General features: G+C 46.9%; 465 protein-coding genes, 1 tRNA gene, 1 other RNA gene, 3 pseudogenes, 2 riboswitches and 1 other annotated feature (2 of these 473 only partly in view). Of the genes and pseudogenes, 340 read left to right on the top strand and 130 right to left on the bottom strand.

Features of this window, described 5'->3' with window-relative positions:
- On the top strand, positions 1-448 hold the 3' portion of the coding sequence (locus NYE36_RS18955; RefSeq protein ID WP_007407631.1) for a Crp/Fnr family transcriptional regulator. The gene continues 269 nt to the left of window position 1, outside the view; the window shows 448 of its 717 coding nt (coding positions 270-717); its start codon lies beyond the left edge, outside the window; the stop codon is at positions 446-448.
- A 31-nt stretch (positions 449-479) separates the two neighbouring features.
- On the opposite strand, the gene NYE36_RS18950 is transcribed toward NYE36_RS18955, so the two are convergent.
- The gene (locus NYE36_RS18950; RefSeq protein WP_060673889.1) at positions 480-1,199 is read right to left on the bottom strand and encodes a YwiC-like family protein; all 720 of its coding nucleotides are present in this window, start codon (positions 1,197-1,199) and stop codon (positions 480-482) included.
- A gap of 142 nt (positions 1,200-1,341) precedes the next feature.
- Here NYE36_RS18950 and NYE36_RS18945 point away from each other — a divergent pair, with 142 nt between their 5' ends.
- The 8 genes from NYE36_RS18945 (at position 1,342) to NYE36_RS18910 (ending at position 12,559) form a co-directional block, all read left to right on the top strand.
- Positions 1,342-1,818, top strand: a complete 477-nt coding sequence (locus tag NYE36_RS18945; protein WP_007407629.1) for a Crp/Fnr family transcriptional regulator — start codon at positions 1,342-1,344, stop codon at positions 1,816-1,818.
- 178 nt (positions 1,819-1,996) lie between these two features.
- Positions 1,997-5,683, top strand: a complete 3,687-nt coding sequence (locus tag NYE36_RS18940; protein ID WP_199022223.1) for a nitrate reductase subunit alpha — start codon at positions 1,997-1,999, stop codon at positions 5,681-5,683.
- Positions 5,673-7,136 carry a nitrate reductase subunit beta gene (gene narH / locus NYE36_RS18935; protein WP_015418432.1) on the top strand — a complete coding sequence of 488 codons (1,464 nt, stop codon included), beginning with the start codon at positions 5,673-5,675 and terminating at the stop codon, positions 7,134-7,136. Before NYE36_RS18940 ends, narH begins: the two co-directional genes overlap by 11 nt.
- 25 nt (positions 7,137-7,161) lie before the next feature.
- On the top strand, positions 7,162-7,719 hold the full coding sequence (narJ, locus tag NYE36_RS18930; RefSeq protein WP_095284542.1) for a nitrate reductase molybdenum cofactor assembly chaperone: 558 nt from the start codon (positions 7,162-7,164) through the stop codon (positions 7,717-7,719).
- Positions 7,716-8,387: a respiratory nitrate reductase subunit gamma gene (gene narI / locus NYE36_RS18925; protein WP_061860960.1), complete on the top strand. Its 672-nt coding sequence runs from the start codon at positions 7,716-7,718 to the stop codon at positions 8,385-8,387. Before narJ ends, narI begins: the two co-directional genes overlap by 4 nt.
- Positions 8,388-8,526: 139 nt before the next feature.
- On the top strand, positions 8,527-9,156 hold the full coding sequence (locus tag NYE36_RS18920) for a YitT family protein (protein ID WP_227051157.1): 630 nt from the start codon (positions 8,527-8,529) through the stop codon (positions 9,154-9,156).
- A 95-nt stretch (positions 9,157-9,251) separates the two neighbouring features.
- Entirely contained in the window at positions 9,252-10,754 is a 1,503-nt protein-coding gene (gene cls, locus NYE36_RS18915) for a cardiolipin synthase (protein ID WP_014419119.1), read from the top strand.
- Positions 10,755-10,834: 80 nt separating this feature from the next.
- Positions 10,835-12,559 (top strand): ABC transporter ATP-binding protein, encoded by a 1,725-nt coding sequence (locus NYE36_RS18910; RefSeq protein ID WP_020956475.1) that lies wholly within the window; start codon positions 10,835-10,837, stop codon positions 12,557-12,559.
- Positions 12,560-12,628: 69 nt separating this feature from the next.
- Here the strand turns inward: NYE36_RS18910 and NYE36_RS18905 are convergent, their stop codons facing one another.
- From NYE36_RS18905 to cls (NYE36_RS18895), 3 genes are all read right to left on the bottom strand, one after another.
- The gene (locus tag NYE36_RS18905) at positions 12,629-12,901 is read right to left on the bottom strand and encodes a hypothetical protein (protein WP_003151087.1); all 273 of its coding nucleotides are present in this window, start codon (positions 12,899-12,901) and stop codon (positions 12,629-12,631) included.
- Positions 12,902-12,969: 68 nt separating this feature from the next.
- Positions 12,970-13,932, bottom strand: a complete 963-nt coding sequence (gene uvsE, locus NYE36_RS18900; RefSeq protein WP_241457734.1) for a UV DNA damage repair endonuclease UvsE — start codon at positions 13,930-13,932, stop codon at positions 12,970-12,972.
- Positions 13,933-13,944: 12 nt separating this feature from the next.
- Positions 13,945-15,144, bottom strand: a complete 1,200-nt coding sequence (cls, locus tag NYE36_RS18895; protein ID WP_094032561.1) for a cardiolipin synthase — start codon at positions 15,142-15,144, stop codon at positions 13,945-13,947.
- Between the two features lie 138 nt (positions 15,145-15,282).
- Here cls (NYE36_RS18895) and NYE36_RS18890 point away from each other — a divergent pair, with 138 nt between their 5' ends.
- The 3 genes from NYE36_RS18890 to pyrG all read left to right on the top strand — a co-directional run bounded on the left by NYE36_RS18890 (position 15,283) and on the right by pyrG (position 19,994).
- Positions 15,283-17,391 (top strand): (Fe-S)-binding protein, encoded by a 2,109-nt coding sequence (locus tag NYE36_RS18890; protein WP_003151094.1) that lies wholly within the window; start codon positions 15,283-15,285, stop codon positions 17,389-17,391.
- Positions 17,392-17,618: 227 nt separating this feature from the next.
- Positions 17,619-18,146 (top strand): DNA-directed RNA polymerase subunit delta, encoded by a 528-nt coding sequence (gene rpoE, locus NYE36_RS18885; RefSeq protein ID WP_015418423.1) that lies wholly within the window; start codon positions 17,619-17,621, stop codon positions 18,144-18,146.
- Positions 18,147-18,386: 240 nt separating this feature from the next.
- The gene (gene pyrG, locus NYE36_RS18880; protein ID WP_003151098.1) at positions 18,387-19,994 is read left to right on the top strand and encodes a CTP synthase (glutamine hydrolyzing); all 1,608 of its coding nucleotides are present in this window, start codon (positions 18,387-18,389) and stop codon (positions 19,992-19,994) included.
- Positions 19,995-20,041: 47 nt separating this feature from the next.
- Here pyrG and NYE36_RS18875 read toward each other — a convergent pair whose 3' ends face one another.
- Positions 20,042-20,563: a DUF2529 domain-containing protein gene (locus tag NYE36_RS18875; RefSeq protein ID WP_043020945.1), complete on the bottom strand. Its 522-nt coding sequence runs from the start codon at positions 20,561-20,563 to the stop codon at positions 20,042-20,044.
- Positions 20,564-20,727: 164 nt separating this feature from the next.
- Between NYE36_RS18875 and spo0F the strand changes: the two genes are divergently transcribed.
- From spo0F to NYE36_RS18825, 10 genes are all read left to right on the top strand, one after another.
- Complete coding sequence (spo0F, locus tag NYE36_RS18870) at positions 20,728-21,102, top strand: sporulation initiation phosphotransferase Spo0F (protein WP_012118670.1); 375 nt, start codon at positions 20,728-20,730, stop codon at positions 21,100-21,102.
- A 175-nt stretch (positions 21,103-21,277) separates the two neighbouring features.
- Positions 21,278-22,135 carry a class II fructose-bisphosphate aldolase gene (locus NYE36_RS18865; protein ID WP_003151102.1) on the top strand — a complete coding sequence of 286 codons (858 nt, stop codon included), beginning with the start codon at positions 21,278-21,280 and terminating at the stop codon, positions 22,133-22,135.
- Positions 22,136-22,253: 118 nt separating this feature from the next.
- A complete protein-coding gene (gene fsa, locus NYE36_RS18860; protein WP_007407613.1) occupies positions 22,254-22,892 on the top strand; it encodes a fructose-6-phosphate aldolase in 639 nt (212 codons plus the stop codon).
- A gap of 308 nt (positions 22,893-23,200) precedes the next feature.
- Positions 23,201-24,490, top strand: a complete 1,290-nt coding sequence (locus NYE36_RS18855) for a UDP-N-acetylglucosamine 1-carboxyvinyltransferase (RefSeq protein WP_007407612.1) — start codon at positions 23,201-23,203, stop codon at positions 24,488-24,490.
- Positions 24,491-24,523: 33 nt separating this feature from the next.
- Positions 24,524-25,489, top strand: a complete 966-nt coding sequence (gene glpX, locus NYE36_RS18850) for a class II fructose-bisphosphatase (protein WP_003151105.1) — start codon at positions 24,524-24,526, stop codon at positions 25,487-25,489.
- 407 nt (positions 25,490-25,896) lie between these two features.
- Positions 25,897-27,183 carry a transcription termination factor Rho gene (gene rho, locus NYE36_RS18845; protein ID WP_003151107.1) on the top strand — a complete coding sequence of 429 codons (1,287 nt, stop codon included), beginning with the start codon at positions 25,897-25,899 and terminating at the stop codon, positions 27,181-27,183.
- A gap of 121 nt (positions 27,184-27,304) precedes the next feature.
- Complete coding sequence (gene rpmE, locus NYE36_RS18840) at positions 27,305-27,505, top strand: 50S ribosomal protein L31 (protein ID WP_003151132.1); 201 nt, start codon at positions 27,305-27,307, stop codon at positions 27,503-27,505.
- 84 nt (positions 27,506-27,589) lie between these two features.
- Positions 27,590-28,174: a thymidine kinase gene (locus NYE36_RS18835; protein ID WP_007614390.1), complete on the top strand. Its 585-nt coding sequence runs from the start codon at positions 27,590-27,592 to the stop codon at positions 28,172-28,174.
- Positions 28,175-28,457: 283 nt separating this feature from the next.
- Positions 28,458-30,155 carry an oxaloacetate-decarboxylating malate dehydrogenase gene (gene malS / locus NYE36_RS18830; protein WP_007407609.1) on the top strand — a complete coding sequence of 566 codons (1,698 nt, stop codon included), beginning with the start codon at positions 28,458-28,460 and terminating at the stop codon, positions 30,153-30,155.
- A gap of 86 nt (positions 30,156-30,241) precedes the next feature.
- Complete coding sequence (locus NYE36_RS18825) at positions 30,242-31,198, top strand: AEC family transporter (protein ID WP_007407608.1); 957 nt, start codon at positions 30,242-30,244, stop codon at positions 31,196-31,198.
- A gap of 33 nt (positions 31,199-31,231) precedes the next feature.
- Here the strand turns inward: NYE36_RS18825 and racA are convergent, their stop codons facing one another.
- Together racA and NYE36_RS18815 are read right to left on the bottom strand one after the other, a co-directional pair.
- Complete coding sequence (gene racA / locus NYE36_RS18820; protein WP_015418422.1) at positions 31,232-31,795, bottom strand: chromosome-anchoring protein RacA; 564 nt, start codon at positions 31,793-31,795, stop codon at positions 31,232-31,234.
- A gap of 109 nt (positions 31,796-31,904) precedes the next feature.
- On the bottom strand, positions 31,905-32,288 hold the full coding sequence (locus tag NYE36_RS18815) for a VOC family protein (protein ID WP_003151138.1): 384 nt from the start codon (positions 32,286-32,288) through the stop codon (positions 31,905-31,907).
- Positions 32,289-32,399: 111 nt separating this feature from the next.
- Between NYE36_RS18815 and prfA the strand changes: the two genes are divergently transcribed.
- The 3 genes from prfA to NYE36_RS18800 all read left to right on the top strand — a co-directional run bounded on the left by prfA (position 32,400) and on the right by NYE36_RS18800 (position 34,681).
- Positions 32,400-33,470, top strand: coding sequence for a peptide chain release factor 1 (prfA, locus tag NYE36_RS18810; protein WP_003151139.1), 1,071 nt, complete (start codon positions 32,400-32,402; stop codon positions 33,468-33,470).
- A gap of 1 nt (position 33,471) precedes the next feature.
- Positions 33,472-34,332: a peptide chain release factor N(5)-glutamine methyltransferase gene (prmC, locus tag NYE36_RS18805; protein ID WP_020956471.1), complete on the top strand. Its 861-nt coding sequence runs from the start codon at positions 33,472-33,474 to the stop codon at positions 34,330-34,332.
- Between the two features lie 70 nt (positions 34,333-34,402).
- Positions 34,403-34,681, top strand: coding sequence for a DUF5316 family protein (locus tag NYE36_RS18800; protein ID WP_007407605.1), 279 nt, complete (start codon positions 34,403-34,405; stop codon positions 34,679-34,681).
- On the opposite strand, the gene NYE36_RS18795 is transcribed toward NYE36_RS18800, so the two are convergent.
- Positions 34,668-35,042, bottom strand: coding sequence for a UPF0715 family protein (locus NYE36_RS18795; RefSeq protein ID WP_003151143.1), 375 nt, complete (start codon positions 35,040-35,042; stop codon positions 34,668-34,670). The two genes, NYE36_RS18800 and NYE36_RS18795, sit on opposite strands and share 14 nt — an antisense overlap.
- A gap of 160 nt (positions 35,043-35,202) precedes the next feature.
- Here NYE36_RS18795 and spoIIR point away from each other — a divergent pair, with 160 nt between their 5' ends.
- The 18 genes from spoIIR (at position 35,203) to NYE36_RS18705 (ending at position 49,382) form a co-directional block, all read left to right on the top strand.
- Positions 35,203-35,883, top strand: a complete 681-nt coding sequence (spoIIR, locus tag NYE36_RS18790; protein WP_007407604.1) for a stage II sporulation protein R — start codon at positions 35,203-35,205, stop codon at positions 35,881-35,883.
- Positions 35,884-35,953: 70 nt separating this feature from the next.
- Positions 35,954-36,397 carry a hypothetical protein gene (locus NYE36_RS18785; protein WP_241457730.1) on the top strand — a complete coding sequence of 148 codons (444 nt, stop codon included), beginning with the start codon at positions 35,954-35,956 and terminating at the stop codon, positions 36,395-36,397.
- Positions 36,398-36,553: 156 nt separating this feature from the next.
- Entirely contained in the window at positions 36,554-37,594 is a 1,041-nt protein-coding gene (locus tag NYE36_RS18780) for an L-threonylcarbamoyladenylate synthase (protein WP_015418418.1), read from the top strand.
- 68 nt (positions 37,595-37,662) lie between these two features.
- Positions 37,663-38,220, top strand: a complete 558-nt coding sequence (locus tag NYE36_RS18775; RefSeq protein ID WP_015418417.1) for a manganese efflux pump MntP family protein — start codon at positions 37,663-37,665, stop codon at positions 38,218-38,220.
- A gap of 73 nt (positions 38,221-38,293) precedes the next feature.
- Entirely contained in the window at positions 38,294-38,749 is a 456-nt protein-coding gene (locus NYE36_RS18770; RefSeq protein ID WP_007407600.1) for a low molecular weight protein arginine phosphatase, read from the top strand.
- A 133-nt stretch (positions 38,750-38,882) separates the two neighbouring features.
- Entirely contained in the window at positions 38,883-39,332 is a 450-nt protein-coding gene (gene rpiB, locus NYE36_RS18765; protein WP_003151149.1) for a ribose 5-phosphate isomerase B, read from the top strand.
- A 13-nt stretch (positions 39,333-39,345) separates the two neighbouring features.
- A complete protein-coding gene (locus NYE36_RS18760) occupies positions 39,346-39,888 on the top strand; it encodes a TIGR01440 family protein (RefSeq protein ID WP_007407598.1) in 543 nt (180 codons plus the stop codon).
- 147 nt (positions 39,889-40,035) lie between these two features.
- Positions 40,036-41,283 carry a serine hydroxymethyltransferase gene (gene glyA / locus NYE36_RS18755; protein ID WP_015418416.1) on the top strand — a complete coding sequence of 416 codons (1,248 nt, stop codon included), beginning with the start codon at positions 40,036-40,038 and terminating at the stop codon, positions 41,281-41,283.
- 134 nt (positions 41,284-41,417) lie between these two features.
- Positions 41,418-42,047: a uracil phosphoribosyltransferase gene (gene upp, locus NYE36_RS18750; protein ID WP_015418415.1), complete on the top strand. Its 630-nt coding sequence runs from the start codon at positions 41,418-41,420 to the stop codon at positions 42,045-42,047.
- A 421-nt stretch (positions 42,048-42,468) separates the two neighbouring features.
- On the top strand, positions 42,469-42,852 hold the full coding sequence (atpI, locus tag NYE36_RS18745) for an ATP synthase subunit I (RefSeq protein WP_003151155.1): 384 nt from the start codon (positions 42,469-42,471) through the stop codon (positions 42,850-42,852).
- Positions 42,853-42,859: 7 nt separating this feature from the next.
- Positions 42,860-43,594, top strand: coding sequence for a F0F1 ATP synthase subunit A (atpB, locus tag NYE36_RS18740; RefSeq protein WP_014419099.1), 735 nt, complete (start codon positions 42,860-42,862; stop codon positions 43,592-43,594).
- Between the two features lie 45 nt (positions 43,595-43,639).
- Positions 43,640-43,852, top strand: a complete 213-nt coding sequence (gene atpE, locus NYE36_RS18735) for a F0F1 ATP synthase subunit C (protein WP_003151167.1) — start codon at positions 43,640-43,642, stop codon at positions 43,850-43,852.
- 142 nt (positions 43,853-43,994) lie between these two features.
- On the top strand, positions 43,995-44,507 hold the full coding sequence (atpF, locus tag NYE36_RS18730; RefSeq protein WP_003151168.1) for a F0F1 ATP synthase subunit B: 513 nt from the start codon (positions 43,995-43,997) through the stop codon (positions 44,505-44,507).
- On the top strand, positions 44,504-45,049 hold the full coding sequence (locus NYE36_RS18725; protein ID WP_003151169.1) for a F0F1 ATP synthase subunit delta: 546 nt from the start codon (positions 44,504-44,506) through the stop codon (positions 45,047-45,049). Before atpF ends, NYE36_RS18725 begins: the two co-directional genes overlap by 4 nt.
- 16 nt (positions 45,050-45,065) lie before the next feature.
- Positions 45,066-46,574 carry a F0F1 ATP synthase subunit alpha gene (atpA, locus tag NYE36_RS18720; RefSeq protein ID WP_003151170.1) on the top strand — a complete coding sequence of 503 codons (1,509 nt, stop codon included), beginning with the start codon at positions 45,066-45,068 and terminating at the stop codon, positions 46,572-46,574.
- A 75-nt stretch (positions 46,575-46,649) separates the two neighbouring features.
- Positions 46,650-47,513 (top strand): ATP synthase F1 subunit gamma, encoded by an 864-nt coding sequence (gene atpG, locus NYE36_RS18715; protein WP_003151172.1) that lies wholly within the window; start codon positions 46,650-46,652, stop codon positions 47,511-47,513.
- Between the two features lie 25 nt (positions 47,514-47,538).
- Positions 47,539-48,960 (top strand): F0F1 ATP synthase subunit beta, encoded by a 1,422-nt coding sequence (gene atpD / locus NYE36_RS18710; protein ID WP_003151173.1) that lies wholly within the window; start codon positions 47,539-47,541, stop codon positions 48,958-48,960.
- 23 nt (positions 48,961-48,983) lie between these two features.
- The gene (locus tag NYE36_RS18705) at positions 48,984-49,382 is read left to right on the top strand and encodes a F0F1 ATP synthase subunit epsilon (RefSeq protein WP_003151176.1); all 399 of its coding nucleotides are present in this window, start codon (positions 48,984-48,986) and stop codon (positions 49,380-49,382) included.
- Positions 49,383-49,426: 44 nt separating this feature from the next.
- Here NYE36_RS18705 and NYE36_RS18700 read toward each other — a convergent pair whose 3' ends face one another.
- Entirely contained in the window at positions 49,427-49,897 is a 471-nt protein-coding gene (locus tag NYE36_RS18700) for a hypothetical protein (RefSeq protein WP_007407595.1), read from the bottom strand.
- Between the two features lie 172 nt (positions 49,898-50,069).
- Between NYE36_RS18700 and NYE36_RS18695 the strand changes: the two genes are divergently transcribed.
- The 16 genes from NYE36_RS18695 to NYE36_RS18620 all read left to right on the top strand — a co-directional run bounded on the left by NYE36_RS18695 (position 50,070) and on the right by NYE36_RS18620 (position 63,349).
- Positions 50,070-50,300 carry a DUF1146 family protein gene (locus NYE36_RS18695; RefSeq protein WP_199022219.1) on the top strand — a complete coding sequence of 77 codons (231 nt, stop codon included), beginning with the start codon at positions 50,070-50,072 and terminating at the stop codon, positions 50,298-50,300.
- Positions 50,301-50,441: 141 nt separating this feature from the next.
- Positions 50,442-51,182 (top strand): YwmB family TATA-box binding protein, encoded by a 741-nt coding sequence (locus tag NYE36_RS18690; RefSeq protein WP_015418413.1) that lies wholly within the window; start codon positions 50,442-50,444, stop codon positions 51,180-51,182.
- A gap of 33 nt (positions 51,183-51,215) precedes the next feature.
- Positions 51,216-52,526 carry a UDP-N-acetylglucosamine 1-carboxyvinyltransferase gene (gene murA, locus NYE36_RS18685; RefSeq protein WP_007614362.1) on the top strand — a complete coding sequence of 437 codons (1,311 nt, stop codon included), beginning with the start codon at positions 51,216-51,218 and terminating at the stop codon, positions 52,524-52,526.
- Positions 52,527-52,725: 199 nt separating this feature from the next.
- Positions 52,726-53,757 (top strand): stage II sporulation protein D, encoded by a 1,032-nt coding sequence (gene spoIID, locus NYE36_RS18680; RefSeq protein WP_094032559.1) that lies wholly within the window; start codon positions 52,726-52,728, stop codon positions 53,755-53,757.
- 264 nt (positions 53,758-54,021) lie between these two features.
- On the top strand, positions 54,022-54,708 hold the full coding sequence (locus tag NYE36_RS18675) for a VWA domain-containing protein (protein ID WP_015418411.1): 687 nt from the start codon (positions 54,022-54,024) through the stop codon (positions 54,706-54,708).
- 307 nt (positions 54,709-55,015) lie between these two features.
- Positions 55,016-55,696, top strand: coding sequence for a VWA domain-containing protein (locus tag NYE36_RS18670; RefSeq protein ID WP_012118657.1), 681 nt, complete (start codon positions 55,016-55,018; stop codon positions 55,694-55,696).
- 85 nt (positions 55,697-55,781) lie between these two features.
- Positions 55,782-55,946: a hypothetical protein gene (locus tag NYE36_RS18665; RefSeq protein WP_007407587.1), complete on the top strand. Its 165-nt coding sequence runs from the start codon at positions 55,782-55,784 to the stop codon at positions 55,944-55,946.
- Positions 55,947-56,040: 94 nt separating this feature from the next.
- Positions 56,041-56,829, top strand: coding sequence for a formate dehydrogenase accessory sulfurtransferase FdhD (fdhD, locus tag NYE36_RS18660; protein ID WP_015418410.1), 789 nt, complete (start codon positions 56,041-56,043; stop codon positions 56,827-56,829).
- A 17-nt stretch (positions 56,830-56,846) separates the two neighbouring features.
- A complete protein-coding gene (gene moaA, locus NYE36_RS18655; RefSeq protein ID WP_012118655.1) occupies positions 56,847-57,872 on the top strand; it encodes a GTP 3',8-cyclase MoaA in 1,026 nt (341 codons plus the stop codon).
- 190 nt (positions 57,873-58,062) lie between these two features.
- A complete protein-coding gene (locus tag NYE36_RS18650; RefSeq protein WP_094032558.1) occupies positions 58,063-59,193 on the top strand; it encodes a tetratricopeptide repeat protein in 1,131 nt (376 codons plus the stop codon).
- A gap of 120 nt (positions 59,194-59,313) precedes the next feature.
- Positions 59,314-59,793, top strand: a complete 480-nt coding sequence (locus tag NYE36_RS18645; RefSeq protein WP_025285407.1) for a hypothetical protein — start codon at positions 59,314-59,316, stop codon at positions 59,791-59,793.
- A 74-nt stretch (positions 59,794-59,867) separates the two neighbouring features.
- Complete coding sequence (locus NYE36_RS18640; RefSeq protein WP_015418407.1) at positions 59,868-60,056, top strand: CsbD family protein; 189 nt, start codon at positions 59,868-59,870, stop codon at positions 60,054-60,056.
- Between the two features lie 353 nt (positions 60,057-60,409).
- Positions 60,410-60,727: an urease subunit gamma gene (gene ureA, locus NYE36_RS18635; RefSeq protein WP_007407581.1), complete on the top strand. Its 318-nt coding sequence runs from the start codon at positions 60,410-60,412 to the stop codon at positions 60,725-60,727.
- The gene (gene ureB / locus NYE36_RS18630; RefSeq protein ID WP_012118652.1) at positions 60,724-61,098 is read left to right on the top strand and encodes an urease subunit beta; all 375 of its coding nucleotides are present in this window, start codon (positions 60,724-60,726) and stop codon (positions 61,096-61,098) included. The genes ureA and ureB overlap by 4 nt, the downstream gene beginning before the upstream one ends.
- Entirely contained in the window at positions 61,095-62,804 is a 1,710-nt protein-coding gene (ureC, locus tag NYE36_RS18625; protein WP_007407580.1) for an urease subunit alpha, read from the top strand. Before ureB ends, ureC begins: the two co-directional genes overlap by 4 nt.
- 140 nt (positions 62,805-62,944) lie before the next feature.
- Entirely contained in the window at positions 62,945-63,349 is a 405-nt protein-coding gene (locus NYE36_RS18620; RefSeq protein ID WP_003151203.1) for an Rrf2 family transcriptional regulator, read from the top strand.
- A gap of 330 nt (positions 63,350-63,679) precedes the next feature.
- Here the strand turns inward: NYE36_RS18620 and xynA are convergent, their stop codons facing one another.
- The 3 genes from xynA to cls (NYE36_RS18605) all read right to left on the bottom strand — a co-directional run bounded on the left by xynA (position 63,680) and on the right by cls (NYE36_RS18605) (position 66,766).
- The gene (xynA, locus tag NYE36_RS18615) at positions 63,680-64,321 is read right to left on the bottom strand and encodes an endo-1,4-beta-xylanase XynA (protein ID WP_007407578.1); all 642 of its coding nucleotides are present in this window, start codon (positions 64,319-64,321) and stop codon (positions 63,680-63,682) included.
- Positions 64,322-64,796: 475 nt separating this feature from the next.
- Complete coding sequence (locus tag NYE36_RS18610; protein ID WP_144463855.1) at positions 64,797-65,183, bottom strand: DUF5362 family protein; 387 nt, start codon at positions 65,181-65,183, stop codon at positions 64,797-64,799.
- A 134-nt stretch (positions 65,184-65,317) separates the two neighbouring features.
- Complete coding sequence (cls, locus tag NYE36_RS18605) at positions 65,318-66,766, bottom strand: cardiolipin synthase (RefSeq protein ID WP_007407575.1); 1,449 nt, start codon at positions 66,764-66,766, stop codon at positions 65,318-65,320.
- Between the two features lie 220 nt (positions 66,767-66,986).
- On the opposite strand from cls (NYE36_RS18605), the gene NYE36_RS18600 reads away from it, so the two are divergent.
- Positions 66,987-67,424 (top strand): DUF5392 family protein, encoded by a 438-nt coding sequence (locus NYE36_RS18600; protein WP_007614328.1) that lies wholly within the window; start codon positions 66,987-66,989, stop codon positions 67,422-67,424.
- Between the two features lie 31 nt (positions 67,425-67,455).
- On the opposite strand, the gene NYE36_RS18595 is transcribed toward NYE36_RS18600, so the two are convergent.
- Positions 67,456-67,905 carry a DUF5362 family protein gene (locus tag NYE36_RS18595; protein ID WP_015418404.1) on the bottom strand — a complete coding sequence of 150 codons (450 nt, stop codon included), beginning with the start codon at positions 67,903-67,905 and terminating at the stop codon, positions 67,456-67,458.
- Positions 67,902-68,393 (bottom strand): GNAT family N-acetyltransferase, encoded by a 492-nt coding sequence (locus tag NYE36_RS18590; protein WP_089072492.1) that lies wholly within the window; start codon positions 68,391-68,393, stop codon positions 67,902-67,904. Before NYE36_RS18590 ends, NYE36_RS18595 begins: the two co-directional genes overlap by 4 nt.
- Positions 68,394-68,531: 138 nt before the next feature.
- Between NYE36_RS18590 and NYE36_RS18585 the strand changes: the two genes are divergently transcribed.
- On the top strand, positions 68,532-69,401 hold the full coding sequence (locus tag NYE36_RS18585) for a M23 family metallopeptidase (protein ID WP_007407571.1): 870 nt from the start codon (positions 68,532-68,534) through the stop codon (positions 69,399-69,401).
- Between the two features lie 91 nt (positions 69,402-69,492).
- Complete coding sequence (locus tag NYE36_RS18580) at positions 69,493-69,915, top strand: VanZ family protein (RefSeq protein ID WP_007407570.1); 423 nt, start codon at positions 69,493-69,495, stop codon at positions 69,913-69,915.
- Between the two features lie 16 nt (positions 69,916-69,931).
- Here NYE36_RS18580 and NYE36_RS18575 read toward each other — a convergent pair whose 3' ends face one another.
- Positions 69,932-70,507 carry an undecaprenyl-diphosphatase gene (locus NYE36_RS18575; RefSeq protein WP_007407569.1) on the bottom strand — a complete coding sequence of 192 codons (576 nt, stop codon included), beginning with the start codon at positions 70,505-70,507 and terminating at the stop codon, positions 69,932-69,934.
- 164 nt (positions 70,508-70,671) lie between these two features.
- On the opposite strand from NYE36_RS18575, the gene ftsW reads away from it, so the two are divergent.
- On the top strand, positions 70,672-71,826 hold the full coding sequence (gene ftsW, locus NYE36_RS18570; RefSeq protein ID WP_007407568.1) for a putative lipid II flippase FtsW: 1,155 nt from the start codon (positions 70,672-70,674) through the stop codon (positions 71,824-71,826).
- 53 nt (positions 71,827-71,879) lie between these two features.
- Here the strand turns inward: ftsW and NYE36_RS18565 are convergent, their stop codons facing one another.
- Positions 71,880-72,230: a P-II family nitrogen regulator gene (locus NYE36_RS18565; protein ID WP_003151222.1), complete on the bottom strand. Its 351-nt coding sequence runs from the start codon at positions 72,228-72,230 to the stop codon at positions 71,880-71,882.
- Between the two features lie 17 nt (positions 72,231-72,247).
- A complete protein-coding gene (locus NYE36_RS18560; protein WP_003151223.1) occupies positions 72,248-73,459 on the bottom strand; it encodes an ammonium transporter in 1,212 nt (403 codons plus the stop codon).
- Positions 73,460-73,711: 252 nt separating this feature from the next.
- Here NYE36_RS18560 and NYE36_RS18555 point away from each other — a divergent pair, with 252 nt between their 5' ends.
- From NYE36_RS18555 to NYE36_RS18545, 3 genes are all read left to right on the top strand, one after another.
- Complete coding sequence (locus NYE36_RS18555) at positions 73,712-74,278, top strand: isochorismatase family protein (protein WP_241457729.1); 567 nt, start codon at positions 73,712-73,714, stop codon at positions 74,276-74,278.
- Positions 74,275-75,639, top strand: a complete 1,365-nt coding sequence (locus NYE36_RS18550; RefSeq protein WP_094032554.1) for an MFS transporter — start codon at positions 74,275-74,277, stop codon at positions 75,637-75,639. The genes NYE36_RS18555 and NYE36_RS18550 overlap by 4 nt, the downstream gene beginning before the upstream one ends.
- A gap of 163 nt (positions 75,640-75,802) precedes the next feature.
- The gene (locus NYE36_RS18545; RefSeq protein WP_342496865.1) at positions 75,803-77,260 is read left to right on the top strand and encodes an NCS1 family nucleobase:cation symporter-1; all 1,458 of its coding nucleotides are present in this window, start codon (positions 75,803-75,805) and stop codon (positions 77,258-77,260) included.
- A 35-nt stretch (positions 77,261-77,295) separates the two neighbouring features.
- On the opposite strand, the gene NYE36_RS18540 is transcribed toward NYE36_RS18545, so the two are convergent.
- A complete protein-coding gene (locus NYE36_RS18540) occupies positions 77,296-78,492 on the bottom strand; it encodes an MFS transporter (protein ID WP_012118641.1) in 1,197 nt (398 codons plus the stop codon).
- Positions 78,493-78,516: 24 nt separating this feature from the next.
- Positions 78,517-78,930: a MarR family transcriptional regulator gene (locus tag NYE36_RS18535; protein ID WP_007407562.1), complete on the bottom strand. Its 414-nt coding sequence runs from the start codon at positions 78,928-78,930 to the stop codon at positions 78,517-78,519.
- Positions 78,931-79,261: 331 nt separating this feature from the next.
- Here NYE36_RS18535 and spoIIID point away from each other — a divergent pair, with 331 nt between their 5' ends.
- From spoIIID to NYE36_RS18515, 4 genes are all read left to right on the top strand, one after another.
- Complete coding sequence (gene spoIIID / locus NYE36_RS18530; RefSeq protein ID WP_003151236.1) at positions 79,262-79,543, top strand: sporulation transcriptional regulator SpoIIID; 282 nt, start codon at positions 79,262-79,264, stop codon at positions 79,541-79,543.
- A 180-nt stretch (positions 79,544-79,723) separates the two neighbouring features.
- On the top strand, positions 79,724-80,725 hold the full coding sequence (mbl, locus tag NYE36_RS18525; protein WP_003151237.1) for a cell shape-determining protein Mbl: 1,002 nt from the start codon (positions 79,724-79,726) through the stop codon (positions 80,723-80,725).
- A 159-nt stretch (positions 80,726-80,884) separates the two neighbouring features.
- Complete coding sequence (locus NYE36_RS18520) at positions 80,885-81,682, top strand: flagellar hook-basal body protein (RefSeq protein ID WP_007614310.1); 798 nt, start codon at positions 80,885-80,887, stop codon at positions 81,680-81,682.
- Positions 81,683-81,706: 24 nt separating this feature from the next.
- The gene (locus NYE36_RS18515) at positions 81,707-82,528 is read left to right on the top strand and encodes a flagellar hook-basal body protein (protein ID WP_012118640.1); all 822 of its coding nucleotides are present in this window, start codon (positions 81,707-81,709) and stop codon (positions 82,526-82,528) included.
- A gap of 17 nt (positions 82,529-82,545) precedes the next feature.
- Here NYE36_RS18515 and NYE36_RS18510 read toward each other — a convergent pair whose 3' ends face one another.
- The gene (locus NYE36_RS18510) at positions 82,546-83,610 is read right to left on the bottom strand and encodes a tetratricopeptide repeat protein (RefSeq protein WP_094032552.1); all 1,065 of its coding nucleotides are present in this window, start codon (positions 83,608-83,610) and stop codon (positions 82,546-82,548) included.
- 195 nt (positions 83,611-83,805) lie between these two features.
- Here NYE36_RS18510 and fabZ point away from each other — a divergent pair, with 195 nt between their 5' ends.
- Both fabZ and mscL read left to right on the top strand, forming a co-directional pair.
- On the top strand, positions 83,806-84,231 hold the full coding sequence (gene fabZ, locus NYE36_RS18505) for a 3-hydroxyacyl-ACP dehydratase FabZ (protein ID WP_003151242.1): 426 nt from the start codon (positions 83,806-83,808) through the stop codon (positions 84,229-84,231).
- 55 nt (positions 84,232-84,286) lie between these two features.
- Positions 84,287-84,682 (top strand): large conductance mechanosensitive channel protein MscL, encoded by a 396-nt coding sequence (gene mscL, locus NYE36_RS18500; RefSeq protein WP_015418395.1) that lies wholly within the window; start codon positions 84,287-84,289, stop codon positions 84,680-84,682.
- Between the two features lie 47 nt (positions 84,683-84,729).
- Here the strand turns inward: mscL and NYE36_RS18495 are convergent, their stop codons facing one another.
- Complete coding sequence (locus NYE36_RS18495; protein ID WP_012118638.1) at positions 84,730-85,140, bottom strand: YwpF-like family protein; 411 nt, start codon at positions 85,138-85,140, stop codon at positions 84,730-84,732.
- 172 nt (positions 85,141-85,312) lie between these two features.
- Here NYE36_RS18495 and NYE36_RS18490 point away from each other — a divergent pair, with 172 nt between their 5' ends.
- The 4 genes from NYE36_RS18490 (at position 85,313) to NYE36_RS18475 (ending at position 87,949) form a co-directional block, all read left to right on the top strand.
- Entirely contained in the window at positions 85,313-85,666 is a 354-nt protein-coding gene (locus NYE36_RS18490; protein ID WP_003151247.1) for a hypothetical protein, read from the top strand.
- A gap of 97 nt (positions 85,667-85,763) precedes the next feature.
- Positions 85,764-86,105, top strand: coding sequence for a single-stranded DNA-binding protein (gene ssb, locus NYE36_RS18485; RefSeq protein ID WP_012118637.1), 342 nt, complete (start codon positions 85,764-85,766; stop codon positions 86,103-86,105).
- Between the two features lie 207 nt (positions 86,106-86,312).
- Entirely contained in the window at positions 86,313-87,095 is a 783-nt protein-coding gene (locus tag NYE36_RS18480) for a DeoR/GlpR family DNA-binding transcription regulator (RefSeq protein ID WP_015418394.1), read from the top strand.
- Complete coding sequence (locus NYE36_RS18475; protein WP_053573987.1) at positions 87,092-87,949, top strand: Cof-type HAD-IIB family hydrolase; 858 nt, start codon at positions 87,092-87,094, stop codon at positions 87,947-87,949. Before NYE36_RS18480 ends, NYE36_RS18475 begins: the two co-directional genes overlap by 4 nt.
- 112 nt (positions 87,950-88,061) lie before the next feature.
- On the opposite strand, the gene NYE36_RS18470 is transcribed toward NYE36_RS18475, so the two are convergent.
- Both NYE36_RS18470 and NYE36_RS18465 read right to left on the bottom strand, forming a co-directional pair.
- A complete protein-coding gene (locus tag NYE36_RS18470; protein WP_094032551.1) occupies positions 88,062-90,836 on the bottom strand; it encodes a DEAD/DEAH box helicase in 2,775 nt (924 codons plus the stop codon).
- On the bottom strand, positions 90,823-92,433 hold the full coding sequence (locus NYE36_RS18465; RefSeq protein WP_199022212.1) for an SWIM zinc finger family protein: 1,611 nt from the start codon (positions 92,431-92,433) through the stop codon (positions 90,823-90,825). Before NYE36_RS18465 ends, NYE36_RS18470 begins: the two co-directional genes overlap by 14 nt.
- Before the next feature lie 203 nt (positions 92,434-92,636).
- Here NYE36_RS18465 and NYE36_RS18460 point away from each other — a divergent pair, with 203 nt between their 5' ends.
- The 13 genes from NYE36_RS18460 (at position 92,637) to NYE36_RS18400 (ending at position 103,252) form a co-directional block, all read left to right on the top strand.
- Complete coding sequence (locus NYE36_RS18460) at positions 92,637-92,780, top strand: hypothetical protein (protein WP_003151259.1); 144 nt, start codon at positions 92,637-92,639, stop codon at positions 92,778-92,780.
- A gap of 215 nt (positions 92,781-92,995) precedes the next feature.
- Positions 92,996-93,742 carry a Wzz/FepE/Etk N-terminal domain-containing protein gene (locus NYE36_RS18455; RefSeq protein WP_015418390.1) on the top strand — a complete coding sequence of 249 codons (747 nt, stop codon included), beginning with the start codon at positions 92,996-92,998 and terminating at the stop codon, positions 93,740-93,742.
- Positions 93,729-94,418, top strand: coding sequence for a CpsD/CapB family tyrosine-protein kinase (locus NYE36_RS18450; RefSeq protein ID WP_033574411.1), 690 nt, complete (start codon positions 93,729-93,731; stop codon positions 94,416-94,418). The genes NYE36_RS18455 and NYE36_RS18450 overlap by 14 nt, the downstream gene beginning before the upstream one ends.
- 45 nt (positions 94,419-94,463) lie before the next feature.
- Complete coding sequence (locus tag NYE36_RS18445) at positions 94,464-95,228, top strand: CpsB/CapC family capsule biosynthesis tyrosine phosphatase (protein WP_033574412.1); 765 nt, start codon at positions 94,464-94,466, stop codon at positions 95,226-95,228.
- Positions 95,229-95,427: 199 nt separating this feature from the next.
- Positions 95,428-96,753, top strand: a complete 1,326-nt coding sequence (locus NYE36_RS18440) for a UDP-glucose/GDP-mannose dehydrogenase family protein (RefSeq protein ID WP_014419067.1) — start codon at positions 95,428-95,430, stop codon at positions 96,751-96,753.
- A 63-nt stretch (positions 96,754-96,816) separates the two neighbouring features.
- A complete protein-coding gene (locus tag NYE36_RS18435) occupies positions 96,817-97,605 on the top strand; it encodes a YwqG family protein (RefSeq protein ID WP_015418386.1) in 789 nt (262 codons plus the stop codon).
- A gap of 279 nt (positions 97,606-97,884) precedes the next feature.
- A complete protein-coding gene (locus tag NYE36_RS18430) occupies positions 97,885-98,319 on the top strand; it encodes a DUF5082 family protein (protein ID WP_015418385.1) in 435 nt (144 codons plus the stop codon).
- Positions 98,319-98,579 (top strand): YwqI/YxiC family protein, encoded by a 261-nt coding sequence (locus NYE36_RS18425; protein WP_007614257.1) that lies wholly within the window; start codon positions 98,319-98,321, stop codon positions 98,577-98,579. Before NYE36_RS18430 ends, NYE36_RS18425 begins: the two co-directional genes overlap by 1 nt.
- Positions 98,580-98,598: 19 nt before the next feature.
- The gene (locus NYE36_RS18420; RefSeq protein ID WP_076982874.1) at positions 98,599-100,743 is read left to right on the top strand and encodes a T7SS effector LXG polymorphic toxin; all 2,145 of its coding nucleotides are present in this window, start codon (positions 98,599-98,601) and stop codon (positions 100,741-100,743) included.
- A gap of 9 nt (positions 100,744-100,752) precedes the next feature.
- Positions 100,753-101,184 carry an SMI1/KNR4 family protein gene (locus NYE36_RS18415; protein ID WP_061860937.1) on the top strand — a complete coding sequence of 144 codons (432 nt, stop codon included), beginning with the start codon at positions 100,753-100,755 and terminating at the stop codon, positions 101,182-101,184.
- Positions 101,185-101,362: 178 nt separating this feature from the next.
- Complete coding sequence (locus NYE36_RS18410) at positions 101,363-101,803, top strand: SMI1/KNR4 family protein (protein WP_061860936.1); 441 nt, start codon at positions 101,363-101,365, stop codon at positions 101,801-101,803.
- 191 nt (positions 101,804-101,994) lie between these two features.
- Entirely contained in the window at positions 101,995-102,495 is a 501-nt protein-coding gene (locus NYE36_RS18405; protein WP_061860935.1) for a hypothetical protein, read from the top strand.
- 40 nt (positions 102,496-102,535) lie between these two features.
- The gene (locus tag NYE36_RS18400; RefSeq protein ID WP_113766492.1) at positions 102,536-103,252 is read left to right on the top strand and encodes an endonuclease V; all 717 of its coding nucleotides are present in this window, start codon (positions 102,536-102,538) and stop codon (positions 103,250-103,252) included.
- A 157-nt stretch (positions 103,253-103,409) separates the two neighbouring features.
- Here NYE36_RS18400 and chrA read toward each other — a convergent pair whose 3' ends face one another.
- Genes chrA through NYE36_RS18385 form a run of 3 tightly spaced genes read right to left on the bottom strand, consistent with a single transcriptional unit; the run spans position 103,410 to position 105,023 of the window.
- Positions 103,410-103,946: a chromate resistance efflux protein ChrA gene (gene chrA / locus NYE36_RS18395; RefSeq protein WP_015418373.1), complete on the bottom strand. Its 537-nt coding sequence runs from the start codon at positions 103,944-103,946 to the stop codon at positions 103,410-103,412.
- Entirely contained in the window at positions 103,943-104,533 is a 591-nt protein-coding gene (gene chrB / locus NYE36_RS18390; protein ID WP_015418372.1) for a chromate efflux transporter subunit ChrB, read from the bottom strand. The genes chrA and chrB overlap by 4 nt, the downstream gene beginning before the upstream one ends.
- A gap of 13 nt (positions 104,534-104,546) precedes the next feature.
- Positions 104,547-105,023, bottom strand: coding sequence for an Lrp/AsnC family transcriptional regulator (locus NYE36_RS18385; protein ID WP_007407537.1), 477 nt, complete (start codon positions 105,021-105,023; stop codon positions 104,547-104,549).
- 207 nt (positions 105,024-105,230) lie between these two features.
- Here NYE36_RS18385 and ggt point away from each other — a divergent pair, with 207 nt between their 5' ends.
- Positions 105,231-106,808, top strand: a complete 1,578-nt coding sequence (gene ggt / locus NYE36_RS18380) for a gamma-glutamyltransferase (RefSeq protein ID WP_199022208.1) — start codon at positions 105,231-105,233, stop codon at positions 106,806-106,808.
- Positions 106,809-106,815: 7 nt separating this feature from the next.
- On the opposite strand, the gene NYE36_RS18375 is transcribed toward ggt, so the two are convergent.
- The 3 genes from NYE36_RS18375 to NYE36_RS18365 form a co-directional block, all read right to left on the bottom strand.
- A complete protein-coding gene (locus tag NYE36_RS18375) occupies positions 106,816-107,160 on the bottom strand; it encodes a DUF4181 domain-containing protein (protein WP_199022207.1) in 345 nt (114 codons plus the stop codon).
- A gap of 164 nt (positions 107,161-107,324) precedes the next feature.
- Positions 107,325-107,945 carry a flavin reductase family protein gene (locus NYE36_RS18370; protein WP_033574416.1) on the bottom strand — a complete coding sequence of 207 codons (621 nt, stop codon included), beginning with the start codon at positions 107,943-107,945 and terminating at the stop codon, positions 107,325-107,327.
- Between the two features lie 156 nt (positions 107,946-108,101).
- Positions 108,102-108,635, bottom strand: coding sequence for a hypothetical protein (locus NYE36_RS18365; RefSeq protein ID WP_033574417.1), 534 nt, complete (start codon positions 108,633-108,635; stop codon positions 108,102-108,104).
- Between the two features lie 140 nt (positions 108,636-108,775).
- Here NYE36_RS18365 and NYE36_RS18360 point away from each other — a divergent pair, with 140 nt between their 5' ends.
- The 3 genes from NYE36_RS18360 (at position 108,776) to NYE36_RS18350 (ending at position 111,602) form a co-directional block, all read left to right on the top strand.
- On the top strand, positions 108,776-109,870 hold the full coding sequence (locus NYE36_RS18360; protein WP_007407532.1) for a CotH kinase family protein: 1,095 nt from the start codon (positions 108,776-108,778) through the stop codon (positions 109,868-109,870).
- Between the two features lie 122 nt (positions 109,871-109,992).
- Positions 109,993-110,886 carry a hypothetical protein gene (locus NYE36_RS18355; RefSeq protein WP_007614229.1) on the top strand — a complete coding sequence of 298 codons (894 nt, stop codon included), beginning with the start codon at positions 109,993-109,995 and terminating at the stop codon, positions 110,884-110,886.
- A 41-nt stretch (positions 110,887-110,927) separates the two neighbouring features.
- Positions 110,928-111,602, top strand: coding sequence for a hypothetical protein (locus NYE36_RS18350; protein ID WP_007407530.1), 675 nt, complete (start codon positions 110,928-110,930; stop codon positions 111,600-111,602).
- A gap of 48 nt (positions 111,603-111,650) precedes the next feature.
- Here NYE36_RS18350 and NYE36_RS18345 read toward each other — a convergent pair whose 3' ends face one another.
- Positions 111,651-112,982 (bottom strand): arsenic transporter, encoded by a 1,332-nt coding sequence (locus NYE36_RS18345; RefSeq protein ID WP_015418370.1) that lies wholly within the window; start codon positions 112,980-112,982, stop codon positions 111,651-111,653.
- Positions 112,983-113,176: 194 nt separating this feature from the next.
- Positions 113,177-114,085: an acetoin biosynthesis transcriptional regulator AlsR gene (gene alsR, locus NYE36_RS18340; protein ID WP_015418369.1), complete on the bottom strand. Its 909-nt coding sequence runs from the start codon at positions 114,083-114,085 to the stop codon at positions 113,177-113,179.
- A 156-nt stretch (positions 114,086-114,241) separates the two neighbouring features.
- On the opposite strand from alsR, the gene alsS reads away from it, so the two are divergent.
- The 3 genes from alsS to NYE36_RS18325 all read left to right on the top strand — a co-directional run bounded on the left by alsS (position 114,242) and on the right by NYE36_RS18325 (position 117,409).
- A complete protein-coding gene (gene alsS / locus NYE36_RS18335; protein ID WP_007407527.1) occupies positions 114,242-115,954 on the top strand; it encodes an acetolactate synthase AlsS in 1,713 nt (570 codons plus the stop codon).
- Positions 115,955-116,014: 60 nt separating this feature from the next.
- Positions 116,015-116,782: an acetolactate decarboxylase gene (gene budA, locus NYE36_RS18330; protein ID WP_199022206.1), complete on the top strand. Its 768-nt coding sequence runs from the start codon at positions 116,015-116,017 to the stop codon at positions 116,780-116,782.
- 102 nt (positions 116,783-116,884) lie between these two features.
- Positions 116,885-117,409, top strand: coding sequence for an NAD(P)H-dependent oxidoreductase (locus NYE36_RS18325; protein WP_094032546.1), 525 nt, complete (start codon positions 116,885-116,887; stop codon positions 117,407-117,409).
- A gap of 124 nt (positions 117,410-117,533) precedes the next feature.
- Here NYE36_RS18325 and NYE36_RS18320 read toward each other — a convergent pair whose 3' ends face one another.
- The 10 genes from NYE36_RS18320 to NYE36_RS18275 all read right to left on the bottom strand — a co-directional run bounded on the left by NYE36_RS18320 (position 117,534) and on the right by NYE36_RS18275 (position 127,552).
- Positions 117,534-118,067 (bottom strand): SH3 domain-containing protein, encoded by a 534-nt coding sequence (locus NYE36_RS18320; protein ID WP_033574421.1) that lies wholly within the window; start codon positions 118,065-118,067, stop codon positions 117,534-117,536.
- Between the two features lie 60 nt (positions 118,068-118,127).
- Complete coding sequence (gene rbsB, locus NYE36_RS18315; protein WP_094032545.1) at positions 118,128-119,045, bottom strand: ribose ABC transporter substrate-binding protein RbsB; 918 nt, start codon at positions 119,043-119,045, stop codon at positions 118,128-118,130.
- Positions 119,046-119,058: 13 nt separating this feature from the next.
- Positions 119,059-120,030 (bottom strand): ribose ABC transporter permease RbsC, encoded by a 972-nt coding sequence (rbsC, locus tag NYE36_RS18310; protein WP_064115312.1) that lies wholly within the window; start codon positions 120,028-120,030, stop codon positions 119,059-119,061.
- The gene (locus NYE36_RS18305; protein ID WP_015418367.1) at positions 120,020-121,513 is read right to left on the bottom strand and encodes a sugar ABC transporter ATP-binding protein; all 1,494 of its coding nucleotides are present in this window, start codon (positions 121,511-121,513) and stop codon (positions 120,020-120,022) included. Before NYE36_RS18305 ends, rbsC begins: the two co-directional genes overlap by 11 nt.
- Positions 121,514-121,529: 16 nt before the next feature.
- Positions 121,530-121,925, bottom strand: coding sequence for a D-ribose pyranase (gene rbsD / locus NYE36_RS18300; protein WP_015418366.1), 396 nt, complete (start codon positions 121,923-121,925; stop codon positions 121,530-121,532).
- Complete coding sequence (gene rbsK, locus NYE36_RS18295) at positions 121,922-122,803, bottom strand: ribokinase (protein ID WP_007407520.1); 882 nt, start codon at positions 122,801-122,803, stop codon at positions 121,922-121,924. The genes rbsD and rbsK overlap by 4 nt, the downstream gene beginning before the upstream one ends.
- Entirely contained in the window at positions 122,796-123,785 is a 990-nt protein-coding gene (locus NYE36_RS18290; RefSeq protein ID WP_015418365.1) for a LacI family DNA-binding transcriptional regulator, read from the bottom strand. The genes rbsK and NYE36_RS18290 overlap by 8 nt, the downstream gene beginning before the upstream one ends.
- 93 nt (positions 123,786-123,878) lie before the next feature.
- Positions 123,879-125,012, bottom strand: coding sequence for a Ger(x)C family spore germination protein (locus tag NYE36_RS18285; protein ID WP_039253592.1), 1,134 nt, complete (start codon positions 125,010-125,012; stop codon positions 123,879-123,881).
- The gene (locus NYE36_RS18280) at positions 125,002-126,093 is read right to left on the bottom strand and encodes an endospore germination permease (protein ID WP_241457726.1); all 1,092 of its coding nucleotides are present in this window, start codon (positions 126,091-126,093) and stop codon (positions 125,002-125,004) included. Before NYE36_RS18280 ends, NYE36_RS18285 begins: the two co-directional genes overlap by 11 nt.
- Complete coding sequence (locus NYE36_RS18275; RefSeq protein WP_015240716.1) at positions 126,083-127,552, bottom strand: spore germination protein; 1,470 nt, start codon at positions 127,550-127,552, stop codon at positions 126,083-126,085. Before NYE36_RS18275 ends, NYE36_RS18280 begins: the two co-directional genes overlap by 11 nt.
- Positions 127,553-128,283: 731 nt before the next feature.
- On the opposite strand from NYE36_RS18275, the gene pgsB reads away from it, so the two are divergent.
- The 5 genes from pgsB to NYE36_RS18250 all read left to right on the top strand — a co-directional run bounded on the left by pgsB (position 128,284) and on the right by NYE36_RS18250 (position 132,651).
- A complete protein-coding gene (gene pgsB / locus NYE36_RS18270) occupies positions 128,284-129,465 on the top strand; it encodes a poly-gamma-glutamate synthase PgsB (protein WP_003151337.1) in 1,182 nt (393 codons plus the stop codon).
- A gap of 14 nt (positions 129,466-129,479) precedes the next feature.
- Positions 129,480-129,929: a poly-gamma-glutamate biosynthesis protein PgsC gene (gene pgsC / locus NYE36_RS18265; RefSeq protein WP_003151340.1), complete on the top strand. Its 450-nt coding sequence runs from the start codon at positions 129,480-129,482 to the stop codon at positions 129,927-129,929.
- 18 nt (positions 129,930-129,947) lie between these two features.
- A complete protein-coding gene (locus NYE36_RS18260; protein WP_007614174.1) occupies positions 129,948-131,096 on the top strand; it encodes a CapA family protein in 1,149 nt (382 codons plus the stop codon).
- 7 nt (positions 131,097-131,103) lie between these two features.
- Positions 131,104-131,265: a hypothetical protein gene (locus NYE36_RS18255; RefSeq protein WP_003151344.1), complete on the top strand. Its 162-nt coding sequence runs from the start codon at positions 131,104-131,106 to the stop codon at positions 131,263-131,265.
- A gap of 150 nt (positions 131,266-131,415) precedes the next feature.
- Positions 131,416-132,651 carry a C40 family peptidase gene (locus NYE36_RS18250; protein WP_265451081.1) on the top strand — a complete coding sequence of 412 codons (1,236 nt, stop codon included), beginning with the start codon at positions 131,416-131,418 and terminating at the stop codon, positions 132,649-132,651.
- Between the two features lie 38 nt (positions 132,652-132,689).
- Here NYE36_RS18250 and NYE36_RS18245 read toward each other — a convergent pair whose 3' ends face one another.
- From NYE36_RS18245 to NYE36_RS18235, 3 genes are all read right to left on the bottom strand, one after another.
- Positions 132,690-133,415 carry a hypothetical protein gene (locus NYE36_RS18245; protein ID WP_265451105.1) on the bottom strand — a complete coding sequence of 242 codons (726 nt, stop codon included), beginning with the start codon at positions 133,413-133,415 and terminating at the stop codon, positions 132,690-132,692.
- 105 nt (positions 133,416-133,520) lie between these two features.
- Positions 133,521-134,378, bottom strand: coding sequence for a Cof-type HAD-IIB family hydrolase (locus tag NYE36_RS18240; protein ID WP_080130598.1), 858 nt, complete (start codon positions 134,376-134,378; stop codon positions 133,521-133,523).
- 153 nt (positions 134,379-134,531) lie between these two features.
- Positions 134,532-135,518 carry an LCP family protein gene (locus tag NYE36_RS18235; RefSeq protein WP_007407510.1) on the bottom strand — a complete coding sequence of 329 codons (987 nt, stop codon included), beginning with the start codon at positions 135,516-135,518 and terminating at the stop codon, positions 134,532-134,534.
- Between the two features lie 302 nt (positions 135,519-135,820).
- Here NYE36_RS18235 and NYE36_RS18230 point away from each other — a divergent pair, with 302 nt between their 5' ends.
- Positions 135,821-137,197, top strand: a complete 1,377-nt coding sequence (locus NYE36_RS18230) for a sugar porter family MFS transporter (protein WP_032867483.1) — start codon at positions 135,821-135,823, stop codon at positions 137,195-137,197.
- A 94-nt stretch (positions 137,198-137,291) separates the two neighbouring features.
- Positions 137,292-138,704, top strand: coding sequence for a bifunctional glycosyltransferase family 2 protein/class I SAM-dependent methyltransferase (locus NYE36_RS18225; RefSeq protein WP_265451080.1), 1,413 nt, complete (start codon positions 137,292-137,294; stop codon positions 138,702-138,704).
- A 3-nt stretch (positions 138,705-138,707) separates the two neighbouring features.
- Here the strand turns inward: NYE36_RS18225 and NYE36_RS18220 are convergent, their stop codons facing one another.
- From NYE36_RS18220 to NYE36_RS18210, 3 genes are read right to left on the bottom strand one after another with little or no spacing between them, the layout of a single operon-like run.
- The gene (locus tag NYE36_RS18220; protein ID WP_208557103.1) at positions 138,708-139,838 is read right to left on the bottom strand and encodes a Ger(x)C family spore germination protein; all 1,131 of its coding nucleotides are present in this window, start codon (positions 139,836-139,838) and stop codon (positions 138,708-138,710) included.
- Positions 139,835-140,941, bottom strand: a complete 1,107-nt coding sequence (locus NYE36_RS18215) for a spore germination protein (RefSeq protein WP_199022201.1) — start codon at positions 140,939-140,941, stop codon at positions 139,835-139,837. The genes NYE36_RS18220 and NYE36_RS18215 overlap by 4 nt, the downstream gene beginning before the upstream one ends.
- 5 nt (positions 140,942-140,946) lie before the next feature.
- Positions 140,947-142,398 carry a spore germination protein gene (locus NYE36_RS18210; protein WP_199022200.1) on the bottom strand — a complete coding sequence of 484 codons (1,452 nt, stop codon included), beginning with the start codon at positions 142,396-142,398 and terminating at the stop codon, positions 140,947-140,949.
- 217 nt (positions 142,399-142,615) lie between these two features.
- Here NYE36_RS18210 and manA point away from each other — a divergent pair, with 217 nt between their 5' ends.
- Both manA and NYE36_RS18200 read left to right on the top strand, forming a co-directional pair.
- Positions 142,616-143,566 carry a mannose-6-phosphate isomerase, class I gene (gene manA / locus NYE36_RS18205; protein WP_199022199.1) on the top strand — a complete coding sequence of 317 codons (951 nt, stop codon included), beginning with the start codon at positions 142,616-142,618 and terminating at the stop codon, positions 143,564-143,566.
- A gap of 123 nt (positions 143,567-143,689) precedes the next feature.
- The gene (locus NYE36_RS18200) at positions 143,690-146,329 is read left to right on the top strand and encodes an N-acetylglucosaminidase (protein WP_265451079.1); all 2,640 of its coding nucleotides are present in this window, start codon (positions 143,690-143,692) and stop codon (positions 146,327-146,329) included.
- A 125-nt stretch (positions 146,330-146,454) separates the two neighbouring features.
- Here NYE36_RS18200 and NYE36_RS18195 read toward each other — a convergent pair whose 3' ends face one another.
- Both NYE36_RS18195 and NYE36_RS18190 read right to left on the bottom strand, forming a co-directional pair.
- Positions 146,455-147,624 (bottom strand): CDP-glycerol glycerophosphotransferase family protein, encoded by a 1,170-nt coding sequence (locus tag NYE36_RS18195; RefSeq protein WP_064115318.1) that lies wholly within the window; start codon positions 147,622-147,624, stop codon positions 146,455-146,457.
- Between the two features lie 32 nt (positions 147,625-147,656).
- Positions 147,657-148,427, bottom strand: a complete 771-nt coding sequence (locus tag NYE36_RS18190; protein WP_012118587.1) for a WecB/TagA/CpsF family glycosyltransferase — start codon at positions 148,425-148,427, stop codon at positions 147,657-147,659.
- A 355-nt stretch (positions 148,428-148,782) separates the two neighbouring features.
- Here NYE36_RS18190 and tagD point away from each other — a divergent pair, with 355 nt between their 5' ends.
- From tagD to tagH, 5 genes are all read left to right on the top strand, one after another.
- Positions 148,783-149,172: a glycerol-3-phosphate cytidylyltransferase gene (tagD, locus tag NYE36_RS18185; RefSeq protein ID WP_003151361.1), complete on the top strand. Its 390-nt coding sequence runs from the start codon at positions 148,783-148,785 to the stop codon at positions 149,170-149,172.
- A gap of 157 nt (positions 149,173-149,329) precedes the next feature.
- Positions 149,330-151,348 (top strand): alpha-glucosyltransferase N-terminal domain-containing protein, encoded by a 2,019-nt coding sequence (locus NYE36_RS18180; protein ID WP_199022196.1) that lies wholly within the window; start codon positions 149,330-149,332, stop codon positions 151,346-151,348.
- 50 nt (positions 151,349-151,398) lie between these two features.
- A complete protein-coding gene (locus NYE36_RS18175) occupies positions 151,399-153,561 on the top strand; it encodes a CDP-glycerol glycerophosphotransferase family protein (protein ID WP_251257237.1) in 2,163 nt (720 codons plus the stop codon).
- Between the two features lie 154 nt (positions 153,562-153,715).
- Complete coding sequence (gene tagG, locus NYE36_RS18170) at positions 153,716-154,543, top strand: teichoic acids export ABC transporter permease subunit TagG (RefSeq protein WP_017418800.1); 828 nt, start codon at positions 153,716-153,718, stop codon at positions 154,541-154,543.
- 19 nt (positions 154,544-154,562) lie between these two features.
- The gene (gene tagH / locus NYE36_RS18165; RefSeq protein WP_199022194.1) at positions 154,563-156,116 is read left to right on the top strand and encodes a teichoic acids export ABC transporter ATP-binding subunit TagH; all 1,554 of its coding nucleotides are present in this window, start codon (positions 154,563-154,565) and stop codon (positions 156,114-156,116) included.
- A gap of 34 nt (positions 156,117-156,150) precedes the next feature.
- Here the strand turns inward: tagH and galU are convergent, their stop codons facing one another.
- Positions 156,151-157,029: a UTP--glucose-1-phosphate uridylyltransferase GalU gene (gene galU / locus NYE36_RS18160; RefSeq protein WP_015240700.1), complete on the bottom strand. Its 879-nt coding sequence runs from the start codon at positions 157,027-157,029 to the stop codon at positions 156,151-156,153.
- A 278-nt stretch (positions 157,030-157,307) separates the two neighbouring features.
- Between galU and wecB the strand changes: the two genes are divergently transcribed.
- Complete coding sequence (gene wecB / locus NYE36_RS18155) at positions 157,308-158,447, top strand: UDP-N-acetylglucosamine 2-epimerase (non-hydrolyzing) (protein ID WP_251257238.1); 1,140 nt, start codon at positions 157,308-157,310, stop codon at positions 158,445-158,447.
- Between the two features lie 51 nt (positions 158,448-158,498).
- On the opposite strand, the gene NYE36_RS18150 is transcribed toward wecB, so the two are convergent.
- A complete protein-coding gene (locus tag NYE36_RS18150) occupies positions 158,499-159,419 on the bottom strand; it encodes a LytR family transcriptional regulator (protein WP_251257239.1) in 921 nt (306 codons plus the stop codon).
- A 178-nt stretch (positions 159,420-159,597) separates the two neighbouring features.
- Here NYE36_RS18150 and NYE36_RS18145 point away from each other — a divergent pair, with 178 nt between their 5' ends.
- From NYE36_RS18145 to NYE36_RS18090, 12 genes are all read left to right on the top strand, one after another.
- Entirely contained in the window at positions 159,598-159,900 is a 303-nt protein-coding gene (locus NYE36_RS18145; RefSeq protein WP_017418804.1) for a membrane protein, read from the top strand.
- A gap of 22 nt (positions 159,901-159,922) precedes the next feature.
- Entirely contained in the window at positions 159,923-162,040 is a 2,118-nt protein-coding gene (locus NYE36_RS18140; RefSeq protein WP_251257240.1) for a SpoIID/LytB domain-containing protein, read from the top strand.
- A 25-nt stretch (positions 162,041-162,065) separates the two neighbouring features.
- Positions 162,066-163,556 (top strand): N-acetylmuramoyl-L-alanine amidase, encoded by a 1,491-nt coding sequence (locus NYE36_RS18135; RefSeq protein ID WP_053574018.1) that lies wholly within the window; start codon positions 162,066-162,068, stop codon positions 163,554-163,556.
- A gap of 239 nt (positions 163,557-163,795) precedes the next feature.
- Positions 163,796-164,455 carry an exopolysaccharide biosynthesis polyprenyl glycosylphosphotransferase gene (locus tag NYE36_RS18130; RefSeq protein ID WP_003151373.1) on the top strand — a complete coding sequence of 220 codons (660 nt, stop codon included), beginning with the start codon at positions 163,796-163,798 and terminating at the stop codon, positions 164,453-164,455.
- A 36-nt stretch (positions 164,456-164,491) separates the two neighbouring features.
- Complete coding sequence (locus NYE36_RS18125) at positions 164,492-165,940, top strand: MOP flippase family protein (RefSeq protein ID WP_327997527.1); 1,449 nt, start codon at positions 164,492-164,494, stop codon at positions 165,938-165,940.
- The gene (locus NYE36_RS18120; RefSeq protein ID WP_265451076.1) at positions 165,937-167,133 is read left to right on the top strand and encodes a glycosyltransferase family 4 protein; all 1,197 of its coding nucleotides are present in this window, start codon (positions 165,937-165,939) and stop codon (positions 167,131-167,133) included. The genes NYE36_RS18125 and NYE36_RS18120 overlap by 4 nt, the downstream gene beginning before the upstream one ends.
- Before the next feature lie 4 nt (positions 167,134-167,137).
- Positions 167,138-168,478: a UDP-glucose/GDP-mannose dehydrogenase family protein gene (locus NYE36_RS18115; protein ID WP_265451075.1), complete on the top strand. Its 1,341-nt coding sequence runs from the start codon at positions 167,138-167,140 to the stop codon at positions 168,476-168,478.
- Between the two features lie 67 nt (positions 168,479-168,545).
- Positions 168,546-170,033 carry an O-antigen ligase family protein gene (locus NYE36_RS18110; protein ID WP_032867086.1) on the top strand — a complete coding sequence of 496 codons (1,488 nt, stop codon included), beginning with the start codon at positions 168,546-168,548 and terminating at the stop codon, positions 170,031-170,033.
- Positions 170,030-170,710 (top strand): hypothetical protein, encoded by a 681-nt coding sequence (locus NYE36_RS18105; protein ID WP_144665045.1) that lies wholly within the window; start codon positions 170,030-170,032, stop codon positions 170,708-170,710. Before NYE36_RS18110 ends, NYE36_RS18105 begins: the two co-directional genes overlap by 4 nt.
- Before the next feature lie 23 nt (positions 170,711-170,733).
- The gene (locus tag NYE36_RS18100) at positions 170,734-171,492 is read left to right on the top strand and encodes a glycosyltransferase family 2 protein (RefSeq protein ID WP_045209026.1); all 759 of its coding nucleotides are present in this window, start codon (positions 170,734-170,736) and stop codon (positions 171,490-171,492) included.
- A 19-nt stretch (positions 171,493-171,511) separates the two neighbouring features.
- Positions 171,512-172,708, top strand: a complete 1,197-nt coding sequence (locus tag NYE36_RS18095; RefSeq protein ID WP_265451074.1) for a glycosyltransferase — start codon at positions 171,512-171,514, stop codon at positions 172,706-172,708.
- Between the two features lie 132 nt (positions 172,709-172,840).
- Positions 172,841-173,917, top strand: coding sequence for an MraY family glycosyltransferase (locus NYE36_RS18090; protein WP_003151382.1), 1,077 nt, complete (start codon positions 172,841-172,843; stop codon positions 173,915-173,917).
- A gap of 89 nt (positions 173,918-174,006) precedes the next feature.
- Here the strand turns inward: NYE36_RS18090 and NYE36_RS18085 are convergent, their stop codons facing one another.
- Entirely contained in the window at positions 174,007-175,221 is a 1,215-nt protein-coding gene (locus NYE36_RS18085) for an LCP family protein (RefSeq protein ID WP_015418337.1), read from the bottom strand.
- Between the two features lie 4 nt (positions 175,222-175,225).
- Positions 175,226-175,873 (bottom strand): YigZ family protein, encoded by a 648-nt coding sequence (locus NYE36_RS18080; protein ID WP_003151384.1) that lies wholly within the window; start codon positions 175,871-175,873, stop codon positions 175,226-175,228.
- Positions 175,874-176,095: 222 nt separating this feature from the next.
- Here NYE36_RS18080 and degS point away from each other — a divergent pair, with 222 nt between their 5' ends.
- The 26 genes from degS (at position 176,096) to ftsX (ending at position 198,495) form a co-directional block, all read left to right on the top strand.
- Positions 176,096-177,259 (top strand): two-component sensor histidine kinase DegS, encoded by a 1,164-nt coding sequence (degS, locus tag NYE36_RS18075; protein WP_007407484.1) that lies wholly within the window; start codon positions 176,096-176,098, stop codon positions 177,257-177,259.
- Between the two features lie 76 nt (positions 177,260-177,335).
- The gene (gene degU / locus NYE36_RS18070) at positions 177,336-178,025 is read left to right on the top strand and encodes a two-component system response regulator DegU (protein WP_003219701.1); all 690 of its coding nucleotides are present in this window, start codon (positions 177,336-177,338) and stop codon (positions 178,023-178,025) included.
- 97 nt (positions 178,026-178,122) lie between these two features.
- Positions 178,123-178,971: a DegV family protein gene (locus NYE36_RS18065; RefSeq protein ID WP_007407483.1), complete on the top strand. Its 849-nt coding sequence runs from the start codon at positions 178,123-178,125 to the stop codon at positions 178,969-178,971.
- A gap of 108 nt (positions 178,972-179,079) precedes the next feature.
- Positions 179,080-180,465, top strand: a complete 1,386-nt coding sequence (locus NYE36_RS18060) for a DEAD/DEAH box helicase (protein ID WP_265451073.1) — start codon at positions 179,080-179,082, stop codon at positions 180,463-180,465.
- Positions 180,466-180,522: 57 nt separating this feature from the next.
- Complete coding sequence (locus NYE36_RS18055; protein WP_007407481.1) at positions 180,523-180,807, top strand: competence protein ComFB; 285 nt, start codon at positions 180,523-180,525, stop codon at positions 180,805-180,807.
- A 5-nt stretch (positions 180,808-180,812) separates the two neighbouring features.
- A complete protein-coding gene (locus tag NYE36_RS18050; RefSeq protein WP_198404715.1) occupies positions 180,813-181,502 on the top strand; it encodes a phosphoribosyltransferase family protein in 690 nt (229 codons plus the stop codon).
- A gap of 73 nt (positions 181,503-181,575) precedes the next feature.
- On the top strand, positions 181,576-181,995 hold the full coding sequence (locus NYE36_RS18045) for a TIGR03826 family flagellar region protein (RefSeq protein WP_025285352.1): 420 nt from the start codon (positions 181,576-181,578) through the stop codon (positions 181,993-181,995).
- Positions 181,996-182,064: 69 nt separating this feature from the next.
- The gene (flgM, locus tag NYE36_RS18040; RefSeq protein ID WP_003151393.1) at positions 182,065-182,331 is read left to right on the top strand and encodes a flagellar biosynthesis anti-sigma factor FlgM; all 267 of its coding nucleotides are present in this window, start codon (positions 182,065-182,067) and stop codon (positions 182,329-182,331) included.
- 14 nt (positions 182,332-182,345) lie between these two features.
- Positions 182,346-182,828 (top strand): flagellar protein FlgN, encoded by a 483-nt coding sequence (locus NYE36_RS18035; RefSeq protein WP_265451072.1) that lies wholly within the window; start codon positions 182,346-182,348, stop codon positions 182,826-182,828.
- Positions 182,829-182,843: 15 nt separating this feature from the next.
- Entirely contained in the window at positions 182,844-184,361 is a 1,518-nt protein-coding gene (gene flgK / locus NYE36_RS18030) for a flagellar hook-associated protein FlgK (protein ID WP_063094265.1), read from the top strand.
- A gap of 11 nt (positions 184,362-184,372) precedes the next feature.
- On the top strand, positions 184,373-185,290 hold the full coding sequence (flgL, locus tag NYE36_RS18025) for a flagellar hook-associated protein FlgL (RefSeq protein WP_003151396.1): 918 nt from the start codon (positions 184,373-184,375) through the stop codon (positions 185,288-185,290).
- Between the two features lie 91 nt (positions 185,291-185,381).
- On the top strand, positions 185,382-185,951 hold the full coding sequence (locus NYE36_RS18020; RefSeq protein ID WP_032867077.1) for a DUF6470 family protein: 570 nt from the start codon (positions 185,382-185,384) through the stop codon (positions 185,949-185,951).
- Between the two features lie 29 nt (positions 185,952-185,980).
- The gene (fliW, locus tag NYE36_RS18015; protein WP_007407475.1) at positions 185,981-186,412 is read left to right on the top strand and encodes a flagellar assembly protein FliW; all 432 of its coding nucleotides are present in this window, start codon (positions 185,981-185,983) and stop codon (positions 186,410-186,412) included.
- Positions 186,406-186,630 (top strand): carbon storage regulator CsrA, encoded by a 225-nt coding sequence (gene csrA, locus NYE36_RS18010; protein WP_003151402.1) that lies wholly within the window; start codon positions 186,406-186,408, stop codon positions 186,628-186,630. The genes fliW and csrA overlap by 7 nt, the downstream gene beginning before the upstream one ends.
- 143 nt (positions 186,631-186,773) lie before the next feature.
- Positions 186,774-187,760 (top strand): flagellin, encoded by a 987-nt coding sequence (locus NYE36_RS18005; RefSeq protein ID WP_007407474.1) that lies wholly within the window; start codon positions 186,774-186,776, stop codon positions 187,758-187,760.
- Positions 187,761-188,010: 250 nt separating this feature from the next.
- On the top strand, positions 188,011-189,531 hold the full coding sequence (locus NYE36_RS18000; RefSeq protein ID WP_099567127.1) for a flagellar hook-associated protein 2: 1,521 nt from the start codon (positions 188,011-188,013) through the stop codon (positions 189,529-189,531).
- 19 nt (positions 189,532-189,550) lie between these two features.
- The gene (gene fliS / locus NYE36_RS17995; protein WP_003151407.1) at positions 189,551-189,952 is read left to right on the top strand and encodes a flagellar export chaperone FliS; all 402 of its coding nucleotides are present in this window, start codon (positions 189,551-189,553) and stop codon (positions 189,950-189,952) included.
- On the top strand, positions 189,952-190,296 hold the full coding sequence (gene fliT / locus NYE36_RS17990; RefSeq protein WP_007407472.1) for a flagella biosynthesis regulatory protein FliT: 345 nt from the start codon (positions 189,952-189,954) through the stop codon (positions 190,294-190,296). Before fliS ends, fliT begins: the two co-directional genes overlap by 1 nt.
- 9 nt (positions 190,297-190,305) lie before the next feature.
- The gene (locus tag NYE36_RS17985) at positions 190,306-190,683 is read left to right on the top strand and encodes a hypothetical protein (RefSeq protein WP_003151412.1); all 378 of its coding nucleotides are present in this window, start codon (positions 190,306-190,308) and stop codon (positions 190,681-190,683) included.
- A gap of 194 nt (positions 190,684-190,877) precedes the next feature.
- Positions 190,878-191,444: a ribosome-associated translation inhibitor RaiA gene (gene raiA, locus NYE36_RS17980; RefSeq protein WP_003151413.1), complete on the top strand. Its 567-nt coding sequence runs from the start codon at positions 190,878-190,880 to the stop codon at positions 191,442-191,444.
- Between the two features lie 166 nt (positions 191,445-191,610).
- Positions 191,611-194,136, top strand: coding sequence for a preprotein translocase subunit SecA (gene secA / locus NYE36_RS17975; protein WP_265451071.1), 2,526 nt, complete (start codon positions 191,611-191,613; stop codon positions 194,134-194,136).
- Positions 194,137-194,210: 74 nt separating this feature from the next.
- Positions 194,211-195,312, top strand: a protein-coding gene (gene prfB / locus NYE36_RS17970) for a peptide chain release factor 2 (protein ID WP_096034905.1) whose coding sequence is annotated in 2 segments (ribosomal slippage) — positions 194,211-194,282 and positions 194,284-195,312 — 1,101 coding nt in all. Because the reading frame shifts where the segments join, the coding sequence is not laid out codon by codon here.
- A 169-nt stretch (positions 195,313-195,481) separates the two neighbouring features.
- The gene (locus NYE36_RS17965; protein WP_012118565.1) at positions 195,482-196,330 is read left to right on the top strand and encodes a YitT family protein; all 849 of its coding nucleotides are present in this window, start codon (positions 195,482-195,484) and stop codon (positions 196,328-196,330) included.
- Between the two features lie 35 nt (positions 196,331-196,365).
- Positions 196,366-196,707, top strand: a complete 342-nt coding sequence (gene cccB / locus NYE36_RS17960) for a cytochrome c551 (RefSeq protein ID WP_007614074.1) — start codon at positions 196,366-196,368, stop codon at positions 196,705-196,707.
- A 218-nt stretch (positions 196,708-196,925) separates the two neighbouring features.
- Positions 196,926-197,612, top strand: a complete 687-nt coding sequence (gene ftsE, locus NYE36_RS17955) for a cell division ATP-binding protein FtsE (protein ID WP_007407465.1) — start codon at positions 196,926-196,928, stop codon at positions 197,610-197,612.
- Positions 197,605-198,495 (top strand): permease-like cell division protein FtsX, encoded by an 891-nt coding sequence (gene ftsX / locus NYE36_RS17950; RefSeq protein WP_007407464.1) that lies wholly within the window; start codon positions 197,605-197,607, stop codon positions 198,493-198,495. The genes ftsE and ftsX overlap by 8 nt, the downstream gene beginning before the upstream one ends.
- A gap of 46 nt (positions 198,496-198,541) precedes the next feature.
- Here the strand turns inward: ftsX and NYE36_RS17945 are convergent, their stop codons facing one another.
- Positions 198,542-199,948, bottom strand: coding sequence for a right-handed parallel beta-helix repeat-containing protein (locus tag NYE36_RS17945; protein WP_265451070.1), 1,407 nt, complete (start codon positions 199,946-199,948; stop codon positions 198,542-198,544).
- 167 nt (positions 199,949-200,115) lie between these two features.
- Here NYE36_RS17945 and NYE36_RS17940 point away from each other — a divergent pair, with 167 nt between their 5' ends.
- The 4 genes from NYE36_RS17940 (at position 200,116) to NYE36_RS17925 (ending at position 204,853) form a co-directional block, all read left to right on the top strand.
- A complete protein-coding gene (locus tag NYE36_RS17940) occupies positions 200,116-201,516 on the top strand; it encodes a S41 family peptidase (RefSeq protein ID WP_265451069.1) in 1,401 nt (466 codons plus the stop codon).
- Positions 201,517-201,888: 372 nt separating this feature from the next.
- Positions 201,889-202,242 (top strand): swarming motility protein SwrAA, encoded by a 354-nt coding sequence (gene swrA / locus NYE36_RS17935; RefSeq protein WP_014305920.1) that lies wholly within the window; start codon positions 201,889-201,891, stop codon positions 202,240-202,242.
- A gap of 74 nt (positions 202,243-202,316) precedes the next feature.
- Positions 202,317-203,507 carry a S1C family serine protease gene (locus NYE36_RS17930; RefSeq protein ID WP_265451068.1) on the top strand — a complete coding sequence of 397 codons (1,191 nt, stop codon included), beginning with the start codon at positions 202,317-202,319 and terminating at the stop codon, positions 203,505-203,507.
- Positions 203,508-203,785: 278 nt separating this feature from the next.
- The gene (locus NYE36_RS17925) at positions 203,786-204,853 is read left to right on the top strand and encodes a DUF3810 domain-containing protein (protein ID WP_327997516.1); all 1,068 of its coding nucleotides are present in this window, start codon (positions 203,786-203,788) and stop codon (positions 204,851-204,853) included.
- 291 nt (positions 204,854-205,144) lie between these two features.
- Here the strand turns inward: NYE36_RS17925 and NYE36_RS17920 are convergent, their stop codons facing one another.
- From NYE36_RS17920 to NYE36_RS17910, 3 genes are all read right to left on the bottom strand, one after another.
- The gene (locus NYE36_RS17920) at positions 205,145-206,482 is read right to left on the bottom strand and encodes an MFS transporter (RefSeq protein ID WP_007407455.1); all 1,338 of its coding nucleotides are present in this window, start codon (positions 206,480-206,482) and stop codon (positions 205,145-205,147) included.
- Positions 206,455-207,078 carry a TetR/AcrR family transcriptional regulator gene (locus NYE36_RS17915; RefSeq protein ID WP_015240677.1) on the bottom strand — a complete coding sequence of 208 codons (624 nt, stop codon included), beginning with the start codon at positions 207,076-207,078 and terminating at the stop codon, positions 206,455-206,457. Before NYE36_RS17915 ends, NYE36_RS17920 begins: the two co-directional genes overlap by 28 nt.
- Positions 207,079-207,149: 71 nt before the next feature.
- Positions 207,150-209,651: a PEP/pyruvate-binding domain-containing protein gene (locus NYE36_RS17910; RefSeq protein ID WP_265451067.1), complete on the bottom strand. Its 2,502-nt coding sequence runs from the start codon at positions 209,649-209,651 to the stop codon at positions 207,150-207,152.
- Between the two features lie 300 nt (positions 209,652-209,951).
- Here NYE36_RS17910 and NYE36_RS17905 point away from each other — a divergent pair, with 300 nt between their 5' ends.
- From NYE36_RS17905 to uvrA, 3 genes are all read left to right on the top strand, one after another.
- Positions 209,952-210,188 (top strand): CsbA family protein, encoded by a 237-nt coding sequence (locus tag NYE36_RS17905; protein ID WP_003151438.1) that lies wholly within the window; start codon positions 209,952-209,954, stop codon positions 210,186-210,188.
- Positions 210,189-210,363: 175 nt separating this feature from the next.
- Positions 210,364-212,349, top strand: coding sequence for an excinuclease ABC subunit UvrB (gene uvrB / locus NYE36_RS17900; RefSeq protein ID WP_003151439.1), 1,986 nt, complete (start codon positions 210,364-210,366; stop codon positions 212,347-212,349).
- A 7-nt stretch (positions 212,350-212,356) separates the two neighbouring features.
- Positions 212,357-215,230: an excinuclease ABC subunit UvrA gene (uvrA, locus tag NYE36_RS17895; protein WP_144664408.1), complete on the top strand. Its 2,874-nt coding sequence runs from the start codon at positions 212,357-212,359 to the stop codon at positions 215,228-215,230.
- Between the two features lie 25 nt (positions 215,231-215,255).
- On the opposite strand, the gene NYE36_RS17890 is transcribed toward uvrA, so the two are convergent.
- Positions 215,256-215,516: a hypothetical protein gene (locus NYE36_RS17890; RefSeq protein WP_012118557.1), complete on the bottom strand. Its 261-nt coding sequence runs from the start codon at positions 215,514-215,516 to the stop codon at positions 215,256-215,258.
- A gap of 197 nt (positions 215,517-215,713) precedes the next feature.
- Here NYE36_RS17890 and NYE36_RS17885 point away from each other — a divergent pair, with 197 nt between their 5' ends.
- The 6 genes from NYE36_RS17885 to NYE36_RS17860 all read left to right on the top strand — a co-directional run bounded on the left by NYE36_RS17885 (position 215,714) and on the right by NYE36_RS17860 (position 222,426).
- On the top strand, positions 215,714-216,040 hold the full coding sequence (locus tag NYE36_RS17885; protein WP_003151444.1) for a hypothetical protein: 327 nt from the start codon (positions 215,714-215,716) through the stop codon (positions 216,038-216,040).
- Between the two features lie 24 nt (positions 216,041-216,064).
- A complete protein-coding gene (locus NYE36_RS17880) occupies positions 216,065-217,162 on the top strand; it encodes a DUF4097 domain-containing protein (protein ID WP_007407448.1) in 1,098 nt (365 codons plus the stop codon).
- A 4-nt stretch (positions 217,163-217,166) separates the two neighbouring features.
- A complete protein-coding gene (locus tag NYE36_RS17875) occupies positions 217,167-217,361 on the top strand; it encodes a PspC domain-containing protein (protein ID WP_007407447.1) in 195 nt (64 codons plus the stop codon).
- Positions 217,362-217,721, top strand: coding sequence for a phage holin family protein (locus NYE36_RS17870; protein WP_007407446.1), 360 nt, complete (start codon positions 217,362-217,364; stop codon positions 217,719-217,721).
- Positions 217,722-217,814: 93 nt separating this feature from the next.
- The gene (locus tag NYE36_RS17865; protein WP_265451066.1) at positions 217,815-221,684 is read left to right on the top strand and encodes a metallophosphoesterase; all 3,870 of its coding nucleotides are present in this window, start codon (positions 217,815-217,817) and stop codon (positions 221,682-221,684) included.
- Between the two features lie 166 nt (positions 221,685-221,850).
- Positions 221,851-222,426: a TetR/AcrR family transcriptional regulator gene (locus tag NYE36_RS17860; protein ID WP_015418312.1), complete on the top strand. Its 576-nt coding sequence runs from the start codon at positions 221,851-221,853 to the stop codon at positions 222,424-222,426.
- A gap of 143 nt (positions 222,427-222,569) precedes the next feature.
- On the opposite strand, the gene NYE36_RS17855 is transcribed toward NYE36_RS17860, so the two are convergent.
- From NYE36_RS17855 to nagA, 3 genes are read right to left on the bottom strand one after another with little or no spacing between them, the layout of a single operon-like run.
- Positions 222,570-223,301 (bottom strand): GntR family transcriptional regulator, encoded by a 732-nt coding sequence (locus tag NYE36_RS17855; protein WP_015418311.1) that lies wholly within the window; start codon positions 223,299-223,301, stop codon positions 222,570-222,572.
- Between the two features lie 13 nt (positions 223,302-223,314).
- Positions 223,315-224,040, bottom strand: coding sequence for a glucosamine-6-phosphate deaminase (gene nagB, locus NYE36_RS17850; RefSeq protein WP_265451065.1), 726 nt, complete (start codon positions 224,038-224,040; stop codon positions 223,315-223,317).
- The gene (gene nagA, locus NYE36_RS17845) at positions 224,037-225,227 is read right to left on the bottom strand and encodes an N-acetylglucosamine-6-phosphate deacetylase (protein WP_265451064.1); all 1,191 of its coding nucleotides are present in this window, start codon (positions 225,225-225,227) and stop codon (positions 224,037-224,039) included. The genes nagB and nagA overlap by 4 nt, the downstream gene beginning before the upstream one ends.
- Positions 225,228-225,396: 169 nt before the next feature.
- Here nagA and hprK point away from each other — a divergent pair, with 169 nt between their 5' ends.
- The 4 genes from hprK to NYE36_RS17825 are packed head-to-tail and all read left to right on the top strand — an operon-like array spanning position 225,397 to position 228,354.
- Positions 225,397-226,329, top strand: coding sequence for an HPr(Ser) kinase/phosphatase (gene hprK / locus NYE36_RS17840; RefSeq protein ID WP_013353746.1), 933 nt, complete (start codon positions 225,397-225,399; stop codon positions 226,327-226,329).
- Between the two features lie 14 nt (positions 226,330-226,343).
- Positions 226,344-227,159: a prolipoprotein diacylglyceryl transferase gene (gene lgt / locus NYE36_RS17835; protein WP_064115338.1), complete on the top strand. Its 816-nt coding sequence runs from the start codon at positions 226,344-226,346 to the stop codon at positions 227,157-227,159.
- A gap of 25 nt (positions 227,160-227,184) precedes the next feature.
- Positions 227,185-227,835 (top strand): pyrophosphatase PpaX, encoded by a 651-nt coding sequence (gene ppaX / locus NYE36_RS17830; protein ID WP_012118550.1) that lies wholly within the window; start codon positions 227,185-227,187, stop codon positions 227,833-227,835.
- 3 nt (positions 227,836-227,838) lie between these two features.
- Positions 227,839-228,354, top strand: coding sequence for an acyltransferase (locus NYE36_RS17825; RefSeq protein WP_039253698.1), 516 nt, complete (start codon positions 227,839-227,841; stop codon positions 228,352-228,354).
- 20 nt (positions 228,355-228,374) lie between these two features.
- On the opposite strand, the gene NYE36_RS17820 is transcribed toward NYE36_RS17825, so the two are convergent.
- A complete protein-coding gene (locus tag NYE36_RS17820) occupies positions 228,375-229,100 on the bottom strand; it encodes a C39 family peptidase (protein ID WP_031378286.1) in 726 nt (241 codons plus the stop codon).
- Between the two features lie 241 nt (positions 229,101-229,341).
- Here NYE36_RS17820 and NYE36_RS17815 point away from each other — a divergent pair, with 241 nt between their 5' ends.
- The 20 genes from NYE36_RS17815 (at position 229,342) to NYE36_RS17720 (ending at position 248,833) form a co-directional block, all read left to right on the top strand.
- Positions 229,342-230,514 (top strand): ATP phosphoribosyltransferase regulatory subunit, encoded by a 1,173-nt coding sequence (locus NYE36_RS17815; RefSeq protein ID WP_007407436.1) that lies wholly within the window; start codon positions 229,342-229,344, stop codon positions 230,512-230,514.
- Positions 230,507-231,148 carry an ATP phosphoribosyltransferase gene (hisG, locus tag NYE36_RS17810; protein ID WP_012118547.1) on the top strand — a complete coding sequence of 214 codons (642 nt, stop codon included), beginning with the start codon at positions 230,507-230,509 and terminating at the stop codon, positions 231,146-231,148. Before NYE36_RS17815 ends, hisG begins: the two co-directional genes overlap by 8 nt.
- Entirely contained in the window at positions 231,145-232,458 is a 1,314-nt protein-coding gene (gene hisD, locus NYE36_RS17805) for a histidinol dehydrogenase (RefSeq protein WP_072589609.1), read from the top strand. The genes hisG and hisD overlap by 4 nt, the downstream gene beginning before the upstream one ends.
- Entirely contained in the window at positions 232,424-233,008 is a 585-nt protein-coding gene (hisB, locus tag NYE36_RS17800) for an imidazoleglycerol-phosphate dehydratase HisB (protein WP_060562509.1), read from the top strand. Before hisD ends, hisB begins: the two co-directional genes overlap by 35 nt.
- Complete coding sequence (hisH, locus tag NYE36_RS17795) at positions 233,009-233,647, top strand: imidazole glycerol phosphate synthase subunit HisH (RefSeq protein WP_007407432.1); 639 nt, start codon at positions 233,009-233,011, stop codon at positions 233,645-233,647.
- A complete protein-coding gene (gene hisA, locus NYE36_RS17790) occupies positions 233,644-234,381 on the top strand; it encodes a 1-(5-phosphoribosyl)-5-[(5-phosphoribosylamino)methylideneamino]imidazole-4-carboxamide isomerase (protein WP_094032520.1) in 738 nt (245 codons plus the stop codon). Before hisH ends, hisA begins: the two co-directional genes overlap by 4 nt.
- A complete protein-coding gene (gene hisF / locus NYE36_RS17785) occupies positions 234,378-235,136 on the top strand; it encodes an imidazole glycerol phosphate synthase subunit HisF (RefSeq protein ID WP_094032519.1) in 759 nt (252 codons plus the stop codon). The genes hisA and hisF overlap by 4 nt, the downstream gene beginning before the upstream one ends.
- Positions 235,133-235,753 (top strand): bifunctional phosphoribosyl-AMP cyclohydrolase/phosphoribosyl-ATP diphosphatase HisIE, encoded by a 621-nt coding sequence (gene hisIE, locus NYE36_RS17780; protein ID WP_094032518.1) that lies wholly within the window; start codon positions 235,133-235,135, stop codon positions 235,751-235,753. Before hisF ends, hisIE begins: the two co-directional genes overlap by 4 nt.
- 211 nt (positions 235,754-235,964) lie before the next feature.
- Positions 235,965-237,734, top strand: coding sequence for an ABC transporter ATP-binding protein (locus NYE36_RS17775; RefSeq protein WP_012118541.1), 1,770 nt, complete (start codon positions 235,965-235,967; stop codon positions 237,732-237,734).
- A gap of 194 nt (positions 237,735-237,928) precedes the next feature.
- Positions 237,929-238,606: a response regulator transcription factor gene (locus NYE36_RS17770; protein ID WP_012118540.1), complete on the top strand. Its 678-nt coding sequence runs from the start codon at positions 237,929-237,931 to the stop codon at positions 238,604-238,606.
- A complete protein-coding gene (locus NYE36_RS17765; RefSeq protein WP_007614006.1) occupies positions 238,603-239,664 on the top strand; it encodes a HAMP domain-containing sensor histidine kinase in 1,062 nt (353 codons plus the stop codon). Before NYE36_RS17770 ends, NYE36_RS17765 begins: the two co-directional genes overlap by 4 nt.
- 115 nt (positions 239,665-239,779) lie before the next feature.
- On the top strand, positions 239,780-241,234 hold the full coding sequence (locus NYE36_RS17760) for a tetratricopeptide repeat protein (protein ID WP_015240667.1): 1,455 nt from the start codon (positions 239,780-239,782) through the stop codon (positions 241,232-241,234).
- Positions 241,235-241,630: 396 nt separating this feature from the next.
- A complete protein-coding gene (locus NYE36_RS17755; RefSeq protein ID WP_094032517.1) occupies positions 241,631-243,043 on the top strand; it encodes an NlpC/P60 family protein in 1,413 nt (470 codons plus the stop codon).
- Between the two features lie 206 nt (positions 243,044-243,249).
- Positions 243,250-244,200 carry a thioredoxin-disulfide reductase gene (gene trxB, locus NYE36_RS17750; protein WP_241457706.1) on the top strand — a complete coding sequence of 317 codons (951 nt, stop codon included), beginning with the start codon at positions 243,250-243,252 and terminating at the stop codon, positions 244,198-244,200.
- Between the two features lie 273 nt (positions 244,201-244,473).
- Positions 244,474-244,941: an 8-oxo-dGTP diphosphatase gene (locus tag NYE36_RS17745; protein WP_003151491.1), complete on the top strand. Its 468-nt coding sequence runs from the start codon at positions 244,474-244,476 to the stop codon at positions 244,939-244,941.
- A 25-nt stretch (positions 244,942-244,966) separates the two neighbouring features.
- Complete coding sequence (gene rapZ / locus NYE36_RS17740; RefSeq protein WP_012118535.1) at positions 244,967-245,854, top strand: RNase adapter RapZ; 888 nt, start codon at positions 244,967-244,969, stop codon at positions 245,852-245,854.
- Complete coding sequence (locus NYE36_RS17735; RefSeq protein WP_007407422.1) at positions 245,851-246,804, top strand: YvcK family protein; 954 nt, start codon at positions 245,851-245,853, stop codon at positions 246,802-246,804. Before rapZ ends, NYE36_RS17735 begins: the two co-directional genes overlap by 4 nt.
- Positions 246,805-246,830: 26 nt before the next feature.
- Positions 246,831-247,781, top strand: coding sequence for a DNA-binding protein WhiA (whiA, locus tag NYE36_RS17730; RefSeq protein WP_007407421.1), 951 nt, complete (start codon positions 246,831-246,833; stop codon positions 247,779-247,781).
- 23 nt (positions 247,782-247,804) lie between these two features.
- Positions 247,805-248,062 carry an HPr family phosphocarrier protein gene (locus NYE36_RS17725; RefSeq protein WP_003151495.1) on the top strand — a complete coding sequence of 86 codons (258 nt, stop codon included), beginning with the start codon at positions 247,805-247,807 and terminating at the stop codon, positions 248,060-248,062.
- Positions 248,063-248,086: 24 nt separating this feature from the next.
- A complete protein-coding gene (locus tag NYE36_RS17720) occupies positions 248,087-248,833 on the top strand; it encodes an arylamine N-acetyltransferase (protein WP_007407420.1) in 747 nt (248 codons plus the stop codon).
- Between the two features lie 61 nt (positions 248,834-248,894).
- Here NYE36_RS17720 and NYE36_RS17715 read toward each other — a convergent pair whose 3' ends face one another.
- A complete protein-coding gene (locus tag NYE36_RS17715; protein ID WP_223204413.1) occupies positions 248,895-249,284 on the bottom strand; it encodes a ribonuclease in 390 nt (129 codons plus the stop codon).
- Between the two features lie 204 nt (positions 249,285-249,488).
- Entirely contained in the window at positions 249,489-250,454 is a 966-nt protein-coding gene (locus NYE36_RS17710) for a D-glycerate dehydrogenase (RefSeq protein ID WP_012118532.1), read from the bottom strand.
- A 388-nt stretch (positions 250,455-250,842) separates the two neighbouring features.
- Between NYE36_RS17710 and NYE36_RS17705 the strand changes: the two genes are divergently transcribed.
- Together NYE36_RS17705 and NYE36_RS17700 are read left to right on the top strand one after the other, a co-directional pair.
- Positions 250,843-251,436 (top strand): carbonic anhydrase, encoded by a 594-nt coding sequence (locus NYE36_RS17705; protein ID WP_087920781.1) that lies wholly within the window; start codon positions 250,843-250,845, stop codon positions 251,434-251,436.
- Between the two features lie 2 nt (positions 251,437-251,438).
- The gene (locus NYE36_RS17700) at positions 251,439-253,028 is read left to right on the top strand and encodes a SulP family inorganic anion transporter (RefSeq protein ID WP_025285335.1); all 1,590 of its coding nucleotides are present in this window, start codon (positions 251,439-251,441) and stop codon (positions 253,026-253,028) included.
- 44 nt (positions 253,029-253,072) lie between these two features.
- Here the strand turns inward: NYE36_RS17700 and NYE36_RS17695 are convergent, their stop codons facing one another.
- Positions 253,073-253,393: a MazG-like family protein gene (locus NYE36_RS17695; RefSeq protein WP_003151506.1), complete on the bottom strand. Its 321-nt coding sequence runs from the start codon at positions 253,391-253,393 to the stop codon at positions 253,073-253,075.
- A 115-nt stretch (positions 253,394-253,508) separates the two neighbouring features.
- Here NYE36_RS17695 and NYE36_RS17690 point away from each other — a divergent pair, with 115 nt between their 5' ends.
- Positions 253,509-254,084, top strand: coding sequence for a TIGR00730 family Rossman fold protein (locus NYE36_RS17690; protein ID WP_020956392.1), 576 nt, complete (start codon positions 253,509-253,511; stop codon positions 254,082-254,084).
- 242 nt (positions 254,085-254,326) lie between these two features.
- Here NYE36_RS17690 and NYE36_RS17685 read toward each other — a convergent pair whose 3' ends face one another.
- Together NYE36_RS17685 and NYE36_RS17680 are read right to left on the bottom strand one after the other, a co-directional pair.
- Positions 254,327-255,703 carry an MFS transporter gene (locus tag NYE36_RS17685; RefSeq protein ID WP_025285334.1) on the bottom strand — a complete coding sequence of 459 codons (1,377 nt, stop codon included), beginning with the start codon at positions 255,701-255,703 and terminating at the stop codon, positions 254,327-254,329.
- A gap of 43 nt (positions 255,704-255,746) precedes the next feature.
- Positions 255,747-256,877, bottom strand: a complete 1,131-nt coding sequence (locus NYE36_RS17680) for a PrpF domain-containing protein (RefSeq protein WP_015418286.1) — start codon at positions 256,875-256,877, stop codon at positions 255,747-255,749.
- 173 nt (positions 256,878-257,050) lie between these two features.
- Between NYE36_RS17680 and NYE36_RS17675 the strand changes: the two genes are divergently transcribed.
- Complete coding sequence (locus NYE36_RS17675; protein ID WP_043020617.1) at positions 257,051-257,911, top strand: LysR family transcriptional regulator; 861 nt, start codon at positions 257,051-257,053, stop codon at positions 257,909-257,911.
- A 43-nt stretch (positions 257,912-257,954) separates the two neighbouring features.
- Here NYE36_RS17675 and clpP read toward each other — a convergent pair whose 3' ends face one another.
- Both clpP and NYE36_RS17665 read right to left on the bottom strand, forming a co-directional pair.
- Positions 257,955-258,551, bottom strand: coding sequence for an ATP-dependent Clp endopeptidase proteolytic subunit ClpP (gene clpP, locus NYE36_RS17670; RefSeq protein ID WP_003151513.1), 597 nt, complete (start codon positions 258,549-258,551; stop codon positions 257,955-257,957).
- A 247-nt stretch (positions 258,552-258,798) separates the two neighbouring features.
- Positions 258,799-259,773 (bottom strand): LacI family DNA-binding transcriptional regulator, encoded by a 975-nt coding sequence (locus tag NYE36_RS17665; RefSeq protein WP_025285331.1) that lies wholly within the window; start codon positions 259,771-259,773, stop codon positions 258,799-258,801.
- A 390-nt stretch (positions 259,774-260,163) separates the two neighbouring features.
- Between NYE36_RS17665 and NYE36_RS17660 the strand changes: the two genes are divergently transcribed.
- The 4 genes from NYE36_RS17660 (at position 260,164) to NYE36_RS17645 (ending at position 264,267) form a co-directional block, all read left to right on the top strand.
- Complete coding sequence (locus NYE36_RS17660) at positions 260,164-261,396, top strand: MFS transporter (protein WP_094032515.1); 1,233 nt, start codon at positions 260,164-260,166, stop codon at positions 261,394-261,396.
- Positions 261,397-261,410: 14 nt separating this feature from the next.
- Positions 261,411-262,880 carry a glycoside hydrolase family 32 protein gene (locus tag NYE36_RS17655; RefSeq protein ID WP_094032514.1) on the top strand — a complete coding sequence of 490 codons (1,470 nt, stop codon included), beginning with the start codon at positions 261,411-261,413 and terminating at the stop codon, positions 262,878-262,880.
- Positions 262,881-263,095: 215 nt separating this feature from the next.
- Positions 263,096-263,171: transfer RNA gene (locus tag NYE36_RS17650), tRNA-Arg, on the top strand.
- Positions 263,172-263,370: 199 nt separating this feature from the next.
- Complete coding sequence (locus tag NYE36_RS17645) at positions 263,371-264,267, top strand: site-specific integrase (protein ID WP_233162009.1); 897 nt, start codon at positions 263,371-263,373, stop codon at positions 264,265-264,267.
- 394 nt (positions 264,268-264,661) lie between these two features.
- On the opposite strand, the gene NYE36_RS17640 is transcribed toward NYE36_RS17645, so the two are convergent.
- From NYE36_RS17640 to NYE36_RS17630, 3 genes are all read right to left on the bottom strand, one after another.
- Positions 264,662-265,513, bottom strand: coding sequence for a pentapeptide repeat-containing protein (locus NYE36_RS17640; protein WP_080130127.1), 852 nt, complete (start codon positions 265,511-265,513; stop codon positions 264,662-264,664).
- Positions 265,514-265,766: 253 nt separating this feature from the next.
- The gene (locus NYE36_RS17635) at positions 265,767-266,078 is read right to left on the bottom strand and encodes a hypothetical protein (RefSeq protein ID WP_094032513.1); all 312 of its coding nucleotides are present in this window, start codon (positions 266,076-266,078) and stop codon (positions 265,767-265,769) included.
- Positions 266,079-266,091: 13 nt separating this feature from the next.
- Entirely contained in the window at positions 266,092-267,522 is a 1,431-nt protein-coding gene (locus NYE36_RS17630) for a lipase (RefSeq protein ID WP_241457702.1), read from the bottom strand.
- Positions 267,523-267,573: 51 nt separating this feature from the next.
- Between NYE36_RS17630 and NYE36_RS17625 the strand changes: the two genes are divergently transcribed.
- The gene (locus NYE36_RS17625) at positions 267,574-267,888 is read left to right on the top strand and encodes a DUF1433 domain-containing protein (RefSeq protein ID WP_012118522.1); all 315 of its coding nucleotides are present in this window, start codon (positions 267,574-267,576) and stop codon (positions 267,886-267,888) included.
- Positions 267,889-268,069: 181 nt separating this feature from the next.
- On the opposite strand, the pseudogene NYE36_RS17620 reads toward NYE36_RS17625, so the two are convergent.
- Positions 268,070-268,174, bottom strand: a pseudogene (locus NYE36_RS17620) (sporulation transcription factor Spo0A); the annotation flags it as partial.
- A 66-nt stretch (positions 268,175-268,240) separates the two neighbouring features.
- Between NYE36_RS17620 and NYE36_RS17615 the strand changes: the two are divergent.
- Positions 268,241-268,585, top strand: coding sequence for a DUF1433 domain-containing protein (locus NYE36_RS17615; RefSeq protein ID WP_069007617.1), 345 nt, complete (start codon positions 268,241-268,243; stop codon positions 268,583-268,585).
- A gap of 24 nt (positions 268,586-268,609) precedes the next feature.
- Here NYE36_RS17615 and NYE36_RS17610 read toward each other — a convergent pair whose 3' ends face one another.
- Positions 268,610-268,807 carry a helix-turn-helix transcriptional regulator gene (locus NYE36_RS17610; protein ID WP_076982867.1) on the bottom strand — a complete coding sequence of 66 codons (198 nt, stop codon included), beginning with the start codon at positions 268,805-268,807 and terminating at the stop codon, positions 268,610-268,612.
- Between the two features lie 242 nt (positions 268,808-269,049).
- Here NYE36_RS17610 and NYE36_RS17605 point away from each other — a divergent pair, with 242 nt between their 5' ends.
- The 4 genes and pseudogenes from NYE36_RS17605 (at position 269,050) to NYE36_RS17590 (ending at position 270,773) form a co-directional block, all read left to right on the top strand.
- Positions 269,050-269,337 carry a DUF1433 domain-containing protein gene (locus NYE36_RS17605; RefSeq protein ID WP_025285326.1) on the top strand — a complete coding sequence of 96 codons (288 nt, stop codon included), beginning with the start codon at positions 269,050-269,052 and terminating at the stop codon, positions 269,335-269,337.
- Positions 269,338-269,515: 178 nt separating this feature from the next.
- A pseudogene (locus NYE36_RS17600) lies at positions 269,516-269,850 on the top strand (DUF1433 domain-containing protein).
- A 254-nt stretch (positions 269,851-270,104) separates the two neighbouring features.
- On the top strand, positions 270,105-270,263 hold the full coding sequence (locus tag NYE36_RS17595) for a DUF3237 family protein (RefSeq protein WP_007407401.1): 159 nt from the start codon (positions 270,105-270,107) through the stop codon (positions 270,261-270,263).
- Positions 270,264-270,284: 21 nt separating this feature from the next.
- Positions 270,285-270,773 carry a phenolic acid decarboxylase gene (locus tag NYE36_RS17590; RefSeq protein WP_007407400.1) on the top strand — a complete coding sequence of 163 codons (489 nt, stop codon included), beginning with the start codon at positions 270,285-270,287 and terminating at the stop codon, positions 270,771-270,773.
- A 41-nt stretch (positions 270,774-270,814) separates the two neighbouring features.
- Here NYE36_RS17590 and NYE36_RS17585 read toward each other — a convergent pair whose 3' ends face one another.
- Positions 270,815-271,333: a GNAT family N-acetyltransferase gene (locus NYE36_RS17585; protein ID WP_061047055.1), complete on the bottom strand. Its 519-nt coding sequence runs from the start codon at positions 271,331-271,333 to the stop codon at positions 270,815-270,817.
- A 133-nt stretch (positions 271,334-271,466) separates the two neighbouring features.
- On the opposite strand from NYE36_RS17585, the gene NYE36_RS17580 reads away from it, so the two are divergent.
- Together NYE36_RS17580 and NYE36_RS17575 are read left to right on the top strand one after the other, a co-directional pair.
- The gene (locus NYE36_RS17580; RefSeq protein ID WP_094032512.1) at positions 271,467-272,096 is read left to right on the top strand and encodes a YitT family protein; all 630 of its coding nucleotides are present in this window, start codon (positions 271,467-271,469) and stop codon (positions 272,094-272,096) included.
- A 79-nt stretch (positions 272,097-272,175) separates the two neighbouring features.
- On the top strand, positions 272,176-272,706 hold the full coding sequence (locus tag NYE36_RS17575) for a dihydrofolate reductase family protein (protein ID WP_015240641.1): 531 nt from the start codon (positions 272,176-272,178) through the stop codon (positions 272,704-272,706).
- A 38-nt stretch (positions 272,707-272,744) separates the two neighbouring features.
- Here NYE36_RS17575 and NYE36_RS17570 read toward each other — a convergent pair whose 3' ends face one another.
- Positions 272,745-274,193, bottom strand: a complete 1,449-nt coding sequence (locus NYE36_RS17570) for a carboxylesterase/lipase family protein (RefSeq protein ID WP_094032511.1) — start codon at positions 274,191-274,193, stop codon at positions 272,745-272,747.
- An 80-nt stretch (positions 274,194-274,273) separates the two neighbouring features.
- On the bottom strand, positions 274,274-274,729 hold the full coding sequence (locus tag NYE36_RS17565; RefSeq protein ID WP_003151541.1) for a helix-turn-helix domain-containing protein: 456 nt from the start codon (positions 274,727-274,729) through the stop codon (positions 274,274-274,276).
- Between the two features lie 243 nt (positions 274,730-274,972).
- Between NYE36_RS17565 and NYE36_RS17560 the strand changes: the two genes are divergently transcribed.
- From NYE36_RS17560 to NYE36_RS17490, 15 genes are all read left to right on the top strand, one after another.
- The gene (locus NYE36_RS17560; protein WP_031378299.1) at positions 274,973-275,680 is read left to right on the top strand and encodes a Wzz/FepE/Etk N-terminal domain-containing protein; all 708 of its coding nucleotides are present in this window, start codon (positions 274,973-274,975) and stop codon (positions 275,678-275,680) included.
- Positions 275,681-275,685: 5 nt separating this feature from the next.
- Positions 275,686-276,366 (top strand): CpsD/CapB family tyrosine-protein kinase, encoded by a 681-nt coding sequence (locus NYE36_RS17555; RefSeq protein WP_007407393.1) that lies wholly within the window; start codon positions 275,686-275,688, stop codon positions 276,364-276,366.
- A gap of 221 nt (positions 276,367-276,587) precedes the next feature.
- Complete coding sequence (locus NYE36_RS17550; RefSeq protein WP_020954329.1) at positions 276,588-278,405, top strand: polysaccharide biosynthesis protein; 1,818 nt, start codon at positions 276,588-276,590, stop codon at positions 278,403-278,405.
- Positions 278,406-278,420: 15 nt separating this feature from the next.
- Complete coding sequence (locus NYE36_RS17545; RefSeq protein WP_069007623.1) at positions 278,421-279,560, top strand: glycosyltransferase family 4 protein; 1,140 nt, start codon at positions 278,421-278,423, stop codon at positions 279,558-279,560.
- Positions 279,557-280,399, top strand: a complete 843-nt coding sequence (locus NYE36_RS17540) for a glycosyltransferase family 2 protein (RefSeq protein WP_012118512.1) — start codon at positions 279,557-279,559, stop codon at positions 280,397-280,399. Before NYE36_RS17545 ends, NYE36_RS17540 begins: the two co-directional genes overlap by 4 nt.
- Positions 280,392-281,528: a glycosyltransferase family 1 protein gene (locus NYE36_RS17535; protein ID WP_069007624.1), complete on the top strand. Its 1,137-nt coding sequence runs from the start codon at positions 280,392-280,394 to the stop codon at positions 281,526-281,528. The genes NYE36_RS17540 and NYE36_RS17535 overlap by 8 nt, the downstream gene beginning before the upstream one ends.
- 3 nt (positions 281,529-281,531) lie before the next feature.
- On the top strand, positions 281,532-282,635 hold the full coding sequence (locus NYE36_RS17530) for an EpsG family protein (RefSeq protein WP_007613926.1): 1,104 nt from the start codon (positions 281,532-281,534) through the stop codon (positions 282,633-282,635).
- An 18-nt stretch (positions 282,636-282,653) separates the two neighbouring features.
- Positions 282,654-283,691 carry a glycosyltransferase family 2 protein gene (locus NYE36_RS17525; protein ID WP_047936226.1) on the top strand — a complete coding sequence of 346 codons (1,038 nt, stop codon included), beginning with the start codon at positions 282,654-282,656 and terminating at the stop codon, positions 283,689-283,691.
- Between the two features lie 4 nt (positions 283,692-283,695).
- The gene (locus NYE36_RS17520) at positions 283,696-284,772 is read left to right on the top strand and encodes a polysaccharide pyruvyl transferase family protein (protein ID WP_039063683.1); all 1,077 of its coding nucleotides are present in this window, start codon (positions 283,696-283,698) and stop codon (positions 284,770-284,772) included.
- Positions 284,769-285,803, top strand: coding sequence for a glycosyltransferase (locus tag NYE36_RS17515; protein ID WP_047936225.1), 1,035 nt, complete (start codon positions 284,769-284,771; stop codon positions 285,801-285,803). Before NYE36_RS17520 ends, NYE36_RS17515 begins: the two co-directional genes overlap by 4 nt.
- Positions 285,800-287,317 carry an MATE family efflux transporter gene (locus NYE36_RS17510; RefSeq protein WP_047936224.1) on the top strand — a complete coding sequence of 506 codons (1,518 nt, stop codon included), beginning with the start codon at positions 285,800-285,802 and terminating at the stop codon, positions 287,315-287,317. Before NYE36_RS17515 ends, NYE36_RS17510 begins: the two co-directional genes overlap by 4 nt.
- Entirely contained in the window at positions 287,314-287,922 is a 609-nt protein-coding gene (locus NYE36_RS17505) for a sugar transferase (RefSeq protein ID WP_012118505.1), read from the top strand. The genes NYE36_RS17510 and NYE36_RS17505 overlap by 4 nt, the downstream gene beginning before the upstream one ends.
- On the top strand, positions 287,919-288,566 hold the full coding sequence (locus NYE36_RS17500; protein WP_327997512.1) for an acetyltransferase: 648 nt from the start codon (positions 287,919-287,921) through the stop codon (positions 288,564-288,566). Before NYE36_RS17505 ends, NYE36_RS17500 begins: the two co-directional genes overlap by 4 nt.
- Positions 288,567-288,570: 4 nt before the next feature.
- Positions 288,571-289,743, top strand: coding sequence for an aminotransferase class I/II-fold pyridoxal phosphate-dependent enzyme (locus NYE36_RS17495; RefSeq protein ID WP_007407381.1), 1,173 nt, complete (start codon positions 288,571-288,573; stop codon positions 289,741-289,743).
- Positions 289,722-290,687 carry a polysaccharide pyruvyl transferase family protein gene (locus NYE36_RS17490; protein WP_094032510.1) on the top strand — a complete coding sequence of 322 codons (966 nt, stop codon included), beginning with the start codon at positions 289,722-289,724 and terminating at the stop codon, positions 290,685-290,687. The genes NYE36_RS17495 and NYE36_RS17490 overlap by 22 nt, the downstream gene beginning before the upstream one ends.
- Positions 290,688-290,700: 13 nt before the next feature.
- On the opposite strand, the gene yvfG is transcribed toward NYE36_RS17490, so the two are convergent.
- The gene (gene yvfG / locus NYE36_RS17485; protein WP_003151570.1) at positions 290,701-290,919 is read right to left on the bottom strand and encodes a protein YvfG; all 219 of its coding nucleotides are present in this window, start codon (positions 290,917-290,919) and stop codon (positions 290,701-290,703) included.
- A gap of 77 nt (positions 290,920-290,996) precedes the next feature.
- Between yvfG and rpoN the strand changes: the two genes are divergently transcribed.
- On the top strand, positions 290,997-292,307 hold the full coding sequence (rpoN, locus tag NYE36_RS17480) for an RNA polymerase factor sigma-54 (protein ID WP_225045977.1): 1,311 nt from the start codon (positions 290,997-290,999) through the stop codon (positions 292,305-292,307).
- A 37-nt stretch (positions 292,308-292,344) separates the two neighbouring features.
- Here the strand turns inward: rpoN and lutP are convergent, their stop codons facing one another.
- Positions 292,345-294,021 carry an L-lactate permease LutP gene (lutP, locus tag NYE36_RS17475; protein WP_031378309.1) on the bottom strand — a complete coding sequence of 559 codons (1,677 nt, stop codon included), beginning with the start codon at positions 294,019-294,021 and terminating at the stop codon, positions 292,345-292,347.
- A gap of 205 nt (positions 294,022-294,226) precedes the next feature.
- Here lutP and NYE36_RS17470 point away from each other — a divergent pair, with 205 nt between their 5' ends.
- The 5 genes from NYE36_RS17470 (at position 294,227) to NYE36_RS17450 (ending at position 299,245) form a co-directional block, all read left to right on the top strand.
- Positions 294,227-294,946, top strand: coding sequence for a FadR/GntR family transcriptional regulator (locus tag NYE36_RS17470; protein WP_007407377.1), 720 nt, complete (start codon positions 294,227-294,229; stop codon positions 294,944-294,946).
- A 30-nt stretch (positions 294,947-294,976) separates the two neighbouring features.
- Positions 294,977-296,167, top strand: a complete 1,191-nt coding sequence (locus NYE36_RS17465) for a PLP-dependent aminotransferase family protein (RefSeq protein ID WP_031378310.1) — start codon at positions 294,977-294,979, stop codon at positions 296,165-296,167.
- A gap of 181 nt (positions 296,168-296,348) precedes the next feature.
- A complete protein-coding gene (locus NYE36_RS17460) occupies positions 296,349-297,065 on the top strand; it encodes a (Fe-S)-binding protein (protein ID WP_007613889.1) in 717 nt (238 codons plus the stop codon).
- Positions 297,066-297,092: 27 nt separating this feature from the next.
- Positions 297,093-298,523, top strand: coding sequence for a LutB/LldF family L-lactate oxidation iron-sulfur protein (locus NYE36_RS17455; RefSeq protein WP_007407375.1), 1,431 nt, complete (start codon positions 297,093-297,095; stop codon positions 298,521-298,523).
- Positions 298,523-299,245 carry a lactate utilization protein C gene (locus NYE36_RS17450; protein ID WP_265451103.1) on the top strand — a complete coding sequence of 241 codons (723 nt, stop codon included), beginning with the start codon at positions 298,523-298,525 and terminating at the stop codon, positions 299,243-299,245. Before NYE36_RS17455 ends, NYE36_RS17450 begins: the two co-directional genes overlap by 1 nt.
- A gap of 35 nt (positions 299,246-299,280) precedes the next feature.
- Here the strand turns inward: NYE36_RS17450 and NYE36_RS17445 are convergent, their stop codons facing one another.
- The 3 genes from NYE36_RS17445 to NYE36_RS17435 all read right to left on the bottom strand — a co-directional run bounded on the left by NYE36_RS17445 (position 299,281) and on the right by NYE36_RS17435 (position 303,210).
- Complete coding sequence (locus NYE36_RS17445; protein WP_007407373.1) at positions 299,281-300,609, bottom strand: GntP family permease; 1,329 nt, start codon at positions 300,607-300,609, stop codon at positions 299,281-299,283.
- 26 nt (positions 300,610-300,635) lie between these two features.
- On the bottom strand, positions 300,636-302,180 hold the full coding sequence (gene gntK / locus NYE36_RS17440; RefSeq protein ID WP_053104522.1) for a gluconokinase: 1,545 nt from the start codon (positions 302,178-302,180) through the stop codon (positions 300,636-300,638).
- 172 nt (positions 302,181-302,352) lie between these two features.
- A complete protein-coding gene (locus tag NYE36_RS17435) occupies positions 302,353-303,210 on the bottom strand; it encodes a MurR/RpiR family transcriptional regulator (RefSeq protein ID WP_003151588.1) in 858 nt (285 codons plus the stop codon).
- 151 nt (positions 303,211-303,361) lie between these two features.
- Between NYE36_RS17435 and NYE36_RS17430 the strand changes: the two genes are divergently transcribed.
- Both NYE36_RS17430 and NYE36_RS17425 read left to right on the top strand, forming a co-directional pair.
- Complete coding sequence (locus NYE36_RS17430) at positions 303,362-303,520, top strand: hypothetical protein (RefSeq protein WP_186314438.1); 159 nt, start codon at positions 303,362-303,364, stop codon at positions 303,518-303,520.
- A gap of 91 nt (positions 303,521-303,611) precedes the next feature.
- Positions 303,612-303,851, top strand: a binding site (T-box leader).
- Between the two features lie 62 nt (positions 303,852-303,913).
- On the top strand, positions 303,914-305,254 hold the full coding sequence (locus NYE36_RS17425) for an amino acid permease (RefSeq protein ID WP_007407366.1): 1,341 nt from the start codon (positions 303,914-303,916) through the stop codon (positions 305,252-305,254).
- Between the two features lie 34 nt (positions 305,255-305,288).
- Here the strand turns inward: NYE36_RS17425 and NYE36_RS17420 are convergent, their stop codons facing one another.
- Positions 305,289-306,206, bottom strand: coding sequence for a DMT family transporter (locus NYE36_RS17420; RefSeq protein ID WP_003151595.1), 918 nt, complete (start codon positions 306,204-306,206; stop codon positions 305,289-305,291).
- A 97-nt stretch (positions 306,207-306,303) separates the two neighbouring features.
- On the opposite strand from NYE36_RS17420, the gene NYE36_RS17415 reads away from it, so the two are divergent.
- Positions 306,304-307,182 carry a LysR family transcriptional regulator gene (locus tag NYE36_RS17415; protein WP_040238863.1) on the top strand — a complete coding sequence of 293 codons (879 nt, stop codon included), beginning with the start codon at positions 306,304-306,306 and terminating at the stop codon, positions 307,180-307,182.
- A 33-nt stretch (positions 307,183-307,215) separates the two neighbouring features.
- Here the strand turns inward: NYE36_RS17415 and NYE36_RS17410 are convergent, their stop codons facing one another.
- Positions 307,216-307,623: a hypothetical protein gene (locus NYE36_RS17410; RefSeq protein ID WP_003151600.1), complete on the bottom strand. Its 408-nt coding sequence runs from the start codon at positions 307,621-307,623 to the stop codon at positions 307,216-307,218.
- Positions 307,624-307,898: 275 nt separating this feature from the next.
- Between NYE36_RS17410 and NYE36_RS17405 the strand changes: the two genes are divergently transcribed.
- A complete protein-coding gene (locus tag NYE36_RS17405) occupies positions 307,899-308,906 on the top strand; it encodes an LLM class flavin-dependent oxidoreductase (protein WP_094032506.1) in 1,008 nt (335 codons plus the stop codon).
- Between the two features lie 35 nt (positions 308,907-308,941).
- Here NYE36_RS17405 and NYE36_RS17400 read toward each other — a convergent pair whose 3' ends face one another.
- Entirely contained in the window at positions 308,942-310,030 is a 1,089-nt protein-coding gene (locus NYE36_RS17400) for a GntR family transcriptional regulator (RefSeq protein WP_007409953.1), read from the bottom strand.
- A 256-nt stretch (positions 310,031-310,286) separates the two neighbouring features.
- Between NYE36_RS17400 and NYE36_RS17395 the strand changes: the two genes are divergently transcribed.
- The 17 genes from NYE36_RS17395 to NYE36_RS17315 all read left to right on the top strand — a co-directional run bounded on the left by NYE36_RS17395 (position 310,287) and on the right by NYE36_RS17315 (position 329,941).
- On the top strand, positions 310,287-311,681 hold the full coding sequence (locus NYE36_RS17395; RefSeq protein WP_047936220.1) for a sugar porter family MFS transporter: 1,395 nt from the start codon (positions 310,287-310,289) through the stop codon (positions 311,679-311,681).
- Positions 311,682-311,945: 264 nt separating this feature from the next.
- A complete protein-coding gene (cggR, locus tag NYE36_RS17390) occupies positions 311,946-312,980 on the top strand; it encodes a gapA transcriptional regulator CggR (protein ID WP_003151607.1) in 1,035 nt (344 codons plus the stop codon).
- Positions 312,981-313,013: 33 nt separating this feature from the next.
- A complete protein-coding gene (gene gap / locus NYE36_RS17385; RefSeq protein ID WP_007409954.1) occupies positions 313,014-314,021 on the top strand; it encodes a type I glyceraldehyde-3-phosphate dehydrogenase in 1,008 nt (335 codons plus the stop codon).
- 321 nt (positions 314,022-314,342) lie between these two features.
- Complete coding sequence (locus NYE36_RS17380; protein ID WP_342496864.1) at positions 314,343-315,527, top strand: phosphoglycerate kinase; 1,185 nt, start codon at positions 314,343-314,345, stop codon at positions 315,525-315,527.
- A 25-nt stretch (positions 315,528-315,552) separates the two neighbouring features.
- Positions 315,553-316,314: a triose-phosphate isomerase gene (tpiA, locus tag NYE36_RS17375; protein ID WP_003151618.1), complete on the top strand. Its 762-nt coding sequence runs from the start codon at positions 315,553-315,555 to the stop codon at positions 316,312-316,314.
- Positions 316,307-317,842 (top strand): 2,3-bisphosphoglycerate-independent phosphoglycerate mutase, encoded by a 1,536-nt coding sequence (gpmI, locus tag NYE36_RS17370; protein ID WP_003151620.1) that lies wholly within the window; start codon positions 316,307-316,309, stop codon positions 317,840-317,842. The genes tpiA and gpmI overlap by 8 nt, the downstream gene beginning before the upstream one ends.
- Positions 317,843-317,869: 27 nt before the next feature.
- Complete coding sequence (eno, locus tag NYE36_RS17365; protein ID WP_007409956.1) at positions 317,870-319,162, top strand: phosphopyruvate hydratase; 1,293 nt, start codon at positions 317,870-317,872, stop codon at positions 319,160-319,162.
- 168 nt (positions 319,163-319,330) lie between these two features.
- Positions 319,331-320,611: a M20/M25/M40 family metallo-hydrolase gene (locus NYE36_RS17360; protein WP_094032504.1), complete on the top strand. Its 1,281-nt coding sequence runs from the start codon at positions 319,331-319,333 to the stop codon at positions 320,609-320,611.
- 266 nt (positions 320,612-320,877) lie between these two features.
- The gene (locus NYE36_RS17355; RefSeq protein ID WP_007409958.1) at positions 320,878-322,212 is read left to right on the top strand and encodes a nucleotide sugar dehydrogenase; all 1,335 of its coding nucleotides are present in this window, start codon (positions 320,878-320,880) and stop codon (positions 322,210-322,212) included.
- Between the two features lie 48 nt (positions 322,213-322,260).
- Complete coding sequence (locus tag NYE36_RS17350) at positions 322,261-323,391, top strand: DegT/DnrJ/EryC1/StrS family aminotransferase (protein WP_094032503.1); 1,131 nt, start codon at positions 322,261-322,263, stop codon at positions 323,389-323,391.
- Complete coding sequence (locus tag NYE36_RS17345) at positions 323,388-324,317, top strand: NAD(P)-dependent oxidoreductase (protein ID WP_015418245.1); 930 nt, start codon at positions 323,388-323,390, stop codon at positions 324,315-324,317. The genes NYE36_RS17350 and NYE36_RS17345 overlap by 4 nt, the downstream gene beginning before the upstream one ends.
- On the top strand, positions 324,283-325,539 hold the full coding sequence (locus tag NYE36_RS17340) for an aminotransferase class V-fold PLP-dependent enzyme (protein ID WP_327997504.1): 1,257 nt from the start codon (positions 324,283-324,285) through the stop codon (positions 325,537-325,539). Before NYE36_RS17345 ends, NYE36_RS17340 begins: the two co-directional genes overlap by 35 nt.
- Before the next feature lie 11 nt (positions 325,540-325,550).
- The gene (locus NYE36_RS17335) at positions 325,551-326,432 is read left to right on the top strand and encodes a GNAT family N-acetyltransferase (RefSeq protein WP_032867000.1); all 882 of its coding nucleotides are present in this window, start codon (positions 325,551-325,553) and stop codon (positions 326,430-326,432) included.
- A complete protein-coding gene (locus tag NYE36_RS17330; RefSeq protein ID WP_032866998.1) occupies positions 326,405-327,163 on the top strand; it encodes a WbqC family protein in 759 nt (252 codons plus the stop codon). The genes NYE36_RS17335 and NYE36_RS17330 overlap by 28 nt, the downstream gene beginning before the upstream one ends.
- Positions 327,126-327,803: a PIG-L family deacetylase gene (locus NYE36_RS17325; protein WP_047936216.1), complete on the top strand. Its 678-nt coding sequence runs from the start codon at positions 327,126-327,128 to the stop codon at positions 327,801-327,803. Before NYE36_RS17330 ends, NYE36_RS17325 begins: the two co-directional genes overlap by 38 nt.
- A 7-nt stretch (positions 327,804-327,810) precedes the next feature.
- Positions 327,811-328,731 (top strand): TIM barrel protein, encoded by a 921-nt coding sequence (locus tag NYE36_RS17320; protein ID WP_047936215.1) that lies wholly within the window; start codon positions 327,811-327,813, stop codon positions 328,729-328,731.
- Positions 328,706-329,941 (top strand): MFS transporter, encoded by a 1,236-nt coding sequence (locus NYE36_RS17315; protein WP_047936214.1) that lies wholly within the window; start codon positions 328,706-328,708, stop codon positions 329,939-329,941. The genes NYE36_RS17320 and NYE36_RS17315 overlap by 26 nt, the downstream gene beginning before the upstream one ends.
- A gap of 43 nt (positions 329,942-329,984) precedes the next feature.
- On the opposite strand, the gene NYE36_RS17310 is transcribed toward NYE36_RS17315, so the two are convergent.
- A complete protein-coding gene (locus tag NYE36_RS17310; protein WP_007409969.1) occupies positions 329,985-330,446 on the bottom strand; it encodes a GNAT family N-acetyltransferase in 462 nt (153 codons plus the stop codon).
- A 131-nt stretch (positions 330,447-330,577) separates the two neighbouring features.
- On the opposite strand from NYE36_RS17310, the gene NYE36_RS17305 reads away from it, so the two are divergent.
- Positions 330,578-332,368 carry a hypothetical protein gene (locus NYE36_RS17305; protein ID WP_342496863.1) on the top strand — a complete coding sequence of 597 codons (1,791 nt, stop codon included), beginning with the start codon at positions 330,578-330,580 and terminating at the stop codon, positions 332,366-332,368.
- A gap of 40 nt (positions 332,369-332,408) precedes the next feature.
- Here NYE36_RS17305 and NYE36_RS17300 read toward each other — a convergent pair whose 3' ends face one another.
- Entirely contained in the window at positions 332,409-333,119 is a 711-nt protein-coding gene (locus NYE36_RS17300; RefSeq protein WP_032869650.1) for a hypothetical protein, read from the bottom strand.
- A 436-nt stretch (positions 333,120-333,555) separates the two neighbouring features.
- Between NYE36_RS17300 and NYE36_RS17295 the strand changes: the two genes are divergently transcribed.
- Entirely contained in the window at positions 333,556-334,188 is a 633-nt protein-coding gene (locus tag NYE36_RS17295; RefSeq protein WP_025649294.1) for an NAAT family transporter, read from the top strand.
- Between the two features lie 20 nt (positions 334,189-334,208).
- Here the strand turns inward: NYE36_RS17295 and NYE36_RS17290 are convergent, their stop codons facing one another.
- A complete protein-coding gene (locus NYE36_RS17290) occupies positions 334,209-334,766 on the bottom strand; it encodes a GbsR/MarR family transcriptional regulator (RefSeq protein ID WP_014418904.1) in 558 nt (185 codons plus the stop codon).
- A gap of 260 nt (positions 334,767-335,026) precedes the next feature.
- Here NYE36_RS17290 and opuCA point away from each other — a divergent pair, with 260 nt between their 5' ends.
- From opuCA to opuCD, 4 genes are read left to right on the top strand one after another with little or no spacing between them, the layout of a single operon-like run.
- Positions 335,027-336,166, top strand: a complete 1,140-nt coding sequence (opuCA, locus tag NYE36_RS17285; RefSeq protein ID WP_003151651.1) for an osmoprotectant ABC transporter ATP-binding protein OpuCA — start codon at positions 335,027-335,029, stop codon at positions 336,164-336,166.
- A gap of 20 nt (positions 336,167-336,186) precedes the next feature.
- Positions 336,187-336,840: an ABC transporter permease gene (locus NYE36_RS17280; RefSeq protein ID WP_265451051.1), complete on the top strand. Its 654-nt coding sequence runs from the start codon at positions 336,187-336,189 to the stop codon at positions 336,838-336,840.
- A 37-nt stretch (positions 336,841-336,877) separates the two neighbouring features.
- Positions 336,878-337,771, top strand: a complete 894-nt coding sequence (gene opuCC / locus NYE36_RS17275) for an osmoprotectant ABC transporter substrate-binding lipoprotein OpuCC (RefSeq protein WP_327997559.1) — start codon at positions 336,878-336,880, stop codon at positions 337,769-337,771.
- Positions 337,772-337,788: 17 nt separating this feature from the next.
- Positions 337,789-338,463 (top strand): glycine betaine/carnitine/choline/choline sulfate ABC transporter permease OpuCD, encoded by a 675-nt coding sequence (gene opuCD / locus NYE36_RS17270; RefSeq protein WP_003151658.1) that lies wholly within the window; start codon positions 337,789-337,791, stop codon positions 338,461-338,463.
- Positions 338,464-338,496: 33 nt separating this feature from the next.
- Here the strand turns inward: opuCD and NYE36_RS17265 are convergent, their stop codons facing one another.
- A complete protein-coding gene (locus NYE36_RS17265) occupies positions 338,497-339,030 on the bottom strand; it encodes a GbsR/MarR family transcriptional regulator (protein WP_003151660.1) in 534 nt (177 codons plus the stop codon).
- 285 nt (positions 339,031-339,315) lie between these two features.
- Here NYE36_RS17265 and NYE36_RS17260 point away from each other — a divergent pair, with 285 nt between their 5' ends.
- The 9 genes from NYE36_RS17260 (at position 339,316) to NYE36_RS17220 (ending at position 347,161) form a co-directional block, all read left to right on the top strand.
- On the top strand, positions 339,316-340,461 hold the full coding sequence (locus NYE36_RS17260; protein ID WP_031378328.1) for a betaine/proline/choline family ABC transporter ATP-binding protein: 1,146 nt from the start codon (positions 339,316-339,318) through the stop codon (positions 340,459-340,461).
- Positions 340,462-340,477: 16 nt separating this feature from the next.
- Positions 340,478-341,131 (top strand): ABC transporter permease, encoded by a 654-nt coding sequence (locus NYE36_RS17255; protein ID WP_064107486.1) that lies wholly within the window; start codon positions 340,478-340,480, stop codon positions 341,129-341,131.
- 62 nt (positions 341,132-341,193) lie between these two features.
- Positions 341,194-342,063 carry an osmoprotectant ABC transporter substrate-binding protein gene (locus NYE36_RS17250; protein WP_224960676.1) on the top strand — a complete coding sequence of 290 codons (870 nt, stop codon included), beginning with the start codon at positions 341,194-341,196 and terminating at the stop codon, positions 342,061-342,063.
- A gap of 18 nt (positions 342,064-342,081) precedes the next feature.
- A complete protein-coding gene (locus NYE36_RS17245) occupies positions 342,082-342,759 on the top strand; it encodes an ABC transporter permease (RefSeq protein WP_042635496.1) in 678 nt (225 codons plus the stop codon).
- Between the two features lie 112 nt (positions 342,760-342,871).
- On the top strand, positions 342,872-343,585 hold the full coding sequence (locus NYE36_RS17240) for a lantibiotic protection ABC transporter ATP-binding protein (RefSeq protein ID WP_012118470.1): 714 nt from the start codon (positions 342,872-342,874) through the stop codon (positions 343,583-343,585).
- The gene (locus NYE36_RS17235) at positions 343,582-344,316 is read left to right on the top strand and encodes a lantibiotic immunity ABC transporter MutE/EpiE family permease subunit (protein WP_265451049.1); all 735 of its coding nucleotides are present in this window, start codon (positions 343,582-343,584) and stop codon (positions 344,314-344,316) included. Before NYE36_RS17240 ends, NYE36_RS17235 begins: the two co-directional genes overlap by 4 nt.
- On the top strand, positions 344,313-345,083 hold the full coding sequence (locus NYE36_RS17230) for a lantibiotic immunity ABC transporter MutG family permease subunit (protein ID WP_033575162.1): 771 nt from the start codon (positions 344,313-344,315) through the stop codon (positions 345,081-345,083). The genes NYE36_RS17235 and NYE36_RS17230 overlap by 4 nt, the downstream gene beginning before the upstream one ends.
- Positions 345,084-345,104: 21 nt before the next feature.
- Positions 345,105-345,767 (top strand): response regulator transcription factor, encoded by a 663-nt coding sequence (locus NYE36_RS17225; protein ID WP_007613820.1) that lies wholly within the window; start codon positions 345,105-345,107, stop codon positions 345,765-345,767.
- Complete coding sequence (locus NYE36_RS17220) at positions 345,758-347,161, top strand: HAMP domain-containing sensor histidine kinase (RefSeq protein ID WP_061860880.1); 1,404 nt, start codon at positions 345,758-345,760, stop codon at positions 347,159-347,161. The genes NYE36_RS17225 and NYE36_RS17220 overlap by 10 nt, the downstream gene beginning before the upstream one ends.
- A gap of 83 nt (positions 347,162-347,244) precedes the next feature.
- On the opposite strand, the gene NYE36_RS17215 is transcribed toward NYE36_RS17220, so the two are convergent.
- The 3 genes from NYE36_RS17215 to NYE36_RS17205 all read right to left on the bottom strand — a co-directional run bounded on the left by NYE36_RS17215 (position 347,245) and on the right by NYE36_RS17205 (position 348,510).
- Positions 347,245-347,562 (bottom strand): winged helix-turn-helix transcriptional regulator, encoded by a 318-nt coding sequence (locus NYE36_RS17215; RefSeq protein ID WP_003151672.1) that lies wholly within the window; start codon positions 347,560-347,562, stop codon positions 347,245-347,247.
- 81 nt (positions 347,563-347,643) lie between these two features.
- Positions 347,644-348,075, bottom strand: coding sequence for a helix-turn-helix transcriptional regulator (locus tag NYE36_RS17210; protein WP_003151674.1), 432 nt, complete (start codon positions 348,073-348,075; stop codon positions 347,644-347,646).
- A gap of 24 nt (positions 348,076-348,099) precedes the next feature.
- Positions 348,100-348,510: a helix-turn-helix transcriptional regulator gene (locus tag NYE36_RS17205; protein ID WP_003151677.1), complete on the bottom strand. Its 411-nt coding sequence runs from the start codon at positions 348,508-348,510 to the stop codon at positions 348,100-348,102.
- A 195-nt stretch (positions 348,511-348,705) separates the two neighbouring features.
- Between NYE36_RS17205 and NYE36_RS17200 the strand changes: the two genes are divergently transcribed.
- The 9 genes from NYE36_RS17200 (at position 348,706) to NYE36_RS17160 (ending at position 355,216) form a co-directional block, all read left to right on the top strand.
- A complete protein-coding gene (locus NYE36_RS17200) occupies positions 348,706-348,891 on the top strand; it encodes a helix-turn-helix transcriptional regulator (RefSeq protein ID WP_087920807.1) in 186 nt (61 codons plus the stop codon).
- Positions 348,892-349,014: 123 nt separating this feature from the next.
- Positions 349,015-349,245 (top strand): preprotein translocase subunit SecG, encoded by a 231-nt coding sequence (gene secG / locus NYE36_RS17195; RefSeq protein ID WP_003151681.1) that lies wholly within the window; start codon positions 349,015-349,017, stop codon positions 349,243-349,245.
- Positions 349,246-349,363: 118 nt separating this feature from the next.
- Entirely contained in the window at positions 349,364-350,104 is a 741-nt protein-coding gene (locus NYE36_RS17190) for a carboxylesterase (protein WP_007409986.1), read from the top strand.
- An 18-nt stretch (positions 350,105-350,122) separates the two neighbouring features.
- Positions 350,123-352,456 (top strand): ribonuclease R, encoded by a 2,334-nt coding sequence (gene rnr, locus NYE36_RS17185; protein ID WP_031378334.1) that lies wholly within the window; start codon positions 350,123-350,125, stop codon positions 352,454-352,456.
- Between the two features lie 139 nt (positions 352,457-352,595).
- Positions 352,596-353,066 carry an SsrA-binding protein gene (smpB, locus tag NYE36_RS17180; RefSeq protein ID WP_003151688.1) on the top strand — a complete coding sequence of 157 codons (471 nt, stop codon included), beginning with the start codon at positions 352,596-352,598 and terminating at the stop codon, positions 353,064-353,066.
- A gap of 167 nt (positions 353,067-353,233) precedes the next feature.
- Positions 353,234-353,596: a transfer-messenger RNA gene (gene ssrA, locus NYE36_RS17175) on the top strand.
- Between the two features lie 74 nt (positions 353,597-353,670).
- Positions 353,671-353,964, top strand: coding sequence for a barstar family protein (locus NYE36_RS17170; protein ID WP_040238883.1), 294 nt, complete (start codon positions 353,671-353,673; stop codon positions 353,962-353,964).
- Between the two features lie 37 nt (positions 353,965-354,001).
- Positions 354,002-354,307 carry a barstar family protein gene (locus NYE36_RS17165; protein WP_040238885.1) on the top strand — a complete coding sequence of 102 codons (306 nt, stop codon included), beginning with the start codon at positions 354,002-354,004 and terminating at the stop codon, positions 354,305-354,307.
- A gap of 114 nt (positions 354,308-354,421) precedes the next feature.
- Positions 354,422-355,216, top strand: coding sequence for an SDR family oxidoreductase (locus NYE36_RS17160; protein WP_015418226.1), 795 nt, complete (start codon positions 354,422-354,424; stop codon positions 355,214-355,216).
- Between the two features lie 38 nt (positions 355,217-355,254).
- Here the strand turns inward: NYE36_RS17160 and NYE36_RS17155 are convergent, their stop codons facing one another.
- Entirely contained in the window at positions 355,255-356,145 is an 891-nt protein-coding gene (locus NYE36_RS17155; RefSeq protein ID WP_144664309.1) for a LysR family transcriptional regulator, read from the bottom strand.
- 151 nt (positions 356,146-356,296) lie between these two features.
- Here NYE36_RS17155 and NYE36_RS17150 point away from each other — a divergent pair, with 151 nt between their 5' ends.
- The 9 genes from NYE36_RS17150 to NYE36_RS17110 are packed head-to-tail and all read left to right on the top strand — an operon-like array spanning position 356,297 to position 363,355.
- Complete coding sequence (locus NYE36_RS17150; RefSeq protein ID WP_003151702.1) at positions 356,297-356,836, top strand: GNAT family N-acetyltransferase; 540 nt, start codon at positions 356,297-356,299, stop codon at positions 356,834-356,836.
- Positions 356,833-357,645: an amino acid ABC transporter substrate-binding protein gene (locus tag NYE36_RS17145; RefSeq protein WP_144463901.1), complete on the top strand. Its 813-nt coding sequence runs from the start codon at positions 356,833-356,835 to the stop codon at positions 357,643-357,645. The genes NYE36_RS17150 and NYE36_RS17145 overlap by 4 nt, the downstream gene beginning before the upstream one ends.
- Before the next feature lie 25 nt (positions 357,646-357,670).
- Entirely contained in the window at positions 357,671-358,483 is an 813-nt protein-coding gene (locus tag NYE36_RS17140; protein ID WP_265451047.1) for an amino acid ABC transporter substrate-binding protein, read from the top strand.
- A gap of 22 nt (positions 358,484-358,505) precedes the next feature.
- Positions 358,506-359,228 carry an amino acid ABC transporter permease gene (locus NYE36_RS17135; RefSeq protein WP_007409997.1) on the top strand — a complete coding sequence of 241 codons (723 nt, stop codon included), beginning with the start codon at positions 358,506-358,508 and terminating at the stop codon, positions 359,226-359,228.
- Between the two features lie 15 nt (positions 359,229-359,243).
- Entirely contained in the window at positions 359,244-359,951 is a 708-nt protein-coding gene (locus tag NYE36_RS17130) for an amino acid ABC transporter permease (RefSeq protein ID WP_020956345.1), read from the top strand.
- Positions 359,948-360,727: an amino acid ABC transporter ATP-binding protein gene (locus NYE36_RS17125; protein ID WP_064116006.1), complete on the top strand. Its 780-nt coding sequence runs from the start codon at positions 359,948-359,950 to the stop codon at positions 360,725-360,727. The genes NYE36_RS17130 and NYE36_RS17125 overlap by 4 nt, the downstream gene beginning before the upstream one ends.
- Positions 360,724-361,731 (top strand): LLM class flavin-dependent oxidoreductase, encoded by a 1,008-nt coding sequence (locus NYE36_RS17120; RefSeq protein ID WP_031378340.1) that lies wholly within the window; start codon positions 360,724-360,726, stop codon positions 361,729-361,731. The genes NYE36_RS17125 and NYE36_RS17120 overlap by 4 nt, the downstream gene beginning before the upstream one ends.
- Before the next feature lie 11 nt (positions 361,732-361,742).
- Positions 361,743-362,030 (top strand): glutaredoxin family protein, encoded by a 288-nt coding sequence (locus NYE36_RS17115; RefSeq protein WP_094032492.1) that lies wholly within the window; start codon positions 361,743-361,745, stop codon positions 362,028-362,030.
- Positions 362,027-363,355, top strand: a complete 1,329-nt coding sequence (locus tag NYE36_RS17110; protein ID WP_094032491.1) for an LLM class flavin-dependent oxidoreductase — start codon at positions 362,027-362,029, stop codon at positions 363,353-363,355. The genes NYE36_RS17115 and NYE36_RS17110 overlap by 4 nt, the downstream gene beginning before the upstream one ends.
- Positions 363,356-363,556: 201 nt before the next feature.
- Here the strand turns inward: NYE36_RS17110 and NYE36_RS17105 are convergent, their stop codons facing one another.
- From NYE36_RS17105 to NYE36_RS17095, 3 genes are read right to left on the bottom strand one after another with little or no spacing between them, the layout of a single operon-like run.
- Entirely contained in the window at positions 363,557-364,342 is a 786-nt protein-coding gene (locus tag NYE36_RS17105) for an amidohydrolase family protein (RefSeq protein ID WP_033574843.1), read from the bottom strand.
- Positions 364,343-364,345: 3 nt separating this feature from the next.
- The gene (locus NYE36_RS17100; RefSeq protein ID WP_007410005.1) at positions 364,346-364,762 is read right to left on the bottom strand and encodes a carboxymuconolactone decarboxylase family protein; all 417 of its coding nucleotides are present in this window, start codon (positions 364,760-364,762) and stop codon (positions 364,346-364,348) included.
- Positions 364,762-365,979 carry an MFS transporter gene (locus tag NYE36_RS17095; RefSeq protein ID WP_015418216.1) on the bottom strand — a complete coding sequence of 406 codons (1,218 nt, stop codon included), beginning with the start codon at positions 365,977-365,979 and terminating at the stop codon, positions 364,762-364,764. The genes NYE36_RS17100 and NYE36_RS17095 overlap by 1 nt, the downstream gene beginning before the upstream one ends.
- 103 nt (positions 365,980-366,082) lie before the next feature.
- Between NYE36_RS17095 and NYE36_RS17090 the strand changes: the two genes are divergently transcribed.
- Both NYE36_RS17090 and NYE36_RS17085 read left to right on the top strand, forming a co-directional pair.
- Positions 366,083-366,934: a helix-turn-helix transcriptional regulator gene (locus NYE36_RS17090; protein ID WP_094032490.1), complete on the top strand. Its 852-nt coding sequence runs from the start codon at positions 366,083-366,085 to the stop codon at positions 366,932-366,934.
- Between the two features lie 353 nt (positions 366,935-367,287).
- Positions 367,288-367,923 carry an FMN-dependent NADH-azoreductase gene (locus NYE36_RS17085; protein ID WP_012118449.1) on the top strand — a complete coding sequence of 212 codons (636 nt, stop codon included), beginning with the start codon at positions 367,288-367,290 and terminating at the stop codon, positions 367,921-367,923.
- 44 nt (positions 367,924-367,967) lie between these two features.
- Here NYE36_RS17085 and NYE36_RS17080 read toward each other — a convergent pair whose 3' ends face one another.
- Positions 367,968-369,008, bottom strand: a complete 1,041-nt coding sequence (locus NYE36_RS17080; RefSeq protein WP_094032489.1) for an oxidoreductase — start codon at positions 369,006-369,008, stop codon at positions 367,968-367,970.
- A gap of 138 nt (positions 369,009-369,146) precedes the next feature.
- Between NYE36_RS17080 and csoR the strand changes: the two genes are divergently transcribed.
- The 6 genes from csoR (at position 369,147) to NYE36_RS17050 (ending at position 375,706) form a co-directional block, all read left to right on the top strand.
- Positions 369,147-369,452: a copper-sensing transcriptional repressor CsoR gene (gene csoR / locus NYE36_RS17075; RefSeq protein ID WP_003151723.1), complete on the top strand. Its 306-nt coding sequence runs from the start codon at positions 369,147-369,149 to the stop codon at positions 369,450-369,452.
- Positions 369,453-369,527: 75 nt separating this feature from the next.
- Positions 369,528-369,734, top strand: a complete 207-nt coding sequence (gene copZ, locus NYE36_RS17070) for a copper chaperone CopZ (RefSeq protein WP_015240581.1) — start codon at positions 369,528-369,530, stop codon at positions 369,732-369,734.
- Between the two features lie 83 nt (positions 369,735-369,817).
- Entirely contained in the window at positions 369,818-372,247 is a 2,430-nt protein-coding gene (locus tag NYE36_RS17065; protein WP_039253850.1) for a heavy metal translocating P-type ATPase, read from the top strand.
- A gap of 149 nt (positions 372,248-372,396) precedes the next feature.
- Positions 372,397-374,508 (top strand): heavy metal translocating P-type ATPase, encoded by a 2,112-nt coding sequence (locus NYE36_RS17060; RefSeq protein WP_094032488.1) that lies wholly within the window; start codon positions 372,397-372,399, stop codon positions 374,506-374,508.
- 117 nt (positions 374,509-374,625) lie between these two features.
- On the top strand, positions 374,626-375,297 hold the full coding sequence (locus NYE36_RS17055; RefSeq protein ID WP_012118444.1) for a DsbA family protein: 672 nt from the start codon (positions 374,626-374,628) through the stop codon (positions 375,295-375,297).
- Positions 375,287-375,706 carry a disulfide oxidoreductase gene (locus NYE36_RS17050; protein WP_012118443.1) on the top strand — a complete coding sequence of 140 codons (420 nt, stop codon included), beginning with the start codon at positions 375,287-375,289 and terminating at the stop codon, positions 375,704-375,706. The genes NYE36_RS17055 and NYE36_RS17050 overlap by 11 nt, the downstream gene beginning before the upstream one ends.
- A gap of 33 nt (positions 375,707-375,739) precedes the next feature.
- Here NYE36_RS17050 and NYE36_RS17045 read toward each other — a convergent pair whose 3' ends face one another.
- The gene (locus tag NYE36_RS17045; protein WP_007410016.1) at positions 375,740-376,540 is read right to left on the bottom strand and encodes a zinc-dependent metalloprotease; all 801 of its coding nucleotides are present in this window, start codon (positions 376,538-376,540) and stop codon (positions 375,740-375,742) included.
- A gap of 222 nt (positions 376,541-376,762) precedes the next feature.
- Here NYE36_RS17045 and NYE36_RS17040 point away from each other — a divergent pair, with 222 nt between their 5' ends.
- The 5 genes from NYE36_RS17040 to NYE36_RS17020 all read left to right on the top strand — a co-directional run bounded on the left by NYE36_RS17040 (position 376,763) and on the right by NYE36_RS17020 (position 385,950).
- Positions 376,763-377,371 (top strand): trimeric intracellular cation channel family protein, encoded by a 609-nt coding sequence (locus NYE36_RS17040; protein WP_007410017.1) that lies wholly within the window; start codon positions 376,763-376,765, stop codon positions 377,369-377,371.
- Positions 377,372-377,544: 173 nt separating this feature from the next.
- A complete protein-coding gene (gene helD / locus NYE36_RS17035; protein ID WP_094032486.1) occupies positions 377,545-379,860 on the top strand; it encodes an RNA polymerase recycling motor HelD in 2,316 nt (771 codons plus the stop codon).
- A 174-nt stretch (positions 379,861-380,034) separates the two neighbouring features.
- Complete coding sequence (locus tag NYE36_RS17030) at positions 380,035-381,843, top strand: assimilatory sulfite reductase (NADPH) flavoprotein subunit (protein ID WP_265451044.1); 1,809 nt, start codon at positions 380,035-380,037, stop codon at positions 381,841-381,843.
- A 27-nt stretch (positions 381,844-381,870) separates the two neighbouring features.
- Positions 381,871-383,586 (top strand): assimilatory sulfite reductase (NADPH) hemoprotein subunit, encoded by a 1,716-nt coding sequence (cysI, locus tag NYE36_RS17025; protein WP_094032484.1) that lies wholly within the window; start codon positions 381,871-381,873, stop codon positions 383,584-383,586.
- Between the two features lie 348 nt (positions 383,587-383,934).
- Complete coding sequence (locus NYE36_RS17020; RefSeq protein WP_039253862.1) at positions 383,935-385,950, top strand: Na+/H+ antiporter; 2,016 nt, start codon at positions 383,935-383,937, stop codon at positions 385,948-385,950.
- Positions 385,951-385,989: 39 nt separating this feature from the next.
- Here the strand turns inward: NYE36_RS17020 and NYE36_RS17015 are convergent, their stop codons facing one another.
- A complete protein-coding gene (locus tag NYE36_RS17015; RefSeq protein WP_020954314.1) occupies positions 385,990-386,475 on the bottom strand; it encodes a hypothetical protein in 486 nt (161 codons plus the stop codon).
- A 221-nt stretch (positions 386,476-386,696) separates the two neighbouring features.
- On the opposite strand from NYE36_RS17015, the gene NYE36_RS17010 reads away from it, so the two are divergent.
- Positions 386,697-387,527: an aldo/keto reductase gene (locus NYE36_RS17010; protein ID WP_007410023.1), complete on the top strand. Its 831-nt coding sequence runs from the start codon at positions 386,697-386,699 to the stop codon at positions 387,525-387,527.
- Positions 387,528-387,559: 32 nt separating this feature from the next.
- Here NYE36_RS17010 and NYE36_RS17005 read toward each other — a convergent pair whose 3' ends face one another.
- The 7 genes from NYE36_RS17005 to modA form a co-directional block, all read right to left on the bottom strand.
- Positions 387,560-388,705 carry an ABC transporter permease gene (locus NYE36_RS17005; RefSeq protein WP_012118435.1) on the bottom strand — a complete coding sequence of 382 codons (1,146 nt, stop codon included), beginning with the start codon at positions 388,703-388,705 and terminating at the stop codon, positions 387,560-387,562.
- 1 nt (position 388,706) lies between these two features.
- Positions 388,707-389,801 (bottom strand): ABC transporter permease, encoded by a 1,095-nt coding sequence (locus NYE36_RS17000; protein WP_265451042.1) that lies wholly within the window; start codon positions 389,799-389,801, stop codon positions 388,707-388,709.
- Between the two features lie 23 nt (positions 389,802-389,824).
- Positions 389,825-390,760 carry an ABC transporter ATP-binding protein gene (locus NYE36_RS16995; RefSeq protein WP_241457690.1) on the bottom strand — a complete coding sequence of 312 codons (936 nt, stop codon included), beginning with the start codon at positions 390,758-390,760 and terminating at the stop codon, positions 389,825-389,827.
- A 119-nt stretch (positions 390,761-390,879) separates the two neighbouring features.
- Positions 390,880-391,983, bottom strand: coding sequence for a sensor histidine kinase (locus NYE36_RS16990; protein WP_241458356.1), 1,104 nt, complete (start codon positions 391,981-391,983; stop codon positions 390,880-390,882).
- Positions 391,984-391,988: 5 nt separating this feature from the next.
- Positions 391,989-392,636 carry a response regulator transcription factor gene (locus tag NYE36_RS16985; protein ID WP_241457688.1) on the bottom strand — a complete coding sequence of 216 codons (648 nt, stop codon included), beginning with the start codon at positions 392,634-392,636 and terminating at the stop codon, positions 391,989-391,991.
- A 94-nt stretch (positions 392,637-392,730) separates the two neighbouring features.
- The gene (gene modB, locus NYE36_RS16980) at positions 392,731-393,414 is read right to left on the bottom strand and encodes a molybdate ABC transporter permease subunit (protein ID WP_014305804.1); all 684 of its coding nucleotides are present in this window, start codon (positions 393,412-393,414) and stop codon (positions 392,731-392,733) included.
- Complete coding sequence (gene modA / locus NYE36_RS16975) at positions 393,395-394,192, bottom strand: molybdate ABC transporter substrate-binding protein (RefSeq protein WP_064107467.1); 798 nt, start codon at positions 394,190-394,192, stop codon at positions 393,395-393,397. Before modA ends, modB begins: the two co-directional genes overlap by 20 nt.
- A 117-nt stretch (positions 394,193-394,309) precedes the next feature.
- On the opposite strand from modA, the gene NYE36_RS16970 reads away from it, so the two are divergent.
- Positions 394,310-395,236 (top strand): substrate-binding domain-containing protein, encoded by a 927-nt coding sequence (locus tag NYE36_RS16970; RefSeq protein WP_007410031.1) that lies wholly within the window; start codon positions 394,310-394,312, stop codon positions 395,234-395,236.
- Positions 395,237-395,266: 30 nt separating this feature from the next.
- Here NYE36_RS16970 and NYE36_RS16965 read toward each other — a convergent pair whose 3' ends face one another.
- Positions 395,267-397,123: an LTA synthase family protein gene (locus NYE36_RS16965; protein ID WP_265451040.1), complete on the bottom strand. Its 1,857-nt coding sequence runs from the start codon at positions 397,121-397,123 to the stop codon at positions 395,267-395,269.
- Between the two features lie 41 nt (positions 397,124-397,164).
- The gene (locus NYE36_RS16960; RefSeq protein ID WP_003151759.1) at positions 397,165-397,647 is read right to left on the bottom strand and encodes a metal-dependent hydrolase; all 483 of its coding nucleotides are present in this window, start codon (positions 397,645-397,647) and stop codon (positions 397,165-397,167) included.
- Between the two features lie 183 nt (positions 397,648-397,830).
- Here NYE36_RS16960 and sspJ point away from each other — a divergent pair, with 183 nt between their 5' ends.
- The gene (sspJ, locus tag NYE36_RS16955; RefSeq protein ID WP_007410034.1) at positions 397,831-397,971 is read left to right on the top strand and encodes a small acid-soluble spore protein SspJ; all 141 of its coding nucleotides are present in this window, start codon (positions 397,831-397,833) and stop codon (positions 397,969-397,971) included.
- A gap of 122 nt (positions 397,972-398,093) precedes the next feature.
- A riboswitch (Lysine riboswitch) is annotated at positions 398,094-398,274 on the top strand.
- A 110-nt stretch (positions 398,275-398,384) separates the two neighbouring features.
- A complete protein-coding gene (locus tag NYE36_RS16950; RefSeq protein ID WP_007613722.1) occupies positions 398,385-399,797 on the top strand; it encodes an amino acid permease in 1,413 nt (470 codons plus the stop codon).
- A gap of 52 nt (positions 399,798-399,849) precedes the next feature.
- On the opposite strand, the gene NYE36_RS16945 is transcribed toward NYE36_RS16950, so the two are convergent.
- Both NYE36_RS16945 and NYE36_RS16940 read right to left on the bottom strand, forming a co-directional pair.
- On the bottom strand, positions 399,850-400,764 hold the full coding sequence (locus NYE36_RS16945) for a class I SAM-dependent methyltransferase (protein ID WP_015418197.1): 915 nt from the start codon (positions 400,762-400,764) through the stop codon (positions 399,850-399,852).
- A gap of 146 nt (positions 400,765-400,910) precedes the next feature.
- Positions 400,911-401,849 (bottom strand): iron-hydroxamate ABC transporter substrate-binding protein, encoded by a 939-nt coding sequence (locus NYE36_RS16940; RefSeq protein ID WP_012118425.1) that lies wholly within the window; start codon positions 401,847-401,849, stop codon positions 400,911-400,913.
- Between the two features lie 247 nt (positions 401,850-402,096).
- Here NYE36_RS16940 and NYE36_RS16935 point away from each other — a divergent pair, with 247 nt between their 5' ends.
- The 3 genes from NYE36_RS16935 to NYE36_RS16925 are packed head-to-tail and all read left to right on the top strand — an operon-like array spanning position 402,097 to position 404,966.
- Positions 402,097-403,134: an iron ABC transporter permease gene (locus NYE36_RS16935; RefSeq protein WP_031378357.1), complete on the top strand. Its 1,038-nt coding sequence runs from the start codon at positions 402,097-402,099 to the stop codon at positions 403,132-403,134.
- On the top strand, positions 403,134-404,144 hold the full coding sequence (locus tag NYE36_RS16930; protein WP_033574859.1) for an iron ABC transporter permease: 1,011 nt from the start codon (positions 403,134-403,136) through the stop codon (positions 404,142-404,144). The genes NYE36_RS16935 and NYE36_RS16930 overlap by 1 nt, the downstream gene beginning before the upstream one ends.
- An 18-nt stretch (positions 404,145-404,162) precedes the next feature.
- Complete coding sequence (locus tag NYE36_RS16925) at positions 404,163-404,966, top strand: ABC transporter ATP-binding protein (RefSeq protein ID WP_015418195.1); 804 nt, start codon at positions 404,163-404,165, stop codon at positions 404,964-404,966.
- A 37-nt stretch (positions 404,967-405,003) separates the two neighbouring features.
- Here the strand turns inward: NYE36_RS16925 and NYE36_RS16920 are convergent, their stop codons facing one another.
- The 3 genes from NYE36_RS16920 to NYE36_RS16910 all read right to left on the bottom strand — a co-directional run bounded on the left by NYE36_RS16920 (position 405,004) and on the right by NYE36_RS16910 (position 406,926).
- The gene (locus NYE36_RS16920) at positions 405,004-405,426 is read right to left on the bottom strand and encodes a regulatory YrvL family protein (protein ID WP_015418194.1); all 423 of its coding nucleotides are present in this window, start codon (positions 405,424-405,426) and stop codon (positions 405,004-405,006) included.
- 66 nt (positions 405,427-405,492) lie between these two features.
- Positions 405,493-406,653, bottom strand: coding sequence for an oxalate decarboxylase family bicupin (locus NYE36_RS16915; protein ID WP_007410043.1), 1,161 nt, complete (start codon positions 406,651-406,653; stop codon positions 405,493-405,495).
- A 117-nt stretch (positions 406,654-406,770) separates the two neighbouring features.
- Positions 406,771-406,926 (bottom strand): YvrJ family protein, encoded by a 156-nt coding sequence (locus NYE36_RS16910; RefSeq protein ID WP_012118419.1) that lies wholly within the window; start codon positions 406,924-406,926, stop codon positions 406,771-406,773.
- A 242-nt stretch (positions 406,927-407,168) separates the two neighbouring features.
- On the opposite strand from NYE36_RS16910, the gene NYE36_RS16905 reads away from it, so the two are divergent.
- From NYE36_RS16905 to NYE36_RS16885, 5 genes are all read left to right on the top strand, one after another.
- A complete protein-coding gene (locus NYE36_RS16905; protein WP_087920805.1) occupies positions 407,169-407,705 on the top strand; it encodes a sigma-70 family RNA polymerase sigma factor in 537 nt (178 codons plus the stop codon).
- Complete coding sequence (rsoA, locus tag NYE36_RS16900; protein ID WP_003151778.1) at positions 407,702-407,938, top strand: sigma-O factor regulator RsoA; 237 nt, start codon at positions 407,702-407,704, stop codon at positions 407,936-407,938. The genes NYE36_RS16905 and rsoA overlap by 4 nt, the downstream gene beginning before the upstream one ends.
- A 173-nt stretch (positions 407,939-408,111) precedes the next feature.
- The gene (locus tag NYE36_RS16895; RefSeq protein WP_003151779.1) at positions 408,112-408,831 is read left to right on the top strand and encodes a response regulator transcription factor; all 720 of its coding nucleotides are present in this window, start codon (positions 408,112-408,114) and stop codon (positions 408,829-408,831) included.
- The gene (locus NYE36_RS16890) at positions 408,828-410,570 is read left to right on the top strand and encodes a HAMP domain-containing sensor histidine kinase (RefSeq protein WP_015418193.1); all 1,743 of its coding nucleotides are present in this window, start codon (positions 408,828-408,830) and stop codon (positions 410,568-410,570) included. The genes NYE36_RS16895 and NYE36_RS16890 overlap by 4 nt, the downstream gene beginning before the upstream one ends.
- 63 nt (positions 410,571-410,633) lie before the next feature.
- Positions 410,634-411,512 (top strand): SMP-30/gluconolactonase/LRE family protein, encoded by an 879-nt coding sequence (locus NYE36_RS16885; protein WP_094032479.1) that lies wholly within the window; start codon positions 410,634-410,636, stop codon positions 411,510-411,512.
- Between the two features lie 51 nt (positions 411,513-411,563).
- Here the strand turns inward: NYE36_RS16885 and NYE36_RS16880 are convergent, their stop codons facing one another.
- Positions 411,564-412,355, bottom strand: a complete 792-nt coding sequence (locus tag NYE36_RS16880; protein ID WP_007410049.1) for an SDR family oxidoreductase — start codon at positions 412,353-412,355, stop codon at positions 411,564-411,566.
- A gap of 187 nt (positions 412,356-412,542) precedes the next feature.
- Between NYE36_RS16880 and NYE36_RS16875 the strand changes: the two genes are divergently transcribed.
- The 11 genes from NYE36_RS16875 to NYE36_RS16825 all read left to right on the top strand — a co-directional run bounded on the left by NYE36_RS16875 (position 412,543) and on the right by NYE36_RS16825 (position 422,378).
- Complete coding sequence (locus tag NYE36_RS16875; RefSeq protein ID WP_031378362.1) at positions 412,543-413,487, top strand: ABC transporter substrate-binding protein; 945 nt, start codon at positions 412,543-412,545, stop codon at positions 413,485-413,487.
- The gene (locus NYE36_RS16870) at positions 413,450-414,496 is read left to right on the top strand and encodes an iron ABC transporter permease (protein ID WP_025285248.1); all 1,047 of its coding nucleotides are present in this window, start codon (positions 413,450-413,452) and stop codon (positions 414,494-414,496) included. Before NYE36_RS16875 ends, NYE36_RS16870 begins: the two co-directional genes overlap by 38 nt.
- A complete protein-coding gene (locus NYE36_RS16865) occupies positions 414,493-415,719 on the top strand; it encodes an ATP-binding cassette domain-containing protein (protein WP_094032478.1) in 1,227 nt (408 codons plus the stop codon). Before NYE36_RS16870 ends, NYE36_RS16865 begins: the two co-directional genes overlap by 4 nt.
- A complete protein-coding gene (locus tag NYE36_RS16860; RefSeq protein ID WP_031378365.1) occupies positions 415,716-416,285 on the top strand; it encodes a cob(I)yrinic acid a,c-diamide adenosyltransferase in 570 nt (189 codons plus the stop codon). The genes NYE36_RS16865 and NYE36_RS16860 overlap by 4 nt, the downstream gene beginning before the upstream one ends.
- A 164-nt stretch (positions 416,286-416,449) precedes the next feature.
- The gene (locus NYE36_RS16855; RefSeq protein ID WP_064115973.1) at positions 416,450-417,718 is read left to right on the top strand and encodes an MFS transporter; all 1,269 of its coding nucleotides are present in this window, start codon (positions 416,450-416,452) and stop codon (positions 417,716-417,718) included.
- A gap of 166 nt (positions 417,719-417,884) precedes the next feature.
- Positions 417,885-418,265, top strand: a complete 381-nt coding sequence (locus NYE36_RS16850; protein ID WP_094032477.1) for a protein liaI — start codon at positions 417,885-417,887, stop codon at positions 418,263-418,265.
- 13 nt (positions 418,266-418,278) lie between these two features.
- On the top strand, positions 418,279-418,956 hold the full coding sequence (locus tag NYE36_RS16845; protein WP_094032476.1) for a PspA/IM30 family protein: 678 nt from the start codon (positions 418,279-418,281) through the stop codon (positions 418,954-418,956).
- 105 nt (positions 418,957-419,061) lie between these two features.
- A complete protein-coding gene (locus NYE36_RS16840; RefSeq protein WP_060674109.1) occupies positions 419,062-419,931 on the top strand; it encodes a DUF4097 domain-containing protein in 870 nt (289 codons plus the stop codon).
- 26 nt (positions 419,932-419,957) lie between these two features.
- Complete coding sequence (gene liaF, locus NYE36_RS16835; protein WP_094032475.1) at positions 419,958-420,689, top strand: cell wall-active antibiotics response protein LiaF; 732 nt, start codon at positions 419,958-419,960, stop codon at positions 420,687-420,689.
- Positions 420,686-421,768 carry a two-component system sensor histidine kinase LiaS gene (gene liaS / locus NYE36_RS16830; protein WP_003151796.1) on the top strand — a complete coding sequence of 361 codons (1,083 nt, stop codon included), beginning with the start codon at positions 420,686-420,688 and terminating at the stop codon, positions 421,766-421,768. Before liaF ends, liaS begins: the two co-directional genes overlap by 4 nt.
- Positions 421,746-422,378, top strand: a complete 633-nt coding sequence (locus tag NYE36_RS16825) for a response regulator transcription factor (protein ID WP_251257625.1) — start codon at positions 421,746-421,748, stop codon at positions 422,376-422,378. Before liaS ends, NYE36_RS16825 begins: the two co-directional genes overlap by 23 nt.
- 42 nt (positions 422,379-422,420) lie before the next feature.
- Here the strand turns inward: NYE36_RS16825 and NYE36_RS16820 are convergent, their stop codons facing one another.
- From NYE36_RS16820 to NYE36_RS16810, 3 genes are read right to left on the bottom strand one after another with little or no spacing between them, the layout of a single operon-like run.
- A complete protein-coding gene (locus NYE36_RS16820) occupies positions 422,421-423,536 on the bottom strand; it encodes a Ger(x)C family spore germination protein (RefSeq protein ID WP_020956323.1) in 1,116 nt (371 codons plus the stop codon).
- Complete coding sequence (locus NYE36_RS16815) at positions 423,533-424,633, bottom strand: spore germination protein (RefSeq protein WP_007410062.1); 1,101 nt, start codon at positions 424,631-424,633, stop codon at positions 423,533-423,535. The genes NYE36_RS16820 and NYE36_RS16815 overlap by 4 nt, the downstream gene beginning before the upstream one ends.
- Complete coding sequence (locus tag NYE36_RS16810; RefSeq protein ID WP_033574867.1) at positions 424,608-426,050, bottom strand: spore germination protein; 1,443 nt, start codon at positions 426,048-426,050, stop codon at positions 424,608-424,610. The genes NYE36_RS16815 and NYE36_RS16810 overlap by 26 nt, the downstream gene beginning before the upstream one ends.
- A gap of 116 nt (positions 426,051-426,166) precedes the next feature.
- Here NYE36_RS16810 and NYE36_RS16805 point away from each other — a divergent pair, with 116 nt between their 5' ends.
- A complete protein-coding gene (locus NYE36_RS16805) occupies positions 426,167-426,352 on the top strand; it encodes a YvzF family protein (protein ID WP_003151806.1) in 186 nt (61 codons plus the stop codon).
- A gap of 67 nt (positions 426,353-426,419) precedes the next feature.
- A complete protein-coding gene (fumC, locus tag NYE36_RS16800; protein ID WP_007410064.1) occupies positions 426,420-427,808 on the top strand; it encodes a class II fumarate hydratase in 1,389 nt (462 codons plus the stop codon).
- 36 nt (positions 427,809-427,844) lie between these two features.
- Here fumC and NYE36_RS16795 read toward each other — a convergent pair whose 3' ends face one another.
- The gene (locus tag NYE36_RS16795) at positions 427,845-428,720 is read right to left on the bottom strand and encodes a TetR/AcrR family transcriptional regulator (protein WP_017418948.1); all 876 of its coding nucleotides are present in this window, start codon (positions 428,718-428,720) and stop codon (positions 427,845-427,847) included.
- A 178-nt stretch (positions 428,721-428,898) separates the two neighbouring features.
- Between NYE36_RS16795 and spxO the strand changes: the two genes are divergently transcribed.
- Positions 428,899-429,063 (top strand): anti-adapter protein SpxO, encoded by a 165-nt coding sequence (gene spxO, locus NYE36_RS16790; protein WP_003151811.1) that lies wholly within the window; start codon positions 428,899-428,901, stop codon positions 429,061-429,063.
- Between the two features lie 28 nt (positions 429,064-429,091).
- Here the strand turns inward: spxO and NYE36_RS16785 are convergent, their stop codons facing one another.
- Together NYE36_RS16785 and NYE36_RS16780 are read right to left on the bottom strand one after the other, a co-directional pair.
- On the bottom strand, positions 429,092-430,447 hold the full coding sequence (locus NYE36_RS16785; protein ID WP_047936124.1) for a HAMP domain-containing sensor histidine kinase: 1,356 nt from the start codon (positions 430,445-430,447) through the stop codon (positions 429,092-429,094).
- On the bottom strand, positions 430,444-431,121 hold the full coding sequence (locus NYE36_RS16780) for a response regulator transcription factor (protein WP_007410069.1): 678 nt from the start codon (positions 431,119-431,121) through the stop codon (positions 430,444-430,446). The genes NYE36_RS16785 and NYE36_RS16780 overlap by 4 nt, the downstream gene beginning before the upstream one ends.
- A 276-nt stretch (positions 431,122-431,397) precedes the next feature.
- Between NYE36_RS16780 and NYE36_RS16775 the strand changes: the two genes are divergently transcribed.
- A complete protein-coding gene (locus tag NYE36_RS16775; RefSeq protein WP_007410070.1) occupies positions 431,398-432,759 on the top strand; it encodes a trypsin-like peptidase domain-containing protein in 1,362 nt (453 codons plus the stop codon).
- Between the two features lie 46 nt (positions 432,760-432,805).
- Here the strand turns inward: NYE36_RS16775 and NYE36_RS16770 are convergent, their stop codons facing one another.
- Entirely contained in the window at positions 432,806-433,270 is a 465-nt protein-coding gene (locus tag NYE36_RS16770) for a Dps family protein (RefSeq protein ID WP_007410071.1), read from the bottom strand.
- Positions 433,271-433,359: 89 nt separating this feature from the next.
- Complete coding sequence (locus NYE36_RS16765) at positions 433,360-434,202, bottom strand: oxidoreductase (RefSeq protein WP_012118400.1); 843 nt, start codon at positions 434,200-434,202, stop codon at positions 433,360-433,362.
- Between the two features lie 132 nt (positions 434,203-434,334).
- Between NYE36_RS16765 and NYE36_RS16760 the strand changes: the two genes are divergently transcribed.
- The 4 genes and pseudogenes from NYE36_RS16760 (at position 434,335) to NYE36_RS16745 (ending at position 437,922) form a co-directional block, all read left to right on the top strand.
- Positions 434,335-436,116 carry a M3 family oligoendopeptidase gene (locus tag NYE36_RS16760; RefSeq protein WP_047936122.1) on the top strand — a complete coding sequence of 594 codons (1,782 nt, stop codon included), beginning with the start codon at positions 434,335-434,337 and terminating at the stop codon, positions 436,114-436,116.
- Between the two features lie 118 nt (positions 436,117-436,234).
- The gene (locus tag NYE36_RS16755) at positions 436,235-436,672 is read left to right on the top strand and encodes a YusW family protein (RefSeq protein ID WP_032869725.1); all 438 of its coding nucleotides are present in this window, start codon (positions 436,235-436,237) and stop codon (positions 436,670-436,672) included.
- Between the two features lie 155 nt (positions 436,673-436,827).
- Positions 436,828-437,652 carry an ABC transporter ATP-binding protein gene (locus tag NYE36_RS16750; RefSeq protein ID WP_012118397.1) on the top strand — a complete coding sequence of 275 codons (825 nt, stop codon included), beginning with the start codon at positions 436,828-436,830 and terminating at the stop codon, positions 437,650-437,652.
- Positions 437,653-437,654: 2 nt separating this feature from the next.
- Positions 437,655-437,922: pseudogene (locus NYE36_RS16745) on the top strand (YusU family protein).
- 192 nt (positions 437,923-438,114) lie between these two features.
- Here the strand turns inward: NYE36_RS16745 and NYE36_RS16740 are convergent.
- Complete coding sequence (locus NYE36_RS16740) at positions 438,115-439,155, bottom strand: 2-dehydropantoate 2-reductase (protein WP_014418834.1); 1,041 nt, start codon at positions 439,153-439,155, stop codon at positions 438,115-438,117.
- A 12-nt stretch (positions 439,156-439,167) separates the two neighbouring features.
- The gene (locus tag NYE36_RS16735; protein ID WP_007410077.1) at positions 439,168-439,914 is read right to left on the bottom strand and encodes an acetoacetate decarboxylase; all 747 of its coding nucleotides are present in this window, start codon (positions 439,912-439,914) and stop codon (positions 439,168-439,170) included.
- A gap of 121 nt (positions 439,915-440,035) precedes the next feature.
- Between NYE36_RS16735 and NYE36_RS16730 the strand changes: the two genes are divergently transcribed.
- Positions 440,036-440,923 (top strand): LysR family transcriptional regulator, encoded by an 888-nt coding sequence (locus NYE36_RS16730; RefSeq protein WP_047936120.1) that lies wholly within the window; start codon positions 440,036-440,038, stop codon positions 440,921-440,923.
- Between the two features lie 114 nt (positions 440,924-441,037).
- Here NYE36_RS16730 and NYE36_RS16725 read toward each other — a convergent pair whose 3' ends face one another.
- The 5 genes from NYE36_RS16725 to NYE36_RS16705 all read right to left on the bottom strand — a co-directional run bounded on the left by NYE36_RS16725 (position 441,038) and on the right by NYE36_RS16705 (position 445,676).
- Complete coding sequence (locus NYE36_RS16725) at positions 441,038-442,633, bottom strand: MDR family MFS transporter (protein WP_047936118.1); 1,596 nt, start codon at positions 442,631-442,633, stop codon at positions 441,038-441,040.
- A 20-nt stretch (positions 442,634-442,653) separates the two neighbouring features.
- Positions 442,654-443,115: a MarR family transcriptional regulator gene (locus NYE36_RS16720; protein WP_003151828.1), complete on the bottom strand. Its 462-nt coding sequence runs from the start codon at positions 443,113-443,115 to the stop codon at positions 442,654-442,656.
- 138 nt (positions 443,116-443,253) lie between these two features.
- Positions 443,254-443,586: a spore coat protein gene (locus NYE36_RS16715; RefSeq protein ID WP_003151830.1), complete on the bottom strand. Its 333-nt coding sequence runs from the start codon at positions 443,584-443,586 to the stop codon at positions 443,254-443,256.
- An 11-nt stretch (positions 443,587-443,597) separates the two neighbouring features.
- The gene (locus NYE36_RS16710) at positions 443,598-443,855 is read right to left on the bottom strand and encodes a hypothetical protein (protein WP_015418171.1); all 258 of its coding nucleotides are present in this window, start codon (positions 443,853-443,855) and stop codon (positions 443,598-443,600) included.
- Between the two features lie 195 nt (positions 443,856-444,050).
- Positions 444,051-445,676 carry an MDR family MFS transporter gene (locus NYE36_RS16705; RefSeq protein ID WP_265451036.1) on the bottom strand — a complete coding sequence of 542 codons (1,626 nt, stop codon included), beginning with the start codon at positions 445,674-445,676 and terminating at the stop codon, positions 444,051-444,053.
- Between the two features lie 556 nt (positions 445,677-446,232).
- Between NYE36_RS16705 and NYE36_RS16700 the strand changes: the two genes are divergently transcribed.
- Positions 446,233-447,141: a proline dehydrogenase family protein gene (locus NYE36_RS16700; RefSeq protein ID WP_094032468.1), complete on the top strand. Its 909-nt coding sequence runs from the start codon at positions 446,233-446,235 to the stop codon at positions 447,139-447,141.
- Positions 447,142-447,170: 29 nt separating this feature from the next.
- On the opposite strand, the gene NYE36_RS16695 is transcribed toward NYE36_RS16700, so the two are convergent.
- Positions 447,171-447,311: a YuzL family protein gene (locus tag NYE36_RS16695; RefSeq protein ID WP_003151836.1), complete on the bottom strand. Its 141-nt coding sequence runs from the start codon at positions 447,309-447,311 to the stop codon at positions 447,171-447,173.
- 190 nt (positions 447,312-447,501) lie between these two features.
- Between NYE36_RS16695 and NYE36_RS16690 the strand changes: the two genes are divergently transcribed.
- The 17 genes from NYE36_RS16690 to sufS form a co-directional block, all read left to right on the top strand.
- Complete coding sequence (locus NYE36_RS16690) at positions 447,502-449,871, top strand: 3-hydroxyacyl-CoA dehydrogenase/enoyl-CoA hydratase family protein (RefSeq protein WP_265451035.1); 2,370 nt, start codon at positions 447,502-447,504, stop codon at positions 449,869-449,871.
- A gap of 10 nt (positions 449,872-449,881) precedes the next feature.
- Positions 449,882-451,057 (top strand): acetyl-CoA C-acetyltransferase, encoded by a 1,176-nt coding sequence (locus NYE36_RS16685; protein ID WP_241457674.1) that lies wholly within the window; start codon positions 449,882-449,884, stop codon positions 451,055-451,057.
- An 18-nt stretch (positions 451,058-451,075) separates the two neighbouring features.
- The gene (locus NYE36_RS16680) at positions 451,076-452,860 is read left to right on the top strand and encodes an acyl-CoA dehydrogenase family protein (RefSeq protein ID WP_241457672.1); all 1,785 of its coding nucleotides are present in this window, start codon (positions 451,076-451,078) and stop codon (positions 452,858-452,860) included.
- Positions 452,861-452,973: 113 nt separating this feature from the next.
- Complete coding sequence (locus tag NYE36_RS16675; RefSeq protein WP_003151843.1) at positions 452,974-453,330, top strand: arsenate reductase family protein; 357 nt, start codon at positions 452,974-452,976, stop codon at positions 453,328-453,330.
- Between the two features lie 59 nt (positions 453,331-453,389).
- On the top strand, positions 453,390-453,773 hold the full coding sequence (gcvH, locus tag NYE36_RS16670) for a glycine cleavage system protein GcvH (protein WP_003151844.1): 384 nt from the start codon (positions 453,390-453,392) through the stop codon (positions 453,771-453,773).
- Positions 453,774-453,827: 54 nt separating this feature from the next.
- Complete coding sequence (locus NYE36_RS16665) at positions 453,828-454,064, top strand: YusG family protein (protein WP_003151845.1); 237 nt, start codon at positions 453,828-453,830, stop codon at positions 454,062-454,064.
- 69 nt (positions 454,065-454,133) lie between these two features.
- Positions 454,134-454,499 (top strand): toprim domain-containing protein, encoded by a 366-nt coding sequence (locus NYE36_RS16660; RefSeq protein ID WP_007410083.1) that lies wholly within the window; start codon positions 454,134-454,136, stop codon positions 454,497-454,499.
- 2 nt (positions 454,500-454,501) lie between these two features.
- Entirely contained in the window at positions 454,502-454,822 is a 321-nt protein-coding gene (locus NYE36_RS16655) for a thioredoxin family protein (protein WP_003151847.1), read from the top strand.
- A gap of 96 nt (positions 454,823-454,918) precedes the next feature.
- A complete protein-coding gene (locus NYE36_RS16650) occupies positions 454,919-455,269 on the top strand; it encodes an SCP2 sterol-binding domain-containing protein (protein ID WP_007410085.1) in 351 nt (116 codons plus the stop codon).
- 108 nt (positions 455,270-455,377) lie between these two features.
- Positions 455,378-455,484: riboswitch (SAM riboswitch) on the top strand.
- Positions 455,485-455,589: 105 nt separating this feature from the next.
- Positions 455,590-456,615 (top strand): methionine ABC transporter ATP-binding protein MetN, encoded by a 1,026-nt coding sequence (metN, locus tag NYE36_RS16645; RefSeq protein ID WP_003151850.1) that lies wholly within the window; start codon positions 455,590-455,592, stop codon positions 456,613-456,615.
- Entirely contained in the window at positions 456,608-457,276 is a 669-nt protein-coding gene (locus NYE36_RS16640; protein WP_007410086.1) for a methionine ABC transporter permease, read from the top strand. Before metN ends, NYE36_RS16640 begins: the two co-directional genes overlap by 8 nt.
- Before the next feature lie 13 nt (positions 457,277-457,289).
- On the top strand, positions 457,290-458,105 hold the full coding sequence (gene metQ / locus NYE36_RS16635) for a methionine ABC transporter substrate-binding lipoprotein MetQ (protein ID WP_047936113.1): 816 nt from the start codon (positions 457,290-457,292) through the stop codon (positions 458,103-458,105).
- An 84-nt stretch (positions 458,106-458,189) separates the two neighbouring features.
- Positions 458,190-458,576, top strand: a complete 387-nt coding sequence (locus NYE36_RS16630; protein ID WP_015387747.1) for a carboxymuconolactone decarboxylase family protein — start codon at positions 458,190-458,192, stop codon at positions 458,574-458,576.
- Between the two features lie 192 nt (positions 458,577-458,768).
- On the top strand, positions 458,769-458,921 hold the full coding sequence (locus tag NYE36_RS16625) for a hypothetical protein (protein ID WP_003151857.1): 153 nt from the start codon (positions 458,769-458,771) through the stop codon (positions 458,919-458,921).
- 176 nt (positions 458,922-459,097) lie between these two features.
- Positions 459,098-459,883 (top strand): Fe-S cluster assembly ATPase SufC, encoded by a 786-nt coding sequence (sufC, locus tag NYE36_RS16620; RefSeq protein ID WP_003151872.1) that lies wholly within the window; start codon positions 459,098-459,100, stop codon positions 459,881-459,883.
- Between the two features lie 17 nt (positions 459,884-459,900).
- Positions 459,901-461,214 carry a Fe-S cluster assembly protein SufD gene (sufD, locus tag NYE36_RS16615; RefSeq protein ID WP_015240539.1) on the top strand — a complete coding sequence of 438 codons (1,314 nt, stop codon included), beginning with the start codon at positions 459,901-459,903 and terminating at the stop codon, positions 461,212-461,214.
- Positions 461,214-461,373: the beginning of a cysteine desulfurase SufS gene (sufS, locus tag NYE36_RS16610; protein ID WP_007410089.1), read on the top strand. 1,061 nt of this gene lie beyond the right edge of the window; 160 of the gene's 1,221 nt are visible here — the first part of the coding sequence; it begins with the start codon at positions 461,214-461,216; the stop codon falls past the right edge of the window. Before sufD ends, sufS begins: the two co-directional genes overlap by 1 nt.

Raw genomic sequence — 461,373 nt, 5'->3', positions numbered from 1 at the left:
TATGCTCAGTGCGAAAGTGTTAGAGGATGGCGAGGTGCTCGTCATTAATAAAAACAAGCTGGAAAAGGAATTGATCCAAAACGGTGTTTTGACGTTTGAATTTATGAAATGGATGAGCACCCATCTTCGAAAAATCCAGTCCAAGATCAGGGACCTGCTTCTTCACGGCAAAAAGGGGGCGCTCTATTCCACCCTTATCCGCTTATCAAACAGCTACGGGGTGGAACGAAGCGACGGGATTCTGATTAACATTGTGCTGACAAATCAGGATTTGGCCAAGTTTTGCGCGGCGGCAAGGGAGAGCGTCAACCGCATGCTGGGAGACCTCCGCAAACAAGGGGTTATTTCGATAGACGAAACCGGAAAAATTATTTTGCACAAGCGGGACTATTTACGATGCGAGATCGAGTGTGAAAATTGTCCGCTTGAGATCTGCAATATTGACTGAAAAAAACAAGGGCAGCCGGTGTCCTTGTTTTTCAGCTTGTGATACATATACACATGACGGCGAAAAAGAAGCCGGCATTTATGATTTCCAGAATGCCGATCGTTTTCACCGGCCAGTCTCTTCCGTGAAAAAACCAGGCCCGCAGACTGCTTGGGATAAAAGCGAGAAACGCCCAGCCTGCCCCGAGAAGAGCCGATAAAAAGGGGAGCAAGAGGTGATATCCCCACGACCAGTATGCAAAGGTTCTGTTTTTTCTCTCCCGTATGACCGATTTCACATAAAAAGAACTCCCGACAAAAAATAAAGCGGATTGCAAGAATAGAAACCAAGCCCAGCCGTCAAGGGTTCCCGTTCCCAGCCAGCAGCTCGCAAGCCCGCCTGAACAAAAGAACAGAACACCCGCAATATCATTCGTGAGCGCCCGTTCGTTTTTTCGGCGGGCATAATGTGTATGTATGAGAAACAGCGGCAATAAAAAAACGCCGATCCAGACGAGCTGCGGCCTATGATAGACAGAAATGATCAAAAAGCAGCAGGCCGGAAAACCGTAATACCATATCCACTTTTGATAGGGCTGAAGCTGTTTCTTTTTCAAAGCGAGCGAAACGGGATAAACCGTCAAGTAAAGGAACAGCCAGCCCAGAAAGAGCGGAATATGCCAGAAAACCGGGCCTCCCTTGATCATGCCGAGTAAAAATGGAATCAGCAGCATCGCCCATGCGCCGTGCTGCTTCGGAATCATCGCCTTCATCGAAACCCTCCTTTTTATTTCATTATAAGTACATACACTCTCCTGATAAGTGACTTTTATCATACAAGCTGTGAAATACATCACTGCCGCGCGGGCTCAATCGGGCTACACTAAAGCTATCCTTAGCACAGGAGGCTTTCCTATGAATCAGTGTGACTATTTATTATTTCTGAAACAACTTCCTATGTTTAATGAAGTGCCTCTGTCCATTGTCGAAACCTTGCTGAAAAACGGGACGTTTATCCGCGGCTCATCTGACCAATCTCCATCCTTTCTTCACTCACAATCCGTTTATATTGTATTAAAAGGCAATATCCGTTTTACGGACAGCAGGCTCCCTGAAGGGTCGCAAACCGTTGCGCTGTGGGAAAAAGGCGATGTGTTTCCGATTGATGAAAAAGGCGGGCTCTCTTTATCGCCTTTTATCTCAGTCAATGCCTCACCGGATATTCTGGTACTCCATATTCCATATTCCGTATTTAAGCAAATGATGTCTTACCATCCGAGGCTGCAAATGAACTTTTTGGCGATGCTTCAGCAAAATGTCTTCTGTTCCTATCAGTTGTTTTTGCGGTATCTGCATACATCACGGGATGAAAACGCCGAACCCGGTTCCTAAACAGAACCGGTTTTTTTTGATGACGCCGGGCGTCCCCATATCGTTTGAAAATCCTTCCTGCTGCTCTGTGTGAATGTTTTGTGAAAAAAGCAGAGTGTGTGACAAAGTTCACAAGGTGATGCGCCGTCTCTGTTTATAGTGTACATAGCATCACCTGACTCGGAAGGAGTGAACGATCATGAAGAAAAAGAAAATGAGTCCGTTGCTCAGGAGATTAAACTATTTTTCTCCTATCGAACATCATTCAAATAACCATAGCCAAACGACAAGCGAAGATCGTGATTGGGAGAATGTATACAGAAACAGATGGCAGTACGACAAAGTCGTTCGCTCCACCCACGGCGTCAACTGCACGGGTTCTTGCAGCTGGAATATTTATGTGAAAAACGGAATTGTCACGTGGGAAGGACAAAACTTGAATTATCCATCAACAGGCCCGGATATGCCTGATTTCGAACCGAGAGGCTGCCCGAGGGGGGCCAGTTTTTCATGGTACATTTACAGCCCGCTCCGTGTGAAATATCCATATGTGCGAGGTGTGCTGATCAATTTGTGGCGGGAAGCATTGCAGACGCATCAAAATCCGCTGGATGCCTGGAAATCGATCGTCGAAAACCCTGAAAAAGCGAAGTCCTATAAACAGGCAAGGGGGAAAGGCGGCTTTGTCCGCGCGGAATGGCCGGAGGTGCTGAAGCTGATTTCAGCCTCTCTGCTGTATACAGTGATGAAATACGGGCCTGACCGGAATGTCGGTTTTTCTCCGATCCCGGCGATGTCCATGATCAGCCACGCATCAGGTTCGCGATTCATGTCGTTAATCGGCGGCCCAATGCTCAGTTTTTATGACTGGTATGCGGATCTTCCGCCGGCGTCCCCGCAAATTTGGGGCGACCAGACGGACGTTCCGGAAAGCAGTGATTGGTACAATTCAGGCTATATCATCACATGGGGCTCCAACGTTCCGTTAACGAGAACGCCTGATGCGCATTTTCTGGCGGAAGCCCGCTATAAAGGCGCTAAAGTCATTTCGATCAGTCCCGATTTTGCGGAATCCTCAAAGTTCGCAGATGACTGGCTGAGTATCCGCCAAGGGACTGACGGGGCGCTTGCGATGGCGATGGGTCACGTCATTTTGCAGGAATTTTACGTGAACCAAGAAACTGAACGTTTTATTGAGTACGCGAAGCAATACACCGATTTTCCATTCTTCGTCACTCTGTCAAAAGAAAATGGCGTATACACAGCGGGACGGTTTCTGCATGCGAAAGACATCGGGCGGCAGACAAAAAATGATCAGTGGAAGCCGGCGGTCTGGAATGAACAGACAGGTGCGTTTGCCATACCGCAAGGCACAATGGGCTCCCGCTGGGACGGGCAGCAGAAATGGAATCTGCACATGATCGACGAAGACACCGGGGAACCGATTGAACCCCGTCTCTCCGTGCTCGGAATAGAGGACGGAATCGGAATGGTGCGCATTCCGTATTTTTCAAATGACGGAAACAAAGTGCTTGAGCGGAATCTTCCTATTAAAAAATTGGATCTGAATGGTGAAGAGACGTACGTCACGACCGTGTTTGACTTGATATTGGCCAACTACGGCGTGAACCGGGGCATCGGCGGACAATCAGCCGCATCCTATGATGATCCCCGTCCGTTCACACCTGCCTGGCAGGAACAGATCACGGGAATTAAAAGAGAAGCCGTTATACAGATTGCCAGGGAGTTTGCCCAAAATGCGATTGATACAGACGGCAGATCCATGATTATCGTAGGGGCGGGGATCAACCACTGGTTCAACTCCGACACGATTTACCGTGCGGTGTTAAATCTTGTTTTACTCGTAGGCGCCCAAGGCGTAAACGGCGGAGGCTGGGCCCATTACGTGGGGCAGGAAAAGCTCCGTCCGGCTGAAGGGTGGCAGACGATTGCAACCGCAAAGGACTGGGAAGGCGTGCCTAAACTGCAAAACGGCACCTCGTTTTTCTACTTTGCGACAGACCAGTGGCGTTATGAAGACCAGCCGATCAGTGACTTGGCTTCACCGATCGCCGCGTCATCCCGCTACAAGCATCACGCCGATTACAATGTGCTGGCGGCGCGATTAGGGTGGCTTCCGTCTTACCCGACATTCAATCAAAACGGCATTGATCTGTACAAAGAAGCTGAGAAAGCGGGGGCGGCGACACCTGAAGACATAGGTGCGTACGTGGCCTCACGGCTTCAAGAAAAAAAACTGAAATTCGCGATTGAAGACCCTGACAATGAAGTGAATTTCCCAAGGAATCTCTTCGTATGGCGGGCAAATCTGATCTCGAGCTCAGGGAAAGGGCATGAATATTTTCTCAAGCATCTGCTGGGGACGACGAACGGTCTGATGAATGACGACAGCGACAGCATCCGCCCTGAAGAAATCAAATGGCGGGAGCAGGCGCCGGAAGGCAAGCTCGACTTGTTAATCAATCTTGATTTTCGAATGGCGGGTACGGCGCTGTATTCCGATATCGTGCTGCCGGCGGCGACATGGTATGAAAAACACGATCTCAGCAGTACGGATATGCATCCGTTTATTCATCCATTTGCTCCGGCCATCTCGGCGCCGTGGGAATCGAAGTCAGACTGGGATATTTTTAAGGCGCTGTCAAAAGCCGTTTCCGATCTGGCGGAAGAAGTCGATATGGAGCCGGTGAAAGAGGTAGTCGCAACGCCGCTCCTCCACGACACCATGCAGGAATTGGCCCAGCCGTTCGGCAAAATCAATGACTGGAGCAAGGGCGAATGTGAAGCCATTCCGGGAAAAACGATGCCGAACATCCAAGTCGTTGAACGGGATTACAAACACATTTTTCATAAAATGACCGCGCTTGGCCCTAATACGGCTTTAAAACCGAGCGGAACAAAAGGGATGAGCTGGTCGATTGCGGATGAATATGAATCACTCAAACAGAGACTGGGAGAAACCGATTCAAACAGCGTTGCCAAAGGATGCCCGAATATAAGTGAAGCAAAGCAGGCGGCAGAAGCGGTTTTAACCCTATCATCCACTTCGAATGGAAAGGTCGCCGTAAAAGCATGGGAATCACTTGAAAACATCACAAACCTGAAGCTGAAAGACCTGGCGGAAGAGCGCGAGGAAGAATGCTTTACGTTCGAACAAATTACAGCCCAGCCGAAAACGGTTATCACGTCTCCGGCATTTACCGGCTCTGAAAAAGGAGGCCGCAGGTATTCGCCGTTTACGACGAATGTGGAAAAATTAATTCCGTGGCGGACGCTGACAGGCAGACAATCCTATTATGTCGATCATGAACTGATGATGGAATTCGGTGAAACGATGGCGACATTTAAACCGATCCTCCAGCACCGTCCGTTCCTAAGCAAGCGGCCTGATCAAGAGGGCAAAGAAATCGTTCTTAATTATTTGACGCCGCATAATAAATGGTCCGTCCACAGCATGTATTTTGATTCTCTGCCGATGCTGACGCTGTTCCGCGGCGGGCCGACCGTGTGGATGAATAAAGATGACGCAGAGGACACGGATATCAAAGACAACGATTGGATTGAATGCTTCAACCGAAACGGCGTTGTCGTCGCAAGAGCGGTTTTGTCTCACCGGATTCCTAAAGGAATGGCGTTTATGCACCATGCCCAGGACCGCCACATCAATGTGCCCGGCACAAAACTGACGAATAACCGCGGAGGCACCCATAACAGCCCGACAAGGATTCACGTCAAGCCGACCCAGATGATCGGGGGCTATGCCCAGCTCAGTTACGGCTTTAACTATTACGGTCCGACGGGGAATCAGCGCGATCTGAATGTCGTCATCCGCAAGCTGAAGGAGGTCGATTGGCTTGAAGATTAAAGCGCAAATCGGGATGGTCATGAACTTGGATAAATGCATCGGCTGCCACACGTGCAGCGTCACCTGCAAAAACACGTGGACAAACCGTTCCGGTGCGGAATATATGTATTTTAATAATGTAGAAACAAAGCCCGGCATCGGCTACCCGAAGCAATGGGAGGACCAGGACAAATATAAAGGCGGCTGGACATTGAAAAAAGGGAAGCTTGAACTGAAATCAGGCCCGAAAACGAATCGGCTTGCAGGCCTTTTCTATAACCCGAACCAGCCGACGATTGATGATTACTATGAACCTTGGAACTATGATTATGAAACATTAACCAACAGCCCGCAAAAAAAGCACCAGCCGGTGGCACGGCCGAAATCGTCCTTGACGGGGGATTTTATGAATATCGAATGGGGTCCGAACTGGGAGGATGATCTCGCGGGCGGCCATATTACAGGGCTTGAAGATCCAAACGTGCAAAAAATGGAGGAATCGATCAAAACAGAATTCGATGAAGTCTTTATGATGTATCTGCCGCGTATTTGCGAACACTGCATCAATCCGGCGTGCGTGTCCTCCTGCCCGTCCGGCGCCATGTACAAACGTGAGGAGGACGGCATTGTGCTTGTGGATCAAAACGCATGCCGTTCATGGAGATATTGCGTCTCATCCTGTCCTTATAAAAAAGTCTATTTTAACTGGCAAACGAACAAAGCGGAAAAATGCACACTCTGCTTTCCGCGCTTGGAGGCGGGACTGCCGACCATCTGCTCCGAAACGTGTGTCGGCAGAATCCGCTATCTCGGCGTCATGCTGTATGACGCGGACAAAGTGGAGGAAGCGGCCTCTGTTGAAAATGAAAAGGATCTCTACCATTCCCAACTGGACGTTTTTCTTGATCCGAATGATCCTGAGATTGCCAAACTGGCAAAAGAACAAGGCATCCCGGCTGAATGGATAGAAGCGGCGCAGCAATCGCCGATCTATAAAATGATCATTGACTGGAAGATTGCGCTTCCGCTTCACCCTGAGTACCGTACGCTGCCGATGGTTTGGTACATTCCGCCGCTCAGCCCGATTATGAATCTCTTTGAAGGAAAAGGCAGCCGGCAAACGGCGGAAGCTATTTTTCCGGCTATCGACCAAATGAGAATTCCGATTGACTATTTGGCGCAGCTGTTAACAGCCGGTGATACGGATCATATTCGGTCAACGTTAAAGAAAATGTCTGTCATGCGCCAGTATATGAGGGCGGTTCAGACGAATAAATCCATCGACCCGGCATTGGTCTCCAGTGTCGGCTTAACAGAACAGCAAATTAAAGACATGTATCGGCTGCTGGCAATCGCCAAATATGATGACCGTTTTGTGATCCCGAGCAGCCATCGAGAAGAAGTGTCAGATTTATATGCTGAACAAGGGAGCTGCGGCTTATCATTTTCAGGCGGCCCGGGCTCTTGTTTCTAATTTTTCATAAATGAGGTGTAATAACATGAACACCACAGACCGGCAAATGACGTTCTCCGCTCTTTCCGTTCTTCTCTCTTATCCGGATGAAGAGTGGAGAGCCGAGATTCCCGATTGGAAGGCTCTTATCCATGACATCACCAATCATCAAATCCGGGAGAAATTGCTGCACTTTTTAGAGGCGGCAGCCGGCTTTTCTCCGCAAGCGCTGATTGAACACTATGTGTATACGTTCGATTTCGGAAAAAAAACGAATATGTACGTCACCTACTTTAACTCAGGCGAACAAAGGGAACGCGGCATTGAATTGCTGCATTTAAAAAACACCTACCAGCAATCCGGTTTCCTGCCGACAGAGAAAGAACTGCCTGATTACCTGCCGCTGATGCTGGAATTCGCCGCGGTTGCGGAGATTGAAGCGGCGAGAAGCGTGTTTGAGAAATACCTGTCCAATGTGAGGGAGCTGGCTTCCCGCCTCGAAAAAAATAACAGCATCTATGCTGAGCTGCTGCACGTACTGCAGGCCGCACTGGAAAACATCGGTGTACGTGAAAGCATTGAAGAAGGGGCTGTTCAGGCATGAGCGGGCAGATCCTGTGGGGCGTTATGCCATACATTGTATTGACGATCTTTATCGGCGGGCATATTTACCGCTATCAGCATGACCAATTCGGCTGGACGGCGAAATCAAGCGAGCTGTTAGAAAAGAAAAAACTCGCGGCTGGCAGCACACTTTTTCATTGGGGACTGCTGTGCGTTGTCGGCGGACATGTCATGGGAATTCTGATCCCGGAAGGCGTGTATGCTTCCCTTGGCATTTCAGAGCATATGTATCACAAAATGGCGATCGGCGCAGGCCTGCCGGCGGGGATTGCTGCATGTGCCGGACTTGTCATCCTGACGTACAGAAGGCTGTTTGACAAAAGAATCCGCAAAACCAGCTCGCCATCGGATATCCTGACGCTTATTCTGCTGCTGTTCATGATGCTGTCGGGCGTTGCGGCCACGTTCCTCAACATTGACTCGAAAGGATTTGATTACAGGGCAACAGTCGGGCCGTGGTTCAGGGAAATTGTTTTGTTCCGGCCTGACGCTTCTTTGATGGAAAGTGTCCCGCTATGGTTTAAGTTTCATATCATCATAGGGTACGTCGTTTTTATCCTCTGGCCGTTTACAAGACTGGTTCACGTGTTCAGCCTGCCCCTAAAGTATTTGACCCGCAACTATGTTGTCTATCGGAAACGCACGTAAAAATCCCCCCTGCAAGAGGGGGATTTTTTATGGTGAAAAAATAAAAACATAAGATATTTTCTGCCAAGGTAATGGCTGGGCGGCGGGGATTCCTGTTATGTTTTATTTGGAAATAACAGCAACAAAAGGAGAGTGAAGAATGAAGCGGATTTTCCTCATTTTAGCCGCCTGTCTGATGACAAGCGCCGGCGTCCTGACACTCAGACATTCTCAAGTATTAACCGGCGGCACAGCGGGACTGTCACTAAGCCTGTCATACTTGTTTCATTCCTCGTTTGAGATTATCTTCTTTCTGATCAATATCCCGTTTTATATATTTTCTCTCATCAGAATGGGAATCAAATTCACTCTATCCACCGTTTTTGCAGTCACAGTGCTGACTCTATTTACAGGCGCGGATCACTGGCTGCCGCCGGTCTCTGTTTCACCGCTTGCCGGGGCGATTTGCGGCGGGGCGCTGATCGGGTTCGGCCTGTCGCTCATGTTTTATCATCAGGCATCGCTCGGCGGCGCCAATATCCTCGCTTTATTTCTGCAAAAGCGCTGCGGATGGAATCCGGGTGCCGTTAATTTCCTCTTCGATTTTGGCGTCGTGCTGGCCGGCATTTTTTCCGTCGGGTTGCTGAAAGGGCTCTTCTCCTTAGTGTCGATAGCGGTCACCGGTCTGATCATCGGCATCTTCAAAAATAAAATCAAAGGCAGCTGCTCGCTCAATCCGGCATTGCTTCAGAACATCACACCCGGCCAATCACAGGAAGCTTCATCATAAGCCTTTCCGCTCGTGCGGAGAGGCTTTTTCATATGTTTACAAGCCGGAAAACAGAGGGTATACAGAGATATCGGATCAGATGGGAGAGAGTCGGGATGCTGAAAAGGAGACTGGAATTTTGCTTTTTATATATGATGCTTATCGGAGCATATGTCATATGGTTTTTTCCGGTTTCCAGGCTTGAGTTTTACGGAGGGGTGCTTTGCTATGCAAGCATTATTTTGTTCAGCATCTATTCGTTAATTCTTGAAAACCGCACCTCGCAGCACACGCTGTTATGGATTCATATTCTTGTGTTTTTTCCGATCGCCGGGTACTTATTTTACCTTTTTTCCGGCCAGCTTTATGAAAAAGGCAAGCTGTTCAGGTCGAAACGGACATACAACCGGGAAAAGCTGAGAACGATATTTGATATGGAACAAACTCCCGACCTGACCGGGCTGAAAGGAAATCAGAAGCGTTTCTTTCAATATTCAATCAAGGCGTCCCATATGAATATCAATACAAAAAGCAGGCTGAAGGTGCTCAAAAACGGGGACGAAACATTTCCGGAGCTGTTTGAGGCGCTCCGGGAGGCCGCGTCATTTATACATATTGAGTATTACATGTTCAAATCAGACATGCTCGGGCACAAGATGATGGACATTATGATGGAAAAGGCGCGTCAAGGCGTGGAAGTGCGGTTTTTGTTCGACGCGGCCGGCAGCCTGAAGCTGGCCGGAAAAGATATTAAAAAACTGAAACGCGCGGGTGTGAACATCGTCCCGTTTCTGCCGCTGAAATACGGTTTTTTCAACCAAAAATTCAATTTCAGAAATCACCGCAAGATCGTCATCGTTGACGGGAAAGTCGGTTTTGTCGGCGGGCTGAATGTCGGCAAGGAGTATATCGGCAAAGACCAAGATGTCGGCTTTTGGCGGGACACCCATATGAAAGTCGAAGGAGAAATCGTTCAGACGCTCCACAGCATTTTTATGCTTGATTGGGAATACGTTTCGGATGAGGTGCTGATTGATCAGAAAGCATATACCCGCCCGGTTGCGGCAGAAAGCGGCGGCGTCTATCAAGTCGTTCCGACAGGCCCCGATATGAAGGAGCGGATGAGCGATCTGTATTATGCCATGATAGCGGCGGCCGAATCGTCTGTATGGATCGCGACGCCTTATTTCGTGCCGAATGAGCCGATCCGCACAGCGCTAAAGGAGGCTGCTGCCAGAGGCGTCCGGGTGCGTGTCATGGTGCCGGAAACCAATGACGGATTTTTAACCCAGTACGCGACGAGATCGTATTTCCCCGAGCTTCTTCGCGAAGGAATCGAAGTCTATTCTTATCAAAAAGGCTTTATGCATCAAAAGGTGCTCATCACTGACGGAAACCTCGCCTCTGTCGGGACGGCGAATATGGACATGAGAAGCTTTCAGCTGAACTTTGAAGTCAATGTCTTTTTTACGGATCAAGAGGCGATCAAAGATCTTGAAGCGCATTATCTGGAGGATATGAAGGAGTCTGAAAAAATCAGCCCCGTCCGTTTCTATAAGCGCACATTATGGGAAAGAACGAAGGAATCCTTCGCACGGTTATTTTCCGGCGTTTTATAAAAAACGCTTTTAAAACTCCTTGTGTATAGTATAATTGAGAAATATTATCATTAAGAACGAGGCACAAGGAGGACGGAATCGTGCTGCGACAATTTTTTTCTTATTATAAACCGTACAAAAAGCTGTTTTTTCTCGACTTCTTTTCTGCCATCGCCGGCGGATTGATGGAGCTGAGTTTTCCTCTGATTGTCAATTACTTTATCGATACATTGCTCCCGGGGCGGGATTGGAGTCTGATTATTTTGACTTCCGCTGCTTTATTCGGGGTCTACGCCCTCAGCTCGGCACTTCAGTATGTTGTGACGTATTGGGGCCATATGCTCGGCATTAACATTGAAACGGATATGCGGAAAAAGCTTTTCGACCATCTGCAAAAGCTTTCGTTCAAATTTTACGATAACAACAAAACGGGCAGTTTAATGTCCAAGCTCACCAATGATTTGATGTATATCGGAGAAACCGCCCACCACGGGCCTGAAGACCTGTTTATCGCGATCATGACGATTTTGGGCGCGTTCGGTGTGATGCTGTTCATTAACTGGCAGCTTGCGCTGTTGACTTTTATCATTATGCCGGTCGTCATATGGCTTGCTTTGTATTTCAATAAAAAAATGACCTCTGCATTTACAAAACTGAACAAAGACGTCGGAGACTTCAGCGCGAGGGTTGAAAACAATATCGGCGGCATCCGTCTTGTTCAGGCTTTCAGCAATGAAGCGTTTGAAACGCAGCGGTTTGACGTGAACAATCAGCGTTTCCGCAAAACAAAGCTGACGTCTTATAAAATCATGGCGAAAAACGGCTCGATCAGTTACATGCTGACAAGATTCGTCACGCTGTTCGTCTTATTGTGCGGCACATGGTTCGTGATCCGCGGATCGTTATCTTACGGGGAATTCGTCGCTTTTGTGCTGCTGACGAACGTTCTGTTCCGTCCGATTGATAAAATCAACGCGATTATTGAGATGTATCCGAGAGGCATTGCCGGTTTTAAAAGCTTTATAGAAATACTGGAAACGGAGCCTGATATCAAGGACGCCCCGAACGCGAGACATGTGTCCGGTTTAAAAGGGAATATCCGTTATGATGGTGTGTCGTTCGGTTACGAAGAAAACAGTCCGGTTCTGTCGGGAATCAATTTGTCCATTCATGCCGGGGAGACAGTCGCATTCGTCGGGCCTTCGGGAGCGGGAAAATCAACGCTGACAAGTCTGCTGCCGCGCTTTTATGAGCCGTCTGAAGGCGTGATTTCCATCGACGGAATCGATATTAAGGACATGACGCTGTCATCATTGCGCGGACAAATCGGCGTCGTCCAGCAGGATGTCTTTCTGTTTTCCGGCACATTGCGGGAAAACATAGCTTACGGGCGGCTGGACGCGTCTGAGGAAGAAATCTGGCAGGCCGTCCGCCAGGCGCATTTAGAGGACTTGGTAAACGGGTATCCCGACGGTTTAAACACGGTGATCGGCGAGCGCGGCGTGAAGCTGTCAGGCGGGCAGAAGCAGCGGCTTTCCATCGCCAGAATGTTTTTGAAAAACCCGTCGATCTTAATTTTAGACGAGGCTACATCAGCCCTCGATACAGAAACGGAAGCCGCCATTCAAAAATCGCTGCAAGAGCTGTCTGAAGGACGCACGACGCTTGTGATCGCCCATCGACTGGCTACGATTAAGGATGCGGACAGGATCGTCGTCGTCACGAAAGAAGGCATCGCTGAACAAGGTCATCATAAGGAACTGCTGGCATCCGGCGGCATGTACCAGAGACTCCATCAGGCCCAATTCGGCGAGCTGATTCATTAATAAAAGAAAAAGGATAGACAAAAGGGGCCGGGCAGCCTCCTGTCTATCCTTTTTTTATGTAGTCCGTATTTAATGGGCTTCTTTTTGCGCAGGTTCGATGATATGTTTGAAACGGTCAACAAGCTGCACCGCTTTCTTTCCTTCCACTACAATTAAATATTCTTGTTCTTTATGGGCCATTCTGAACGTTTCCAGCTCAATGATATCTTTGATTTTGCACATCGTTTTTTTAGAGTAGATATACAGCTCGTGGCCTCCCGTGTGGCAAAGCTGATAAAGCTGAAGCATGTTTCGTAAAGTGAACTTCTTAGCGGCTATTTTTAAAGATGTAATGTTTTTCATATGTTTTCTCCTCCGTCTGATGGTCTGTTATTTCGGAAATTCCCCATATAAACGGATGATAAACCTGGTTATGCCTTCCACTTCAGCACTCCGCCCGCCAGGCGTCTGACTCCGCGGATGGCGCTTAATTCTTCGACGAGCCGGAGCAGCGCCCGGTCTTTCTCTTTCGCCTCAATCATAAAATCGATGTCCGTATCCCATTGTCTGAACCGCTCCAGCACCGGCAGAATAAAATTCGCATCCACATAGTCCGCATGACTGCGTACGGCTGATTCTGATTTTGGCGAGGAGAGATGGACCTTCGGCTTTAAGCCGATCCGCTGCCATGTTTTGATCATCCGCGGAAGAATGTCATCTAAATCAGCGTCATCGGTCGGATTGGCGTAAAAATGGTGATAATCAAACACAAACGGAATGCCTTCTTGTTCACATACACTGAGTGTTTCCTCGGACGTATATGTTTTATCATCGTTTTCTAAAGTCATCCGCTGTTTGATGACATCGGGAAGTTCTTTCAGATTCACGCGGAAACGGCCAAGCGCGCTTTGTTTGTCACCGTAAGCGCCTCCGACATGGATGTTGATGACGGAACGGTCCGCGATGCCCATTGCGTCCAGCATGTCATAATGATAGGTCATATCCTTGACCGCATTTGCGGTAATCTCCTGTTTCGGGCTTGTAAAAAGCGTGAATTGGTTCGGATGAAAGCTCGTTCTGAGGTCATATTTTCTGACCAGCCCGCCGATCTCACGAAACTCCTGGCGAAACGGCGTGACAAAATCCCACAGCACGTCCGGGTGGGTGGCGAGCGGCACAATCGAGCTTGAGAACCTGTACAGCGGGATGCCGTGGCTGATCACATAGTGGATCGTGCGCAGCGTATTGGTGAGATTGGCTTTCGTCACAGAAAGCAGGGCGTCTTTCCGCTCACTGCGGGAAAGCTTGGTATAGCGCGCATATGTTAAGGTTTTTGCGGGGGACGCGTCCCAAAGGCACATGGCGTTTGCGACGAATCCGAATCTGAACAGCATATGGTTTCTCCTTTATAAAAAGTAAGATATGGCCTTTCCCAGCCATTCTGCAGGAAGCTGTCTGACGGAGCGCTGTTTCACTTTTTCTAATGTGAGAAGCTCGGATTTTTCGATGTCCTGCTTTATGGTTGAAAGCACTTCCTTTGTAAAGGCTTCATCATGAATGATGACATTCACCTCTTCATTCCAGAACAGACTCCGTTTATCAAAATTCGGCGTGCCGATAATGCTGATGCGGTCATCAATAATGAAAGCTTTGACATGATAAAAGCCTTGATAATACCGATAGATGAGGCAGCCGGCCTTCAGAAGCTCGGGATAATAGGTGAAAGCTGTTTCCCGAACGAACGGGTGGTCTGACTTCATCGGCACGATCAAGATGACTTTGACGCCTTTTCGGCAGGCTGAAATAAGCGCTTCCTGAAGCTTTTTGCTCGGTACATAATAAGGCGTGCCGATAATGATTTTTTTCTCCGCCTTACGGATGCAGTTTTCATAATGCGATTCAAGCGAAAAACCGTCAGACGCATATGTCCTATGAGAGATATTCCCTTCGGATAATGCCGGATAAACCCCGGGTGATCCGGGTGCTTTTCCGGTGTTTCGTTTCAGATCGCTTACAAAAAGAGTCTGAAGATCCGCCGTGCCTTCTCCGGTCATCCGCAGGTGATAATCCTCCCAGTTTCCGAACTTCGCTTTTTTGCCGAGGTACTCTTCAGCGATATTAAAACCGCCGACATAGCCGATTTTGCCGTCAATGACGGTCACTTTCCGGTGATTCCGTTTTTGCAGCCTGAAAAATAGAAACGGAAATGCCGGTTTATTTAGAAAATGAACGTGAACGCCGGCTTTTTTCAACGTTTGAATGGAAGGCTTTTTCACTTGGCGGCTGCCCGCCCAATCGAGCAGCAGATATACGGAGACGCCGGCCTGGGCCTTTTCCTTCAATAAATGAAACATCTCATGGCTGACTTGGTCGTTCTTCATAATAAAAAACATCATATGAATAGAAGAGACGGCTTGGCGGATATCAGCCGTCATCTGCCGCACAAGCTCGCTGCCGCAGTGAATGAGTGTGATATCACTCTTTTTCGGGTCAAAAACGGGCTCATACGCCTGTTTTTTGTACGCCGCCCGGCCAAGCAGCATATCAAGCAGCATAAGTGCGATCAATATGATAAAAATGACAAGCAACACAAAAATGACCTTCATACCGACGCTCCTTTCCGAAGTATTCGTAGTGTGCCCTGAGAATGTGAATTTAATTATTGACTGAACACTCATTCATTATTTATGATAAAGTAAAGATATGACAATGAAGAGGGGTATCAGAACAAAGGGGGAGACAAGATGAACGCATTTCTCATGGTAAACGCGCTGCTGTTTTCAGCTGTAACCGCTTACGCCGTTTATTTATTCGTTTACCTGATCAGAACGAGGATCGCTTATATTAAGCTCGGCCAAAGGGAAGAATTTGATAAACGCCTGAAAGAACGTCTTCAGAAGATATGGGTGAATGTGTTCGGACAGAAAAAACTGCTGAAAGATAAAAAGAGCGGCATCATCCACGTTCTGTTTTTTTACGGTTTTATACTCGTTCAGTTCGGCGCAATTGATTTTATTCTGAAAGGGCTGCTTCCTGACCGCCATCTGCCGTTCGGTCCGCTTTATCCGGCGTTTACTTTTTTTCAGGAAATCGTCACGTTTCTGATTTTAATCGCCGTAGTCTGGGCGTTTTACCGGCGCTACATTGAAAAACTCGTCAGACTGAAACGCGGGTTTAAAGCGGGGCTTGTCCTGCTGTTTATCGGCGGACTGATGGTGACGGTGCTTCTCGGGAACGCCATGAACCTTTTATGGCACGATCATTCTCTGTCTTGGACGGAGCCGATCGCTTCCTCCATTGCGTTTGTGCTCGGCGGTCTTTCAGCGCCGGCGGCCGCCGCCGTGTTTTATGTTTCATGGTGGCTTCATCTTTTGTTTTTGCTCAGCTTTTTAGTGTACGTGCCGCAATCAAAGCATGCGCACTTAATTGCGGGTCCGGCGAATGTGTTCCTCAGCAGGCTGGATTCAAAAGGAAAGCTGGAAAAAATCGATTTCACCGATGAGACGAAAGAAAGCTACGGCGTCGGAAAGATTGAAGACTTCCGCCGCTCTCAGCTTGTCGACCTTTACGCCTGCGTCGAATGCGGCCGCTGTACAAATATGTGTCCGGCCTCCGGTACGGGCAAGATGCTCTCGCCGATGGACCTCATTTTAAAGCTCAGAGACCATTTGACGGAAAAAGGCGCTGCCGTGACGTCAAAATCTCCGTGGGTGCCCGCGCCCGTTTTTCAGCACACGAAAGCGAATCAGCTCGCCGCGGCTTCCTCAGGGGGAGGATCGCGTGAAGCGGCCGCAGCCATTGATTACAACCCGAGCTTAATCGGCGAGGTCATCACGGAAGAGGAGATTTGGGCGTGCACCACTTGCCGCAACTGTGAAGATCAATGTCCGGTCATGAATGAACACGTTGATAAAATTATCGATCTGCGCCGCTATCTTGTGCTTACGGAAGGGAAGATGGACAGCGACGCGCAGCGGGCCATGACTAGCATTGAAAGACAGGGAAACCCGTGGGGCTTAAACCGGAAAGAGCGGGAGAACTGGCGGGAGCAGGCTGATACAGAGATTCCGACAGTGAAAGAAATGAAAAAACAAGACAAAGAGTTCGACTATTTGTTTTGGGTAGGCTCAATGGGTTCCTACGATAACAGGAGCCAAAAGATTGCCGTCTCATTTGCAAAGCTGCTTAATGAAGCGGGCGTATCCTTTGCGATTCTCGGCAATAAGGAAAAAAACTCAGGCGATACGCCGCGCCGTTTGGGCAACGAGTTTCTGTTCCAAGAGCTGGCGGAACACAACATCGGCGAATTTGAAAAACACGGGATCAAAAAAATCGTCACGATTGATCCGCACGCCTATAATATGTTCAAAAATGAATATCCTGATTTCGGATTCCGGGCCGAAGTCTATCATCATACTGAATTATTAGCCGAGCTTGTGTCACAGGGGAAACTAAAACCGCTTCACCCGGTGAATGAAACGATTACCTTCCATGACTCGTGCTATTTAGGAAGATACAATGAAGTGTATGAGCCGCCGAGAGCGATCTTAAAAGCCATTCCGGGCGTTCAATTGAAGGAAATGGAGCGCAGCCGCGAAAACGGGATGTGCTGCGGCGCCGGGGGAGGCCTCATGTGGATGGAAGAAGAAACGGGAGCGAGAATCAACACGGCCCGGACTGAGCAGGCGCTTTCTGTCAGTCCGACGGTCATCAGCTCCGGCTGTCCTTACTGTCTGACCATGCTCGGTGACGGTACGAAAGCGAAAGAAGCCGAAGATGCGATCGGCACTTATGATGTCAGTGAATTGCTCGCCATGTCTGTATTCGGCGCCGAAAAACAAGAGTCTTTATAGAAAGAAGCGGGCCGCCGGCGCATATGCCGGCGGCTTTGTTTTCGCTCATCAGCCCATTTATGAAGGGACAGCTCTAAAATTTCTTAAATTACGCTGTTAAGGGTAGCATATTCTGTTTTAATTTGTTTATAATGAGAGGTATGGTTTATGAACAAAACAATACAAATTCGTTCTTATTATAGGATAGAAACAGATACATATAAGTAATAGAAAGGGAGTGTCCGACCTTGAGTATCAAACAATATTCTCAGGAACAGCTGAAGCAGATGGCTTTAGTTGAAATCGCTCACGAAATTTTCTCAGAACATAAAAAACCGGTTCCGTTCCAGGAGCTGCTGAATGAAATGATCTCCTTGCTCGGTGTTACGAAAGAGGAACTGGGCGACCGTATCGCCCAATTTTATACAGACCTGAACATTGACGGCCGCTTTATTGCTCTGTCAGACCAGACGTGGGGGCTTCGCAGCTGGTATCCGTACGATCAGCTGGACGAAGAAACACAGCCGACTGTAAAAGCGAAAAAGAAAAAAGCGAAAAAAGTCGTTGAGGAAGATCTCGACCTTGATGAATTCGAGGAAGTTGACGAAGATGACATCGATCTCGATGAAATAGAAGAAGATATTGACCTTGACGCAGACAGCTTTGACGACGAAGATATCGATGAAGAAGATGACGACGAGCTTGAGATCGAAGACGAGATGATTGAAGAAGATGAGGAAGATTATGATGATGAGGAAGAGGATCGCAAAGACTGATTTTATATCAGCAAAACGATCTTGACTTTCATTGTCGAACTATGTAGTATGTATTTTGGGCTCTTCAAAAAGAAGAGAATTCATAAGAGTGCTACGCTCCCTTTCAAGAAATTGAAAGGGAGCTTTCTTATTTTCATCTCCCAAATTCTTTTACACATCATTTGTTTTTAGTGAAATGATTTTCTATAAAACGGCACATTTTAAGGAATGTAGCGCAGACCGAAGAGAGGAGCAAACGAAATGACGAAATATATTTTTGTAACCGGGGGAGTTGTATCATCACTCGGAAAAGGAATTGTGGCTGCGTCACTTGGCCGCCTTTTGAAAAACAGAGGCATGAGCGTCACCATCCAAAAATTTGACCCTTATATCAACGTTGACCCGGGAACGATGAGCCCGTACCAGCACGGTGAGGTATTCGTTACCGATGACGGCGCTGAGACTGACCTTGACTTAGGGCATTATGAGCGGTTCATTGACATTAATCTGAACAGATTCAGCAACGTGACGACTGGTAAAATCTATTCTGCCGTATTGAAAAAAGAGCGCCGCGGGGACTACCTCGGCGGAACGGTTCAGGTCATTCCGCACATCACAAATGAACTGAAAGACCGCGTGTACCGTGCAGGCAAAGAAACAAACGCAGATGTAGTCATTACTGAGATCGGCGGAACAGTGGGAGACATCGAATCCCTTCCGTTCCTTGAAGCCATCCGTCAAATGAAAAGCGACATCGGCCACGAAAACGTGATGTACATTCACTGTACGCTTGTTCCGTACATCAAAGCGGCGGGCGAGCTGAAAACAAAACCGACGCAGCACAGCGTAAAAGAGCTGAGAAGCCTCGGTATTCAGCCTAATATCATCGTCGTGCGCACGGAAATGCCGATTTCTCAAGATATGAAAGATAAAATTGCGCTCTTCTGCGATATTGACACGAAAGCGGTCATCGAGTGCGAAGATGCGGACAACCTTTACTCCATCCCGCTTAACCTTCAGGAGCAGGGACTCGATAAGCTTGTCTGCGATCATATGAAATTAGAATGCAAAGACCCGGATATGACGGAATGGAAAGACCTTGTCACGAAAGTGAAAAACTTGTCTAAAACCATTACAATCAGCCTCGTCGGTAAATACGTCGAGCTTCAGGACGCTTACATTTCAGTCGTTGAATCACTGCGCCACGCCGGCTATGCGTTTGACGCTGATGTGAAGATCAAATGGATTAACGCCGAAGAAGTGACAGAAAGCAATATTCAAGAGCTGACTGGCGGCACAGACGGAATCATCGTGCCCGGCGGTTTCGGAGACCGCGGCGTAGAAGGGAAAATCATCGCCGCCAAGTATGCGCGTGAGAATAAAATTCCGTTCTTCGGCATCTGCCTCGGTATGCAGATTGCATCCATTGAATATGCGCGAAACGTATTAGGTCTGGAAGGGGCTCACTCTGCGGAGATCGATCCGTCCACTCCTTATCCGATCATCGACCTTCTGCCGGAACAAAAAGATGTCGAGGATCTTGGAGGAACGCTTCGTCTCGGACTGTACCCTTGTAAGCTTCAGGAAGACACGAAAGCCTTCGAAGCGTATGCGGATGAAGTGGTATACGAACGCCACCGCCACCGTTATGAATTCAACAACGAATACAGACAGCAAATGGAAGAGAACGGTTTTGTGTTCTCAGGCACAAGCCCTGACGGCCGTCTTGTGGAAATCATCGAGCTGAAAGACCATCCTTGGTATGTCGCTTGCCAGTTCCACCCTGAGTTCAAATCAAGACCGACAAGACCTCAGCCTTTATTCAAAGACTTTATCGGCGCTTCCGTACAAGCTGCAGAACAGAAGTAATAAAAAAAGACTTGCCTCCTTTAAAAGCGGCAAGTCTTTTTTCTGCATCAGGCATATTCCTGCATCATTTCCTTTAACGTAAAGGACAGTGCGTGATAGACATACAGGCCTGTCATTAATGAAGGAAAGCCGTATCTTGTCCCGTCTTCATCAGGCAGAAGCGGCATTTTTAATTTGCTGTCAATATGAACATCACAAAATGCCTCAATCCCGGTTTGATCTTTGATGACAGGAGATACGCCAACGAGGCCGATCCCTTTTTCATAAAGCTTTTGAGCCAGCGCCTGTTCTTCAGCCGTGCCCGGAGCTGAACAAAACATCAGCACCCTGTCGCTTTCTGTAATCGAATCAGCTGTATCCGGAAACGCTTTGACGGAAGGCATCGGTTCTGAGCCGAGTTCCGCCTCGCACAAAATGCCCTGCATCTCATTTGCGCCGTATAAATAAATGGTATGGCCGCTGACGGCTGCCTGCGCCAGCAGGCGCGCGCCGTCTTCTATTGCTTCGGATTCCTTATCCTGAATGCGGGAAAAAATGCCTGCAAGCTGCGTTGTAAATATCTTTAACATGAGTGAAACCTCCTTTACACATACAAGAACAGTATACAACAAAAGAGAAAATGCTCAGAAAATGTCGGAAAGTAGACTATTATAATTAAAGGAAATGTGAAAATCAAACAGAATACATAAACAACTGCTTCCTTTTGACGAAAATGATAATATTGGGGTGTAAAATGATGAATGAAAAGATTTTAATCGTAGATGACCAATACGGTATACGCATATTGCTCAATGAAGTGTTTCATAAAGAAGGGTACCAGACGTTTCAGGCCGCCAACGGCATACAAGCGCTGGACATCGTAACGAAAGAACGGCCCGATCTCGTGCTTTTAGATATGAAAATCCCCGGCATGGACGGAATCGAAATTCTCAAGCGCATGAAGATGATCGACGAATCTATCCGCGTCATTATCATGACCGCTTACGGAGAACTCGATATGATTAAGGAATCAAAAGAGCTCGGAGCGCTGACCCATTTTGCGAAACCTTTTGACATTGATGAGATCAGAGACGCGGTGAAAAAATATTTACCTCTAAAATCGAATTAATAAAATTAGAAACAATTATGTCATTGTGTTGCCGATTTGTCGAAAAGTTGGTATCCTAGAGATGGAGAAAAAGCGATCTGTTGTTTTACATATGACAGGTTTTTATGGTCATGCTATAGGTGGAAAGCTTTTTTCGAGAAGAAGCAAATCAGGCTACATAAGGAGGACTTTCGACATGCCTTTAGTTTCAATGACGGAAATGTTGAATACAGCTAAAGAAAAAGGATATGCTGTTGGACAATTTAACTTAAATAACCTTGAGTTCACTCAAGCTATTTTACAAGCAGCAGAAGAGGAAAAATCCCCGGTTATTCTTGGTGTTTCAGAAGGCGCGGGACGCTACATGGGCGGCTTCAAAACAGTGGTTGCCATGGTTAAAGCTCTTATGGAAGAATACAAAGTGACAGTTCCTGTCGCCATTCACTTAGACCACGGTTCAAGCTTTGAATCTTGTGCGAAAGCGATTCATGCAGGCTTCACTTCTGTAATGATCGACGCATCTCACCACCCGTTTGAGGAAAACGTAGCAACTACAGCTAAAGTGGTTGAGCTTGCTCATTTCCACGGCGTTTCAGTTGAAGCTGAGCTTGGAACTGTAGGCGGACAGGAAGATGACGTGATCGCTGAAGGCGTAATCTATGCTGACCCTAAAGAGTGTCAAGAACTTGTAGAGCGCACTGGCATCGACTGCCTTGCACCTGCACTGGGTTCTGTTCACGGCCCTTACAAAGGCGAACCGAACCTCGGTTTCAAAGAAATGGAAGATATCGGAAAATCAACCGGCCTTCCATTAGTACTTCACGGCGGTACAGGAATTCCGACTGCCGACATTAAAAAATCAATCTCTCTTGGTACGGCTAAAATCAACGTAAACACTGAAAACCAAATTTCTTCTGCAAAAGCTGTCCGCGAAACATTGGCAGCTAAGCCGAACGAATACGATCCTCGTAAATATCTTGGACCTGCTCGTGAAGCGATCAAAGAAACGGTTATCGGCAAAATGCGTGAGTTCGGTTCTTCAAACCAAGCTTAATCCAATGTAACATCCATAAACCGCCTGACAGGATTGACAGGCGGTTTTATGTCTTACCTTTAGAAAGCGCAATCATGTTTTACAGTTCTGAAAATTTATTACTGGGGAGGCTTTCCTTATGTTATTTTTCATTGATACAGCAAACATTGACGAGATTAAAGAAGCTTATGAACTTGGCGTTCTTGCCGGAGTTACGACAAACCCTAGTTTAGTGGCGAAAGAAGCTGACGTGTCTTTCCATGACAGACTTCGTGAGATTACGGAAGTCGTGAGCGGATCAGTAAGCGCGGAAGTCATTTCCCTGAATGCTGAAGAAATGATTGAAGAAGGTAAAGAACTTGCGAAAATCGCACCGAATATCACGGTGAAAATCCCGATGACGTCTGAAGGGTTAAAAGCCGTAAAAGCGCTGAGCGACCTGAACATTAAAACAAACGTAACGCTCATCTTCAGCGCCAACCAGGCGCTTTTGGCGGCGAGAGCCGGGGCGACTTATGTATCTCCGTTCTTAGGCCGTCTGGATGACATCGGCCATAACGGTCTTGAACTGATTTCAGAAATAAGACAGATTTTTGACATTCATGACATTGATACACAAATCATCGCAGCTTCCATCCGTCATGCGCAGCACGTGACTGAAGCCGCTTTACGCGGTGCGCATATCGGTACGATGCCGCTGAAAGTCATTCACCAGCTGGCGAAACATCCGTTAACGGATAAAGGCATCGAGCAATTCTTGGCAGACTGGAATAAATAAGGGTGAAAAGGGCGGCGAACCGGTTGATCCGTTTGCCGCACCCTTATGTTTTCCTGTTTGGCAGCGGGCCTTCAGTATCAAAGTGAAGAGTGTGTTTCCCCGGAATGTGAACCCGGCGGGCCTCTGTGCATCCTGTGTTAAAAATGCCCCGCAAAGCTTCGCTATTTTCTTCCTGTTATTTTATAATGTCCTTGTATTCTTTCTCTTCGAATTGGCTACATTTTGGACAAGAGCTTTATTTGCAGAGACAGAATAAAATGCCATTTTATTTACGCTCCGCAGCTATCTTCTTATGGAAGGAGACTATCATGGAAAAGTTGAATATTGCCGGCGGCGATCCGTTAAACGGAACCGTACATATCAGCGGCGCGAAAAACAGCGCCGTCGCATTGATACCCGCAACCATTCTGGCAAATTCCGAAGTAACGATCGAAGGGCTTCCGGAGATCTCAGATATTGAAACGCTGCGTGACCTGCTGAAAGAAATCGGCGGAAACGTCCATTTTGAAAAAGGAGAAATGGTCGTCGACCCTTCCCCGATGATCAGCATGCCGCTTCCCAACGGCAAAGTGAAAAAACTCCGCGCTTCCTATTACTTAATGGGCGCGATGCTGGGCCGCTTCAAACAGGCGGTCATCGGACTGCCGGGCGGATGCCATCTCGGGCCGCGGCCGATTGACCAGCACATCAAAGGGTTTGAAGCGCTTGGGGCGGAAGTCACCAATGAACAAGGCGCGATTTATCTGCGCGCCGAAAGGCTGAGAGGCGCACGGATTTATTTAGATGTCGTCAGCGTCGGAGCGACGATCAATATCATGCTTGCCGCTGTACTGGCTGAAGGTAAAACCGTGATAGAAAACGCCGCCAAGGAACCTGAGATTATTGATGTTGCCACATTGCTCACCAGCATGGGCGCAAAGATCAAAGGCGCGGGAACCAATGTAATCAGAATCGACGGCGTAAAAGAGCTGCATGGATGCAGGCATACGATCATTCCGGACAGAATTGAGGCGGGCACCTTTATGATCGCCGGCGCCGCGATGGGGAAAGAAGTCATTATTGATAATGTCATACCGACTCACCTGGAGTCTTTAACGGCGAAGCTCAGGGAAATGGGTTTTCACATTGAGACAAGTGACGATCAGCTTCTTATGCTCGGCGGGCAGAAGCAGATAAAACCGGTCGACGTAAAAACGCTTGTTTACCCGGGATTCCCGACTGATCTTCAGCAGCCGATGACATCTCTGTTAACGAGAGCCAGCGGCACGAGCGTCGTAACCGACACCATCTACTCGGCCCGATTTAAACATATAGATGAGCTGAGACGGATGGGGGCCAACATGAAAGTGGAAGGCAGGTCGGCTATTATCACCGGTCCGGCCGAGCTTCAGGGCGCAAAAGTAAAGGCGAGCGATCTGCGTGCAGGCGCTTGTCTGGTCGTCGCCGGGCTCATGGCTGACGGCGTAACCGAAATTACCGGTCTCGAGCATTTAGACCGCGGCTACAGCAATCTTGAGAAAAAACTCGAAGGTCTGGGCGCCACAATCTGGCGGCAAAGACTGACGGACGAAGAGATAGAACAGCTCCAAAATTCATAGAAATGCGGACTTTTGAGAGGAGATCGTGTTGAAATGGAAAGAAGCTTATCGATGGAATTGGTTCGAGTCACTGAAGCGGCGGCTTTAGCATCTGCCAGATGGATGGGCCGCGGGAAAAAAGATGAAGCTGATGATGCGGCGACAAGCGCAATGCGTGACGTGTTTGACACGGTGCCGATGAAAGGCACGGTCGTGATCGGGGAAGGCGAGATGGATGAAGCGCCGATGCTTTACATCGGCGAAAAGCTCGGAAACGGATACGGCCCGCGCGTCGATGTCGCAGTCGATCCTCTTGAAGGCACAAACATCGTAGCGAGCGGCGGCTGGAATGCGCTGACGGTGATCGCGGTCGCCGACCATGGAACACTGCTGAACGCCCCGGATATGTATATGGAAAAAATCGCGGTCGGTCCCGAAGCGGTAGGCTGCATCGATATTGAAGCGCCTGTCATTGATAACTTAAAAGCCGTTGCGAAAGCGAAAAACAAAGACATTGAAGATGTCGTGGCAACCATTTTAAATCGTGACAGACACGAAAAGATCATCTCTGAATTGCGTGAGGCGGGCGCCAGAATCAAACTGATCAACGACGGTGATGTCGCGGGCGCCATCAATACGGCCTTTGACCATACGGGAGTAGACATTCTCTTCGGTTCAGGCGGGGCTCCTGAAGGCGTGCTGTCTGCCGTTGCGTTAAAAGCGCTCGGCGGCGAAATCATCGGCAGGCTTCTGCCGCAAAGTGCGGAAGAGCAAGCCCGCTGTGAGCGAATGGGCCTTGATGTATCCAAAGTGCTCCGGATGGAGGACCTTGTGAGAGGGGATGACGCCATTTTTGCCGCAACGGGCGTCACGGACGGAGAGCTGCTGAAAGGCGTTCAGTTCAAAGGCTCCGTCGGCACGACTGAAAGTCTGGTCATCCGGGCGAAATCAGGAACGGTCCGATTCGTTGACGGAAGACACAGCCTGAAGAAAAAACCAAATCTTGTGATCCGGCCATAAATAGATAAAAGCGGGACGGAAAGTCCCGCTTTTCTTTTGCAATAAAGAGTCAACCCTATCATTTATATGTCAAAGCATTATTTAAGTTGAATAATTTTTTGAAATGAGGTAAAAATAAAGAGTGCTGCGATTTTTCTGTGTCATTCCTTCTTTTGAGTACTGGGAAATTTTCAAATTCTACCGCATACAGACGATATAAATATTGATCTTCTCAAGTTTTTGTCCTCGCTTCCTTCAAAACTCATTAAGACATTCCTTTTTTAAAAAAAGCGCCGATCATGGGTGGAAGTGTTACCGATAGAAGTTCCTGAACGTTTTATAAAAGAATGTGCTTTGGCGGAATCATGCGAAGCAGCCGATTTGAATGAAAACAGCAATACATTGACTATGAAAAGCGTGGTGTTTTTATGAAAGACGTATCTATTTCCTCTTTGGAAAATATGAAATTAAAAGAACTATATGAACTGGCCAGACATTATAAAATCTCCTACTACAGCAAACTGACTAAAAAAGAATTAATCTTTGCCATTCTGAAAGCCAACGCCGAGCAGGAGGATCTTCTGTTTATGGAAGGCGTGCTCGAAATCATCCAATCGGAAGGATTCGGCTTCCTCAGACCGATTAATTACTCGCCAAGCTCAGAAGACATCTACATTTCTGCTTCCCAGATCCGCCGCTTTGATTTAAGAAACGGTGACAAAGTATCCGGCAAGGTGCGTCCGCCGAAAGAAAACGAACGCTATTACGGACTTTTGCACGTTGAAGCGGTAAATGGAGACGATCCGGAATCTGCGAAAGAGCGCGTCCATTTTCCTGCGCTGACTCCGCTTTATCCGGACCGCCAAATGGTGCTTGAGACGAAACCGAATTATCTCTCAACAAGAATTCTCGATATGATGGCTCCCGTCGGTTTCGGCCAGCGCGGTCTGATCGTGGCGCCGCCGAAAGCCGGTAAAACCATGCTGTTGAAAGAAATCGCTAACAGCATTACGACAAATCAGCCTGACGCTGAATTGATTGTTCTCTTAATTGATGAAAGACCGGAAGAAGTAACGGATATTGAACGTTCCGTAGCGGGCGATGTCGTCAGCTCGACGTTCGATGAAGTGCCGGAAAATCACATTAAGGTAGCGGAGCTTGTGCTTGAACGGGCGATGCGTCTCGTTGAACATAAAAAAGACGTTATCATTCTGATGGACAGCATTACCCGCCTGGCACGGGCCTACAACCTCGTTATCCCGCCAAGCGGACGTACGCTTTCCGGCGGGATTGACCCGGCTGCGTTCCATCGTCCGAAGCGCTTTTTCGGTGCCGCGAGAAACATTGAAGAGGGCGGCAGCCTGACCATTTTGGCGACGGCGCTCGTAGACACGGGCTCCCGGATGGATGACGTCATCTATGAAGAGTTTAAAGGAACGGGCAACATGGAGCTTCACCTTGACCGTTCTCTTGCGGAAAGACGGATTTTCCCGGCGATCGATATCCGCCGCTCCGGCACACGGAAGGAAGAGCTGCTCGTGCCGAAAGAGCATCTTGACCGTCTATGGGCGATCCGCAAATCGATGTCTGATTCTCCGGACTTCGCAGAGAAGTTTATGAGAAAAATGAAAAAAACAAAAACGAATCAGGAATTCTTCGATTTGATCAACCAAGAATGGAAGCAGGCAAACCTTTCATCATCAGCCCGCCGCTGATAAAAAATGTATTTGCAAATGCAGTAAATGACTGATATAATTCTCTCATATGCGTTCCGGATTACTCCGGAATAATAACTCTGTTTCCACACGGGATTCAGGGCGGAAGGAGATGGATACAATGAAAGCAGGAATTCATCCTAATTTCAAAAAAGCAACAGTTAAATGCGCTTGCGGAAATGAATTTGAAACAGGCTCAGTAAAAGAAGAGGTACGCGTTGAGATTTGCTCTGAATGCCACCCATTCTACACTGGACGTCAAAAATTCGCTTCTGCTGATGGTCGTGTTGATCGCTTTAACAAAAAATACGGTCTTAAGTAATAATAGATTTTACAGGCAGGCAAGAATTGCTTCTTGCCTGTTTTTTATGCCCATAAACAGGAAAAAAAGGGGAGCGGATAGCCTATGTACATAATGAAGCAAAGCGGATGGCTTGAGCTGATATGCGGCAGCATGTTCTCTGGGAAATCAGAAGAGCTGATCCGCAGAGTGAAAAGAGCGACATATGCGAAGCAGGAGGTCAAGGTGTTCAAACCTGCCATTGATAATCGCTACAGTGAGGAGGCCGTCGTTTCTCACAACGGCACATCCATGACAAGCCACGTCATCTCGTCTTCGGCTGAAATATGGGATCATATCAGTGAAAGCACGGACGTCATCGCGGTAGATGAGGTGCAGTTTTTCGGCGAATCGATCATCGGCGACTTATCCTCGCTTGCGGATAAAGGCTATCGTGTCATCGCGGCCGGACTTGATATGGATTTCCGGGGAGAGCCTTTCGGCGTGGTGCCGAATCTGATGGCGGTTGCCGAATCGGTGACGAAGCTGCAGGCGGTCTGCTCCGTTTGCGGATCGCCGGCAAGCCGTACGCAGCGTTTGATTGACGGGAAGCCCGCTTCCTATGATGATCCGGTCATTTTAGTCGGCGCGTCGGAGTCATACGAAGCGAGATGCAGACATCATCACGAAGTGCCGAAAAAAACAGACTGATAAATAACCCTTTTCATGAAAACATCGGTAAAAAATCCGGTGTTTTTTTGACGTTTTTTCAAAAATTGTAGTTAAATAACTTAAAAAAGAGTATGAAAAAATTAAGTAATTTTCATCTCTTGAATTTTCATTTTTACAGGCATAAAATGACTAAGTAATGTAAATAGTTATGAGACATTGTTCGAATAATTGTCAAAAAAAGATATAGCAGATCGCGATCACACTAGCCAAAATGGGTAATTACTTAACTTTGTTAACTATTTGAAGAAAGAAGGAGATTTTCTTGAATAATATTAAAGTAACGAAGGAAGGCAACTTAGAAACTACTTTAAGAGGAAAAGAAGTTCTATCTATCCCTACTTTAAATAAAGGTGTTGCGTTTTCAGCAGAAGAAAGAAAAAGCCTTGGATTAGACGGGCTGCTTCCTCCGACAATTCTGTCTCTTGATGAGCAGGCAAAACGCGCATACGAGCAGTTTCAAGCTCAGCCGGACCGCCTTCGCCAAAACGTGTATTTGAATGATTTGCAAAACCGTAACGAAGTTCTTTTCTTTAAATTGCTTCAAAACCATCTTCGTGAAATGCTGCCGGTTGTTTACACACCGACTGTCGGTGAAGCGATTCAAGAATACAGCCATGAGTACAGAAGACCTCAAGGGATTTACCTTTCTATCGACAACGTGGAAGGAATCGAAGAGGCATTTGAAAACCTTCATGCCACTGCCGGAGATATTGATCTGATCGTTGCGACAGACTCAGAAAGCATCCTCGGAATCGGTGACTGGGGTGTAGGCGGTATCAACATCGCCATCGGTAAATTAGCGGTATACACAGCTGCTGCCGGTATTGACCCAAGCCGCGTTATTCCTGTCGTTCTTGACGTCGGTACGAACAATGAAAAACTTCTGAACGATCCTTTATACATCGGTAACCGCCATGAACGTATCCAAGGCGAACGTTACGAAGCTTTCGTTGACGCTTATGTAAAAGCTGCGCTTAAATATTTCCCTAAAGCTCTTCTTCACTGGGAAGACCTTGGAAACAAAAACGCGCGCAATATCATGAAGAAATACAACCATGAAATTCTTACATTCAACGATGACATTCAAGGAACAGGCGCGATTACGCTTGCAGGGGTGCTTGCGGCTATGAAGAAAACAGGCGCGTCTATTAAAGACCAGCGTGTGGTTGTCTTCGGTGCGGGATCTGCCGGAATCGGAATCGCTGACCAAATCCGCGACACTATGGTGCTTGCCGGTCTTTCTGAAGAAGAAGCCAACAAAGCGTTCTACACAATGGATTACAGAGGCTTGTTAATTGAAGGTATGGAAAACATTCTTGATTTCCAAGAGCCGTACCTGCGCACAGCTGAAGAAATTAAAGATTGGAAACGCGATGAAAATGGACAAATTCCTTTCATTGAAGTGATCCGTCAAGCGAAACCGACAATCTTAATCGGTACATCAGGCCAAAGCGGCGCGTTCAGTGAAGAAATCGTCAAAGAAATGGCAAAACACGTTGAGCGTCCGGTCATCATGCCGATGTCTAACCCGACACCGCTTGCTGAAGCCGTTCCTAGCGATCTTTTCAAATGGACTGACGGCAAAGTGCTTGTGGCGACAGGAAGCCCGTTTGACAATGTAGAGTACAATGGCGTTTCTCATGAAATCGGACAATCTAACAACGCATTCGCGTTCCCTGGACTTGGTCTCGGTTCAATCGTTGTAGAAGCGAAAGTGATTACTCCTGCAATGTTTGCGGCAACTGCTGACGCAATCGCAGAAAGCGTTGATTTTGAAACACCGGGTGCAGGCCTTCTGCCGAGCATGAGCGACTTACAAGAAGTTTCAATTAAAGTTGCGATCGCCGTAGCGGAAACTGCCATTAAAGAAGGCGTGGCAAACCGCATTCCTGAAAATGTAGAACAAGCCGTTCTTGATGCAATGTGGAAACCGCAATATAAACAAGTTGTCGCTAAATAATTTTTACGATTAATTTTACAGTCCGAGGGAAAGCTTTTATGTAAAGGCTAAAGTATACGGACATTAAGGATTTGGAGGAGAACATTTTGAGCTTCTTAGATATTTTAATCCTCCTGGCGCCGATCTTTTTCGTGATCGTGCTGGGATGGTTCGCAGGTCGCTTCGGAAGTTATGACGCGAAGTCAGCAAAAGGGGTAAGCACCTTAGTTACGAAGTACGCGCTTCCGGCGCATTTTATCGCTAGTATTTTAACCACTTCAAGAAGTGCATTTTTATCACAGGTTCCTTTGATGGTCGCTTTGATCATTGGGATTGTCGGATTCTTTATCGTCATTCTGTTGGTTTGCAAATTTATCTTCAAGTATGATTTAACGAATTCATCTGTATTTTCTTTAAACTCTGCACAGCCGACATTTGCTTTTATGGGTATTCCCGTACTCGGAAGCTTATTCGGAGCAAGCGAAGTAGCGATTCCTATCGCCGTTACGGGTATCGTGGTTAACGCCATCCTTGACCCGCTTGCGATCATTATCGCTACTGTCGGTGAGTCATCTAAGAAAAAAGACACTGAAAACGAGAACTTCTGGAAAATGACTGGTAAGTCTATTCTTCACGGTCTTTCCGAACCGCTTGCGGCTGCACCGCTTATCAGTATCATTCTGGTACTCTGCGGTGTAACACTCCCTGGCTTGGGAGAAAAAATGCTTGATCAGCTCGGAAGCACAACATCAGGTGTTGCGCTCTTCGCCGTCGGTGTAACTGTCGGTATCCGCAATATTAAGCTCAGTCTGCCAGCTTTCGGTATCGCTTTGTTAAAAGTTGCCGTTCAGCCTGCGCTGATGTACTTGATCGCTCTTGCAGTCGGACTTCCGGCTGACCAGATCACTAAAGCGGTATTGCTCGTTGCATTCCCTGGATCTGCGGTAGCGGCGATGATTGCCACACGTTTCGAAAAACAAGAGGAAGAAACTGCGTCCGCGTTCGTGATCAGTGCGATTTTATCTCTCATCTCACTGCCGATCATCATTGCGCTGACTGCATAATGAAAAGCTCCCTGTTTCAGGGAGCTTTTTTGATTAGAATTGAAATTTAAAAGGCGAAAATCTCGTTTTTTTTCTGGGTTTCTTATGTTCTGAAGAAGCGGCTGTTTCTGAGAGGGGAGCTGTCTGGGCAAGTTCCTGGATGCGGGAGGCCAATGTCTGCAATTCGGTATTGAGGTCGTCAATTTCCCGCCTGTGCTGAAGAAGCTGATAAGACACCCCTTCATCCGCCTTTTGTTTCAGCTGGCGTTCAAGCTCTTCTATCCTTGAAAGCAGATGGTTCTCACCTTGTTTCTCTTTCGTAAGAATGTCCAGTTTGCGCTCCAGCTCTGCCAATCTTTGTTCAGCGCCGCCATTGATTTTCGGACGCTGCAAAATGAAGCCCGTCCGTTTTTTCGGCTGCCGGGGCACTTGAACGTCCAGAAGGGCAGTGCCTTCAGAAATTTGCCGTTTGACCGATTTCAGCACATCAAGATCCTCAGGTGTAAAGGAATAATGTCCGAGCTCATTCCGTTCAGCCGGAAGATTCAGCTGCTTGACCCACCTTTGCACCGTTTTTGCGGAGACGCCGAGCTCTTTCGCGGCCATGTTTGTATTCATGATCACATACCTCCTTTTTGCTAGGTATTCGACCATGAGGCGGCGTTCCCTTCATGTTAGACAAAACAAGAAGGAATTCGCCAAAGAAAGCGGCATTTCTTCAAAAAACTTACGCTTCATACAATTCAAGCGGAAGCTTGTCGGGATCAAAGAAAAAGGTAAACCGTTTCCCCGTCAGCGGATCGGTTCTGATCGGTTCTGTGCCGACGCCCTTTTCCTTTAACTCTCTGACGGCTGCTTCAAGATCGTTTACGGTGAAAGCGAGATGCCGGAGACCCGCGGCTTCCGGTCTGGTCGGCCGTTCGGGCGGATCGGGAAAGGAAAACAATTCAATCGCGTACGCGCCGTCCAGCGCAAGATCAAGTTTATAAGATTCCCGTTCCTTTCGGTATGTTTCTTTTATAATGCCGAAGCCGAGAATCTCGGTGTAAAAAGCTTTCGACTTTTCATAATCAGAGCATATGATTGCTATATGGTGGATGGATTTCAGCATATCCGCCCCTCCTTTTTTGCTTCAGTATAACAGAGGCGAATTGCTTTTGACTGGCGATAAGCCCTATACTATAATGAGAATGTTACGCACAGGAAAACAGAGGTGAAGACCGTGTTAGACCGTTTACAGTCAATTGAACAACGATACGAAAAATTAAATGAGCTTTTAAGTGATCCGGAAGTGGTCAACGATCCGAAAAAGCTTAGAGAATATTCGAAAGAGCAATCTGATATACAAGAAACCGTTGAAGTCTATAGACAATACAGAGACGCATCAGAACAGCTTGCCGATGCGAAAGCGATGCTTGAGGAAAAGCTTGATGCCGATATGAGAGAAATGGTGAAGGAAGAAATCTCCGAACTGCAGGGAGAGACGGAAACCTTATCAGAGCGTTTGAAAGTGCTCCTCATCCCGAAAGACCCGAACGATGACAAAAACGTAATCATGGAGATCCGCGGAGCAGCGGGAGGAGAAGAAGCCGCGCTGTTTGCGGGAAATCTCTACAGAATGTACTCCCGTTACGCCGAAATCCAAGGCTGGAAGACTGAAGTCATGGAAGCAAACGTGACCGGAACGGGCGGTTATAAAGAAATCATCTTTATGATTACGGGAAAAGGCGCATACTCCAAGCTGAAGTATGAAAATGGCGCGCACCGCGTACAGCGTGTTCCGGAAACGGAATCAGGCGGCCGTATTCATACATCCACGGCGACGGTGGCGTGTCTTCCTGAAGCGGAAGAAGTAGAAGTGGACATTCACGAAAAAGACATCCGCGTCGATACATTCGCATCAAGCGGACCGGGCGGACAAAGCGTAAACACGACGATGTCGGCCGTACGCCTGACGCATTTACCGACTGGTGTTGTCGTTTCCTGTCAGGATGAAAAATCTCAGATTAAAAACAAAGAAAAAGCGATGAAGGTGCTCCGCGCCAGAATCTATGACAAATTCCAGCAGGAAGCTCAGGCTGAATATGATCAGACCCGTAAATCAGCCGTCGGTTCAGGCGACCGTTCCGAGCGTATCCGCACATACAATTTCCCGCAAAACCGTGTGACGGATCACCGCATCGGCCTGACGATTCAAAAGCTGGATCAAATCCTGGAAGGCAAGCTTGACGAAGTGGTTGAAGCGTTAATCGTAGAAGACCAGTCAAGCAAGCTCCAGCAGGCGGAAAATTAAGATGAAGACCGTTTTTGAAGCCCTAAGCTGGGCTTCTTCTTATTTAACCGAAGCGGGAAGAGAAAAAAACGCGGCCGAGCTGCTGTTGTTAAATGATACCGGAATGGACCGGAGCAAGCTTCTCGCAAGTCTGCAGGAGGCCGTCGGCGAGGACGAGCTTTATCGATTCAGGCGGCACGTGGAGATGCATAAAGAAGGTATTCCGATTCAATATATTATCGGGAAAGAACAGTTTTACGGCAGGGAATTTTTTGTGAATGACGATGTTCTCATTCCGCGTCCGGAAACGGAAGAAGTCGTCTTTCATCTGCTGGACAGACAAAAGCGGGTATTTTCCGAGGCGGAACGACTGAACGTCATTGATATCGGTACGGGGAGCGGTGCCATTGCGGTGACGCTCGCCCTTGAATGCGGACATTTTTCAGTATCGGCTTCGGATATTTCAAAAGAAGCGCTGCAGGTGGCGGAAAGAAATGCGCAAAACCTCGGAGCGGACGTCTGTTTTTTGCAGGGAGATCTGTTAACTCCTTTTATTTCATCAGGGAAAAAAGCGGATATTATTGTTTCCAATCCGCCGTATATTTCTGAAGAAGAAATGGCGGATTTGTCGGATATCGTCCGTTTCCATGAGCCGCTTCATGCTCTTACGGACGGCGGTGACGGTTTGAAATTCTACAAGCGGTTTATGGAGGAGCTGCCTCTTGTCATGAAAGATAAAGCGCTTGTCGTCTTTGAAATCGGATATAATCAGGGGAAAGCCGTGAAAGACCTGTTCCGTCATTCCTTTCCGAATGCGGAAGTGGAAGTCGTACAGGACATCAACGGAAAAGACAGAACCGTATCCGCGGTCATCACATCATGAAAAAAGCCCGCCGGTGACGCACACGGCGGGCTTTTGTTACAATGGAAAGAAAATGAAAGGGGCATCCGCCTTGAAAAAAGCGTTCGCCTTCGGATGTATACTCGCCGCCGCAGCTTATGCGGCGGGGGTTGTTCTGCCGTTTGGCGTTGATATCATTTTCGGCGCCGTTACGGCTGTTCTTATCGTCACAGCGATCATCGTTTCTGGGTTGGCCGTAAGCGGAGCGGAGCAGCGGGCCAATTATCATTCTGAAACAGAAGAAGGACGGCACGCCCGTTTAAAGATGGCCGCCGTTTTCTTTTGCGCCGCTCTCCCTTCAGCCGGCTGTCTGCTGATTACGCTTCTGTAGCCGGATTTTGTCTTTGCAGCAATACGGAATCCCATACCCAATAGACGACGGCTGTTAAAACCGCAAAGATATAAAAGGCTGAATTAGAAAACAGAGATTGGCCTGACGGCTGCAAAAGACCGAAGATGATCCCGTTTGCAATGAATGACACCCCTAAATAATAAAGAAAATACAGCGGATGAAATCTCTTCGGCTTTTTATTCAGAAAGTATTGAAGCGGCAGCGCAAAAATCAAATAAGGAAACAAAAAATAAAACGCCATCGAAATGAAAGCCGCGATAATGAATTGATGAACATACAAAATAGAATAAATGACAGACATACATGCCGCCGACAGCAGCACGGTGTAATTATATTTCATCTGAAAACCTCCTATCAAAATAATATCGTACCATATTTTGAATCTGTCAATGCAGATTATCAGCTTGCTAGATTTTTTTCTTCCCGCTGGTTTAAACCTTTTCCGTCATGTCCATAATGGGACTAGATAAAAAAAGCACGGAGAGGAACGGTGGGGACCGATGAAACAGACAATGATGATCTGCATATATATTTTTCTTTTATTATCAGGAGCGCTTGCGGGTTTGACAAAAGAAGAAACGGCGCGGGCATCAGCCGATGAGCCCGTCGTCATACCGGATGAAGCGATCCGGCTCAGAATTTTGGCCAACAGTGATAACGATGAGGATCAAAAGCTCAAGCGCCAGATCAGAGATGCTGTAAACAAGCAAATTACGGACTGGGTGAAAGATATCACTTCCATTGAAGAAGCGCGGCGGCTCATTCGTTCGAAGCTTCCTGAAATTAAAGAAATCGCCAAACAGACGATGAAAGAAAAGGGTGCGCATCAATCCGTTTCAGTTCAATTCAATAAAATCTCGTTTCCGACAAAGCTTTACGGCAATATGGTCTATCCGGCCGGAAAATATGAAGCGATTTTAATTACACTCGGCAATGGCGAGGGCGCCAACTGGTGGTGCGTCTTGTTTCCGCCGCTGTGCTTCCTTGATTTCTCAAACGGCGAAGCGGTGAAAGATCAGGAAGACGGCGGACAGAAGCAGGAAGAAACGCAGAAACAGACTAAAAAAGTGCTGGATGACGTAAAAGCAAAGGCTGATAAAGCGAAGAAAGAAAATAAAGATGACGATGATACCGAAGTGAAGTTTTTCCTCGTCGATTGGATTTCAGATCTATTTTCCTGAAGTAAAAGGCATAAATCCGGATTCGATTCATAGATTGGAAGAAAGAGTTGATCGAAACGGAGGGAAATATATGTTTTATCAGCTGAGAGTGGCAAGAGATCAAGATGCGGAGGCGCTGGAGGCCTTTTTGAAAAAGGCTGATACGGCACATGCGGAAATCGATCAGCAGATCAGCCGGTTTATCGTACTGGAAGACAGCGAAAAAATGATTGCCGCCTGTCTCGGGATCGAAAAATTCAGCGGCGGAAAAGGGCTTCTCCGTTCACTCGTCATGTCGGGCAGGCTGAATCAAAGCCATATCGTTACACTGTTTCAAAGTATGGATGTGCTGTGCAAAAAACATGAGATTCAAGATGTCTACTTAGTCGCCAATCAGCCCTCATCTGCTGAGTTTCTGAATGTGATGGGATTTGAAGCGTGCGCCGATGCGCCTGATGAACTGTATACGTCCGAACATTTCCGCAACTCGTTATGCACAGAAGGTTCGTTTTTAATGGTGAAAACCTCTGCCTGATCTAACTTATACACAAGGTTATCCACTTATTAAAAAGTGTTGTCCACAGTTTGTGGATAACACTTGTTTTATTAAAGGACATCTTTTATACTTTCAAAAGGAATACACGAGAGAAAATAAAGTTTTACCGCTTTAAAATAAGGAGTTTGGTTCTACATGAAAACAAGAAGATGGTTTGTGGATTGTTCCGCAGAATTATCCACAACCGATCCCCAGATTACACAAGCCGCGGAATTGCTCCGGCAGAATGAGGTTGTGGCTTTTCCGACAGAAACCGTTTACGGACTGGGCGCTAACGCTGAAAATACGGAAGCCGTAACGAAAATATATGAGGCGAAAGGAAGGCCGAGCGATAACCCGCTGATTGTGCATATATCCCATATCAGCCAGCTTGATCGTTTTATCAGCCATATTCCTGAGACGGCGAAAAAGCTGATGAAGCTATTCTGGCCGGGGGCGCTGACCCTTGTTCTGCCGTGTAAGCCCGGTGTGCTGTCACCCCGTGTCACCGCGGGACTTGAGACGGTAGCGGTCAGAATGCCTGATCATCCGGTAGCATTAGCCCTCATCAGCTCGGCCGGACTGCCGATCGCCGCTCCGAGCGCCAATTTATCAGGAAAACCGAGCCCGACGAAGGCCGAGCATGTAGCCCATGATTTAAACGGCCGCATTGCCGGCATTGTGGACGGCGGCGCGACGGGAATCGGAGTGGAATCAACCGTTCTGTCCTGTACGGGGAAACAGCCCGTGCTGCTTCGTCCGGGCGGCGTGACAAAAGAGCAGATTGAATCCGCCGCCGGTCCGGTTCTTGTGGATAAAGGGCTGACCGAAGAAGATGAGGTTCCTATTTCTCCCGGTATGAAATATACACATTACGCGCCTTCTGCGCCGATGGCTATTGCCGACGGCGGCGCCCGGAGAATTCAAGAACTGGCAGACGTATATAAAAGCCGGGGAAAACGAATCGGCATTTTGACAACAGAAGAGAACGCCGATAGTTACCAGGCTGATTATATCAAGGTCTGCGGCAGACGCGCCGACCTTGAAACAGTGGCGTCCGCCTTATACGATGCGCTCCGCAGCTTTGATGAAGCGGAAGTGGACATGATTATTTCTGAGTCCTTTCCGGATACCGGAGTGGGGCTCGCCATTATGAACAGGCTGATGAAAGCCGCAGGCGGCACCGTTATCCATTAACTTGTTCTACCCCTTATCGGACATGCATAAGCTAAACAAGCGGGCACGTCCAAGGGGGTTTTTATTTCATGTCGAATCTATTCATCGGGGAACTTGTCTCCTTAAGCATCATGGCATTTGCTTTGGGGACGGATGCCTTTTCCGTCGGGCTCGGAATGGGAATGATTCAGCTGAAGAAAAAACAGATTTTTCATATAGGGGTTGTCATCGGGCTGTTTCATGTCATGATGCCGCTTGCGGGAATGGCGGCCGGGCATCTGCTGTCCGGTTTTCTGGGGATGCTCGCCGTTTACATCGGCGGATCTCTTCTTTTCATTTTAGGGGTGCAGATGATCATCGCCGCGTTTAAACAATCAGACGGGCCGCTCATATCTCCGGCAGGCTCGGGACTGTTGCTGTTTGCGGTCGGTGTCAGTCTGGACAGCTTTTCTGTCGGGCTCAGTCTCGGGATGAACGGTTCCAATCCGTTTCTGGCCGTTACGCTGTTCGGGGTCTTCAGCACCGTTTTAACATGGGCGGGCCTTTTGGCGGGAAGAAAGGTGCAGTCGTGGCTCGGCTCCTACAGCGAAGCGCTTGGCGGAGCCATTTTGATCGGGTTCGGGTTGAAACTGCTTTTACCGATATAAGATACGTAAAAAAAGAAACGAAGATGCCGTTTCTTTTTTCTTCATTTATAATAGGCAGTAAGAGGTGACGGACATGAAAATAATCTTTGTGTGTACAGGCAATACGTGCCGCAGTCCTATGGCTGAGGCTCTTTTTAAATCCATTGCAGAAACGAAAGGGCTGGACGTCAGCGTAAGTTCGGCCGGCGTATTCGCGTCTCCGAACGGAAAAGCGTCGGCCCATGCCGTGGAAGCGCTGTTTGAAAAACGGATCGCTCTCAATCACAGTTCATCTCCCTTATCGGAAGAACATATCGAGACGGCTGATCTGGTGCTGGCGATGACGGAACAGCACAAACAGCTGATTGAAGGCCGATATCAAAACAGTCAGGGCAAAGTCTTTACCATTAAAGAATACGTAACGGGGGAAAACGGCGATATCTCTGACCCGTTCGGCGGTCCGCTTGATGTTTATAAACAGACGCGGGACGAACTGGAGGAGCTGCTGACCCTTTTGGCTGATCAATTGCTTGACGGAAAAAGCAAGTAATCTGTCAGAAAATCTGCAAACAGGTCATTTGCAAAACGAATGTGAAAGAGTAGAATGAAATCAACGGATTTCGTAATAAAAAGGACAAGCACACTGGGCTGTCTTCGCCCAGCCACACCTAGGAGGTAAATGAATGAAAGTAGCTATTGCGTCAGATCACGGCGGCGTCCATATCCGCGAAGAAATAAAAAGTCTTTTGGATGAATTGCAGATTGAATACATTGATATGGGCTGTGAATGCGGCGCCGGCTCTGTCGATTATTCAGACTACGCTTTTCCGGTAGCGGAAAAAGTGGTGAACGGCGAAGCTGACAGGGGAATTTTAATTTGCGGCACAGGCATCGGCATGAGCATCTCCGCAAATAAGGTAAAGGGCATACGCTGTGCGCTTGCCCATGACACCTTCAGCGCAAAAGCGACGCGTGAACACAATGACACGAATGTTCTTGCGATGGGCGAACGCGTCATCGGCCCGGGGCTGGCGCGCGAAATCGCAAAAGTCTGGCTGACGACTGAATTTACGGGCGGCCGCCACGAACGGCGGATCGGCAAAATCGCAGATTACGAAGAAAAAAATCTGTAAGAGGTGCTGGACAATGGAAGAGATGAAGCAAAAATGGACGGACATGCTGACTGAGTTTCAAGAGCAGGCAGGACTGACGGACGGCAGTCTGCTGGTGATCGGGTGCAGTACAAGTGAAGCCGCCGGAAGCCGGATCGGCACCGCCGGAAGCGGGGATTGGGCTGAATTGATATACGGCGGACTTAACCGGTTTAAGGAAAAAACGGGTGTGCATCTTGCTTTTCAATGCTGCGAGCATTTAAACAGGGCGCTTGTCATTGAAGCGGAAACGGCCGAGCGGTTCAGACTCCCCATTGTTTCAGCCGTCCCCGTCCCGAAAGCGGGGGGAGCAATGGCCTCTTATGCATACCGGCAGATGCGTTCTCCCGTGCTCGCCGAATCGATTCAGGCTGATGCCGGGATTGACATCGGCGATACGTTCATCGGCATGCATCTGAAACCCGTTGCCGTCCCTGTCCGGATATCAAGCCGTGAGCTTGGAGAAGCACATGTGACGATGGCCCGGACAAGGCCGAAGCTGATAGGCGGAATTCGCGCCGTTTATGAATGCGAATGATGAAAATGCTTTTCCTGTATAATGTTCGTGTTTTCTAATTAAATTTTGTGGTTTTTTTAAATAAGCTGTTACATTCACCTGAAAAACCATGTACAATAAGGGTGGTAAAAATAAAGAACAGGAAACGGATAGGAGAGGATCTCGCTGATGAAACATTTACCTGTACAAGACAAACAAGTGTTTAACGCCATCAAAGATGAGCGTAAGCGTCAACAGACTAAGATCGAATTAATTGCTTCTGAAAACTTCGTGACGGAAGCGGTAATGGAAGCACAAGGCTCTGTTTTAACAAACAAATATGCTGAAGGCTACCCCGGCAAACGCTACTACGGCGGCTGTGAGCATGTTGATGTCGTTGAGGACATCGCCCGCGACCGCGCGAAAGAGATTTTCGGAGCTGAGCATGTAAACGTTCAGCCGCACTCAGGCGCTCAGGCGAACATGGCTGTTTACTTCACGATTTTAGAGCACGGCGACACGGTGCTCGGGATGAACCTCTCCCACGGCGGCCACTTAACACACGGAAGCCCGGTTAATTTCAGCGGCGTTCAATACAACTTTGTAGAATACGGTGTCGATAAAGACACGCAATATATAGATTATGAAGATGTGCGTGAAAAAGCGCTGGCGCATAAGCCGAAACTGATCGTTGCCGGAGCGAGCGCGTACCCCCGCACGATCGACTTTAAAAAATTCCGCGAAATCGCTGATGAAGTCGGCGCTTACTTCATGGTAGACATGGCGCATATCGCGGGTCTTGTCGCAGCCGGTCTTCATCCGAATCCGGTTCCTTACGCTGACTTTGTAACGACAACGACTCACAAAACCCTTCGCGGACCCCGCGGAGGAATGATCCTTTGCCGTGAAGAGTTCGGCAAAAAGATTGATAAATCCATTTTCCCGGGAATCCAAGGCGGACCGCTTATGCATGTCATCGCGGCCAAAGCCGTTTCTTTCGGAGAAGTGCTTGAAGATGATTTCAAAACGTATGCGCAAAACGTCATCTCGAACGCGAAGCGCCTGGCTGAGTCTCTGAACAAAGAGGGCATTCAGCTCGTATCAGGCGGAACGGATAACCACCTTGTGCTTGTCGACCTCCGTTCTCTCGGTCTGACCGGAAAAGTCGCTGAACATGTTCTTGATGAAATCGGCATTACATCTAATAAAAACGCGATCCCTTACGATCCGGAAAAACCGTTCGTCACAAGCGGAATCCGTCTCGGTACGGCAGCTGTGACAAGCCGCGGCTTTGACGGTGACGCGCTTGAAGAAGTCGGCGCCATCATCGGCCTCGCGCTGAAACATCATGAAGACGAAGCAAAACTTGAAGAAGCGAGACAGCGCGTATCTGCCCTGACTGAAAAGTTTCCTTTATATAAAGAACTGGACTATTAATAAGGAAGAAACCCGCCGGAACCTTAATCCGGCGGGTTTTTTTATGATTTTCTTGAAACTGTTTGTCTTTTTCTGTAGAATCAATAGAAGTGTGAAAAAGTCACTCGGACAACAAAAAAGGAGCTGAACACAGTATGGGAAAGGTTTACGTATTTGATCATCCTTTAATCCAGCATAAACTGACATATATTCGGAATGAAAATACAGGCACAAAGGATTTCAGAGACCTTGTGGACGAAGTCGCATCACTGATGGCGTTTGAAATTACACGTGATCTTCCTCTTAAAGAAGTGGAAGTGAAAACACCTGTTCAAACAGCGACATCCAAAGTGATTTCAGGGAAGAAACTCGGTATCGTGCCGATCCTGAGAGCGGGTCTCGGAATGGTTGACGGCATGCTGAAATTAATCCCGGCCGCTAAAGTGGGACATGTCGGATTATACCGTGATCCGGAAACCTTAAAACCGGTGGAATACTATGTCAAGCTTCCTTCTGATGTAGAAGAACGCGAATTTATTGTCGTGGATCCGATGCTTGCTACGGGAGGCTCTGCGGTGGAAGCGATAAACAGCCTGAAAAAGCGCGGCGCGAGAAACATTCGTTTTATGTGTCTTGTAGCGGCTCCAGAAGGCGTGGAAGAGCTGCTGAAACATCATTCTGACGTTGATATTTATATCGCCGCCCTTGATGAAAAACTGAATGAAAAAGGCTATATCGTTCCGGGCCTCGGTGACGCGGGTGACAGACTGTACGGAACCAAATAAATCGGAAAACCTCATTCAGGGGGTTTTCTTTTTTTATCCAGATATTTGCTGAATGGGCAGAGTTCATACATTTATAGGTGAATTTGTGAACATTCTGTGTATGCTTTCGGTATAAAAAGTTTTTTAACTTTAAACAGATTGACACATGTTAGGGGCTATTGTATGCTAAACGAGGGTATTATGAGAAGGTTTTCATTCCTTTCATTTCTAGTATCCATCCTCAATTTAAATCCTCCAAAAAACCCGTTATATGAGGATTTATCTAAGCGAATGAAACAGCATCCCGTGGCATCAGGAGGATGAGTGGTTTTTTCGAACAGGCCGTTTTGCGGGACAAAAAAAGGCCTTCTGCAAAGGGTTAACCGCATGTTTTGCCGTATCCAGGAATTATATTACATTTTCATCAGGAGACAGATAGTTGATGGACGATCCCAATCTTACATTCAGCAGACAACGGAGATATGTATTTGTAATCTTAGCAATCTATTTGCTGGGATATGGTCTTACGGCGTATAAAACTGTTTTTTTAGGCCTCTTTTTGGGAACTGTTTTCAGTTTGTTTAATTTGTGGCTCTTGACCAGAAGAATGAATGCTTTTGACAAGGCCGTGGCGAAAGGAAAGTCCATACGATCACTCGGGAGCGCAGCGCGTTGGTGCAATGCGATACTTGCGATGGCTGTCGCCTTTAAATATCCCGATAAAGTCAGTGTGGCAAGTGTGATTATTGGATTAATGACAATTTATCCCGTCATTATGATAGATTCCATTATTCAGCTCAAACGTTCATCAATGGAAGAGAGGTGAAAACCCATTGAATCACGATTACAGAACTATTGATTTGTTTGGTCTTACTTTTAATCTGACAAACATTCTGATGATTACTGTGGCAAGTGTGATTGTGCTGCTGATTGCGATTCTCACTACGAGAACGCTGTCCATCCGTCCGGGAAAAGCCCAGAACTTCATGGAATGGATTGTTGATTTTGTCCGAAATATTATAGGCAGTACAATGGATTTAAAAACAGGGGCTAACTTCTTGGCGCTTGGTGTAACCTTGCTGATGTACATATTTGTATCAAATATGCTGGGGCTGCCGTTTTCTGTAACGGTCGGACACGAGCTTTGGTGGAAATCACCGACGGCCGATCCGGCTATTACTCTGACTCTAGCCGTTATGGTTGTGTCGTTAACGCACTATTACGGCGTGAAGATGAAAGGTTTGAAGGAATACTCTAAGGATTACCTCAGACCGGTTCCGCTTATGTTCCCGATGAAGATCATTGAGGAGTTTGCGAATACGCTGACACTCGGACTTCGTCTTTACGGTAACATTTTCGCCGGGGAAATTCTTCTTGGCCTGCTTGCGAATCTGGCGACGAATTTCTACTCAAACAGTTTCTTTCTCGGTTTGGTCGGCACAGTCGGAGCCATTCTTCCGATGCTTGCATGGCAGGCGTTCAGCTTGTTCATCGGTACCATCCAGGCATTTATCTTTACGATGCTGACGATGGTGTACATGTCACACAAAATCAGTCATGATCATTAAAATCATATATCCATTCGGATAACATTTTAAAGGAGGAACTTTTTCATGAATTTAATAGCAGCTGCAATTGCAATCGGTTTAGGTGCACTTGGTGCAGGTATTGGTAACGGTCTGATCGTTTCACGTACGGTAGAGGGAATCGCCCGTCAGCCGGAAGCAGGAAAAGAACTTAGAACTCTTATGTTCATGGGTATCGCATTGGTTGAGGCCCTTCCGATTATCGCTGTCGTTATCGCGTTCTTAGCGTTCTTTGGCTAAGCAAAAAAGCCTTATATGAACTAAAAATGGCGAAGATCACTCTAAGAGAACCTTCGCCATTGCTTTATGTCTGATAAGCACGCCGTCCCAAAACGGCTTTTTATCAGCAGAGAAAACCTGCAGAAGGGAGTTGCCGTAGTAGATGTCTCAATTACCTCTTGAATTAGGACTGTCGTTTAACGGCGGAGATATCCTATTCCAATTGTTAGCTATGCTAGTTTTATTAGCGCTTCTCAAGAAATTCGCTCTTGGACCGCTATTAAATATAATGAAACAGCGTGAAGATCACATCGCCGGCGAAATTACGTCCGCTGAAGAAAGAAATAAAGAAGCGCAGAAGCTGATTGAAGAGCAGCGCGTTCTTTTAAAAGAAGCGAAACAGGAATCACAATCACTCATTGAAAATGCGAAAAAACTGGGTGAAAAGCAGAAGGAAGACATTATCCAGGCTGCACGCGCCGAGTCTGAAAGATTGAAAGAAGCGGCGAGAACCGAAATTGTCAAAGAAAAAGAACAAGCGGTTTCCGCACTTCGCGAGCAAGTCGCATCACTTTCTGTCTTAATCGCATCGAAAGTGATTGAAAAAGAGCTTGATGAACAAGCCCAGGAACAACTGATTCAGGACTATCTTAAAGAGGTAGGAGAAAGCCGATGAGTGGATCTGCTGTCTCTAAACGATACGCGTCAGCGCTTTTCGACATTGCCGTTGAGACTTCTCAAATCAATGAAATCGAAGAAGAGCTTACCGTACTAAAAGAAGTGTTCCGGAACGAAGCCGGATTACAGGAAGTGTTAAGCCATCCGAAGGTATCGGCCGCTAAGAAAAAAGAGCTGATTCAGCAATCGTTCGGCGCACTGTCTGAGTCTGTGCTGCATACGATTTTTCTTCTGATTGACCGCCGCCGGTCTTCGATTGTGCCTGATCTCACAGACGAGTTTATCAAACTTGCCAATCAGGCCCGTCAGACAGAGGACGCGGTTGTTTATTCAGTAAAACCGCTGTCAGAAGCGGAAATGTTATCATTGTCTCAAGTGTTTGCAAAAAAAGCCGGAATCGCTTCGCTCAGAATCAGAAATGAAGTGCAGACGGATTTAATAGGCGGCATTAAAGTCCGCATTGGAAACCGGATTTATGACGGAAGCGTAAGCGGAAAGCTTGAGCGCATGGAACGTCAACTTGCCGGAGGAAATCGATAGAAGGGGTGAAACCTAAGTGAGCATCAAAGCTGAAGAGATTAGCACGCTGATAAAGCAGCAAATTCAAAATTACCAATCTGAAATTGAAGTTCATGACGTAGGTACAGTCATCCAAGTCGGAGACGGTATTGCGCGTGTGCACGGCCTTGACAATTGTATGGCCGGTGAACTTGTTGAGTTTTCAAACGGCGTTTTGGGTATGGCTCAAAACCTTGAAGAATCCAACGTAGGTATCGTTATCTTAGGACCTTACAGAGATATCCGTGAAGGTGATGAGGTCAAAAGAACGGGCCGCATCATGGAAGTTCCTGTAGGTGAAGAATTAATCGGACGTATCGTCAACCCGCTCGGACAGCCGGTAGACGGACTGGGTCCGATTCTGACAAGCAAAACACGTCCGATCGAAAGCCAGGCTCCAGGCGTAATGGACCGTAAATCGGTACATGAGCCGCTGCAAACGGGTATCAAAGCGATCGACGCGTTAATTCCGATCGGCCGCGGACAGCGTGAGCTGATTATCGGTGACCGTCAGACAGGTAAAACATCTGTTGCGATTGATACAATCTTAAACCAAAAAGATCAAGACATGATCTGTGTGTACGTAGCGATCGGCCAGAAAGAATCTACAGTGCGCGGCGTAGTGGAAACACTTCGTAAGCATGGCGCGCTTGATTACACGATTGTCGTGACGGCGTCCGCTTCACAGCCGGCTCCGCTTCTGTACCTTGCACCGTATGCAGGGGTGACAATGGGTGAAGAATTCATGTACAACGGCAAGCACGTTCTCGTCGTATATGATGATTTATCCAAACAAGCGGCCGCTTACCGTGAGCTGTCATTGCTTCTTCGCCGTCCGCCGGGCCGTGAAGCATTCCCTGGGGATGTATTCTATCTTCACTCCCGTCTGCTTGAGCGCGCAGCCAAGCTGAGTGACGCAAAAGGTGCAGGATCAATTACGGCGCTGCCGTTCGTCGAAACACAAGCAGGAGATATCTCCGCTTATATCCCGACAAACGTCATTTCCATTACTGACGGACAGATTTTCCTTCAATCTGACCTATTCTTCTCAGGCGTGCGTCCTGCGATCAATGCCGGATTATCCGTTTCCCGTGTCGGCGGATCAGCCCAAATCAAAGCGATGAAAAAGGTAGCGGGAACATTGCGTCTTGACCTGGCTTCATACCGTGAACTTGAAGCGTTCGCCCAATTCGGATCTGATCTTGACCAGGCGACTCAGGCGAAACTGAACCGCGGTGCGCGTACAGTTGAAGTGCTGAAGCAAGACTTGAATAAACCGCTTCCGGTTGAAAAACAGGTAGCCATTCTTTATGCGCTGACAAAAGGATATCTTGATGATATTCCGGTTGCGGATATCAGACGTTTTGAAGAAGAGTACTACATGTACCTTGATCAAAACCATAAAGATCTGCTTGACGGCATTGCGAAAACAGGAAACCTTCCTGCTGATGAAGACTTCAAAGCTGCAATCGAAGGCTTCAAACGCACATTTGCACCAAGCAACTAACCCTTAGAAGATGAGAGAAAAAGGTTCTCTTTTTCTCTCTTTTTACGCAAATGAAGAATAAAGGTGGTGAAATCTTTGGCCTCATTACGCGATATTAAGTCAAGGATCACGTCAACGAAAAAAACAAGCCAGATTACAAAAGCCATGCAGATGGTATCCGCTGCGAAGCTGAACCGTGCGGAAACCAACGCGAAGTCATTTGCTCCGTATATGGATAAGATCCAGGAGGTTGTGTTTAACGTCGGAAAAGGCGCGAAAAACGCGAAACACCCGATGCTTGTCTCAAGAGAAGTGAAAAAGACGGCGTATCTCGTCATTACGTCTGACCGCGGGCTTGCGGGTGCGTTTAACAGTTCGGTTTTGCGAAACGCTTACCGCACCATTCAAGAACGCCATCAGTCTAAAGATGAATACACGGTGATTGCAATCGGCAGAGTCGGCCGCGATTTCTTCAAAAAACGGGAAATGCCGATTTTGTCTGAGTTAGTGGGGCTTGGCGACGAGGTCACTTTTGCTCAGATTAAAGATTTGACCCGTCAGACGGTTCAAATGTTTATCGACGGCGCTTTTGATGAACTGCATTTGGTGTATAACCATTTCGTCAGTGCGATTTCACAGGAAGTGACGGAGAAAAAAGTGCTGCCTTTAACGGATTTCGGAACGAGCGGCGGGAAGCGCACGGCTTCTTACGAGTTCGAACCGGATGAAGAAGAGGTGCTCGAAGTGCTGCTTCCTCAATATGCGGAAAGCTTAATTTACGGCGCGCTTCTTGACAGTAAAGCAAGTGAACACGCTGCGAGAATGACAGCAATGAAAAATGCGACTGATAATGCGAAAGAACTCATTGATTCACTTTCGCTTTCATATAACCGCGCGCGTCAAGCGGCGATTACACAAGAAATTACCGAAATTGTCGGCGGTGCAGCCGCTTTAGAATAGAAAGATTTTGTCAGGAGGGATAGCGATGAAGAAAGGACGCGTAAGTCAGGTGCTTGGACCGGTTGTCGACGTACGTTTCGAGGACGGCCACTTGCCTGCGATTTATAATGCGATTAAAGTTTCACAGCCAGCTACAGGCGAAAATGAAGTAGGCATCGACCTAACGCTAGAGGTTGCTCTTCATTTAGGCGATGATACAGTCCGTACAATTGCCATGGCATCTACGGACGGAATTCAGCGCGGAATGGAAGCTGTTGATACAGGTGCGCCAATTTCCGTTCCTGTCGGTGATGTGACTCTCGGACGCGTATTTAACGTACTGGGAGATAAAATTGATTTAAATGAACCGCTGCCTGCGGATGCTCAAAAGGACCCGATCCACAGATCAGCTCCTTCATTCGATGAGCTTTCAACTGAGGTTGAAATTCTTGAAACGGGAATTAAGGTTGTTGACCTGCTCGCTCCTTACATCAAGGGCGGTAAAATCGGCTTGTTCGGCGGCGCCGGCGTAGGTAAAACCGTATTAATCCAGGAATTAATCAACAACATCGCGCAAGAGCACGGCGGTATTTCCGTATTCGCCGGTGTAGGAGAGCGTACTCGTGAAGGGAACGACCTTTTCTACGAAATGAGCGATTCAGGCGTTATCAAGAAAACAGCCATGGTCTTCGGACAAATGAACGAGCCGCCGGGCGCACGTATGCGTGTAGCATTGACGGGTCTTACAATGGCTGAGCATTTCCGTGATAAACAAGGACAGGACGTACTGTTCTTTATCGATAACATTTTCCGTTTCACACAAGCGGGTTCAGAGGTTTCCGCGCTTCTCGGCCGTATGCCTTCTGCGGTTGGTTATCAGCCGACGCTTGCGACAGAAATGGGTCAGCTTCAAGAGCGTATTACGTCTACAAACGTTGGTTCAGTTACATCTATCCAGGCGATCTACGTGCCTGCCGATGACTACACTGACCCGGCTCCGGCGACAACGTTCGCTCACTTGGATGCGACGACTAACCTTGAGCGTAAATTAACTGAAATGGGTATCTACCCTGCGGTTGATCCGCTGGCTTCCACTTCCCGCGCGCTTGCTCCGGAAATTGTCGGAGAAGAGCATTATGCGGTGGCGCGTGAAGTCCAGTCAACGCTTCAGCGTTACAAAGAACTTCAGGATATTATCGCGATTCTCGGTATGGACGAATTAGGTGAAGAAGACAAGCTTGTCGTTCACCGCGCACGCCGTATCCAGTTCTTCCTTTCTCAAAACTTCCACGTAGCTGAGCAGTTTACGGGACAAAAGGGTTCTTACGTGCCTGTTAAAGAAACGGTACGAGGCTTTAAAGAAATCCTTTCCGGTAAATATGACCATCTTCCGGAAGATGCATTCCGTCTTGTGGGACGCATTGAAGAAGTCATTGAGAATGCAAAAGAGATGGGTGTAGAAGTTTAATCTGGTCCTAGGAGGGTAAAAGCATGAAGACCGTTAAAGTCAATATCGTTACTCCCGACGGCCCAGTATATGATGCTGATATTGAAATGGTAAGTGTAAGAGCCGAGAGCGGTGATCTCGGTATCTTGCCTGGCCATATTCCGACCGTGGCTCCGCTTAAAATCGGCGCTGTCCGCCTTAAAAAAGACGGACAGACCGAATTGGCGGCTGTCAGCGGCGGATTTTTAGAAGTCCGTCCTGATCAGGTCACTATCCTTGCACAAGCCGCTGAAACAGCGGAAAGCATTGATAAAGAGCGCGCCCTTGCTGCGAAAAAGCGGGCGGAAGACCGTTTGAACAAACGATCAGATGATACTGACATTCGTCGGGCTGAGCTTGCGCTACAGCGGGCTGTAAACAGATTGGATGTTGCAGGAAACTAAAAAAGAATCCTTCTCGGCTGTCTGAGAAGGATTCTTTTTCTATATTAACGCATAAGAGATTCATAGACGCCGATAAGCGGATGATCCTCTTCTTTTTGCAGATATAAATGTTCGCAGCAGTTGTCGGTGTGCCACGTTTTGTTTCCTCTCCGCACACCCGTCGTATAAGCGCCGTCCGTATACGGATAAGGTTTGACGACCCATTCGGCATCGTCATGGTGTCTGATGGCACAATCGATGACATACACGCTGAGCATTTTCTCAAATTCGTCAATCGGCAGGTTCCAATCCGCCAAAAGCAGCTCTTGTATGCTGCGGAAGTAAAGAGCTTCCACTTCCAGCAGGCTGCCGCGTGAATAATCAAGAGAAATGTTGAAAAACTGACATAATTCTTTCAGTTCCTCTGTTTGAGACTGTCTATAATCATAGTAGAATGCTATCGCTTCCCACTCGTGGTCAAATACGGGAAGTGTTTCTCCATACTGCTTTTCCGGATGAAAAAAGGAATGATTCATATTCCCATCTCCTTTCCAAAAAAGTATATCATGCCGGAGAACGGACATTTAAGCGGGGATTGCCCCTAATTTTGGATAAAAATTCTGATGTAAAAATGATCATCTTTCTCTCTTCTTCTTATATAATAAGAGAGGATATGAGGGGCGGAAAAAATGAAAGGAGATGGAATTTGTGAATGTATTGGGGCAGCAGGCCGCAATCAGCATCCTGGTTCACCTGCTATGCATTGCGGTGACATGGTGGGCGCTTCAGGCCGTCAACTTTGATCCGCTGATCCGAAAAGGAAAAATAGTGCAGGCGAGGCTGCTGATCATTCTTCTTACCATTGCGATCGGTACGGCAGTCGCTGACTTCTTTTTAGATTATCTTACCTATTCGAAACAGCTTCCATACTTATTTTAAGATGTTTCGTCTGTTGAAATGAAGGGAATCGCTGGGTGAGAAACCAATTTTTCTTCACCCGCTTGGCGAGTTTTGACGAAGTTTTCCATGTATCGCTTTCCCCGGCTCCGGCAAAAATGGGAGTAAGGGGGAGAGATCGATATGAAGAAAAAAAGAGCAGGCCGCATCATCTTATTTTTTGTTTTTTTAAGCGCCTTAATAGCGGTATTTCATTCCATTCATGCAAGTGAGCTGTCTCCGCTTGCCCAGATTGCCGAAGGAATGGAGCGGCAGCAGGTCACTGTAGATGAATGGACGCTTCATGCGAAAGAAAATCTGAACCTGTCACTGAGTGAATTTGATGACAAGGTAAAAGAACTGAAGACGCAGTATCCGCAATATCATTGGGAATCCGCGCGGGAAGATAAAATCGTAAAGGCCGTCGGCACGTATTCTGACAAAAAAAATCACACAACTTTTAAACTGCAGCTCGTCACTACCCTCAAAAACCAGAACCCAACTTCGTATTTATTATATGAGCAAATGAGCCCGGAGCAACCGGAAAACTGGAATGATACATATGAACAGTTTGAACGGCAGGCACATGACATATTTCAAAATAAAGTATTTATTTTTACTTGTCTAAAGGGTCATTTAAATGATAATATGAGTATTGTTTTGCAAAAAAAAGCAGAACAGCTCATGAAAGAATTTGAAGCAAGTCCAGTTGAACATGTAGTTGAGCCTCATTTCGTTTCTGTTTCTGCATTTACATATAAGTGGACAGATTACATCATGACATCGAAACATAAGATGAATGTGCAAGTTGCGCTTAGAAGTGCGGGAATGGGCGAAAAACATACCGTTACGGTTGGCACACCAATCGTGACGACTGAATATTAATATAGAGAATATAGGGACGCGGAGGGGAATACCTTGGAAAAAATCATCGTCCGCGGCGGTCAGAAGTTAAACGGCACAGTGAAAGTTGAAGGAGCAAAAAATGCCGTTTTACCAGTTATCGCTGCATCTTTATTAGCAAGTGAAGAAAAAAGCGTAATATGTGATGTACCTACGCTCTCCGATGTATATACAATTAATGAAGTGTTGCGTCATTTAGGAGCAGATGTGCATTTTGAGAATAATGAAGTTACCGTAAACGCTTCTTACGCTTTAGAAACAGAAGCACCTTTTGAATATGTGCGCAAAATGCGCGCGTCAGTGCTTGTTATGGGCCCTCTGTTAGCCCGTACGGGTCATTCAAGAGTAGCGCTTCCGGGCGGCTGCGCAATCGGCTCAAGACCGATTGATCAGCATTTAAAAGGCTTTGAAGCAATGGGTGCAAAAATCAAAGTAGGCAACGGCTTTATTGAAGCAGAAGTGGAAGGCCGTCTGCAGGGCGCAAAAATCTATTTAGATTTCCCAAGTGTGGGTGCGACAGAAAACTTGATTATGGCAGCTGCTTTAGCTGAAGGAACAACAACGCTTGAAAACGTGGCAAAAGAGCCTGAAATCGTTGACTTAGCGAACTATATCAATGCGATGGGCGGAAAAATCCGCGGAGCCGGCACAGGCACCATTAAAATTGAAGGTGTCGAGAAGCTTCACGGCGTAAGACACAACATCATTCCTGACCGTATTGAAGCGGGTACTTTCATGGTGGCTGCGGCGATCACGGAAGGAAATGTATTAGTCAAAGGTGCGGTTCCTGAGCATCTTACGTCTTTAATTGCGAAGATGGAAGAAATGGGAGTCAAAATTACGGATGAAGGAGAAGGCCTTCGTGTCATCGGTCCTGCCCAGCTGAAGCCGATCGACATTAAAACGATGCCTCACCCAGGATTCCCGACTGATATGCAGTCGCAAATGATGGCGCTGCTTCTCCGTGCGAGCGGAACAAGCATGATTACTGAAACTGTGTTTGAAAACCGTTTTATGCATGCTGAAGAATTCCGCCGGATGAATGGCGACATTAAAATTGAAGGACGTTCTGTGATCATTAACGGTCCTGTACAGCTGCAAGGCGCAGAAGTTGCCGCTACGGACCTGCGTGCGGGCGCGGCGCTGATTCTTGCGGGATTAGTGGCTGAAGGTCATACACGCGTCACGGAACTGAAGCACTTGGATCGCGGTTATGTGAATTTCCATCAAAAACTTGCGGCTCTCGGCGCTGACATCGAGCGTGTCGTTGATGAAACGGCCGCTGAACAAGAAAGCAAAGAAGTCGTAACTGACCTAAACGCATAATGGCTGTAAAAACAGTATGTCAATCTGGCATACTGTTTTTTTATGGTTTATCATCATTATTATGCTCTGATTTCCAAAAAAGAATACGTTTTTCGCTTGAAAAATGGAATAAAGATTCTGTCCAAAAGGAAGTCATATTAGCTTGTCCCTGCCCATAAGATGAAGTAGAGTCGAATCCCAAGCAGGAGGCAGCTGATATATGAAACCGATTGTATTTCTACTATCCGGGCTGTGTATACTTATTCTTCTAGTCCCCACCATTCTCGTCCTTCCGTTTCAGGCGGAAAAAGGAGCAGCCGTAAACAGAGAGCCCGGACACAAAACAGCACACACCACACGAGAAACAAAAGGAGCATTAACATTGAAAGAATCACCTGTATCCATTCCGGTTTATCGGACATCCAATCATTCTGTAGAAAACATTCCGCTTGAAGAGTACGTGATCGGTGTCGTGGCTTCCGAAATGCCCGCAGATTTTAAACCGGAGGCCTTAAAAGCCCAGGCGCTCGCCGCCCGGACATTCATCGTCAGACTGATGGTCGCTGACTCAGCCGTCCAGGCGCCGAAAGGATCACTGGTGGATGATACGCAAATGTTCCAAGTCTATCAAAGCAAAAGCCAGCTGAAAAAAGAATGGGGTTCTAAGTACGCACACAACCTCAAGAAAATCACAAACGCGGTCGCCGGCACGCAAGGAAAGATTTTAACGTACGATAACAAGCCGATTGAGGCATCTTTCTTCTCTACGAGCAACGGGTATACGGAAAATGCGGAAGCCTATTGGACAAGCGCCATTCCTTATTTAAAAAGCGTGAAAAGTCCGTGGGATAAGCAATCGCCGAAATATCTTGCCACCCAGACCTTCAGTGTGCCGGAGTTTCAGCAAAAGCTCGGCGTACAGCTCTCAGGACAAAACACGGTGGGACAGATTACAGCCAGAACGCCGGGCCATCAAGTGGCAACGGCCGTCATCAACGGCAAAAAGCTGAAGGGAAGAGACATCCGGGAAAAACTCGGACTCCGTTCTGCCGACTTTGAATGGAAACGAAACGGCAGCAGCATCACCATTACGACAAAAGGATTCGGCCACGGCGTCGGCATGAGCCAGTACGGGGCCAATTACATGGCGGAGCAGGGAAAATCAGTGGCGGACATCGTCAAGCATTATTATCAGGGAGTGGACATTTCCGAAGCAGATTCATTTTTAAACAAATATATGGCGAAAAAATAGACGCTTTCATGAGCGTCTGTTTTTTTGAAAACTATTCCATAAACGGTAAAGCAACCAACAGACTCATATAACGAAAGCCTAAAGGCTGACAAATGTCGATTGAAGGCTGAGCGCCGGGTGTAAATCACTGATAAAAATGCCGCTTCTATGTGAATATACGCAAAAATAATGAGGAACGCCGTCCTATTTATTTCCCTTTTCATCTCATTTACGATAAATATTGTTCGGCGTTGAACGTAAATCTATTGAAAAGGAGAAAAAGCAATGAAAAAAACATTTTCACTCATACTCATGCTCGGATTGATGCTGACTGCTGCATCTCCTGCTTTTGCTGCCGAGAATGCAAACGAGAAGACATTTTTATTTAAAAACAATATCGCTATTTTGCTTGATGCGAGCGGCAGTATGGCGAAACGGATTGACGGCGTTTCTAAATACAATATGGCAAAAGATGAAATTGTCCGTTTTGCGGATCGAATTAAGTCTACATCACAGGTCAGAATGACGGTTTTCGGTTCGGAAGGCAATAATAAAAACTCCGGAAAAGTTCAATCTTGCGAATCCATTCGCGGTGTATACGGATTCCAAAGGTTTGACAGACAGAGCTTCCTCAACTCTCTGAACGGAATCGGGCCTACGGGGTGGACACCGATTGCAAAAGCATTAGAGGATGCGAAAGCTTCTTTTAACGGCGTTCATAAATTCGGCTTTAAATCCGTTTACCTGTTGACAGACGGTGAGGAGACATGCGGAGGAGATCCTATTAAGACAGCGAAAGAACTTCGCAAACATCATATTAAAGTCAACGTGATCGGCTTTGACTTTAAAGAAGGCTTCAACGGACAGCTTCACGCAATTGCCGGTGCGGGCGGAGGAAAATATTACGAAGCTCACAGCCAAAAGGATATGAACCGCATCTTTACCCTGGAAGCGAGTTCATTAGCGGAATAGAAAGGTGCCGTTTAGCGGCCCTTTTTTTTATTTTTATTTAACAAAAATTTCAAGAAAAGATGAAGAGAAAACTGTAAAAAGAATCAGATTCCGGACTTATATTACAAAAAGGGCGAAAAAGGCATTAAATCTGTCATCATTTATCCAATCTTTTTAGGATGATGCGCATAATTCTGTTCATTTTTAACGGTGTACAGACGCTTATACAAAAGGAATCCCGCCCTATATCTTTTTGCATACTCCTCATCTAGCATAGAGAAGAGCCGGGGGCCCATCGGCCAAAAACAAACGGAGAGGAATGAAGGAAATGAAAAAAATGTTCACTGCGGGGATTGTCGGACTTTTGACGCTTTCACTCGGATCACCTGTTTTTGCAGCTGAGAAAAAGCACGAAGAAACAAATGTTGCCGTGCTGTTTGATGCAAGCGGAAGCATGATACAAAAAACAGGGGGAGAGCGTAAAATAGATGTTGCGAAAGAGTCTGTCACTTCTTTTGCGGAAGTTCTTCCTGAAGACACGAATCTGATGCTTCGGGTATTCGGGCATAAGGGCAATAATAAAAACTCAGGCAAAGCCGTATCATGTAATGCGACAGAAACGTTATACGGCCTTCAGCCGTACGCCGTGACTCCATTTGAGCAATCACTCAGCAAGATTAAACCGACCGGCTGGACACCGATTGCGAAAGCGCTTTCTGATACGCGTGAAGAATTTGAGCGGGCCGGCGCCACGGGGAAAAACGTCGTATATCTGATCACAGACGGTGAAGAAACATGCGGCGGTAATCCTCAGGCCGAAATCCAAAAGCTCCGTAAAGCGAACGTCAACACGATCGTCAATATCATCGGCTTCAACTTCGGCATGAAAGGAAGCGAAAGCCTTGAAAAAGCGGCGGAAGCGGGAGGCGGCACATATGTCTCAGCTGACAGCGCGGACGAGTTCAAACAGGCTTGGGAAGACGCTGCAAAGGATTTAGCAAAAGAATAGGTTAAAAAAGGACGCCCGCGCGGCGTCTTTTTTGTTTAGAAAACGGAACCGCGGGAATGATACGGATAAAAGGAGATGAACGCTGTTGTTAAAAGGAGCAGGCATTATATTAGTGCTGGCGGCAGTCGTTTTTGTTCTGATGGGAATTTTTCTGAAGCTTGCCGCCTTCATATTCGTCAGTATATTGGCCATTATCGCCGCAGTTATTTTATTCACCATTCTGAGCAGACATCATCGCAATGAAACATAGAGTCCTAAGAGGGCTCTTTTTTTAAACCGCAAATTCGACAAAATACAGGGATTGTGGAAGAATAAAAGAGAAGGATACTGCGGAGGGGAAAACAGTGGATGAAAAAACAACAGCGGTAAGAGACATATACCGCTATGAAAAAGGGGTATTAACAAAGACGGCAGATCGGATGGTTTCAGAGTATCCGCTGACCGTCATGGTGAACGGACAGGAATTTGTTACGCTCGTCTGCACGCCTGACCATTTAGAGGAACTCGTCATCGGATTTCTCGCATCAGAAGGCGTCATTCGTTTTGAAAAAGAAATCAAAAGCTTTACTATAGATGAAAGTCTCGGGTTTGCATATGTTGAACTGACGAATTCCGGAGTGCTTGAGCAAAAAGACTATACGAAGAGGGTCATCGGTTCATGCTGCGGGAAAGGCCGCCATTTTTACTTTCAGCAGGATGTGAAAACGGCCAAAACCGCCGTCAGCCGTATCACCATAACTCCTGAGACGTGCCTTCGCCTGATGAAGGAGATGCAAAGCGGGAGCGGCACCTTCCGGGAAACGGGCGGCGTCCATAATGCGGCGCTGTGCGATACGGAAAAGCTGCTCTTCATGAGGACGGACATCGGGCGCCACAACGCGCTGGATAAGCTGTACGGCTGCTGTTTGAAAAACGGAATGCCGGTCCGTGACAAGCTGATCGTCTTCAGCGGCCGGATTTCCTCAGAGGTTTTATTAAAAGCCGCAAAAATCGGCGTGTCGATTGTCATTTCAAAATCGGCGCCGACGGAGCTCGCGCTGCAAATGGCGGAAGAGCTGAACATAACCGCGATAGGTTTTGTCAGAAACGGATCATTTAACGTATACACACATCCTGAACGGGTTGAACAATAGAAAGGGGTCTTGGGCTTATGAATACAGAAACGCGCCGGGTGACAGACAAAAGGGAAAGGCCGCTCAGGGATCTTCGTATCTCTGTAACCGACCGCTGCAACTTCAGATGCACGTACTGTATGCCAGCCGAATTATTCGGACCGGATTATCCATTTTTACAAAAGACGGAATTGCTCTCCTTCGAGGAGCTTGAGCGGCTTGCGAAGCTGTTTGTCGGCCGCTTCGGCGTTGAAAAAATCAGGCTGACGGGCGGAGAGCCGCTCATGAGAAAAGATATGCCTGAATTGATCAAAAAACTTGCGCGCATCCCCGGACTTAAAGATATCGCGATGACGACAAACGGCTCTCTGCTTCCCGTGTATGCGGAAAAACTGAAGCAGGCGGGGCTGCATCGCGTGACAGTCAGCCTCGATTCTTTAGAGGATGAGCGGTTTAAGGCCATTAACGGCCGCGGGGTTTCCGTGAACAAGGTGCTTGAGGGCATTGAGGCGGCAAAAGCGGCCGGACTCGGTGTGAAAATCAATATGGTTGTTCAAAAGGGCGTCAATGAAAAAGATATCCTGCCGATGGCCCGCTATTTTAAAGAAAAGGGTCATATTCTCCGGTTTATTGAATTTATGGATGTAGGCAATACGAATCAATGGAATAAAAAAGACGTGATCACGAAGGCAGAGATTATTGATCTGATCAACCAGCACATGCCGACGGAGCCGATAGAAGCGAATTATAAAGGAGAGGTCGCTTCCAGGTTCCGCTATCTTGACGGTTCCGGCGAAATCGGCGTGATTTCCTCCGTCTCGGATGCATTTTGCGCCTCCTGCAACAGAGCGCGCCTGTCGGCGAGAGGCGAGCTGTTTACGTGCCTGTTTGCGTCAAGCGGCTATGATGTTCGGAAACTCGTGCGCGGCGGTCTGACCGATGATGAATTGACGGAATCCATCGCTTCTGTCTGGAGAAATCGCACGGATCAGTATTCAATTGACCGCGCGCTTTCTAAAACGGATGGGAAAAAGAAAGTGGAAATGTCTTATATAGGCGGATGAAGAAAAGCTTGCCCGGACAAGGGCAGGCTTTTTTATTCACAATATGAGAGCGGTCTGTTCAAAAAATACCGGTGACAGCCGAAATATATGATAGGAATTTTGATGCAGGACAATCAAGTTATGCAATTCCAAAGCCATACAATATGTTAAAATATAACCAATAGAAATTAGAAAAGGTTGTGAAAGGGGCATGACCGCATACGAGATTCCGTCATCTCAAGTTGGAGTCAAGATCAACAAATGGTACAAGCACATTTTAGCGTTTCAAGCGGCTGATGCCATAAAGCTGAAAGAGGAAATTGATGAGGATATACAACGTATGGAGGAAGACCAGCTGCTGCTGTTATATTATCAGCTGATCAGCTACCGCCATCATATTATGCTTGATTACGTCAAGCCGGAATGCACCGAACAATCACAGATTCAGTACAGCGAGCTGCAAAAGACGATCGAAAGCACGGACAGCATATCGGGACTGTCTGAGTATTATTTCCATTTGTTCAGAGGGATGTATGAATTCGATCACAATAACTATGTTGCGGCTATTTCTTTTTACCGGAAAGCGGAAAAACTCCTTTCATTTGTCGAGGATGATATAGAGAGGGCGGAATTCCATTTCAAGATGTCTGAAGTGTTTTATGTCATGAAGCAGACTCATTTTTCCATGAATCACGGGATTCAAGCGCTGGATACGTATATGAAACACGATTTCTACAGAGTGCGGAGAATTCAATGCCATTTCGTCATCTCAGGAAACTACATCGACTGCAAAAACTACGACAAAGCGCTTGAGCATTTAGACGAAGCCCTCCGCCTTTCTTTGCTTGAAGGACAGCCCCGCCTGATCGGGTCTTCGCTTTACAATCTGGGGAATTGTTATTCTGAAAAGCGGGATCTGGATGAAGCGGCCCGGTACTTTAGAAAAGCGGTTCCCGTTTTTGAAGAGCATCAGCTTGAACAGCTTCCGAAGGCGCTGTTCAGCTTAACGCACACCCTTTTCAGGCTGCATGATGACCAAGCGGCCCTTACCTATTATGAAAGAGGGGTCATGATCGCGAAAGAACGGGGCGATCGATTCAGTTTAGAGAAGTATAAGTTTTTACAAGCGCTTTATTTGGAGTCGCTCAATATGGAGTTAATCCATGAAGTGTTTGACTATATGAATGAAAAATCGCTGTATGTGTATATTGAAGATTTCGCCTTGGAGGCCGCCGTTTACACAAGCGCACATGAGCAATATAAAGAAGCGGCGTATTTTTATGAAAAAGCGATTCGCATGAGAGAAAACATTCAAAAAGAACAGTGTTTATACGATATATAATTTTCTTAACCATCTGATCAGCAGATGGTTATTTTTTTATGCACATTATAACGTTTGATCATAGAAAAAAACGGAAAAATCGCAAAAGAGAGAAAAAAGCATATGCGAGGGGGGGATTTGTTGTTCGGATTTAATGATATGATAAAGTTTTTCGTATCTTTTCTCATCATTCTGCCGATGGTGTCTGTCATCCATGTGTCGGGGCACAGCTTTATGGCCATGCTGTTCGGAGGCAAGGCATCATTGGATATCGGAATGGGGAAACGTCTTTTAAAAGTAGGGCCGATTCAGGTTCGGCGTATCTACTTCATAGATTCTTTCTGCAAGTTCGGCGAATTGCGGATAGATAACCGTCTGACGAGCGCGCTCGTCTATTCCGGAGGCTGTCTGTTTAATATCGCTTCTATCTTTTTAGTAAATCTGCTGATCATGAAAGATGTCCTCGAGCCAAACTTATTTTTTTACCAATTTGTCTATTTTTCAACTTATTATGTTTTCTTTGCTCTTCTGCCGGTGCAATACGGTGATAATAAGCTGTCAGACGGATTGGCCGTTTACAAAGTGCTCCGCTACGGGGAACGCTGTGAAATCAATAATTGAGAGTTGAAATGTTTGCTATCAGGCTGAGAGGGAAGAACACAAGTACACAGAACAAAAAAGGAGCTGAAGAGATCATGAGTCAAGATAACGGTTTAAAAGACAAAGTAAAAGGCGGAATGAACAAAATGAAAGGGGAAGCAAAGGACAAAGCAGGCGACATGGCAGACAAGTCCGACTTAAAAGCGGAAGGTAAAAAAGACAAAGCGAAAGGCAGCCTGCAAAAGGGTGTCGGCAAAACGAAAGATAAACTCAGTGATGATTAATTTGATAGTGAAACACAGCAAAAGCCCAAAATATTTTGGGCTTTTTGTTATGAGAAATGACAAAAATTCCAGTTCATTTGGTTAATATTCACTAAATTTTTAAATATTCTATAAATTCCCCGGCGATTTCTTTATAATATTCACATAGAATGTAACCTTTCTTCACATTTGATTAAACGTTTGTTGAAGAAAAAAATGAGAAATCGGTAATTTCTGCAAAAGGAATCGGGCCGTTCACCGTCGAATAACTTTTATCACTTAACATTTCATGAGGTGAAGGGGGTGACGGCCGCCTGCATCGTTTCGGTATGACCATGCGGATTGTGTTTGACTATCACTAAGGGGGAATACAGATGAAACTGACACCGGTTGAGCAAGAAAAATTGCTTATTTTTACGGCGGGAGAGCTCGCTAAGCAGCGGAAGGCGCGCGGCGTTCTGCTGAATTATCCCGAAGCCGCCGCATATTTGACCTGTTATCTGATGGAAGGCGCGAGAGACGGAAAAAGCGTTGCTGAGCTGATGGAATCCGGCCGCAATGTATTGACGGAAAAAGATGTTATGGAAGGCGTTCCGGAAATGCTGGACAGCATTCAGGTGGAAGCGACGTTCCCGGACGGGGTTAAGCTTGTCACCGTTCATCAGCCGATCAAAGCGGAGGTGAAGTCATGAAGCCGGGAGCGATTCAAGTCGCAAAGGGGATCATCACCATTAACGAAGGCCGGAAGACGCTGGAGGTGTCAGTCACCAATAACGGAACACGGTCAGTGCAGGTAGGATCGCATTTTCATTTTGCCGAAGCCAACGGCGCCCTTTCCTTCAATCGGGACAAAGCAATCGGCATGCGCCTTGATATCCCGTCAGGCACATCTGTCCGTTTTGAACCGGGAGAAGAGAAAACCGTCACGCTCGTGGAAATCGGAGGGCGAAAAACGGTCAGAGGTCTCAACGGCATGGCCGATACGTATATGGATGAGCGGGGAAAAGAGAAGACTCTGTCAAATCTTAAAAAAGCCGGATGGATGGAGGAGGCGATCCGATGAAAATGTCACGTGAGCAATACGCAGAACTGTTCGGACCGACAACGGGAGACAAAGTCAGACTCGGAGATACGGATTTATGGATTGAAGTCGAAAAAGATTTCACGAATTACGGTGAAGAAATGATTTTCGGCGGAGGGAAAACAATCCGGGACGGCATGGGGCAGAACGGGCGTATCACCGGGAAAGACGGAGCGCTTGATCTGGTCATTACAAACGCGGTTATCCTGGATTATACCGGAATCGTCAAGGCGGATATCGGGGTGAAGGACGGCCGGATTGTCGGCGTCGGAAAAAGCGGCAACCCTGATATTATGGATGGGGTGGACCCGCACATGATTATCGGTGCCGGAACAGAAGTTATTTCCGGCGAAGGGAAAATCGTAACGGCCGGCGGGGTGGATACGCATATCCACTTTATCTGCCCGCAGCAGATGGAAGTCGCGCTTTCTTCAGGCGTGACCACGCTTCTCGGCGGCGGAACGGGTCCTGCGACGGGAAGTAAAGCGACGACTTGTACATCCGGTGCATGGTACATGTCGAGAATGCTGGAAGCGGCCGAGGAGTTTCCGATCAACGTCGGTTTCTTAGGAAAAGGGAATGCATCCGATAAAGCGCCGCTGATCGAGCAGGTGGAAGCAGGCGCGATCGGCCTGAAGCTGCATGAAGATTGGGGATCAACGCCAAGCGCCATTAAAGCTTGCATGGAAGCAGCGGATGAGGCGGACATTCAGGTGGCGATCCATACAGACACGATAAATGAAGCGGGCTTTTTAGAAAATACGCTTGATGCGATCGGCGACCGGGTTATCCATACATATCACATAGAGGGAGCCGGCGGAGGCCACGCACCGGATATTATGAAACTCGCATCTTACGCCAATATCCTGCCGTCCTCTACAACGCCGACGATTCCGTATACCGTCAACACGATGGACGAGCATCTTGATATGATGATGGTCTGCCATCATTTAGATTCAAAAGTGCCTGAAGACGTGGCGTTCAGTCATTCACGCATCAGAGCGGCCACCATTGCGGCGGAGGATATTCTGCACGATATCGGCGCGATCAGCATGACGTCATCTGACTCGCAGGCGATGGGCAGGGTGGGAGAAGTGATTATCCGGACATGGCAGGTTGCCGATAAAATGAAAAAACAGCGCGGCGCTCTATCAGGAGAAAACGGCAATGACAATGTGCGCGCCAAACGCTATATCGCCAAATACACGATCAACCCGGCCGTCACTCACGGCCTGAGCCATGAAGTCGGTTCCGTTGAAAAAGGAAAGCTCGCCGACCTTGTACTATGGGACCCGGTTTTCTTCGGCGTCAAACCTGAACTTGTGCTCAAAGGCGGCATGATCGCCCGCGCCCAGATGGGAGATCCGAATGCTTCCATTCCGACGCCTGAGCCCGTGTTTATGCGGCAGATGTACGCATCATACGGTAAAGCAAACCGAAATACTTCTATTACATTTATGTCCCAGGCCGGTATCGCAAACGGTGTGCCGGAAAAGCTCGGCCTTGAAAAAATGATTTCTCCCGTACGGAATATCCGTAAGCTGAGTAAGCTCGACATGAAGCTGAATGACGCGATGCCGAATATACAAGTCGATCCGAAAACTTATCAGGTGTTCGCCGACGGAGAAGAGCTGGCATGCCAGCCCGTCAGCTATGTTCCGCTCGGACAGCGTTATTTCTTATTTTAATCCCTCTTCGGCCGGTTTCCCGCCGGCCTGTTTACCCTCTATTGCCAACTTGATTTCATCCTGCCGCCCGTTTTAGTGTATATTAGTAGTTGACAAACAAATGAAATGTAACTATTGCGGTTACAACGGTGGTGAAAAACATGATTAACAGCCGTCTTGCTGTGGCCATTCACATTCTATCGCTGATCTCAACGGATGAACGGGCGTCATCGGATATGATTGCGGGCAGCGTAAACACCAATCCCGTCGTCGTGCGGAGAACGATCAGCCAGCTGAAAAAAGCGGGTATTCTGACATCCCGGGCGGGTGTTCCGGGAGCCAGCCTGAAAAAAGATCCGTCGGAGATCACCCTCTTAGAGGTTTACAGGGCGGTGCAGAATAAGGAAGAGCTTTTTGCGGTTCACGACAATCCGAACCCCGACTGTCCGGTCGGAAAAAATATTCAGCGCGCGCTCGATGAGACGTTCGGAAGCGTACAGCGGGCAATGGAGAATGAACTTGCGAGCAAGTCCCTTTATGATGTAATGAATCATCTCTTTTGTTAAAAAGAGATGGGTTCATGCTGCTATAGGTGTAATAAAAATGGTTACAAGTTATAATGAGGAAATCACGGTTTTGGCTCCATATTCAGACACGCCTGGATGCGGATTGCGATCTGTTTAATGAAGAAATCCTCCGAAACTAAAGGAGGCGGTTGCCGGGATATTTTTATTTTGCTTAAGACTTATGTGAAGGTGTCAGCTGTGAGCAAGTTAAACAAAAAATGATATCCTGCCTCCGGCAATGCCAAAACCGTTCGCCTCTTAACAATGATTATAAAATTTCTCTAGGAACGATCAGCAGCCCGTTAGCTGCCCCTAATTAAAGATGAGCTGTTACCACACTGTTACATTAGAACTTCCGCTGCTTTTATATCCTTCTGTCGCTAAGACTTGATAAGCCCAATTACTGCCCAGATTCATTCCATGGCTCTTCCATGCGTTAACATGATTGCTGAAAGTGATTGCAGCGTTGCTTCCGGTCGGTCTCTTCGACTGGCGAACACTCCAGTACTGCGTAAAAGTAGTGTTATCGCCATCAATGGAAGGTGCGTTATAACGTGTTGTTGTATATATGTCATATGTACCTCCATCACTCTTTACAGTACCTTTATACGTTCCGGTAGGTCTGTAAGTACCCCATGAATCCACTACATAATATTCGATGAGAGGTGCTCTCGTCCAGCCATATAAAGTCAAATATCCATTGCCATTCGGCGCCCAAACTCCGGCATTATAGTTTATTGTTCTAAATGGCGAGCCTGTAGTCCAGCCTTTACCAACAACGAAATTTCCGGTATTAGACCAATTAACACTGTAATTCCCGCCAGATCCATTGACAGCGTTGACTGTTCCGCCCCCATCAGTCCAATTTTGCCAGTAATCTGTGCCAGCTGCAGAGGCGGTTGCCGAAAACATGCTGATACTCATGAAAGCAGCCGTTAATCCAACTAAGAATTTCTTTTTAAACTTAAACATATGTTACCTCCTATACTATTTTTTCTGACTTTTACATGAGGCAGCACTCGTAAATATTTAACGAACGCCAACGCTTTTGATCGTTCCTTTCAATATAATAGCATGAATACATGAGTGAATATTAAGAACAATTGTAATTTAATTACAAAGACCCAAAAAACTGTATGATAAGTGGTCTTGTTCCATCAGGGCTTTTATCCTTATTTTGCAGAATCACAATTCTTGCTTCTAAACCTGATCAGGAACAGTCGAACAATTGAGTGATTTCAGTTGAAACTCTGAGGAAAAGTTTTTTTGATGTGACGGCGACACGTCTGGCTGAAGCCGGAATGTCTGAAAGAATATCTGCAGACAGCGTCTCAGCTGCGCTATTATGCCATCGCCGTATTGGCAAATCCAGAGCAGAAAAACTTTCCCGTTATCGAAGAAGCGGAATAAGAAAAAATCCCGGGCGGATGCGCCGGGATTTTCCTTTTTAATATGTATTGGCATCAATATTATTAAACACGCCGTCCACGATGCCGAGCGTCATGAGGACAATGAAGAGAACGATACCGAGAACGGACAAGCCGACCGTCACAATCAGGTAGATCCCCTGCATTTTCACGAACTTTGCATAATTCTCCAGCATATGTTCCTCTGTCAGTTCATTGAACTGCTCCGCCATCTGTCCCGCTTCATTTGCCGAGCGCATCAGAAAAATGCCGGCAATGATCTGCAGAACGCCGGGAATGGCTCCGATTAAAAAGAAAAACGCGCCCGACAGCGCCGCAAACGCACCCACGATAATAAATAAAATACCTGTCGCTTTTCCCCATTTTGAAATAGCAATAAGCGAACGATTCACTGATTCAGGTTTCAAACTATGGCACTCCTTTACAAAAAAATACTCACTTTTCATTTATACACTATTGGGTCATTCTTTTGAATATAAAATGTGTTTTTTCGTGCCGTGTCCGTTTTGTATCAGAAAATTCCCGAGAAACACCCCGGGAATTACAAAATCGGCGAAAGAAGTCTTGAAATCGATTCTTTAATGCGGATCCGCAGCGAACGCTCCTGATATTCTTCATACGTATATTTTCTGGAGACGAGCAGATCTTCTTTAAATGAGGAAATGAGTTTTTTCGCAATGGTGACGTCATAAATAAAGGCGTTGACTTCAAAATTAAGTCTGAAGCTTCTGACGTCGATATTCGCCGTACCGACTGAAGCCGTCTCATCATCGACGACAATCGTTTTTGCATGAATAAAGCCGTTATCGTAAATGTAGACTGAGGCTCCGGCTTTCAAAAGATCGCCGATGTAAGATAAAGTCGCCCAGTAAACGAAAGCGTGATCCGGCTTGTTCGGAATCATGATTTTGACGTCGATGCCTGACAGACAGGCGATCCTGAGGGCATCTAAAAGACTTGAGTCAGGAATAAAGTAAGGCGTCTGAATCAGGATTGACCGTTTGGCCGTTGAGATCATCTTGATATAGCCGTTTTTAATTTGTTCCCATTCTGAGTCCGGTCCGCTCGTGACAATCTGCATCCCGACATTGCCCTTCGGCTCGCATTCCGGAAAATGATTCGGAACGTATGTGAGCGTATGATGATGGGAGGCTTGGTTCCAATCGAGGATAAACCGTGTCTGAATGGCGTGTACCGCCGTGCCTTGAAGCCTGAGGTGCGTATCGCGCCAGTAGCCGAATTTCGGATTCAGGCCGAGATACTCATCTCCGACGTTAAAGCCGCCGACATAGCCGGTTTCGCCGTCAATGATGACGAGCTTGCGGTGATTCCGGTAATTGAGCCGCAAATTAATCGGACGAAGCCTGGAAGGAAAAAAGACTTCCACATGGCCGCCGGCGTCCCGCAGCGGTTTGAAGAATTTTTTTCTGAGTGATCTTGAACCGAGTTCATCATATAACACTCTGACTTTTACGCCTTCGCGTGCTTTTTTCACTAAGGCATCGCGCAATTTTTTTCCCAGTTCATCACCTTTATAAATATAGTATTGAAGGTGAATGTGATCTTTTGCGTTGGAAATGTCCTTCATTAAGCGTTTGAACTTATCGCGCCCGTCCGTCAAAATCTCCACCGAATTATCCTCTGTAAAGACTGCGTGGTTGTTCATGACAAGCATATAGATGAGGTCTTTATTATCCACAGTCGCCCTGTTGTTAAATTGGAATTGCCTCGACTTCAGATCCTTCAGCTGAGACTTCAGCAGCTTTTCAATCCCGATTTTTTTACGGTCTTCCCACTGAAACAGATGCTTGCGTCTCAGGTTATGGCCGAATAACAGGTATAAAATAAACCCTAAAATGGGAATAAAAAAAAGAACCAAGAGCCAAGCCCATGAAGCGCTGGCATCGCGTCTTTCTTTGAAAATCATGATGACGGCCAAAAGTATATTTAAAACGAAAAAAAATCCGAATAAAATAAATGAAATGCTCACTTTGCAACCCCGCTATATCATATTTATCAAGACTGTGCCCATTAGTATTCCGACAAGTGCAGCAATCTGATTCCCATTTCAAATTATAACATTGACATTTTGAAAGAATAAAGAGCCGGAATCAAAGATGAATGCAGTTTTCTTTCAAAGAAAGTTCCGGGTGCGGTAAAATATGCATATATGAAAAAGAAGACAAAAATGACAGCAAAGGGGAGAGGGCATGAAGCTGGAGCATGCGGAACAATTGCCGGGATTCATAAAAAAAGAAATTCAGAAAATACAAATCGCCATCGCGCCGCTGATGAAAAAAAGCATCATTTACCGTTTTCTTGCTTTCCCGCTCGCCGCTTTTAGTCTGTTTCATCTGGCATCGCTTTTGATTCAGGCCCCTTCCGGGAGAGGAGCTCTCGTATCGGCCGGCATTTTTGCCCTCCTTGCGGCTCTGGGTCTTGCGTTTTTTAAGGAAGCCGGCTATCAGCGGAAACAGGTGCAAAAAACGATCCGCCTTTATATGCTGAACAGAATCAGAAAAAGCGATATTCTGTCCGAGGAACGGAAAAGCGCCTATACCCGGCTGATTGCCGAGGAGCCGTCTGCGATGAAGAGCTTTATTGAATTTTTAACGGAAGAAGACCGGAAAAAAGAAATGCTTTATTAAAAAAGAGCTGACGCGCGATCAGCTCTTTTTGTCATTCAAACACCGGGTCGTTCTCATAGTAATATGAATCAGGCGTGTCATACGTATCAGTGCTGTGATAAGCGATAATTCCGATGACAGCGAAGATGACGACTAAAATAAAAGCGAGAATGCCCAATACCACACTGGATGCCGCATAAAAAAACTGCATTTTGATAAATGACGCGTAATGTGCAAGCATATTTTCTTCCGCGTTTTCTTCTAGTCCTTCCTGAAGTGCGGCAGCCGCTTTTGCCGAGCGCATCAGCATGACGCCGGAAATGATGAGCAGAACCCCCGGAATGGCTCCGAGCAGCGTCACAATGGCTGACAGAGCGGAAAGAGAGCCCGTGATGATCAGAAACACGGCGGTGATCTTTCCCCATTTGGCGATGTCGGCAAGGGAACGGGCTTTTTTATTGAGCGGCTGGTTTTCGTCTTTCTCTTTATCGATGGTGATCATGACAGTTCTCTCCCTAAAATGTTCAAGTCATATCGTTTTCCGTCCATTTCGGCGATACCCGGGAATACGCCCCATTCGGTAAAACCGAATTTTTCAAACAGCTTAATGCTCGGCACATTATGTCCGAAGATAAAAGCCATCAGGCTGCGGATGCCGATTGCCGGAGCGAGTGCCAGGGCTTCTTTCAGCAGAAAGCTTCCTGCTCCTTTGCCGCGGCAATCCTGATGCAGATAGATGCTGATCTCCGCCGTTTTGTCATAGGCCGGACGGCCGTAAAACGTTTCAAAGCTGATCCAGGCCGCCACTTTGCCGGTTTCATCTTCCGCGACCATCAGCGGGCGCCGGTCCGTGTGCCGCAGAAACCAATCCATCCGGTCTTCGGGCGTCACTTCTTCCGTATCAGCCGTTACCATTCGTGAGGCAATCGTCGAGTTGTATATGGCCACCACCGCATCTAAATCCTCCAATACGGCTTTGCGCAGGGTCAAATTCATATTCCGGGATCTCCCTTCACATTTTATTACATAATCAAGTGCAATCTGCACATACTATTTCCAAAAAAGTTTTTTATGGATGTGTATATATTTTCAGAAAAGTGTTCAGAATGTTGCTGAGGTGATGAACAAATGAGAGAGGAAGAAAAGAAAACTTCTCAAGTCAAAAAACTTCAGCGGTTTTTTCGCAAACGCTGGATATTCCCTGCAATCTACTTAGTCAGTGCGGCCGTCATTTTAACAGCTGTCCTTTGGTATCAATCCGTTTCGAATGATGTGAAGGACAATCTGACGAACAACGGCGGAAACTCTGCGTATGACAGCGGCAAAGACGATGCCGTCGAAGTAGGCAAGTCAATGGAAAACGTCGCAATGCCGGCTGCTCATTCTGAAAATGTTTCTGTTGTGAAAAAGTTTTATGAAACTGATGCCGCAAAAAAAGAGAAAGAAGCAGCACTTGTTAACTATAATAACACGTACAGCCTCAGTAAAGGAATTGACTTAGCTGAGAAAGACGGAAAATCATTTGATGTTTCTGCTTCTCTGAGCGGTACGGTTGTTAAAGCTGCTAAAGACCCGGTACTGGGATATGTGGTTGAAATTGAACACTCAGACGGCCTGTCTACTGTCTATCAGTCTTTATCTGAAGTCAGCGTGGATCAGGGCGACAAAGTAAAGCAGAACCAGGTTATCGGTAAATCCGGAAAAAATCTTTACAGTGAAGAAAGCGGAAATCACGTGCACTTTGAAATCCGCAAGGACGGCGTAGCGATGAACCCGCTCAATTTTATGGACAAGCCGGTAACATCTATTGAAAAAGCGGCGGCTGAAGAGAAAAACGCTGTGACAGAAGAAACGGAAGGGTCAATTCAGCAGTCTTCCGAGAAAAAAGATGTGACGCCTAAAAAAGAAACCGAAGAAAAACCAGGTGACAAAGAGGACGGCACAAAAGACAAGACAGATGGTAAAGATGACGGCTCAATGAAAGATTCGGGCAAGTAATCTTGATCCCAAAGCGCCTATCAGCTCAGATAGGCGCTTTTCATATTGCCGCATGTGCCTTTATACTAGTAGAAAACGAAGGAGATGCTGAATGAATAAATGTCTGGCGGCCGGGTGGCTCGTCTTTGTTTTCGTTTCGGCTTTGACTGAAAGCTTTCACGATATGATTGTGTCGCAGACGGTGTCCTTCCGTTTCACGCCGCATCCGGATGTGTCCGGTTTCTTTGTGTTCGATATGGCGGAGCTCGCCATACCGGAAGCGGCGATTCAAAAGCTCGGGCACGCGTTTTCATTTTTTGTGCTAGCCTATTTGTTTTTCAGAGAGCGCAGGCGCATGAAGAGGGCGGTGCTGTATGCATTGGCCGCCGCTTTCCTGACAGAAATCGTCCAGCTCTTTTTCGGCAGAAACGGATGCCTTCGCGATGTGCTGATTGACAGTCTCGGCATTGCCGCATTCTGTGCTTTACAAAGGAAAAAGCATACAGCCAAACATACAAAAACCGGCAGTCTGTGACAGACGCCGGCTTTTTTTATATATTATGGTTTGTCGATTTGCTTTTATGAACGATACTTTCATAGATTCGCACGATCAGATCGACAATCGGACGAAGCACATTTGAAAATCTGAACAGCAGGAATCCGACAATGAGGGAAACGATAATGCTTCCGAGCACATCGATCGGATAATGGTGGCCGACCCAAATTCTTGAGAAGCCGGTCAAAAGGCCGAAAATCACAAGCGGCCAGCCGAGTTTTTTGTTGCGGAACAGAATCGCAATTGAAATCGCCAAAGCGCCTGTCGTATGGTCACTCGGAAATGAAGCATCCGCGGCATGAGGGATCAGCGTATGAACCGTATGTTCGACAAAGGGGCGCGGCTCGACATAGACTTTCGTGATGAGGTAGTTGACGATAAGCGCTGCAACACCCGTGAAGCCCGCGTACAGGGCGTTTTGTCTGCCTTTTGTGCTTCCGAACAGCCACATGGCAAGCAGGAAAAGGGCGTAGGCGTAAATGGCGTATTCCGTAATAAATACCATGATAGAGTCGAGAATGGCACTATGGTGCGACAAACCATTGATCGCTTTAAATAGTTCGTAATTCACAAATATCACCTTTTATCTTTATTTTATATGAACAGTGTAATGCTTTTTTCTATGAGACACAATTGGTATTAAAAATAATCATAAAAAAGTAAACAGAATGAAACGTGACTGTATTACTGTGCGTCAAGTATGCGGGAAAAGAATAGCCGAAGGAGTTTTGTCCGTTGCTGAAACGTTTGAAAAACGCCGATCTGCCGCTTGTGTTTGTCATTATGCTGCTTTGCGGATTCGGCTTGTTAATGGTGTACAGCGCCAGTGATGTGATGGGGTCTCAGCGGTACGGAGATCCATCCTATTTCTTCCATAAGCAGAGTGCCTCTTTACTGATCGGATTATGCTTATTTCTATTTGCCGCCTGTCTGCCGTATAAGCGGTATGCGCGGCTTGTACCGCTGTTTGTGGTCGGTTCGCTGGTATTGCTGCTGCTCGTATTGATACCGGGAATCGGGCTGGAGCGGAATTTTTCCCGCAGGTGGCTGGGAGCGGGCCCGCTTGTCGTACAGCCGTCTGAATTGGCGAAGATCGCGATGATTTTGTATTTCGCTTCGATTTATACGAAAAAGCAGCCGTACATTCATCAATTTGTGAAAGGGGTTCTGCCGCCTTTAGTGATTTTGGGAACTGCTTTTCTGCTGACATTGGCGGAGCCTGATTTAGGGACGGCTTCCTTAATCCTGGCGGCGTGCGGGTCGATTTTATTATGTGCCGGCTTGAAAAAGCGCCATCTGTTCGTGCTCGGCGCGACGGCGGTGTCGGGGGTTGTTTATCTCGCATTTTCCGCTTCCTATCGTGTGAAGCGCCTCGTTTCCTTTACCAATCCGTTTGGTGACGCGAATGGGGACGGCTATCAGCTGATTCAATCCTATTTTGCTATTTCCGGAGGCGGGTTTTTCGGAAGAGGGCTTGGAAACAGTGTTGAAAAAATGAACTATCTGCCTGAGGCGCATACCGATTTCATTATGGCCGTGATCAGCGAAGAGCTGGGGATATTCGGTGTTCTGATCGTTTTGGGATTATATTTTGCGTTAATGCTTCTCGGCGTAAAAACGGCCGTGCGGGCTGATGACCCGTTCGGGAAGCTTCTTGCCATCGGAATTACGTTTCAATTAATGTTTCAGGTTGTATTGAATTTGGGAGCGATGAGCGGACTTCTCCCGGTTACGGGTGTGCCTCTTCCGTTTATCAGCTACGGCGGTTCTTCATTAATTATGACGCTGTTTTTGTGCGGCATACTGGTCAATATCAGTACATATGCGAAAAAACAACCCGTACGGCATAAGCGGCCTGTCCCGCATGAAAAAAAGGTTTCTTCTTTTTAATGAAGCTGGAAAAAAACGCCCGGGACATTTCTGTCTCCGGGCGTTCTGCCTGTTTATAAAGCTCCTGGTCCTTCTTCTCCGGTGCGGATATTAATCGTGTTTCCGATTTCATAGACGAATATTTTGCCGTCTCCGGGCTCTCCCGTTTTCAGCACTTTCTTCGCCGTTTCCACGACTTGATCAACGGGGACCTTGCTGACAACGATTTCCACTTTCAGCCGTTCATACACATTGCTCTCAATTTTGACTCCGCGGTACAGTTCGGTGTGGGCTTTTTGAAGGCCGCAGCCGTGTACGTTGGAGAAGGTCAGCGATGTGACTCCGATTTTACCGAGTTCCTGTTTCAATGTTTCAAACTTAGCCGGACGCGTAACGATTTCTACCTTGAACATTTGACCGCTCATCTAAGCCACTCCTCACTTTATAAGTCCTGATATGCTTTTTCCCCGTGCATCGTTAAATCAAGCCCAAGTGACTCTTCTTCTTCACTGGCGCGCAGGGGAATGAACAGACCTACAATTTTAATGATAACGAAAGTGACAATAAATACAAATACATAGGTTGCCGCAATGGCCGCAATCTGCTTCCAGAGCAGTCCCGGATCGCCGTAAAACAGCCCGTTTGCCCCGCCGTCATTGACGGAAGTGGTGGCGAATAAACCGGTCGCGATGCCGCCCCATGTCCCGCCGATCCCATGCAGGCCGAAAGCGTCAAGCGCATCATCATAACCGAAAGTCTTTTTGAGCCAATAAACGCCCCAAAAGCAGACAAGCCCGCCAATGAACCCGATCACGATGGAAGAGAACGGCGTAACGAACCCGGCAGCCGGCGTAATGGCGACAAGCCCGGCGATTGCGCCCGATACAGCACCCAGCATGGTCGGTTTTTTATTCAGCATCCATTCGATTAAAATCCAGCCGATAATTCCGGCTGCAGCCGCGGTGTTTGTGTTAATGAAGGCAAACATCGCGATACTGTCAAGCGTGAGGGCGCTGCCGACATTGAAGCCGAACCATCCGAACCAGATGAGCGCTCCGCCCAAGAACGTGTAAATTAAGTTGTGAGGCGAAGCCGCCGTGCCGTCCTTGCGTTTCCCGAGCACAATCGCCAGCACAAGCCCGGCGACTCCGGAAGAAATGTGGACGACGTTTCCGCCTGCGAAGTCAAGAGCGCCCATTTGGCCGATCCAGCCGCCGCCCCATACCCAGTGCGCAACGGGCGTATATACGAGGGAAGCCCACAAAAAGGAAAATACAAGAAAAGCACTGAATCTCATGCGTTCAGCAAATGCTCCGGAAATAATGGCCGTCGTCAGTACGGCAAACGTCATTTGGAACATCATGAACAAGGAATGCGGGATCGTATCACTGTAACTTCCGGGTTCAAAGCCGACCCCCTTCAGCCCGGCCCATTCAATCCCGCCAAGCCATGTATTGCCGGGGGCAAAAGCAAGTGAATATCCGTACAAAACCCAAACGACGGATACGATGGCGAGAGAAGAAAAACTATGCATCGCCGTGCTGAGCACGTTTTTGCTTTTTACCATTCCGCCGTAAAACAAAGCCAGCCCGGGGGTCATCAGCCACACGAGTAAAGCGCAAAAGAACATAAATACTGTATCGCCCATCTGCATGTTGTATTCCTCCGTCTCATTCAGAATGTAATTGTGATTAATTCATTATTATAGAGAAAAAAGAACGATAAAACATTTTCGTGTAAGGTTATCTGACATGGTTTTTTGCATTCATAATACTGTTTTTTCAAATGGGTGCCGTGCGACTTTATATCCATAAAAAGAGCGCCGGAGCACGGCGGAAGAAATCCTGTCCGGGGAAGAGTAAAATAAACGGGGTGAGAAACACTAACTGCATCAGGAGGAATCATTATGACAACATCATTAAATCTGCAATTTGAAAAAACGGCTTTGGTCCTTATTGATTTACAAAAAGGCATTGTGCAGATGGATAAAAGCGGTACCGTTGTGCCGAACGCGAAAAAATTAATTGATGTGTTCCGGGAAAAAGGCGGATTTATCAGCTTTGTGAACGTGGATTTTCATGACGGAGCGGATGCGCTGAAGCCGCTGACGGATGAAGAGGCGGCGGGCCATTCGGCTCCGCCGGCGGATTGGGCTGAATTTGTGCCTGACATCGGAGTGAAAGAAAACGATTATACGGTAACAAAACGGCAGTGGGGCGCGTTTTTCGGCACGGACCTGGACCTTCAGCTCAGAAGACGGGGAATCGACACGATTGTGTTATGCGGGATTGCGACAAACATCGGTGTGGAAAGCACGGCGCGAGAAGCTTTTCAGCTTGGGTATCAGCAAGTTTTCGTAACTGACGCGATGGCGACATTCAGCGATGAACAGCACGAAGCGACACTCAAGTTTATCTTCCCGAAAATCGGCAGAAGCCGGACGACGGAAGAATTTATCACACAGACAAAATGACAATCTCCAAAAAAAGCCGCGTCCTGTTCTTGACAGCCGTGGCTTCGGGGACGATGCTGAACCCATTGAACTCGTCGATGATTTCTCTTGCGCTTCACAGTATTCAGCATGAATTTCACCTGTCGTTTACAACGGTGTCCTGGCTGATATCGTCCTTTTATCTGGCCAGCGCGGTGGCGCAGCCTGTTACCGGGAAGCTCGGTGATATGCTCGGCAGGAAGAAGCTGTTTTTGATCGGGCTTCTGCTTGTTGCCGTCTCAGCGGTCGGCGCGCCGTTTGCGCCGACTTTTATGACTTTGTTAATTATGAGATTGTTTCAGTCGATCGGAAGCAGCGCGATATATCCGTCCGGCGTCGGATTGATCCGTTCAAATATACAGGAGAAGCAGGCTTCGGCGCTGGCCGTCCTGTCAATCTTTGCATCAGCCATGACGGCGCTCGGTCCGACTCTCGGCGGTTTTCTGATCGTTTGGGGAGGGTGGCCGGCAATCTTTTTCGTCAATCTGCCGTTTATCATTCTCAGCTTTTTTCTCGGAATGTATATGTTTCCGAAAGATGAAAAACGCGAGATCGGCGGCTTGAAAGGCGTGCTCCGCCAGCTTGATACGATCGGGATACTCCTGTTTGCCGGAGCGATTATCCTTCTCCTGTCGTTTTTATTGTCCTTCAGTACGAAGCCTCACTATACAGAAGGCGTATTCGGGCTTTTGTTTGTCGGGCTGTTTATCTGGCGCGAGCTGAAAACGGAGAAGCCGTTTATTGATGTCAGGCTGTTTAAAACGCATCGGAAACTATCGTCGGTGTATATTCAATTTATTTTGCTGAATATATTCTTTTACTGCATCTTTTTCGGGCTTCCGAGCTATTTTCAGGATGAAATGCATTTGTCCGTTCAGACAAGCGGGTTGATTATGCTGTTTATGTCGGGCATGAGTATTCTGGTGTCGCCTCTGACCGGAAAATGGATAGATAAGAAAGGGCTTCTTCAGCCGATTGTTGCCGGAACCTGCCTGACCGTGATCGGGGCGGTACTGTTAACGTTTTTCTTTCTTCAGGCGCCCATGATAGGAAAAGGGCTGATCCTGTCCGTGCTGGGTGTCGGCTACGGCTTCGGAAATGTCACGTTTCAGGCGGCCATGCTGACAACGAGCCCCGCCGACATGGTCGGAACAACGTCCGGCCTGTTTCAGACCTGCCGGTATCTCGGTTCGATTTTGTCTTCTGTCATTTTGGGCATTCTTTTCGGAAAAGAAATTACCGCCGGCCATTTTCATATGCTTGGGACGATTCTTATCGTTGTCGGCGCTGTAAGCCTTTTGATGGCGTTCCGGTTTTCGGTTCTCCTCAAAAAAGCCTCTTAACAGGCGCAACAAAAAGAGACGGGCTCTCCCCGTCTCTTTTTTTGTGTAATGTGCTCAAAAATCAAAACGATTATTGTCGACAGCGACCAATGTTATTTATGGAATTTTCAGTTATATTTTTTCACATGTGATGTAAGGAAAACGCACATGCGGGAGGGAGAAAATGAAAAAAACAACGAGTGATCGGCTAAGCAATAAAGATTTACTGCCTTTAGAAGACGGCGAACGGACATGGAAAGCGGTGAATTTTGCATCCATCTGGATGGGTTGTATTCATAATATCCCGACCTACGCGACTGTGGGCGGGCTCATTGCGATCGGCCTTTCTCCGTGGCAGGTGCTCGCCATTATCGTGACGGCGTCACTCATTTTGTTCGCCGCCGCTTTGGCCTTGAACGGCCATGCCGGAACGAAATACGGACTGCCTTTTCCGGTCATTATCAGGGCTTCTTACGGAATATACGGGGCTAACATTCCGGCGCTTCTCAGGGCGTTTACAGCCATCATGTGGCTCGGAATTCAAACATTTGCCGGGAGCACGGCTTTGCACATTCTGCTTTTGAACATATGGCCGGGCTGGGGGAGTCTCGGCGGAGATTGGAATATACTCGGGCTTCATCTGCCGGGTTTTCTGTCGTTCATTTTCTTTTGGGGCATTCATCTGCTTGTGCTGCGGCACGGCATGGAATCGATCAAAAAATTTGAAGTGTGGGCGGGCCCGCTTGTTTATCTCGTCTTCGGCGGCATGGTCTGGTGGGCGATAGATATTGCCGGCGGACTCGGACCGATTTACTCACAGCCGGGAAAGTTCCACACCTTTTCTGAAACGTTTTGGCCGTTTGCCGCCGGAGTGACGGGCATTATCGGAATATGGGCGACGCTGATTCTGAATATCCCTGACTTCACCCGGTTCGCCGCGTCGCAAAAAGAACAGATTCGCGGCCAGTTTTACGGGCTGCCGGGAACGTTTGCGCTGTTCGCGTTTGCAAGCATCACGGTGACATCCGGATCACAAGTAGCATTCGGAGAACCGATTTGGGATGTGGTGGAGATTTTGGCCCGGTTTGATAATCCTTTCGTTATCGCTCTTTCGGTCATCACACTTTGCATCGCCGCCGTCTCGGTTAACGTGGCGGCAAACATCGTGTCACCGGCCTATGACTTGGCGAATGTCCTGCCGAAATATATTACATTCAGGAGGGGAGGGTATCTGGCCGCCGTTTTGGCCCTGTTCACAATACCGTGGAAGCTGATGGAGAGCGCCACGAATGTTTATGCGTTTCTCGGGCTCATCGGCGGGATGCTCGGACCGGTGGCCGGGGTGATGATGGCTGATTATTTTATCATAAGAAAAAGGCAGCTCTCAGTTGAAGACCTTTATTCGGAGACCGGACAGTACACTTATTACAAAGGCTATAATTACCGGGCCTTTGCCGCGACCTTTCTCGGCGCGTTTATTTCTTTAATCGGGATGTACGTCCCGGCGTTCGCCGGCATCTATGATATCTCCTGGTTTGCGGGTGTCATTTTGTCATGTCTCGGTTATACGGCGCTTATGTATATTCATCCTCCTTATGCAAAAGCGGCGGGACGAATCGCGTGGGAAAGAGCGGCCGAATAAAAAAAGCCGGGGGCTGCCCCCGGCTTTTTGTCATATCAGTCTGCGATTGAAACGTTTCCGTCCGCTTCAAGCGGCGTTCTTTTTTTCTGGCTCCAGCCATACAGGAGTAAAGCAATCAGGACGAACAGCCCCGCTGCCAGATAAATCGAATGGAATCCGGCCGAAGCGACAAAGAGGCCGAATACATAGGATCCGCCGGCAATCCCGCTGTCAAAGAAAGTGAAGAAGGTAGCCGTCGCAAAGCCTGAACGGTGTCCGGGCGAGTTCTGAATCGCCAGTGTCTGCATACAAGGTACGATAGAGCCGTATCCGAGACCGATTACGGCACCGGACAAGAGAAGCATGAGGGCGCTGTTTGTCATCGCCAGCATGCAAAGCCCCGCGGAGAACACGATAATCGACGGATAGATGACGATTCCCGGCCCCACTCTGTCAAACAGCTTTCCTGTGAAAGGACGGGCGGCCATCATCGTCACTGCGAAACAGACGAAGAAATAGCCGCTGACATCCAACAGGTGGATCGTCTTTGCATAAACGGATAAATATGAAGTCACACTTGAATAACAGAAAGAAATGGACAACCCGACAATCGCGATTTTAAGCGCGCCTTTTTCAAACATGTCGGAGAAAGAAAAACGGAAGACAGTCGTTCCGCTGTTGTTTTGATCCGGCACACGAATCATAAAAGCAATCAGCAAGCCTAAAGAAACAAATACGGCAAAAATCGTAAAGAAAACCGGGAACGAGATGACTTTCACAAGACTCAGCCCGAGAAAAGGACCGATCGCCATGGCAAGGTTCATAGACATCGCAAAATAACCGAGCCCCTCGCCGCGCCGCTTGGCGGGAATAATGTCAGCGGCAATTGCGCCCGTGACCGTCGTTAAAATGCTGAACCAGATGCCTTGGAAAAAACGCAGTCCGAGCAGCAGATAGAAATTGTGTAGCGGCAAATACAGATAAGAAGACAGGGCGAACAGCGCCAAGGATACAATCGTCATTCTTTTCTTGCCGAACCGTTCAATAATCGCCCCTGAAAAAGGACGGGTGATAATAGCAGATAACAGGAACAGGCTGATCAAAAGCCCTCCTTGCGATTCACTGCCGCCAAGCTCCTGAATCATATAGATAGGCAGCACGGCCAAAAATGTATAAAAGAACACAAAGACAAATAAATTCACGAGTACGACCATAATAAAATCTTTGGTCCAGATCGAGTCAGATTTACTCAAAAGTACAGCACTTCCCTTTCTTTTCTATTTCGTTAAAAACACATTCAGAAACTCAGAAAAAGCTTCCTTATCTCCATCTTGGAAATCCGCAAGCATGTCTTCCTCGAACTTCAGCATCTCTTGATTGATGCTGTCGTATTTCAATTCAGCTTCCTTCGTCAGGACGACGAGCTTTTCCCGCTTGTCTTCTCCCTGTTCCCGCTGAATCCAGCCGTTTTCTTCAAGGCGTTTGATCGTTCTGGTAACGGTCGGCGCCTCTACGTTCAGATAGGACCAGATTTCTTTTTGGGTCATCGGTCCGATCGTTTTTAAGCAATATAGGATTGACCATTGAGAGGAGTACAGGCCGAATGGTTCCAGCCGTTCATTGGCTTTCTTCGTAATCAGGCGGGCGCATTGATTGATTTGGTGAATGAGGCGTCTGTTGACGTGGATCATTTCCGTTCTCCTTTTCAAAAAACTTACCTAAGTAACTAATTGTGCTGTTTCATTCTACAGCAGGATCACGCGGATGTAAACCCCCCGACCAAAAAGCAGAAAATTATGACCCGCCCCTTGTCCTTATTGAGTTTTTAGCATATTCCCAATTCATTGCTAATACACTGTTACAAACCTATCAAAGAGAGTGTTTGAGGTGAGGGATCGTGGGCATATTTCTAAAACCTTCTTATATAATCGGACAACGAAGAAGCTGCATCATCAGTGAATCTGTTACAGAATACGGATCTCATTTCACACTTCTCACATCCAACTGGGGAGGTCGAGTGGTGTGCACGATTACATCAAAGAGCGAACAATCAAGATTGGCAAGTATATCGTGGAGACGAAAAAAACCGTTCGTGTCATTGCGAAAGAGTTTGGTGTTTCCAAAAGTACCGTACACAAAGATCTGACAGAGCGCCTGCCTGAAATCAATCCTGACTTGGCGAATGAAGTAAAAGAAATACTCGATTATCATAAATCCATCAGACATTTAAGAGGGGGAGAGGCGACGAAATTAAAGTACAAGAAGGATGAAATTCTTGAAGGGGAGCCCGTTCAGCAGCCGTAGCGCCTGACGTCTGCCGGGCCCTTTTTTCTCCTCCCGGGCGGTTTCGCGAATATCCGCAAAATTTTGTCAAGAACTTATATCGTTCAGCAGCTTTTTTTTGATAAATTATGATAATATATATAATTAGGGCACAATGTGGATATTTTACTGTGAAACAGATATCAAGGAGGATATAAATAGATGTTTGCAAGGGATATTGGAATTGACCTCGGTACTGCAAATGTACTGATCCATGTAAAAGGAAAAGGAATTGTTCTGAATGAGCCTTCCGTTGTGGCACTTGATAAAAACAGCGGCAAAGTGCTGGCTGTCGGTGAAGAAGCCAGACGAATGGTTGGACGTACACCTGGGAATATTGTTGCGATCCGTCCGCTGAAAGACGGCGTAATCGCAGACTTCGAAGTAACAGAAGCCATGCTGAAACATTTCATTAATAAGCTGAATGTAAAAGGACTTTTCTCAAAACCGCGCATGCTGATCTGCTGCCCGACGAATATTACATCCGTTGAGCAAAAAGCGATTAAAGAAGCAGCTGAAAAAAGCGGCGGAAAGCATGTGTACCTTGAAGAAGAACCGAAAGTTGCCGCTATCGGCGCGGGTATGGAAATCTTCCAGCCGAGCGGTAACATGGTTGTTGACATCGGAGGCGGTACGACAGATATCGCAGTTATTTCTATGGGCGATATTGTCACCTCCTCTTCTATTAAGATGGCTGGGGACAAGTTTGACATGGAAATCTTAAATTATATCAAACGCGAGTATAAGCTGCTGATCGGTGAACGTACCGCTGAAGATATTAAGGTGAAGGTCGCAACGGTTTTCCCAGACGCACGTCATGAAGAAATCACCATCCGCGGCCGTGACATGGTTTCCGGTCTGCCGAGAACGATTACAGTAAACAGCAAAGAAGTAGAAGAAGCCCTCCGTGAATCAGTTGCCGTCATTGTGCAGGCCGCCAAGCAGGTTCTTGAAAGAACACCGCCTGAATTGTCCGCTGACATCATCGACCGCGGCGTTATCATTACCGGCGGGGGAGCGCTGTTAAACGGGCTTGACCAGCTTCTTGCCGAAGAGCTGAGGGTGCCTGTTCTTGTCGCTGAGAACCCGATGGATTGTGTTGCGGTCGGAACCGGCGTCATGCTGGATAACATGGACAAGCTTCCGAAACGCAAACTGAGCTGATGATAAAACCTCATTCTGAAAAAGAATGGGGTTTTTTTCTGTCAAACCCTTCACGAACGGGAATGTAAATCCGATAATAAGAAAAAATGCTGATTTTCATTATAGAACAAATGTTCCGGTGAGGCAACTGGAAATAATGCTATTTCAGAGGTGGAAGACTTGTTAAAAGGATTATATACCGCAACGTCCGCAATGATTACACAGCAGAGAAGAACGGAAATGCTGTCAAATAACATCGCAAACGCGAATACATCAGGGTACAAAGAGGATCAAGGTTCAATCCGCGCCTTTCCCGAGATGCTTCTGAGCCGAATAGAAGGCGACAAAAAAACGAAAATCGGCTCCGTCAACACAGGCGTATACATGCAGGAGCTGAAACCGTTGTTTACGCAGGGAAGCCTGAAAACGACCGATCAGCCGACGGATATCGCGCTTATGGAGAATCAGGTTCCCAAGAATGCCGAAACGAATGAAAACGCCGAGCTGTTTTATCCCGTCCAGACCGCAGGCGGCGTCCGCTATTCAAAAAGCAGCACTTTCTCATTAAATGAAAACAATCAGCTTACGATAAACGGAAACCTTGTGTTATCAACAAACGGACAGCCGATTACAGTCGACAATGAAAAATTCACCGTATCAGAAAACGGAACGGTCACGACAAACGGCCGGCCGGCGGGGCAGATTGATATCAGAATGGAAGAAGACGTGCGCAATCTGAAACGGGACGGCAATGACCTATACAGCACGGCCGACGGCTCTGAACTGCCGAGCGCGGCGGCGAATCCCCAAGTTTCGTATTCATTAAAGCAAGGCGTCTCGGAGCTTTCAAACGTGGACGTGACGAGCACGTATACAGAGATGACGGAAGCATACAGATCATTTGAAGCCAATCAGAAAGTCATTCAGGCTTACGATAAAAGCATGGATAAAGCCGCAAATGAAATCGGCAAAGTGTAACAAAATGGGGGACATTCAATTATGATGCTCAGATCAATGCTGACGGCTTCAACAGCCTTACATCAGCTTCAGCAGCAGATGGATACAGTCAGCAGCAACCTTTCAAACAGTGATACGACAGGCTATAAAGCGAGGGACTCCCGCTTTTCCGAGCTGATCAGACAGCAGTATGACCATATAGATGACAAAAAGGAAAATTCGCCGAACATGCGGAAAACGCCGCCCGGCCTGCGTCTCGGCGCCGGAACGGTGATGACTCCGCAGCTGGACTCAGGGCAGGGAAGCATCAAAAAAACCGACCGTGACCTTGATATCGCGTTCACATCACCTTATCAATATCTTCAGGCAGAAGCGGACGGACGGCGGGTGTATACAAGGGACGGCTCACTTTCCCTCAAGCCGGCCGGCGGAAATGACCGGCTGCTTCAGCTGATGACAGCGGGAGGCAATCCCATTCTCGATGAGAACGGTCAGCCCATACAAATTGACAGTTCGCTGACTCAGCTGAAAATCAGCAAAACCGGAACGCTGACTGCTTCAGACCAGGCGGGAACCCGTTCGCAGACGTTTAATCTCGGCATCGTCAATGTCAATAATCCTCAGGCGCTTCATGCGGAAGGGGATAATCTGTTTTCCGTAAACGGCGCGGGGGCTTCAGCGATTGAAGAACTTACCGGCGCAAACCGGCAGGCAATCGGCATGGAGCAGGGCGCGCTTGAAGGTTCAAATGTCGATATGTCAAAAGAAATGACCGGCTTAATCGTGTCTCAGCGTTCCTATCAGCTGAACAGCCGCACGATTACATTGGGAGACCAAATGCTGGGCTTAATCAACTCAGTCAGATAAAAGAAGGGGCGTTTTGATCAGCCGCGCATGATAAAAAATGCGGCTTTCTCAAAATCGCCCTTTTTTTTGTAGTAATCAGTAATATCCTGAAGCAGCACTTCCAAATCCACCCACGCTTCAATTTTCTGCAGCTCCAGCACGAGCTTCTGCAATCGGTCGTACGGGTCCTCCTGAGCGGTGTACAGTATGTTGAGCGCGGTCAGCTTCAATTTCATAATCTTGTTCTGCACTTTTTCAGATATGTATAAACCTTTCTGCAGCACGGTTTGTCCTTCGGCGGCAGATCCGGTTTTAAAAAGTGCTCTGACCGCTTCATACACACAATGAAGGTAGGAAACGGGAGACTCTTTCTCGAAACGCTGATTGCCCAATACCTTTTTGTAAAAAGGGAGGGCCTCTTTATCTTTTTTCTGGGCTGTCTTTAAAAAACCAAAATTATAATAGGCGTGGCACAGCAGGTTATTGTCATTGATCCGGTCCGTTATCTTTATGGATTCATTAAAGAGCTGTTCCGCGTCTTCATAGCGTGCCTCGTCTATGTAATTCACGGCGAGAAGCAGCCGGCAGCTGAGCGTTTTTTTGATGTAGCCGAATTCACCTTGATAGATTTCCAGCGCTTTATTGACATATTGAATGGAGAGCGCAGGCGACTTCATCATGTAATATGCACCCGCTGTTTTATAATAAAATTCAGCGGCTTCGAAACGGTCCTGAATGGCCGGCAGGTACTGTTCAGCTTCTTTAAAGCGGCAGACAGCACGGTTCGGAGCGCCATTCACCATATGGAATAACCCTTTGAAAAAATAGAAATAATAAGTTAATTCATGATCCATCTCATCTTTGCGCCGCTTCAGCTCGCAGAACAATTTAGTCAGACCGTCTTTTTTCTCAAACAGCAGCTGAAACCGTGCGAAAAACAGCTGATATCTGAGTTTGAGCTTTGCATTCTTTTGTAATTTGGGGAGATGCTGATTGATTTGTTCGTGAAGGGAACGGGCTAGATCGAATTGGCGTTTTCCCATGGCGTCATACCACTCATTCAGCATCACCAGCGTACGTTTTTCAGTAAACTTAGCAATCATCTTCCAACCTCTTTGCATAGGGTAAAAATCTTTATTTATCATAACACATTAATGGACGAGGCTCATTGCCAGCTGGTTACAGTTTACAGCGCGGTTGAAAAAGAAATTGATTCATAATATACTTCCAAATGTACAGATTGGTTGCCACATATGCCTTCTATACATACTATTGTCGATGAAGGAGATGTCAAGAGAATGCTTGATACTCAGCAAATTAAAGAAATTATTCCCCATCGCTATCCGTTTCTTCTGGTAGACAGAATTACGGAAGTCGAAGAAGGAAAACGGGCGGCGGGATATAAAAATGTGACGGCGAATGAAGATTTTTTCAACGGCCATTTTCCTGAATACCCTGTTATGCCGGGCGTATTAATCGTAGAGGCTTTGGCGCAGGTCGGAGCGGTTGCGATGCTGATTAAAGAAGAAAACCGGGGCAGACTCGCATTTTTTGCGGGGATTGATAACTGCCGTTTCAAAAAGCAGGTAAAACCGGGTGACAAGCTGGAGCTTGAGGTTGATATTACCCGCGCGCGCGGTACGATCGGACGCGGCAAAGGCGTTGCCAAAGTTGACGGCGAGCTCGTGTGTGAAGCTGAATTAACTTTTGCGCTCGGAGAATAAAAGCAAACAAATGGGCTTATAAAAAGCCCATTTTGTATAGAAAGGGGTGAATGTGATGTGGTCAGAATTTAAAAGCTTTGCGATGCGGGGCAATATCATGGATCTGGCTATCGGTGTCGTCATCGGCGGCGCTTTCGGCAAAATCGTGACGTCGCTCGTTGAAGACATCATCATGCCGCTTGTCGGCCTGCTTCTTGGCGGTCTTGACTTTTCAGGGCTGGCCGTGACATTCGGCGATGCTCATATCAAGTACGGAAGCTTCATTCAAACGATTGTGAACTTCTTCATTATTTCATTTTCTATTTTTATCGTGATTCGCACAATAGGCAAGCTGAGACGTAAAAAAGAAGCAGAAGAAGAGGCTGAAGAAGCAGAAGACACAGATCAGCAGACAGAACTGCTGACTGAAATCAGAGATCTGCTGAAACAGCGGGCTCCTCACAATGACTAGGGCACAAAAAAAGGCTGGATGATTAACGTCCGGCCTTTTTCATATGATTATAATTTTTGTTTAAACGCTTCAATCAGCCGGCTGCCCGAGTAGCCTTCTTTCACGAGCGACTCCAGAATGCTTTCTGATCCGGGGTGGTTTCTTGACACCATTTGACCGTAAATTAAAACTTGTATACTTCTTTCCAGCTCGACGATATTTTTGATGCTTCCCGTCAGCTGGGCGGGGCGGTTGCTTTTTTTCGTAATCGTTACAAACACCTTCGCTTCTTTCTGGCTTTTCATCAGCATGTCAAAAAAAGACAAGTGTTCGGCCGGGACCAGTGCTTCAATTAACCAATGATTTTCTCCGTCCTCTTTATTGATAATCAATCCGTCTAAAAGGGGAAACTGCTCAATCGGCTGATCGTCTTTATCTAAACGTTCCACATTCAGATCAACCAGTTTAAAGGTTTTCATCTCTTATTTTCACCCCTGTTGTCCATGTTTTTCGTTCATTTATTATAACACATATCATTTTTCCCGGGAAAATGCTGTAAGACATGCTTCATCATTTTTGTAGGCGGTCAACATTTAATCATTTCTATTTTTTCATTATAATGTAAAAGAATATGGTCATGGAGAGATGCTTATGAATCAATTGCGCCTGAAGGAAATCTATATAGAAGACGGTTCAAGGCGAAAAGACGATCATTCCTACTTGGTATGCAAAAAGGAAGATTGTGAGGTGCATCTTAACAGAAGGGGAAATGTCGTCTTTTTATATGAAACAAAAGACCGCATGGAACAGTATAAAATTCAGCTTTCACTGACTGATAAAAAGCTGAGTTTTTACTGGTTCGCATGGGACGGCGGAAAGTTTGTCCGCATGTTTGAGAAAGACTGGCTCAAAACGAAACTTTTCTCGCGGCTGCTCAAAAATACATATTACATAAGCGGTCAAAAACAAAAGTTTTTTTTATCAGAAAGAAAAACGAAAACATAAGAGCAGCCTGAACGAATAACGGCTTTATCCGCTTTTTGCTTTCACGAGCCCTTGTACTACAATGAAGCCAGCCTCGAAAAAGAGAGGAGGATACGGCTTGTTTAACCACGTTATGCTTGTCGGCCGGCTGACGAAAGACCCGGAGCTCCGTTTTACAGCAGCGGGCATTCCCGTCGCACATATTACGTTGGCGGTAAACCGCAATTTTAAAAGCGCGTCGGGTGAAACCGGAACCGACTTCGTCAACTGCACCATCTGGAGAAAAAACGCTGAAAACACGGCATTGTACTGCCAAAAAGGGTCAATGGTCGGTGTAAGCGGCAGAATCCAGACGAGAAGCTATGAAAAGACAGATGGCGTAAAAGTTTATGTGACCGAGGTCATGGCTGATACCGTTCGGTTTATGGATCAAAAACAGAAAGAGCCGCTGGCTGAATAGCATGTTTTTTCCTCGATTTCCCGCCTTTCAGCGGGCCCCGCAATACCTCCTTCCCACTCGCCAGTCGAAAGACTGGTTTTTTTGTGCGGGAGCTAAAAAATGGTTAAAAAGAAGTGATTTCGCTTATTAACACTTAAAAACATTGAATATATCGGGATAAAAACTTATAATTACTTACAGATAAGTGACGAAAAAGGGAATGAGGACGTGTATCAAGAAGAAAGACTGATTGCGATAATGGAATATTTGAAACAGCATCGGCGGATTACCGCTGAACAGATATGTTCGCTGCTTCATATTTCAAGAGATACCGCAAGAAGGGACCTTGTAAAGCTGAAAGAGCGCGGGGCCATTATCAGAACACGGGGCGGCGCGATTCTGCCGTCGGTGAATCAGGAAGTTCCGGGCTATTCGGGCCGGCTGAAAACCGTTTCTGAAGAGAAAAACAAAATCGGCAAGCTGGCCGCATCCCTGATCCATAAAGGAGACCGGATCATCCTGGACACTTCGACAACCGTGCAGGCCTGCGCGGAGCATTTAAATGTCACCGGCTGCACTGTTATTACAAATTCGATCAATCAGGCCGATATCCTTTCCGCAAAAGAGGGAATTGATATTCACCTGCTCGGCGGAAAGCTCCAGAAGGAACACCGGTTTTTATACGGGGCTTCCGTCGTAGAAAAACTGGGGGATTATCACGCCGATAAGGTGCTGATCGGCGTTGTCGGCATCTCGGAAAACGGCCTGACGATTCCGCATGAAGAAGACGGCATGGTAAAGCGTAAAATGATCCGACAGGCGGAACAGGTGATTGCGCTGAGCGATCACTCCAAGCTTGGCCGTACGAGTTTTTATCAGTATGCAGACCTGCACGAGGTTGACCTGCTGATTACCGATCAGCTGCCTGATCAGGATTTTTGCGATCTGCTCGACCGGCACGGCGTAGAATTGCTTGTAACTGAATCTGAAGAAGAGGATGAGGACATGTGAAACTGATTGCCATAGATCTGGACGGCACACTGCTGAACAGCAGTCATCAAGTAAGCGATGAAAATGAGCGGGCTTTAAGGGAAGCCCGGCAAGCGGGAATTGAAATCGTGGTTTCCACGGGACGCGCGCATTTTGACGTGCACTCCCTATTCGAACCGCTCGGCATAAAAACGTGGGTCATCAGCGCAAACGGAGCCGCCATTCATGCTCCTGACGGCAGCCTGTACCACTGTGATGCGATTGAAGAAACAAGAGCCCGCGGCATTTTGTCATGGCTTGAAGAGAATCAATATTACTATGAGGTGTTTACAAACAAAGCCATCTATACGCCTGAAACCGGCAGGCAGCTGCTCGATATCGAAATGGACCGGGTGAAAAGCGCCAATCCTGAAACCGATCTTTCCGTTTTGGAACAGGCGGCTTCAGTGCAATACAGCCAATCCGGCTTTGCTTACATTCATTCATACCGTGAGCTCTTTGAGAAAGAAGAGCATCTGGATTTTTATAATATTCTCGGATTTTCGTTTGATGAGCGGAAGCTGAAAGCGGGCTGGGATCGATTCAGCGGTCAGAAAGATCTCACCCTTGTCAGCTCTGCCGATCACAACTTCGAACTGGCGTCTCGAAACGCCTCTAAAGGGCAGGCGCTCAAACGGCTGGCGCAAAAGCTCGGCATTCCGATGGCTGAGACCGCCGCGGTCGGTGACAGCTTAAATGACTATTCAATGCTTCAGGCGGCCGGAAAAGGCATAGCGATGGGGAATGCGAGAGAAGATATTAAAGAGATTGCTGATGCCGTTACATTGACAAATGATCAAAACGGCGTTGCGCATATGATCAGGAATTTACTGTGAAAGGTATGGCGATACTGTTCATGACTGGCGTGACGCATTCATGGCAAATGCGGCGTAACAGTAAGGACGACATAAAAGACCGGCTCTTCTGAGAGAGCCGGCCTTTTTGCGTTTAATGTGATTGCGCCGATGCGCTGAGGGTGAATAGTTCTTCAAGCTCAGCGGATGACAGCTCGGTAATCCAATTTTCACTTTGGATAATCTGATCGTTCAGCGTTTGTTTCGTTTCAAGCATGGCATCAATTTTTTCTTCAATCGTTCCCGTCGTAATGAGTTTGTGAACATGGACGAACCGTTCCTGGCCGATTCGGTAGGCGCGGTCGGTCGCCTGGTTTTCCACCGCCGGATTCCACCATCTGTCATAGTGAATGACATGATTGGCAGCCGTCAGGTTCAGGCCGGTTCCGCCCGCTTTCAGTGACAAAATCAGCGTCGGGTATTCTTTCTTCTGGAACCGTTCGACGAGAGAATCGCGTTCCTGCTTGGATAGGCTTCCGTTTAAAAACTGAACCGGTTCTCCGAATGCTTTTTCCAGGAGGCGCTTCATCATGTTGCCCATCTGAATGTATTGGGTGAAAATGAGGCAGCTTTCCCCTTGTCCGCGGATCACCGCCATTAAATCAAGCAGCTTTTCCAGTTTGACGGATCTCCCGTTTAACAGCTCTGTCTGTTCTTCCTTCAAATAGAGCGCGGGATGGTCGCATATTTGCTTCAAGCGGCCGAGCATGCTCAGAATCAGCGCTTTCCGCTGCATCCCGGTCAGAGAAGCCATATGTTCAAATGTATCTTTGACAAGCTGTTCATAAAGGGATGCCTGTTCGGCTGAGAGCGGGATAAACTCTTTTTGTTCCAGCTTGTCAGGAAGATTAAGCGCCACTTCTTCATCCCGTTTTGTCCGGCGCAGTAAAAACGGCCGGATTAACTGCTGAAGCTGGTTGATTCTTTTTTCGTCACGGTCTTTCTCAATCGGCAGCACATAGCGTTTATGAAAGCCGGTCAGACTGCCGAGATAGCCTTTGTTCATAAAATCAAAGATCGACCAAAGCTCTGTCAGGCGGTTTTCCATCGGTGTTCCGCTCAGCGCGATATGATGGACGCCTTTCAGCTTTCTGATCGCGCGGGACTGCTTCGTATGCGCGTTTTTAATATTTTGCGCTTCATCAAGGCAGATGGTGCTCCATGTCACGGAAGAAAGTTCTTCCTGATCGGCGTGCGAGAGCCCGTAAGAAGTAAGAACGACGTCCGCGTCCTGATAGGCCGGGACAAATGCTTCTCCCTTCGGCCGGCGGGGACCGTAATGAAGCACGGCCTTCAGCTGCGGCGCGAAGGTCTGGAGCTCACGCTGCCAGTTGCCGAGCACCGATGTCGGCGCAATGATTAAGGCAGGCGCTTTTTGCCGGCCGCTTTCCTTCACATGGAGAAAATAAGCGATCATCTGAATCGTCTTTCCAAGTCCCATGTCATCTGCGAGACAGGCGCCGAAGCCGTTTTCCCGTAAAAACAGAAGCCAGTTCATGCCGTACATCTGATAAGGGCGGAGCTGGCCCTGAAACGCGGCGCTGACTTCATGCTCCGGCAGATCCCGGGCTTCCGTCAGTTTGCGGATCAGGCTTCTGAGCTGCTTTGATAATTCGATCTTGATCCCGGCAAATGCCGATGAGTCAATGATGTCCGTGTCCTCGGCTCCGTTTTCCCCGTGATCCATCAGTTCGCGCGCCAGCACGTCGGACATGTGGAGGCCCTCAGATTCCGCTTTTTCCATCAGTTTTTTCATCTGTTTAATAAATTGCGGATCAATTTTCACCCATTGGCCGCGGATGTTGACGAGACGTCTGTTGTTTGCGACGAGCTCATTGAATTCATCCTCTGTCAGCTCAATTCCGTTTGTGGCGAATCTCCAGTTGAAATCAAGCAGAGCGTTCATGCCGACGAAGGACTCGCCCCGCGGGGAGGATGACACTTTCGCCTTGAGCATCATATTGCTGTCCCGGACAATCTGCCACCATGATGGGAGAAGAATCTCCACACCCATATCGACAAGCGTCTCACTCGCTTCCGATAAGAAGATCCAAGCCTCTTCTTCAGAAATCAGCGTCGTTCCTGAATCAAACGAAAGCCAGGGAACCGTTCTGCGGAAGCGGTCCTGTTCGCGCGCGATTTTTCCGCTGTATCCCTGCCACGCTTTTTTCAGTCCCTTCAGTCCGTCAAAAAAGGTGATGGAGCCGGTTTTTTTCTCACGTAAAAACATTTCGATTTTCCAGTCGTCACCGTCGAAATCAGGCTCGTTTAATCGGAGCCCGACGGTAAACGGCGTCAGATCGTCATGCCAGCCGATTCCCTCGAGAAAATCATCTTCATCCAAAAAGGAGCCTTTAAACGTATGAACGGCCGGCGAGCGGGTTTCGATCTGCCGCCATTTTTCCAGCAGGTCATCATTGTACTGAATGTAGTCCTGGACCGCGGCTGAGAACCAGTCTGCCGTAAAGCCTTCCAGCAAAAGCTCGCGGTCTTTGAAACGCAGGACGCCATTTTGCCAAGCCTCATAATCCGGAAGAAAATCGCCGTCGGCAATAAATTCGTATATCGTCGAAGCCGCTTCGATTAACGGTTCCGTTTCCTTTGTCAGCTGCACGGTGCTGAATGAATTGAACGAGTTTTTTCCGAGCAGCTCGACGGTCATCCACGGGCTGAGCAGAACGGCCGGGGTGCCGATGAAGCTGACGTCTTCAAGAAACGTTCCGTAAAAGGTGGACTCATGCCATTGGAACAAATGAGTCTTCATCTGACTGAGAGTAAGCGGCTGCTCCTTCTCATCATGGCTTGACAGCGTAAATGTCCAATCTTCCATTTGTTCTACATGAATGAAAATTTCCTTAAGACTCGCCATCAATCAACTTTCCTTTCTGCAATTCTTCTTGAAGGGCGCGCAGCCTCTTGTAGCTTGCGCTCAGCCGGCTGATATACCGCTCCCATACCTGCTGTTTTTTTGCCTTTTTATAAAGCGTCCGCAGTTTTTTCAGATGGCGCGCAGCCTCTTTATAGGCGCTGCGGTTTTTTTGGTCGATAAAAAAGGCCGCCGCCCGGTGATAGGAGGGGATGAGCGCTTCCGGATCACTGGCGGCAATTTCCTTCAGGATGTCCTTTTCGATTTCCCAGACGGAAAAACCGACGAGGCTGTGAAGCTCCACCCACTCCGCGTACCGTCGCTTTTCATACAGGTACTGGCTGTATTCGGTAAAGGTATAGGGAAGGCAGCCGGAAGCAAACCGTTCAAACAGCTGATCATCCCGTGAGTGCCGCGCATAATCCGCCAATAGCGCAAACAGCTCTCCGATAATGTCGCGCATTTCTTTAAACGGCTTATCAAGCTTCGTATAGTTCACGGCAAGCGGCTCGATCCGGCCATACCATGCTTTCAGCCGTTTCCAGTCTTTTTTCGCGGTGAGTTCACCGAGCCATTGAAAGGTATACGGCAGCGCTTCAGGAGGGAAGCGGGACATATCTTGAAAGACCGCTTCATCATCTTTTTGCAAAAAGGCCAGATGAAGCCGTCCGAACCGCACTTCCGGCGAAAAACGCCGCCCGCTTTCCTGTGCGAGAATCTCCTGTTCACGCGCGACCCATTTCGGCCGGTTCAAAAGCGCGCTCCACATTTCACCGAATACCCGGAGGCGTTCGTATTGAAAAAGCTCTTCTTTCACAAGCAGTCTGCGGAGCACCGGGGGCGTCCGGTCTAAAAAAGGATCGAGTGAAAAAGACAAAGCGTACGTTTTCAGTCTGTCAATGGAGGAATAAATCGTATCCATCAGCTGTTCCACGTATGGATTGATGCTGTAATAATCTTTTTCGGCATCCAATCTGCCTGACTCAATCAAAGTGAACATGTGAAGCCAGACGGCAAGCGCCGAATGAATCTGATATAAGCTTTTAAGCTCGGGTTTTTTCGGGGCGTGTTTTTTGAGCGCTGACAGATAGCCGTAATAAAGGCCCTGCATCGTCTGGCTTCCGGCCGGCGTCCGCGCCTCCCACAGCGAGAATTCCGAATCAAAAAAAGCGAGCCAGCTTGACAGCGACTCTTCATTCGGCAGCACTTTTTCCTGAAACTGCCGGCGGACAAGCTCCCTGCTTTCCTCAAGCTTTTCTCTTTCCAGCCAATGTTCGGTAAAGGTACCGACCCGCTCGAATTGGGCATATACGTAAAGAAAAACGGCCAGCACGTGGCGGCAGATCGCCTCAGACGGGCATGCGCAGCCGCTTTTCACCATGAAAAATAAGTTCAGCGTGACCCTTACAGGCACAACATCCTGCACATATGCGGAAATCTCTGTCGGGGTTTGAACCTGTATACGATAGACGGAATCCTGCCGATATAAAATGAGTGCTTTCTTCATCAGCTGAACATTGTCTTCATTGTAAGGAAGAAGTTCTTTAAGCTGTTCAGCCGCTGCGAGCACATCTTCTTTAGCAATCATATCCTGAAGCATGATTATCGCTCCTAACGAGTCACAAAATAAAAAGATTCCAATTCCTCTATTATATCGCAACACATGGCCCGGAAAAAGTTTTTCCTAAAAAAGGACATAAAAACCCGAATGTGTCGAATGATGTATTAGAGATTGCAAAACAGCACCCGACAGCATATAATAATCTTGTTTTCAATTTAATGGAAGCCGAAAGGAAACGAATGATGAAGAAAACGAAGTTAGATCAAGAGGAGTTTCTGAAGATTTTAATGCATGCGCACGACATTGGTGAGCAGTCCTCTGAGATGACCACAAAAGAAATGCTTGAGAATTTGATTTCTTATATTAAAAATGGATATGCAACATAAAATCCCGCAGGCTCTTGGCCGCGGGATTTTTTAATCTTCCTGTGACACCAGTATTTAAAGCGCTTACAAAAATAAAACAGATTGAAGTGATTGTCTATTTTTGTCGAATTTTGTCATTTGAAAAGGTTAGAAATGACAGTTTAAAGCTGTATAATCGTAATTGGAAAAGATCATTGGAGGGAATGGGAATACGCGGAAAGTGATATGGAGGTTATATGGGAGAATCTACAAGCATAAAGGAAATATTCGCAATACTGAGAAAGCGTCTGCTGTTTATACTTATTATTACCGCGGCGGCAACTGCCGCAGGCGGACTCATCAGTTTCTTCGCTCTTACGCCGGTCTATGAAAACTCAACTCAAATTTTGGTCAGCCAATCCAAAAACAATCAAAAAGAAGTCCAATTCAATGACGTTCAAACCAACCTCCAATTAATCAACACGTATAATGTCATCATCAAAAGTCCGGTCATCCTCGATGAGGTGATTAAACAGCTGCATCTGTCCATGACTTCGAAAGAGCTGGAATCGAAAATCACGGTGTCCAGCGAGCAGGATTCACAAGTCGTGACGATTGCCGTGCGGGATACGGATGCTAAGCGGGCGGCCGTTATGGCAAATGCGGTTGCAGCCGTTTTTCAGGACAAGATCACCGCCATTATGAACGTGGATAATGTCAGCATCCTTTCAAAGGCCGAAGCGGCGGACAGCCAGTCACCGGCAGAGCCTAACCGTAAGCTGAACATCGCGATTGCGTTTGCCGCCGGACTTTTGGGCGGAATCGGTCTCGCCTTTTTGCTGGAACATCTGGATAATACGATCAAATCGGAAGAACAGCTGGAATCGCTGCTTGGCATCCCGATCCTGGGAACGGTTACTTCAATCAGTACTAAAGACAGCGTTGCCAAAAACTTGAGGATGGCGGAAACCAAACAAGCGGGGGGCGGACATGTTGACGCGTAAAAAAGACAAACCCGGAAAACGAAGCGTGATTGCGATGTCTGAGCCGAAATCCATCAACTCAGAACAATATCGCACGATCCGCACAAACATTGAATTTTCTTCCGTTGATACGGAGGTGAAGTCCCTTTTGATCACATCCGCCGGTCCGGAAGAAGGAAAATCGACAACCGCGGCCAACCTTGCCGTCGTATTTGCACAGCAGGGGAAAAAAGTGCTTTTAATTGATGCGGATCTGCGCAAACCGACGGTTCATTTCACCTTCAAATTGGACAACGGAACCGGATTAACGTCGCTGCTGTTAAAACAGATGCCGTTTCAGAATGCCGTCCTGCCGGCTGATGAAGCAAACCTGGATATTTTAACGAGCGGTCCGATCCCGCCCAATCCGGCGGAGCTTTTATCGACGGGTGCCATGAAAGATCTTCTGTCAGAAGCCGGCGCAGTTTATGATAAGGTGATTTTGGATACGCCTCCCGTTTTGGCCGTAGCCGATACGAAAATATTAGGCAGCTACACTGACGGGGCCATTATGGTGATCTCAAGCGGGAAAACGGACAAGGAAAAAGCGGCCAAGGCGAAAGAAGCGCTCGATTACTGCCCGTGCAAGCTCCTTGGGGCCGTGATGAACGGGAAGAAACAAACGAAACATTCGGACTACGCCTATTACGGACAATAATGTCATAATGGGCGCGGTCCATTCTTTTTAAGGAGGGATTGAAATATGATAGATATCCATTGTCACATCCTTCCTTCCATAGACGACGGCGCGGCGGATGATACAGAAAGCCTGAAGATGGCGAGAGAAGCGGTCAGACAGGGGATTGATACGATCATCGCGACGCCGCATCATGTGAAATACCGCTATGACACGGACCGGCATACGGTCAACGAAGCGGTCAGTCTGTTAAACAAACGTTTGAATAAGGAAGGCATTCCGCTGACTGTTCTGCCCGGCCAGGAAATCAGAACAGACGGAGATCTGCTGGCAGGTCTTCAAAGCGGCTCGCTTGTCCCGCTCCATGATACAAAGTATGTGCTGGCGGAATTTCCGGCGGATCATGTCCCGGCCTACGCTGAAAGGCTGTTTTATGAACTGCAGCTGAACGGATATGTTCCCGTCATCGCCCATCCGGAGCGGAACAGGGAAATTCGCGAAAACCCTTCCGTTCTATACAATCTTGTGAAGAAAGGCGCGGCCGCCCAAGTGACGGCCGGCTGCATTGCCGGAGCATTCGGGCGGAAAGCGAAATCCTTTTCGCTGCAGCTGATGGAAGCGAATTTGATCCACTTTCTCGCATCTGACGCCCATAATCTCGGACCGAGAAATTTTTATTATCAGGAGGCGCTCGGCGTTCTGAAAAAAGAAGCAGGGGCGGAGCTGATTTACATGCTCACGGAAAATGCGGCGCTTCTCGCTGAAAACAAAGCCGTTTATAAGGAACCTCCGCTGCCTGTGGCCCGCCGTAAGCGCTGGGGTCTTTTTTAATCGTCGTCTCCATCCCGTTTAAATGAAGCGTAAGCGGCTGTTTTGCAAGATGATTCTTTTATGCTTATGCTATTATCAGCGGCCGGCGCCGTTTTTTCCTATCATGACCTCAGGCTTCCGGCATTCAGCCGGCGCCGGGATCATATGATAATAACGGTAAGCTGCCCAGCAGCAATTTCTAAACGGTTGGGGGAACACGATGAAAATAACAGTGATCGGAACAGGCTACGTCGGTCTTGTGACAGGAGTGTCTCTTTCAGAAATCGGCCATGACGTAACATGCATAGATATTGACGAACGTAAGGTTGAGCAGATGAGAAAGGGATTGTCCCCTATCTTTGAACCGGGCCTTGAAGATATGATGAAACGAAATATCGGCCGGCATCGGCTGGCATTCGAAACGAGCTACGAAAAAGGGCTTGCGGAAGCGGACGTTATTTTTATAGCGGTCGGAACGCCGCAAAAAGAAGACGGGCACGCAAACCTTACTTATATTGAAAATGTCGCCGAACGGATTGCCGAACATATTTCTAAAGATGCGATCGTCGTGACAAAAAGCACGGTTCCCGTGGGAACGAATGACAGGATCAGAGAAGTTATTCATTCACGGCTGAAAGCGGACGTGAACATTTCAATCGCCTCGAATCCGGAATTTCTCCGTGAAGGTTCGGCGATTCACGATACCTTTCACGGCGACCGCATCGTGATCGGGGCTGAAGACCGGCAGACGCGGGAAACGCTTGACCGGGTTTTCGCGCCGCTTGCGATTCCGGTATATCATACGGACATCAGAAGCGCTGAGATGATCAAATATGCGTCAAACGCATTTTTAGCGGCAAAAATCAGTTTTATTAATGAAATTTCTCATATATGTGAAAAAGTCGGTGCGGATGTGGAATCAGTCGCACACGGAATGGGATTGGATAAACGGATCGGCAATCAATTCTTAAGAGCCGGCATCGGTTACGGCGGTTCCTGTTTTCCGAAGGATACAAACGCCCTCGTGCAGATCGCGGGACATGTGGAGCATGATTTTGAATTGCTGAAGTCCGTCATTAAAGTCAACAATAACCAGCAGTCCATGCTGGTTGATAAAGTGCTGAACAGGCTCGGCGGTGTGACGGGGAAGACCATCGCGTTATTAGGGCTGTCTTTTAAGCCGAATACAGATGATATGCGGGATGCCCCGTCCATTGTCATTGCGGATCGTCTGGCGGCTCTTGACGCCCGGATGACAGCGTACGATCCGATCGCTTCATTCCGGGCTTCCGGACTGCTTCCGGCTGCGGTTTCCTATCGGGAGTCCATAGAAGAAGCCGTCAGGGGAGCGGATGCCGTCCTGATTCTGACAGATTGGGAACAAATTAAACACTTCCCGCTTGAAGCGTACAAAGAGCTGATGGAAACCCCGGTTATTTTCGACGGGAGAAACTGCCACTCGCTTGAGGAAGCGGAACAGGCGGGCGTGGAATATATCTCAATCGGAAGAAGAGCCGTCGTGCCTCAGACTGATTCTGTCACTTGAAAGGCCGGCGGACCGCGCCGGCCTTTTATCATACAATCATTAGAGACGAAGGGGATATTAATCGTGGAAAACACATGGAAATTGCCGAAGCAAATGGAATCATCCCGCGGTCTGCTGGAAACGTCAGCACGGCCTTTTATCAAACTGCACGTCAAAAAAGCTGAAACGGGACGGTATGACAGTAAAATTGCAGGAGACCCCTATTTTCCGAAACATGAACCATATCCTAAAGATGAAAGCGGCAGGCCGATGAAGCTTCTCGCTCAAATCAATTTTGCGGATATGCCCGGACTCCCTGATTTTCCGGACACCGGCATTCTTCAGTTTTACATATCGGTCAGTGATGACGTATACGGTCTGAATTTTGACGACGGGTGCGCGCAAACGGGTTTCTGCGTCAAATATTTTGAACATGTGACAGCAGAAGAAGCGGAGCTCATGGATGATTTTTCTTTCGTTCAGGTTGAAGAGGAGTACGATTTTCCGATTCAATCAGAAGCGCTGATCACCCCTGAGCTGTCTGCTGAATGGGTGCTCCCGTCTGATTTTCAATTCAGGCAGTATGCCGGGATGGATGCCTTTGACTATTTCGAGCAGTTTGACGATGAGGTGTATGACGAATATACGGCGAACGCATTCGGCCATAAAATCGGCGGCTATGCGTCCTTCACCCAGGAAGATCCGCGGTCTTACTCCCATCAAAACCATACGATTCTGCTTTTGCAAATTGATTCAGATGATGACATTGATTCGATGTGGGGAGATGTGGGAATCGCCAATTTCTTTATCAGACCGGAAGATTTGAAGAAAAAAGATTTCTCAAACGTTTTGTACAACTGGGACTGCAGTTAACGACAGTATGATGATCATGATACAAGGCAAAGGAGACGGTTAATCACTGTCTCCTTTTTTTAGGGAATTTATCATGGATACATAGAGGAGATCGATGAATGGATATGCCGTTTATGTGAGTCTTTTGGCGTTAATGATGAGCATCTCGGCTGTTGAAAATAAGCCATTTAACCTATTTAAGCTGCTTTCTGTCTATTTTAAAATATAATATATGGAAATATAGTATGGAAAAGTCTGTGCTTTTTGTACGACTTTTTGCGTAAGACGAGGTGAAAACAGATGAGCCATTCAAGCACATTAAGCCATATTAACAGCACGATCAGCCATAAACTGGGCGAGGTTGAACACCAAATTGATAAATTAAAAGAAGCGAAAAGAGAGATAGAATCTCTGCAGGAAGAGGGCGTATCTGAAATCAGGGACATCCTGAGGCCGCACCTGGACCATCATTGGACCGGCACTTTTGCTGAAGAATTTGATGACCGGCGCGATCAGGCCCATACAGAAGCATACAGAATCGTCACAGACAAATACGACGGTTATATTTACCGAATCGGCTTAAAGATGACACAGCTTGAAATTGAAAAAGGAGGGCTCCTTGCCGCCAGAAGCATCGCGAGAGAGGCAGAGCACCTGCTGACGCTGGGAGAAGAAGCCCTTGACACGGTCGGAGAAAAAATACAATCAATCAAAAAAAGCTGGAGTTGGTTTTAATGGCAGAAATAAAACTCAAATACGGAGCTGTCATGAAGCAGCTTGAATCCGTCAGCAGCGCTTTGGAGGCCGTTTCGATCGGGAACGCCGGTTCAAACGGAAAAAACAAGCTCGACTATACCTCCAAGTACCAATCCCGCGAGGCAAAGCTTGTATCGATGATCAGCGAATACAAGCAGGCCGTTCATAAGAATATCGCGGACGTTAAAGACAACGTAGATTCTTTGAAAGAACAGGACGAGGCGATCGCCGTAAAATAACGAAAGAAAGGACTTGCCGATGAGCAAAGTGTTTGAATCACAATCGTTAACGGACGAAGCAGATAAGAGAAAGAAACAATACGAAGCCCTTGAAGAGCAGCTGCGTGCGCTCAAACAAGCCTTTCAAGGCATGGCTGATCTGGGTGATGCTTTGAAAGGGAAAGGCGCAGACAATATAAAAGATTTTTTTCAGGGACAAGCGGAAATCGCCGACAGCTGGCTGACGCTTGTCTCTGCTCAAATTGCGTTTTTAAATGGCATTTCAGGTGACATTAAAGATCAAGAACTCAGCGATACATATGCGGAGACTTCATTTTTGGAGCATGAGCTGCCCAACGCGGATTTGAAAGCTTCAGAGATTGTCTCCGCTCATAAAGCAGAAATCGATTCAATTTTGTCAGGCATCAGCGATATTATTCATCTCGACACATATACGCTGGATGATTACGCTGATAAAATGGGCGATGCCCAAAAAACCAGACGCGACACGATCACGGCAGTCGATACGCTTGATGAATCCCTGACCGCTGAATATCAAAACTTAGAATCTCTGGACAACGCAGTGCTCAGCAAATATTCTGTTCTCATGCAGGCCACCAGCAACGGGAAAAGCGCATCCCCTATGTACTATGACAAAAAAGCCTTCCACAGCAATGAAATCTACAAAAGCGTCACGGCGACAGAAAAACAGGGAACGGACTATATTGACGCAAAAGCCCAGCAGGCCGAAGCAAGACGGCTTCAGGAAAAGGCTGAAGAAGAAGCCAATAAACCATGGTACGAAAAAACATGGGACGGCATCTGCAACTTTACCGGCGAAGTCACCGGCTATTATGATTATAAAAGAGCAGCCGAAGGCGTTGATCCGGTGACCGGAGAAAAGCTCTCCACCGCAGAACGCGTCACAGCAGGAGCGATGGCCGCCGCCGGATTCATACCGGTCGTCGGCTGGGCGGGCCGCGCTTTCAAAGGCGGAAAAGCCATTTACAAAACCGGAAAAACCGTCATTGCCGCAGAACATGCTTTAGATGCCTATAAAACCGGAAAATCCTTAGACATTCTCAAAATGACAGAAATGGGCGCATACGGCCTTGTCGCCTCAAACGGATTCTCAGAAGCCGTCACAGGAAGGGATATGTTCGGAAACAAAGTGTCCGAGGAGAAGCGGAAGCAAGGGGCACTGGAAGCTGCGCTGAGTTTGGTTGGAGCGGGCAGTCTGGCCAAATCGGTTGATCATAGTGTATCAATGTATCGAAATATGGATAAAGGTTCGACAGTTAAAGTGAAACTATCAGATATACGACATGTCGTGAATCCGACCCATGTGAAAAAAGTAGCTCATCAAACCTATCAATCAGTTAAAAAACGATCTTTATCGGTGATAGAATCAGCTGGTGAAACCGTACGTTTTGCGAAACAGCTGATGGGAACATTCCGAAATCCAGCATACGCATATGCTAAAAGCAGCCACTATACCGAGAATTTGATTAATAAAGAAGCTGTCAAGAAAGTCGCACAGTATCCAGTTAATTACCTAAAACAAGTTGCTAAAGACCATATTCACTATATTACACAAACAGGGAAGGTATTCTATGATGCCTCGTCGAAAGTGTTTCGCACAAGCGATGGAAAATTTGCGAAAAAACCGAAAGCAGATCATGTAGAAGAGCCTAAGGTGCTGAAAGTTGAGAGGCAAAAAACAGACGTTCATAGTGAAGGCACTAAAGCTACTGGTGAACTAAATAAAGACTTAGCGAAAGCATATCTCAGAGATATAGAAGCCAAAACTGGACGAAAGGTTTGTAAAGAGCAGATCGACCATATAAAAGAAGCTTTAAGAAATAATAACTATGAGAAATTAACACCAAAAGAAACAGCTAAGCATAGGAGCAAATTCACATCAAGTTTGAAAGATAGATTGATTGCAGAATGGGAAGAAAAAACCAATCAAAAGTGGCCTAGATATACAGAAGAGGTTTTTGATAAGCATGGAGAAGTTGCCCGAAGTATTGGTCAACCGTACGATGCCCATCATATCATAGAGAACAACTTTGGTGGCCCTCACGAATGGTGGAATATTCATCCGGCAAAATATCCGGATGAACACCAAGCGGGTATACATGGAAAGGGAGCACCATCAGGAAAACTTTTCCAAAGGAGGTAAAAATAGTTTATGGCTGAATTTGAATTTATAAATCATTTAGAAAATAAAACATATAAGGTACCTGAAGAGGATATATTAAAAGCTGAACAAAGAATGAAAGTAGATATTCCAAATGATTTAAAACAATTATACTTAGAAGTCGGTTATGGTTTTATTAAAGGTGAAAGTGATAATGCAATTAATAGGATATTGGGGCCAGGGGCAGTAGCCGACATTAGACTAAGAGAAGGAATTTTTGAGTTTGACCCAGATTTAGATGAACTTTATGATGATGAAAATAAACTTATTTTTTTTGAAGTAAACGAGGGTGTTTATATTTCTATAGATTTACAATTAGAAAACAATCCAATATTTTATTTTGACACTCAAATAGCTGAATCGTTAGAGGATTTTTTAAAAAAGTTCCTCAATGATAACGAATATTATATTGATTTAATATAGGATTAGACTTAAAAATGGGATAGTTAGAAGAATTAATTGACCTTGATTGGCTAGTGAAGCCTTTCAAGGTTTTTTACAAATGAATTGTTATTTTCTGTTTAAAATGACTTAAATGTCTGTTGGGCTATGAACCCCGTCACAGGAGAAAAACTCTCCCACTCAAAGGAGGTAAATAATTGTGAAATATGATTTTATTAAAAATTACAAAGAAAATACATTTTATCCAGTAAGCGAGAATGAAATTTTAGAAGTAGAAAATAAGTTAGGATTAAGGTTACCTTATGATTTGAGACAGTTTCTTCTTGAGGTTGGATACGGCTTTCTGAAAAAATCAGAATATAATATTAATCGCATTCTTGGACCTGCTTCAATTAGAGATGCAAGATTAAAAGTTAATGACTTTGAGTTTTATCCAGATATAGAAGTTTATGAGGAACTTGAAGAAGATAAATTAATTTTTTTTGAAGCAAATGAAAGTGCTTTATTGTTAATTGCATTAGGCAATGAACAAAACAATTCAATATATTACGATGATATAAAAATTGCAGATTCATTAGAAGAGTTTTTAATAGAACTTATGAAAAATGATAAATATTATCTTGATTTAATTGAGGATTAGACTTATAAGAGGGAATGGTTAGAAAAATTAATTAAACTTGATGGCTGCTGAAGCCTTTCAAGGTTTTTTCATAGGTGAATTGTTGTTTTCTGTTTTGTAAATTCTGAATAATTTATTTGGCTTTAGGCTGCGTTCCGGTTACCGGAGAGTTGGTAACCCTACGGTTGTACTTAGGAAAGGTGTATAAAGTAATGAAATACGGACATTATCATAATCAGGTAAAAGAAGTTATTGATTTTTCCAAAACCTTTAAAGCAGTTGCATCACATGATATCTCTTATTTTACTAAAATTATTAATGATGAAGAAAAAGCTAAGTACTATGCTTACGAAGATGTAATTGGTGAAGATGAATATGCATGGAAAGATATAAAAGAAAACGAGATGAGTGAGGTATGGGGAAAATTTTATGAATTAAACGATGATCAAAAACCACAAAACCTAGACATGCTTCTGAAAATTTTTTCGGAAAATGTCAGAAGTACTACGACTGAATTTAATACTTTTCTTGAAGAGATCGTAGCAGATCTAAATAATTGTGCAATAAATAGAGCAGTAAACGGGAAAACAGACAATTTTTTTGAAAAACTTTTCAAAATTTATAAAGCGGGCTATTTTCCATGTGGCTGGGATGGAGATTATCCTTATGGAAGTTTTATTGCGTTGTATATCGAAATGAAGAATTTGAACTGAAAAGACGATTTTAGAAATGAAAATGAGGAAAACCAATGAAATGAAAATACATCAAATTCACGAATTTGATCTAAATGATGAATCGGATTTTATTCAAACACAACAATCCCTAATACATAGAATCAACCTATCCCCCGTCATCCATCCAGACTCCGTCAACACCTGCGCAGGCGTCGACCTCGCTTATTGGGATCAGGACGGGGAACCGTACGGCGTATGCAGTATCATCGTGATTGACGCTGATACAAAAGAAGTGATTGAAAAAGTGCACAGCATGGGGAAAATCAGCGTGCCGTATGTTTCCGGTTTTCTTGCGTTTCGCGAGCTGCCGCTGATCATCGAAGCGGCCGAAAAGCTGGAGGCGGAGCCGGATGTGTTTTTGTTTGATGGCAACGGGTATCTGCATTACAATCATATGGGCGTTGCCACCCATGCGGCTTTTTTTCTGGGTAAGCCGACGATTGGGATAGCGAAAACCTATCTCAAAATCAAAGGCTGCGATTTTGAGATGCCCGAAAATGAAGTCGGCGCCTACACCGATATTCTCATTGACGGCGAGGTATATGGCCGGGCGCTGCGGACACGGCGGGACGTGAAGCCTATCTTCTTGTCTTGCGGACATAACATTGATTTAGAAAGCAGCTATCAGGTCACAATGAAAATGATCAATCGAGAAAGCAGGCTGCCGATCCCTGTCCGTCTGGCTGACCTTGAAACGCATGTTTTGCGAACGTTTTATCGGAAAAATCACGTGTAACACTTGCAGTCCGGCAGGCTGCAAATGTTTTTTATTGATCAGGCCATCTGGGAGGATGACAGGAACCACATGTAAGAAGCATAGACGAAGAAACAGTTATCTATATCGAACAACATATCGGGACTGAAACAAAAAGCACCTGTCCAGGTGCTTTTCTTTATAAATGAGGAACCACAAGACCTCCATACAAAAACGCCGCGATAATCAGGAAGGCCGGATGCATCTTAAATTTTGTCAAGGCAAGGAGGGAAATCCCAGCAATCACTATCGCTTGAACCCAGCCGATCGCTTTGATGCCGTCTGCGCCGATTTGCCAGGTAAGAATGAGCATCATGACGGCGATGACAGGCTGGACGGACAGCGTCATGCCTTTGATGACGGGGGATTGGCGGAAGCGCTGAATGATGCGCAAGAGGACGATCAATGCGAGCGCCGACGGTACGACGGTGGCGATCAGCGCAATCAGGAACCCGGGCCACCCGCCTGCGCTGTAGCCGACATACGCCGCGATTTTGGTTGCGATCGGGCCCGGCAATGCGTTCGCAAGCGCGAGCATATTTGAGAATTGATCGTTTGAGAGCCAGCTGTATCTGTTGACGACTTCTTCAAACATCAGCGGGATCGACGCCGGTCCGCCGCCATATCCGAGCACGTTTGCGACAAAAAACGCCATAAATACATAAATCATGATCATGAGGCCGACATTCCTTTATCTTTTGAACGTTTATTTGTGATTTTATCTTTCAATTTAAAATGAAACGCGCCGTACGCTAAGAAAATGATAATGACAAAGCCGGGATTGATCTGCAGCGTTTGCAGGCCGATAAAAGCGATGATAAAAAATAGGATGCCCGTGACCCAGCCGAAACCTTTAAGCGCTTTTTGGCCAAACTCGTACGCCATAATGCCGAGCATGACGGCGATTACCGGCGTGACGGCGCCAATCATGCCGGCAACAATTGCTGAGTGGCTTAAGACATTGACAGCCGCAAACAAGCCTACCATAGCAAGACATGTAGGCAGAATATGGGCAAGGGTTGCCACGATTGCGCCTAACGTGCCTTTCAGCTTAAAGCCCAGATACGCAGCCATTTTTGTGGCAATCGGTCCGGGAAGCGCATTAGCGATTGCTAATATTTCTCCGAATTCATCATCATCTATCCATTTGTATTTATTGACGGCTTCATGGCGGATGAGCGGGATCACCGACGGGCCGCCCCCGAATCCGAAAATGCCCGTTCGGACCATCGCCGCCGTAATGTCCCAATAGGGATGTTTCATGGCTATGTCCTCCTTACAGCTTCATGCCCGTTCTGCTTTTATACCGTTTAATCAGCATTTGGCAGTCGACGCTGACGACGCCTTTTTGCGTATAGAGCCGTTTTGTCAAAAACTCTTCCATCTCCTGATCATTTGCGAAAATGCCGTGCATATGGAGCTTGCTCGGTCCGGTCATATGATAAAGGCTTGTCACGGCCGGCTCCTTTTCAAGCTTTAATGCGGTTTCCTCCAAATACTGCGGCTCCACCTCCACATTAAAAAACACGGACACATGGCGGCCGATTTTCGCCGGGTTGATGACAGCGGTGAATTTTTCAATCACGCCGGCATCCAGTAAATGCTGAATGCGGTGCTGAACCGCCACTCGCGACAGGTTAACCCGTTTTCCTACGTCTGTATAGGAAATCCTCCCTTCCTCGTGCAAAATCGAAAGAATCTGTTTATCCGTTTCATCAAGGACAAGATTCGGAATGCTGTATTCATGTTCCAACCCGCTTCACCTTCCTTCATTTGGTAGACATTATTGTATCATGAAACGTTACGGTATGAAGGTATAAATTTTTTATTGTTTTCGATACGTAATGATTTAGAATTATTTCTTATCGAAAAGTAAATAGTGTGTGAGATTTTCTTTCAGGAATGTGGATGGCCGCGAAGCCGCTTTTTATAATTGAGAAAATTTGTAAAGGGGCTTGCCATGAATACTTCAACCATCGGAACGAAACAAATGGTCGTCAGTCCGCATTATCTCGCTTCTCAGGCGGGGGCCGGCATTCTGGAAAAGGGCGGAAACGCGTTTGACGCGGCAGTGGCGGTCAGCGCCTGTCTGGCAGTCGTGTATCCGCATATGACGGGCCTTGGCGGGGATTCATTTTGGCTCACTTACCATAAAGAAACGGGACGAATCAAAGCTTATAACGGGAGCGGCCGTTCAGGGAAGCATGTGACGAGAGACTTGTATCGGGGCAGAGAAGCGATCCCTCTGCGCGGGACAGAAAGCGCCATTACCGTTCCGGGAATGGCGGACAGCTGGGATGCCGTGCTTTCGGCGTACGGGCGTCTTTCGCTCGCTGAGGTGCTGAAGCCAGCTCTTGATTATGCGGCAAACGGATTTCCGGTGTCCGCCGACCAATGCGCCCACACAGAACGCAATCTCGCTCTTTTAGCCTCGACGCCTTACACCTCGGCCATTTTTACGAGAAACAAAAAAGCGCCCATGCCCGGTGAACGGTTTGTCCAAAAGGATCTGGCGGCCAGCTTGAAGCAGCTTGCCGAGAAAGGCAGAAGCGCTTTTTATGAAGGAGACCTCGCTCAACGCATCACATCCTTTCTGCAAAACAACGGCAGCCGTCTGACACTTGATGACTTTAAAGCCCACCGCGGCGAGTGGACGAACCCGGTATCCTCCGATTACCGCGGGTGCAAAATCTATCAGGCTCCGCCGAATTCACAGGGCTTTACAGGCTTAATGACGCTCAATATATTGGAAAACTATGATTTTTCTCAGATCGAACACGGTTCCTTTGACTATTATCATCTGCTGATCGAGGCGCTGAAGAAGAGTTTTCAGCACCGGAATGAAGTGCTGACTGATCCGGCATTTTCTCATATTCCGCTGGATCGGCTGCTTGATAAACGGTATGCAAAGCAGCTTGCGGAAGAAATCGGTAACGTGGCTGCGCCGGCGGTAAGCCGGCCGGTCGGAAGCGACACAGCTTATGCCGCCGTCGCCGATGCGGAAGGAAATGCCGTTTCCTTTATTCAGAGCCTCTATTTCGAGTTCGGATCTGCCGTTACAGCGGGGGAGACGGGTATTCTGCTGCAAAACCGAGGGTCATTTTTTTCGCTGGACGAATCCCATGTCAATACACTTGAACCCGGCAAGCGGACGTTCCACACTCTCATGCCGGCGATGGCCTGTAAAGAAGGAAAGCCGCACATCCTGTACGGAACCCAGGGAGGAGAAGGCCAGCCGCAAACTCAGACAGCGATGATTACGCGCATCATTGATTACAAAATGGACCCCCAGCAGGCGATCAATGAGCCTCGCTGGGTCTGGGGACGGACATGGGGAGAGGAGTATGAAGGGCTGAGGGTTGAAAGCAGAATCAGCCCTGAAACGAGAGAAGCCCTAAGGCAGAGCGGCCACCGCGTCGAGACCGTTGGTGATTTTGACGGGCTTATGGGCCATGCGGCAGCGATCGTCATTGATGAAGAAGGCTTTCTCCAAGGCGGGGCCGACCCGCGCGGCGACGGAGCGGCCGCAGGAGTATAGAGCTACGCTAACTGATGAAAAAAATAAGCACGCCAAGCGCGGCAGAAAGACCCGCGTAAAACGAATCGTACACATATTGCTTTTCCTCCCGCCGGTGCCGCCATTCCATTAAGCCGCTGCAGAAAAATAGCATGAAAACAACTCCCGCAAATACGTACATTTCATTGAAAAAATTCACCGCTGCGATGCCCGTAATAAGCAGTGTGATTTCGATTAATCGATGTGTGCCGTTTATCGGCTTCTGCTTTTTAACAGGCTTTGGCAAATTGAGAACTTTGACGGCAAATACTTGAAACATAAGGCTGAGCAAAATAAATACGGCTGAAAAAATCAGTAACTGAATGAAATCCATCGTCTGCCTCCTAAAAATGTGTCACTCGTTTCATACGAGTGAGGGCCTTGTAAGTTTCGGCATTCTATAAGACATTAGGCTGAGTTACATGGTAAAAGGCTCAAAAAGACCCCTTTCGAAAGGGGTCTTTTTGACTAGTTTCTTCTATTATAATGGTTCCTGCTTCAGGTCGGGCGGACAAGTGTATATGTCTTCCCGAGTCTGGCGTATTCATTCCCCGCGAGCCTTGCCGCAGGCTTCAGCTCATCTGTCCGTATGTAGCCTTTATCGGCGTCATATACTTGGTCATTCAAATGAAAACAAACGACTCTGCCGATGATGAGGTCTGTCGTCGTTTCTCCGCTGTCATTTTGGAACGGAAGATGGCGTTCGAGTATACATTCAAACCTGACTTTTGCTTCTTTTATACCGGGAACGCTGATGCAAGCGCTGTCTGTCACAGAAAGGTCTGTCATGTCAAGTTCACTGACATCAGGATCAAGCCTTGCCGCCGTTTTGTTAATGTCTTCAATAATGGACTCATCACTGACGTGCACCACGAATTCCCGATGAGCGAGTGCGTTTCTCGCGGTGTCTTTCTGCCGACCGTCCGCGCGGCTGACTGAGATGGCCAGAAGCGGCGGTTCTGCGGAGACAACGTTATAGAAACTGAAGGGCGCCGCGTTTACGGCGCCGTTGATGGATGACCGCGTCGTGACAAATGCGATCGGCCGGGGAACGACTGTGCCCGAAAGCAATTTGTAAGTGTCTTTTGCGTTCAGTTCGTCTGCTCGTAAGATATGCATGATTTCGGCCGCCTTTCTTTATCGTATGACCTGATTATACAGAAAGAAAATTCGGAAACACAACAAAAGAAAACCGGCTGCATATCTTATCACGTGGCATATATCTGATTGAGGAAAAAGGCTTCCGTTTAGCCGGCAGCCTATTTACGAATGGTGTTACTTGTAGTTTTTCTTTACAACCCAGATGTTCCCATCTTTCCAGTACTCTGTTTTGCTGCAGTAATCGTCTTTTTTGCAAGGGTCTTTTTTATGAGGACGATAAGGTTTTTTCTGCGTGCGTTTTTTCTTGCGGCGGCATGATTTTTTGTGGCTGCGAGATTTTTTGTGAGACCGGCATGATTTTTTACGGCTGCGAGATTTTTTGTGAGAGCGGGATTTTTTATGGCTGCGAGATTTTTTGTGAGAACGGGACTTTTTATGGCTGCGAGATTTTTTGTGAGAACGGGATTTTTTATGGCTGCGAGATCTTTTGTGAGAGCGGCACGATTTTTTATGACTGCGAGATTTTTTGTGAGAGCGGCACGATTTTTTATGACTGCGAGATTTTTTGTGAGAGCGGCATGATTTTTTACGGCTGCGAGATTTTCTCTTCTTACTGCTTTTTGGTTCTTGGTACAAATAATCTTCCAATCCCTCGGTGCTTGCGGATTTTACTGCTTCTTCGATATCAGAATGGGAATAGTGGCCCATTTTGAAACCTCCTCATGATATATGTTTTAAGGATGCGATCCTTACTACCACATAGTACGCATGAATGAAAAAAGTGTATGTGTGATTCGCTGAGTTTTATATAAAAAGCACAGCCTAAATTAATACAGGGAGGTTTACCGATGAAAGACCAATCAACATTGCCTCTATACCAGCTGTTTATTCACCCGAAAGACTTAATGGAGCTGAAAAAAGACATTTGGGATGATGATCCGGTGCCCGCGGTGCTGAGAGTGAATCAAAAACGGCTTGACATTGATCTGGCGTACCGCGGCTCTCATATAAGAGATTTTAAGAAAAAATCGTATCATATCGCTTTTTATTCGCCGAAAACATTTCGCAGGGCGAAAGAGATACATTTAAACGCTGAATACAAAGATCCGTCGATGATGCGGAATAAGCTGTCTCTCGATTTCTTCGCGGAGCTTGGGACGCTGTCACCAAAGGCGAATTTCGTAACCCTGCAAATCAATGGCAGACATGAGGGGGTGTATCTTGAGCTGGAGTCAGTGGATGAATATTTTCTGGCGAAACGGAATTTGGCGGACGGCGCTGTTTTTTACGCGGTTGATGACGACGCCAATTTCTCCCTCGTCAGTGATCTGGAGCGGGATACGAAAACATCGCTCGAACTTGGTTATGAAAAGAAAACGGGAACGAAAGAAGACGATTTATACTTGCAGGATATGATCTATAAAATTAATACCGTGCCGAAGTCAGAGTTCAAGGGGGAGATCGTCAAACACTTGGACGTCGATAAGTATTTGCGGTGGCTTGCGGGCATCGTGTTTACCTCAAACTACGATGGATTTGTTCATAATTACGCTTTGTACCGGAATCATGAAACGGGACTTTTTGAAGTCATTCCGTGGGATTACGATGCGACGTGGGGAAGAGACATTCATGGTGATCGGATGGAGGCCGATTATGTCAGAATACAAGGGTTTAATACCTTGACTGCAAGGCTTCTGGATGAACCGTATTTCCGCAAAGCGTACAAACGGCTTTTGGAAGAGACGCTTCAGACCCGGTTTACTATTGAACATATGAAGCCGAAGGTCATGTCACTGTATGAGCAGATCAGGCCGCATGTCGCGAAGGATCCATATAAGAAAGAAGAGATTGATTGCTTTGACCGGGAGCCTGAAGTGATTTGCGAATACATTAAGGAGCGGTCAGCCTTCATCAGCAGTGAGTTAGAGCGGTGGAATATCTGATTTGGAAATGAAGAAAGATTTTTTACAAATAGGCTGGTGAATCAGTTCCCGAAAATAATCGTGATACGTATATATGCATTATGCTTTTTACATTATGAGAAAAATGACTAGGAGGACAATAGATGAAACGCAATACGAAGCGGCAGCGGTCTGATGACAACTTTTTGCATGCGATGGAAGGAAAAGTAATTACTGTCTACCGGGGAGGCCCGGAGTCCAAGACAGGGAGATTAGCAGACATTCAATCGGATTATATCGCTCTTCAGGTTGATAATAAAATCGTTTATTATCAATGGAAACACGTGAAAAGTGTGACGGAAAATACGAGTGAAACCGTATCGCCGGCCGAAGCGGCAGAATGTGAAAAAGCTGATGATTTTCAAGATCTGATCAGCCGGATGACCAATCGCACGGTGCAATTGAATCAGGGAGGTCCGGAATCGAAAAGAGGAAAGCTTCACGAAACAGGGGATGATTTTCTCGTGCTGGAAACGGAAGATGACGGAATCGTATATTTTAACGCCGATCATGTCAAAAGCATCAGCGCGGAACAAGAAGAGGACGGCCAAGAGGAGGAGCGCCCGGAATTTGAAATGGCTGATGATTTTCACGGCATATTTAAACGCCTGATCCACAAATGGGTATCCATCAACCGCGGAGGTCCTGAAGCCGTTGAAGGTATACTTGTGGATAATTCCGACGGCCACTACACTCTTGTGAAAGATAAAGAAGTGCTGCGGATCTATCCTTTTCATATCAAGAGCATCAGCGAAGGGGCAAAAGGAGCAGCTAAAAAAGAGGAGAATAAAGACGACGAGAATAAAGGTGAGAAAGAGAGCGCCGAAGAAGAAAAGCCGCATGAGGAAGAATCACGCGAAGAGCAGCGTACTTCCTCTAAAAAGTCGAAAAGATCGTCAAGATCCGTTCGATCTTCAAAACGGGAGGAAGAGAACTCTTATAGCTACGCCACTGTATTAAGGACAATAGATTATCGGTGGAAACACGGCCGTAAATGATTGGAAAGATTGTCCGTAAACGCGGGAGAGGGGGGAATGAAATGGCTGGATTAAGCAGATTTCTGGATAAACAAGTCGATATTGAGATATCGGGGAATACGACATTTTCAGGAACTCTTTTGGATATCGGTCAGGATATCATTGTGATTCATGACGGCCGGACGTTTCTTTATATTCCGCTGCTGCACCTTCAGAGGATGACATTGACGCTCCCGGACGAAGAGAATAAAGAACCGTACGCAAGAAAAAAAAGTCCGCATCCCGAAAAACAGGAACATTCCTTTTCTTACCGGAATACCCTCCAGCATATAAAAGGCAGATTCACAGAAATATTTGTTACGGGAGACCGTTCCATTCATGGGTATGTGACAAGTGTTTTAAATGATTATTTTGTTTTCTTCTCTCCGGTTTATAAGACTCTTTTCATCTCGATGCATCATTTGAAATGGCTGACACCCTATTCCGATGAGCAGACGCCGTATACATTAAACAGTTCAGAGCTGCCGGTTGTTCCCGCTAATGTGCCCCTCGTCCGGAATTTTGAGGAGCAATTAAAAAGATATATCGGGAAGCTGATTATTCTGGATTTAGGAGATATACCGAATAAAGTCGGGCTGTTACAGGATGTCTCAGATAATATTCTTGAATTGACCAATGCAGACGGAGATACTGTTTTTTGGAAATTGAATCATTTAAAAACCATGCACCTGCCATAAATGATAAAACTGCCTCTCTTATACAGCAGGCAGTTTTTTTCATCAGGGCTAAAGGTAAATCCAACTGATCCAAACATATAAAACGGTAATGGTAAACACGACGGTGAGAGGGACAACGATAATGGTCGTTTTGATATATTCTGACCAAGAAACTTTTTCGCCGTGCTGTCTGATGATATGCATCCAGATCAGCGTGGCTAATGTCCCGATCGGCAGAAGCAATGATCCGATATCACTGCCGATAATATTAGCCAAATAAATGATCTTTACGGTTAATGGGTCGATGGACATTTCAGTTAAGGTCAAAGTGCTGATCATTAAGGCGGGATGGTTATTGAACAAATTAGAGAGGACGGATGTAGCGATGCCCATAATAGATGCGGCGTGGGCAATGCTTTGTGAGACATAAGGCTCAATAGACTGAACAAGCAGCGCCGTAAGTCCGATATTATGCAGTCCGTAGATGATAATGTACATCGTGAAGGCAAAAATAAAGATATGCCAAGGCGCTTTCCTTAATAAGTCTGCCGGTCCGATTTTTAAATAAATCCATCTCCAGCCAAGCAGGATGACTGAACTGATGACAGCCACGAGCGAAACGGATATGCCGTTGTAAGAAGCTGCAAACAGACTGATCCGGACGAACAATACAAATGCCAAAACACAAAACATGATGTTCGTACGGCTGTTTTGGGTCGGGTCCGGCGGAGGCTGAAGCGGATGATATCGTTTGTGTTCCAGCGAGTCAAAATGAACCGGAATATCGGGGAGCTGTTTCGGCAAACGGCGGTAAAAAACGGCAAACAGCAGAAAGGCCATAAACACCAGTCCCAGCGTGCCGGGGATAAACATCATATTGGTGTACAAATAAAGGTCCATGCCTATCATTTTGAGAGAAATTAAATTGACGATATTACTGACGCCGATCGGGGTGCTTGCCGCCGTCGCAATTAATACGCCGCTTATTAAATACGGTGTTTTTTGATGTCTTTTAAGTCCGAGATATTGTAAGACCAACAGTAAAATAGGAGTGGTGATTAAGACGCTGCCGTCATTATTCAGAAAGAGCGTCATTGAAAAACAGAGCAGGTTGGTCAGCCAAAAAAGCCGGATGCCCGATCCCTTGGCGCGGTGAAGCAGTTTGGCCGCCGCCCAGTTAAAAAAACCGAAGCTTTCCAGCGCGATCGCCATAATCATTGTGGAGATAATGGTGATTGATGCTCCGGTGACTTTTGACCCTATATCCCCCAAATCATGAAAGGAAACGGTTCCGCATAACAAAACGAGAATGGCGCCCAGCGACGCCGGAACGGCTTCATTTAATCCCCCGGGTCTCCAAAAGATAAAAATAATGGTCACAAAGAAAGAAATCAGGGTCAAAATGACGGTAATATGTGTAATGTGTTCTGCCTCCTTTTAGATGGGTCATTGCCGCCCCGTTATTTTTATCCCTCCTGATCAGTTGTACTGTATGTATACGGGTACAGGTCGTAAGGTGTACTGAGCGTTTCTACCAATTTAGTAAAATTCCATAAAAGCACAAAAAAAGAGGCTGCTTTCGGCGGCCCTCTTTTTTATGCATTTTCCTTATCCGCCTGCAATAAAGCCTGGCGTTTATTCATAATATCCAGAAAATGTTTCAGAATCGGATTTTGATTATCCTTGCGGTAGGCAATGACCCATTCGGCAGTGAGCTGCACCTGATTAATGCCGCGGTAGGCGACTTCGAGATTAAACAGCTTTTTAGCAGAAGAAGGCACGAAGGTTACACCGATACCGGCACTAACCAATCCGATCACCATTTGATACTCCGTCGCTTCCTGAACGATTTTCGGTTTGAAGCCCGCCTGCTCGCAGTAGTTTACAAACTCTAGGTATAAAGTCGGCCATGTTTCTTTCGACAGTGTGATAATCGGTTCATTTTTTAAATCGTGAATGTCGATTGTCTGTTTAGCGGTAAGCGGGTGCTGCTTCGGCAAAGCCAGAATGCACGGGCTGCTCTGCACCTTTTCCATATGTAACGCGGAATGCTGTAAAGGCGGATGAAGGATGCCGATATCAATGTTCCCCTTCAGAAGTTCTTCCTGCTGTCTGAAAGAAGAAATTTCACGCAGATCAAGCTTGACGGAGGGGAATTTTTCGCGGAATTCCCGAATGATCGGCGGCAGAAATTCATATGTGGCCGAGCCGACAAAACCGACGACAAGGCGGCCGAGCTCTCCCCGCGCCGTTCTCTGCGCCATTTCAATCGCTTTGTCTATTTCTTCGATCGCGTTTCTGCTGTGTTTTAAAAAACTTTCTCCGGCAGCTGAAAGCTCTACAACCCGTTTCGTGCGCTTTAATAAGGTCACGCCGACTTCCTTCTCAAGCTGTTTGATCTGCTGGCTGAGAGGCGGCTGTGTCATATTTAACCGAAGCGCAGCTTTGCCGAAATGAAGTTCTTCGGCAACGGCAATAAAGTATTGAAGATGGCGAAGCTCCATCCTTATCCATTCCTTTCTCTTTGTTAATTATTCGTGAAACATATTAATCATACGGCGAATTGATATTGGAGGTCAATTTCCAAAGAGTGTATAGTGAATAATATCACAAATTACTTAAAATTTTATATTTAATATGCATAATAAGGAGTGAGGGTGTTGGCAAAAGCAACAAATGAACTAAAAACCTCTGGAAAAAATCGGGGGGCGGAGCTTGTTGTTGATTGCTTAGTGGAGCAAGGTGTCACACATGTTTTTGGCATTCCGGGTGCAAAAATTGATGCAGTATTTGATGCGTTAAAAGATAAAGGACCTGAACTGGTTTTATGCCGTCACGAACAGAACGCTGCATTTATGGCTGCGGCTGTCGGAAGACTGACTGGAAAACCAGGCGTTTGTCTCGTTACTTCAGGCCCGGGGGCATCCAACTTGGCGACCGGCTTGTTAACGGCTAATACAGAAGGTGATCCGGTAGTGGCGCTGGCGGGTAACGTAATTCGTGCAGACCGTTTAAAACGGACACACCAATCATTGGACAATGCGGCGCTATTTCAGCCGATTACAAAATACAGTGTAGAAGTACAGGAAACAGGGAATATACCAGAAGCGGTAACAAACGCCTTCAGGGCAGCGTCAGCAGGTCAGGCAGGCGCGGCTTTCGTGAGCTTTCCGCAGGATGTTGTGAATGAAATCACAAATGTGAAAAACGTACGCAGCGTGCCGGCGCCGAAACAAGGCCCTGCACCGGAAGAAGCGGTCAGCGCGGCTATCGCGAAAATCCAGACGGCGAAACTTCCCGTTCTGTTAGTCGGCATGAAAGGCGGAAGACCGGAGGCGGTAAAACAAATCCGCAAACTGCTTGCCAAAACAAAACTGCCTTTCGTAGAAACGTACCAAGGGGCCGGCACATTGTCCAGAGAGCTGGAAGACCAATATTTCGGCCGGATCGGACTGTTCCGCAACCAGCCGGGCGATCTTCTGCTTGAACAGGCGGATGTCGTATTAACGATCGGTTATGATCCGATTGAATACGATCCGAAGTTCTGGAACGTAAACGGTGACCGTGCTATTATCCATCTTGACGAAATCCAGGCCGATATTGATCATGCCTATCAGCCGGAATTAGAATTATTAGGCGATATCGCCGCTACGGTTAAACAAATTGAACACGACGCTGTGACATTTGATATGGGCAGCCGTGAACAAGAAGTGCTGAGCGAATTAAAACAGATGCTCACAGACAGCGAGAAGGCGCCAAGCGACCATAAATCCGACAGAGTGCATCCTCTGCAAATCGTCCAAGAACTGCGCAATGCAATTGATGACGACGTAACCGTCACTTGCGATATCGGTTCTCACGCGATCTGGATGTCCCGCTACTTCCGCGCTTATGAGCCGCTGAAACTGTTGATCAGCAACGGCATGCAGACATTGGGCGTAGCGCTTCCTTGGGCGATTGCCGCCACATTGGTGAATCCGGGTGAAAAAGTCGTATCCGTTTCAGGAGACGGAGGATTCCTGTTCTCTGCAATGGAATTGGAAACGGCAGTCCGCTTAAAAGCGCCGATCGTTCACCTTGTATGGAATGACAGCACATATGATATGGTCGCATTCCAGCAAATGAAAAAATATAACCGTACATCGTGCGTAGATTTCGGAAACATTGACATCGTAAAATATGCAGAAAGCTTCGGCGCCACCGGCTTGCGCGTTGAGTCACCGGAACAGCTGGCAGACGTGCTGCAAAAAGGCTTGAACACAGAAGGCCCTGTCATCATTGACATTCCTGTCGATTACAGTGACAATGTCCATTTATCAAGCGACATGCTTCCGAAGCAATTCAAAGAAAAAATGAAAGCAAAAGCTCTCTAGCACTCTGCGCACCATGACCTGTTTTCTAAAACAGCCCAATTTAAAAGGAGTGAAGGGAATATGAAAAACGCAAGCGACATCCATATGATGAGCCGCGGAGAAAAAGGCTCACCTGAGGATCAGATCTATCAAGTCTCAACAATGACATCTCTGCTGGACGGAGTATATGACGGAGATTTTGATATGGCTGACATTCCGAAGTTCGGTGATTTCGGAATCGGCACGTTCAACAAACTGGACGGCGAATTAATCGGATTTGACGGAGAATTTTACCGTCTGCGCGGCGACGGAACGGCTACGCCTGTTAAAGGCGGAGACCTGTCACCATTCTGCTCATTCACATTTTTCACGCCTGATATGACGCATACGATCGAGGGCGAAATGACCCGTGAAGAATTCGAGCAGGAAATCGCCAGCCTTCTGCCTAGTAAAAACTTATTTTATGCGATCCGTTTAGACGGCGTATTTAAAAAGGTGCAGACAAGAACGGTAGAACGCCAGGAGAAACCGTACGTTCCGATGATTGAAGCGGTGAAAACACAGCCTGTGTTCAACTTTGACGACATTCAGGGTACAATCGCCGGCTTCTGGACGCCGGGTTACGCAAACGGCATCGCTGTTTCCGGATACCACCTGCACTTCATTGATGAAGGACGCAATTCCGGGGGACACGTGTTTGACTATGTCATTAAAAATTGTAAAGTGACCATTTCTCAAAAAATGAATATGAACCTCAAGCTTCCGAATACGGCGGACTTTTTCAACGCAAATTTAGATAATCCGAATTTTGCGAAGGATATCGAAACAACCGAAGGAAGCCCGGAATAAATTAAAAAAGAAAGCCTCATTTTTCTCGGGGGCTTTCTTTTTATTTGGCTGAACCGGCAAAGATTAGGTAAAATACAGTCAAAAGGGAAAGGTGTGGTAGCTGTGAAAGTATTGGTATTAGCGGTTCATCCTGACATGAACAACTCAGCGGTCAATAAGGCGTGGACAGAAGAATTAAAAAATCATGATGACATCACGGTCCGTGAGCTTTATAAAGAATATCCGGACGGGAAAATAGATGCGGAAAAGGAACGGCAGCTGTGTGAACAGTATGACCGGATCGTATTTCAATTCCCGCTGTACTGGTACAGTGCGCCTCCGCTTTTAAAAACATGGATGGATCATGTGCTGGCGTATGGCTGGGCTTACGGTTCCAAAGGAAAGGCGCTGCACGGCAAAGAATTGCTGCTGGCTGTTTCTGTAGGTGCCGGAGAGGATGCATATCAGGCAGGCGGGTCCAACCATTTTTCACTGAGCGAGCTCTTAAGGCCGTTTCAGGCAATGGCTAATTTTACGGGTATGACCTATTTGCCGGCTTTCGCGATGTACGGGGTAAGCAGCGCCGATGCTGCGGCTATTCATGACAATGCAAAACGCCTGGCGGATTACATAAAGAAGCCATTTTAGAGTCGTATGCATTCATCTTCATCCGACAATATTTCCTGAGAAATATTTCGAACCTTAGACGTTTCTGACTGCCCAAGAAAGAAAAAACGGATTTCGCGCTGAATTTGCGAAATCCGTTTTGCTATTATGTCAGTTTTTGCAGATCTTTTGTGCTGATATATCCCGTTGCGCCCCCGTAATCGACAAGCGCCCAGCCGAAGTCAATGCCGCCGCCGGCTGTCTTTTTCCATCCGAGGAAAGAAACGCTCGTGTTTTTAGCAAGGGAAGCTTTGACCGCTTGTTTGTCTGTATATACTTTTGTTTTTGCCGTTGTTTTTACGGTTGTTGCTTCTTTAACAATATAATGAGTAGATACAAATCCTGTTTTTCCGTTTTTATAATGTACTTTTGCCCAGTCAGCGTTCTGGAATGAAACGATCTTTAAGCTGTCGCCTAAATGAAGGGTATCAGCTCTCGGACTGGCTGCTGATGCTTTTGTTCTGACGTTCAATGCTTCCGCGGAAACGAGATAAGAGTCAAGCGGGTAGCTGTACAGATCGTCAATTTTGACCGCTTCCTGCGCGTGTGTCTCCGAAAGAGGCGTTATTCCGGCAGCTGAAGCCGCTGTTATTCCCGCTGCAAGGGTCAGAATGGATGCCGCTTTGGCTGTTTTCTTCATCTGTATCTCTCCTTTTACTTCATCCTTTCACGTTTTATCGGAAGTCTAAACATCGGCCGGTTATTTTTGTGTTTGAAGTTTCAATGGAGCGGAAATGGTTTTTTTGACTTTTTCTCCTTTGAGCACCTGCTCCGCCGCTTCGGCCGCCAGTTTTCCGATCAGCTCCGGCTGCTGGGCGACCGTGGCTGTCAGCTTTCCGTTTTTAATGGAAGAAATCGCATCTTTATTTCCGTCGAAACCGACGACCAAAATGTGTTTGCCCGAGCTGTTAATCGCTTCGAGCGCGCCGAGTGCCATTTCATCATTATGGGCGAACACGGCTTTAATATCCGGATGTCCCTGCAGCAGGTTTTCCATGACGGTCAATCCTTTTGTACGGTCAAAATCCGCCGCTTGCTTTGTTACGACATCCAGCTTTTTGTCGGCAATATGATGAAAGCCCGTTCCGCGTTCCCGTGTCGCGGATGCGCCCGGCACCCCTTGCAATTCCGCCACTTTGGCGCCTTTTCCGAGCTGATCGGCGAGGTAGTCAGCCGCTATTTCTCCTCCTTTGACATTGTCAGAGGCGACAAGCGTTTCGACTTTGCCGTGTTCGGCTGAACGATCAAGCGCAATGACGGGAATGCCGAGGGAATTTGCCGATTCGACGGCTGTTGAAATCGCTGAGGAATCGGTCGGGTTGATCAGCAGCGCATCGACTCCCTGCTGGATCAAATCTTCTACGTCATTTGACTGTTTAGATGAATCATTTTGGGCATCGACAATAATGACCTTCATGCCCCGTTTTTTGGCTTCCTTTACAACGCCTTCTTTTAATGAAACGAAGAACGGATTGTTCAATGTGGAGACGGAGAGCCCGATAGTGAATTCTTTTTTATGTTTTGTGTTTGACGGTTTTGCCCATTGTGGCGGTTCAAGTGAACAGGCGGACAGCAAAAACAGTGATAATGCCGCGATCGTGATGATGGCTTTCTTCATAATGGTCCTCCTACTATGCCGATTTTTTGCGGTCCAGCAGCACCGCGATTAAAATGACGATTCCTTTGACGACGAGCTGATAAAAAGATGATACGCCGAGAAGGTTCAAGCCGTTGTTCAGCGTACCGATAATCAAAACCCCGATCAGCGTACCGATGATGCGCCCTCGACCGCCGGACAGGCTCGTTCCGCCGAGAACGACCGCTGCGATGGCGTCCAGCTCGTATGATTCCCCGGCCGTCGGCTGTGCGGAATTTAAGCGTGATGTCAGAATCGCTCCCGCCAGCGCCGATAATAAACCTGTCAGAGAATAGATCATGATCTTGATGCGGGGCACTTTGATTCCCGATATCAGCGCCGCTTTCTCATTGCCGCCGATGGCGTATGTCCGGCGGCCGAACGGTGTTTTGTGCAGAAGAACCCACAGGGCCGCAAATGCAATCAGCATCGTAATGGCAGGTACGGGAATACCGAGAAAATAACCGCGTCCGAATAATTGAAATGCGTAATTTGAACCGAGCCCCGTAATCGGATTTCCGTCCGTATAGACGAGGGTCAGTCCGCGAAAGACGGTCATTGTCGCCAAAGTGGCGATGAACGGCGCCATTTTTCCTTTTGTGATTAATAATCCGTTTATCATGCCGAGTACGGCGCCGATTACGCAGCCGATGATGACGGCTAAGATCGGGTCGATGCCTGTGACCATCATACCTGCGACCAATGCGCTCGATAAGGCGAGGATGGCTCCGACAGAGAGATCAATGCCTCCCGTTAAAATGACAAACGTCATTCCGAATGCAATCAGAGCGTTAATCGCAACCTGCCGAAGAAGGTTGAGAATATTGAGGGGTTCAAGAAAACTCGGGTTTAAAACGGAAACGATCAGCACAAGAATCAGTAAGCCGAGAAACGGACCGAGTTTTTGCGTAAAGGTGTGAATGGAAAATCGCTTTTGTTCAGTTGATGTCAATGGTTCAGTTTTCATACTGCTGCCCTCCCGTGGCAAGTGTCATGATGTGTTCTTGTGTTGCGCCGGCCGCATTGATTTCTCCGCTGATGCGCCCTTCGTGGACGACGATGATTCTGTCACTCATGCCGAGAATTTCCGGCAGCTCGGAAGACACCATGATGATGGCGACTCCGCGATCGGTCAGTTCATTCATTAATGAATAGATTTCCCTTTTCGCGCCTACGTCGACGCCTCTTGTCGGTTCATCAAGGATGAGAACTTTCGGGCCGATTCCAATCCATTTGGCGATGACGACTTTTTGCTGATTTCCTCCTGATAAATGCCGGGCGGCGGTTTCCGGAGATGCGGTCTTAATGGTCAGACGCTTGATGAGCAGCTCAACGAACTCCGCCTCGCGTTTTCGGTCAATGATGCCTTTCGGAGAGAAGCTGGTCAGGTTCGGCAATGAGATATTTTCACGAATGGACGTATCCAGCAGCAGCCCTTCATCTTTGCGGTTCTCCGTAATCAGGCCGAGTCCCTTGCGGATGGCATCGTACGGACCCCGAATGCCGGTTTTTCGGCCGGAAATCCAGATCTCTCCGGAATCGAGCCTGTCAATTCCGAACAGCGCCCTCATGATTTCTGTCCGTCCGGCACCCATTAAGCCGGAAACGCCGAGGATTTCTCCGGCGCTCACATGGAAACTGATCTGTGAAAAGCTTCCTTTTTTTGAGGCGTTTTTCACTTCGAGCACCTTATCGCCGAGTGACGGCGTGCGAGTCGGATACCGATCGGTCAGCTCCCGCCCGACCATTTTTTTGACCACTTCATCAAAATTAGTTTCTTTCATATGCGCCGTATCGACAGTGAGGCCGTCCCGCATAATGGTGATCCGGTCGCAAATCGAAAATATCTCTTCCATTCGGTGCGAAATATAGACGATGGATACGCCGTCCCGCTTTAACGCCGTCATCACGTCAAACAGTTTGCTGATTTCCCGTTCGGTCAGCGCCGCGGTCGGTTCGTCCATAATAATGACTTCGGCGTTTGTCATCAGCGCTTTGGCAATCTCAATCATCTGCTGCTGTCCGACGGAACATTGTCCGGCTTCCCGGTCAAGAGGAAGAGAGACTCCCAGTTTTTCAAGCTGTGATTTTGCTAGCGCTTTCATTTTCTTCGTTTCCAAAACGCCGAACGCCGTCGTCAGCTCTTTGCCGATAAAAAGGTTTTCAAGCACCGTCATGTCCGGCCATATATTCAGTTCCTGATGGATAAAGGCGATTCCGTGCTTTTCGGCTTCCTTTGGATTGGAGAAGCTCATATTTGTTCCGTTTATCGTAATGTTTCCCTTGTCGAGCCGGTAGAGCCCGGTGAGCAGATTCATTAACGTCGATTTGCCCGCTCCGTTTTCTCCCATTAAAGCGTGGATTTCTCCCGGCAGAAGCTCAAATGAGACGCCGGAGAGCACTTGGTTTTTGCCGAATGCTTTATGAATGTCTGTCATGCCGATGTGCATGCTGGATCCCTTCTTTCTAGAAAATCACACCCGCCTGCAGGATGCAGTTGGCGTATGGTGTCATTTCACCCGTTCGGATGACGGCTTTTGCTTTCTGTGTGAGCCGTTTGAATTCCTCGTGGGACATGTACTCGATCGTCTGCGCTGAGAAATGGCTTTCTATGAAACTTGCATTCTCAGGATTTGCGTCTTTGATCTCGGAAGCGGCGATCACCTTTTCGACTGCCATCTCCCCGGCTACCAGGCTGGTCACGTCCCGAAAGGCGGGAACGCCCGCCATTAAGGACAAATCAATTTTAGGGACGCCGTCAGGGACGGGGAGACCCGCATCTGCGATTGCGATGAGGTCTGTATGCCCCAGATCGGCCAATACTTTGGCAATGTGGCTGTTTAACATTCCGTGTTTTTTCATGACAGCAGCTCCTCAACTTCTTTTCTGGCCGGCATGCCGCCTTGGGCGCCGAAGTGCTGCACGGACAGGGAGGCGGCGCGGTTGGCAAACAGGAGCGCTTGCTCAATGTCCCGTCCTTCCGCGAGTGCGACGGCAAGTGCCGCATTAAAGGTATCGCCGGCTCCCGTCGTGTCGACCGCTTCTGCAGGGAAGGCGGGAACAAGCCGTTCCGCGGTGCCGTCTGAGTAGCGCACGCCTTGTTTTCCTTCGGTAATGAACAGTTTGCCGGGATAGCCGGCGAGCGCTTCTTCTTTCGTCCGGTCAGGAAATAAAATGGATGCTTCATGTTCGTTCGGCGTAAGATATGCGGCATCCTCAATCGTTGATTGTTTCAGCGGCCGGGCCGGCGCGGGATTCAGAATAACCGGAATTTGCTGCGCGCGGCAGTAGCTGCACACTTCTTCAACGGTTTCTTCAGGAATCTCCTGCTGGATCAGCACGATATCAATGCCGGGAAGTTTTGCCAGCGCACTTTTGGCATAATCGGGGGAGATGTCATCGTTTGCGCCTTTTACGACGACGATGCTGTTGTCTCCTTCAGCGAGCACAATATGAGCCGTTCCGCTTTTTTTATGTGTAACCGTTTCCATATAGTCCGTATTGACACCGTTTGCCTTCAGGTTTTCAATAATCGCTTTTCCGTAGCTGTCATTGCCTGCTTTTCCTACCATATATACGTTTGCGCCCAGGCGGGAAGCGGCTACGGCCTGATTTGCGCCTTTTCCTCCGGGCACGGTTTGAAAGTCTGTGCCCAGTACGGTTTCTCCGGCTTTCGGACGCCGTTCAGATGTGACGACCAGATCCATAGAACAGCTTCCGATAACACAAATTTCACTCATGGTGATCATCCTTTCTTGTCGTTTGTCTTCTTATGTAAGTCACGGGCATTTGAATGGCCGTCTCTTTCGGCGGCTCTTTCTTTATCAATTGCAGCAGCAGGTTTGCCGCTTGTTTTCCCATCTCATATGCAGGCTGGCGGATGGTTGAAAGCGGCGGAAACAAAAGCCTGCTCTGCGGAATATCGTCGTATCCGATGATCTGAATCTCCTCCGGAACTTTTTTGCCGAGCCGCAGTGCCTCATGGAGGACGGCAGCCGCCGCAATGTCGTTGCTGGCAATGACTCCGTCGGTTTCAGGGTATGCTGCAAACAATTCTTCTGCTAAAATGGCGGCATCCTTGATGGAAAATGAAGCGGCGGAGATGACATTGAACTGCGCGTTCGCTTTTTGCAGCACGTTAAGTGCGCCGTTAAAACGTTCCTGAGCGGTCGGAAGGTGGGCTGGGCCTTTGACAAGCGTGATGCTTGTGCTTTTGCCGCGAAGCATTTCCTCAGCCGCCCGTTTTCCGCCTGCCCGCCCGTCACTGAATACGGATGGGGCGCCTTCTTTTGTCCGGTCCAGAAATACGACCGGGTAAAGGCTGCCGCTGTATTCGGGAAGGTCGGGGTAATGGGTGGCCGCCAAAATACCGGCAACTTGATTTTGTTTAAATGTTTGCAGGTAGTCGAGTTCTTTTTCCAATTCTTCATCGCTGTTGCCGATGATCAGCCGGTATCCTTCCCGCTGCAACTCGTCTTCAGCGCCGCGGGCAAGCTGAGGGAAAAAGGGATTCGTAATATCCGGAAGCAAGAGCCCGACCAGTCTGGATTCTCTTTTATAAAGAGAGCGGGCAACTTCATTCGGATAATAATTCAGCTTCTCCATGGCAAGCATGACCTTCGTTCGTGTATCTTCATGCACGTAGCCGTTGTCATTGAGGACACGTGAAACCGTGGCAACAGAGACGCCGGCAGCGCCTGCGACATCTTTAATCGTTGCCAACAAACACTCCTCCTCCAACTATGTAACCGTTTACATAAAAAGAGTAACACGAATCATTTCGGTTGGCAACAAAAAAAGAGACCGGGGTCTCTTTTAGTTCACGATGCCGATTTGTGAGATATTCACTTTAATATCAGGGATTATCTCGATGGAAGGATAGACCCCACGCCAATTGAGCCGCTTGCCCCGCTCATAATAATGGGTTTGATATTTCCGGCCGATGCCGAGGATATCCGAGTTGTGCTCCTGAATATGGCTGATCACCGATCTGGCCTGGCTGTTCAAATTTGCTGAGGCTTGTTTGTTTATTTGGTCGATTGCCGTATAAGAATTCAGCTTGTCCTTTGGATATTCCAAGACGCGTGCATTCAGTTTTAAACGGATTTTCACTTTTATATGCTGCGGATCTGTATCTATAAATACAATCTTTCGCGTGGCATCCGTGATGCCGAGAGAAAGATAATTTTCAATATCCATTTTGTATTTGTCCCACAGCTTCAGATTAATATTAGCCGATTTATTAAATTGCCCGCTTAAAAGGGTCAGGAGGGTCGAATCCTGACCGAGCACCTCAGTCACTTTTCGCTGGCCGCTGAACAGGGCAGAACCCTCTACCTTTATCGTCTGTCCGTTAATCGATAAATAAGGAAGGGCGAAATCCTTATCAGCCGTCAGCATGCTTGAACGGATGGATTGCAAATTTTCCATGCTGATATTTGATTCCGCATTAGCGCTTGTTAATAAATTCGTTAAATACTTGCTGACGATCAATTTCTGCCGGACGATCAGCTTCAGCACTTCAATCGCCTCGCCGTCTTTTACAACCGCCGGATGAGCGAGAAGCGGGCTTTTCGGATCTCTGTAAAAGACATCGAGATAAGGAAAAAGCGGTTTTTCCGCCATTTTCTCACCGATTAATAAGACTCTTTGCTTGGACGTGTCAATGCGCTGGTCGACAAGCTTATCCAATTGAAACCGCGCTTCACGGATGGTGTGCCCGGAAGCGCTGAGCACCGTCGTAATGAATGAGCCGCCCGTTTCCTGTTCCGCCTGGGAGGACTGAACCTTCCGATAGGTGATGCCGATTTTATTTTTACCGTCATGATCAACATCAAGGCTTGCGGTCAGCACGAGAGAAATATCTTTCAGCAAATTTTGATCCCAGCAGCCCGCAAGTGTCAGGCTTGCGCACATGAGACTGATAAGAACCGCTTTTTTAATGCGCATGGCGGACACCCTTTTTGCGTACAAGGACAATCAATACCATAAACAACGGAAACAAATACACAAACACAATATCGGAAATGCGGAAAAACTGATCCAGCTGCTGTATCGTTTTATCTGTGCTTGTGGCCCAAATAGACAGAAGGAAGACGAGCAGGGCCAGCGGATAAACAAACCGGCTGTGATCTTTTTGATTGAACAGCTTGGCAATGCCGGTGCTTGCCAAGTAAAACACGTTGGCCAGCGTTGAAAAGACGGTCACGAACCAAAACGTCAAAAAGAGCAGATCCGTCCGTTCGATAATTCTGAATGAAACGGTTTTTAACAGGTACAGCACAGGCTCCGGGATCATTTTTATTTCTTCGGGGCTGATTGTGACAAAGCAAGTAAGGGTGATATACAGGTAATAAAGGATAATCAAGATGTTTGAAATCGTCAGTATTTTGTAGCGCTGGCTGACGGTGCAGTTGATTAGGGGCCCGATCACGAGCGCCGCCTGAAAGCCGGTAATGCTGACAAGTGTTTGCTGCATCCCGGTAAGCATGTCTTTTGCGGTTCCGTGAAAAATCGGCATAATGTATGTGATATCGGCTTTTCCCAGCGTGTATAAAAGCGGCAGAGAGATCAGCAGCAAAAACGGCGTTAAAATAAAGCTGAACCTGGCGATCGCATTCAGCGGAGCCTGGGCGATATAGACAGAACCGAGGATCAGCATTAAGCTGATCACCCAATTCGGAGTCTGAGGGAGCACCCAGATATCCAATATCCGTGTAAATACAGAAAGAATGAGCGTGCAGAGAAACGCGAAGTATAAAATATACAGCACCTGCACCCCTTTGCCGGCAAGTGTTCCGAACACCTCCTCCAGCATTTCGTACAGGTTCAGCTTCGGAAACCGGTGAAATAATATCATATACAGGCTGAATGTAAGCTGGACGAGCAATCCGGTAAGCAGAATGGAAATCCATCCGCTGCTTCCCGATTTCATCATCAGTAAATGGGGCAGCGCCAAAATGCCGATGCTGATCTGCGTCTGATTAATGAAAAACACGCCTTGAAGCCGGCTGATTTTTTTAGGCTTCATCTTTTCTCCACCCCCGAACATGTTTCATCTGCTTTGAGTCTTGCGGTCTCAAATAAAAAGGCCTTCTTTTAATAAACCAAGCCGGCAGCCGGATAAATGCATCCTTCAAGTCACTGAAATGAAACGGCGTCAGAGATGATAAATAAGGAACGCCGAGTGATTCAAGCTTGCACAGGTTCATCAGAATAAGCCCGAAGCCGAGTGCGATGCCGATAAAACCGAACGAGGATGCCAGAAACATAAGCGGAAATCTGAGCGTTCGGATGGACGTGCTCATTTCATATGAAGGAAGCACAAAAGAAGAAACAGCCGTAACGGCTACGACGATAATCATCATATTAGAAATGAGTCCCGCCTGAACGACTGCGTCACCGATCACGAGACCGCCGACAATGCCGATCGTCTGACTGATCGGTCTCGGCAGCCTGATACCGGCTTCGCGGATCAGTTCAATCGTAATTTCCATAATCATGGCTTCTATCAGCGGGGGAAAGGGAATATCAACAATCGAATTTTTCATGGTGATAATCAGATCGTTGGGAATGACTTCAAAATGAAACGCAATCAGCGCGATATAAAAAGCGGGCAGCGTAATCGCGATCATAAAGGCGAAAAATCTCAGCACTCTTAAAAAACTGGCAGAAATCCACCTCGTGCTGTAGTCGTCCGGAGATTGAAAAAAAGAAAAGAATGTGATCGGCGCAATCAAAGCCGACGGACTCCCGTCCATCATGATCAGTACACAGCCTTCCATCACGCATGCTTTTGCTTTATCCGGCCGTTCCGTATGAATGATCTGCGGAAAAATGGAAAACGAATTATCTTCTATTGATTCCTCGATAATCCCGGGCGCAAGCACGCTGTCTATACGCAAGTATGACAGGCGCCGCTTCACTTCCTCCACAATCTCCGGATTGGCGATATTCTCAACAAAGATAACCGCAACTTTTGATTTGGCTCTTTCCCCGATATCCATATAATGAACGGAGAGATGGCGGTCCTGTATGTGAAACCGCAGCTGATGAATGTTCGTTTCCAAACTTTCCACAAACCCGTCATGGGCGCCGCGGACGATACTTTCAGATTCGGGTTCCATAATGGAACGCAGCGGATTCTGGCCGACGGAAAACAGCTTCGCTTTCCTCGATGCATCGCTGAGAAAAACAACCTGTCCTGCCAAAATCCCGTCAATGAGTTTTCTGATTTCATCCGTTTCCGCACTGCTGACGGCATTCATCGTTTCCTCAAGCGGGCCGTTCTGCAGGGTGTCGCTTAACAGAAACTCATTCAGCTTCTGTTCTTCTATCATCTGTTCAATATAAAAGAAAGCGGTATGACGGTCCTGCAGTTTGATCCTTCGTATTTTAAAATCACCGCAAACACACATCAGCTCCTGCATTTCCCGTACAGCCGATTCAAAATCGCCGGGAATCCGTTTGTTTTGTTTATCCGCAGACATCAGACCGCCTCCTTTCCTGGTTATCTGTAGTTTTCAGCGGGTATTCCTTTTTTATGCATTTTATAAAATAGAGGAGTTCCTCGATGTTTTACCAAGAACTTCACAATTATGGATGAATATTTCTTGAACGAATATAAAGATTTATTAAAATTATTTCAAAAGAGTGATAAACGTCCTGTAAATGGTTTAAAAGGAGAAAGGCTTTCCGCATATAAAATGTGTATTTCTTGTAAACACTCCGGACCCGTCTTTTTCTGTCATGTATCAGTCATTCCGCTAGTTATTTTGGAATGGGACTGAAAGCAGGATACGGGGGAAAAATGAATGACTTTAAGACCTTATCCTTAACAAAACAGGCAGTCTGCACACAGCGGACAGAGAGTCCCAAAACGTATGCGCAGTGCGAAAACCGCTGATACAAACGGGCTGGAAAAGATGGATTATCATTACATCTTTTTCTTCCGGAACGCGAATAGTTCCATTGGTCCAAATGAATTTCTGCGCGAAAATGTAAACGCATTCATTTTTCTTTTGAAAAATTGAAGTAAGGTTGAAGTCCTGCCTATTCCCAAAAAAAGCAATTCGATAATAGGAAGAATAGCGTCACTAATAGAGAAGTTTGGCTCAGTGAAAGCGGGAAGATTATGTTACATAATGCCGATTGAGAATTCATAGTGAAGCTATATACTGATGAATGAATTTATCAATACAGAAGGAGATGTCAAAAATCAATGTGGTTACTCATTATAGCCTGTGCTGCCGTACTAATCATCGGAATCATTGAAAAAAGGCGGCATCAGAAGAATATCGATGCTCTGCCAGTACGCGTCAATATTAATGGTATCCGCGGAAAGTCAACCGTAACGAGGCTGACGACCGGAATACTGATGGAGGCGGGCTACAAAACAGTCGGAAAAACGACGGGAACAGATGCAAGGATGATCTATTGGGATACACCTGAGGAGAAACCGATCAAACGGAAACCGCAGGGCCCGAATATCGGCGAGCAAAAAGAAGTAATGAAGGAAACCGTAGAACGGGGCGCCAATGCCATTGTCAGTGAATGTATGGCGGTAAACCCGGATTATCAGATTATCTTTCAGGAAGAACTCCTTCAAGCCAACATCGGCGTCATCGTGAATGTGCTTGAAGACCATATGGACGTCATGGGGCCGACGCTTGATGAAATCGCTGAAGCATTTACCGCGACGATACCGTATAACGGTCACCTTGTCATTACAGACAGTGAATACACAGACTTCTTTAAAGAAAAAGCCGCAGAGCGGAATACCGAGGTCATTATTGCGGATAACTCTAAAATTACAGATGAATACCTTCGAAAATTTGAATATATGGTCTTTCCTGATAACGCTTCCCTTGCGCTCGGCGTTGCCCAGGCTCTTGGGATAGATGAAGAAACGGCGTTTAAAGGAATGCTGAATGCGCCGCCTGATCCTGGCGCCATGAGAATCCTGCCGCTGCTCAGCACGAAGGAGCCCGGTCATTTCGTAAACGGCTTTGCCGCAAATGATGCATCTTCTACTTTAAATATATGGAAACGTGTAAAGGAAATCGGCTACCCGACAGATGAACCGATCGTTATCATGAACTGCCGCGCCGACCGTGTGGACAGAACGATTCAGTTCGCAAACGACGTGCTTCCGTACATTAAAACGAAGGAACTCATACTCATCGGCGAGACGACAGAACCGATCGTCAGAGCTTATGAAGAAGGCAAGATTCCTGCCGATACATTGCACGATCTGGAATATAAATCAACAGACGAAATCATGGACGTGCTGAAAACAAGAATGCAAAACCGTGTCATATATGGCGTGGGCAATATCCACGGTTCAGCGGAACCATTAATTGAAAAAATTCAAGAGTATAAGGTGAAACAGCTCGTTAGCTAGGAGGAAAAGGAAAAATGTTCGGATCAGATTTATACATCTCACTTATTTTAGGCGTGTTAATCAGTTTAATTTTCGCGGAAAAAACAGGTATCGTACCTGCCGGTTTAGTCGTGCCGGGTTATTTAGGACTCGTTTTTAACCAGCCGGTCTTTATTTTACTCGTATTGTTAGTGAGTCTTCTTACATACGTGATCGTCAAATACGGTTTATCCAGATTTATGATTTTGTACGGACGCAGAAAATTCGCAGCTATGCTGATAACGGGAATCTGCTTAAAAATCGCCCTTGATTTCCTTTACCCGATCGTACCGTTTGAGATATCAGAATTCCGAGGAATCGGTATCATCGTACCGGGTCTGATCGCCAATACCATTCAGAAACAGGGATTAACGATTACATTTGCCAGCACGCTGTTCTTAAGCGGCGCAACTTTTGCCATTATGTTTGCTTACTACTTAATCTAATGTAAGGTGTGTCAAACGATGAAAAAACAATTAAGCTTTCAAGAAAAACTGCTCAAGCTGACCAAACAGCAGAAAAAGAAGACCAATCTTCACGTTTTTATCGCGCTGCCGATCGTCTTTTGCCTGATGTTCGTCTGCATCCTGACAGGGAAGGCGGAAACGCCGAGTGTGAAAAGAAATGCCGATGACCTTGTATCAGCCTCATTCGTCGGAGATATTATGATGGGCCGGAATGTCGAGAAAGTGACAAAGCATAAAGGCACGGAGAGTGTCTTCCGTTACGCAAAGCCATTCTTCGAAGCATCCGACTATGTGTCGGGGAACTTTGAAAACCCGGTTACATATAAAAAGAACTACAAAGAAGCAGAAAAAAATATCCACCTTCAATCAAACAAAGATGCCGTAAAAGTATTGAAGGACATGAATTTCACCGTTCTCACGGCAGCCAACAACCATGCGATGGATTACGGCCCTCAAGGAATGCGGGATACGGTTGAAGAGTTTTCAAAGCAAAATCTTGAACTTGTCGGTGCGGGCCTCACGCTGAAGGAAGCCGAGCAGAACATTTCGTATCAAGATGTAAACGGAATCAAAATCGCAACACTGGGTTTCACTGATGTTTCCGGAAAAGGCTTTGCAGCTAAACGAAATGCGCCGGGTGTGCTTCCGGCCGATCCAGAGCTGTTTATTCCGATGATTTCTAAAGCCAAAAAGAAAGCAGATCTTGTCATTGTTCAAACACACTGGGGACAGGAATATGATAATGATCCGAATGACAGACAGCGCCAATTGGCAAGAGCAATGTCAGATGCCGGAGCGGATATTATCGTCGGACACCATCCGCACGTGCTGGAACCGATCGAAATGTACCACGGCACCGTTATTTTCTACAGCCTGGGCAACTTCGTATTCGACCAGGGGTGGACAAGAACGAGAGACACGGCGCTTGTTCAATATCATCTGCAGAAAAACGGCACGGGACGCTTTGAAGTCACGCCGATGAATATTCATGAAGCGACGCCTGCGCCGGTTAAAAAAGGCAGCATCAATCATAAAACGATCGTACGTGAACTGACGAAAGAATCGAATTTCGATTGGAGCGTCAAGGATGGAAAATTAACGTTTGATGTGGATCACAGCGATATCTTAAAAAAGAAAGCGGAGTGAAAAACAAATGAAAATCATTAAAGCGGGATGGCCGTTTGCCGCGATCATTATGGTATTTATGTTTATGTCTGCGTTTAAATACAATGATCAGCTCACAGATCAGGAAAAACAAAAAATTGACACGGAAATGCAAAAAATTCAGCAAGAGGACACAGCGGGCGCAAAATAAGCGCATGATTCCGCTTGCCGGCATATTGTTTGTTCCGAATCCAGTAAAGAATGCCCATAACGGGCATTCTTTTTTTGTGTGCTCTCCTAAACATTTGTTAAAAGTTACCGATGTAAAAACTACTAAAAATGAGGAGAGTGAATAGAAAACATGCTCACAAGCTGGAGGAAGTACATCCTTGCCGGCCTTATGTTCTGTCTTGTGGCACCCGCAGTAACGAGAACGGAAATTGCTGAAGCGGATTCTCAAGTTTCTGTCCTGATGGTTTCAGACGCGCAAAAACTTGTCGGAAATAAATATGTTTACGGAGGCGAAGAGCCTGAGGACGGTTTTGATCCGTCCGGATTGATGCATTATCTTTTCAGCAGGCAGAACATCCATCTGCCGAGAACGGTCAGTGATCAATGGAAAGTCGGAGCCGCCGTCAAAGAAAATGACCTTTTACCGGGAGATCTTGTGTTTTTTAAAAAGTCGGATTCAACACAAAACGCGCCCGTCCATAACGGTCTTTATATCGGAAACGGAGAGATGATACACAGTTCTCCGTCAGAAGGCGTAACCGTCACACGCTTTCAAAAAAGCAGTTATTGGATGAATTTATATCTTGGTGCAAAGCGGATTACAAAAGATCCGGAACTGGCTGATGACCCGATCGTTCAGGAGGCAGCCCGTTACCTCGACATTCCGTATGTATTTGGCGGAAGCACGCCCGAGGAGGGATTCGACTGTTCGGGGCTGGTCCAATATGTTTTTGAAAACAAGCTTCACATTTACCTGCCGAGATCAGCGGAACAGCAGTGGCTGGTCGGTGAGAAAATCAAACTGAGCGGCATAAAGCCCGGGGACGTGATTTATTTCAGCGACACGTATAAAAAAGGAATTTCCCATGCGGGCATTTATGCGGGAGAAGGAAGGTTCATCCAAGCAAGCCGCTCCGCAAAAGTCACCATTTCTTATTTGTCGGAAGATTACTGGAAAAAACATTTTACAGGGGTGCGCCGATTCAGCAATTTAGCCATTTCTAAAGAAAATCCCGTTGTGTCCACAGCGGCCGATCATATCGGAATTTCTTATCTGAAAGGCGGCGTTTCACCGGAAACCGGCTTTGATACGGCGGGATTTGTTCAATACATCTATCAAAAAGCGAAAGGAATCAGCCTGCCGCGTTATGCGGACAAGCAGATGCAGGCGGGCGTTCCGGTCGATAAACAAGATCTGAAGCCCGGCGATCTGGTCTTCTTTAAAGCGGAAAGCCTGAATCCGGCCATTTATATCGGGAACGGACAAGTGATTCATGTCACCGTGTCCGCAGGCGTTACCATAACAAATATGAACACAAGCGCTTATTGGAAGGACAAATATGCGGGCGGCATCCGGCTTCCGTAAAAAAAGACGTCAGAGAGTGTCTCTGACGTCTTTTTCTTTTACCGTTTCGGCGCTCTGTATCCGGCCGCTACCGCATCCTCTACGGAACAGAACATTTCCGCGGGATCTGTCGTCCGATCGTAGTATGTACTTCCCGGCGTGTGATAAATGCCGTTCCGGCTGCCTTTAATGTCGCATCCCTGTGAGGTGCCGGCTGCTTTCGTTTCGGCATGTCCGCCGGAGGAAGGGGCGTTGTTTTGCGCCGTTTCCGCGTTTTCGGATGTTTTTGTTTCTGCTTTCTGCCGCTTTAAAGTTTTATTTTCTGACTGAAGCGTTTCAGCGGTCTTTTCGAGCTTCTTTTGTGAATCTTTTAGTTTCTCATTGTCTTGTTTGAGTGATTTGTTTGTTTTTTTCAGCTCACTTATCTCTTGGCTGAGTTTGCTGAGTTTTTCTTCATTGCCGGCTTCGGCTTCGGATTTCTCCTTTTCGGCCGCGGCACTGATGCTTTCATATTTTTTCTCAAGCGCCTGGTGTTCCTTCGTCAATTTTTGATAAGCGGTATCAAGGGTGCTGTATTTCTCCTCTGCCTTCACGGCCGAGGCGTCCGGCTCTGCGAGGGAGGCGCCGGTCAGAAGCAGGATAAATCCGCCGATGAGAAGGGGCCAAAACAGCTTTTTTGAAAAATGTTTTTCTTTTTTTGCCGCTTTGCATATGAGATGGAAAATTCCGTATCCGACTGCGCAGAGAAAAGCTAAACATCCTATAATAGCGATTGCATTCGACATCATGAAACTCCTTTTTTCTTTATCTTACAATTTATTTTCATTTTTGGGAATTCCTTTTTTGGAAAACGTGAAAAGCCAGGCCGTGAAAGACCTGGCTTTTTCCTTTTATTGATCGTTGTCGAGAAGTCGGTTGATGAAATATGCGACGCCGTTTTCATCGTTGCTTTTTGTAATATACGTGCTTTTTTCCTTCAGTTCATCAATCGCATTGCCCATGGCGATGCGGTTTCCCGCCGCTTCAAACATGGAGAAATCATTCGGGCTGTCGCCGATGGCGTAAATATCCTGTTTTTCAATTCCGTACAGTGAGGCAAGCTCCGTCAGAGCACGTCCCTTTCCGGAACCGGCAGGGAGGATTTCGATAATGTGTTTTCCGGAAGATGTCTGGGATAATTTCGGATGATGTGTAATTTCTTCTTTGGCGTTTCTCAGTTTTTCCATATCAAAAGAGAAACAAAGAAGCTTGTAAACATGTTCGTCTCCGTTAAAAATCGCCTGTATATCCTGTACGGGTTTAATGCCGAATTGTTTGAACTGCGTCTTTGCGCCCTCCCATAATGTCTGAATATCTTCCTTGGGATTGGCGCTTTTCAGAATATCCAGTTCTGCCTGCAGTTTGGACTCGCCGTCAAATGGGGACAGCAGATGATCATCTGTATAGACCTCAAAGTAAATGTCGTTGTCCGTTAAATAAGCGGCGATATCCTTCCCGGCCTGCTGATCCATTAAGAGCCGGCTGACGAGGCGGTATCCTTTGTCATGGACTGTCCCGCCGTTTGCCGCAATGATCGGAATATCTAAATCCTTCAAGAGCGCTTTTACATCAAACGTGGCTCTGCCCGTGCAGATGGCCACGAGAATGCCCGCTTCATCCGCTCTTTGTAAAGCCGCTCTGTTTTCCGGAGAAATCACACTGTCCGAGTTCAGTAATGTGCCGTCTAAGTCAATGGCTATCAATTTCATATGTATGGATGCCCTCCTTAAAAATAAAGCTGCTTCATGTAGTATGTTCAGCTTTGTGCGAAATCAGCAGAAAGCCGTCAGTTAAAGGCTATACCTTCATGTCCTTTTTTTCAACAGAAAAACGGCGGGATTTGCTAATCCCGCCGTGACGTCTTACGCGTTTAAATCATTTTTTAATTTTGTTTTTACTTCTTGAAGGTTTTCCTCATTCAGCTTGAAGTAATAAATATTTTTGCCGTACTGAGGAGTGTAAATATAGCTGTCTGAACCTGTCAGCTGCAAAGAATCCACCGATTTCAGCGATGTGATAAACGGGAACAGACCGATGGCGTCATTAAGAGATAAGTTCATTTTTAAGTTTTTCCCTAAGCTGTCGACGATATCATCATAAGAAGGGATCGAGCTTAACGATTTAGATTTTTTAATAATGGCGCTCAGCACTTCCATCTGTCTTTGTCCGCGCATCAGATCGGTGTCCGCTTTGCGTGTTCTTACATAAGCCAGTGCCTGCTCACCGTCAAGCGTCTGGACGCCCGGCTTCAGCACGACTTTTCCTTTTGTATCGACTTTAATACGATCGGCAATTTTCTGGCTTTTCACATTTACCGTAACGCCGTTCAACTCATTGACGACATCGCGGAACGCGTCGAAGTTGCTCTCAACCACATAATCTACCGGAATATCAAGCATGTTTTCTACTGTTTTATAAGTTAAATTATAACCGCCGTAAGCATGTGCGTGCGCGAATTTGTCATAGCCGTGTCCCGGGATGTTGACATAGGAATCCCGCGGAATGCTGAGCATCGTCGCTGTTTTCTTTTTCCGGTTGAAGGTGACGAGCACGTTGGCGTCACTTCTTGCGTCATCTACTGATTCGCCCTTATTGTCACGGGCGTCTATTCCTAAAAGCAATACGGTGAAAGAATCCTTCTTCGGGTCAAATTCTTTGATCCGTTTTACGGACTGGTCGCCGCGGTCAAGGCTGACGTGCGCTTCTTTGGTCGCATTATTCAATTTCACAAATGCGTAGGTGCCGACGGAACCGGCGATCACCAATAAGAAAGCGGCGAATACCAGTACAAATTTCACCCATTTTCTGAGGCGTCTTTTCTTTTTTCTGCGTTGAGATCGTTCTTCCATATCATTACCTCTCGTTTCTATTCTTTGTGAAGCGTACCATAATTGTTGACTTGGAGCAACTCTGCAAATGAGAAAATTCCAAATCTTTCTCTCTATTTCGACAACATCTACTGTTATTTTTGCATCAGGTTCACATTATATTGGACGGCAGGAAGCGGGAAATGTTTCGTCGCTTTGTAAAAAATAATTAGTAAAATAATGGATATTAACGGTGCGGAAGGTTTGAAACGGACGGAAACAGGCAAAAGAAGCAGTAGAACAATTCCGCGCGGATACAGCGTTGGATGAAGGGAGTCTATAACATGAAAAGCATACACTCGAATAAATGGCTCTATTTTTTCGGCGCACTCGGCGGCGCGTTATACGGATATGATACCGGAGTCATTTCCGGAGCTATTTTATTTATGAAAAAAGAACTGGGACTGAACGCCTTTACAGAAGGCCTCGTCGTCAGTTCGTTATTGGCGGGGGCGATTCTCGGATCGGGATTCGCCGGCAAACTGACCGACCGGTTCGGCAGGCGGAAGGCCATCATGGGAGCGGCGCTGCTGTTTTGTATAGGCGGTTTAGGAGTCGCTTTTGCCCCGAATACAGAGGTGATGGTTCTTTTCCGGATCATTCTCGGACTGGCTGTCGGAACATCTACAACGATCGTTCCGCTCTATTTATCGGAGCTGGCTCCGAAGCATAAACGAGGGGCGCTTTCTTCGCTGAATCAGCTGATGATTACGGTCGGAATCCTCGTTTCTTATATCGTGAACTATATATTTGCCGATGCAGGCGCTTGGCGCTGGATGCTTGGACTTGCGGTTGTGCCGTCAGTCATTCTGCTGATCGGAATCTTATTTATGCCGGAAAGCCCGCGCTGGCTGTTTACGATCGGCAAAGAAAAGAAAGCAAGAGAAATCCTTTCATCATTGCGGGGAACGAAGAATATTGATGATGAGATTGATCAGATGAAAGAAGCGGAAAAGGAAAACGAAGGCGGCTTGAAAGAATTGTTTGAGCCGTGGGTGAGACCCGCGCTGATTGCCGGCCTCGGACTTGCCTTTTTGCAGCAATTCATCGGGACAAATACAATTATTTATTACGCCCCGAAAACATTTACCAGTGTCGGGTTCGGCAATTCCGCGTCTATATTGGGAACGGTCGGAATCGGCGCCGTCAATGTCATCATGACGCTTGCGGCTATTAAAGTCATTGATAAGATCGGCCGGAAGCCGCTGCTGCTGGCCGGTAATGCGGGCATGGTCATCAGTCTGCTCGTATTGGCCGCGGTCAATCTTTTCTTTGAACATTCAGCAGCCGCATCATGGACAACGGTGATTTGTTTAGGCCTGTTTATCATTGTGTTTGCGGTCAGCTGGGGGCCTGCCGTATGGGTCATGCTTCCTGAATTATTCCCGCTGCATGTCCGGGGTATCGGGACGGGTGTCTCCACTTTAATGCTGCATGCCGGAACATTGATTGTCTCATTAACCTATCCGATGTTAATGGAAGCAGTCGGCATCAGCTATTTATTTCTCATTTATGCCGCGATCGGGATACTGGCATTCCTGTTCGTCCGGTTTAAAGTGACCGAGACGAAGGGGAAAAGCCTTGAAGAAATTGAGCAGGATCTGAAAAGCCGTAACGGAGGCTCGGGATCAGAATCAAATCGGCGGACAGTTCATCCGTAATATTCAGTTTTAGGGGGGCGGTTATTCACCGGCCCCCTCAAAACGGATGCCGAGCGGGCGCCCGGTCACATAAATGACGGGGATATGTCATACGTTGTATAAAGTCACGATAAAGGCGGGGATGCCGGTGAAAACGAGTATTATTATCCTTACATATAATGAACTTGAGCTGACGAAAAAATGTCTGGCCAGCATTGAACGATACACCGACAAAGATAAGATTGAACTGATTATAGTTGACAACGGTTCCTCAGACGGAACGAGAGAATACATATCAAATCTGCCTGACGTCAAAGTCATCCTAAATGAAAAAAACCTCGGGTTCGCCAAGGGGTGCAACCAGGGAATCGAAGCGGCAGGGGGAGAAAATCTGCTGTTTCTGAACAACGATACGATGGTCACGAAAAATTGGCTCACCTCCATGCTGAGGGTGCTGTATCAATCTGAAAAAACCGGTATGGTCGGGCCCGTCAGCAACTATGTCAGCGGCGCGCAAATGATCCATGACGCATATCAATCGCTTGATGAGCTGGAGTCATTCGCGGAGGCGTATTGCGAACGGGAAAAGCATCATACAAAGCGGGTGCTGCGCCTTGTCGGCTTCTGTCTTCTGGTGAAAAGAAGCGTCATTGAAGACATCGGCCCGTTCGATGAACAATTCGGATACGGTTCTTTTGAAGATGATGACCTATGTCTGCGCGCACTGCAAAAAGGCTACAGCCTGCACATCGCCCTCGATGCCTTTGTGCATCACCACGGACATGCGACGTTTACGGCTAATCAGGATATCAATATCAATCAGTTATATTCGGAGAACCGCCAGCGTTTTAGGGAAAAATGGGGCACTGATTTTACGTACTTTACTCATCCGAGACCGGAAATTGCGGAGCTCGTTCCCCGGGAGGCGAAACGGATACTTGATGTCGGCTGCGGCGCGGGGGCTACGGGGCTGGAACTTCAAAACAGACAGCCTTGCGAACTGTACGGAATAGAGCTGCACCCGCTGGCGGCGCAAGCGGCAAAAGGACACTATGAAGCGGTGCTGCAGGAAGATGTCGAAGAAGTGAAGCTGCCTTATCCGGAAGGCTTTTTTGATTGCATCATTTTCGCGGACATCCTTGAGCACTTAAAAGACCCGTGGCGCGTCATTGAAACGTACTCATCCTATTTGTCGCCTGCCGGATCAATCGTTTGCAGCATTCCGAATATTTCCCACGCCGAAGCGCTGTTCCCGCTTCTGCTCGGTGACTGGACATACAGAGACGCCGGTATTCTCGACCGCACCCACTTGCGGTTTTTTACGCCGCAGACGGTGCGCACGCTCTTTCCGGAAGAGACATTTGACGTGAAAAAGCAGTCCTATACGTATGTTCACGTGGATGAGCGGGTGCAGCTGTTTTTACAGGAAATCACACGAATGGCGCAATCGATGCAATTTCCGGTGATACAGCTGCCCGAACAAAGCCGGATTTATCAAATTCTCCTCCATGTCGAAAAAACACGCTGAAGGCTACCGTCCCATCGTTCCGAAGTTGGTAATCTGAATGGAAACATCATAGTCAAAAGCCGCTTCGGAGAAGGTCTCATCCCAGCGGTGCTTTACTTTCTTCCAATAGTCGGGATATTGAATGCGGACTCTGTCAGAAAAGAATACAGGGTCCGTTTCATATTGATTCTGCAGCTTATCGATGACTTCTTTCACATCGCTTTTCAGTTTTTTTTCGAAAATCTTTTCCAGCCCGTTTAAATAGTGCTGATCGAATGAATCTTCTCCGGCATATTGATCCTCTGACAAAAGTCCTTTTGTTTTTACCGCTACATGAAATGACAGCTTCCCGTTTTTCAGCCTGGGAGTGATGGCGGATGTTGATTTTTTGATCTCGAAGGTAATCGGGTGCCCCCCTTTATCCAAAGCGGGCAGCACGCCGCCCCGTATCGTCCCCATCAGCCAATTCAGGCTCTGTATTTCGTATGATGACAGAAAGCCCGCCAATCTGTTTTGTTTTGCGTTTTTGATAATGGCCGCTCCGTCATACACCGTTTTTCCTTTTTGATTGCTGACGGCCTGAATGAGAAAACTGAGTTTATTATGGCAGTAAATCGAAGCTCTCCCGATTCGGAGCGGTTTTAAAATCTTCCCGTTGTAGCCGCCGTTGTTCGTAAGGTCGATCAGCTTTTCCGCGGCCATGGGCTGCTGCTGATTCGGCGTCGGCTCCGTCAGAATATCGGACGCTTTTCCTCTTGCCGCGAAGAGATAGCTGCTCCGCCGTAATTCATCATCGCGGATAAAATGATTCATCATCTGCAGGATATTTTGGTCGGCCAGCAATTTGTCGCTGAATATCAGCACTTTTAAGTGATCGCTGTAAACAGGCGGATCTTTTAAAGCGACTTCACTGACGGCTTCAAGAATGGTATCCCCCCGCGTCGTCACATTGACAAACACGGGCCGGCCGGAAGCCTGGCTGTTTTCACTTTGGGGCAGCAGGTTTTGATAGGTTAATTTATATCGGCGGTCACTCGTCTCGTCTATCGCCAGTCCCCGGGCGAAAGATAGCTTTTCGACTTCCTTCGCGTCCCAGCATCCTGAAAGCGTCATCAGTATGAAAAGCGCCGCCGCCCATTTTATGAAAAGTGTCATGACGTCTGTTTCCTCCCGGCTATTTTTTTCATCCAGCTGACAAACCAGATGAGAAAAGGAATCATAATGACGGCAAAAAACGTATACCCGAGAATATTCGCGAATGCAAACACGCTGTTGATATCATCGGGGTACATCGAAAGGCCGAATGTCACTGCCAATAAGCTCCCCATCAGCCAGGCATTGTTTTTATTTTTCAGTCTGAAAATGGTGTTTAATCCGAGATGCGCCCCTTTAAAAGAGCCGAGCATACAGGTAAACTGCTGGCATGTCCACGTGATTAAAAGAAAGATATCAAACCGCTCAATGAAAATACCCCGGATTTCCAAGGCGTGAATCAGGGAAATGGTCGGATACGTCACCGTTTTGGCTTCAGCGACCGACATACAGCCGATGACGACAAGCAGCGTAATGCTGTAAAATAAGCCTGCGCTGGCGATGCCGAAGACAGCAGCCTTTTTCGCCTGCTTCGGATTTTTCATAAACGGCACCAGATACAGAATCACCTCAAGTCCTGAAAAATACAAAAGGGTCCGCGGAAACATCTCAAAAAAGCTTTTGTAGCCTCCTTCCATGACCGGGCGGACGAAATCCAGCTTAAACAGTCTCAGGCTGAATATAAGCAGCATAATCAGAATGACGATCGTAACCGGGAACAGATAGGCATAAAGCTTTGAAATGGGATAGACCCCGCCGGTCACATGGTAGATGCCGACCGCCAGAAAGATGAATATGACGACACTCATCGGCGTATTTTTCAGTAAAAAGTAATTGATGACTTCACCGAGAAATCGGGCTTGAAAACAGACGGTGACAACAAAATAACAGCTGATGAATAAATTCAGAAGAGAACCGATGGCGCGTCCCATGATGCTTTGATTCAGCTCATATATGGTTTCCCCGCTGTTTTTCTGCAAAAACGGCATAAAGAGCAGGACGATGCCGATAAACACGACACCCTGCACAAGAATAATGATCCATCCGCTCGGACTGTCCGCTGTTGCGGCGGAGCGCGGCAGTGTTAACACGCCCGCTCCGATCATTGTTCCGCTTACCATGAGAAGTGTCTGCATAAACGACAGCTTGTCTTCCGGTTTTTTCATGGGGATCACCTTTGCTTGATTTTATCTTTCGTCTCTTTTCTGGACGGCCGCTTTTTCAAATGAGGCGTCGGCAGTCTGACGATCGTATCTTTTAAGTCTTGGCCAGGCTGCGCCATGATCGGAATAAGATAGTCCTGGCCGAAGCTTTTCAGACGCATCAGATGGCCGACGACAAGCAGATAGCACATGATCAGTCCGTATAAACCTAATATCGCCGACAAAATCATCGAAAAAATACGGATGAGCCTCAGCGGAAAATTGAACGCATAGGAGGGCGCCGTAAAAGAAGCCAATGCCGTAATGGATACGACAATGACCATCATCGCGCTGACGATGTTCGCCTGAACGGCGGCCTGTCCGATCACCACGCCCCCGATCAGGCCGATCGTCTGTCCGATCGGCTTCGGCAGCCTGAGTCCGGCTTCTCTGATCATTTCGATCGTAAAAATCATGATGAACGCTTCAACAAAAGGAGGGAACGGGACATTCAATCTGCTTCCGGCAATCGTAACCGCCATTCTCGTCGGCAAAAGCCCCGTGTGGAACGTAACGAGCGATATGTAAAGGCCGGGTAAATAAATCGTGATTAAAATGCATGTATACCGAAGCAGCCTGAGAAAGGTAACCGGAACCCACCGCTGATTATAATCGTCAGGGGAGTGGATAAATTCATCAATGGTAGTCGGCACCAAAAGGGTAAAAGGCGTTCCGTCTACAAGAATGGAAACCCTTCCTTCCAAAAGAGCGCCCATAACCCGGTCGGGCCGTTCGGTCGTCAAGACGGTCGGGAAAATAGAATACGTGTTATCTTCAATAAGCTGTTCAATCGCTCCTGATTCCGGAATGTCATCAATGGTGATCGAATCCAGTCTTTTCATCACTTCTTTTACAACATCATCAGGAGCAATATCCCGAATGTAGGCAACGGCGATCCGCTTTTTTGTCCGTTCGCCGAGTGTGATCTCTTTGATCTGGAGGTTGGGATCACCGGACTGCTCGCGCAACAGCGCCGTGTTCGTTCGAAGCTTTTCGACAAAACCTATCCTAGGCCCCCGTTCAAGCACTTCTGAAGCCGGTTCTTCAATATCACGCATTTTAAATGTTTCCGTCTCAAACGAAAGGGCTTCCTCCCATCCCTCCGCCAGCAAAACCGATTTGCCGGAGAAAATGTCTGCCTCCGCGTCCTTAAGTGAAGAAAGCCGGGTGTGACGATAGCCGAAAGAGATGGATGACGGCGGTGTTTCAGCCGGTTCCTCTTGATGCCGGGCGGCCGCCTGCACGGGCGAAATAATATATTCCGCAAGCAATTGATTGTCGGTCAGTCCGTCTATATAGATAAGACAGGCGTCACATTTGTCGTTTCCGTACGTAAACGAATAAAACATCATGTCATCGCTTTGGCCGAATCGTTTTTTCAGCGCTTCAAGGTTTTTGCCGAGCTCCGCATGTATCGTCACAATGTTCCCCCCTTTTTCATCAGTTATTTTAATTTGCGACAAACAAGGCATTTTATTCTGGAATAGGAAATGACTGAGCATTCCGCCTCATCCGAATGGTATAATGAGCAGGTCAGCCATTTTATACATATTGTTTTAACCGCGGCTCCCTCCGTGTTTTAAAAAAGATACAGGGGGAATGGGATATGAGCCGCTTTTTAAGGGGAGGGGAACGAACATGACGCAAGAGCCGATTTTTTTACAGCCTGTATGTAAAGAAAAACTATGGGGCGGCACGTTATTACGCGAACGATTCGGATATGACATACCTTCAGAAACAACCGGCGAATGCTGGGCGATATCAGCCCATCCGCACGGAATGAGCACGGTCAAAAGCGGTCCGTATCAAGGGAAAACCTTGATGGAACTGTGGGATCAGCATAGAGAATTATTCGGCGGAACGGAAGGGGACCGGTTTCCGCTGCTGACGAAAATACTGGACGTCAAACATCATCAGTCTGTTAAAGTCCATCCTGACGATTATGACGCCGAGGAGCATGGACAGGGTGAAACGGGGAAGTCTGAGTGCTGGTACATTATCGACTGTAAAGAAAATGCGGAAATCATATACGGTCACACGGCCCGTTCGAAAGCGGAACTTGTCACCATGATTAATAGCGGTGACTGGGAAGGCCTGCTGCGCCGCGTGAAGATCAAACCCGGTGGTTTTTATTATGTGCCGAGCGGTACCATCCATGCCATTTGCGCGGGGGCGCTCGTGCTTGAAACACAGCAGAATTCAGAGGCCGCCTACCGGATATATGATTACGGGCGTACAGATCAAAACGGCCAGGCGCGTGAGCTGCATATCCGCGATGCCGTCAACGCCGCCACCGTTCCTCATGTGGACGGATTTTTGGATGAATCAACTGAAACGAGAAAAGGCGTCACCATCAAAACCTTTGTGCAGGGAGAATATTTTTCTGTATACAAATGGGATATCAGCGGGACGGCGGAAATGACCCAGGACGCTCCGTTTATGCTGTGCAGCGTCACAGAAGGAAGCGGCTCCATCATCTGTGAAGGCAAGTCCGCCGAGCTTGAAAAAGGCGCGCATTTCATACTGCCGGATCAGATGCCTGACTTTACGATAAACGGAGATTGCACGATCATCGTTTCTCATATATAAAACCAAACTTAATCCCAGCTCTGGGATTAAGTTTTTTTATATATATATTTCACTTTAAAAATTGAAGCACTTTCCGATAAAAGTAGTAGTGTGATAGATAAATATAGAGAAGGAGGAGAGGTAATGAAAAAAAGTTTGGCTGCCGCAATGTTATTGTCAGCGGTTACTCTTGAATTTTTCACGATAACAGACTCAGTAAAGGCAGCTTATATTGACAATTCCATTTATCAGTTAGAAACAACACAAAAGTTTGCTTCTGAAAGTGAGGCTTCTCAGGCAGTTGCAAAATTGAAAAAAGATACCGGATGGAAAGCAGACTATCAAAAGAGCGGAACGTCTAAGAACTATCAAATATCTGCTTCAGGTCTGACAAGCGAAACGAATGCTAAAAGCGTACTAAGCGATTTTACGAAGCAGACAGGCATTAAAGGAACATCAAGTCCGACGGGCAGTAAGCAGCCCTATTATACTGCAGTTTCCGGAACTATTTCAGGTGAACAGCAGGCTAATAACTTGCTTGATAAAATGAAAAAGGAAACAGGATTAACCGGTACTGTTAAACCGAATGGTGTGAAGCAGCCTTATATAAGCATTGTTACATCTGAACTGACAAGTGAGGCCAGTGTAAAGGCAGCTATTCAAGAGTTAAAGAAGCAGACTGGAGTCAATGCTAATTATCAAAAACTTGAACAGGAACCGGAGATCATTCAAATTCTATCCGGAAAAATTCAAGGAGAGAAAACAGCATCCCAAGTGAAAAGCAGTTTTCAAAAAGATTCTGGGCTGAATGCCACGTTAAACATGACTGATAAAGGCCAGTCTTACTACATTGTTACAACGAATTCTTTGATTAATAAAGCAGATGAGGCGAAAAGTCTTATCAAACAGCTTGAACAAAGCACAGGCGTCAAAAGCAGTTACAAAACCATCAATAATAAAAAAACTATCACATCGTATAATATAGAAACGGGTTATTTTAATGGACTGAGTATGGTTAAGAATGCCATCAGCCAAATAAAAAATAACACTGGAATTAAAGGGACCTACCAAAAGGTTGGGGCTACAAATAATTATTTTGTGAAAATGAAAGATGTCAGCCCGGAAAAACTAAAAAGTCTTCAAGCCTTTTTTAAGAAGAAAAGATGGCATATGACTTATACAGCTGTAAAGAAAACGTCAACACAAACAACTTATCAAGTGATAACAAATGCTGTAACAAACGCACAGGCAGATAAAGCAGTAAATTTTCTTAGCAGAAAAAAATTAAAATCATCAAAATCAAATTCAGGAAAAACAGCTGCTAATCAATATCAGCTGTTATCACAACAGACTGCTGACAAAACAAAAGTAACAAAAGGTTTAAACTCTTTAAAGAAAAGCGGTATTAATGCAACTGCCAAATCTATAAAACAACCAAAAGGAATAACTTATAAAATTAAGACAGAAGCCTTGCTGGACACAGCTAAGATTAATCAAGTCAAATCTTTCTTCAAGACAAAAAAATTAACGGCAGTAAGTGAAAAAACCGGTAAATCCGCTTATACGCAATATCAAGTCACTGTTAGTGACTTATTAAATCAAAAAGATATAGATCGTGTGTTAACTTTTTTTAAAACAAATAATGCGAAAGGCAACGCCAAACAAAATGGCAAAAGCACATACACGCAATATAAATTAGTTACAGATCAAATCAGCACATCGTCGGCTTTAAACAAAGGACTGAGTTTCTTTAAGGCAAAGAACTTATCAGCAAGCTACACTACTAAAAACAATCCAATATACAGTATAGTGATTACTGAACAATTTACAGGAAAAAGCAATGCTGATAAGGCTGCAAGCAAAGTGAAGCAGCTTTATGGGTGGGCAGTTTCAAGTGTTGAGGTGAAAAGCGGTCCTCAAATAATGGAAACAAATTATAATATTACGATGAGTGAAATGGTCGCGAAGCAGTTAAAAGCGAACCCGCAGACGGATTCAAGTGCCTACGTATCTCTATCTTATATTAATAGTGCAAATTCTACCGTAACCGCAGATTTTCTTAATGTCAGGTCCACTCCAGAGGTAAAGAGCAATAATATTATAGGAACAGTGACAAAAGGTTATAAGGTTAATATCATTAGTGTAGAGAATAACTGGGCCAAAATTAAAATGGGTTGGCGGAAAGCAAGCGAGGAAGAAGTTTCCTACTATGTAAACCCCGCAAACTTTTCTGTGTCAGATAAAAGTTATTTTCAGTTTTTGAAGTTATCGAAATATGCAGGACTGACAGCATCAGAAGTCAATACGAAGATTTTAAAAGGGAAAGGAATTCTTGAAGGAAAAGGTGAAGCTTTTATTAAGGCAGCTGAATCTAACAGTATTAATGAGCTCTACCTGATTTCTCACGCTTTATTAGAGACCGGAAACGGTACCTCAGAGCTGGCAAACGGTGTGACCTATAATGGGAAAAAGGTATATAACATGTATGGCATAGGTGCATATGACGGAGACGCTGTGAACAAGGGTGCCCAATATGCATATAACCAAGGATGGTTCAGTCCTGAAGCAGCGATTACTGGAGGGGCCAAATTTATCGGACAGAGTTATATACACAATGCCGTATACAACCAAGATACCTTGTATAAAATGAGATGGGAGCCTTCTGTAAGCCACCAATATGCATCTGATATTGGTTGGGCGTATAAGCAGGTAAACAGAATGTACAGTCTCTATAGTCTGTTAGATAACTATCAGCTTTACTATGATATTCCTGTCTATAAATAAACGTGTTAAAGAGCTCGGAGTCATACTTCCGAGCTTTTTTCAATATTAAATTGGACAGATGTCTTTTTGTTTGTACGATTATTTTTAAGCACTATGGAGGCAATATAAATATATAAAACACCCGTTCAATTGTGTGAACAGGTGTTTTTGTATGTTATTTGTTCTTCTGCAAATTGGAGCAGTTTGCTGCTCGAATTCCCATCTGAATACATATTCCATTTGTCCGCGAACCGCTTCATTTCTTCTGCATGAAATGACTTTTTCGTCATTTCCTCCAGAAGGGCTTCGCTGTCATGACAAGCCTTTCCGGGAATGACGGAAGTATAATTGTCGATTAAACCGCGCTTTTGATCATATTCTTCCAGATCATACGTGAAAAAGAAAATCGGTTTATTTAAGAGCGCGAATTCAAAAGGCACGGAAGAGTAATCCGTAATTAAAATATCAGCCGCTTTCAAGAGATCATGAAGACGCATGTCAGACACGTTCTTGATCAGTTCGCTTTCAAACGAAGCCGAAATCTGATGCAAAACGGCAGGATGAAGCTTTACAAGCAGCATATACTCTCCGTTTAACGCGTTTGTGAGCTGTTCTTCGGTGAATGGCAGCCGAAAGGATTGCATATCATAATCCCTGAATGTCGGTGCGTACAGGATGATTTTTTTCGGCCATTTGTGCTTCAGTTCGGGCTTGTGTTCTTCATAATAGACGTCAGTCAGGGGGACACCCGTTTTTAACAGCTGGCCGTCCCGTATGCCGAACGACTTTTTAAAAACGTCAGCCATCGCGTCTGAACCGACGGTGACAAAGTCAAACGAGCGGTACACTTTTTTAAACCGGCTGATATCTGATGCCGGACGGTTTTGATTCGTCACATCCTCAAGGCCGAACTTTTTCAAAGAGCCGTTCGCATGCCACACCTGAATGCATGTCGTTTGCGGCCGGCGGTTTAAGACGCTTGTCATGAGGAAATAGTTATCCGTTATCACCGCTTTGCTCTTAAAAAGGATCAAAACCGCCTTTAAAAGATGCAGCGGATGTTTTTCGTTCAGATAAAAAGAGCCGATACCTTCCAGCTCTTCTTTCAGACTGACGGCATGTCTCGTATACAAAACCGTCATTTCATAAGAAAGCGATTCAGCGTGCGCTTTGTAAGAACGGATGAGAGCCTGTGCATTCTCTTCAAAAGATACCAGCAGGGTCAGGTGGTTCTTGGGCTTTACAGGCTTGAACAAAACGCCGAGAACAGACAGATATATAGAATAAAAAGCGGCGAATAAAGATCGCAAGTTCATAGATTACCAATCTCTTTTGCTGTTTTATTTGTTTAAAGCTGTTTCGTTTGATCTTCTGCCTGCTTGGAATACAGGCTTTTATTTGATTTATTATTTCTCAAAACGGTAAAAGCATACTTCGGAATGTTCAGCATCCTTTTCCATCTCCACGGATTCGTCAACAGTCTGTACAGCCATTCCAGATTCGTTTTGATCATCCATTCAGGGGCGCGTTTCACCGTTCCGCTGAACACATCAAAGCTTCCGCCCAAACCGATCGATACAGCCTGAGGGAAAAGATGTTTGTATTCATAAATAAATTGTTCCTGATGGGGATATCCTAAGGCGACAAACACGAGATCGGGTTTCGCCCGGGAAATCTGTTTGGCGACGAAGCGTTTATCCGCTTCATAACCGTTGCTGGCTCCGACAACCTCAATATTCGGATACTCTTTGCTGATCCGGTTCAAAACGGCGTCAAGCACATCTTGTTTAGCTCCGTATAAAAATATTTTTTTAGACTGCCGGTTTGCGAGGCCGAGCAGCGCAAGAAACACATCGAATCCCGCAATTCTTGATTTCAGCGGGTGCTGCGTCAAACGTGACATTAACACGACGCCGATACCATCCGGCAGGACGAAATCCGCGGAAGAAATGACTTGATGATAACCTTTGTCTTTCGCCGCAGCGTATCCGATCTCAGGATTGACCGTCGCAATGACGGCTCCTTGCTTCTGTGCGATATAATAAGTGTCTAAATATGAAATAAACTCCTGTAAATTTCCATTAACATAAGAAAGGTTGTGCACCATTTCAGTCTGCATCTGCCGTCCTCCTTTTTGTACGGGATTTTCTTTCACTTTTTCGTGAATTAGGCTAAGCTTTATTTTAACATAATACCTTCAGATAAACTTAACAATAGTTTTACAAAAATATAAATAAGATAACAATTTCTTTAATCATACGCGCAAAAACCCTGCTAAACTCCTATTGTAATAACATTTGTTAATAAGTGGAATGTAACTTCGTTTTACATTGGCTTAACCTTTTCAGGGCTATGTGATATAATGAGGTTCCATGAGTACGAAATTGGCACTTTAGTGATTAAGGATACAGCTGCGCAGCATTTCAGAGCAGTTGCTTGTTATACGTATGATGATAGAAAGGAGCTTTTGTTTCATGAAGAAGGTCATTACTTACGGAACGTTTGATTTACTGCATTGGGGTCATATTAAACTGCTTGAGCGCGCAAAGCAGCTTGGAGATTACCTTGTTGTTGCCATCTCAACAGACGAGTTTAACCTGCAAAAACAAAAAAAGGCCTACCACAGCTATGAACACAGAAAGCTGATTCTGGAAACGATCCGTTATGTCGACGAAGTCATTCCGGAAAACAGCTGGGATCAAAAAGTACGTGACGTAGCGGATCACAACATCGACGTGTTCGTAATGGGAGACGATTGGGAAGGCAAATTCGATTTCCTTAAAGATCAATGCGAAGTCATCTACCTCCCTAGAACCGAAGGCATTTCCACCACACAGATTAAAAAAGAAATTGCCGGGGTGTAATACGGAATTATTGAATGTATGAACTGTTCAAAGTACTTCTTATTTGCTGATAAGGAGTACTTTTTGATGCTTAAATAGGTTTGTTATAATAATCTGAGGGAATAGTATTATTTTGCAGTGTTTTACTAAATTCCATATGGTGAAAGGGAGAAAAAATTTGTCCAATCAGCCTATTAACGATAATAATGAGCTTCCCGATATGATGTATTATTTTATCTCAGGAGGCCTCCCGGATGATTACGGAGGTCTGACCAAATCACTATTATTGCGTTCTAAACTATTCGGAGAAGAGAGTCAAAAGAATACCGCCTTTCTTACTTTTAAATTTGATTTGGAATTTCGGAGAAAAAAAAACGAACTCTTTGAAAGAAAGAAAACGGACCCTCAATATACACAAGTTATCAACATGTACGATGACTTTCTAAGTAAAAGAACAAAAGGCAAGCGGATTTATTCGGAGAAAATTGAGCTGAATCAAATAAAAAAACATGTCAGTAAGGGGAAAGTAAGCAAAACTATCTCAAAAATGTTCGGAAAATCATCAAACGATTATAATCTTTCAAATTATTCAGGCAGTGATGACGTGCGTTACGTAGATTACCTGAATGATGAAAAACAAGTAATCAAAAGGGAAGAATACAATAAAGAAGGAAAACCCGTCATTGTCTCTCATTTTGATACAAAGACGAATCAAATCTTCCTTCAGGAGTTTATCAACAACGAAAATGTCGTTTATCTGGAAAAGCACTTCATGTGGGATGACCAAAGTGAAGCAGTCAAATTCACACATTTTACTTGGTACTCAGAAGAAGACCCTTTAACATTTAAGGATGAATTTGAGTTGCGCAGGCATTGGATTGATATTCTCCAAAAAGAAAACGATCGGCCTAAACTATTTCTGGTCGACAGCAGACTACAGGATAAACATGTCTTCAGAGTGAAAAAAGCGCCGTCATCTTATTATGCCGCGATTATTCACAATAAACATTATGGTGATAATAAGTTCCAGATCAAAGGACGCTATAAAGAACTTTTCGGTCAAATAAATAACCTTGATGCCGTATTTTTTATCACTGAGGAGCAGATTGCAGATTTCAGTTTGATTTCAGGGGAAAAAGAGACATTCTTTTTTACGCCACATACGATTAATAAACCGCTTGATGAAGAGGTTTTGAAAGTTCCGAGCGAACGAAATAAAGCGGTTATTATCTCTCGGATTGTACCAATGAAAAACCTGACGCATGCCGTTAAAGCGTTCAAACTTGTTGTAAATGAAATCCCGGATGCGAAACTGGAAATATTCGGTTCTGGAGGAGAAACAGAGAAAATCAAAAAGGAAATAAAAGCTCAAAACCTCAAGAATAATGTATTGCTGAAAGGCTACACGAACAACCCTGATTACGAGTTTCAAAAAGCGTGGCTGACAATTTCAACTTCTCACTTTGAAGGCTTCGGTCTGTCCAATATGGAAGCATTGAGCAATGGATGCCCGGTCGTAACTTACGATTACGATTACGGTGCCAGAAGCTTGGTAGAAGATGGAGTAAACGGCTATGTAATTGAACAATATAATATAGAAAAGCTGGCTGAGGCCATTATCTCTTTAATGAGAGATGACAGCACTCACAAACAATTTTCACGTCTAGCCTTTAAAATGGCGGAGAAATACTCTAAACCAAACTATATTAAAAATTGGTCATATGCTCTTTTCAAAATGGTTGAAGTGAGAAAAGAAAAGGAACGGCTTGCTGAAAAAGTCGGTTCTAAAGAACACCCGATCACATCTTTTGAAAAAAATGCCAGCGGATTAGCGATCAGCGTTTCAGTGTCTGACCAGAATGATGCATTTGAAAAAGTCCGAATGGTTGGGATTGATCGGAAAAACAAATCTGAAATCATATCCGTATCCGCTGATCAACCGGCTCAGCCATTTTATATAGATTTTGAAAAGGACATCCAAAAAGAAAAAATTGACGCAAATCATACTTCGGTTCTTGACTTTTACATTCAATATATAACAGCTGACCATATCCGTATTCTAAGAAGGGTATCCAGCCGTGAAGTCAATTTCGGCGAAAAAGATCGGTTTATGAATAACGGATATACTTTCGAACCTTATACGACTGTGAAAGGGAATTTCTCTATTAAATTAAACAAAAAGGATCACATCGATTAAGTGAAATCGGTTAAGTGAAGAGCTTTAATTCAGAGGAGCAGAAAATAAGTATGGATGAAAATACCGTGAGCAAATGTATTTTGAAAAGCTTAAAAAATAATGTGGGAGACCTGGCACTCTCTATTTCACTTGAAAGCGAAGAACCGTTAGCTGAGGAAGTGAAATGTTATTTAAAATTAAAAGAACGGCGTTCCGGAGCCGAGGATGTTGTTATTTTAGAGAAAGAGAGCCCGGCTCAATACAGTGCATCAATTAATATTCACTCGTTTCCTGAACCTTTAGAAATGGGACAGACTTATGATTTTTATGTGGTACTGGGGGAACCGGCAGCGGAAGAAGAACAGCCGAAGCAGGTGCGTTTATCTGTGGAAGCTGAAGCGATTGAGCGTGCCTACCACCTTGATCATACGACTGAGCTGTTAATTTTACCTTATACAACCGATAAGGGCAATTTCTCTTTAAAGGTAAAAAGAGAAGCGAAGATTGTGAAGTTTGATGAGATTCAGCTGAAGGCAGAAGAGATTATAATTTCAGGGTATGCAGGGTATCTAAGTTCGGAGAATCAGCTTTCAGTTAAAAACCTGCAATTTGTCATTAAAAAAGGGGGAGAAGACCCTGTAGAAAAACATTTCCCTATTGAAATGACGAAAAAAACGGAGAATATTGAACAGCTTCGGGAAGATGCATTCACCCCTGAAATTTTTGATTTCCAAATAAAAATTTCATTAAAAGATATTCCTTATTCTCTGGAAAAACGATTTGTCTACCGTATGTTTATGGAGTTTCATTGTGAAAACGACGAAGCTGAACCTATTGTTCTCAGCAGCACTCCGCTTGTGCTCGGAGACAGAAAAAATAAACTGAAAGGCCTCATAAGCGTTGTGAATAAAGACAGCGGACCGGTCAGGTATGAGGTATATAAAAAGAAGAAAAAGCAGACTGTTTGTATCCGTGTGAACGACTACAGCCTGAAAACAAGGATGAGATACTTCATAAAAGGGAAGAAAAAACGTTTCATTTCCAAAATGAAAAAACTGAAAAAACGCAGAAATTCCCTCATTACGAAAGGTTATAAAGTTGTTTTCAGAATGGCGAGCAAAATGCCTGTTAAAAGCAAGACCATTATTTTTGAAAGCTTTAACGGCAAACAATACAGCTGTAATCCGAGAGCCATTTATGAATACATGCAAATCAATCATCCGGAATATAAAATGTATTGGAGCGTAAATAAACAGTATGCAGCGCCTTTTAAAGAGAAGGGCATTCAATACATTAACAGGCTTTCTATCAAGTGGCTGTTTGCTATGGCGCGGGCAGAATATTGGGTCGTCAACAGCCGTCTGCCTTTATGGATTCCAAAGCCGGAACATACAACCTATCTTCAAACATGGCACGGCACGCCTTTAAAAAGACTTGCAATGGATATGGAAGAAGTTCATATGCCGGGTACTAATACGAAAAAATATAAAAAGAATTTTATTAAAGAGGCATCCAATTGGGATTATTTAATTTCCCCTAATGCCTACTCGTCTGAGATATTTGCGCGCGCCTTCCAATTCAATAAAACTATGATTGAATCAGGTTATCCGAGAAATGATTTTCTTCATAATGATAATAATAATGAGACAATCACAGCGATAAAAAGAAGGTTAAACCTGCCTGAGGATAAGAAAATCATTCTTTATGCGCCGACATGGAGAGATGACCAGTTTTATGCTAAAGGCCGTTATAAATTTGACCTTGATTTAGACCTGCATAAATTAAGGGAAGAGCTCGGGGATGAATATCTCGTTATTCTGAGAATGCATTATCTTGTGGCCGAAAATTTTGACCTCGGTCCGTTTGAAGGGTTTGCTTACGACTTTTCTGCACACGAAGATATTCGGGAATTGTATATGATTTCAGATCTGTTAATTACCGATTACTCTTCTGTATTTTTCGATTTTGCAAATCTGAAACGCCCGATGCTGTTTTTTGTTCCCGATATTGAAACATACCGGGATAAACTCAGAGGGTTTTATTTCGATTTTGAGAAAGATGCTCCTGGTCCGTTAGTGAAAACGACAGAGGAAACGATCGAGGCAATCAAACATATTTCATCACCGGATTATCAGCACCCGGTTTCATTCAAACCTTTTTATGACAAATTCTGTTACCTTGAGTCAGGACATTCTTCTGAGAAAGTCGTAAAGATTGTGTTTGAATCTGAATAATAGAAAAACCCCTTTGTATCAAGGGGTTTTTCTATTATGCTTTACAAACCTTTTAGCAGCATTTGCATGCGGCTTGAAAGTGAAAAAAAATTTGATTTCTGGTACAATTATCAGCGATGCTTTATAAAATCAAATCAACCTAAGGAAGATTAAAATGAATGCTGTAGTGAAAATACTAAAAGAGCAAGTAACATCATTTCCTTTAATCATGCGATTAGCGGCCTATGAAACAAAGTCTAAATATCAAATGAATTATTTAGGCGTTTTATGGCAGTTTTTAAATCCTCTTATTCAAATGCTCGCCTATTGGTTTGTTTTTGGATTGGGGATCAGAAAAGGGGGGCCGATGGCTACAGGTGCCGGAGAAGTGCCTTTTATTCTGTGGATGCTTGCAGGTCTGATACCGTGGTTTTTTATAAGCCCGACAATACTGGACGGATCAAATAGTGTATTTAAAAGAATTAAAATGGTTGCTAAAATGAATTTCCCAATCAGTTCTTTGCCGTCTGTCGCCATCGCTTCTAATTTGTTCAGTTATGCAATTATGATGGTGATCTATATCATTGCATTGCTCGCCAGCGGAATCTATCCGAGCCTTCATTGGCTTCAATATATTTATTATTTTGTTTGTCTGATGGCTTTCTTATTTTCGTTCAGCTTGTTTAATTCGACAATCAGCGTGCTGATCCGAGACTATCAGTTTCTTCTGCAGGCAGTGACAAGACTTTTGTTTTTCCTCCTGCCGGTTTTTTGGGATATTAACTCAAAGCTGGGGGCAGCTCACCCGGAATTGGTTCCTGTCTTGAAGCTGAATCCGCTTTTTTATATAATTGACGGTTTCAGGAACAGCTTATTAGATGGTCAGTGGTTCTTTCAAGATGTGAAATATACACTGTATTTCTGGCTGTTCACCTTATTTTTGTTAACAGTCGGTTCTGTTTTACACATGAAATTCAGAGATAAGTTTATTGACTTTCTTTAATACGTAAGGAGATTGTACGATGAAACTAAAGGTTTCGTTTCGAAATGTTTCAAAGCAGTATCATCTTTATGAAAAACAGTCGGACAAAATAAAAGGTTTGTTTTTCCCTGCTAAAGATAACGGTTTTTTCGCTGTGCGAAATGTCTCCTTTGATGTATATGAAGGGGAGACAATCGGCTTTGTGGGAATTAACGGATCGGGTAAATCGACGATGTCCAATCTGCTTGCAAAAGTGATACCGCCGACAAGCGGTGAAATTGAAATGAACGGCCAGCCGTCGCTGATTGCGATTGCAGCCGGTTTAAATAATGCTTTGACGGGCCGGGATAACATAAGACTTAAATGTTTAATGATGGGGCTGACAAATAAAGAAATCGATGAGATGTATGAAAGCATAGTTGAGTTTGCTGAGATCGGTGATTTTATTAATCAGCCGGTGAAAAACTATTCAAGCGGTATGAAGTCCCGCCTTGGTTTTGCTATTTCCGTGCATATAGATCCGGATATTTTAATCATTGATGAAGCCCTCTCCGTAGGAGACCAGACATTTTATCAGAAGTGTGTTGACCGGATCCAGGAATTTAAAGAACGAGGAAAAACCATTTTCTTTGTGAGTCATTCCATCGGTCAGATTGAAAAAATGTGTGACCGTGTGGCTTGGATGCACTATGGTGAATTAAGAATGTTCGACGACACTGAAACCGTCGTCAAAGAGTACAAAGCATTTATCGATTGGTTTAATAAACTCTCCAAAAAAGACAAAGAGAAATATAAGAAAGATCAGGTTGCTGAACGTAAAAAAGAATCGCCTGAGCAGCAGGCAATTGTGAAGGAACAAAAGAAAAATAGTAAATCCGGATCAGCAGTCAATGCTATTCAAATTGCTATTTTATCAATACTGCTTGTGTTTATGGCAGGAACCATGTTTTTCAGCGCCCCGCTTCGTACGATCGCTTCCTTCGGTAAGATCGGATATCAAGATGATGTTAACAAGGGGAAAGACCAGATATTGGTGAACAAAAAAGGTTTCGTATTAAAAGACCAGACGCAGGCCTATAAAGATACAGAGCTGAAAAAAAAGGCGGACTTCCTTATTCCGTTCGGTGCTCAGGTGAAAGTGGTATCTGAAGACAGGCAATCAGCAAAGATTGAGGTCAATAATAAAACGTACTATATCCCGGAAAATGCAGCGGTCTATAACGAAAAAAGTTCAAATGTGAAAGCATCCGCTTTTTCTCCGTATGTAAAGCAGGGTGATACTGATCAACTTGTGTCACATCTCGGTGAGCGCGTTAATGATATTCAGCAAGAAATGAAAGAGCTGCAGAAAGAAGTAGTGAACGGCCGGGAGACGCTATATCTTAAAAATGGCGAGGTCAGTTATGCAGTGAATAATGGCAAGGCCGAGCAGCTTGTTTTCAGAGGAATATCAGCTATTACTCCGACAGATCTATCCCTGAATAATAAAGATGTTATAAAGGGCAGCAGTGATCGGCAATTTATTGCGGCAAATGATAAATACGCTTTTATTATCAATAACGATAATCAAACTTTAACCTGCATTATAAAATAAAAAGCTGTTGGAATAAATCCAACAGCTTTTTTTCTTATAATTCATCTTTTCTTAACAGGTCTTCCATGAAAGGGATAAGGTGATCACGCAGTTCACGATCCTGCATCGCAAATTCTAATGTAGTGGTAATAAAACCTAGTTTTTCACCAACATCATATCTTTTGCCCTCAAAATCGTAAGCAAAAACCCGCTGGATTTCATTCAGCTTTTGAATAGCGTCTGTAAGCTGAATTTCCCCTCCGGCACCAATTTGCTGTTCTTCAAGATACATGAAGATTTCAGGAGTGAAGACATAACGTCCCAGTATTGCCAGATTGGACGGAGCAGTCCCTTGAGCCGGCTTCTCAACAAAGTTCTTCACCTGATATCTGCGGCCTTCACTTGTCAGCGGATCAATAATTCCGTAACGATGGGTTTCTTCTTCAGGCACTTGCTGAACCCCTATAATAGAAGAAAGTGTTTTTTCATATTCATCCATCAGCTGGCGAAGCCCTGGTTTTTCAGCTTGAACGATATCATCTCCGAGAAGGACGGCGAATGGCTCGTCACCGATAAAATTACGTGCGCACCAAACGGCATGTCCAAGACCTTTTGGCTCCTTTTGCCGGATATAATGAATGTCAGCAAGATTAGAGGCTTTTCGGACTTTTTCTAAGAGTTCGACTTTCCCTTTTTCTTCTAGGTTTCTTTCCAGCTCTGGTGAGTAATCAAAATGGTCTTCAATGGCTCTCTTGCTTTTTCCCGTAACAATAATAATGTCTTCAATACCCGCTTCAACCGCTTCTTCAATTATGTATTGAATCGTTGGTTTGTCTACAATCGGAAGCATCTCTTTCGGCATGGCTTTTGTTGCCGGCAGAAAGCGTGTCCCTAAACCTGCAGCGGGAATTATGGCTTTGCGTACTTTTTTCACTTTAAAGCACCTTCCTTAGCGTCACTTAAATATAAGTTAAGATATCTATACAGACTCAGGCTTGCTGATATTTTCTGTATACCCGATATTTCATTTTTAACACTTTTAATGATATAAGATAAACCATTATTAAACAAGTTTTATCCGTAAAGCCTTAATGATATATCCTTTTTCATTTATGGGAAAAAATTATACAAGATATTTAACCGGCGGATCATATCGTGTAAAATGGGTTGATAATGAAAAATGATCACAAACTTGATACAGGAGAAAGAGATATGAAAAAACTTAAAGTCATGACGGTATTCGGTACAAGGCCTGAAGCGATAAAAATGGCGCCCCTTGTGCTCGAATTAAAAAAACGCCCTGAAATAGAATCATATGTCACTGTGACTGCCCAGCATAGACAAATGCTGGATCAAGTTCTTCACGCATTTCAAATTAAGCCTGAATTTGATTTGAATATTATGAAAGAACGGCAGACGCTGGCTGAAATTACTTCAAACGCCCTGGTAAAACTGGACGGCCTGTTTAAGGAAATCAAACCTGATATTGTTCTTGTTCATGGTGACACGACAACAACCTTTGCCGGAAGCCTTGCAGCTTTCTATCACCAGATTGCAGTCGGACACGTGGAGGCCGGATTGCGGACGGGCAACAAATATTCACCTTTTCCGGAAGAATTGAACCGCCAAATGACCGGAGCGATTGCTGATATCCACTTTGCTCCGACTCAGCAAGCGAAGCAAAATTTATTGAATGAGAATAAAAAAGAAAGCTCCATTTTTGTTACCGGAAATACAGCGATTGATGCTTTGCATACAACGGTTCACTCTGAATATTCCCATAACATTATTGAGAAAATCGGCAATGACAGAATGATTTTACTGACGGCGCATCGCCGGGAAAATTTAGGTCAGCCGATGGAACATATGTTTAAAGCCATCCGCCGGATCGCAGATGAATTCAGTGATGTGCAAGTCGTTTATCCGGTACACCTGAATCCTGCTGTACGTGAAGCTGCTGATAAGCACTTTGGTGATTCGGAGCGCGTCCATTTAATTGAACCTCTTGAAGTGATTGATTTCCACAATTTTGCGTCAAGGTCGTATTTTATTTTAACTGATTCAGGAGGCGTTCAGGAGGAAGCTCCTTCCTTAGGAAAGCCGGTTCTCGTATTGCGCGATACGACTGAACGGCCCGAAGGAGTGGAGGCGGGCACTCTGAAATTAGCCGGTACTGATGAAGAAACGATTTATCAGATGGCAAAACAGCTGCTGACAGACAAGCAGGAATATGAAAAAATGTCGCGGGCATCTAATCCCTATGGAGATGGCATGGCGTCAAGAAGGATTGCTGAGGGACTGCTCTATCAATTCGGACTGCGTTCAGAGCATCCTGATTCTTTTGAAGTGTAACAAAAAAGCAGCTCCGCATAAAGTATGCGAAGCTGCTTTTTCTGCATTAGTTTAAAGGTTGAGGCTGCTTCTCAATTCTTTAGTAATGGAAGCAAGACCGTTTTCATCTGCTTTATAATAGTAAATTCCGTTGATTTTGGTGCCGTCACCCTTCAGCTCATGCTGAATCACTTTCTTGCGGGCATCTTTATAGCCGGATTGAATATCCCACATATCATCAAAGGTTAAATTCGTTTTTACATTGTTCTCTACTACTTTAAACATATCTCCGAATTTCGTGACAGAAGAGATACTTGCCCCTTTATTGATAATACCCTCTATAATCTGCCGCTGTCTGTCTTGGCGCCCGAAATCCCCTTTAGGATCTTCTTTTCTCATTCGTGAGTAAGCGAGGGCTTCATCACCGTTTAATGAAATATTGCCTTTGCTGAAGGAATAACCGTCATAGTTGAAAGCGAATGTACTGTTGACAGTGATGCCTCCTAAAGTGTCAACGACATCTTTAAAGCTTTCCATGTTTACTTTAATGAAATAATCTACAGGCAGGTTCAAGAAATTCTCCACAGTATCTACTGCCATTTGCGTACCGCCAAATGCATATGAATGATTGATTTTATCCATCGTGCCCTTGCCTATAATTTTTGTATAAGTGTCACGCGGAATACTGACCATTTCCGTTGTTTTTGTCTTTGGATTGACTGTAAGGTAAATGAGCGAGTCGGCCCTTCCTTTATCATTTTTACGTTCGTCTACTCCCATGATCAAGACAGAGAACGGTTCGTGTTTATTTATTTTCACCTCAGTCCTGCGTTTATTCGATTTGTTAATGTCTTCGTGGATGCTTGCGACGGTTGATGCCGCTTTATGCCATAGGTAGTATGTAAAGCCGCCGGAAACTAAAATAAAAATGCCGATGATTGTCAGAAAGACCAGTAACAAAGTCTTTTTCTTTTTTCTTCGTTTACTTCTCATCTCAATACACCCCATCTGTTTTAAATTGGAAATTTAACTCCCAGTAAATGCAATATTTAATAATAGAATACAATAAATCCTAATATAGTCGAATGTTATCGAAAAAAGTTTCAATGTTTCTTAATTTTTCTTTAAAATAGATAATATATTGTCGATAATCCATAATGAGGTGAAAAAAATGAAAAAAATTTTTGGATGTTTGTTCTTTATACTGCTTCTCGCCGGGTGCGGAGTTAATAATGAAAAATCTCAGGGCGAGGATGCGGGTGAAAAGCTGGTAACGAAAGAGGGCACTTATGTAGGACTGGCGGATACTCATACAATAGAAGTCACTGTGGATCATGAACCGGTAAGTTTTGATATCACTGAAGAATCAGCCGACGATGTTAAGAATTTGGATAATGGCGACAAAGTGACAGTAAAATATCAAAAAAATAGCAAGGGACAGCTTATGCTGAAGGATATCGAACCGGCAAATTAATGAACAGGGGGACGCTGTAATCTTGAAAACTTGCAAACATTTAATAGGACTGACTCTAGCTGTTGTTATATTGCTTATACCGGCGGTTTCCTTTGCGGCAGATTCAAATATATCTGTTAAGCTGACAAATTACATAGGAAATCAATCAAGCATTTCTTTATCTCCAACCGGTTTTTATCAGGTTACCGGTGATCATGTGTCTGTAACCAACCGCTTTTCGGGGGCATCCCGATATGAGACGGCGGCTCTTGCATCTGACTCCCAATGGACGAATCCTAAAACCGTTATTCTCGTCAATCGTGATGTTTTTATCGATGCATTACCAGTAATTCCTCTGGCAAAAAAATTGGATGCGCCGGTGTTATTTACACAGCCGGACACTTTGACAAAAACAACAGAAAAACAGATTGCTAAGTTCAATCCCGATAATATTCTGGTCATCGGCGGGGCTAAAAGTATTTCAAAGGACGTTGAAAATAAGCTTAAGTCTTATGGAGCTGTGAAAAGAATCAGCGGGAAAAACCGTTATGTTCTATCTGAAAACATTGCAAAACAAATGGGAAATTACGATAAAGCAATTGTTGTAACAGGTAATGTTTTTCAAGACGCTTTAGCCATTGCTCCGTATGCCGCTGCAAACGGCTATCCCATTTTACTGACTGAAAAGGATAAATTGCCGGATTATGATCTTCCGAAGCAAGTCATAATTATCGGGAGTTCGTTCAGCGTGAGTGATGCTGTAGAAAATCAAATTAAAAAAACTTCAAATGTGCAGCGAATACCCGGATCAACACGGTATGAATTGACTGCTAATATCATTAATCAGCTAAAGTTGAAGGCTGATAAAGTCGTCATGACTAATGGAACGAAATATGCTGATGTCCTGGTTGGCGCTTCTTTAGCCGCCAAAAAAAACAGCCAAATATTATATATCAAACAAGATGATGTTCCTTCAGCAGCTAAATCAGTGACAAAAGAGAAGGCGTCGTATGCATACGACTTTATCGGAAGTACAAGCTCCATTTCCGCCGGGGTTGAAAATGAGCTTTCAAACCATTTTTACTTAGCCGGCGGAAGCACATACAACTTACAAATCAATAATGGAAAGTTAAATCTTAATCATATTAAAACATATGGGAATTCATTGAGAATAAAACCGGAAACGTACATTGAATCCAACCGGATCAGTTTGAATGGAAAAGAATACTTGGGGACGGTTAATTTTTCAATAGAGTCAGGCAAATATATCAGACCTGTAAATGAAAACATTCCTTTTGAAGATTATTTAAAAGGTGTCGTACCGAATGAAATGCCTGCAAGCTGGTCTCTTGAAGCGCTGAAGGCGCAAACGGTTGCGGCAAGAACATACTCAATTACGAAGACCGGGAGCACTGTTGCTGATACTACTGCTTTTCAAGTATATGGCGGGTACAGCTGGAATGCCAATACAACGAAAGCGGTGCAGCAGACAAAAAATAAGGTGCTGACTTACAAAGGGAATTTAATTACGGCGGCTTATTCATCGAGTAATGGCGGTTATACAGAATCAAGCGGCGAAGTATGGGGTTCAAGCGTTCCTTATTTAACTGCGAAAAAAGACACAAAAGATCCTCAAACTGCCTGGAGTCTGACGCTTTCTAAGCAGCAAATCAATCCGGATTCAATTGATGTAAATAAGCCGGCCTCTTGGTTTGCTTCAAAGAATGAGACAAATGCAGCTCAACTGAGCGGTATTAAAAATTGGATTCTGAAAAATAAGGAAACAGGCGCTTCCGCCATTAAAATTTTAAAAATAGAAGATCTTACATTCAGCGGAACAACTAAAGGACAGCGGGCTAAAACAGCAACTTTGAAAGTGAATTACGCTGTCAAACAAAACAATGGAAATTACGAGGCAAATAAAACATCTGCAATGACTGTGCCGGTGACTGAACTGAGAACGATGATCGGAGCCTCCGTGTTTAAAAGCACTTATGTGACCGTCAGTCAAAACAGTTCTGCTTTTACAATTAGCGGAAAGGGATATGGACACGGCATCGGTATGAGCCAATACGGCGCTAAGGCAAGAGCGGATTCAGGAGATTCATATAGTTCAATTTTAAAATTTTATTATCCGGGCACCACATTGACTGACTATTAAATAAACGAGAGCAGGAGGAAGGCAATTGCGTTCTTATCTTAAAGTCCTGATCATTTCTATGCTGGGACTCATCTTATTTATCCCGTCAGCCTTAGCTGACAACGCGGTTAAAAGAGTAGGGGGAAGCAACAGGTACGGTACGGCTGCTGCGCTTTCCAAGCAGGTGTATTCAACAGCGAGTACAGCTGTTGTCGTCGGAGGAGGTTCGTATGCAGATGCTATATCTGCTGCCCCGATGGCATATCAGAAAAATGCGCCGCTGCTTTACACAAACAAAGATAATTTGTCATCAGAGACGAAAACCCGTCTGAAAGAATTAAAAACAAAAACGGTCATTATTGTCGGCGGAACGCCTGCTGTGTCAGCAAATACAGCAAATCAAATCAAAGCGCTCGGCATCAGTGTTAAGAGAATTTCAGGAAGCAACCGATATGATACGGCAGCTAAAGTAGCAAAGGAAATGCCTGCCGCCTCAAAAGCCGTTATTGCAAACGGATTTTTATATGCTGACGCAATAGCTGCAATTCCATATGCCGCAAAGAACGGATATCCAATTTTGTTTACGAATAAAACAGCTATCAACAGTGCCACAGCAGGAGCTATAAAAAGCAAGGGGATCAAAAGCTCTATTGTAGCAGGGGGAACCGGGAGCATAAATGCCTCTGTCTTTAAAAAACTCCCTTCTCCAAAAAGAATCAGCGGAAGCAATCGATACGAACTTGCGGCCAATCTAGTTCAGCAATTAAATCTTCCGACAGGCAATGTATTCGTCAGCAATGGTTTCGGGTATGCAGACTCCATAGCGGGTGCTGCTCTTGCTGCAAAGAAAAAACAATCTATCATTCTGACAAACGGCAGCAATCTTTCAAAAGAAACAAGAGTCTTTATCGGGAGAAAAAAATTAAGCAGCTTTACCATTATCGGGAATACCCCGGCTGTCAGCTCAAATGTTGCAAACCAGCTGAAAAATCCGGCAGCAGGAAAAACAATTTTAATTGATCCGGGTCATGGGGGAAAAGATTCCGGTTCTATAGGTAACGGCATTTTAGAAAAAGACGTCAATCTTGATATCGCTAAAAGGCTGAATACAAAATTAAATGCTTCAGGTGCTCTGCCGGTCATGACGAGGTCTAATGATACATTTTATTCCTTGCAGGAAAGGGTAAATAAAGGTGCAACCGCAGGAGCGGATTTATTTATCAGCGTTCACGGCAATGCAAATGATGCAACTTCTGCAAACGGAACTGAGACCTACTATGATGAGACATATCAAGCCGCTGCAAGCAAACGCCTGGCAGGACAAATTCAGCCTAGGGTTGTTAATGCATTAAAAACAAGAGACAGAGAGGTTAAAACAGCTCCGTTCTATGTCATTAAGTATTCCAAAATGCCTAGTGTATTAGTAGAGACGGCTTTTATTACGAATCCGTCTGATGCAAGTAAATTAAAGCAAGCATCCTATAAGGAAAAGGCAGCTGCAGCCATCAATGATGGAATCGTGTCTTATTATAAGTAAAACTTTTATATATTTGTGTACGAGCCTGCTGGTCAAAATTGATCGGCAGGCTTTTTCGTTGTGATCCTTTTCAATTATAGTAACCGCTGTTTATGGATATGAATAGATTTACAATAAAAAAACAATAATCGAAACATTCTAATAAACATTAACGCTTCCTTTACTTCCAATTAACATCCATCTGCTAAACTCACGGCATAGGTCATCAAACATCCCAACAAATCGTGAGGTGTGTGTCAGTGGGAGCAGAGAAAAGCATGAATGTAAATAATAACTATGCAGTGCGGCAGGGGACTTCCGCTGCCGTTACGGAAAGAACGGCCCGTTATTTGGCTTTTAAGCGATTCATGGACATTGTGTTTGCGCTTGCGGGGCTCTTGGCGGCGCTCCCGGTGATGGGCCTGTTCTCCATACTGATTCGTTTGGAGTCGCCCGGCCCTGCTTTTTATAAGCAGGAGCGGGTAGGCAAAGACGGGAAGCCGTTTTATTTGTATAAGCTCCGCTCTATGAAAATAGATGCTGAAAAATCGGGGGCGGTCTGGGCGCTGAAAAAGGATCCCCGCGTGACAAAGGTCGGCGCTTTTATCAGAAGGACCCGTATTGATGAGCTGCCGCAGCTGGTAAATGTGCTTCGGGGAGAAATGAGCCTGATCGGCCCGCGTCCCGAGCGTCCCGTGTTTACGGAACAGTTTCAGGCTGAGATTCCGGGGTTTACGGAGCGGCTGGCCGTTAAGCCGGGATTAAGCGGCTGGGCGCAGGTCAACGGGGGATATGACATGACACCGAGGGAAAAACTAATGTTTGACTTATATTATATCCGCAACCTGACCTTTTCATTGGAACTGAAGATTATGCTCAAAACGTGCAAAGTGATCTGGACCGGTGACGGGGCGCGATAAAAATTCTGGTCAGCAGACAAAAAAGTAGGGAAAACGATGCCTAGTATTACAAATCAAATCTTGAGCGGCGCCAAATGGACAAGTATTTCGACAGCGTGTATTACGGTCATTCAAATCGTCCAATTCGCCCTGCTCGGGCGGGTCATGTCACTGGCTGAATTCGGCCTTGTCGGCATGATCACAACGGTAGTGGTGTTTGCCCAAATTGCGCTGGATATGGGTTTTGGCGCCGCGCTCATTCAAAAAGATCATGTGACTGATAAACAGATGTCTTCCTTGTACTGGCTGAATATCATAACGGGGCTTGCGCTGTTTGCGCTGCTGTTTTTCAGCAGTCCGCTCATCGCCGATTTTTATCGGCGGGAGGAGCTTGTCTATTTAATCCGCGTGCTGGCCGTCATGTTTTTAATCGCGCCGATCGGTCAGCAATACCAGTATATGCTGCAAAAAGCGCTGGCATTTAACACGTTAAGCAAGATTGAAATCTTTTCAAATGTGCTGTCCTTCGTGTATTTGGCGGCCGCGGTTTTTTATACGGACCCGATTCTCGCCTATGTGATTTCTCAGGTGCTGCTGCAATCGTCGAAAGGGATTCTGTACTGGATGGCCTGCAGAAAAACATGGAGACCGGCGTTGGTTTTTGATCTGAAAGGAATGAAAGGCTTCTTTTCTTTCGGGGCCTTTCAGCTGTCTTCCCGGCTTGTGAACCGGCTCGGAGCGAATATTGATATGATTCTGATCGGCAGTTTTATCGGCGCTGAGGCGCTCGGCATTTACAATCTGGCCTACCAGATTGTCACGCTTCCGGTATTAAAAATTAATCCGATCATTACGAGAGTCGCGTTTCCCGTCTTTGCGAAAAACAAGCATGAAAACAGCGTTATCAGAGAAGGATTTCTCAATATGACCAAAATACTCGCGCTGATATCCTTTCCGCTTTTGCTCGGTTTGGTTTCAGTGTCGGATGCATTCGTGGCTTCGGTATTCGGAGAAAAATGGCTGGCGGCTGTCCCGGTTTTAAACGTTCTCGCCATCGTCGGGATTTTAAGGGTCCTGATGAATCCGAACGGATCTGTGCTGCTCGCAAAAGGGCGGGCCGATCTGGCGTTTTATTGGGACGCCGGGGTGATGCTGCTGTATGGTGCATCTTTGTACGCCGCCGTGCTGTCCGGAAATCTCTTGACGGTAGCCTGGACTTACGCTTTCATCAGCATCCTGAATTTCCTGATCGGGCGCTGGCTGTTGGTATATGTCATTAAGCTGCGGCTGTCGGCTTACTTCAAAGCCGTGGCCAAACCGTTTCTGCTTACGGCGGCAATGGGTGTCATCGCTTTTACAGCCAGCTTCGGCACGGAGCGGATCAGCCTTGATGTCAAGCTGCGGCTGGCGATCTCCGTAGCCTGCGGCGCGTTGTGTTATTTATTCCTGTTAGGAAAAGCTTATCCGCATATGAAAAGTAAATTAAGAAAAGGACGTTTGCTATGAAGGTATTGTGGATGACAAGTGTCTATCCGAGCAGTGAGAAGCCGGGAGAAGGCGTTTTTCATGAGACGCAGGCCCAAGAACTGAGAAAGCTTGGCGCGGAGATGACCGTCATTTGTCCGCGGCCGAAACTCGCCGCGCCATTCCGGGTGCTGAAAAAGACATATCGGAAAAAGGATATCAGGCCGGCGCATGAATGGCGGAAAGGCGTGTCCGTCCACCGGCCGTTTTATCAGGCGGTTCCCGGGCAGCTGAAATGGGCGCAGCCGCATAAAAGAATGGCGGAATCCATTCTTTCCGAAATTAAAAATCATGGCCTGAAGCCCGATTTGATTCACGCGCATTTCGCCATGCCGTCAGGCGGAGCGGCCGCCATTGTGTCAAAGGCTTTAGGCATTCCGTATGTGCTGACCTTGCATGGCAGTGATGTCAATGTCTATCCGCATTACAGCAAAAGCGCTCATCGCGCATTTACATTTGCGGTGCGGGAAGCAGCCGATATTTACGCTGTGAGCGGCAGTCTGCGGGAACAAATGAAAAAGCTTATCGAAGCGGAGTGCACCGTGCTTCCGATCGGCATCACGCTTGACGCCTTTCGAAAAAGGAACGAGACGAAAGAAGCCGTCAGAAAACGGCTCGGCCTTCCTCCGGATAAAAAACTGATCGTGTTCATCGGCAGGCTTGTCAAAGAGAAAGGTGTTTTCGACTTATCAAAAGCCGTTCAATCATTGGATGAAAGATATGAAGCCGTCTTTGTCGGTGACGGTCCCGCCGCATCTTCATTGCGTGAAGCCGCTCATATCGTCACGGGGCAAGTGCCGAACGACAAGGTACAGGACTATCTGCTGGCTTCGGATGTAATGGCGCTGCCGTCCTACAGCGAAGGCATGCCGACTGTGGTCATTGAGGCGCTCGCTCTGAAGGTGCCGGTGATCTGCACCGATGTCGGAGGATTGGCTTCTTTATTCGGGAAACACCGGGGGTTGCTGATCAAGCCGGGTTCACCTGAGACGCTGGCAGAATCGATTCTGCAATATGACGAAGGAGAGGCTTGGACGCCGCAAACAGCCGAGGAACTTTATCAAACCGTCCGCACGTATTTTGACGCAAGCCAAAACGCGAAAGCGCTGAAAGAGAAATACCGATCCGTAATGAACCGGGCCGGGCAAGAGGAGAACCTTTCGAAAGAGGGATGAAGCTGTGAAAAAAATCGCTGTATTAGGAACAGGGTATGTAGGTCTTGTATCTGGAACTTGTTTTGCGGAAATCGGCCATCATGTGACTTGCTGTGACATCAATGAAGCGAAAATCAGAAGCTTGAAAAACGGAGTCATCCCGATATATGAACCGGGGCTTGAGGAATTAGCTGAAAAAAATGTCAGTACCGGACGGTTATCCTTTACAGCCGAAATCGAGCCGGCTGTGAAAGCCGCTGATATCATCTATATCGCCGTCGGTACGCCGATGTCAAAGACGGGTGAAGCCGATCTGACCTACATTAAGGCAGCGGCGCAAACAATCGGAGAACAGCTGAACGGATACAAAATCATTGTCACCAAAAGCACTGTTCCGGTCGGGACAGGAAAGCTCGTTTACCAAATTGTCAGCGAAGCGTCAAAGGGAAAATATCCGTTTGATGTCGCGTCAAATCCTGAATTCCTCCGCGAAGGTTCGGCGGTGCGGGATACGATGCAGATGGAGCGGGCGGTCATCGGCGCCACAAGCGAACATGCCGCTTCGGTCATTGAAGAGCTTCATAAGCCGTTCCGTACGAAGATCGTAAAGACCAATCTTGAAAGCGCGGAAATGATTAAGTATGCCGCAAATGCTTTTTTAGCCGCCAAAATATCTTTTATTAACGATATCGCCAATATTTGCGAACGTGTCGGGGCGGACATTTCCCACGTGTCAGAAGGCGTCGGTCTTGACAGCCGGATCGGGAATAAATTTCTCCAGGCGGGCATCGGATTCGGCGGATCCTGCTTTCCGAAGGATACAACGGCTTTATTGCATATCGCAAACGCCGCCGGCTATCCGTTTCAAATGATGGAAGCCGTCATTGAAACCAATCAGAAGCAGCGGGTCCGTATTACGGAAAAATTGAACCGCGCCATCGGTCCCTTAAAAGGGAAAACCGTGGCCGTACTGGGGCTGGCCTTTAAACCGCACACAAATGACGTCCGCTCTGCCCCGGCTCTTGATATCATCACAAGCCTTAAAGAGCAGGGCGCTCACGTGAAAGCGTATGATCCGATCGCGATTCCCGAAGCGTCAGCGATATTAGGAGACGGCGGCATTGAATATCACACAGAGCTGTACAGTGCCATCAAAAACGCGGACGCATGCCTGATTACAACAGATTGGCCGGAAGTCAAGGAGATGGATCTTCAGAGAGTGAAGCAGCTGCTCAAACAGCCGGTCATCATTGACGGCAGAAATATGTTTCCGCTGGAGTATATGAGGGTTTCAGGATTCACTTATCATTCCGTCGGACGTCCGGCGGTTCATGCCGATCGGCAAATAAAAGAACTGGCAAGATAGAAAAAGATTTGTCTTCAGGCTCTCGGCAGCCCGGCTCGGCTGCCGGTTTTGGAAAGGGGTTTGCCATGTGAGTATCAAACGTTCAGCGGCACATGTTCTTGTGCTGCTTGCCGCTCTCATTACAGGAGGATTCATCATGCTGGAGGCGGTCAGGGCGGATGCCGGTTTCGGAAAAATCACCGTGCTGCTGTTTGCCGCCATGATCGGCTTTGCCGGACTTGCTTTGCTATCCGCCTTTACAACAAACGGTCAGATGTTTATGGGGCTCATTTATATACTGATCGCGTGTACATTTTTAAACCAGGCCTTCTTTGCGGTCCATCTCGGATTTTTCAGCTTATTTATATACCGGCTGTTATTAATCGGAGCAGGCGCCCTTCACGTCGCCGGCATCCTGACAAACCGTCATCATATTGACAGATGGAATCGGGTGAATGTAAAAGGGGTTCTGATGTTTTTCGCCTTATGGTTTACATACGGTCTCCTATCGTTATTGTGGGCAAAATCCGTGACGTACGGGATTAAATATTTAGCTTTAATGGGAATGGGCATGTTTCTGATTTATCTTATTGTCATGTTCATTCAGCGCTTTGATCAGCTGATGGTTTTTTACGGCATATGGCTTGTGATGACCATTTTTGTGATGGCGATCGGCTTTTACAACCATTTTACACACCACCATCTGCCGAGCTCCACGCTTTATAACGGCCCGCAGTACAAACAGCATTATCCGACGTCCGTTTTCTTTAATCAAAATGATTTCGCGACGTTTTTGTGCATCAGTTTCTTTCTGTATGCGGCGGCGGTGAAAAATATGAAAAACGGCTATGTGAAGGCCGTCAGCCTGCTCTTTGCGATCAGCGCTTTGTATTTAATCATTTTGACCGGTTCGCGCGCGAGTCTGCTGGGCATATGCGCGGGGGCGGCTGTATACGTCTTCATTCTGCTGCCTTCCCTGTTGAAAAAGCTCGCGTTGTACGCAGCGGGAGCGGGTGCAGCGCTGTTTGCGGTTTTATTTGCGGGCCGTATCACCAACGCCGTCTTGAATCTGTTTTCAGCTCCGCAGGCGATGCCGGGACAGCAACCGCTTCCTTCCAACCTCGCGAGGGCGAATCTTTTAAAAAACGCCTTTCACTATGTGATTGATTCCTGGGGGTTTGGAGTGGGTGCCGGAAACGTCTCTTACTATTTAAAAGCGGAGCCCGTTTATGATACGGGCGGCGTAGTTGAGGTGCACAACTGGCTCGTCGAGATTATGGCGAACTTCGGCGTGCTTACGATGCTCGGTTACCTGACAGTCTATTTGTTCCTTTTTTGGACACTTTATAAATGTCATGAAAGAAAATCGGAAAATCAGTCAAGACTGATCACAGAAGGACTTATCACGGCGATGGCCGGTTTTTTGGTAAGCAGCATCAGCCCAAGCTCCGTATCAAATTTATTTTTCCACTGGGTATTTCTCTCGCTCGTGATCGCGGCGGTCAATATATTGAGGCGGTTACAAAAGGAGCCTGCCGTCACGGCGTACTATGAAAAACAGGGAGATGCGAGATGAAGGATATGTTGACAAGAATAACCCGGCGTATCAAAAAGAATATTATTTGGATCATTGCGCTGCCCGTTGTGTTAGGGGCGGCGGGATATGTATTGCCGTCAAAAATCAGCGGGAGCAGCAGTTTTACATCAGAAGCCGCGATCGCCGCGGGAAATTATGATCATCCGCTTTATAACAATACAAAAGAAATCCCGCTCCTTTTGACGAGCGATGCCTTTTTAAAGCAGGCTTTGCCTGATAAAACAGACGAAGAAAGAGCGGCCGTGAAAAGTAAACTGACTGTCGAAACACAATCAGATTCATTGATCACGGTCAGCTACAGCGGCCAAAACAAACAGGAGACCGAATCGGTGTTTCAAGCCGTCATAAAAACTTTTCTGAAGAATGATCAGGACCTGTTTGAAAAACGGGCAAAAGTAGTGCGGCAGAGTATTGCTGCGCTTGAAGGAGAAACCGTCAGCGCGGACGCCAAAGTGGATAAGGAACGATTTTTATACGAATTGAAAAATACGCAGCTGAACCTGAAAGCGGCCGGCATCATCAATTCAGAGCCGATGAATGAAACGGCGGGAGAAGGCATGCCGCCGAAAAGGAAAGCGGTTCTGGGCGTTTTCATCGGCATTGCAGTTGCATTTATGTTCATTGTCATTCCTGAGTTTTTTAGAGAGTCCTTGTAAAAATCTGCGATGGAGATGTGACCATGACAAACTGGAAACCTTTCGTATCTGTCATTACACCGTCTTATAATGCAAGTGAATATATCGAAGACACGATTCAGTCTGTTTTACATCAAAGCCACCCGCATTGGGAAATGATTATCGCGGATGATTGTTCAACGGACGGAACGAGAGATATTTTACGGCAATATGAACAAAAGGATGAGCGGATCCGCGTCGTTTATTTAGATAAAAACGGGGGAGCCGCAGCTGCCAGAAATACAGCCCTTAAACATGCCAAGGGCCGTTATGTCGCATTTCTGGACAGCGATGACAGATGGAAAAAGGAAAAGCTTCAAAAACAGCTTGCGTTTATGGCAGAGCGGTCCTGCGCTTTTTCATTTACGGGCTACAGCGTCATGGAGCAGGACGGAACGCCGACGGACAAAACGATTCAAGCCCCTGAAAGCCTGTCATATGATGAAGCTTTAAAAAACACGATTATCGGATGTTTAACGGTCATGATTGACAGAGAGCAGACGGGGCAGATTCAAATGCCTGATATCAGAACGCGGCAGGATTTAGCGACATGGCTTTCCCTGCTGAAAAGGGGATTTACGGCTTACGGCCTGAATGAGTGCCTTTCAGAATACAGGCTTGTGCAGAATTCGATTTCAAGCAACAAGTGGAAAGCCGCAAAAAAAACGTGGTTTGTTTATAGAGAAATTGAGCGCCTGCATTTTATCAAGGCTTCGTGGTGTTTTATGCAATATGCGAAAAACGCGGTCATGAAAAGACTGTAGGCGTCAGAGGAGCTGGGTGATGAAGGTGGAACCGATTATTCACGTAATCGTCGGAGCGGCGGAATGGGGGCATGACCGGCTGAGATACAGACGGCACCGGCTGGCTGAATTTCTCGCCCGGCAAAAAGAAACGAAAAGCGTCATTTGGGTATGCCCGTCTCCGCGAGCCAATGATGGTCAAATGGCCGGGATCGCCGAGGGAATCCGGCAGTTCACTGTAAAGGATCTCATGCGGCAAAAAGCTTTCCGCTTCGGCAGGTATACAGACATGTGCTACAGGCATAAGCTTTCACCATTGGTGAACATGCTGAAGGAAGAAGGAGAAGGGGCCCGCTGCTGCTTATGGTACACCTTCCCCGGTTTTCCGCTTCTGGCAGATCTGTTTCCTTGGGATGAAGTGATTTATGATTGCAGTGATCTGTGGGCCGCTCCGATCAGCGGCCGGTCCGGGGTGCTGTCAAATGTTAGAAGAAACATCATTAAACAGGCGGAAATGAGAATCATTCAGCGTGCCGATTCCATTACGTGTACATCTGACTGTCTGCACCGGGAGGTCGGAAAAAAGCTGGAGAACCCGCACCAGAAAGTGTTCACCATTGAAAACGGAGTGGAATATGACCTGTTTTCACGGGAAAATAAACAGCCGGATGAAGACATTTTACGGGGACGGAACGGAACGGTTCTCGGTTTTATCGGCGGAATCAAGCCGAAGCTCGATTTTGCGCTTATGGCGGAAACGGCAGATGTGAGGCCTGACTGGACGATTTTATTGATAGGCCCGAACACGGCTCAGGACGATCCGGATTTCAAGTCGCTTCTGGAGCGTCCGAATGTCATCTGGACGGGACCTGCCGCGCCGAATGAAGTGCCGTCCTATATGCAGCTTGTCGACATCGGCATCATGCCGTATAAAAATTCACCTTATAATGACGCGGTATTTCCGCTTAAGCTTTTTGAATTTTTAGCCGCCGGCAAACCGGTTGTCGGCTGCAACCTTTCTTCTACGTCAAAAATCAAAAGGCCTTTCGTCTATGAATACGTTGAAGGCAGTGACCCCGCAGATTTCATCGCGGCCTGCGACGCGCTTCTGGCAGCGGACCGCAGCGGATCATATGAGGCTTTGCGCCGTGAATTGGCCCGGAGACGGGATTGGAATGTTTTATTCGGCCGAATGCTCGAATGCACGGGTATATTGAAAAATGCGCAATCCCATTAAAAGGGAAAGCGCATTTTTTGATTTGCGTGTTTCTTTTTGATGATGCTTGTTATAATAACTAGTAAGAATTATAATGGAAGGAACGGTTCAATATCAGAAAAGACTTCATATAATTCCAAAGGAGACTTCTTTATGCTTGACGAACGCATGTTTCGCATAGTTGTTGCGTTTTTTGTCTCTCTGCTAACGGTTTTAATCCTAACTCCTATCGTAAAAAAAATTGCGATCAAAATAGGTGCAGTTGACCAGCCCAGCAACCGAAAAGTACATGATAAAATAATGCCCCGTATGGGCGGCCTGGCCATCTTTATCGGCGTAGCGGCGGGTGTTCTCGCGGCCGGCATATATAATGAAACGAAAATGACCGCCATTACAGTGGGTGCGTTTATTATTGTTATTTTAGGAATCCTTGATGATAAATACCAATTAAGCGCAAAGGTAAAGTTTTTCGTCCAGCTGGCCGTGGCCATTATGATTGTGAGCACGGGACTGAAAATGGACTTTTTCTCCGTACCGTTTTTAACGGAACGTTTAGAATTGGGATGGGTCGCTTACCCGCTGACTGTGTTATGGATCGTCGGTATTACGAACGCGATGAACCTGATTGACGGTTTGGACGGACTCGCTGCCGGCCTGTCGGTCATCGGACTCTCCACTATCGCCGTTATGGCGTTATCCGGAGGGAAAATCCTTATTCTGTCACTTTCACTTGTCGTGATAGGAAGCACACTCGGATTTTTATTTTATAATTTTCATCCGGCAAAGATATTTATGGGAGATACCGGATCGCTCTTTCTCGGATACGTCATCTCAGTACTCTCATTATTAGGTCTTTATAAAAGTGTTACTTTATTCAGTATCATCATTCCGATCATCATTTTGGGCGTGCCGATTTTTGATACGACATTCGCCGTCATCAGGCGGATTTTAAACAAACAGCCGATCTCAGCGCCTGATAAGTCACATATACACCACCGGCTGATGGCCTTCGGGCTGTCACACCGTACGGCTGTCATTATCATCTATTTAATCGGCTTTATTTTCAGCGTCAGTGCCATCCTGCTGAAAAGCGCGACCATATGGCTTTCGCTGTTTATTATTTTTGTATTGATTGTATTTATGCAAATCATAGCAGAGGTCACAGGGTTAGTAAATGAACAATTTAAACCATTTACCAAGTTTTACAAGAGATTGGTAAAGAAAAATTAAAAAGAGCAGATCATGCGAATGGTCTGCTTTTTTGCTATTCTCTTATTATATAGAAAAACCCGATCCTGCTCAAAGGATCGGGTTTACTCTTAATAGCCTGTTGTGCCGCCGGACTGTGTGCTGCCCGTACCGTTTTCACCTGCAGTACCGCTGGTTGAATCGGTCGTGCCGCTTGTTCCTGTGCTGCCGGAAGGCGAATCAGCCGTACCGCCTGTTCCCGTGCTGTCGGAAGTCGAATCAGTCGTACTGTCCGTTCCGGTGCTGTCAGAAGCAGGATCGGATGCCGTGCTGTTTCCGGACGGGTAATCCAGATGTTTCTGCAATTCCTGCCGTATTTTTTCGAGATTGGTTGGATCCGGCTGGAAATAATATGTTCCGCGCGTAGTTGCGGTTCCGCCTAAATATAAATCTGATCCTGTTATGGTCAGTGTATCAACCTTTTTGCTGGTAAAGCCGCTGTAAATCTGCTGAAGAGCGAGTCCTTCAGTGATTCGGATATTCGTTTGGACGTTATTGCTCGCTGTTTCAGCGATTTTATCAATTTTAGCAATATTTCCAGCTCTGGACATTTGGTCGATCAGTGCGTTTAAGATTTGCTTTTGGCGGTCATTCCGGCCGAAGTCTCCGCGCTTATCCTGTTTTCTCATCCGCGCGTAAGCCAAAGCCTGCTCACCGTTCAAATGCATGTTTCCTTTCTTGAAATAGATCCGTTTCTTTTTACTGACGTCACTCATCTCGTCGAAGTCAAACGGCACTTTTACATCGACCCCGCCTACTTCATCAATAACATCCTTAAAGCCATTGAAGTCGACAGTGACATACTTATCAATCGGTATGCCTAATAAGTCTTCGACGGTTGAGACGGTTTCATCCGCTCCGCCCTTAGCAAAAGCCGCATTGATTTTTGATTTTTTACCGGTTGTGTCGCCGGCAAGCGTCACCCGCGTATCACGCGGAATACTCAGCATTTTCATTGTTTTATTTCTCGGATCAAGGGTAACGACAATAAGAGAATCTGATCGTCCGCCTTTTCCGCTGGTGGCATAATTTTCGATCCCCATAAACAAAATGGAGAACGGTTTTTTCTTCATATTGATGACTTTATCCCGTAATTTTGATTTGTCTCCGCGGGAAAGGGCATCATATGCATTATCTGCCGCATTGATCGTTTTGTATACTTTGTATCCGCCAAACCCGGCAGCGACTAACAAAACGAGGGTAAGCAGCAGCAAAATCCGTTTGAATATGATCTTTCGTTTGCTTTTCTTTTTCTTTCGAACACGCACTCTTACACGTTCAGCCATTACATTAGTCTCCTTTAGGGCTGACGTCTGTTTCTAAATACGTCAGTTCTCCCTCTGTATTCTTACTCTTGCCGTTCGTCAGTTCTGTCATCCATTTTAGAAACGCTTCTTTGTCTTTTTCTTCAACGTACGTTTCAAATTCGACATGATCCGCATAATGGATATCTTTCAGTAAAAAAACTGATTCTCTCAGTTCGTTCTCTATCTTGCCGAGCCACGTATAATCCGCTGATGTATGCATAATACGCATCAGCTTCCGCTCCGTAACTCCTATATGATTTAAGCCTTCAGACACTGACTTCCCATATGCACGAATCAATCCGCCTGCACCGAGCTTTATTCCGCCGAAATACCGGGTAACCACCGCGCAGGTATCTTTCAGACCGCGTTTTTTCAGTACTTCCAGCATGGGGACGCCGGCTGTGCCGCTTGGTTCTCCGTCATCATTCGCCTTTTGTATATGGTCGGTTTCGCCGATCAGATAAGCTGAGCAGTTATGAGTCGCATTCCAGTGCTGTTTTTTTATCTTTTGTATAAATTCCTGCGCTTCCTCTTCAGAAGCAGCACGGCTCAGGTGACAGATAAAACGCGATTTTTCAATCACAATCTCATGTTCACCCGTTTCTTTAACTGTTAAATAGCTGTGCAGCATGATTGCTGGACCCTCCTGACAAGCATTAAAAGACTTGTTTCTACAAATTCGAACAGACTTTAGAATTTTTGCGCATATTTTGGTATCATGAAAGAGTAAGATACTATATAAAAATGTTTTTTTCTAGAATATACGCATTCTTTCATTATAATTCGACATAAATTGCAGTTCAATTACATTTATAATAAAAATACATAACAACACCGTTACGGAGGGAGACAGATGAATAAATCGAAGATGGACTCCAAAGTTTTGGATTCTATACTTATGAAAATGCTGAAAACCGTGGACGGGAGCAAGGACGAGGTTTTTCAAATCGGAGAGCAGTCGCGCCAGCAATATGAGCAGCTGGTTGAAGAACTCAAACAGATCAAACAGCAGGTCTACGAAGTCATTGAGCTGGGCGACAAACTTGAAGTTCATACGCGGCACGCACGAAACCGCTTGTCTGAAGTAAGCAGAAATTTCCATAAGTTCAGCGAAGAAGAAATTCGCAACGCCTATGAAAAGGCGCACAAACTTCAAGTGGAACTGACGATGATCCAACAGCGTGAAAAGCAGCTGCGGGAGCGCAGAGATGATTTAGAACGCCGGCTTTTGGGGCTTCAGGAAATCATTGAACGGTCAGAATCATTGGTCAGCCAAATAACCGTCGTTCTGAATTACCTGAATCAAGACCTTCGCCAAGTAGGGCTTCTTCTTGCCGATGCGCAGGCTAAACAAGATTTCGGTTTAAGAATCATTGAAGCCCAAGAGGAAGAAAGAAAAAGAGTTTCCAGAGAAATTCATGACGGTCCCGCGCAAATGCTGGCAAATGTCATGATGAGATCGGAATTAATTGAACGGATCTTCCGCGACCGCGGCACGGAGGACGGATTTCAGGAAATCAGAAATCTGCGGCAGAATGTGCGGAATGCCCTTTACGAAGTCAGAAGGATTATATATGATTTAAGACCGATGGCATTGGACGATCTCGGGCTGATTCCGACACTGAGAAAATATCTTTATACAACTGAAGAATACAACGGAAAGGTGAAAATACATTTTCAGTGTATCGGAGACACAGAGAACCAAAGGCTTGCCCCGCAATTTGAAGTGGCGCTTTTCCGTCTCGCTCAGGAAGCCGTCACAAATGCACTCAAGCATTCAGAATCAGAGGAAATTACAGTAAAAGTGGAAGTAACCGCTGATTTTGTCGTTCTCATCATTAAGGACAACGGAAAAGGCTTTGATATTAAGGATGCTAAACAAAAGAAAAACAAATCATTCGGCTTGCTGGGAATGAAAGAAAGAGTAGATCTGCTTGAAGGAACGATAACGATAGACTCTAAAATAGGTCTTGGGACATTTATCATGATTAAGGTTCCGTTATCTCTCGGCCTATAATTTGTTAAATAGAGCCAAAAGACATATTGACCGAACAGCGGCGTATATAGAACAATAGGATAAGGAGGCGTAGCGTGTGACTAAAGTAAATATTGTTATTATCGACGACCATCAACTATTCCGTGAGGGTGTAAAAAGAATATTGGATTTTGAACCTACCTTTGAAGTGGTAGCAGAAGGTGACGATGGAGATGAGGCGGCTCGAATCGTCGAGCATTATCATCCCGATGTTGTCATAATGGACATCAATATGCCGAATGTAAATGGAGTAGAGGCTACTAAACAGCTTGTTGAGCTGTACCCTGAATCTAAGGTGATTATCCTCTCCATCCATGATGATGAAAACTATGTGACTCATGCTTTAAAAACAGGTGCAAGAGGCTATCTCCTGAAAGAGATGGACGCAGATACTTTAATCGAAGCAGTGAAAGTGGTAGCCGAGGGCGGTTCTTACCTTCACCCGAAAGTAACCCACAATCTTGTCAACGAATTCCGCCGTCTTGCGACAAGCGGAGTTTCTGCTCATCCTCAGCATGAGGTTTACCCGGAAATCCGGAGACCATTACATATATTAACGAGACGGGAATGTGAAGTGCTGCAAATGCTTGCAGACGGAAAAAGCAACCGCGGAATCGGTGAATCATTGTTTATCAGTGAGAAAACAGTGAAAAACCACGTGAGTAATATTTTGCAGAAAATGAACGTTAATGACCGGACACAAGCCGTTGTCGTGGCCATTAAAAACGGCTGGGTAGAGATGCGTTAGCCATGTGTGAGAAGACTTGCCTGTTATGGCAAGTCTTTTTTTACAGCTGCATATCTATTAAAATACTTATTAAGTACTTAATAAGGCAGGTAAAGTGATGAAGATTGCAGTTGTAACAGACAGTACAGCATATATTCCGAAAGAGATGAGAGAAGAACATCATATTCATATGATCCCTCTCCAAGTGGTTTTCGGTGAAAAAACATTCCGCGAAGAAACAGAACTCGACTGGAGAAGTTTTTATAAAGAAGTAAAAAATCATGATGAGCTGCCGACTACGTCTCAGCCTTCTTTCGGTGAATTAATCGCATTGTACGAAGAACTGGGCAAAACATATGATGCAGTCATAAGCATACATTTGTCCAGCGGAATCAGCGGAACATATAACAGCGCCGCCTCGGCAAACACTATGGTTGATCATATTAAAGTTTATCCCTTTGATTCAGAGATCAGCTGTTTGGCACAAGGGTTTTATGCGTTAAAGGCAGCACAGCTCATTAAAGACGGTGTTGACTCACCGGAAGAGATTATAAAAGAGCTGGAAGAAATGAAAAAAACAGTCCGTGCGTATTTTATGGTGGACGATTTATCACACCTCCAGCGGGGCGGGCGTCTAAGCAGTGCTCAGGCTTTTATCGGCGGTCTGTTAAAGGTAAAGCCTATTCTTCATTTTGACAATAAGGTAATTGTTCCTTTTGAGAAGATTCGGACACGCAAAAAAGCGATTTCGAGAATTTTTGAGCTGTTTGGGGAGGATGCAAGTAAAGGAATCCCGATGCGGGCCGCTGTCATCCATGCAAACAGGGAAGAAGAAGCGGCGGCTATTATACAGGAGTTAAGCGGTAAATATCCTCATGTCGAATTCTATAACAGCTATTTCGGTGCCGTGATCGGAACCCATTTGGGCGAAGGCGCCATCGGAATCGGCTGGTGCTTTAAAAACTAAGTGAAAATCTCCGTTTTCAAGGGCGGAGATTTTTTTATTTTTTAATTTTCGCAATTCGACAAGTGGGTTCCCGACAAGGCATACTTTGAGCAGAAAGGAGGCAGGGAGATGTCCGAAGGTGCTTCAGAATTTTCAGAGGTGCGGGATTTCTTTTACGGCCGGCATTTATTGAGATCTGAGATACCGTTTTCAGACCAGCGCATTAAGCGTTTTACAGAAAAAGAATATATAACGGCCGAGCCGTCAATCATCCGCCGGAAAAACCGTTACGTCTGCCAACGATGCGGTCAGTCTGATCAAGCCTGCTTTGCGGCATTTTGGGCGCCCTCTGCCAAAAGGCAGATTACCTATTGCCGTGCCTGTGTCGTGATGGGAAGGGCTGATGAACTGACATCATTATATTCTTGGAATCAGGCCTATGAAAACAGCTGGGAACCTGTAAAGCTTTCTTGGGAAGGAACACTGACAGACGGACAGAAGCGGGCGGCCGCCGCGCTTACAGATGCGATAAAAGAGAGACAAGAGCTGTTAGTATGGGCGGTTTGCGGATCGGGGAAAACAGAGATGCTGTTTCCGGGTATCGAGTTTGCTCTGAATCACGGTTTGCGCGTCTGTGTCGCGACTCCGCGTACAGATGTCGTACTTGAACTGCTGCCGAGACTGAAAAAAGCATTTGAGAAAGTCGAAGTTTCTGCTTTGTACGGCGGCAGCGAGGACAAAGGCCGTCTGACTCCGTTAATGATTTCAACCGCTCACCAGCTGATGCGCTACCGAGACATTTTTGATGTCATGATAATAGATGAAGTAGATGCGTTTCCTTTTTCAGCCGATGAGACATTAGGATTCGCTGTTGATAAAGCGAGGAAGAAAAACAGCGCCCTTGTTTATGTAACGGCAACTCCTTCAGACACATTAAAAAAGAAGGCTGAAGCCGGTTTGCTGAAAAGCGTCCGCATACCGGCCAGATATCATCGGAAACCCCTCCCGGAGCCGCGTTTTTTGTGGTGCGGCAATTGGAAGAAGAAGCTTCAGAAAGGAAAACTGCCGCGCTCTGTAACGGATTGGGTCCGCCAAAAACTTCAATCACATCTGCCGGTTTTCTTATTCGTTCCGTCTGTACACATATTGAAAAAGACAACGGATTATTTTCAGAAATTAAACATACGGGCAGAAGGCGTACATGCGGAAGACACATTCAGAAAGGATAAAGTGAAACGGTTCAGAGACGGCCTGCTTGACCTGCTGGTAACGACTACGATTTTAGAAAGAGGGGTCACCGCGCCCAAAGTTCAGACATGTGTCCTCGGCGCAGAAGCACCTATCTTTACTGAGAGCGCGCTCGTACAGATCGCGGGCAGAACAGGAAGGCATTATAAACATTTCAGCGGTGATGTCGTCATGTTTCATTTCGGAATCACAAGCGGAATGAAAAAAGCAAAAAAACATATAGAACATATGAACAAATTGGCACAAAAAAGTAAATTGTTGGACTAGTTAATTTCAGAAAACGTGATACAGTATACTCATACTTTCCTATGAGGAGCTGTCAGCATGCTTGTCAATTCAAAAGAAATCGTATTAAAGGAACTTCTCGACCGCCATATGTCTCAGCTTCATATGAAATGCACATGCCGGGTATGCAAAAATGATGTACTGGCACTTTCATTAAACCGGGCTGAGCCGGCATATGTTACAGATAAAAAGAAAGTTGCTTATGCAAAAGCAGAGATAGTTGATAAACAGAAAAATACGGCGCTGCTTGTCATTCTGGCTGAATCAGCGGCGATTGTTTCGGTTAATCCAAGCGAGTTCTGTGAAACTCGGGAAGGAGCGTAATATCTCTGAATTGTTTATTGTGTGACTCACCAATTTCAAGTTCATTGACTTGGAGATCTCTGTTTTCTCTGGCGCCCGAACAAGAGATATGCAGCATATGCAGCAGCAAATTCGAAAAAATTGAAGGCCCCGTATGCAGTATATGCGGGAGGCCTCAGGAGTCAAATGAAAAATGCGCTGATTGTGCGGCCCGGGAATCAAAAACGGAAAAGCGCTTTTTGCTGCGGCAAAACCGTTCGGTATATTTGTATAATGATGCGATGAAGGACTCATTGGCCCGTTTTAAATTCAGGGGTGATGCGAAAATCATTCAAGCATTTGAACGTGACTTTGCTGCCGGCTTTAAAGCGGCATATCCATCAAATACACATACTCTCATCCCTATTCCGCTGAGCGGCGAACGGCTGGCGGAACGCGGATTCAATCAATCCGAGCTGCTGGCCTCTCTGCTCGGAATGCCCGTCATTTCCCCCCTCATCCGACTGAACAACGAAAAACAATCCAAAAAGAGCAAAACAGACAGGCTGTCCGCAGAAAAAAAGTTTTCAGCAGCCGAAAACTCCGCCGAAGGTATGAACGTCATTTTAATAGATGATATTTATACGACGGGCGCCACACTTCACCAAGCCGCCGAAGTCCTGCTGACAGCGGGCAAAGCGTCATCGGTCTCCTCTTTTACTTTAATCAGGAGCTAAATCATTCTTTTTTTCTGCCGATATAATTGATAGAAATATAAGGCAGATTAAAGAAGGAATAGGAGTTAATACGATGGGTGAATTGGCGAATTGTCCAAAATGCAATGCTTTATTTTTTAAAACGAACCTGCAGACCGTATGCCAGGCATGTATTAAAGAAGAAGAAAAAGCATTTGAAACCGTCTATAAATTTTTGAGAAAGCAGATCAACAGACAGTCGACGATGCAGCAGATCACTGAGGAAACAGGTGTGGATGAAGAGCTGATCCTTAAGTTTATCAAACAAAAAAGGATTCAGATCAGCCAGCTTCCGAATTTGGCATATCCTTGCGAAAGGTGCGGAAATCCAATCAGGACGGGGAAATTTTGCAAGTCCTGTCAGACAGATATTGAGTCGCAATTAGACCATATGAACCAAAAAACAGCCGCTGAATTCGAAGATAAAAACAGTACAAAAGACACATACTATGCCTATAATACCAAAAACACCTGATTCCCTAAACTAACTGATAACGCAGTCGATAAAAGAATTAGACTGCGAACAGAAAGCGAGAGGAATCCTATGAAAATCAATCAGTACGGAACACAATCCGTTAATCCATACCAAAAAAATTACGAAAAGCAAGCCGTACAAAAAGAGGCTGCAAAGCCGAAGGACAAAGTGGAAATTTCTTCTCATGCAAAAGAGCTTCAAAATGCGTCAGATGCGGTCACTAAAACACGTCAGGAAAAAATCGCTCAGCTTAAAGCGGATATAGAGAGCGGAACATATAAAATAGATTCAAACAGCATCGCTGAAAACATAGTAAATTTCTATAAAAAGCAATAAAAAGGAGAAAGCCAATGTCAGCAAAGCCAATTATTGATCAACTGAAGCGACTTTGCGCACTGCATGAACATCTGCTCACGCTGTCTGAGGAGAAAACGGAAGCGCTGAAAGCAGGTAAAACAAAAGTGCTCTCCAACATATTGACCAAAGAGCAAAAGTATATTCAGGCAATCGGGCAGACTGAGGAAGAACGAATCAGGTTAACTTCTCAGTTTCTCAGCCGCGGTGAGGACAATACAATTGCTGCATGCATCTCCAGAACTTCAGGCAGTGAAAAACAGGAGCTTGAAGGGTTATTTCACTCTTTGTCTGCGCTTCTTGACCGTCTGAAAGAAGTGAATGAGATGAACAAACAGCTCACGATTCAGGCTTTACAATTCATCTCCGGGGCATTCGATATGATCATGCCGGGTGAAAAAGAGAATATGAATTATAAAGAGCCGCAAGCGGCGCGCAAGCCTGTCAGCCGTTTGACATTATTCGATTCAAAAGCTTAGAACGGAGGATTTTCAATGCCATCGACTTTTATGGGGCTGGAAACAGCAAGGCGTGCATTGAGTGCGCAGCAGACTGCATTGAGCACAGTTTCAAATAACGTTGCAAATGCAAATACAGAAGGATACACGAGGCAGCGCGTCACATTACAATCGACGAGCCCTTATCCCGCAGTATCAAAAAACAGTGATCTGACGGCCGGCCAAATCGGAACAGGAGTAAAAGCCGGTTCAGTTGAGCGCGTCAGAGACAGTTTTTTAGACTATCAGTACAGAACTGAAAATACAAAATTAGGGTACTATACAGCCCGTTCCAATTCATTGTCGCAAATGGAGGGCGTCATGAAAGAGCTTGACGATAACGGATTAAACGGATCGCTCAGTTCGTTTTGGAATGCCCTTCAGGATCTGGCGACGAATCCGGAAAATACGGGAGCGCGCTCAGTTTTGCAGGAGCAGGGGAAATCTCTTGCCGAAAGTTTTAACTATATATCTACCTCTTTGACTAACATTCAGGGTGATATTAAAAAGAACCTGGATAACACAGCGGATCAGGTCAATTCCATTCTCAATCAGCTGAATGACCTTAACAATCAAATAGCGGCAGTTGAGCCGAGCGGTATGCTCCCTAATGATTTGTATGACCAAAGAGACAGATTGATTGATCAATTATCTTCTATGGCAAATATAAAAGTTTCATATAATAAGTCGGGCGGACATGCCTTGGCGACTGCTGAGGGCACGGTTAACGTCGAATTGCTGAACGGGAACAACAATTCTCTCGGTACGCTGCTCGACGGTAAAACAAAAACAGTTTCAGAAATGAAAATCAACTACGACAAGGACAGCGGCCTCGTGTCGAGTGTGTCAGTCGGCAGCAATACGGTCAATGCGGATGCATTTACCGGAAAAGGCTCACTCTTAGGTCTTATTGAATCATACGGCTATATGTCAAACGGAGAAGAAAAAGGTCTTTATCCTGAAATGCTGACGGCTCTTGACAATATGGCGCTGTCCTTTGCTGACGCGTTTAATGCAGTTCATGAAAAAGGGAAGACCTATACAGGCGAACAGGGTGCAGCATTTTTTGATTTCAGCGGCGGTGAAGCGGTGCCGGCAAAAGGTGCGGCAGCGAAAATAAAAGTCAGTGACAAAATCCTTGCGTCTACTGATAATATCGCAGCGTCGTTAAACGGAGAAAAAAGTGACGGCACCAACGCGACAAATCTTGCAGCCGTACAGAACAGCAAGCTGACTATTAACGGTGAAACCACTACAATTAATGACTTTTATGAATCCCTTATCGGAAAGCTGGGCGTTAATTCACAAAAAGCGGCCAATCTTATGAACAACTCTGAAAGCAACACCCTTTCAGCCGATGAACGGAGACAATCAGTCAGTGCAGTGTCTTTAGATGAAGAAATGACAAATATGATTCAGTTTCAGCACGCTTATAATGCGGCTGCGCGGATTATAACGATGCAAGATGAAATATTCGATAAAATTATTAACGGTATGGGCACCGGAGGAAGATAGGAGATAAGTAAATGAGAGTAACTCAAGGGATGATCGCAAAAAATTCTCTTCGATTTATCGGCTCAAGTTATGACAAGCTCGATCGGCTTCAGCAGCAAGTGTCTACGGGGAAAAAAATCACGAAAGCTTCTGATGATCCGGTCGTTGCAATGAAGGGAATGCAGTACCGTACTCAGCTTGCGCAGGTAAACCAGTATCAGCGGAATGTTTCGCAAGGTTTTACATGGCTGGAAAACTCGGAATCAAGCGTAAACTCGGAAACGGATATTATGGGGAAAATCCGGGACTTGATGGTTCAGGCGAAAAGTGATTCGAACGGTGAAACAGAATTGAAAGCAATCGGTACAGAAATCGGCCAGCTGAAAAAGCAGCTCGTTTCTGTCGCGAATACTCAGGTAAACGGACGTTATCTGTTTAACGGAACAAATTCAGACGTCCCGCCGATCACTGAAAATGCCGACGGCACATATACGTACAACTATGAGAATTATACAGGTGCTTCGGATGTTAACATCAACATCTCGAACGGAGCAGTGTTGAAAGTGAATTCTGATCCGAACTCAGCTTTCGGAGGCGTCGCACAAAATGGAGATAATGTATTTGAATTTCTCAACTCCTTAGAAGCTTCTTTAAGCAAAGGCACGCTGTCCGAAGCAGATTCAAATCAAATTCTGTCAGATATCGACGGTTTTACTGACAAAATGAATGCTGAAAAATCCAATATCGGCGCACGCACAAACCGGTTGGAACTCATTCAGACAAGATTGGAATCACAAGCGGCAACCGCTGAAAAAGTATTGTCCGATAATGAAGATGTAGAAATGGAAGATGTAATTGTTGATTATTTATCTCAACAGACGGTTCATAGAGCAGCGCTGTCAGTGAATGCGAACATCATTCAGCCGTCACTGATTGACTTCCTGAAATAATATAACTGATCGTCTTCAATATATAAAAAAAGCGACTCACAACAGGGAGATCGCTTTTTTTACTAAAATACTATAAACAGGAGGGATCTCTGTGCAGATGCCGAGATTGATTATTGACAGTGTGCCTGCTAAAATCGGTATAACCTTTCAAAAGGAAGAAATCGAGATGGAACAGCCGCCCGCTGACCTGGAAATTGAGCAGCCGCCGGCAGAGCTGAACATAGAAAGCACGCCGGCCAAACTGACGATTGACCAGACGAGGGCGTGGGAGAACTTGAATCTCAAATCATTTGAAAAGCTGAACGCTGAAGCCGCCCAGAAAGGTGCGGAAGCCTGCAGCGAGTTTATTGCAAAAACAGTCAGGGAAGGGAAGGAAATGGCGGCTATCGAAAAGAAAACGGGCAATGTGATGGCCCGGCAGGCAGCAGATGTCAGACCGCCCGATCCATTTGGCGAGTTCAGCGACTTTCTGCCTGCGCAGTTTCTCGTCGACATTGACTGCATTCCATCAAAGCTTACGATTGATATTGAAGCCCGCAAACCTTCAATTGAAGCAGCCGTCAATAAACCTGTATGGAATTATACGCCGGGGAAAGTTCAGATTGATATGATGCAAGACCCTGAGGTGACGATTTCGGTTGACGATGGCAACGCAGAATAAAAGATGAAAGTGGTAAAGGATTGTGAAGCATGATAATTAAAACAAAATATCACGGAGAAATCAGAATAGACGAAGGGCAGATTATCTCATTTGAAAACGGCCTGCCGGGATTTAATGACGAGACTCAATTTGTTGTTCTTCCTTTGTCGGAAGATTCACCGTTTTTGGCGCTGCAGTCTGTCAAACAGGAGCACATCGCCTTTATTGTCGCCAGTCCGTTTATTTTCTTTAAAGGGTACGAATTTGACATTGACCATGCGACGCTTGAACTTTTGCATATTGAAGATATAGAGGACGTCGAAGTGATGGCGATTTTAACGCTGGAAGAGCCTTTTGAAAACACGACCGCCAATTTAAAAGCGCCGATTATCGTCAATAAAAAGGAAATGAAGGCGAAACAAATCATTTTACATGATGCTTCCTATGAAACAAAACATCTGATAGGAGGAGGATCATGCTAGTTCTCTCAAGAAAAGTGAATGAGTCCATTCAGATCGGGCCGGATATTGAAATAAAGGTGATCGCCATCGAAGGAGAACAAGTGAAGCTGGGAATTGAAGCGCCTCAGCACGTAGATATTCACAGGAAAGAAATCTACTTGTCGATCCTGGAAGAGAACAACAGAGCTGTATCTTTTAATACTGATTTATTACTTAACTTATCCTCACAAAAAAAGTGAGGATTTTTTTATTTTCAATATAAACAATAGAAACGGCCATCCGATATATATAGTGTAGCCAATGAGAGGAAAAATTTTCTTCAGAATGACGCTGCGCAAATGCACAAGGACGTGCGAAAAACAATTCAGGGAGGAAATACAAAATGAGAATCAACCACAATATCGCGGCTCTTAACACTAGCCGTCAGCTGAATGCAGGTTCAAACTCTGCTGCAAAAAACATGGAAAAATTATCTTCAGGTCTTCGCATCAACCGCGCTGGTGATGACGCTGCGGGTCTTGCGATCTCTGAAAAAATGCGTTCTCAAATCCGCGGTTTAGACATGGCGTCTAAAAACGCTCAAGACGGAATCTCTCTTATCCAAACATCTGAGGGTGCATTGAACGAAACTCACAGCATTCTTCAGCGTATGAGCGAGCTTGCTACACAAGCGGCAAACGATACAAACACTGATTCTGACCGTTCTGAGCTTCAAAAAGAGATGGACCAATTAGCGTCTGAAGTAACAAGAATCTCTACTGACACTGAGTTCAATACGAAGAAACTTCTTGACGGAACTGCGCAAAACCTTACGTTCCAAATCGGAGCTAACGAAGGCCAAACAATGAGCCTGTCTATCAATAAAATGGACTCTGAAAGCCTGAAAGTTGGTACGACTTATACTGTATCTGGTGATCAAAATACACTTACAGCAACTGACGGAAGCACTGCTACTTGGGCGGATGCAGACGATGCTACAAATAAACCAGCTGGTTATTACGATGCTGGCGGTAAAGTTATTGCATCTGAAAAATTAGCTGCAGATTCTAAAGTAACAAAAGGTATCGACATCTCATCTTCAGCTAAAGCTGCGTCTTCAGCTCTTACAACAATCAAAACAGCTATCGACACAGTATCAAGCGAGCGCGCTAAACTTGGTGCGGTTCAAAACCGTTTAGAGCACACAATCAACAACCTTGGTACTTCTTCTGAGAACCTGACTTCTGCTGAATCACGTATCCGTGACGTAGACATGGCTTCTGAGATGATGGAGTACACGAAAAACAACATCCTTACTCAGGCTTCTCAAGCTATGCTTGCGCAAGCTAACCAACAGCCTCAGCAAGTTCTTCAATTGCTTAAAGGTTAATGACGGAAAGATCCTGGTTCTCCAGGGTCTTTTTTTTATTTCTTCAGCTATCTCCCCCTTCAGCAAGCCAAAGAACCCTATTGACAAAATGAAACATTATATTTTGCAGTTAAATTATTGAAAACCTTTTAATATGACCGATATAAGAATAAGATCATACATTTATGGAGCTGTGATATGATAAACAGTCGGAAACTCACTGTTGTCATAGAGCCGTATACGACTAAACGCCGAAAAGGAGAGGGTACATATGGTCACAAGAATCACAGGCCTTAATTCCGGTCTTGATGTAGATTCTCTGGTGAAAAAAATGATGGATGCCGAAAAGCAGCCGCTTAATAAATTAAACCAGCAAAAGCAGACGCTTGAATGGAAGCGCGATGCTTATCGGGAAGTGAATACCCAGATTGCCGACATGTATTCTACGACATTTAATAATATGCTGATGTCCACAAACTGGAATAAAAAAACAGTAACAAGTTCGGATTCCAGTGTCAGCGCGGTGGCTGTCAGTGCTGAACAGAATATTTCAACGAGCATGTCTGTACAGCAGCTGGCCACACCGACGACTTATAAATCATCAGGGGCCATCAATTTCACTTCGGGTCAGAGCCAAACATTGAAATTCAATGTCACAAATCCGGGTGAAACGAAGCCGACTGAGGTAAACGTCACGATCGCCGCGACCGATACGATTGACGATGTCATTTCCAAACTGAACAGCTCGGGCCTCGGGGTGACGGCTTTAAAAGAGAAAATCTCCAATGGCTCGGATTATGTGGATACGATTGCGTTCACTTCCAATAAAACGGGGGAAGGATTTACCCTTTCAGCAGGTGATGACGCAACCAAAAGCTTTCTGAAAGATCAGCTCGGTTTTGCCGTTGATGATGCAACAAATGAACTGACGGCCAATGCCGAAGGGAAAAACGCGAAGTTTACGTTCAACGGGCTTGAAATGACAAAAACGTCAAATAACTTTACGATCAACGGCATCAAATACACGCTGAACAGCGTGACGGACAGCAATAAAACGGTTACGATTAACAGCACGACTGATACGGACGGCATTTTTAACAACATTAAAGATTTCGTTGATAAATACAATACGTTAATTAAAAGTGTAAACGAGAAGGCGTCGGAATCAAAATACCGTGATTATAAGCCGCTAACCGATGAACAAAGAGAAGCGATGACCGATAAGCAGATTGAGCAGTGGGAAGCAAAGGCCAAAAGCGGTTTATTACGGAGCGACAGCACGCTGCAGAACGGTTTGGCGGAGATGCGGCTTGATCTGTACTCAACGGTTACGATTGACGGGAAAAAATATCAGCTTGCAGATTTCGGAATTGAGACGTCTGATAGTTATACGGATCAAGGAAAGCTTGTCATTAAAGACGAAGCGAAACTGAAACAGAAAATTACCGAGAATCCTGCTCTCGTGGCTAAACTGTTTAATGCAGACAGCCCTGATACAGCGAAAACCAAAAACCCGGAGGAACAGGGGATTGCCCGGAGATTAAAAGACACATTAAACAAAATGCAGACCCAAATTTCAAAACAGGCGGGTACGGAAAGCTCGGTATCAACCAGCTTTGCCATCGGAAAAAGCCTGGATGAAATAGAAACAAATATTTCCAATATGAAAACGAAGCTGGATGACATCGAGACGAGATATTATAAAAAGTTCAGCGCACTGGATACGGCATTGGAGAAATTGAACAGCCAATCTTCATATCTCACGTCAATGTTAGGATCTTCAACATCATAACCTTGGAGGTTTTATAAAAATGGCAATAAATAATCCTTTTGCTGCTTATCAGCAGACATCCGTCTTTACAGCCGCTCCGGAAGAGCTGACCCTTATGCTTTATAACGGCTGCCTGCGATTCATTAAGCTGGCCAGGCAGGCGATGAAGCAAAACAACCTTGAAGCCAAAAATGAAAATATCGTAAAGGCGCAAAACATCATTCAAGAGCTCAGCATCACGTTAAACCGGGAGATTGAGATATCTGAACAGATGTCATCCATTTATGATTACATCCGCCGCCGGCTGATCGATGCGAACGTGCAGAATAACGGAGAATTTTTAGATGAAGCGGAAAAACTCGTTACTGAATTTCGCGACACGTGGAAGCAGGCCATGCAGAGTGAACGGAAAAACAGCCATGGCGCGGGCGGCCTTGCCTGATGAACAGCAATGTCTTTTCTTTGTATAACGAAACGAAGAACATGTACGCCGCACTGAAGGACGCCCCGGAAAGCGACGGTCTTATCAGCAGCGTTACGGCATTTACGGAGAAAAGGGAGGAGATGCTTGCGGGCATAAAGCCGCCTTTTTCCGAAGAAGAAAAAACGCTGCTTCAGCAGGTGGCCGCGATGGACCGCCTGATTACCGGCGAAGTGAAACGGATTCAGGATGGTATCCGAAATGAAATAAAAACGCTTAAGAAAAAACGAATCTACCATAATACGTATTTCAATCCGTATCATCAAACGACAAGTGACGGCCGTTATTACGACAAACGCAAATAGGTGAGTGTTTTGAGAAGTTTGAACGATTACCATTTGGTGTCAGCCTATTACCAGCTTCTTTTTACGATTGATGAGGGGCTTTGCTACCTGTTGGACACGCAGGATGATTTTTTTAAGACGGAGGGCGAGCGGATTTACAATGATTTGATTCAGGCTTTTTTTCATCTCGATTCCTCTCATGCGCTTCTGCTGTCTATCATTGAGTGCCGATGCGTGGAGACGGCGATCCGCTCATTTGACGAGATCTTTCAGGATTTCAGCATGTTAAATGATTATGATTTCCCGTCCGCCCCTTTTCAGGAGTTTTTAAAAACCATCTTTCTGCCGCATTATAAGCTATGGATGGAGCAGACGCACGACTGCATCAAACCGTATGTTCTTCACTAGACCTGCTGCAAGCGGCAGGTCTTTTGCCTGCGTCCTCTGCATATACTTATAATCCTGCCGGAAGCTGCCGGATAAAGCCGACACCATTCGCCATCGTTCACCGAATTTACACATTATTTTAACGTTTCAGCAGGGATCAGAAGGGGTAAAAGAGAAATAGTTACATATCCTTAGATAAAGGGAGGCGTTCTTTGATGAACTACAATATCAGAGGAGAAAACATTGAGGTTACACCTGCGTTAAAGGATCATGTGGAGAGAAAAATCGGCAAGCTGGAGCGATATTTCGAGCAGAGCGTCAATGCCGATGTGAACGTCAACTTAAAATTCTATAATGATAAGGAATCCAAAGTTGAAGTCACCATTCCGATGACTGATCTGGCGCTTCGTTCTGAAGTGCATAACGAGGATATGTACAATGCAATTGATCTCGCAACAAACAAGCTGGAACGTCAAATCCGAAAGCACAAAACAAAAGTCAACCGAAAATTCCGCGAGCAGGGTCTTCCGAAACATTATTTCGAGAACGGCAGCGCTGCTGATACGGGCGTAGCGGTTCAGGACGAAATTGAAGATGACAGCCCGGAAATTGTCCGTCAAAAGCGTTTTAATTTAAAACCGATGGATAATGAAGAAGCGATTCTCCAAATGAATATGCTCGGACATAATTTCTTCGTATTCACCAACGCGGAGACGAATCTCACAAACGTCGTTTACCGCAGAAATGACGGCAAATACGGATTAATTGAACCGACTGAATAAACCCATCCAGCCTTCCGTGAACGCGCGGAAGGTTTTTCTCTATCTTTATCTGCAAATTCTTTGGAAATGGCAAAAGGTATGTTATGATAATGAGAGGTATACATGGACAGAAAATTATCATTTATTCCATGCAAAATCTGCATGTGAACATAGAGGAGCGTTATAGATGCTTGGGATTTTAAATAAAATGTTTGATCCGACCAAACGTGCGCTGAACAAATACGAAAAAATAGCAAATGACATTGATGCCGTAAGAGGAGATTATGAAAATCTCTCTGACGAGGCGCTTAAACATAAAACGGCAGAATTTAAAGAGCGGCTTGAAAAAGGAGAAACGACGGATGACCTTCTTGTCGAAGCGTTTGCCGTCGTTCGTGAAGCTTCCCGCCGCGTAACCGGCATGTTCCCGTTTAAAGTGCAGCTGATGGGGGGCATCGCCCTTCATGAGGGGAACATTTCCGAAATGAAAACAGGGGAAGGGAAAACGCTGACGTCCACGCTTCCCGTGTATTTAAATGCGTTGACGGGAAAAGGCGTTCACGTCGTAACGGTCAACGAATATCTGGCGAGCCGTGATGCCCAGCAAATGGGAGAAATTTTTGCGTTTCTCGGGCTTACAGTCGGCCTGAACCTGAATTCGATGTCAAAAGACGAAAAACGAGAAGCTTACGCAGCCGATATCACGTATTCAACGAACAATGAACTCGGCTTTGATTATTTGCGTGACAACATGGTGCTCTATAAAGAACAAATGGTACAGCGCCCGCTTCATTTTGCCGTTATTGATGAAGTCGATTCAATTTTAGTCGATGAAGCGAGAACGCCATTGATTATTTCCGGACAAGCTCAGAAGTCCACAAAACTGTACGTGCAGGCAAATGCGTTTGTCCGCACACTCAAGAAAGATCAGGATTATACGTATGACGTCAAAACGAAGGGCGTTCAGCTGACGGAAGAAGGAATGACGAAGGCTGAAAAAACGTTCGGCATCGACAACCTGTTTGATGTCAAAAACGTGGCCTTGAACCACCATATCAACCAGGCTTTAAAAGCCCATGCAGCGATGCAGAAAGACGTGGATTATGTTGTTGAGGACGGCCAGGTCGTCATCGTTGATTCCTTCACCGGCCGTCTGATGAAAGGACGCCGCTACAGCGAAGGTCTTCACCAGGCAATTGAGGCGAAAGAAGGCCTGGAGATTCAAAATGAAAGCATGACATTGGCGACGATTACGTTCCAAAACTATTTCCGTATGTACGAAAAGCTTGCCGGTATGACCGGTACCGCAAAAACGGAAGAGGAAGAATTCCGCAATATTTATAACATGCAGGTTGTATCCATCCCGACCAACCAGCCGGTCATCCGTGACGACCGTCCGGACTTGATCTACCGCTCAATGGAAGGGAAATTCAAGGCGGTGGCGGAGGATGTCGCCCAGCGCTACATGACCGGACAGCCGGTTCTTGTCGGTACGGTTGCCGTTGAAACGTCTGAATTGATTTCTAAACTTCTGAAAAACAAAGGGATTCCGCATCAGGTGCTCAATGCCAAAAACCATGAGCGTGAAGCTCAGATTATTGAGGAAGCGGGACAAAAAGGCGCTGTCACGATTGCGACCAACATGGCGGGACGCGGAACCGACATTAAACTCGGCGAAGGCGTAAAAGAGCTTGGCGGCCTTGCAGTCGTCGGTACGGAACGCCACGAATCCCGCCGGATTGACAATCAGCTCCGCGGACGTTCAGGACGTCAGGGAGACCCGGGCATCACACAATTTTATCTTTCAATGGAAGATGAATTGATGCGCCGTTTCGGAGCTGAACGGACGATGGCGATGCTTGACCGGTTCGGTATGGATGACTCCACGCCGATTCAGAGCAAAATGGTGTCACGCGCCGTGGAATCATCTCAAAAACGTGTCGAAGGAAACAACTTTGATTCACGTAAACAGCTTCTTCAATATGACGACGTGCTCCGTCAGCAGCGCGAAGTCATATACAAGCAGCGTTTTGAAGTCATTGACTCTGAAAACCTGCGTGACATTGTGGAAGGCATGATCACGTCTTCTCTGGAGCGTGCGATTGCCGCTTATACGCCGAAAGAGGAGCTTCCGGAAGAATGGAATCTTGACGGCCTCGTGGAGCTGGTGAATTCAACGTATCTTGATGAAGGCGCACTTGAAAAGAGCGATATCTTCGGAAAAGAACCGGATGAAATGCATGAGATGATCATGGACCGCATCATGACAAAATATAATGAAAAAGAAGAGAATTTCGGCACAGAGCAGATGCGTGAATTTGAAAAAGTCATCGTATTGCGTGCCGTTGATTCAAAATGGATGGATCATATTGATGCGATGGATCAGCTGCGTCAAGGGATTCACCTCCGCGCTTATGCGCAGACAAATCCGCTGCGTGAATATCAAATGGAAGGCTTCGCAATGTTTGAGCACATGATTGAGTCCATTGAGGACGAGGTTGCGAAATTCGTCATGAAGGCCGAGATTGAAAGCAATCTGGAACGCGAAGAAGTTGTTCAGGGCCAAACGACGGCTCATCAGCCGCAGGACGGCGATGAGGCCAAACAAGCGAAAAAAGCGCCGGTGCGAAAAGTTGTGGATATCGGACGCAACGCGCCTTGCCATTGCGGCAGCGGAAAAAAATATAAAAATTGCTGCGGCCGGACAGAATAGTCTCGACTGTATGAAGCGAACATGACCGGGTCTGCGTCTTATGGCGCCCCGGATCTTTTAATGAGGTGAATGGAATGGAATTATCAGAAATCAGGGCAGAGCTCGAAAATATGGCTTCTCGTTTAGCGGACTTCAGGGGGTCTCTTTGACCTCGAATCAAAGGAAGCCCGCATTGCAGAATTAGATGAAAAGATGGCGGAACCGGAATTCTGGAATGACCAGCAGAAGGCCCAAACCGTCATCAATGAAGCGAACGGTCTGAAAGAATACGTGAACTCCTATCATCAGCTGAGCGAGTCTCACGAAGAGCTGCAAATGACACATGATCTTTTAAAAGAAGAACCTGACCAGGACCTTCAGCAAGAGCTTGAAAAAGAGCTGAAGTCATTAACGAAGGAATTGAATGAATTTGAGCTTCAGCTGCTGCTCAGTGAACCATATGACAAAAACAACGCGATTTTAGAACTTCATCCGGGGGCCGGCGGTACGGAATCCCAGGACTGGGGTTCCATGCTGCTCAGAATGTATACCCGCTGGGCGGAAAGACGCGGTTTCAAAGTTGAAACGCTTGATTATCTCCCGGGAGATGAAGCAGGAATTAAGTCAGTCACACTGCTTATTAAAGGCCACAATGCATACGGCTATTTAAAAGCGGAAAAAGGCGTACACCGCCTCGTGCGGATTTCTCCATTTGATTCATCAGGCCGCCGTCACACGTCATTCGTGTCATGTGAAGTCATGCCTGAATTCAATGAAGAAATCGACATTGATATTCGTACCGAAGATATTAAAGTTGATACGTACCGGGCGAGCGGTGCCGGCGGACAGCACGTCAATACGACTGATTCAGCCGTTCGGATCACCCACCTCCCGACAAATGTAGTCGTCACGTGCCAGACGGAACGTTCACAAATCAAAAACCGCGACCGGGCGATGAAAATGCTCAAAGCGAAGCTATATCAGCGCAGAATTGAAGAACAGCAGGCGGAGCTTGACGAAATCCGCGGCGAACAGAAAGAAATCGGCTGGGGCAGCCAAATCCGCTCGTACGTCTTCCATCCGTACTCCATGGTGAAAGATCACCGCACCAATACGGAAATGGGGAACGTGCAGGCGGTTATGGACGGAGATATCGATATCTTCATTGACGCCTATTTACGTTCTAAACTGTCATAATCCGGGAACACACCTGCCTTTGGCAAGGTGTGTTTTTTTATCCGTTCTCTTTTTCCATTTTTCACAACAGCGCTTTAGCAAATTAATACGGTATTTGGCTGTTATTTACTTCTAAGCCGGGAAGACTTAAAATGCTATCGAGAGAAAATCGGAGAACGGAGGATTTTGCATGGATGTGAATCACAATAAGCCGCTCCGTCTGATCAAAGATTATATATACATCATGATCGGCGCGGCGATTACGGGGATCGTGTTTAACGTATTTTTGCTGCCGAACCGTATAGCAGCGGGGGGAGTAAGCGGGATCAGCACCATTTTAGAAACGTTTGGTTTTGAACCGGCTTACGTGCAGTGGATTATTAACATCCCTTTGTTTATCGCCGGAGTGATTATTCTCGGCGGGAAGTTCGGAATGAAGACACTGGTCGGTTCCATCGTTCTGCCGCTCGCCGTCTATTTGACAAGAGATCTGCCTGCCGCGACGACCCATGAACTGCTGGCGGCGATTTTCGGAGGCGTCGGGATCGGAACGGGAATCGGCATCGTGTATCTCGGCAAAGGCTCCACGGGGGGAACGGCTCTGGCAGGGCAGATCATTCACAAATACACGGGGCTTTCGCTGGGAACGTGCCTTGCCATCATGGACGGATTAATTGTGCTGAGCGCGATGCTCGTTTTCGGAGTGGAGCAGGGACTGTATGCGATGCTCGGGGTATTTATTTCAAGCAAAACGATTGATGTCGTGCAGGTCGGGTTCAACCGTTCCAAAATGGCTTTAATCATTACGCAGCATGAAGAAGCCGTCAGATCGGCTGTGTTTAAAGAAATCGACAGGGGTGTGACGAAGATTTCCGCAGTCGGCGGGTATACGGAACATGACCGGCCGATCTTAATGTGTGTCGTCGGCCAGACCGAATTCACAAAACTGAAACAAATCGTCAAACAAATTGATGAGTCAGCCTTTGTTATTGTCGCAGACGCAAGCGAGGTGCTCGGCGAGGGTTTCAAACGCGCGTAAACGGGGTTATAATAGCGAAGGGGTGCATCTTACATATGAAATCAAAATGGGCGCTGCTGGCGCTGGTTCTGACCATGTCCGTCCTGCTGGCGGCATGCGGCGGATCCAATGAATCGAAAAAAGAAAGCTCTGACAGCTCAGGCGGATCAAAAGCTTCTGCGTCAGCAGGAGAAGAGCTTTATCAGCAAAGCTGTATCGGCTGTCACGGAAAAGACTTAGAAGGCGGCGGAGGCCCGAATTTACAGGAAGTCGGCGGGAAGTATGATGAAGCTAAAATTGAAAGCATCATTAAAAACGGACGCGGCAATATGCCGAGCCATCTTGTAAATGATAAGGAAGCCGCTGAGATCGCAAAATGGCTGTCACAGAAAAAATAACAGAAAAACCTTGCCTGTTATAGGGGCAAGGTTTTTTCACGGTCTGGGAATGAAAAGAAACTGTAATAGTAATATGTCTAAATTTGACGTATAATGAAGTGTACTGAGGAAAAGGAACTTTCAGATTTTTCATCTGTTTCCTGGTAAATCGGCCATAAACCGCTGTACGTTTGCGAACTCTATGGCTGCAAGACATAATTAAAAGATTAGGTGATTTCATGATAGAGATGAAAGAAGTATATAAATCCTATCCGAACGGTGTAAAAGCGATTAACGGGCTGTCAGTCATGATTCATCCCGGAGAATTTGTATATGTCGTGGGACCGAGCGGAGCCGGTAAATCTACTTTTATTAAAATGATTTACAGAGAAGAAAAGCCGACAAAAGGGCAAATATTGATTAATCATAAAGATCTCGCGTCTGTGAAAGAAAAAGAGATTCCTTTCGTGCGGCGTAAAATAGGTGTTGTTTTCCAAGATTTCAAACTTCTTCCGAAATTGACGGTGTTTGAAAACGTCGCGTTTGCACTTGAGGTGATCGGAGAGCAGCAGTCAGTCATTAAAAAACGCGTGCTCGAAGTGCTCGATCTTGTGCAGCTGAAGCATAAAGCGCGGCAGTTTCCCGACCAGCTTTCCGGAGGAGAACAGCAGCGTGTTTCCATCGCAAGATCCATCGTCAACAATCCTGACGTCGTGATAGCTGACGAACCGACGGGCAACCTTGATCCGGTAACATCATGGGAAGTCATGAAGACGCTGGAAGAGATTAATAACCGCGGAACGACCGTCGTGATGGCGACACACAATAAAGAAATAGTAAACACCATGAAGAAACGGGTCATCGCGATCGAAGACGGAATTATTGTGCGTGATGAGTCAAGAGGGGAGTATGGTTCTTATGATTAAAATTCTCGGGCGCCATTTGCGTGAGAGTTTTAAATCTCTCGGAAGAAACACATGGATGACATTTGCATCCATCAGTGCCGTTACCGTTACATTGATTTTGGTCGGCGTGTTTTTAGTCATTATGCTGAATTTAAACAACATGGCTAAAAATGCTGAAAAAGAAGTGGAAATTAAAGTATTAATCGATCTGACATCTAATAAGAAAACGCAGGATACGCTGCAGAATGAGATTAAAGACATCTCGGGAATCCAAAGCGTAGAGTTTTCATCTAAAGATAAAGAGCTTGATCAATTGGTCAAAAGCTTCGGCGACAGCGGAAAGGCCATGAAAATGCAAGATCAGGAAAACCCGCTGAACAACGCGTTTATCGTCAAAACGACAGATCCGCATGATACGCCGAAAGTCGCGAAAAAAATTGAGAAGCTGGATCATGTGTATAAAGTGACATACGGGAAAGAAGAAGTCAGCCGTCTGTTTAAGATCGTCGGGGTGTCACGCAACATCGGGATTGCGTTAATCATCGGCCTTCTGTTCACGGCGATGTTCTTAATTTCAAATACGATTAAAATCACGATTTTCGCCAGAAGAAAAGAGATTGAAATCATGAAGCTTGTCGGCGCGACAAACTGGTTTATCCGCTGGCCGTTCTTCCTGGAAGGGCTGCTGCTGGGGGTATTCGGTTCTATCATACCGATCGCTCTCGTGCTGAGTACGTACCAGTCGATGGTCGCTTGGGTGGCCCCGAAAGTTCAGGGATCATTTGTTTCACTTCTGCCGTACAGTCCGTTTGTGTTTCAAGTATCACTTGTGCTCATTCTGATCGGCGCGGTTATCGGAGTATGGGGAAGTCTGACTTCCATCCGGAAATTCCTTCGTGTATAAATACAAAAGCCAGTCTGATATAGACTGGCTTTTTTTAATGGTTTCGTTACTGAATGACGGGCAGGGCCGGTGATCCGGGCTTTAATGTAAAGTCATAAGATGATTCGTCACGGTACATCGGGTCCGCATAAATGGAATCCGAATCGTTTGCCGTTCCTTTTTTGTACGCTGTGAATGAATCATATTCTCTGTTCTTCCAATTCCAAATGCCGTCTTTTCCCGCTTCTTTGTGATAGACGTTATGATTAACGGTATTGCCTTCGTTTTTCGTATAATCATTTGCGATAAAAATCCGTGAACCGCTTGCCGTCATGATGTTTTTTTCGATCGTGTTCCCTTTTGTGCCGTACTGCAGCAGCAGCTGGCCGCCGTCAAGGTCCTTCGTGTCATTTCGATACATAATGTTATGAGCGATCACCGAATTGATGGTGCCGCCGCGTTTCGTGTCATAGCCTCCGATTGAAATACCGGTGTAAGCATTGCCGTACACCTTGTTATTCGTAATCCGGATATCTCGTGCGTATTTCCCTCTATGTTCGGAAGTGGCTTCAATGCCGAGGTCATTGTTGTAAACGGTGTTATTCTTAATGTCCACATGTTCTGCGCCGTCAACGTAAATACCGCCCGCTGAATATTCATCTCCGTAAGCGGGATTTCCGTAAGAAGAGTTATGGCTCACCGTATTGTTTTCAATGACGCCGTTTCGCGCATAGTCGTTTTGCTTGGACGTTCCTTCGTATCCGATCACGTCAATCCCGATATTGTTATTGTCCCGAATGGTATTGCCGGCAATCTTAAATCCGTCAACATTCCCGTTCAGCACGACCGCTTCGCTTGCGCCGAGCGTCAGTTTTTCAACCGTATTATTTGTGATGCTGACATCCTTCATGGCGCCTGTGCCGTAAAACGCGATGCCGTGTGCATTTCCCTCATCAGCCGTGGTTTTAATGTTTCGGATATGGTTGCCGTCAATGTTGATATGACTGCTTGATCCGGTGACGCAAATTCCCATGGCCGTCGCATCTTCTGATGATACGGAGAGGTTCTCAAGCGTAACGCCGTGAATGGTAATGTACTGTTTATTGCGGATTTGAATTAACGGAGTTTCAGAATCGCTTTTTGGCGCAGATTTGCCGCTGATTGAGACATGCTCATTCTGATAGTTCCGAAATGTAATCGGCTTTTCGGCCGTGCCGCTGTGCTTTACTTCAAACGTTTCATCGTACGTCCCTTCCCGAATCAATACGGTTGTTCCGGCCTCTGCCTTTTCAGCCGCATGTTTTAATGTGCGGAACGGCTTTTCTAACGTTCCTTCATTTTGGTCGCTGCCTGCGGGAGAAACATACAAGGCGTCCGTCTGCGTTTTTTCATTGGCCTCTGTTTTTGGCCAGGCAAAGGCGGTAATGCCTGCGGCCAGAACCGCCGCGGATAAAATAGATAATTTTATTTTCATATCGCATTCTCCTGTATATTTAATGAATTGCATACAAAATATTATACGTTACCCATATATATGTAACAATCTCGCGTTTTCATTTTTTTGTTGCCGTTACATGAATTCTTTGCAATTTACACATACTATCTCCAGGTTTTCGTAAAAGGACTAAGAGGAGGTAAACGATGAAGCAGAAAATGATCGCAGTGATAGCGGCTGTCAGCATCATGTGCGGCGGAGCCCATACTGCCGGGGCGGCACAGCCGAATTCATCAGACGCAGAAAGAAGCCGGGCAATGGAAAAAATCGAAAAAGCATATGAGTTGATCTCGAACGAATACGTGGAAAATGTAGATAACGAAAAGCTTCTTGAAGGAGCGATTCAGGGGATGCTGTCTACATTAAACGACCCTTATTCCGTTTATATGGACAAGCAGACAGCTAAGCAGTTTTCCGATTCTCTTGATTCTTCTTTCGAAGGGATCGGCGCTGAAGTCGGTATGAAAGACAATAAAATCATTATCGTATCACCGTTTAAGCAATCTCCGGCGGAAAAAGCGGGACTCAAGCCGAATGATGAAATCATCAGCATAAACGGCGAGTCAATGAACGGGAAAGGTTTAAACGAAGCCGTGCTGAAAATCAGAGGAAAAAAAGGATCGAAGGTTTCTATTAAAATACAGCGTCCGGGTACTGATAAACAGCTGTCATTCCGGATTAAAAGAGCGGAAATCCCGCTTGAAACCGTATTTGCTTCCCGCAAAGAATCAGGCGGTCATCATGTCGGCTACATCGGAATATCGACATTTTCCGAGCATACCGCCCAGGACTTCGCCGCGGCGCTGAAAAAGCTTGAAAAACAAGGGATTGACGGTCTCGTCCTTGATGTAAGAGGGAATCCCGGCGGCTACCTTCAAAGCGTCGAACAAATTTTAAAGCATTTCATCACAAAAGACATGCCGTATATCCAAATTGCGGAGCGTAACGGCGATAAAAAACAATATTTCTCAACCTTAAAACATAAGAAGCCGTATCCCGTCAATGTCATCACGGATAAAGGAAGCGCCTCCGCTTCAGAAATTCTTGCGGGCGCGTTAAAAGAAGCGGGACATTATGACGTTGTCGGCGACACTTCTTTCGGTAAAGGAACGGTTCAGCAGGCCGTGCCTATGGGAGACGGGAGCAACATTAAATTGACGCTTTACAAATGGCTGACACCGAAAGGCAATTGGATTCACAAAAAAGGCATTGCTCCGACAATCGCCGTGAGCCAGCCGGATTATTTTGCGGTGGGACCGCTTCAGCTGAAACAGCCGCTTCAGCCTGATATGAACAGCGCGGATGTCAAACACGCCCAAATCCTGCTGAAAGGCCTAGGCTTCGACCCGGGCAGAGCGGACGGCTATTTCAGCAAAACAATGAAAAAAGCCGTTCTGGTGTTTCAAGACCGGTACAAGCTTGATAAAACAGCGGTCATTGATAAAAAGACAGCTGAAAAAATGAATCAGCTGATGAATGAAAAGAAATCTGACGAAAAAAATGATTTACAGCTGCAAATGGCGTTAAAATCATTATTTGTAAAATAAATGAAGAGGAGGCGTTTTTTTCGTCTCCTGTTTCTTTTGTCATACTCTAAAAACGAACCAAAAGACATATAATTATGTCGGTTTTGACAAGATATTAAAAAAATTTTCACATTTAAACATTTATAAAGGACAAACATTACCCGATATTTATAGAGAAGAGAGACTTTATGCCGAGTTAATATGTATTCAAAATGAAACTTTTGAAAGTTGCCTCAGTCAGTTTTAGTTCTTACAATAAAAGAAGGTTCTAATAGAGAACAGTTTTAGTTTGGCAGCTGCATTTCAGTATCGAAAGCAGAAGTGTTTGCGGCGCTTCAGCACGGCAGCTGTAATCACCCGTGCTTATCTGGATAAAAAAATGGGGGTTCACAATTGAAGAGGGCAAGTATTGTGCGTGAAAAAAAATATTATGAATTAGTGGAACAACTAAAAGACAGAACAAAAGACGTCACATTTTCATCAACCAAAGCACTAAGTCTTCTTATGCTGTTCAGCAGATACCTGGTCAATTACACAAATGTTGAATGCGTTCACGAAATCAATGAAGAGTGTGCGAAGCATTATTTCACTTACTTAATGAAAAACCATAAACGTTTAGGAATCAATCTGACGGATATTAAGCGGTCCATGCTTCTGATCAGCGGCGTGATCGAGGTGGAGGTTGACCACTATCTGAAAGATTTCTCTCTCTCAAATGTAACGCTGTGGATGACGGAAGAGAGATAAACGTTTGAGATATTCAAGCCAATGATTATTTGGTAGAATAGAATTAAAATGTTTGGCTTGAGGCGGTGAAAGCAGTGTCTGTTCAATGGGGAATTGAACTTCTGAAAAGTATCGGTCTGTTTTTTTTGCACCCGATGTTCTGGTTTTTTATCATCATAAGTCTCGCATGCGGATATTTGCGGATCAAACGTGAACGCCATACGTTTCATACAAAAATCGCGGATATGTATGACGAGCTTATCTTTACATACATAAAAGGACTTATACCGGGTATTCTTCTCTCCATATTATTTTTTGGACTGGGAATTTCGATTCCATTCGGTTTTCTCGGCATAATCGCGGCCGTGACGGCTTTGGCTTCGCTGACGTTCCGTATGAATTGGCTGTCATCAGCTTATATTGTCAGCGCCGGCATGTTCATTGCGTTTCTCCTTCAGTATACCCACACAGTGCCGTTTGCGGATCGGTTTCCGCAGGCATTCGGCGTGAATTGGGCATCGGCGGCCGTGTTTATGGGCCTTTTGATTATCACGGAGGGAGCGGCTGCCTGCCGTTCAGCGCATCTGAAAACATCTCCGGCGCTTGTCGTCAGCAGCAGAGGCCTGCCCATCGGCCGACAATTGGCGAATCGCGCATGGCTGCTTCCGCTTTTCTTATTGGTGCCGGGCAGCGGGCTTGAGTCACACCTTTCTTGGTGGCCTGTCTTTACCGTGCCGGGCGGCTCTTTCCATTTGATCTGGATTCCTTATATCGCCGGCTTCGGACAGCGTGTGCAGGGGTCACTTCCGGAAGTCAGCATAAGGATAACGGCGAAACGTGTCATGATTCTCGGGGTTATCGTGACCGCATTCGGGGCAGCTGCCCTTTGGTGGACTCCGCTTGCCGGAGCTGCCGCTTGTATTGCGGTGCTCGGACGCCTGTTTTTATCATTGAGACAGCGGCTGAACGATAACGCGGCTCCGTTTTATTTCTCTAAGCGGGATCAGGGTTTAATGGTGCTCGGCATCATTCCGAATACACCCGCGGACGATCTTGAGCTGAAGATCGGTGAGATTATTACGAAAGTAAACGGCATCCCCGTGAAGCATGTGTCGGATTTTTATGAAGCACTTCAAAAAAACCGCGCATTTGTAAAAATGGAGATCATCGGCCTGAACGGTGAGATCCGGTTTGATCAGCGCGCGTCCTATGAAGGCGAACATCATGAATTAGGTATTTTATTCGTGCAGGATGAACACGAGCACGAAGAAATGACAGCATTATAATGTGATTTTTCATAATTATTCGGAATAGTTTCAAGAACTCCTAAACTAGATTTCAAAATAAAACAGCTAAGAAAATTATATTTTCTTAGCTGTTTTATTTTGAAATAATAAAAAAATAAATGAAGGAGAGGTATGGCTTATTGGAAAGGTTATTGCTAACTCCAAAACCTTTAGAAGATGAATCTTTAGCAGGATATATATTAAGAATAACTGATTATAATGGTTATGTTGGATAGGGGGAGTACATTATAAAAAAGCTTTTACTTAAGAGATTGCCGTTGATCTCACTTGGAGTTATAGCTTATATACTGACAAAATACGCGCAGAACCATCAGGATTGGGCGGAGAAATACAGTAGGTCTGTATATCCGTTATTGTCAAAAACAGTAGGACTTGTACCTTCTTGGGTCACATTTTCTGTTAGTGAATGGCTCGTCGTGTTGGTTGTGTTACTTTTTCTATTTTATATCGTTTATTATGTGCGCAAGGTTATCATGAGTAAAGGTGTACGTAGGATGGTAGTTTATCGTGGTGCTCTAGGAATCGTTACGATCTGTAGCGTGATATATTTTTGTTATACTATTTTGGGTGGAATAAACTATTACAGATATTCTTTTTTGTCTTATACCGAATATAAAGAAGAGAACTACAGCAAGGAGGAACTGGTCAAATTGAGTAAGTCGCTTGCCGTTGAAATGGAATTGGCAAGGGAAAAGTTAGCGGACACTGATCTTTTGGCTCAAGTACCAGAGGTTTTTGATTATTATGCACAACACGCAGTGTTCTCGATGCAAATGTTATCAAAGAAATATCCTGTTTTGGAGCATTCATATTCAACACCAAAACCAGTGGTGATGTCAAAACTAATGTCGCATGCAGGGATACATGGTATTTTTGTCCCTTTTACTTATGAATCCAATATCAATGTTAATGTGCCCGTTTTCTTGGTGCCTGCTACTATGGCACATGAATTGGCACATCAGAGTGGTTTCATGCATGAGGATGAGGCAAATTTTATAGCATATCTGGCATGTAAGCAGCAGGATGATCCAATGATACTTTACAGTGGTTTTTTTCTAGCATTTGATTATTCTATATCTGAGCTAAAGAAAGTGGATCCAGATCAGGCGTCTGATATAATGTCCAGTCTGTCCAAGGCGGTGCAGCATGATATAGAACAAAATGAGCAGTACCGGGATAAGTATGAGGGTGTTATTTCAAGTATTTCAAGAAATGTAAATGATGTATATCTGAAGGCAAATAATCAGACAGACGGTTTGAATAGCTATAGTGATATGGTGAATTTGTTGCTGGCAGAGCAGCGAGAGATAGAGAAGTACAATTAAATGTATCTTGAATACTTATAGGTTTATATAGTAATGATAGTGGGCTCAAGTTGAACATAGGAGTGAGTGAAATAAATAAAATAAAAGACGGCGGCCGGGCTTTTTACGGCCGGATTACGATGTCAGCGCCGAACTTGATCGGAACTCTCAGCCATTTACATTCACCTTTTCTCTTGTAAATCAAAAGATTCTCATAGAGCAAACGGCATTGCGGTGACACTTTGAGAGAGAAAATGAAGAAGGAAAACTAGAAAAGGTTCCGGAAAGCAGATGCTTACGGAACCTTTTTCGTTATGCCGAATGGCTTTTTTTCGTCTGAACGGTTTCCCCGGACTTGATACCAAGCGATACGAACAAGCCGATCACAGAAACTCCGATCAATATGATAAACAGAATATGAAACCCGGAGATTAAACCGATCAGCGCTGAAGAAATAATGCTTCCGAAATAACGGAAGGTGGAGAAAATCCCGGATGCGATGCCGGACATGCCCGGTTCTACCGTCGCAAGAGAAGATACCTGCATGCTCGTCAGCCCCGCACCTGACGCGATGCCTCCGACAATAAGCGATGCCATAAGAAACGGAACGGAATGGGAATAAACCAAAAGCAAAAATAAGAGATTGGCTACGGCCATCAGCCCGAAGGACAGAAAAATCATTCTTCGCGCGCCCCATTTCTGATGCAGCTGAGCTCCGCCCCAGTTGCTGGCGGACATGAAAACAGAAAAGACTGACAGCGCCATGCCGCTGTGTGACGTATTCATGCTGAAGTGGCCGGTCATAAAGAGCGGCATAATCAATAACACGGCGTACATCATTAAATTGCTTAACAGAACCGACAGATTGGCGCTCGTAAAGGTCGTGTTTTTAAACAGATCAAAATCAATAATCGGATGTTTCGTGCGCAGCTCCCGCCTGAAAAATAGCGGAACAAATACGAGAATGAGCAGTGCGTACACCCAATAGCCCAAAGAGCTTTCATTTTTCGTCAGAAGAATAATAGATACAATGCTTCCGGCAAGCAAAACGGACCCGATGATATCAAGCGGAGCGTCAGACGTTTCTTCTTTATATTTAGGAAACATCACTAATGCCGTCACGAGTGCGATTGCAAGAAACGGAATGTTGACCCAAAAGATCGAATGCCAGCTGAAGCTCTCAATTAAAAGAGAGCCGATAAACGGACCGAGAGCCGCACCCAGCCCGGCACCGAGGCCGAAAAAGCCGAATACTTTCGGAAGCCGTTTTTCAGACACGACATGGCGGATGATGGCGATGCTGTTTGGCGTAAGCAAAGCGCCGCCGGCAGCCTGAAGCGCCCGGAAGAAAATCAATAAGAAAAGACTTGGCGATAGGGCGCACCCCAATGATGCGATGAGAAAAAGGCCGACGCCCCATAAATACATTTTTTTGTTTCCGTACATATCACCGAGCTTGCCGGCAATGGGCTGTGTCACGGCCATCACGATTAAATACACGGTCACTACCCATGTGATGCTGGCAATTGATTCGCTGAATGAGCGGGAAATGGATGAAAGGGCGACTGCGATCATCGTAGAATTGATGGGAACGAGTATGGCTCCCAGCAAAAGCGAAACGATCAGCGCCCATTCTTTCTTTGAACCCATCCTTCATCCTCCTTGGAGCCGGAAAATGACCGGCCGGTAATGCCTTTCATGAAAATCTCAGTGCTGTGTTTCAGCATCGTTTCCTCAGAGAGAGTGATGACTCTTTTCCCCAGCTGCAGCCGGTGTATAAAATAACCGAAAATCATCGTCATAAAGACGTCTGCATTAGCTTCTTCACTGCCGGGGCTTATCATATTTTTCTTTGTCAGCTCCTTAAAGTAAACGATTAAATGCTTTTTCACGGATTGCGGATATACGACAATATCCTGCAGGACGTCTTCGAATAGTTCCGGTTCGCGCAGGCAGATGCGGAACACTTCTTTTTTTTGTTCCAATTGCTGAAGAAGGGTCGCGGCGAAATGAAGAAGATCCTCATACAGATCGCCTTCCGCCTTAGTGATCATGCTTTCCGGAACCGGCGTCTGCTGTTCAATCATGGCTTTCATTAATCCTTGTTTGTTTTTAAAATTACGGAAAATCGTTGCTTCGCTTACTTTTGCTTTTTCTGCGATTTCTTTTGTTGTCGCTGCGCGGTATCCTTTTTGGATGATCAGATTCATCGCGGCGTCAATAATTCTCTTGTTCGTCGTTCTCAACATGTTTCACCTCGCGTAAATACTGGCAGGACAAGTATACACCCGCCCTGCCCGTCAATAAAGAGGGAAACCTAGCATGAAGCGCGTTTGACAATCGTAATCTTGCCGTTTGTCCCGTCCACCGTGACGATATCTCCGTCGTTGAGCCTGTCAGTCGCGGCACGTGTGCCGAGAACGGCCGGGAGCCCGTATTCCCTCGCGATGATCGCCGCATGTGACAGGATGCCGCCCGTGTCCGTAATGACGGCCTTTGCATCCTGGAACAGACTGGTCCACAGCGGTGTCGTCATTTTGCAGACAAGCACGTCTCCTGTTGAAAAACGGGAAAATTCACTTGCGTCACGAATGACTTTCACAGGGCCGCTTGCGATTCCGCTTGACGCCGCAAGTCCGTAAATTTGATGTTCAGTGTTTTTTTCATCTTCTGTGATGGAGCCGGTAATCTGTTCAGCCATTTTCAGCTGTTCCGAAGTCGGAGTCCCGAGATAAGCGGGGGCTTCAAGCAATTGATATTGCTGGAAGAGCTGTTTTCGTTCAGCGGCTTTTTCCTGCATCGGAACCGGCGACGCCAGCGCTTTCTCGACTTCATCGCTGTATAAGTACCACATATCCTCCCGATCATCGATTACGCCTTGTTTTTGAAGCAGCCCGCCGATTTTCAGAAGGCAAAGGCGCGCTTTGGCGTCCAGCATCGCATCAATATAAAAATGGTGATCATCTTTGATGACGGATGAAGACAATGTCCACTGATAATAGCGGTCAAACGTCTCCCGGAAGCCGTCATCTTCAATTCTATCCATAAAGTCGGCGTAGAGCTGTTTTCGTTTTTCTATCGTTTTATGAAACTCACTGTCAAAATCGTATCCGTTCCGGACATAGTTCTGAATGTTGGCCAAAGCGAAATAAGGGTTTTCCGCCCAAGTTTCTTCAATCAGATCATGACTTTTCACGGATCTCCAGCCGTATTCCTGTAAAAATTCACCGACTTGTTCGAGAAAGCGTTTTCCCTCATTTGATTGCAGAAGCGTCTGATGCAGCTCATCGGCATGAGAAACCGTAAAGACGCGCCGCAGCTCAGGGCTGTCTTTTACTTGTCCGGAAAGCAGCCAGAGCTGTCTGTCGGTCTCCAATGACTTATTCATGACGCCAGCCAGCATTTCGTACAGAAGGGATGTGTTTTCTTTCTCAACCTGTCCGTACATGGATTCCAGTATCATGTTTAACGCAACCTGCGGAAAGACAATATTGAAATGTTCTGCGTATCCTTTTAAATAGAAGTCTTGCAGGTTTCGGAACGCATTAAGGGCAGTCTCCGGCGTATGGTCTGTATGCGCCAGTTCGTCCAGCTTTTGATAAAAAGGCAGAAAGGTTTCCTGAATAATATCGTACATGCGGTCAGCCAAGACGGGGAAAAGCGCTTCTAACTGTTCTGCGGGCAGCTTGTCGTCCGTCTTATGCTGTCTGGAAAAAACACGGCCCTGATGAAGTTTGACACGCTCGATTTCGATGCCCATTACAGGGAATGCCTTCGTGCTCTCTTTGAGGCCGTATTCCAAAGCCGGCACAATGAGTGAGGCGAATAACGGGCTGACGGGGCCTTCTATATTGGCCTCCATATTGAGCCAAAAATCTTTCTGATCCCGGGGCGTCATGATAAATTCCCGTTCTTCGTCTGCCGCTTTCTGATCCTGCGCGATCGTTGTAATCGGCCGGGCCTGAAGCAGATACAGCTTATTTTCGGCAAATCCGAATTCGAGATCCACGGGATAACCGTACAGTTCTTCCGTCTTTATCGTCAGCATGGCAAGCTCTTTGATGCTCTCGTCATCAAGGCAGAAGCGGTTTCTCATGTCTGCGGTCGTCTCTTTTTCCGTCACGCCTTCGTCTTTAGAAACGATATACATTTCTTTTAAGCCGATTTCTTTTTCAATCTGAAATGTGTCTTTATTGACGATAAATGTGTCGGGCGTCACGCTGCCGGAGACGATTGCTTCTCCGAGACCGTAGCTCGCGCTGATCATCAGCTCTCCGTCATCATGTGTGACGGGGTTGCGGCTGAAAATGACTCCTGAAACCTCGGAATTGATAAGCCCTTGCACGACAACGCCCATTAACGGTTCTGCGGTGTCATTGTTCATTTTCTCTTTATAACCGCTGACCCGCGCCGAGAAGAAGGAAGCCCAGCATTCTTTCACTTTTCCGAGAAACTCTTCTTCTGTTTTGATATTTAAATAGGTTTCGTACTGGCCCGCGAAAGAAGCCCCTTCAAGATCTTCGGACGCGGAGGAGGAACGTACGGCGACAGAGGCGTATGATTCTCTCAATTCATAAAACGACGCGGTCAGTTCCTCCCGAAGCTCTTTTGAAAACGTGCCGTTCATAATGGCGCGCTCCATCTGTTCCTGATCTGCTTGAAGCCCGTTGTCTTCCATAAAACGTGTCAGGGCATTCGTCTGAATGATGAAACCGCCGGGAACGGGCAGCCCGTTTTTCGTCAGTTTAATCAGGTTCATTCCTTTTGCTCCTGCAGAGCGGCTCGATTCTTCCGCTTTTTGAAATCGCACTGAATACATGCGGTATGACCCCCTTTTTTTCTTCATCCAAGAAAATGATAGTAAACACTATCATTACATTGTAAAGAGGGAGGAAGAAACTGTCAAAGATACAAAGACCTAAACCTTCTCATCCTTTCGGCTGAAGAAAGGTAATTCGATTCATCTGGTTAATGGTTCAATGGATTTATATTCACATTTTTTTTGACAGATGATTGAAGACTGCTGAAAAAGGGTATTGTGATAGCAGGGGAACGATTGTCCGATTCTTCATTTTTTACTATAATCAGATGAGATGAAGAATTCCCGAGGAGGGTTTTTGTGATTACAAAAGCCGTTTTTGCATTATGTTTCCCTTTTATGCTGGTCGTCCTTTTTACGCGCGTCACGTTTAACCACTATGTGGCGATCGCTCTCACAGCAGCACTGCTTTTCGCATCCTATTTAAAGGGTTACACCGAAACGTATTTTATCGTTGGATTGGATGTCGTATCGCTGGTGGCCGGAGGGCTGTACATGGCCAAAAAAGAAGCAGACAAAAAGAAAGACAATGCCTGACATGGTGAATATGAAATAGAATGCCTGCTTTTACGCCATAAAAGCAGGTTTTTTATACAAAAATTGACTTGGTAAAAATAAACCATCGAACTTTAGTTCGTATTTTTAGTGATTTTGCCCGTCATTGTGTTACTATATCAATAGGAAGATTTCGTAAAGAAACGGAGGCTTTTTTGTGAAAGATCGTTTTGAGTTAGTCTCGAAATATCAGCCCCAGGGAGATCAGCCGCAAGCGATTGAGAAGCTTGTCAAAGGCATACAGGAAGGCAGAAAACACCAGACTCTCCTGGGTGCGACAGGGACGGGCAAAACCTTTACCGTGTCCAATCTGATTAAAGAAGTGAATAAACCGACACTGGTCATTGCCCATAACAAAACCCTTGCCGGACAGCTGTACAGCGAGTTTAAGGAGTTTTTCCCGAACAATGCTGTCGAATATTTTGTCAGCTATTACGATTACTATCAGCCGGAGGCGTACGTGCCTCAAACGGATACTTTTATAGAGAAAGACGCAAGCATTAATGATGAAATTGATAAACTGAGACACTCAGCGACATCCTCTCTGTTTGAACGGAGAGATGTCATTATTATCGCGAGTGTGTCATGCATATACGGTCTCGGTTCGCCTGAAGAATACCGGGAGATGGTTGTGTCGCTCAGACCGGAAATGGAGATTGAGCGGAACGAGCTGCTGAGAAAGCTTGTAGATATCCAGTATGCCCGCAATGATATCGACTTTCAGCGCGGGACGTTCCGCGTGCGCGGAGACGTTGTGGAAATCTTCCCGGCTTCCCGTGACGAACATTGTATCAGAGTGGAATTTTTCGGAGACGAAATTGAGCGGATCAGAGAGGTCGACGCTTTGACCGGAGAAATTCTCGGCGACCGTGACCATGTCGCGATTTTTCCGGCTTCCCACTTCGTCACCCGGGCGGAAAAGATGGAAAAAGCGATTCTGAATATTGAACAGGAGCTTGAGGAGCGCTTGAAAGTGATGCACGAAAACGGCAAGCTCCTTGAAGCGCAGCGGCTTGAGCAGCGGACGAGATACGATCTTGAAATGATGCGGGAAATGGGTTTTTGCTCAGGGATCGAGAACTATTCAAGACATTTGACACTCCGTCCGCCGGGCTCTACGCCATATACGCTGCTTGATTATTTTCCGGACGATTTTATGATTGTCGTTGATGAATCACATGTGACGATTCCGCAGGTGCGCGGCATGTTCAACGGTGACCAGGCGAGAAAACAGGTGCTAGTCGATCACGGGTTCCGCCTGCCGTCAGCGCTTGACAACCGTCCGCTCCGATTCGAGGAATTTGAGAAACACATGCACAATATCGTGTACGTGTCGGCGACTCCGGGACCGTATGAAATTGAGCATACGCCGGAAATGATCGAGCAGATCATCAGACCGACGGGACTCCTCGATCCCCTCATTGACGTCCGTCCGATCGAAGGACAGATTGATGATCTGATCGGCGAGATTCAGGCGAGGATAGAACGGAATGAACGCGTTCTCGTGACGACTTTAACGAAAAAAATGTCAGAGGATCTGACCGATTATCTCAAGGAAATCGGCATCAAGGTCAATTATCTGCATTCCGAGATTAAGACGCTTGAACGGATTGAAATCATCCGTGACCTCCGCCTCGGAAAACATGATGTGTTAATCGGCATCAACCTGCTGAGGGAAGGGCTTGATATTCCGGAAGTGTCACTTGTCGCCATTCTCGATGCGGATAAAGAAGGCTTCCTCCGTTCTGAACGTTCGCTCATTCAGACGATCGGACGGGCGGCACGAAACGCGGAAGGCCGCGTCATCATGTATGCCGATAAAATCACGAATTCGATGGAAATCGCGATTAATGAAACGAAGCGCCGCCGGGAACAGCAGGAGCGCTTTAACGAAATTCACGGCATTACGCCGCAAACGATCAATAAGGAAATCCGCGATGTGATCCGCGCGACGCAGGCCGCTGAGGATAAAGAAGAATATAAAACAAAAGCCGCGCCTAAACTGGCGAAGATGACGAAGAAAGAACGCCAGAAAGTCGTTGAGCAAATGGAGCACGAAATGAAAGAAGCGGCCAGAGCGCTTGATTTCGAGCGGGCGGCAGAGCTTCGTGATTTACTGTTAGAGCTTAAAGCGGAAGGATGATGAACACATGGCAATTGACCGGATCGAGGTGAAAGGCGCAAGGGCGCACAATTTAAAAAACATTGATGTAACGATTCCGCGGGATCAGCTCGTCGTCGTGACGGGGCTGTCCGGATCGGGAAAATCATCCCTTGCCTTTGACACCATTTACGCGGAAGGACAGAGGCGGTATGTTGAATCGCTTTCTGCCTATGCGCGCCAATTTTTAGGGCAGATGGATAAGCCGGACGTTGATGCGATCGAAGGGCTTTCTCCGGCGATCAGCATTGACCAGAAAACGACAAGCCGCAATCCGCGGTCAACCGTCGGAACGGTAACGGAGATCTATGATTATCTCCGGCTGCTGTACGCGAGAGTCGGGAAACCGCACTGCCCGGAGCACGGCATTGAAATTACGTCGCAAACGATTGAACAGATGGTTGACCGGATTCTTGAATATTCGGAGCGGACGAAGCTTCAAGTGCTTGCGCCGATCATCTCAGGCAGAAAAGGCGCCCATGTCAAAGTGCTTGACCAAATCAGAAAGCAAGGTTACGTAAGGGTGCGGATTGACGGAGAAATGGCCGAGCTTTCCGACGATATTGAACTTGAAAAAAACAAAAAGCATTCCATTGAAGTAGTCATTGACCGGATCGTTGTCAAGGAAGGCGTTGCCGCCCGGCTTTCCGACTCGCTGGAAACTGCGCTCCGTTTAGGGGAAGGCCGTGTCATGATAGATGTCATCGGTCAGGAGGAGCTGATGTTCAGCGAGCATCACGCCTGTCCGCTGTGCGGTTTTTCTATCGGGGAGCTTGAACCCCGGCTGTTTTCATTTAACAGTCCGTTCGGCGCCTGTCCGACTTGCGACGGTCTCGGCTTGAAGCTGGAAGTGGACCCTGAACTCGTCATCCCCAATCCCGAGCTGTCATTAAAGGAACACGCCATCGCGCCGTGGACGCCGATCAGTTCACAATATTATCCGCAGCTGCTTCAGGCGGTCTGCCGCCATTACGGCATTGATATGGAGACTCCGGTCAAAGACCTGCCGAAGCATCAGCTTGATAAAGTGCTGTACGGCAGCGGCAATGAACGGATCTACTTTAAATACGAGAATGATTTCGGACAAGTGCGCGAAAATGAAATTGAATTTGAAGGTGTGCTGCGCAATATTGAGAGACGGTATAAAGAGACAAGCTCCGATTATATCCGTGAACAGATGGAGCAGTACATGTCACAGAAATCGTGCCCGACGTGCAAAGGCTACCGGCTGAAGAAAGAAGCGCTTGCCGTTTTGGTCAACGGGCGTCATATCGGAACCATTACCGAACTTTCTGTCGGCGACGCGCTTGAATTTTTCAAAAACCTGACGCTGTCTGAGAAAGATATGCAGATTGCCGATTTAATTTTAAGAGAGATTGTGGAGCGGCTCAGCTTCTTAGATAAAGTCGGTCTTGATTACCTGACGCTGAGCCGGGCGGCGGGCACGCTGTCAGGCGGAGAAGCCCAGCGCATCAGGCTTGCGACGCAGATCGGCTCCCGTTTGTCAGGCGTCCTGTATATTCTTGATGAGCCGTCCATCGGCCTTCACCAGCGTGACAATGACCGTCTGATCAGCGCGCTGAAAAACATGAGGGATCTCGGCAACACACTGATTGTCGTTGAGCATGATGAGGATACGATGATGGCTGCCGATTATTTGATAGATATCGGTCCGGGCGCCGGCATTCACGGCGGCCGCGTCATATCGGCGGGGACGCCTGAAGAAGTGATGAATGATGCGGACTCTCTGACCGGACGCTATTTGTCAGGGGCTCAATTCATCCCGATGCCTCCGGAGAGAAGAAAGCCTGACGGCCGGTTCATTGAAATCAAAGGCGCTTCAGAAAACAACCTGAAAAAAGCGAACGCCAAATTCCCGCTCGGCACTTTTACGGCGGTGACAGGTGTGTCCGGTTCCGGAAAAAGCACGCTTGTGAATGAAATTCTGCATAAGGCGCTTGCGCAAAAGCTTCATAAAGCCAAAGCGAAACCGGGAAGCCATAAAGAAATCAAAGGCCTCGACCACCTTGATAAGGTGATCGACATCGACCAGGCGCCGATCGGCCGGACACCGAGATCAAATCCGGCAACTTACACGGGTGTGTTTGATGATATCCGCGATGTATTCGCGCAGACAAATGAAGCAAAGGTGCGCGGCTATAAAAAAGGCCGGTTCAGTTTTAATGTAAAAGGCGGGCGCTGTGAGGCCTGCCGCGGCGACGGCATCATCAAAATTGAGATGCATTTCCTTCCTGACGTGTACGTCCCGTGTGAAGTGTGCCACGGCAAACGTTACAACCGGGAGACGCTGGAGGTCACATACAAAGGAAAAAGCATTTCTGACGTTTTGGATATGACGGTGGAAGATGCTCTGTCTTTCTTTGAAAATATCCCAAAAATCAAACGCAAGCTTCAAACGCTTGCCGATGTCGGACTCGGGTATGTGACGCTCGGCCAGCCGGCGACGACGCTGTCAGGCGGAGAAGCGCAGCGCGTCAAGCTCGCTTCCGAACTGCATAAGCGTTCCACCGGCCGGACGCTGTATATTTTGGACGAACCGACGACAGGCCTCCACGTTGATGATATCGCAAGGCTCTTGGTTGTGCTTCAAAGACTCGTCGATAACGGTGATACCGTTTTGGTCATTGAACACAATCTCGACATCATTAAAACGGCGGACTACATCGTAGACCTGGGACCTGAAGGCGGAGCGGGCGGCGGCACGATCGTAGCCTCCGGGACGCCTGAAGAAGTTGTCGAAGTGGAAGAATCATATACGGGCCGCTATCTGAAACCGGTAATGGAACGTGATAAAAAACGGATGAAAACATTGCTGGCTGAAAAAGAAACGGCAGCCACATAATAGATCAATAAAAACAGCCCAAAACTCACCGGTTTTGGGCTGTTGTGTTACAGGCTTTTTTCTGTTGGGGAAGCTGTTTGCTTAAATGCATTAAGTCCTGCAGAATATGGGTGCTGCTGCTGTCCAGCAGCACTTTTATATATTGGATATCATGGGAAATGGGAAGAGGGGCTGCTTTGATCTGTTCCAATTCAGCCAGCATTTCGCTGTTCATTCTTTTCTGTTCGCGAATTAAATTTCGCAGACTCTCTTCCGTTACTTGGGCGTTTTCGGGATCTTTCTCCATTTGTATGTCCTCCTTGCATACGGTCAGGCTTTGTTACATATTGTAATCGGTTCGGGGAAAAGATTCTATAGTGAAATCTCTGAAATCAAAAATTACGTATAACGAAGCATGTCCTTAGCATGAAAATGAAACCCGCCCATTCGTCATACGTATGTATAAGGAAGGGTTTTTACATTACGGCACAGGGAGTGTTTTTATTGAACCGAAATCAAGCGATTATCGCATCAATCTGTTATTTCAGCGTGTTTCTCGCGCCGCTCATTCTTCCGATTGTGGCTTACTTTGTCGTCGATGAAAAAGAGACGAAGCGGCATGCCATGCGCGCTCTGATTTCCCATATCATTCCGTTTGCGGGATTGCTGATTGTGACCGCGGGTGTTGTCGGCGGATTGATTACGGCTCAGGGGGAGAGTATGGTGCCCGTTTTTGTTATGATAACAGGAGCAGCTGTTTATTTTCTGATCCTCATCGGAATGGTCATTTGGAATATCGTGCAGGGAATTAAGGTGTTACGCCAGGTGTGAGAAAAGTCGGGGGAGGCGTTTTGTATGAAACAGGAGAAAGAACGGATTTTAAAGCTTGTGGAAGACGGCATGCTGACGGCGCAGGAAGCACTGACGCTCATTGAAAAACTGGATCATGAATATAAAGAAAAAGAAGAGCAGATCACCGCATTATCTGCAGAGGTCCAGGAACCTGCGGAAGATTTCGAAAGCGGGGCAAAAGGAAGCCAAAAGCCGTCGCTCGGGGCGAAGCTGTTCGACTGGATTGATTCTGCCGTCAAAAAAGTGAAGGAAGCGGATCTTGATCTGAATTTCGGCCACGCACACGAAGTGCAGCATATTTTTCAATTTAAAGACAGTGAATTCTCGGCCATTGATATGCAGATCGCAAACGGCAGCGTCAATATCGTGCCGTGGGCGGATGAAGATATCAGAGCGGAGTGCCAGGCGAAAGTGTACCGGGCGGACAGTCAGGAGGCGGCGCGCACCGCATTTCTTCAGCACATTGAGTGTGAAGTGAAGGGCAATAAGTTTTTTGTCCGCACGGAAAAGAAAACGATGAAAACCAATGTTACGCTTTATGTTCCCCAGAAAGAGTACGATAAGATAAGAGTGAAGCTGTTTAACGGACCGATCAGAGGGGAACATTTACATGTAAAAGAATTCTCGGCGAAAACGACAAACGGCGTTCTGTCATTCTCTCATTTGACGGCTGATAAAGCGTCGGCGGAAACGGCTAACGGACAAATCAAGCTGGCCGGACATCAATGCGGCGCGATTGAAGCGGAAACGATCAACGGCTTGATTGATTTGCGCGGATCGAGTGAATCCATTGACGTTCAAAGCTTTAACGGCAATATCATGCTTACCGTGACAGCGCCGCACTGCCGCTCCATCTACACGAAAACGACGACCGGAAACGTGGAGATCGCCCTGCCTGATGATTCGGCGGTGAAAGCGGAGCTCAAAAGCAATCTCGGCTCTCTCAGCCATGAGCTGATTGATGCGGAAATTTTAAAGGAAAAGAATGATACCATTCAAAAAGAACTGATGCTGGCATCAAATCAAGGCCATGATCAGCATCTCTCGATTTTCTCAGAATCGTTAACAGGAGCCATTAAGCTCAAGCATACTCAGAGGTGATTGGATGAAAAGACTTTACCGTTCAGAAAAAAACCGTAAAATCGCCGGCGTTGTCGGCGGTTTGGCGGAGTACGTCAATATGGATGCGTCGCTTTTGCGCATTATCACCGTTGTATTAGCGCTTGTCACGAGCGGAATCGTGCCGATTGTATATATTATCTGGTGTTTTGTTGTACCTTTAGAAGGAGATTTGAAATAAATGATCAAATGGGCAGTCAGCATTTTAGTAAATGCTTTATTATTAATCGTTATCGCGGGATATTTTGATTCCGTCCATATCAGCAGTATCGGAGCGGCTGTCATCGCCAGTGTGATTCTTTCTGTGTTAAATGTGCTGATCAAACCGATCATCGTCATATTGACATTGCCTGTCACGGTTGTGACCCTCGGCCTCTTTCTGTTTGTCATCAACGCCATAACGTTAATGATGACCGCAGCCTTGATGGGAGACAGCTTTCAGATTGATGGGTTCGGCACCGCCATTTGGGCATCCGTCGTGCTGTCCGTTTTCCACTTGCTGATCCAAAAAGGCATATTGGAGCCGCTTAGAAAAAGGTAAAAAACGAGCTGTCCCGAGAGGGCAGCTTTTTTATGTGTGATTTACATAAGCGGCAGCCTCCTGACGCAACATAATGTATAGGGAGGTAATGAGATGAAACTTGTGATGACGCTCTTTTTTCTGATTGGTTTGCTTTGTGTGAGTCCTTCTGCGGATGCGGCGCGCAAAGAATCGGCAATCCCCGTGAATCAGCAGGAATTCGGACAGCCGCCTCATTACATACCGCTTCTGGAGAATCCTCCCCAAATCGAAGTAAAGGCGGAAATGAAAAGAAACCTGTTCATACAGGCTCATGTACGGAATGCTGACTATCAAGCGTTTTCGGCGTTTCTTTTTTATAAACAAAGCAATGAGCTGGGGTTTAAAATGGTGCCGATGGAGCCCGCGCCAGGCGCAATCCGGCTGTTTACGGCCCAGATTTCAAAACGGGATATCTGGAATGGAGAATTGGAATATTACCTCGTTTTCACCAACGGCAGACAGCGGGCGGAATCGGAGAAAAAGCGGCTGAAGCTGGACGGCTATCAAGCCGATTTGAATCATATTCCCGAGCTGATGATTACGGAGCTTGCGGTTGATACGAAAAATGAAGACGGCGCTGATGCCTATGAATTTATCGAGGTGTATAACACGACGGACAGGCCCATTCATTTTAAAGACTATCACATCCGCTACCGCTATCCGAAGGAAGGGCCGGAATCAGACATGATATGGAGGCCGAAAGAAGATACCGTCATTCCGTCAGGCGAGACTTACGTGTTTTGGCTGAGACGCGCCGCATCAGAACTGACGATAGATGATTTCAACCGCTATTACGGGACACGCCTGAAGGAGGGAAAACATCTCGCCGTCATCGAAGGGACGGACGGAATGTCCAACGGCCGCCCGCGTACGGTGGTGCTGTCGGCAAATACCGGCAAGGATATCGCCTCGGCGCAATACCGGAAACACGCTTTCCGCCGGCTGACTTCTTTGCTATACAAATATCCGCTGAACGGAACGGGAGAATTGCTGAAGATCTCCACGAGCGAGCATAAGCCGTCACCGGGCTCCGTTTTTCAGGCGCAGATCCCGCAGCAGAAAAGGGTGATAAAACCCGACAAGGAAAAACCGGTCATCGAAGACCTTACAGACAGAAAGCCCGTCCGGCCCGCTGAAAGCATTGAATTAAAGGCTGACATAAAAGACAAAAACCTTGTCAAAACAGCCGCGTTTTATTACCGGACCAATGAGAAAAAACCATTCAAACGAATTCTGGCCGAAAAAGACCGCAACGACAGCTTATACCATCACATTCTTTATTCCCCGGAACTGCTCGGCCAGGATCAGCTTGAGTATTATATCGCAGCCAGTGATGGAGAAAATGAAGCAAAAACGCCCGTCAAGATGATTGACATTGAACAGATGAGCAAATCACACGGACTCAGAATGAATGTTGAACCCGAAGATACGATATCCGGCACCTATCTGCTCAAAGCGACTTCCGACGTCAGCGCCGATAAGATCAAGCTGTGGATTGACGGCAAGCGGCAGGAGACCCGGCCGGCGCTGGAAAAAGAGGTCTATTTCGCTTTCGATGCCCGGAAAACGAATCTTTATTTTCAAAACACCGTCATAATGGAAAATGAGGTGCTGCACATTTTTGACGATCCGTCTCACCGTTACAGAACGCACTCGGTTCTCCTTCCGGAACGTCTGCTGCAAAAAGGGGGCAAAACACAGAAAGTATCCATCCGTTCGGGCTCAAAGGTTTCTCCGTATGACACGGGAGAGAATCGGGATGATTTTGTCGTGAAACATGCCCGTCTGGTGCTTTCGGACGGAACGGTGATCAAAGACGGGAAGACGGATCCGGCTGAGCAGCTGTTTATCGGTGACGGCAGGCGGGCGAATCAGCAGAAGACCTTCTCATTCAGCCTGCCGGATCATTTGTTTACGTCACGGCTGCTGCCGTGGAACACGGCGAAGCTTTCTGAAGGCTATCACCATATTTTTGTTAGCGACGGTGAGGAACAGCTGAGCCAATCTGTGCGGGTGGACAATACGGGGCCGAAGATTGTCCCGGGTATCAAAGAAGGCGCGGCGCTGAAAGGTAATGTTGAGCTAAATGCGGACATCCGTGACAAATGGAGCAAAGTGGAAGAGGTCAAAGCGTTTTTGGACGGAGAAAGCATTACGCTCCCCCATCACACGTCATCAGCCGATCTCAAGCCCGGAAAACATACCCTTACCATCATTGCGGCAGACCTTGCCGGAAATGAAACAACGTCCGTCCGCACCTTCCATATCAAACGGGAGGAGCCGAACCAGCCGGAGCTTGCCGATCAAAAAATCGGCGCCCACAAAGCAAAGCTGTCCGTCCGGGTAAAAGACCCGACGAAGGATGACATGAATGTATCATTTTATCGCGGCTTCCGTTATACCGCGCGGAATCCGGGCAGCGTGAAAGTGTATAAACACGCCTCATTAACGGAACCGCCGAGGGGCATAAAAGAAAATGAAATGCCGTTTACCCTGCCGGAAATGAACCGCATCTCGGCAAATGACGGAAAAACCGTTTCGGCGGAAAGTATGGAGCGTTTTCCTTATCACCGGTTCGAAGTCTCCGTTGACCCGTCTATCGACGAAACGGATCTGGCCGAGGCGGTCTGGAAAGGAAGCTCTCTGCCCGGCCGAAAGGTAACCATGTATATTTGGAATTACCGGACAAGCCGCTGGCAGGAGGCGGACAGCGTTCTTGCCAAAGATAAAAAGCCGTTTACATTAAAAGCCGCCGTTTCCGCAGCGGATGTGGTGAAGAACTCAAAAATGAATGTCATCGTGCAGGATCAAATACCGGCGAAAGGCAATTACACGTTTGTCTGGATGTCGGATACACAGTATTACGCACAAGGGCACCCGCACATTTTTGACAAAATGACGGAGTGGATCAAAGAAAATAAGGAAAAGCACAATATTAAATATGTCTTTCATACCGGTGATATCGTCGATGATTCAATGGTGATGAAACAGTGGAAAAACGCCGATCACTCCATGCGGACGCTTGACAAGGCGGGGATTCCGTACGGAGTGCTTGCAGGCAATCACGACGTCGGCCATAAAGACGGCACATACCGAACCTTCGGGGATTTCTTCGGGAGCCGCCGGTTTGAACAGAACATGCATTACGGCGGATCATACAAAAATAACCGCGGGCATTATGATCTGCTGTCGGCAAGCGGGAACGATTTTATTATGATTTATATGGGCTGGGGCATTGCGGAACAAGAGATAGACTGGATCAATCAAGTGCTGAAGAGGTATCCGGACCGAACCGCTATCTTATGCTTTCATGAGTACTTGCTTGTGAGCGGAAATCGAAGCCCGATCGGGGAGACGATCTATCGAAAAGTCGTCAAGCCGAATCGCAATGTGGCGATGGTATTAAGCGGCCATTACCATAACGCCATGAAAAAAACCGATGCGCTTGACGATGACGGGGACGGAAAACCGGACCGCCTCGTCCACCAAATTCTGACCGACTACCAGGACGGTCCGGAAGGGGGGCAGGGCTTTATGCGCATGATGCAATTCGATCAGGCCGCCAATCAGGTTCACATGTTCTCCTACTCGCCGTACACGGATGACATCAATTACTATGACACCGATCTGTTCGCTGATAAAGACGAATTCTCAGCAGAAATGGATTTACAGCCGAAGAGGAAAAGGGTAGCGACCGATTACTTTGAATGCAACGTCTATACGAACGAACTGCTCGGTCATAAAAAACACGTAAAAAGCGGAAAAACCGCAAATTGGGTCTGGGACGGCCTCCAGCCTGATTCCGTTTATTACTGGTACACCGTCGTGAAGGACCCGTACAACGGCAAAACAATATCACCGCTGTGGATGTTCAAAACGGGAAATACGCCGTATCGCCCGGCTCCGGATCAGTTTGATTTCAGGCATGCCTCAAACCCATAACGAAAACATACAGCCTGCTGATCGCTCAGAAGAAAATCTGACGGTCAGCAGGATTTTTTCTGTGCGTAAATGGCGGCGCCCTGCTGTGATAAGTGCTTTTGACTTTTTTATGTCCCTTTTCTATACTAAAATCGATTGGTTTTCGTAATATGCAGGAGGAAACATAATGAACAGTAAAACCGGGACAAAAGAAAGAATTATTCAAACCTCTGCATATCTTTTTCAGATTCAGGGATATCATGCGACTGGTTTGAATCAAATTATAAAAGAGAGCGGAGCACCCAGAGGGTCTGTGTATCATCACTTTCCAAATGGAAAAGCAGAACTCGCCATTGCGGCGATCAAATATACGGGAAGATGCGTTGAAAAGCAAATACAGAATAGTATGTCTCAATTCGCGGACCCTATAGAAGCGATTCAGCACTTTATTCATGTAACGGCTGAACAGTTTAATGATCCGCAGAATATTGAGGGCGTGCCGGTTGGATTGCTGGCGGGTGAGACCGCTCTGATCAATGAAACGTTAAGATGCACATGTGTTGAGGTGTTCAAGAAGTGGACGGATGTGTTTGCGGCAAAATTTCTTGAACATGGGTTTGAACAAGAGGAAGCGGAGAAGCTCGGGGTGACAATCAACTCGATGATTGAAGGCGCAATCATGTTTTCACTGGCTCATAAAAACAAAGAACCGCTGCTGCTGGTTTCAAAGCAGGTTCCGTATATTGTCCAAAACAGAGGGTAGCATTTTATTACTCTTTTCTTTATAAAAATAGATACCAGAACCACAGCCTCTCCGTTTTGACAGAGTCATAGAGAACATTCACCGGCTTGATTTGAAAATGGCAGATCAAAAAACATCTCCAACCCGTAGCGGTTGGAGATGTTTCATTTCACCCTGTCCATATAATGCACGAATGTGTAGCGGTCGCCTCTGTAGGCGGATTTGACGTGCTCAAAGGCAGTGCCGTCCTGCAGATAAGTGGTCCGCTTGATATAGAGGACGGGGGCGCCGGGCTGGATACCGAGCAGCTCAGCTTCTTCCTCGGAAGCGGCTCCCGGTTCAAGCTCTTGTTTTGCCCGTGAGATCGGCATCTGATTGTACGCTTCAATATGCTCATACATGGATGATTGAAAATGAGAGGCGTCCAGTTTTCCCGCTTTGTCAAACGGAATGTACGAGGCTTCAATCGCCATCGGGATATCATTCGCCAGCCGGACGCGGATGATTTTATGAAGCGTTGCCTGATAGCCGCATCCCAGGATAGAAGATAATTCTTCCGTCGCCTGAATCAGCTGGTATTCGGCAAGTCTGCTCCCCGGCTTCATGCCCCGGCTTCTCATATCTTCCGTAAAACTTGTCAGCCCTTGAAGCGGCTGTTCCATCTTCAGTTTGCTGACGAACGTTCCCCGGCCTTTCTGCCTGTATAAAAATCCTTCATTCACCAGATTGGAAAGCGCCTGGCGCACCGTCATTCGGCTGATGCCGAATTGTTCGGCGTATTCCCGCTCCGACGGAAGCAGCGCATCCGCTTTCAGCTCGCCGTTTTTGATTTGTGTTTTTAATTGTTCCATAATCTGAAAGTAAATCGGAATCGGAGATTGTTTATCAATCTGCATAGGTCAAATCCTTTCAATCGCCGCCCGCAGCCTTTTCATCAATCAAGACCGTCACATCCGGATGCGTGTGCAGAGCGGAGGCGGGGAATGCTTCGCTGATGCGCCCGTCCAGAAGCTGCTTCACCGCTTGGGCCTTGCTTTTTCCGGATGCCATGATCAAAATCCGTTTGCCGGACAAAATCGTCCCGATTCCCATTGTCAGGGCTTTTACAGGGACTTGATCAATTGACGGAAAGTACCGCGCATTCGCCTGTCTTGTCTCTTCATTCAGCTCAACGACATGGGTTCGGGATTCAAATGGCGTCCCGGGTTCATTAAAGCCGATATGGCCGTTGTGTCCGATGCCTAAAAGCTGTATATCCGCTCCGCCGAGTGTTTGAATCAATCGGTCATAGCGTCCGCATTCGGCATCAAGATCGTCTGCCCGTCCGTCAGGGAGAAAGTGGCGGTCCTTTCGGCTGTCGATATGTGCAAAAAAATGTGTATTCATATAATAATGATAGCTGTTTTTGTCCTCGGGAGAAAGCCCGGCGTATTCATCAAGGTTGATCGTCGTGACATTTCGGAATGACAAGTCTTCTGAGCGGTGCATCCGCACAAGTTCTTTGTATACGCCTTCAGGAGTGCCTCCCGTCGCAAGGCCGAGAACGGCATCCGGCTTTTGTTTCACTGTTTCAGCGATAATCGATGCGGCTTTTTCACTTAATTCTTCATAATGTCTGCATGTGATAACATTCATGTCCAATCAGCCTCCCTTGAGATATATGCGGTGTTTCCGCGGCAAATCGTTGCCAGCACGCCGCACTGTCCGTCCGTCAGAACAACGTCGGCGTCTTTTCCTTCGGCAATGCTTCCTTTACGGTCGAATATGCCGAGGCGGCGGGCCGCATTTGCCGATGTCATATTTGCTATATCCAGCCATGAGCAGTTTGTAAACCTGCGCATGAGCGCCGCGCCTTCATTCATTTTTAAAATGGAACCGGCCAGCGTCCCGTCAGAGAGAAGCGCCGTGTCCCCGCGAACGGTGACTTTTTGTCCGCCGAATTCGTATTCTCCGTCCTTAAGCCCTTTTGCCCGCATGGAGTCTGTAATCATGATCAGGTTTTTGCTTCCTTTCGCCAAATAGGCAAGCTTTACAGCCAAAGGATGGGAATGAATGCCGTCAGTGATCAGCTCCGCCGTGATGCGGCCGCAGGCGAGAGCCGTACCGATGCCCCCCGGCTCACGGTGATGAAAGGAGCTCATGGCGTTGAAGAGGTGCGTCATATGCACCGCCCCGGCATCCGCCGCTTTTTGTAAAAGCTCGGCTCCCGCGTCTGTGTGTCCCATTGACGGGATGATGTTCCGGTCTTTTAAATAACGGATCAGGCTGAAATCAGGATCTTCTTCCGGTGCAAGCGTCACGATTTTGATCAGCCCTCCGGAGAGACGCTCCCATTTCTGAAAGAGCCCGGCATCGGACGGCGTAATCCATTGTTTCGGCTGTGCTCCCGCTTTTTTCGGAGAGACAAACGGTCCTTCTAAATGAATGCCGATCAACTCAGCGCCTTTTTGGACCTGAGGTGAGGAAGACGCCCATTTTTTGGCGTTGACGAGCGCTTTTTCAATGTTTTCGTGCTGCTGTGTGATCGTTGTCGCTAAAAAAGAGGTTGTTCCTTCTTCGGGCAGCCGGACGGACAATGTATCAAGAGCTGCAATATCAGCATCCATCGTATCCGCGCCGTATCCGCCGTGAATATGAATATCAATCATTCCGGGAAGCGCATACGAGCCCGCGGGCGCCTTCCATTCCTTCTCATACGTTTCTTGCGGTCTTGTTTTCCCCGCGTAAGAAATGATGCCGTCCTTTATACCGAGAAAACCGTTTCGGATGATTTCTTCTTCTGTTACGATGTCCGCACCGCTGATTAACAAGCTTTCAGCCACTTTAAAACACGCCTTTCTGGTTAGTTGTTAGTTTTATTTTACTCTTTTTCAGACTAGTTATCTAGACCAGTTATGCCGGAATTGTATAAATCTGTTTTGGTTCAGACGGTAAAGTGATAAAATATAACTGTTCAAAGCTCGGAACATCCCAGAACAGGAGGAACATATCTTGGCAAAGGTTCGGACCAAAGACGTAATGGAGCAGTTCCATTTAGAATTGATCAGCGGAGAAGAAGGGATTAACCGCCCGATTACGATGAGTGATTTATCACGGCCCGGTATTGAAATCGCCGGTTATTTTACATATTACCCGAGAGAACGGGTGCAGCTTTTAGGAAAAACGGAGCTGTCATTTTTCGATCAGCTTCCTGAGGAGGATAAAAAACAGCGGATGGAATCGCTGTGCACCGATGTGACGCCGGCTATTATACTTTCCAGAGATATGCCGATCCCGCCGGAGCTTGTAGAAGCATCCGAGAAAAACGGCGTGCCTGTGCTCAGATCCCCTCTGAAAACAACCAGACTGTCAAGCCGGCTGACGAATTTTCTTGAGAGCCGTCTCGCGCCGACAACCGCCATTCACGGCGTGCTTGTGGATATATACGGCGTCGGTGTGCTCATAACGGGAAAAAGCGGCGTCGGTAAAAGTGAAACGGCCCTGGAGCTCGTCAAACGCGGCCATCGTCTTGTCGCGGATGACTGCGTCGAAATCCGGCAGGAGGATCAGGATACGCTCGTCGGGAACGCGCCTGATCTGATTGAGCATCTGCTCGAAATCAGGGGGCTCGGCATTATAAATGTCATGACGCTGTTCGGAGCGGGCGCCGTCAGAAGCAATAAAAGAATTACAATCGTCATGGACCTTGAGCTTTGGGAGCAAGGGAAACAATACGACCGTCTCGGACTTGAAGAAGAAAAAATGAAAATCATTGATACGGAAATTACAAAACTGACCATTCCTGTCCGCCCTGGGCGAAATCTCGCCGTTATTATCGAAGTTGCGGCGATGAACTTCAGATTGAAGCGGATGGGCTTAAATGCTGCCGAGCAATTTACGAATAAGCTGGCGGATGTCATTGAAGACGGCGAACAAGACGAATAGGAGTTGGCAATAATATGAACGAAGCAGGAACACCAATCAATCCGATTGCCTTGCAGCTCGGGCCTTTATCCGTGCACTGGTACGGGATCATTATCGGCGCGGGTGCGTTATTAGGGCTTTGGATGGCCATGAGGGAGAGTGAAAAGCGGGGGCTGAAAAAGGACATTTTTATTGATCTTGTTCTTTTCGCCATCCCGATCGCAATCATTTGCGCACGGGCATACTATGTGCTTTTCGAGTGGAGCTATTACTCGGAACACCCCGGGGAAATCATTAAAACCTGGAAAGGCGGCATCGCGATTCACGGCGGATTGATCGGCGCGATCGCAACGGGAATCGTCTTTTCAAAAGTAAGAGGCATCTCATTCTGGAAGCTGGCGGATATTGCCGCGCCGAGTATTCTGCTCGGCCAGGCCATCGGGCGCTGGGGGAACTTTATCAACCAAGAGGCTCACGGTGAAGCGGTCAGCCGGTCATTTTTGGAAAGTCTGCATCTTCCGGATTTCATCATTAATCAGATGTACATAGACGGACAATATTATCACCCGACGTTTTTGTATGAATCGCTGTGGAGTTTTGCGGGCGTCGTGATTCTGCTTCTGCTCCGCCGCGTGAACCTGCGCAGGGGCAATCTGTTTTTGACGTATGTGGTCTGGTATTCGATCGGCAGATACTTTATTGAGGGAATGCGGACGGACAGCCTGATGCTTACGAGCCAGCTTCGGATCGCGCAGGTCATTTCCATTGTGCTGATTGTACTTGCGATTATTTTAATGATTTTCAGACGCATGAAGGGGTATGCCGATAAGCGGTATGCCGACACGGACTGACGCCTGAAATCGGAAAGGACATAAGATGACTGATAAACGTGTAACCGCCATTTTATTTGATCTCGACGGCACGCTGATTGACACGAATGAACTGATTATCGCTTCTTACCTTCATACGCTTGATCATTATTGCCCGGGGCAGTTCAAAAGGGAAGATGTGCTTCCGTTTATCGGCCCGCCTCTGTATGAAACGTTTTCAGGCATTAATGCTGAAAAGTGCGATGAGATGATCAGCATGTACAGAGCATTCAACCATGAAAAGCACGATGAGCTCGTCACGGAGTACGAAACGGTTTACGAAACGCTGGATGAATTGAAAAAAGCGGGCTATCAGCTCGGGATTGTCACCACGAAGCTGAGGGATACAGTCAATATGGGATTGAAGCTGACAGGCATCGGGGCGTTTTTCGATACTGTCGTCACGCTTGATGATGTAAAGCATCCGAAGCCTGACCCCGAGCCTGTGCGGCTTGCTCTCAGCCGGCTTGGGTGCGATCCGTCGGAAGCCATAATGGTCGGTGACAATTATCACGATGTCATGGCGGGAAAAAACGCCGGCACGAAAACAGCCGGCGTCGCGTGGACGATTAAAGGCGCACAGACGCTTTCCGCCTATGAACCCGATTATATGCTTGAGAAAATGAGTGATTTATTGCACATCACCGGGGTGAAGTAATCCGTGAGAAAAACAGACCGCTATCCGGTTTCAGGTGCAAATTCATTGTGGCATGTTTATCAGACGGTTCCCTTTCTGAAGGTGATGAAAAATTTCATCATCATTCAGATCGCAAGGTATACGCCGTTTTTAAGCGTGAAAAACTGGCTGTACCGAACCTTTTTGAAAATGAATGTCGGAAAACAAACCTCATTCGCGCTGATGGTGATGCCGGATATTATGTTTCCCGAAAAAATCACTGTCGGAGAAAACAGCATCATCGGCTACAATACGACGATTTTGGCTCATGAATATTTAATACATGAGTACCGGACCGGTGATGTCACAATCGGTGACGAGGTAATGATCGGGGCAAACACAACGATTCTGCCCGGCGTCACCATCGGGAGCGGAGCCGTTGTATCAGCCGGCACGCTGGTGCACAAAGATGTCCCGGCCGGGGCGTTTGTCGGAGGAAATCCGATGCAGGTGATCTATACGGACGAAGAAATGAAAGAACGAATGGGAAAACCCCGCTGATTAACGTCAGCGGGGTTTTTTTATGACTTGATCACAATGGCCTGGCTGCCCATCTGCTTCCAGGCTTTTTCAAAGTCAGATCGGTTTGTTTTTCTGTTTTTATAGCCATAAGGATCATTAACGTATACATAATCGTGATCATAACCGGTAACGGCTACGCTATGCATGCTGAACGTAATGTCGATTTTTCCGTTCGGCGTATTCCAAGTCTGCATATTATCAACCGGCTTAAAGGATGTGGTGGTAATCACCCAGACCGGCCGCCCTTTTTCAAGCTGGCGGTACACTGAAGAAATGTCTTTTCCCGTCAGGTCGTATACTTTGTTTCCCGCATACTCTTTGGCAAGTTTATCAATCGGCTCATGATAAACGCCTAAACCCGGGCCGTTTTCCATATCTCCGGCAAATCCTTCATTCGGATCTCCCTTCAGCCCGCTGCTGTATGTGAGCGGAACTTTATTGATTTTATCCGCCAATGTATTTTTTGACACATGATATCCGGCATTGTTCAAAATCATGGCAAGGCTTGTCACCTCACAGCCATTGTACAGTCTGGGAGAATCCATCTGTCTGTACAGAACGACATTCAGCGGTGACGCACTCCCTTTTAACGGTGTTTTCTCATCAGGCTCGTCGGACTGCTGATTGAAAAAATTCAAATGAATATCGTTTGTATAGATGTTATATCCCAGATAGACAAGGACGGCTGTCAGAATCAGCACACATAATGTTCCAAGCGTCTTCATTATCAATTCTTCTCCCTTGTTTCTGTTGAAGCTATTCTATGTATTATAGCACTTCTGCTCAATATGATTCGATCGTTCCGATATGTTTACAGGTTTGTTCATTCTTTAGCCATGTTTATGGAAAAGAGTAGGCGGACATTGGGCGTTGCAATTCATTCTTTTATCTGCTAACATATTATCATATTAGCGAACTAAAGGATTCGGAATTTTCCTTCAGACAAAGCGGAGGTGTAAAAGGCAAATGTTTATGTTTGAGAAACCGCATGGCATGAGAGATACGCTGCCCGGTTTATACGAAGCAAAGAAAAAAGTCCGTTCCACACTGACGGATTTAATTGATAAATGGGGTTATCAGTTTATGGAGACGCCGACCCTTGAATTTTATGAAACAGTAGGCGTCCAGTCAGCCATTGAAGAACAGCAGCTGTTTAAGCTTCTCGATCAGGACGGAAAAACGCTTGTGCTTCGGCCTGACATGACCGGACCGATTGCCAGGGTGGCGGCGTCTAAGCTGCACAAACACAATCATCCGCTCAGAGCGGGGTACGCGGCAAGCGTCTATCGCGCTCAGGAGCGGGAAGGCGGACGTCCGGCAGAATTCGAACAGGTCGGCGCGGAGCTGATCGGCGACGGATCAACAAGCGCGGACGCCGAGGTGATTGCGCTGGCGGCCGGCGCTTTGAAAAACGCGGGATTGCACCGGTTTAAAATCGCGATCGGCCATGCCGGACTCGCTGATGAGCTGTTTGTCGAGGTTCTGGGCAATGCTGAGCGGGCGGATGTTCTGCGGCGCTTTCTCTTTGAGAAGAATTACGTGGGATACAGGGAACATGTCAAATCGCTTCCGCTTTCGTCAATAGACAAAAGCCGGCTGCTGGCACTTCTGGAATTGCGAGGCGGGAAAGAGATCTGCGCCAAAGCGGAGGAGATCATCGGCATCTCCGGACAAAGCTTGATTCAGGAGCTGGAAGACCTGTGGGACATTCTTGAGGATTACGGATGTGCCGAGCATATTCGCCTTGATCTGAATATGGTAAGCCATATGAGTTATTACACGGGAATTTTATTCGAAGTGTATGCGGCAAATGTCGGTTTTGTCATCGGAAGCGGCGGACGCTATAACAATCTTCTCGGCCATTTCGGCAGTCCCGCTCCCGCCACGGGTTTCGGGCTCCGTATCGACAGGCTGATTGAAGCGCTCGGCATCCAGGAAGAAACTAGTGAAGCGGACGCCGTGATTTTCAGCAAGGAGCAGCGGGCGCAGGCCATTTTATTCGCGGAGGAAGAAAGGGCGAGAGGCAGAAAAGTCGTCCTGCAGGATCTGGCGGGCATTGAAAATATCGATCATATGACAAAATCATTCGCAAACGTCACATACTTTATCGGTGCCAGAAAGGAAGAGCAGAATGGGTAAGGTACTCACAATGGCAATGCCAAAAGGACGGATATTCGAAGAAGCGGCCGGGTTGCTGCGGCAGGCCGGGTACAGGCTGCCCGAGGAGTTTGAAGAATCGAGAAAGCTGATCATTGACGTTCCTGAAGAAAATCTCCGCTTTATTCTGGCAAAGCCGATGGATGTCACGACTTATGTCGAGCATGGCGTCGCTGATGCCGGTATTGCCGGAAAGGATGTCATGCTTGAGGAAGAGCGTGACGTGTATGAGGTGCTCGATCTGAAAATCAGCAAATGCCATCTCGCCGTTGCGGGGCTTCCCGGAGCGGATTGGAACGGAGTCGCCCCGAGGATTGCGACGAAATATCCGAATGTTGCGTCAAGTTATTTCAGAGAGCAGGGCGAGCAGGTGGAAATCATTAAGCTGAACGGTTCGATTGAATTGGCGCCTTTAATCGGGCTTGCTGACAGAATCGTAGATATCGTATCAACCGGGCGGACATTAAAGGAAAACGGTCTCGTTGAATCAGAACATATTTGTGACATCACATCGCGTTTTATCGTCAATCCGGTCAGCTACCGCATGAAGGATGATGTAATCGACGAAATGGCGGCCAGGCTGGCCAGGGTTGTGGAAGGAGAAACGGCACAATGAAAATAACGGCAGTAAAAAGAAGCGAGCGGTTCTCACTGAAGCGTTCCATCGACAGCGGAACCGAAGAGCAGCGGAAAACCGTCAGGGGGATTATTGAAGACGTCAGACAAAACGGTGACAAAGCCGTTTTGGCCTATACAAAAACATTTGACGGCATCAGCCTGAACCAAATGGCCGTGAGTGCAGAGGAAGTCACCGAGGCGTACCGTCTGCTTGATGATCAGCTGCTGGAAGTGATCAGACAGGCGATTGCCAATATTAAAGAATATCACGAACGTCAGCTGCAATCCTCGTGGTTTTACCATCGCAAAGACGGCTCGATGCTCGGGCAGAAAATAACGGCGCTCGATTCCGCGGGCGTATACGTGCCGGGCGGGACGGCCGCTTATCCGTCTTCCGTTTTAATGAATGTCATCCCCGCTCTCGCTGCGGGAGTGGAACGGATCGTTCTCGTCAGTCCTCCGGGAAAAGACGGCCGCCTTTCGCCGGGCGTTCTGGCGGCGGCGTCTGAGCTCGGCATAAAGGAAATTTACAAAGCGGGAGGCGCGCAGGCGATTGCCGCGCTCGCTTACGGAACCGAAACGATACAGCCTGTTGATAAGATCACGGGCCCCGGCAATATATTTGTAGCACTCGCGAAGCGCGAAGTCTTCGGCGTTGTGGATATTGACATGATTGCCGGGCCCAGTGAAATCGTGGTCCTGGCAGACGATACGGCGGTGCCCAAAGAAGTCGCTGCTGACCTGCTTTCACAGGCCGAACACGATACGCTCAGCTCAAGCGTGCTTGTCACCGACTCACGGAAGCTTGCCGAAGCCGTATCAGATGAGGTGGATAAACAGCTTCAGACCCTGCCGCGCAAAGAAATCGCCGAAGCGTCGATCAAGGATCACGGCCGCATTTATATCGCGGAATCGATGGAAGATGCAGTGGACACGGTGAATGCGCTGGCGCCCGAGCATTTAGAAATCATGACGCATTCGCCGGAGGCTTTGCTTGGAAGCATCAGACACGCGGGGGCGATTTTCTTAGGGCGATACAGCGCTGAACCGGTCGGCGATTATTTTGCCGGACCGAATCACGTTTTGCCGACAAACGGAACGGCGCGGTTTTCAAGCCCGTTGAATGTAACAGATTTTCAAAAGAAATCGAGCATCATCTCATACAGCCGGAAGGCATTTGAAACGCACGCGGACAGCATTTCCGCCTTCGCGAGACTGGAAGGGCTTGAAGCGCACGCAAGATCGATTGAAGCGAGAAACGGAGGAATGACCGATGAGAAAAGCGGAACGCGCCAGAACAACAAATGAGACCGATATTAAGCTGGCTTTCGAAATAGATGGAGAAGGAAAAGCCGACATCAGCACGGATGTGCCGTTTATGACTCATATGCTTGATTTGTTCACAAAGCACGGGCAATTCAATTTAACTGTTGACGCAAAAGGCGATACGGAGATAGATGATCACCACACGACTGAAGACATCGGCATCTGCTTAGGGCAGGCTTTTTTGGAGGCGCTCGGTGATAAAAAAGGGATCAAACGGTACGGATCAGCGCTGGTACCGATGGACGAAGCGCTCGCCCAAGTCGCCGTAGACCTGAGCAACCGGCCGCACCTTGAGATGCGCGCTGCATTTCCGCAAGCGAAAGTCGGAACGTTTGATACTGAGCTGGTACATGAATTCTTATGGAAACTGGCGCTGGAAGCGAGAATGAATCTGCACGTCATCGTTCAATACGGCACGAATACGCATCATATGATAGAAGCCGTGTTTAAGGCGCTTGGCAGAGCGCTGGACGAAGCGTCATCCATTGATCCGCGCGTCAAGGGTGTGCCGTCTACGAAAGGAATGCTGTAAATGATCGGTGTAATTGATTACGGTATGGGCAATTTATTCAGCGTGTCGAAGGCGCTGGAACGCGTCGGTGTCCCGTATGTCGTATCAGACCGGCCGGAAGAGCTTGAAAAAGCGGATGCTTTTATTCTCCCCGGTGTCGGATCATTCAGTGACGCCATGGACAATTTACGCAGCGCGAAGCTTGATCAATTCATACACCGTATGGTTGACGAGGGGAAGCTGCTCCTCGGCATCTGCCTCGGCATGCAGCTCATTTTCGAAGAAAGCACCGAAAACGGCTCTGCAAAAGGACTCGGTTTATTAGCCGGAAAAGCTGTGAGACTCAAAGACAGAGATGCCGAAGGAAACAAGCTGAAGGTGCCGCATATGGGCTGGAACCGGCTGACGTTTCACCAAACGTCTCCTTTGCTTTCGGAAGCGGAAGAAGGCTTCGTTTACTTTGTCCATTCCTATTATATAGACGGGATGGAAGACGGTGATCTTCTGGCAAGTGCTGAGTACGGCGTTCGTGTTCCGGCGGTCGTCGGGAAACGTAATGTCTTCGGTGCACAGTTTCACCCGGAAAAAAGCGGTACGGCCGGAATGGCGATCTTAACGCAATTTACAAAAATGGCAGCGGAACAGAAGGTGAAGAAATGAACGCTTTTACATTATATCCGGCAATCGATATGAGAAACGGCAAATGCGTCCGCCTCATCCAAGGCGATTACGGCAAGGAAACGATATACGGTGACTCTCCTTTAGACATGGCGGCGCAATTTGCACAAGAAGGCGCCGCATGGATTCATCTCGTGGACCTTGACGGCGCGAAAGCAGGCAGGAAAGTAAACGACAGGCATGTTCTTGACATTGCGCGGCAGCTTGATGCCAAAGTCGAGATCGGCGGCGGGATCCGTTCTGAAGCGGATGTATACGGTTATTTATCACAAGGTGTTGATCGCGTTATTCTCGGCAGCTCGGCCGTTTCCGATCCGGCATTTGTGAAGAGCATGCTGAGACAATACGGCGGCAAAATCGCGATCGGTCTTGATGCAAGGAACGGATATGTCTCGACGGAAGGCTGGCTGGAAACATCCTCGGTAAGGGCGGCCGATCTGGGCCGTGAATTGGCGGCCGAAGGAGCGGAAACCTTCATTTTCACGGATATTGCAACTGACGGCATGCTGTCAGGACCGAACATCGAAAGCACCGTTCAGCTCGCAAAAGCAACGGGAAAAACCGTCATCGCTTCAGGCGGAGTCAGCTCAGTCGCCGACCTCAAAGCACTGGCCCGCTTCAAAGACGCCGGCGTATCGGGAGCGATTATCGGAAAAGCGCTGTATACAAAACAATTTACATTGGCCGAAGCGCTCAGCGGGGTGAAGGACGCATGATCACGAAACGAATCATTCCGTGTCTCGATGTGAAAGAAGGCCGCGTCGTCAAAGGCATTCAATTTCTCGGGCTGAAAGATGCGGGCGATCCTGTCGAGCTGGCCGAAGCTTACGACACGGAGGGCGCTGACGAACTTGTTTTTCTCGACATTTCCGCCTCTTACGAAGGCCGCAAGACGATGACAGACGTCGTAGAACAAGTTGCGGCAAAACTGGCGATTCCGTTTACAGTCGGCGGCGGAATTAATCAATTAAGCGATATGAAACGAATGCTTCGCGCCGGCGCTGATAAAGTATCCGTTAATACAGCGGCCGTTCTCCGCCCCGAGCTGATTACGGAAGGAGCGGATTTTTTCGGCTCGCAATGCATCGTAGCGGCGATTGACGCAAAGTATGACGAAGATTCGGATTGCTATAAAGTGTACACACACGGCGGCAGACAGAAAACCGAGTGGGAAGTCACGGCCTGGGCAAAAGAAGCCGTCAGCCGGGGAGCGGGTGAAATCCTGCTGACAAGCATGGACGCAGACGGTGAGAAAACAGGCTTTAATCATACGCTCACACAGCTTGTCACACGTGCCGTCCCGGTGCCCGTCATTGCGTCAGGGGGAGCCGGCAGCGCGCGCCATATGCTTGAAGCCTTCACGATCGGTGAAGCGGACGCCGCGCTTGCAGCTTCCATTTTCCATTACAAAGAGACATCTATAAAAGAAGTGAAAGATTATATGAAGAAACACGGGGTGAATGTGAGATGAAACGGGCAGATGAACTGCGGTTTGACGAGGCCGGACTGATTCCCGCCATCGTGCAGGATGCGGCAAGCAAAGAAGTACTGACACTGGCTTATATGAATCGTGAATCCTACGAAAAAACGATAGAAACGAAAGAAACCTGGTTTTACAGCCGTTCACGCGGGGAGCTGTGGCATAAAGGAGCGACGTCGGGGAATACCCAAAAGGTGAAAGCCATCCGCTATGATTGCGATCAAGATGCTCTTGTCGTGCTTGCGGAGCCCTCAGGACCCGCATGCCATAAGGGAAGCTACAGCTGCTTTTCTCCGGAAAAAGCGGACGCGCAGGATCGTTTCGGCATCTTAAATGAACTGGAAAGCGTAATCGCCAAACGGCAGGCGGAGATGCCTGACGGAGCCTACACAACGTATCTGTTTCGGGAAGGCGTCGATAAAATCCTCAAAAAAGTCGGCGAAGAAGCCGCAGAGGTTATTATCGCCGCGAAAAACCGCGACCAAGAAGAATTAAAATGGGAAGCGGCGGATTTGCTGTATCATTTGCTCGTTCTTCTGCGTGAGCAGTCGCTTCCTTTGGACGATGTGCTTGACGTTCTTGCAAAACGCCATTCAGCATCTGAGTAAAACAAACCTCACGGAGAGATCCGTGAGGTTTTTAATCTGTCAAACTTAAACATTCAATTAAATATTCCTTATTTCCGCAACCGGAGGCAGATGAATTTGATAATATTGACTAATAGAGTTTATTTTGGTTTTTATCAAAAATATACGTTTTGTTCATATTCCGTTCATGCACATCCGTTATAGTATAAACAGTGATATAGGAGGAAAACATATGCCGAATAAACAACCAAAACCTAAAGGGAAATTCAGCTCATTCTTTTCATTAGTCAAAAAAACAAAACCATCATACGGTATGCTGGCCTTCGCGCTGTCTCTCAGTATTGTGACAACGCTCGTCAGCCTGCTGATTCCGCTATTGACAAAGCAGCTCGTTGACGGCTTTTCCATGTCGTCGCTGTCAGGCGTGCAAATCGGAATCATCGCAGCCGTGTTTATCGTACAGGCCGCATTAAGCGCCTACGCCACCTACGCCCTGAACTACAGCGGCCAGAAAATCATCTCGGGACTGCGTGATTTGTTGTGGCAGAAATTAATTAAACTGCCCGTCTCTTATTTTGACAAAAACGCCACGGGAGAAACGATCAGCCGTGTCACCAATGACACAATGGTGGTAAAAGAGCTGATCACAAACAATATCAGCGGATTTATTACCGGAATCATTTCCGTTATCGGGTCACTGACGATCTTATTTTTCATGAACTGGAAGCTCACATTGCTCGTGCTGATCGTCGTGCCGCTGGCTGCGGTGATTTTAGTGCCGATCGGCCGGAAAATGTTTAAAATTTCTCGGGAAACACAGGATGAAACGGCGAGATTCACCGGATTATTAAACCACATCCTCCCGGAAATCAGGCTTGTAAAAGCGTCAAACGCTGAAGAAGCGGAATACGGACGCGGAAAAGCAGGCATCATGGCACTCTTTAAACTCGGGCTGCGTGAAGCGAAGGTGCAGTCGCTCGTAGGCCCGCTTATTACACTTGTATTAATGGCGGCGCTGGTCGCTGTCATCGGGTACGGCGGGATGCAGGTGTCATCCGGTGAATTGACAGCCGGCGCACTCGTTGCCTTTATCCTGTATTTGTTTCAGATCATTATGCCGATGGGCCAGATCACTTCATTTTTCACACAGCTTCAAAAATCCGTCGGCGCAACGGAACGGATGATTCATATTCTTGCAGAAAAAGAAGAAGATATCCAAACCGGAAAAGCCATTGAAAATGCGGATCAGCCGATTAAACTTGAACAAGTCTCATTCGGCTACAAAACAGATCAAACCATCTTAAAAGACATTACGGCTACGATTGAAGCCGGCAAAGTCACCGCGATCGTCGGACCGAGCGGCGGCGGAAAAACAACGTTATTTAAGCTGCTTGAACGATTCTACAATCCGACTGCGGGCAGCATCCTGCTCGGAAATGAACCGATTGATGCGTATTCCCTTGAGTCATGGCGGGAGCATATCGGCTACGTGTCGCAAGAAAGCCCGTTAATGTCAGGCACCATCCGCGACAATATCTGCTACGGATTAAAACGCGAGGTGACTGATGAGGAATTGAGGCAAGCGGCTGACATGGCCTACGCCCTGCAATTTATTGAAGACTTACCGAAGAAATTTGAAACCGAGGTCGGTGAGCGGGGGATTATGCTGTCAGGCGGACAGCGCCAGCGCATCGCCATTGCCAGAGCGCTCCTTCGCAACCCGAGCATTCTGATGCTTGATGAAGCGACATCAAGTCTGGACAGCCAATCTGAAAAATGGGTGCAGCAGGCGCTGGAAGTTCTAATGAAAGGCCGCACCACCATCGTGATTGCCCACCGTTTATCCACGGTTGTGGATGCAGATCAGCTTCTCTTTGTCGAACAGGGTGAAATCACCGGACGGGGCACACACCATGAATTAATGGCATCCCATTCGCTGTACCGCGATTTTGCGGAGCAGCAGCTGAAGCTGAATGCCGACTTAGAAAACAAAGCTGTGTAAAGCAAGACTTTATGAATAAAAAGCAGCTGAAAAAGCTGCTTTTTATTTTGCAGCCGGAGTCCTGTTCATACGGGTGTACGGTCGGTGAAGAACCAAGCCTAAGCGTGTATGCCGGTACAGGAGACAATGAAAAAATTCGGTTTATAGACATCATGTCGATTCATGAAAAGAAAAAAGCAGAAGGAGGGATTTTCATGGCTGTCATATTGGTTGCGGATGATGACCGCCATATCCGTGAGCTTGTCCGCCTTATGATGGAGCAGAGCGGTTTTGACGTCGCAGAAGCGGAAGACGGGGAAGCGGCGGTGCGGCTGATCGAATCAGCACCTATAGATCTCATCATACTGGATGTGATGATGCCGAAAATGGACGGGTTTGAAGTCAGTGAAGCCGTCCGCAGCTTTACGGACATTCCGATTTTGATGCTGACGGCAAAAGGCGAAACGCTGGACAAAGTGCAAGGTTTTACTTCCGGAGCGGATGATTATCTCGTCAAACCGTTTGAGCCGCTTGAGCTGGAAGCAAGGGTCAAAGCATTGCTGAAACGGTACCGGATCACCGCTGAAAAACTGCTGACCATCGGAACGGTCACATTAGATAAGCAATCCCGCACCGTAACGCGCGGCGGCGGAGCGGGATTGACATTGCCCCGGCGTGAATTTGAGCTTTTATTTAAGCTCGCTGGTTATCCGAATAAGACGTTTTCAAGAGAACAACTAATAGAAGATATTTGGGGCTTTGATTATGAAGGTGACGAGCGTACCGTTGATGTGCATATTAAAAGGCTGAGAGAACGGTTTCCGGAAAAAGACTATCCGTTTGCCATCCATACGGTGCGGGGGCTCGGGTATCGGTTTGTGGTGACAGGATGAAACGGATCTTCAGAACGGCTGGAAAAATCATCATCCTTCTCACCGTCACCGCATTCTTATGGCTGGCGGCTCACCTGATTGTTCAGGGATTCGGTCTCATATGGCCGATTTTGCTTGTGCCGTACGCCGAGCAGATTCTGACGCTTTGGCTTGTTTTCGGCCTGCTGTTCGTAACGATGTTTATTTTTTCAAAGTCAGCACGTGAAAGGCATCATGCGATCTGGGATTCGCTGACCGCCACGATCAAGCAAATGTCGAGCGGTAACTTCACAGCGGCCGCTTCCCGGAAAATGGAGAAGATTGAGCGGAACCATCCCGTGACGAAATTGGCTGATGAACTGTCGACACTCGCCGCGGAACTGAGTGAAATGGAAAAACTGAAACAAGAATTTATTTCGAACGTTTCCCATGAAATCCAAACCCCGCTCACTTCATTAAAGGGCTACGCGCACCTTCTGAAAAAACCGGATTTATCATATGAGGAGCGGGGGCGCTACTTACACATCATCGAAACAGAAACAGAACGATTATCAAAAATCAGTGAAAATCTGCTGAAGCTCACTGCGCTCGAACGCCAAACCGAACCGATACAAAAAAAACCGTTCCGCATTGACAAACAGCTGCGGCGCACCATATTGACCTGTGAGCCTGAGTGGTCCGCCAAACAGATTGAGTTTCTCATTGATTTACAGGAGTCGTATGTGTACGGAGATGAAGCGCTGCTCAGCCAAGTATGGATGAATCTGATTCACAATGCCGTAAAATTTACCGGTGAAGGCGGCCGCATTTCCGTTAAAATTGCAGATCTGCCGGGGGCGGCGGCTGTCGAAATCGCCGACGACGGAATCGGAATGGAGCCTGAACAGGCGGAGCGTGTATTTGAACGGTTTTATAAAGCGGACAAGGCGAGAAACGAAGGAGGAAGCGGGCTCGGCCTGTCCATCGCCCAAAAAATCGCAGAGCTGCACGGCGGTTCGATAGAGGTTGAGAGCAAGCGCGGCGAAGGAACCCTTTTCCGTGTCATTCTTCCAGCCGAGCCTCGTGAAAAAAACAGCTAAAATCTGGTCGAACCAGCCAGTAAAAAACGAAGCCGATCCTGTCTTTTGAACTATTGAGGTGAAACCGTTTTATGGTATACTACTGACGGTAATACGTATAAAACGGAGGATATTTGTGGGAAAACACACTTCTGAACAGAAAAAGCACGCGCAAATTGTCCAGCTGCTTCAGGATGGACAATATTTTTTTCATAAAGGCTTAAAAGCATATAAAGAGCGGAATTTAAAGCGGGCCAGCAAACTGATTCAGCGGGCCGTCCACCTCGAGCCGAATGATTCCGAAATGCTGTCCCGGCTGGCCGTCATTTATTCTGAAATGGGCCACTACCAGCAGTCAAATGAGCTGTTCGACTTTATTTTGGTGAACCTGAAAGAAGAAATGCCCGAGTGTCATTACTTTAAGGCGAATAATTTCGCGCATTTGGGGCTCTTTCAGGAAGCATACAAAGAAGCAGCGGCTTATTCAGATGCCGATCCGGACGGGGAATTCAGCGAAGAAATTGAAAATCTGATGGAGCTTTTGGATTTCGGCGAAGCGGGTGAAAACGAATCGCTCTATGACCAGGATGAGCTGCTGATCAGGCAGGATCGGGCAAAAGCGCTTCTTGAGAGCGGCCAGCTTCATGAAGCGGTTGTCATGCTTGAAGAGATTACGGCCGATTACCCCGAGCTTTGGTCTGCATACAACAACCTGGCGCTCGCTTACTTTTACTCAGGCAATGTCACAAAAGCGAAACAAACGGTATTCGAAGTGCTTGAGAAAAATGAAGGCAATCTCCATGCCCTGTGCAACCTCCTTGTATTCTGCTATTACGAGAGGGAAGATGAAAAAGTCGGAGAATTGAGCGGAAGACTCGCCAATGTGTATCCGATTTTATTCGAACAGCGCTATAAGCTGGGGGCGACGCTTGCGCTTGTCGGCAGACATGATCTCGGTTATAAATGGCTCCGTTCTCTTTACAAAAGCGGATTCGAAGGCGACGAAACGTTTTATTACTGGCTGGCCGCCTCAGCCTACGGGACAGGCCGCATAGAATTTGCGGAAACCATTTGGAAAAAGGCCGAAGCCGAATTTCCCGAATCAGACCGGCCCGCGCCTTGGGCGGAGCGGCAGGAACCGCTGCCTGCTTCACTTGAACAGCGGCTTGCCGCCTATTATATCAGCAGCGCTGAAGGAGAGCGGAACCAGCTTGAAAAAGTTCTGACGGCAAAACGCGCCGTTTCACCGTTTGAACAAGATTTCGTCAGACTGCTGCTTTCCGGTGAAAAAGGCGTTTCAGGTGTCTCCGGTGATGCGCTGTTCACGTATCGGACGGTCAAGCTTCTGGAGAAAGCGGAAGCCGACAGTTTAAAAACTGACGTCATGAGCTGCTGGGTTTTTCACGTCATTCAGCACATCCGCGCCGCCGCTGCCGTACAGAATGAGCGGGCATGGGCCGCAGCCATCGCATATGTATGGAAAGAAGCAAACGGCGAAAAAACGACGAAAAAAGAAACGGCCGCCGTTTACGGTATAACCCCGGCAACACTTTCGAAATACATCAGACAAATAGATGATATTTTAGAATAAAACCGATTCTTTCTATATAAAGAGTCGGTTCTTTTTTTATCAGAAAGGGGCAAAACAGAACTTTACCGCCGAAAAAAGAGGTATTCATACGTATTTTTTTGCTTTTCGAATCGAAATCAGGCCGTAATCACCGTTTATTTTGCAAAATATGAGATTTGCAATCACATTGAAATATAACTGTAATAAAAATTGTCGAAACATGATGGTATAATGAGTCTCGTACATAAGAGATTAGTTTATTTTACATGTGCTGTATAATCTATACCAATTTAAAAGATTTAAAGATTCATACATAAAAATCATCAGCCTCACGGGTATGTGAGGGAGCGTAACTTTGATGTTCATAATAGAATTCCAAATGAGAACAGGTTTAAAGTAAAAGGGAGGAAAGAAAAAGTGAAAAAGAGTTTATTAACACTTGGTTTGGCTTCCGTCATCGGGACAAGCAGTTTTTTGATCCCGTTTACAAAAACTGCATCGGCGGAAACATTAGACAGCAAAAAAGCAAAAATCGAAAGCAAGCAATCTGAGGTGGCTTCAAGCCTTGAAGCAAAAGAAAGAGAATTGTCTAAGCTTCAGGACAAGCAGGCTAAGATTGAAAAAGAACTGAAAGACATTAACGCTAAAGCGTTGGATACAAGCAATAAAATCGAAGATAAAAAAGCTGAAAACGAAAAAACGAAAAAGCAGATCGCTGATTTGAAAAAAGAAATCAAAGAAACAGAAGCGCGTATTGAAAAACGCAATGAAATCCTAAAAAAACGCGTTCGTTCTTTACAGGAAAACGGCGGTTCTCAAGGATACATAGATGTTCTTTTAGGGGCGACAAGCTTCGGAGACTTCATTTCCCGTGCGACTGCGGTATCTTCTATCGTTGATGCGGATAAAGACCTGATCAAACAGCAGGAGCAGGATAAAGCGAAACTCGAAGACGCAGAAGCTGAACTTAACGTGAAGCTGAAAAAAGTTCAAGATGATCTTGCGAAACTCGAGTCTATGCAAAAAGACCTGAACAGACAGCTTGATCAGAAAGACAAGCTTTTCGACGAAGCGAAAAACGGCCAGAAAAAAGCGGCTTCCGCTATCTCTGATCTGAAAAAAGAAGCATCAAAGCTTGCAAATGAAAAAGCTGATACTGAAAAAGAACAGAAGCGCATTAAAGCTGAGCAGGCTGCAGCGGCTGCCCTGATCAAAAAACAGGAAGAAGCGCAAAAAGCTTCTGAAGACCAAAACCAAAAAGATGACAGCCAGCCGGCACCGGCGGTTAAAACTGTGAAAAAAGCGGCTGTTTCAACATCATCTGATTCATCTGACAGCTCAAGCAAACCGAAGAGCACTTCAGGCGGATCATCTCATAACAGCGGCGGTTCAGATGATTCTGACGGCGGATCTGTTATTTCAAATTCAGGCGGTATTGAAGGCGCCATCAGCGTAGGATCAAGCCTTGTGGGTCAATCCCCGTACAAGTTCGGCGGCGGACGCACTCAATCCGATATTGACAACCGTATTTTTGACTGCTCTTCATTCGTACGCTGGGCTTATGCTAACGCAGGCGTTAATCTCGGACCTGCAAGCGGCACAAACACAGATACATTAATCGGAAGAGGTAAGGCAGTAAGCGCGTCTGACATGAAACGCGGAGACTTAGTATTCTTCAACACGTATAAAACAAACGGCCACGTCGGCATCTACTTAGGTAACGGAACGTTCCTGAACGATAATACATCACACGGTGTATCCATTGATTCTATGAGCAACCCTTACTGGAAGAAAGCATTCAACGGCAATGTAAGACGTGTCGTGCAATAATGAATAAGACAAGGGCCTTCTATCCCGGAAGGCTCTTTCTTTATTTGTATACCCGCTCAGGAGCTGCCTAATCACGGTTTTTCAGAAAAATGAGCAAAAAAATAGCGAATTGCCTTCAGATTTAATAGGATATGGGTAAGGAATACGATTGATGGGGATTCTTAGTCATATAGGGTGCGCCCCATTTCGAAAAGGAGTGAATCATGGTGTCAGAAGAAAAAATTTATGATGTGATCATTATCGGCGCGGGTCCGGCGGGGATGACCGCTGCTGTTTACACATCACGAGCGAACTTATCCACATTAATGATCGAAAGAGGAATTCCGGGCGGCCAGATGGCCAACACGGAGGATGTTGAAAACTATCCGGGTTTTGAAAGCATTCTCGGCCCTGAACTTTCTAATAAAATGTTTGAACATGCGAAAAAATTCGGTGCGGAATATGCGTACGGCGATATTAAAGAAATCGTTGACGGTAAAGAATATAAAACGGTCAAAGCCGGTTCAAAAGAATATAAAGCGCGTGCCATCGTCATTTCTGCCGGAGCGGAATACAAAAAGATCGGTGTTCCCGGCGAAAAAGAACTGGGCGGCCGCGGTGTATCGTACTGCGCGGTTTGTGACGGCGCGTTCTTTAAAAATAAAGAGCTTGTCGTTGTCGGCGGCGGAGACTCCGCCGTTGAAGAAGGCGTCTATCTGACACGCTTCGCTTCAAAAGTCACCATCGTTCACAGACGTGACAAATTGCGTGCGCAAAGCATTCTTCAGGCGCGTGCCTTTGACAATGAGAAAATTGACTTCAAATGGAACAAAACCGTAAAAGAAATCCATGAGGAAAACGGAAAAGTCGGCAGACTTACTCTTGTGGATACCATGACGGGAGAAGAGGAAGAATTCAAAGCTGACGGCGTCTTTATTTATATCGGTATGCTTCCGCTTTCTAAACCGTTCGAGAACTTGGGCATCACAAATGAAGAAGGCTACATTGAAACAAACGCTCAAATGGAAACAAAAGTTCCAGGCATTTTCGCCGCGGGAGACATCCGTGAAAAAACGCTCCGCCAGATCGTAACGGCGACAGGCGACGGAAGTATTGCGGCTCAAAGCGTTCAGCATTATGTGGAAGAGCTTGAGGAAACGCTCAAAACCGTTAAATAATCACTGTAATGTTCAGTTTTTGAATCGTTACTGTGTTTTAATTACGCTGTAACACGGGTGAAATACTGATGTTTTAAGATGAATGTAGTAATTGACCCCCTTTTTAATGAATACACTTTGGCACGGATTCCAGTATCCGTGCCCTTTTTTTGCGATTTTCTGTTTTCTGTCAAATAAAAGAAAAGGATGTCGGTGTCTCTGCATTGTGAGAGACATGCCGAAACGGTATAATGAAGAGACGATGATTTGTTGAGAAGGTTAGGTGACGTACTTGTGCAAAGAGTGACAAATTGTGTGCTGCAGACAGATGATCAGGTTCTCCTTCTCCAAAAGCCGAGACGGGGCTGGTGGGTCGCGCCCGGCGGGAAGATGGAAAGCGGCGAATCCGTCAGAGATTCCGTCATCAGAGAGTACAGAGAAGAGACGGGCATTTATATACTAAATCCGCAGTTAAAAGGCGTGTTTACCTTTATTATTAAGGAACAGGAACAAATCGTGTCAGAGTGGATGATGTTTACTTTCGTCGCCGACTCGTACACGGGGCGAAATGTCGCTGAATCAGAGGAAGGCGTTCTGAAGTGGCATGACGTAAAAGATATCCACAGCCTTCCGATGGCCCCCGGAGACGGACATATCCTTGATTTTATGATCAAGGGCCAAGGGCTTTTGCACGGCACCTTTACGTATACGCCGGACTTCGAGCTGCTCAGCTATCGTTTAGATCCGCAGCTTATCAAATAAAAGAAAGACCGCAGGGGGGAGAAAGATGAGTATGAATGAAAACCATGATATTCAGCTCGTCATCATTACGGGAATGTCTGGAGCGGGGAAAACCGTCGCCATTCAAAGCTTTGAGGATCTCGGTTATTTTTGCGTTGACAATCTGCCGCCTTCCTTGCTGCCGAAATTTTTGGAGCTGATGAAAGAATCAAGTTCAAAAATGAGCAAGGTCGCGCTTGTCATGGATCTGCGGGGACGTGAATTTTTTGACAGGCTGATTGAGGCGCTGGATGAAATGGCGGAAAATCCGTGGATTACACCGCGCATTCTCTTTTTAGACGCTAAGGATTCCATCCTTGTGACGAGATACAAAGAAACGAGGCGTTCTCACCCGCTGGCCGCTACCGGGCTTCCTCTTGAAGGAATCGCGCTGGAACGCCAGCTGCTTGAAGAATTGAAAGGGCGCTCTCAGCTGATCTATGACACATCGGATATGAAACCGCGTGATCTGCGTGAAAAAATCGTGGCGCATTTCGCCACGAACCAAGGTGAAACATTTACAGTGAACGTAATGTCATTCGGTTTCAAATACGGGCTTCCGATAGATGCCGACCTCGTGTTTGATGTAAGGTTTCTGCCGAATCCGTTCTACATTGAAAGCATGAGGCCGCTTACGGGGAAAGATGAGGAAGTGTCATCCTATGTGATGAAGTGGAACGAAACACAAAAGTTTATTGAAAAGCTTGTTGATCTGCTCGGCTTTATGCTTCCGTCTTATAAGCGGGAAGGTAAAAGCCAGCTTGTCATCGCGATCGGCTGTACGGGCGGCCAGCACCGCTCCGTCACGCTCGCTGAATATTTGGCTGACTATTTTAAAAAAGATTTCTATACTCATGTCACTCACCGGGACATTGAAAAGAGAAGCCGGAAATGAATAAGAAGCCGAAAATCGCAATCTTCGGCGGCGGAACTGGTCTGTCCGTGCTGCTTCGGGGGTTAAAGCATAAGCCCGTTGATATTACGGCGATTGTGACAGTTGCTGATGACGGCGGAAGTTCAGGCCGTCTGCGGGATGAACTTCAAATTCCGCCGCCGGGTGACATCCGTAACGTACTGGCTGCTTTGTCAGATGTTGAGCCGCTCGTTGAAAATCTGTTTCAGCACCGTTTCAACAAAGGAAGCGACTTAACCGGACATTCGCTCGGCAATTTGATTTTGGCAGCGATGACAAATATAACCGGTGATTTCTTTCACGCTGTCACCGAAATGAGCAAGGTGCTGAATGTCCGCGGCAGAGTGCTGCCTGCTGCCAACACCAGTGTCGTTCTTCACGCTGAAATGGAGGACGGGCAGGTCGTCTCCGGAGAATCGACAATCCCTTCTTACGGCCAGCGGATTAAACGGGTGTTTCTTACGCCTGAAAAAATTGATCCGCTCCCGGAAACGATTGACGTCATCCGTCAGGCCGATTTAATCATTATCGGTCCGGGAAGCCTGTACACAAGCATTCTTCCGAATCTGCTCGTTCCGAAAATCGGAGAGGAAGTCGTCAAGGCTGCGGCCAAAAAAGTATATATATGCAACGTCATGACACAGCCCGGAGAGACGCTGCAATACAGTGCGGCCGACCATGTCAAGGCGCTGAACGATCATATGGAGCAGCCGTTTATCGACACGATCTTAATCAACAATGAGGAGATCCCTGACGAAATCAAAAGCAAATATGCGAAAGAGCTGGCCCGGCCCGTCGACTTCAATGTTGAAAAGCTGAAATCCATGGGGCTTGAGGTCATCAGGGATCAGATTATCACGTATAAAAATGGCGTAATCCGTCACGATACACATAAAGTGGCTTCTCTTCTTGTCGATTTATTAAGGGACTAGAGGCCTTTTGAAATGAGGTGGCTAATATGTCATTTGCATCGGAAACAAAAAAAGAACTGACGAATCTGGAAGTGAAGGACTGCTGCGCCAAGGCTGAGCTGTCCGCGCTGATTCGGATGAACGGTTCCCTGTCATTTTCAAACCGCCATCTCGTGCTTGACGTTCAAACCGAAAATGCGGCGATTGCCCGCCGCATTTATACATTGCTGAAGAAACAATATGATGTATCGGTCGAACTGTTAGTCAGAAAAAAAATGCGGCTGAAAAAAAACAATGTTTATATTGTGCGCTTTTCTGAAAATGCAAAGCTGATTTTAGAGGAATTGAAAATCCTCGGAGAGAACTTTGTATTTGAACGGAATATTTCTGAGGAACTGGTGGCGAAACGCTGCTGCAAACGTTCTTATATGAGAGGGGCGTTTTTGGCGGGGGGATCTGTGAATAATCCCGAAACATCGTCGTACCACTTGGAAATCTTCTCGCTTTATAAGGAACATAACGATTCATTATGCGCGCTGCTGAATGAATTTCATCTGAACAGCAAAACGCTTGAACGGAAAAAAGGCTATATTACGTATTTAAAAGAGGCGGAAAAAATCACTGAATTTCTGAATGTCATCGGCGCTCACAATTCACTGCTGCGTTTTGAAGATGTGCGGATTGTCAGAGACATGAGAAACTCAGTGAACCGCCTCGTCAATTGTGAAACAGCAAACTTAAACAAAACCATCGGTGCTTCTCTCAGACAGGTGGAAAATATTAAATACATTGATGAACGGATCGGTCTTGAAGCGCTGCCGGAAAAGCTTCGCGAAATTGCGCAGCTGCGGATTGATTATCAGGAGGTCACGCTGAAAGAACTGGGGGAAATGGTTGCAAGCGGGAAAATCAGCAAATCCGGCATCAATCACAGGCTGAGAAAGCTCGATGAAATCGCAGAACAGCTGCGTACAGGACAAAGCATCACTTTGAAATAACCGTACAGAAAAGGGGAGATCTTATGGTTCAGGGGAAAGTGGAAGTGCGTTTAAAGACGGGATTGCAGGCGCGTCCCGCTGCATTGTTTGTACAGGAGGCAAATCGTTTTGCATCAGATGTGTTTCTTGAGAAAAACGGCAAGAAAGTGAATGCCAAAAGCATTATGGGATTAATGAGTCTGGCGGTCAGCACGGGGACGGAAGTCACTCTGATCGCTGAAGGCGACGATGAAAAGGAAGCGCTGGAAAAGTTGTCCGCTTATGTGCAGGAAGAAGTGTAAACACTTTGTAAGGGGGACGGAACGATGAATGAGTTTCTGAAAGATTGTTATCAAACGATAGGCTGGGAAAAGGATTCCCTCGATTTCAGCAACCTGCCGGAGTTTTTAAAGGCGCTCGCATATCGGTTTCCGTTTGAAAATCGCGCGGTTTTGTCCAAAAAAGAATATGACGTCACGAAAGAAGGACTGTGGCGGCACATGGTGAAGGAACCTCATGGCGGCCTTTGTTATGACTTGAACGGACTGCTTTATTTCATCCTGAAAGATGCCGGATTTGATGTCAAATTGATCCGCGGAACGGTCTGGAAAAACGGCTGGGCGCTGCCCGGCACACATGCGGCCGTACTTCTTTCCGCCGGGGGGAATGAGTACATCGCTGATGCAGGCTTCGGCCTCAATCTCGCCATGCAGCCTGTGCCGATGTCGGGAGACGAGACGGTATCAGCGGCCGGAGCGTTCCGCGTGAGGATAGAAGAGACGGAATTCGGGACATACCTGCTTGAAATGAACAAAGGGGACGGCTGGCAGACAGGTTACGCATTTTCGCTTGAAGAAATCGATGAAAAGGACCTCAAGTCTATGAAACAAACAATCTTTGAACATGAACGCTCTCCTTTCAACAAACGCCTGCTTGCTTCTAAGCGGACACCGGAAGGGCACATGGTTCTGTCTGAACGCAATATAACAATAAAAAAACACGATGGCACGGCGGAAAACAGCAGAATAGACCGATCAGAGTTTGAAGAAAAATTTACTGCTCATTTTATATGAAGCTCGCAGGTTCTCTGCAAAAAAAAACGGCCTCCGCAGGGAAGCCGTTTTTTGTATGTGTTTATCTCATTTTTGTAAAGGTTTTATAATGATCTGTCGTCTTATAAATCAGCCAGTCGCTTGAGTAAAGAATCCGGTCTGAATTTCTGAAGCCTGATGTATAGTTAATATCCGCTTCACGCCACGTCCGTCCGCTTTTGGCAGGGAGTTTGCCTTCCCTGTTTGAGAAGATGTCTCCGCCGATGCTTTTCCCCGGAGCGACGTCTGCAAGATTCCCCTTTGATGCAACCCAGCCGAGGGCCTGCGCTTCTGACTTTGTAATGTAATTATCAGGAAGCTTATGATAGGTCTGAAGATAATCCGCAACCCCGTCAAACGTGTTGATAACCTGTGCTTCAGTGTGCGCCTTGTGAGAAGATGTATCCGTCTTGGCAGCCGTGGAAAACAGCATCCCCGCCGCGGAGAACAGCACCAGCAAACAAACGGAAATCCACGATAATCGTTTTTTCAAAGCAATACCTCCCATTTTTATCATGTGAAGCTGATTCCTTTTCATTGTATCAGCATCGAGAGAAAGGAATAGAAAGAATTTAAAAATAGTTCTTTTGATCTAGCAAAAAATAAACCCCGGCTGAAACGGCCGGGATTTTTCATCTCATTGAAATTCCTTCGTGAGGTTTTTCGGCGTTTTTCCGTATACGGCGTCAATCATGTTTTGTGCGGCTTGCTTGAACATATTCAAACGGATTTTTGCCGTTGCTGACCCGATATGCGGAAGCAATGTGACGTTTTCCAGCTGCAGGAGCGGATTGTCTTCGGCGATCGGCTCTTTTTCAAACACATCTAAACCGGCGCCTTTTATCCAGCCCTCCTGTAATGCGCGGATGAGCGCTTTCTCATCAACCGTCTTTCCCCGGGAAATATTGACGAAACATGCCGTATCTTTCATCAATTTAAATTCCCGCTCTCCCATCATATGATACGTTTCGTCAGTAAGCGGCGTAATTAACAGCACAAAGTCTGATGTTTTCAGCAGTGTATCTAAGTCGGCATATGTAACCCCGAGTTCTTTCTCAGCATCCGGTTTTCTGCTGCGGTTATAATACAGCACGTCCATATCGAAGCCGAATTTTGCCCGTTTGGCAGCTTGTTCACCGATTCTGCCCATGCCGATAATTCCTAATGTCTGATGGTGGACATCCATACCGAAAAGAGATTCTTCCTCAACGGTTCCCCATTTGCCGGCGCGGACGAATCGATCCAATTCGGCAACCCGTCTGGCGGAAGACAGGATTAATGAAAAAGCCAGATCAGCGACAGTGTCATCTAAGGTGTACGGCGTATGCGTGCCGACAACCCCGCGTCTTTTCATTTCTTCAATATTAAAATTATCATAGCCGACAGAATTATTGCTGACGACCTTCAGCTTCGGCGCGTGATCCAGTAAATCACTGTCAATCGCCGTTCCGGATGTCAGCAGCCCTTCAGCATCTTTCATTTTTTCGTACAGTTCCTCTTTTGGAATGGTATCTTCTTTCCAGATGTCATACCGGCAATGCTCGCCTATCATTTGCTCGACTTCCGGCGGTATCGGTTTCGCGATGAATACATAGGGTTTCAACGGGCTTCTCCTCCTTTGTCTTTCTTCTCTATTTTATTATATAAGAGAAGCGGTAACGTGAGAAATATTCAAACGCATCACGATAAATTTCTGGTTCTTTTGAACTTAAAATGAAAGAAAAGGAAATGTACATGCTTGATTTCTCCAAACAATAACAGAATCCGCCTATATTTCTGAAGGCAAAATGAGCGGAACCGCTGTTTTTAAAAGCTTTATAGGTTGGTGTAAAGATAAATTTTATTATTTTTGAAAGATATAAATGAACATAATCTGAATTTACAGTCAAATTATCGTGTCTTTTTTTGAAAGCGCTTTTGAGGCCTTTTTCTGTGCTATAATTCCTTACTGTAAGCTGGGTAAGAAGGCTTGCAATACAATCGGATGGGAGATGAATAGAAAAATGGTTTCTTTATCAAGCATTTTGGAGCACAACCAGCAGTTTGTCCAAGAAAGGAAATATGAACCTTACCAAACGACAAAATTCCCGAAAAAAAAGCTTGTCATCGTATCCTGTATGGATACAAGGCTGACGGAGCTTCTGCCGCAGGCGATGGGACTCAGAAACGGCGATGCCAAAATCATAAAAAACGCGGGAGCCATTGTTTCTCACCCATTTGGAAGTGTCATGCGGAGCATTTTGGTTGCCGTTTATGAACTGCAGGCAGAGGAAGTCTGCATCATAGGTCACCGCGAGTGCGGAATGTCGGGATTAAATGCGGCTTCCATATTAAATAAAGCGAAAGAGCGCGGCGTGGAAGACAAATGTCTCAGCCTTCTGCAGCATGCGGGAGTCGATTTGGAAACATGGCTGACCGGCTTTCACAGCGTCGAAGAAAGCGTGGCCCACAGCGTGAATATGGTCAGGCATCATCCGCTCTTGCCTGAAGAAGTGCCGGTGCACGGGCTGGTGATTGATCCGGGGACGGGGACGTTGGATGTTGTCGTTGACGGTTATGAAACAGTCAAAGGAGGATGCAGCTGACGATGCAATTTACCGGCAGATATCAGGGATACAATTTGCAGAAATTTCAGAAAGACCTAGTCGCGGGAATTGTGGTCGGAATTGTAGCGATTCCACTGGGAATGGCCTTTGCCATCGCCTCGGGGGTCGGTCCGGAATACGGGCTTTACACCGTTATTGTGGCCGGAATTCTGATTTCGCTGTTGGGCGGCTCTAAATATCAGATCGGCGGGCCTACGGGGGCGTTTGTTCCCATTTTGTTTGCCATTGTGATGCAGTATGGTTTTGAGAATTTACTCGTAGCCGGTTTTATGGCAGGCGTCATGCTCGTCCTGTTTGGCGTATTTAAGCTCGGAAAGATTATGAAATTCGTGCCGAAGCCGGTGATCGTCGGATTTACGGCCGGAATCGCGGTGCTGATTTTCTCGGAGCAGATTGCCCATTTTCTCGGTCTGCGTGATATCCAAAAGCATGAAAGCTTTATCCTCAACATTGCGGAAATCGGCAAGAAGCTCGGAACCTTTAATTTATACAGCATCCTCATCGCGGGAATTGCTTTGGCCATTTTGCTGTTATCAGCCAGGCTGATGCCGAAGATTCCGGGCGCGCTTGTGGCGCTGCTTGTCTCTACAGCCGCGGCGGTCGTGTTTTTTCCTGACAAAATGGCGACAATCGGTTCTGCTTACGGGGAAATCCCGCGGCAGCTTCCGGCTTTCCAGCTTCCTGATTTCTCAATCGATAACATGATCATGATGTTTCCGTCGGCTCTGATCATTGCGCTTCTCGGCGGACTTGAGTCCATATTATCGGCGATGGTCGCGGACAATATGAAAGGATCACGGCATGACAGCAATAGGGAGCTTGTCGGGCAGGGCATCGCCAATATGGCAGCGCCGCTTTTCGGCGGTATACCGGCAACGGGAGCGATTGCGCGGACCGCAACAAATATTAAAAACGGCGCAGTTTCTCCGATTTCCGGTGTTGTCCACGGAGTCACCGTCCTCCTCGTCCTGCTCGTCTTCGCCCCGCTTGCCGTTCACGTACCGCTGGCAAGCATGGCGCCGGTATTGATGGTTGTGGCTTGGAACATGAGTGAGCGGAGGGAAGTCGCCAATATGATGCGGCTGAAAAACACTGATTCATTCGTACTGGCGGCAACCTTTTTGCTGACGGTTCTGTTTGATTTAATCATCGGCGTTTCTGCCGGTCTCGTGCTCGCTTTTGTTTTCTTTATCAGAAAAATGAGCGAATCAACACGTATCAAAACACCGCATGCCGCTGTCAAATCGGTTAAAAATGATTCGTCCGTCAGCACATATTCCATTGAAGGGCCGCTGTTTTTCGGTTCAATTGATTCACTGGAAACATCGCTGCTGGAGAGGCTTCAGGAAAAGCCGAAGACGCTTATTCTGCTGATGAATAATGTACATTACATGGATACCTCCGCAGAAGCGGTGCTGGGGAATGTGATGAACCGGATCAAACGGCATAACGGGAGATTGATGATCGTCGGATTGCAATCACAGCCGAGAGAGCTGATCCGGAAGACGGGGCTGTTTCATAAAATCGGGAAACAGCATTTCTTTGAGCATCAGGACGAGATAACGGGATAAATTCAGATACGGCCTGTCCATGAAAAAGCGGACAGGCCGTGTTTTTATTCGGTTTCAAAGCGCTTGATCAGTTTTTCCTGATGGGCTTTCATCGCATCTTCTAACGTGATTCCGTACTTATCAGCAAGGATGGCCAGATTTCCGAGGACGTCACCCATTTCTTCAATCAGCTCCTGCCTGCGTTCAGCCTGGGTCGCGTCTTTTTCATCCGGCCGGTCTCTGCCGATTTCATATGCTCTTACCGCTCGGGCGAGCTCACCCGCCTCTTCCATTAAAAAACCGATTCTGATAAATGGCCCGTACGCCGTCCATCCTCGTTTTTCATAAAAATCTTTCGTCCATTGTTCTGCTTCAGCCATCTGCATGTGAAACACTCCTTATGTCCTGTATGATTCTTATTGATATTATCATATAGAGATGGGACAATATATAGTGTATTTTGATTTATTGATGTACATATATAGATATGGAGATGAAAAAATGAAAACCATTTGTGTATTTGCGGGGTCAAACCCGGGGGTAAATGAAGAGTACAAACGCAAAGCGGCCGAACTGGGTGAATATATGGCGGAGCAGGGAATCGGCCTTGTTTACGGCGGTTCACGGGTCGGTCTGATGGGAACCGTCGCCGACGCGTTAATGGCAGGCGGCGGAAAAGCTGTCGGCGTCATGCCGAGCGGGCTGTTCAGCGGAGAGGTTGTTCATCAGAATCTGACGGAGCTGATTGAAGTCAGCGGCATGCATGAGCGGAAAGCGAAAATGAGTGAACTTGCCGATGGGTACATTGCCATGCCCGGGGGCTTCGGAACATATGAAGAGTTATTTGAAGTGCTATGCTGGGCGCAAATCGGCATTCATCAAAAACCGATCGGACTGTACAATGTGAACGGGTATTTTGAGCCGATGATGAAAATGGTCAAGTACAGCATTCAGGAAGGATTTTCGAATGAGTCTCATTTGAAGCTGATACACAGTTCCTCCCGGCCGGATGAGCTGATTGAGCAGATGAATCGGTATACATACCCGATTTTAGATAAGAAATGGCAGGAATTGTAAGAAAGAGGTCTGAAATATGTTTCGGCGGTTGCATCTAACCATTCTGATGGAAAATTCTCCGCCTATAGAATACCTTTTCTTTCTGGAAATCGTTTTCTCTTTCTCATGCGTATCACACCTTTCTTCATGATAAGACATATGTATGAGAATAAGATGAGAAAGAGAATGCTGTTGGGGTTGAAAGCAGAACATCCATTTCCTCAGAGGAGATGGATGTTTTGCGGTTTGCAGACTGTATGCGTTTACAACTTTTGTTGCACGAATGTTTCCTCCGATATGAAATCATCCTGCTGCATCTTTTGTTTTTTGGAACTGATTCCAAATATACCGACTGTCAGTGCACAAAGAAACCAGCAACCTGTAAAAAACAAGAAAACACTTAAAAATCCGTAGCCTGAATACAGGAAACTGACGACAAAGGGACCGGCTACATTCGCAAGACGTCCTACGCCGTAAGTGAGGCCATTTCCAGACGCCCTGGCTTCAACCGGATATAATTCCGGCGTATAGGCATATGCGATCGAACTGAAAGTACGCTCAAACATATGCATGAGAAATCCGCATATGACAATGACCATCGGCAAAGGATTGATGCCGTAAAAGAATCCAAGCGCCATAATAATTAACGATAAAACAGAAATGGCCCACTTTCGATCCACACGGTCAGAGATTTGCGACGCAATGAGAGCGCCCAGCGGGGCACCGATCGTTCCCAGAGTGACGTATACGATAGACTCATTCATTGATACGCCTTCTTTTACCAAAAGGGTGGGAACCCATGTGCCAAAGCCTTGAATTGCAATCGTGGAAGCAGCCCACATCGTCATTAAAACAAAAGTTCTTCCTGCCAAAGGCTTTTGAAATAACGTCCGATATGGAACGGATTTTACAGCGGTTTGTCTGCTTCGCAGAGCCGGAGCTGGTTCAGGCAGTTCACCCTTTTCTTTTTCTGCTTTTGCCTCCAGTTCAAGCAGAATGCGGTGTGCTTGTTCGCTTTTTCCTTTCGTATCCAGCCATTTCGGTGATTCTTCCAGTTTTCTGGCGATCAGCGGAAAAAAAATACCGACCGCGCCGAATAGAAAGATAAACCGCCAGCCGTAAGAGGCGGACGGCACGACCAATTTAGCCACCCAGCCGGCTGCAGGAATTCCGCATATGCCGATTGTAATACAGATTGCCTGGTATTTACCCTTAGTTGCGGATGGGAAAAATTCGCTGATATACGTACTTGCCACAATCGTTGTGGCGCCGATACCTAAACTCGTAAGAAATCTAAAAACACCGAGTATTTCTGGGCTCCAAGCCAGAGAAGAGAGGAGGGAGAAGAAAGAGAAAAAGGTGACAACCAGAATTAAACCTTTTTTCCTTCCGAAACGGTCTGAAAACCATCCTCCGGCAGAGGCGCCGATAAACATTCCGAAATAGGAGACAGACGTAATAAAAGCGATGGTATGAGTCGAAATGTTCCATTCCTTTAAAAGTGAAGGCGCCGCATATGAAAACGTATTTAAATCGATAAAATCAAAAAAGTAAGCGAATGAAAGGATAACGAGCACTGCTTGATGGGCCCTTGAAAAAGGCAGTCTGTTTAATCGATTAGACGCATTTACATTGATCATCTCGTATTCCTCCGTTTATCTTTGACTTGTCTGAAGACTGGTATTAACCAATGTGATTCAGCGTATTCAGGTTGTAACTTTGCTTTGTAAACACATAGCCTTCAGAGATTTTTCTTGCTGTGCGTACTACTTTAATCGTTGTTCCATCCGGATCAGCATCTGCCTCGGTTTCTAAAATGCCGCTTGGATGTCCCAATCGAATCGTTCTGCCATAGAATGAAAATTCAGATAATATTGTATCCTGCAATAGCATGCCGGCAGTCGTACAAACCGCCCCTGTAATGGCTAAAGCTTGATGCGGTTTTTGCATGGACATCATACGAATGACAAGATCCATCTCTTCTGCGTGTCTCTTTATCCCTTTTGTATCGATATAATCCGCTGGAGATGAGATTAATGTTAGTTTTGGTACGGCCGGTGATTTTGCAGCAGCCTCATGTCTCGGAGCGAATCTGCATTTCTCGGCTGCAATCGATCGGATCATTTCGAGCTTTTCCAATATATCCGGAGTATATTCATCCGGAAGTTCTAAGCCGGTAAGCCCCGTGTCCTCTGCTTTTACAAAGACAAGCGGATTAGCGTAATCAATAATCGAGACCGAGATATTTCCATACGGTGTATCGAGAACATCAATAGGCTGACCAGTGGGAAACAGCTTACCGGTCACCGCTCCTTCAGCCTGGTGAAATGAAAGATAAATAGGAGAAGCTGTACCTGGAACCCCGGGGATAGAGCAGTCCCCCTGGTAATGAAATGTTCCATTTCTGACTTCAACTTCTGCTACGATCACTTTTTGAGTGTTTGTATTTAACATTCTGACTTTTGTAACCGGCTCTTCAGCTTGAACGAGCCCTTTCTCAATAGCATAAGGGCCTACGGCAGAAGAGATATTTCCGCAATTGCCTTTGAAGTCGGTAAAATGGTCAGTCAAACTGACCTGAGCAAACGTATACTCAACATCTGCATCCTTTCTGGCGGATTTCTTAATAATGGCTGCCTTGCTTGTGAGAGAATGGCCGCCGCCGAGACCGTCAATTTGTCTCTCGTCAGGGCTCCCCATAATGTCTAAAAGAAAATCGCTCCATAGGTTTGTATCGTCTGGCATGTCTTTTTGATGAATAAAAACGCCTTTGCTGGTGCCGCCTCTCATGACGGTTACAGGAACTTTTTCCATGCTGTCTCATCCTTACATCATTTTGTGTGGATAAAAAGGTACCGGTCCCTTTGGAAAATATCGTATGATAAATAAGGATTATAAGTAAAACATATAATTTTTATAAAGTTGAATAAAAAACTTTTATAATAGGAGGAAATTTTATAGCAGAAAAATATTTTGGGGGATTTCATATGGATGAAAAGGATTGGATTGTGCTCATTACATTATTCGAAGAAAAAAATATGACGAAGGCGGCAGAGCGATTATATATGACACAGCCGGCGTTAAGTTATCGGCTCAAAAACCTGGAAGCACAATTCGGAGTGCGCCTTTTTTATAAAAGAAAAAAAGGGATGGAGTTCACTTCAGAAGGTGAACATCTGGTTGATTATTCGAAAGAGATGCTGCAGGAATTCAGAAGAGTGAAGGATGATATGCTCAATATGAGCCATGAAGTCAGCGGGGTTCTCAGATTAGGAGTCTCAAGCAATTTTGCTCAGTATAAGCTCCCGGCGATTCTAAAACGGTTTTCTGATCAGTATCCGTCTGTTCAATTCCACGTCAATACGGGATGGAGTGCGAAGGTGATGGATCTGCTTCATCATTCGGGGGTACACCTAGGGATTATGAGGGGAAATTATGATTGGCAAGGGGAAAAACAACTGCTAAATGAAGAGAGACTGTACCTTATTTCAAAAACTGAAATCAACAGTGAGGACCTTCCCAAATTGCCGATGATTTATTATCAAACTGATGCTTCTTTGAAAAGTTTGATTCAAAAATGGTGGAATAACCAATTTACTGAACCGCCTTTCATTGCGATGGAGGTAGACAGGCAGGAAACCTGTAAAGAGATGGTGAAAAACGGTCTCGGTTATTCTGTTGTGCCGGAAATCTGTCTTCAGCCTTCTGATGAATTATACACATTGGCGCTATCCTATAAAAATAACGAGCCTGTGATACGCGATACTTGGCTTATGTATAATTCTTCAGCGTTAGAATTATCTGTCGTCAAAGCATTCATTACTTTTTTGAATGGGAATAAAGCATAAAAAAACCTGCAAGAGACATCAGCTCTTGCAGGTTTTTTTGGCATTACTTCTGGTCTTCTGTATTGCGTGTCAGCACTTTATCGATTAAGCCGTATTCTAAGGCTTCATCAGCTGATTTGAAGTTGTCGCGGTCTGTATCGCGCTCAATGACTTCAAGCGGCTGGCCGGTACGTTCAGCAAGCACTTTGTTTAATTTGTCGCGAAGCAAGAGAATGCGTTTTGCCGCGATTTCAATTTCTGTCGCCTGTCCTTGCGCTCCGCCAAGCGGCTGGTGAATCATAACTTCACTGTTAGGAAGCGCGTAACGTTTGCCTTTTTCTCCGGCTGCAAGTAAAAATGCTCCCATAGAAGCGGCCATACCGATGCAGATCGTGGATACTTTCGGTTTAATGAACTGCATTGTATCATAGATTGCCATACCGGCAGTGATTGATCCGCCAGGGCTGTTAATATAAATGGAAATATCTTTTTCAGGGTCTTCCGCTTCAAGGAATAAAAGCTGTGACACGATGGAGTTCGCAACGTTGTCATCAATCGCAGATCCAAGCATGATAATACGGTCCTTCAAAAGACGGGAGTAAATGTCATAAGCTCTTTCTCCGCGGTTCGTTTGTTCAATGACTGTAGGTATTAAATTCATAATGCTCCTCCTTCACCTTTTAGGTAAGTATGTATTTACATGATACATTTTTGGTCAATAAAGGTCAAACAAAACGCTGACCAAAATGCCAACCTTTTCTTCTAACACCATTTTTCCCATAAAACAAAAAGTTCAAACAGCAAAGTGGAAATGAGGATGATCAGCGCCGGAGCCTTGAGAAAATGATATGGCCGGAGCGCTCAAAATAGACCGCAATCGCGTCGCTACGTACGGCTGAAGGGTCTGACTACGTTGTCCGCCCTTCCAAAAGCCGTACCGGCAAATACGTTTCCAGCGGCAAATCATCAAATTCGCCTTCAATTTCTTTTGCTAAAATCTCGATGGCTGTTTTGGAAATCAATTCAATCGGCTGCTGGATGGTCGTTAAGTCCGGCAGAACCGATTGAACGGTTTCAGTGCCGTCATAACCGATCACTTTTAATTGATTCGGGATGTCTATTCCCCGTTTTTTGGCCTCGGTCATCACTGCAGCCGCCATGATATCATCGCTGGCAAAAATTCCGTCGGTGTCGGGCTGTTCATCGAATAATGTTGAAATAATGTCATGGTAATGCTGATAAAAGGGTACTTCATATGTAATAGGCTTCCGTCCGTGTTCATGCATAACGTCTTCGTATGCTTTTCTTCTGAGGTTTGCCGGTGTTTCGAGTTCAATCGGGCCGTTGATATGGACGATGTGCCGGCACTCTTTTTCAATCAGCAGTTCTGCCGCCTTTTTTCCGCCGTCATAGTTGTCTGAGCCGACGACGGGAATCGTGTCCGATAAGTAATGATCAATGGCGACAATCGGCAGATTTTGCTTGTGATAATTGAGAATTCCCCGGTTGTAAGTCACGGCGATCACGCCGTCCACTTGGTTTCTTATCAGCATCTCCAAATATTTTTCTTCCTTATCCTTTCGATGTAAACTGTTGCAAAGCAGCAGTTTGTAGCCCATGGACGTACAAATGCTTTCAATATGAAAGGCGAGTTCGCCGAAAAACGGATTGCTGGAGTTTGGGATGATAAGCCCTATTAAATTGGTTCGTTTTCGGAATAAAGAGCGGGCCAGATCGTTTGGAAAGTAATTGATTTCTTCCATCGCCTTGTACACTTTTTCTTTTGTTTTTTCGCTGATATAGCCGCGGTTATTTAATACCCGCGAAACGGTTGTAGATGAAACTCCCGCTATTTTCGCAACATCATGAATGTTAGGCTTCATTCCCGTGCCCTCCTGCTTACTGAAATGGCTTACAATTTCCGTCACGCACTTATTTTAGAGAATCAGGCTGACATGTGCAAGGACATTCCGTGTTTCTGTTTTCATATAAAGAGGGTGCGTTTTGTTTGATTAAAATAATCAGAAAATAATATGTCAACCGATTGACATATGGAACCGGTTGACATACAATTCTTTTTGAAAGCGCTTTATTCGCAGAGTGAAGGGAAGTGACGGGTATGGAGAGATGGCTGGCGGCAATAAAGTGAAAGAATCAAGCAGCGGTGCAAAGTAAGCGCTTACTCAGAGGTCGCATGTATGTGATGAAAATGAAGAAGGAAGTATGCGGCTCTAAAACGGCTATTAAAAGGTCCTCTTAAAGGAGCGGTGCAAATGAAAAGCTCAAAAAGTCTGTATTGGAAACTGAGTGCTTATTTCTTTTTTTTCTTTTTTACTTGGTCTTCCAGCTATTCTTTATTTGCGATTTGGTTAGGGCAGGAAATCAATTTAAACGGATCAGCGACAGGCATTATCTTTTCTGTAAACGCCGTATTTGCTCTCTGCATGCAGCCTCTTTACGGTTTTATCTCTGACAAATTGGGGCTGAAGAAAAAGATATTGTTTATGATCAGCTGTCTTCTCATATTCACGGGTCCGTTTTATATCTTCGTCTATGGGCCGCTTTTACAATACAACGTCTTTCTTGGCGCCGTTGTCGGAGGCTTATATTTGGGAGCCGCTTTTTTGGCGGGGATAGGCGCGATTGAAACGTACATTGAAAAGGTCAGCCGTAAATATGATTTCGAGTATGGAAAATCGAGAATGTGGGGCTCGCTGGGCTGGGCGGCGGCTGCATTTTTTGCAGGGCAGCTTTTCAATATCAATCCCAATATCAACTTTTGGATCGCGTCTGTTTCCGCCGTCATATTAACGGCCATTATCATGTCCGTGAAAATTGAAATGACCGATCATGAGAAAAACAGAGCGGATTCGGTCCGGTTAAAAGATGTGGGGCGGCTCTTTTTACTAAGAGATTTCTGGTTTTTTATGATGTACATTATCGGGGTGACTTGCATTTACGGCGTATATGATCAGCAGTTCCCGATCTACTATGCGTCTTTGTTTCCTTCAGTGTCGATGGGTAACCAAGTATTCGGCTATCTTAATTCATTCCAGGTGTTTTTGGAGGCCGGCATGATGTTTCTTGCGCCTTTTATCGTCAATAAGTTCGGGGCGAAAAACAGTTTGATTTTAGCGGGGTTTTTAATGGCTTTCCGCATCGTCGGGTCCGGAATTGCAGTTGAGCCTGTAGGCATTTCATCAATGAAACTCATCCACGCACTGGAATTGCCGATTATGCTGATCGCCGTTTTTAAATATTTGGCTGCCAATTTTGATACGCGTCTGTCGTCCGTCCTTTATCTCGTCGGTTTTCAATTCGCATCTCAGGCAGGCGCGTCGATTCTGTCGCCGCTTACGGGAGGATTATATGACAGTGCGGGGTTCCGTCAAACCTATCTCATCATGGGAATCGTCGTCTTTGGTTTTACCGTCATCTCCATATTTACTTTATTGGGCCCGAAACAAAACAGCAGGCGTGTCCAGCGTCTGCAAAAAATCGGATAGAGAGGATGTTACAAATGGATAGAATTCAGCAGGCGGAAGAAGCTTTGAAGGAAGCCGAGGGTAAAGTGAAACAAAGGTATCGATTGGGGTACCATATTATGCCCCGGGCGAATTGGATCAATGATCCGAACGGGCTTATTCAGTTTAAAGGAGAATACCACGTCTTTTTTCAGCATCATCCGTATGATGAGCATTGGGGGCCGATGCATTGGGGACATGTAAAAAGTAAAGATCTCATTCATTGGGAGCACCTGCCGGTTGCCTTAGCTCCGGGCGATGCATTCGACCAAAGCGGCTGTTTTTCGGGAAGCGCGGTCGATGATCATGGAAGATTAGCCCTCATCTATACAGGACATAATATAATTGATCAAGAGAAAGACCTATTCTATCAAACTCAAAATATCGCTGTCAGCCAAGATGGAACCGTGTTTGAAAAGCTTCAGGAAAACCCTGTTATTGCGGAACCGCCGGAAGACAGCGCCCGTCATTTCCGCGATCCGAAAGTATGGAAGCATCGCGATGTTTGGTATATGGTCATCGGCAACTCTTCAAAAGAAAACGTCGGACGGGTCGTTTTATACCGTTCACCTGATTTGCGTGATTGGGAATACGCGGGGGTTCTCGCCCAAAGTGACGGTAATCTCGGCTATATGTGGGAATGTCCTGATTTCTTTGAATTAGGCGGCAAGCATGTCCTGCTGATTTCGCCCCAGGGGATCGAGGCGGACGGTGATTCATATCAAAATTTACATCAAACCGGTTATTTAATCGGTGACTATCATGATGAAACAAACAAATTTACACACGGTGCTTTTAAAGAACTGGATCACGGCCATGACTTTTACGCCGTGCAAACATTATTAGATGATAAAGGACGCAGAATTGCCATCGGCTGGATGGATATGTGGGAATCTGAGATGCCGACAAAAGCGGACGGATGGTGCGGTGCATTGACTTTGCCGCGAGAACTGACTTTGCGTGATGATCATAAACTTTTGATGAATCCCGTGGAAGAAACCAAGCAGCTGCGGAAAATGGAATACCGGGAATGTGCCGGACGATCGCTTTCAGGGAGTTACTTGGCAAAGACGTCCGAAGACCTGCTTGAAGTCCGGGCCGTGTTTGATGTGAACGATTCCGATGCCGAAACGGCAGGTTTTAAGATTCGCGGCCTTGATGAAGAAGAACTTGTGCTGACATACAATCTAACGGATAAAAAGCTGACGCTTGATTGCACCAAGATGGGGAAAGCGAAAGACGGTGTGAGAAGGGTGCAGACGGATACAAACGGCAAGCTGGCGCTGCGTATCTTTATTGACAGATCCTCGATTGAAGTATTCGCCAATCATGGAGAAACAACGATGACAAGCCGTATCTATCCGAATGAAGGCAGATTGGGGATTGAGCTGTTTTCTGAGAAAGGCGCCGTAAAAGTTGAGGAATTCACCTATTGGACGTTAAAAGATATTTGGAAAAAAAGCTGAAACGGGTGATTACCGCTTTTTCTGCAGTGATTGAAAATGTACCGAGCCGGGGGCAGTCCGCCTGAAATGAGTTTTTTGTGAAAATCAATGCCGGTAAACGATGCAGGATTATGCTGCATGAGGACGCTGCATAATCCTGTTGTGCATTATCAAAAAAGAGTTGCTTTCTGCGCGTTTCTTTATTATAATATAAAGGTATCTGATTGAAAAAACGTGCGCTCGTAGCTCAGTTGGATAGAGCGGTGGTTTCCGGTACCACGTCTGTCGGGGGTTCGAATCCCTCCGAGCGCGTCCAATACGTTATAACCCCGTCATATCAACGTTTTCCGACGGTCCGTTAAGCGTTAAGTGTACGAAAAGTGTCCGAAAGGACGCGAACCGGTAAAGAACGGGCCTGGCTTTAATCGGTCGGCTCGCTTCTCCTAAAACGAAATAGTCCGATTCAGCAAACGTAACCTCGCGGATAAATAAATCCGGGAGGTTTTTTGTTATGGCGGTTTTAAAGCGGAGGCAAGGCGTCAGGAATCGGCGCGAGACTGACGGAATAGTGAAGAACTTCAAAGCGGTGAAGACCGTTCATGAAGCGTTGGAAATCGTTTGCGAATTATATGTAACGGAGAACTATCGCGATAGAACGATCAATGATTATCGGAAGTATTGGGCCGAATTCACGGAGGTAGTCGGTATCATGCCGTCTGATAACGTGACGGACCTCACGGAAGATCATCTGCGGTCTTATATTACAACGATGCTAAACATACGAGATCTTTCGTCTGTAACGATAAATATCCGTTTAGGCGGCATAAAGTCGATCCTTAGCCGAATGACTAAGCGCGGACTTCTAAACGAGAATCCAGCGAAAAGAGTAACGAAGCTGCAAGTCGATGAAAAGACAATAAAAATGCTCACGGATAGTCAAGTGCGGCGTTTCTTTAAAATGATCGATAAAGATACGTTTCCGGGCTTTCGCGATTATGTAGCGTTCCTTATTGCGCTGAAGTGCAGGCTTCGCTCGAATGAGCTTGAAGGACTCAAGCCGGAAGATATCGACTTTGACAACCTCGTTATTATGCTGCCGGGCGCCGTCAACAAGAACCGTAAGAACAGAATGGTACCGATGACTGAACAGGTCGCGGAAGAGTTGCGGCAATTACTAACGGAAATGACGGAGTATTTCGGTACTTTTACGCATGTTTTCGTTAATCAATACGGAGAGAAGATTGCGAAAGATCACTTGCGGAAGAGAGCTGCGAAGTACGGGGAAATGGCGGATTTAAAAAAGGAATGCCGACCGAGCCTTCACAGCTTACGACATTCCTTTGCGATTAACTATCTGAGAAACGGCGGTGATATACGTTCCCTACAAAAAAATAATGGGGCACGCTGACCTCGCTTCTACAGAAATATATCTCGATTATGTAGACGATATCGTAATCGAGCAATACAGAAAAGCAAGTCGAAACGACACGTTAAAGATTTAAAAACAAAAAAAAGAACGCCATCCAGCGGAAATAAATCCGAAAGAAAGAACGTCCTAGCCTACGTCTATTATATCGGAAAGCTAAATTCCCCGAACTTCACACGCTACAGATACCGGATGGCACAGTATTATCAAGACCTAAATTATAAAAATCCTCAAAAATAAAGGAAAGCATAAATCATATATTATACATGACTAATATGTGATTTCCTTTTATTCAATTAAAGCGTCCTTTTCTGGAATAAGACTGATAGTAAGACCATCTTCAAAAAGTTTCCTTCAATACACAAACTGAACAAAATTAGTTAATCCAATGGGAAGGTCGTTGTATATGAGAGGGGAATGTTGTCTTTACATCACCTTTAGCCGAATTAATTTGCATTTGAGTTAAAAACATACTCGTAGATAAGTCTGCTCCCCTTAAATCAGTATCACGCAAATCAGCGCCAATAAAATCAACACCTCTTAAATCTGCATTCCTCATATCTGCAGCAATTAAATATGCTCCCCTTAAATCTAACGCCCTTAAATCTTTACCTCTTAATTTTTTGCCAATCCAATCGGCTCTTTCGTAATTATAATTCTTGGCATTTTTAGTGTCAGGTAACTTTGAAATTAAGCTTTCCCGAATATACTCGCTGGTTTCCGAAAGCAATTTGTTTAATGGAAATCTGTACACCACTAGATCAAGAGATAATAATTCTTCAGCATCGAGTTTTGTTAAGTTCTGCAATTCTTTTAACTGCACACTCAATTTATCAGACAAAGCATGGGGAATGTCATACGACAAGGCTTCTGCCGTGTACGCAATCATTTCATGTATTTGTTCCATGATCGGAAACACTCGGAACATTTTTTCTCTAATTTCAGGATTATCTCGCCAACTTTGACCTTTAAAAGTAATTTGAGAAACAACTTGTCCAGAACCTAAACAGTCAAACACTGTACAGCCCTTAAAACCTTTCTCTCGTAAGTTGCTGTGAATTTGACAACCATAATCAGATTGTAAATTAACACAAGGTGCACCTGCTGGCTTGTTAATTGGAAAATCGCTTGATGCTACAATATTAAGCGCTGTGCAGCAAAGTCCAAAGCACTTCGTACAATCAGCCGTTAAACTTTCTCTAATATTTTTGGCTGTTTCATTATCCATTTTTATACCCTCTTATCTTTAGTTAAATAACTTTTGAGTTTAATATACAAGATTCCTAAACAATCTTGATTGTTAAATAATAAATACCTTGTCAACTAGAACTTTTTGTAGACTTCTGCTACGCTACTTTTAATTGGTTTCAAAAATCTTTGTTCATGCTCTAGTCGCTTAACTTTCCGCTTTAATGACTCGATAATCACATCTTTATTATTTTCGTTCATTTCATACTTAACTTGCTTTGCAGAGGGGCTTTTTATCTCGTTTTAAAGCTATTAACGAAAGTTTCTCCGTCGTTCTCCACATTAACAATAAGCTTGGCACTTTCACTGATACGCTGAGCAAGTGCTTTTTGCGCTTTTCCCTCGAAACTGTATAAAAGGACTGAATAAACATCGTTTAATTCTTCCCGCAACGAATTCATTTCGAACTTTGGTTTAAGGTTTTTTCGAACCGTCTCAAGTTTAGTATTTGCCACTTGCATCATACCTGCTTTTAACATTTGACGCTGCAGCTGTTTTCGCATTGGATCATCTTTATGTTCTAAAAGGTTATCTAACGTTGGCATTGCTTTGTCACTCCTATAATCTTAGCCAATTGGCAAGCATTTGATCTTTTTCCTCAAAGTCGTCGGCGATTTTATTCAAGAAACCGCCTATTTCCTCAAGGTCTGTAATCGCTGCCTGTAGTGAATCTATGAATGATTGTTCAGCTTGTGTGTCGTAAAATATCGGTCCTTTATCGTAAGATTGGGCTATATCCTCTAACGTATTTGTTACATCCTGTGAATTAAGCTGATCATAAAAGCCATGCCCAACTTGACCGTGAAATTCCGTTTTCAGCTCGGCGATTTTTTCATCGTGCTCCTGATAGGCGTTCTGCGCTTCTTTTTTCATCGTCCGCAAATCCTCAGTCATAGCCTGCACCTTTTCAGCCAGCTTCTTTGCGTTTGTCGGCGTTACTTTTATCGCGTCTCCGCTTCCGATCGCACCGGCCGGCAGAAGAGCGCCGAGGTTTTTGTCAAAGACTAATTCATCTCCGTTCGGATTTGCGATAGTTCCGTTTCTGTCGAACACGAAATTTGCTTCGTTTAAGCCGTGTGTATCCGGATTTCTCAGAATGACGGTAGTGAAGAAATAAGCGAGATTCTTGCTGATCTGCTCGTTTAAGTTCCCATCAAGCCGCTGCTTCCGGCTGAACTGTGAGAGCGAGGGGTTTTTCGTGTAAATTGTGGTCCCGTTGTGGCGGTCGTATTCGTTCCAATAACCCGCCCCGACCATGTCGTCCGGATTGATAATTGACCGGATGTAAGGATCGTAAATGCCGCTGTTGATGTCTTTCTGTGTTTCCTCATCGTGCAGTTTCACGACGCAAGGACTGTTAAACGCGACGGCATACACATCATTATTCACCGCGCTGTATTCGGCCTCAGCGCCGCCGAGTGAATGGCCGGTTGTTGAAATAATCGTTGACGTTCCGGCATACTTTTTCTTTACGCTGCGTACCAGCTGATCGGCTTGATCGATTTGCGATGTTTTCGTTATCAGCTTATACTTTCCGGTTGTGAGCATGGCGTCTTGAGAGGGCGTTCCATTGTATTTTCCGAGTGTTTTCGAGGTATCCTCCGCGTCTTTTTTTACAATATAATACACTTCTTTTTTCGGGTTATTTCCGAAAACAATATTGCCGCCGTCCGCTTTTACGCCGTCATTGATCGGGTCTTTTCCGATATCGGTTCCTGCAAATGCGACGACCACGTTTTCAGGGTTTTTTGATTTTACCCATTTTCCGTTTTTGGACTTGATGCCTTTTGAGAATACAAAGGCATCAAGACCCGTATCAGAATCCTGCTTCACTTTCTCAACGTACCAATATGACGTCTTACTTATTTTATAAGGAGTTTTATATTTCATATGCAGGGCTAACATTTTATAATTGTAAGCTGCTTGACTCAAACGGTAATATTCTTTATCTGTGACATTAGAGACGGTTATTTCTTTTCCTTTTGGCATATATACATCACCTTTCTTATATTGTAAAATAGTTCCGAAAGGATGATACGCATGAGAAAATACATTATTATCCTAATTGTTATAATTATAGCAGTGGGAGGTTTTTTCGTGAAGCGTCAATATGATAAACATAAAAACGAAGAAAAACTTGTGATTGAGGCGCAAGAGCACATGAAGAATTACTTAAAAAAAGACTATAAAAATGTACAGGAAGTTCATTTTTCAAAAGACTACAATATCGATCCGACAGGCGGAGTTGAAGTTTCAGGCTACATAAATAATAATAAAGAAAAAGAATTTTCCGGTATATATGATCCGACGAACAAGGAGATAGGTATTTCAGTGGTCAATGCCGAAGAAAGGTAAAATACCCACCTCAGGGATGAGTGGGTATTTATTTTGTTTAATTATCTTACAAAATTCGTGATATGTTTCTCATACAGTTCAAACCTATTCCTGAGACCAATCGCCTCTACCGTCTCATTTGTCGAGGTATCCCTGATATTAACGGTACAAATATCATGACAACTCAACGATAGGAAAAACGTCAGATCAGCATTTCACTCGCTTTAAGTTCCAATCTTAACTTGTCAGCAACAATCGCGATGAATTCTGAATTGGTTAGCTTTGCTTTTGACATGCTGAAAGTATATCAAGTTTTCGCTCATTTCGTTTACTTAAGAACGACAGTTATTTATAGGAAAGGGTTGATTTCCAAATGAAAAAGAAAAACTACATAATTATCCTTATTTTAATAATTATAGCAGTTGGGGGACTTTTTATGAAGCATCAGTATGATCAAAAGGAAAAAGAGATTGCGTTATTCGAAGAAGCCCAGAATCATATGGAAAAGTTTTTAACAACGAACTATAAAAATGTGAAAGATATCCATTTTTCTGAGGGTTACTATATTAACCCAATGGGCGGTATTAGTGTTAAGGGTTATACTAACGGAAAAAAAGAGTTTGAAGGTCTATATGACCCAGGCAATAAAGAAATATTGTCATATACGGTTGATGCCGAACCAAAAGAAGAATGTAAAGATAAACTTTGTACAAGATAAATTAGCCTGCTCAATCGAGCTGGGCTAATTTTGTTGTATTGTTCTTCCTCTAATCTCCTCGACATAAAACAAATTTTCCATAGGTACATTTAATCCTCTGTTAATAATGAATAGTGTTGTGATATCATATCTTGTATTTGTTTTAAATCTGCTTATCGTAACCTCAGTAGAACCAACTAAATCAGCCAAATCCTTTTGGCTTTGAATTCCCTTCTCCTTCATAACTTCATTAAATCTAGATCTGACTATAAACTTTTTTAGAAATTCACACACCCTTCAGGCTAGTCTAACTAACGCTTATATAAAAGTAATCTCGATCACTGATATTTGATACATTGATGTTTTTTTAGACATGTACAACACTCTGAGGTTGATGTAAATTTAATCTAAGAAAGGATGAGTCTGTGAAGAAATACATGGTTGTCCTGATATTTGTAATAACTATAGCGTCAGGAAGTATCTACATGAAGTACCACCATGATAAAAAAGAAGCAGAGCAAGAACTTTTTAACCAAGCGAAAAATAAAATGGAAAGCTATATAAAAGCTAATTACAAAAATATAAAGCAAATTACATACATTAACGATTATAAAATAAATCCTATGGGTGGTATTTCCGTGAAGGGGTACTTGAATGGTAATAAGGAAAAAGAATTTTTCGGACTTTATGACAAAACGAATGATGAAATAGGAGTTTCGTCAGTCGATGCAGAAGAGAAACCCGAATGTCAGGAAAAAGAATGTGAATACTAAAAGACGCAAAATAAAGAAGTTCTCTTGTTTGCCGGTTTATATGATCCGCTGTGAACATTGAAGAAAAACTTTAAGTCGCCTAAATAGCGTCTGTTTTTGTATGAATTAATGCACCGGATGTCACCACCATTTTTCCAGTCCGCGAGCTTCATCATAACTCATGGAAAGTATGAGTTCTATGAAAAAATATATTATTATCTTCATTATCTTAATAGCAGCCGGAGGTTTTATAATGAAGAGTATGAATGATAAAAATGTTCAGGCTGAAGAGATAAAGATTGCTCAAGAACGAATGGAGAAATTTATCAAATCGAATTATGAAGGCATACATAACGTTACATTTAAAGATAAATACGAAATAGATCCAATGGGCGGGATAGAGGTATTTGGCTATTACAACGGTGATACATCGAATAAATTCGATGGTATTTACGATAAGGCAAATGACAAGATCATGGGGCACTCAATAGACGCTGTAAGAAAGAATGCAGAGATAAAGATTGCGATTACTAAGAAGACGCTCGTCTGGCGTTTTTTGATATATGAGTATACAGCAAATGAAAAAGACAAGGGTTTCGGCATGTGCCGCCCTTGTCTTTTTTTATTGAACACTGAAAAACATAACCGGAACAGCTCATTATTTGACAGTCCATTTTAACAGCGTTACAATTAAACATGTAAATAGTTACATGTTTAAATAAACATAATATCTCGGGAGGTGATACGTCCTTGAATGAACCTTCTTTAAAAAAGTCATTTATGAGTCAGTGAACCGCATCATTGATCCCGAGCACGTGTATTTCCGCACTGTGCCTGTGTTTGAAACAAGCAGCGAGGCATATCAGCATCTGCAGGACCGGCTGTTTATCGGGGCTGCGGTCAGATTGCCGGATGACATTCGGTTAGATATTTATGAAGTTCAATAATAAGATGGAGAGTGAGTCAACATGGAAAACTTTATCGGAAGCCATATGATTTACACGTATGAAAACGGCTGGGAGTATGAAATCTATATTAAAAATGATCATACCATCGACTATCGGATTCATAGCGGAATGGTGGGCGGCCGCTGGGTGCGCGACCAGGAAGTGAATATCGTCAAACTGACAGAAGGCGTATACAAAGTGTCATGGACTGAACCGACAGGCACAGACGTTTCCTTAAACTTTATGCCGAATGAAAAACGGATGCACGGAATTATTTTCTTCCCGAAATGGGTGCATGAGCATCCGGAAATCACGGTGTGCTACCAAAATGATTACATTGACGTGATGAAAGAGTCACGTGAGAAATATGAAACGTATCCGAAATATGTCGTTCCCGAGTTTGCGGATATTACGTATCTCAACAATGCGGGAATCAATAACGAAGCACTGATTTCAGAAGCGCCGTACGAAGGAATGACCGATGATATCCGTGCGGGAAAATTAAAATAAGAGAAAAAACCCGGCAGCTTGGCCGGGTTTTTTGTATCCTTTTACGACAGGGTTTTGGTCATGATAAAGTCGACTTGCTTATCATCCCCCATATAAAAAGAGTGTTCTCCAGTTTGGACAAACCCCATTTTTTGATAAAAGGCGATTGCATTTTCGTTTTTTTCCCATACGCCCAGCCAGATTTTCTTTTTATTGTGTGCTGTTGCGATTTTCACAGCTTCATTCAGCAGATATTTGCCAAGCCCGTGTTTCTGGTGGTTTTTTCTTATATAAATTCTCTCAATCTCAAGAGAATCTTCACCCATTTTTTCTGATTGTGCTTCGTTCATGTTGACTTTTACATACCCCGCAAGGTCATCATGATAATAAACAAAATAGAATTTAGAAGACAGATTGGATAATTCCTTTTTCAGCTGTTCAGAGCGGAATGCATTTTCCAAATAAGCTTTCATATTTTCTGGTGAATTTTGATCCTTAAATGTATCATTGAATGTTTCAATGCTTATCTCCCGGAGCTCTGTTATATCGTTAAGGCTGCACTTTTTTAATTGAATACTCATGGTCATACAGCTCCTTTCTTCATTTATCATATCAGCTGATTTTTTGTTGTATTTGCAATGAAAATACCGTATAGTAAACATACCGTAATTTTGTTGTATTTGCAACATAAAATAAGAAAATGAGGACGATAAAGTGAAATATGTTTTTTATGTTTTAGGAATCATGATCTTGACCTTTGGTATTTCTGTCACGATTCAATCAGATCTTGGAACGTCTCCTTTTGATGCGCTTATTGTGGGATTATCCGTCCATGCAGGGCTTACCGTGGGAAGCTGGGAAATCATCATCGCTTTCCTGTTAATTTGCTGTAATTCAATGTTAAAAAGACAAAGACCGGAATTTACAGGGATGATTACGGCGTTTATAACGGGAATCGGGATTGATATGTGGCTTTTTTTCCTGCACCGAATCATAACGCCTGAACCATGGTACGGAAAGGCGGGCTGTTTTGCAATCGGTTTAGTTGTGATAGGGATAGGAACCGCAACCTATCTGCACACAAATTTCGCCCCGATCCCGGTTGATCGGTTAACGTTAATTGTCCGCGAATTAACCGGGAGAAGCATCTTTTTTTCAAGAACGGTCATTTACTTCATATTTTTCATACTGGCCGTGATGCTAAAAGGTCCGGTAGGCATCGGAACGTTATTAACAGTTTGTTTAGGAGGGGTCATTCTCCATTTCTTTATGCCGATTACCGGAAGATGGATAGACGGCATATTAACAGCATCTCCAAAGCAGGAAGAAACGAAAACCCGGTAGCGGGGGTTTTTACCCGATTCTATCATTTTTCATTTCATCCGCATGTTCAAGGTATAATAAAAAAGGGGGAGGGATTTTTATGAGCGGTCAAAGAAAGCTCGTTTTTTACGGAGCTGTCAGCGCAGATGGCTACCTTGCGCGGGAAAATCACTCTTTAGATTGGTTAATCGGAACTGAAGGTGAAGACGGCACCGATTATGAAGCTTTCTATGAATCTGTCGATACGATCATCATGGGCAGAAAAACATACGAGGACATATTGGTTTTATTGCCTGAGGAATTTCCGTACAAAGGTAAAGAATGCTATGTGTTTTCGCGGACATTGACCGGGGGCACTGAACATGTGCGGTTTATTCATGAAGAGCCTGCCGATTTTATAAAAGCATTGAAACGCCGAGAAGGCAAGCGGATTTGGATTGTCGGCGGGAGTGATCTGCTGCACCCGGTTTTGGAGGAAAAACTTGTCGATGAGTTTATCATTCAGATCGCACCCGTTCTGCTCGGCCGCGGAATTTCTTTGTTCAAACCCGGAGACCGGGAGACAGGTCTGAAGCTGACTGATGTCAGGCGCTATAAGCAATTTGCGGAGTTGCATTATGAAGTGAGATGAAAACGAAACGCCAAGGGAGCCGGCTCCCTTGGCGTTTTTTATGCTTGAAACAGGATGCGGCGTTTTGCTGAATCGGGATCACTTTCGACAGCGGTATCCGTGTTGAAAAGCAAAGTTTTGCGTGAATCGGTATCATATTCAGGCCAATTGAAGTGAGAGGTGTTCGGGTTTCCGGTTTTTGCAAAAGCGAGCCATGCGGATTGGATTTGTTTGGAAAGCTGTTCTGCGTCATCACCGAGCGGTTCTTGCAGCGTCTTTCTCAAAGAATCAAAGTTTCCGAACACAAACGGCAATTCCAGAGCGTGAACGGCTTTATGAAACGGCGGTGTTTCGCCATGCCAATCAAAGCGGTACATCCAGACCGGTGCGTGCTGCGACTGTCCTTGTGCGAAAGCGACAGCCGGCCGCCAGAAAATCAGATCCGTCATCATATCGATTTGTCCCTTTAATGAATGCGGATATAAATCTGCTGCTTGCTCGGTGCAGTTCTCTCCGAGGTAATAATGCAAATAATCTTGCTGCTTTTTCTCGGAATGAATGTCTGTATCAGGGGTGAAAAACAAATATGCTTCATCACGATTGGTTCCGATGATCATAGGTATGCCTTCTGCGGCCCCGTCTGCTATGGCTTTCACCGGTTCCGCAGGCAATGTGGCCGGATCGATGGCGGGCTGAAACAAAAGCTGAAAAATGTTTTGATCTAGTGAGCGCCGCACTTTATCCGCAGTCTTAAGCAGGTCATTAACGGAAAGCTCCTGCAATTGATCAGTGCCGGCTTCATGAATAAATGCCGCCGCGATGTCTTTTGCCATGTCCGCCGGGATCGTATGAGAGGCGCCGCTTTCTAAAATGGCTTTATGAAACAGGCCTTTTGCGTCAGGCATTGCCATAAGGGAGGCGATGCTCATGCCGCCTGCCGATTCACCAAATATCGTGACGTTATCCGGGTCTCCTCCAAATTCGGAGATATTGTCCCTCACCCAGCGCAGCGCGGCGATCTGATCGAGCAGCCCGATATTGGCGGAATACGCGTCATGAATAGAAGACAAATGTAAAAAGCCGAATGGTCCGAGCCTGTAATTGAGTGTCACTATAATGACATCTCCGTCAGCGGCAAGGGCAGATCCGTCGTAAAGCGGTTCGCTTCCGGCACCTAAATAAAATGCCCCGCCGTGTATCCATACCATGACAGGCTTTTTTTCGCCCTCTGAATCGGGGGCGAAAACATTGAGGTAAAGGCAATCTTCAGATTGAGGCGGTACATCTCCGGAAAACGATATAGACAGCATATCATCCGGCTGCGGACAAACCGGTCCGAACGAATCGGCATGTTTTACGCCGTCCCAAGGTGCGGGCGGCTCCGGCGCTTTAAATCTGAGCTCTCCGACGGGCGGCTTCGCGTACGGTATGCCCTTCCATATGCGGGCACCGCGGCCGGCAGTTCCTTTCAGTGCGCCGGAGCGGGTTTGAACGGTAAGTTTTGTCATGATTTCATCCCCTTTTTTCTTTTCATTATAAACAGAGATGAAGACATGAAGCGAATAAAAGCCTTTTCATCAGCATATCATCAGTAACGCTTCCGTTCTAAAAATGATCTGACTTCCTGAACGGACAAGCCGAGTTCTTTGGCTTCCTGCATCAGCGCTTTCCATTCCTCAATGTTGGATTCAGTCAGTTTTCTGTTGCGGTAGGGTGCGGGCTCCGGGCGTTTTTCAGTCAGTTTGTTCGTAAAGGTGAACAGTTCTTCTTTCGGCATGCCCGACTGCACGGCCTGCACAAGGTGGATGCGCCACTCATCTTCCGTGCCTCCCATGTGATGCAGCATCGTTTCGGCATCAAAAAGCTCCGTCAGATCGACCTGCAGGGTGGCAGATACCTTTTTCAGAAATTGGATGGACGGATTTGAGTGAACCCCCCGTTCTATCTTGCTTAAATAAGATTTAGAGACACCTGCTTCAACTGCTAGCTGATTAATAGAGTAGCCTTTTCTTCTGCGGTATAAACGAATTATTCTTCCAATCATTGTGCTGAATTCTCCCCTGTATACTGGCATTTTTTGTTCATTATAAGAAATTTTTCGTTCTTTATAAAATTTAAAATTATAAGGTAAGTGCAGTAAATAAGAGGAAAATCATGATAATGTTCTTTAAAAAGAACTAAATGGCTTAATTTGAAATTTTCAAATTTCGACCTTTTCTTTTATAATCCAATCATTAACAGAAGGGGGCGTTTAAGCCTGATGCAATAAGGATGAGGCTGTAATTACATGAATGAGAATATGAGTTTTAAAGAATTATTTGACATTATTAAACACAGATTTTTACTGATTTTTATCATGACAGCAGTTGTAACGCTGGTGACGGGATACATCCAATTCCGGGTGATTTCGCCCGTTTATCAGTCATCGACCCAAGTGCTCATTCATGAAACAAGCGGTGAAAAAAATTCTAATCTCAGCGACGTTCAGCTGAATCTTCATTACAACAATACGTTTCAAACGATAATGAAAAGCCCGGTTGTGCTTGAGAAAGTGAAGCAGACGCTGCATCTTTCTGAGACGGCATCCGCTTTAAAAGCAAAGATCACGACAAGCAGCGAAACCGATTCAGAGATCATTACCGTAGCGGTGCAGGACGAGAATCCGAAACAGGCCGCCGCTATAGCGAACACGCTGATGAAGACATTTAAAAAAGAAGTCCGTGACAGGATGAATATAAAAGGCGTCATTGTTTTGTCTGAGGCAAAAGCATCGGAAAGCCCGATGGTCAAGCCTTCGCGCATCAGGAATATCATGATGGCGTTCGGTGCGGCTCTCATGGCGGGTGTGACGCTTGCGTTTTTTCTCCACTTTCTTGATGAAACCGTTAAAAGCGAGCGGCAGCTCAGCGAAAAAACAGACTTGCCTGTTTTAGGGGTTGTGTATGACATCAAAAATCAGCAGACACGGTCTGATGAAAAACATTTCGGGGAGTGAGGCGTTTGGGATTCAGAAAAAAGAAATCAAGAAGGGGACTGGCTCAAATATCCGTTTTACATCACAAATCATTGGTGGCTGAACAATACCGCACCATTCGGACAAATATTGAGTTCTCCTCTGTTCAGACCCATTTGCGCTCTATTCTCGTCACTTCTTCCGTTCCGGGAGAAGGAAAATCATTCAGCGCCGCCAACCTTGCCGCGGTATTTGCGCAGCAGGAAAAAAAGGTGCTGCTCGTCGATGCGGATTTACGAAAACCGACGATACACGAGACCTATCAGCTTGAAAATGTACAAGGCCTTACGAATGTGTTAGTCGGAAACGCTTCCCTCGGCGAAACGGTGCAAAAAACGCTGATTGATAACCTTTACGTCTTAACGAGCGGGCCGACGCCGCCGAATCCGGCTGAGCTTTTATCTTCAAAGGCGATGGGAGAGCTGATTCAGGAGATGTACAGCCGGTACAGTCTGGTTATTTTCGATTCACCTCCGCTTTTGGCTGTGGCGGACGGACAGATTTTAGCGAACCAGACAGATGGAAGCGTTCTCGTCGTCTTGAGCGGAAAAACGAAAATGGATACCGTCCAAAAGGCGAGAGACGCGCTCCAGCAGTCAAAGGCAAAGCTTTTGGGGGCGCTGCTGAATAAAAAGAAAATCAAAAAAACGGAGCACTACTCGTATTGAGCGGTGCAGGTGATGTCTCCTTACCTTTATCAACGGAGGCACTCGGCTCTGCTGTGGGCGGCGTTTTTCGCCGCCTTAGATGCTGGTCGTCGGTGGCGGGGTGTGAGGACGGGTTAAATGCCCAATTTTATCTTAAGATGATGCATTGTTATCGGCTTAGCTGTTATGTCTGTTTTTACGAAAACCGTATCAGCTAAACCGATAAATGAGGAGGGGAAAGATTGACTTACCGGAGAAGACTTTCAATGATTTTTGCATTGGATACGTATCTCGTTTTACTTTCCGTTGTTATAGGATATCAATTTTTTGAGGATTCTTATCACTTTTATGACTCCGGAGCGTTGCTGCTGACTGCCGTGAGCATGCTGATCAGCCATCATGTATGCGCTTTTATGTTTCACCAGTATAAGCAGGTATGGACGTACACGGGAATAGGAGAGCTGCTTGATCTGCTGAAGGGGATCACGCTGTCCGCAGCTGTGACAGCCGCCGTCCAATACGGGGTGTTCCACACGATTTTGTTCCGGCTGTTGGCCGTCAGCTGGATGGTTCAGCTATTGTTCATCGGAGGAAGCCGGATGATTTCACGGGTGCTGAAAGAAACGATCGGCAGGAAGCAAAATGACTCTTCCAGGGCGCTGATCATCGGCGCAGGTGCGGGGGGGACGCTGCTCGTCCGTCAGCTTACCCAGAAAAACGATCTCGGAATCATGCCTGTGGCTTTTATTGATGATGATCAGACGAAGCATAAGCTCGAAATCATGGGCCTGCCCGTCATCGGCGGAAAAGAAAGCATTATGCCGGCAGTGCAGAGGCTGAGAATTCACCATATTATCATTGCCATTCCGTCTCTTTGCACCCATGAGCTTCAGACGTTATACAAAGAATGTGTGCAGACGGGCGCCCATATTAAAATCATGCCGCAATTTGATGAGATCCTGCTCGGAACGCAGGCTGCCGGACACATCAGAGATGTAAAAGCCGAAGATCTGCTCGGCAGAAAGCCGGTCACCCTTGATACGAGCAAAATTTCTGACAGCATCAAGGGAAAAACGATTCTGGTCACGGGCGCCGGCGGCTCAATCGGTTCTGAGATCTGCCGCCAGATCAGCGCGTTTCTTCCGCGGGAAATCGTCCTTCTCGGCCACGGGGAGAACAGCATTCATTCCGTACATACCGAGCTGTCCGCACGCTTCGGCAAAGAGGTGCTCTTTCACGCGGAGATCGCCGATATTCAGGACAGAGATAAAATCTTTACCTTGATGAAAAAATACGAGCCGCACGTCGTCTATCATGCGGCTGCCCATAAACATGTGCCGTTAATGGAACATAATCCCGAAGAAGCCGTTAAAAACAACATTATCGGCACGAAAAATGTCGCCGAAGCCGCCGACATGTGCGGAACGGAAACATTCGTGCTGATTTCTTCTGACAAAGCGGTCAATCCGGCCAATGTCATGGGGGCGACGAAACGGTTTGCAGAAATGGTCATCATGAACCTCGGAAAGGTCAGCCGCACCAAATTCGCCGCCGTCCGTTTCGGAAATGTGCTCGGAAGCCGCGGCAGCGTCATTCCAATTTTCAAAAAGCAGATTGAAAAAGGCGGACCCGTCACCGTCACGCATCCGGCGATGACAAGATATTTTATGACGATCCCCGAAGCGTCAAGACTCGTCATTCAGGCGGGAGCGCTTGCAAAAGGGCGGCAGATTTTCGTTCTGGATATGGGAGAACCCGTCAAAATCGTCGATCTGGCCAAAAACCTGATTCATTTATCAGGCTATACGACAGAACAGATTCCCATCGAATTCTCCGGCATCCGCCCGGGAGAAAAGATGTATGAAGAATTGCTGAATCATAATGAAGTACATACGGAGCAGATTTTTCCGAAAATCCATATCGGGAAAGCGGTGGACGGGAATTGGGCCGTGCTCATCCGTTTTATGGAGGAATTCAGCCGTCTGCCTGAAGAAGAGCTGAGAAAAAGGCTATTTGAGGCAATCGAATCAGTACATGAAGAAGCGGCCGCAGGCGTGTGATGGGAGGACAGAAAGATGACGAAAAAAGTATTATTCTGCGCCACTGTCGATTATCATTTTAAAGCCTTTCATCTTCCGTATTTTCAATGGTTTCAGGATATGGGCTGGGAGGTGCACGTCGCGGCAGGCGGCAATATGAATCTTCCGTTCGTTGATGAAAAGTTTTCCATTCCGATCCGGCGCTCGCCGTTTCATCCCGAAAATCTTTCTGTTTACAGGCGGCTGAAACGGATCATTCAGGACAACGGCTACGACATGATTCACTGTCATACGCCGGTCGGCGGCGTGCTTGCACGCCTTGCGGCGAGACAAGCGCGCCAAAAAGGGACAAAGGTGCTGTACACCGCGCACGGCTTTCACTTCTGCGACGGAGCGCCCCTGAAAAACTGGCTTCTTTATTACCCGATCGAAAAATTTCTTTCTTCTTACACGGATTGTTTAATTACGATTAATGAAGAGGATTACGAACGGGCCAAGCAAATGAAAAAAACAGCTTGCGGCGCGAAAAAAATACACGGCATCGGGGTGAATACAGACAGGTTTCGCCCTGTGAGCCGGGAAGAGAGTGAACGTCTGAGAGAAAAACACGGCTTCGGCGCCGGGGAATTTATTCTCGTATACCCCGCTGAATTAAACGGCAATAAAAACCAAGGACTTCTCATTGAGACTGCGGCACTGCTGAAGAACCGCATCCCGGAGCTGAAACTCGTATTTGCCGGAGAAGGCGTGATGGAAGCGCCGTACAGAAAAAAGGCTGAATCACTCGGTGTATCCGACATGGTGCGGTTTTACGGTTTTTGCCGCGATATTCATGAACTGATTCAGCTTGCCGATCTGTCTGTCGCCTCAAGCATCCGCGAAGGGCTCGGCATGAATCTGCTTGAAGGAATGGCTGCCGAAAAGCCGGCCGTTGCCGCGGACAACAGGGGGCACCGTGAGATCATCGAAGACGGTGTGAACGGTTTTCTCGTGCCGGCCGGGGACAGCGCGGCGTTTGCCGATCGGATTGAAAAGCTGTACCGCTCCCCGTGTCTGCGAAGAGCAATGGGACAAGAAGGGCGCAGGACGGCGGAATGTTTTTCGGAAACACGTACGGTAAAGGAAATGGCGCACATTTACGCCGGTTATATGGATAAAAAGGAGAAAAGCGTATGAATGCAGGAGCACAACCGAAAATTTCCGTCATCATGGGAATTTATAATTGCGAAGAGACTTTAGCGGAGAGTATTGAATCCATCCTGAGCCAATCTTATAAGAATTGGGAACTGATTATGTGTGATGACGCGTCAACTGACGGAACGTATCAGATTGCGCGCCGTTACGCGGATCATTACGGCGACCGGATTACGCTGATTCAAAATAAGACAAATCAACGGCTTGCCGCTTCGCTTAACCGCTGTCTGACATACGCAACGGGGGATTATATCGCCAGGCAGGACGGTGATGACATCTCCAACCCGAGGAGACTGGAAAAACAGGCCGCTTTCTTAAACAAGCACGCCCACTATCAAGTCGTAGGCACGGGGATGCTCGTATTTGACGAATTCGGTGTAAGGGGCGCCCGGCTTTTGCCGCCCGTGCCGAAACCGGGAATTATGGCGAAAGGCACACCATTCTGCCACGGCACCATTATGATGCGGGCCGAAGCGTACAAAGCGCTTGGCGGCTACCGGTCAGTCAGGCGGACGCGGCGGATGGAGGATATCGATTTGTGGCTGCGCTTTTTTGAAGCGGGTTTCCGGGGGTACAATCTTCAAGAAACGCTGTATAAAGTCAGAGAGGACAGCGATGCGTTTAAAAGGAGATCGTTTACGTATTCCATTGATAACGCGGTCCTCGTTTTTCAGGCATGCAGACGGCTGAAGCTGCCGCTTTCCCATTACGCGTATATCGCAAAACCGCTCATCCGCGCCATTACGCCGCCCGCGGTCATGAACCGTTATCATAAAAACAGGGACATCCGCCAAAAAGAAGGGCTTGCCGAACATGACTGACAAACCGATGCGGGTGCTGCACATCTTCAGCGGGATGAACAGGGGCGGCGCAGAAACGATGATGATGAATTTGTACCGGAAGATGGACAGAACGAAGGTGCAGTTTGATTTTTTAACCCATAGGAACGATCCGTGCGCTTATGATGAGGAAATTCTTGCTCTCGGCGGACGGCTTTTTTATGTGCCGAGCATCGGCAGCACAAACCCGATTACATTTGTGAAACAGGTCAAGCGGGTGATTCAGGAAAAAGGCCCGTTTGCCGCCGTGCACGCCCATACCGATTTTCAGTCGGGATTCATCGCGCTTGCCGCTCGTTTAGCCGGCGTCCCGGTGCGGATCTGCCATTCGCACAGTACGTCGTGGCGGGGGCGGGCGTCGCGGCTTGCCGGGATGCAGCTGTTTGTTTTCAGACGGCTGATCACGGCAAACGCCACGGCACTGTGCGCCTGCGGAAAAGACGCGGGCCGTTTCTTATTCGGGAAAGAAAAAGACGTGCATCTTTTGCCGAACGGCATTGATCTCGGCTTATTTGCCGGCGGGTGCGCGGACACAGAAGCTGAAAAAAGGAAGCGGGGCATTGCAGTCGGCCGTTTGGTGATCGGCCATATCGGCCGCTTTACAGAAGAAAAAAACCACGAATTTCTGCTCCGGCTGGCCGCTGATATGAAAGAGCGGGGCATCGGTTTACAGCTGATTCTCGCCGGAGACGGTCCGCTTCGCACCGATATGGAAAATCTGGCGGCGAAGCTGGGGCTTGATGATGATGTGCGTTTTATCGGCATAGAAGACCGCGTTCATGCCCTGCTGAAAACGCTGGATGTATTTGTCATGCCGTCTCTTTATGAAGGGCTGCCCGTCACGCTCGTTGAAGCGCAGGCCTCCGGGGTGCCGTGCGTGATATCAGACGGCATAACGGAAGAAGCCGATGCCGGGCTCGGGCTGGTCAAAAGGCTCAGCCTCAAAGAACCGCCCGGACAATGGGCATCCGCGGTTTTACGGGCAGCAGAGGCGGCAAAGCCTGACGGGGCGCGCATTAAAGAAACCCTCAGACGGCAGGGATATGACGCGGGAGAAAATGCGGGGGCTGTTATGAAGCTTTACAATATGAATTGGAAAAAGGAACAGTAACGAATGATTGTATATGTAGTCAATATGGGAATTGTTTATATTTGGTCATGGTTCGCGAAAATGTGCGGCGGGCGTGATCAATCGCTTTCGACCGGATACCGGCCGAATCAGCTCGTCATGATCGTTCCGCTGCTATCGCTCGTATTGGTCTCCGGCTTGCGCTACAGAGTCGGGACGGATTTTCAGACGTACGCGCTGATGTACAAGCTGGCGGGAAATTACGGAAGCATTTGGGAGATCTTCGGGTTCGGAGCGAAAAAAGCAGCCGTTGATCCGGGGTTTACGGCTCTCATCTGGCTCATGAATTTTATCACGAAAGATCCGCAAATCATGTATTTCACCGTGGCGGTCGTGACGTGCAGCTTTATTTTAAAGGGGCTCGTTGAGTTCGGCCGTCCGTTTGAGCTGAGTGTGTTTTTGTTTTTGGGCACGTATCACTATTACGCTTCCTTTAACGGGATCAGGCAGTATATGGTGGCGGCCGTTTTGTTTTGGGCCGTCCGCTACGTGATCAGCGGAAGCTGGAAGCGTTATATGTCAATCGTGCTGCTGTGTTCGCTTTTTCATTCCTCAGCGCTGATTATGATTCCGGTTTATTTTCTCGTCAGAAAAAGAGCCTGGTCGCCCGCGATTTTCGGACTGTCGGCATTGTTTCTTCTTATGACGTTTCTGTATCAGAAGTTCATTTCGCTGTTTGTCGTCGTGCTGGAAAACAGCTCGTACGGCCATTATGAGAAATGGCTGATGACCAATACGAATGGGATGAACGTCGTAAAAATCGCGGTGCTGCTTCTGCCGCTGTTTTTGGCTTTCTGCTATCGGGAGCGGCTGCGGAAGCTCTGGCCCGACATTGATGTCATCGTGAATTTCTGTCTGCTCGGCTTGCTCTTCGGTCTTTTGGCGACAAAGGATGTTATTTTCGCCCGGTTTAATATATATTTCGGCCTGTACCAAATGATCCTGATCCCTTATTTTGTGAGGATTTTTGATGAAAAATCAAATGCGCTGATTTATATCGCCATTATTGTCTGTTATTTTCTTTACAGTTACTTGCTTATGCCGGTCGATTCGTCTGTGCTTCCGTACAGAACGATTTTTTCCCGGTAATGGATATTGGAGGTTTATATGGAAACACCCGCGGTCAGTTTATTAATTGCTGTGTATAATACGGAAACTTATTTAGAAAGATGCTTAGATTCATTGCTCAATCAGTCGCTCGCCAATATTGAAATCGTGGCTGTTAATGACGGGTCAACGGATCAAAGCCCGGCGATTCTTGAAACCTATCAGAAGCGGGATGAGAGAATCCGGGTCATTCATCAGCAAAACCGGGGGCTCGGCGCAGTCCGCAACAAGGGGATCGAGGCGGCGCGCGGCGAATTTATCGCTTTTATTGATGCGGACGACTGGGTTGAACCTGATTATTGCCTGCGCATGTATGAAAAAGCGAAGGCTGATCAGGCTGATCTCGTGATTTGCGAATATGCGGCCGAATTTGCGGATACGGGGAAAACCGCCGTTTCAACGATCGCTTCAGCGTACGCGGGCCGCCCGAAACAATGGTACCTGAAAGATTTATTTGAAGGAAGAGTCAGCGGTTTTTCATGGAACAAGCTGTACAAAAGAACCATGATCGAGCATCATCAGCTGCGCTTTCCGCTTCGTGATGAGCTGGAGCACGTGGAGGATCAGTACTTCAGCCTCCGGGCGCATGTTTTCGCAGGTGCGGTCTCGTACGTGGATCAGCCGCTCTATCATTATCGGATTCACTTGACTTCCATTGTGCAAAGCTATCAGAAAAAGCTGTTTGACTCAGGTCTCGTTCTCTATCGGCTGAACGAGGCTTTTTTGCGTGAAAACGGCTGCTTACAGGAATACCGGCAGGAGCTGGATTTTTTCATCGTTCAGCACGGAACAGTCTGCCTGCTGAATGAATGGAAGCGGAATAATGGCGGCCGGTTTTCTGAGAAGTGGAAGAATATCAGCCGGATATGCGCTGATCCCGTGTTTCGCCTGAGCCTTTCCAAAACCGGAACGGCGCCGTTTGACGCTAAACGCTCATGCCTTCTGCTTTTGGCGAAGCTGAAGCTGATTCCGTTCGTGTCGCTGGCATCAGCCGCGTATCAGCGGGCAATCGAGTACAAAATGAAAATCAGAGGGTGAAGACATGTCGATACAATCTTTAAAAATCAATCTCGCGGAATGGCTGTTGCTTAAGGTCAAATACCCGTCCCAATTTCATTTCGGAACGTCAGCGGATGGGGCGGGGCTTACAGCGGCTAGAAAAAAGATCATTCTGACGCTGCTCCCGTCCCACGATAATCTCGGCGATCACGCCATCGCCTACGCAAGCAAAACGTTTCTTGAACGGGAGTATCCCGATTTTGACATTGTCGAGGTGGATATGAAGGATATATACAGATCCGCAAAAGCGCTGATCAAAAAGCGCCACCCCGATGATATGGTATTCATCATCGGCGGCGGGAACATGGGGGATTTGTACCGGTATGAGGAATGGACGCGCCGCTTTATCATAAAAACATTCCGGCAATATCGGATCGTTCAGCTTCCGGCGACAGCTCATTTTTCTGAATCAAAAAAGGGACGGAAGGAACTGAAGCGCGCCCGAAAAGTGTACAATGCGCATCCCGACCTTTTGTTAATGGCGAGAGATGAGACGACGTATCAATGGATGAAGCGTCATTTTCCCGGAAAAACAGTGCTCAAACAGCCTGACATGGTCTTATATTTGGATAAAAGCGAGCGGCGCATCCCGCGGGAAGGGATCTACCTCTGTTTACGGGAGGATAAGGAGAGTGCGCTGACGGCTGAGGACAGAACGATGGTTAAAGAAGCTTTGGCAAAAGAGTACGGCGAGCTGCATTCCTTTACGACGACGGTCGGCCGGAGGGTCAGCCGCCATACACGCGAAAAGGAGCTGGAAGAGCTTTGGAATACGCTGAAAGGCGCGGAAGCCGTCGTCACTGACAGGCTTCACGGGATGATTTTTTGTGCGCTGACGAAAACGCCTTGTGTCGTCATTCGTTCGTTTGATCATAAAGTGATGGAAGGCTATCAATGGCTGAAAAACATACCGAACATGACATTGCTTGAACGTCCAGACCCTGAAGCCGTAACGTCCGCCGTAAACCGGCTGCTCAGCGGCAAGCATGAGGAAGGCGGTTCTTTGCGCAGTGTTTATTTTGCCGGGCTGCGCTCGAAAATCAGCGGTGATGCCCAATGACCGCGCCGCTTGTGAGCGTGATCGTGCCGATGTATAAGACAGAGCCTTTTATGAAAGAATGCGCGGTTTCTTTAACAAAACAGACGCTGAGAGACATCGAAATCATTTTCGTCAATGACGGTTCACCGGATCAGTCAGGCCGGATTGCTGAACAATTCGCCGCAGAAGATGCGAGAATCCGGGTGATTCATAAAGAAAACGGCGGTCTCAGCTCGGCCCGCAATGCCGGAATAAAAGCCGCCCGCGGCCGTTATATCGGTTTTGCGGACGGCGATGACTATGTGACGGAAACGATGTTCGAGCGGCTTTATGAAGAAGCGGAGAAGAACCGGCTGGATATCGCCGGCTGCGGTTATTATAAGGAAACGCCGTCTAAGAAACGAACGTATATGCCGCCGTCCCTTCCGCCGGGCCGCGTCTTCACAGCGGATGAAATGACTGCATTGCTGACCCGCGCGCACGAACATCGGTTTATTTGGTATGTGTGGCGCTATATATACCGGCGAGAATCTTTGCAAGGGCTGTTGTTCCATGAAGATATCCGGTTTGCCGAAGACTCTCCGTTTAATTTGGCAGCGTTCCGCCAAGCCGCGCGTGTCAAAGTGATAGACGAAGGGCTGTATATCTACCGGGAAAATCCGCAAAGTCTCACAGAAACACCGTTTAAGCCCCACTTAGATCAAGAACTGCAAAAGCAATATAAAGCGAAAATGGCTTTTTATGAGGAAAACGGGCTGACGGCCGCCTGCCGGAGCGATATCGATACATATTTGTGCAAGCATCAGATTCCGATGCTGATCGCCAACGCATGCGCCGCCCCGCAGCCGTCACATCAGATTACGGCGCACATCGGCAGAATCTTAACGTATGACATGGTAAAAACTGCGGTGCGCAGGACGCCGTGCCGCCATAAACAGCTGCTGGCGGGGGAGCGCGTGGTGCTCGGCCTGTGCAAAATGCGCCTTCCTCTTCTTCTGCATGCGTTTTTCGAACGGAAATCGAAAGAGAAAGGCAGTGCGGAAGGAGCATGAAATTTGCCATTAATTTCGGCGCCAATGTGACGGCGTTTTTACTATCGGTGTTTTTATCAGTGTGGATGACGCCCTTTATTGTGAAAACATTAGGTGTGGAGGCTTTTGGATTTGTCCATCTGACACAGAATATCATTAACTATTTCTCTATTATTACCGTTGCGCTGAGCTCTGTCGTTGTGAGGTTTTTCTCCGTCGCCGCCCACAGGGGGAACAGGGATGAGGCCAATGCGTATGTAAGCAATTATTTAGCCGCGTCTGTCGTGACATCTCTATTACTCGCTGTGCCGCTCGCCGGGACGGCTTTTTTTATTGACAAGATTATGAATGTGCCGGCCGGGCTCTTAACGGATGTGAGGCTGTCTATCGTAATCGGCAGCGTGCTGTTTATGCTGACGTTTTTTATGGCGGGTTTCGCGACGGGGCCGTTTTTTGCCAACAAGCTTTATATCACAAGCTCCATTCAGGCCGTGCAAATGCTGGTCAGGGTGCTGTGTGTGCTCGCTCTGTTTACGTGCCTGCCGCCGAAAATCTGGCAGATCCAGCTTTCGGCATTAGCGGGAGCCGTCTGTGCGGCCGTGCTGACTTTTTTCTTCTTTAAGAAATTGATTCCGTGGTTTTCTTTCAGCCGTAAAACCTTGTCATTACAGACGAGCAAAGTGCTGTTTTCGGCCGGTGCCTGGAGCTCTGTCAACCAGATCGGCGTGCTGCTGTTTCTGCAGATTGACCTCATGACGGCCAACCTCGTGCTGGGGCCGTCTGAGGCGGGTGTCTATGCGGCGATTATTCAATTCCCGCTTCTGCTCAGAAGTCTTGCAGGGACGCTTGCTTCCCTGTTTGCGCCGGTTTTGACTTCCTATTACTCAAAAGGAGATATGGAAGGTCTCCTGTCTTACGCCAATAAGGCTGTGCGGATGAACGGGCTTCTGCTCGCGCTTCCCGCCGCATTATTAGGAGGGCTTGCCGAACCGTTTCTGGCGATTTGGCTGGGCCCGTCGTTTGTGCAGACGGCGCCGCTTTTATACATTCACGCCGGGTATTTGGCGGTCAGTCTCTCTGTCATGCCGCTTTTTTACGTATGGACGGCTTTTAATAAACAAAAAACGCCCGCCGTCGTTACTTTATGTTTAGGCGGACTGAATGTCATATTGGCCGTGGTTCTCAGCGGACCGGCACATCTCGGGCTGTACGGCATCACCATCGCCGGTGCAGTCTCTCTCATTTTGAAAAATGCCGTCTTCACGCCGCTGTATGTTTCGCATATTACGGGCTTTCAGAAAACCGCGTTTTACAAAGGCATGTTCGGCCCGTTGGCGGCGGCCGTATTTGCCTGGGCTGTCTGCCGGGGTATCCGGCTGTTTTCACCGCTTGACAGCTGGGCCGGCCTGATCGCCGCGGGGCTTGCCGTATGCATGAGCTATGCCGCATTCGCTTTTTTCTTCATTTGTACGAAAGAAGAAAGGCGGCTTGCTTTACAGAAATGCCGAAAAGTGAAAGGAGCTGTTCAGATTTGAAGGCGAAACGTGTATTTGATATAGCGGCCGCGATGTTGTTATTGTGCGGCGCGAGCGTCATCCTTCTCTTCGCCATGGCAGCCGTCAGATGCGCCATCGGGTCTCCGGTATTGTTCAAACAGACGAGACCGGGGCATAACGGTCGTCCGTTTACGTTGTATAAACTCAGAACGATGACGGATGCGCGTGATGAAAACGGTGTGCTGCTTCCGGATCATCTCCGTCTGACCAAAACGGGAAGGCTGATCAGAAAACTGAGCATCGATGAGCTTCCCCAGCTTTTTAATGTGCTCAAAGGAGATATCAGTCTTGTCGGCCCCCGCCCTTTGCTGATGGATTATCTGCCGCTTTACACGGCGGAGCAGGCGCGGCGCCACGAGGTGAAGCCGGGGATTACGGGCTGGGCGCAGATTAACGGGAGAAACGCGATTTCATGGGAGGAAAAATTCAAGCTCGACGTGTGGTACGTCGACAACCGCACATTTCTTCTCGACTTAAAGATTCTGCTTTTAACAGTGAAAAAAGTTCTCGTGTCAGAAGGCATACATCAAGCCGGCCATGTGACGGCAAAGCGCTTCACAGGCAGCGGAGATATGTCATCGTGAAAAAGGTCGTGCTGATCGGAAACGGCGGACACGGAAAAGTCGTGAAGGAAATCGTGCAGGCCCGTTCCGATATGGAGCTTGCGGGCATATTGGATGACGGATTCAGCGGTTTTGCCGTTCGGAACGGTTTATATACGGGCCGGACGAAAGACGTGCCCATGCTTCGGAAACTCGTCCCCGAGGCCGTATTCACGATATGCATCGGCCGCAACGGCGTCAGAAAGCAGCTTGCTGAAACGCTTGGGCTTGAAGATGACGATTATGCCGCACTCATTCACCCCGGGGCGATCGTCAGTGAAACGGCTTCCGTCGGACACGGAACGGTTGTGATGGCGGGCGCCGTCATTCAGGCGGGCGCTGACATCGGCGCCCATTGCATCATCAATACGGGGGCGGTTGCCGATCATGACAATACAATCGGAGATTACGTCCATCTTTCACCGCGCGCGGCGCTTGCCGGCGGAGTGAAAGTCGGGGAAGGAACGCACCTCGGAATCGGCGCGTCCGTCATACCGCAGATTGACATCGGCCCTTGGTCCGTTATCGGCGCGGGGGCTGCGGTCATCAGCCGGATTCCCGGCCATGTGACGGCGGTCGGCGTTCCGGCCCGCGTCATCTCCCCTATCCATAATGAAAAAGGATGATTTCATGCAAACAAACAAACGGATTTATTTGTCTCCGCCTCATATGAGCGGAAAAGAACAGGAATACATCGCAGAAGCCTTCCGTTCCAATTGGATTGCCCCGCTCGGTCCGCTCGTCAATTCGTTTGAAGCGCGGCTCGCGGAATATGCGGGAGTGAAAAGCGCGGCGGCCGTAAGCTCGGGAACGGCCGCCATCCATCTTGCCCTGCGGCTTGCGGGTGTGAAAAAAGGAGACGTTGTATTTTGTCCTTCCTTTACGTTTGTCGCCACGGCGAATCCGATTGTGTATGAGCAGGCTGAGCCCGTTTTTATTGATTCGGAATGGGAGACGTGGAATATGTCGCCCGATGCGCTTGAGCGGGCGCTGCGGGATGCAAAGCGGCGCGGCAGACTCCCGAAAGCGGTGATCGCCGTCAATCTTTACGGCCAAAGCGCGAAAATGGATGAATTAATGAGCCTTTGTGACGCATACGGCGTCTGTCTGATTGAAGACGCTGCCGAGTCCTTAGGATCAACATATAAAGGCAGGCAGAGCGGCACGTTCGGCCGTTTCGGCATTTATTCCTTTAACGGCAACAAAATCATTACAACATCGGGAGGCGGCATGCTCGTGTCTGACGATGAAGCCGCGATTGAAAAAGCGAGGTTTCTTGCGTCCCAGGCGAGAGATGCCGCCGTTCATTACCAGCACAGCGAGCTCGGGTATAACTACAGGCTCAGCAACATTCTCGCGGGCGTGGGGATATCGCAGCTGGAAGTGCTCGAAGATCGCGTCCGGGCGAGGAGAGAAATCTTTCACAGGTATCGGGAAGCGCTGGAAACATATCCGGGCATCCGCATGATGCCGGAGCTTGAAGGAACGGTTTCAAACCGCTGGCTGACGGCTCTGACGCTTGATAACGGCGTGACGCCGGAAGAAGCCGTCGCCTGTCTTGCGGAACAGAACATTGAGGCCCGGCCGCTGTGGAAACCGCTGCATACGCAGCCGCTTTTCTCATCTTCCGTCTTTTATCCTCACAGCGAACATGAGCGGGTCTCTGAGAACCTTTTCAGCCGGGGTATCTGTCTGCCGTCCGGGTCTGACTTGTCTTCTGAGGAGCAGCAGCGTGTCATTGACGCACTTGCGCAATTGTTTGAAACGAAAGGGGAGAAAACATGGACAGCCGCCATGTTATGAGCCGATTAAAAGAGACGCTGACGGGTCTGCTCAGCGTTATACCGCCGCAATCTGACATCATTTATGCCGACTATCCCCTCTACGGAAATGTAGGGGATTTATTGATTATGAAAGGGACGGAGGCGTTTTTTAAAGCGCACGGCATCCGCGTCAGACAGCGCTGGAATCCCGACAATTTTCCATTCGGGCGCCGGGCGGACAAAAAGACGATCATCGTCTGTCAGGGTGGCGGAAATTTCGGGGATCTCTATCCGTACTATCAGACGTTCAGGGAAAAAATCGTCAAATCCTTTCCGGAAAACAGGATCGTCATCCTGCCGCAATCCATCTATTATCAGGATGAGACACGGCTTGAGAAGACAGCGGCGCTTTTTGCGGAGCACAAGGATCTCCACCTGTTTACGAGAGATCATGTGTCATACGAGACTGCGAAACGCTTTTTTTCGGCGAATCATATCGGGCTTATGCCTGATATGGCCCATCAGCTGTATCCGATGGCGGCGTCAGCGGCTCCGTCACGCGGCAGGCTTCATTTTATCCGCACGGATGGGGAAATCAATCCGAAGCTGCAAAACAATTCTTCCGTTAAAAGCTGCGACTGGCAGGATGTGCTGTCAGCAAGCGACCGCAGGGGAATCGCTTTTTTCCAAACGCTGAATGTTTTGAATAAAAAAGCGGGAAACCCGCTGCCGATTGCGCGGTTTTGGAAACGCTATTCCGATTTCTTAACGAAGAAATCGGTCCTGTTTTTCAGCAGGTACGAATCGGTGGAAACGTCAAGGCTTCACGGCCACATTCTGTCCTCGCTTCTCGGGAAACCGAATACCGTCATTGATAATTCATACGGGAAAAACGCCAACTATTATTACACCTGGATGCACGAAGCGCCGGATGTCCGTCTGATCGGGGAAACCGCCGGCACGAAGGAAAACCTTCCGCTGTGAATGAGCGGAAGGTTTATTTTGTTTCTCCGCGTTTTACTTTGTTGTACGCCTCATCCAAATGCTGAATTCTTTTGAGCACAACCGAGTTTTTCGTCAGCTGATCCTGAACAAGGGTTGAGACGACGGAGCGGTAATAGCTGTTCATCGCATGAATTCGGTCTTCATTCGGATTCATTTCAATGTGCTGTGTAAAGTTTTCAATAAAATAAGGAACAGAAAAAAGTTCTGACATCTATAAAGCAACTCCTTTTAATAAGTATATACGGTATGAAACCAATCATGTACAATGAAAAAAGGGGAGTGAGCATGATGGATATCAAACTTCAGCAAACACAAATGTTAAAGCCTCAATTAACGCAAGAGCTTAAACAGGCTATCACATTACTCGGATACAATTCCGCGGAACTGGCCGGATATATTGATGAGCTCTCACTGGAAAACCCTCTGATTGAACGAAAGGAAACAGACACGCCGCCACTATCTTACCATAAAACAAGTAAAAACAGGATGAAAGAACGGGACGGAAGCCAGCAGATCAGACATACCCGCAAAACGCTGCAGGATTCGCTCAAACAGCAAGCCTTAGATATGAAGCTGTCCGATGACGAGAAAAAAATTTTCAATTATCTGATACATTCATTGGACTCAAACGGATATTTAAAAGAGGACATACCAGCTGCCGCCGACCATGTATCCGCTTCACAAGAGGAGACGGAAGCGGTTCTGAAAAAGCTTCAATCCCTTGAGCCCGCGGGAATCGGCGCCCGGTCTTTGCAGGAATGCATCCTTCTTCAGCTCCGCCGTCTTCCCGAGCGGAACGAACAGGCGGAATGGATTGCCGACGCCTATTTTGAGCTATTTGCAAGAAAGAACTGGAAAGCGCTTACACTAAAAACGGGCATTCCGCTTAAAGACATTCAGGACATCGCTGACATGATCAGCGCCCTTGATCCGAGGCCGGGGCTCCGTTATGCGCATGAGGAGCCGGGTTTTTACGTGGAACCGGATATTTTCATCACAGTGAAAAACGGCATCATTCAAGCGCAGCTCAACAGCCGTTCGTTTCCTGACATCCAGCTTCATACCCATTATCAGCCGCTCTTGTCAGCTGCCGGGTGCCGTGACACGAAAAATTATCTGTCGGCAAAATATCAGGAGTGGCGCTGGCTGAACCGGGCTTTGTCGCAAAGAAAACAAACGATCACGAGAATTATCGGCGTCCTGACTGAACGGCAGGAATCCTTTTTTCTCACAGGAAAAAGCGGAATGCAGCCGCTGACCTTAAGAGAGGTGGCGGAAACGCTGGAGCTCCACGAATCAACGATCAGCCGGGCCATCAAAGGGAAGTACGTTCAGACGCCGTACGGACTGTATGAAATGAAAACATTTTTCTCGGCGAAAGCTGAATCGTCGGGGGACGGCGGCGCCTCCAATTATGCCGTAAAAGCGCATCTGGAGGCATTGGTCGGTAAAGAAGATAAAAAGAAACCTTTTTCAGATCAAAAGCTTGCCGATCTGCTGCATGAACAATATGACATCCGAATCTCAAGGCGCACCGTCGCCAAATACCGTGACCAATTAAATATTCCGCCGTCATCGGCGAGAAAACGGTACAGCTGAAACCTCCCCGAGCCAAACCCCGGGGAGGTTCTCCGTGTTACGGGATCATCCATGAAAACAGATGATGCTGTAAAAATGTAATGAGACAGACGAGCAGAAGCAAAAACAGACTGTGCTTAATCGTAAAACGGAAAAGGTCGGCCTCCTTGCCCGCCAGACCGACAGCGGCACAGGCAACCGCAATGGATTGCGGAGAAATCATTTTTCCGGTGACACCGCCTGATGAATTGGCGGCAACGGAGAGAACCGGGTCCATCCCGACAGAGAGCGCCGTCACCTTTTGCAATCCGCCGAACAACAGATTGGCCGACGTATCAGAGCCGGTAATAAATACGCCGAGCCAGCCGAGCACCGGCGAAAAAAAGGTAAACATCGCGCCCGTCATGGCAAGCGCAAGACCGAGTGTCGTGCTCATGCCGGAAGCATTCGTCACATAAGCAAAGCCGACAACAGAAACAATGGTCACGACCGGAAGCGTTAACTCTTTCACCGTTTCTATAAACGCTTCGCCCCATGTCTTCCACGACATGCCGAGGGCGAACTTGGAGATGACGGCGGCAATCAGAATCGCCGTCCCCGCTGAACCGAAAAGCTCAAGTTTGTACACGGCTTCAATCGGCGTGCCGTCCGCCTGAAGAATCTGCTGATTTACAAATGGGACGGGAGGCGTGAAGGTCAATGCACGCCCGGCTGCATTCAGCCAGGAAAGCCACATTGACGTTCCTTCATAATGACCGGTTAAGGCAGCCTTCACGCCGGGAATCCCCCAGACGGATATCATGGCCGTCAGAAGAAGGAAAGGAGACCACGCTTTAAACACCGCGGCGCCCCCGTACTTGATCTGCGTCCGGTCAGCGGCCGCTGCTGATTCCCGTTCTGCCGCGAAACGAAAGGCCGTTTTCGGTTTCCAAAATTTCAAAAACAGAGCGAGCGCGGCCATGGAAACTAGCGCCGACAGCACATCCGGAAGCTCAGGCCCTAAAAAATTCGAGCTTGCGTACTGCACGGCCGCAAAGGAGATGCCGGAAACAAGAATGGCCGGCCATATCTCAAAAGCCTTTTTAAACCCGCTCATCAAAATGATTAAGTACAGCGGAATAAAGACGGATAAAAACGGAAGCTGCCGGCCGACCATTTGAGAAATTTCCATTGCCGGTATCCCGGTCGGACCTTCGACGGCGGTAATCGGAATGCCGATCGCGCCGAAGGCAACGGGCGCCGTATTGGCAATCAGGCAAATTCCCGCCGCATACAGCGGCTGAAAACCAAGTCCGACGAGCAAAGCGGCCGAGATCGCGACGGGAGCGCCGAAACCGGCGGCGCCTTCTAAAAACGCCCCGAATGAAAAGGCGATGAGCAGCGCCTGCAAACGCCGGTCATCTGTAATTGAGAGCACCGAACTCCGGATAATCTCAAACTGTCCTGTTTTCACGGTGATTTTATACAGAAAGACCGATGTGACGATAATCCAGCCGATCGGAAGCAGCCCGTATACCGCTCCCTGAGAAGCGGACATCACCGCTTTTTCCGCCGGCATGCCGTAAACAAATACAGCGATTAAAAGTGAAACGGCTAACGTTAAAAGCCCCGCGATGTACCCCTTCATCCGTTTCACCGCAAGCGCCCAAAAAAAGAAGATAATCGGCACGAGCGCGCAAGCTGCCGATAAAAGCAAATTTCCCCCTAAAGGAGCGTACCCCTGTGTCCATTGCATCCCTAAAAAACCCCTCCTTATGTCATGTAAGCGATTACTTTTTATGATAAGGTCATCTGATGACCGGGTTAATTAGCATTATATTTTGAAAGTTTTGAAAGTACAATACTTTTCTTGAACAAATTGTCTGAACCTGTCGGCAATACAAAAAAAGAAGTATAATAGACGATAAACATCAAGATTCACAAGTGACGGGGTGATCGCGTTGAAATATAAACAAATTAAAACGAAAAAAATCTACGAGGAAGTCGCTGACGCATTGCTGGAGAAGATAAAAGCGGGCGAGCTTAAGCCGGGTGAAAAGCTTGATTCCGTTCAGGCGCTTTCTGAGAGTTTTCAGGTCAGCCGCTCGGCGGTCAGAGAAGCGCTGTCGGCTTTGAAAGCGATGGGGCTCGTCGACATGAAGCAGGGAGAAGGCACATACATAAGAGAATTTGAGCCGTCTCATGTTTCCCAGCCGCTTTCTTCCGCCCTTTTGATGAAAAAAGAGGACGTCAAACAGCTGCTCGAAGTCAGAAAGCTGCTTGAACTCGGCGTCGCCGCCATGGCCGCTGAAAAACGCACCGAAGACGATTTACAAAAAATCCGCCAAGCTCTCCTGGAGATGAAAGACATTGACGGAGACGAAGAATTGGGCGAAAAAGCGGATTTCTCCTTTCACATGGCGCTGGCGGAAGCATCACAAAACGGGCTGCTCAAGCATCTCATGAATCATGTCTCCGCGCTCCTTTTGGAAACAATGAGAGAAACGAGAAAAATTTGGCTGTTTTCTAAACGAACGAGCGTGCAGCGATTGTATGAAGAGCATGAACGCATTTACAGTGCCGTCGCCGCCAAAGACGCGGATGAAGCGGAAGCCGCGATGACCGCGCACCTGACGAATGTGGAAGACGTGCTGGGGGCTTATTTTGAAGAAAATGTATAGAAGCTGACTTGTGAAAGGGGATAACATCACATGCAGGCCGAATCTTTTTTTTCTGACCATGTAAAGAAAGCTCTGACAAACGATCCTCCAGGGGAATGGATGCCGGCAGTTCCGAAAGCGTGCATCCCCCTGCATTCCGGCTATCCCGATCCCGCACTCGTTCCTGATAAGGAACTGAAAGAAGCCGCCGCCCGCCTTCTGGATGAGGAGCGCGATCTGCCGCTGCATTATATGGGAAGCCCGAGGACGGCCGTTTTAAAAAAGCAGATTCAAGAACGGTTAGCCATCCGCGGCATTCACTGTCGGGACGATGAGCTGCTCGTGACGTCAGGCGCCTGTCAGGCGATAGATCTGGCTGCACGGGTTTTCCTCGATGAACAAACCGCCGCTGCCGTTGAAGCTCCGGTCTACATGGAAGCGCTCGAGATTTTTAAAAATTATACACCGCATATCATGAGCATTCCGACAGATCAAGAGGGCCTGCAAACAGAAACATTAGCGTTCATGCTTGAGGAAAGAAAACGAAAAGGGCTTCTGCTTCCCCGTCTTCTCTACACGATACCCGCTTTTCAGAATCCTGCGGGAACCGTAATGTCAGCGAAGCGGAGAACCCGCCTGCTTCAGCTTGCCGAAACGTATGATTTTCTCATCTTGGAGGATGATGCATACGGCGAGCTCGGATTCACCGATATTCCGCCGCCCTTGAAAGCCATGGATCAAAACGGCCGGGTGCTGTACGCCGGTTCATTATCAAAAGTCATCGCCCCGGGTATGAGGATCGGCTGGATTGCAGGGGACGCCGCATTCATCACGGCATTGTCATGGTTAAAAAAAGACTTAGGCCACCCGTTTTCCCAAGCGGTGACCGCCGTCTATCTGGAACAAACGAATGTTGAAAAACGGCTCACCGCCTTGCGGGAAGCATATCAAAGCAAACGTGACGTTTTGCTCGCCGCATCAGCGCGATATCTTCCGGAATCCGCATCCTGGCACGTGCCTGAAGGCGGTTACTTTGTATGGGTGAAAGCGCCGGGAGCGGATACATCCGCAATGCTGGCGAGGGCTCTTTCTCACGGCGTTTCCTATGTCCCCGGTAAATATTTTTTTCTGCATCAGGAAGACGGTGCGGAATATCTTCGCCTGTCGTTCAGTTATGCCGGTAAAGCCGCGATAAAAGAGGGTGTGCAAAAACTGGGACGTCTGCTGGAAAACGGGATGTAGAGCAGCTTGAGGAGCTTTCGGGCTTCTCTTTTTTTGTCCCCTTCAGCGCATCGGACGAAAGGATTTTTCAGAAAAACCTTCCAATCCATATTCAGAATAGTGTAGGATATTCATAGAGCTTTCCTAAAAACAGGTCATCAGATGACCGGATCACATATTGAGGATGAAAGAGGGGTTCATCATGAAAGTCTCATTATTTGTCACGTGCCTTGTGGATATGTTCCAGACCAATGTCGGAAAGGCGACGGTTGAGGTGCTGGAACGGCTCGGGTGTGAGGTGGATTTTCCCGAGGGGCAGATTTGCTGCGGGCAGCCCGCATACAACAGCGGGTATGTGACGGATGCGAAAAAAGCGATGAAGCGGATGATTGCCGCATTTGAAGAAGCGGAGTACGTCGTCAGTCCGTCAGGTTCCTGTACGACGATGTTCCGTGAATATCCGCATCTGTTTCAGGACGATCCGAAGTGGGCGGCAAAAGCGCAGCAGCTTGCGGACAAAACATATGAGTTAACAGATTTTATCGTCAACGTTCTCGGGGTGGAGGATGTCGGGGCGGTGCTGCATAAAAAAGCGACAGTCCATACATCGTGCCACATGACGAGGCTGCTCGGCGTGTCGGAGGAGCCGATGAAGCTTTTGCGCCATGTCAAGGGGCTCGAGCTGACCGCGCTTCCCGGAAAGCACCAATGCTGCGGATTCGGAGGAACATTTTCTGTGAAAATGGCTCAAATCTCTGAACAAATGGTGGATGAGAAGGTCGCCTGCGTGGAAGACACGGAGGCCGAAGTGCTGATCGGGGCGGATTGCGGCTGTCTGATGAATATCGGCGGGCGTCTTGACCGTAAGGATAAAAACGTCAGAGTCATGCACATCGCCGAAGTGCTGAACAGCAGATAACACGAGAAACAACAAGGGGGGAAAATCATGGCGATGAAAATCGGTACCGCCGCTTTTAAAGAGCGGGTATCAGAAGGAATAGATAATGAGTTTATGAGAGGAGCCGTCTCCGGAGCGCAGGAACGGCTCAGGACAAGAAGGCTGCAGGCGGCCGAAGAATTGGGAAACTGGGAGGATTGGCGTTCACATGCGGAAGAAATCAGACAGCATGTGCTGGACAATCTTGATTTCTATTTGGAACAGCTCGCCGAAAATGTCGCCAACAGAGGCGGACACGTCTTTTTCGCCGAAACGGCGGAAGAAGCGTCCTCCTATATCCGCGATGTCATCCGGCAGAAAAACGCCAAAAAAATCGTGAAATCCAAATCCATGGTGACAGAAGAAATCAATATGAACGAAGTGCTTGAGGAAGAGGGCTGTGAAGTCACAGAAACGGATCTCGGCGAATACATTCTCCAGATTGACGATCACGATCCGCCGTCACATATCGTTGCTCCCGCTCTTCATAAAAACAAAGAGCAGATCCGTGACGTGTTTAAAGAGAGACTCGAATACAAACAGACGGAAAAACCGGAAGAGCTCGTCATGCACGCGCGCAGCGTTCTCCGGAAAAAATTTCTCGAAGCGGATGTCGGCATTACAGGCTGCAACTTTGCGATCGCGGATACCGGATCGGTCAGTCTCGTGACGAACGAAGGAAACGGCCGCCTTGTGTCCGCGCTGCCGAAGACGCAGATCACCGTGATGGGAATGGAGCGGATCGTTCCGTCATTTTCTGAGTTTGAAGTGCTTGTCAGCATGCTGACGAGAAGCGCGGTCGGCCAGCGGCTTACAAGTTACATTACGGCGCTGACGGGTCCCCGGCAGCAAGGAGAAGCGGACGGGCCTGAGGAATTCCACCTCGTGGTTGTGGACAACGGGCGTTCCCGCATACTCGGCACGGAATTTCAATCAGTGCTGCAATGTATCCGCTGCGCCGCCTGCATCAACGTCTGTCCCGTGTACCGGCATGTCGGCGGACACTCGTACGGGTCCATCTATTCGGGTCCGATCGGCGCCGTCTTATCGCCTCTTCTCGGCGGATATGACGAATACAAGGAGCTCCCGTACGCATCTTCCTTATGCGCGGCCTGTACGGAAGCATGTCCCGTTAAAATTCCGCTGCACGAGCTGCTGCTCAAGCATCGGCAGAACATCGTGGAAAAAGAGGGCAAAGCGCCGATCAGCGAAAAACTGGCGATGAAAGCCTTCGGGCTCGGCTCGTCATCCCCGTCCCTTTATAAAATGGGATCGAAATGGGCGCCTGCCGCCATGACGCCGTTTACGGAAGATGACAAAATATCAAAAGGGCCGGGGCCGTTAAAAGAATGGACGGCAATACGGGACTTCCCGGCGCCGCATAAATCGAGATTCAGAGATTGGTTTAAAGACCGGGAAAAACAAAAGGGGGAAGAATGATGATGAAAGGGACGGTTACACATCAGGAATCCTTTTTAAACCGGATCGCCGAACGTCTGGGCAGAGAGCGCAGGAAATCAGGCGTGTCCCTGCCTGAATGGAAATATCAGCCTCAATATCAAACGCATGCGGGCTGTACGGAAGACGATCTTGTCACGATGCTGAAAGACCACTGCGTCAACATTCATACCGAACTGATCGAAACGGATGCAGCCGGGCTTTACGACGCTTTGCGCACGCAGGTGAACCGCTTTGAAGGAGGGCCTGTCATCATTCCGAAGGACAGCCGGTTTGAAACGTACGGCTTGCAGACCCTTATGACAGAAGAGTGGCCGGATGAAGGGGTTCCCGTTTGGGAATGGGACGCGGAACAAGGAGCGAAAAATATTGAAAAAGCGGAACAAGCGAATGTGGGCATCACATTCAGCGAGATCATGCTTGCGGAATCAGCCACCGTTGTTTTGTATGCGTCAGAGCATGCCGGCCGTTCTGTCAGCCTGCTTCCGACCACCTATATCGCAATCATCCCGAAATCTTCCATTGTGCCGAGAATGACACAGGCCAGCGATATACTGAAACAGCAGATCAGAGACGGCGTCACCGTTCCTTCCTGCATTAACTATATTACTGGACCGAGCAACTCGGCCGATATCGAAATGGATTTGGTTGTCGGCGTCCACGGACCCGTTAAAGCCGCTTATATCCTCGTGAATGACCGATAAAAAAACAAACCCCGGTTTGCGGCCGGGGTTTGTTTTTATATAAACGCGTTAATGATCATGATAAAACAGATCGCACTGACAGAAATAATCGTTTCCATCGCCGTCCATGTCAGGAACGTTTCTTTTACCGTCATTCCGAAATACTCTTTAATGAGCCAGAAACCGGAGTCATTGACATGTGACAGAATCAAAGAGCCCGCTCCCGTTGCCAATACGAGAAGCTCACTGCTGACGCCCGGCATGACAGATGCAATCGGTGCAACAATGCCGGCCGCCGTCATCATGGCGACAGTCGCTGAACCCGTGGCGACACGGATGACCGCCGCGATCGTCCAGCTTAAAAGAACGGGAGAGAAGCTTGAATGCTTCGCCATGTCAGCGATATACGTGCCGACGCCTGAATCAATCAGGACGTTGTTAAAAGCGCCGCCGGCTCCGATCACAAGCAGAATGGAAGCAATCGGTCCCAGACAGTCATTGCTGAATTTTAAAATGCTTTCTCTGTCAAAGCCCTGATAAAAACCAAGGCTGAAAAAGGAGTAAACCGTGGCGATCAAAAGCGCCGTGACAGGGTCGCCGATAAATTTAAAAGTTTCATAGAGCGTGCTTTTTTCCGGAAGCGCAATTTCGGCAAGCGTTGCCATAAGCATCAGGATCACCGGTACCAATATCGTAAACAATGTATTTGCGAATCCCGGAAGCTTGCGTTTTTCATTCCGTTCAATAAATTGTTTTTTCAACAGTTCGGGAACGGGTTTATGAATGCGCTTACCAATCCATTTTCCGTAAAGCGGCCCCGCGATGATGGCAGTCGGAATCCCAACGATTAAAGAAAACAAAATCGTTTTTCCGACATTGGCGTGATAAATGCCGACAGCCGCCATCGCCGCCGGGTGGGGCGGAACCAATCCGTGCACGACGGAAAGTCCCGCAAGGAGCGGAATCCCGATCGTCACTAATGAAACCCCGGTTTCAATCGCAATCGTAAACAAAAGCGGCACGAGCAGGACGAAGCCGACCTGGAAAAAGACCGGGATGCCGACGATAAAAGCGACGGCCATCATCGCCCAATGTACTTTCTTTTTGCCGAATCGGCCGATCAGGGTGTGGGCGATCCGTTCCGCACCGCCTGATTCAGCCATCATTTTTCCGAGCATCGTACCGAGGGCCAGCACGATCGCAAGCAGCGACAGCGTATTGCCGAGCCCGGTTTTCATCGAAGCGATAATGTCCGGCAGATTCATGCCCGTTGCGAAACCGACAAGGATGGATGTAATCAAAAGACTGATAAACGGATTTAATTTAGCGACCGTAATCAATAAGAGTAAAACGATAATAGCGGCAATGACAATAAACAGTAACATGACCTTTTCACCCTTTCAAAGAAGAATTAACGGCTTTGTTTGAGCTGAAATTCACTGATGACGTCAAATTCATCTTTGAGCTTGTCATACAGCCGCTCGTATAAGTAAAACAGCTCAATATATGTTTCGCTGTTTTTGACGTTCGGTTCATGGCGGTGAGAAATTCTGATCCAGTCCTGAACATCCTCGATCCGTTCCATTTCGCCAAGGCTGTGCAAAGCGAGAACGGCCGCTCCGAGCGCCGAGGCTTCGTAACTTTCCGGAACGAGGACTTCCCGTCCCATCGTATCGGACAAAATCTGCCTCCACAGCGGCGATCTCGCAAATCCTCCCGAAGCCCGCACGTCTTTTGCGGGGCCCGCCAAATCTCTCAGTGCGACACCGATTGAAAAGACGCTCATGATGACGCCTTCCAGCACCGCTCTGATAAAATGCTCCCGTTTATGGCGGAGGCTGATGCCGAAAAACGTTCCGCGGGCATTCGGATTCCAAAACGGCGCGCGCTCCCCTGATAAAAACGGCAGAAACAGCAATCCCTCAGAGCCTGCGGGCACTTTATCAGCGATATCAATCATTAAATCATACGGATCAATGCCGAGCCGCTTCGCCGTTTCGACTTCCGGAGAAGCGAATTCGTCTCGAAGCCAGCGCAGCATAATGCCTCCGTTATTCGTCGGGCCTCCGATGACCCAATGCTTGTCAGTCAGCGCGTAACAGAATGTCCGCGCTTTTTCATCCGTAATCGGCGCATCCGTCACCGAACGCACGGCTCCGCTTGTTCCGATCGTAACGGCCACTTCGCTTTTGCCGATCGCGCCGACTCCAAGGTTGGCGAGCACGCCGTCATTTGCGCCGATAATAAACGGTGTATCCGCATGAATGCCCATCCGTGCAGCGATTTCCGGCGCAAGGCCGCGCAGCTGATGAGTGGTCGGCACGATGTCCGACAGCTGATCTTCCCGGATTCCGGCAATCCGGAGCGCTTCTTCATCCCAGGAAAGCGTATCTAAACGGAACAGCCCCGTTGCCGAAGCGATCGAATAATCGACGACATAAGTTCCGAAAAACTCGTGCAGAATATATTCTTTAATACTGATGAATTTGGCGCTTTTCGCGAATGTCTCCTTGTCCTGTTCTTTCATCCACACAATTTTGGAAAGCGGAGACATCGGGTGAATCGGCGTACCCGTTCTTTTATAAATATCAAAACCGTTCATCTCTTTTAAAATCCGTTTTGATTGCTCGGCGCTGCGGTTGTCCGCCCAAATGATGCTTTTGGTCAGCAGGCCGCCGTTTTGATCGACAGCTATCAATGAGTGCATGGCGGTGCTGATGCCGATTGCAAGCAGATTGTCAGGGCTCAGTCCGGCCTTTGTGACGGCGCCCCTGATGCTTCCGATAACAGCTTCCAAAATGTGCTCAGGATCCTGCTCGGCCCATGCCGGCTTTGGCTGTATCAAATCATAGTGAACCGAATGCTTGGCTAACACTTTGCCTCTTGGTCCGAACAGAACGGCTTTCGTACTGGTCGTGCCGATATCCAGACCGATAACAGCTTGGGTTTCCTTCATAATATATCCCGCCTAATCTGATTGAATAATAAGATAGATTGATAATGTATGCCCTTACAAAGTCAATTATAGGAATAATTTTTTTATAAATCAACGATGAAGAAGAAAATTTTTTTCATAAAATTGCCTCAATTCCCGCTGTATCGGCATTTTCTCTTTTGAAAAATATATATTACAAACGTTTGTGCGCGATCATTTTTCTGATTTGCTGCAAGTTGGCGAGCGTTTTCTCCTGCCGCAGCCGGGCCGTGGCGAAATACAGTGTATCAATGACCGACAGCTGGGCAAGCCTTGCGGACATTGCTTCCGTTCTGAAAGCCGTCTCCCTTGTTGATGTATACAGCACCACGTCGGAAATCTGGGTGAGCGGCGACTTTTGGTAGCTTGTAATGCCGATCGTGCCGGCGCCGAGCGATTTGGCCGTTTTCACCGCGTCGAGCACGTCCTTGTTGCTTCCCGAATGAGAAATGCCGATGACTGCGCTTTCGGGACCGAGAAGACCCGCCGACATCGCCTGAAAGTGAGAATCCGTGTGCGCGATGCAATTTATACCCGTACGCATAAATTTATGATACGCGTCAGTGGCGATCAGCCCGGAACCGCCGTTTCCGTAAAATTCAATTCTGTCTGCTCGGTGGATCATTTCTACCGCTTTTTCAACGTCGGCCGGATCTAATAATTGAAAGGTATCTGTCAGACCGGAAATGTTTGTACGGAAAACTTTCCGGATGATGACTTCGATATCATCGTCGGGGCTCATTTCTTCATGAATGTGCTGCACCGGCTCCTGAACGATCTCCTGAGCAAGCGCGATTTTTAAATCCTGATAGCCGGAAAAACCGAGCCGTTTGCACAGCCTGAAAATTGTCGCTTCAGAGCTTTTCGTTTTTTCCGCCAGCTGAATGATGGAAAGGTGAACCACGTCTTTCGGTTCCTTCACGATATGGTCTGCAATCGCTCTCAATTTTGGCGACAAACCTTTGCTGGCCGCCTGAATCTTCCCGATGCTGCTTGAATTCACAGGGGTCATGCTATAACCTCCCTACTCGAATGTAAACGCATACTTTTATGATAAAGCAAGTTTCAATATAAGGAAAACAGAATTTTAAAATTGTTTTTTCAATTTGGCGTATAAAAAAAGAGAAAAAGCCGCCGATGATAGAAAGTGAGGAGGCATCTGGATGAAAAAAGCATGGATTCTCGTCATATCATTCGGCATTGCGCTTGCGCTGTTTTTATACGCAAACACAAAGGTGAAAGCGGAAAGCGCGGCGCCCGGAAAGCAAAGCCATGTGTCCGGATTTCAGCTGAGACTTTCGAATGACCGGGAAGGACAATAGACGGCAAAAATTAGTATTGACTTTGAAAATAGAAGACTGTATATTATGTTACTATATTCAGAAAATAAAAACTCAAGAGATTCATTTAACATAAAACACTGTGAACGGGAGCAGTAAAAGAATCCAATCAGAAAAAGAGAGCCGCGGGTTGGTGCAACGCGGACTGATTGTTCTTTGAACTCGCCCGGAAGTGGCAGGGCGGAACGGAATTATCGGAATATTCCCTATGTCCTAACGGCTGACCTTCGTTAAAAGGTTTTTAAGCTGGATTCCGGATATTCGGGATCAACAAGAGTGGTACCGCGGCTGCCTGAGGCACGCCGTCTCTTTTCTAAAAAGAGGCGGCGTGCTTTTTTATGTGATGAACACTTTTTGCGAGAGGGCGTGTGATAGATGGAAAAGGACAAGCAAACGTTAAAACGGACGATGTCGTCCAGACACATTATGATGATGGCGCTTGGAGGCGCAATCGGGGCCGGGCTCTTTAAAGGCAGCAGCACGGCGATTGATGAAGCGGGGCCGTCCGTGCTGCTGGCCTACCTCCTCGGCGGAATCATTCTGCTGTTTATTATGCAGGGGCTGGCCGAAATGGCTGTCAGAAACAAACATGCAAGGACGTTCCGTGATTTGGTTCAGCAGTCTCTCGGGTCGTACGCTGCATACTTTTTAGACTGGATCTATTGGAAAATGTGGGTGCTCAATATTGCCGCGGAGGCGGTCGTAGCCGCCATTTTCATTCAATATTGGCTGCCGGAATGTCCGATATGGATACTGGCTCTGATCATTTCCATTGTGGTGACGGTCGTAAACATGCTTTCTGTGAAACTGTTTGCCGAGACGGAGTACTGGCTCGCGCTCATTAAAATTACAGTGATTGTCATCTTTATTTTATGCGGGATTCTGCTATTATTTTTCTCATTCGGCAATCACACGGCGCCGGGGCTGTCTCATTTAACGGATCACGGAGGGTTTTTCCCGCATGGAGCGGGGGGTGTCATTACGGCGATGCTCGTCGTGATCTACTCATACGGCGGAACGGAAATCATCGGCGTCACGCTGGCGGAGACAAAAAACCCCGAAAAGGTGATCCCGAAAGCTGTCCGAAGCACGTTAACGCGGATTGTCGCTTTTTACTTGCTGCCGTTTTTCATCATCGTCAGCCTGATTCCTTGGAATCAAGTTAACAGCGTTCCCGAAAGCCCGTTTGTCATAGTATTTAAGATGATCGGAATTCCGGGTGCCGACCATATTATGAATGCCGTCATTCTTCTTGCGATTATCTCGTCTATGAACTCGGGACTGTACGGGTCATCCCGCGTCTTGTTTACGCAGGCTTCTGACGGCCGGCTGCCGAAAATCTTTTCAAAACTATCGAAGAAAAAGGTTCCCGTTTATGCGATTCTGACTTGTACGTCATTTTTATATGTAGGCGTCCTGATTTCTTTATTCGCAGGAAGCCAGACATTTAATTATTTGATGGGTTCCCTCGGCTATACCGTGCTGTTCATCTGGCTGATTATCGGATTCGCCCATTTGAAATCAAGAAAACATTCAACAGAACAGCCGGCTTATTACGTCAAATGGTTCCCGTATACGACATGGTTCGCGGTGCTTGCGCTTTTGGCCATCCTGATCGGCGTAATTGCCACGACATCCATCGTCATCACATGCATCACCGCGGCTATCTATCTGCTCATTACGGCTGCGTATCTCGTGAAAGGGAGACGTCAATAAATAAAAAAACTCTTGCCCCGCGGCAAGAGTTTTTTTAATGAACGGCCTTTTTTTCTGCGGCCAGAGCAGGTGTTTTCAGTTTTTTCGGTGTTATATTCACAAAACAAATGCTTGTGACGATCAGAAGCAGTCCGGCTAAAAGGCTGACGGTCAGCGGCTCATGCAGGAATATCGAGCTGACGACAATGGATATGAGCGGGATCAGGAAGGTGTAAGAGGCAACCTTGCTTGCTTCCCCTGAACCGACAAGCGTAAAAAAGGCGAGCCAGCCGAGCGCGATAACAAAAACTGAAATGAACAGAAGGCTGAGAATGAACGGAGCTTTCCATTGAATCGCTGAAAAGCTTTCTGAAAAATGGCCGGAGCTGACAAGCAGCACGCCGCCGATCAGAAGCTGAAGAGCGACCATCCAGATAGAGTCCGCCCGTCCGCCCGTTCTTTTCACATATACCGTGCCGAGCGCCCAGCTGACCGCGGAGCCTAAGGCCAAAAGAATGCCGGCGATGGAAATATGGCCTCCGAAACCGGCTGCGCTGATGACGGCGACACCGGCAAAGCCCAGAATAAGACCGGCTATTTTTAAAGGATACATCGATTCCCCGAGCCACAGCCAAGAAAAAACGCCCATTAACACCGGCTGGAAAAACACGATGGCTGAAAATAAGCCGGCAGGCAGGTAATTCAAGCCGACCGTTTGCAGGCCGTAAAATAAAGTAATATTTAAAATGGCAGAAATAAGATAGATCGGCCACGTTTCTTTAAAACGCAGCTTTTTAAAACGGGGCAGCGCCACCATTAATAATAGAAGTCCGCCGATCAGCGTGCGGATTCCGGCAAACAGAAGAGGCGGCGAATAGGCAAGCGCGGCTTTTGTCAGCGGCCAGTTAATTCCCCACACCGTGACTAGAAACGCCAGCATAAGAGCCGTCTGTATTTTCGAAAGCTGTTTCACGTCGTTCACTCCTTGTAGAACAATTCCATCATATGATACGGTAATCAGTAAGATAAATAAAATGAATCTTTTTTATAAGGAGCATAAGTAAAACGTTATGACGATTACACAACTGCGGGTTTTTGTTCAAATCGCTGAAACGGGAAGCTTTACAAAAGCGGGGCAGGCGCTGAATATGACGCAGCCCGCTGTCAGCCATGCCATCTCTGCGCTTGAGTCAGAGCTCGGCATCAAGCTGATCATCCGCGAGCGCCGCAACGGCGTAAGGCTCACGGACACGGGCGGAAAAATTCTCGTCCATATCAGAGAGGTGCTCAAAGGCATAGAAAAAGCCGAGCAGCTGGCGGCCGCGGAAAGAGGGCTTGAACAGGGAACGATTCACATCGGCACATTTCCGGCCGCTTCCGCTTATTTCATTCCAAAGCTGATCAGCGTGTTTAAAAAACGGTATCCGAAGCTTGAGTTGGTGCTTCATGAAGGAACGGTTAACGAAGTAAAGGAATGGCTCCGCTCCCGGGTAATAGATGTGGGTATCACTCTTTTTCCTACGGAAGACATGGAATATCTGCCGCTGAAAAAAGATAAAATGGCCGTCGTGCTTAGAAATGATCATCCGCTTTGCAGCTGTGAGTCAATCACTCTGAAAGATCTTGACCGCCAGCCGATGATCATCTGTGACGGAGGATACGAATCACCGTTTATTGATATGTTTAAGGAGGCAGGATCTGTGCTGACTGCCGCATTCACTGTTTACAACGTCAATACGTCCATCAGCATGATCAAAGAGGGGCTGGGAATTGCGATATTATCACAAATGTCTATGTCGGGAATATCGCTGCCGGAAAATGTCGTGACAAGAGAACTCAATCAGGCGGTGTACCGAGATGTTCTGCTTGCCGTTCCTTCTATAAAGGAGGCTTCATTGGCCGCAAAACTTTTTATTCAAATCGCGCAGGAACTCACAAAGAACGAATAAAAAAAGACCCTAATCATCATAGGGCCCTGAATCTTATCGGTTAATTTTAAAAGAGTTTGTCGTATTGACGAGTTTTGAACCGCTGAACGTGGCTTTGACACGATAATAACCTGTCTTGCATCCTTTTAAAGAGAATGACTTAGTCACCCTTACTGAGAAAGAAAAGGTTGTTTTTTTACAAGTCGTCCATTTCTTTCCGGACTTTCGCTGTAAGTATAGGTTTCCTTTAAAAGTTCGATCTGACGGATACGCTGTACTGAGAGTAAAATCGACACTTTTCGCTTTTTTCGTGTAGTAGGAGGCATCGGTAAATCCGCTTACATTTAAATGCTGCTGAGTGCCGGAGTAAAAGTCTGCGGCATATGCCTTATCGGTGTTTCCTGTAAAGAAGATTGCTGCCAGTAAAGCTGTTGTGAGTGCCATTAAGATTTTTTTACGCATATAGACTATGACTTCCTTCCTATTCAATATCATACATATCTTAACATTATTGGGTCTGTTCTTTCAACGATAGGTTTTCACTTTTATAGGATGAAAAGCTCATCATATCTGAATGTAATAGATTCATTCATAAAGAGTTCACTAGTGACGACCGCTGACTGATTGTTCGAAGATCATCGAATCAAATTGTTTAACTCACGGGAAAAGCTGTGGTAAGGTGTGTGGTAGAGACCTTGTTTAAGATCTGCTTACACTAAACCGCAAAGGAGAAAACGATGGCTGAACATACATTGAAAGATACTGCGTTTTCCGTATTGAATTTATCGCCGGTCGTACAGGGGGGAACGGTTGCTGAATCGTTCCGCAACAGCATGGATTTAGCGCGCCGCGCCGAGGAGTGGGGCTATAACCGCTATTGGCTGGCGGAGCATCATAATATAGAAGGAGTTGCCAGCTCGGCAACGTCAGTGCTGATCGGCCACATCGCCGGCGGCACAAAAAAAATCCGCGTCGGTTCTGGGGGTATTATGCTGCCGAATCATTCTTCACTTGTGATCGCGGAGCAATTCGGAACCCTTGAAACGTTATATCCGGGGCGGATTGACCTGGGGCTCGGACGCGCGCCGGGGACCGACCAATTAACGGCGAGAGCCTTACGAAGAAACATAAACAGCGGGGAAGATTTTCCGGAACAGCTTGAAGAATTGAGAAATTACTTCAAACCGACAGGCAATGTGCGCAATCAAGTCCGCGCCATTCCGGGCGAAGGGCTGGACGTGCCGATCTGGCTTCTGGGCTCAAGCGGCTTCAGCGCGCGTCTTGCGGGAGAGCTCGGGCTTCCGTTCGCCTTTGCGGCTCACTTCTCACCGAAAAACACCGTGCCCGCCCTTGAGCTGTACCGCAGCTCCTTCCGTCCGTCAGACGTACTGGATAACCCGTACGCGATGGTCGGCGTCACCGTCATTGCCGCCGATACGGATGAAAAGGCGGAGCATCTGGCAACATCGCATTATCAAAGATTTTTAGACCTCGTCCGCGGCACGCCGAACCAGCTGAAGCCTCCTGTTGAAGACATGGATCAAATCTGGTCGCCGTATGAAAAAGCGATGGTCAATGAACAGCTCAGTTCAACGATCGTCGGCGGACCGGAGCGTGTGAAGGAAAAGCTGGAAAGCTTCATTCGGACAACACAGGCGGATGAAATCATGGTGAATTCAGAAAGCTTTGAGCATGCCGACAGAATGAGATCATTTGAAATCATCGCCGAATTAAAAAACAGCTGAGCAAAAAAAGCAATGTGCCGCGCACATTGCTTTTTTTATTCGCCGATCCGCTTGACTGAATTCCGGATGACGAGTTCCGGTTCATACACGACGTCGTCCTTCTTCGGTTTTTTATGTTCTAAGCAGTCGATGACGTATTTTGCCGCCGCTTTCCCCATAATGGATTTCGGATGCTTGACAGAGGTGAGCTTCACCTCGGAAATCTGGGCGAAATGTGAATCGTCATAGCCCATGACCGATACGTCATCAGGTACCTTTAACCCGAATTCCCTGAGAAGATTAATCGTCTTCAGCGCAATTTCGTCATTGTAGCAAAGAATGGCCGTCGGATGTGATCCGCTGTTTTGCTCAAGGGTATGCTTAATTTTTTGGAGAAGCACGGTTTCTTTTTCCTCAGTCGTATAAGTCACGATCATGTCCGGAGACGGAAAAATCCCGCGCTCCCGATGCGCCTGCAGATAGCCGTTCATCCGTTTGACGCCCTGCGTGTCATCCGCTTTAAAGATTCCCATAATGTGCGTGTGGCCGAGGGACATGACGTATTCGCAAGCCATCATGCCGCCTTTGACATCATTGACGGAAAAGCTTGGTGCGGCCAGCTCCGCATAAGAGGCGTTAATCATGGCAAACGGAATGCCGTTTTTCTCCAGATTGAGATAGTAGCCGATGTTGGGCGTCTGCAGCGCGCTTTTCGTAGGCTCGACAATCAGCCCGTCTATATTTTTGGACAGCAGGTTTTCAAGACCGCGCCGTTCACTTTCTGTATTGTTGTTGGTGCTCGTCAGCAGCATGGAATAGCCCTGTTCGCTTAAATAAGATTCGATTCCCCTGATGATGCTCGGAAAAATATAGTCTGATATGTACGTTGTAATGACGCCGATCGTTTTGTTTGAATGCATGGCTGATTTCGCCGTGCGTGAAGCGACAAAGGTGCCTCCGCCCTGAACGCTGTACAGCAGCCCCTGCGAGACCAAATCTCCGATCGCCTTTCTGATGGTATGGCGGCTGACGCCGAACTGCTGCATCAGCTCATTTTCCGTAGGCAGCTTTTCGTCCGGCTGTATTTTTCCTTGATTCAGCCATGAACAAATTTCTTCTTTTACTTGAGCATATTTCGGTAGCATATCAATTCCTCCAAAATGTATACGGACAAATTCCAGTATAACATAGTAAGCCCTTTCATCAAGCTGTAAAAATAATTGACAGATTATGAAAAACTGCTTATTCTTTATTTGTACGTACTAATTTTCCTTATTTTTAGATAAAATTCTTCATAAGTACGTACAAATGTGGCGGTTCTGAAGAAAACAAAGCAACATCAAGCGCCGCACTCAGATTTGTAAGCGTTTTTATTCTATTATTCGCGGGAGGGTAAAATTCATGAAGAATCACCCGGCACCAATTGGCTCAAATGTACCTGTCACTCGGCAGCACTCCAAGTGGTTTGTCATTCTCATCTCATGCGCGGCCGGACTGGGAGGGCTTTTGTACGGTTATGACACGGCGGTGATTTCCGGCGCCATCGGTTTCCTGAAAGATTTGTACCGCTTAAGTCCTTTTATGGAAGGGCTCGTGATTTCGAGCATTATGATCGGCGGTGTTTTCGGCGTCGGGATTTCCGGATTTTTGAGTGACCGTTTCGGACGGAGAAAGATTTTGATGGCAGCGGCGCTGTTGTTTGCGGTGTCAGCGGTTGTCTCTGCGCTTTCTCAAAGTGTGTCTTCCTTAGTGATCGCCAGAGTCATCGGCGGTCTGGGAATCGGCATGGGCTCCTCGCTTTCTGTCACGTATATTACCGAAGCCGCTCCGCCGGCCATACGCGGCAGTCTGTCTTCACTGTATCAGCTGTTTACGATATTAGGGATATCCGGCACTTATTTTATTAACCTCGCCGTCCAGCAGTCCGACTCGTATGAATGGGGAGTGCACACCGGCTGGCGGTGGATGCTCGCTTACGGCATGATTCCGTCCGTCATCTTTTTTATCGTGCTGCTTATCGTGCCGGAAAGTCCGCGCTGGCTTGCGAAAGCGGGGCGCCGAAATGAAGCCCTCGCCGTGCTGACGCGCATTAACGGCGAGCAGACCGCGAAAGAAGAAATCAAACAAATCGAAACGTCTTTACAATTAGAAAAAATGGGTTCATTGTCTCAGCTGTTTAAGCCGGGGCTGAGAAAAGCGCTTGTGATCGGGATTCTGCTGGCTTTATTCAATCAGGTCATCGGCATGAACGCAATTACGTATTACGGGCCGGAAATTTTCAAAATGATGGGCTTCGGACAGAATGCGGGGTTTATCACGACATGCATCGTCGGTGTCGTTGAAGTGATTTTCACCATTATCGCGGTTCTTTTAGTCGATAAGGTGGGCCGGAAAAAGCTGATGGGGGTCGGATCTGCCTTTATGGCGCTGTTCATGATCTTAATCGGGGCATCCTTTTATTTTCAGCTGGCGAGCGGTCCGGCTTTAGTCGTCATCATATTGGGATTCGTCGCCGCTTTCTGCGTATCAGTCGGGCCGATTACGTGGATCATGATTTCGGAAATCTTTCCGAACCACCTCCGCGCACGCGCCGCCGGTATTGCGACGATATTCTTATGGGGGGCCAACTGGGCGATCGGCCAGTTCGTGCCGATGATGATCAGCGGGTTGGGGCTCGCGTACACCTTCTGGATATTCGCCGTCATTAATATTCTCTGTTTCTTGTTTGTCGTGACGATCTGCCCTGAGACGAAAAATAAATCATTAGAAGAAATAGAAAAACTCTGGATAAAATGAAAGCGTTTTACGACAAAAGTCCGCTCCGGCGGGCTTTTGTCTGTCACCTTCATTCCGTTTCTGTATATAATGACTGTATCAAGGAGATACTGGAAAATCCTGCGAAGAATGTCGAGGAATTGACCTTTAACAGTTGAATTAACAATGTCATCCTGTTAAAATAATTAAAGAAAGCAGACATAATTTTTTTTGGCTATGATGGGACGTTTTTTGTCATAGCGGGACATTTTCTGTCCAGTATGAATAGGAAGGAACGTTTGAGTCATGAACCAGTTAATACAAGCTCAAAAAAAATTATTGCCTGATCTTTTGCTTGTGATGCAGAAAAGATTTGAAATCTTGCAGTATATCAGGCTTACCGAACCGATCGGCCGCAGAAGTCTTGCAGCCAGTCTCGGATTGACCGAGCGCGTTCTCAGAAGCGAGGTTCAGTTTTTGAAAGAACAGAATCTCATCGATATTAAAACAAACGGCATGACAATGACGGAAGAGGGCTATTCACTGCTTTCGATTCTGGAAGATACGATGAAGGATGTTTTAGGGTTGACGCTTTTGGAAAAGACATTAAAAGAGCGGCTTAATCTGAAAGACGCCATTATCGTTTCCGGTGACAGCGATCAATCTCCTTGGGTCAAAAAAGAATTAGGGAGAGCGGCCGTTGCATGTATGAAAAAGAGATTTTCAGGCAAAAATATCGTCGCTGTAACCGGCGGTACGACAATTGAAGCCGTCGCCGATATGATGACGCCGGATTCAAAAAACCGCGAGCTCCTGTTTGTGCCCGCAAGAGGCGGTTTAGGCGAAGATGTGAAAAACCAGGCGAACACCATATGCGCGCATATGGCGGAAAAGGCTTCAGGCACTTATCGGCTTTTGTTCGTTCCCGGACAGCTGTCACAAGGCGCCTACTCATCTATTATTGAAGAACCTTCCGTAAAAGAGGTGCTTCACACGATTAAATCAGCGAGTATGCTCGTTCACGGAATCGGCGAAGCTAGAACAATGGCGGAGCGAAGAAACACGCCTTTGGAAGATTTGAAGAAAATAGATGACAATCATGCGGTGACAGAGGCATTCGGCTACTACTTTAATGCGGACGGAGAAGTCGTTCACAAGGTGCATTCAGTCGGAATGCAGCTTGATGACCTCGATGCCATTCCCGACATTATCGCGGTAGCGGGCGGATCATCAAAAGCAGAAGCAATCGAAGCTTATTTTAAAAAGCAGCGAAACACGGTTCTCGTCACGGACGAAGGAGCCGCAAAGAAGTTATTAAGGGATAACAGTCCCTCAATATAAATATCTCTCACTTATTTAAAGGAGGAAATAATCATGGCAGTAAAAGTCGGTATTAACGGTTTTGGTCGTATTGGACGTAACGTATTCCGCGCAGCATTAAACAATCCTGAAGTTGAGGTAGTAGCGGTTAACGATTTAACAGACGCTAACATGCTTGCTCATCTTTTACAATATGATTCCGTACACGGAAAATTAGATGCAGAAGTTAAAGTTGACGGCAGCAACCTTGTTGTTAACGGCAAAACAATCGAAGTTTCTGCTGAGCGCGATCCTGCGAAACTCAGCTGGGGCAAACAAGGCGTTGAAATCGTAGTTGAATCTACTGGTTTCTTCACAAAACGCGCAGACGCTGCGAAACATTTAGAAGCAGGCGCGAAAAAAGTTATCATCTCTGCACCTGCTAACGAAGAAGATATCACAATCGTTATGGGTGTTAACGAAGACAAATACGATGCGGCTAACCACGATGTTATCTCTAACGCATCTTGCACAACAAACTGCCTTGCGCCGTTTGCAAAAGTACTTAACGACAAATTCGGCATCAAACGCGGTATGATGACAACTGTTCACTCTTACACAAACGATCAGCAAATTCTTGATCTTCCGCACAAAGACTACCGTCGTGCGCGTGCAGCAGCTGAAAACATCATTCCTACATCAACTGGTGCTGCTAAAGCAGTTTCCCTTGTTCTTCCTGAACTGAAAGGCAAACTGAACGGCGGAGCTATGCGTGTGCCGACTCCAAACGTTTCTCTTGTTGACCTAGTTGCTGAACTGAACAAAGACGTAACGGCTGAAGATGTAAACGCAGCTCTTAAAGAAGCGGCTGAAGGCGATCTTAAAGGAATCCTTGGCTACAGCGAAGAGCCATTAGTATCCGGAGACTACAACGGCAATGCTAACTCTTCTACAATCGATGCTCTTTCTACAATGGTTATGGAAGGCAGCATGGTAAAAGTAATCTCTTGGTACGATAACGAAAGCGGCTACTCTAACCGCGTTGTTGACCTTGCAGCTTACATCGCAAAACAAGGTCTTTAATTCATAGCTCCCGGAAAGGGCCGGACTTGGTTCTTTCGGACAGAAACGCTATAATGAAAGCGGACAAGGGAAGGGGACGGACTCCCTTTCCCTTTTTCCATGAGAACCGGCTTTCAGAAAGCGCCGGATTGCTGCAGAACGTCCGCGTTTTGAAGTTTCCGCGGCACTTTCGTTTTCTGAGCCGCCTGCCCTGGCTCAGAAGACGATCTGCCCCGTGCCCGGAAGCTGCAATCTGCCCCGCGGCGGAAGCATCATGAGGCGGTTTCACGTTTCACGTTTTTCGTGCTATGCAAACCATTTTGAAGGAGGATCTCCTAAGGCATGAATAAAAAAACAGTAAAAGACATCGACGTAAAAGGCAAAGTCGTATTCTGCCGCGTTGACTTTAACGTTCCAATGAAAGACGGGGAAGTAACAGACGATACTCGTATCCGCGCTGCGCTTCCAACAATCAAACACCTTGCAGACCAGGGCGCGAAAGTCCTTCTTGCGAGCCACTTAGGCCGCCCGAAAGGCGAAGTGGTTGAGGAGCTTCGTTTAACTCCTGTCGCTGCACGCTTAGGCGAACTGCTCGGCAAAGAAGTGAAAAAAGCGGATGAAGCTTACGGCGATGCTGTAAAAGCACAAATTTCTGATATGAAGGACGGAGACGTTCTTGTATTGGAAAACGTACGTTTCTACCCTGGCGAAGAGAAAAATGATCCTGAGCTTGCTAAAGCATTTGCTGAGCTTGCGGATGTATATGTCAATGACGCATTCGGTGCTGCCCACCGTGCTCACGCATCTACAGCCGAAATTGCCGAGCATCTGCCGGCGGTTGCAGGATTCCTGATGGAAAAAGAGCTTGACGTTCTCGGCAAAGCCGTGACAAATCCTGAGCGCCCGTTTACGGCAATCATCGGCGGCGCGAAAGTAAAAGACAAAATCGGCGTAATCGAAAGTCTGCTTGATAAAGTGGACAACTTGATCATCGGCGGAGGTCTTGCTTACACATTCGTAAAAGCGCTTGGCTATGAAGTCGGTAAATCTTTGCTTGAAGAAGATAAAATTGAACTTGCAAAATCATTCATGGACCGCGCGAAAGAAAAAGGCGTTAAATTCTATATGCCGGAAGACGTTCTCGTTGCTGATGATTTCTCTAACGATGCAAACGTCCAAATCGTGCCGATCTCTGAGATCCCAAGTGATTTAGAAGCGATCGACATCGGAACGAAAACCCGCGAAACGTACGCTGAAGTTATCAAAAACAGCAAACTTGTCGTATGGAACGGACCGATGGGCGTATTCGAAATCGACTTGTTCGCTCAAGGCACAAAAGCAGTGGCTGAAGCATTGGCAGAGGCAAACGATACATACTCTGTCATCGGCGGAGGAGACTCTGCGGCAGCCGTTGAAAAATTCGGCCTTGCTGACAAAATGAGCCATATCTCAACAGGCGGCGGCGCATCCCTTGAATTCATGGAAGGCAAAGAGCTTCCAGGTGTAGCTGCGCTGAACGATAAATAAAAACTGCTATAAGGAAGTGGAACAGATGAGAAAACCAATTATAGCCGGTAACTGGAAAATGAACAAAACACTCGGCGAGGCTGTCAGCTTCGTTGAAGAAGTGAAATCTTCCATTCCAGCAGCAGACAAAGCGGAAGCCGTTGTTTGCGCACCAGCTCTTTTCTTAGAAAAGCTGACTTCTGCTGTTAAAGGAACTGACCTGAAAGTCGGCGCCCAAAACATGCATTTTGAAGAAAACGGTGCGTTCACAGGTGAAATAAGCCCGGTCGCTCTGAAAGACCTTGGCGTGGATTACTGCGTCATCGGCCACTCTGAGCGCCGTGAAATGTTCGCTGAAACTGATGAAACAGTTAACAAAAAAGCGCATGCCGCTTTCAAACACGGCATTGTGCCGATCATTTGCGTAGGTGAAACGCTTGAAGAGCGCGAAGCCGGAAAAACAAATGATCTTGTTGCCGATCAAGTGAAAAAAGGTCTTGCGGGTCTTTCTGAAGAGCAAGTTGCCGCTTCCGTTATTGCGTACGAGCCAATCTGGGCAATCGGAACAGGCAAATCTTCTACAGCGAAAGATGCTAACGACGTCTGCGCGCATATTCGTAAAGTCGTTGCTGAAAGCTTCAGCCAGGAAACTGCTGACAAGCTCCGCATTCAATACGGCGGCAGCGTAAAACCTGCAAATATTAAAGAATATATGGCAGAGTCCGATATTGACGGTGCTTTGGTCGGCGGCGCAAGCCTTGAACCGCAGTCATTCGTTCAATTATTGGAGGAAGGTCAATATGAGTAAAAAACCAGCTGCACTCATCATTCTTGATGGGTTCGGATTACGCAATGAAACAGTCGGAAACGCAGTCGCACAAGCGAAAAAACCGAATTTCGACCGTTATTGGAACCAATACCCTCATCAGACGCTGACGGCATCAGGCGAAGCAGTCGGACTGCCTGAAGGACAGATGGGGAACTCTGAAGTCGGTCATTTGAATATCGGCGCAGGACGTATTGTGTACCAAAGCTTAACACGCGTGAACGTTGCCATCCGCGAAGGCGAATTCGAACGCAATCAAACGTTCCTTGACGCCATCAAAAACGCGAAAGACAACGACAAAGCGCTTCACCTGTTCGGCCTTCTTTCTGACGGAGGCGTACACAGTCATATCAATCATTTATTCGCGCTGCTGAAGCTTGCGAAAAGTGAAGGACTGACGAAGGTGTATATTCACGGTTTCCTCGACGGCCGCGATGTAGGTCCGCAAACAGCGAAAACTTACATTCAGCAGCTGAATGAGCAGATCGAAGAAATCGGTGTCGGTGAAATCGCCAGCATTTCCGGACGCTACTACTCCATGGACCGCGACAAACGCTGGGACCGTGTGGAAAAAGCGTACCGCGCAATGGCTTACGGCGAAGGCCCGTCTTACCGCAGCGCGATGGATGTCGTCGACGATTCATATGCGAACGGCATTCATGATGAATTCGTCATTCCGTCCGTCATCACAAAAGAAAACGGTGAACCCGTTGCGAAAATTCATGACGGCGATTCTGTGATTTTCTATAATTTCAGACCAGACCGCGCCATCCAGATTTCAAACACGTTTACCAACAAAGATTTCCGCGATTTCGACCGCGGTGAAAATCATCCGAAAAACCTGTATTTCGTCTGCCTGACTCACTTCAGTGAATCTGTTGACGGATATGTGGCTTTTAAACCGGTAAACCTTGACAATACAGTCGGTGAAGTATTGGCACAGCACGGGTTAAAACAGCTTCGCATTGCAGAAACTGAAAAGTATCCGCACGTTACGTTCTTTATGAGCGGCGGCCGCGAAGAAGAATTCCCGGGCGAAGAGCGCATCCTCATTAACTCGCCGAAGGTCGCGACATATGACCTGAAGCCTGAAATGAGCGCGTATGAAGTGAAGGATGCTCTTGTAAAAGAAATCGCGGCTGACAAGCACGACGCGATCATCCTGAACTTTGCAAACCCTGACATGGTCGGCCACTCCGGAATGGTCGAACCGACGATTAAAGCAATTGAAGCAGTGGACGAATGCTTAGGCGAAGTGGTTGACGCCATCATCGCTAAAGGCGGACATGCCATCATTACCGCTGATCACGGTAATGCAGACATTCTGATTACAGAAACAGGCGAACCGCACACTGCCCATACGACAAACCCAGTCCCTGTCATTGTGACGAAAGAAGGCGTGACGCTGCGCGAAGGCGGAATCCTAGGCGACCTCGCACCAACGTTATTAGACCTTCTCGGTGTTGAAAAACCGAAAGAAATGACCGGAACATCTTTAATTCAAAAATAAGCGTAAATCAAAAGGAGAGACAAACTCATGCCATACATTGTTGATGTTTATGCACGCGAAGTCCTTGACTCCCGCGGCAACCCAACAGTTGAAGTTGAAGTATATACAGAAACAGGAGCTTTCGGCCGCGCATTAGTGCCAAGCGGAGCTTCTACAGGTGAATACGAAGCGGTTGAGCTTCGTGACGGCGACAAAGACCGTTACCTTGGAAAAGGCGTGTTAACTGCTGTTAACAACGTAAACGAAATCATTTCTCCAGAGCTTCTCGGCTTTGACGTAACTGAACAAAACGCAATCGATCAGCTTTTAATCGAGCTTGACGGAACTGAAAACAAAGGCAAACTCGGTGCGAACGCAATCCTTGGCGTATCTATGGCTTGTGCGCGCGCAGCTGCTGATTTCTTACAGATTCCTCTTTACCAATACCTTGGAGGATTCAACTCAAAAACGCTTCCTGTACCGATGATGAACATCGTAAACGGCGGAGAGCATGCTGACAACAACGTAGACATTCAAGAATTCATGATCATGCCTGTAGGCGCGCCTAACTTCCGTGAAGCGCTTCGCATGGGCGCTCAAATCTTCCACAGCCTGAAATCAGTTCTTTCTGCTAAAGGAATGAACACAGCTGTAGGTGACGAAGGCGGATTCGCTCCGAACCTTGGTTCTAACGAAGAAGCGCTTCAAACAATCGTTGAAGCGATCGAAAAAGCCGGCTTCAAACCTGGCGAAGAAGTGAAACTTGCGATGGATGCTGCATCTTCTGAGTTCTACAACAAAGAAGACGGCAAATACCATCTGTCTGGCGAAGGCGTTGTGAAAACATCTGCTGAAATGGTTGACTGGTACGAAGAAATGGTTTCTAAATACCCAATCATCTCTATCGAAGACGGACTTGACGAGAACGACTGGGAAGGCCACAAACTTCTTACAGAGCGTCTTGGCAAAAAAGTTCAGCTTGTCGGTGACGACCTTTTCGTTACAAACACGAAAAAGCTTGCTGAAGGTATCAAAAACGGCGTAGGCAACTCTATCCTGATCAAAGTAAACCAAATCGGTACATTGACTGAAACATTCGATGCGATCGAAATGGCGAAACGCGCGGGCTACACTGCCGTTATCTCTCACCGTTCAGGTGAAACTGAAGACAGCACAATCGCTGACATCGCTGTGGCAACTAATGCAGGACAAATCAAAACAGGTGCTCCGTCCCGTACGGACCGTGTTGCGAAATACAACCAGCTTCTTCGCATCGAAGATCAGTTGGCTGAAACTGCTCAATACCACGGTATCAACTCTTTCTATAACTTGAATAAGTAATGGAATGGACGACGGGAGATATTCTCCCGTCGTTTTTTTATGCTCCCGGGCTTTTCCCTCCTTTTTCATCATCTTCATTTGGTCAATAATATTCATTTTTCCCCTTTTTAAAGGAATCAGTGTTCTTCAATCGAAAGGGAAGAGGTGTTAATAAGAGGAGGGATTATGATGAAATTTTCATTTATGTCAGCCGCGGTGGCAGCAAGCGTCATATGGGGCGCGTCTGCCAGGCCGCTGTCCGAAACTCATGCTTATTCAGCCGTGACCGCGCCGGTTTTTGATGCTGATGAGGCATTGGACACGATGCATGATCTGAGTGAAACCATCGGACCGCGGGAAACCGGAACTGCGAAAGAAAAGGAAGCGGCTGAATACATATCGAATCGCCTGCGGGCTCAGGGCGCCAGTGTCAAAGTACAGTCATTTCCATTGAAAAAGTACTTTTCAGGTTCAGTCACAGCGGGAGATCATGAATTTCCGCTCCGCTCCGCTGATCAATCCGCTGTTGAAAAAGAGCTGAGAATTGAGGGAGGGATTTTTGACGGCGGCTGCGGATCACGCGATGACGTAACAGGAGCCAAAGGAAAGATTGCAGTGATACGCGAAGGAAAGATCCCCGTTTCTCAAAAGATCAAACATGCCGAACAAGCGGGAGCCAAAGCAGTCATTATTTATAATCAGACAACAAAACCGCTCGCCGTCCGTCCGCATACCGATAAAGGAATCACGATACCGGCGGCGGGTATGAAAAAAGAAGACGGTGAAGCATTGCTGAAGGAAAAGCAGGCAGTCATTCAATTTAAAAACTATAAAAACCGCACCTCACAAAATATTATAGGAACGCGCAAAGCGGCACAGGCCAACTCTTCTGATGCTGATATTATTTATGTCACAGCGCATTATGACAGCGTAAAAGGCGCACCCGGAGCGGATGATAACGCCTCAGGCACATCTGCCGTTCTGGAAATCAGCAAGCAACTCAAACACATACCGAAAGACAAAGAGATCCGCTTTATCCTGTTCGGTGCAGAAGAATTATGGTCTGCGGGTTCATCTTATTACGTCAGTACACTCACGAACAATGAAAGAAAGCACAGCCAAGCCAATTTTAATGCCGATATGATTGCGACTGACTGGGAAGAAGCGAGTCAAATGTGTGTCACGACTCCTGACGGCAAGGAAAACCCGAGCGTCCGGTATGCTGAAAAAGCCGCTGAAAAATCCCGGTTGGTCAAGCCAAATCTGATTCAGCTCGGTTACTCAGACCATGTCTCTTTTTATGAAGCGGGGATTCCGTCGGCTAACTGGATTTGGCTCAGCCCCGATACACAGGAGCCGGGGCCCTGGTATCACACCGAAAATGATAATATGAAACACATCAGCAAAGAACGATTAGAGAAAGCGGGATCACTCGTTTCCGCGGCTGTAACTGAGGCAGTGAAAGAATAAAAAAACAGGCTTCGGCCTGTTTTTTTATATTGTTTTCTGTATATTCTCTCAATTAAGGGAGATTTTCTCACTCGTTACCAGATATATACCATTTGACAGGATTTTATTTTACAAATAAAAGAAAAATAAATAGATAATACCTAATTTATAAAAGGATGTAAAACTCATTTATCAAATTTTAACTTTTGTTATAATTGCGATATCGATCGATATTTGTTTTAAATTGTAAAAAACAATACTCTTTTCTATCTATTAGGGGGCGAAAAATGAATACTGTCACAAAAGAAGCCAGCAACCTTGGTCAAAAACGGCTGTTACATCTGATTGAAACGAAGCAGGCGATTGTAGGCGTGTTAGGCATGGGATATGTGGGATTCCCTCTTGCGCTGGAATGCGTCGATAAAGGATACAATGTTATCGGATTCGACAAAAACAGTGAAAAGGTTTCCTTGTTAGCCGCCGGAAGCAGCCATATTCAAGATATAGAGGACGACAGACTGAACTCGGCTTTACAAACAAAACGCTTTCAAATCAGCGCCGACATGTCGCTCATCCAAAAATGCGACATCATTGTGATATGTGTGCCGACACCCCTGAACAAAAAAGACAAGATCCCCGATTTAACCTACATCGACAGTGCAGTTGACAGCATGATTGCTTATGGAAGGCAGCATCAGCTTTTAATTTTAGAAAGCACCACCTATCCCGGAACAACGAAAAAAAAGATTGCCGACAGAATGGCATCAAGCCGCGGCATGAAAATAGGAACAGACTTTTTTACGGCTTATTCTCCGGAAAGAATCGATCCGGGCAACAGGCAATATGAAGTTTCAGATATTCCTAAAGTAGTCGGCGGAACCACACAGACTTGCACAGAACTTGCCTCAGCGTTTTACAGCACCATTGTTACAAGCATTCACCCGGTCACCTCACCCGAAGTAGCTGAAACAGCTAAACTCCTAGAGAATACTTATCGTTATGTCAATATAGCTCTTATCAATGAAATGGCGCTTAATTGCCGTGAACTTGATATTGATATATGGGAAGTCATCTGCGCGGCGGACACGAAGCCGTTCGGCTTTCAAAAATTTATCCCGGGCCCCGGAGTCGGAGGCCATTGTATCCCGATTGATCCTTTTTACTTCAAATGGATCGCGAATGAAAAAGGGCTGCAGACAAAATTAATTGATCTCGCGGACGAAATCAATTCCAACATGCCGATTTCTGTCTCTGACTATGCTTTGAAACTGGCGGGCAAAGACAAATGCAGCATCTTAATAATAGGGGCCGCTTATAAAAAAAATACAAATGACCCGCGTGAATCCTCAGTGTTTACGATAATGGAAGAATTGATGGACAAGGGATGCGCGATTGATTATCATGATCCGTTTATCAGCGAGATCCGCTTGAATGACGGAAGCTGCAAACAATCTGTCCCTTTCACAAAAGAACAAATCAATCAGTACGACGTCATCATCATTCATACAGATCACGATGTCATCGACTACAGTATTTTGAAGGATGCCTCACCGATTATCTTTGACACAAGAAATGTATGCAAGGAAAAATCAGCCGACAATTGCAGAGTTGTCACTTTATAGGAGGGAACGGTCATTAGTAATCGATTTATCTCTTTTCACAGACCTGATATGACAAACGAAGAAATCGCAAGCGTAACCGAAACGATTCAATCGGGCTGGATTTCGAAAGGCCCGAAGGTAATCGATTTTGAAAAAAAGCTGGGAGAATGTATAGGAGCCGAACACGTCATCAGCTGTAATTCAGGCACCGCTGCATTACATATGGCTTTATTGGCGCTCGGTGTGGGAGAAGGCGATGAAGTCATCGTGCCGAGCTTCACGTTCTGTTCCAGTGTCAATGTCATCCTGCACGCCGGAGCCGTTCCGGTGTTTGCGGATATATGCGAGAAAAGTCTATGTGCCGATCCTGAAGATGTCAGGAAGAAAATAACGCCGCGCACAAAAGCGGTAATTGCGGTTCATTTTGCCGGCTATCCGGCTGATCTGGAAAACTTGCAATCCATTTGTAAAGAAAACGGATTGTATCTGATTGAAGACGCCGCTCATGCGCTCGGTACAAAATATAACGGAAGCATGATCGGCACTCACGGCGATGCCGTGTGCTTCAGCTTTTATGCCACCAAAAATATTACAACGGGGGAAGGCGGAGCCCTCGTCATGAAAGACGAACAGGCCGCAGAAAGAGCGAGGCTGTACGGCTGGCACGGCATCACAAAAAATGCCTGGAACCGGTACGGTGAAAAAGGCAGCTGGAGATACGACGTTTTACTGCCGGGCTTTAAATATAATATGACGGATATTCAGGCCGCGCTCGGTCTGGTTCAATTGAAACGCGTAAACGAAATTCAAGAAAAACGGGAACAGATCGCTCAATTTTATGTACGTGAACTGTCAGGCCAATCTGACAAAGCGGCGCTTCCGCTTTCTGACATTCCAAACGGCATAACGCACTCATGGCATTTATTTATTTTACGGATTCGAGAAAACGGCGATATGGACAGAGATCTGTTTATTGAGAAAATGAAAGAAAAACAAATCGGGCTGAGCGTGCACTTTATTCCCGTGCATTTGCATCCTTACTATAAAAAACATTTTCCTGCCGAGCTTCCGGTAACTGAACGTGTTTTCCGGGAGATCGTGTCACTGCCTCTTTACAGCCAGTTATCAGATGAGGATTGCAGCTATATTGTCAAGTCTATAAAAGAAGTTTTGACTATCAGCCAGGAGGTAGGATCATGAAACATATTGCGATTATCGGAGGGGCCGGTTTTATCGGAAGCGAACTGGCGGCATTATTACAGGATAAAGGTTATCACACCATCATTGCAGATCAAAAGAAGCCGGCTTTTGACACTGAATACCGCCAAACGGATATCCTTGACCGGACGTCCCTCCGCGAATCACTGCGGGGAGCGGATGCGGTTGTCCATTTGGCGGCAATGGTCGGAGTGGACAGCTGCCGAAGCAATGAAGAAGACGTCATACGGGTCAATTTTGAAGGAACAAAAAATGTCACTGAGGTATGCGGTGAATTGGGAATCAGCACACTTCTTTTCTCATCGAGTTCAGAAGTGTTCGGAGATTCACCGGATTTTCCTTATACCGAGACAAGCAGAAAGCTTCCGAAATCAGCTTACGGAAAAGCCAAACTGCAATCAGAGGAATATTTGAGAGAACAGGCTTCCGACGAACTTCATATTCGGGTCGTCCGGTACTTTAATGTATACGGGCCGAAACAGCGCGAGGATTTTGTCATCAACAAGTTTTTCAGCCTGGCCGAGAATGGCTCTGAGCTGCCTCTTTACGGGGACGGCGGACAAATACGCTGCTTCAGCTACATCAGTGATATCGTCACCGGAACTTATCTCGCTCTCATTCATGAAGGAGCCGTCTTTGAGGACTTCAATATCGGGAACGACCAGCCGATCACGATAAAAGAACTGGCTGAAAAAGTCAATGTGCTCTCAGGCAGAGAGAAGGATAACTATCTGTTTAAAAAGCTGGGCGAAGACGGCGTGAGAGGAAAAGACATCGAAATTTTTAAGCGGGCGCCGTCAATCGAGAAGGCGAAACGTTTGCTCGGTTACGCTCCGAAAGTAAGTCTGAATGAAGGCCTGGAGATCATAAAAGATGAAAGACAAAAGCACAAACTTTCACTTTCCTAAAAACCCAGAAGTGGTCAAATATCCCGTTTATCCCGGACAGTTTTCCGTCAGCGGCCGTCTGCGCGCAGTGAAACACTTGCTTACTGCCGGACAAAGCGGACTGACTGAAAAACTGGAAAAACGTTACGGAAAAGGGGTTGTGCTGACCTCCAGCGGCAGTGCGGCACTGGTGCTCGCATTAACTTATTCGGGGGCCGGGCCGGGGAAAGAAGTGATTTTCTCATCCTTCAGCTGCCCGAATGTCATTGATGCCGTGCTGCAATCCGGTGCGACGCCTGTGTTTGCACAGCTGGATGAGCATCTATCCTTATCTTTTGAGGATGTCAAAAAAAAAGTGACGAGGCAGACGTGTGCGGTTATCCTCACGCATGTATACGGCCGGAGAGAAAATACCGCTATCATTGACTGGGCGAAGGAAAACGGAATTGCTGTCATTGATGATGCCGCTCAAGCCATGTTTACAAAACAAGCGGATACATTTGCCGGCGGTTTGGGCGATTTCGGCATTTTAAGCTTCGGCCCCTCAAAGCCGCTTGCGAGTATCGGAGGCGGCGCGTTAATCGCGCCGAAAGAATGGCTGCGGCAAAAAGCAAATCTCCCGATGGAACAGCGCAGCCAAGTGGCAGCTGACTATCAAATCTATATAAGAAATCAAAGAATCCAGGCTGTAATGAAACGGAAACGGCATCATCCTATTTCATATATGTTTAGAAAAGCGGGCGCCATGCCTTCCATGAAAGCCACAAAGCTCGAAGCTCTGCCGGATAAACCGGCTGTTGTACCGGTGCTTCGCATGCATCCGGCAAGGGAAGCCATTATTGATGATCAGCTTTCACGTATGGATCAGCTTGTAACAGCTTCGCTCCGAAACTTAGAGACGGCGGGAGAAATCTTTGCAAAGGCGGAAGAAACAAACGGCATAAGAATGATCCAGCCCCAAGAAGGAGAACATCTGAATTATTTAACGGTTGTATTTCCCCGGGATGAAGAGCGGTACGGGTGTTCCGTTTATTTAGCCGAAAGAGGCATCCAAACATGCTGGAACTACCTTCCCCTCGGACGTATTCCGATTTATGAAACATACGCGGGGGAAGGCGGGGAAGACCCGCTTTGGAAGAGAGTTCTTTCCCTGCCGTTTAAACCTCCTCTTCAAAAGGAGCAAGTCAGATATATAGCCGAATCCGTTTTATCATATTGTGAGCAACAGAATAAGACTGAATAGTGGTGATAACTATGCAAAAAACAGCAGTATGCACGACCCGCCAGGCATGGGATCGGGCCGCTGACATGTATCAGGCGGGATTGTTTCAAAGCTATGATTGGGGAATCCTCATGGAAGAGCTTCCCGGCACGTCATTTCACCCTGTCAGACTGACAACGGACGGAGGACAGGTCATCTATCTTCCGCTTTTTGAACAGAAGGGCGTATTATCCGGCAATATGATCGGATACGGCGGCGTTATTTCAGATCGCCCCATCTCATTTGAATGGCTTCAAAGTGAAATCCAGGCCATATTCGGCCGGAACATATCCCGGATGCTGCTGCCGTACGGTCAGACTTCTTTTACAGAAGAAATCAGGGAAGGATGGACGGAAAAGGCAACGCGGATTCTTTCGCTTCCGGACACGTTTGACGAGCTTTGGACGGGCATTTCCGGAAAAGCCCGGACGGCAGTCAGATACGCTGAAAAAGAGAATATTGTCACCCGGCTGATCGGGCGAAAAGAACTTGGCGCGTTTTATGACCTCTACAAAGAGCATACAGCGTCAATCGGCGCAGCTTATGTGCTGAGCCAGGGCTTTTTCCAAAAGCTGCTTGACACGTTTGCGGACCGGATGTTTTGGATCGGAGCATATCAGGATGAGACGCTGATCAGCAGCAGTATTTTTCTCTATGACCGCTCTCATTTCTATTATTGGCAGAATGTAAACAGCCTGGCGGGAAAAAAAGCGCAGGCCTCTTACTTATTGATGCGTGACGCCCTGCAATTCGCCATTTGCCGCAAGCTTCAATGGGCTGATTTTGGCTATTCACACAGTAAAGAAATCGCGAGACCGAAACGATATTGGGGAGCTGAAGAAAAACAATGCCGACTTTTTACGAAACCGGAATGAAAACAATAAGCGGCCATCAATCCAGTTATCTGCCGTGGTACGGTTTTTTTGAAAAAATGTATAAGTCGGATCTGTTTGCCATTCATGACACAGCTCAATTTGAGAAAAAAGGATTTCTCAACCGCAACAGAATCAAAACGCCGCAAGGCCCCAGATGGCTGACAGTGCCTTTGCAGATGAAACAATATAAAGACATAGAGCTTCGGCATATGAAAATCGACCAGACACAGGATTGGCGGAAAAAACATTGGATGGCGATTAAAATGAACTATGCGAAAGCTCCCTATTTTGAGCGATACCAGCATTTTTTTCAAGGTGTCTATCAGCGGGAGTGGGAATATCTCCATGATTTGAATATGCACATCATTGAATTTTTCCGAAAAGAGCTCCGAATTGAAACGCCGCTCTGTTATGTCTCTGAGCTTGAATGCCGGAAGGAGAAAAAAAGCGATTTTGTTTTAGCGCTTTGTCAGGAGCTGGGGGCGGACCGTTATTATTCAGGCAGTCAGGGTTCCGACTATTTAATAGAAAGCGATTTTGAAAGAAACGGAATTGTCATTGAGTATCAGCAGATCCGACATTTTGGCTATCCTCAATTATTCGGGGAGCATATCCCTCACCTCTCCATGCTTGATATGCTGATGAACTGCGGAGCGGATACAGCTGAAATGTTAGTTAAAGGAGGGCAATATGATGAAAGTAATGGTATTTGCAGCGCATCCCGACGATGAAATTATCGGTGTCGGCGGCACGCTCGCCAAACATGTCCGCCAAGGTGACAGCGTGTCGGCGGTCATTATGGCGGAAGGCAAGTCATCAAGAAAAACGGATTACAAAAAGCCTGAAGAGTCCGTTATGCAGCATTCTAATCAAGAAACGGAGCAGGCGCTCAGCACTTTGGGCATCCATGATTTTGTCAGGCTGAACCTTCCTGATAACAGAATGGATTCAATGGATTTGCTGGATGTCGTGAAGGAAGCGGAGAAACAAATCAATCGTTTTCAGCCTGACATTGTGTATACCCAGTACGGCGGTGACATTAATATTGACCACTCCGTCGTATTCAGAGCGGTCATGACGGCAACCCGTCCGCTTCCCGGTCATACGGTAAAACGGGTTTTTGCCTATGAAACATTGTCTTCGACGGAATGGAATTACTGTCAGAAGGATCAGTTTCATGCCAATTTCTTCGTTAATATTGAAGACGAGCTTGAAACGAAATTGAAATCGATGGCGTGTTACGGCTCCGAGCTCAGAGACTTCCCTCATCCCCGCTCTTTGCAGGCGATCGAACATAATGCCTGTGTGTGGGGAGCAAAAGCGGGTTTTTCGGCTGCGGAAGCGTTTATGCTGGTGAGAGGAACATGGTGACTGTCCTATGATTGCTCAAATTCCGTTTTTCGGACTTGATCCGAAGCAAATCGATGAGAAATGGGTGGAAGCGGGATACGGTCTGGAAGCGAATATTTTTGACGGCCATTCCTTTGAGGAAGCGGATTATATCAAAACATTTAATCAGACGCTGGAATATGCGAAACAGCTTGATCCTTCATTATTGACGCTGCATTTCCCGACAGATCATGCCGATTATGTGCATGAAGATCACATCAAAAAACAGCTTTATCACTTTGCGGAGCTCGCTGTGAAATACGGCGCCAAAGGCATAACCGTTCATGCGAATCAATTTATGACGGTTGAGGAATTTCAAGTCTACGACCTGGAAGGAAACCGTAAAAAAATCGTTGAGTTTTTCGCGGAGTTTGATGAGCGGCTGAAAGGGACGGACATTTGGATCGGTGTGGAAAACCTTCCGATCATCGGGAATCTGGGAGAGGATTTTGATCCGATTTTCATTTATCCTGAGGATTTTACAGAGCTGGTGGAGCTGGATCTGAAGCATGTCGGTATTACGTGGGATCTGTGCCATTGGGCGATTACCTATCAGACTCACTTGTCTTCCGCCCTTATGTTCAGAAATGATCAGCTGAAATATCCCGATTTCTTTCAGTTTCTGTCGATAAAAGAGAGCATTAAGCATTATCACTTCAGCTCATTTCGCCAGCTTGCGTTCCCGCATGGCGGCGTCCGCTGTTTTGAGGGCCGCCATCCGAGTGAAGGGACAATCGCTGAGGAGCTGCTGAGACGTGCTGCAGATACTTTGCAGGAGCTTTATCGGACTCAAGATACCGGCATTGTATTTGAGGTGATGGAAGAGGATTATACGGAAAGACGGGAATCATGGAGAACGCTGGAATGGTTCGGCGGTGTTTCTGATGACGAGGATCAAAAAAGAGCCTGATATGACATATCGAACACCGAACTATGCAAAGCTTTGGTGTGCACAGGTGTTTTCTTCAGCAGCGGATGGGGTCTGGCTCATTGCTTTGCCGCTGTTAGTGTTAGAATTGACCGGCAGCAAAATTCTAGTCGGCGTTATTTCTTTTATCGAACTCGTGCCGTTGACATTTGGCGTGCTGGCGGGGCCGCTGATTGATTTATTCCGAAAAAAGTCGATCTTGTATTTGTGCAATACGGGCCGGGCCGCCATTATGATCCTCTTGGCGGTGCTCAGCGCGAACGATTTATTAACCGTGTGGATAGCCGGGGTGTGCGCCTTTTGTCTATCTCTGCAATCGATGCTGTTTGCGCCGGCGAAAGTCGCGATCATTCCGCTGCTCGTCCGCAAACAGCATCTTGATCAGGCGACATCTCTGATCAATACGAGTGACTTGATCGGACTCATCGTCGGAAAATTGATCAGCGGGATCATGATTGCGGCTATTCCGTTCGGGATGCTGTTTGCCCTAAACGGAACTGCTTTTTTGATCTCTGCGGCATTTATCGCGTTCATTCGTATTTCAGAACAGCCCAATGAAAAAAGCAACGGAACTGAAGATGTAAAAGCCGGTTACAGAATGCTGAAAGGAAATGCGGCATGGCTGACATCGGTCGGATACTTTTTCGTCGTAAATCTCGTCATTGCCGGCCTTATTTCAGTAATGGGGCCGATTCTTGCTGTGGAGCGTTTTCAGCAGAACTATTCTGTATGGTTTGCCGTCATGTATTCAATGTTTCAGGCGGGGATGCTTTTGGGCAATCTGGCCGTATTTTTCAAATGGAATACAAAACGCTTGAACCGGCTGTACCCGCGGACGTTAACGGCAGCGGGACTGCTCATTATGCTCCTGTTTTTTCCCCTTCATGGGTTTGAGTGCATCATCTTCCTGGTGCTTGGCATCATCATCTCGTATATTGATGTGCAAACGGTGCTGTATTTCCAAAAGACGGTTCCGGCCGCATATTTCGGAAGGGTCTTTGCACTGATTTTTTCCATTGTCAAAATGGGTGAACCGCTGTCGGCCGCTGTCTACACAGGGCTTCTGCTGTTGATGAATGCGGATTATATTTTCGCGGCGGTCGGACTGACCCTTACGATCGTTTTTGCTATTTTTTCAGTCAGACAAGGGAGTCAAAGAAATACAGAGAAACAAGCGGATCAATCCGTCTGAATGGTAAACGAAGGGGCGCCGATGTCAGCCGGCGCCCTTTTTATCATAAATCCAAATAAAGCCGTATCATATCCCGGCATTGAATGCCGTTTTCAAAAATGTCTTCATCATAATGTCTGATAAAAAAATCATGGTCGACAGCCTGAATGCGGAATCCGCATTTTTGATAGAGTGACAGCTGATGAATACTGGAATTTCCGGTGCCGATTTCAATCGTGTCAGCTCCCGATTGTCTCGCTTTTTCAATGGCATCCCGCACCAGCTGTTTTCCGAATCCCCTGTTCTGCAGCGATTCTTTTACCGCGATGTTTACGATTTCTATCGTTTTAGGCCTTGTTTGCAATAAAACGTAAACCCCTGCAAGCTCGTCTGACGTCCAAGCCGTATAGCATTCTCCTCTTACAAGATAATCATCGACAATCTCTTTCGACGGATCGGCCAGCAGCAATAGTTCATACAGCGCTTCATCCGGCTCCGCGGCTTTTCGGATGCTCAGTTTTTGCATGTCCGTTTCTCCTCCTCCGTTATGATCGACAGCTATTTTTCAAAATAACTCCAAAATCATTCTACTTTATTATAAAATATGAAACATAGGAAAAGTTATACAAGTTTTGCAGATTGAATAGGAGGAAAGTCATGTTTTTTTGTAAGCATTGCGGCCAGCAGAACAATGAAGAAGCGCATTTCTGTAAAGAATGCGGAAAACCGATCGGGAAAGGAAGCCGGCTGGAGCGGCAGGCGGCTGTAAAAGCGGCTGAACCTGCTTCACAAATGAGAAAGCCGATCCCTAAAAAAACGCTCTTCATGTGGGGCGGCATTGCCGCAGCGCTGATCTTATTGATTGCCGCATATAAAATCGGAGCCTGGCTGACATCTGAAAAAAGGCTCACGGATCAATTCGAACAGGCGGTTCATGACGGGGACACGAAAAAGCTCGCAGCCCTGCTCACTCCTTCAGACAAAAAACTGAAGCTGAATGAGACCAATGTCAAACCGCTCCTTGCATACGCAAAGAAACACGATGAACTGCTGGCAGCGCTTCGCGGCAATTCATCAGAAAAAGATGCGGTATACGTAAAAAAAGAGGGAAAAACCCTTCTTTTGTTTGACCATTACGAACTGAAAGTCGATCCGGTTTATTTCCGCGTCACCAGCAATTATAAAGGCGCCGATCTTTATATCAACAGCGAGAAAACAGGTACGGTCAAAAAAGCCGATGAAACCCAAATCTTCGGCCCGTATGCACCCGGTGTCTACACGGCGGAAGCCAAGCTTAAAAATGAGACGGTTGACGTTGTCAAAAAACAAGAGGCAGAGGCGGCCGGCAGCCGGAATGTTGAGTTTGACCTGCCGTTAGATGCCGAGGATGTGACATTCACTCCGGCAGACAGCTTCAAAAGCGCGAAAGGCGATCTGCTGATAAACGGCAAGTCCGTCCATAAAGATCCGTTTACATCCGTTACATACGGTCCGCTCTTAACTGACGGTTCCATGACAGCCGCCGTGGAGGCTGATTTTCCTTGGGGAAAAATGAAAACTGCCGATGTTCCGATCAACGGTACTGATATGGAATTAACGCTTATCCCGGATCAAGATACACAACAAACAATCATGGACACGATTGTCAAAACAACGAAGCAGTATACAAAAGCGATGGCAGACGGAAATACCGATCAGATGACCGAGGCTGGTTCCGCCTGGAAAGAGCAGACGAAAGAAGTGGTATCCGGCATGAAGAGTTCCGGCACCTTTTTGAAGGATCAGTATAAAGAGACAAGCTTTGATCTGGATTCATTTGCGATTTCTCAAGAGAACGGCCGCTGGCAAGTAACTGTTACGGGTAAAGAGCTTCATGAGTCTGCTTATTTCGACGGGAATACGAAGCCTGATATGGAAGAGGCTGAGCCGAGCTTTCACTATGTACTCTCATATAATACAAAACATAAAAAATGGGTTTTCGAAAAAGCTGACCCTGCCTCAGATTCTTCTGGGACAAATGTAAAAAAAATAAAAAACGACCAGCCGAAAACCTATATATCCGCATGGGCATCATCCAAAGGAAATGCAGCTTCAGGCAGCGTGACAAACGAGCAAGTCACATCGTTTATGACTGATTACCTGACAAATCAATCAAGCGCCGTCAGCCTTAACAATTTTGCCATCATGGCGGGTAATTTAGAAGAGGGAAGCCCTTTGTATGCTGATCAGCAGAAACTGGTCAAAAAACTGCACAGCGAGGGGACGACCGAAGTATTTAATGAAGTGAATGTCAAAAGCTTTTCACAGAAAGGCTATCATCTGACGATTCACACGTACGAGGAGTTTTATATTACGAAAGCCGGCGGCAGTCCGAAGCTCAGAACATACAATTGGACGTATGGCGGCGTTGTTAAAGACGGAAGAATTTATTTAACATCCATTCAATAAAAAAAACCCCGCGCCAATCAGGCGGCGGGGGTTTCCGTTTTTAAAAGAAGAAATAATTCATGAGTTCTTTTATATAATGCTTGATCGTGAATTGAAATGTTACGCAAATGATCAAATAGATGACGATAACAGAATAAATGATATCCGCCTTAGTAGTGAGCTGATGCTGATAGCTCGCCAGCATGAGCGGAGGCACGGCAAACGCCGCTCCTAAAAGACCGACAGCCAGAATGGTGAAGCAAACGGTTGTATGAAGCAGCATAAAAATAAGTGCAAGAAGCAAAATAGCTGTAAACGGAATCAAAAAGGCCCCGAATCTGGACAGCGAATCTTTAAATGACACCTGGGCGCCGCCGGCCTTCAAAGCGATAAAAATCAAGAGATACAGGCAAAAAACGCATAATGCAAAGGTAAGCGCCGGTTTGATCACAACCGCGGTAAAACTGACGTCACGAAAGCCGTCTGATAAGAGAATATAAAACATAACCGGCGTCACCAGGCAGAAAAGCACCATGTTGATGATGCTGCTGACAAGCTGTTCGCCGCCTGTCGTTTTACATGTTTGGTACGGTCGCTTTAACACATCAAGCACGAATAAGGCAAATTGCTTTGAAGCCTGCTTAGCCGCGGCGCCGGCCTGAGCGGCCTGGCCTTGCGTTTGGCCTGCGCCTCCCTGCCCGGGCTGGGGCGCCCCGCACTTTTCACAAAACTTTCCGCCATCAGTATGATGGCCGCATTGAGAACAATACATTCTAAAACTCCTTTTACAAGTAATATAGGGATTTTGTTCAATATTTACATTATAAAAGAAAATAGGACGGATGTAACGGAGTTTTCTAAAGATATACAAATCACCTTCTCTATGAATTGATAATAGAGAAAAAGTACCCTTTATGGTAGAATTTTATTGGAGCTGATAGATATCATGTCTCTCGGCGCATTGATTCAGAGTGAAAAAGGAAATTAACGCATGCTAAAAAAATTGAAAATGCTTTATCGGCTGTTGAAATTCGGAAAAGGCTTATGGAGATAGCAAACAGAAAAAACCGTCCTTACAAGGACGGTTTTTTCTGTTTCCGGATCGTCCGGCGAGGTTATAAAAAGCAGACCCCGGGGTAAAAACCATGCATAAGAAACAGCGGAGAACAAAACATAACTCAATAACGGCAAGTCATAAGGAGGTACGCATGTTTTCATTCATCATTCATGTCTTCATTTCACTGTTTGCAGTCTCCAATCCCATCGGAAACGTGCCGATTTTTCTTTCACTGACGGAAGGGTACTCGGAGAAAGAACGGACAGCGATCGCGCGCAAGGCTTCCGTGCTGTCGTTTATCATCTTGGCGGCTTTTTTAATCTTCGGCCATCTGATCTTTAAACTGTTTGACATTAACATTCATGCCTTACGTATCGCGGGCGGCATTTTTATTTTCGGCATCGCTTATAATCTTCTGAACGCGAAGAAATCTCATGTACAGTCTCTCCATCATGAAGAGAAAGGGGAGAGCAAGGAGAAAGCTGATATATCTGTGACACCTTTGTCGATTCCGATTATCGCCGGACCCGGTACGATCGCGACGGTGATGAGTCTGTCGGCCGGCCATGGCGGCATCATCCATTACATCAGCGTGCTTATTGGCATTGCGGCCGTCATCGCGATGACGTTCATCTTCTTTCACTATTCTTCTTTCATCAGCAATAAGCTCGGGAAAACCGAAATGAACGTCATTACCCGACTGATGGGGCTGATTTTGGCGGTGGTGGCGATCGGCATGATCGGCGCCGGTCTGAAAGGCATGTTCCCGATATTGGTTTCCTGACTTAAAAAAGCAGCGCCCGGTTATCTTCGGGTGCTGCTTTTTTCTATTTTCGGCACATGCTGAAACACTTCTTCACTCTCAAAAAATTCTATCAAACGGCTCAGCCAGTCATAATAATGGAGCCAATCCGTCAGTTCATCCAAAAGCTGACGGGCTTTTTCTTCAATATCGGGACTGAGATTTTCCGATTCCAGAAGCTCAGTCAGCTCGCGGTTCAGCTTTTTATAGAGCATTTTGTTTTTGCTGACCGCCTTTGTCCAATTTGCCGTAAACAGGGAGATAAACGTCTGGTAATAATCACGCTCGACGTCGTAAAGGTCTTTCCGAACGCCTTTTTCAAACACTTTTTCAGCCAGATTGGCATCGGTCATTTCGCGGACCACCTGGCTCATCCTCGTTTTGCTCATCCCGGTCGCCTCTGACAGCTCATTTAACGTCATCGGCTTGCGGTTCATATAAATAATACCGAGCACACGTCCCAGTGTGGCCGGCATTCCGAATGTATGCATATTCTCGGCGATTCTCTCAATGAGATGCTCTTCAGCATGCCCGATGATATCAAGAGCGTTTTTTTCCACGGCTGATCATCCCTTCACTGGCTTTTCATGCTGACAATATATCATATTTTTTACAGTTGATGAAAAAGATGATGCGGCAGGATATGCGAGCTATCGGGAGCGATTGTAAGAACATCCGCATTGTCAGCGGGATAACATGAAAAAATACGTATATTGTATATAATTTCAACACATTGTAAACTTTTTATTTTACAAATTTCATCTTATAATAAAGATTATACTTTTCAGAAAAATAACGGAACCCTTCGGAGGTGCACGGATTGCTGAGATTAGAAAATGTATCAAAAGTCTATAAAGGCGGAAAAAAAGCTGTCAACAGCATTGATTTAAATATCGAAAAAGGCGAGTTTATTTGTTTTATCGGGCCGAGCGGCTGCGGAAAAACGACGACGATGAAAATGATTAACAGACTGATTGAGCCGTCATCCGGAAAGATTTTTATCGATGGCGAAAACATTATGGAGCAGGACCCGGTGGAGCTGAGACGGAAAATCGGCTACGTCATTCAGCAGATCGGACTTTTCCCTCATATGACCATTCAGCAGAACATTTCCCTCGTGCCGAAACTGCTGAAATGGCCGGAACAAAAGCGGAAGGAACGGGCTCGGGAGCTTTTGAAGCTCGTCGATATGGGCCCTGAATATTTAGACCGCTATCCTCACGAGCTGAGCGGGGGACAGCAGCAGAGAATCGGCGTGCTGCGCGCCCTTGCAGCGGAACCTCCCCTTATTCTCATGGATGAACCGTTCGGAGCGCTTGACCCGATTACGCGGGATTCCCTTCAAGAAGAATTTAAAAAACTGCAAAGAACATTAAATAAAACGATTGTGTTTGTAACCCACGATATGGATGAAGCTATTAAGCTGGCTGACCGGATCGTCATTTTAAAAGCGGGAGAGATCGTTCAGGCCGGCACTCCTGATGACATCCTCCGGAATCCGGCTAATGAGTTTGTCGAAGAATTTATCGGCAAAGAACGGTTATTGCAATCAAGACCGGATATTGAACGCGTCGAGCAGATGATGAATAAAAAGCCTGTCACCGTTACGGCGGACAAAACGCTTTCACAGGCGATACAGGTGATGCGGGAGCACCGTGTCGATTCCCTGCTTGTCGTTGATGACCTGAATGTGCTCCAAGGATATGTTGATGTCGAAATCATTGATCAGAACCGGAAAAAAGCGAGCCTCGTCGGCGACGTGCTCCGCTCGGATCTGTATACAGTCGAGCAGGGGACACTGCTGCGTGATACCGTACGCAAAATTTTAAAGCGCGGAATGAAATATGTACCCGTCGTTGATGAACAAAGGCATTTAGTCGGAATTGTCACGAGAGCGAGCCTTGTCGACATCGTTTACGATTCAATCTGGGGCGAGGAAGACCAGCTGGTGACAGGCTGACAAGGGGAGGAACGCTTACAATGAATGAAATGATCAAGTTTTTGCAGACGAACGGCGGAGAACTGTTATATAAAACGTGGGAGCATTTATACATTTCGATCATCGCCGTCATATTAGGCATTGTCGTCGCCGTTCCGCTCGGAGTGGCGCTGACGAGAATGAAAAAGGGCGCAGGCGCCGTCATCGGCGCCGTCAACATTGTGCAGACCTTGCCGAGTCTCGCGATACTGGCATTTTTTATCCCGATGTTAGGCGTGGGAAAGGTGCCCGCGATCGTCGCGCTGTTTTTCTATTCGGTGCTGCCGATTCTCCGGAACACGTATACCGGCATTCAAGGCGTAAACAAAAATCTGCTGGAATCGGGAAAAGGCATCGGCATGACGGTCTGGGAGCAGATCAGGCTTGTGGAACTGCCGCTTGCGGTTCCGGTGATCATGGCGGGCATCCGCACATCCACCATTTATCTGATCGGCTGGGCGACGCTTGCTTCCTTTATCGGGGGCGGCGGGCTCGGAGACTATATTTTTATCGGCCTGAATCTCTATCAGCCTGAATATATTATCGGCGGCGCCGTGCCGGTCACCATTTTAGCCATTATCATTGATTATCTGCTGGCGGCGACGGAACGGAAGGTGACGCCGAAAGGGCTGAAAGGACTGAAGGAAGTATCATAAGGAGTTGGCTGTTGTGAAAAGAAACCAAAAGAGATGGATGTGCGCACTGGCGCTGTCAGCTGCTCTGCTTCTAGGCGGCTGTTCCCTTCCCGGCCTGAGCGGGGCTTCCGATGATACGATTAAAATCGGGGCGCAAAGCATGACGGAATCAGAAATTATCGCCAATATGCTCGCACAGATGATTGAACACAATACAGACTTGAATACGGCATTAATTAAAAACCTCGGATCGAACTATGTCCAGCAGCAGGCGATGCTCGGCGGTGAAATCGATATCACCGCGACGCGCTACTCGGGAACGGATTTAACGAGCACTCTCGGCATGGAAGCGGAAAAAGACCCGAAAAAAGCATTATCCATCGTACAGAAAGAATTTGAGAAACGCTTCCATTACAAATGGTTTGATTCTTACGGATTTGAGAACACATACGCTTTTACCGTCACGAAAGAGCTTGCGAAAAAAGACCATTTAGACAAAGTGTCCGATATTAAGAAGCATGCGGGTCAATTTAAGCTCGGTGTAGACAATGCGTGGCTGAAAAGAAAAGGTGACGGCTATAAGGGCTTTACCGACACGTACGGTTTTGAATTCGGCACAACCTATCCGATGCAGATCGGACTTGTATACGATGCCGTGAAAAACGGGAAAATGGACGCCGTCCTCGCCTATTCAACGGACGGACGGATTAAAGCGTACGATCTGAAAATTTTAAAAGACGACAAGCAGTTTTTCCCGCCGTATGACTGTTCGCCGGTCATTCCCGACAGCGTGCTGAAGCAGCATCCTGAACTGAAGGGCATTGTGAATAAACTGATCGGCAAAATCGATACGGAAACGATGCAGGAATTGAATTACGAGGTGGATGGCAAGCTGAAAGAACCGTCCGTCGTCGCTAAAGAATTTTTGGAGAAACATCATTATTTTGAATAAGAAATGAGGTGGAGCAAATGGAAGTGCTGCAGCAGCTCGGCACTTATTATTCTCAAAACGGCGCCTATGTGCTTCAGGAGTTTTACCGCCATTTTCTCATGTCGGTATACGGCGTTTTATTTGCGGCGATCGTCGGGGTTCCGCTCGGCATCTTCATTGCCAGGTACAGAACATTAAGCGGCTGGGTATTCGCGGTGACAAACGTGATTCAGACCGTGCCGGCGCTTGCGATGCTTGCGGTGCTGATGCTCGTCATGGGGCTCGGCGCCAATACGGTGATATTGTCGCTGTTTTTATATTCGCTTCTTCCGATCATCCGGAATACGTACACGGGAATCGCCAGCATTGAACACGCTTATCTTGAATCGGGAAAAGCGATGGGCATGACCAAATTTCAGGTGCTCCGCATGGTGGAGCTGCCGCTTGCGCTTTCCGTCATCATGGCGGGGCTGCGGACGGCGCTCGTCATCGCGATCGGCATTACGGCAATCGGTACGTTTGTCGGCGCGGGCGGACTCGGTGACATTATTGTCAGGGGCTCAAACGCCACGAACGGAACCGCGATTATTTTGGCCGGCGCCATTCCGACAGCGCTGATGGCCGTTATCGCAGATCTTGTGATGGCATGGCTGGAGCGGGCGCTGAGTCCGGTGAGAAAGAAAAAACGAACCAAAGCGCCGAATGCGGCATGAAAAAAACGCCTTGCGGGTCAGGGCGTTTTTTTCTTATGGCTTCGGAACATGCTTGAAAATTTCTTCGCTTTCAAAAAACTCGATCAGACGGCTGATCCAGTTGTAGTAATCAAGCCAATCCTTTAATTCTTTCAGCAGTTCGTTGATTTTTTCCTCAGCTTCTTCCGGCACGCCGTTTTCAAGGACGGCCGTCAGTTCGCGGTTCAGCTTTTTATGCATCATTTTATTTTTGCTGACGACCTTGCTCCAGGTGGCCGTAAACAGCGTAATAAAGGTTTGGTAATAATCCTGCTCGACGTCGTATAAATCTTTGCGGACGCCTTTTTCAAACACTTTTTCCGCCAGATTGACGTCAAGCATTTCACGGACCGCCTGACTCATTCTCGTCTTGCTCATGCCGGTCGCTTCTGATAATTCAGTTAAGGTCATCGGCTTGCGGTTCATATAAATAATGCCTAAAATGCGCCCCACCGTCGCGGGCATTCCGAATGTATGCATATTTTCAGCGATTCGTTCTATCAAATGATCTTCAGCTTGTTCGATTACGTGTAACGGATCTTTCTCCAACAGTTTCAATCCTTTCAGTCAGCAATTCCGATGTCAATATACCACATTTTTAAACCGGCGGAAATGCTCTTCCGAGAGAATTTGGCAGTAATCCGGAGCAATAAGAAGAACTTTGCCGGTCAATACGGGTTAATCAGTGCTTACACAACCTTTATATATAATATGGACAAATTGTAAACTTTTTAATTTACAAAGTTTAATTTATAATGGGAAACGTTCAATTGTCTGAAAAGTTAAATTTGAATTTAACGAATTGAATAAACTTAATCATGGAGGTGTGAGTGTTTGCTGACATTAGAAAATGTCTCGAAAATGTATAAAGGCGGGAAAAAAGCCGTCAACAGCATCAACCTGAATATCGCCAAAGGCGAATTTATTTGTTTTATCGGGCCGAGCGGCTGCGGCAAAACGACGACGATGAAAATGATCAACCGCTTAATTGAACCGACAGAAGGCAGAATCCTGATAGAGGGCCGAAACATTATGGAACAAGACCCGGTGGAACTCAGAAGAAGCATCGGCTATGTCATCCAGCAGATCGGGCTGTTTCCGCATATGACCATTCAGCAGAACATTACGCTCGTTCCGAAGCTTTTAAAGCATCCTGCCGAAAAACGGAAGGAACGGGCGCGGGAGCTTTTAAAGCTCGTTGATATGGGGCCTGAATATTTAGACCGTTACCCTCATGAACTGAGCGGAGGACAGCAGCAGCGAATAGGTGTATTACGGGCACTTGCCGCAGAGCCGCCGCTCATCTTAATGGATGAACCGTTCGGGGCGCTTGACCCGATTACGAGAGATTCCCTTCAGGAAGAATTTAAAAAACTGCAAAAAACCTTACATAAAACCATCGTATTTGTTACCCATGATATGGACGAGGCCATCAAGCTTGCGGACAGAATCGTCATTCTGAAAGCGGGAGAAATCGTCCAGGCCGGAACGCCTGATGAGATTCTCAGATTTCCGGCGAATGAATTTGTTGAGGAGTTTATCGGCAAGGAACGGCTGATCCAATCATCCAGCCCTGATATTGAACGGGTGGAGCAGATCATGAATCCCGATCCCGTGACGGTAACACCTGAGAAAACACTGTCAGCCGCCATTCAGCTGATGCGTGCCGAGCGGGTGGATTCGCTGCTCGTCATTGATGAAAAGAACGTTCTCCAAGGTTATGTCGATGTGGAGATGATTGACCGCAAACGAAGACAAGCGGTAACCGTCGCGGAAGTGCTTGACCGGGATCTGTACACGGTCAGAAGCGGCACTCTGCTCCGCGACGCCGTCCATAAAATTTTAAAAAGAGGCATGAAATTTGTGCCGGTCCTTGATGAAGCCGGCCGGCTAACGGGAATCGTGACAAGGGCAAGCCTCGTTGACATCGTCTATGACTCCATCTGGGGAGAAGAGAATCAGCTCGCGGTGATGTCATGAGGAGGCTTCAATTGATATGAATCAGACCGTGCAATTTTTACAGGCAAATGGAGGAGAGATGTTTTATAAAACATGGGAGCATCTGTACATCTCATTAATCGCCGTCATGGCGGGCATTCTCGCCGCCGTTCCGCTCGGCGTCGTGCTGACGAGGATGAAAAGAGGAGCCGGCGCCGTCATCGGCATCGTCAACATCATTCAAACCTTGCCGAGCCTTGCCATTCTTGCGTTTTTTATTCCGCTTTTAGGCGTAGGAAAGGTCCCGGCCGTTGCGGCGCTGTTTTTCTATTCCATGCTGCCGATTCTCAGAAACACGTATACAGGGATTCTCGGCGTCAATCGGCATCTTCTGGAATCGGGAAAAGGAATCGGCATGACGGCATGGGAGCAGATCAGGCTTGTAGAGCTCCCGCTTGCCGCTCCGGTCATCATGGCGGGCATCAGAACGTCTTCGATTTATTTAATCGGCTGGGCGACGCTCGCCTCCTTTATCGGTGGAGGCGGACTCGGGGATTACATTTTTATCGGCTTGAACCTTTATCAGCCGGAGTATATTATCGCAGGCGCCGTTCCGGTCACGATGCTGGCGGCCGCCGTCGATTACATGCTGGGGATGACAGAACGGAAAGTCACGCCTGACGGGCTGAAAAGCATAAAGGACGCTTCATAAGGAGGAGGTCTCTCATGGGGAATAGATGCAAAAAACGGCTGCTCGCATTCGCCTGTATCGGCATGCTGCTCCTTGGCGGCTGTTCGCTCCCGGGATTGAGCGCCGCATCGGAGGACACCATTAAAATCGGCGCACAAAGCATGACCGAATCAGAAATCATCGCGAGCATGCTCGGACAGATGATCGAACATCACAGCGGGTTGAAAACATCCGTTATTAAAAATCTCGGCTCCAATGCCGTACAGCAGCAATCCTTGATAAACGGTGATATTGATATCGCCGCGACGCGCTATACAGGAGACGCGCTGACCGGGACGCTTCGCATGGAGCCGGAAAAAGACCCGGACAAAGCGCTGCGGCTCGTTCAGCGTGAATTTCAAAACAGATATGACATGAAATGGTTTGATTCTTACGGCTTTGATAATACATACGTCTTTACCGTTTCCGGACAGCTTGCCAGCAAATACCATTTAGAATCGGTATCCGATGTCAAAAAAGAAGCGTCTCATCTGAAATTCGGCGTCGATAACTACTGGATGAAGCTGAGAGGCAACGGATATCAGGATTTTATGAACACATACGGAATGTCATTTGAAGGCACGTATCCGATGCAGATCGGCCTTGTTTACGACGCGCTGAAAAGCAGAAAGATGGATATCGCGCTCGCTTATTCCACCGACGGAAGAATCATCGCTTACGGACTGAAAACGCTGAAGGATGATAAGCGGTTCTTTCCTCCGTATGACTGTTCACCCGTCGTTCCGGATCAAGTATTAAAAGAGCATCCCGAACTGGAGGGCGTGATCAATAAAATGATCGGCGCGATTGATACAAAGATGATGCAGAAAATGAATTACGAAGTTGACGGCCGATTAAAAGAGCCGTCCGTCGTGGCCAAGGAATATTTAGAAAAACATCATTACTTTGAATAACGGAAAGGAGATGTGCGGATGGACACGATGAAGGAGCTGTTTACGTATTATGCTCAAAACGGCAGTTATGTTCTGTATGAGTGCTGGCGGCACTTTCTCATGTCGGCGTACGGCGTCGTTTTCGCCGCCATTTTCGCCATTCCGGCCGGAATTGTGACAGCAAGGCACGGGCGTCTCGCCGGCTGGGTGTTTGCTGTGGCGAACGTGATTCAAACCGTTCCGGCGCTTGCGATGCTCGCCGTCCTGATGCTCGTCATGGGACTCGGCGCCAATACGGTCATCACGGCTTTGTTTTTGTATTCACTGCTGCCGATTCTCAGAAATACGCACACGGGCATTATCAATATCGAGCACGCTTATCTCGAGTCGGGAAAAGCGATGGGCATGACGAAATACCAAATCCTTCGTATGGTGGAGCTGCCGCTTGCGCTTTCCGTCATTATGGCGGGTCTCCGAACGGCGCTCGTCATTGCCATCGGCATCACGGCGATCGGCACCTTCGTCGGGGCAGGCGGCCTCGGCGATATGATCGTCAGAGGGTCGAACGCGACAAACGGAACCGCCATTATTTTGGCGGGCGCCATCCCGACCGCGCTGATGGCGGTAGCCGCAGACCTGCTGATGGCGTGGCTGGAACGAGCCCTCAGCCCGGTGAAAAAACAAAAAAGAAAGCTGATCGTACGCTCAGCCTCATGAAAAAAAGCATTCTTCCGCGTGAAGGATGCTTTTTTTTTGATTTCTTGATTAAATTTTGATAACTGCGCTGTAAAGTCTTACTTATCAAATAACAAAGCAGAGGGGTAATCAAATGAGCAACATCTTAGAAACGAGACAGCTGCAAAAATCATTCGGCAGACAACAGGCAGTGGCTGATGTGTCTCTATCGGTTAAGCGCAACAGTATATACGGCCTGCTCGGTCCGAACGGCGCCGGAAAATCAACGACTCTTAAAATATTGACCGGAATCTTGCAGCAAACATCCGGCGAGGTTCTGTTCGACGGGCATACATGGAAGCGCGAAGATTTGAAAAGCATCGGTTCCCTGATTGAAGCGCCGCCGCTTTACAGCAACTTGACAGCCGCTGAAAATCTGAAAGTCCGCTGCGTGATGCTCGGACTGCCTGATTCAAGAATTGCGGAAGTACTGGAAATCACGGGATTAACGGGAACCGGAAAAAAGCGCGCCGGACAATTTTCTATGGGAATGAAGCAGCGTCTCGGCATTGCGTTAGCATTATTAAACCGTCCGTCGCTCTTAATTCTTGATGAGCCGACAAACGGATTGGACCCGATGGGAATTCAGGATTTGCGGGAATTTATCCGCTCCTTGCCCGGACAGGGAATGACGGTTATTTTATCTAGCCACCTGTTATCAGAAGTCGAGCAGATCGCAGACCATATCGGAATTATCAGTGACGGCGTTTTAGGATATCAGGGAGAAATCAGCCGGGAAGACGATCTGGAGCGGCTGTTTCTGGAGGTAGTCAAATCAACACGGGAGAAAGCGGGGACAGGAAAATGATTCAGTACATGCAGGCGGAACACCTTACATCTAAAAGAACATTTATCAGAAAGCTGATCATTCTTATCCCGCTTCTGAACACGGCTTTTTCTTTTCTGCTGAATGCCGCCTATTTTATGACGGGCACGTTCAATTGGTGGGCGGTTATTTTCATGCCGCTCATGATTGCTCTAATGTGCGGTTTATCTGTTAAAAAAGAGAAAAAATCAGCGAATGACCGTGCGGTGTACTCACTGCCGGCTGACTTGAAGAGCATATGGTTCTCAAAAATAAGCTTGATCGCGCTGTATTCACTCCTGTCGCAAATCGTCTTTTTAGTCATCATGTTTTTGCTTGGCCTTGTGTTTCCGGCAATTGCTGCGGTTCAGCTGAAAGGTATTGAAGCAAGCTCCCTTTTGTGGCTGTCTACGCTTTGGGAAATTCCGTTCTGCTTATGGATTGCCAGACAGTTCGGGTTTACGGCAGTCATTCTCATCAATATGATCGCCGCCTTTGTTTTAGGCATTGTGCCGGCGTCAGGTTCATTGTGGTGGCTGAGTCCATGGAGCTGGTCAGTCCGGGTGATGTCACCGATTCTCGGGATCCATCCGAACGGAATTCCGCTTCCTGCAAACAGCGGCTTATTAAACGGAAACGTGATCATTCCGGCTATTATTCTTTCTATTCTTTCTTTTATCGCGGTAAGTTTTGTTTCCGCCGTGTCTTTTTCAAAAGGGGGAAACCGGTCATGACCGTGCTTTTACGATATATGTGGGCCGATGTATTAAAAATGAAGCGTACGCCGCTCATATGGATGCATGCTGCAGCGCCGGTTTTATGCGCGGGATTTTTCCTGTTGTATATGTATGGAAGGGTTCAGGAGCCTTATATGCTGTACAGTGTGTTTTTCAGCGCGATTGCTGTTTTATACCCTTTCATCATCAGTATTGTCTGCGGCATGTCTGCCTCGGTTGAGGAACAGGCGGGCCGTTTTCAGATGATGCTGGCGGTTCCGCATTCTAAAATCATCAGTTTTGCGGGCAAGCTGCTTTTGCTGCTCCTATTGAATGTGTTTTCGGTAGGTCTCGCCATCTGTCTTTATTTGGCGGGGATGAAATTTGTTCTTCACATCAATGATCTCCCGTATCTTCTCTTTTTAAAAGGAGGGGCGTGGCTGATTGCCGGCAGTATTCCGCTTTATATGATGTCTTTTTTTGTCGGCATAAAGTACGGCATGGGACCGTCCGGGCTTTTAGGGGGTGCGGGATTATTAATGGCGGCGCTCATGAATACGGGACTTGGCGATATCATCTGGCGTTTTTTTCCGTGGGCATGGAGCGTGCGGCTTTCAGGCCTTGCAGGACTGCTGCATTTTGACAAAGTCAAAAAAGAGTTCCTCCCTTATGTAAGATACGATATGAGATTCGGAGAAATAATGTTATATTTTTCTATAGTGATATTATGTCTGGCCGGCCTTTATTGGTGCAGAAGATGGGAAGGGCGGCGTTCATATGAATAAAGGCAAGGAGCGATTCGGCCGGTGGCAAACATTTTAGCAATTGATGATGAAAAAGATATTCTCGTTCTGATCAGAAACATTTTACAGCGTGATCAGCATACAGTAACGATTCTGGAAAAAGCGGAGGATCAGTCATTGGATTTTTTTCAAGGCTATGATTTGATTCTTCTTGATGTCATGATGCCCGGAACAGACGGGATTGAACTCTGCCGGCGGATTCGCCCGCTGGTGGACAGCCCGATCCTGTTTTTAACGGCAAAGTCTGACGAAGAATCCATTGTGAAAGGCCTCATGACAGGCGCTGATGATTACATCACAAAGCCGTTCGGCGTACAGGAATTGATGGCAAGGGTAAACGCGCATGTCAGAAGGGAACGGCGGGAAAAGCATCAGACGAAACGGCTGATATCAGGCTTCATGTTTGATTTTGACAATAAAGAAGTATGGATTGATGACCGGAAACTGCCTCTTACGAAAAACGAATATAAAATCGTTGAATGTCTGGCACAGCATAAAAACAGAACATTCTCACGGGAGCAGATTTACGAGGAAGTGTACGGCTTGGACGGCGATGCGCTCTATTCAACCATTACGGAGTTTATCAGAACCATCCGGAAAAAATGTAAAGAACACGGGGCTGATCCGATCAAAACGGTGTGGGGTGTCGGATACAAATGGGAATAGCAAAAGGAAAATCCAGCATCCGCAAAGAGCTTGTCAAATTTACGATCACACTGTGTCTGAGCACGATGGGGGTGGCGGCATTATGTGTCGCCTTAAATGCCATTGCCATGAATGCCGGAGCGATCCTGCCCGCAAACTACAGCGAGCATGAGGCGGAACAGATCAAACCCCGCCTGAAATCAGCGGAAAAGATAACCGAAGACATGATCCCCGCAGGTATGACATACGCCGTTTTTGATAAAAAAACAAAGCGGATGACAAAAGGAACGATGACGGAACAAGATGCGGCCAACGCCAGAAAAAAGATTCAGCATCAGCCGTATTTTAATTATGCTCAAAAAGGATTCATGGTGATAAATCGGAAAGATGAATACGGCGTTCTCCAATATTCACTCAGGTCGGAATTTCAGTCGCCGCTGTTAAGGCGCTATCTGCCGAATTATGAATGGACGGGTCTTACGATTCTGATCACTTTGCTTCTTTTGACCGTTTTTATCGTGACGACGCGTTTCGCCAATCAGCTGAGACGGCATTTCAGCACACTCAGCTCCATTACGGCAAGCATTCAAAAACAGAATTTAAATATCAATCCAAAAAGGTCTCGCATAAAGGAATTTGACGATGTCATTGACTCTCTGCTGAAAATGAAAGACGCGCTTCAGGCATCTTTGGCGGCGCAGTGGGAGGCGGAGCGGATAAAGAAAGAACAAATCGGCGCGCTTGCGCATGATATTAAAATTCCGGCAACGATCATTAAAGGAAATGCCGAGCTGCTTCAGTTAACAGAGCCTGATGAGGAGCAGGCGGAATATGCGCAGTATATTCTGGATGCCGGAAACAAAATCGAGCATTATGTCGGACAGCTGATCCAGCTTTCTAAAGCGGAGGAGGCAGTTGCCGTTCATGTGGAATATACCGACCTCAAAGAGTGGATTCAAAACATATATCGTGACGCGGCGGCGCTTGCGGGGCCGAAACAGATTGATCTCGTCCTCAGCGAACGGGGAATTGACCGAATTGAAGCGCCGATCGATCATGAGCTGCTCCACAGGGCGGTCATGAATATCGCGGCAAATGCCGTCGACTATACGCCGGAAGGAGGGGAAATCCGTGTGGACGTCCTGTGCACCGCTTCCGCCCTCCATCTCGCCGTATCCGACAGCGGAAGCGGGTTCTCGCCGGAAGCGCTGAAAAGAGCGACACAGCTTTTTTACACGGAGGATAAAAGCAGACATTCGGCGGGGCATCACGGCATGGGGCTTACATTCGCCCATCATGTCGTACATCTTCACCACGGCGAATTAATACTTGAAAATCAGGAGTCTGGAGGAGCCCGGGCGGAGATTCGAATTCCGCTGGAAGGCGTCAGACAAAAACAAGCCCTGCACGCCTGAGGGCTTGTTTTTCTGTTTAAGAAAAGAAAAAAAAAAACGGCTGTCCGTTTGAGAGATCAGCCGCTTATGCGGAAAAGAGTTTATCAGGAAGGATCAATCCATGTTGAAGACCACTTGGAAATTTCCTCTAAAATAGGGGCTAATGCGCAGCCTTTTTCCGTTAAAGAATACTCAATGCGGACAGGCGTTTCGGGGATAACATCCCGTTTGATGACACCTTCTGTTTCAAGTTCTTTCAGACGTTCTGACAAGACTCTTCCGCTTAAATTCGGAAGCGCCGCTTCAATTTCGCTAAATCGCTGCTGTCCGTTCAATAACTGAAAGACGATTAGAGCCACCCAGCGTTTACTTAGGATGTCGACCGCTTTTTCGAATCTGGGGCACATTTCTGATTGGTTCATGCTTTTTCACCTCGTCTTCTGCTATTATACCGCAAAATCGGAGGGAACGTACGTCTGGCGCTTGTTAAGTTGAGGAGAGGATCAAAAAGAGGATGAGGAATCCGGGGAGCGCTTTTTCGCTTCAGCCGCGATAAAATCAAAGTATTTGCTGACGCTTTCAATATCTTCTTTTGTGAAGTGCTGCCACTTTTTGCTGTCAAACAGCGGCAGATGCTCCGCGCCTCTGTCAACGGCGGTCTGATAGATGGCGCAGATGGATTGATAGCTTTCGGAGGTTTCGCGGATTTCTTCCTGAAATGCCTTGATGTGTCCGGCCCGCGCCATTAACTCCTCGTACGGAATTTTTAATGTGTCCGCCAATTTTCGGATGGTCGCGGGTTTAGGAATGCCGCGGTGCCCGTTTTCAATTCTGGAAATGGTCGCCGAGCTGACGCCGGAATAGACGGCAAGCTGATTGACGGTAAGCTTCCGGGCGCGGCGCAGCTCTCTTAATTGCTTTCCGAATGTGTTCAATAAGATCGCCTCACATGTGCAAAGTCATGAGTCTTCATTTGTTCTTTTTTTGGCTTCAGCCGATAAGAACGCAAAGTATTTATCAAGCAGAACCAAGTCTTCTTTCGACAGGTGCCGCCAGTTCTCCCGCTCCAATAGGGATAAATCATGCAGCTCATACGTTTCGGCTTTTTCCAGCAAGGTGCAGCCCGTGTCGTACGGGGCTCTCGTTTCCTGAACGGTCTCTATATATCCCGCCGTCTGCATCAGTTCCTCATACGGGATTTTTAACGCATCTGCGAGCTTTTTAATGGTTGCAGGTTTCGGCACCCCGCGTTTGCCGTTTTCAATCCGCGAGATTCCCGCGGCGCTGACGCCTGAATACGTTGCCAGCTGATTCACTGTCAGATGCCTTTTTTCCCGCAATGTCCGCAATTGTTTCCCGAAACTTTCCACAGTCTTTCCCCCTCCCGCGGTCTATTTATATTCTAGTATGTTTATTGACTAAAGGGAATAGCCAGGCTGGAAAAGTATTGACAAAAGTTAACAAAAGCCGTATCTTATGTATAAGAAAGAAAGTATTTGACAGAACGGAAGGTGAAGAAAGTGGTCGAAAAGATACAGATCAGAAGAGATTATGTGCTGCAGTATATGGTCAATAATGACTACTCGTTAAACCAGCTCGCCCTGGAGATCGGAATATCTCCCGCCACACTGAGCCGTGTACTGAATGGAGAGCGGAGGCCGGGCCAGCTGGTCATCGGAAAAATGCTCTATTACTTTGACATGAAATTTGAAGATCTTTTTTACTACGACTTTGTTGACAAAAGTCAATGATGATGGAAGATTCAAACGCATTTCCGTTTTTCTGACATGATGTGCACCGATACGGCGTGACATGCCTTTGTTTTTCATGTAAAATAGAAGCAATGTAGGCCAGTCAGTCTGGAGGTGTATGGGATGCACACATTATTGATTACCTTATTGGTCATCGTCAGTATTGCACTTATTATTGTCGTATTGCTTCAAACCAGCAAAAGCGCCGGTTTATCGGGTGCAATTTCAGGCGGGGCGGAGCAGCTTTTCGGAAAACAGAAAGCAAGGGGCCTTGATCTGATTCTTCACCGCACAACCGTTGTGCTGGCAGTCTTGTTTTTCGTGTTGACGATTTCGCTGGCGTATATCGTATAAGGCAATGTTTGTATAAGGTCTGATTTAATATCAGGCCTTTTTCTTGTTGAGAGACGGCGTTTGTTTCTCGCAAAACTGTGGAAAACTAAATTGAATGTGCAAAAAAGGGGTTATGAGCATGAAAATTGTGACACCAAAACCATTTACATTTAAAGGCGGAGACAAAGCGGTGCTTCTGCTGCACGGATTTACGGGAAATACGGCAGACGTCAGAATGCTCGGCCGCTACTTGAATGAGCGCGGCTACACTTGTCACGCGCCTCAATATAAAGGGCACGGCGTTCCGCCGGAAGAACTGGTACATACGGGGCCTGAAGATTGGTGGAAAGACGTCATGGACGGTTATGAATATTTACGGTCTGAAGGCTATGAAAACATTGCGGCCTGCGGACTGTCGCTTGGCGGGGTTTTTTCATTGAAATTGGGTTACACTGTACCCATAAAGGGAATTGTTCCTATGTGTGCGCCGATGCACATTAAAAGTGAAGAGGTTATGTACGAAGGAGTTCTTTCCTACGCGCGCAATTATAAAAAATTCGAAGGAAAACAGCCGGAGCAGATTGAAAAGGAAATGAAGGAGTTTGAAAAAACACCGATGAATACGCTCAAATCGCTTCAGGAGCTGATTGCCGATGTGCGCAAAAACGTCGACATGATCTATTCCCCGACATTTGTGGTTCAGGCACGGCATGACCATATGATTAATACAGAAAGTGCGAACATCATTTACAACGAGGTGGAAACGGACGACAAACAGCTGAAATGGTATGAAGAATCAGGCCATGTCATTACGCTCGATAAAGAACGGGACCTCGTTCATCAGGATGTGTACGAATTTTTAGAGAAACTCGATTGGTAACAAACAGGAGGTCGAATAATGGAAAAAGAAGCGTTTATGGACCGTCTTCTCGCGTTTATGAAGGAAGAGGCGTACAAGCCCCTTACCGTTCAGGAACTTGAGGAGATGCTGAACATCACGGAAGCAGATGAATTCAAAGAGCTGGTAAAAGCGCTGGTGGCGCTCGAGGAGACGGGACAGATCGTCCGCACCAGAAGCAACCGCTACGGGCTTCCGGAAAAAATGAATTTAGTAAAAGGAAAAATTTCCGCGCATGCAAAGGGATTCGCGTTTCTATTGCCGGAGGATACCTCTTTAAGCGACGTGTTTATTCCGCCGAATGAGCTGAATACGGCCATGAACGGCGATATCGTCATGGTGCGGCTCAATTCCCAGTCAAGCGGATCGAGACAGGAAGGCACGGTCATCCGCATCTTGGAAAGAAGCATCGACCGCGTCGTGGGCACATACACAGAAACGAAAAGCTTCGGTTTTGTCATCCCGGATGATAAGAAGATCACGAGTGATATTTTTATTCCGAAACATGCCAATAACGGCGCTGCGGAAGGCCATAAAGTCGTCGTCAAACTGACAAGCTACCCTGAGGGCAGAATGAACGCCGAAGGAGAAATCGTTGAAATACTCGGCCATAAAAATGATCCGGGCATCGATATTTTATCCATCATCCATAAGCACGGCCTGCCGGGAGATTTTCCGGCTGAAGCGATGGAGCAGGCAACAAGCACGCCCGATACCATCGATGAAAAAGACATCAAAGACCGCCGTGATCTCCGCGATCAGGTCATTGTCACCATTGACGGCGCGGATGCGAAGGATCTGGATGACGCCGTCACCGTGACAAAGCTTGATAACGGCAGCTACAAGCTCGGCGTCCATATTGCGGACGTCAGCCATTACGTCACGGAGAATTCCCCGATTGACAAAGAAGCGCTGGAAAGAGGGACAAGCGTGTACTTGGTTGACCGGGTCATTCCGATGATTCCGCACAGATTGTCTAACGGAATCTGTTCTTTAAATCCGAAGGTCGACCGGCTGACGCTTTCCTGCGAAATGACAATCAACCAGCAGGGCCAGGTGACAGAGCACGAGATCTTCCAAAGCGTCATTAAAACGACGGAAAGAATGACCTATTCAGATGTCAACCAGATCCTCACAGAAGACGACGCCGAGCTGAAAGAAAGATATGAGCCGCTCGTCCCGATGTTTAAAGACATGGAACGTCTGGCCGAAATTCTCCGGGCGAAACGGATGGACCGCGGCGCCGTGGATTTTGATTTCAAAGAGGCGAAAGTGCTCGTCGATGAGGAAGGCGCCGTTAAAGACGTCGTCATCAGAGAGCGCTCAGTAGCGGAAAAGCTGATTGAAGAATTCATGCTTGTCGCAAACGAAACGGTGGCCGAGCACTTCCATTGGATGAACGTGCCGTTTATTTACCGGATTCACGAAGAGCCGAACGCCGAAAAACTGCAAAAGTTCCTGGAGTTCGTCACGACATTCGGTTATATCGTCAAAGGAAAAGCCGGAGACATTCATCCGCGCGCGCTGCAAAGCATTCTTGACGAAGTGCGGGACCGTCCGGAAGAAACGGTGATTTCAACCGTCATGCTCCGTTCCATGAAGCAGGCGAAATACGACCCGCAAAGCCTGGGCCATTTCGGGCTGGCGACTGAATTTTATACGCACTTCACATCGCCGATCCGCCGCTATCCTGACTTAATCGTTCACAGGCTGATCAGAACGTATTTGATCAACGGACAATCGGACGAAGCGACTCAAGAAAAGTGGGCCGAACGCCTTCCGGAAATCGCTGATCATACGTCAACGATGGAGCGTCGCGCCGTTGATGCAGAGCGGGAAACGGACGATCTGAAAAAAGCGGAATATATGCTTGATAAAATCGGCGAGGAATTTGACGGCATGATCAGTTCTGTCACGAATTTCGGAATGTTTGTCGAGCTGCCGAATACGATTGAAGGTCTTGTGCACGTCAGCTTTATGACGGATGATTATTACCGTTTTGACGAGCAGCATTTCGCCATGATCGGCGAACGCACGGGCAACGTTTACCGGATCGGAGACGAAATCACGGTCAAAGTCGTCGACGTCAATAAAGATGAGAGAAACATCGACTTTGAAATTGTCGGCATGAAAGGCACCCGCCGTCCGAGAGAAACGACAGGCGACCGCAGAAAACGCGGCAGACCGGCGCGGAAACGTGTGTTAAACAGCAATACCCCGGCTTCACCGCCGAAATCGGAGGAAAAAGGGGAATGGTTTACAAAACCGAAGAAGAAAAAGAAAAAACGCGGTTTCCAAAACGCGCCGAAACAAAAACGCAAAAAGAAGAAGTAAATGAGAAAAGCAAATGGGGCAAAATGCTCTGTTTGCTTTCTTTCGCAAGCCGCATTTTCATTGTCGCGGAACGCTCCATTTGCTAAAATAAAGCGTATCGCACACATGAACGGTTTTTGCGGAGAGAGGAGGATAAGGCATGCCAAAAGGATCAGGCAAAGTATTATCACAAAACAAAAAAGCAAACCATGATTACTTTATAGAAGAAACCTATGAAACAGGCATCGTGCTGCAGGGGACGGAGATTAAGTCCATTCGCGCCGGCCGCGTAAACATGAAGGATTCCTTTGCGAAAATCGAGCGCGGCGAAGTGTTCCTCCACAACATGCACATCAGCCCGTACGAGCAGGGAAACCGCTATAACCACGACCCGCTCCGGACGAGAAAGCTTTTGATGCACCGGAAAGAAATCAATAAGCTGATCGGCCTGACGAAAGAGAAAGGCTATTCCCTCGTGCCGCTGAAGCTGTATTTGAAAAACGGCTTCGCCAAAGTGTTAATCGGCCTCGGAAAAGGGAAGAAAACATACGATAAACGCGAAGATTTAAAACGAAAAGACGCCAAAAGAGAAATCGAAAGAGCGTTCAGAGACAGACAAAAAGGCTTCTGATGCCTGAGCCTTGATGTGATAACTGCCCTATGCTATACTGTTCACACATCAGATTCACAGGCTGTTTATTGAAGACATTCCCAATTGAATTTGTCTGTGATCATGATATAATAACAGTACAGCCAGTTAAGCAAGAGCTTGATAGATCTCCCGTATACCCTTAACAAGGGGACGTTACGGATTCGACAGGGATGGATCGAGCTTGAGCTGCGAGCCGAGAGGCGATCTCGTTAACACGCACCTAAATATAACTGGCAAAACTAAAAGTTTTAACCAAAACTTAGCACTAGCTGCCTAATAAACGCAGCGAGCTCTTCCTGACATTGCCTATGTGTCCGTGAAGAGCACATCCAAGTAGGCTACGCTTGCGTTCCCGTCTGAGAACGTAAGAAGAGACTGACAGACTAGCTCTCGGAAGGCCCGCCCGCAGGCACGAAGACGAGTGAAACACGAAATATGCAGGCTACGCTCGTAGACGCTTAAGTAATCGATGTTTCTGGACGTGGGTTCGACTCCCACCGTCTCCATACATAACAGAGGAACCGCAGTGCCGTCACATGACGCACTGCGGTTTTTTCATGCCGAAATAAAGGAGTCCATTTGAATGATAGTCGTCATCATAGACGGAAAAGATATTACAAGCACAGAAGCATTACACCGAATCTTAAAAGATCAATTAGATTTCCCGGACTTTTATGGCGAAAATCTGAATGCCTTATGGGATTGTCTGACAGGCTGGATCGAACTTCCGCTGACTTTGGTGTGGAAGAATTTTGACATCAGTCAGAAGGAATTGGGTTCGGATGCTGATAATGTATTAAGGATATTAAAAAAGGCTCAGGCAGAATTAGATGGTGAATTTTTCATTCAAATTGAGCAGCCGAACAGACCATTATAAAACATTTCATAAAATAAAATAGTGGAAGGTGTTATTGATGTTAAAAGTCATCATAGATGGAAAAGATATTACAAGCACAGAAGCTTTACACCGAATCTTAAAAGATCAATTAGATTTCCCGGACTTTTATGGTGAAAATCTGAATGCCTTATGGGATTGTCTGACAGGCTGGATCGAATATCCGCTGACTTTGGTGTGGAAGAATTTTGAGGCCAGTCAAAAGGCATTGGGTTCGGATGCTGATGATGTCTTGGAGCTGTTTCAAGAGGTTCAAGAAGAGTTAGGGAATCGGTTTGTCATTCAAATCGATCAGCCGTCAGCCGGGACAACGGACAGGCACTAAAAAGTGCGTACTTCCCCTCATCCATTTTTCTATCTGATAATAGGGACAGAAGGTTTCAGGCTTTCGATTTCTGTCCATATATAAGAAGAGACTTGCGATAGGGAGGAATGGATGATGGATTTGCAGTTGAAAGGGAAGACGGCGCTTGTGACGGGATCTACGTCAGGCATCGGGAAGGCGATTGCGGCTTCGCTGATTGCAGAAGGTGCGGCCGTGATCATTAACGGCCGCCGTGAAGAAAAGGTGAACGAAACGATCCGGGAACTAGAGAAACAGACGCCGGATGCCCGTCTCTATCCGGCCGCATTTGATTTAGGCACGGCGGAAGGATGCGGGGCGATTTTTCAGCAGTATCCGGATGTGGATATTCTCGTCAACAATTTAGGAATCTTTGAACCTGCGGAATACTTTGATATTCCTGACGAAGAGTGGCTCCGGTTTTTCGAGGTGAATATCATGAGCGGCGTGAGGCTGACACGCCGGTATGCAAAGCGGATGATTGAACGGAAGGAAGGGCGGGTGATTTTTATCGCGAGTGAAGCGGCCGTCATGCCTTCTCAGGAAATGGCCCACTACAGCGCCACGAAAACAACGCAGCTGTCGCTGTCACGCAGCCTGGCCGAACTCACGGAAGGGACGAATGTGACGGTGAATACGGTCATGCCCGGCTCCACGAAAACAGAGGGCGTCGAAACAATGCTCGAGTCGCTTTATCCGGGTGAAAACCTGACCGCGGCGGAGGCGGAGAGACGATTTATGAAGGAAAATCGTCCGACGTCGATCATTCAGCGATTGATCCGTCCGGAAGAAATAGCCCACTTTGTCGCCTTTTTAAGCAGCCCGCTGTCGTCTGCCATTAACGGATCTGCATTGCGGATCGACGGCGGCTTGGTGCGGAGCATTATATAAGATGAACGTACAAAAACCCCCGTAAAGCGGGGGTTTTTTTAATGTGGATCACGCTGAAACCGGCTGATGATCCTGCTGATTAAATCTTTTGTGGCGGAGTCAAAATGCTCTTCTTTTTGGTTTGTCAACAGCCCGACCGGCGGTGAAATCGTTAAGTTATGGATCGGAATGACCTTCGTGCCCTCGATCGGTTCTGAGTGCGCCGTCGCCGTAAAGATTGAGACGCCGATATTTTCCCTGACATAGTATTGGTGAGCCATGCTGCTGGTCAGCTCCATTTTTCGATAGCGGCTGCCGATGGCCCGCTGCAGGTGCTGTTCAATTTGAATCCGGATCGGACAATTGGCGGGCGTGAAAATCAGACATTCATTTTCTAAATCCTCGAGATTGACGCTTGTTTTGGCGGCAAGGGGATGTCTGTCGGACACGATGACATTGAGCGAGTCATGGAAAAACGGATCGAAGTAATTTTCCAGAATCAGCTCCGGCTCGCCGCATACCGCAAAATCAATGGCGCCCTCCAGCAGTTTGCGGCTGCATGTATTGGCATCATCCACGCTGACATTGACCGACATATCAGGATAATCATCTAAAAACCCTCGCAGTACGGCAGGGAAGACCAGGCTTGCCGTCGGTTCGGATATGCCGATGTGAATAAGGCCGGCCTGCCCCTGTCTGATGTCGGCCAGAGTATGGTCAAGCACCTCGTATTGCGCGAGAAGCTGCCCGGCCCGCTCATGAAACAGCCGCCCCGCCCTTGTCAGCTTCAGCTTCTTTCCCCGTTCAAACAGCTGCGCGCCTACATCCTGTTCCAGCTGTTTAATCCGCATTGAAATCGTCGGCTGTGAGTAGTTCAGAATTTCGGCGGCCTTATAAAAGCTGCCTGACTGTACGATCGTATGAAACGTTTTAATGGTGCGTAATTCCAACGAAATCCCCTCCCGGCTGTTCATTAATTTTCTTGAACCTTTCCTTTACTTTTTTTGATTAGTCAAATAAATCAGTTTGCTTTATAGTATAAACAATCAAAGATTAGTAAACAAATGGGAATTATATATTTTTGCGGGGAGAGTGACCGGAATGAGTGAAGACATATTTCGATTGGCTGAGAAAAAGGATGCGCCGGAGTTTTTAGAGTTGCTGTACAGCGCGTTTCAGCCGATCCGCAATTTGGAGATTGACTGGCCGTCGGCGCGGGCCGACATCGATATGGTAACAGAAAATATTGAAAATCATTCAGCCGTCGTGCTCGAACGGGACGGACGGCTTCTTTCAACAATTACGATCCGTTTTCCGTGGGAGAGTGACACGCCTCCGTCAAAATATCCGTTCGTCTGGTGGTTTGCGACGCTTCCTGAGCTGAAGGGGCAGGGCATCGGCAGCAAACTTTTGACTTATGTGGAGGAACACGTGCTGCGGGATACGCTGAAGGCCCCGGCCATCACGCTCGGCACTTCGGCGCGCAAACATCCCTGGCTTGTAGATATGTACAGACGGAGGGGGTATGAAGTGTATTTTGAGCAGGAGAAAGACGGAGACATCGGAGTCATGATGAGAAAGGTGCTCATACCGGAGCGGTTTGACGCGTCGCTGTTAGGCACACCGAGCTGGGCGCAATGATAAAAAAACGGATCAGAAACGGCTGTCTGCTTCTGCTGCTCGGCGTGCTGGCCGGGTGCGGGCAAGGAGAAAGCACAAAAGCGGGGAGCGGCGTGCAGACCGTCATTGTCGGCACGGGAACTGATTTTCCGAACATTGCTTTTATGGATGAAAAAGGCGAGCTGACCGGCTATGACATTGAAGTGATGAAAGCCATTGATGAACAGCTGCCGCAATACAAATTTGTCTTTAAGACGATGGATTTTTCGAATCTGCTTACAAGTCTCGGAAACCGGAAAATTGACGTGATCGCGCACAATATGGCGAAAAATAAGGAACGGGAGAAACGCTTTTTGTATCACAAAATCCCGTATAACTACTCGCCGATGTACATCACGGTGAAGGCGGATAATGACGCGATACACACGCTCCGGGATTTAAAAGGGAAAACCGTCATCGTCGGCGCGACATCAAACGCGGCGGATTATATGACGGCATACAACAAAACCCACGGCAGCCCGATACATTTGAAATACGCCGGGCAGGGCAGCAATGATACAGCAAACCAAATAGAGACAGGACGCGCTGACGCCACCGTATCCACGCCGTTTGCCGTCGATTTTCAAAATAAGACGCACGCGTTCAAACAAAAAACGGTCGGTGATGTGCTGCTGGATACCGAGGTGTATTTTATCTTCAATAAAAACAGCCAAACCCTGGCGGACGATACGGATCGGGCGATTCAAAAGCTGGAGAAGGACGGCACATTGAAAAGACTGAGTGAAAAATGGCTCGGCGCGGATTATTCAAAATCAAGTTTCACGAAATAATTGAAGCAGAAAACGGGGCGATCACATGAAAATAAGATTGGCGGTCATGTCATTAACAATTGCCGCAACGGCGGCGTTATCAGCCTGCGGCGCGGGCGGGGAGGCGGCATCAGGCAATCAGAAAAACGTGAAGAACATCACGGTCGGCACGGGAACTCAATTTCCGAATATTTGCTTTATTGATGATAAAGGCAAATTGACGGGATACGACGTTGAGCTGGTGAAAGAGCTTGACAGGCGCCTGCCGGACTATCGTTTCACTTTTAAAACGATGGATTTCTCCAACCTGCTTGTCAGCCTCGGCCAGCATAAAGTCGATATCGTAGCCCATCAAATGGAGAAAAGCGCCGAACGGGAGAAAAAATTTCTGTTCAATCAAGTCGCGTATAACAACTTCCCGCTGAAAATCACGGTGCTTCAAGAAAACGGGAACATTCACGGCATTGATGACTTGAAAGGAAAGCGGGTCATTACAAGTCCGACGTCAAACGGCGCGCTTGTGCTGAAAAAATGGAATGAAAAACACGGCAGTCCGTTTGAAATCGCTTATGCGGGCCAAGGTTCAGACGATGCGGCCAATCAGCTGAAATCCGGCCGCGCCGATGCGACGATTTCTACGCCGTTTGCCGTCGATTTCCAAAACAAAACGAGCGCGATCAAAGAAAAAACGGTCGGCGGGGTGCTGTCAAATGCCAAAGTGTTCTTTATGTTTAACAAAAATGAACAAACGCTGAGCGATGACATTGATAAAGCCCTCAAGGAAATCATTGATGACGGCACGCTTAAAAAGCTGAGTGAAAAGTGGCTCGGCGCGGATTATTCAAAGGAGCAATATTAAGTGAAAAAGAGAGGGATCGGTAATGGAAAAAGCGTTTGATATCAGTATGATCGCGTCCTTTGTGCCGACATTGCTCGGGTATTTGCCCGTCACGCTGTATATATTGGCGGTGTCTCTGCTGTTCGGCTTTCTATTGGGGCTGCTTTTGGCGCTGCCCCGCATCTATCGCATTCCCGTTTTGAATCAGTTTGCGAAGCTGTATATCTCTTTTTTCAGAGGAACGCCCATCATGGTGCAGCTGTTCATTGTATTTTACGGCATTCCGGCACTCACGGCGCTCGCCGGAATCGATACCTCTAAAATGGACCCTTTGTATGCGGCCATCGCCACGTATGCGCTGAGCAGCGCGGCAAGAGCGGCCGAAATCATCAGGGGAGGTGTGAACAGCGTCGACCGCGGGCAGGCGGAGGCGGCTTTCAGCATCGGGCTGAACGGGGGGCAGACATTCCGGCGCATCATTCTGCCGCAGGCGCTTGTGCAGGCCTTTCCCAACATCGGAAATATGGTAATCGGTTTCTTAAAAGATACATCACTCGCTTTTTCGATCGGGGTGATGGATATGTCGGGCAGAGGACAGACCTTGATTACATCGAGCAATCATTCTTTAGAAGTGTATATCTCGCTTTCTGTTCTGTATTATGCGGCCGCCCTTTTATTTGAATGTGTCTTCAGATGGGCCGAAAAACGAATCAAGAAAGATGAGACGCGCCTTGTGACGGTTTTTGACATGAGCGCGCACGGCTGAAAAGGAGGGAGAACAGTGGAGCTGGATATTCCATTTATCGGCACTGCGATCAAACAAATGATGAAAACCGTTCCGCTTACATTGGCGATGACGGTCATTCCGATTATTGCCGGATTTTTCATAGCTCTCGGCAATATCACAGTGCGTATATTCCGCATCAAATGGCTGCTGGCCTGCTCAGCGTTTTACGTGTCTTTTTTCCGCAGCACCCCGGCGATTCTCCATATTATGCTGATTTATTTAGGGGTTCCGCTGATTGCCGATCAATTCAGCCGCGCGTTTCATCTCGGCTGGTCGGCCAATCAGATTCCGGTCGCCGTGTTTGTCATCATGGCACTGTCATTAACGGCAGGCGCTTATATGACGGAAATTCTCCGATCCGGGATCATGGCCGTCGATACGGGGCAGGCGGAGGCGGCATATTCAATCGGCTTGACGCGGGGCCAGATGATTCGGCGTGTGGTTCTGCCGCAGGCGTTCATGATATCGCTGCCGAACTTCACCAACATAGGCATCGGCTTTTTGCATACTACTTCCATCGCGGCCATTGTTGCGGTGCCTGAAATTACAGGAACGGCGACGATTGCGGCATCCGATAACTATGCATTTCTGGAAGCATTTATCGGGGCGGCCGTGATTTATTGGGGATTAACGCTGATTCTCGAAGCTGTAAACAGTCTGGCAGAAAAAAGGGCAGCCAGATATCAAGGAGGCGCATTATGATCGAAATCCGAAACATTCAGAAACATTTTGGCAGTCATCACGTGCTAAAGGGCATCAATTTAAGTGTCCGGAAAGGAGAAGTCGTGACCATCATCGGCCCGAGCGGTTCCGGGAAAACCACTTTTCTGCGCTGCCTTAATTTACTTGAGCGGCCGGATGAAGGCGCCATTTCGCTGCACGGTGAAGTCATTAACTGCAAAAAGCCTGCCAAAAAAGACATTCTCAGACTGAGGAAACAGACGGCGATGGTTTTTCAGCAATATCATTTGTTTTCGCATAAAACGGCGATTCAAAATGTTATGGAAGGCCTGACGATCGCAAGGAAAATGAAAAAAACAGATGCGTACGCCATTGCCGAGCGGGAACTGGCCAAGGTGGGGCTTCAGGATAAATTGCACGCCTATCCGAATCAGCTGTCGGGAGGACAAAAGCAGCGGGTCGGAATTGCCAGGGCGCTTGCCATTCATCCTGATGTCATGCTGTTTGATGAACCGACCGCAGCCCTCGATCCGGAGCTTGTCGGCGAGGTGCTCGAGGTGATGCTTAACATTGTGCGGACCGGCGCCACCATGCTCATCGTTACTCATGAAATGGAATTCGCCAGAAGAGTGTCCGACCGAATTGTGTTTATGGATGAAGGAGCAATCGTGGAACAAGGAACGCCTGAGGAAGTCTTTTACAAGACGAAAAAAGAAAGAACGAAGAAGTTCCTCCGCCGCGTGCTGCCTGATTACGGTTATGACATAAAAGAGCGCATAAAGGAGCCTGTCGTATGATTCGTTTAAGCATTTTAGACCAAAGTGTCACCGCGGAAAACCAAACCGCAGAAGAAGCCTTGCGGCAAACGGTGAAATTGGCTCAGGAGGCCGAACAATACGGATATGACCGTTTCTGGGCGGCGGAGCATCATAACAATGAAGAGATAGCGGGATCAGCGCCGGAAATTGTTCTGGGGTATCTTGCCGCAAGCACGAAAAAAATCCGTCTCGCATCCGGCGGGGTGATGCTGCAGCATTACAGTCCTTATAAAGTGGCGGAGCAGTTCCGGGTTTTGTCCGCTCTTGCTCCCGGCCGTGTGGCGCTTGGTGTCGGCAAAGCGCCCGGCGGATTTCAGCTGTCAACCGATGCGCTGCAGCGGGAGCTTATCCAGCCCGCCCGTTTATTTGAAGAAAAGCTTGAGGAGCTGACTCATTTCATCCGAAATGATTTTCCGGACTCACACCGCTATGCGTCATTGCGGCCGGCGCCGCATACTGAGTATGCGCCTGACCTCTTTTTGCTCGGCGGCAGCGCGGAAAGCGCGATATCCGCGGCCAAACTCGGCATTTCCTTCGTTTTCGCCTATTTCATAAACGGTGAAGAGGCTGCGTTAGAAAAAGCGCGCCACGCCTTTGACGAGCATCTGCCGAAAGGATCGAAGGCGGAATTTCACCTTGCGCCGATGGTCTTTACCGCGCATACAAAAGCAGAAGCGGAAAAACACGTCGTATCGCGTGAGTCGGTCAAAATCATTCTCGAAGACGGCAAAAAGGTGAATGTCGGTTCCCGGGAACAAGCGGAAGCGTTTCTTGAACAAGTCACGCAGCCATATAAGCTGATTACACAAAAGACGGGTGTAATTGCCGGGACAAAAGAAGAGACTGCCGCCGAGCTGCGACGATTATCCGTTCAGTACAGCATTACTGATTTTGTGATTTTGTCGCCTATCAGAAACGCTGAGGAAAAACGATTGTCTTACCGGCTGTTAAGCGAAGCGGTGCAGCCGGTAAGACAATTATAGGAGGGATGAACATGAGTCATGAAGTAAACGTTGTGGTCTGGAGCAAACAGGGCTGTGCGTATTGCGATGAAGTGAAAGGATATTTGCGGGAAAAGGCCGTTGCATACGAAACAATTGATGTGACGGAGCGGGACGAATTGCGTGACGTGCTACAGACGAAGTACGGCATCCGTCATGTTCCCGTCGTTGAAATCGGCAGCGGTGACAGCCGTGTGTATCAGGCCGTTACTCAAGTCGGCATTGATCATGTAGAACGGGCGCTTGCCGATTACGAGGGGAAAAAGGGGGAGAGAAAATGAGCCGGACGGATCTTATTCAATTCGGAGCCATGATTCACGGTGTCGGCGGCACAACGGACGGCTGGCGTCATCCCGACGCCGATCCGACAGCAAGCACGAATGCGGCGTTTTACAGGCAAAAAGCGCAGACTGCAGAAAGAGGGCTGTTCAGCTTTGCTTTTATTGCGGACGGCTTGTTCATTTCTGAAAAGTCCATCCCGCATTTCTTAAATCGGTTTGAGCCGATCACTATTTTATCGGCGCTTGCCGCCTCTACAACCCATCTTGGTTTAATCGGCACATTTTCCACATCGTTCACTGAGCCGTTCACCATCGCAAGACAGCTGATGTCTCTTGACCATATCAGCGGCGGCCGGGCGGGCTGGAATCTCGTCACCTCTCCGCAGGCGGGAGCCGCGCGCAATCACAGCAAAGAAAGCCTTCCCGACCACAGCCGGCGCTATGCCATCGCCCAGGAACATGTGGACGTGGTGCGCGGTCTGTGGAATTCCTGGGAAGAAGATGCCTTCGTCCGCAACAAAGAAACCGGGCAGTTTTTTGACCCTGACAAACTGCATCGCCTGTATCACAAAGGCGAGTATTTTCAAGTGGAGGGTCCGCTGAATATCGGCCGGTCCAAACAGGGAGAGCCGGTCGTTTTCCAAGCGGGGTCTTCAGAAACCGGCCGGTCGTTTGCCGCGAGGAATGCAGATGCAGTCTTTACGCACTCCAATTCACTTGAGGAAACGAAGGCTTTTTATGATGATGTGAAGAAGCGGGCGGCGGATTACGGCCGGGACGCTACCAAGCTGCGGATCTTTCCGGGAATCAGTCCGATTATAGCCTGCTCACAAGAAGAAGCGGAAGCGAAATACCAAGAATTCGCCGAGCTGATTCCGATAGAGAACGCCGTTAAGTATGTGGCCAGATTTTTTGACGATTATGATCTGAGCCAGTTTCCATTGGATGAGCCGTTTCCTGATTTGGGCGACGTCGGGAAAAACGCGTTTCAAAGCACGACAGACCGTATCAAAAGAGAGGCGAAAGCCCGGAATCTTACGCTGCGTCAAGTGGCGCGCGAAGCCGCGTTTCCACGAACCAACTTTATCGGGACACCGGAACGTGTGGCGTCATTAATTGAAACATGGTTTCAGCGGGAAGCGGCGGACGGGTTTATCATTCACTCTGACATCCCGGGCATGCTTGAAGCCTTTGTGGATCAAGTCATACCGATCCTCCAGGAAAAGGGGCTGTACCGAAAAAGCTATCCGGCCGATACACTGCGGGGGAATCTCGGGTTGGATATTCCGGTCTGTAAATCAAATCCGATTTTGAGCAGAAACTAAATGTTTCTGCTTTTTCTGCTGCTTGCCATTCCCGTCATTAAAGGGATCCCGCCAGCATTTTGGATAAGAAAAGAGCCGATTTACCCCGTTAACCATTAAGAGTAAATCGGCTCTTTACTATTTAAAAGACGTAAGGAATGAAAACCTGTTGAATGCAATCCTTCAAACTTATATTCCCTAAGAAATTGTTATAAAAATAAGTTAAATCTTTAAGAGGTTAGCAATATTTCCGCCTAGTACTCGTTGTGCGACTTCTTCACTTGAAGCATGGCGTTCAACTGCCAACTTATTTAGGAATGGATCACCATATGGAAAATCAGAACTAAATAAAGTTTTCTCTGGGAGTTCTTTTATAGCCAAAGATAATGCATAGGTTGTATAAAATGCAGAAATATCTAGGTAGGCGTTCTTTGTTTCTTTTGTTAATGCAATAACTTGCTGCCAATGAATCCCTCCCAAATGGCCATAGATTACAGGGACAGTGGGATATTTACGAGTTAAAGCGAACAATTCCCGAATATCATTTAAATTGAGTGGATGGAATGTATGCACCCAAATCGGAAAGGAATTATAATCACTAGCTGCCTGGAATACAGGCTCAAGCATTTTAATTTGGCCTGAACCCAGGGTGAATTCTCCAAGTCCCTTCATTTTATAATCTTTTACAATCTTCTCAACCCAATCATGCAGTTCTCCGGAGGAACTTAAAAGGGGAACTGATCCAAATCCAATAAAACGGTCAGGATATTTTGCGATAGCATCCCTCAATTCTTCTAAAGCTTTTGATCGTGCTTCTAGGGGATTTATTTCGTTATTTAAAATTTGATTCAGTACATCCATTTCCTGAATAAATTCATCGTAGCTTTCACTTTTTTCTGGATGAACAAGCGTAGAGAATAAAATAGTTTTATCTATCCCGCTTGAATCCATCATTTCAATGTGTTTTTCTACAGGTAGAACTACGTGGGCATGACTATCAATAATCATTTTTTACTCTCCTTCCAATAAATTGGCTGACAGCTGATTTCGTCTTTTAGAAAATACTTCAGTAGCTATTGTTAAAATGGTATTTAATGCGACAGGAAAGCCTGCATAAATTAACATTTGCATCATAGCTTCCACAATTTCTTCTTCGGTCCATCCGACATTTAAAGCTCCGTTAATATAAAATTTTAATTGTTCCGTATTTCCTAAAGCAGTCAGACCAGCAACTGCTGCAAGAAGGCGGGATTTTAAATCTAATCCCGGTCTGGAAAAAATTTGACCGTAATTAAATTCCACAGCCAAAGTTCCCAAGTCGGGTGCTGCTGAATCTTTAAAACTGTTCACGATATTTTGATAGTTGTGCGGATCTATTTTTGATAGAACTTCCAATCCCTTTTTGTAGTTTTCTGTATTTTCAGACATTAGATATGACTTCCTTTCTCGAATTCTCTATTTTTTACTGTTCTTTTTTTAGGTAAGCTAAATAAGGAACTAAAAGCAATACCTATCATGAGTATCCCAACTGTACATACTCCATACCAATGCCATTTGCTCCAAGCAAGTACACCTAGATATGATCCTAAAGATCCGCCTAAGAATGTAGATACCATGTATAAACCATTTAATCTGCTTCTCTTTTCAGGAGATAGTTGAAAGATAGCAGCTTGACAAGCAACTTGATTTGCTTGCGTGCCAACTGTTACTAATAGTGCGCCAAGAAGTAATCCCGGTAACCAATATCCTAAGAATATTAAGGTCAGAAAAGCGATTAAAGAAATAAACATACATAAGGTATTAGCAAATTTTGATCCTTTTTTATCGATCACCCGGCCAATCATGGGAGTTGCAAAGGCTCCAGCTATTCCCACTAAACCTATTAAACCTGCCGCGGTGCTCCCATAAGAATACGGAGAAGTATTTAATAAAAAAATAAGAGTTGTCCAGAAGGCACTAAAGGAACCAAACATCATTCCTTGACTCAGGCAAGCTTTTTGCAACACTTTTTCTTTTTTAAATAACGGGCCTAAAGATGCAAGTAATGTTTTATACTGCATTGCATGATTTCCTTTGCTTTTTGGAAGATACATTGCCATTAAAATGATCATTATCATTGTGCCAGCAAAAGAAGCCCAATACATTGATCTCCATCCAAAATGGGAATCTGCAAAACCACTGATAAATCGAGCGCCTAAAATCCCACACACTAAGCCAATGGCAACATTCCCTAACACTTTTCCTCTGTTCTCTTCTGAAGCTAAATTAGCAGCAAGAGGAACAATAATTTGAGGGACTATGGTAACAAATCCAAGAATTAAGTTTGCTGCAATCAGCCACGTTACATTCATTGATAAAGCAGTTGCGGCTAAAATTATACATACAATAGATAATAAACTTAGGATCAATTTTCTCCGTTCAAAAATGTCACCTAATGGTACCAATAAAAGATTTCCCAATGCATATCCCACTTGAGTTAAAGTTGCTACAATTCCTATATAGTTTTCAGAAACGTGAAAAGTATTTGCCATACTGACTAAGAGCGTTTGATTTAAATAGACATTAGCTACTGTAAAACCACATGCTGCAGCCATGAGGAGAACTAATCCTTTTGGGAAAGGCTCAGCCCTATTTTTGAAAACCATAAAACTCACCTCCTTCATTTATTAGAATAGATGAAGGTTTATAATGGGAATAGGAGTGTGTTTATCCTATTATTAAAACTACTACTTATAAGGGGAGAAGTTCATGTTAAGTGACAAAGAAAGAAGGAAAGAACTAGGGGATTTCTTAAAAACACGACGGGCGCGATTATCTCCTCAAGACTTTGGTTTACCTATTGGTCCGCGCAGAAAAACAGAAGGACTGCGCCGAGAAGAAGCAGCTCAGCTGGCAGGAATAGGAGTAACCTGGTATACATGGTTAGAGCAAGGGCGTGATATACAGGTATCTTCAGACGTATTGGAGGCTATTTCGCGTGTATTCAGGTTAAATGAAGAGGAAAAAGAGCATCTATTTTTATTAGCAAATCGGCCATTGCTATCTAAGGCGGGAAGACCTCTCGTTGAAAGTGTAAATAGCGTCCTGAAAAATGTATTGAGTCAATTAGAATACTGCCCTACATATGTAACCGACGAAAAATTGAACATAGTAAGCTGGAATAAAGCTGCTGCCGTGGTTTTTGGTGACTTTAATAAAATGAATGATCGAGATCGTAATGCAGTCTGGCGTTGCTTTACGTCTAAAGAATACCGAGACCTCTTTCTTAATTGGGAAGATCATGCGCAACGCTTGATTGCTCAATTTCGTTTAGCCTATACACGTTTTGTCGGTGATGAGTGGTTTAAAGATATTATTAAAGAACTTACCAATAAGAGCCCTGAGTTTCGTAATTGGTGGTCCAAGCATGAAGTTCTAGGTACTCCTTGCGGCAAAAAAACACTGCTGCATCCTTTAGTTGGAGAAATGATTATGGATCATATTACTCTTCAAGTGTACGATGCCCCTGAACTAAAATTAACCATTTACCAACCTCGCCAAGAAGGTGAAACAGAACAGAAAATGAAGCATTTGTTAAACTGGCAAGCAGACCTGCAATAAAAGAGTGTGATAAATTCGAACGTATGAAGCGGAATTCGTTTGTCTCTAATATAAGAGCAGGAACATTTTGCATGGATAAATTCCACACAACTGTCTGAAATGAAACAGCCGATTTAGGTTTAACATGGTCAAAATCGGTCTTTTCTTTGTCGAAATTTGCTTAACGCGAGTTTTTTCGATTTGCTGGAGGTACTTCTTACAGCCTTTTCAAAAAAATATACTGATTTCGAGATATTATTGTTGCGAAAAGATTTTTTTGTAACTATAATTATTACAGAACTGATCAGTATAAAAAAACATTCATATTTCATAATAAATGTGTGTGTAATCTGAAAACGAAAGGGCTGTTTACAATGGCAAAAGTACTTTATATCACTGCTCATCCTCATGATGAAAAGACATCTTACAGCATGGCGACAGGAAAAGCGTTTATCGATTCTTATAAAGAATCAAACCCGAATGATGAGGTTGTACATATCGACCTTTACAAAGAGAACATTCCTCATATCGACGCGGATGTATTCAGCGGCTGGGGAAAACTTCAATCCGGCACAGGTTTTGAAGAGCTTTCTGAGAACGAAAAAGCGAAAGTCGGCCGTCTGAACGAGCTGAGCGATCAATTCGCGGCAGCTGACAAATACGTATTCGTCACACCGCTTTGGAACTTCTCATTCCCGCCTGTTATGAAAGCGTACCTTGATTCTGTGGCTGTAGCCGGAAAATCATTCAAATATACAGAGCAAGGCCCGATCGGTCTGTTGACAGACAAAAAAGCGCTCCATATTCAGGCGCGCGGAGGCTATTACTCTGAAGGACCGGCGGCTGATATGGAAATGGGCCACCGTTACATCGGCATCATGATGAACTTCTTCGGCGTTCCTTCTTTTGACGGATTAATCGTTGAAGGCCATAATGCTGAACCGAATAAAGCACAGCAAATTAAAGAAGATGCGATTGCCCGCGCGAAAGAAGCCGGAAAATCATTCTGATCTTAAAAAAACCTCCCCGCCGTACGGCTGGGAGGTTTTTCATATTAAAGGGCAATCGTCCGTTTTTGTTCGCTGCTTTTCATCGCCGCTTCAATGACACGGATGACATCGATGCCTTCTTTTGCCGTAACGGGAAGCGGTTTTCCGTTTAAGATGCTGTTTGCCAGCAGTTTGTAGTACGTAAGGTAAGAGCCGTTCTCAGAGGGGATTGTTTCTGTATGCCGTTTTTCATCCGCTGCGATTGTCAGCTCTCCGAAGTTGTGAGGATCATCGGCGCCCCAGCTGTCGTCAATCGGCTTTTGTCCGGCTGAAAGCGCAGCTTCCTGTCCATCCATTCCGTATTTGATAAAGCTTGCATTCCGTCCGTGAATCTGATAGCGCGGGCCGCTTGCCGCATTCATGGAGCCGGATTGAAGAATGACCTGAAGTTTGCCGTAATGGAGCGCGGCCAGAAAATTATCAACGGTTTCGCTGTTGTCCCGCTGTTTCATCACATGTGCGGTGACGGATTCCGGCATTCCGAAAAGCAGAAGTGTCTGGTCAATAATATGTGAACCGAGATCATACAGCGTTCCCGTGGCGGGTCCGTTCATTTCGCGCCATTTTTCCTGTGCAACCGGGTTGTATAGATCGTAGCTGACTTGATATGTATGAATGTCTTGAAGCGCCCCGTCCCGAATCAGCTTTTGTATCGTTAAAAAGTCATTGTCCCAGCGCCGGTTGTGATACACGCTCAGCAAGACGCCTTTATTTTCAGCCGTTCTTCTCAGCTCCTCCGCTTCTGCTGAAGTCGCCGTCATCGGTTTTTCCACGACGGTGTGTTTTCCCGCCAGGAGACATTTCATCGCTGATTCATAATGCTTTCCGCTCGGTGTCGTGACGATGACGAGATCAATGTCAGGATCACCGGTAATGTCTTCAATCGCGCGCACGGCTTCAGCCCCCGGCAGATCACGTTTGACCTCATCCGTTCTGGACGTCATGACTTTTTTGATCTGATAATCATCAAGGACGTCCAAAAGCGGCGCATGAAAGACTTTACCCGACAAACCATATCCCAATATGCCGACTTGTAACGTTTTCAATGAATTTCCCCCTCTTGATATGTGATAACATTATATACCCCGCGGGTGTACTGGTAAAACTTGTGTGTTGAAAATTTTTTACACCGGATTTTCAAGTCTGTATAATGAAGATAACGAAGAAAAAAACCGAGGTGGAAAATGGACAAACATACCGAGCATCAATCGTTAAATCATAAAAGCGCCAAAGAAAAAGACCAGATCCTGAACCGGCTGAAACGGATTGAAGGCCAAGTCAGGGGCATTCAGAATATGGTGGATAACGAACGATACTGCGTGGATATTCTCGTGCAGATTTCAGCCGTACAGGCGGCCATGCAGAAAGTCGCGTTTCATCTGCTGGAAGATCACGCCCATCACTGCGTAGCCGGCGCCATTGAGAGCGGAAACGGGGAGCAGGCGATTGCCGAGCTGCTTGATGTTGTGAAAAAAATCGCAAAATCGTAAAATAAAATGTTTTGAAATACCCTACAGGGGTATGGTAACATGAAGAAGAAAAAACAAGACGTGGAGGGAATCATCATGGAACAAAAAACACTGCAAGTCGAAGGCATGTCATGTCAGCACTGCGTCAAAGCAGTAGAGACCGGAGTGGGAGAACTGAACGGAGTGACGGCGGTTCAGGTGAAATTGGAAGCCGGACAGGTGGATGTGACGTTTGATGAGAACAAAGTCTCCGTATCAGATATAAAAGACGCGATTGAAGATCAAGGGTATGACGTCGTATAAGGTTTATCGCGCTTCGGGAACGGGCGCGGTTTTCTTTTATGAAAATGATACCCCCTGGGGGTTTGTGAGAAGAGGTGAGGGCATTGAGTGAACCGAAAGAGATGACCATTCAAGTGGGAGGCATGACATGCGCCGCCTGCGCTTCAAGAATTGAAAAAGGGCTGAAACGGATGGACGGCGTCAATGACGCTTCCGTCAATCTTGCGCTTGAGACCTCAAATATTTCCTATCAGCCTGACAAAATCGAAGCTGGCGCCATAAAGGATAAAATTGAAAAACTCGGGTACCATGTTGTGACGGAAAAAGCCGAGTTTCAGATTGAAGGCATGACGTGCGCCGCTTGCGCCAATCGGATTGAAAAGTGCCTGAACAAAACAGAGGGCGTTGTGGGCGCGCCGGTGAATTTCGCCCTTGAAACGGTCACCGTTGAATACAATCCGAAAGAGGTGACACCGAAAGAGCTGAAAGAGACCGTGGCAAAACTCGGCTACAGATTAGACGAGAAGAAAGCGGTTGATGGAGGCGGCGGATTATCCCAAAAGGAGAAAGAGCAGCGAAAACAGCTGATCAGGCTGATATTTTCTGCCGTTCTCTCATTTCCGCTTCTATGGTCGATGGTCAGCCATTTTTCTTTTACTTCTTTTATCTGGATGCCGGATATCCTGATGAATCCGTGGCTGCAATTCGCGCTTGCCACCCCGGTGCAGCTCGTCATTGGCTGGCCTTTTTATATGGGAGCGTACAAGGCGCTGAGAAACAAAAGCGCCAATATGGATGTTCTCGTTGCGCTCGGAACGACGGCCGCTTACGCATACAGCCTGTACATGACGATTGCGTCTCTCGGACGAGACGGACATGTAGAGGGGCTTTATTATGAAACGAGCGCCATTTTGCTGACTTTGATTTTGCTTGGAAAGCTTTTAGAGATGAAAGCGAAAGGCCGCTCATCAGAAGCGATTAAAAAGTTAATGAAGCTTCAGGCGAAGACGGCGGCGGTTGAGCGGGAAGGGAAGGTACAGGTGATTCCGATTGACGAGGTCCGGACGGGGGATATCGTATATGTGAAACCGGGAGAACGTGTTCCTGTCGATGGCGAAGTGATTGAAGGCCATTCCGCAATTGATGAATCGATGATTACGGGGGAGAGCATGCCTGTCGATAAGTCTCCCGGAAGCACCGTCACCGGGGCGACGATCAATGCAAACGGCTTTCTCAAAATCAGAGCGGTGAATGTCGGGAAAGATACCGCGCTTGCACACATTATTAAAATCGTGGAAGAAGCCCAAGGGTCAAAAGCCCCCATTCAGCGGCTCGCGGATCACATTTCAGGCATTTTCGTTCCGATTGTGCTGGGGCTGGCCGTGCTGACTTTTCTCATTTGGTATGTATGGGCCGCGCCGGGACAGTTTTCTGAAGCGATCGGCAAATTCATCGCCGTGCTTGTCATTGCCTGTCCGTGCGCACTCGGGCTCGCCACTCCGACGAGCATTATGGCGGGCTCCGGCCGCGCAGCTGAATTCGGCATTCTTTTTAAAGGCGGAGAGCATTTAGAAAAAACACAGCGTCTGACGACCATCGTACTGGATAAAACAGGAACGGTGACAAACGGCAGACCGGTTCTGACAGATGCCGTACCGGCAGAGGGAATGAACGAAGAGGAACTCCTGCGGCTGGCGGCGGCCGCCGAAACGGGATCAGAGCACCCGCTTGGAGAAGCCATCGTGTCAGGAGCCGAAAAACGGGGGATTGCCATCCCGAAAATCACCCGGTTCCAAGCCCGGATCGGTTCGGGAATATACGCCGAGGCTGACGGCAGAACGATTCTTGCCGGATCAAGACGGCTGATGGAATCGGAACACATCGAACATGAGGCGCTGCTTCCTCACATGGCCCGCTTGGAGGCGGAAGGAAAAACGGTGATGCTTATTGCGGCAGACGGCAAAGCGGCGGGGCTTATCGCAGTCGCCGATACAATCAAAGACACATCTCCGGCCGCGGTGAAACGCCTGAATGATATGGGGCTTGACGTCATCATGATGACCGGTGACAACAAAAAGACCGCGGAAGCCATTGCAAAAGCCGCGGGCATCGGCAGCGTGATCGCCGAAGTGCTTCCCGAACAAAAGGCGGCGGAAATTTCCCGGCTGCAAAAAGAAGGCCGGCGCGTGGCGATGGTCGGTGACGGCATCAATGATGCTCCGGCGCTGGCTGTGGCCGATATCGGAATGGCCATCGGCACCGGCACAGATATCGCAATGGAAGCGGCGGATATTACGCTGATCCGCGGTGACCTGAACGGCATTGCCGACGCCATCGGCATGAGCAGGCTGACCATGAGAAACATCAAGCAGAATTTAGGCTGGGCATTGGGATACAACAGCATCGGCATTCCGATTGCGGCGGCCGGCTTTCTGGCCCCGTGGGTGGCAGGCGCTGCCATGGCGTTCAGCTCAGTATCGGTCGTCCTTAATGCTTTGCGTTTACAGAAGGTAAAAAAAGACAAAATGGGCTGATGCCTGTTTTGTCTTTTTTATTGACACTTTATTCAAAGCCTGCATATAATAGAGAAAACAAATATATGAGTATATGTTCATATATATAAATTCGTTTAGCTGTATTGATGTTATGGGAATCCTATTACGGAAAGTAGGGTGAGTCGAAAATGAAAGCAGCCAAAGGTGAATTTGTATTAGACGGACTTGATTGCAGCAACTGTGCAAAAAAAATAGAAAACGGCGTAAAAGCCATTGACGGCATAGACGGCTGTGCTGTCAATTTTGCGGCAAGCACCATCACGGTCTCAGCCGGCGGCAAAAACGAGCAATGGATGAAAGACGAAGTCGCGAAAAAAGTAAAGTCCATTGATCCTCATGTGACCGTTCGTTCGAAGCACGAAGACAAACCCGGCGAGGATGAATACCGCAAAAAGCTGCAGCTGATGTTAGTGAGGTTGGCTGCGGGAGCCGTTTTGGCCGTCATCGCTTACTTCGCGCACACGGGCGCCGTCCTTGAGTTTCTGCTCTTTTTTGCTTCGTATTTGATCATCGGCGGCGATATCGTAGCCAGAGCGGGAAAAAACATTGTCCGCGGCCAGGTATTTGATGAGCATTTTCTGATGGCGCTTGCCACGATCGGCGCATTTATGATTCATCAGTATCCGGAAGGCGTCGCGGTCATGCTGTTCTACCAAATCGGTGAACTGTTTCAGGGAGCGGCCGTCAGCCGATCCAGAAAATCGATCAGCGCGTTATTGGACATCCGTCCTGAGTACGCCAATGTGAAAACGGAAAACGGCATGACTGCCGTTCCGCCGCAGGACGTCAAAGTCGGACAGGTCATCGTCGTGAATCCCGGAGAACGGATTCCGCTGGACGGAAAGGTACTGAGCGGTTCTTCGATGGTTGATACATCCGCTTTAACGGGCGAATCCGTGCCGAGAAAAGCGGAGCCGGGGCAAGATGTGATGGCCGGATTTATGAATCAGAACGGCGTGCTTCATATTGAAACCTCTAAAGGATATGAAGACTCTGCCGTGTCAAAAATATTGGATCTGGTCGAAAATGCGGCCGGACGCAAAGCGAAAACGGAAAACTTTATTACGAAGTTTGCCAAGTATTATACACCGGCCGTTGTCATTGTTGCGGTGCTTCTCGCCTTTTTACCGCCGCTTCTCGTGCCTTCAGCCGCGCTATCCGACTGGGTGTACCGCGCGCTGATTTTCCTTGTGATTTCTTGTCCGTGCGCACTCGTCGTCTCCATTCCGCTCGGGTTTTTCGGCGGTATCGGAGCTGCGTCTAAAGCAGGGGTGCTCGTGAAAGGCAGCAACTATTTAGAAGCGCTCAATCAGGTGGCATACGCCGTGTTTGATAAAACGGGAACCTTAACGAAAGGGAATTTCGCCGTTACTGATATCAAACCGGCGGCAGGGTTTACGAAAGACAGCCTGCTTCATGCGGCCGCGCTTGCAGAAGCCCATTCCAATCATCCGATTGCTTCTTCCATCCGTGAAGCCTATAATCAACCGCTCGCGGCAGACGAGATTGAAGAATATGAAGAAATACCCGGACACGGCATTCGGGTGAAAACCGGCGGATCAACGATTTTAGCCGGAAATCAAAAACTGATGGCAAAAGAACACATCGCTTCCGGCACAGCTGAAAACAACGGAACCGTCGTCTATGTCGCCGTTGATCAGCAGTATGCGGGGGCGATCGTGATCGCCGATGAAATCAAAGAGGACGCCAAACAGGCCATTGCCAATTTAAAAGCGCTCGGCGTGAAGCGGACAGTGATGCTGACGGGTGATTCAAAGCAGACCGGAGAAGCTGTCGGCCGAGAGCTCGGTATTGATGATGTGTACACAGAGCTTTTGCCGGGTGACAAGGTAGACCGCGTCGAAGAACTTGAAGCGGCGCTTACACCGAATGAAAAACTGATGTTTGTCGGCGATGGGATTAATGATACGCCTGTGCTTGCCAGAGCTGACATCGGGGCTGCCATGGGGGCTCTCGGCTCTGATGCCGCCGTCGAAGCGGCCGATGTCGTCCTGATGACAGACCAGCCGTCAAAAGCAGCCGAAGCCATCCGGATTGCACGCCGCACACGCCGGATCGTCTGGCAGAACATCGGATTTGCTTTAGGCGTAAAAATCATTTTTCTCCTGCTTGGCGCATTCGGATTCGCCACCATGTGGGAAGCGGTCTTTTCAGATGTAGGCGTCACGCTGATAGCCGTTGCCAACGCGATGCGCGTCATGAGAGTGAAAGCGGAATAATTGTCAAAGATAATTCGTTTTTCAGGGTTTTCTTAAACAAGGTTGTCTTGGTAAAATAGAGAAGCGGGCCATCCGGCATCCGCTTCTTTTTTATTTTAAAAACAATGAGGTGTCTGAGTGAAAAAGAAACAATCGTCTGCGAAATTTGCGGTGATTCTGACGTTAATCGTTGTCGTTTTATTTGCGGCCATCGTAATTATTAACAACCAAACGGAAAAAGCGGGCGAAACAGTCGCCGAACAGCCTTCCATTAAAGGACAGCCCGTGCTCGGCAAAGACAGCGCGCCTGTTACGGTAGTTGAATTCGGAGATTACAAGTGTCCGTCATGCAAAGTATTTAACAGCGATATCTTTCCGAAAATCAAAAAAGATTTTATCGATAAAGGCGACGTGAAATTTTCATTTGTGAACGTCATGTACCACGGAAGCGGCTCGCGTCTGGCGGCTCTTGCTTCAGAAGAAGTGTGGAAAGAAGACCCGGCATCATTCTGGGCATTCCATGAAAAGCTGTTTGAACAGCAGCCGTCAAGCGAACAGGAATGGGTCACGCCTGCATTGCTTGAAAAAACGGTCAAAAGCACCGCGAAAAAGGTTGATCCTGACAAGCTGAAGGAAAACCTTGATAAAGAGACATTTGCAAAAGAGCTGAAAGCTGACACTGACCTGAATGATAAATTAAACATTACGGCGACACCGACGATTTACGTAAATGACAAAGTGATTAATGACTTCTCTAAATATGATGAGATTTCAAAAACGATTAAGAAAGAGCTGAAAAATGAAAAATAGAATCGTATTTTTATATGCTTCTTGGGTGATAGCTCTTGCTGCCATGCTCGGCAGCCTATATTTCAGCGAGATCAGAAAATTCATACCGTGCGAGCTGTGCTGGTATCAAAGAATTCTCATGTACCCGCTTGTCCTGATTTTAGGAATCGCCACCTTCCAGGGTGACACGCGCGTGAAAAAATACGTGCTGCCGATGGCCGTCATCGGCGCGTTTATATCGATCATGCATTACCTTGAGCAGAAGGTGCCCGGTTTCAGCGGCATCAAGCCGTGTGTCTACGGCGTGCCTTGCTCATCTGAATATATTAACTGGTTCGGTTTCATTACCATTCCTTTCCTGGCATTGACGGCATTTATTCTCATTATTATCTGCATGTGTTTTGTCAAAACGGAACGCGCGGCAAAATAAAGAGCCTGCTCCTTGGGAGCGGCTCTTTTTCTATTATTTGTACCAAGCTTTGTTTGTTGCAATCTGTCTGTTATGGGAGCTGTCCCAAATATCCACGGAATAGGCATAATCATAATTCATGACGCAGCGGATGCCGCTGCCTTGGGCGTCATGCTGAAGTCCGAAGTTATGGGAAAACTCGTGCTGTGCCGCTTTCGCCGTGTTGGCCGTTCCTTGATCAAGGTTCACGCTGAAAGCCGGGCCGCTCGGTTTGCCGTTATATACATACGCGATACCGCCGGCGTCAAAACTTGATTTTGCGGTAAAACCGACGACAAAATGATAATTTTGATTTCTGAAGCTGCCTTGGAGATTCGATAAAATCTGAGAACTGTTTGAGCCGGAGGAATTCCAAGCCTGCACAGCCTGTACGACGAAATCAATGTTGTGATCACGGTTAAAAGCAACATCCGCCTGCTCCACGATCTGGACGATTCGCGTTTGCCAGTCGCTGTATTTGGCGCGGTATTCAGCGTCCGCCACCGCCAGCACTCTGACCTTCTGGCTGCCCGTGCTGGCTTTAGTTGAGGCTTTATCCTGACTGACATTGGCATTGAATCGTTTCGTGCCGACCTGCTTGCCGTTTTCATCCAGAATTTTTGTGTCAACCGTCTGTTCGACTTGGACCGGGCCCTTCAGATCTTTAAAATGATCGGCTTTCGGAAGCGGGTCCGTATACACCGTTTTCGCCGGCTCCGCATGAGTGTGCGAATGCGTATGGCTTTCGGCTGACGGCAGGCCGGGAATTAATCCGGCGGCCAATAAAACAGGAAAAACAAGTGAACTGATTTTCATCTCATAACCCCCTTTTTGTTAGAGAAAGTATTCAATGAAACTTCCAATAAACCTTCCATTAAAGTATAAAATAGGAAAATGTTCTTGCTCCCAGCCGTTGCGAGTGAGGTTGTCCCGGATTAGGAATCAGAATCTTTCAAAAATAAGGTTGATTTTAAGAGAAAGCGATTATAAAATCTAATGGTCGTCAGAAAATTTAACAAATAAAAAGGAGCATATGGAATGGCCTGGGAGCTGCTTAGTGTAATCGGCATCATTGCGTTTGCGGTCAGCGGAGCGATTGTTGCGATGGAAGAGGAGTATGATATTTTAGGCGTGTATATCTTGGGGATTGTAACGGCGTTCGGCGGAGGAGCGATCCGAAATCTGCTGATCGGTGTTCCGGTCTCCGCCTTGTGGGAGCAAGGCGCGTTTTTTCAAATCGCTCTCGCATCAGTTACGATTGTCTTTTTGTTTCCGAAGCTGCTGTTAAGGCATTGGAGTAAATGGGGCAACCTATCCGATGCCATCGGGCTTTCGGCGTTTGCCATCCAAGGCGCTTTATATGCCGTGAAAATGGGCCATCCGCTCAGTGCGGTGATTGCGGCAGCGGTCCTCACCGGCAGCGGGGGCGGCATCATACGGGATTTGCTCGCGGGCAGGAAGCCGCTTGTGCTCAAGGCGGAAATTTACGCGGTCTGGGCCGCGCTCGGAGGGTTAATCGTGGGCCTCGGCTGGGCCGGGGATGCCGCCGGTTTGTATGTGCTGTTTCTTGTGCTTGTGGCATGCCGCATCTGCAGTTATGTGTTCAGGTGGCGCCTGCCGAATCGTTCCTATCATATAGATCAGTAAAAAAACCGATTTCACAAACGAAATCGGTTTTTTTTGCATAACGGCTTCTGATAAAAAAAGACGCCCGATATGATAAGAAAAAGGGTATTTGACCATAATGCTGAATAATATGTTGCATATATGTTTGTATGATGAAAGCCGGATTTGTCAGCTTGATGTCGGAGGTGCCGCTGATGGCAAAACGTGATAAAGAGTGGAAAGAAGAGCAGGAAAGAATCAATTTTGTCATGAAGGAACTGGAACAGAAACAAACTCATCTTGAAGCCTCATCGGGCGGATTGAAGCAGGATATTGTCGGGCTGAGAAAAACGTTTTGGGATGATGTCACCGTGAATATGGATGACGCCCATGAAGCGGCTGAGACATTTTCAAGCATTAAACAGCAGGCGGAAATGCTTTCAGAACGTGAACGGACGCATCGGCTTCAATACCGGCAGCTTCAAAAAATCAAAAAGCTGAAAACCTCTCCTTACTTCGGCCGTGTCGATTTTACGGAAAAAGGGGAGTCCTCTTCCGAGCGGATTTATATCGGGCTGACTTCTTTGATGGATGAAAACAACGAGCAATTTCTCATTTATGATTGGCGCGCGCCCATCTCATCTCTTTACTATCAATATTCCCCGGGAAAAGCCCGCTATGAAGTTCCCGAAGAAACGATAGAGGGAGACATCACACTGAAGCGGCAGTTTATCATTAAAAACGGTACGCTTAAAGCGATGTTTAACACGGATATGACGATTGGTGACGAAATGCTGCAAGAGGTGCTGAGCGGCCATTCCGGACAGCATATGAAAAACATCGTGTCAACCATCCAAAAAGAACAGAACGAAATCATCCGGGATGAAAAAAGCAAATATCTCATCGTTCAGGGAGCCGCCGGAAGCGGGAAAACATCCGCGGCGCTTCAGCGGGCCGCTTACTTGCTGTACCGCGGTCGCGGGGTGCTTGATGCCCGTCAGATTGTATTGTTTTCCCCGAACATTTTGTTCAACAGTTATGTTTCCGCCGTATTGCCGGAATTGGGAGAAGAGAATATGGAGCAGGCTACCTTTCAGGAATATATCATCCGCCGGCTCGGACGAAAGTTTGATTGTGAAAGCCCGTACGAGCAGCTTGAATACTGCCTGACTGAACAAAATCAGGACGCACTTTCCGTAAGGCTCGCAGCCGTTGCTTACAAAGCGTCATCAGCTTTCCAGGCCATGATTGACCGCTATGCCTGCTCGCTTTCCGGCTCGGGTCTGATGTGTAAACAGATCAGCTTCCGGGGAGACATCCTGATTTCAAAAGAACGGATTGAAGACTATTTTTATTCGCTTGATCAGCAGCTGCCGATTCCGAACAGAGCGGAGCTGACAGCGGAATGGCTTCTCGCGGAAATCAGCGCTCTCGAAAAAAAGGAGCGTAAGAAGGAATGGGTCTTGCAGGAGAGCGAGCTGCTTGATAAGGAAGACTATGCTGAGGTTTATCAAACACTCAAGAAGCAGGCGGCAGATGATGAACCTGCATTTGACGACCATCAGCGCGAACAGCGGCTGCTTGGCGCCATTATCGTCGGCAAAGCCTTTAAACCGATTAAGCAGGCCGTCAGACGGCTCGGCTTTCTCGATATAAAACGCATGTATCTCCGGCTGTTTTCAGACTGGGGAGCTGATGAAAAGCCCGATCATTGGCAGAGCATCGGCGCTTTGACCAGAAACGCATTTGCAGAACGGTCACTTCCGTATGAAGATGCCGCTCCGTATCTGTATTTGCAGGATCTGTTAGAAGGAAAAAGAAAAAACACACAAATGAAGCACGTCTTCATTGATGAAGCGCAGGATTATTCCCCATTTCAGCTCACGTATATACAAAGCATCTTCCCGGCGGCAAAGATGACGGTGCTCGGTGATGTCAGCCAGTCGATTTATGCCCACACCATTACGGGCCCTTCTTCCCTCGCCGGCTGCTTTCGCAATGGTGCAGAAAGGTATGTCAGCCTGAAGCGGACTTACAGATCGACGCGGCAGATTGTTGAATTTACGAAAGCGCTGCTGGCTGACGGCGATGACATTGAGCCTTTTAACCGGAACGGGGAAAAACCGCGTGTTTTGCGGACGGATACAGAAAATGCGCGGCGGAAACAATTGGCGGATACAATCCGGGAGCTCAGACAAAAAGGCTGGGAGACGGTCGCCGTCATCTGCAAAACGGCCGCGGAAGCCAAAAAAGTGTTTCAGACAGTCAGCGCCGAGAGCGGTGTCCGCTTGATCAATAAAGAAAACCAGCCTTTTCAAAAAGGGGTATGCGTCATTCCCGTGTATTTGGCAAAAGGCATTGAGTTTGACGCCGTCATTGCCGCTGACGCCTCTGCTGTCCAGTACAAAAGCGAACATGACCGTAAGCTGTTATATACGGCCTGTACGCGGGCGATGCATCATCTGACCGTATTGTCTCCGGGAGAACCCTCTCCTTTTATAAAAGAAGTGCCCGCCGGCTTATTCGTGTAAGCCCTTTGCCAAGTGCAAAGGGCTTTTTATCATTAGTAATCTTAATCATTGTCATCATGATTATATATTTTACTTACATACAAACTTTCGGTAAAGTTTCAATTAGAATATTATTTTGACAATTCCTATAGAAATAACGTACGTTACGTTTAATTCCTTGTGAGGTGGATATCGTTGCAACTTCAGGTCATGAACAGTCCGTTTAATCAGGAGCAGGCAGAGCTCCTTAACCGCCTTCTGCCGACCTTGACAGAATCACAGAAAATCTGGCTGAGCGGTTATTTGGCTGCGGCCCGGTCCGAATCCGGTGAAACAGCCGCACCCGCTGCTCCGGCTCCTGCAGAAAGCCCGGCAGTCTCGAAAGAAGTGACCGTATTATACGGATCGCAAACGGGAAATGCGGAAGGTCTTGCGAAACAGACGGTAAAGACGCTTGAGGAACGGGGATTCCAGGTCACCGTCGCGTCAATGAACGATTTTAAGCCGAATAATCTGAAAAAAGTAAACAATTTACTGATCGTGGTGAGCACGCACGGAGAAGGCGATCCGCCGGATAACGCGCTGGCCTTTCATGAATTTCTTCACGGCAGACGCGCGCCGAAGCTTGAAGCGCTCCGTTACTCCGTTTTGGCGCTCGGGGACAGCTCGTATGAATTTTTCTGCCAGACCGGCAAAGAGTTTGACGAGCGTCTTCAAGAGCTCGGCGGCACCCAGCTTGCGCCGCGGGTTGATTGCGATCTTGATTATGATGAGCCGTTTTCGGAATGGCTTGACGCGGTCATCGGCGGTTTGAACGAAGGAGCGGGAAATCAAACAGCCGAAGCGCCTGCCGAGACGCCGGCTCTCGGTGAATCCGTTTATTCCAGAACGAACCCGTTTCGAGCGGAGGTTCTTGAGAACATCAATCTGAACGGACGCGGTTCGAATAAAGAAACACGCCATCTCGAGCTTTCGCTTGAAGGGTCGGGCCTCGCGTATCAGCCCGGAGACAGCCTCGGCATCTATCCGGAAAATGATCCGGCGCTCGTTGATGAGCTGATCAATGAGCTGAAATGGGACCCAAAACAGGAAGTGGCGGTGAATAAACAAGGAGAGCGCCTCCCGCTGAAAGATGCGCTTACTTCTCATTTTGAAATAACCGTCTTAACAAAACCGTTCCTGCAAAAGGCCGCACAGTTTACGGCTGACCAAAAGCTGAGTGAACTTCTGGCCGAAGGAAACGAAGAGCAGCTGAAAGCGTACATCAACGGCCGTGATCTGCTTGATCTCGTCCGGGATTTCGGGCCGTGGGAAGCGACAGCGGAAGACTTTCTTTCCATCCTGCGTAAAATGCCGGCCCGGCTCTATTCGATCGCAAGCAGTTTAGAAGCGAATCCGGAAGAGGTGCATCTGACAATCGGAGCGGTCAGATATGACGCGCACGGCAGAGAACGAAAAGGCGTCTGCAGCATTCTGTGTGCGGAAAGACTCCAGCCGGGAGATACGCTTCCGATTTACATTCAGCACAACCAAAACTTCAAGCTGCCGGAAAACCCGGATACACCGATCATTATGGTCGGGCCGGGGACAGGCATCGCGCCGTTCCGTTCCTTTATGCAGGAGCGTGAAGAAACCGGAGCTGAAGGGAAAACATGGCTGTTTTTCGGGGATCAGCACTTTGTCACTGATTTTCTGTACCAGACGGAATGGCAAAAATGGCTGCAAAACGGTGTTCTCACAAAAATGGACGTCGCTTTTTCCCGGGATTCGGAGGAAAAAGTATATGTGCAGCACCGCATGAAAGAACAAAGCAAAGAGCTTTATGAATGGCTGCAGCAGGGAGCCGCCGTATACATCTGCGGTGATGAACAGCATATGGCGCATGACGTGCACCAGGCGCTTCTCGATATCATTCAGGAAGAAGGCGGCATGAGCCGTGAAAAAGCGGAAAGCTTCCTGGCAGACATGCAGCAGAAAAAACGCTATCAGCGTGACGTATATTGATTTTGGTTTGAAAGGAGCTTATTCAGCATGGTGAATAACATTTTAAAAGCGCCGGAAGGCCCTCCAAGTGATGTTGAGGAAATTAAAGAAAAAAGTGATTATTTGCGCGGCACATTGAAAGAAGTCATGCTCGACCGGATTTCAGCCGGCATCCCGGACGATGACAACCGGCTGATGAAGCATCACGGAAGCTACTTGCAGGATGACCGCGATCTCCGTAATGAACGTCAAAAACAAAAGCTTGAACCGGCTTATCAGTTCATGCTGCGCGTCCGGATGCCAGGCGGCGTGTCAACTCCGGAACAATGGCTTGTCATGGATGAACTGGCGCAAAAATACGGAAACAATACATTGAAGCTGACAACGCGTGAAACGTTCCAAATGCACGGAATTTTAAAATGGAACATGAAAAAAACGATTCAGAAAATCAATGCGGCGCTGCTTGATACCATTGCGGCCTGCGGAGATGTCAACCGAAACGTCATGTGCGCTTCAAATCCGCACCAGTCTGAAATTCATGCGGAAGTATACGAATGGTCGAAGAAATTGAGCGATGACCTTCTTCCGCGCACGAGAGCCTATCATGAAATCTGGCTTGATGAGGAACGTGTGGCGGGCACTCCTGACACGGAAACGGAACCGATGTACGGGCCGCTGTACCTGCCGCGGAAATTCAAAATCGGAATCGCCGTGCCTCCGTCCAATGATATCGATGTCTTTTCTCAAGATCTCGGCTTCATTGCCATCGTGGAGGAAGGCCGTCTTATCGGATTCAACGTTGCAATCGGCGGCGGTATGGGAATGACGCACGGCGATACGGCCACTTATCCGCAGCTTTCAAAAGTCATCGGCTTCTGCAAACCGGAGCAGCTGTATGATGTAGCGGAAAAAACCATTACGATTCAGCGCGATTACGGAAACCGTTCCGTCAGAAAGAATGCCAGATTCAAGTACACCGTTGACCGTCTCGGGCTGGAAAACGTAAAAGCCGAGCTGGAAAACCGCCTCGGCTGGCAGCTGGATGAAGCGAAACCTTATCATTTTGACCATAACGGCGACCGTTACGGATGGGTGAAGGGTGTAAAAGGTAAATGGCACTTTACGATGTTTATCGAAGGCGGCCGCGTCACGGACTATGAGAATTATAAGCTGATGACGGGATTACGTGAAATCGCCAAAGTCCATACGGGAGATTTCCGTCTCACTTCTAATCAAAACCTGATTATCGGCAATGTCTCGAGCCAGAAAAAGAAACAAATCAGCGCATTAATCGAACAATACGGTCTGACAGACGGCCGGCAGCATTCCGCCCTCCGCCGCAGTTCAATGGCTTGCGTCGCGCTTCCGACATGCGGGCTCGCCATGGCCGAAGCCGAGCGGTATCTGCCGAAATTGATTGATAAGATTGAAGACATTGTTGACGAAAACGGGCTGCGGGATGAAGAAATCACCATCCGTATGACCGGGTGCCCGAATGGCTGCGCCCGCCATGCGCTCGGCGAAATCGGATTTATCGGAAAGGCGCCCGGAAAATATAATATGTATTTAGGAGCGGCGTTTGACGGCAGCCGTTTGAGCAAAATGTACCGGGAAAATATCGGTGAAGAGGAAATTCTGAGTGAGCTTCGCACCATTCTCCCGCGCTACGCGAAAGAGCGTGAGGAAGGCGAACACTTCGGCGATTTCGTCATCCGCGCGGGCATCATTAAAGCGACGACAGACGGCATGAATTTTCACGAATAAGATGAGCACTTAAAACCAAGGATAGAGACACACTGACGGTGCGTTCTCTATCCTTTACTAAGAAGCATAAACGCTGCACCGCGTCATGAAACAGATGACGCAGCTTGCGAAAAAGCCTGTTTTCAGAGAAAACAGGCTTTTTCTTTTTCTAGAAAAAATGTAGCTGAAGGCAAAAAAAGTTCGCCGTGAGCACGTTATGAGAAATTTTAAATAAAAACGGGTAAAATAAAAGAAGAATGGTTGCGTGCGGAAAATATATTGAATCTGCCCGATCATCGGCTCCGGCCTTTGGCAAAGGCAGAGAACAGGCAATAATGATATGATGCAGCAGATGAAGGAGGTCATGCTTTGGACATATTTTTAGTCGTACTCGTACTTTTAACCATCATCGCGATCTCAAATATCGTAAATCGGTTTGTCCCCTTTATCCCGGTGCCTTTGATTCAGGTGGCGCTCGGTATCATTGCGGCGTCATTTCCGCAGGGACTTCATTTTGAACTGAATACCGAATTGTTTTTTGTTTTGTTTATCGCTCCGCTGCTTTTTAACGATGGAAAACGGACGCCGCGTGCGGAACTTTGGAATTTAAGAGCGCCGATTCTGCTGCTTGCGCTCGGGCTCGTGTTTGCCACGGTGATTGTCGGCGGTTACACGATTCATTGGATGATTCCGAGCATTCCGCTGGCTGCCGCGTTCGGGCTGGCGGCGATTCTGTCACCGACTGACGTTGTCGCGGTCAGCGCGCTGTCAGGGCGAGTGAAGATGCCAAAAGGCATTCTGCGTCTCCTTGAAGGAGAAGGACTGATGAATGACGCATCCGGCCTGGTCGCTTTTAAATTTGCGATTGCGGCTGCCGTGACGGGCGCATTTTCGCTGGCGCAGGCCGCCTTCAGTTTCGTTCTGATTTCAGCCGGCGGTTTACTCAGCGGTGTCGTCATTTCTTTTTTGATTATCCGTTTCCGGCTGTTTTTGCGCCGCCTCGGCATGCAGGATGTCACGATGCATATGCTGATTCAAATTCTGACGCCGTTCGTCATCTATCTCGCGGCTGAAGAAATCGGCGTTTCCGGCATTTTAGCTGTTGTGGCCGGCGGCATCACTCATGCGGTGGAGCAGGACCGTCTTGAATCAACGATGGTCAAACTGCAAATCGTCTCTTCAAGTACGTGGAATATTATTTTGTTCATTCTGAACGGTCTTGTTTTCGTTATTTTAGGGGCGCAAATACCGGATGTAGTTTCCGTCATCTTTAATGATACCGCGTTTAACAATATGATGGTCATCGGGTACATTATCGTCATTACGCTGACGTTAATGATTCTCAGGTTTTTGTGGGTGCTGTTTTTTTGGAACGGCAAGTGGTTTTTTAACAAGGATCAGAGCATTTATAAACCCGGCCTGCGCTCGACCCTGCTGATTTCGGTTTCAGGCGTCAGGGGAGCGGTCACGCTTGCGGGTTCCTTTTCCATTCCTTACGTGCTCTCTGACGGCTCACCGTTTCCTGAACGGAATTTGATTCTCTTTTTAGCCGCGGGTGTTATTATGTGCACATTGGTGCTGGCGACAATCGTACTGCCGATTTTGACAGATAAGCCGGAAGACAATGTGAAAGAGAAGAAAGTCAAATTGCTGACAGCGAGACGGAAGCTGATAAAAGCTGCCTTAACCGCCATTAAAGAAAATATGAATGAGACAAACAAAACGGCTTCTTTTGCGGTCATTGCCGAATACAATGAGAAAATGAAAAATCTCAGATTTCAGCAGTTCACCGTCAAAAACCGCACGAAAAAAGATGAGCGGAAAGTCCGCGCCCAAGGGATACAGGCTGAACAGGAAGAATTGCTGCGGCTGATTGAGCGGGGCGACATACCGGAAGAAACGGCTGACAGCCTTCAGGAACGGTTTGATGAACTGGAAGTGCTGTATACGAATCCGTTTAAAGTCGGCTTATCTAAGAAAAAGCTGAAACGCCTGATGTACTGGATCTTTTTCGGTGAACAAAAAAAGCCGGAAATGACGATTTTAAATGAAGAAGGCCTCATCCGCGCCACAAGGGTTAAAACGGCAAAAGCGGCCATTGAAAGCCTGAAAAAACACATGACCGAAGAAAATAAAGATGTGACGCTTGCCGTCATTTCCTTTTACAATCACCTGATTTTCAGGCTGGGGCACTCGTATCACGAACAGAGTCCGAGCCGCCGTTTTGAAAATCAAAAACTCGAAATCAAACTGCGGGCCGTGCAGGCCATCCGCAACGAAATCCAAACATTATTCGAAGAGCGGGAAATTTCCCGCGATATGTCACATGAGCTTCGCCAATACATCAATGATGTGGAAGCGGCCATGCTTGACGGAGATGAATAAATCAAAAAAGTCCGGCATCTGTCGCCGGACTTTTTTTGATTACGGACGATGGAATTCGACGTGATCGCCGTCGCGGTCAAACCAGCCTCTGAAGGCCCAGTTGATCCAGCCGCCATCACCTTTATTGGTGAAGCTTCCGTCTTCAAACACCCAAATGCCGTACGTGATGCCGTCATAAACGGCGGAACCGTAAAACTGAACACCGTTAAAATGATCTTCATATTCCTGGCTTAAATTAAACACCATGACGTTATATTTTTGTCCGGAAGCGTAGAATGAAGATTCCATTAAGTTTTTGACGAAGCCGTCACGGTTTTGCGCCGACTTAATCGCGTCAGCAATCGAATTGCCGATGCCGAGCAGGTCAACGTCAATGTTTAATCCGACATCTTTTGCTGAGACATCTGATGATTGCTGTGCCATGTTTTGAGGGACCGGGTTTTCTTTTGCGGATACAAAGGACAGAGGAGTCAGAGACAAAGCGGCGCCAAGGGCAACGGACATCGGGATACGCATACGTTTCATATGATTTCCTCCTTCAATTGTGTGGTGGCTACAGTAGCGATTTACCCGGACAGTTACCCGGTTAACCGGAATTTTTGAAAAATAGGAAAATAATAACGGAAGTGGTGCTTGGGCACTAAAGATGGTTTTTGTGATGACGATGAGCGTATAATTGGTTTCTTACGGCGGAAATGTGAGATAATAATAACCGTTTACATAATGACTAGAAAGGATGGTTCAACGTGGCAAAAAGCTTAAAAGATACTGTAAAGCTTCATAATGGCGTTGAAATGCCGTGGTTCGGCCTTGGCGTCTTCAAGGTGGAAAACGGAAGCGTAGCGGCGGACTCCGTCGAAGCGGCAATCAGAAACGGCTACCGCAGCATTGATACGGCGGCTATTTACAAAAATGAAGAGGGTGTCGGCGAAGGCATCAGAGCTGCGGGCGTTGCCAGAGAAGAGCTGTTCATCACGTCAAAAGTGTGGAATGAAGATCAAGGATACGAAACGACACTTGACGCGTTTGAGAAAAGCCTTGAGCGCCTCGGCCTCGATTACCTCGACCTTTACCTGATTCACTGGCCGGGCAAGGATAAATATAAAGACACATGGCGCGCTCTTGAAAAGCTGTACAAAGACGGCAAAATCCGCGCCATCGGCGTCAGCAACTTCCAAGTGCATCATTTAGAAGAACTGCTGAAAGATGCTGAAATCAAGCCGATGGTCAACCAGATTGAATTCCACCCGCGCCTGACTCAAAAAGAAGTAAGAGATTTCTGCAAAGCGCAGGGCATTCAAGTGGAAGCATGGTCTCCATTGATGCAGGGACAGCTTCTCGATAACGAAGTGCTGTCACAAATTGCGGAAAAACATAACAAATCGGTTGCTCAAGTGATTTTGCGCTGGGATCTTCAAAACGAAGTCGTTACCATTCCGAAATCGATTAAAGAGCACCGCATCATAGAAAATGCCGATATTTTTGATTTCGAACTGTCACAGGAAGAAATGGAAAAGATCAGCGCATTGAACAAAGACGAGCGTGTCGGCCCGAATCCGGACGAGCTTCTGTTCTAAGAAAAAACAGCCCTTTACGGGGCTGTTTTTCTTTACATAAATGTCTGTGTCTGACGTTTTACGCTGAACCTGTATGCGGCTATTAATAACAGGGCGGCGGCGAAGGCTCCCAAAATGATGATGTTCAGCATCAGGCTTTGGAACGTGCGGCCTTGCTGCAATTGATCCACCGTATCGAGCACCCAGCGCTGAGGCAGAAATTCGGCGATTGTCTGCACCGTTTTCGGCATAATATTGCCCGGAAAGAAGCAGCCGGCCAGCAAGCATGTCGGCACGACGATCAAATTCAAAAGCGCCGATGCCGAAGCGCTGCTATTGGAAAAACCGACGGCAATAAAGGCGACCCCGATCGCGCTTAATGCAAACAGCATCATCAGGACGAACAGCTGCCACAGCGGGAATGACGGATGAATATGAAAAGCGGCGCCCATAAAGAGAACGGCGAATAGAATTTGGACGGCCATGATAATGATATTCACCGCCGCGTTCGCCAATACATACTGCTTTGATGTGATCGGCGTTGACAGAAGCCTGTAGTATGTCCTGTTTTCTCTCTCTTTAATCATTAGTTCCGTCAGGTTGCCTGCGGAATAGAGCATAATGATAATGAGATACCCGATGACTGAGTAAGTCATTTCTTTATGGTTCGATGTATCTTGTAAAACAGCGGACTCCGTTTGAATGGGAGAATGCTTGAAATCGGCGTACATCGCCTGAAAGGCCTTTGCGTCTCCGCCGGAGGATTTGCCGATTGAGGCGATGCTGTTCATATAATTGTACAAATAAGAGCTGACATATCCGGTGACCTGGGCGCCTTTCAGCGAGGTCATGCCGATGTGAGACGGTTTCCCGTCTTTTACGCTTTGGGAGAAGCCTTTTTCAAACGTAATGAGCGCCTCCATTTTTCCTGAAGCGATTTTTGATGTGGCGGACGCAGCTGTTTCCTCCGAAATCTTCACATGATCCAGTCCTTTTAAAAACGCGGCCGTATCCTGCGCCACTTCTCCGCCGTCTTGATCGAGAATGCCGATATTGAGCGTTTCGGCTCCGCCGTTGGCATTGGTCATGAAGGAGAGGAAGACGCCGATCAGCGGAGCCCCGATATAAAGAATGAGCTGTTTTTTGCTTTTTGTAATCCCTTTGAGAGTGTGCGCAAACAGCCACCAGAAGTTTTTCATATTACAGTCCCTCCCGTCTTTGAAACGTAAATGCGGCGATCAGCAAAAAGAGTGCCGCCAATGCTGTATTTAAACCGAGTGCAGGCCATGCCGCTGATACATCATTTGCGTAAATGATGCTGTTAATCGCCTTATTGATCCAGGATAAGGGCGACAGGGCGGAAATTCCTCCGCCTTCATATTTGTAATAGGCGCCGCCGATAATGGACATCACCTGAACGATGATGACGGTGATTAATCTGGCGCTTTCGGGTTTTCTGGTCAAATAGCTCAGGCTGAGTCCGAAGCTGACGGCCAAAAGAATTTCAGAAACGAGAATCAAAAGCACAAGGCCCATGTGGCTGCCCCAATTCGCTTTTAAGATAAATTTGCTGAAGGCGACAACGGCAAGAATCGTCAGAACATTCACAGCCAAAATGCCGAGCATCTTTCCGAGAAAGATATCGCTTTTCCGGAGCGGGGCGGCGATCAGGCGATCTGCGGTGTGCCGTATTCTTTCCCCGCGGAATAAGGTGCTTGCAAAAATCGAGGCGTACAGCCCGATCATCGTCGTCATGGATATCGCGTAAAAATCTTTCGCTTTCGGTTCTTTCGCTTTGTGTAAAGACGTCTGCTTCATATAATCGCTTTTGATTTGTCCGGCGGAAGGCGCCTTATGCGCCTTGTAAGCGGCGGCGCCTGCTTTGTATTGATTGGTAAAAGCGGTCAGCATGCCTTGGACGATCGTGCCGTTTATGCCGCTCCGGTCATTTGTAAAGACTTGAAAACCGGTGTTTTTTACAGTGACGAAAGCATCCGCCTGATTTTCTCGAACCTCGTTTTTGCCTTTTGCCTCCGTGTCCGCTTTTTGAAAATAGACATGCTCTTTTTTTGCGTTTTTCATAAACTCAGTAAAATCATGAGAAAGAGGGCCGTTTGACTGGTCCGTATATACCACCTTGATGTTTCCGACCGTCACCTCTGAATCAAAGGCGTTTGATAATGCCGCAGTGAAAATCAGCATGAAGACGATCGGAAAAGCAAGCATGAAAATAAAAGTCCGTCTGTCGCGGAAACTGATTTTGATTTCTTTCCCGGCGATGTGCAGAATATTCATTTGCAATCCTCCTTTCAGCGGGGTCAGTCGCGCAGGCTTCTGCCTGTCAGCGTGAGAAATACCGTTTCTAAGTCAGGGGCCTGTTCCTGCAAGGAGCGGATTTCAATTCCTTTGTCCATGAAGTACCGGATCTGGCGGTTTAAATTGTTGACCCCTGTGTCAGAGCTGATTTTCACGCTGTTTTCTTCCAGTGTGGCGGCTCTGACGCCGGGCAGCTCCTGAATATCGCCGAGGCTGATGCCGTTTCCGGATGACAGCTCAATCACGACGTCCTTCGTGTCGGTAATGATGGAGGTCAGCTGTTCTTTTGTGCCTTCTGCGATGACCTTTCCGTGGTCGATGATGGCGATGCGTGTGCATATTTCTTCCACTTCCTCCATGTAGTGGCTCGTGTAGATGATCGTGCAGCCCATTTCATTCAGCTTTTTCACTGATTGCAGAATATAATTTCTTGATTGCGGGTCAATGCCGACTGTCGGTTCATCCATGATGATCAGTTTCGGCCGGTGGGCAAGGGCGCAGGCGATATTGAGCCTGCGCTTCATTCCGCCGGAAAAATGCTTCGGCAAATATTTGTGTTTATCGCTTAAGCCGACGAATGTCAGGGCCTCCTCGACCCGTTCTTTCAGAGCCGCCCCTCTCAGGCCGTACAGCCCGGCGAAGAACTTCACATTTTCATAGGCGTTTAATTCTTCGTAAATCGCGAGGTCCTGAGGGACGATGCCGATATTCATTTTCGTTGCTTTGCTATATTTGAAAATATCTTTTCCGAGAAACAGAATGTCTCCGCCTGAAGGTTTTAAAAGGCCTGAGATCATATTGATCGTCGTGCTTTTTCCGGCTCCGTTTGCGCCGAGAAACCCGAAAATCTCACCTTCTTTTACGGCAAGCGACATCTGGTCAACGGCGGCATAATCACCGAATTTCTTACTCAGCTGTTTGAGCTCCAAAATGTTCATGTTTCCACCTCTATGTCTTATGATGCTCTTATTATAAAAAAAAGAATGAACGGCCGTTAGTGCAGCTGTTCATTCCTTTGACATGAGAATCTTCATATTTTTCACATGAAAACATTCACTTATTCAACCGGAAGCAATGTCGTAACGGAAAAACCGGCCGTGCCGTCAAAAATAACGGTTCCGTGCAGGACGGCCGCACGTTCTTCCATACCGAGCATGCCGAGGCCTTTTTTAAAGCGGACGGCGCCGTTTCCGTTATCTTTCACTTCCGCTTTCACGGCTTTATTCAGCACATGGATATCAATGAAAATCTGCGTGGCATCGGCGTATTTCATTGCATTGGTCAAGGCTTCGGTTACGTTTTCCTGAATGACTCTCCAATGCATTTGCGTCAGCCTGTCCAAATCGCCTTGATGCGTAAACGGAACCGGCATCCCGTTTTTGGCCGAAAATTCATCAATAAACGTTCTTAATCTGTGAATGCCCATTTGTTCAGCGGGCGGTTTCATATTTTTCAGCGTTATGCGGATATCCTCAATGCCCTCTTTGGAAATGGTAATGGCGTTTTGGAGCAGTTCAGCCGCTTTGTCCGGATGGGAGCCGAGCATCCGCTTCGCCGCTTCCATCTGAATGAGCGCGCCTGTCATGGAATGGCCGATTTTGTCATGGATGGCTTGGGACAATCTGTTTCTTTCTTCGAGTTTGCCGGTATACTCCGATTGTTTGATATATTCCGTGCTGCTGTGCAGCTGTTTCGTCAGTTTTTCAATGCTTGAGCGCATGCTGTCTGACTGCTCTTCATATTTTTTCAGCCGGTCGCTGGAACGGGCGGCCAAAACGAATATCGCCAAGCAGAACAAGGTCATGACGATATAAGTCGGAAGGTCGCCGTACGGGATAAATAAAAACGGCAAAAACACGAGCAGGCAGAACACATAGCGGTGAACCGGATATTCGGCAAGAACGGCAAAAATGGCGGGCGGCAAAAGAAACAGAAACGCCGGATGGCCTAAGGCGGAAAGCCAAGCAGTCAATGCAAGCGAAAGCAGGGTGATCCCGCGCCTCCAAGCGGGCAGCCTGATCATGCAGACCGCAATGCCCAAAGACAGATAAAGCAGCAGAAACAAGACGGCGTACGGTGTGTAAAGGCGGTCTGCCGAGACGAACAAAAAAGCCGTATAAAAAATGGCGATCAGTCTGCTCATCAGCATCCAAAAATCCATACCGTTCAACGCCCGTTATCCACCTTCCCGGTGATATAATAAATCGCGATCTGCGTTCTGTGCTCAAGCCCTGTTTTCCCTAAAATAGATGAAATATAATTGGCCGTCGTCCCTTCAGAAATGAAAAGCTGTTTTGAAATTTCCCTGTTCGAGAATCCTTTCGCAATAAGCGACATGATGCTGAGCTCTCTTTCAGTAAACTGGCTTTCATCAATCTGATGCGCGGCTTCCGCCGGCCGGAAAAGGCTGTCTTTTATTTTATCCAGTACGGTGTCCTGAAGAATGCTGTGCCCGTTGAAAACGCTTTTGATCGCATCGCGTATCCGTTCCGGTTCGGTGTTTTTTAATAAATATCCTTTCGCGCCGTTTTTAATCGCTTCTAAAATATACTCATCGTCGTCAAATGTCGTCAGGATCATCGGTTTCGTATCCGTTTCCTCCGCGATCCGTTTTGCGGCTTCGACACCGTTCATCACCGGCATGCGGACGTCCAGCAAGGCGATATCGACGGGATTGTGTTTACAATACTCTGCCGCCTCGAGGCCATTTTCCAACGTTGCCGATACAGTAAATTCCTCATATGTATGCAAAATGATTTTCATTCCTTCTCTGATGAAAGAATTATCATCCGCGATAATGACATTAATCTTCATGGCCGCACCCTTTGTGTGTTTTTTGTTTCATTATATACCATCCGATTTTAAATCAAAAAGCCTTCCGGCGAAAGGTGCGCGGAAGGCGGATCGGTCAAGCGGGTTTTTTCAATTGGATGAAAAACAGCATCAGGAAAGAAATGATTACAATACAGATCACCCACACCCAGGCGAGTGTTTCATTGCCGGAGTCCATCGCGACGTAAATCGCTGTCGGCAGCGTTTGGGTGACACCGGGAATATTTCCCGCAAACATTAAAGTCGCCCCGAATTCACCTAGCGCACGTGCAATACTGAGAATGCTTCCGGTCAAGAGGGAGGGAAAGGCAAGCGGGACGGAAATACGGGTGAACACCTGCCACCTGCCGGCTCCGTCTACTTTCGCCGCTCCCTCGATGTCAGCATCAACCGCGGCGAAGCCCGTTTTAGCGGACTGATACATAAGCGGGAAGGCGACAATGGCCGAAGCGATCACCGCGGCCGACCACGTGAAAATGACGGGCTGGTGAAAAATCCGCTCAATCGCCCGGCCGATAAAGCTGTGTTTCCCGAAAATAATAATGAGAATGAAGCCGACAACGGTAGGCGGAAGAACGAGCGGGAGCATAAACAGGGTCTCCACAGCCGTTTTTCCGGGAAATCGCGCTTTCGCCATCCAGGCGCCGGCAAGCGTCCCGAGAATGATGACGGCGATGCCTGATGCCAAAGCCACCTCAAAAGACAATACGACTGGGGTGAAAAATTCCGAAGCCGTAATGTTACTTGGCAGTAAATCCATATTTCTTAAACACTTTCATTGCTTCATCTGACTGCAGATACTGATAAAACGCTTCTGCTTCTTTACGGTGCTTTGTATCCTTGACGATGCCAAGCGGATAAACGATCGGATCGTGCGTTTTCGCCGGCGCTTCATCGGTGATTTTCACCTTTTTCGAAATCAGCGCGTCTGTTTTATAGACAAGCCCGGCATCGACATTTCCGGTTTCAACATAAGAAAGCACCTGGCGAACGTCTTTTGCATAGACGACTTTATCTTTTACCTTGTCCCACAGGGATAATGCCGTCAATGACTGTTTGGCGTATTGTCCGGCCGGAACGGATTCAGGCGTGCCGAGCGCAATTTTTTCCGCGCTGTCTTTTTTCAGGTCATTCAGATGTGTCAGGTGTGCGCTGTTTTTCTCAGGTACGATCATGACAAGATCATTTTTCAAAAGATCCGTGCTGTCTTTTTTGTCGATATCTCCGTCATGAACGAGCTTTTCGAATTTATCTTCGGCTGCCGAGAAGAATAAATCAGCTCCCGCGCCTTGTGAAATTTGTTTTTGCAATGTGCCTGATGATCCGAAGTTGTCTTGAATGATTACGTTTGAATGAGATTTTTCGTAGTTGGTCTGGATTTCTTCAAGTGCATCCTGAGCGCTGGCTGCCGCAGAAACGGTCAGCGTGACTTTTTCGTTTTGTCCGCCTTTGGACGATTGTCCGGATGAGCAGCCCGCAGTTGCAAGGAAAACGGCCATAGCCGCAGTTGTGAGTAGTGTCGCTTTCTTTTTCAACATTGTGCACCCCTTATAGCTAAATATCATTAGATCAAACTAATTATAACGCAATTGTACGTGATGGTGCGGTTTTTTTTCAATATCTGAACAGTTATAATAAAAACGGAGCGTGATAATATGACAGAAGCCACTTCCTATACAATAGAAGAAGTTGCGGGCCTTTTGAAGGTCTCCAAACTGACAGTATATGATTTGATAAAAAAAGGACTCATTCCGGCGTACAGGGTCGGAAGACAGATGAGGGTCGATGAAGAGGACTTAAAACAATATAAAGCAAACATGAGAATGTCAAAAAAGCCATCCGCAGCAGAAGCGCCTGACCCGTCCCGCGGGCGGGAGCCGGAAAAAAGGCAGTCCGTTATCATCAGTGGGCAGGATGTGTCGATGGACCTCCTCAGCAAACAGCTGGAACAAACAATACAGGCGGCTCCGCTCCGCAAGTACAGCGGCAGTTTGAACAGCCTGATCGAGATGTACCGCGGAGCCTGTGACATCGTCAGTCTGCATTTATACGATGGGGAGACGGGGCAGTATAACATCCCGTACGTGAAGCGCATTCTTTCAGGGGAGCCGTTTGCGCTTTTTCATGTCGTGCTTCGGCAGGCCGGATTATATGTGAAAAAAGGTAATCCGCTGAACATTCAGGGTTTTCAGGACATGAGCCGAAAAGATGTCCGCATCGTCAATCGCGAAAAAGGATCAGGCGCGAGGGTGCTGCTGGATGAACAGCTCAGATCTTTCGGCATTACGCCGTCTGATGTCGCCGGCTATCATGACATTGTCACGGATCATCTGTCAGCGGCTTCACAAGTATCAAGCGGAAAGGCGGATATCGGAGTCGGGTCGCAGCATGCGGCGCATATGGCGGGCACGGACTTTATCCCGGTGATCAGTGAGCAGTACGATGTGGTCGTCTTAAAACAAAACCGGGAGCTTGTTCAAAGCGTGCAGGACATTCTTAATTCTGAGGAATTCAAGTCTCAGCTTTCTCAATTATCCGGATATGATACGAAAATGACCGGACGGCTTATATATGAAACATGAAAAATCCCTCCATATAACGGAGGGATTTTTTTATTGCTTATAAAACCGCAGCAGGTCGCCGTTTAATATTTTATCGGAAAGCATCAGCTCTTGTTCCGCTTTTTCTTTCTCATCGCTGCACGCGCTCATGTCAGAAAGCGGTTCACCCGTCTTACGGCTGTAACACGTATTTTTCGTATAAATATGATCATCCGTGATAAAGCTGCCGTTTCTCAGTACCGCAAACGGGGTCCGCTCTCCGGAAAACAGATCATTGCCGAACTGAATGCTGCCTTTCGTTTCAATGCCGAGCAGGTGAAGCAGCGTCGGTCTTACATCAACCTGTCCCGCGGCCGAAGCAATCGTTTCCGGCGCACGGTCGGTCACCCCGGGAATATGAATGATAAACGGCACGCGCTGAAGCTGAACCGTATCAAACGGAGTGATTTCCTCTTTCCCTAAGAATTCGGCAAGTCCTTGATTATGGGCTTCGGATATACCGTAATGATCTCCCATCAGGACGATCATCGCGTTGTCATACAGTTCTTCTTTTTTCAGCTTCTTGAAAAAGTGTTTCAGGGCCTCATCTTCATAGCGGACCGTCGTCACATAGCGGTTTAATAACTCGCTGCTTGTGTCCGGTTCCTCAATGAGCTGATCCTGTTTATCAATTTCAAAAGGAAAATGGTTGGTCAAAGTCAGCAGGCTCGCGTAAAACGGCTGCGGAAGCTTCTTTAATTTTTCCGCTGACTGTTCGAGAAATTCCTTGTCCTTCAGGCCCCAGCCTGTTGAATTTTCCTGTGTCACCTTAAATTCATCCGCGTCGAAAAAACGGTCGATTCCGAATGCCCCGTACATCTCATCCCGGTTCCAAAAGGCCTTATGATTGGCATGCAGAACGGCTGAATAGTATTGACGGTCTTTTAACATATGGTACATCGTATTGAACCGGTGGCCGCTTTTTGTGAAAAAAACGGCGCCGCTTGAAGACGGATACAGCGAATTCGCAGTAATGAATTCTGAATCTGAGGTTTTTCCCTGTTCAGTCTGCTGATAAAAATGAGTGAAGTCATAACTTTTTTTCCGCAGTTTATTTAAAAACGGGGTAATCTCCCGCCCGTTGACCCGCTCATCCATTACAAAACGCTGTGTTGATTCGAGCGTAACAAAAATCACATTGCGCCCCTTTGCAAGCCCGAATTTTGAATCGGACGGCCTGCTGTAGTCGGCTTGAGTGTAATTTGCGACCGCCGCAAGGCTGTCTTCATCGGCAAACGCTTTTGCCCCTGCATTCAGCGTCTGCGAAATGGTGTCATACAAATGAAAGTGGAACAGGCCGATTCCTTTTACGAGCGCTTCACGATCAAAAGGGTGCTTGAACAGCTTCGGCTGCTCGGCCTCAGACAGCGCAAGGTTGCACAGCATGAGGCCGGCTGATGCCCACGCATACGCTTTAACGGTACGGGTGCTGGCTTTACCTTTACCAGCTTTATGCCTTTTACCAAGATAAAACAAAACCGCAATATCCAAAAATAAAGCGATATAAAGCGGGTGAAACAGCTCTTGGACGCTGCTTCCCATATCGCCCATATTGCTCGCCTGAAACAAAACCGGTATGGTGATAAAATCAATATAAAACCCGTAAAACACCGTATTCGCGATTAAAATTCCCGTCAGCATCACATTCGCCGAAAGCAGAAAGATCCGCTGTTTTTTTTCTGTCAGCAAGAGGGCGATGCCGAACAGCGGCACAATGAAGCTCAGCGGATTAATGAGAAGCAGACATTCCTCAAGAACCGAATTGTTCTGCAGATCAAAACCGAGCTTATAAACGGCATAGGTTTTCATCCACATGAACAGGATGGACAGGCATAAAAACCGATGATTGCTGAAAAAGGTTTTCTTCATATGTATGACTCCTCACCCTAAAAGCGAAAGATGCTTTTTGTTTAAGAGATGCGGCCGTGAACCAGTTCGTATAAATAATAGCAGGATACAATCGTTAAGCCGGCCAGCACAAGCTGCTCCGAAAAGCTCCCCGTTCTCATATAAAGGGGAAGACGGAAGCGGATGGCGGACGGAAACAGCAGTTTAATGCCGTTGACGGTCCATGCGTCAAGTACAAGATGGCTCGCCATTCCGATCATCAGTCCGGCGGAAATGCTCGGATTCGGAATATAGGTTGCCGTAATGAAAAACATAATAAGCATAAACAGCAGGCTGTGTGTAAACGTTCTGTGGCCGAACACCGTGCTTACGATTTTGGACAGAACGGGCAGCGTCCTGCCGATTTTGCTTTTCGTATGGCATATGTCGGGAATCAGCGCCCCGAGGGCACCCGCTGAGGTCATAAGGACCGGATCATACCCGTAATAATACGCAATTGCGGAACAAGAAGCGATGCCTCCCATGATGTGTGTTTTTCCTGTCATTTTTCGCTTCTCCTTTTTATTTTTGCCAAAATCCCCTGAATTACAAATATATCAAGAGAATGCATGTTTGATCAACAAACTTTACCTGTTCCGCCAAAAGGAAGGAGACACGGATTCCGCATATTCTGCCGCGGAAAAAGACACATTATAGGTGTACCTATATTTGATAAAGAGGTGATACAGATGGCTTTCTTTAACAAAGAAAAAGGAAAAAACAGCGATAAAAACAAAAACGTCATTCAAGGCGCGCTTGAAGACGCCGGTGCAGCTCTGAAAGACGATCCGCTTCAAGAAGCTGTTCAAAAGAAAAAAAACAACCGCTGACCATATAAGACGGGTAGGGCGAACGCTCTATCCGTTTTCCAGCTAATTTTTCCCTTTGACAGATCTTTTTATCTCTGATAACCTCTGAGTAGAATTGAATGATAAAAATCCTCACTCTTTCTCGGTGAGGTAGAGGTTGCGCTTGATGATGAGTCGCACATGCCAGGCTGATAGGGGCCGCAAAACATGTGTTAAAGGCATCAGCGCCGAAGTGTAAAGAAAGCCGATCCTTCTTTATGCTGGGACTGTATCTGAATAAGTGCAGGACTGCCGCGTGCTTTTTCGCGGAGGGCTATCCGGAGATCAAGGGTGTGTGTGTTTCTTTAAGCATGGACTTTTGTTCAGGCTTTTTTTGCGTGTAAATATGATCTCGGGGTCTGGTCCGTACGAATGAACAACCAGGAGGTACAGGAATGGAACAGACGAAAAAATGGGGTTTTTGGTTATTAACGGCGTTTGTCGTAGGAAATATGGTAGGCTCGGGCATCTTTTCGCTTCCGAGTTCGCTCGCAAAAATCGCGAGCCCGTTCGGCGCCACATCGGCATGGCTTTTAACGGGAGCCGGTGTGTTAATGATCGCGCTGGTCTTCGGCCACTTATCCATCCGCAAGCCTGAGCTGACGGCGGGGCCGCAAAGCTATGCGCGTGCGCTGTTCAGCGATCGGAAAAAAGGGAATGCAGCGGGCTTCACGATGGTGTGGGGCTACTGGGTGGCGAGCTGGATCAGCAACGTGGCGATCATCACGAGCCTTGCCGGATATTTAACATCATTTTTCCCGATTTTAACGGATAAGCGTGAAATGTTTTCGATCGGCGGTCAGGCGGTTACGCTCGGCCAGCTGCTGACGTTTGCCGTATGTACGGTTTTATTATGGGGCACTCACACGATTCTCGTCACCAGCATTAACGGTGCGAGTAAATTAAATTTCGTCACGACGTTTTCAAAAGTATTAGGATTTATCTTCTTTATCATTGCAGGTTTATTTGTGTTTCAAACGTCGTTTTTCGATCATTTTTATTTTCCGGTTCAAACAGGTCCTCACACAGTTGAGGGAATCGGCGGACAGATCCACAATGCGGCGATTTCAACATTATGGGCGTTCGTCGGAATTGAATCGGCAGTCATTTTATCCGGGCGCGCCCGTTCGCAGCGCGACGTGAAACGCGCCACCATTACCGGATTATTGATCGCGCTTGGCATCTATATCATCGTGACATTGATTACGATGGGCGTGCTTCCGCATGGTAAGCTTGTCGGCTCGGAAAAACCGTTTGTTGACGTATTGTACGCGATCGTCGGCAATGCGGGAAGTGTCATCATGGCGATTCTGGCGATTTTGTGTCTGTTCGGAACGATGCTCGGCTGGATTCTTCTCGGCTCTGAAGTTCCGTATCAAGCGGCGAAATCAGGAGACTTTCCGGCTGCTTTTGCAAAAACGAATAAACAGGGCAGCCCGGTTGTGTCGTTAATCGTAACGAACGTGATGTCACAGATCTTTATCTTTTCAGTTATTTCCCGGACGATCAGTGACGCGTTTACGTTTTTAACGACGGCGGCGACACTCGCTTATCTGATTCCGTATCTCGTATCAGCGTTTTACAGCCTGAAGCTCATTTTTACGGGTGAAACGTATGACGAGATAAAGGGTTCAAGAGTAAGAGACGGTATCATCGCCATCCTTGCCTGCATTTATTCTTTTTATGTCATTATTACCGGAACGGCCGATTTAACGACCTTTATTCTCGGTATCGGGCTGTTTTTCGTCGGTTTGCTGTTATATCCTTTCGTCTCAAAGAAATTTGCAAACAACAGACAATCGGTATGACAAAAAGACATCTCACGTCTGTGAGATGTCTTTTTTTGTTTGCGGCAGCTGATTACTTTTTGACGGCATGTATATAATGAATGGTCTCGAATGCGGTTAAATGGTCAGTACGTCCGCTGAAAAAACGGTCATTGACGTCCGCCGGAGATAAATGTTCATAAATAAGCAGACCTGATGATTCTAATATTTTTTCGATTTCTTTATAACTGAAACACGATAACATCGGTTCTCCGCTTGCTGCAGCCATTTTCACCATGTTTTCCACTCTGTTTGACAGTCCTCTTTCTTCAAAGAGCGACTCATCTGCATAATCAAACACGATAGAGCTTCCTGGCGGGACTTCGGCAAATAATTGTGTGAGCAGGCGGGCGAGATGCTCTTTCGTAAGATAGTATGACACACCGAGCAGGCTGAAAAAGGTTTTTTGGCGTGAAAAACCTTCCTGATACAGACGGCTGAAAGAAAGCGAAGCGGCGAAGTCCATCGGTACAAAATGAAGATGATGGGAAATGTCGAGATTCAGATGTTTCAATCTGTTTATTTTGTCTTCCTGTGAAGCGGGATGATCGATTTCAAATATGTCTAAGGCGTTTGTCATCTCAGGATGCCTGAAACAGAAAGTATCGAGCCCCGCGCCAAGGATAACATACTGTTTGGCCCCGAGCTTCACTTCATTCAAAAGCACTTCTTCACAATATGCGGCACGGGCTAACGGTGTAGGAGACAGCTGTACTTGAGTCACCCATTTTAAGATGTCATTCGGTTGGCCTTGAAGCCTCTGTGCCATGTCTTTACTGAAAAATGATATACCTTGAATCAGATGATCGCGGATGTCCGAATGCTCTTTTTCGGAAATCAGATCTTGTGCCATAAAATCATCAAATATCACCGGGGTGTCGTATTTACTGTGGTACGCCCTTCCGAAAGCGGACAGCAGGGAAGTCATACTCGCCTTGTTTTCTTTCATATAAAGATCCTCCGTTATTTACATCAATCTCCGGCCGGGAGAATCTTATTATACATGTTAATCCAAAAATGTAAATTATAGCATAAATAAATTTTTTTGTCAAGTTTTAAGCGTAATAAAAAGCCGCTGTGACAGCGGCTTCGGGGTTACTTTGTTAAGCTTTTTGTGATGTAGTCGAGCTGGCCTTCAAGTGAGATCGGGTCTGAGAAATAGAAGCCGATCGGATCAATGCGGTAGACATGGTTTTGTTTGACGGCATCGAGGTTCTTCCAGATTGAGCTGTCAAGCACGCCTTTGTCGTCACCGCCGGCCTGCCATGGCCCCATAAAGATGTAGTCTCCCGCGAAGTCAGGCAGTTTCTCGAGTGAAATGCTGGCGTAGCCCGGCCCTTGATTAATGGCTTTTTCCTGCGTCAGTTTTGTGGCCTTCAGCCCGAGTTTGTCATAAATGATGCTTCCGCCGCGGCCGAAGTCTTTACCGAATACATAGATGTCTTTTCCGTTTGTCTGCATGATGGAGATGGTTTTTGAGCCGACCGCTTTTTGAACCTTTGTTTTAGCGGCAGCGGTTTTCTTATCCCATTCAGCCAGCCATTTGTCTGCTTTATCTTCAGTGCCTGTCATTTTCGCAAACTCTTTGAATTGATCAATGTTGCTGAGCTTGTCATATTTAATGGCGATGGTCGGCGCGATTTTTTCCAGTTTTTCAATATCGGCGCCTTGTGTCGTCCAGACCACGATTAAATCCGGCTTTAAGTCAATGATTTTTTCAACGGACGTGCCGTCGCCGATGTTTGTCACACCTTTTGTTTTCCCTTTGTAATAAGGGTTTTTAAATACGTTTTGCGGCGCGCCGACAACATTGATGCCGAGCTGTTTAAAGTCGCCGTAGTAGCCGTCAGCCATGACGACGACCCGTTTCGGGTGCTTCGGAATTTTAATATTGCCGTTTTCGGCTTTATACGTGATGGTTTCTTCTTTTTCAGAAGAACCTTTCGTGTCTGAAGAATTGCCGCATGCGGCCAAAGCGGCGATGAGCAGCATGGCAATCAGCGCTGCGCCGATTTTCTTGTATGTATGGAACATCTGACATTCCTTCTTTCATGAAAATTAGTGATAAAGAGAATCATTATCAGTGTGATTATATCACTGCTTTCATAGAGAAGCACGCTCTTTTTTAAGAAAAACTTTCTTTTTTTATATGAAATTAGGTCTATTAAAAGAGAAGATAAAAGTGCTATACTGAAACAAGTCATTGATAATCATTATCATTACCATTCTTGTTTTGAGAAAGGAAGAACGAGTGTTGGGTCTATTGAAAAAGAAACAGACAATGACGGCTCTAGGGGCATCAGGGAGTGAAATCCAGTGGACGGCGCGTTCATTCAGAGCGGCTGTGCTGCTGTGTGCCGGGATTGCGGTTTTATTGATCGGCGCGGCTCTGTCTGTTTCCATCGGAGCTGCCGATATTCATCTGCGGACGGTGTGGGATGCTCTCTTTCACTTTCAGCCGCAAAATACATCTCATCAAATCATACGCGATCTGAGGCTGCCGAGAACCGCCGCCGCCGCGCTCGTCGGGGCTTTTTTAGCTGTGTCCGGGGCGATTATGCAGGGGCTGACGCGGAACCCGCTTGCTGAGCCTTCGATTATGGGCGTGACGTCGGGGTCAGGATTTGCGATCGCATTGGCGTTTGCTTTTTTTCCGGGCCTGTCTGCGGCGGGACTTGTTTTGTGGTCCTTCGCGGGAGCGGGAATCGGAGCGCTTATTGTGTTTGGCATCGGCCTGTTTTCAAAAGGCGGTCTGACACCGGTGAAGCTCGCGCTGGCCGGTACGGCAGTCGGCTATTTCTTAACGGGGCTTTCAAGCGCGATTGCGATCCGTTTTGATGTCGCCCAGGATGTGAAGTTCTGGTACGCCGGAGGAGTCGCTTCCGTGAAATGGGAAGGCGTGCAGCTGCTGTTGGCGGTCGGGGTTATCGGACTTTTGCTGGCATTTCTGATTGCGCGCTCAGTGACGGTGCTGAGCTTGGGTGAAGAGCTGGCCAAAGGGCTCGGGCAGTACACATCGCTTGTAAAAGTAATCGGAATGTTTGTCGTTGTCCTCTTGACGGGGGCTTCAGTCTCAGTCGCCGGAGCCATTTCTTTTATCGGCTTGGTGATTCCGCATATCACCCGATTTTTAGTCGGGGTAGATTACAGGTGGATCATTCCCTGTTCGGCGGTATTCGGCGCCGTTCTGTTAGTCTTCAGTGATATTGCCGCAAGACTCGTCAATGCGCCGTTTGAAACACCGGTCGGCGCTTTAACCGCCCTTATCGGCGTTCCCTTTTTCTTTTATTTGGCGCGCAGGGAAAGGAGAGGGCTGTAATGAATGTAAAATCGAAAAAACCGCTGGCGGTCATGGCCGTTACGTTTTTGCTCATATGTATCGTCTTTTTTATCAGCTTAAACATGGGTGTGATCCGGATTGCGCCTCTTGATACGCTACGTGTCTTTTTCGGACAGGGGGATGCCCGGGATCAGCTCGTTTTATTTGAATTCAGACTGCCGCGCATGGTGCTGTCATTGCTGGTCGGCGCCGGAATCGCGGTTTCAGGCGCGATTTTTCAAAGCGTGTCTCAAAATGACTTGGCGGAGCCGGGCATTCTCGGGATTAACGCCGGGGCGTCTTTGGCGGTCGTTCTGTTTATCTTCTTTTTCCAAGGATCAGCTGTTGATTTAAGCATGGCCGGTACATGGCTGCTTCCGGTGAGCGCTTTGGCGGGGGCTTTTCTGGCTGCGCTGCTCATCTATGTGATGGCTTGGAAAAAAGGCGTTTCACCTGTCCGGCTCGTTTTGGTCGGGATCGGCGTCAATGCGGGGTTTAATGCGCTTCTCTTGATTTTTCAGCTGAAAATGGACCCGCGGGATTTCATGCAGGCGCTTGTATGGATTTCCGGTTCGATTTGGAACGCCAATTGGAAAATGGTGCTGTCCATTTTGCCGTGGCTGCTGGTTCTTTTACCGTTCAGCCTCTATAAAGCCAGGTATTTAAATGTGCTTCAGCTCGGTGATCAGCTGGCGGCGGGGCTCGGCACCCGGGTTGAAAAGGAGCGGCGCGTTCTGCTGATGTGCGCCGTTGCCCTGACCGCGTCATGTGTTGCGGCAGCCGGCGGAATCGCTTTTCTCGGACTCATTGCGCCGCATTTGGCCAGAAGGCTTACCGGACCGCGCCACCAGACGCTTATCCCGGTTTCGGCTTTAATCGGAGCATTTTTATTTCTGCTTGCCGATACGCTGGCGAGAAATGTGCTTGCACCGTCCGAAGTTCCCGTCGGCCTGGTGATTTCCGTGCTCGGAGCGCCGTATTTTGTATATTTGCTGATGAAAACGAAATAGAGGAAGGAGACTGCCGCGATGAACTCATTATCGGCGGAACAGCTTACTGTCGGTTATGGCGACCGTTTGATAGCGAAAGAATTGGATATCGCCATCCCGAAAGGAAAAATTACAACACTGATCGGTCCGAACGGCTGCGGAAAATCGACGGTTCTCAAAACGATGTCAAGAATCATGAAACCGAAATCCGGCGCCGTCTATTTAAACGGACAGGCGATCATGCAAAAATCCACGAAAGACATCGCCAAGGAAATGGCAATTCTTCCGCAGACGCCTGAAGCGCCGAGCGGGCTGACGGTGTACGAACTTGTTTCTTACGGCAGGTTTCCGCATCAGTCCGGAATGGGCCGTTTGAGTGATAAAGACCGTGACATGATCAAATGGGCGCTGGAAGAGACGGGGATGGCCGAATTTTACGACCGGCCGATCGAAGCGCTTTCCGGGGGGCAGCGGCAGCGTGTGTGGATCGCCATGGCGCTCGCTCAAGAAACGGAGCTGCTGCTTCTTGATGAACCGACCACTTATTTAGATCTCGCCCATCAGCTTGAAATTTTGCAGCTGCTGGACAAATTAAACAAGGAGCAGGGCCGCACCATCTTAATGGTCATTCATGATCTGAACCATGCCGCCCGTTTTTCCCATTACATGATCGCCCTGAAAAAAGGGCGCGTCATCAAGGAAGGAACGGCGGAGGAAGTCATGACTCCCGGCATATTGAAAGACGTTTTTCAAATTGACGCACAGATTGTAAAAGATCCGCGCACGAACAAACCGGTCTGCTTAACCTACGATTTAATCCGGCATGAAAGCGCAACGGTATGATGAAAAAAAACGCAGAGCCATTCCGGCCTGCGTTTTTTTATTGCGCCCGGGGCTGCTTTTGTCCGGAGACGCATTTATCCAAAACGAAAAAAACCCCCGCCACAATCAGCTCCTCCGTCGTTGACAGCCAAATCTTTTCAATCAGTTTATCCGTCGTATACGCGGTCATCCAGAGGAACAGCAGCTGAACGGTGCTGGCTAAAAGGAGAAAAGGCAGCCTGCCCGTCCCAAAAAAGGTAAAGCTATGTATCATCAGCCGCTCAAGCGGTTCAAAACATAAACCGAGAAGAATAAAAAGCACGGAAAAAAGCAGGACGTACGCCATCGATCCGTAGCTCGTCCCGGCTAATGAAAATACGGCCATCATCACAATGAAATACCCGAATAATACGGCAGCGGCTGCCAGGGCATACCGGAGCACCTGAAGAAAAAACATTTTCGTCCCGTTTTGATTGATCATCTGTTCAGCTCCTTTTCACACAGAGGAGACTTGCAGAGACGGAACTCTGCAAGCCGGTGTGTATCTTCAGCATTTCTTTTTGACGACAGGGTGTTTCTCTTTCGAAAGAATATCCGTAAAGTCTTTGCCCAGATCCAGATGCTGCTGGACGAATTTCTCAGGGAGCATGGCAAGCCATTGGTTCAGGGACACATCGGCATAGTGGTCATCCTTGAAGATTTCCAGGAAGACGAGCGGCTCATCTCCCAAATTCTCCACATAGTGGCCCATTGCGAACGGAACGTAACCGACATCCCCGGCCTGATAGTTAAATGTTCTTGCATGGCCGTCCGATGCAAAAACCGTCATCCGCCCTTTACCGGAAATATAATACTGCCATTCATGCGTGTTCGGATGCCAGTGCAGCTCTCTCATTGCGCCCGGTTCGACCACGACAAGCGCTGAAGCGATCGTTTTGGACACTTTGAAGTTTGTGGAATCCGCGATATATACTTTGCCGCCATCCGTCTCAGCAGTCGGACCTTCATCCAGCAGGCGGTAAGTGAACGGATAAGGCACTTCACCGTTCGGGCCTTCCACAATGTCATCTTTCAGCTTCCCGGGAACCGGCTCTTCAAAGATATATTTTTCTTTCCCGGGCAGGCCGGCGAGGTCTTTTTCTGAAACCCCGAAGTTGTTGGCAATGACATCAAGCGGTGTGTGTGCAAGCCAGTCAGTCACTTGGAATGTGCTGTTTTCTGAGAAAGAACCGTCATCAAAAACCAAGAGGAATTCACAGCCTTCTTTCAGCGCCTGAATGGAGTGCGGCAGGCCTGACGGGAAGTACCACAGATCTCCTTCCTTCACGTCATCGATAAAACTGCGTCCCTGTTCATCAACAATCGTGACCCGCGCTTTGCCTGTCAGCATATATGCCCATTCCGCTTCTTTATGCCAGTGCAGCTCACGGATGGCGCCCGGTTTTAAACGCATGTTGACAGATGCCAGATTCTCAGAAATCGGCAGCTCGCGAACGGTCACCTCACGCGCGTATCCGCCCTTTTCCAGCCGGTTGTGCACATCTGAGAAAGAGAATTTCATATTATCCACTGTGCCGTGATCCGTTTCCGGCGGCGTCAGCATATCCGGATTTTGGCGGTCTCTTTCAAGGTTGCGCGGAATCGTGACGGTCGCCCCTTTGTCTCCTCTGATCGGCTGCGGGATATTGCAGTTGTTTTCTTTTGACATGTAAATCGTCTCCTCTCAAGCTTTGTTTTTTCAGAAAGAGAATGTGAAAGGCCTTTCGTTTTCCCTTCTGCTTTGTTAAGTGATGCGTTCCGATGAAAAGTCAACTTCGTGTGAAAATTAATTTTTCATTTTCTGATCTTTCAGTTCCGTCATCAGTTCGATCAGGGCGTCAAACTTCTTCTCAAACCGTGTGAGAAGATACATGGCAATCAGAGCCGGAAAGCCGAGATTGCCGATCTGTCTGACCGCTTCTTCTATAAAAACCTGATCCATTATCAGCCACCTCCTGACTTGACCTGCAGTCATGTATATAAGTGAAAGAAAGAGCGGCTCCTGTAAACCTGATATCCCGGTTGAGGGTCTTTTTTTTGTTCCGGCAAATACGGGACATAAGGAGTGCGGAATCTTAGTCGGAAAGGAGTAGTTTACTTTTTTTTGCTTTCTTTCATTTAATTTAAATAGGGGGCGGTTTTATGGACTATCAAGTTCTTTTACGGTCAAAATGCAAGGAAATTATGAAACATCCGATCGTTAAACATTTTTTAAGTGACCCAAAGCATTACGAGAAATTTAAAAATGTGCTGGAACATTCAGACGAGAAGGATGCAAAATCACTGGACGACCATTTTAAACAGTTTTATAAGGAAATCCGGATCATCAAATATATGAACTCTATGATCCGGATTTTCTCCATTGATTTTGACAAGCGCATCCGTAAAAATCAGAAGCGCTATCCGCTGACGGTGGATCAGCCGGAGGGAGGTGAAGCGCTTCCCTATGAAATGGGAAAAGACGCATATGAAGAGTTTCTGCGGAAGCAGGGGGATTTGAGCCAGCATGTCCAAAACCGTGATTTATACGAAGCGCTTCAGACGTTAACCGATAAACAAAAAAGCGTGCTGACGAATATTTATCTTCACGGAGCGACGATGAAGGAGATTGCCGAGTCGCTGGGTGAATCACGGCAGAACATTTCCAATATTCATAAAAAAGGGCTCGACAATCTCAGAAAGCAGCTGGACAAGCAAAAAAAGGGGGAAAATAAGCAGTGAACGGGCCATTTGACTTCAACAAAGAGAACACAGATACCGACGAAATGGAACTTTTGATTTCGCGTTTTTCGCCAATGATAAAAAAAAAACTGAGCAATACATCATACCAGGAAAGAGAAGATCTCGAACAAGAATTGAAGATTAAAATCGTTGAAAAAGCGGACATGCTGTTATGCCAGGAAGTGCCGGGTTTTTGGGAATTTATACTTCATCTTATAAATGAAAGCTCCTGACAAAAGCGGCGGAATGATGGATATTCCGCTCTGACAACGTGAGAAAAACGAGAAGAGATGTCCGGTCTCGTTTTTCTTTTCTGTTTCCCCGCAAGACCTCCGCACTAAAAAGGTACCAAATCTTATCCATATAATGATATGATGAAAAAAACAAAGAGAAAGGAACGTCCAAGGTGGAAAATGCGTCAATTTTAATTGTAGACGATGAGAAGGCGATCGTTGATATGGTCAAACGCGTTCTCGTCAAAGAAGGCTATCACAACATTAAGACAGCCGGAAGCGCTGAGGAAGCGATCGAGTTTGTTAAACATGAAACCGCGGATCTGCTCGTGCTGGATGTGATGATGGAAGGCATGTCCGGTTTTGAAGCATGCACCGAAATCCGGAACTATACCGACGCTCCGATCTTTTTTCTGACCGCCCGTTCTTCTGATGCGGATAAGCTGTCAGGATTTGCATTGGGAGCTGACGATTATATAACAAAGCCGTTTAATCCGCTCGAATTGGCGGCGCGGATCAGAGCGACGTTAAAGAGAACCTATAAGCGCGAAGAGAAAACGGCGGTAAAGACGTATTCATACAGTCATTTTTCCTATTCACCGCAAAACGCCGAGCTGATCGTCGGGGGAGAGCCCGTCAGCTGCTCCGCACAGCTTCTGCAATTGCTTCAATATTTCTGTGAACACCCTGATGTGGTGCTCTCAAAAGATCAGATCTATGAAAAAGTATGGGGATATCCGTCTTACGGCGACAACAACACCGTCATGGTGCATATCCGCAAGCTCAGAGAAAAAATTGAAAAAGACCCCAGCAATCCGTCCTATATTGTAACGGTGCGCGGCCTCGGTTATCGGTTTATTCCCGATCAAGGAGAAAAAGGAACCCGCTCATGAGAATGCGCGGAAAATTTCTGCTCCACTTTTTCGGACAGCTGCTGCTTGTCATCCTGCTGATGTCCGTTTTGGCCGTCGCTTCTTTCTTCTATTTGGATTGGCGTTTCAGCGAAGCGGAAGCCAATGCGGGACTGACCAAAGCGACGGCAGACTCGTTTGAAGCGTGGCTTGATAAAAATGAAGACGGCACATGGGATGTCGATGAGTTTTTAAAGATGTCGGTCCGAAAGCAGAAGGGCTGGCTGCAGATCATTAATGACAATGAAAAAACGGACTACGCGTACAGAGTGCCGAAAGACGTCCCGAGCCATTACAGCAGAAAAGATCTCTTATCCATTTACCAGTACCGGAATTTTGACAACTACAAGCTGAATTACTGGACGGTCACGATAAATGATGAGACCTATTTGATTCTGTTCGGCTGGAAATCCGCCAGTGAGCAGCTTCTCACTTACATCGAATCACAGGAGCCATCCCTTGCTTCCCTTTCTCAATATAAAAAAAGCACGGTTGATTATATTAAACGGGAAAAAGGGGCGGTCTACCTTCTCGAAGACAGAGGCAGACTGCTCGGGGATATCAACAGCACGAAAAAAGAACGGAACACCGTCAATGAGCTTGAATTGCTGAAATACAGTTCCAAGCCGTGGAATTACAAACGGGAAATTTCTTTTAAAAGACTCGATAAAACGAAATGGATGGTCGCGTCGGTGCCGAACCCCGTGTACATCCCCGATCACGAGTTTAACAAATCATTTTTGAGAAATGTGATGAAAACCCTCTTCCTCTTGATCGGAATCTTAGTATTTATGATCTGCATCTTGACCATCTGGTACTCTTTCCGTTTCGGCTGGCCGCTGTTTCATACCATCAAATGGCTTGTCAATTTATCAAAGGGCCGGCTTGAAGAGCCGAAGAACCGCAAAGGACAGCCGGTCAGCAAAAACAAAAAAGGCAAAACAAAACAGCCGTTCCGCTTTTTCGCCGAGATTTTCGAATCGATGGATCAGCTGACAGACACGCTGAAGCGGGATAAGAAAAACAGAGAAAAAATCCAGGCGACAAGGGAAGAATGGATCGCCGGGCTGAGCCATGACTTAAAAACCCCGCTGAGCACGATTTACGGCTACAGCATGATGCTCGAATCGAAGCAATACGACTGGACCCCGGAAGAAGTCAAAGAAATGGGGCAGATCGTCCGGGAAAAATCAGAATATATGTCGAAGCTGATTGAGGACTTAAACTTAACATACCGCCTCAAAAACGCGGCCCTCCCGATCGAACGGCGGCTGATCAACGTCGTGCCGTTTATCAGAAACGTCACGAACGATTTCACGAAAAACACGTTCTCGGAAGGCTATGACATCGCCTTTGAAACCAAAAAGGAAGACATTCTTTTCGCAATTGATGAAGCGTGGTTCCGCCGTATTCTGGAGAATCTGCTGGCAAACGCGGTTAAGCATAATAAGAAAGGGACCGCCATTCGGGTCGTGCTTGAGGAATCAGCCGAACAGCTCATTCTGAAAGTGAAAGATAACGGAAGAGGAATGGATGATGAAACGATTCACCAGCTGTTTAACCGTTATTACCGGGGAACGAATACGAAGGGACCGTCAGAAGGAACGGGACTCGGACTCGCCATTGCCAAGGAGCTGGTACACCTTCATAACGGAACCATCCATGTCAACAGCAGAATCAGCGCCGGAACGGTGATTACGATTCTTTTTAAAAAAGATTAAGTTTGGACGCCGCTTTGTCGGGAATAACAATAGAAGACTGACAAGCAAAAGAGGTGTTCACATATGGAAGCAGCATTACGAGCAGATACGAGAGCAGTTATCGGAGAAGGCCCTTTATGGGACAAGGATAAGGAATGCCTGTACTGGGTGGATATACTGGGCAGCCAGCTGCATATCTTCACTCCGGCTGACGGAATCAACCGTTCCGTTAAATTCAAATCATTTGTCACGGCTCTGGCCTTGTATTCAAAGGAAGAGCTGGTGATGACGATGAAAGACGGTTTTTACCTGTACAATCTTCGGGAAGACACATTGACGAAGATGAAGCAGCCGAAAGACATGCGGGAAGATATCCGTTTCAATGACGCAAAATGCGACCCGTCCGGCAGATTATGGGCGGGAACGACGAGCATGGAAGGCAAAGAAGAGGAGGCTTCGCTGTACCGTCTGAATACGGACGGCAGCCTTGCCAAAATAAAAGACCAGGTCTCCACCTCGAACGGTTTGGATTGGGATCGGGACCGAAACCTGATGTACTATATCGATACTCCGACGCAGGAAATCGTCTGTTATTCATATGATCCTGAAACCGGAGCCGTATCAGATCCGAAAACGGTCTACCGCTTTCCGGAGTCGCAAGGATCTCCCGACGGAATGACCATTGACCGTGACGGAATGCTGTGGGTGGCTCTGTTCGGAGGCGGCCGTGCCGTCCGGATTGACCCGTTTTTGCATAAGGAAATTGCATCTATCGAAGTTCCGGCGAAATACGTCACCTGCTGCGCGTTCGGAGGCAGAGACTTGAACACGTTATACATTACGACCGCGACGGAAAAATTGACGGAAGCCGAAAGACTTGAGCAGCCGCATGCGGGCGGCCTGTTTTCAGCAGAGCTTGAGACGGGCGGCTGGGAGCCGGTTCCGTTTGCAGGCATGATGTAAAAAAAAGCCCTGGCATATGGGGAAGTTCCCATTGTGCCGGGCTTTTTTGTGTTAAATGGAGCGGATGATGCCGCCTTCAACCCGCTGTGCGGTGCCATTAATGGCAGAAGCCGCTGATGAAGCGAGAAATACAATCGTATTGGCGACTTCTTCCGGGGTTGCATAGCGCTGAATCAATGATGTCGGTTCATTCACTTTAAAATAATCCCGGACGAAGCTGTCTGTGTCTTCTCCGGCAGCCTTTGCGGCTCCTTCCATGTAAGAAGCGACGCCTTCGGTCCATGTCGGTCCCGGCAGCACGGAGTTGACCGTGACATTTGTGCCTTTCGTCATTTCCGCCATTCCCCGGGACAAGCTGATTAACGCCGTTTTCGTCATTGAATACGGAATCATTTGCGCAAGCGGTTTGACACCGGCTTCACTGGAGATGTTCAGAATCCGTCCGCTGTTTCTCTCGAGCATTTGCGGCAGAAAACGCCGGCACAGGCGCACGGCGCTCATAACATTCACTTCAAAATACCGGGTCCATTCGTCATCAGATACCTCAGCGAAGTCTTTTACTTCAAAAAAACCGAGATTATTGACGAGAATATCGACTTCCCCGATTACACCTGCGCGCTTGATCAAGTCATCCGCCTCATCCTGACGCGATAAATCCGCAGCGATGCCGTGGACCGTTCCGTAAGCGGAAAGCTCCTCAACCGTCCGTTCCACAGTTTCTTTTTTTCTTCCGTTTATAATCACCTCGGCGCCTTCGGCTAAAAAGCTTTTTGCCGCGGCTTTTCCGATGCCTGAGGTTGATCCTGTAATCAACACGAGCTTTCGTTCAAGCTGTAATTCCATGATAATCCTCCTTTTTACACCATTGTGTAACAGTATACATGATGAATTTTAGTGTGTACGAACAATTTGCTTTCATGCAAAAAAGCCGGATATACAAGCCTTAAAGACTTATAGTATAATTACTGCGAAAAAAGGATACGAATGTCAAAGAGACAATCGTTTACCATAATCAGGGGGAGTTAAAAGAATGAAGAAGATCACTGCCGTCTGGGCGGCGCTCTTGGTCACCGCCTTTGTGATCGCCGGCTGTTCCGGCGCACAGGAAGAAGGAAGCGCGGCCAAACAAAAAGCCGTCTCAACCGAAGCATTCCCGGTAACCATTATGGATGCCGCGAACGAAAAAGTAACCATAAAGCAGGCACCGGAAAAAATCGTTTCCCTCATGCCGAGCAATACGGAAATTACATACGCGCTCGGACTGGGAGATAAGGTCGCAGGCGTCACGACAAATGATACATATCCGAAAGAAGCGGTAAAAAAACCGAAAGTCGGAGATATGAATGTGAACGCTGAAAAAGTCATCGCGCTGAAGCCGGATCTCGTGCTTGCCCACGCGTCCTCTATGTCCGCTTCCGCCGATGCGATGAAGCAGCTGAAAGATGCGGGCATCACCGTCTTAACGGTCAATGATGCGCAATCGTTCCAAGACGTATACAAATCTATCAGCATGATCGGAAAAGCGGCCGGCAAAGAAAAGCAGGCGGATAAGCTGATCAAATCGATGAAATCCGACCTTTCCGGCATAGAAAAGAAAGCGGCGGCCATTTCTGAAAAAGACGAAAAGAAAGTATTCGTCGAAGTGTCTCCTGACGGCTACACGACGGGAAAAGGCACGTTTATGAACGAAATGCTTGAAGATATACATGCGAAAAACGCCGCCGGCAGCCAGACCGGCTGGGTGCAATTGACAGATGAAGCGATTGTCAAAATGAATCCGGACGTCATCATTACGACAGACGGCGTAAAGGCCGCTGAAGTGGAAAAACGCGCCGGCTGGGGTGCCGTCAATGCGGTCAAACACCACAATGTCTATTCTGTTGATCCCGACCTTGTCACACGCTCAGGCCCGCGTCTTGTCAAAGGGGTCGAGAAGCTTGCAGAAAGCGTTTATCCTGAAACGTTTAAAAAGTAACCGCCCGCTGGCCTACACGGTCAGCCTGCTGTTTTTAGCCGTTTGTACGGCACTCGGCATTTCAATCGGCAGTCTGCATATTCCTTTATCCGACGTTTTTTGGATCGGGATCGGCCGGACATCCTCGGCTGACCCTATGAATGTAAATATTATGATGAATATCCGCCTGCCGAGAGTCGTTCTGGCTGCCCTTGTCGGAGCCGCGTTATCCATTGCGGGAGCGGCGTTTCAGGGACTTCTGAAAAATCCGCTCGCCGACCCTTATACACTCGGGGTATCTTCGGGAGCCTCAGCGGGAGCCGTTATCACCTTGTTTTTCGGCATTCAGATTCCCGTCATCGGCCGGTTCACACTACCGGTTGTCAGCATCGCCGCAGCCATTGCGGTCATGGCGGCGGTTCTGTTTTTCAGCCGCCTCGTTCATGCGTCGATGTCGGTTTCGACGCTCATTTTGACAGGCATCATCATGAATTCTTTTCTCGGGGCTCTCATATCGCTTGTGATCGCTTTAACGGGCAATGATCTGCTCCCGATTGTCCGCTGGCTGTTAGGAAGCGTGTCAATGAGGGGCTGGGGCTATGTCGCGCTGTTTCTGCCTTTTTTTCTGGCCGGGACGGCGCTTCTGCTTATCAATGGCAGAGAATTAAACATTATGACTTATGGAGAAGAAAAGGCAAGGCTGTTAGGCGTCAGTACGGGAAAAAGAAAATGGCTGATGATCGCCGCCGGATCTCTGCTGACGGGAGGAGCGGTTGCCGTCTCGGGGACGATCGGATTTGTCGGCCTTGTCATTCCCCACGTGACACGGCTTTTATGGGGAACGGATCATCGCCATTTACTGCCGCTGTCAGCATTGACGGGCGCCGGTTTTCTCATTTTGGCGGATTTGTTTTCCCGCACCGTCATTGAGCCTGTCGAATTGCCGATCGGCATTATGACGGCTTTGGCGGGAGCGCCTGTGTTTGCCTTGATTCTGCTTCGCCAGCATCATGGAGGGAAACGCTTATGATCAGGGTGAGCAGCCTGTCCGGCGGGTACGGAGGCCGGATGATTGTGGAAGATGTCAGCTTTACCGCCGGAAAAGGTGAATTTGTCGGCATACTCGGTCCGAACGGCTCGGGAAAAACAACGCTGATGAAATTGCTGACGGGAATGCTCTCTCCGTCAAAAGGCGAGGCGCTCGTCGCAGGCAGGCCCGTCGGCGGATACAAGCCGCGGGAGCTTGCGAAAATCATGGCCGTTTTGCCGCAGCATACGGAGCAAGCCTTTACATTTTCCGTTAAGGAAACAGTGTCCTTCGGCAGATATCCGTATCAAAAAGGACTCTTCAGACAGATGGATCAACATGACGAAGACATTGTCCGGGAAGCGATGGAAATGACGGGCATTGACCGGTATGCGCAGCAATCCGTCCGCAATCTGAGCGGCGGAGAGCGGCAGCGCGTCTATCTGGCGCAGGCGCTGGCTCAGCAGCCTGAGGTGCTGTGTCTGGATGAGCCGACGACCTTTCTTGATCTCAAATATCAAAAAGACCTGCTTGATACGGTGAAGCGGCTGACGAGAGAAAGAGGCCTGACGGTCATCAGTATTTTTCACGACCTAAACGCCGCAGGCCAATATTGTGATCAGCTCCTGATGATGAAAGACGGACGCGTTTTTCCGAAGCAGACGCCGGATCAGGCTTTGAAAAAAGAGACGATTGAAGACATTTACGGCATCACCGTCAGAGCTGTTGCCCAGCAATCGTCGCCGAAACCGCTGATCGCTTTCATGCCGGAAGCGCAGGAGGAAAGAGAGCCCGCCGGCGTTCCGTTCGCCTCTTTGATAAACAAAAGCGGAAATACCGTAACGCTTCATACAGAACGGCCGTTCAGAATGTTGTCAACCGCATCTGACGGCCCGGGCTTTTCGTGGAGCCGCCGGCTTTCCGGCTCAGCGGCCGCTGGTTTGATCTGCCGTACGTTTGATTCGGTCACAATTGCCGTGACTGCGCAGCATACCGTTTGGGTGCTGATCAGCGGACGTTTATCGGAACAGGGATTTGTACGGCTGTTAACGGCAGCGGCTGAAGCGAGAATGCAGGCTCTTTCCGGCAGACAGGCAAAAGGCGACATTGTCATTTGCGCCTTGCAGACAGGAGAGGAGATGGACGTCCCTCACGCGGAAAGAGCCGTCAGAAGAGGAACCGCGGCATGTGTAAAAGCGGCGGAAGAAGGAGGAATACAACGATGAAGCTGTATACAAAAACCGGCGATAAAGGACAGACAAGCCTGATCGGCGGCAGAACGGATAAAGACAGTCTGCGGGTTGAAAGCTACGGGACGATTGATGAGCTGAACAGCTTTATCGGGCTGGCGCTTGCGGAGCTTGATGATTGTGAGAATTGCAGTGATGTGAAAGCCGAACTCCGAAACATTCAGCATGAGCTGTTTGACTGCGGCGGCGACTTGGCGACGGTCACTGAACATAGAAGCTATGCATTAAGAGAGACATCTATTTCCGCATTGGAAGACTGCATAGACCGTTACACGGCTGAAGCGCCCCCGCTTGAGAAATTTATTCTTCCGGGCGGGCATAAGGCAGCTGCTCAGCTTCACATCGCGCGGACCGTCACGAGACGGGCTGAGCGTCTCATCGTGAAACTCGGCAAAACAGAAGAGATAAACGATACGGTGATGCGTTACTTGAACCGCCTGTCTGATTATTTTTTCGCGGCGGCAAGAGCGGTTAACGCAAGACAGGGCGTTCAGGATATAGAATATGAAAGAAGCGCCGCGGTATTCCGTGATGATGAATAATGTTTTGTTCAGCCGGCATCAGCAAGCCGGCTGTTTTTTTATAGAGATATCCATCAATTGAACCTTTATTGACAGGAGGAAAATGTATCTTATGCATTATTGACTGAAAAATTAAAAAATGAGATATTATAAGAAACATTGTAAAATAATGGGGGATTTGATAGATGGATACATATATTAAGAGCGAGAGCATCTGGAATAAAAATTTCACCCTTCTGTTTATCTCAAGGCTGGTTAAATTGTCAGGCGACGGTTTTGCCTTTAATTCCATTCTGTGGTTTTTGATTTTTGACGGGGAAGGCGCGATCGGCACGTCCCTGCTCATTGCGGTCACGTTCCTTCCGGAGGCGATGCTGGCGCCGATTACCGGGCCTTTTATGAAGCAGCATACGCTGAAATTCTGGATGTATTTCTCCGACCTGACGCGCGCGGCGGTCGTGTTGATCATTCCGGTCTGTTACTTTAACGGTTTTTCTCCTTTATGGTTTGTCATGCTTCTCATGATTGTGCATTCAGCCACGGGAGCCGCTTATAATCCTGCATCTATCTCATTAATCCCCAATATTGTCAGAGAAAACAGCCTGCAGAAAGCGAATGCGGTCATCCAGTCATCAGGCCAGATCGTCAGGCTTGCCGCCATTACGCTGAGCGGGGTGTTCTTAACATTTATCAGTCCTGCTTATTCTTTGTTTATCGCTCTTATATTCTATCTTCTATCAGGTTTTCTCGTACTCTTTATGTCATACCAAGTCCAGCATGCCAAACAGGATACAGTCGCCGTCAGACAGCGCGGGACGTATTTCGGAAGGCTCAAACGGGGTTTCGTTCTTGTCAGAAAACACCAGATTTTATACCCGCTCGCCATCTATTGTATCTTCATGAATTTTGCGGCCGCTCCGTGGGAGGCGCTCTCTGCCGTTTATGTCGCCGAAGATTTAAACATGCCGCCGATCATCTACTCGCTTTTGAAAGCGACAGGCACGGGCGGAGCCTTTTTAATGGGTTTTATTTTGGCTAAGGTGAAGGTGAACAAATACGGTCTCCTGTTTGTGTCAGCGGGAATCATAGAAGGAGCGGCATTTTTCATCACCGGCCTCAACACTTTTCTGCCGCTCGTCTTCCTCGCCGCGTTTGCGTTCGGATCTGCCGTCAGCGCGATTAATGTGCCGGAATATACGATTATTCAGACGTCTGTGGACCATGATGACCAGCCGCAAGTCTATGCCGTCATCCATATGATCTCAAACATATCCATTCCGCTCGGCGCGGTTCTTTGCGGGTATGCGGCTAACGCCTTCGGTTCCGGAAAAGTCATTGCCGCCGGCGGTCTCGTTGAAGTCCTGTCCGGTCTCGGAATATTGTTCTTTACGAAGCTGGCCAAAGCCGAACGCTCAGATCTCATCAGGGAAAAAGAAGCGAGCATCAGAATATAGATTTTTCGTGAAACGCCCTGCGCCGTCCGGTGCAGCGGCGTTTTTTTATGCGAAGGTCCGGGGGCTTATACGACTCCGGTCTGATATGAAAATCAATCTCTGACTCGTTTTGCCGGCCGCGGGATTTGTTTATAGTAAAGACAAGGAAAACGAAAGGAGGATCTGCATGAATATAAATGGTAAAACGGCAGGCGGCTTTCTGCTGATTGTGTTCGGACTTTTTGTCTTTTTCGGAGGAGGCCATTTCGCATTTATCATCCCGCTGGCGATCGGAGGCCTGATGCTTTACTGGGGAATCAAACGTTTTTCAAAAGGCCGGGCGGTATCGGGTATCATCGCGGGCGTCATCGGAGCTATGATTCTCGTCGGTTCTCTTCCATTTATCGTTGCGATCGGACTGGCCGGCGCCATGGTGTATTTCGGGTGGAAGATGATGAAGCAGGGCGGCTCAGATACCGCTTCCCGCCAGTATGAACCGGAAGCGGCATCACCGGGCTATCAATCCGGATTTGACTCTGAATGGGAAGAATTTCTGAAGAAAAAATAAGGAGGAAGACAAAATGGTCTTAAAAAGAATAAGAAATATGTTCGTCGCATCTGTTAACGAAGGGCTTGATAAATTAGAAAATCCGAAAGTCATGCTGAATCAATATGTGCGTGATATGGAAAGTGACATCGCCAAGGCGAAACAAACGATTGTCAAACAGCATACGATCGTCCATCAGTTTAAGAAAAAACAGGAAGACGCCTCCGAAACGGCGGCAAAACGGAAAAACCAGGCTCAGCTTGCTTTTGACGCCGGGGAAGAGGAGCTGGCGAAAAAGGCCCTCACTGAAATGAAATACCTTGAGGGAAAAGCGGCCGAACATGAAAAAGCGTATGAGCAGGCGAAAACACAGCTGGCAGAGCTGAAAGAGCAGCTGGAAACTTTAGAAACGCGCCTCCGCGACGTAAAGGATAAAAAACAGGCGCTCATCGCCCGCGCGAACGCGGCAAATGCGAAGGAACATATGAACGCTTCTTTCAACAAAATTGACAGCGAAAGCGCCTACAGAGAGTTCCTTCGAATGGAAAGCCGCATTGAAGAAATGGAAGTCCGCGTCAAATACGGCACTTCAGTTGAGGCGAACACAGAATACAGCCGCTCCCAATATTCAGACGAGGTGGAAGCTGAGATTGAAAAAATGCGCTCGCTTTCTCTGGAAAAAACAGAGCGTCAAAAAGCGGCTCATGAATAATGTGCACAAGGGAAGATCGGCGCGTTTACGCCTCTTCCCTATACGCACGTATCAATTATCCGGCTTTTCCTTTATAATAAAATGAATGAAAAAGGATGGAACGTAATGAAGCGTAAGATTGCCAAAGGACTGATGGCGGCGTCCGTTCTGATCTGCTGTCTGTTTTTGGTGAAAGAAGTGTTTGCCGGGCGTTTTTTTCCGCTGTACGAAACAGAAGCGGAATCGGCAAGCATACCGCCGCGTGCCGTCAACAGCCTGTCGGTTTCATCGGAACAGACGGATGTAAAAATCATCGCGGAAGCGCGGAATGATATCGCGGCAAACATGACGGGACCGGCGGGGAAAATGTTTGTCCAAAGCAGGGGAAAGACCCTCAATCTTAAAGCGAAGGAGAAAGGGTTCCAATTTCTGAATCTCTTTCAGCGCCCTCTGCTGATTGTCCGCATTCCGTATGATTATCATCGGGACATCACCGTCCATACATCAAGCGGCAGCATTGCCGTTGACGGAAACAAGGGGCTGTCTCTTGCGCACCTCGGCGTCCGTTCTGTAAGCGGGAACATGTCGCTGAAGCACGTGAAGACGGATGTGTTTGAAGCGAAGGGGCTGTCGGGCAATCTCACAGCAGCAGGCCTTGCGGCAAAAACGGGGGCTGTCCGCTTATCCTCGGGACATGTCGGGCTTCAACATGTGTCGGGCGCCCTTGACGTGCGGGTCGCTTCCGGCAGTGTCGACGCCTCGCTTGAGACGGCGGATGCTCCCGTATCCGTCAGGCTTGCGAGCGGCAGCGCAGCGATCACCCTGCCGAAAGACGGAAGTTTTACGGTGAACGCCGAGACGGCAAGCGGAAGGATTCGGCCGTCTTATTCCTTTGAGAAAACGAGTAAGGAAGGCGGAGCATTTACCGGCATGAAAGGCAGCGGCGCCAGGCCGATTGATATAAAAGTGACGAGCGGCAATATTGCACTGCAATAGTCAAGGAAAGGAGGGGCAAGCAGCTGATGGCAAAAAAACAGATTCTCGGACTTATCATCGCCTTATTAGGCGTCAGCATGTTTTTGCGTATTATCGGCATCGGCGACTTCTTGTTTTGGCCGCTCTTTTTTCTGATCACAGGTTATATTTTTAATAAATATTCCCGCGGTTGGCTCGGCTCCGTCCTGTATATCTTCGCCGCTTTTTTATTTTTGAGGAACCTGTTCAGCGCCACCTTTAACCTGTTCGGCTATGCCTTTGCCGCCTTTCTCATATACGCGGGCTACAGGCTCCTGAAAGGAAAGCGCGTGTATGAACATAAAGAGAAGAAAATCAATCTTGAAAAAGAAGAGCAGCCAAAGCCTTCCGCCCAGACGGAAAGCAGAAAGCCGGACCTCCGCAGCTTTTTTATCGGCGAGCTCCGGATGATGAAGGACCCGTTTGAGCTGAATGATTTAAATGTTTCCGGATTCATCGGCGATGTGAAAATTGATTTGTCAAAAGCGATGATTCCCGAAGGAGAAAGCACGATGACCATCAGCGGTGTCATCGGCAATGTCGATGTGTACGTCCCGCCGGATATCGAAGTGTCCGTCAGTTCATCGGCTTTTATCGGCGATATGAACCTGCTCGGCTCTAAGAAAAGCGGCATGAGCCCGAATCTGTATAAAGTATCGTCTGAGTACGGCGACTCGCCGCGGCAGATTAAAATTTCAATTTCGTTATTCATCGGCGATGTGGATGTGAAGTATTTATGAGGAAAAAATTACTCGCCAATATTCAGTGGCGCGCCATGCGGATGACCGCGGGACTCAGTCTGCTGCTTTGCGCGGTGTTTATTACGCTGATGCTGCTGTATTACGGGCTTGACCCAATGCTGTTGTTTTCTTCCGGCTGGTTCGGTATTCCGTTTGTGGTGATCCTGCTTCTGGCGTCTCTTTCGGCGGGATTGATTTCCGGTTATGTATACGGCGGCCGCCTGAAAACAAGGATGGATACACTGATTGAAGCGGTTTTGAAATTTGAAAACGGCAATTTTGCTTATCGGGTGCCGCCGCTCGGCGATGATGAAATCGGTCTGGCGGCAGATCAGCTCAACGAAATGGCCAAGCGGGTCGAGCTCCAGGTCACATCGCTGCAAAAGCTCTCCAACGAACGTGCGGAATGGCAGGATCAAATGAAAAAATCGGTCATCACTGAAGAACGCCAGCGGCTGGCGCGCGATCTGCACGATGCCGTCAGCCAGCAGCTCTTTGCCATTTCTATGATGACATCCGCCGTCTTAGAGCAGGTGAAAGATGCGGATGACAAAATCGTCAAACGGATTCGCATGGTTGAACATATGGCGGGGGAAGCGCAAAACGAGATGAGAGCGCTGCTATTGCATTTGCGGCCCGTCACTTTAGAAGGAAAAGGCTTAAAAGAAGGGCTGATTGAGCTGTTAAAAGAGTTCAAAGCGAAGCAGCCGCTGGATATTGAGTGGGACATCAGCGATACGGGTGTGTCAAAAGGCGTTGAAGACCATCTGTTCCGCATCGTGCAGGAGGCGCTTTCCAACGTTTTCAGACATTCAAAGGCGACCAAGGTCACCGTCAGGCTCGGCGCGAAACATCAAAAACTTCAGCTTAAAGTCATTGATAACGGGGCGGGTTTTACGATGGATCAAGTCAAAGCATCCTCATACGGCCTGCATTCCATCAAGGAAAGAGCGAGTGAAATCGGCGGCATAGCGGAAATTATCTCCGTAAAGGGAAAAGGCACGCAGATCGACGTGAAAGTCCCGATTTATCAGAAAACAAAAGGAGAGAACGACAGTGATTCGAGTGTTACTGATTGATGATCATGAAATGGTCAGGATGGGTCTGGCCGCATTTTTAGAAGCACAGCCGGACATTGAAGTCGCCGGTGAAGCATCAGACGGGCAGCAGGGCGTCGATCTGGCCGCAAAGCTTTTGCCGGATGTGATTTTAATGGACCTCGTCATGGACGGCATGGACGGTATCGAAGCGACAAAACAGATCTGCGCGAAACTCAATGACCCGAAAATCATCGTGCTGACGAGCTTTATTGATGACGACAAAGTGTATCCGGTGATCGAAGCGGGAGCGCTCAGCTATTTGCTGAAAACGTCCAAGGCGGCAGAAATAGCCGAAGCCATCAGAGCGGCTGCCAAGGGCGAACCGAAGCTTGAATCGAAGGTGGCGGGAAAAGTGCTGTCAAGGCTGCGCCATTCAGAGAATCAGCTTCCGCATGAAACGCTGACAAAAAGAGAACTGGAAATCCTCTGTCTCGTAGCGGAAGGCAAGACGAATAAAGAGATTGGTGAAGAGCTGTTCATTACGATTAAAACGGTGAAAACCCACATTACGAATATATTGTCAAAGCTTGATGTCAGTGACCGCACGCAGGCAGCCGTATATGCCCACCGCAATCATCTCGTGACATAAGAAAAGGAGAGCGGTGCCAGCACACTCTCCCGAGGAACGGGGTCATTGGGACATTCCCTTTGTTCCGAAATCCCTGATGGCGACTTTGACTTTGTATTCAATATCCGATTCACTGAAGTGATGATCCCAGTCAGAGGATATCTTTTTCCATTTATCGGGATAATGAATCCGGACTTGATCGCCTAACCCGGTAATATCCACTTTCAACTCATGCTGCATGTAATCAATGAATGCCATGACATCTGAATGAATGCTGCGTTTTACCGCGTTTTTGATTTCATTTATATAGGACTCCTTGAAGGAATCTTCTTTCGGGTTCCAATCCTCAGATAGACGGCCTTCAACAAACCGGGTAACGATAAACTTGAATTTTCCGTTTTTATATTGTGTTTTTACATCATATTTGCTGGAAAATACCTCGAAAGACAAATAATAATTGTCATGCTTTGCAAACGTAACGCCTCCCTTTACCGTGCCTGTGAACAGGTTCATATTCTGGACTTGTAAAGGAGTTAGATTCGCATACCAGAATTTATTTTTAATAATGGTAGCGCCCCAGATTTCCAGTCTGCTGCCCACTTGGCGAACTTGAGGAAGGGCAAAGGTCTCGCCCTTGGCGATTCTCTCGGATATTTCCCCCAATGTCACGGGCTCCATCATCCGGATGGTGACCGCATTATTCTCCGTTAAGTCATAGATCGTATTTGACGCAGGCTCTCCCTGGTCACTGATTTTGAAAATATCTTTCGTTTTATCCGGCACCGTCATCACATTGCAGCTTCTTCTCGTACCGTTGTCCCTGATAAATTGGTTCATCAATGCGTCAAGCGGGATGTCGTCCTTTAACAGCGCCTCGGAAAACAGCATGATACGCAAGTGCTGGGAGAAAGCGGGGTGATTTTTTAATGATGCCGTTCGTAAGGCTTGATGGACGGTTTCTCCGGAAGTGGAAGTCACCTTTGTCGTGTCGCTCCCTGACGACGACTGCTGGGAACTTGCTTTTTGCGGAACCAGAATCTGCTGCGTCACTTCCACGTTTTCTTCCTCGGGTTTATCGAGCCCGACGCCGATAACGAGACTCAAATCTTCTATATTGCGGCTGTCCCAGCATCCGGCTAAAAGCAATGTGCAAAGAATGATTACGATATATTTCTTCATTGCGCTTTTTTCACCTTCCTTTTCACAGCGACGACTGCAAACATCAGTAAAGGCAGCAAAAAGAAAACCAAGAAGATATAGCCTAGAATATCACTGAACAGCATCAGCTTGTTAGCGTCTTTGGGCATCAATGATCCGAAGAATGTCGCAATGCCTACGAAAATGATGCCCTTTTTGTGCTTCAGCCCGAAAATTTTATTAAGACCCGATGTCGCGAAATATCCGTACGATACATAGGTGGCGAAAAATTGGATAATCCAGACGGCAAGCAAAAAAGACTCGAATCTTTCGATAAAAAGCCCTTTGATTTCAAATGATTGAAAAAGCGCAATCGTAGGCCAGATCATTGTTTTGACATCCTGGGTGGTTAAGGCGCCGACGACGAGCACGTAGGTAATGATGTATAAAATAATCGGGATGCCAAAGCCCATGGCCGACATACGGAACGTGTGCTTTTTATTTTTGATGTGCTCAGGGAGAAACAGCATAATCTCAATTCCTAAGAATGAAACAGAAACGACGGTCAAGGAAGCCATAACGGGAGAAAACCCCTGTCCGAGCACCGGCCGCAGGTTGTCCAGATCAAATATTTTAAAGCTGAAAGAAAACACCACCAGCAAAATAATGATCGTAATCGTTAAATAGAAAGGAAAGAGCCTGCCGAGATCGCTCATGCCGCCGATAATTAAATAAACGGAACAGGCGATAAAGATAAACAGCGTAACCGGCACGGGCGTTCTCTCCAATAAAAAGAACTTGACCATTTCCGCCATCGCCCGGGCTTCGAAGCTGGCGACTCCTATAAAATAGAGACAGATCATAAGATTGACGATATTTCCCGCCCATTTGCCGAGGCCTTCGTTCATATAATCAAACAATGATCCGTACTGATGCTTTTTCATAATGAGCGTATTGAGATAAATCAAAAAGATAAAGATGACGCCTTCCAGACATAATGCAATCCAGCCGTCCGGCGAATTCGCCCTTGATGACAGCGACCGCGGCATGGTAAGGAGTCCCGCCCCGAGCATCGTGTTGGAAATCAATGCCGTCCCTTGATAGCTTGTAAGCTTATTGAGAGTTGTTTTCTGGCTCATTTACGTTTTTCGCCTCTTTTGGTTGATTTTTAATAGGGAGACGGAGAATAGAGTCGTTTGCGTTTTTTAAGCTGAAAAATCCATTCGGCGAGAAATACGGAGAACCGAAGCTTCGCTGTCTCGATAAATGAGTGTAGATCGCCAGCATAAATAAAATCATGCCGTACAGCCCGAAAGCTGCGGCGGTAAACATCGAAATGAAACGGAGCACACGGAATGACAGACCCATCCCGTACTGCGGCACCGTAAATGAAGCAAGCGCGACAATGCTGACCACGATGACCATGATGGAACTGACAATATTCGCTTCAACGGCCGCCTGGCCGATGACGACTCCGCCCACCAATCCGATCGTCTGGCCGAGCGGGCTGGGAAGCCTCAAGCCCGCTTCTCTCAGCAGCTCTATCGTAATTTCCATTACCATCGCTTCAATGATAGGCGGGAAGGGAACGTTTTCTCTGTTCGCCGCGATGGTGACTGCAAGCGACGTCGGCAGCAGCCCTTGGTGAAACGAAACGAGGGCGATATAAATGGACGAAAAAAACAGCGTAATAAAAATAGACGTAAACCGCAGCACCCGGATGAGCGAGGCGGAAATCCACCGTTCATAATAATCGTCGGGAGACTGCATTAAAATTCCTAAAGAAGCCGGAACCACCAGCGCAAATGGCGAGTTGTCGACAAGGATGGCGACGCGGCCGTTAAACAAGGCGGAAGAGACTTTATCAGGCCGTTCCGTATTTTGAATTTGCGGAAACGGCGAATACTTATTATCCTCAATAAGCTCCTCAAGCGTCCCGGAATCCTGGATGTCGTCCATCTTCACTTCGCTGAGGCGCTTTACAACATCGCTGACGACAGATGGGTCCGCCTTATCATCTATGTACATGACCGTGGCGTATTTTAACTTATTTTCTCCGATCGGAACCTTTTTCGTTTTCAGCTTCGGATGGTTCGTGCGCTGCCTGATCATGGCGACGTTTGTATCAGAATCTTCTATGAAGGCGATTTTCGGACCTCTTACGACCTTTTCGGATGTGGGTTCATTCACGCTTCTTTTTTCTCTTTTTCCCGTGGACAAAATGTATACGCTGTCAAGTCCGTTAATAAACACGGCGCATTTTCCCCGCAGAATGGAGATGACGGCTTCCTTCGACGTAAAGACGGGACGGGCGTCGATCTTATCAAGACGTTTCGTCACCGTATCCAGCGTCAGAGTGTCTTCCTCCCGAAGCAGCATTTCAATCGCCTCTTTTATTTTGTCTTCGTCGTTCATTTCACTCAGATACATATAATAAAAAACAAGCCCGTTCGGAAGCATCTTTTTATTTTGAACCAGATCATCATTCTGCTCTACGTGGGGAAGCACCAGTGCCAGATTAACGTGTATGTATTCCTTGAATTCCGATTGCGCCATCGACAGTCACCCGCCTTCCAATCCTTAATTGAGGTTATCTTTTCCTGTTAAAAAAATGATATACTATGATAAAGTATTTAATGGTACAAGTTTTTTTATGAAAGCGGAGGAGAGATGTGGCACAAGTCAGACTGGCAGGAAATGCCGAAGAAATTGAACAGCTCATCAAATCATTTGAAGCGCATTACGAAGTGGCTTACACGTCGAAAGAATACCGTAAAACAAATCCGAAGTATAAATACTCTAAGGATTCGCGCGTCTATCTTGAGCTGAAATTAAAAACGGCCAAGGCCGAAAAATAAAAAGGGTTTCATCTGTTACTGGCGAATAATACTCAGGGTGAAGCAACTGTTATGGAGGGATACATAAATGGACTACAGAATTGAAAAAGACACCATGGGAGAAGTTAAAGTTCCGGCAGATAAATTTTGGGGCGCTCAGACACAGCGCAGCAAAGAGAACTTCAAAATCGGTTCAGAAAAAATGCCTCAGCGTGTTGTGAAGGCGTTTGCAATATTGAAAAGAAGCACAGCGATCGCCAACGAACGCCTCGGCAACTTAGAGTCTGAAAAAGCACAGGCGATTGCCGCTGTATGTGACGATGTTTTAAACGGCAAATACGACGATAACTTTCCGCTCGTTGTCTGGCAGACGGGAAGCGGCACGCAAAGCAACATGAACATGAATGAAGTGGTGGCCAACCGCGCGACTGCTTTATTGAAAGAAAAAAATTCCGAGCTGAAGATTCATCCGAATGATGACGTTAACCGCAGCCAAAGCTCAAACGATACATTCCCGACGGCGATGCACGTTGCGGCGGTTCTTGCCGTATATGAGCAGCTCGTTCCGGCGCTTGATCAGCTGCGCGCGACGCTTGATGAAAAAGCGAAAGCTTATCAGGATATTGTGAAAATCGGACGCACGCATTTGCAGGACGCCACTCCGCTGACGCTCGGACAGGAAATCAGCGGCTGGGTATACATGCTTGACCGTTCGAAAGAAATGATTCTTGAGTCAACGGAAAAAATCCGCGCGCTTGCCATCGGAGGCACGGCAGTCGGCACGGGAATCAACGCCCATCCGCAGTTCGGTGAATTCGTCGCGGAAGAAATCACAAAAGTAACGGGGCAGACATTCAAGAGTTCGCCTAACAAATTCCACGCGCTCACAAGCCATGATGAAATCACTCACGTTCACGGCGCGTTAAAAGCATTGGCTGCCGACCTGATGAAGATTGCCAACGATGTCAGATGGCTGGCAAGCGGCCCGCGCTGCGGAATCGGCGAAATCGTCATTCCTGAAAATGAGCCGGGAAGCTCTATCATGCCGGGCAAAGTCAACCCGACGCAAAGTGAGGCGCTGACAATGATCGCCGCGCAAGTGATGGGAAATGACGCGACAATCGGATTTGCGGCCAGCCAAGGAAACTTCGAGCTGAATGTCTTCAAACCGGTTATTATCTATAACTTCCTGCAGACCGTGCAGCTGCTCAGTGACGGAATGAATTCCTTCCATGACAAATGCGCTGTCGGTATTGAGCCGAACCAAGAGACGATTCAGGAAAATCTCTCTAACTCATTAATGCTTGTTACGGCGCTTAACCCGCACATCGGTTATGAAAACGCCGCGAAAATCGCCAAGCTTGCCCACAAAGAAGGCCTGACGCTGAAAGAAGCGGCATTACAGCTGAACCTTCTGACAGAAGAACAATTTAATGAAATGGTGCGCCCGGAAGATATGGTGCACCCGAAAGCATAAAAAGAAAGAACGGCTGCAGTCATTGCGGCCGTTCTTCTAAATAAACTGCTGTTTCAGTAAAAATCTGAGCTGTTCTGCATCTTCAGCCAGCAGGTCGGATTCCTTCAAATTCAGTATCATTCCTTTGATGATTGCCGGTTTCGGCGACTTTTTCTTCATTTCCGCTTCCAGAATATCCAAGCTCTCGGTGAATTCAGATGCTTGCGCCTTGTCCATCGTGCCGATGCGCGTGCGGAGGGTCTGCAAGATCGATTGGCTTAAAGGATCGGGCTGCCCGTTATGAAGGGGCCCAAACAGTGAGCTTGCCTCATCAAGAGAAATAAACGCTTCATCATGTCTGTCCGCCATTCCGTTTACGATGTCATCAATTCTGTGAATCACGGTATTTGCCAAAAGCGAAGGCTGTACGGACCGGCCGGTCAGAATGAGATATTCAAGATACATCTGACTGATTCCTTCTATTAAAAAACAAAGCTCGGCTGTGTATGGTTCAGCTTTTTCTCCGTAAATCGCAAGAAGACTGTCGATATGAAACTGCAGGATCGACCGGCGGATTCTCTTTCCGCACTGCGCCGCTTCTTCGGTATAAGGAAGTGAACCGTCTTTCATCTGCACGGTAATAAAATCCTGATGGGCGAGAATCGATTCGTAAAACACCGCAAGCTGTTTTTGGTAAGCGGCTCTCGGACTGTCGCCCTCCGTTTGGATCGTCGTGATTCGGGTAAACGTTTTATCATAGTAGTAATTCAGCATGGATAGAAGCAGTGCTTCTTTGGAAGGAAAGTATAGATAAAAAGCGCCTTTTGAGATTTTGCATTCATCGGCGATTTCCTGAACCGATGTAGATTTGTACCCTTTTCGGGCAAACAGTTTAATTGCTGCTTCAATGATCAGCTTTTCTTTTTCCTTCAATGGTTCCACCCTTTCGGAGCCAGGAGGCTGGCTTGTGCTGCTCTTGTATGACTATATGGTCATATTGATATTCCGTAAATTTAACCTGATTGTAACTTGTTTTTTTGTTTTGTTTTATTTATATTATAAAGTGAGCTGACCGAATGGTCAAAGTTCTGGCGAAAGGGTGAATCTGAAAATGAAAGAATTAGATGAAATGATCAGCCGCTTGCGAAACAGAGGAATTAAAGTCGAAAAGGTGAAATATCCGAAAAAGACAATTTGTGAAAAGAAATGGGTTCATCAATGCCAAAAACCGCTGAAAGCAAACTACAGAGATTTTAACGGCTATTCCTTCACATAAAAAAAAGACTGCAATGAAACACTACAGTCTACTTTGGTATGATAATTTGGTAGATTACACCCGATTGGTCATTTTCAATTGAAATTGATGCTTTATGCAGGGTTAAAATCCGTTTTACGATGCTGAGTCCTATGCCGAACTCGCCTTTCTTCCCTTTATTAAAAGGCTCGTACAAGCTGGATAGCATCTCATCCTCGATCGGAGGCCCGTCATTTTTAACCGTCATGACAATCTGCTGCTGATTTTGGCTGATCCGAATGTGAATCGCCGTTTCTGCATAGCGGATTTGATTTTCGAGAATGTTTTCAAGAAGTTTGCTCCATTGTTCCGGATCACCGGGCATCATTAATGCATCTTCTGTATCAACGGTCCACGATAATTCCTTCCGGGCCCATTTGAGCCGTTCAATGACTTCTTCCGTGACCTTCACAATGTCAAATGTCTCATGGTGCACCCGCTGCTTCATTAAATAATCAAGCTTCGTTAAATATAATAAATCCTTAATTTTCTTCTCAAGTTTTTCTGCTTCGCCTTCAATGACATCAATTGTGGTTTCCAGATCCCCCTTAGGAAAAATCCCGTCCTTTATTGATTGAGTATAGCCCCTTATCACCATGACAGGCGTTTTTAAATCATGAGAGATATTTTGCAGGAGCGTTCTTTCCGTTTCATCCTTTTGCACCAGCTTGCTCCGCATGTCTTCAATGGTATGGCCTAATTTTCCGATTTCGTCTTTTCTGTCGACGATGACCGGATCATCCCAATCCTGTTTTGAAATCCGTTTGACATGCTTCTCTAAGGAAACGAGCGGGCGCGAGAGATATTTGGCAAGCCAAATCGCCGGAATCCAGCTTAACAAAATCACGCCGGCAATGATAAAGAGCAGCTGCTTGAACAGGGTGAATGCCAGATCATCACGATAAGAATCAAGGGCGTAAGACAGCATCATCGCATCCTGGCCGTTAATGGTGAGGCCTTTTTTAATGACGAAAAACACTTTTTCACCGCTGATGTCCGCGCTGTATCGTTTCGTGACGCTGTGCTGGCGGCCCGCGAGCTTGTACACCTTATGGATAAAGGAAGAAGAAAAGTAGTTCAAGTCTTTGTCACTGGCCGATTCCTCCCGTTCCGGCAGAAGAACGTGCTGAACGGATCGGAAAGTCGTCGGCGCGGTCGCATCCTCGCTGTAATATCCCCGCTCGATCGATCCGGGCAGCCGGTACTCCGTCAGTACATGCTGTTCATTTTCAATGGTCGTATACGTTTCATCCGTGAAAAAATTACGCAGCGTATTTGAGAACAGCACGAGAAGCAGAATCGAGATGGCTAAAAGGATGCCTGAGATGACCACCCATATTTGAAAAGCAAGCGGCTTATTTTTCATGACGTCATCATCCTGTAGCCGAATCCGTAAATGGTTTCAACCTTTAACCCGGGCATTTTTTTCCGCAGCCTCCGCACAAGATCATCGACCACCCGGTCAGTGCCGAAATAATCATGGCCCCATATTTTCAGCAGGATATCTTCCCTGGAAAAGGGGTGTCCTTTATGGTGAAGAAATAAAAGCAGCAGATCAAATTCCTTAGACGTCAAATTGACCAGGCTGCCGGTTTCATCATAAACCTCTCGGGCATCTTCGATCACATTGTAGGAAGAAACGGTGATGCCGGTTTTCTTTGCGGCGGGCTGTTCTTTATACACGAGCTCGAGCAGCTTCTGGACCCGTATAATAAGTTCTCTCGGCAAAAAAGGCTTGGCGATATAATCATTGCTTCCAAGCTCTAACCCGAGGACTCTGTCAATATCGGCATCCCGCGCGGAAATGAAAATAACCGGCACATCGGGATCTTTTTCTTTTATTTCTTTTATCAATGTATAGCCGTCCGTATCCGGAAGCATGATGTCAAGAATCCACAAGTGGGGAGACGGCTGCATCTGCTTTCTGGCATCTTCGCCTTTTGTGAAAGATGTAATGTTCCAGCCTTCATTCTCTAAATATTTTGTGAGCAGTTCATTCAGGTTATCCTCATCTTCAACTAGATAAATGGTGTATGACAAGGCATTTCACATCCTTTCAACGTCATTATACTAGTTTTAACATACTCAAGCCGCATTTTCATAATTTCACATATTCTTTTCATTTTTATCCCACAATGTTTGTTTATGATGTGTATAAGGGAAGAAAGGAAGAAAAAAAGCGGGGAAGATAACATGTTCAAACACATTTTGTTTTGGAGCTTTGCTTTTCTCCTTATTATTGGGACAATAGAACTTGTACATGCGATGAATATGTAATCGATAGAATGAAAACATGCTGAAGGAGTGTGCGTGAATATGAACGATCATCGAGATGACGGCAGAAGCCGCGATCAGTCAGATCTTTCACATACGGAACAAAACAGAAATGAACAGCAGCAGATCAGCCATCAGGAGCCCGAGCTGCTCGAAGGGCCCGTCTCGAAAGAAGCGGAAAACGAGACGGCGGCCGGTACGGAATTTGAAAAAACGGCTGCCGTGAAAAAAGAAAAAAAACGGAGAGCCGCTTGGCTGAGCCCGATTTTAGGCGGCATTATCGGCGGCGGCCTCGTGCTTGGCATTGTGCCGAACCTGCCGGGTGAGCAGCATAAGACAGAAGCCGTTTCTGATACGAAACAAGTTCAGTCTTCGAATTTTACGTCAACGCCTTTGAAAAATACCTCAAGCGTAGCGGATATGGTGGAAGACTTGGAGCCCGCGATTGTCGGAGTGTCCAACTACCAAGCTTCGCAAAGCAGCCAGTTCGGACTTGACGGCGGTTCAAGCTCTGAAACGGAAAGCGGCACGGGGTCAGGCGTCATCTTCAAAAAAGACGGCGAAAAAGCGTACATCATTACAAACAACCATGTCGTAGAAGGTGCGAACAAACTGTCGGTCACTCTTTACAATGGGAAAACCGAAACGGCAAAGCTTGTCGGAAAGGATGCCATCAGTGACTTGGCTGTATTGGAAATCAGCTCGTCCAATGTCAAAAAAGCGGCCAGCTTCGGGGATTCCTCCAAGCTCCGCATTGCCGATAAAGTGATTGCCATCGGCAACCCGCTCGGCCAGCAGTTTTCCGGCACCGTCACACAAGGTGTCATCAGCGGGCTGAACAGAACGGTAGACGCCGATACATCCCAAGGCACGGTGGAAATGAACGTGATTCAGACGGATGCGGCGATTAACCCCGGAAACAGCGGCGGCCCGTTAATCAACTCAAGCGGCCAAGTTATCGGGATCAACAGCATGAAAGTCAGTGAAAACGGCGTGGAGTCACTCGGCTTTGCCATTCCGAGCAATGATGTAGAACCGATAGTCGACCAGCTGCTTGCAAAAGGAAAAGTCGAGCGCCCATTTTTAGGTGTGCAGATGATTGACATGGCGCAAGTGCCGGAAACTTATCAGGAAAACACGCTCGGACTGTTCGGCGACCAGCTGTCTAAGGGTGTTTACGTAAAAGAAGTGCAATCCGGCTCACCGGCTGCGAAAGCGGGCATCAAATCAAATGACGTCATTGTACAATTGAACGGCAAAGATGTCGGCAGCAGCGCTGATATCAGACAGATCTTATATAACCAGCTGAAAATCGGCGATAAAACGACTGTTCAAGTTCTCAGAAACGGAAGCAAAAAGACGCTGAACGTCACATTAACGAAACAAACCGAAAGCGCAAGCTGAACGCATAAAAAAAGCTGAACCTGCAACTGAGGTTCAGCTTTTTTCGTTATTCTCCCAAGTAGGCTGACAGCATCCACACATGCTTGTCCGCTTCTTCAACTAATCCGACAAACAGGTCGGCAGTTGACGGGTCATTTTGTTCCTCGGCGATGCCGATGACAAATTTTGATTCGCGGCTGATTTGTTTATAGTCTTGAACCAGTGATTCCACCATTTCAGAAGCCGTTTTTTCCTGACCTTCATCCGTAATGGAAGCTTGTTCAAGGTAAGTGTGTAAAGTCGCCGCAGGCTGTCCGCCGATGGCCAGAAGTCGCTCTGCGATGGCATCCGCCGTTTCCGCCGCTTCGTTATACAGCTCTTCAAATTTTTCATGAAGCGTAAAGAAATGAGGGCCTTTTACATACCAATGGAAGCGGTGCAGTTTAGAGTAAAGGATAAACCAGTTTGATAATTGTGTGTTCATTGATTTCTCAACAAGAGTTTCAGTTTTTTTCGCGTTTTGTGTATTCATATTCATCGTCCTCCCTGTGATCTGATAATTTAATTATATCACATGTTAAATAAAAATCAATACTAAATTATAATAATTATAATTTAGGTTTAAGTGAACAGCTTTTTCTTTATAATCGATTCCCAGGCGGACCACGGAAAGAGTGAGCGGAAAGCCAATGTCAGCTTAACGCCCCTGCCGATCGGATACCGCAGTTTCTTCAGCCGTTTCCTTTGTGCCAATTGATAAATCAGCTCCGCTACGTCATCAGGATCGCCGCTTTTGGATGCGTTGGCTTTGAAGTAAGCTTCTATTTGCTGATAATAGCGGTAATAAGGCGAATCTTTGCCGGGTGCCGTAAGATGATTGGAGAGAGATGTCTCCCATATAGACGTTTTGTAGGAGCCCGGTTCTATTAAAGCGGCATCAATTCCTAAAGGCAGCAGTTCGAGGCGCAGGCTCTCTGTAAACCCTTCAACCGCGAATTTGGAAGAGACATACGGAGATAGAGCCGGGAAACCGGTCAGTCCGCTGATACTGCTGATATTGAAGATTTTCGCCCCGCTATGTTTTCGCATATAAGGCAGCACGGTTTTTGTGACGTGAATCAGACCGAATACATTTGATTCATACTGCTGTCTGTAATGTTCCATCAGCACATCGTCAATAAACCCCCCGTACGCAGTGCCGGCGTTATTGACGAGCAGGTCAATCGGTCCGAAACCGCTGATGGTGTTCCCGAAGTCAGACACCGACTGCTCATTTGTCACATCTAAAGAAACGACCGTAACATGTTCGGATGCACCCGCTTGAGCGGCGGCCTCTTTCAGTATTTCAGCTTTCTCCGGCTGTCTGGCTGTTGCGATGACGTGATAAGACCGGGCGAGCTTCAGCGCTGTCAGCAGCCCGAATCCGCTCGTCGCGCCGGTTACAATGGCAATTTTTCTGTTCATCTTATAATCCTCCCCGTTTGTTCTTTTCTCATAGTGTATAACATCTCGCGGAAAGAAGGAGAAATCGTTCGGAAATATGTCAGAATTGTTTTATAATGGAGTCAGCTTCGGATAGAAAGGGGTAAAGAAAAGATGGCATTAGAGGGATTGAAGGAAACATGGGATTTAAACTCCATTTTTGAGGGCGGGAGCCGGTCGGAAGAGTTTCAGCAATACATACAAGAGCTCAAAAATCATCTAAGCGCTTTTCAACATGCGGTTGAAGCGTTTACAGCTCCGACGCATGCGGATGAAAGCCGGGAGCTGATCAATCTGATTGATAGGTTTGAACGGTCAGCGATCATGATCAGGCAGGCGGGAGCGTTCGTCGGATGTCTTCAGGCTCAGAACACTCATGATCAGAAAGCGAATGAATGGAGGGCGCGGATCAATCAGCTGAGCAGTGATTTTAAATCCGCTCTGGTCACCCTTGACGATACACTTGCCCGGATTGACGAGCCGGTCTGGGAGGAGCTGCTGCAAAAACCGGAACTTCAGGATCTCACATATGTTTTAAATGAAAGAAGAGACCGGGTCAAAGAGAAGCTCAGCGCTTCAGAAGAAAGGCTGATTGAAGGCCTGGCCGTTGACGGCTATCACGCATGGGGCGACCTGTATAATGCGGCTGTCGGCAGAATGAAGATTCCGTTTGAGGATAAAGAGCTGTCGGTCGGCCAAGCGGAAAATATGATGTCGCACCCGGACCGCCGCATCAGACATCAAGTGTTCAAAGAGCTTAATGAAGCGTGGAAAGGAGAAGAGGAGCTTTTCGGCAGCACGCTGAACCATCTGGCCGGCTTCCGCACGGAAATCTATAAAGCGCGGGGCTGGAAAAGCGCTTTGGAAGAGCCGCTTGCGATCAACCGGATGAAAATAGAAACGCTGGATGTCATGTGGCAGGTCATTACCGATCATAAAAAGCCTTTTGCCGAATACCTGAATCGAAAGGCGTCTCTTTTAGGGCTTGAGCGGCTGAACTGGTATGATGTGGACGCGCCGATCGGCGAGGCTCCGAAAGAATACACATATGATGAAGCGGCCAATCTGATTGTCAGCCAATTTTCGACGTTTGGCAAAAAGCTGTCCGCATTTACGGAAAAAGCGTTCCGTGATCGGTGGATAGAAGCGGAAGACCGCAGCGGCAAACGGGTCGGCGGTTTCTGCACCAGCTTTCCCGACAGCGGAGAATCCCGGATTTTTATGACGTTTTCCGGAAGCGCTTCGAATGTATCGACGCTGGCGCATGAGCTCGGTCACGCGTTCCATCAGGAGGCCATGCTTCAAGTGCGGCAGCTGAACAGAGCCTACGCTATGAATGTCGCTGAAACAGCCTCGACCTTTGCGGAAATGATCGTCGCCGACGCCGCTTTGAAACAAGCGGAGACAAAGGATGAAAAGGTGTTCTTGCTTGAAGATAAAATTCAAAGAAGCGTAGCCATGTTTATGAATATTCATGCGAGATTTTTATTTGAAACGCGTTTTTATGAAGAGCGCAAGCAGGGCGTCGTTCCGGCTGAGAAACTGAATGAACTGATGGAAGCGGCGCAGAAAGAAGCATTTTGCGATTCATTAGGGGAATACCACCCTCATTTCTGGGCGTCAAAACTGCATTTTCATATTACGGGAGTGCCGTTTTACAACTTTCCGTATACGTTCGGTTATTTATTTTCGCTTGGAATATATGCAAGAGCTCTTCGGGAAAAAGCGGATTTTGAAGAAAAATATATCGCGCTTTTGTGTGACACGGCTTCGATGACTGTTGAGGATTTGGCGATGAAGCACCTTGGAGCGGATCTGACGGAACGGTCGTTTTGGGAAGACGCGGTCCGCCTTGCCGTACAGGATGTGCAGGAATTTTTAGAGCTGACTGAATGATAATCTGGAGATGAACCGGCCGGAGTGTTACCGCTCCGGTTCTTTTTTGTTTAATGAATGACAGCCGCCTCCCTTGGAAATACCTAAAAACGATCGGAATGGAATGGGAGTGAATCGCATGAAATGGATCAGAACGGCGGGCGTTTTATGTCTTACGCTGATGCTGATTGCCGGCTGCCGATTGAATGAAGAAAAACGGGAAGCGGAACAAGACAGCACACCCGTGTCATCCGCGAAGCCGGTTCCTTACAGCAGCTTTGCCCTTCGCGTCAGCTACGGAGCCGGAGAGCATAACCGCTATGAAGGTTTGTATGAGAGAAAAGGCGGTCATGAAAAGGCTGACATCCGGGACAAGCTCTCAGGGGTTCACAGAGAGGGCGAGGAAGCGCTTGATGAAATGAAGATGATCCTTGGAGAACTTGCCGTAAACAGCCGGATGAAGGAAAGTGAGGTCGTCCGGCAGGTGCTCTCGGCTTTTAATTTGGACAGCCGCTATGACCATTTTTATCTGAAACTGAAAAAGAATGATGGAGAAATGACGGAAATAAAAAAATAACCGCCGTCCGCTGCTTTTTTGCCCAAAACTAATTGATAATGATATTCAGAGTCATTAATTTCTGTTACAATATAATCATGATCTCACGTTGAATGTTTAGGCAATTTGTTTATATACATAGTGTTGGGAAACTCAAAAAAGGAGCGGTTAGCGGTATGAGTGCAATTTCTACAGAGACGCTGAGCTTAGGGTACGGAGAGACTGTTATCATTGACGAATTGGATGTCGCGATTCCAAAAGGCGAAATCACTGTATTGATCGGAAGCAACGGCTGCGGAAAATCGACGCTTTTACGTTCATTGGCCCGGCTGATGAAACCGAGGGGCGGTTCTGTGCTTTTAGAAGGAAAAGCCATCGCTAAGCTTCCGACGAAGGAAGTGGCAAGAGAGCTCGCTATTTTGCCGCAGAGTCCGTCAGCTCCCGAAGGCCTGACGGTGCATCAGCTTGTGAAGCAGGGAAGATACCCTTATCAAAGCTGGCTGAAGCAATGGTCCAAAGAGGACGAAGACGCAGTGGCAAAAGCGCTTAAAGCGACGAAGCTTGAGGAAATGGCCGACCGTCCGGTGGATTCCTTGTCAGGCGGACAGCGCCAGCGCGCATGGATTGCGATGACACTCGCTCAGGATACGGATATCATTCTGCTTGACGAGCCGACAACCTATCTCGACATGACGCATCAAATTGAAATTCTTGATTTGCTGTTTGAATTAAATGAAAAAGAAAAACGCACAATCGTCATGGTGCTGCACGACCTCAATCTGGCATGCCGTTATGCCCATTATCTGGTCGCCATTAAGGATAAACAGATTTACGCAGAGGGCCGTCCCGAAGAAGTCATCACTTGCGAGCTTGTACAGCAGGTCTTTGCGATGAACTGCCAGGTAACGCAAGACCCGCTGTTCGGCACGCCGCTTTGCATTCCGCACGGACGCGGCAGATGTATCGTGCAGGAAGCGGCCCTCACCGCCCGATTGTCATAATCATGAAAAAGGGAAGGGAACGGTATGGAAGAGAAACTGCAGCAGCAGCTGGACGGCCTGCTTGAGAAATACACGGAACTATTGCTTGGCGAAACAAACCCGGATGTAAAGGAAGAAGTCAGGCAGTGGATTTTGTATACACATATCGCAAAAAGCATGCCTCCGCTCGTCAAACATTGGAATCAATCCTACCCGGACGCCAAAGAGGGCATCAAAGCTGCGATACAGCATATTAAACAGCTCAATGAAGCACACAGAAAAAAACAATAAAAAAGCTTTCGGCATCAAAGAGAGGTGCCGAAAGCTTTTTTTGCTGAAAAGGAATCAATAAAGGCGCCGTTCAATTCATAGCGAAGAACATTAATGTAACTAATGCACCCGTTTGTTTACGTATATTTCTTCCGCTTGCTGAACCAAGAAAAAAGGACCGCCGCAGCAATCCCTTTCTCTCTTTCCTATATATCACATTTCCTTTCGGATACGTAATAACTCTTCAAATGCTTTTATATTTGTATCAAAATTGGGCACTGTTTGAGATTCCTCGGCACATTTGACTTGTGCTACAACCAAATCATGAAAAGGTGTTGAAATGCCCGTACCTTCTGCCATTTTGGGAATAACTCCATTAATATAATCAATTTCTGTTTTGCGTTTTTTCTCAAGATCCTGAAGCATACTTGCTCTTAGCAGCCTAGATGGTTCCATGGCTGACCTAAATGTTTGGATACGTTCAGGAATATCATTTTCGCTTCTTAATTCCAAAGATTCTAAATCAAGGCCGCCCATTTTCGCAAATTTGACACCATTGGCGTGTCCAACCTTAATCGTCTCATCTGCGATATGGACTGCACTGACAATGCCGATTTCATGGTCAAGAATGTCTCCGTATTCTCCGTTTAATGCAGCCGATAAACCACTGAATGCATTATTGATAAGTAATTTTGACCACTTCGTTCCAACTAAATTATCGGAAATATGTGTTCCGCCGATAAGGTCTAAAACCGATTTAATACGCTGGATTCTTTCTGTTGTTTCACCATGTAATTCTCCAATTTGAAAAGCGTACTCTTTAAATTGAGTATACTCAGTTGTAAGTCTGGATACGCCTGGTTCAATAAATGTAGCACCAAATTCAACAGAACCTGCAATAACGCGTTCATCACCAACGATCGAAGCAACTTTCTGTTCAGGTATACCGTTTTGCAAGGAACATACTACACTGTCATCCTTTAAAAAAGGCAGCAACTCTTTAAGGATGGAGTCATTATATAATTGTTTCGTCAGAAGTAATATGAAATCATACTTGCCTGATTTGTTTTCAGGGGTGATGGCTTTCACCTTTGCTTGAAATTCCGTTGTACCAACTACTTTAGCACCAATTTGATTTAGAGTATCTACATGTTCTTTGTACGAATCAATCAATTCGACATCCATTCCGCCAGCAGACAGATATGCTCCAACTATGGTTCCTAAAGAACCTGCTCCTAAAACTGCAATTCTCATTGTCAACGCTCCTTATTTTTCCTCTAAGTAGTTATAAACCGGCTGTGCTGCATTTAAGGTTAGATCCGTAATAATATGAGATGCTGAAACGACTTCTAATACAGGCAAATCTGCAAGAGGTGCCAGAGCATGTTCAAATAATTGAAGCCGCGCCGGTCCAGTCCAGGCACCTTTAACTTCTATATTCGTTATTTGCGTCCGCACCAAATCACAAACCCTTAAATCACCATTGTAATCAGTAGCAATCTTAACCATAAAATTAGGTCGGCAAATTTCCCTTTTCGCTTTTTCCTTGTCCATTTCGAAATGTTTATATCCCATAGTGGCAGTTGCCACACGAAGACTGCCATAATCCAATGTGCCGACAAGAGTATCAGAGTCTATATACAGCTTAGGGGCACCCAATTTCTTTGGATATGCAGTAAGTTCCCGTCCGCTTGCAATAGCCGGGAAATTGTCAACATACATAGAATGTACATAATCTCCTTCTTCACCATTAAAGCTGACAGGGATGACTTGTCCTGCCTCTGTATAGGCACCAAGTCCGGAAACATCGGGCATCCACATGACTTCGAATTTCACTAAAGGTTCAGTAATTTCAAGAGGTTCCGGCACTGCTGCATGTAAAGCTTTTTCATCCGTTCGGTAAATAATATTTAAATATTCACGGTTAACAAATTTATAATTTGGGATAGGATAAGCAGGGGCTGTTAGTGGCGTATTTAAATTTTTTGCTATATCTTTCACATCAATTTTCATTGAATGACACCCTTTCCTTTTCTTTAACTATGCTATTATCTTACATTCGCATTTACATTTAATCCAATACATAATAAGGTATATATATATTTATTGAAATAAATGAGGGGGGTGCAGACAGATGGAATTGCTGCAGCTAAAATACTTTCAGACAGTTGCCTATACTGAACATATTTCTAAAGCAGCAGAACACTTAAAGATTGCCCAGCCTTCTTTAAGTCTCACTATAAAAAGACTTGAGAATGAACTGGGAACAACCTTGTTTGAGAGAAAAGGCAGAAATATTAAGCTGAGTTCAGCAGGGAAAATTCTTTTAAAACATGTAAACAGGATTTTTACTGAGATTGAAAATGCACAAACGGAAATTCAATTGGAGGAACATCAAATTTCTGACACCATCAGAATATCTATTTCCAATCCAAGATTCCTTGCAGGACTGATGAGTGAATATATCAACCGCTCTCCTCAATCAAAAATTCTCCAAGCAATCGGAGTTAAAAGCGAGATCATAACAAGTTTAAAAAAAGGGGACATTGATTTAGGAATAACAGGTCATCCGATTCAAGATGAAGAGATAGAGAGTTGTGTGCTGGTAAATGAAGATATTGTTCTGGCTTTGCCCTCAAACCACCGATTTACGGGTAAAACAGAAATTTCTTTACGCCTTGTCGCCGATGAACCATTTATTACCCTTGCTAATAATGAAGAGTATAGCGGTTTCACAGCCTCGCTTTGTGAGAAAGCTGGTTTCACCCCAAATATTGCATTTGAGGCAGATTCTCATTTACTGGTCGAGATTATAAAGCTGGATCAAGGTGTGGCGTTGCTTCCTATTTCAGTTTGCAGAACATTGGGGCTGAATTTTATAAAAGTGACTGATCACTCTGCTTCATATCCAGTCGGCTTATCTTGGATGAGACATAAGCTATTATCTTCTTCGGTAAGAAATTTTCGTGACTTTATTATGTCGTACTATAAAGATAACTATGAAATGTTTAAGGTTTATTGAAGGATTTCATCACTATTTTTTTGAATTTTCACCCCCCATTTCCAATGAGGCGGAAGACTGGTCATTCCCAGAAGATATAAAAAAATCCCGCGGCATCCGCGGGATTTTTCTTTGTTAAACGGCTTTCGCCTTTTCTTCTTGTTTGCCTGTCTTTTTGTTTGTCAGTTTAATTGATTTAACAAACAGCGTGAGGATCGATCCGGCAGCGATAAAGGCCAGGCCTGTGAAAAACACGCTGTGAAGCGAATCCATCAGTGACGTTTTCAAAACCGGCACGATATGGGAAGAAAATGCGGCCGGAATCTGCTTAATCGATTCCTGGCTGAACAAGGATTGAAGCAGCCCTTCAGGATTCTTGTCAATCATACCTTTAAACTGGGCGGCAAAGGCACTTGCCTGTTTCGGGAGTGAGTCTAAGTAAGGCACCAGTCTGTCGGTTAAAAGGCTTCCTGATCTGGCATTCATGACAGCGCCGAGCACCGTAATACCGAACGTTCCCCCGATCATCCGGAAAAATTGGCTTGAAGAGGTCACAACACCCAGCTCTTCTTTTGAAAACGTTTCTTGCAGAGCGAGTGTGAGAAGCGGCATGACGAGCCCCATTCCCAGACCGATCACGGCCATATAGCATGTAGCCGCGAGCTTGCTTGTATCCAGCTGTAAGGTTGTTAATAAGAAGAAGCCGACGGCCATGATCAGCATGCCGATCATGATTTGCGGTTTAATACCGATCTTATAAACCAGCTGGCCTCCGATAATACTTGTGATAATCATAGATACCATCATCGGCGTCATAATCGTGCCGGAAGCGGTGGCGCTGACTCCGATAATTCCCTGCATAAAGAAAGGAACGAACGTAACGGCGCCGAACATGCCGATACTCATGAAAAAGCCGATCAGATTCAGTACGGTAAACGTTCTGTTTTTAAACAGGTACATCGGCAGAATCGGCTCTTTTGCTTTGATTTCAGCGAAAATGAATCCGACAATCCCGGCAAGTGCAAGCGCAAAGAGACCGAGAATCTGCCAAGAGCCCCATGCGTAATCCTTTCCTCCGAAGCTGAGCGCAAGGAGGAGGCTGACGATTCCGACGATCATTGTGAAAATGCCGGCGATGTCAAAGTTAATCGGCCCGGTCTGTTTTCTGCCTTGAAGTCCTCTTGCGATAAAGATCACGGCTAAAATTCCGACAGGCAGGTTGATATAGAAAACCCATTTCCAATTTAATGAGTCAACAATCCAGCCCCCGATTTGCGGGCCGATCACGGAAGCAAGCCCGTAAATCGCCCCGAAAAGCCCTTGGAACTTGGCACGCTGTTTCCCTGTGAACAAATCCCCGATGACGATCATAGCCATCGGCATCATGACACCGCCGCCGATTCCCTGAAGTCCGCGGAAAATAATCAGTTCCGTCATGTTGCTGGCCATTCCGCACAGTGCGGAAGCTCCCATAAAAATCAATAAACCTGATACATAGACGACGCGGCGCCCCAATAAATCTGCAAGTTTCCCCGCAATCGGAACGATCGTCGTCGAAGTTAAAAGATATGCCGTGGTCAGCCACGTCATCATGCTTAATCCCCCGAGGTCACCCACGATTTTAGGAATCGCCGTTCCTACGATGGTGCCGTCAAGGGCTGAGAAAAACATGGCGATGATTAAGCCGGTTATTAATAATGTGCGTTTTGGATCTTTCTTTTCAATGCTCATGTTTCGGCAGCTCCTCTTTTCTATTCGTTTTCTTTTTGATCAGCCGCGTATTTCTCGGCGGCTTCCGCTACTTTGCGGATGATGTTCACGGACTGAATCAGTTCATCGTCAGTCAGAACGGATAGGTTTCGCGCCAGTATCGCTTTCCGTCCTTCCACAACATCTTCGAATTTTGTTTCGCCTTTTTTGGTGAGGCTGATGTCGATGACGCGTCTGTCCTGCTGGTTATGTTTGCGGACGATAAGTCCTTTTTGTTCGAGGCGGTCGGCCATCAGCGTCACTGCGCTCGGCTTTACCTCCATGCGTTCCGCAATTTCGGAAACTTTGCAGCTCCCGTGTTTTTTCAGGCTGGCTAAAACAAATAATTGGGCAGGCGTCACCTCGTGTTTTGCCATGCTTTCCACCATTTCAGGCTGTATGTTTTGCAGCAGCGTCTGAAGAGATTTCTGGATGTCAGACACATATTGATCCGCGTTTTTCATAACTCCTCCTCATCTTGTTCCTCGAGAAAATAATTAACATTAGTTAAATATAAATAAGGATTAATGACAAGTCAATCTTTTTGTGCAAAAATAAAAAAAGGATTGATGCTTGGCGAAAACATCAAATCCTTCTTCGTTTTACTGCTGGTAGGGAGACTGCTGCTGAATGGTCTGCCGGAACTTCTGATACGATTGCTGAAGCTTTTGGGTATCGGCTGCTTCAATGGAATACCAGCCATTTTGAAACATCACATCGTATAATCTTCTTTGCGCTTTTTGTGACTCATCGAAAATCGCCTGAATATCTTGATAAAGAGACTCGTGGCTGAACTCGTGCAGGGCTGTGCAATATGAAGCCGTGATGTATTTTTCCGTCGTCAGCAGCTCATTCACCAAGTCTCTGTCATTCATTTGCGCCGTATTGGGCACGGGCGTTTGCGGATTCGTGATTTTTTGGTTTTGCTGTTCCATGTATTGTCCTCCTATTGCATATAGCCTGTTGTTGTCTGTCCGCCTTGATCGGGGTTCAAGCGGCCTAATATGTGCTGATAATGCTTCTGATGCATCCGGCCGATCTGATCAAGCTCTTGTTTTAACGTCTGATTCTGGCAATGTTCCGCCATAAAATGCGCTTTTTTCATGGCAAGCAGATTCCAGTTCAGCATGTCCTCAAGATACAAATGGTCTTTCGTTGAGATGACGGCAGGCGGCAAGTTTCCGTGCTGCTCTTGGTTGTTCATATAAACGCCTCCTTCAATTCTGTTCTTTTTAGCTTTCTCTGCGATCGGGATTTCATACAGATAAATTAAAATAACCACGATTTGCAGGAGAGACATCAATATTTACAATAAAAAAAGACACTATCAGAAGAATAAATCTTCGGATAATGCCTGTTCATGTTAACAGTTCAATATATGCGAAAGTCAGCAGCGGCACTAGGATTGGACTTCAGCTGCCGGTTTATTGTCTAGATCAGTGCCGGCTTTTCTTTCAGTTATTTTTATTTTTGGTAAAAGAAAAGCAGAAAGTACTCCGGCAATTAATAGTATAAGCCCTGCGAAAAATACACTGCGAAGGGAGTCCATTAATGCTGTCTTCATTATCGGTATGATGTGCTTTGCTATAGAATGCGGAAATTGTTCGAATGAATCAGAACTGAATAGCCTCTGTAGCAGGACTTGAGGATTGCTGCTGATCAAGTCTTTTAGATGAGTTGCCAATGCGTTTTCTTGTTTTGGGAAATTGTCTAAAAAAGGAACTAATTTATCGGTTAATATATTTCCTGACTTGGCATTCATCACTGCTCCCAGAATCGTAATTCCAAACGTACCTCCGATAGAGCGGAAAAATTGGCTTGACGAAGTAACCACGCCGAGCGTTTCTTTAGAGAAACTCTCTTGAAGTGCCAGAGTAATAATGGGCATAACAAGGCCCATACCGAAGCCGATGATAGCTACATAAGTAGTTGCAGTTAATTTGCTGGTGTCAGCTTCTAATGTGGATAATAAAAAATAGGCAAAGGATATGATTGCCATCCCCGTGATAATCTGAGCTTTAATGCCGATTTTAAAGACCAGCTGCCCGCCTATAATACTGGACATAATCATTGCGACCATCATCGGCATCATGATTGTCCCGGACTCTGATGCACTCATGCCGATTATTCCTTGCATGAAGAAAGGGACGAAGGTGATTGCTGCAAACATCCCAATACTCATAAAGAACCCTATTAAATTTAGGAAGATAAAAGTTCTGCTTTTTAGAAGATGTATAGGCAGAATAGGTTCTTCAGCTTTTTTTTCTGCAAATACAAAACTAATAATACTTATAGTGGCCAAAGCTAACAGACAAAATGTCTGCCATGATAACCAGTCAAATTCTTTTCCGCCGAAACTGAGTGTAAGCAGCAAACAGACTACACCCGTAATCATTGTAAACATCCCGATGAAATCAAAATGAATCGGACCCGTGTATTTTCTGGCCTGCAATCCCATCGCAATAAAGAACACAGCTACCATTCCCACGGGTAAATTGATAAAAAATACCCAATGCCAGCTGAAAGAATCTACAATCCATCCCCCAATTTGCGGTCCGATTACAGAAGCAAGAGCGTAAATACCGCCAAATACGCCTTGAAATCTGGCACGCTGTTTGCCTGTGAATAAATCTCCAATGACAATCATAGCCATCGGCATCATAATGCCTCCGCCAAGACCTTGTAAACCTCGAAACACAATTAATTCTTTCATATTATCAGCCAAGCCGCACAGTGAAGAGCCAATCATGAATATAATCAGCCCGGCCACATATACTGCCCGGCGGCCTAATAGATCTGCAAGTTTTCCAGCGATCGGAACGATGGAGGTAGATGTTAATAGGTAGGCCGTAGTCAGCCAAGTCATCATGCTCAGGCCGCCGAGATCTCCTACAATCTTAGGCATAACCGTTCCTACGATTGTTCCGTCTAGAGCAGAAAAAAACATGGCTATAATAAGTCCAATTAATAAAAGTGTACGTTTAGATTTTCCTGTTGAATCCACTTGAAGGTTCCCTCTTTTCATATGTTTCGAGCATAGTGATTCTTCAAAATTAGGTGAATGGATAACTCAGGCAGGTCCCTTCTTTAAATTCCGTTAGGGAAGAGAAGCCATCTTTAAAAATGAAGGATCGTAAAGCTATTAGAAAGAAATAATAATGCTTTGGAGGTATGTTTGTGAGGCAAAGATAAATTCAGCAGAATTATCATTTTGAAATTCTGCTTTTCCTTCTTAATAGATACGTTCAATAAACTGAATTATCAATTTTAAATATAAGCCATTGTAAATTATAAATCAATTATCTTTTAAGGAATATTTTCAAATTATAAGGGGATAAAGAAATATAAATTAAAAGTTTTAGCTCGAAAACTCAATTGGAGAAGTAGTGATTTTTATTGACTCTTTTTGTGACTCATTAAAACCGTTTGAATATCTTGATAATATAATACATTGCTTTGACATCAGAGTCTGTATGGATATATGAACTGATATCTTGGCAATTTGCATAGCTTTTGTGTTTTAGCTTTCTCTGCGATCGGGATTTCATACACGAATAAAAGAAAAAGGAGGGAGTTCATCCTTGCTGCGGAGCATATGTTTATTTTTGTCGAAAAATAAAATGCTTACAAAATTCGCCCAGGCTTACGGAATCCGCTTCGGTGCGGGAAGGTTCGTTGCAGGGGAAACACTCACGGAAGCTGTGAAAACGGTAAAGCGGCTGAACCAAAAAGGGCTGTCGGCTTCGATTGATTATCTAGGTGAATATGCGGGTTCAGAGAAGGATGCGAAAAGGACGGCGGAAGAATGTAAAAAAGCAATCAGGGCGATTGCCGAGAATCAACTGGATTGTGAGCTGTCGCTGAAATTAACATCCATCGGTCTGGATATTTCCGAGAAACTTGCGGAACAGCATGTCAGAGACATATTGACGGAGGCAAAAGAACGCGGCGTGCCTGTAACGATTGATATGGAGGACTATTCAAGATGCGGCCGTACGCTTGAGCTGTATAAGCGGTGCAAGCCGGATTTCCCGATGCTCGGCACCGTCATTCAGGCTTATTTGTACCGCGCAGCTGAAGATATCAGCGGTCTGATGCCATACAAGCCGCGGCTCAGGCTTGTAAAAGGCGCTTATAAAGAATCGGCGGCCGTTGCATTCCCTGATAAAAAAGCAACCGATCTTCATTTTCAGCAGCTGATTAAGCTGCAGCTTTTGAGCGGCCATGAAACGGCGGTGGCGACACATGATGATGACATCATTTCTTTTACGAAAACACTCATCAGCGAACATCAGATTCCCCGGGAGCAGTTTGAATTCCAAATGCTGTACGGCATCAGAACGGAGCGCCAGAAGGAGCTTGCCGAAGAAGGATACAGGATGAGGGTGTATGTCCCGTACGGAACCGATTGGTACGGGTACCTGATGAGAAGAATTGCCGAGCGCCCGGCAAATGCGGCATTTGTGCTGAAAGGGATCTTCAAAAAATAACGGCTGCTCCAAAAAGCAGCCGCAGCATGTTATTCCATGTTGTCTTTTTTATATTGCTGATTTTGGCTCGTCCGTTTGCCGCCGCCGTATTTTTGTTTCGGTCCCGCATTTCCTTTCATGCTGGCCGCGCTCACTGCGGCAGAAGACGGATCTTTTCTCCCTCGCACCATTCCCTTCACCTCCGGGTTTAAGTTTCCCGCCCGCGCCATGGAACATGCGGAAGCAGAAAAATTTAAAAAAATTCCATATTTGCTATTGAAGTCATCCTGAAAATCTTTTAAGATGAAAGAAGAAAAGGGTTTCATTTTTTTTGCCGAAAAAATGAATGACTATTCATTCAAAGTTCAAGGGGGATGACTCATGCACAAGTTTATAAAGAAAGCAGCCGTTCTCGGATCAGGCGTTATGGGGTCCGGAATTGCCGCGCACTTGGCTAACATCGGAATTCCCGTCCTGCTGCTTGATATTGTGCCAAACGAGCTGACAAAGGATGAGATGAAAAAAGGGCTGACATTAGAAAGCCCGGAGGTCCGCAGCAGACTGAGCCGATCGGCCATGCAAAAGCTGCTGAAGCAAAAACCGGCGCCGCTGACTTCGGCTGCCAATCTCGACTATATAACGGCGGGGAATTTGGAAGATGACGCAGCTCAATTGAAGGATGCTGATTGGATTATTGAAGTCGTCGTCGAAAATCTTGACGTAAAAAAACAGATTTTCTCACTCGTTGATGAATACCGGAAACCGGGAAGCATCGTGTCGAGCAATACGTCCGGTATCTCCGTCACAAAAATGGCGGAAGGCCGATCTGCCGATTTTAAAGCTCATTTCTTAGGAACCCATTTCTTTAATCCGGCCCGCTACTTAAAGCTTCTGGAAATCATTCCGATTCAGGAAACAGATCCTGACGTGCTGGAGTTTATGACTTCATTTGCAGAAAACACGCTCGGGAAAGGGGTCGTCATCGCAAAAGACACGCCTAACTTTATCGCCAACCGCATCGGTACGTACGGCCTGCTGGTCACGGTAAGAGAAATGCTTTCTTCCGGCTGCCGCATCGGCGAGGTGGACACGGTGACCGGGCCTTTGATCGGCAGACCGAAAAGCGCGACCTTCAGAACCCTTGACGTTGTGGGGCTTGATACGTTCGCCCATGTGGCAAAAAATGTGTATGATAAAGCCGACGGCGCTGAAAAAGACATGTTTAAGCTTCCTGAATTTATGAATGACATGTTGAAAAACAATTGGCTGGGCAGCAAATCAGGCCAAGGTTTTTACAAAAAAGAAGGTAAAACAATATATGAACTCGATCCGCTGACCATGACATACGGTGAGCGCTCGAAAATGAAGACGCCCGCTTTAGAAGCCGCCAAACAGGCAAAGGGTGCCAAAGGCAAAATGAAAGCGCTTATATACTCTGATGACCGCGCCGGACGCCTGCTTTGGAATATCACATCGCAAACACTCTTATACTCAGCCCGGCTTTTAGGTGAGATCGCTGATGATATCAAAGCGATTGACGACGCCATGAAATGGGGCTTCGGATGGGAGCTCGGACCGTTTGAGATGTGGGATGCCATCGGCGTCAGAAAATCAGCGGAGCGGCTCGAAGAAGAAGGCGCAGCACTCCCCGTCTGGGTGAAAGAAATGCTTGATCAGGGCCATGAAACATTTTATATGAAGGAAAACGGAACACCATTTTACTATTCAGACGGCCAATACAGGGCTGTGAAAGAAAATCCGAAACGGATCAGCCTGCAAACGTTAAAAGAAACAAAAGGCGTGATCACTAAAAACAGCGGAGCCAGTCTGATTGATCTCGGCGATGATGTCGCGCTGCTGGAATTTCATACGAAAAGCAACGCGATCGGCTTAGACATTATTCAGATGATTGACAATGCGCTTGAGGAAACGGAGCGGAATTATAAAGGTCTTGTCATCGGAAACCAAGGCAGACATTTCTGCGCGGGGGCAAACCTTGCGATGATTTTGATGGAAGCTCAGGATGATAACTTCATGGAAGTCGATTTTGTCATCCGCCGTTTTCAGCAGACGATGCTGAACATCAAATACAGCGCTAAACCCGTTGTTGCGGCGCCATTCGGGATGACACTCGGCGGCGGCACGGAAGTCTGTCTCCCGGCGGCACGCGTTCAGGCGGCGAGCGAATCGTATATGGGTCTTGTTGAAACCGGCGTCGGCCTTATTCCGGGCGGCGGAGGAAACAAAGAGCTGTACATGAATTATTTGGACGGCGGAAGTGAACTGATGGACGCAGCGATTAAAACCTTCGAAACAATCGCACTTGCCAAGGTGTCCGGTTCGGCACACGAAGCCCGTGATATGCAGATTTTGTCCGCGGCAGACCGCGTCAGCATGAATCAGGATCACCTGCTGCACGATGCGAAACAGCTGGCTGCTTCCTTATATGACAGCGGATACCGCCCGCCTGCCCGCAAAAAAGTGAAAGTCACCGGGGAAACCGGATGTGCGGCATTACTGCTCGGGGCAGACCAAATGAGACGGTCGGGTTATTTATCCGATCACGATATGAAGATTGCGAAGAAGCTGGCCCATGTCATTGCCGGCGGAAGAGTCCCGTTCGGCACGGAGGTTTCAGAAGAATATCTGCTCGAGATTGAAAGAGAAGCCTTTTTAAGCCTCGCTGGCGAGGCGAAATCTCAAGCGAGAATGCAGCATATGCTCGTCAAAGGCAAACCTTTACGGAACTAGGAGGGTGTTTATGAGAGAAGCAGTCATTGTGGCCGGTGCGAGAACCCCGGTCGGTAAAGCGAAAAAAGGATCGCTTGCAGCCGTTCGTCCTGATGATTTGGGCGCGCTTTGTGTAAAAGAAACGCTGAAACGGGCAGGCGGATATGAAGGAAATATCGATGACTTAATTATCGGATGTGCAACACCTGAAGCCGAACAAGGATTAAATATGGCGCGGAATATCGGTGCGCTGGCGGGGCTTCCTCATACGGTGCCGGCCATTACGGTGAACCGCTACTGCTCTTCCGGGCTCCAATCCATCGCTTACGGTGCTGAAAAAATTATGATCGGCGCGGGTGACACCGTCATTGCGGGCGGTGCGGAATCCATGTCGCAAGTTCCGATGATGGGGCATGTGACCCGCCCGAATATCGCTTTGGCGGAGCATGCGCCTGAGTATTACATGAGCATGGGGCACACAGCGGAGCAGGTCGCCGAAACGTACGGCGTATCCAGAGAAGACCAGGATGCATTTGCCGTCCGCAGCCATCAGAATGCCGCAAAAGCCCTTAAAGAAGGCAAATTCAATGACGAAATCGTGCCGGTTGAAGTATCGCTGACAGAAGTCGGTGATGACCATAAGCCGCGGAAAAAACAATTTATCTTTTCTCAAGATGAAGGCGTTCGTCCCGGCACATCAGCTGACGTCTTGGCGAAGCTCCGTCCGGCTTTTTCTAAAACGGGAACCGTGACGGCCGGGAACTCTTCACAAACAAGTGACGGCGCGGCGGCTGTCATGCTGATGGATCGCGAAAAAGCTTTGTCGCTCGGATTGGCGCCGCTTGTCAAATTCCGTTCCTTTGCCGTAGGCGGCGTTCCGCCTGAGGTAATGGGGATCGGTCCGATTGAAGCCATTCCGCGGGCGCTCAAGCTTGCCGGACTCGAATTACAGGATATCGGGCTTTTTGAATTGAATGAGGCCTTTGCTTCACAGGCCATTCAAGTCATCAGATCGCTTGGGATAGATGAAGAAAAGGTGAACGTCAACGGAGGCGCCATCGCGCTCGGACATCCGCTCGGATGCACGGGAACGAAGCTGACCCTGTCACTCATTCATGAAATGAAACGGAGAAACGAGCAATTCGGCGTGGTGACGATGTGCATCGGAGGCGGCATGGGCGCTGCCGGCGTATTTGAACTCATTTAAAAAAAGGGGGAAACGAACATGAAACAGGAAACGGTCAACGTCAAAAAAGGCGGCAGCTTTCTGATTGAAGAGACGGGATATGATCAAATATTCACTCCGGAGGACTTTACAGACGAACACAAAATGATCGGCAAAACGACAGAAGACTATGTCGTAAACGATGTGCTTCCTTATATCGATGAAATTGAAAACCATCAGTTCGAGCATTCGGTCAGACTGCTGAAAAAAGCCGGAGATCTCGGCCTCCTCGGAGCAGACGTGCCTGAAGAGTACGGCGGAATCGGCCTGGATAAAATCAGTTCAGCCTTCATTACGGAAAAGTTTTCACGTGCCGGCAGCTTTTCGCTGTCTTACGGCGCTCACGTCGGTATCGGCTCATTGCCGATCGTGTTCTTCGGAACGGAAGAACAGAAAAAAACCTATTTGCCGGACTTGGCTTCAGGACAAAGAATCGCGGCATACGCCTTAACTGAGCCCGGTTCAGGTTCAGATGCCCTCGGCGCGAAAACCACGGCTGTTTTGAATGAAGCGGGCACACACTATATTCTTAACGGAGAAAAGCAATGGATTACAAACTCCGCCTTTGCAGATGTCTTTGTCGTCTACGCTAAAGTGGACGGAGATAAGTTTTCCGCATTTATCGTAGAAAAGAACTATCCGGGCGTGTCAACGGGACCGGAAGAGAAAAAAATGGGGATTAAAGGCTCATCGACAAGAACGCTGATTTTAGATCAGGCGGAAATCCCGAAAGAAAACCTTCTCGGCGAAATCGGAAAAGGCCATGTCATCGCCTTTAATATTCTGAATATCGGGCGCTACAAGCTTGCCGTCGGCACAATCGGCGCTTCAAAACGGGTGATTGAGCTGTCTGCCGCTTATGCGAACCAGCGCCGGCAATTTAAAACACCGATCTCAAGATTCACGCTCACTCAGGAAAAGCTTGCGACGATGTCAGCTCGGCTTTACGCGATGGAGAGCTCTGTATACAGAACAGTGGGCTTATTCGAAGATAATATGAGCAGACTGACGGAAGAGGAGCAAAAAGACGGACGCGAAGTCGCGAAGTCAATCGCCGAGTACGCGATTGAATGCTCGCTCAACAAAATGTGCGGTTCTGAAACGCTTGATTATATTGCCGACGAAGGCGTTCAAATTCACGGCGGTTACGGATTTATGCAGGAATATGAAGTGGAGCGCGCCTATCGCGACTCAAGAATCAACAGAATTTTTGAAGGCACAAATGAAATCAACCGCCTGATCGTAACGAGCACGTTCCTGAAAAAAGCAGTAAAAGGTCAGCTGCCGCTCTTTGAAAAAGCAAAAGCGCTCCAAGAAGAACTCATGATGCTGATGCCTGAAGAGCCGGGCTCGGAGCCTCTTGGACAGGAAAAATACATTGTCAGACAGGCGAAAAAGATCGCCCTCTTGACAGCGGGTCTCGCGGCGCAGAAATACGGCAAAGAGATCGAAGGCGAGCAGGAAATCATGGTGAACATTGCCGATATTGTCAGCGCGCTGTACGCTTTGGAATCAGCCGTCCTCAGAACGGAAAAAGCAATTGCGGCGGACGGTGCCGAAAAAGCCGCGCAGAAGCTGTTATATACGGAAATCTTTGCCCAGGAAGCCCTTCAGAACATTGAAGCGCACGCCAAAGAATCACTGATCGCCATGGAGGAAGGAGATTCCCTCCGGATGATGCTTTCCGTGCTGCGCAAACTGACGCGCCTGACGCCGAAAAACCTCATTCAGAAAAAACGTGAAGCGGCAGCCGCCGTCTTCCGTGAAGAAAAATATACGGTCTGATCACATGCTGAAAGCGCTCCTTCATCAGGGGCGCTTTTTCATGAAGCAACGTTATAGGTTTTTACAAGTGATTGTGTTAAAATAACGACGATCATTTACAAGGGGTGAAGAAGATGTCGTTAAATTTTTACTGGTACCCTAAATGCGGAACGTGCCGTAATGCGAAAAAATGGCTGGAAGACCGCGGTAAGGAAATAAACGAAATACATATCGCGGAGGAAACTCCGTCGAAAGAAGAAATTAAAGACCTCTATGAAAAGAGCGGTCTTGAGCTCAAAAAGTTTTTCAACACGAGCGGAATGAAATACCGCGAACTGAACTTAAAGGAAAAACTGTACCATATGTCAGAGGATGAACAGCTCGAACTTTTGGCATCAGACGGTATGCTCCTGAAACGCCCGATTACGACAGACGGCGAAAAAGTCACTGTCGGCTTTAAAGAAGACCAATTCGAAAAATATTGGATGTAATGCCAGGTTCAAAGAATTATGGTATCTTCTTATTATAAGAAAAAAATGGAGGGATTTAGATGAGCACACCGAAAGATATGCGTTATTCCAAAGAGCACGAATGGGTCAAAGTTGAGGACGGAAAAGCCCGGATCGGGATTACACATTTCGCGCAAGCCGAACTTGGCGATATCGTATTTGTCGAGCTTCCGGAAGTCGGCGCCGAAATTAAAGCGGACGAGCCATTCGGCAGCGTGGAATCCGTCAAAACCGTTTCCGAACTGTACGCACCGATTAACGGAACGGTGACGGAAGTGAACGAAGACCTTGATGACAGTCCCGAATTCGTAAACGAGTCTCCGTATGAAAAAGCGTGGATGATCGTCGTGGAACCGGCTGATGCTGAAGAAATCGAAAACCTCATGACTTCCGAGCAATATGACGAAATGACACAAGAAGACTGATCGGATAGCAAAGGGGCCATTTGGACATTCTATCTGTAACGGGAGGTGTCTAAAATGGCTTTTGATAAACAAAAGGTCGATGTGACGGAGAACGTTACGGGCCGCTTTCAAAACGGCCGGTTTTCCTTATTTCATGAAAATGAAGCCATCGGCGAGATGACAGGCATGGACCAGTACGAGCTCAAACAGGGCTTTTCATTTGAAAATCAAAAATTTTATAAAACAGCCGATGTCATAAACGGCAGCGATCCGAAATATGTCGATTGCGATTATGAGAATGGCTGGTGTTAACAGTTGGCGGTGAATTTCACTGCCTTCTTTTTCAATCTGACGCTAAAACAATCGGCAGGTGACGCGCTTATGTACAACGGAGATGAAAAGGTCATTATCGTAGAAGGAAAATCTGATAAAATCAAAGTCAGGGAAGTGCTCATCGAACCCGCGGAAATCGTCTGTACAAACGGAACGATCGGCCAAACCGAACTGGAAGATTTGGCGGACCGCCTGTTTGACAGAGACGTCTATATTTTAACGGACGCAGATGACTCCGGAGAAAAATTAAGAAAACAGCTGAAACGGGAGCTTCCCGAAGCGCGCCATATTTATATAGACAGAACATACAGGCAAGTCGAGTCGTGCCCGGGCCATCATCTCGCATCTGTGCTGATCAGAGCCGGCTTTGATGCTGACACTGTATTTTTGAAAAAGAACGACCTGAGGTGGTAATCATGAAAGAACTCCAAGAAAATGAACTCGAATCGATTCAGGATGACGTTTATCTCCTGTATTTGTACACCCCGTTTTGCGGCACATGCCAGCTGGCGTCCAAAATGCTTACTGTCGTCGAAGAAATGCTGCCCGGCGCCGCCTTCTATAAAAACAACGTGAATTATTCCCCCGCATTCGCCAAAGCCTATCAGATTGAAAGCGTTCCGTGCTTTTTGCTGTTTAAAGGCGGAGAGCTTGTTGAGAAAGGATACGCCTTCCGCTCCGTTTCCTATTTATATGAGCTGATTAAACAAAAAACATCGCAAACGTTCCCGATGTGACAATATTTACAGGAAAATGTCGTGCGGTTTATAAAGGGTTCTGTCCGTTAAAAAGAGAAAGTGTATGTATGGCCATTAAAACGGGAGGTTATACGAGTGGAGAAAATAGAAGTTTCAGAGAATGACGGACAGCATCTGTTTTTGAAACCGCTATTAAACGCCTCAACGCTGCTGATTACATTCCAAGGAGAAACAGAAGCCTTAACGGTCTCAATTAACGGACAGGGAGAAATGAGAAAAACGTCGGTTTCAAAGGAAAAATCTAATTTGACCTTTTACGGAAACCAGACGGAAATCATTCATCTCCTGCATGGTGATGTCTCTTTGCAAAAGCTTATCCAAAGCGGAAAACTCAAAGTGAAAGGATCATTCAGAGCTCTGCTGAAGCTGGAGGCCATCCTCTGGCTGACAAACGGATTTTTTCAGGCGATCAGTAAACGGCCGTAACTCAATCTACTATGTGACAATAGCTTCCAATATTTATTTTATTGACTTTTTATCATTCGCCGTGCTATTCTACAGTAAGAATTTCCGGACGAAAATACGATATGTTTTCTCTTATCAAGAGAGGTGGAGGGAAGTGCCCTATGAAGCCCGGCAACCATCAACAATGTTGAAATGGTGCCAATTCACTCGAAGCGGTCTGCTTTGAAAGATGAGAGAAAGGCCTTTTTCAATAAGCCTTTCTGCTCATTTTTGCAGAAAGGCTTTTCTTTTGCGGAGAAACCCGGAAGATTTCTTAGAATAGTGTAAGGCGGGTGATTGCTTTGATCCATCTTCAAAATGTTTCAAAAATTTACAAAGCGAAGCATGGGGATGTCAATGCTGTCCAAGATGTCACTCTTGATATCAAAAAGGGCGAAATATTTGGAATTATAGGATATAGCGGAGCTGGTAAAAGTTCCTTAATCCGTCTCCTGAACGGCCTTGAAAAGCCGACGTCGGGAACCGTGGAAGTCGCGGGGACGGAATTAAATAAAGTAAGCAGCCGCGGGCTGAGAAAAGCGCGCCAGGAAATCAGCATGATCTTCCAGCATTTTAACCTTCTGTGGTCGCGCACCGTCCGGGAGAACATTATGTTTCCGCTGGAAATCGCCGGCGTGAAAAAAAGCGAACGGGTCCGCCGCGCTGATGAATTGATTAAACTGGTCGGATTAGAGGGGAAAGAAAAATCTTATCCGTCGCAGCTGAGCGGCGGTCAAAAGCAGCGTGTCGGCATCGCCCGGGCGCTCGCCAATAATCCGAAAGTCCTTCTGTGCGATGAAGCGACATCAGCGCTCGATCCGCAGACGACCGATTCAATTTTGGATCTTTTATCCGATATAAATGACAGACTCGGCCTGACGATCGTGCTCATTACCCATGAAATGCACGTCATCCGAAAAATCTGCAACAGAGTCGCAGTCATGGAAAACGGGAAAGTCGTTGAAGAAGGCGAAGTACTCCAAGTTTTCAGAAACCCGCGCGAACCGATGACCAAGCGTTTCGTTCAGCAGGTGACAGAACCAGAGGAGACGAAAGAAACCATCCAGCATTTTCTGCAGGAAACAGCGACAGGAAAAACGATTCAGCTTTCATTTGTCGGGCAGGCAGCCGAGCAGCCCCTCATTACGGAAATGATCCGAAACTTTGATGTGGACGTCAATATTCTGCAGGGGAAAATTTCACAGACGAAGGACGGAGCCTACGGTTCTTTATTCATTCATATTGACGGTCAGGAAAAAGAAGTAGAAAACGTGATCCGGTTCATCAAAGACAAACAGGTAGAAGCAGAGGTGATCACAAATGTTTGAAAAATGGTTCCCGAACGTTGATATAACCGAGCTGTGGACGGCCACATACGAGACCCTTTATATGACGGTCATCGCTTTAGTTTTTTCATTTATCATCGGAGCGGTTCTCGGTCTTCTGCTCTTTTTAACGGGCAAGGGAAGCTTATGGGAAAATAAAATCATTAACACCGTGATTGCGGCGGTCGTTAATATTTTCAGGTCTATTCCGTTTCTTATTTTAATTATTCTGCTTCTCGGCTTTACTAAGATTTTGGTCGGATCGATTTTAGGACCGAACGCCGCATTGCCGGCGCTGATTATCGGCTCCGCGCCGTTTTACGCCCGTCTTGCGGAAATTGCGCTCCGGGAAGTCGATAAAGGAGTCATCGAAGCTGCCAGATCAATGGGAGCAAAGACATCGACGATTATCTTCAAAGTGCTGATTCCTGAATCAATGCCTGCGTTAATTTCAGGCATCACCGTTACGGCCATCGCCCTGATCGGATCTACCGCCATTGCCGGCGCCATCGGTTCAGGCGGACTCGGAAACCTTGCATATGTAGAAGGCTACCAGTCCAATAATACGGATGTAACGTTTGTAGCGACAGTATTTATACTCATCATCGTCTTTATCATTCAGATTATCGGTGATGTAATTACAAATATAATAGACAAAAGATAAGGGAGGATTTACATTGAAAAAGATTGTATTAAGTGCGCTGCTGCTTGTGTTCGCGGGAGTTTTGGCCGCCTGCGGATCAAACGGCTCGAATAAAAAGGAAATCGTCGTCGCCGCGACAAAAACACCGCATGCTGAAATCTTAAAAGAAGCGGAACCGCTCTTGAAGGAAAAAGGCTACACATTAAAAGTAAAAGTGCTGAACGATTACAAAATGTACAACAAAGCGTTAGCTGATAATGAAGTGGATGCGAACTACTTCCAGCACGTTCCTTACCTTGAACAGGAAATGAAGGAAAATAAAGATTACAAACTCGTGAATGCCGGAGCCGTTCACCTTGAGCCATTCGGAATTTACACGAAAAAATACAAATCACTGAAAGACCTGCCTAAAGGCGCGACCATCATCATGACTAACAATGTCGCTGAACAAGGCCGTATGCTGGCGATGCTTGAAAAAGCCGGACTGATCACACTTGATCCGAAGGTGAAAACGATTGAAGCGACTACGAAAAACATTACGAAAAACCCGACAAACCTGACATTCAAAAAAATCGCCCCTGAATTAACGGCGAAAGCATATAATGAAGAAGAAGGCGATGCAGTCTTCATTAACGTCAACTATGCGATTCAAAACAAACTGAATCCGTTAAAAGACGCGATTGAAGTGGAATCAACGAAAAACAACCCGTATGCAAACATCATCGCCGTACGCAAAGGTGACGAAAAATCAGAGAAAATCAAAGCGCTTATGGAAGTGCTTCACTCTAAGAAAATCAAAGACTTCATTGAGAAAAAATACGACGGAGCCGTGCTTCCCGTATCTGAATAAAGCGAAAACCCCGGATGAGTCATCCGGGGTTTTTTTCGGGTATTAATCGGAGAACTGTCCATAATAAAAGGGAAGGTTAACTTATTGGAGGGAATGGCAGTGGCTCAATACCAGGATAACGGCAAAAGCGTGCATGACGCGTTAAAACAATACAAAGAAGGTTTAGGCATATTTGAACAAAAAATGCCGATGATGGGGCGGAAGTTTAATGAATTTACTGAACAGTGTTTCTCAGCGGATTCATTAACTGAAAAAGAGAAACAATTAATCGCTCTGGGTATCAGCATCAGCGCTCAAGATGAATTTTGCATGATTTATCATACGAAGGGCTGCCTTGACCAAGGGGCCACAGAAGAAAACATCCTTGAGGTCATCAGCGTCGCGGCGGCATTCGGGGGCGGCGCGGCTCTCAGTCAGGGAGTGACCCTCGTGCAGCAGTGCATTCAGGAATTCGGACATACGACGCATTAGAATGAGCAATCGTGTGAATACCGTTTTTCAGATAAAGTGAGCGCCGGTTTCCGGCACATTCGAAAGGATTCAGGGGCACACTCTCTTTGGCCGGAGCAGGGGATCATTGTTACAATAGAAACAAATATATGAAGGGATTGATTCATTATCTGCACCAGCCACGAGAGACTGGACCTTGACTATACGCCTGAAATGGAAAAAGCGATGCAGAAGTCACACGGCATCGGCTACGAGGAATACGGACGGCGTCTTTCAAAAAGGATGGAAGTCGAACGGCAGAGGGAGCTTGAATATCAAAAAAGCAAGTTCCTCGCAGCGCAGCTTAATGAGAAAATCGGTCAGTAAAAAAGGGTGGATTTCCGCCCTTTTTCTGTTTCAAACAGCTTTAATTACGCCTTGATCTTTGATAAACTTTAGGAATGTTCCGGGTAATATAAAAAGTTGTATTTACTTTTCATTTGTTATAAAATTAGAATGAGAATAAATTGAGAATAATGATTATATATTTTGGAGGTATAGATATGGCTGCTTCAACATTAACGATCAAGGATCTTCACGTTGAAATCGAAGGAAAAGAGATCTTAAAAGGTGTAAACCTTGAAATAAAAGGCGGCGAATTCCACGCTGTCATGGGGCCGAACGGTACCGGTAAATCCACGCTTTCAGCAGCGATTATGGGACACCCGAAATACGAAGTTACAAAAGGCAGCATCACGCTTGACGGCAAGGATGTACTGGAAATGGAAGTGGACGAGCGCGCTCAGGCGGGTCTTTTCCTGGCGATGCAGTACCCAAGCGAAATCAGCGGTGTGACAAATGCCGATTTCCTTCGCTCTGCGATTAACGCACGCCGTGAAGAAGGCGATGAAATTTCTCTTATGAAATTCATCCGCAAAATGGACGAAAACATGGAGTTCCTTGAAATGGACCCTGAAATGGCGCAGCGTTACCTGAACGAAGGTTTCTCAGGCGGGGAGAAAAAACGCAACGAAATCCTTCAGCTTATGATGATCGAGCCGAAAATCGCCATTCTTGACGAGATCGATTCAGGTCTTGATATCGATGCGCTTAAAGTCGTTTCTAAAGGAATCAACAAAATGCGCAGCGAAAACTTCGGCTGCTTAATGATTACTCACTACCAGCGCCTTCTGAACTACATCACGCCTGATGTCGTTCACGTTATGATGCAGGGACGCGTAGTGAAATCCGGCGGCGCGGAGCTTGCACAGCGCCTTGAAGCGGAAGGTTATGACTGGATTAAACAAGAACTAGGCATTGAAGACGAAACTGTAGGCCAAGAAGCGTAAGCGTTAGGGGGATAATCATGACATTGGAAACGAAACTATCCGTAGATCAGGAATATGTCAAAGGCTTTTCCGAAAAGCATCAAGAACCTGCCTGGCTGAAAAACCTGCGCTTACAGGCTCTTGAAAAAGCTGACGATCTGCCGCTGCCTAAGCCTGATAAAACAAAAATCACAAATTGGAACTTTACAAAGTTCAACAAGCATACAGTAGAAAATGCGCCGCTTGCTTCTTTAGAAGATTTAGCTGATGAAGCAAAAGCGCTGATCGATATCGAAAACGAAGACAAAACGTTATACGTGCAGCGTGACCAAACGCCCGCTTTCCTTTCTCTTTCCAAAGAACTGAAAGACAAAGGCGTCATCTTTACGGACATCTTAACGGCTGCCCGTGAGCACAGCGACCTCGTTGAGAAGTATTTCATGAAAGACGGCGTTAAGGTCGACGAACATAAACTGACTGCGCTTCATGCAGCATTAATGAACGGCGGGGCATTCCTTTATGTTCCTAAAAACGTTCAGGTGGAGACGCCTGTTCAGGCCGTTTACGTTCATGAAAGCAATGACACGGCATTGTTCAACCACGTGCTGATCGTCGCTGAAGACCACAGCTCCGTCACTTACGTTGAGAACTATATCAGCACGGTGAATCCGAAAGAAGCTGTATTCAACATTATCAGTGAAGTGGTCACAGGTGATAATGCCAGCGTGACGTACGGCGCTGTTGACAACCTGTCAGCAGGCGTCACAACATACGTCAACCGCCGCGGAGCCGCGCGCGGACGCGACAGCAGAATCGAGTGGGCGCTCGGACTGATGAACGACGGCGACACGATTTCTGAAAACACGACAAACCTCTACGGAGACGGCACATACGGCGATACGAAAACCGTAGTTGTCGGAAGAGGAGAACAGACGGAAAACTTTACGACGCAGATCATCCACTTCGGTAAGGCTTCTGAAGGCTATATCCTGAAGCACGGAGTCATGAAAGATGCCGCATCTTCCATTTTTAACGGAATCGGCAAAATCGAGCACGGCGCGTCTAAAGCAAACGCTGAACAGGAATCCCGCGTTCTGATGCTGAGTGAAAAAGCACGCGGAGATGCAAACCCGATTCTTTTAATTGATGAAGACGATGTAACTGCAGGACATGCGGCATCTGTCGGCCGTGTGGACCCGATCCAGCTTTACTACTTAATGAGCCGCGGAATTCCGAAAGAAGAAGCGGAGCGCTTAGTCATTTACGGATTCCTTGCTCCGGTGGTAAAAGAGCTTCCGATTGAAGGAGTTAAGAAACAGCTCGTCTCCGTCATCGAAAGGAAAGTAAAATAATGAATATCACCGATATTCGTGAACAGTTCCCGATCCTTCATCAGCAAGTGAACGGACATGACCTCGTGTACCTTGACAGCGCGGCGACTTCTCAGAAGCCGCGTGCTGTCATTGAAGCAGTGGATCAGTATTACAGCAAATACAATTCCAATGTCCACA

Source organism: Bacillus sp. FSL R5-0593 (assembly GCF_038603755.1).
GTDB lineage: Bacteria > Bacillota > Bacilli > Bacillales > Bacillaceae > Bacillus > Bacillus velezensis.
Note: the sequence above shows the minus strand (reverse complement) of the source record. Positions and strands in the feature narration are given on the sequence as shown.

Excerpts from the sequence above, each read along its gene's own strand:
- NYE36_RS17695 (WP_003151506.1), bottom strand. The coding sequence starts at position 253,393 with ATGCAGATGGCTGAAGCAGAACAATGGACGAAAGATTTTTATGAAAAA.
- flgK (WP_063094265.1), top strand. The coding sequence starts at position 182,844 with ATGCCATCGACTTTTATGGGGCTGGAAACAGCAAGGCGTGCATTGAGT.
- NYE36_RS17295 (WP_025649294.1), top strand. The coding sequence starts at position 333,556 with ATGTTTTCATTCATCATTCATGTCTTCATTTCACTGTTTGCAGTCTCC.
- NYE36_RS17945 (WP_265451070.1), bottom strand. The coding sequence starts at position 199,948 with ATGAAAATAAAATTATCTATTTTATCCGCGGCGGTTCTGGCCGCAGGC.
- NYE36_RS18455 (WP_015418390.1), top strand. The coding sequence starts at position 92,996 with ATGGGAGAATCTACAAGCATAAAGGAAATATTCGCAATACTGAGAAAG.
- NYE36_RS17230 (WP_033575162.1), top strand. The coding sequence starts at position 344,313 with ATGACCGTGCTTTTACGATATATGTGGGCCGATGTATTAAAAATGAAG.
- tagH (WP_199022194.1), top strand. The coding sequence starts at position 154,563 with ATGAAACTAAAGGTTTCGTTTCGAAATGTTTCAAAGCAGTATCATCTT.
- NYE36_RS17510 (WP_047936224.1), top strand. The coding sequence starts at position 285,800 with ATGAAATTTGCCATTAATTTCGGCGCCAATGTGACGGCGTTTTTACTA.
- glpX (WP_003151105.1), top strand. The coding sequence starts at position 24,524 with ATGGAAAGAAGCTTATCGATGGAATTGGTTCGAGTCACTGAAGCGGCG.
- raiA (WP_003151413.1), top strand. The coding sequence starts at position 190,878 with ATGAACTACAATATCAGAGGAGAAAACATTGAGGTTACACCTGCGTTA.
- csoR (WP_003151723.1), top strand. The coding sequence starts at position 369,147 with ATGGACAAACATACCGAGCATCAATCGTTAAATCATAAAAGCGCCAAA.
- NYE36_RS18275 (WP_015240716.1), bottom strand. The coding sequence starts at position 127,552 with ATGTCTGCGGATAAACAAAACAAACGGATTCCCGGCGATTTTGAATCG.
- NYE36_RS16735 (WP_007410077.1), bottom strand. The coding sequence starts at position 439,914 with ATGAAAATTGATGTGAAAGATATAGCAAAAAATTTAAATACGCCACTA.
- NYE36_RS18890 (WP_003151094.1), top strand. The coding sequence starts at position 15,283 with ATGAACGCATTTCTCATGGTAAACGCGCTGCTGTTTTCAGCTGTAACC.
- NYE36_RS18095 (WP_265451074.1), top strand. The coding sequence starts at position 171,512 with ATGAAGGTGGAACCGATTATTCACGTAATCGTCGGAGCGGCGGAATGG.
- NYE36_RS18490 (WP_003151247.1), top strand. The coding sequence starts at position 85,313 with ATGAATCAATTGCGCCTGAAGGAAATCTATATAGAAGACGGTTCAAGG.
- NYE36_RS18280 (WP_241457726.1), bottom strand. The coding sequence starts at position 126,093 with ATGAAGCCTAAAAAAATCAGCCGGCTTCAAGGCGTGTTTTTCATTAAT.
- uvrA (WP_144664408.1), top strand. The coding sequence starts at position 212,357 with ATGGCAATTGACCGGATCGAGGTGAAAGGCGCAAGGGCGCACAATTTA.
- rbsK (WP_007407520.1), bottom strand. The coding sequence starts at position 122,803 with ATGAGTGAAATTTGTGTTATCGGAAGCTGTTCTATGGATCTGGTCGTC.
- NYE36_RS16725 (WP_047936118.1), bottom strand. The coding sequence starts at position 442,633 with ATGAGCATTGAAAAGAAAGATCCAAAACGCACATTATTAATAACCGGC.
- ppaX (WP_012118550.1), top strand. The coding sequence starts at position 227,185 with ATGACTGATAAACGTGTAACCGCCATTTTATTTGATCTCGACGGCACG.
- NYE36_RS16940 (WP_012118425.1), bottom strand. The coding sequence starts at position 401,849 with ATGTTCCATACATACAAGAAAATCGGCGCAGCGCTGATTGCCATGCTG.
- NYE36_RS17145 (WP_144463901.1), top strand. The coding sequence starts at position 356,833 with ATGATAAAAAAACGGATCAGAAACGGCTGTCTGCTTCTGCTGCTCGGC.
- rbsB (WP_094032545.1), bottom strand. The coding sequence starts at position 119,045 with ATGAAGAAAGCCATCATCACGATCGCGGCATTATCACTGTTTTTGCTG.
- NYE36_RS17015 (WP_020954314.1), bottom strand. The coding sequence starts at position 386,475 with ATGAAACGTATGCGTATCCCGATGTCCGTTGCCCTTGGCGCCGCTTTG.
- NYE36_RS17335 (WP_032867000.1), top strand. The coding sequence starts at position 325,551 with ATGCAAAAAACAGCAGTATGCACGACCCGCCAGGCATGGGATCGGGCC.
- yvfG (WP_003151570.1), bottom strand. The coding sequence starts at position 290,919 with ATGTCAGAACTTTTTTCTGTTCCTTATTTTATTGAAAACTTTACACAG.
- NYE36_RS16705 (WP_265451036.1), bottom strand. The coding sequence starts at position 445,676 with ATGAAAAGAGGGAACCTTCAAGTGGATTCAACAGGAAAATCTAAACGT.
- NYE36_RS16925 (WP_015418195.1), top strand. The coding sequence starts at position 404,163 with ATGAACTCATTATCGGCGGAACAGCTTACTGTCGGTTATGGCGACCGT.
- NYE36_RS18255 (WP_003151344.1), top strand. The coding sequence starts at position 131,104 with ATGAAAATCATTAAAGCGGGATGGCCGTTTGCCGCGATCATTATGGTA.
- NYE36_RS17345 (WP_015418245.1), top strand. The coding sequence starts at position 323,388 with ATGAAACATATTGCGATTATCGGAGGGGCCGGTTTTATCGGAAGCGAA.
- NYE36_RS17165 (WP_040238885.1), top strand. The coding sequence starts at position 354,002 with ATGTTAAAAGTCATCATAGATGGAAAAGATATTACAAGCACAGAAGCT.
- NYE36_RS17445 (WP_007407373.1), bottom strand. The coding sequence starts at position 300,609 with ATGTTACTGTTTATTGTCATTGCCGCTATTATCGTTTTACTCTTATTG.
- NYE36_RS16675 (WP_003151843.1), top strand. The coding sequence starts at position 452,974 with ATGTCGTTAAATTTTTACTGGTACCCTAAATGCGGAACGTGCCGTAAT.
- NYE36_RS18780 (WP_015418418.1), top strand. The coding sequence starts at position 36,554 with ATGAAAACAAGAAGATGGTTTGTGGATTGTTCCGCAGAATTATCCACA.
- NYE36_RS17685 (WP_025285334.1), bottom strand. The coding sequence starts at position 255,703 with ATGATCAATGTAAATGCGTCTAATCGATTAAACAGACTGCCTTTTTCA.
- NYE36_RS17820 (WP_031378286.1), bottom strand. The coding sequence starts at position 229,100 with ATGAAGACGCTTGGAACATTATGTGTGCTGATTCTGACAGCCGTCCTT.
- rpmE (WP_003151132.1), top strand. The coding sequence starts at position 27,305 with ATGAAAGCAGGAATTCATCCTAATTTCAAAAAAGCAACAGTTAAATGC.
- NYE36_RS16845 (WP_094032476.1), top strand. The coding sequence starts at position 418,279 with ATGGTCTTAAAAAGAATAAGAAATATGTTCGTCGCATCTGTTAACGAA.
- NYE36_RS16890 (WP_015418193.1), top strand. The coding sequence starts at position 408,828 with ATGAGAATGCGCGGAAAATTTCTGCTCCACTTTTTCGGACAGCTGCTG.
- atpE (WP_003151167.1), top strand. The coding sequence starts at position 43,640 with ATGAATTTAATAGCAGCTGCAATTGCAATCGGTTTAGGTGCACTTGGT.
- NYE36_RS17865 (WP_265451066.1), top strand. The coding sequence starts at position 217,815 with ATGAAACTTGTGATGACGCTCTTTTTTCTGATTGGTTTGCTTTGTGTG.
- NYE36_RS18245 (WP_265451105.1), bottom strand. The coding sequence starts at position 133,415 with ATGTCGAATGCAATCGCTATTATAGGATGTTTAGCTTTTCTCTGCGCA.
- NYE36_RS17240 (WP_012118470.1), top strand. The coding sequence starts at position 342,872 with ATGAGCAACATCTTAGAAACGAGACAGCTGCAAAAATCATTCGGCAGA.
- NYE36_RS17255 (WP_064107486.1), top strand. The coding sequence starts at position 340,478 with ATGAATCAGACCGTGCAATTTTTACAGGCAAATGGAGGAGAGATGTTT.
- NYE36_RS17725 (WP_003151495.1), top strand. The coding sequence starts at position 247,805 with ATGGTTCAGGGGAAAGTGGAAGTGCGTTTAAAGACGGGATTGCAGGCG.
- NYE36_RS18375 (WP_199022207.1), bottom strand. The coding sequence starts at position 107,160 with ATGGATTTCATTCAGTTACTGATTTTTTCAGCCGTATTTATTTTGCTC.
- NYE36_RS18440 (WP_014419067.1), top strand. The coding sequence starts at position 95,428 with ATGAAAATAACAGTGATCGGAACAGGCTACGTCGGTCTTGTGACAGGA.
- NYE36_RS18950 (WP_060673889.1), bottom strand. The coding sequence starts at position 1,199 with ATGAAGGCGATGATTCCGAAGCAGCACGGCGCATGGGCGATGCTGCTG.
- nagB (WP_265451065.1), bottom strand. The coding sequence starts at position 224,040 with ATGAATGTTATCACATGCAGACATTATGAAGAATTAAGTGAAAAAGCC.
- upp (WP_015418415.1), top strand. The coding sequence starts at position 41,418 with ATGGGAAAGGTTTACGTATTTGATCATCCTTTAATCCAGCATAAACTG.
- NYE36_RS18460 (WP_003151259.1), top strand. The coding sequence starts at position 92,637 with ATGAAGAAAACGAAGTTAGATCAAGAGGAGTTTCTGAAGATTTTAATG.
- eno (WP_007409956.1), top strand. The coding sequence starts at position 317,870 with ATGCCATACATTGTTGATGTTTATGCACGCGAAGTCCTTGACTCCCGC.
- NYE36_RS18425 (WP_007614257.1), top strand. The coding sequence starts at position 98,319 with ATGGCAGAAATAAAACTCAAATACGGAGCTGTCATGAAGCAGCTTGAA.
- NYE36_RS18470 (WP_094032551.1), bottom strand. The coding sequence starts at position 90,836 with ATGGCGAGTCTTAAGGAAATTTTCATTCATGTAGAACAAATGGAAGAT.
- rpiB (WP_003151149.1), top strand. The coding sequence starts at position 38,883 with ATGAAAGTAGCTATTGCGTCAGATCACGGCGGCGTCCATATCCGCGAA.
- NYE36_RS18045 (WP_025285352.1), top strand. The coding sequence starts at position 181,576 with ATGGGTGAATTGGCGAATTGTCCAAAATGCAATGCTTTATTTTTTAAA.
- rho (WP_003151107.1), top strand. The coding sequence starts at position 25,897 with ATGAAAGACGTATCTATTTCCTCTTTGGAAAATATGAAATTAAAAGAA.
- NYE36_RS18305 (WP_015418367.1), bottom strand. The coding sequence starts at position 121,513 with ATGCACATCGGCATGACAGACATTCATAAAGCATTCGGCAAAAACCAA.
- NYE36_RS17380 (WP_342496864.1), top strand. The coding sequence starts at position 314,343 with ATGAATAAAAAAACAGTAAAAGACATCGACGTAAAAGGCAAAGTCGTA.
- NYE36_RS18550 (WP_094032554.1), top strand. The coding sequence starts at position 74,275 with ATGACAATCTCCAAAAAAAGCCGCGTCCTGTTCTTGACAGCCGTGGCT.
- NYE36_RS18620 (WP_003151203.1), top strand. The coding sequence starts at position 62,945 with ATGATTAACAGCCGTCTTGCTGTGGCCATTCACATTCTATCGCTGATC.
- NYE36_RS18595 (WP_015418404.1), bottom strand. The coding sequence starts at position 67,905 with ATGATCACCATCGATAAAGAGAAAGACGAAAACCAGCCGCTCAATAAA.
- NYE36_RS17235 (WP_265451049.1), top strand. The coding sequence starts at position 343,582 with ATGATTCAGTACATGCAGGCGGAACACCTTACATCTAAAAGAACATTT.
- NYE36_RS16660 (WP_007410083.1), top strand. The coding sequence starts at position 454,134 with ATGTACAACGGAGATGAAAAGGTCATTATCGTAGAAGGAAAATCTGAT.
- prmC (WP_020956471.1), top strand. The coding sequence starts at position 33,472 with ATGAAGACCGTTTTTGAAGCCCTAAGCTGGGCTTCTTCTTATTTAACC.
- NYE36_RS17860 (WP_015418312.1), top strand. The coding sequence starts at position 221,851 with ATGAACAGTAAAACCGGGACAAAAGAAAGAATTATTCAAACCTCTGCA.
- NYE36_RS17515 (WP_047936225.1), top strand. The coding sequence starts at position 284,769 with ATGACCGCGCCGCTTGTGAGCGTGATCGTGCCGATGTATAAGACAGAG.
- hisA (WP_094032520.1), top strand. The coding sequence starts at position 233,644 with ATGAACGCTTTTACATTATATCCGGCAATCGATATGAGAAACGGCAAA.
- NYE36_RS16880 (WP_007410049.1), bottom strand. The coding sequence starts at position 412,355 with ATGGAATTACAGCTTGAACGAAAGCTCGTGTTGATTACAGGATCAACC.
- NYE36_RS18355 (WP_007614229.1), top strand. The coding sequence starts at position 109,993 with ATGAAACGCAATACGAAGCGGCAGCGGTCTGATGACAACTTTTTGCAT.
- NYE36_RS17770 (WP_012118540.1), top strand. The coding sequence starts at position 237,929 with ATGGCTGTCATATTGGTTGCGGATGATGACCGCCATATCCGTGAGCTT.
- rapZ (WP_012118535.1), top strand. The coding sequence starts at position 244,967 with ATGAGTATGAATGAAAACCATGATATTCAGCTCGTCATCATTACGGGA.
- NYE36_RS17490 (WP_094032510.1), top strand. The coding sequence starts at position 289,722 with ATGGACAGCCGCCATGTTATGAGCCGATTAAAAGAGACGCTGACGGGT.
- NYE36_RS16945 (WP_015418197.1), bottom strand. The coding sequence starts at position 400,764 with ATGAAAGAAAACAAGGCGAGTATGACTTCCCTGCTGTCCGCTTTCGGA.
- NYE36_RS17455 (WP_007407375.1), top strand. The coding sequence starts at position 297,093 with ATGGCGATGAAAATCGGTACCGCCGCTTTTAAAGAGCGGGTATCAGAA.
- NYE36_RS17415 (WP_040238863.1), top strand. The coding sequence starts at position 306,304 with ATGACGATTACACAACTGCGGGTTTTTGTTCAAATCGCTGAAACGGGA.
- NYE36_RS16850 (WP_094032477.1), top strand. The coding sequence starts at position 417,885 with ATGAATATAAATGGTAAAACGGCAGGCGGCTTTCTGCTGATTGTGTTC.
- hisD (WP_072589609.1), top strand. The coding sequence starts at position 231,145 with ATGAAAATAACGGCAGTAAAAAGAAGCGAGCGGTTCTCACTGAAGCGT.
- NYE36_RS17680 (WP_015418286.1), bottom strand. The coding sequence starts at position 256,877 with ATGGAAAAAGTTCCTGTAACCGTCATGAGAGGCGGCACCAGCAAAGGC.
- NYE36_RS17110 (WP_094032491.1), top strand. The coding sequence starts at position 362,027 with ATGAGCCGGACGGATCTTATTCAATTCGGAGCCATGATTCACGGTGTC.
- NYE36_RS16765 (WP_012118400.1), bottom strand. The coding sequence starts at position 434,202 with ATGAACAGAAAAATTGCCATTGTAACCGGCGCGACGAGCGGATTCGGG.
- spoIID (WP_094032559.1), top strand. The coding sequence starts at position 52,726 with ATGAAACCGATTGTATTTCTACTATCCGGGCTGTGTATACTTATTCTT.
- NYE36_RS17525 (WP_047936226.1), top strand. The coding sequence starts at position 282,654 with ATGGAAACACCCGCGGTCAGTTTATTAATTGCTGTGTATAATACGGAA.
- manA (WP_199022199.1), top strand. The coding sequence starts at position 142,616 with ATGACGCAAGAGCCGATTTTTTTACAGCCTGTATGTAAAGAAAAACTA.
- NYE36_RS17245 (WP_042635496.1), top strand. The coding sequence starts at position 342,082 with ATGGACACGATGAAGGAGCTGTTTACGTATTATGCTCAAAACGGCAGT.
- NYE36_RS17100 (WP_007410005.1), bottom strand. The coding sequence starts at position 364,762 with ATGTCTGAAAATACAGAAAACTACAAAAAGGGATTGGAAGTTCTATCA.
- NYE36_RS17350 (WP_094032503.1), top strand. The coding sequence starts at position 322,261 with ATGACAAACGAAGAAATCGCAAGCGTAACCGAAACGATTCAATCGGGC.
- NYE36_RS16665 (WP_003151845.1), top strand. The coding sequence starts at position 453,828 with ATGGCTTTTGATAAACAAAAGGTCGATGTGACGGAGAACGTTACGGGC.
- NYE36_RS17815 (WP_007407436.1), top strand. The coding sequence starts at position 229,342 with ATGTTTATGTTTGAGAAACCGCATGGCATGAGAGATACGCTGCCCGGT.
- NYE36_RS16855 (WP_064115973.1), top strand. The coding sequence starts at position 416,450 with ATGGATACATATATTAAGAGCGAGAGCATCTGGAATAAAAATTTCACC.
- NYE36_RS16865 (WP_094032478.1), top strand. The coding sequence starts at position 414,493 with ATGATCAGGGTGAGCAGCCTGTCCGGCGGGTACGGAGGCCGGATGATT.
- NYE36_RS18360 (WP_007407532.1), top strand. The coding sequence starts at position 108,776 with ATGAAAGACCAATCAACATTGCCTCTATACCAGCTGTTTATTCACCCG.
- NYE36_RS18545 (WP_342496865.1), top strand. The coding sequence starts at position 75,803 with ATGAAAAAAACAACGAGTGATCGGCTAAGCAATAAAGATTTACTGCCT.
- whiA (WP_007407421.1), top strand. The coding sequence starts at position 246,831 with ATGTCATTTGCATCGGAAACAAAAAAAGAACTGACGAATCTGGAAGTG.
- NYE36_RS17310 (WP_007409969.1), bottom strand. The coding sequence starts at position 330,446 with ATGCAAAAACTGAGCATCCGAAAAGCCGCGGAGCCGGATGAAGCGCTG.
- pgsB (WP_003151337.1), top strand. The coding sequence starts at position 128,284 with ATGTGGTTACTCATTATAGCCTGTGCTGCCGTACTAATCATCGGAATC.
- pyrG (WP_003151098.1), top strand. The coding sequence starts at position 18,387 with ATGACGAAATATATTTTTGTAACCGGGGGAGTTGTATCATCACTCGGA.
- ureC (WP_007407580.1), top strand. The coding sequence starts at position 61,095 with ATGAAAATGTCACGTGAGCAATACGCAGAACTGTTCGGACCGACAACG.
- secA (WP_265451071.1), top strand. The coding sequence starts at position 191,611 with ATGCTTGGGATTTTAAATAAAATGTTTGATCCGACCAAACGTGCGCTG.
- alsR (WP_015418369.1), bottom strand. The coding sequence starts at position 114,085 with ATGGAGCTTCGCCATCTTCAATACTTTATTGCCGTTGCCGAAGAACTT.
- NYE36_RS18940 (WP_199022223.1), top strand. The coding sequence starts at position 1,997 with ATGAAGAAAAAGAAAATGAGTCCGTTGCTCAGGAGATTAAACTATTTT.
- NYE36_RS17705 (WP_087920781.1), top strand. The coding sequence starts at position 250,843 with ATGAATAGAAAAATGGTTTCTTTATCAAGCATTTTGGAGCACAACCAG.
- modB (WP_014305804.1), bottom strand. The coding sequence starts at position 393,414 with ATGGATTTACTGCCAAGTAACATTACGGCTTCGGAATTTTTCACCCCA.
- NYE36_RS18535 (WP_007407562.1), bottom strand. The coding sequence starts at position 78,930 with ATGATCCACGTCAACAGACGCCTCATTCACCAAATCAATCAATGCGCC.
- NYE36_RS18005 (WP_007407474.1), top strand. The coding sequence starts at position 186,774 with ATGAGAATCAACCACAATATCGCGGCTCTTAACACTAGCCGTCAGCTG.
- NYE36_RS18725 (WP_003151169.1), top strand. The coding sequence starts at position 44,504 with ATGAGTGGATCTGCTGTCTCTAAACGATACGCGTCAGCGCTTTTCGAC.
- NYE36_RS18785 (WP_241457730.1), top strand. The coding sequence starts at position 35,954 with ATGTTTTATCAGCTGAGAGTGGCAAGAGATCAAGATGCGGAGGCGCTG.
- NYE36_RS16685 (WP_241457674.1), top strand. The coding sequence starts at position 449,882 with ATGAGAGAAGCAGTCATTGTGGCCGGTGCGAGAACCCCGGTCGGTAAA.
- NYE36_RS18400 (WP_113766492.1), top strand. The coding sequence starts at position 102,536 with ATGAAAATACATCAAATTCACGAATTTGATCTAAATGATGAATCGGAT.
- NYE36_RS16840 (WP_060674109.1), top strand. The coding sequence starts at position 419,062 with ATGAAGCGTAAGATTGCCAAAGGACTGATGGCGGCGTCCGTTCTGATC.
- NYE36_RS17435 (WP_003151588.1), bottom strand. The coding sequence starts at position 303,210 with ATGACCCCTGTGAATTCAAGCAGCATCGGGAAGATTCAGGCGGCCAGC.
- NYE36_RS17200 (WP_087920807.1), top strand. The coding sequence starts at position 348,706 with ATGGTCAATAATGACTACTCGTTAAACCAGCTCGCCCTGGAGATCGGA.
- NYE36_RS17060 (WP_094032488.1), top strand. The coding sequence starts at position 372,397 with ATGAAAGCAGCCAAAGGTGAATTTGTATTAGACGGACTTGATTGCAGC.
- NYE36_RS17570 (WP_094032511.1), bottom strand. The coding sequence starts at position 274,193 with ATGACAAAACTTACCGTTCAAACCCGCTCCGGCGCACTGAAAGGAACT.
- rnr (WP_031378334.1), top strand. The coding sequence starts at position 350,123 with ATGGAAAAAGAAGCGTTTATGGACCGTCTTCTCGCGTTTATGAAGGAA.
- NYE36_RS16905 (WP_087920805.1), top strand. The coding sequence starts at position 407,169 with ATGAAACATCCGATCGTTAAACATTTTTTAAGTGACCCAAAGCATTAC.
- fabZ (WP_003151242.1), top strand. The coding sequence starts at position 83,806 with ATGCTTGATACTCAGCAAATTAAAGAAATTATTCCCCATCGCTATCCG.
- NYE36_RS17220 (WP_061860880.1), top strand. The coding sequence starts at position 345,758 with ATGGGAATAGCAAAAGGAAAATCCAGCATCCGCAAAGAGCTTGTCAAA.
- NYE36_RS18430 (WP_015418385.1), top strand. The coding sequence starts at position 97,885 with ATGAGCCATTCAAGCACATTAAGCCATATTAACAGCACGATCAGCCAT.
- rbsC (WP_064115312.1), bottom strand. The coding sequence starts at position 120,030 with ATGAAAACTGAACCATTGACATCAACTGAACAAAAGCGATTTTCCATT.
- lgt (WP_064115338.1), top strand. The coding sequence starts at position 226,344 with ATGAACGAAGCAGGAACACCAATCAATCCGATTGCCTTGCAGCTCGGG.
- NYE36_RS18795 (WP_003151143.1), bottom strand. The coding sequence starts at position 35,042 with ATGAAATATAATTACACCGTGCTGCTGTCGGCGGCATGTATGTCTGTC.
- pgsC (WP_003151340.1), top strand. The coding sequence starts at position 129,480 with ATGTTCGGATCAGATTTATACATCTCACTTATTTTAGGCGTGTTAATC.
- NYE36_RS18585 (WP_007407571.1), top strand. The coding sequence starts at position 68,532 with ATGAGAGAGGAAGAAAAGAAAACTTCTCAAGTCAAAAAACTTCAGCGG.
- NYE36_RS17450 (WP_265451103.1), top strand. The coding sequence starts at position 298,523 with ATGATGAAAGGGACGGTTACACATCAGGAATCCTTTTTAAACCGGATC.
- ggt (WP_199022208.1), top strand. The coding sequence starts at position 105,231 with ATGAATACTTCAACCATCGGAACGAAACAAATGGTCGTCAGTCCGCAT.
- mbl (WP_003151237.1), top strand. The coding sequence starts at position 79,724 with ATGTTTGCAAGGGATATTGGAATTGACCTCGGTACTGCAAATGTACTG.
- modA (WP_064107467.1), bottom strand. The coding sequence starts at position 394,192 with ATGTTGAAAAAGAAAGCGACACTACTCACAACTGCGGCTATGGCCGTT.
- NYE36_RS18200 (WP_265451079.1), top strand. The coding sequence starts at position 143,690 with ATGAAAAAAAGTTTGGCTGCCGCAATGTTATTGTCAGCGGTTACTCTT.
- NYE36_RS16715 (WP_003151830.1), bottom strand. The coding sequence starts at position 443,586 with ATGGAACAGCAAAACCAAAAAATCACGAATCCGCAAACGCCCGTGCCC.
- NYE36_RS18365 (WP_033574417.1), bottom strand. The coding sequence starts at position 108,635 with ATGGGCCACTATTCCCATTCTGATATCGAAGAAGCAGTAAAATCCGCA.
- NYE36_RS16930 (WP_033574859.1), top strand. The coding sequence starts at position 403,134 with ATGAATGTAAAATCGAAAAAACCGCTGGCGGTCATGGCCGTTACGTTT.
- NYE36_RS16720 (WP_003151828.1), bottom strand. The coding sequence starts at position 443,115 with ATGAAAAACGCGGATCAATATGTGTCTGACATCCAGAAATCTCTTCAG.
- NYE36_RS16960 (WP_003151759.1), bottom strand. The coding sequence starts at position 397,647 with ATGACAGGAAAAACACACATCATGGGAGGCATCGCTTCTTGTTCCGCA.
- NYE36_RS17880 (WP_007407448.1), top strand. The coding sequence starts at position 216,065 with ATGAAACAGGAGAAAGAACGGATTTTAAAGCTTGTGGAAGACGGCATG.
- opuCD (WP_003151658.1), top strand. The coding sequence starts at position 337,789 with ATGGAAGTGCTGCAGCAGCTCGGCACTTATTATTCTCAAAACGGCGCC.
- NYE36_RS17325 (WP_047936216.1), top strand. The coding sequence starts at position 327,126 with ATGAAAGTAATGGTATTTGCAGCGCATCCCGACGATGAAATTATCGGT.
- NYE36_RS18235 (WP_007407510.1), bottom strand. The coding sequence starts at position 135,518 with ATGGAAGAACGATCTCAACGCAGAAAAAAGAAAAGACGCCTCAGAAAA.
- NYE36_RS17090 (WP_094032490.1), top strand. The coding sequence starts at position 366,083 with ATGTTAAGTGACAAAGAAAGAAGGAAAGAACTAGGGGATTTCTTAAAA.
- NYE36_RS18815 (WP_003151138.1), bottom strand. The coding sequence starts at position 32,288 with ATGCTGAAATCCATCCACCATATAGCAATCATATGCTCTGATTATGAA.
- NYE36_RS18145 (WP_017418804.1), top strand. The coding sequence starts at position 159,598 with ATGAAAAAAATTTTTGGATGTTTGTTCTTTATACTGCTTCTCGCCGGG.
- NYE36_RS17690 (WP_020956392.1), top strand. The coding sequence starts at position 253,509 with ATGAAAACCATTTGTGTATTTGCGGGGTCAAACCCGGGGGTAAATGAA.
- NYE36_RS18350 (WP_007407530.1), top strand. The coding sequence starts at position 110,928 with ATGGCTGGATTAAGCAGATTTCTGGATAAACAAGTCGATATTGAGATA.
- NYE36_RS16680 (WP_241457672.1), top strand. The coding sequence starts at position 451,076 with ATGAAACAGGAAACGGTCAACGTCAAAAAAGGCGGCAGCTTTCTGATT.
- NYE36_RS18775 (WP_015418417.1), top strand. The coding sequence starts at position 37,663 with ATGTCGAATCTATTCATCGGGGAACTTGTCTCCTTAAGCATCATGGCA.
- NYE36_RS18125 (WP_327997527.1), top strand. The coding sequence starts at position 164,492 with ATGCCTAGTATTACAAATCAAATCTTGAGCGGCGCCAAATGGACAAGT.
- NYE36_RS16910 (WP_012118419.1), bottom strand. The coding sequence starts at position 406,926 with ATGGATCAGGTTTTTATAGAAGAAGCGGTCAGACAGATCGGCAATCTC.
- NYE36_RS18195 (WP_064115318.1), bottom strand. The coding sequence starts at position 147,624 with ATGAACTTGCGATCTTTATTCGCCGCTTTTTATTCTATATATCTGTCT.
- liaS (WP_003151796.1), top strand. The coding sequence starts at position 420,686 with ATGAGGAAAAAATTACTCGCCAATATTCAGTGGCGCGCCATGCGGATG.
- NYE36_RS18230 (WP_032867483.1), top strand. The coding sequence starts at position 135,821 with ATGAAAAGCATACACTCGAATAAATGGCTCTATTTTTTCGGCGCACTC.
- NYE36_RS17665 (WP_025285331.1), bottom strand. The coding sequence starts at position 259,773 with ATGAAGCCTAACATTCATGATGTTGCGAAAATAGCGGGAGTTTCATCT.
- NYE36_RS18150 (WP_251257239.1), bottom strand. The coding sequence starts at position 159,419 with ATGAGAAGTAAACGAAGAAAAAAGAAAAAGACTTTGTTACTGGTCTTT.
- NYE36_RS18445 (WP_033574412.1), top strand. The coding sequence starts at position 94,464 with ATGATAGATATCCATTGTCACATCCTTCCTTCCATAGACGACGGCGCG.
- flgL (WP_003151396.1), top strand. The coding sequence starts at position 184,373 with ATGAGAGTAACTCAAGGGATGATCGCAAAAAATTCTCTTCGATTTATC.
- NYE36_RS17765 (WP_007614006.1), top strand. The coding sequence starts at position 238,603 with ATGAAACGGATCTTCAGAACGGCTGGAAAAATCATCATCCTTCTCACC.
- NYE36_RS18035 (WP_265451072.1), top strand. The coding sequence starts at position 182,346 with ATGTCAGCAAAGCCAATTATTGATCAACTGAAGCGACTTTGCGCACTG.
- gpmI (WP_003151620.1), top strand. The coding sequence starts at position 316,307 with ATGAGTAAAAAACCAGCTGCACTCATCATTCTTGATGGGTTCGGATTA.
- NYE36_RS17635 (WP_094032513.1), bottom strand. The coding sequence starts at position 266,078 with ATGCCAACGTTAGATAACCTTTTAGAACATAAAGATGATCCAATGCGA.
- NYE36_RS17545 (WP_069007623.1), top strand. The coding sequence starts at position 278,421 with ATGACGAAAAAAGTATTATTCTGCGCCACTGTCGATTATCATTTTAAA.
- NYE36_RS17855 (WP_015418311.1), bottom strand. The coding sequence starts at position 223,301 with ATGCAGATTGATAAACAATCTCCGATTCCGATTTACTTTCAGATTATG.
- NYE36_RS17560 (WP_031378299.1), top strand. The coding sequence starts at position 274,973 with ATGAATGAGAATATGAGTTTTAAAGAATTATTTGACATTATTAAACAC.
- NYE36_RS17355 (WP_007409958.1), top strand. The coding sequence starts at position 320,878 with ATGAATACTGTCACAAAAGAAGCCAGCAACCTTGGTCAAAAACGGCTG.
- NYE36_RS17875 (WP_007407447.1), top strand. The coding sequence starts at position 217,167 with ATGAAAAGACTTTACCGTTCAGAAAAAAACCGTAAAATCGCCGGCGTT.
- NYE36_RS18215 (WP_199022201.1), bottom strand. The coding sequence starts at position 140,941 with ATGAAAAAACCGGAAGACAAGCTGTCGTTTATGCAGACACTTCTCATG.
- NYE36_RS16785 (WP_047936124.1), bottom strand. The coding sequence starts at position 430,447 with ATGAAAAATAAGCCGCTTGCTTTTCAAATATGGGTGGTCATCTCAGGC.
- NYE36_RS17410 (WP_003151600.1), bottom strand. The coding sequence starts at position 307,623 with ATGCGTAAAAAAATCTTAATGGCACTCACAACAGCTTTACTGGCAGCA.
- NYE36_RS18555 (WP_241457729.1), top strand. The coding sequence starts at position 73,712 with ATGACAACATCATTAAATCTGCAATTTGAAAAAACGGCTTTGGTCCTT.
- NYE36_RS18600 (WP_007614328.1), top strand. The coding sequence starts at position 66,987 with ATGAAGCTGGAGCATGCGGAACAATTGCCGGGATTCATAAAAAAAGAA.
- NYE36_RS17330 (WP_032866998.1), top strand. The coding sequence starts at position 326,405 with ATGCCGACTTTTTACGAAACCGGAATGAAAACAATAAGCGGCCATCAA.
- NYE36_RS18580 (WP_007407570.1), top strand. The coding sequence starts at position 69,493 with ATGAATAAATGTCTGGCGGCCGGGTGGCTCGTCTTTGTTTTCGTTTCG.
- liaF (WP_094032475.1), top strand. The coding sequence starts at position 419,958 with ATGGCAAAAAAACAGATTCTCGGACTTATCATCGCCTTATTAGGCGTC.
- hisIE (WP_094032518.1), top strand. The coding sequence starts at position 235,133 with ATGAAACGGGCAGATGAACTGCGGTTTGACGAGGCCGGACTGATTCCC.
- NYE36_RS18700 (WP_007407595.1), bottom strand. The coding sequence starts at position 49,897 with ATGAATCATTCCTTTTTTCATCCGGAAAAGCAGTATGGAGAAACACTT.
- NYE36_RS18465 (WP_199022212.1), bottom strand. The coding sequence starts at position 92,433 with ATGCTTCAGGATATGATTGCTAAAGAAGATGTGCTCGCAGCGGCTGAA.
- NYE36_RS17395 (WP_047936220.1), top strand. The coding sequence starts at position 310,287 with ATGAAGAATCACCCGGCACCAATTGGCTCAAATGTACCTGTCACTCGG.
- NYE36_RS18000 (WP_099567127.1), top strand. The coding sequence starts at position 188,011 with ATGGTCACAAGAATCACAGGCCTTAATTCCGGTCTTGATGTAGATTCT.
- helD (WP_094032486.1), top strand. The coding sequence starts at position 377,545 with ATGGCAAAACGTGATAAAGAGTGGAAAGAAGAGCAGGAAAGAATCAAT.
- tagG (WP_017418800.1), top strand. The coding sequence starts at position 153,716 with ATGAATGCTGTAGTGAAAATACTAAAAGAGCAAGTAACATCATTTCCT.
- NYE36_RS18120 (WP_265451076.1), top strand. The coding sequence starts at position 165,937 with ATGAAGGTATTGTGGATGACAAGTGTCTATCCGAGCAGTGAGAAGCCG.
- NYE36_RS16750 (WP_012118397.1), top strand. The coding sequence starts at position 436,828 with ATGAGTGCAATTTCTACAGAGACGCTGAGCTTAGGGTACGGAGAGACT.
- wecB (WP_251257238.1), top strand. The coding sequence starts at position 157,308 with ATGAAAAAACTTAAAGTCATGACGGTATTCGGTACAAGGCCTGAAGCG.
- NYE36_RS18515 (WP_012118640.1), top strand. The coding sequence starts at position 81,707 with ATGCTCAGATCAATGCTGACGGCTTCAACAGCCTTACATCAGCTTCAG.
- NYE36_RS16990 (WP_241458356.1), bottom strand. The coding sequence starts at position 391,983 with ATGGATTTTTGGATGCTGATGAGCAGACTGATCGCCATTTTTTATACG.
- NYE36_RS16710 (WP_015418171.1), bottom strand. The coding sequence starts at position 443,855 with ATGAACAACCAAGAGCAGCACGGAAACTTGCCGCCTGCCGTCATCTCA.
- gntK (WP_053104522.1), bottom strand. The coding sequence starts at position 302,180 with ATGAAGGAAACCCAAGCTGTTATCGGTCTGGATATCGGCACGACCAGT.
- NYE36_RS16920 (WP_015418194.1), bottom strand. The coding sequence starts at position 405,426 with ATGATCAATCAAAACGGGACGAAAATGTTTTTTCTTCAGGTGCTCCGG.
- copZ (WP_015240581.1), top strand. The coding sequence starts at position 369,528 with ATGGAACAAAAAACACTGCAAGTCGAAGGCATGTCATGTCAGCACTGC.
- hisF (WP_094032519.1), top strand. The coding sequence starts at position 234,378 with ATGATCACGAAACGAATCATTCCGTGTCTCGATGTGAAAGAAGGCCGC.
- NYE36_RS17460 (WP_007613889.1), top strand. The coding sequence starts at position 296,349 with ATGAAAGTCTCATTATTTGTCACGTGCCTTGTGGATATGTTCCAGACC.
- NYE36_RS17050 (WP_012118443.1), top strand. The coding sequence starts at position 375,287 with ATGAAAAATAGAATCGTATTTTTATATGCTTCTTGGGTGATAGCTCTT.
- NYE36_RS16950 (WP_007613722.1), top strand. The coding sequence starts at position 398,385 with ATGGAACAGACGAAAAAATGGGGTTTTTGGTTATTAACGGCGTTTGTC.
- NYE36_RS17645 (WP_233162009.1), top strand. The coding sequence starts at position 263,371 with ATGGCGGTTTTAAAGCGGAGGCAAGGCGTCAGGAATCGGCGCGAGACT.
- NYE36_RS18320 (WP_033574421.1), bottom strand. The coding sequence starts at position 118,067 with ATGAAGAAAACAGCCAAAGCGGCATCCATTCTGACCCTTGCAGCGGGA.
- NYE36_RS17775 (WP_012118541.1), top strand. The coding sequence starts at position 235,965 with ATGCCGAATAAACAACCAAAACCTAAAGGGAAATTCAGCTCATTCTTT.
- NYE36_RS18920 (WP_227051157.1), top strand. The coding sequence starts at position 8,527 with ATGAAGCGGATTTTCCTCATTTTAGCCGCCTGTCTGATGACAAGCGCC.
- clpP (WP_003151513.1), bottom strand. The coding sequence starts at position 258,551 with ATGAATTTAATACCTACAGTCATTGAACAAACGAACCGCGGAGAAAGA.
- NYE36_RS17910 (WP_265451067.1), bottom strand. The coding sequence starts at position 209,651 with ATGTATTCAGTGCGATTTCAAAAAGCGGAAGAATCGAGCCGCTCTGCA.
- NYE36_RS16970 (WP_007410031.1), top strand. The coding sequence starts at position 394,310 with ATGACAGAAGCCACTTCCTATACAATAGAAGAAGTTGCGGGCCTTTTG.
- NYE36_RS16655 (WP_003151847.1), top strand. The coding sequence starts at position 454,502 with ATGAAAGAACTCCAAGAAAATGAACTCGAATCGATTCAGGATGACGTT.
- atpI (WP_003151155.1), top strand. The coding sequence starts at position 42,469 with ATGGACGATCCCAATCTTACATTCAGCAGACAACGGAGATATGTATTT.
- NYE36_RS17105 (WP_033574843.1), bottom strand. The coding sequence starts at position 364,342 with ATGATTATTGATAGTCATGCCCACGTAGTTCTACCTGTAGAAAAACAC.
- NYE36_RS18690 (WP_015418413.1), top strand. The coding sequence starts at position 50,442 with ATGAAGAAAAAAAGAGCAGGCCGCATCATCTTATTTTTTGTTTTTTTA.
- csrA (WP_003151402.1), top strand. The coding sequence starts at position 186,406 with ATGCTAGTTCTCTCAAGAAAAGTGAATGAGTCCATTCAGATCGGGCCG.
- NYE36_RS18090 (WP_003151382.1), top strand. The coding sequence starts at position 172,841 with ATGCTTGACGAACGCATGTTTCGCATAGTTGTTGCGTTTTTTGTCTCT.
- NYE36_RS18405 (WP_061860935.1), top strand. The coding sequence starts at position 101,995 with ATGAAATACGGACATTATCATAATCAGGTAAAAGAAGTTATTGATTTT.
- sufC (WP_003151872.1), top strand. The coding sequence starts at position 459,098 with ATGGCTGCTTCAACATTAACGATCAAGGATCTTCACGTTGAAATCGAA.
- uvsE (WP_241457734.1), bottom strand. The coding sequence starts at position 13,932 with ATGCTGTTCAGATTCGGATTCGTCGCAAACGCCATGTGCCTTTGGGAC.
- NYE36_RS16810 (WP_033574867.1), bottom strand. The coding sequence starts at position 426,050 with ATGGCGCAATCGGAATTCAAGGAATACATACACGTTAATCTGGCACTG.
- NYE36_RS16935 (WP_031378357.1), top strand. The coding sequence starts at position 402,097 with ATGACGGCTCTAGGGGCATCAGGGAGTGAAATCCAGTGGACGGCGCGT.
- atpD (WP_003151173.1), top strand. The coding sequence starts at position 47,539 with ATGAAGAAAGGACGCGTAAGTCAGGTGCTTGGACCGGTTGTCGACGTA.
- NYE36_RS18875 (WP_043020945.1), bottom strand. The coding sequence starts at position 20,563 with ATGTTAAAGATATTTACAACGCAGCTTGCAGGCATTTTTTCCCGCATT.
- budA (WP_199022206.1), top strand. The coding sequence starts at position 116,015 with ATGAAAAACGCAAGCGACATCCATATGATGAGCCGCGGAGAAAAAGGC.
- cls (WP_094032561.1), bottom strand. The coding sequence starts at position 15,144 with ATGAAGGTCATTTTTGTGTTGCTTGTCATTTTTATCATATTGATCGCA.
- tagD (WP_003151361.1), top strand. The coding sequence starts at position 148,783 with ATGAAGAAGGTCATTACTTACGGAACGTTTGATTTACTGCATTGGGGT.
- NYE36_RS16730 (WP_047936120.1), top strand. The coding sequence starts at position 440,036 with ATGGAATTGCTGCAGCTAAAATACTTTCAGACAGTTGCCTATACTGAA.
- NYE36_RS18060 (WP_265451073.1), top strand. The coding sequence starts at position 179,080 with ATGTCCGAAGGTGCTTCAGAATTTTCAGAGGTGCGGGATTTCTTTTAC.
- spo0F (WP_012118670.1), top strand. The coding sequence starts at position 20,728 with ATGATGAATGAAAAGATTTTAATCGTAGATGACCAATACGGTATACGC.
- NYE36_RS17735 (WP_007407422.1), top strand. The coding sequence starts at position 245,851 with ATGAATAAGAAGCCGAAAATCGCAATCTTCGGCGGCGGAACTGGTCTG.
- NYE36_RS17135 (WP_007409997.1), top strand. The coding sequence starts at position 358,506 with ATGGAAAAAGCGTTTGATATCAGTATGATCGCGTCCTTTGTGCCGACA.
- fumC (WP_007410064.1), top strand. The coding sequence starts at position 426,420 with ATGGACTACAGAATTGAAAAAGACACCATGGGAGAAGTTAAAGTTCCG.
- NYE36_RS16760 (WP_047936122.1), top strand. The coding sequence starts at position 434,335 with ATGGCATTAGAGGGATTGAAGGAAACATGGGATTTAAACTCCATTTTT.
- NYE36_RS17965 (WP_012118565.1), top strand. The coding sequence starts at position 195,482 with ATGGATGTGAATCACAATAAGCCGCTCCGTCTGATCAAAGATTATATA.
- NYE36_RS17300 (WP_032869650.1), bottom strand. The coding sequence starts at position 333,119 with ATGTATTGTTCTCAATGCGGCCATCATACTGATGGCGGAAAGTTTTGT.
- NYE36_RS17940 (WP_265451069.1), top strand. The coding sequence starts at position 200,116 with ATGAAGCAGAAAATGATCGCAGTGATAGCGGCTGTCAGCATCATGTGC.
- sspJ (WP_007410034.1), top strand. The coding sequence starts at position 397,831 with ATGGCTTTCTTTAACAAAGAAAAAGGAAAAAACAGCGATAAAAACAAA.
- NYE36_RS18705 (WP_003151176.1), top strand. The coding sequence starts at position 48,984 with ATGAAGACCGTTAAAGTCAATATCGTTACTCCCGACGGCCCAGTATAT.
- NYE36_RS17430 (WP_186314438.1), top strand. The coding sequence starts at position 303,362 with ATGAAAAAAGCATGGATTCTCGTCATATCATTCGGCATTGCGCTTGCG.
- flgM (WP_003151393.1), top strand. The coding sequence starts at position 182,065 with ATGAAAATCAATCAGTACGGAACACAATCCGTTAATCCATACCAAAAA.
- NYE36_RS16695 (WP_003151836.1), bottom strand. The coding sequence starts at position 447,311 with ATGGTGCGAGGGAGAAAAGATCCGTCTTCTGCCGCAGTGAGCGCGGCC.
- NYE36_RS17535 (WP_069007624.1), top strand. The coding sequence starts at position 280,392 with ATGACTGACAAACCGATGCGGGTGCTGCACATCTTCAGCGGGATGAAC.
- tpiA (WP_003151618.1), top strand. The coding sequence starts at position 315,553 with ATGAGAAAACCAATTATAGCCGGTAACTGGAAAATGAACAAAACACTC.
- NYE36_RS16775 (WP_007410070.1), top strand. The coding sequence starts at position 431,398 with ATGAACGATCATCGAGATGACGGCAGAAGCCGCGATCAGTCAGATCTT.
- fliS (WP_003151407.1), top strand. The coding sequence starts at position 189,551 with ATGGCAATAAATAATCCTTTTGCTGCTTATCAGCAGACATCCGTCTTT.
- NYE36_RS17400 (WP_007409953.1), bottom strand. The coding sequence starts at position 310,030 with ATGCTACCGAAATATGCTCAAGTAAAAGAAGAAATTTGTTCATGGCTG.
- NYE36_RS17715 (WP_223204413.1), bottom strand. The coding sequence starts at position 249,284 with ATGCTGTTTTCCACGGCTGCCAAGACGGATACATCTTCTCACAAGGCG.
- NYE36_RS17565 (WP_003151541.1), bottom strand. The coding sequence starts at position 274,729 with ATGATTGGAAGAATAATTCGTTTATACCGCAGAAGAAAAGGCTACTCT.
- NYE36_RS18055 (WP_007407481.1), top strand. The coding sequence starts at position 180,523 with ATGCTTGTCAATTCAAAAGAAATCGTATTAAAGGAACTTCTCGACCGC.
- NYE36_RS16740 (WP_014418834.1), bottom strand. The coding sequence starts at position 439,155 with ATGAGAATTGCAGTTTTAGGAGCAGGTTCTTTAGGAACCATAGTTGGA.
- NYE36_RS17085 (WP_012118449.1), top strand. The coding sequence starts at position 367,288 with ATGGCAAAAGTACTTTATATCACTGCTCATCCTCATGATGAAAAGACA.
- NYE36_RS17040 (WP_007410017.1), top strand. The coding sequence starts at position 376,763 with ATGGCCTGGGAGCTGCTTAGTGTAATCGGCATCATTGCGTTTGCGGTC.
- NYE36_RS17280 (WP_265451051.1), top strand. The coding sequence starts at position 336,187 with ATGAATGAAATGATCAAGTTTTTGCAGACGAACGGCGGAGAACTGTTA.
- NYE36_RS16875 (WP_031378362.1), top strand. The coding sequence starts at position 412,543 with ATGAAGAAGATCACTGCCGTCTGGGCGGCGCTCTTGGTCACCGCCTTT.
- NYE36_RS18220 (WP_208557103.1), bottom strand. The coding sequence starts at position 139,838 with ATGACACTTTTCATAAAATGGGCGGCGGCGCTTTTCATACTGATGACG.
- rpoN (WP_225045977.1), top strand. The coding sequence starts at position 290,997 with ATGGATATCAAACTTCAGCAAACACAAATGTTAAAGCCTCAATTAACG.
- sufD (WP_015240539.1), top strand. The coding sequence starts at position 459,901 with ATGACATTGGAAACGAAACTATCCGTAGATCAGGAATATGTCAAAGGC.
- cccB (WP_007614074.1), top strand. The coding sequence starts at position 196,366 with ATGAAATCAAAATGGGCGCTGCTGGCGCTGGTTCTGACCATGTCCGTC.
- NYE36_RS17520 (WP_039063683.1), top strand. The coding sequence starts at position 283,696 with ATGTCGATACAATCTTTAAAAATCAATCTCGCGGAATGGCTGTTGCTT.
- NYE36_RS18175 (WP_251257237.1), top strand. The coding sequence starts at position 151,399 with ATGGATGAAAATACCGTGAGCAAATGTATTTTGAAAAGCTTAAAAAAT.
- NYE36_RS17045 (WP_007410016.1), bottom strand. The coding sequence starts at position 376,540 with ATGAAAATCAGTTCACTTGTTTTTCCTGTTTTATTGGCCGCCGGATTA.
- ureB (WP_012118652.1), top strand. The coding sequence starts at position 60,724 with ATGAAGCCGGGAGCGATTCAAGTCGCAAAGGGGATCATCACCATTAAC.
- NYE36_RS17575 (WP_015240641.1), top strand. The coding sequence starts at position 272,176 with ATGAGCGGTCAAAGAAAGCTCGTTTTTTACGGAGCTGTCAGCGCAGAT.
- narJ (WP_095284542.1), top strand. The coding sequence starts at position 7,162 with ATGAACACCACAGACCGGCAAATGACGTTCTCCGCTCTTTCCGTTCTT.
- NYE36_RS17640 (WP_080130127.1), bottom strand. The coding sequence starts at position 265,513 with ATGGATAATGAAACAGCCAAAAATATTAGAGAAAGTTTAACGGCTGAT.
- NYE36_RS17425 (WP_007407366.1), top strand. The coding sequence starts at position 303,914 with ATGGAAAAGGACAAGCAAACGTTAAAACGGACGATGTCGTCCAGACAC.
- cls (WP_014419119.1), top strand. The coding sequence starts at position 9,252 with ATGCTGAAAAGGAGACTGGAATTTTGCTTTTTATATATGATGCTTATC.
- NYE36_RS16755 (WP_032869725.1), top strand. The coding sequence starts at position 436,235 with ATGAAATGGATCAGAACGGCGGGCGTTTTATGTCTTACGCTGATGCTG.
- NYE36_RS18250 (WP_265451081.1), top strand. The coding sequence starts at position 131,416 with ATGCTCACAAGCTGGAGGAAGTACATCCTTGCCGGCCTTATGTTCTGT.
- NYE36_RS17340 (WP_327997504.1), top strand. The coding sequence starts at position 324,283 with ATGAAAGACAAAAGCACAAACTTTCACTTTCCTAAAAACCCAGAAGTG.
- NYE36_RS18945 (WP_007407629.1), top strand. The coding sequence starts at position 1,342 with ATGAATCAGTGTGACTATTTATTATTTCTGAAACAACTTCCTATGTTT.
- NYE36_RS17250 (WP_224960676.1), top strand. The coding sequence starts at position 341,194 with ATGCTGCTCCTTGGCGGCTGTTCGCTCCCGGGATTGAGCGCCGCATCG.
- NYE36_RS16690 (WP_265451035.1), top strand. The coding sequence starts at position 447,502 with ATGCACAAGTTTATAAAGAAAGCAGCCGTTCTCGGATCAGGCGTTATG.
- NYE36_RS17590 (WP_007407400.1), top strand. The coding sequence starts at position 270,285 with ATGGAAAACTTTATCGGAAGCCATATGATTTACACGTATGAAAACGGC.
- spxO (WP_003151811.1), top strand. The coding sequence starts at position 428,899 with ATGAAAGAATTAGATGAAATGATCAGCCGCTTGCGAAACAGAGGAATT.
- NYE36_RS18510 (WP_094032552.1), bottom strand. The coding sequence starts at position 83,610 with ATGATTGCTAAGTTTACTGAAAAACGTACGCTGGTGATGCTGAATGAG.
- NYE36_RS17170 (WP_040238883.1), top strand. The coding sequence starts at position 353,671 with ATGATAGTCGTCATCATAGACGGAAAAGATATTACAAGCACAGAAGCA.
- lutP (WP_031378309.1), bottom strand. The coding sequence starts at position 294,021 with ATGCAATGGACACAGGGGTACGCTCCTTTAGGGGGAAATTTGCTTTTA.
- atpF (WP_003151168.1), top strand. The coding sequence starts at position 43,995 with ATGTCTCAATTACCTCTTGAATTAGGACTGTCGTTTAACGGCGGAGAT.
- NYE36_RS18770 (WP_007407600.1), top strand. The coding sequence starts at position 38,294 with ATGAAAATAATCTTTGTGTGTACAGGCAATACGTGCCGCAGTCCTATG.
- NYE36_RS18100 (WP_045209026.1), top strand. The coding sequence starts at position 170,734 with ATGACAAACTGGAAACCTTTCGTATCTGTCATTACACCGTCTTATAAT.
- NYE36_RS17920 (WP_007407455.1), bottom strand. The coding sequence starts at position 206,482 with ATGGGTTCAAAGAAAGAATGGGCGCTGATCGTTTCGCTTTTGCTGGGA.
- NYE36_RS17700 (WP_025285335.1), top strand. The coding sequence starts at position 251,439 with ATGCAATTTACCGGCAGATATCAGGGATACAATTTGCAGAAATTTCAG.
- ftsX (WP_007407464.1), top strand. The coding sequence starts at position 197,605 with ATGATTAAAATTCTCGGGCGCCATTTGCGTGAGAGTTTTAAATCTCTC.
- NYE36_RS17495 (WP_007407381.1), top strand. The coding sequence starts at position 288,571 with ATGCAAACAAACAAACGGATTTATTTGTCTCCGCCTCATATGAGCGGA.
- NYE36_RS18085 (WP_015418337.1), bottom strand. The coding sequence starts at position 175,221 with ATGGCTGAACGTGTAAGAGTGCGTGTTCGAAAGAAAAAGAAAAGCAAA.
- NYE36_RS17530 (WP_007613926.1), top strand. The coding sequence starts at position 281,532 with ATGATTGTATATGTAGTCAATATGGGAATTGTTTATATTTGGTCATGG.
- chrA (WP_015418373.1), bottom strand. The coding sequence starts at position 103,946 with ATGATCATGATTTATGTATTTATGGCGTTTTTTGTCGCAAACGTGCTC.
- NYE36_RS18675 (WP_015418411.1), top strand. The coding sequence starts at position 54,022 with ATGAAAAAAACATTTTCACTCATACTCATGCTCGGATTGATGCTGACT.
- NYE36_RS17315 (WP_047936214.1), top strand. The coding sequence starts at position 328,706 with ATGACGAGGATCAAAAAAGAGCCTGATATGACATATCGAACACCGAAC.
- NYE36_RS17005 (WP_012118435.1), bottom strand. The coding sequence starts at position 388,705 with ATGAAAAACTTCTGGTGGCTGTTTGCGCACACTCTCAAAGGGATTACA.
- NYE36_RS17000 (WP_265451042.1), bottom strand. The coding sequence starts at position 389,801 with ATGAATATTCTGCACATCGCCGGGAAAGAAATCAAAATCAGTTTCCGC.
- NYE36_RS18190 (WP_012118587.1), bottom strand. The coding sequence starts at position 148,427 with ATGCAGACTGAAATGGTGCACAACCTTTCTTATGTTAATGGAAATTTA.
- NYE36_RS17320 (WP_047936215.1), top strand. The coding sequence starts at position 327,811 with ATGATTGCTCAAATTCCGTTTTTCGGACTTGATCCGAAGCAAATCGAT.
- NYE36_RS16860 (WP_031378365.1), top strand. The coding sequence starts at position 415,716 with ATGAAGCTGTATACAAAAACCGGCGATAAAGGACAGACAAGCCTGATC.
- NYE36_RS18065 (WP_007407483.1), top strand. The coding sequence starts at position 178,123 with ATGAAGATTGCAGTTGTAACAGACAGTACAGCATATATTCCGAAAGAG.
- NYE36_RS18670 (WP_012118657.1), top strand. The coding sequence starts at position 55,016 with ATGAAAAAAATGTTCACTGCGGGGATTGTCGGACTTTTGACGCTTTCA.
- NYE36_RS17610 (WP_076982867.1), bottom strand. The coding sequence starts at position 268,807 with ATGAAGGAGAAGGGAATTCAAAGCCAAAAGGATTTGGCTGATTTAGTT.
- NYE36_RS17585 (WP_061047055.1), bottom strand. The coding sequence starts at position 271,333 with ATGAGTATTCAATTAAAAAAGTGCAGCCTTAACGATATAACAGAGCTC.
- gap (WP_007409954.1), top strand. The coding sequence starts at position 313,014 with ATGGCAGTAAAAGTCGGTATTAACGGTTTTGGTCGTATTGGACGTAAC.
- NYE36_RS16915 (WP_007410043.1), bottom strand. The coding sequence starts at position 406,653 with ATGTCAAAAGAAAACAACTGCAATATCCCGCAGCCGATCAGAGGAGAC.
- NYE36_RS18260 (WP_007614174.1), top strand. The coding sequence starts at position 129,948 with ATGAAAAAACAATTAAGCTTTCAAGAAAAACTGCTCAAGCTGACCAAA.
- NYE36_RS17605 (WP_025285326.1), top strand. The coding sequence starts at position 269,050 with ATGAAGTACCACCATGATAAAAAAGAAGCAGAGCAAGAACTTTTTAAC.
- NYE36_RS17655 (WP_094032514.1), top strand. The coding sequence starts at position 261,411 with ATGGATAGAATTCAGCAGGCGGAAGAAGCTTTGAAGGAAGCCGAGGGT.
- glyA (WP_015418416.1), top strand. The coding sequence starts at position 40,036 with ATGAAACATTTACCTGTACAAGACAAACAAGTGTTTAACGCCATCAAA.
- NYE36_RS17660 (WP_094032515.1), top strand. The coding sequence starts at position 260,164 with ATGAAAAGCTCAAAAAGTCTGTATTGGAAACTGAGTGCTTATTTCTTT.
- gcvH (WP_003151844.1), top strand. The coding sequence starts at position 453,390 with ATGAGCACACCGAAAGATATGCGTTATTCCAAAGAGCACGAATGGGTC.
- NYE36_RS17360 (WP_094032504.1), top strand. The coding sequence starts at position 319,331 with ATGAAATTTTCATTTATGTCAGCCGCGGTGGCAGCAAGCGTCATATGG.
- NYE36_RS16820 (WP_020956323.1), bottom strand. The coding sequence starts at position 423,536 with ATGAAGAAATATATCGTAATCATTCTTTGCACATTGCTTTTAGCCGGA.
- fsa (WP_007407613.1), top strand. The coding sequence starts at position 22,254 with ATGTTATTTTTCATTGATACAGCAAACATTGACGAGATTAAAGAAGCT.
- smpB (WP_003151688.1), top strand. The coding sequence starts at position 352,596 with ATGCCAAAAGGATCAGGCAAAGTATTATCACAAAACAAAAAAGCAAAC.
- NYE36_RS17890 (WP_012118557.1), bottom strand. The coding sequence starts at position 215,516 with ATGGAGAAAGATCCCGAAAACGCCCAAGTAACGGAAGAGAGTCTGCGA.
- NYE36_RS16815 (WP_007410062.1), bottom strand. The coding sequence starts at position 424,633 with ATGAGCCAGAAAACAACTCTCAATAAGCTTACAAGCTATCAAGGGACG.
- ftsE (WP_007407465.1), top strand. The coding sequence starts at position 196,926 with ATGATAGAGATGAAAGAAGTATATAAATCCTATCCGAACGGTGTAAAA.
- NYE36_RS18420 (WP_076982874.1), top strand. The coding sequence starts at position 98,599 with ATGAGCAAAGTGTTTGAATCACAATCGTTAACGGACGAAGCAGATAAG.
- hisG (WP_012118547.1), top strand. The coding sequence starts at position 230,507 with ATGGGTAAGGTACTCACAATGGCAATGCCAAAAGGACGGATATTCGAA.
- NYE36_RS17625 (WP_012118522.1), top strand. The coding sequence starts at position 267,574 with ATGAGAAAATACATTATTATCCTAATTGTTATAATTATAGCAGTGGGA.
- NYE36_RS17870 (WP_007407446.1), top strand. The coding sequence starts at position 217,362 with ATGATCAAATGGGCAGTCAGCATTTTAGTAAATGCTTTATTATTAATC.
- cysI (WP_094032484.1), top strand. The coding sequence starts at position 381,871 with ATGGTGAATAACATTTTAAAAGCGCCGGAAGGCCCTCCAAGTGATGTT.
- NYE36_RS17095 (WP_015418216.1), bottom strand. The coding sequence starts at position 365,979 with ATGGTTTTCAAAAATAGGGCTGAGCCTTTCCCAAAAGGATTAGTTCTC.
- NYE36_RS17160 (WP_015418226.1), top strand. The coding sequence starts at position 354,422 with ATGGATTTGCAGTTGAAAGGGAAGACGGCGCTTGTGACGGGATCTACG.
- xynA (WP_007407578.1), bottom strand. The coding sequence starts at position 64,321 with ATGTTTAAGTTTAAAAAGAAATTCTTAGTTGGATTAACGGCTGCTTTC.
- NYE36_RS18855 (WP_007407612.1), top strand. The coding sequence starts at position 23,201 with ATGGAAAAGTTGAATATTGCCGGCGGCGATCCGTTAAACGGAACCGTA.
- NYE36_RS18080 (WP_003151384.1), bottom strand. The coding sequence starts at position 175,873 with ATGCTGCACAGCTATTTAACAGTTAAAGAAACGGGTGAACATGAGATT.
- chrB (WP_015418372.1), bottom strand. The coding sequence starts at position 104,533 with ATGAAACATCCCTATTGGGACATTACGGCGGCGATGGTCCGAACGGGC.
- NYE36_RS17190 (WP_007409986.1), top strand. The coding sequence starts at position 349,364 with ATGAAAATTGTGACACCAAAACCATTTACATTTAAAGGCGGAGACAAA.
- fliW (WP_007407475.1), top strand. The coding sequence starts at position 185,981 with ATGATAATTAAAACAAAATATCACGGAGAAATCAGAATAGACGAAGGG.
- NYE36_RS17675 (WP_043020617.1), top strand. The coding sequence starts at position 257,051 with ATGGATGAAAAGGATTGGATTGTGCTCATTACATTATTCGAAGAAAAA.
- NYE36_RS17115 (WP_094032492.1), top strand. The coding sequence starts at position 361,743 with ATGAGTCATGAAGTAAACGTTGTGGTCTGGAGCAAACAGGGCTGTGCG.
- NYE36_RS18565 (WP_003151222.1), bottom strand. The coding sequence starts at position 72,230 with ATGAGCGGTCAAATGTTCAAGGTAGAAATCGTTACGCGTCCGGCTAAG.
- racA (WP_015418422.1), bottom strand. The coding sequence starts at position 31,795 with ATGAATACAAACATGGCCGCGAAAGAGCTCGGCGTCTCCGCAAAAACG.
- opuCC (WP_327997559.1), top strand. The coding sequence starts at position 336,878 with ATGTGCGCACTGGCGCTGTCAGCTGCTCTGCTTCTAGGCGGCTGTTCC.
- NYE36_RS17630 (WP_241457702.1), bottom strand. The coding sequence starts at position 267,522 with ATGCCAAAAGGAAAAGAAATAACCGTCTCTAATGTCACAGATAAAGAA.
- NYE36_RS18835 (WP_007614390.1), top strand. The coding sequence starts at position 27,590 with ATGTACATAATGAAGCAAAGCGGATGGCTTGAGCTGATATGCGGCAGC.
- NYE36_RS17720 (WP_007407420.1), top strand. The coding sequence starts at position 248,087 with ATGAATGAGTTTCTGAAAGATTGTTATCAAACGATAGGCTGGGAAAAG.
- mscL (WP_015418395.1), top strand. The coding sequence starts at position 84,287 with ATGTGGTCAGAATTTAAAAGCTTTGCGATGCGGGGCAATATCATGGAT.
- NYE36_RS18105 (WP_144665045.1), top strand. The coding sequence starts at position 170,030 with ATGAAGGATATGTTGACAAGAATAACCCGGCGTATCAAAAAGAATATT.
- NYE36_RS18370 (WP_033574416.1), bottom strand. The coding sequence starts at position 107,945 with ATGCATATCTTACGAGCAGACGAACTGAACGCAAAAGACACTTACAAA.
- cggR (WP_003151607.1), top strand. The coding sequence starts at position 311,946 with ATGAACCAGTTAATACAAGCTCAAAAAAAATTATTGCCTGATCTTTTG.
- NYE36_RS16995 (WP_241457690.1), bottom strand. The coding sequence starts at position 390,760 with ATGAACATTTTGGAGCTCAAACAGCTGAGTAAGAAATTCGGTGATTAT.
- NYE36_RS18760 (WP_007407598.1), top strand. The coding sequence starts at position 39,346 with ATGGAAGAGATGAAGCAAAAATGGACGGACATGCTGACTGAGTTTCAA.
- NYE36_RS16770 (WP_007410071.1), bottom strand. The coding sequence starts at position 433,270 with ATGAATACACAAAACGCGAAAAAAACTGAAACTCTTGTTGAGAAATCA.
- NYE36_RS18560 (WP_003151223.1), bottom strand. The coding sequence starts at position 73,459 with ATGCAGATGGGCGATACAGTATTTATGTTCTTTTGCGCTTTACTCGTG.
- NYE36_RS18640 (WP_015418407.1), top strand. The coding sequence starts at position 59,868 with ATGAGTCAAGATAACGGTTTAAAAGACAAAGTAAAAGGCGGAATGAAC.
- NYE36_RS18415 (WP_061860937.1), top strand. The coding sequence starts at position 100,753 with ATGGCTGAATTTGAATTTATAAATCATTTAGAAAATAAAACATATAAG.
- NYE36_RS18865 (WP_003151102.1), top strand. The coding sequence starts at position 21,278 with ATGCCTTTAGTTTCAATGACGGAAATGTTGAATACAGCTAAAGAAAAA.
- hisH (WP_007407432.1), top strand. The coding sequence starts at position 233,009 with ATGATCGGTGTAATTGATTACGGTATGGGCAATTTATTCAGCGTGTCG.
- moaA (WP_012118655.1), top strand. The coding sequence starts at position 56,847 with ATGAATACAGAAACGCGCCGGGTGACAGACAAAAGGGAAAGGCCGCTC.
- NYE36_RS18495 (WP_012118638.1), bottom strand. The coding sequence starts at position 85,140 with ATGAAAACCTTTAAACTGGTTGATCTGAATGTGGAACGTTTAGATAAA.
- hisB (WP_060562509.1), top strand. The coding sequence starts at position 232,424 with ATGAGAAAAGCGGAACGCGCCAGAACAACAAATGAGACCGATATTAAG.
- secG (WP_003151681.1), top strand. The coding sequence starts at position 349,015 with ATGCACACATTATTGATTACCTTATTGGTCATCGTCAGTATTGCACTT.
- NYE36_RS18240 (WP_080130598.1), bottom strand. The coding sequence starts at position 134,378 with ATGAAATTGATAGCCATTGACTTAGACGGCACATTACTGAACTCGGAC.
- narI (WP_061860960.1), top strand. The coding sequence starts at position 7,716 with ATGAGCGGGCAGATCCTGTGGGGCGTTATGCCATACATTGTATTGACG.
- NYE36_RS16965 (WP_265451040.1), bottom strand. The coding sequence starts at position 397,123 with ATGAAGAAAACCTTTTTCAGCAATCATCGGTTTTTATGCCTGTCCATC.
- spoIIR (WP_007407604.1), top strand. The coding sequence starts at position 35,203 with ATGAAACAGACAATGATGATCTGCATATATATTTTTCTTTTATTATCA.
- NYE36_RS17125 (WP_064116006.1), top strand. The coding sequence starts at position 359,948 with ATGATCGAAATCCGAAACATTCAGAAACATTTTGGCAGTCATCACGTG.
- NYE36_RS18450 (WP_033574411.1), top strand. The coding sequence starts at position 93,729 with ATGTTGACGCGTAAAAAAGACAAACCCGGAAAACGAAGCGTGATTGCG.
- NYE36_RS18650 (WP_094032558.1), top strand. The coding sequence starts at position 58,063 with ATGACCGCATACGAGATTCCGTCATCTCAAGTTGGAGTCAAGATCAAC.
- rbsD (WP_015418366.1), bottom strand. The coding sequence starts at position 121,925 with ATGAAAAAACACGGAATGTTAAACAGCCACATTGCCAAAGTATTGGCC.
- degS (WP_007407484.1), top strand. The coding sequence starts at position 176,096 with ATGAATAAATCGAAGATGGACTCCAAAGTTTTGGATTCTATACTTATG.
- NYE36_RS16985 (WP_241457688.1), bottom strand. The coding sequence starts at position 392,636 with ATGAAGATTAATGTCATTATCGCGGATGATAATTCTTTCATCAGAGAA.
- NYE36_RS18285 (WP_039253592.1), bottom strand. The coding sequence starts at position 125,012 with ATGCGCATTAAAAAAGCGGTTCTTATCAGTCTCATGTGCGCAAGCCTG.
- NYE36_RS16625 (WP_003151857.1), top strand. The coding sequence starts at position 458,769 with ATGGAAAAAGCGATGCAGAAGTCACACGGCATCGGCTACGAGGAATAC.
- NYE36_RS17140 (WP_265451047.1), top strand. The coding sequence starts at position 357,671 with ATGAAAATAAGATTGGCGGTCATGTCATTAACAATTGCCGCAACGGCG.
- NYE36_RS17405 (WP_094032506.1), top strand. The coding sequence starts at position 307,899 with ATGGCTGAACATACATTGAAAGATACTGCGTTTTCCGTATTGAATTTA.
- NYE36_RS17150 (WP_003151702.1), top strand. The coding sequence starts at position 356,297 with ATGAGTGAAGACATATTTCGATTGGCTGAGAAAAAGGATGCGCCGGAG.
- ureA (WP_007407581.1), top strand. The coding sequence starts at position 60,410 with ATGAAACTGACACCGGTTGAGCAAGAAAAATTGCTTATTTTTACGGCG.
- NYE36_RS17215 (WP_003151672.1), bottom strand. The coding sequence starts at position 347,562 with ATGAACCAATCAGAAATGTGCCCCAGATTCGAAAAAGCGGTCGACATC.
- NYE36_RS17305 (WP_342496863.1), top strand. The coding sequence starts at position 330,578 with ATGTTTTTTTGTAAGCATTGCGGCCAGCAGAACAATGAAGAAGCGCAT.
- NYE36_RS17120 (WP_031378340.1), top strand. The coding sequence starts at position 360,724 with ATGATTCGTTTAAGCATTTTAGACCAAAGTGTCACCGCGGAAAACCAA.
- NYE36_RS17465 (WP_031378310.1), top strand. The coding sequence starts at position 294,977 with ATGCAGGCCGAATCTTTTTTTTCTGACCATGTAAAGAAAGCTCTGACA.
- NYE36_RS16640 (WP_007410086.1), top strand. The coding sequence starts at position 456,608 with ATGTTTGAAAAATGGTTCCCGAACGTTGATATAACCGAGCTGTGGACG.
- NYE36_RS16885 (WP_094032479.1), top strand. The coding sequence starts at position 410,634 with ATGGAAGCAGCATTACGAGCAGATACGAGAGCAGTTATCGGAGAAGGC.
- NYE36_RS17615 (WP_069007617.1), top strand. The coding sequence starts at position 268,241 with ATGAAAAAGAAAAACTACATAATTATCCTTATTTTAATAATTATAGCA.
- fliT (WP_007407472.1), top strand. The coding sequence starts at position 189,952 with ATGAACAGCAATGTCTTTTCTTTGTATAACGAAACGAAGAACATGTAC.
- NYE36_RS17540 (WP_012118512.1), top strand. The coding sequence starts at position 279,557 with ATGAATGCAGGAGCACAACCGAAAATTTCCGTCATCATGGGAATTTAT.
- NYE36_RS18905 (WP_003151087.1), bottom strand. The coding sequence starts at position 12,901 with ATGAAAAACATTACATCTTTAAAAATAGCCGCTAAGAAGTTCACTTTA.